We start from the raw sequence: 461,373 nt of genomic DNA on the forward strand, positions 1-461,373 counted from the left end.
ATCTCGGCGTCCTTCAACTCGGCGACCTGCAGTTCGTAGTTGGCCTGCGCCACGCTGACCTGCGCCGCGGCCTGCGCCAGCGACGCCTGCACGTCGCGGCTCTCGATGCGGGCGATCACCTCGTCGAGCTTCACGTGCGAGCCCTCCAGCACGCCCAGCCATTCGAGGCGGCCCTGCGCCTTCGAGCCGACCGCGGCCTTGCGCTGCGGCACCACGTAGCCGGTCGCGTTGAGCAGCGTGTAGGCCTGCGACGGGTAGGCGGAGGCGACCGTGACCGTCTCCACCGCGGGCGGCGCGGCCAGCCGGGCGCCGATGCCGAGCGCCACGGCGACGGCCACCGCCGCGGCCGCGTAGCGCAGCCACCTGCGCCGCCGGGGAACGGGAGCGAGCGGGCCGCGCTCGATTTTCAGCTTTGCCAGATCGTGATCAGCCAATTTCGGGCCTTTTTCTGCCGTTGGACGGTAACGTCGGGGATGTCGCGGCGCGCCGGCGCGGGTGCCGCCGGACGAACGGCACGCCGCGGGGCACGCCGGGCGACGCATCGGCCGGCATGCCCGCCGGCGTACCCGCGCGCCGCGCATGGGAAGGGCGCCCCAGTATAGTGCCGTGCCCGGGCGGTGCTGGCAACACCACATCGAACATCGCGGCGGCTTGTCACATCCTGTTGCACGGCGGCCGCTCCCCCTCCCTCCCCGGCCCCGCGCCGCGCCCGGCAAAGGCCGCGCCTAGCGGATACACTACGCGCCGGATGATTTCCGCAAAAACGGGAGGGGATGCGATGGATCTGGGATTGCAGGACAAGGTAGCGATCGTCACCGGCGGCTCGCAGGGCATCGGCAGGGCCGCCGCGCTGCGGCTGGCGCAGGAAGGCGCGGCCGTGGTGCTGGCCGCGCGCGGGCGCGAGCGGCTGGACCAGGTGGCGGAGGAAATCCGCGCGCTGGGCGGGCGCGTGGCGGCGGTGCGGGCGGACGTGAGCCAGGCCGGCGACTGCGCGCAACTGGTGACGGCCGCGCTCGACGCCTTCGGCCGCCTCGACATCCTCGTCAACAACGCCGGCACCTCGGCCACGGGCGCGTTCGAGAGCGTGTCCGACGAAGCCTGGCAGGCCGACTTCGAGCTCAAGCTGTTCGCCGCGATCCGGCTGGCGCGGCTGGCCATTCCCCACATGCGGCAGCAGGGCGGCGGACGCATCATCAACGTCACCAACATCGGCGCCAAGCAGCCGCGCGCCAGGTCGACGCCGACCACCGTCACGCGCGCCGCCGGGCTGGCGTTCACCAAGGCCCTGTCCAAGGAATTCGCGCCGGACAACATCCTGGTAAACACCGTGTGCATCGGCCTGATCCGCGCGGGCCAGCACGAGACCAAGGCCGCGCAGGCCGGCATCCCGGTCGACGAACTCTATGCCCGCATGGCCGGCGACATCCCGCTCGGGCGCGTGGGCCATGCGGAGGAAGCGGCCAACGTCATCGCCTTCCTGGCCTCGCAGGCGGCCAGCTACGTGACCGGCACCAGCATCAATATCGACGGCGGCACCTCGGCGGTGCTGTAGCGGCCCGCCGCGCCGGCCGGGCGGCGCGGCGCTATGCCTGCGGCGCCTGCCCGGCCTCGTGCAGCACCTTGCCCGGGTTGAGCAGGCCCAGCGGATCGAACGCCTGCTTGAGCCGGCGCAGCAGGTCCATCTCCACCGCGCTCTTGTAGCGCGGCAGCACGTCGCGCTTGAGCTGGCCGATGCCGTGCTCGGCGCTGATCGAGCCGCCGTGCGCGTGCGCGCTGTCGTGCACCACCTCGTGGATCTCGTCTTCCACCGCGAACACCGCGGCGGCGCTCTGGTGCGGCGCGTGCGAGACGTTGTAGTGCAGGTTGCCGTCGCCCAGGTGCCCGAACACCACCGGCCGCACGCCGGGAAAACGCGCCTCCAGCGCCGCCGCCGTGCCGCGCACGAACGCCGGGATGCGCGAGATGGGCACCGAGACATCGTGCTTGACGTTGCGGCCGTCGCGGCGCTGCGCCTCGCCCAGCGCCTCGTCGCGCAGGCGCCACAGCGCCTGGCTCTGCGCCAGGCTTTCGGCGATGACCGCGTCGGTGACGAGGCCATCCTCGAACGCGCTGCCCACCACCGCCTCGAAGCGCGCGCGGGCGTGTTCCTCGCCCTCGCCGTCGGACAGTTCCAGCAAGGCGTACCAGGGATGGTCCAGGTCCGGCAGCGGGATCGGCTGCTCCGGCACGTGGCGCGCGATCAGGCCCAGCGCGGTGTCGGAGATCAGCTCGAACGCGGTCAGCGCCGCGCCGAAGCCGGCCCGCGCGTGCGACAGGAAGGCCACCGCGTTGCCGATGCACGGAAAGGCCAGCAGCGCGGTCTGCTGCGTGGCCGGCAACGGATACAGCCTGAGCGTGGCCGCGGTGATGATGCCGAGCGTGCCTTCGCTGCCGATGTAGAGATCGCGCAGCGCATAGCCGGTATTGTCCTTGCGCAGCCCGCGCAGGCCGTCCCAGACCGCGCCCTCGGCCGTCACCACTTCCAGCCCGAGCGTGAGCTCGCGCGTGTTGCCGTAGCGCAGCACCTGGGTGCCGCCGGCATTGGTGGACAGGTTGCCGCCGATGGTGCAGCTGCCCTCGGAGCCGAGGCTCAGCGGAAACAGCCGGCCCGCGTCGCGCGCGGCCTGCTGCACGCTGGCGAGCACGCAGCCGGCTTCCACGGTGATGGTGTCGTTGTCCGTGTCGATGGCGCGCAGGCGGTTCAGCCGCCCCAGCGACAGCAGCACCGCGCGGCCGCTCTCGTCCGGCGTGGCGCCGCCCATCAGGCCGGTATTGCCGCCCTGCGGCACCACCGGCACGCGGTGCGCGCGGCACAGCCGCACCACCAGCGCCACCTGCGCCGTGTCGGCGGGCCGCGCCACCGCGAGCGCCCGGCCGTGCAGGCGGCCATGCTGGTCGGTAAGATAGCCGGCGGCGTCGGCGCCGGCCAGGACATGCTGCGCGCCGAGCCCGGCGCGCAGCGCTTCCAGCAAAGAAGAGGTCATGGGCAGGCTTCCTTCGCGCCGCGGCTGGCTCAGCCCGGCGCCTTGCGGTACTTGTCGTGCAGTTGGTGCAGCAGCGGCGTGGGCGTCATGCCGTTCTTCTTCTCCACCTCGATCAGCCAGCCGGTGCGGTGCCAGTCCTGCACGATGCGGTCGATCGCGGCCTGCGCGTCGGCCTCGCCCCGCCGCACCCAGATCACCGACGGCGACGGGATCAGGTCGCGCGGCGAGACGATCTCGTAGCCGCTCCAGTCCGCGTTGTGCTCCACCAGGTCGCGCAGGGTCGGGCTCACGTGCACCGCGGCCACGCAGTTGCCGCCGCGCAGCGCCAGCAGCGACTCGGGCTGGCCGCGGAAGGCCTTGATCTGCGCGCCGTACTGCTCGATCAGCGGCTTGGTGAAGTTGCTGCCCTGCGAGACGCAGACCGGCTTGCCGCGCAGGTCCTCCCAGCGGGTCACGCCGCTGCCCTTCCTGGCCACCGCCGCGCCGCCGACTTCCTCGAACGGCGTGGGCACGAAGGTCAGGATCTCGCTGCGCTCCTGCGTCCACTGCATGTTGGCGATCAGGATGTCGACCTTGCCCTGCTGCAGGAACTGCACGCGGTTGGACGGCTGCACCTGCACCGTCTCCAGCGCCACGCCGAGCCCCTTCGCCACGCCCTCGGCCAGGGTCACGTTGTAGCCGACGGGCTTCTGCGTGGCCGGGTCGAGCGTGCCGAAGGGCGGGCCGGAAAGAATCACGCCGGCCACGAGCTTGCCGCGCTGGCGGATCTTGTCGAGCGTGGCGTCGGCGTGGGCAGTGGCGGTGGCCAGCGCGAGGCCGGCCAGCAGCGCGGCGCGCAGAGCGCGCGAGGTCGCGCCGGAACGGAAAAGCGTCGGCATCGGCAATGTCATTTCGTGGTCTGCGCCAGCGGCGCGTGATCGAACTCGCTCTGCTGCGCCTTCTGGTTGCGCAGCTTGATGTAGGCATCCGGCACGCCGTACTTCTGCGCGGTGCGCAGCAGCAGGCCGGAGCGGTGCCAGTCGCGGACGGCCCCGTCGACGAACGCCTGCGTATCGGCCTCGCCGCGGCGCATCCAGACCACCGTGGGCGACGGGATCAGCTGGTCCGGCGTGGCCAGCTCGTAGTCCTTCCACTCGGCGGCGCCGTCGCCGTGCAGCTTCTGGTAAAGCGCCGGCTGCACGTGCACCGAGGCCGCGCACGAGCCGCCCTTGAGCGCCAGCAGCGATTCGGGAATGCCGCGCAGCCCCTTGACGATGGCGCCGTAGGTCTCCTGCAGCGGCCGGGCGAAGTTGCTGCCCTGCGAGACGCACGCCACCTTGCCGCGCAGGTCTTCCCAGCGGTGGATGCCGCTCGCGCGCGACACCATCGCCGCGCCGCCCACGAGATCGTAGGGCGTCGGCGCGAACGACAGGATCTCGCTGCGCTCCTGCGTCCACTGGATGTTGGCGATCAGCACGTCCACCTTGCCGGTGTTGAGGAACTGCACGCGCGTGTTGGCCGTGACCGGCACGGTCTCCAGCTGCACGCCGAGGCGCCGCGCGAGATCGGCCGCGAGATCGGTCTGGTAGCCGCCGACCTTGCCGCTGGCCGTGTCCATGAAACCGAACGGCGGGCTCGCGCCGTCGATGCCGACGCTGATCCGGCCGCGCTGACGGATCTTGTCCAGCGTGGCGTCGGCATGGGCGGCGCCGGCCATCAGGCAAAGCAGCGCAGCCAGCACCACGGTGGCGCGGGCGGTGCGGGCAGCGAGCGGAAAGCGGAAGACGGAAGAAGGCATGCGGGCCGCGCGGCGAGGCACGGGAAAAGGGGGGAACGGACAGGCAAGCGGGCATCTTGCGGGATCGCGCCGGCGGCGACAACAAAGCGTTTCGGATATGGATATGCGCGCCGCCCCACCGCCGTGGGGAGCCGCCCCGGGCGGCATCCGCATACACTGGCGCACGGGTTTCGCGCCGACCGCGGCCGGAACCCGGTCCCGCCTCTGCGCAGCCTCACGTGTTGTCCTTACCGCCAAGAAAGGAAGAACCATGAAGCGATCCGTCCGGGTGCTACCCCTCGGCTGTCTTGTCCTGTCCGCCTGCACCACGCAGCTCACCCACGAGCAACTGGCCAGCCCCGGCGCCCAGCCGGCCGAGCCGGGTTTCTCCTACTACTTGCCGCGCCAGCGCTACACCGTCACGGCGACCTACGAGCTGCAGGCCTGCCAGCCCAGGATCGAAGTCGTGCAGCGCGCCACCATCGTCGAAGCGTCGGTCGCGGATCCGGCGCAGCACTATTCGCTGCCGCTCCAGTCGCTGAGTTCGGGCTGGAAGACCACCACGCTGACCGCGACGGTCTACGACAACCAGACCCTGCACACGGTCGGCGCGCAGGCCGAGGACCGCTCCGCCGCGGTGGCCAAGGCCGTGGTCGGGACGGCGCTCGGCGTGGCCCGGATAGTGGCTGGCATCCCCACCGCGGCCGTGGCGCCGCAGCCCTGCAGCCCCGGCATCCTGGACGCCCTGAAGACCGTGCAGGGCAGCACGGCCCAGCTCATCGACCCCGGCCTGGACGACAAGGGCCGGGCCAACGTGGCGGCCGCCGTCACCGCCGCGCGTGCCGTGCTGACCCTCACCCGGACCTACACGTTCGACCCCGACTGGAGCGAGGCGAGCCGGCGCATGGTCCATGCGCCGGCCGCGGGCGATCTCCAGGCCTGGTTCAGGAAGGACTATCTCGACGGCGCCGCCCGGCTGCCGGCGTTCACCACGGTGATCCGGCTCCGGGCCGTGCCCCCAAAGCCCGCGGAGCCGGCCCCCGAGTGGAACGGCAAGGGCATCGTCTACCGCGAACCCGCCCCCATCGCCGTCGAAGTCGCCACCGGCAAGAGCGACGGCACGCCGGAACGCCTGCTCGCTTCCGTGGAAACCCGCGCCGGCCAGTTCGGGCGGCGTCTCGTCCTGCCGCTCAGGAACGGCCCGTTCCAGAAAAACAACCTGTCCCTGAGCTTTGCCGCCAACGGCCAGCTGGAGAGCTTCACCTACGGCCAGGAGAGCACCATCGAGAAGATCGCCTCGTCGGCCTCCGACACCTCGGCCTCGGTGGAAGGCTACCTCGCCAAGAAACGGGCGGCCGATACCGCCGCGGCCACGGCGGCGGCCAGCGCCGAACTCGATGCGCTCAAGGCGCAGACCGCGCTGCTCAATGCCAGGAGCGACAAGATCGAAGCCGAGCAGCGGCTGACGGGACTGGGCGGGGATTAGCGCGCGCGGCCCCGGAAGCGCCGCCCGCTCACACCGTCGCGCAGCGCCCGGCCCGCAGCAGTTCCTGCGTGTAGTCATGGCGCGGCGAGGAAAACACCTCGCCGGCCGCGCCGTGCTCCACGATGCCGCCCCGGCGCATGACGATGACCTCGTCGACCATCGACGCCATCACGTTCAGGTCATGCCCGATGAAGATCAGGGTCAGGTCGCGTTCGCGGCGCAGCCCGGCCAGCAGTGCCAGGACCTGGTTGCGCACCGTGGCATCCAGTGCCGACACGGGCTCGTCGCAGACCAGCAGGCGCGGATTCATGGCGAGCGCGCGCGCAATGACGATGCGCTGCCGCTGCCCGCCCGAGATCTGGTGCGGAAAGCGCGCCAGCAGCGACGGCTCCATGCCGACCTCTTCCAGCATGGCGGCGCAGCGGCGCAGCAGTTCGCGGCCGGTCAGCGCGCGGTCCTGCGCGAGCAGCGGTTCCGACAGCGCCTGCAGCAGCGTGCGCCGCGGGTTCAGGCTGCCGGTGGTGTCCTGGAAGACATACTGGCAATGGCGGGCGAATTCCCGGCGCAGGCGTTTTTCGGCCGGGTTCATGCCGAAGACCCGGACCTGCCCGGCGCTGGGCGTCAGCAGCCCCATGATGGTGAGGGCCAGCGTGGTCTTGCCGGAACCCGATTCGCCGGCGATGCCCAGGGTCATGCCCGCGTGCAGCCGCAGCGCCACGCCGTCGAGCACGCGCTTGGGGCGGAACCGCCCGTAGTCCACGCAAAGGCCGGCGATATCGACCACGACGCCGCCGGCGGCCGGCATGCCGCGCCGGCTGACGGAGAGCCCGGCATGCGCATCGAGCAGGGAGCGGGTATAGGGATGGCGCGGCGCATCGATGATCTGCCGCGTGCCGCCCTGCTCGACCAGGTGCCCGCCGTACATGACGGCGACGTGATCCGACATTGCCGACACCACGTCCAGGTCGTGCGAGATGAACAGCATGGCCATGCCGCGCCGGCGCTGTATGTCGCGCAGCAATGAGAGGATCTGCGCCTGCGTGGTGACGTCCAGCGCGGTGGTCGGCTCGTCCGCGATCAGCAGTTCCGGCTCCGCCGCCAGCGTCATGGCGATCATGGCGCGCTGCTGCTGCCCGCCCGACAGCTCGAACGGGTAGCGGCGCAGCATGCCGGCCGGGTCCGGCAGGCCGACCTCCTCCAGCAGGCGCGCGGCCCTGGCCCGCCGGTCCGCCGCGCGCTCGCCGTCGACCGGCTTCAGGCTCTCCAGGATCTGGGACCCCAGCGTCATGATGGGATTCAGCGACGTCATCGGGTCCTGGAACACGATGCCGATCTTTTTGCCCCTGATGTCCTGCCAGCCGGGCTCGCCCAGGTGCATGAGCTCGGTGTCCCGATGGCGGATGCTGCCCGTGGCGGCGATGCCGTCGGGCAGCAAACCCATGCAGGCCAGCGCGGTCAGCGACTTGCCGCTGCCGGACTCGCCGATCAGGCCGACGGACTGGCCGGGATGGATGTCCAGCGTGACATCGTGCAGCACCGGCTTGCCGCCGTGATGCGCGCACAGGGAGCGGATGGATAGAAGGGGAAGAGAATGCACGTCGGTCATTGGCGGGAAACCTTGGCCAGACGCGGGTCCACCCAGCGCAGCAAGGCGTCCGCCGCGAGATTGGCAAGAACGATGAAGGCGGCGATGGTCATGATCGAGACCTGGATCACCGGATAGTCGCGGCTCAGGATCGCCTCGAGCGTCAGCCCGCCGAGCCCCGGCAGGGAGAACAGCGCTTCCATCGTCAGGGTTCCGCCCACCAGCCCTCCCAGGATCACGCCGGACAAGGCAATCACCTGCGACAGGCAGTTGGGCAGGACATGCCGCCAGGTGACGCGCCACGCGGACAGCCCCTTGGCGCGCGCGGTGCGCACGAAGCCGGAGCGCGTGGTTTCCTTGAGCTCCTCATAGAGCGGCTTGGCGATCTGGCCGGCGATGTCCAGCCCGAGAATGAGCACCGGCAACAGCATCTGGCCCCGGATGGGCAGCCACCGGAGCCAGATCGAGAACACCAGGATGCCCAGCGCGCCGGTGCAGAACGTGGGCACGGCAATGGACCAGATGTTGATCGCCTCGATCAGCGCGCCCAGGCCCAGGCGCTGCCAGGTCAGCGCCAGGATGGCCAGGCCGATGCCCAGCGCCAGCCCGGCGGCCAGGCTCAGCAGCGTCAGGCGCAGGGTGCGCGGCAGCGCTTCGGCCAGCATCGTGGCGACCGGCGCGCCGTAGCGCATCGATTCCCCGAACTCGCCATGCGCCGCGTGCGCGAGCCAGCGCTCGAACTGCACGGCGGGGCTGCGGTCCAGCCCGAGGTCCTTGCGCAGCGTGGCGAGCTCCTCGGCCTTGTAGTCCCCGCGCGCGGCGTAGTAGTCGGTGATGTCGCCGGGCGTGGCGCGCACGAGAAAGAAGATGACGAACGAGATCGCCGCGACGGTGAGCAACTGGCGGCCCAGATGCGTGATGGCTTCGAGCATGGGATGCATGGTTCAGGCTCCCGACGGACGCATCCGGGCCAGCGGGTCGAAGCGCCGGCGCAGCTGGCTGCCCACGATCGACAGCGACAGCGAGGTCAGCGCCAGCGCCAGCACGGGAAACAGCAATGAATTCGGCGCGTCTTCCGCGTAGGGCACCGCCATCGCGATGATGCGCCCCCAGGTGGGCACGTCGGGCGCCACGCCGAGGCCGAAGAAACTCAGGACGGACTCGATGACGATGGCGCGCGGCACCACGATGGCGAGCTGGGTCAGCAGCGTGCCGGCGACGTTGGGAAAGATGTGCCGCCACAGGATGGTGGAGCGCGGGATGCCCAGCACGTGCGCGGCGCGCACGTAGCCCGAGGTCATCTCGCGCTCGCTGGCGGCGCGGGACACGTAGCCGAACAGCGGCATGAACGAAATGCCGACGGCCAGGATCACGGACTGCGTGCCGACGCCGAACGCAACCATCATCGCCAGCGACAGCAGGATCGGCGGCAGGGTCCGGATCATGTCGAAGACCATGTAGAGCGCGGTGCGGACCACGCCGCCGATCGAGCACGCGACCAGGCCCAGGCCGGCACCGCCGACCAGCGCGATGGCGCCCGAGAAGACCGCGACGATCAGCGTGAAGCGCGTGCCCGCGACGATGCGGGCCAGGATGTCCCGGCCGAGATTGTCGGTGCCCAGCCAGTGCGCCGCCGAGGGCGCGCCGTTGCGCGCCAGCAGGTCCTGCGCGTACGGATCCTGGGCCAGCAGCATGGGGCCGAGCGCCGCGGCCAGCACGGCCGCGAGCAAGATGGCCCACGGCCAGCACCGGCCCAGGCGGGAGAGTTGCCGGCGCATCAGGCGGCGAGCCACGTGCGGGCCAGTCCCCCGTCGACGCGGTGCTGGCTCCAGGTATAGCCGGTGGAATAGCCGCGCACCGACGGCGCGACGCCGATGGCGTCGGCCGCGTGGCCGATGCCCAGCGTGTACAGCTTGTCCATGACGTGCTGCCACGCCTGCAGGTAGCCCGCCTTCGCCTGCTGCGCATTGGGCGCGGTGACGGCGGCGTTGATCCTGGCGTCCAGCTCCTTGTCCTGGATGCCGCCCCAGAGCATCGGGCTCGGGCCGTCGGAGAGCAGGCGCGCGTAGCGCAGGTAGACGTCGGCGCGCGGGCCGGAATGGAACGGCGCCAGATCCCAGTCGTACTGGCCGAGCGCGCGCTGGGCGCCGATGTCGTCGAGCGCCTGGTGGTCGATCTTGAAGCCCAGCTGGCGCACCATCTGCACCGCGACCTGCGCGTAGTCGTTCTTCCACGAGACCACCTTCAGCGTGTGCGCCGCCGGGTCGATCCCCGCATCCTTGAGCAGCTTCCTGGCGCGCGCGAGATCCGGCCTGGCGTAGGGGTCCTTCTCCTCGATGGCGCGGTCCCAGTAGAACGTGTCCGGACGCATGGGCTGGTCGCTGGGCCAGGCCCCCTTGACGATGAAGTCCATGTACGCGCGCTTGTCGATGCACAGCGCGACCGCTTCGCGCACGCGGGCGTCCTGCATCAGCGCGCTCGGCTTGCGATTGTTGAACGACAGGAAATACCAGGCCGTGTCCTTGAGGGTCTGCACGCCGACCTTCTCCTGCCGCAGCGTGGCCAGCTTGTCGTTGCCGACGTAGGCGACCTGCAGGTCGCCGGAACGCAGCGACAGGCTGTTGTCGCGGTCGCCCTGCAGGTCGAACTCCACGACGTCCAGGTAGGGCAGGCCCGGCTGCCAGTAGTTCTTGAACGCCGGCGCGGTGAATTTCACGTCGGGCTGCCATTTCCCGAACATGAACGGGCCGGTGCCGATGGGCTGGCGGATGGTGTCCTCCCAGCCCGGCGACTCCGGCGCCACGATCCACAGCTCCGAGATCAGGTTGAGAAACGGGGCGTAGGACTTGCTCAGCTCCACATGCAGCGTGTTGGGCGCGCTGACCGTCAGGCTGCTGATGAGCTTCATCGCGCCGCTCAGCCAGCCGCCCTTGACCTTGTCGCGCACGCGCTCGAAATTGGCCTTCACGTCCGCCACCGTCATCTCGCGGCCGTTGTGGAAGCGCACGCCCTTGCGCAGCGCGAAGGTGTAGCGCTTGCCGTCCGGGGAAATCTCGAAACGCTCGGCGAGAAACGGCTTGACGGTGCCGTCGTCGGCAATGCTGGTGAGCGTTTCCACGTAGACCTGCTGCACCGCGATGGAGCCGGCGTGGCGATGCGGGTCCGCCGTATCCAGGCCTAGCAGGGCGATCTTGAGGGTCCCGCCGCGGCGCGGCGTGCCCGCGGTCTGCGCGCTCAGCAGGCTGCTGTGCAGCCCGGCGGAAGTCATGACGGAGCTGGCGGCGGCGAGTTTCAATAGCGTGCGGCGTTTCATGCTTGGGTGTCCTTGCTTAAGTGACCAACGCGGATCGGTGATCAGTTGGAAGAGTCCGGGAAGGGAATGGCCTCGCCGTCCATGCCATCGGCGGGCAGTCCGAGATGCCGCAGGATGGTGGGGGCGTAGTCGACCAGGCCGACGGGATGCCGGCTGACGCGCCCGGGGCCGAAGCCGCCGCCTTGCGCGATCAGGAACGGCGCCTGTTCGTTGACGCCGAGCCCGCCGTGCTGCCCGCGGCCGTCGTATGACTTGGGGTCGGCATGGTCGGCCACGATCCAGCTCGCGCCCGCGACGGCGTGCACGTTGACGCTGTCGACGTGCCCCATCGTGACCGCGAGGGTGCACACGGACTGGTCCTGCGGCATGCCGATGCGCGCCAGCGCCTCGCCGTGGAACAGTTCCGCGCACCACGGCTGGCCGCGGAGGAATTCGACGATGGCCGGAATGCGCGCGGCGGCGGCGGGCATGACCCCGAGCACGAACGAGGTTCCGTTCGGCGCCACCACCACTTCGCGGCTTTCCCTGCCATCCTTGAGGCCGGCGTCGACCAGCGCCTGCTCGACGTCGATCTCGCCGAGCACGGTTTCCATGCCGTGATCCGAGCCGACCAGCAGCAGCACGTCCTCGCCGCGCTCGCGCAGCCGGCCCACGTGTTCGAGCACGCGCGCCAGGCAGGCCTCGGCATGCCCGATGGCGCGCAGGTGCGGCGGCGAGCCGAGTGCCTGCCCGTGACCGGAATGATCCGGCTCGGACAGCCACAGCGTGGCAAGCGTCGGGGCGTCGTCGGCGAGCAGCATGGCGCAGAAGCGTTCGGTCATCTCCGCGTCGCCCGCCGCGCCGCTGGCGATGTCCAGCGCCTGCGCGCCGGTGTGCGGCACGTGCCCCGGGCCGTAGGACCCCGCGCGGTGATACACGTGGCCGTGGGCATCCGGGTCGTGGAAATAGGCCGCGCCCGGCGACACGTTGGAATAGATGCGCGCGCCGCCATGCGCCGCCAGACGCTCGGCGAGCGTCGGCACCCACAGCGTGCGGCCGGTCGCGGCGCGCAGATGCTCGCGGAACGCCGGTTTGCCGACCGAGTGGTTGTGCAGGCCGTCGGGCTGCTCCAGCAGCATGCAGTTGCCCAGCAGCCCGTGGCGGCGCGGCCAGCATCCGGTTGCGATCGAGGCGGAGCTGACGCGGGTGGTCGACGGGAACACGCTGCGCACGTCCGCAAACCACGTGGCCCGCGCCGCCAGCCCCGTGAGCAGCGGGCTGTTCGCCGGCGAGACCAGGTCGCGGCGCAGGCTGTCGCAGATGACCACGACCGCTCGCCTGCGGTTCACGGCTGCACCCCGTTGAGCGCGAAGTCGAAGATGCGCCAGCTGTCGATCGGCATGCAGGCGGCCTTTTGCCGGTACGCCTCGTTGAGCGGACGGTTGAGGATGAACGGCACCTTCGTTTCCGCGAGCGCGCCGTGCGTGCGAAGCCGGTGCCCCCTCAGCCCGGCGAGATCGTGCAGCCTCGCGGCGCTGCCGATGCACACGTCCTTTCTTCCCACCACGACCACATCGGCCTCGCGGTCGGCGGGCTGGTCGAAGAGCCGGCAGGCGGCCTCCCGGCCCAGCGCCAGGTCGACCCCGTCGAGCGCCGAGACCGCGTCGATGATCGCCTGCGGCGCGACCTTGCCCTTGCTCCACACGCGCACGAATCCGCCCAGGGCGCCGTGGTGGGCCACGAACGCATCGGTGATCGGGCAGATCACGGTGGTTTCGCCGGCACCGAACTTCGCGTCGAGCACGTCCTGCAGCCAGATCACGTTCGGTTCGCCGGCGGCATTGCTCTTGTCGCTCATGCCGTGATCCGCGGTCAGCGCCAGCACGATGTCCTGCCCCGCCAGGCGGCCGAACGCATCGTCGAGCTGGCGATAGAACGCGCGCGCCTCGGCATCCTCGGGGGCGAACTTGTGCTGCACGTAGTCCGTCAGCGACAGGTACATCAGGTCCGGGCGGCGTTCCGCCAGCAGCTTGATGCCCGCCTCCAGCACGAACAGCGAGAGCGCCGTGGAATACATGTCGGGCTTGGGCATGCCGACGTACTCCAGCACGTTCTCGATGCCGTTGTCGGCCAGCGTGCACCGGTCGGCGTGCTCGGAAGAGAACGACACATGCCCCCGGGACACGTCCAGGTCCTTGCCCAGCTGGCGCCGCAGCTTGTCCTTCGCCGTGATCGACACGACCCTGGCGCCCGCGTTGGCGAAGGCCGAGAGGATGGTGGCGCTGCGCAGCAGCTCGGGCCCCGTCATGGCCACGGGCGCCCAGGTCGCCGCGTCCAGGTAAAAATTGCCCGAGATGCCGTGCACCGAAGGCGGCACGCCGCAGATGATGGACATATTGTTGGTGCAGGTGACGGAGGGCATCGAGCCGTCGGCCACCGTGGCGAACCCTTCCCGGACGAAGCGCGCGATGTTCGGCACGCTGCCGTCGGCCAGGAACCGGCTCAGGTATTCCGGGTCGCCCCCGTCGATGCAGACGACCACGACAGGCCGCCCGGGCCACAGATAGGTATTGCCGCTCACTTCCACTGCGCGCTGCATCATTTTCCTTGTACTGACGTTTCGTTCGGCATGATGCCCTCGCTTTATTGCATATTGTTGACAATCTGCAGTTAGACGGAAGATCGGTATAATGCACGCCTGAACTTGCCAAATGCACATGAACTCGCCGAACGCACTTGAAGTGTTGCGCACGCAATCGTTGACCGGCCTGGTGTACGAAGAGCTGGAGAAGCGCATTGCTTCCGGGAAAATCCTGCCCGGCGTCCCCCTGCGCGAGGTGGCGCTGGCCAATGACATGGGCATCTCGCGCGGCCCGGTCCGGGAAGCGTTCCGCATGCTCGAAGAGCGCGGCCTGGTCGAATTCGAGAAAAACATCGGCGTGCGCGTCCGCAACCTGGACCTGCGCCAGGCCGAATACCTCTATCAGGTGCGGATCCCGCTGGAAGGACTGATCGGCGAGACCGCCACGGACAACATGTCGGCGGCGCTCGAGGAGGCCATTTCACAAGTGCTGGACCGCATGCAGGACGCGGTGTCCCGGCTGGACGTGGAAGCCTATGCCGCGCTGAATTTCCAGTTCCACGACGAACTGGCCCGGGGCTCGGGCAATCCGGTACTCTACGATGCGTACCGGCGCGTGGTGGTGCAGCTCAATCTCTTCCGCAGCTACTCGTTCCGGCACAACCCGGCGACGCTGGCCGGCTCGCTGCAGGAACACCGGATGATCTTCGACGCCATCCGCGGCCGCCAGCGCGAGCGCGCCAGCGAACTGCTGCGCCGGCACACGCAGGCCAGCCTGCAGAAGGTACGCGCGGCGATGGAGCACGCCGGGGACGACGAGGGCCACGAGAGCGCCCGGTAAGAACGGAAAACGCCGGCGCGGCCCGCGTGCCGGGTTTCGCGGAGCATGCCCGGCGTCGGGCCGGCGGCCAGATCACGCCGCGACAAAGTCGTTGACGCCCCCTGTTGTCAATGAAGCCCCGAGTTTCCAGAATCCGTGCTTCCGGCTCTGGCGGGAATGCAACAGCGGCACGATGTCGCTCCACTTTTTCACGGAACCTGGCCATCTTCCACGCGGGTGATGCGGATCAGCCGGCTTCCCGGGACAAATCCGGCAGGTAGATCTCTCCGGCCATGAGACGACGCGCGGTGCGGGCAAGGCCCAGCGATCGCAGGCGGATATCTCTCGGCTCGCCGGGCCGGTCCGGCTCAGCTTCCACCCGCACGGCCATTACCCCTAGTGGATGGCCGATCCGCAACGACTGCGCCTGTGCGCCATTGTCACCCAGCAGGCGATGCACCACGCTGCCTGGCACGCGCGAAATCGCTGCCGCACACAGCGCGCCCGTGCCGGCCATGCTGTCGTGACACTTTCCCAGGAATACCAGCCGCGCGCGCACATCCATCGAACCTGCCTCATGCATGGCGCCCGTGGCGTCCCGGTAATCGCCGGCGGGCGCCACCAGCACCATCAGCGGAATGCCCGGCTTGTGCTGGCTGCGCCAGTCCGGCCACATGCCGATCCGCTCCCCCGCTTTCGCCTGGATCTCCGAGACGGCGTCCATCAGCGCGATATCGCCAGTCAATGCATCGGGCGACTCATGACCGGTCAGCCCCAATGTCGACGCCTGCACGAAGACGCACGGATTGGCGGCATCGCAGATCGACACTTCCAGCGCCCCGCCGCTTTCCAGCGCGATGACCTCGGCCGCCAGCCCGGTCGGCAGCAACTTGCCGGTTTTCGCGCCGACGGTATCGGTGTAGTCCATCAGTATCTCGGCGCCGCTACCAGGCACGCCGGGTATGGCGTAGTTCCCGTGCACCCGGGCCTTGCCGTGCGACACGGGGACCTGCATTGCCAGAATACTGTCGGTATTGGTGTTGTAGACCCGCACCGTCGTGACCGGCTCCACGGCCGCCACCAGGCCCTCGTCGATGGCAAACGGGCCCACCGCCGACGAGATATTGCCGCAGTTCGCGGTGTAGCCGATCAGGTCTCGCTCGACGTCGACCTGCGCAAACGTGTAATCCACGTCGGCACCGTCCCGGGTAGAGCGACGGACCAGCGCCACCTTGGACGTGACCAGACGGGAGCCGCCAAGACCGTCGATCTGAAGATGATCGGGCGTACCCATCGCCCGCTTGAGCATGCGGTCGCGCTCCGGACCCGGTGGCGGCACATCGGACTCATGGAAGAACAGCGCCTTGCTGGTACCTCCGCGCATCAGCACGCAGCGGTATGCCACCTGTTCGTTCGTTTGAGGCATCGTCGCTCCTCAGGCCACAAGCCGTTCATTGGCCTGCCGCCAGGCGATCAGGTCCGCGATGGTGACGATCGGCAGTCCGTGCCGCCGCGCGAACGCCACCAGCTCCGGGAGCCGTGCCATGGTGCCGTCGTCGTTGACCACCTCCGCCAGCACGCCCGCCGGCTGCATGCCCGCCAGCCGCGCCAGATCCACGGCGGCTTCGGTATGGCCCGGCCGGCGCAACACGCCACCCGCGCGGGCACGCAGCGGAAAGATATGGCCAGGCCGATTGAAATCCCCCGCCTTGCGCGCCCGGTCGGCCAGGGCGCGCAGCGTCGCCGCGCGGTCCGACGCCGAGATTCCCGTGGTGGTGCCGTGTCGGTAGTCGACCGTCACGGTAAAGGCGGTGCGCATGCTATCGGTGTTCTCCTTGACCATCGGCGGCAGGCTCAGTGCGTCCAGCCGCTCGCCCGACAATGCCGCGCAGATCACGCCGCTGGTCCAGCGCACCATGAAGGCGATGGTCTCCGGCGTGGCGGCCTCGCAAGCCATGATCAGGTCGCCCTCGTTCTCGCGGCCGGCATCGTCCACCACCACGGCAAGCGATCCCGCGGCAATGGCGACCAACGCGCTCTCGATCGGATCGGTCCGCATGATCAGGCTCCGCGGAATGCCGGCACCTCGAGCGTCATCAGCGGCGCATGCTGCTGCGCGCCGAAGGTATCGCGCTCGCCTACCCCACCCTGGTCGCCATGCCGGCGCAGCGTGAACTTGAAGGCCAGCGCGGGCTCGAAGAACATGCACGTCAGCAGGTCGCACTCGGGAACCCCATAGAGCCGCAGCACGGTCTGCGGATTGAGCACGCCGCTGTCGCGCACATGGCGATAGCGGTCGGCATCGGCAAAGATCACGTCGAACGTGATCTCGAACGGCCCGGAGTTCTTGCTCCGGATAACATCGGCGATATCGCGCAGCGTTGCCATGATCAGACCTCCAGCATGCGATAGGGAAACAGGGACTCCGGCGCATCCACCGTCATCAGGTGATAGATCGAGAACCGGCACACGGGTCCAATGGGGTTCTCCGGCGGGTTGAGCGGCAGCGCGAAGTTGCCGGCCGTGGCCTTCTGCCCGGGATACGGTATGTGCAGCACACCAATGCGGGTGGCGCTGCAGATGGCATTGGCAAGTGCCTGCGTGGGCGCCGTCACCTCGCCCAGCACGCCCACTTCATGAGGCACAGCATCGCGTAGCGGTTCCTGCTGCCCCATCACGGCATGCTTGCCGTAGACGTGGAAGTGCAGCCTGGCCTCTCCGCCTTCGAGCTCGGGAAAGATGCCCGCCATGCGCGCGCGCACGCGCTCCAGGAACGGATCGATCTGCCCGATCAGGATCGGGTCGCGCACGCCGCCGATGAAGATCGTCCGGTAGCCGCATATGGCTGCGCCTTCGAGCTTGACCTGGTAGCCATCCGAAGGCCGGAACACGCTGCCGCGCACGCGCGTGGTCTGCGGATCGATCTGTTCGTATTGCGCAGCGGTCAGGTCCAGCACGCCGCCGGGCCCGGCCAGCAGGTCGGGGCGCGTCTTCTCGTACAACGTATGCGCGGCAACGGACAGCGGCGTGCAGCGCTCATGCGGACTCATCGGCGTCAGGTCGAAACTGTCCTCGCGCACCGTGGCAAGGATGACCTTGCCCTTCGGCTCCGCGCAGACGCCACCGCACTCCATGATCTTGCCCATGTGCCAGTAGATGCCCGGCTCATCGATGCCATGCAGCATGCAGAACGCGGCGAACGGGGCAGGGTCGTAGGCGCGTCCGCACACGACAACATCGACATCCGGCTGCTCCCGCAGCACCTTCAGAATGGGCTCGGCACCCATCTGCGCCACGATATGCGCCGACCCGTCGATGTCGGCAACCGTCAGCGCCGGCGCCGACGCGCACGGCGCAATGCCCCCCGATGCCAGGCTGTCGCGCACGATGCCGGCGTCCACGTCGGCATAGATGGCCGCCACTTTGAGGCGCCGCCCCAGCTCGGCGGCAATCGTGCCGATGATGGCGATGAGATCGTCCACATGGCGCGCGGTGCCCGGCCCGCCTGCGGAGCCGATCAGCAGCGGGATCCTGCGCGGGCCAATACCTTGCAGGATGACCCGCAGATCGCGCGCATATGCCTCCGGGGATACGAGCATGGCACCCAGGCCAAGCTGATAGGGCCCGGGGTCCGTGGACCCCGAGTCAACGATGACGGCCTGCGCGCCGGCCTCGATGGCGCGGTTGAAGTCTTCCACCGGGATGCCATACCCGAGCATGCCGACCGGCGTCACGATCCTGATTTCCTTCATTGCCTCTCCTTCCAAGATGGGACTGAAGCCACCGCGGCGCGCTACCGCCCCGCGGTCTCACTGCCAAACGCCTCGTCCAGCGAACGTCGTGTCGTTTCGATACCGAGCCAGGCGATCATCACCGCCTGGATGGCACCCATCAGTACGAGCGCCAGCGTCACGCCTTGCACGCCATTGAGCTCGTAGAGCGCCGCCACGGTCACGGGCGCAAGAATCGAAGCGCCCCGCCCTGCTGCGCTCGCCAGACCGGTGCCGCGCAGCCGCAACTCCGTCGGGAAAAGCTCGGGCACATAGGTGGAAAATCCAATCGTTCCCGTAAAGTAGAGCGATGCCACCAGCAGGAAGCCCACCACCGTCGTCTGAGCAAGCGTGGCCATGTTGGGGTACAGCAGCCCAAGCCCGGCGCACAGCACCGAGTTCACGATCAGCAGCCGCCGGCGCGGAAAGCGATCGGACAGATAGCCGCCCAGCACGATCCCAAGCAGGCTGCCGCCCGCCATCATCGCCGTATGGCCGAGTGAACTTGTCAGCGACAAGCCGCGTTTGACGAGGAACGTGGGCAGCCAGATGATGAATCCATAGATTGCGCACAGGCCAACCACATTCATGACCACCGCCAGGACGGTCGAGCGCAGCAGCTGCCCGCGAAACAGGTCGCCGAAGCGATAGACCGAGGGGGCGCTGAAGGTGATCTCCGCGGGTATCTGCAAGGGCCCGTGCTCACGCTCGGCGATGGTCTCGATGCGCGCCAGAATGGCATCGGCTTCCCGGTGACGTCCCACTGATTCCAGCCAGCGCGGCGATTCCGGCAGCTCCTTGCGCAAGAACCACACCAGCACGCCTCCCACGCCGGCGATGCCGAACATCCAGCGCCATCCCAGACTCGGAATCACCCAGTAACTGACCAGGCTCGAACCCACCAAGGCCGCCGTGGCGCAGAAGAACAGCACCGCGCCCCACCTTCCGCGACTGGACGGCGGCACGAACTCGGTGATGGTGGCGTAACCGACCACGATCTCCGCTCCGAGCCCGATACCCATCAGCAAGCGAAACACGATCAGCCATCCCATCGATGGCGCTACCGCGGCAGCCAGCGACATGACGCCGAACAAGATCAGGTTGAACTGGAACGCGAAGCGGCGGCCATACCGGTCGCCAAGCCATCCGGCCAGCGCCGCGCCGAGCAACGCGCCCAGCGCGCCGGCCGATACGAACTGGCCATTGGCCTGCATCGTGCCCCAACCTTCGCGGGCCAGGGCCACCATGATGCCGCTGGCCATATAGAGGTCGAAGGCGTCAAAGAACAGTCCGGCACCGATCAGTGCGGCCAGACGCCGGTGAAATGAGGATTCCGGCAGGCGGTCGAGCCGCTGCGAGGCGTTGTACGGCATGTTGTCTCCATCGTGGACGGCGCGGGGTGACATGGACCCCGCGTCCGGTTGCATCGCGTTGAGCGTCCGGTGCTCAACGCATCGTGCAGAGCGCCATCAACGGCGCCAGCGACGGCGCATCGTCAATGGCGAAGACGGCCCGCGCAATCGATTCGGCCTGCTCGCGCGGGATGGCGCGCGATGCGTTGAGCACGAACTTGGCCAGCAATGCGTCGCGCGACATCGGATTGTCCGGCGTGCCAAGGCTAGTCGCCATACGGCAGCGGAACACCCGGCCGCTCCTGAGCGTCGCCACCACCTCACCCGGGAAGTGTTTCGGGAAATCGCTCTTGGTGTCCGGCACGCAGAAGGTCTTGGCCGCGACAGCCAACACGGCGGGATCGTCGATCGGCTCATCGTGGAACGTCGCCAGGTCGACGCGTCCCTTGACCAGCGCTACGGCCACGGCGTATTGCACGCTGAACAGCGCGGCATATGGCGTGGGGGGACGGATGCAGCGCTCGCGCGGCTCGGCCACCATCTTGTGCAGCATCGGCGTCAGCGGGCAATCGATGCGCTCGATATCATCCAGCGCGAACTGGCCTCGCAACTCCAGCGCGGCGTCCACGAAGGCATGGATGAAGTGGCAGCACGGATAGGGCTTCAGCGCGATGCCTCGCGTCTGCCATTCGCTGCCCAGCGCACGGGCCGGGGCGTTGCCCTCCTCCGGCACGGCTTCGATATGGGCGGCATAGAAGCCCCTGTGCCCTTCGAGCACGGTGGCTGGCCCCTGGAAACCGGCACGCCCCAGCGCGGCCGCAGCGATGCCGCTATGCGCGGCCCAGCCCGGATGCAGACGCTTGAGCCAGGACTTTCCGCTCTCCAGGATGCCCGAGGCCAGACTGCCGCACAGCCCCAGCGCCCACGTCAGTTGCTGTTGTGTCATGCCGTGCAGACGCCCGGCCGCGGCCGCCGACGCGAAGGTGCCGCACAGCGCGGTGGGATGGAAAGCCCGGTCATGAAACCTGCCCGCCCCGACTGCCGCCAGCCGGCAGCCGATCTCCAGTGCGACCACGAATGCCACCAGCACGTCCCGGCCGCTGGCGCGGTTGGCCTCGCCACAGGCCAGCGCCGTGGCCATCGCCTGGGCGCTGGCGTGATAGATCGCGCCAATGTGCGTGTCGTCGAAATCGAGCCCATGAGCCAGCACGCCATTGACCAGCGCCGCCGATGCCGCTGGCAGCTTCCTGCCACTGCCGATGGCCGTGGCGTCGGTGCCACTGCCGAGGGTCTGCGCGGCCTCCAGCGTGGCCGGGGCGAACTCGAACGTGTTCGAGGCCAGAGCGATGCCGATCACGTCGAGCAGGTGCTCGCGCGCCAGGTCGAGAACGTCCCCGGGGATGTCTTCGTAGCGCAGGTTCAGCGCAAAAGCGGCAAGCTGCTCCGCCTGCGTGGGGGAAAGTGCGGGGCTGTCCGTCGCAGTCATGCGTATGTCTCCATGTTGGTATCCTGGTAGCGGTCGGATCAGGCGGTCTGGCGCCACGCGCGGGTCGCCGGGCGATCCATGCCGAGCGAGTCGCGCAGTGTCTGGCCCGGGTACGCATTGCGATACAGACCGCGCCGCTGCAGTTCGGGCACCACGAGCCGCACGAAGTCCTCGTAACTGCCAGGTACCGAAAGCGCCTGGACGACAAAGCCGTCGCAGGCATCCCGGAACCAGGCTTCCATCTCGTCGGCCACCTGCTTCGCGGTACCGACGAAGCACGGGCCTTCACGTACCGTGCCGCGACCGGACGCCTCCACGAAATCGCGCACCGACGGGTTGCGCTTGCCGCTCTTGGCGATCACGCGGTCGCGCAGGCTGTGCCACGACACCGCGGCCAGTTCGGCATCGGTGAACGGCTCGTCGTAGCCACGCTTCGAGAAGTCGACGTTGAGCACTTCGCACAGCAGCGCCAGGCCATCGATGGGCCGCGCCAGCGAATCGATCAGCGCGAACTGCTCTTTCGCCTGCGATTCGGTCTCTGCCACCACCACCTTGACGGCCGGCGCCACCTTGACCGACGCCGGATCCCGGCCCGCTTCGGCGATGGCACGCTTCAGCTGCGCGTATTGCTTGCGGCCCGCGTCCAGGTTGGGATAGGCCGCAAACACCAGCTCGGCCCAGCGCGCGGCAAAGGCAATGCCCCGCCCACTTTGCCCGGCCTGCAGCAGCACCGGGTGCCCCTGGCGCGAACGCGGCACCGGCAGCGGCCCGCGCGACTTGTAGTATTTGCCGCGATAGTCGAGCCGATGCACCTTGTCGGGATCGGCAAAGCGGTCGTTCTCCTTGTCGAGGATCAGCGCATCATCCTCCCAGGAATCCCAGTGGCCCATCACCACTTCCATGAACTCGTCGGCGCGGTCATAGCGCGCGTCGTGCTCTTCGTGCGCGTCGCGGCCGAAGTTTTCCGCTTCGGAGTCATTGAGCGAGGTCACCACGTTCCACGCCACGCGGCCTTTCGTCATCAGGTCCATGGTGGCAAACAGCCGCGCCACGTGGAACGGCTCGTGGTACGTGGTGGAGTACGTCGCGCCCAGCCCAAGGCGCGAGGTGACCGATGCCATCGCCATCAGGACGGGCGTGGGATCCATCTTCACGGCCCGCACGCCGTGCGCCACGGTTTCACGATGGTCGTCGCCGTAGATGTCGGGCATGGCCAGCCGGTCGTCGAAGAAAGCCATGTCGAACAGGCCATCTTCCAGCGTGCGCGCGATGCGCTGGAAGTACTCCGGTGACAGGAAGTCGGACATGGTGGCGGGATGGCGCCAGGAACCGACATAGTTCGAACAATTCTGCGCCTGCAGGAAGGCCACCAGGTGCATCTGGCGGGACGATGGCGAGGTCATGATGCGTTGGACTCCATTCAGTGCCGTGTTCGGCAGGTGGAATGCATTCTTGACGACGCCAACGCCTTGAACAAATCATCAAGCCCGATACAATTATTCGCAAAGCCAATAAATCACGGAGACTCGCACCCATGCCCCCAGCACGCCCCATCGGCGACGCCATATCCAGCGCCGGCGTCGATCTGGCCGAGATCGAGACCTTCCTCGCCGTCGCGGAGACTGGAAGCTTCAGCCAGGCAGCGGAGCGGATGCACGTCACGCAGCCCTCGGTAACCGGACGCGTGCAGCGTCTCGAAGCGGCGTTGGGCACGACACTGCTCACCCGCACCACGCGGCGCGTGGAACTGACCGACGACGGCAGGCGCGCCGAAGCGGCCGCCCGGGCGGCACTGCATGGACTGCGCGAGCTGGTAGGAGAGTTCCGGCAAAGGATCAGGCAGGCCCGCCAGCGCGTGGTGATTGCCGCCACGCCCATGATTGCCGCGTTGAGCATGCCCGCCATCCTGCAGGCTTATGGCGAAAGGTACCCTGACGTCCAGATGGAACTTCTCGACGTGAAATACACCGAGGCGCTAAACGCACTGGATCGTGGCGATGCCGACGTCGCGGTGATGTCGCTAGACGAGATCGACTTGTCAAGCTACAAGTTCCAGCACCTGTGGAACGGGACGATGGTCCTGGTGGTGCCGTCGATTCATCCGCTGGCGAGCCTGGAGCGCGTTGGCGCGCGCGAGCTGGCCTTCCACCCGCTGATGCTGATCGAGCAATACCTGCCCGTGCGCGCCCGTATTGCCGAAGCCATGGAAAAGCAGGGATTCTCGTTGCCGCCCTCGAAAATGGTCGGGAATCTGAACACGTTGATGGGGATGCTCGATGCCCGCATGGGCATCACATTGTTGCCGCACGGCATGGCCGAACGCTGTCGTGACGTCAGCATCGTGCCACTGGCGGTCGATGGCCTGTCGCTGACACGCCGCTTCGGCGTCGTATTCCCGTACAAGACCGACCTCAGCACGGCAGCGGCGAGCTTCTGCAAGTTCCTGGGGCGCGCGGTGGCCGGCGACGAGCGCTCCTTGCCGCAGTCCAGACGTTCCTGACGCGGCCTCGGCATTCGGCGGCCTCCCCGGCCAATCTGCCACGTCGATTTATTGGCGCAGCCTATGGGTTCATCATCATTGCCGAATTGTTGCGAGCGCGCCGTCTTCATAGACTCTGGCCGTGCAAGCCAAATCATGGAGACCCGTCATGCATGCCGCCACCGAACCGCTCGACGCCCGCGAATTGCGCGACGTCCTGGGCAATTTCGTGACTGGGGTCACGGTCATCACCACGCGCGACCCGTCGGGCAAGCCGCATGGTGTGACCGCCAACTCCTTCAGCTCGGTGTCGCTCGATCCGCCGCTGATTCTCTGGAGCCAGTCGTTGAGCTCCCGGAGCTTTCCTGCGTTCCGCGAGAGCGACCACTTCGTTGTCAACATCCTTGCGGACGACCAGACCGCCATCTCCAATCATTTCGCCAAGTCGGGCGACGACAAGTTCGCGTCGATCGACTATGAGGATGGCCATCGTGGTGCCCCGGTGCTGCCCGGATCGGCCGCTTACCTCGAATGCACGAAGGTGGCGACCTATCCCGGCGGCGACCACGTTGTGTACCTTGGCAAGATCGAGCGTTTCGTCAATGCACTGCGGCGGCCACTGGCATTCGGGGCCGGGAAGTACATGGTGACCTCGTCGCACGAACTTGCGCCATCGTTGTCGCCCCTTGGCACCTCGTCGCCGGCACGACTTGACGTAGTCCGGCACGTCATCAGCGCCATGCCCGCCATCGCGGAATCGCTGGGGGAGCACACACTCTGCCTGGCGGTCTGGGGCAATCGGGGTCCAACGGCCATTCACTGGGAGCCCTCGCGCCAACCAGTCAGCGACCAGCTCCGGCTGGGATTGGTGATGGGCACGACTCAGTGCGCTACCGGCAAGGCATTCGCCGCGTTCCTTCCTCCGGAGATCACGCGTGCCTTCATCGACGAAGATTTGCGCATGCACCGGTCGCCGGGCGAGGACACGCATGCCCAGCGCGAAGCGCTCGATGCCGAATTACTCGAAACACGCACGCACGGCATTGCGCGAGCTACGAATACGGCGCCCTCACGACTACACAACATACCCGTGAACGCATTTAGTGCCCCAATCTTTGATCGACAAGAACATATGGTCCTGGCGCTTTCCGTCACAGCCCCTGCGTCGCGCATGGCGTCGGATTGGGACGGCGAGGTGCCTCAACGACTTCGGCGCGCGGCACAGGCGCTCTCCGAGCTTCAGTGATGGTATGCGTTCCCACAGTGCCCCGTAGCTCGCATATGCCTCGTTTGATGAGGAGACCACATCGGGAGACAACCTGCCCATACGGCATGCCATCTTCGCTTCAGGCCCATCCCGGCAAATATATTAATCAACCGCGGCGCCAGCCGCGCCCGGCCGGCAAAGGGCCAGCGGGACGACCAACTGCCGGCAGGCACACCAGCGGGCACCCCGCGCGAATCGACCGGCGACCGCATGCGGGCTCACAATGAGCCAAGACCCGAGGCAACGCCGACACCGGCCAGCTGACCACCCAAGACCAACACCACCAGTTGCCGGCAGCATGCCACGACCCAACCTCGATGCGAGGAGTGCGCTGACGCGCGCGGGCGCCGGCCGTTGGGATCAAGGCTTTCATCGGGTCGACCAGCACTTATCCTACCTCGCGAAATCGGCGAGCGGAGCCCAGTTCGCAATACGGGGGAGGCTCGCTGTTCAAGGCGTTTGCTTGGGGCGGCGAAAAATCTTGATCCCAGCATCCGCCAGTCTATCTGGCGTCATACGCGACCTGTTCACCCGGTTCAGTTCGGTCGTTTCCTCTTGAGTCAGTAGCACCAGGCGATATTTTGGTTTGATAAAAGAGAGAATTTTGTCATCCGTCGCACCCTCGTTGACAATTTTGACAACCGCTCGTGCAAACTCCCGTTGCGGCATAACATGCTCAATCAAAACCTTCTCGCCACGCTGACGGGCTTTTTGAGCGCCCACACTGCATTCCGCATCTGCGGCCGTCTTCAGATTGTTGATGTGCTTGAGGCTTGGATATTTCACTCGCTGGCACAGAATGTCGAGGATTCGCTCAACAGAATGGATGGCTCCGCCGCTATCGGTAAAACCACTCTCAATGGCTCTGTTTCGCGCATCGATAAATAAGCGCAGAGCCGGCAGAAGCCTAGTGGGATTGTATTTTCCTTGCATGTAAGTATCTGGGGCGGGCCGACACAATTAATTTTTTGTTCAATCATGACATTGACCCCTGATTGGCGAATCCAATAGCGAGGCGATCAGGCCGCGTGTCCCTGCTGAGCAGCCGACCAGTACTTCTCGGTGACGTAGTTCAACGTCGAATACGACCGACGAGCGTTGTAGAACCGACGCCTATCCGATGTCGTCCTGCTAAACGTCGGCAAAGGTGGGATTGTCGGCAATTCAGCCGTCGACGTCGACTGGCCGCACTTGGCAGCCGGACAAGGCCAAGTGACGGGAGGAGGTCCAAACGTCGCGACCGAGTGGAACCTTGAGCCTGAAGACGGGGGGCGGTCAAGTCTCTCGGGAATCTGCCGATATACAGCGATCGATCACCGAAATCCATTGAAATGCCCATAGCACCGTGCTTCCTGTTCAAAAACTCCTACGAGTTCAAGCCCAAGAGTGAAATCAACTCTGTTCCTATCCGGGTCCGCGGTATCTACGTCTTATATTCCGACAGGGACCATGGAAAAATGGACGTGGTCTACATCGGAATGGCGCGAGGCGAAAAGTCGGGAGCACGGGGCCGACTCAAAAAACACAGGGAAGATGCCGGAAAAGACTGGTCTCATTTCTCGGTGTTTGAAGTTTGGGACAACATAACGAGGGAACAGGTCGAAGAGTTGGAAGGGTTGTTCCGTCACATTTATCGGTACGACACCCATGCGAACCCCTTCAATATCCAAAAGACATATGCCCCGCTACAACAGATCAAACGGGGCGAAGTAGCCGAATGGCTCTTTTGACGCACAGTTGGCCCGGCACGGCCTTGGACGACTGCTTTTGGAGTTGAAACGCTTACAGGATGTCCGGCAGGCGATGGCAACTAAGGACCGCTCCTGGCCGGTAAGCGCCGCTTGGTGGTTCGACGGTCTGGCCTTGCAGGCGGGAGACTGCCGGTGGTAGTCGCACTCCGACATGTCCACCATCCGGTTAGGGAAGAAACTACCGCACCTTAGCAATCAGCTCTGAAGCGATTCTTTCCTGATCTTCGGATATAGGACGGCGCCTGTCTTGTTATATTCAATTCATCGGCCATGCCTGAGAAAACCTGACTCAATCAATAGTCGACCGACCTCACGCAGCGAGCGTTCACCAGGAAGGGCTTCCCCACCAGGATGGCCGTCACGGGATTCGACGAATAGTTCATGAGCCAGGCGAAGCTGGTCGGGTTGGACGAATATTCCGTCGACGTCCAGTAGAGACCGGTCAGATTGCCGAAACCCAGCCGCATCAGGTTGTCTTCGACATTGGCGATGCCTGCCGGGCAGTTGGCCGAGTTGCCGGCGGCGCCGACCTCGCAGGCCGCGGGCAGATACCACGTCCCCGGAGGCACGCCGCCGGACGTGCGGGCGTTGCAGAGGTTTGCCGCGTAGGTCAGTGACGTGCCGAACGACGCGACGATGGCCGAGGTGTTCCCCGCTCCATCCGTCAGGCTCTGCGCGGATGCCCCGACCGCCGTCCCCATGTCACCCCACACGCCCACGCCGACGTCGATCGAACCCACCACCTTCGCGGTGGACGCGCTCGTGACCGCGAATACGAGATCGCCGCCGACACTAAACGCCAGCGCGGTCGTCGGATTGGGGCTGCCGACGTTATCCGCGGCGACAGCGATGCCGCCCTGCGCGACATAAGGCGTCGTCGACGTGAATCGCAGCATGCAGCTTGCACTGGAGGGCAGCACGGCGCAGTTGCTGGCGTCCTGCGTCACGCCCGACCACGCGGACGGAAGCTGTGCTGCCACGTTGGTCGCCGCATTTGATCCGATGTTGGTCACCATGATCGTGCCCGTACCGCCGTTGACGGGGATGACGCCCGTGGCCGCCACCGAAAGCGTGGTGGTATTCGTGATGCACGACACGCCGACCGTCGTTACGTTATGCGCGGGCAGGGTGCCGCTGCCATTGGCCACCATGCATGTCTGGATGGCAGGCTGGGTCAGCACCGTCACGTTGTAGGGGCTGCCTTCGGCAGCCGGCGTGGCGAACGTGAAGGTGCCATTGCCCGTGACGGTCTGCGTGTCCGCGCCGTTGAGTTGCAGCTGTAGCTGCCCGGACAACCCCGAAACGGTGCCGCCAACGGTGTAGGTGTTCGTCGCGCAGGTAATCGAGACGTTCTGCACCGCGGCGCTCCCCATCAACCCGGTGCCATTGCCCACGGTGCAGGTCTGGCTGGCGGGCTGCGACTGCACGGTGACCGCGTACGCACCGCCCTCGGCGATCGCGGTGGGAAACGTGAACGGGCCATTGCCGGCAATGGCGAGCGTATCGCCGCCATTGTTCTGCACGGTCACGGTGCCCACGAGCCCGGATGCCGTGCCGCCGATGGCGTGCGTATTCGTCGCGCAGACGACAGCCACGTCCTGGACCGCCGTGGCGCCGACCGTCCCGGTGCCATGACTGACCGAACACGTCTGCCCGGCGGGCTGGGTGGCCACGGTCACCGCATACGCGCCGCCCTGTGCGACGAGCGTCGGGAAATTGAACGTGCCGTCGGTGCTGGTCGACAACGTCTCGCCACCATTGTTTTGCAGGACGACGGTCCCGGCGAGGCCGCTGACCGTGCCGCCAACGCTGCGCGCCGTGCCGGAGATGGTGTACGTGCGCGTCCAGATCGCGCCCTTCTGTCCGACCGTGCCGTCGAACGTCACCGCGTTGGGGTCCAGCGTCAGGGTCACGGTCTGGCCGTCGTTGCAGTGGCTGCCGGCAAGCGTCACCGAGACGATCTTGCCGGAGGCGTCGACCGTCGGCGTGGCGGTCGGCAGCGTGCCGCAGGTGCCGCTGGTCTTGAAGAAGCTGGCGCCCAGCGCGGATACCTTCGCGTTGAACGTCGCCACCACGCTCGTGGGCAGCTCGGTGGGCGTGCTCGAGTTGGCGGCGACGGAGACCAGCGCGGCAGTCTCCGGTGTCGTGGGCGGGGTGGGGGTGGTGGCTGGATCGTCCCCGCCACATGCCGTCAAGAACGCCGCGCATAGCGCGGCCACCCAGCGCACCTCGATTCCCCGAGCCTTCATGATTGGATCCCTGCCGTTTTTTCGTTCGATAGTGAGCCGAATCCTACACAATCGGGGCCGCGCAAGCCATGCTCGTGAAGCGGGGTGGAGGGGTTGCACGTCAGTTGCGGCCCGCCATGACCCCGCCGTCGATTATGGTACGGGCAGCAACTCATGCAATGCCCGCCACTCAGGATCTCTGGAAATCTGTAGTTCGATGGGGTATCAAGAGCGCTGAGACGTGACTACGCTCCCTCGCCAGACGCGGCAGCGACGTGTTGCCGCACCGCTCCTCCGCACCGCCGTTCCATACTAAACTTTCACAACTTACTAAAAATACAAAAAAGACAAGCAATGCACCTGTCGCCCCTGATCCAGCGCTTCGTGCTCCATTTCGGCGAAATGGGCAGTCGCTGGGGAATCAACCGCACCGTCGGGCAGATCTATGCCCTGTTGTTCACCGCCTCGCGCCCGCTCAACGCGGACGAAATCGCCGAGGCGCTCGGGTTCTCGCGCTCCAACGTCAGCATCGGCCTGAAAGAGCTGGAGTCGTGGAGCCTGGTGCGGCTGTCGCACCAGCCGGGCGACCGGCGCGAGTATTTTTCGGCGCCGGACGATGTCTGGGCCATCTTCCGCACGCTGGCCGAGGAGCGCAAGCGCCGCGAGATCGACCCCACGCTGTCGATGCTGCGCGAGGTCCAGCTGGAGTCGCCAGCCAGCGCGGAGGACCGCCATGCGCAGGCGCGCATGAAGGAAATGTACGGGCTGATCGTGCTGGTGACGAGCTGGTTCGGCGACATCCAGAAGCTCGACGTGGCCACGCTGGAAAAGCTGATGAAGCTGGGCGCCAAGGTCAACAAGCTGCTCGAGATGAAGGACAAGCTCGGCAGCGCCATCGGCGGCAAGCCGCGCGCCGAGACCCCCGCCCCCGGGACGAAGTCGAAGGCCCGGCCCGCCCGTCCCCGCAAGGAGTAGTCGCATGTCTTTCCCGCTCGACCCGGTGGTGCTGGCGCGCGTGCAGTTCGGCGCCAACATCACCTTCCACATCCTCTTTCCGACCATCAGCATCGCGCTGACCTGGGTGCTGCTGTTCTTCAAGCTGCGCTTCAACAAGACCGGCGACGACCGCTGGATGGCGGCCTATCGCTTCTGGGTAAAGATCTTCGCGCTGACCTTCGCGCTGGGCGTGGTCAGCGGCATCACCATGAGCTTCCAGTTCGGCACCAACTGGCCGGGCTACATGGAAACCGTGGGCAACATCGCCGGCCCGCTGCTGGCCTACGAGGTGCTGACCGCGTTCTTCCTGGAGGCCACCTTCCTCGGCATCATGCTGTTCGGCGCGCGCCGCGTGAGCAACCGCACGCATACCGTGGCCACGCTGCTGGTGGCGGGCGGCACCACGCTGTCGGCATTCTGGATCCTGGCGCTGAACTCGTGGATGCAGACGCCGGCGGGCTTCGAGATGATCGATGGCCGCGCCCACGTGACGAGCTGGATCGCGGTGATCTTCAACCCGTCGTTCCCCTACCGCCTCGCGCACATGCTGCTGGCGTCGGGGCTGACGGTGGCGTTCCTGCTGGCGGGCATCTCGGCCTACCGCTGGCTGCGCGGCGACCGCGCGCCGGAGGTGCTGTCGTCGCTGCGCACCGGGGTGGTGATCGCGGCGGTGCTGATCCCGCTGCAGATCGTGGCGGGCGACCTGCACGGCCTCAACACGCTGCACCACCAGCCGGCCAAGATTGCCGCGATGGAGGGCATCTGGAAGACGGAAAAAGGCGCGCCGGCGGTGCTGTTCGGGCTGCCCGACGCGAGCACGCAAAGCAATGATTTCGAAATCGCGATCCCGAAGCTGGCCTCGCTCTACCTCACGCACAGCATGGACGGCGAGATCAGGGGCATCGACGCCTTCGCGGGCAAGCACCCGCCGGTGGCGCCGCTGTTCTACGCCTTTCGCATCATGGTGGGCGTGGGCCTGCTGATGCTAGCGGTCTCGTGGAGCGCGGCCTGGCAGTTGCGCCGCCGGGGCCAGCCGTCGCGCTGGATGGCGCGCGCGCTGCTGGCCATGACGTTTTCGGGCTGGGTGGCGCTGGTGGCGGGCTGGTACGTCACCGAGATCGGCCGCCAGCCTTACCTTGTGTACGGCGTGCTGACCACGGCGCAGGCCGCCTCCAAGGTGCCGGCCGCGATGATCGGCGCCACGCTGGCGATGTACCTGGCGCTCTACGCGGCGCTGATCGCGGCCTACATCTCGGTGGTGTTCTACCTGGCGCGCAAGGCAGGCACGGACGCCGGCGAGCCCGGCATCGAAGCCGCCGGCATCGAACCCCCTCAAGCCGCGCTGCCCGGCGCGCTGCGGAGCGCGCAATGAACGACCTGACCCAACCCGCCGGCTGGATGCCGCTGGTGTTCCTGGCCCTGATGGGCATCTCCATGCTGGTCTACGTGATCCTGGACGGCTACGACCTCGGCGTGGGCGTGCTGCTGCGCCGCGCCGGCGATGCCGACAAGGACACCATGATCGCCTCGATCGGCCCGTTCTGGGACGCCAACGAAACCTGGCTGGTGCTGGGCGTGGGCCTGCTGCTCACGGCCTTCCCGATCGCGCACGGCATGATCCTGACCCAGCTCTACCTGCCGGTGGCGCTGATGCTGGCCGGGCTCATCATCCGCGGCGTGGCGTTCGACTTCCGCGTCAAGGCGCGCGCGCACCACAAGCCGTGGTGGAACCGCGCGTTCTACGCGGGCTCGCTGCTGGCCGGCTTCTCGCAGGGGCTGATGCTGGGGCTGTACGTCACCGGCTTTCGCCACGACTGGCCGGACATCATCTTCGCGGTGGTGGTGGGGCTGTGCCTGGTGGCCGGCTACTGCCTACTGGGCGCGGGCTGGCTGATCATGAAGACCGAAGGCGCGCTGCAGCGCCGCGCGGTGTACTGGGCAAGGCGCAGCCTGTGGCTGACCGGCACCGGCGTGACGCTGATCTCGGTGGTGACGCCGCTGGTGAGCCAGCGCATCTTCGACAAGTGGTTCTCGCTGCCGAACATCATCCTGCTGGCGCCGATCCCGCTGGTGACGGTGGCGCTGTTCGTGATCCTCGACCGGCTGCTGCGGCGCATGCCGGCCATGCTCGAACGCGGCAACGACCGCTGGTGCTGGGTGCCCTTCGCCGGCACCGCGGTGATCTTCCTGATGGCGTTCAATGGCCTGGCCTACAGCCTGTTCCCGTACCTGGTGGTGGACAAGATCGACGTCTGGCAGGCGGCGAGCGCGCCGGAATCGCTGGGCGTGATCCTGGCCGGCGCGGCGGTGGTGCTGCCGACCATCCTGGGTTACACGCTGTACGCCTACCGTGTATTCTGGGGCAAGGCGACCGACCTGCATTACTACTGAGCCAGCGAGGCCCGGCGGGCGGCCGCACCCATACTCGCACCGACCAAGGTACAGACCGCCCCATGAACGGCTCGCAAGGCCAGCAACCCGGCACGCCACCCGCCTCCCCGCCGCCCGCCCCGCTGCCGCGGCGCCTGCTCGACCGCCTGCGCGCCGGCGCCGGCGCGCAGGTGCGCGGGCTCACGCGCAGCAACTCCGGCCTCAGCCTCGACTACGACAACCCGCCCGGCGATCCCGGCCTGTTCGGCCCGGACGCGGTCTGCTGGCGCGTGCACGCGGATTTCCCGGCGATGCTGGCCGGCGGCGTCAGCGCGCTGCTGCTGCAGACGCTGCACCCGCTGGCGCTGGCCGGGGTGTGGGACCACTCCACCTTCCGCACCGACATGCAGGGCCGCCTGGGCCGCACCGCGCAGTTCATCGCCGGCACCACCTACGGCAGCCGCGCCGACGCGCTGGCGCTGATCGAGCGCGTCAGGCGCATCCACACCACGGTCAGAGGCATCGCGCCCGACGGGCGCCCCTACGCGGCCGACGACCCGGCGCTGCTGACCTGGGTCCACGTGGCCGAGGTGTCGAGCTTTCTCGGCGCCTACCTGCGCTACGTGGGCCCGCTGCCGGCGGCCGACCAGGACCGCTATTACGCCGAGGTGGCGCAGATCGCGCGCCTGCTCGGCGCCACGGAAGTGCCCGACAGCGCCGCCGCCGTGGCCGCCTACCTCGAGCGCCTGCGCCCCGAGCTGGTGGTCAGCGGGCGCACCCACGAAGTGGTGCGGCTGGTGATGGCCATGCCGGTCGCCAGCCCGCTGCTGGTGCCGGCCGTGCGCATCATGGGCGATGCCGGCATCGCGCTGCTGCCGCGCTGGGCCCAGCGCGAGCTTGGCCTGCACGGCGCGGCCGCGCTGCGCCTGCCGGTGTCGCTGGCGGGCATGCGCATGCTGGCGCCGACGCTGCGCTGGGCGCTCGGCAGCGGGCTGGCGGCGCGCGCGCGCCGGCGCGCCGGGAAGCCGGCGCCGGCGGCGCCGGTGGCGCCCGTTTCCTGATCCTGGCCGTCCGCCGCGGGCGCGGCATGGCCTAGTCGCTTTTCCATTTCTTGGCTCTGCGGGATATGCCGCCGCGGCGCTACATTGGGTGCTCCCGCGAACCGCGACAGGCACACGACCCGCATGCACGCACCCATCGAATTCAGGCACCTGGAAAGCCGGCAGGACTTGCTGGCCGCCTTCCCGGTCATGAAAGAACTGCGCCCCCACCTGGACAGCGCGCCGGCCTTCGCCAGCCAGGTGCGGCGCCAGCACGCGCAGGGCTACCGCCTCCTCGCCGCCTGCCGGCACGACGCCGTGCTCGGGCTGGCCGGCTACCGCCTGCAGGAGAACCTGATCTACGGCAGGTTCGTCTACGTCGACGACCTCGTGGTGAGCGCCGCCCTGCAGCGCGGCGGGCTGGGCGCGCAACTGCTGGAGGCCGCGCGCGCGCAGGCCGTGGCGCTGGGCTGCGCGCATTTCGTGCTCGATACCGGCCTGCACATGGCGCTGGCGCAGCGCTTCTATTTCCGCCAGGGCCTGCTGGCGCGCGGCCTGCATTTCGTCGCGCCGCTGGCGCCGGGAGCGCCGTCATGATGCGGGTCCTGCACGTCAACGGCAGCCCGCACGGCGCGGCCAGCCACGCCAGCCGGCTGGCGGAGGAAATGATCGCCGGGCTGCGCGGCCCGGACGGCGAGGCAAACCGGGATTTCCGCCTGGTGCGGCGCGACCTGCTGGCCGAGCCCTTGCCGGCGATCGGCCAGGCCTATGCCAGCGCGATCACCTCGCCGCCGCCGGGCACGCCGGGCGCGGCCGACGCCGCCACCCTGGCCGCCGCGTTCGGCTGGTCCGAGCGCCTGATCGGCGAACTCGAGCAGACCGACCTGCTGGTGATCAGCACGCCGATGCACAACTTCACCGTGCCGGCCTCGCTGAAACTGTGGATCGACCACGTGCTGCGCATCCATCGCACCTTCGCCGCGACGCCGGCCGGCAAGGTCGGGCTGCTGCGGGACCGGCCAACCTTCGTGCTGGTCGGCTCGGGCGGCTTCCACGCCGGCGAGCGCGCGCGCCAGCCCGATTTCCTCACGCCCTACCTGCGCCACGTGCTTGCCACCATCGGCATCCATGACGTGACCTTCGTGCTGCTGCAGGGACTGGTCGGCGGCGATGCCGCGGTGGCCGGGGCGATAGCCACCGCACGCCGGCAGATCGCCGGCGAGATGGCGCGGCTGCGCGGCATGCCGTGGCCGAAAAGCGCGGCGACGGAGACCGGCGAGATGCCATCGCGGCTGGCCTAGACTTCAGTCAGGCACCCTTGCCCGGATGCGGGCGTCCATGCCGCGGGCGCGGCACGCGCCTGGCGCCGCGGGGCGCATGGGAGGCTGCCATGCAAGGCTTCCAACTCACGTTGTTCACCATAGAAAACCGCCGCCACCACGGCAAGCAGTTGTCGCACTGGCTGCTGCAGGTCCTGCGCGAACTGCATATCCGCGGCGCCACCCACCTGGTGGCGGCCGAGGGCATCGGCCACGACCGCCGCTTCCATAGCTGGCATTTCCTGGAGCTGGCCGACCGGCCGGAAGAGATCACCGTGATCGCCACGGGCGAGGAGGTGGCGCGCCTGTTCGCGCGGCTGGCGGAGGAAGACGTGCAGGTGTTCTATGCCAGCACGCCGGTGGAGTTCGGCTTCCTCGGAAAAGGGGCGCCCGCGGGGCAGGGACAGTGTGAAGGTCAGGGTCAGGGACCGCCCGCCCCCTGACGCCGCCGCCGTCAGTCGAGGCTGGCGGCCACCGTGGGGGCCTTGCTGCCGCGCAGGGTCGTCTCGGGCAGGCGCGCCACCAGGAACGGCGCCACCAGCGACACCGCCGCGCTGAAGAGGAACAGCACGCGGAACGCGGTTTCCGCGGCGGCGCGCACCGCGCCCGCGTCGGCCGCGTCGCCGCCCACCATCGCGCGGTGGAACATGCTCATCAGCACGTCCTCGCCGCCGCCCAGGTCGGACACGCCCATGCCGCCGTGGCGCAGCAGCCCGATCAGGACCGTGGTCAGCACCGCCACGCCCACCGCACCGCCCAGCATGCGCGAGAACGCCGTCAGCGCGGTGGCCACGCCGACCTGCTGGGGCGGCACCGCGTTCTGCGTCGCCACCAGCCCGCTGGGCAGTTGCAGCCCGATCGACACGCCCAGCACCACCATCACCAGCGCGGTGAGCGCCACCGCGTGCGGCTCGACGAAGGCCAGCACCACGATGGCCAGCGGCGCGACCAGCGAGCCCGCCAGCTGCAGCGGCTTGTAGCGCCCGCTCCAGGACATGGTGCGCCCGGCGATGAAGGCGCCGAACGGGATCGCCAGCGTCAGCGGCACCAGCCGCAGCGCCGCGCTGTCGGCCTGCGCGCCGCCCACCACCTGGAAGCGCAGCGGCAGCAGCACCGACATGGCGATCAGCTGGAAGAAGCACAGGAACAGCGTGATGCAGCAGATGGTCACGGTCGGCACGCGCAGCATGCCCAGCGGGATCATCGGATCGGCCACGCGGCCTTCCTGCCAGACGAACAGCGCCAGCCCGGCCAGCCCGGCCACCAGCAGGGCCAGCGTCTGCGGCGCCAGCGGCGACTGGCCCTGGCCCAGGCGCGTGAGGAACACCAGCACGCCGGTCAGGCCGCCGCCGAACAGCAGTGCGCCGAGGTAGTCGATGCGGTGGCGGCGCCCGCCCGCGGGCAGGTGCTTGAGCGCGCGGCGCACCACCACCAGCGCGAGCGCGGCCAGCGGCAGGTTGATCCAGAAGATCCAGCGCCACGACAGGTAGTGCGCCAGATAGCCGCCGATCACCGGGCCGGCCATGCTGGCCACGGCCCACACGCCGCTCACGTAGCCCTGGTAGCGGCCGCGGTCGCGCAGCGGCACAACATCCGCGATGGTGGCCTGCGAGACCGAGATCAGCCCGCCGCCGCCGAGGCCCTGCAGGATGCGCGCGACGATCAGTTGCGGCATGGTCTGCGCCAGCGCGCACGCCACCGAGGCCAGGAAGAACAGCACGATGGCGAAGGACAGCACCGAGCGCCGCCCGAGCAGGTCGGACAGCTTGCCGTAGATCGGCGTGACCACGGTGGAGGCCACCAGGTAGGCCGACACCACCCACGCCATCACCTCGAAGCCGTTGAGCTGCAGCGCGATCTCGGGCAGCACCACGGCCACGATGGACTGCTCCAGCGCGCCCAGGAACATCGCCAGCATGATGCCGAAGATGACCTGCATGACGGGCACCGGCGGCGTGGCAAGCGGCGCGCCGCCGCCGCCGGGCGGCCGGGCCGCGCCCTGCGCGGGCGGCGCGGCGGAGGCCGCCGCCGATGCGGCAGGGGAAGAAGAAGGCAAGGCGGAAACCGGCGGGAACGACGTCTGGGAGGCGGCGGGCATGGGCGGGCGGGAGGAGGGAAACGCGGAAAAAGGACAACGATTGGCAGGCTGGGGGGCCTCGCACATCGCTGTTTTTTGTATACAAGGGGCATATTGTAGGCCGAAGCCCGCCGCCTTGCAGCGCCCTTTTCGGGCTGATTTCCGGCGGCTTTCCGGTGGCTGCCCGATGTTTTCCGGCGGCCCTTTCAGCGCGCTTTCATTGGCCTTTCAGCCCGCTTTCACCGCCATCGCGCCACTGCGCCGCCGCCACCCGGGTGCCTTTCCGGTGCCGCGCCCGCCTGTCTTCGCGAGCGGCACCGCGCCCGCGTCAGAAGGATTCCCAGTCGCCGTTGGCCACCGCCAGGTTGCCGGCGGGCACCGCGCGCGGCGCGCGCCGCACCGGGGCCGACGCGGCGGCCTTGGCCGGGCGCGCGGGCAGCGACTTGGACGACAGCACCGGCTCGCGTCCCAGGCGCACCACCGGCGCGCGGGCCTTGCTCGGCAGCACCGGCGCGCGCGTGCCGCCCACGGCGGCCAGCGGCGCGGCGGACCTGGCCGGGGCCGCGGGAGCAGCCAGGGTCTTGGCCGGCGCGGACGCGCGGACGGCGGGCGCCGCGCGCGGCGCCTCGGCCGGGGCGGCGGGAGCCGGCGCGGCCGCCACCGCGCGCAGCGGCGCGGGGCTCTTGGCGCGGGTGGCCGCCGGGCGCGCGGCCGGGGCACGTGCCGCCGGGGCCCGCGCCGCGGGCTGCAGCGCCTTCACGGCGGCGGCGGACGCGGCGGCAACCGGCGCGCGCGCCGGCGCCGGACGCGCCGCGCCGGTCTGCTCCTGCGTCACCTGGAAGCGCGACACCTCGCTCACCAGGCCGGCGGCCTGCTGCTGCAGGCTCTCGGCCGCGGCGGCGGCTTCTTCCACCAGCGCCGCGTTCTGCTGCGTCACGCTTTCCATCTGGGTGATGGCGCGGTTGACCTGCTCGATGCCGGAGGACTGTTCTTCGCTCGCCGCGGCGATCTCGCCCATGATGTCGGTCACGCGCTTGACCGCGCCGACGATGTCGTCCATCGTGCGGCCGGCGTCCTCGACCTGTTTCGCGCCATGCGCCACCTGCCCCACCGAGCCGTTGATGAGCTGGCCGATTTCCTTGGCCGCCGACGCCGAGCGCTGCGCCAGGCTGCGCACCTCGGCCGCCACCACGCTGAAGCCGCGGCCCTGCTCGCCGGCGCGGGCGGCTTCCACCGCCGCGTTGAGCGCCAGGATGTTGGTCTGGAAGGCGATGCCCTCGATCACGCCGACGATCTCGGCCACCTTGGCCGACGACTGCGAGATGTTCTGCATGGTCTCGACCACGCCGCGCACCGCGCGCCCGCCCTCGGTGGCCACGCCCGAGGCGCTCACCGCGAGTTCGTTGGCGTGGCGCGCATTGACCGCGTTCTGCCGGACCGTGGAGGTAAGCTGCTCCATCGAGGCCGCGGTCTGCTCGAGCGACGCGGCCTGTTCCTCGGTGCGCTGGGACAGGTTGGTGTTGCCGCTGGCGATCTCGCGGGTGGCGCCGTCGATCGAGCGCGACGCGCCCTGGATGCCGTGCACGAGCGCCGCGAGCTGGCCGAAGGCCCGCTCCAGCGCGCCCAGCATGCGGCCCATTTCATCGTTGCTGCGCGTCTTGATGGCGTAGGTCAGGTTGCCCTGCGCGAGCGCCTGGGCGGCGTCGAGCGCCTGGCGCGCCGGGCCGGTGATCGAGCGCGTGATGCCGAGGCCCAGCGCCGCCGCCAGCGCCACCGCGACCGCGGCCAGCCCCACCAGCAGGTTGCGCGCCATCTCGTAGCTGGCGTTGGCTTCGTCCACCGAGGCCACGGCCACCTTGCGCCCGGTTTCGGCCAGCTCGGTCAGCTTGTCGAAATAAGGCGCCTGGGCCGCCGGCAGCGTGGCTACCATCGCGCTGCGGGCGCCGTCGAACTCGCCGTTCTGCAGCTGGCGCAGCACCGTGTCGAGCTGGCCGTTGTAGACGTCGCGCGCCTCGATCAGGCGCGTGTAGTTTTCCTGCGCCGCCGGCGAGGAAGCCTTGGCCATCCACTTGCCGAGCGCATCCAGCGCGGTGCTCATGTCCTCGCGCAGCGCGCCGATCTTCTCGGCGTTGCGCCGCACCGCGACCGGATCCTCGTTGAGGGTGGCGTCGCGCGCCAGGATGCCGACCCACAGCGCGTCCTGCTTGACGCGCTCGATCTCCATCACGCGGAACATCCGCCCTTCCACCGTCAGGCGCATCGATTCGTTCATGGTGCGCAGGGACATCGCCCCCAGCACGGCCACCGCAACCAGCAGCAGCGCCACGACCGAAAACGCCACGGTCAGGCGCGCCCCAATGCCAAAGTTTCGCAACCAACGCATTTCCCGGCTCCTTTTTTGCTTTTTCATCGCGGGCGGCACCCTGGTGCCGGACGAACCTCCGGACCGACGCCGCATCGCAGCCTTAACGGCACGCACCGGGCAAGCTTGAGGATATTTCCGCAGTTTGTTGAAATAAGGCAAAAACGCGCCGGTTAGCGGAGATATGCAGGGAAAAAGCGGGGCAATTCGGGGAATTGACAGCGGGCGTCCTGTCGTCTAATGACGGCACGCACGCGGGGGGCGCCGCCGCCGGCCGCTGCCGGCGACATCCGGTGGCACCCAGGCGGGCGCGCAAAAAAAGAAGCCCACGCGCGGGGTGCTCGTAGGCTTTCCAGGACTGCTAGGAACCGAAAGGTCCAATAGCGAATATAAACCCGCTTACATGAGGTGTAAATCCAATTTCTATCAGGGAAACCTCTGATATAAAAGTGCCGGCCCCGCCATATCGATGGTATCGGGGCGGCGCGAGGAACCTCGGCCGGAACAAGCCAGGGCTGCGCGGCAGCCCGCAGACCTCATGTTGCACCTTGGGGCTGCGGTCGGACAGCATTGGGATTTGCCACACAAGTGTGCATGAATCCACATTCGGCCACTGTGATGCAATCGATTTTTTAGAGGTTTACCTCTAGGCCAGGTGCGCTCTCCCAACCGTCCACATTTGTAAAATTTTGTTACCCTCGCGCCTGAAGTCTTCCCCTTCTCTTCCGGCGGCGGCACTCGCCACCGGTGGCGGGGCGGTATCATCGGACCCGTCTCCCGCGTACCAGCCGCGGCTGGCCGCGCTCCGTGCCGCCAGCCCCCTGGCCGGTCCCGGGAGCGGATGTTTCATTCCCGGTTCCGCCAAGGCCAGGCCGCAGTCCGCGCTCCGCAGTGCGTCACACCCCAGTTGCCCAGGCCTGGCCATCGAATCCCTGCCAGCCGACAGAACCCGCGCGGGCTCTTCCGGAGAAGTTGTGAACAAGAAGGAAATCAGGGTGGACCGCCCTAGCCGCAGACTGCAGCACCAGCAGTTGTCCACCCATAGCGCGAGCCGGAAGCCCGTGGTCGTGCACCTGTCCAGCGGTACCCGCCTGCATGGCGTGATCGTGGCCGCGGACAACTATATGGTATTGCTCGCGGAGGACGCCGGCGATCCGCTGCCCCAGGTCGTCTACAAGCACGCCATCGCCGTCATCACGCCGGCCCATGCGCCCGAAGCCCAGGCCAGCGTGCCGGGCGCGGAGAGCTCGCCGGAGTTCGTCAGCCCTTACGTCCCGCGCACGCGCAAGCGGCGCTGACGACCGGTTCCGCGCGCCCGCCATGCTGTTTACTAATAGCACCGCCAAATATGCAGGACAGTTTGAGCCCATCGCAAAAGTCACTCTAAATCTTTCCCGGCCCCAACCGATAACCCAAACAACGGTGGCACTTCTCGCCCTGCATTGCCAGGCAGCCAACGTTGCGGCAACAGCCGGATTGCACAACTCACTGTAAAAGAATAGGAGTCGTACCATGTCGATGGTCATCAATACCAACACGTTGTCCCTGATGACGCAGAACAACCTGAATTCGTCGCAATCGTCGCTGAACAGCGCGATTCAGCGTCTGTCTTCGGGCCTGCGCATCAACAGCGCCAAGGACGACGCAGCGGGCCAGGCGATCGCCAACCGTTTCACCGCCAACATCAACGGCCTGGGTCAAGCCCAGCGCAACGCCAACGACGGCATCTCGCTGTCGCAAACCACCGAAGGCGCGCTGACCGAAGTCAACAACAACCTGCAAGCCATCCGTACCCTGGCCGTGCAAGCCGCAACGGGCTCCAACTCCGCTTCGGACCTGCAATCGATCCAGGACGAAATCACCCAGCGTCTGGCTGAAATCGACCGCACGTCGCAACAAACCGACTTCAACGGCGTCAAGGTGCTGTCGTCGGCTGCTTCGTCGCTGAAGGTGCAAGTCGGTGCGCAAGACGGCCAGACCATCTCGATCGACCTGAAGGAAATCAGCACCACCACCCTGGGCATGACCGGCTTCACGGTTGCCAAGAACTCCCTGGCCACCAGCGCCCCGATCACCACGGTCGTGACTGGCACGGGTTCGGCTCCGAACGCCGTGGACCTGAGCGCCGCCGCCACCTCGCTGTCGACCGCCACCGGCGGCACCGTCAACGCCAAGGACCTGCAACTGAGCAACGTGCTGGACACGGCCGGCAACGCCACCGCCAACTACGTCGTCAAGTTCGGCAGCGACTACTACGCCGCTTCGGTTGACTCGGCTACCGGCGCTGTCACGCTGAACACCGCCGACATCAGCGTCGGCGACGCCGCCAACGGCAACACCGGCAGCAGCATCGCCGCCCAGCTGGTCAAGGTCGGTGCCGACTCCGCCGGCGCAGCCGTGGCCTACGTGACCCAAGGCGGCAAGAACTACGCCCTGGACGCAGCCGGTCAAGGCGCGCTGGCCAACGGCGGCGCGACCACCACCACGATCTCCAACGCCACGCAGATCGAACTGAGCACCAAGGGTGCCACCACCGCCACCACCGAATTCACCGGCGTGGGCAGCTCCAACCCGCTCGACACGATCGACAAGGCCCTGGCTACCGTGGACAAGCTGCGCAGCTCCCTGGGTGCCGTGCAGAACCGCTTCAACTCGGTGATCTCGAACCTGGGCTCGACCGTGACCAACCTGTCCGCTTCGCGCTCGCGCATCCAGGACGCCGACTACGCCACGGAAGTGTCGAACATGTCGCGCGCCCAGATCCTGCAACAAGCTGGTACCGCTGTGCTGGCCCAGGCCAACCAGACCACGCAGAACGTGCTGTCGCTGCTGCGTTAATCGCAACAGTAGCCGCACCCCTGGCGGCGCCGGACCTTCGGGCCCGGCGCCGCCGGGAATGCTTCCAGAGCGGTCTCCGCTCTGAAAGCGTTTCCACCGGAGCCGCCCGCTCCGACCGTCCCTTGCGAGAGACAGACCATGATCAGCCCGACCGAACAGCTAGCCAAGTTGCCCGCCGCGCCGTTGCCCGCCACCCCTCCCACTGCGGCACCTGCGGCCCAGGCAGGCGTGCCGGCCGGGAGCCTGCCGGGCGCCATCGCGGCGGGCAAGGCGCCGGGCGACAAGGCGCACGCCGAAAGCTCGAAGGAACTGGCCAGCGCGCTCACCAGCCTGACCGAGGCGCTGCGCGCCACGCCGGTGGAAGTGCGCTTCAGCATCGACGGCGACACGCACCAGATCGTGACCACGGTGGTGGACAAGTCCACCGGCGACACCATCCGCCAGTTTCCCTCCGAAGAAGTCCTGCGCATCACGCGCGCCATCGACAGGCTGCAAGGCCTGCTGATCCACCAGACCGCATAGGCGGCCCCCGCAGTCTCTCCCTCGAACAAGACAACACAGGCAGCAAATCATGAGCACACCGATTTCGTCGATTGGCGTTGGTTCCGGACTGGACCTCAGCACCCTTCTGACCAACCTGCAGTCGGGGGAGGAAACCAAGCTGCAGCCGATCACGGACGCGCAGACCGCGGCCACCACCAAGCTGTCCGCCTACGGCCTGCTGCAGGGCGCGCTGGCCTCGTTCCAGAATGCCGCCGCCGCGCTCGGCGCCGCCAGCCTGTACAACAGCACCACCACCTCGTCGAGCAACACCGGCGTGCTGACCACCAGCGCGGACAAGACCGCTGTGGCCGGCAACTACGCCGTCAACGTAAGCCAGCTCGCCACCTCGCAGACGCTGGTGTCGAACGGCATCACCGACGCCACCGGCCAGCTGCTGGGCAGCGCCAGCATCAAGATCGAGCTCGGCACCACCGCCGCCGACGGCACCTTCACGCCGGGCAGCGGCACGCCGACCACGATCAACATCAACGGCACCAACAACACGCTCACCGGCATCCGCGACGCGATCAACGCATCGAACGCCGGCGTCACGGCCAGCATCGTCAACGACGGCAGCGGCACGCCGTACCACATCGTGCTGACCTCCAACACCACCGGCGCCAAGTCCAGCATGCGCATCTCGGTGGGCAGCAACGGCAGCGGCGACCCGTCCACGATCAGCGGCCTGCTGGCCTACGATCCGGCCGGCACCAAGTCGATGACGGAGAACATCAAGGCGGTCGACGCCAAGCTGACCGTCAACGGCCTGGCCATCACCAGCGCCAGCAACACCGTGCAGGGCGCGGTGCCGGGCGTGACCATGACGCTGACCTCGCTGGGCGCCAGCAACGTCGGCGTGAGCACCGACACCTCGTCGATGGCGGGCGCCGTGCAGAGCTTCGTCACCGCCTACAACACGCTGCAGAGCACCGTGGCCAAGCTCGACAGCTACGACGCCGACACCAAGACCGCCGGCACCCTGCTCGGCGACAGCACCGTGCGCACCATCGAGAGCCAGCTGCGCGGCGTGTTCAACACGGCGCCGACCGGCAGCAACGCCATCAACCTGACGCAGGTCGGCATCGGCTTCAACGCGGACGGCAGCATGTCGCTGGACACCTCCAAGCTGAACGCGGCGCTGACCAGCAACCGCGCCGGCGTGCAGCAGCTGTTCAGCGGCAGCGACGGCAAGTCCGGCTACGGCAACCAGCTCTCCAGCCTGGCCGCCAGCTTCACCGCCACCAACGGCGTGCTCACCACCGCCACCGCCGGCGTCAACACGCAGCTCAAGTCGCTGGGCGACGACTACACCAACATGTCGAACCAGATCGACGCGACGATGGCACAATACCGCGCCCAGTTCCAGCAGCTCGACACCATCATGGCGCAGATGACGTCCACCAAGAACTACCTGACGCAGCAGTTCGCCTCGATGAACGGAACGTCGTCGAACTGAACGCGCCGGGATCATTGCCGACACAGCTTCAAACCCAGGGATCGTCATGTACGCACGCACCGCCGCCAATGCCTACGCCAACGTAGGCGTCCAGACCGGGGCCATGAGCGCCTCGCCGCACCGGCTCATCGTCATGCTGTTCGACGGCGCGCGCGCGTCGATCGCCCGCGCCCGCTTCCACATGGAAGCGGGCAAGGTCGCCGACAAGGGCATGGCCATCTCCAAGGCCATCGAGATCATCGAAAGCGGCCTGCGCGCCTCGCTCGACCATACGGCGGGCGAGGAGCTCGCGGCCAATCTCGACTCCCTCTACGAATACATGGCGCGCCAGCTCATGCTCGCCAACCTGCACAACGACGACGCGCGCCTGCTCGAAGTGGACAAGCTGCTGGCCGACATCTCGGCGGCCTGGGGCCAGATCGACCCCACGCGCGAGCCCGAGCCGGAGCATCAATTGCTGCGCCCCAGGGACGCCGTCTCCATCGGTGCCTGACATGCTCACGCAAAAGAACCACCTGATCGCCTGCTATGAAGCCTTGCTGGTCCTCTCCGGCCAGATGTGCGAGGCTGCCCGCGCCGGCGACTGGGATGCGCTGAGCGCCCTGCAGGCGCGCTACGTGGCGCAGGTCAACGTGCTGCGCAACAACGACGACGTGGTGCTGCTGTCGCCGCAGGAGCGCCGCTACCGCTACCAGATGCTGGAGACCATCCTGTCGCAGGATGCCGCCATCCGCAACCTGGTGATGCCCCAGATCGAACGGCTCGGCCACCTGCTCAACAACTCGCGCCGCCGCCAGGAACTGCATCACGCCTACGGCGCCGACGCCCGTTACTGATCGCGCCGAATGGTCGGCATCCATCTTCCGCCAGATCCCGCGCTGGCGCTGCGCAACACGGACCCGCAGGGACTCAAGTCCGCGCTGAGCGTGGCCAAGCTGGCCGCGCTGATGCCCGCCGGCGCCGTCACCGAGACGGTGGCGCCGGCCGACAGCGGCGCCACGGTGCAGCAGAACCGCCCCGGCATAGTCACCGGCGGCACGCCGAACCCCGCCGACGGCGCCGCGCCGGCCTCCGCGCGCGAGACCTTCAGCTCGGCCGCGCGCGTCATCCTGGACATCCTCGAAGGCACCGAGCCGGCCCCGCTGCGCGGCTCGGCCCCGCTGCTGCCCAGCGCGCCGGCGCCCGGCAGCACCGGCGCGCTGGCCGCGGCGCTGGCGCAGCAGGTCGGGCAAAGCGGCCTGTTCTATGAATCGCACCTGGGCCAGTGGGTCAACGGCACGCAGCCGCTCGACGCCCTGATGCGCGAGCCGCAGGCCGCGCTCGGACCCGGCCCGGCCGCGCCCGCCAGCGCCCCCGCGCCCGGCGCCGACGACGGCGCGCCGGTCCTGCAGCTGACCTACCAGCCGGCCCCCGTGGCGCCGCCCACGGCGGCCCAGGCCGCCGCGGCGGACGCCCGCGCGGTGGCCGCGGCCACGGTCGCCATCGTGGCCCAGCCGGACACCCAGGCGCCCGCCGACGACGCGCCGCCCCCCGCCGCCAACGCGGCCACCGCGGCCAGCCATGCCGCGCAATCCAGCGCGCCGCCGGCCACGTCCGGCCTGCCGGTCCCGCAGGGGCCGTCGGCCCATCTCGCGCAGCAGGCCACGCAGGCCTACCAGGCCGCCTCCGCCCCGCTGCCGCAGGCGCGCCACGTGGACGCCGACGGTGCCGTGGCCGATGGCCGCGGCGGCGACGCCCGCCTGGGCGCGGCCTCGGCCACCCCGGCCGCCGGCCCGGCGGTCCACCCGGACGCCGCCGCGCTGGTGCGCCAGCAGCTCGACACCCTGGCCACGCAGCAATTCCGCTGGATCGGCGAGGCCTGGCCCGGCACGCCGCTGGACTGGCAGATCCGCCGCGAGACCGAGGAGCGCCACGCGGGCGGCCACGGCCAGGCGCCCGACCCGGCGCGCGCGCCGTGGTCGACCAAGCTGGTGCTCCAGTTCCCGCACCTGGGCACCGTCGAGGCGCGCCTGAGCGTGGCCGGCAACCGCATCGAGGCGCGCCTGGCCGCGCCCGACTCGGTCAACCGCCTGCACGCGGCCCGCGCGCAGCTGCAGGAGCGGCTGGCCGCCACCGGCCTCGATCTGTCCGCGCTGGCCGTCAACGGCATCCTCTCGCCCGGGGAGAACCTGCCTTGAACCAGCCCATGCCGCAGGACGACGCGCGCGGCAGCGCGGTCGCGCTGGCCTACGAAGAAGGCCGCGACGGCAGCCCGCGCGTGGTGGCCAAGGGCTACGGCGAGATCGCCGACGCCATCATCGCGCGCGCCCGCGAGAGCGGCGTGTACGTGCACAACTCCCCCGCGCTGGTGACGCTGCTGATGCAGGTCGACCTGGACTCGCACATCCCGCCGCAGTTGTACGTGGCCGTGGCCGAGCTGCTGGCCTGGCTGTACCAGCTCGAAAAGGCCGCCGCCGGCGAGGGCGCGGCCGGCGCGAAGCCGGCCCGCGGCGCCTGAGCCGCGCGCCGGCGCCCGATCCGGCACACCCCGGCCGCGAGCGCCCCCGGCGCGCCGCCAGCCGCCGCCACGGGCCATGAATTGGCCCTGTTTTGGCCTTGTATTCCCGCCTCTGAAGAAAACGCCGCCCTGATACGGTTGAGGGCGTCGGATATTGTCATTTCTCCTGTACGCGCGAGGCGTCGTGGGCGATCGGAATGCCAGCTCCGGCATGCCTGGAAATCCACTCACGATGAAACGACCCCAGCACGCTCCCACCTTGCCGCCGCCGATCGCCAGGGCCCAGACGCTCTATGAAGCGGGGAAGTTCCGCGAATCCCTGGCGCAGGCCGACAAGGCCGAGAAGCTGCTGGGCCGGCAGGCCGAGATCCGCTACTGGCAGGCCGCGGCCTACCTGGGGCTGCACGACACCATCCGCGCCGGCGAGGTCATCGACCAGGCGCTGCGGGAATTCCCCGAGCACACGCGCCTGATGGCGCTGGGCGGCGCCATCGCCATGCGCAACGGCGACCACGCGCGCGCGCGCGCCTGGCTGGAGCGCTGCATCGAGCTGGCCCCGGGCCAGATCCACGGCTGGATCAACTACGGCGCCCTGCTGGCGGAACTGCGCGAGTACGCCGGCGCGCGCGACGCCGCGCAGAAGGCCCTCGCGCTCGATCCGCACGAGCCGGTGGCCTACGCCAACTACGCCAGCGCGCTCAAGGAAACCGGCGAGATGGACGCCGCCATCGTGGCCCTGCGCCGCGCGGTGCAACTGTCGCCGCGCGACGCCGCGATCCGCGCCAACCTGCTGTTCGTGATGCTGTTCGACCAGGCCACCACCGCGCAGGACCTGCTGCGCGAGGCCAAGGCCTTCGGCCGCCAGCTCACCCCCCTGCTGCGCCCGCAGCCGGCGCGGCCGCAGCGCCCGGGCGCGCCGATCCGCCTCGGCCTGCTGTCGAACGACCTGCTGCGCCATGCCTGCGCCTATTTCATCCTGCCGCTGCTGGCCAACCTCGACCGCAGCCGCGTGGAGGTGGTGGCGCTGTCGCTGAACCCGGTCAGCGACCACGTCACCGACAAGATCCGCCTGAACGCCAACCGCTTCGTGCCGCTCGCGGGCATGTCGCGCGAGCAGCTCATCGACACCGTGCGCGCCGAGCAGCTCGACGTGCTGATGGACCTCGGCGGCCATACCGGCAATTCGCCGCTGCAGCACATGGCGCACGGCCTGGCGCCGGTGCAGATGACCTGGCTGGGCTACCCCGGCAGCACCGGCATGGAGGCCATCCGCTACCGCATCAGCGACTGGACCTGCGACCCGGCCGGCTTCGAGTCGCACTACACCGAGACCCTGCTGCGCGCGCCGCAGGTCTCCTACGTGTACGCGCCGCTGGTGCAGGACCCGCTGTCGGTCTACGCGCCCAAGTACCGCGTGCGCGAGACGCCCGCGCTGCGCAACGGCTTCGTCACCTTCGGCTCGTGCAACAACCTTGGCAAGATCACCGCGCGCACGCTGGCCCTGTGGGCGGCGGTGCTGGCGCGCTGCCCCGGCAGCAGGCTGCTGCTGGAGCTGCGCGAGATCGACCAGGAATCGGTGCGCGCGCCGCTGCTCGCGCGCTTGGCGCAGGCCGGCATCGACCCGCAGCGCGTGACCTGCGTGCCGCGCGCCAGCGCCAACCAGTACCTGACCTACCACGACATCGACATCGTGCTGGACACCGCGCCGCTGACCGGCGGCACCACCACCTGCGACGCGCTGTGGATGGGCGTGCCGGTGGTCACGCTGGCCGGCAACGCCTACCACGCGCGCATCTCGGCCACGTTCCTCAAGGCGCTCGGCCTCGACGGGCTGATCTGCGCCGACAAGGACGCCTACGTCGACGCCGCCGCCACGCTGGCCGGCGACGTCGACGGGCTCAACGCGCTGCGCCTGGGCATCCGCCAGCGCTTCGAGCAAAGCCCGGTGGCCGACGGCGCCGGCTTCGCGCGCTGGCTCGAGACCGAACTGGCGGCGCTGGTCGACCCGCGGGGTCTGCGCGGCCCGGCGCCCGCCGCCCAGCACGACGGCATGTTCTTCGCCGGTGCCTGGCACGGCATGGGCGAGATCGTGGTGGCCATCGCCGGCCTGCTCGAGGCCGGGCGCTTCGGCGAGACCCGCAGCCTGCTGGAAAACCTGAGCGCCAAGTGGAGCAAGCACTGGCTGGTGCCCTACGTGCTGGCCGAGATGGAATACCGCGGCGGCAACAAGGAGGCCGCCATCGACCTGCTGATGGAAAGCGTCGGCCTGCGCGCCTACCACGTGCCGCTGTACCGCCTGCTGAGCGCGCGCATGGACGAATGCGGCTACGACAAGACCGTGCTGGCCGACTTCCTGCAGCAGCAGTTCGGCATGAGCCTGGACTATCTCGGGCAGCAGGCCGTGCCCACGGTGTTCGACGTGCTCGGCATCGAAGTCGTGCCGGCGCAGTCGTCCGCCACCACCACCGAACACGCGCCCGCCTGAGCCATGAAGAAAACCCTCGCCGCCCCCAAGGCCAACCAGCACATCCAGAAGGCCGACGCGAGCTATTTCGCCGGCCGCTACCAGGAGGCGATCGAGCATGCGGCCAAGGCCCGCAAGCTCGACCCCGGACTGCCGCAGCCCTATTACTGGCTGGCCTTCGCGCACCTGGCGCAGCACCATGACGAAGAGGCCTACCAGTGGATCGCCAAGGGGCTGGCGGTGGCGCCGGACAACCCCGACCTGATGACCATGCGCGGGCGCATCCTGAACAAGATGGGCCGCCTGCAGGAAGCGCGCGAGCAGCTCGAGACCTGCGTGGCGCGGCACCCGCAGTCGCTGGGCGGCTGGGCCAACTACGCCATCGTCCTGCGCGTGCTCGGCCTGCACGCGCAGGCCCTCGAGGCCTCGGTCAAGGCGCTGGCGCTGGCGCCGGACAACGCCTCCGTGCTGGCCAACTACGCCAACGACCTGCGGGACACCGGCAACGCCGAGGAAGCCGTCGGCATCCTGCGCAAGGCTGCCCGGATCGAGCCCGAGAACCGCAGCATCCGCACCAACCTGCTGTTCCTGATGCTGTTCGGCGAACAGACCACCGCCGCCGACCTGCTGGCCGAGGCGCAGGGCTTCGCCCGCCTGCTGGCCGCCAAGCCGATCCCCGGCGCGGCGCGCACGCCCGCGCCGGCGGCCGGCGGCCGCATCCGCCTGGGCATCCTGTCCAACGACCTGTACCGCCACGCCTGCGCCTACTTCCTGGTGCCGTTCCTGGCCAACCTGGACCGCGCGCGCTTCGAGGTCGTGCTGCTCGGCCTGCACGCGTACCGCGACCAGATCACGCACAAGCTCGAGATCTATTCGGACCGCTTCGTGCAACTGGCCAACAAGAGCGACGCGGACGTCGTGCAGGCCGTGCGCGACGAACACCTCGACGCGCTGATCGACCTCGGCGGCTACACCGGCACGCCGCCGCTGCAATACATGGTCCACGGCCTGGCGCCGGTGCAGCTCACCTGGCTCGGCTATCCGGGCAGCACCGGCATCCCGGCCATCCACCACCGCGTCACCGACTGGACCGGCGACCCGGCCGGCTTCGAGGCGCACTACACCGAGAACCTGCTGCGCGCGCCGGTGTTCGCCGCCTACCAGCCGCTGGTGCACAGCCCGCTGCTGGCCTACCAGCCGCAATACCAGGTGCGCGAGACGCCCGCGCTGCGCAACGGCTTCATCACCTTCGGCTCGTGCAACAACCTCGGCAAGATCACCGGCCGCACCCTGCGCCTGTGGAGCGCGGTGCTGGCGCGCGTGCCCGGCAGCCGCCTGCTGGTGGAAGCCGCCGAGCTGGACAAGGACAGCGTGCGCGAGCCGCTGCTCGCGCGCATGGCGCAGGCCGGCATCGATCCGCAGCGCGTGACCTGCATCCCGCGCGAGGGCAAGAACCAGTACCTGACCTACCACGACATCGACATCGCGCTGGACACCTCGCCCGTGACCGGCGGCACCACCACCTGCGACACGCTGTGGATGGGCGTGCCGCTGGTGACGCTGGCCGGCCCGGCGTTCCACACGCGGGTGTCGGCGCCGTTCCTGCACGCGGTGGGGCTCGACGGCCTGATCTGCGAGACCGAGGCGGACTACGTGACGATGGCCGCGCAGCTGGCCGCCGACGCCGAACAGCTCAACGCCCTGCGCCTGAGCCTGCGCCACCGCTTCGAGAAAAGCGCGATCTTCGACGCGGCCGGCTTCACGCGCTGGTTCGAGGACCAGCTCGCGGAGCTGGTCGGCCGGCACCGCGACGTCGGCCACCTGGCGCCGCGCGCGCAGGACGGCGTGTTCTGCGCCGGCGCCTGGCATCCGATGGAGCACCTCGTGCTGACCATCGGGATGCTGCTGGAAGAAGGCCGCCACATCGAGCTGAACAGCCTGCTGGAAAACATGTCGGCCAAGTGGAGCAAGCACTGGCTGATCGCCTTCGCGCTCGGCGAGATGGCGCAGCGCACCGGCGACCACGAGCGCGCGCTGGAGCTGCTGATGGAAGCCGTCAACCTGCGCCCGTACCACCTGCCGCTGTACCGGCTGCTCAGCGCCCGCATGGAAGCGGGCGGGCACGACAAGACACCGCTGGCCGAGATCCTGCAGCAGCAGTTCGGCCTGGACCTGGCGCTGATCGACAGCCAGGGCCGTCCTTCCACCCACGAGATCCTGGGCATCCAGGTGTTGGAGAAAGCCGCATGAAAGCCGTCATCCTGGCGGGCGGGCTGGGTACCCGCATTTCCGAAGAGTCGCACCTGCGGCCCAAGCCCATGATCGAGGTCGGCGGCAAGCCGATCCTGTGGCACATCATGAAGATGTACGCCGCGCACGGCATCAACGACTTCGTCATCTGCCTGGGCTACAAGGGCTACGTCATCAAGGAGTACTTCGCCAACTACTTCCTGCACATGTCGGACGTGACCTTCGACATGTCGGAAAACCGCATGGACGTGCACTGCCGCAAGGCCGAGCCGTGGCGCGTGACGCTGGTCGACACCGGCGAGGAATCGCAGACCGGCGGGCGCCTGCGCCGCGTGCGCGACTACCTCACGCCGGGCGAGCCGTTCTGCTTCACCTACGGCGACGGCGTGTCCGACATCGACCTCACCGCCGAGATCGCCTTCCACCGCAACCACGGCCGCTGGGCCACGGTGGCCGCGGTGCAGCCGCCCGGGCGCTACGGCGCGCTGGAGCGCACCAGCGAGGGCATGGTGGCCGGCTTCGCCGAGAAGCCGCGCGGCGACGGCGCCTGGATCAACGGCGGCTTCTTCGTGCTGCAGCCCGAGGTGATCGACCTGATCGGCGACGACAAGACCAGCTGGGAACAGGGCCCGATGGAAGAGCTCGCCACGCGCGGGCACCTGCTGGCCTTCGAGCACCAGGGCTTCTGGCAGCCGATGGACACCCTGCGCGAGAAAAACATGCTCGAGCAGTTGTGGCAGTCGGGCGCGGCCCCGTGGAAGACGTGGTGAGCACGGCGGGCGCGATGAGCGCGATGAGCGCGGCGAACCCGATGGCGGACAGGCTCGGCCACTACGCGGGCCGCCGCGTCTTCCTGACCGGGCACACCGGCTTCAAGGGCGCCTGGCTGGCGCTGTGGCTGGCGCGCCTAGGCGCGCGCGTGAGCGGCTACGCGCTGCCGCCGGAGCAGCCGGCCGGCCTGTTTACCGCCGCGGGCGTGGCCGACACGCTGCACGGCCACCACCTGGCCGACATCCGCGAGGCCGATACGCTGGCCCGCGCGCTGCGGGACGCGCAGCCGGAAATCGTGTTCCACCTCGCGGCGCAGCCGCTGGTCGGCGCCGGCTACCGCGACCCGGTGGCCAACTGGGCCACCAACGTGATGGGCACCGTCAACCTGCTCGACGCCGTGCGCCAGTGCCCGGGCGTGCGCGCGGTGGTGGTCATCACCACCGACAAGTGCTACGACAACAAGGAGTGGGTCTGGGGCTACCGCGAGACCGACCCGCTCGGCGGCCACGACCCCTACAGCGCCAGCAAGGCCGCGGCCGAGCTGGTCGCCGCCAGCTACCGCAATGCCTTCCTGGCCGAGCGCGGCGTGCTGGTGGCCACCGCGCGCGCCGGCAACGTGATCGGCGGCGGCGACTGGGCGGACAACCGCCTGGTGCCCGACGCCGCGCGCGCGGCCGCCGCCGGCGGCGTGCTGGAGATCCGCAACCCGCACGCCACGCGGCCGTGGCAGCACGTGCTGGAGGCGCTGCACGGCTACCTGCTGCTGGGCGCGCGGCTGATGGGCGGCGAGCCGGCCCTCGCGCGGGCCTTCAACTTCGGCCCGCAGGCATCGGACAACCTGGCCGTGGGCGCGGTGCTGACCGCGCTCGAACGGCACTGGCCCGAACTCCGCTGGCAACTGGCCGACACCGGCGCCGGCGCGCCGCACGAAGCGCGCAACCTGCACCTGGACTCGTCCCTGGCCAGGGACATGCTCGGCTGGCAGCCGCGCTGGGCGCTCGACCAGGCGCTGGCCGCCACCGCCCACTGGTATCGCGCCGTGCAGGCGGACCCCGCCGCGGCCCGCGCCGTGACCGAACGACAAATCGATCAATTCCGCGTATGACAGACGCTGTCCAAGCCAACCACGCCGCCACGCAGGCGCCCTGCCGCGCCTGCGGCGCGCCGCTGGCGCAAACCGTGGTCGACCTCGGCCTCTCGCCAGTCTCCAACGCCTTCATCAAGGCCGGCGACGCGGCCCGCGCCGAGATCTTCTACCCGCTGCACGCGATGGTGTGCGAGCACTGCTGGCTGGTCCAGCTGCGCGACGCCACGCCGGCGGAAACCCATTTCCACGACGACTACGTGTATTTCTCCTCGTATTCGTCGTCCTGGCTCGAGCACGCGCGCCGCTACGTCGGCGCCATGACCGCGCGCTTCGGCCTCGGCGCCGGCAGCCGCGTGATGGAGCTGGCCAGCAACGACGGCTACCTGCTGCAGTATTTCGTGCAGGCCGGCGTGCCGTGCCTGGGCGTGGAGCCCACCGCCAACACCGCCGCCGCCGCGCGCGCCAGGGGCGTGGACAGCCGCGAGCTGTTCTTCGGCACGGCCAGCGCGCGCGCGCTGCGCGAGGAAGGCTGGCAGGTCGACCTGCTGCTTGGCAACAACGTGCTGGCGCACGTGCCGGACATCAACGACTTCGTCGGCGGCATGCCGGTGGTGCTCAAGCCGCAGGGCGTGATCACGCTGGAATTTCCGCACCTGCTGCGCCTGATCGAGCAGAACCAGTTCGACACGCTATACCACGAGCACTACTCCTACCTGTCGCTGGCGGCGCTGCAGCCCGTCTTCGCCCGGGCCGGCCTGCGCGTGTTCGACGTCGAGCACCTGCCCACCCACGGCGGCAGCCTGCGCGTGTTCGCCTGCCACGCGGGCGCGGCCCACGCCGCCACGCCGGCGGTCGCCGCCGCGCTGGCCGAGGAGCACGCCGCCGGCCTGACCAGCACGGCGCTCTACGCGGGCTTCGCCGAGCGCGTGCGCAAGGCCAAGCGCGACCTGCTGTCCTTCCTGATCGAGGCGCGCAATGCCGGCAGGCGCATCGCCGCCTACGGCGCCGCGGCCAAGGGCAACACGCTGCTCAACTACTGCGGCGCGGGCACCGACTTCATCGACTACGTGGTGGACCGCAACCCCACCAAGCAGGGCCGCCTGCTGCCCGGCACGCGCATCCCGGTGGTGGCGCCCGAGCATGTCTTCGGCGACCGCCCCGACTACCTGCTGATCCTGCCGTGGAACATCAAGGACGAGGTGATGGCGCAGATGGCCGGCATCCGCGAGTGGGGCGGGCGCTTCGTGGTGGCCATCCCGGAAACCGCGGTGCTGCCATGACGGAGCTGCCATGATCTTCACGCCGACTCCCATCGAGGGCGCCTGGCTGGTGGACCCGGAGCCGCTCGCCGACGAGCGCGGCTTCTTCGCCCGCACCGTGTGCGTGGACGCCTTCGCCGAGCGCGGGCTCAACGGCCGCTTCGTGCAGCAGAGCGTGTCGCGCAACACGCGCGCGGGCATCGTGCGCGGCATGCACCTGCAATACGAGCCCGCCGGCGAGGACAAGCTGGTGCGCGTCACCACCGGCGCGGTGTTCGACGCGCTGCTGGACCTGCGGCCCTATTCGGCCAGCTACCGCCAGTGGTTCTCGGTGGAGCTGTCGGCGCACAACCAGCGCGCGCTCTACATCCCGCGCGGCGTGGCGCACGGCTTCCAGACCCTGACCGAGCTGTCCGAGGTCTTCTACCAGATGACCGTGCCGTTCGCGCCCGCGCACAGCGGCGGCGTGCGCTGGGACGACCCGGAGACCGGCATCGCCTGGCCGCCGTGCGCGTCCCGGCTCGTCTCCGCCAAGGACATGGCGCTGCCGCGCCTGGCGGCGGCCCGCGCGTACTGAACCCTCATCCATACCGCATTCAACCGGTCACCGACCAACAAGCCAAACTTCGGAGCCAATCCATGAGTACCGACACCTTGCAGAAACTGTCCCAAGCCCTGCGCGAAGTTGGCAACAGCGAGGCCGCGCGCGACCGGCTGGTCGCCCTGTGCAAGTCCATCGAGGCCGACCTGTCCGGCTACGCGGGCAGCGTGCGCGACGACATCACCGGCCCCATCGTCGACGCCATGTACGACGACGACTCGCGCCTGCGCAAGACGCTGGCCGACGGCACCGTGTTCGAATTCCTCTACCGCACCAAGATCGCGCGCGACTTCCTCATGAGCACGCCGGCGCAGCCCGACCACGTGTGGGAGCCGCAGACCACCAAGCTGCTGGTCAAGCTGTGCCAGCGCGGCGGCAACGCGGTGGTGGGCGGCGCCTACTTCGGCGACCAGGTGATCCTGATGGCCCGGCAGCTGGCCGCCGCCGGCGGCACCTGCCACGCCTTCGAGCCCAACGCCGACCAGCTCGGCATGCTGCGCAACAACGCGAAGCTCAACGCGGTGGAGAACATCAAGAGCTGGCGCCTGGGCCTGTGGTCCGACAGCAGCACGCAGCTGCGCCTGGTCGGCAACGACTCGTTCGCCCACGCCGAGCGCGCCGAGGCCAGCACCGCCACCGACGACAGCAGCTTCGCCACCATCACCATCGACGACTACTGCGCGCAGCAGAAGCTCGACAAGCTCAGCCTCATCATGCTGGACATCGAGGGCGCCGAGCTCGACGTGTTCAAGGGCGCGAAGAACCAGTTGTCGCGCCCGGCCCCGGACGCGCCCAACATCGTGTTCGAGGTGCACCGCCACTACGTGGACTGGAGCAACGGCCTGGAAAACGCCGAGATCATCCGCATGCTGCAAGGCTTCGGCTACAGCGTGTTCGCGGTGCGCGACTTCAACTCCAACGTGGACATGTCCGGCCGCCCGATCGAGCTGATCCCGGTCGACGAGGTCTACCTGGAAGGCCCGGCGCACGGCTTCAACATGGTCGCGGTCAAGGACCCGGCGCTGCTGCAGGGCGCGGACTTCTCGGTCTGCCACCACGTCAGCCCCAAGCTGCTGTGGCACCGCGACCCGGCGCTGCACCACCCGCTGTCGTGAGCGGCGTGGGCGACGACGCGAGCGATGACGTGAGCAACGACGTGAGCGCCTCCACACCCGGCGGCCCCGCCGCGCCGTGCACCGTGATCGGCGGAGCCGGCTTCGTCGGCCAGCGCCTGGTGCGCGCGCTGCGCCACGCCGGGCATGAAGTCTACGTGCCGCGCCGCGACGACGCCGGCCTGTTCGAGCGCGACCTCGGCCGCGTGTTCTACTGCGCGGGCCTGACCGCCGATTTCGCCGCGCGCCCGTTCGACACGGTGGAAGCCCACGTCGGCCTGCTGGCGGCGCTGCTGCGCGCGGGCCGCTGGGACCACCTGATCTACCTGTCCTCGACCCGCCTGTACGACAGTTCCGCGCTGCCGGTGGGCGACGAAGCCGGCGCGCTCACGCTGCAGCCGGCCAACCCGCGCCACCTCTACGACCTGTCCAAGGCGCTGGGCGAGAACCTGTGCCTCACGCTGGCGCCGCGGCGCACCGCCGTGGCGCGCCTGTCGTGCGTGTTCGACTGGTGCGCCGGCGCGCCGGGCTTCCTCTCGGAATGGCTGCAGCGCGCCGCCGCCGAGCGCGCGTTCCGCCTCGACAGCGACGCCGCCTTCGTGCGCGACTACATCCATCTCGACGACGTGGTCCAGGCGCTGGCCGCCATGTCCGCGCAGGGCGCGCAAGGCATTTTCAACGTGGCCAGCGGCGCCAACGTCTCCAACGGCGAACTGGCCGAAGTGTTCAACCGCGCCGGCTGGCAGGTCGAGCTGGCCCGCGCCACCCGGCCCCAGCCGGCCGCGGTGTGCAGCGTGGCGCGCCTGCGCGCGCTGGGCGTGGCGCCGCGCGACGTGCGCGACGTAGTGGCCGCTCACCTGCAAGGAATCCGAACGTGGAACTGATCGACCAGACCCCGCAGAGCCTGGCGGCCTATACCTGCGCCCAGGTGGCCGCGCTGGTGCCGGACGGCAAGGCCGACGCCCTGCTGCCCGTGATCGCCCGCCACCAGCCCGAAGCGCTGGCCCGGCTCGAGCGCTGCATCGCCGCCGTGCGCATGTGGCAGCCCGGGCGCTTCAACTACCTGCATTCGAGCCAGTACTGCCAGTATCTCTATTACCTGGCCAACACCATCTGGCGCAACGAAGGCAACGCGCAGGCCTGCACGCGGCTGTTCCTGCTGAACAAGGCGCTCAACGGCATCGACATGTTCTACGAGGTCGAGCTGCCGGAAGTCTTCTTCATCGGCCACTCGGTCGGCATCGTGCTGGCAAAGGCGACCTACGGCAATTATCTGGTGCTGTACCAGAACTCCACGGTCGGCAAGAACCACGGCGTGGCGCCGGTGATCGGCGACGGCGTGGTGATGTATCCCAACACCGCCATCATCGGCCGCAGCCACGTGGGCGACGGCTCGGTCATCGCCCAGGGCGTGAGCGTGGTCAACCGCGACACGCCCGGGCATTGCCTCGTGTATGCCGGGCACGGCGGCGATCTGGTGTGCAAGCCGGCCCGCGAGCCGGGCGCGGCGGAGTATTTCCGGATATAAGGCAAAGGCAGCGGCGCCGGGAAATCCGGCACGGCGGCATTCGCCAGCCCCCGCCCAAAAAACGCAAAAACCCCCGCCCGCGCCCGCGAACGGAGGTCTTCTTCCGGCAAACGAACCATCCAGAACCGGCGCCGCCGGCCCGGCGGCCGTTACACCGTCATGCTCATGATTTCCTGGTAGGCGCCGGCCAGCCGGTTGCGCACCTGCACGGCGGTCTGGAACGACACGTTGGCCTTCTGCATGTCGATCATCACGTCGTTGAGCGACACGCCGGGCTTGCCCAGCTCGAAGGCGTCGGCCTGGCCGTAGGCGTGTTCCTGCACGGCGCTGACGCGCGCCAGCGAGCGCTGCAGTTCGCTGGCGAAGCTGCCCGGGCCGGCGGCCGCGGCCGTGGTGGCCTGGCTTTCCGTGCCAGTGGCGCTCTGGGCCAGCCCGCGCAACTGCTGCAGCATGCCGTCGATGGAAGAGATGGTAGTCATGGCGATCCGCTCGGAACCCGCCGCGCCCGCTCGGGGCAAGCCGGTCCCGGAAAGAGTCAAGTCGTTGAACATGGCGCCGGACCCTCCCCGCGCCGCTGCCGGCAAATCCGCCGGGGCACGCGCATGCCGCAAGACCGCATCCGCGCACGCCACCTGTGCCAGCCCCCGAAGCGTACCTGCCCCGCCGGGCGGCCCATTGCGGGAAATCGGGTGGAAAACGAGGCTTATTCCCGTGATTGTCGGCACCGCGCCTGGACGATGATCGATACCGTGCCGGATCTGGGGCGCTGCCGCGTTGCCGCGCCCGCTCCGGGACCCGAACCTTGATCAACTATCGCGGGGAGTACGCGTGTTTTGTCAGCAGCGTGATCTTAGCCATGCCGTAGCCGGGATGCTCCAGGCCAGCCGGGGTGGACAGGGCAGCCAGAGCGGCGCCCGCCATCCGGCCCTGCCCATCCTGGCCATGACCGGGGCGCGCGCATGAACGCCGTGGCCGCCCTGTCGGGCAAATCCGAGCTGTTCGAGCGCCTCAAGGCCAATCCGCGCCTGCCCATGATGCTGGGTGCCGCGGCGCTTGCCGCGGCCATCGCGGTGGGCGTGCTGTGGTCGCGCGCGCCGGACTACAAGGTGCTCTACAGCAACCTGTCCGAGCGCGACGGCGGTGCCGTCATCGCCTCCCTGCAGCAGATGAACGTGCCGTACAAGTTCGCCGAGGGCGGCGGTGCGGTCATGGTGCCCTCCGACAAGGTCCACGAGACCCGCCTGCGCCTGGCTTCCCAGGGCCTGCCCAAGAGCGGCACCACCGGCATGGAGCTGATGGACTCGCAGAAGTTCGGCATCAGCCAGTTCGCCGAGCAGGTCAACTACCAGCGCGGCCTGGAAGGCGAGCTGGCGCGCTCGATCGAGTCGATCGGCGCGGTGCAGTCCGCGCGCGTGCACCTGGCCATCCCCAAGCCCACGCTGTTCGTGCGCGAGCGCCAGAAGCCGACCGCCTCGGTGGTGCTGCAGCTCTACCCGGGCCGCGCCATCGACGACGGCCAGGTCGCGGCGATCAGCTACCTGGTGTCGTCCAGCGTGCCGGAACTCACGCCCAAGTCGATCTCCATCGTCGACCAGCACGGCAACCTGCTGTCGGGCAACGGCACCAACGAGCGCATGCTCGACGCCAGCCAGATCAAGTACGTGCAGGCGCTGGAGCGCAACTACGCGCAGCGCGTGGAAGCCATCCTGGCGCCGCTGGTCGGCCAGGACAACGTCAAGGCGCAGGTCACGGCCGACGTGGACTTCGCCATCGTCGAGCACACCGACGAGTCGTTCAAGCCCAACCAGGACCCGACCCGCGCGGCCATCCGCAGCCAGCAGTCGAGCGAATCGAGCCAGCAGGGCGCCGCGCCCGTCGGCGGCGTGCCCGGCGCGCTGTCCAACCAGCCGCCCGCGCCCGCCACCGCGCCGATCGCCACGGCCCAGCCGCCGCGCCCCGGCCAGCCCAACCAGCCGGGCCAGCAGCCCGGCCAGCAGGGCCAGGCCGGGCAGCCGGCTCAGACCGGCGCCACCAGCACGGCCCAGACCGGCCCGAGCAGCAACCGCAAGGACTCCACCACCAACTACGAGCTCGACCGCACCGTGCGCCACGTGCAGCAGGCCCCGGGCGGCGTGAAGCGCCTGTCGGTGGCGGTGGTGGTCAACTACCGCCAGAAGGCCGGCGCCAACGGCAAGATGGTGGCCGAGGCGCTGCCCGCCACGCAGCTCACCCAGATCGAGAACCTGACCAAGGAAGCGATGGGCTTCTCCGCCGAGCGCGGCGACTCGCTCAACGTGGTCAACAGCCCGTTTACCGCCGAGGTCGACATCAAGCCCGAACTGCCGCTGTGGAAGCAGCCGGACATGATCGCGCTGGCCAAGACCGTGGCCGGCTACCTGATGCTGGCCCTGCTGGCCGCGTTCGTGTGGTTCAAGATCGCCCGCCCGGTGCTGCGCAAGTACACCGCGCCGCCGCTGCCGCCGCCACAGGAGAAGACCGCCGAAGAGCAGGCCGTGCTGCTGCCCGCCGAAGAGCCGTCCAATCCGGAAGTCCTGCGGCTTGCCGCCAAATACGAAAGCGATCTCGCCCTGGTGCGCGACGCTGCGCAGCGCGACCCGCGCCTGGTCGCCAGCGTGATCAAGAACTGGATGTCCAAAGATGAACGATGAAGGGTTGCAGAAGAGCGCCATCCTGATGATGTCGCTCGGGGAAGACGCCGCGGCCGAGGTCTTCAAGCATCTCGGACCGCCGCAGGTGCAGGCCCTGGGCCAGGCGATGGCGGCGCTCACCTCGGTGACGCGCGAGCAGATGGCCGAGGTGCTGGCCGAGTTCCGCTCCGAGACCGAGCAGTACATGGCGCTGGACGTGGACTCGAGCACCTTCATCCGCAGCGTGCTGAACAAGGCGCTGGGCGAGGAGCGCGCGCTGTCGGTGATCGAGGACATCCTGGAGTCGCGCGACCCGGGCAGCGGCATCGACTCGCTGAACTGGATGGATTCCACCTCGGTGGCCGAGCTGATCCGCGACGAGCATCCGCAGATCATCGCCACCATCCTGATCCACCTGGACCGCCAGAAGTCGTCCGAGATCCTCGGCATGTTCACGGACCGCCTGCGCAACGACGTGATCCTGCGCATCGCCACCTTCGGCGGCGTGCAGCCGGGCGCGCTGCAGGAGCTGACCGACGTGCTGACCAAGCTGCTGGCGGGCCAGAGCCTCAAGCGCAGCCGCATGGGCGGCGTGCGCACCGCGGCCGAGATCATCAACCTGATGAGCACGGCCCACGAGGAAGCGGTCATCGAAGGCGTGCGCCTGCACGACGGCGACCTCGCCCAGAAGATCATCGACGAGATGTTCCTGTTCGAGAACCTGATGGAAGTGGACGACCGCGGCATCCAGCGCGTGCTCAAGGAAGTGGCCACCGAATCGCTCATCGTCGCGCTCAAGGGCGCGCCGGTGGAACTGCGCGACAAGTTCATCCGCAACATGTCTACCCGCGCCGGCGAAATGCTGCGCGAAGACCTCGAGGCGCTGGGCCCGGTACGGGTCTCGCAGGTCGAGGCCGAACAGAAGAACATCCTCCAGGTGGTGCGCCGCCTGGCCGAAGCCGGCGAAGTTGTAATCGGTGGTGGCGACGATGCCTACGTCTGAACGTGCCCTCGGCCAGTTCCGCGGTTATGCCGCGGACCCGGCCTACACGAATGCCCGCGGCGACCGCCAGGGCAACGGCAGCAACAGCGGCGGCGGCGACGGCGGCGATGGCCGCCGCGCGGGCGGCCGCGGCGGCCCGCGCCAGAATGGCCAGGGCAATCAAGGCGGCCAGGGCGGCCAGGGCGGCCAGAACGAATTCACCAGCTTCGCCCCGCCGGGCGGCCGCACCCCGCAGAAAAGCGGCTGGCAGCGCTGGCAGATGGTGTCGCTCGACCCGCGCGACGCCGAGCCGGCGCCGTCGGCGTTCATGCCGTTCGAGCCGGCCCCGCCCCCGATCGACTTCGCCGCGCTCGACGCCATGCGCGAAGGCGCGCGCAAGGAAGGCTACGCCCAGGGTTATACCCAGGGCCAGACCCAGGGCTACGGCGACGGCCACCGCGAGGGTTATGCGCGCGGCCTGGAAAGCGCGCGCGCCGAAGCCGGTCGCCTGCAGGAGCTGGCCGCCACCTTCAGCCACGCGCTAGGCCGCGTGGACGAGGAAGTGGCCCAGACCCTGATCGCGCTGGCGCTCGACGTGGCGCGCCAGCTGGTGCAGCAGACCGTGGCGGCCGATCCCGCGGTGCTGCTGCCGGCCGTGCGCGAGCTGCTGGCCGCCGAGCCGGCGCTGTCCGGCTCGCCCTGCCTGCTGCTCAACCCCGAAGACGTGGCGCTGGTGGAAACCCACCTGGCCGGCGAGCTCGAGGCCGCCGGCTGGAACGTGCGCGCCGAACCCGCGGTGGCGCGGGGCGGCTGCGTGGCCAGCGCCGCCAGCGGCGAACTCGACGCCACGCTGTCCACGCGCTGGAACCGCGTGGTCAAGGCGCTCGGCCGCGACGACCCGTGGGAGCCGCCCCATGCCTGACAACAGCGCGGCCAAGCCCGACCACGCCGCGCCGGCGCCTGCCGCGCCCGCGCTGCCCGGCCTGCACGGCCAGCGCTGGCGCGACGCGCTGGCCAGCGCCTCGGCCGGCCTCGCCGAACTCGACAGCAAGCGCAGCTGCGGCCGCCTGACGCGCGCCGCCGGCCTGGTGCTGGAGGCCGTGGGCCTGCGCATGCCGGTCGGCAGCGACTGCCTGATCGAGCTGCCCGGCGGCCAGTCGCCCGGCGGCAAGGGCACCGGCCCGCGCATGGCCGAGGCCGAAGTGGTCGGCTTCGGCGCCGACCGCCTCTACCTGATGCCGCAGTCCGACGTGGTCGGCCTGGTGCCCGGCGCGCGCGTGTACCCGCTCGAACCCACGCCGCGCCCCAGCGGCGACGCCGCCCCGCGCGAGCCCGGCTCCAAGCGCCTGCCGGTGGGCGAGGGGCTGCTGGGCCGCGTGCTCGACGCCGCCGGCCGCCCGCTCGACGGGCTCGGCCCCATCAGCGCCGCCACCGAGGTCACGCTCGGCGGCACCCAGATCAACCCGCTCGAGCGCGCCCCGATCGAGACCGTGCTGGACGTGGGCGTGCGCGCCATCAACGGCATGCTCACGGTCGGCCGCGGCCAGCGCATGGGCCTGTTCGCCGGCTCCGGCGTGGGCAAGAGCGTGCTGCTGGGCATGATGGCGCGCTACACCAGCGCCGAGGTCATCGTGGTCGGCCTGATCGGCGAGCGCGGCCGCGAAGTGAAGGACTTCATCGAGAACATCCTCGGCGAGGACGGCCGCCGGCGCTCGGTGGTGGTGGCGGCGCCCGCCGACACCTCGCCGCTGCTGCGCATGCAGGGCGCCGCCTACGCCACGCGCCTGGCCGAGTATTTCCGCGACCAGGGCCGCCACGTACTGCTCATCATGGACTCGCTCACGCGCTACGCGATGGCCCAGCGCGAGATCGCCCTGGCCATCGGCGAGCCGCCCGCCACCAAGGGCTATCCGCCCTCGGTGTTCGCCAAGCTGCCCACGCTGGTGGAGCGCACCGGCAACGGCCCCGAAGGCGGCGGCTCGATCACCGCGTTCTACACGGTGCTGACCGAGGGCGACGACCAGCAGGACCCGATCGCCGACTCCGCGCGCGCCATTCTCGACGGCCACATCGTGCTCTCGCGCAGCCTGGCCGAGTCGGGCCACTATCCGGCCATCGACGTGGAAGCCTCCATCAGCCGCGCCATGACGGCGCTGGTCGAGCCGATGCAGTTCGCCTCGGTGCGGCGCTTCAAGCAGCTGATGTCGCGCTACCAGCGCAACCGCGACCTGATCAGCGTGGGCGCCTACGTGCCCGGCAACGATCCGGAACTGGACCTCGCCATCCACCTGCACCCGCAGATGGAAGCGTTCCTCCAGCAGGACATCCACGAGCGCGCCGGCTACGACGCCTCGATCGGCCAGCTGCACGGCATCTTCCAACGGAGCGAACATGGCTAAGCCATCTGCATTGAATACCTTGGCCGACCTGGCCCAGAACGATACGGATGCGGCCGCGCGCGAGCTGGGCCGGCTGCAGGGCCTGCGCAACCAGGCCGAGCAGCAGCTTGCCGCGCTCACCCAGTACCGGCAGGAATACCGCGAGCGCATGCAGGCCATCGCCCAGGACGGCATGACCTCCACGCGCTGGCAGGACTTCGCCCAGTTCCTGGCCTCGCTCGACACCGCCATCCGCCAGCAGACCGAGGCGCTCGCGCGCGCCGAGGCGCAGCTGCTGGCCGGGCGCGCCAACTGGCAGCAGCAGAAGCGCCGCCAGAACTCGTTCGACACCCTCATCACCCGCGCCGAGACGCGCGAGCAGCAAGCCCTCTCGCGCCGCGAGCAGCGCGACACCGACGAATACGCCGCGCGCGCCGCCCGCCTGCAAGTCGCCGACCGCCACCGCTAAGCCGCCAGACACCGACCATGATCGATATCACCCAGATTGTCAGCAACACCGCCAGCAGCGCGGCCGCCTCGCGCAGCGCCGGCAGCACCGACGCCGCGCAGCAGGGCTTCGGCGACGCGCTGGCGCGCGCGCGCGACGACGGCAATGCCAATGGCGCCAAGAATGCCGGCAACAGCGGCAACGCCGGCAGCCAGACCGCCGCCCCGGCACAGGACACGCAGAACACGCAGAACGCCCAGAACGGCAACGCCGCGCAGAACAGCGCCGCCCAGGGCACGCAAGGCAATACGGTGGCCGGCAAGCCCGCGCGGCCGGGCGGCAAGGACGGCGCCAGGAACGGCGGCAAGGATGGCGACAAGGACGGCGAAGCGGCCGACGCGCAGGCCGTGAACCCGGCCGCCCAGGCCGCCGCCGCCGCGCTGGCCGTGCTGCTGCCGGCGCAACCGGCCCAGCCCGCCGCGCCGGCCACGGCCGGCGACGGCGCCCTGCCCGGCGTGGCCGCGGCCGCCCTCGGCGGGCAGGCCGGCCTGCCCGGCCTGAAGGACCCCACGCTGCCGTCGGCCGCCGCCGCCGGCACTGCCGCGGCCGACGCCGCGGCGGCGGCCTCGAGCGCCGCCGACACGCTGGCCACCATCGCGTCCCAGCGCGCCGCGCTGCAGCCCGTGCCGCAGCACACCGCCGCCACACAGGCCGCCGACCGGCCCGCCACCGCCGCCACGGCCGATGCCGCCAAGGCCGGCCCCGACCTGGCTGCCAGCCTCAAGACCGCCATCGCCGGCCAGCAAGGCGGCGGCACCAGTGGCGGCGGCCAGTCCGCCGGCCAGCAGGGCACGGCCGGCCAGCAGCACAAGGCGCCGCTCCAGCCTGGCGAAGCCATCGGCGCCAGGAGCCCGCTGGCGCCCGCCGCCGACACCGCCGCGGCCGCCGCCCCGACCAGCGCGTCGCAGTTCGCCGCCGCGCTGCGCGCGGCCGAGCCCGCCGCCACCGAGGCGGCCCCCGCCGACACGGCGGCCAGCACCCTGGCCGCCGCCGGCACGATGGCCGCCGGCCCCGCGCCGACCAGCAGCGGCCTGTCGCCCGCGACCTCGCTGCCGGTGGCGCCGCCGGTCGGCGACGGCCAGTGGCCGCAGGCGCTCAGCCAGCAGATGGTGCGCCTGTCGACGCAGGGCAACCACACCGCCGAGCTGCAGCTCAACCCGCCCGACCTCGGCCCGCTCAAGGTCGTGCTCAGCGTGGTCAACGACCAGGCGCAGGCGCAGTTCGTCTCCCCGCACGCCGCCGTGCGCGCGGCGGTGGAAGCCGCGCTGCCGCACCTGCGCAGCGCGATGGCCGACAGCGGCATCCAGCTCGGCCAGGCCTCGGTCGGCGCCGACAGCTTTGCCGGCCAGCCCGGCAGCGGCCAGCCGCAGCAGCAGCGCCAGCCCGGCAGCCAGCAGACCGCCTTCGGCGCGCCGGCGGGCAGCCAGCCGGCCCCGGCCGGCGCCGTTGCCGCGCCCGCGCGCACCCTGGCCCGCGGCGAGGTCGACACCTTCGCGTGATCCCGGCCGCGCACGGCGGGCCGGCGCGCACCAGCGCCCCGCCCGCCGGCGGCCATCGCGGACCACGCGCGCCGTCGCGCGCCAGCGCGAGCCAGCGCGAGCCAGCGCGAGCCAGCGCGCGCGATCGCGCCTACCATGTGGTTTGAGCGCAGGCCCGCCGCCTGCGTCCCCGGCCACCATGACCTTCGATCTCTTCGATTCCCTGCCGCAGCTGGACCCGCCCCACGCCGAGCCGCTCGTGCCCGGCGCGACCGTCCTGCGCGGCTTTGCCCGCGCCCATGAGCAGGCGCTGCTCGCCGCCGTGCGCGAGGTCGCCGCGCAGGCGCCGTGGCGCCACCTGATCACGCCGGGCGGGCAGCACATGTCGGTGGCGATGACCAACTGCGGCCGGTTCGGCTGGGTCTCCGACGCCAGCGGCTACCGCTACGAGCCGGCGGACCCGCTCGGCGGCGCGCCGTGGCCGCCGATGCCCGCCAGCTTCCTGGCGCTGGCGCGCGCGGCCGCCGCCGAGGCCGGTTTCGCGGGGTTCAGCCCGGACGCCTGCCTGCTCAACCGCTACCTGCCCGGCACGCGCCTGTCCCTGCACCAGGACCGCGACGAACTCGACCTGCGCGCGCCCATCGTCTCGGTCTCGCTGGGCCTGCCCGCGGTCTTCCTGTTCGGCGGCCTGCGGCGCGCCGACCCGTGCCAGCGCGTGCGCCTGGCCCACGGCGACGTGGTGGTGTGGGGCGGCCCGGCGCGGCTGGCCTTCCACGGCATCGCGCCGCTGGCCGACGGCGACCACCCGCTGACCGGGCGCGAGCGCATCAACCTGACGTTGCGCAAGACACGCTAGCCGGCGCCGCCGCCATTGCCGAAAACGCGCGACTGCGCGTATGCTGCTCGCGCCGCCGGCATCTCCCGGTAGCGGCATCTCCCGATAGCGCGCCCGACCCTCCCGACAGGACATCCGAATTGCCCCGCATCTGCCTGAACATGATCGTGAAGAACGAGGCGCCCGTGATCGCGCGCTGCCTCGCGTCGGTCAAGCCGTGGATCGACCGCTGGGCGATCGTCGACACCGGCTCCACCGACGGCACCCAGGCGCTGGTGCGCGCGTGCATGGACGGCCTGCCCGGCGAACTGCACGAGCGGGCGTGGGTGGACTTTGCCCACAACCGCAACGAAGCGCTGGCGCTGGCGCGCGCCAACGCCGGCGCCGGCGACTACGTGCTGTTCATCGACGCCGACGAGACCCTGCGCGTGCCGCCCGGCTTCCGCTGGCCCGCGCTGGGCGCCGACGGCTACCGTTTCCTGTGCGAGCTGGGCGGCTGGCACTACCGGCGCAACGCGCTGGTGGCCGCCGGCCAGCCGTGGCGCTGGGAAGGCGTGCTGCACGAATACCTGACGCAGGACGCGCCGCACGCATGGCAGCACCTGGACGGCCCCGCCATCGTGGTGTCGCGCGACGGCGCGCGGGCGCGCGATCCGCATACCTACCTGCGCGACATCGAGGTGCTGGAGCGCGCGCTGGAGAAGGAGCCGGCCAATCCGCGCTACCGCTTCTACCTGGCGCAGAGCTACCGCGACGCGGGGAACGTGGAGGCCAGCCTGGCGCAGTACCGCGCGCGCGCCGCGCTGGAGGGATGGGACGAGGAGCGCTGGTTCGCGCTGTTCCAGATCGGCGTGCTGACCGAACGGCTGGCCGCGGCGGACGCGAGCGTCGCCGCCGGCGCCGTGCGCGACGCCTACCTGGCCGCCTACCAGGCGCGTCCGGCGCGCGCCGAGCCGCTGTGCGAGCTGGCCCGCTGGCACCGCCTGCGCGGCGAGTTCGCGCAGGCGCACCTGTACGCGCAGCAGGCCGCGGCGCTGGCGGTGCCGGACGACTCGCTGTTCGTCGACACCTCGGTCTACAGCTGGCGCGCGCTCGACGAACTCGTGGTCAGCGCTTACTACATCGGCGCGCTCGACCAGGGCCGCGCCGCGCTGCGCAAGCTGCTGGCCGACCGGCGGTTTCCCGAGTCCGAGCGCGCCCGCATCGAGGCCAACCGGCCGTTCTACGGTTTGTAGGCGCTCGCCTTGCGCCCGCCCCTTGCGCGGCAGCCGGCGCCGCTCAGCCGCGGTCGACCCAGTTGACCCGGGGAAACTTGCTGGCGAACGCCGCCGGCATCGGCATCACCTGCTTGCGCGCATAGCTGAAGAAGACGAAGCCGGACTTGGCCAGCGCGATCAGCGCGCCGTCGCTCGGGCGCGTGATGCGGAAGGTGATGTCGCCGCCGTAGCGGTTGAAGTCCATCACGCCCACCTCGAACAAAAGCTGGTCGCGCGCATGCGCCTCGTTGCGGTAGGTGGTGGCAAGATCGGTGACGATGGTGCCGACCTGCTCGGTCTCGGCCGCCTCGCCGTCGCCGCTGCGCAGGTCGAACAGGAAACGCGCGCGCGCCTCGGAGATCATCGAGATCATCGAGTCGTTGCCGAGGTGGTTGGCGCTGTTGATGTCCGTCACGCGCACCGTGAGATGGGTGCTGTAGTAGTACTGGTCTTCGGGGAACTCGAGCTTGAGGCGGGCCATGATGCGGTGAAGGCGTGAGCGTGGAATGGGCAAAAAGAAAGGCCCCGGGAAGGGGCCTGACTGGGACTGCTGGCGAGGAGTGCCGACCGTTGGCTCCCCTCTCCCGCCTGCGGGAAAGGGGAGCACACCACCGCCGGTCCCGTGCCTTACATCGACACCGTATCCGCCACGTCCTTGAAGTCTTCGATCTGGTCGAAGTTCATGTACTTGTAGATCTTGTCGCCGTTGGCGCTCAGCACGCCCATGTCGGCCATGTACTCTTCCTTGGTCGGGATGCGGCCGAGGCGCGAGCAGATGGCGGCCAGTTCGGCCGAGCCCAGGTACACGTTGGTGTTCTTGCCCAGGCGGTTGGGGAAGTTGCGGGTGCTGGTGGACATCACCGTGGCGCCTTCGCGCACCTGTGCCTGGTTGCCCATGCACAGCGAGCAGCCCGGCATTTCGGTGCGGGCGCCGGCGGTGCCGAACACGCCGTAGTGGCCTTCCTCGGTCAGTTGCTTGGCGTCCATCTTGGTCGGCGGGGCGACCCACAGCTTGACCGGGATGTCGCGCTTGCCTTCGAGCAGCTTGGACGCCGCGCGGAAGTGGCCGATGTTGGTCATGCACGAGCCGATGAAAACTTCGTCGATCTTGGCGCCGGCCACGTCGGACAGGGTCTTGACGTCGTCCGGGTCGTTCGGGCAGGCCACGATGGGCTCGTGGATGTCGGCCAGGTCGATCTCGATGACCGAGGCGTATTCGGCGTCGGCGTCCGGCTGCAGCAGCTCGGGGCTGGCCAGCCAGGCTTCCATCGCCTTGATGCGGCGCTGCAGGCTGCGCGCGTCGGCGTAGCCTTCGGCGATCATCCACTTCAGCAGCGTGATGTTGCTGTTGATGTATTCGATGATCGGTTCCTTGTTCAGGCGCACCGTGCAGCCGGCGGCCGAGCGCTCGGCGGAGGCGTCGGACAGCTCGAACGCTTGCTCGACCTTCAGGTCGGGCAGGCCTTCGATTTCCAGGATGCGGCCGGAGAAGATGTTCTTCTTGCCTTGCTTGGCCACGGTCAGCTCGCCCGACTTGATGGCGTACAGCGGGATCGCGTTGACCAGGTCGCGCAGGGTCACGCCGGGCTGCATCTTGCCCTTGAAGCGCACCAGCACCGATTCCGGCATGTCCAGCGGCATCACGCCGGTGGCGGCGGCGAAGGCCACCAGGCCCGAGCCCGCCGGGAAGCTGATGCCGATCGGGAAGCGGGTGTGCGAGTCGCCGCCGGTGCCGACGGTGTCGGGCAGCAGCATGCGGTTCAGCCACGAGTGGATCACGCCGTCGCCGGGGCGCAGCGAGATGCCGCCACGGGTGCTGATGAACTGCGGCAGCGTGTGGTGGGTCTTGACGTCCACGGGCTTCGGATACGCGGCGGTGTGGCAGAACGACTGCATCACCAGGTCGGCCGAGAAGCCCAGGCAGGCCAGGTCCTTCAGCTCGTCGCGGGTCATCGGGCCGGTGGTGTCCTGCGAGCCGACCGAGGTCATCTTCGGTTCGCAGTAGGTGCCCGGGCGCACGCCCTTGCCTTCGGGCAGGCCGCAGGCGCGGCCGACCATCTTCTGGGCCAGCGTGTAGCCGCGGCCGGTGTCGGCCGGGTTCTGCGGCAGGCGGAACAGCGTGGACGGGGCCAGGCCGAGCGCTTCGCGCGCCTTGGCGGTCAGGCCGCGGCCGACGATCAGCGGAATGCGGCCGCCGGCGCGCACTTCGTCGAACAGCACGTCGGACTTGACCTGGAATTCGGCGACGACCTGGCCGTTCTTCAAGGCCTTGCCGTCATAGGGGCGCAGTTCGATGACGTCGCCCATTTCCATCTGCGACACGTCCAGCTCGATCGGCAGCGCGCCGGCGTCTTCCATCGTGTTGTAGAAGATCGGGGCGATCTTGCTGCCCAGGCACACGCCGCCGAAGCGCTTGTTCGGCACGAACGGGATGTCTTCGCCGGTGAACCACAGCACCGAGTTGGTGGCGGACTTGCGGCTGGAGCCGGTGCCGACCACGTCGCCCACGTAGGCGACCAGGTTGCCCTTTTCCTTGAGCGATTCGATGAACTTGACCGGGCCGCGCTTGCCGTCTTCTTCCGGGGTGATGCCGGGGCGCGCGTTCTTCAGCATGGCCAGCGCGTGCAGCGGAATGTCCGGGCGGGTGGTGGCGTCGGGGGCCGGCGAGAGGTCGTCGGTATTGGTTTCGCCCGAGACCTTGAACACCGTCACGGTCAGGCTTTGCGGCACTTCCGGGCGGCTGGTGAACCATTCGGCGTCGGCCCAGCTTTGCAGCACGGACTTGGCGTTGGCGTTGCCCTGGTCGGCCTTTTCCTTGACGTCGTGGAAGGCATCGAACATCAGCAGGGTCTTCTTGAGCGCGGCGGCGGCGACGGTGCCGACTTCGGCGTCGTCCAGCAGCTCGATCAGCGGCGAGATGTTGTAGCCGCCCAGCATGGTGCCCAGCAGTTCGGTGGCGCGCGCGCGCGTGATCAGCGGGCAGGCTTCCTTGCCCAGCGCCACGGCGGCCAGGTACGAGGCCTTGACCTTGGCGGCATCGTCCACGCCGGCCGGCACGCGGTGGGTGATCAGCTCGACCAGGGCCTGCTCTTCGCCGGCGGGCGGGTTCTTCAGGAGTTCGATCAGCTCCGCAGTTTGCTTCGCGGTCAGCGGCAGAGGGGGAATGCCAAGCGCGGCGCGTTCGGCTACATGGGCGCGATAGGTATCAAGCATGGGATCCTGCGGGGTAATAGGGGTTGGGAAGACCTAGTTGTGCCGTGATTGTAGAGTGAAGTGCGTCCGCGGTCAAATGTCTTATATCTTATATAAGAGTTGAATTACACAATCACAGTAAAAACAATGACTTGGACTTCCCGCTCCGTCGGAAACCCACAACAGGAGACCTTGACCAAATTGCTCGGGCAATCCCCCGGGAAAGGCCCCGGCGAGCCCGTTCAGCCGTAGTGCGCGTCGTCCAGCAGCATGTCCTCGAAGAACGCGCCGAAGCGGTGCCGCGGGTCGCGCAGGTGGATTTCCAGGATCCAGCGCATCGGCAGCGGGCAGCTTTCCAGGTCGGCCAGCGAGCCGGTGTAGATGGTGGCGTGCGGGAAGTCCGAGACGCGGTGGCCGGGCAGGTCGAAATTCAGCTCCCAGCCCATCTTGCGCGCGGTGCGGTCGGCGTGGTCGTAGAGCGCGTGGCCGGTCAGCCCTTCCTTGCGCCAGACCGCGCGCACGTCGTGGAACAGCGCCTCGGCGTCGCGCGCGCAGCGGGCGTATTCGGCGTCGTGGCCGACCGTGAAGCTGGCGCCGCCGTCGCCCTCCCAGGCGTCCACGCGCGGGGCGATGTCGATGAAGAAAAGGTCGTTTTCCCGCAGCACCACGCCGGGCACCGAGGCCTGCTTCATCGGCTTGATGGTGTTGCCGCCGAAGCGCACGCGGGTGGGGTGCCAGCTCAGCGCGAGGCCGGCGTCGAGCAGCACCGAGCGGGCCATCGCCACGGCGTCTTCCTCGACCATGCCGGGCGCCACGCGGGCGGCGATCTCGCGGATGGCCTGGCGCGTCTTGTCGCGCGCCAGCAGCATGCCGTCGACGGAAAAGGCGGGGCCGACACGTTCGGCGGCGGCAACATCGGTCTTTGTCATGGGTCTCTCCGGGTCAGGTGGCGCGCGCCGTGTGCGGCGCCGGGCAGGAACCAGTATGGAGAGCGGGCGGCCCGGGCAGAACCGCCTCCGGCGGTGCCCTGGCGCCAAATGGCGGCGTTTTCGCGCCAGCGCGGGCCGCGCCGCCCGGCTAACATGGCGGCCATCGCCTCCCGCCATCCGGCCCGCCCATGAACCGATCCGTCGCCATCCTTGTCTTTCCCGGCGTGCAGGCGCTGGACGTCAGCGGCCCGCTCGACGTGTTCGCCGAGGCCAATCGCTTCCTGCTGCCCGGGGACCGCTACCAGCTCGGGCTGATCGGCACCGAGCGCGGGCCGGTGGCCTGCTCCAACGGCATGGTGCTGCACCCCCAGCGGCATTTCGCCGACATCGACGCCAGCGCCGGCGCCGACACCGATGTCCCCGGCCTGCTGCTGGTGGCCGGCGGCCCCACGCTGCCCGAGCGGGCCTTTCCCGCCGCGCTGTACGCGTGGCTGCGCCAGGCCAGCCAGCGCGCCGCGCGCTTCGGCTCGATCTGCAACGGCGCCTTCCTGCTGGCCGGCGCCGGGCTGCTCGACGGGCGCACCGTGACCACCCACTGGAACGACGTGGCCGCGCTGGCCGCGCGCTGCCCGGCCGCCCGCGTGGAGGCGGACCGCATCTACGCGCAGGACGGCAGCCTCTACACCTCGGCCGGCGTCACCGCCGGCATCGACCTGTCGCTGTACCTGCTGGCGCAGGACCACGGCGAGGAAGTGGCGCTCAACGTAGCCAAGCGGCTGGTGGTGTTCATCCGCCGCGCCGGCGGCCAGTCGCAGTTCAGCCCCTACCTGACCCCGCTGGCGGAGGCGGCGTCGCCGGTGGCGCAGGTCCAGCAGTATGTGCTGGCTCACCTCACCGAGGATCTCACCCTCGACCGGCTGGCGGCGGTGGCCAGGATGAGCAGCCGCAACTTCTCGCGCATCTTCGCGCGCGACGCCCGCGCGACCCCGGCCGAGTTCGTCGAAAGCGCCCGGCTGGACGCCGCCCGCGTCATGCTCGAGCGCAGCGCGGTGCCGCTGAAGACGGTCGCCTACGCATGCGGGTTCCGCGATCCGCATCACATGCGCGCGGTGTTCCGCCGCCGGCTCGGCGTCTCGCCGCAGCAGTACCGGCACAGCTTCGGCGGCCCGGCCGAGGCACAAGCGCCAATGGAATCAAGCAGTTAGCCGGCCGGCGCGGCGGCGCGGCGCGCGCCGGCCCCGGGGCGCGGCCGGCCGCGCGGAGTGGCGCCGGCCATTCACGGCGCCGCCCCGCCGCCACCCTGCAGCCACCCCGCCACCACCGGCCACCGCCCGCCGCGCGGCCCGGGGCGCGGGTCTGCGGCGGGCGTCCGGCCCATCGCGGGCGCAATTCCGGCTCAAGTTCCGTGCACGCCATTCGTTAACCCCCAGTAAGACCATCCGCATCATCCGGATGACGCACCCGCTTGGCTCAAATGGCCAAGCTGAGCGGGTTTCACCCTTTTTTTCGGCCCTTTGCTTGCCCTGTCTTCACCCAAGAATGGCAGGGCATTCCGATACAGGCATCTCATGGCGACTACGCTCACTTCTTCCCAGGCTGACGGCAACAAGAGCAAGCGCGGGCGACTGCTGCTGGTTCTCGGCGTCGTGATCGTCGCGGCGCTGGGTGCCGGGGGCTTTTTTCTGGGCAACATCCTGAGCAACCGCCAGCCGCCGGTGCCGGCGGCTCCGGTCGTGCCGCCGCCGATCTTCGTGCCGCTGGAGCCGTTCACCGTCAATCTCAAGAGCGAAGATGGCGACCGTTTCCTGCACACCGGCCTGTCGCTGAAGGTGGCGGACGCGAAGGATCAGACGCGCATCACCGAGTACCTGCCGGAAGTCCGTAGCCGGATCCTGCTGCTGCTGTCGGCCAAGCAGCCGCCCGACCTGGCGACGGTGGAAGGCAAGCGCCGCCTGGCGCAGGAAATCCAGCGCGCCGTCAACCAGCCGTTCGCGCCCAACCTGCCGGCTCAGCAGGTCGTGGACGTCCTATTCACATCCTTCGTGGTGCAGTAAGCACGTGCCCTGCCCCACCAGCAAATCCGACATGAATCCGTCCCTGCCTGCCTTGCCCGTACAACAGCACGCGCGCCAACGCCAGCGCGCGGGCTGATCGGCACATGGTCGCTTTCATTCATCACGGCACTCACGGGGCAGGACACTAGATGGCCTACGACAAGTTCCTCTCGCAGGACGAAGTAGACGAATTGCTGAAAGGCGTGTCGGGCGAAGCCGACCTGCCCGAGGTTTCCGCGCCGGTCTCCGAGGACGGCGTGCGCCCGTACAACCTGGCCACGCAGGAGCGCATCGTGCGCGGCCGGCTGCACACGCTCGAGATCATCAACGAGCGTTTCGCCCGCCAGCTGCGCACCGCGCTGTTCAACTTCATCCGCCGCGGCGCCGACATCTCGGTCGGCTCGATCCGCATCGAGAAGTACGGCGACTTCGTGCGCAACCTGCCGGTGCCGACCAACCTGAACCTGGTGCACCTCAAGCCGCTGCGCGGCACGGCGCTGTTCGTGTTCGACCCCAACCTGGTGTTCCTGGTGGTCGACAACCTGTTCGGCGGCGACGGGCGCTTCCACACCCGCGTCGAGGGGCGCGACTTCACCCAGACCGAGCAGCGCATCATCCGGCGCCTGCTGGACCTGGCGCTCAACAGCTACGGCAACGCCTGGCACGCGGTGCACCCGATCGAGCTGGAATACGTCCGCTCGGAGATGCACACCAAGTTCGCCAACATCGCCATGCTCAGCGAGGTGGTGGTGACGACCGCATTCCATATCGAACTGGGCGCCGTGGGCGGCCAGCTTCACGTCTGCTTCCCGTACTCGATGATCGAGCCCGTGCGCGACCTGCTGATGAACCCGCTGCAGGACGAGGTCGAAGTGGACAAGCGCTGGATTTCCCAGCTGTCGCAGCAGATCCGCTCGGCCGAGGTGGAACTGGTGGCCGAATTCGCCCACCTGGAAAGCACCGTGGCCGAAGTGCTGTCGCTGCGCGCCGGCGATGTACTCCCCATCGAGCTGCCCGAGCAGGTGTTCGGCAAGGTCGATGGCGTGCCCGTGATGCAGTGCGGCTTCGGCACCATGAACGGCCAGTACGCGCTGCGGGTAGAACGGATGATCAATCACCAAGAAAGCGATTCCAACAAGGAAACCGACCATGACTGACGGCAAAGACGACAAGCCGGCCGACCCGATGGACGACTGGGCCAGCGCCCTGGCCGAGCAGACCAGCGCCGAGGATCTCGCCGCTGCTGCCGCGCCGGCACCGGCAGTCGCAGCCGCCACCGCAGCCGCGACGCCGGCCGCCTCCAAGGTCTTCCAGCCGCTGGAAAAGGAGGTGCCGAGCGGCTTCCACAACGATATCGAGATGATTCTCGACATCCCCGTGCAGCTCACGGTGGAACTCGGCCGCACCAAGGTGCCCATCAAGACCCTGCTGCAGCTCGCGCAGGGTTCGGTGGTGGAACTCGACGGCCTGGCCGGCGAGCCGATGGACGTGCTGGTCAACGGCTACCTGATCGCCCAGGGCGAAGTGGTGGTGGTCAACGACAAGTTCGGCATCCGCCTGACCGACATCATCACGCCGTCCGAACGCATCCGGAAGCTCAACAGATGATCGCCAGCCTGCGCCGGATGGCCACCGCCGGGCTCGTCGCCGGCCTGGCGCTGGCGCAGGCTGCGCCGGCGGCGGCGCAAGCCAGCGCCGCCGCCGGCAATCCCCCCGCGGCCGGCACCGGCGCCGCCGCGGGCCACGTCGGCCCCAGCGGCGCGGCCAGCATGGCCCAGGCCGGCCTCGGCCTGTTCGCCGTCATCGCCCTGATCCTGCTGCTGGCCTGGCTGGCGCGCCGCGCCGGCCTGGTCCGCCACGGCCAGGGCGGCACCATGAAGGTGGTCGGCAGCACCGCGCTCGGCCCGCGCCAGCGCCTGGTGATGGTGGAGGTGGGCGACACCTGCCTGGTGCTGGGCGTCAGCGCCGGCGAGATCCGCACGCTCCATACCCTGCCCGCGCAGGCCGCGCGGGCGCCGGGCCAGTCTCCGGACCCGGAGCGCGGCGGCCCGGCCAATCCGGCGGGCAGCGGCAGCTTCGGCCAGAAGCTGCTGCGCGCCATGCAACACAACCTGAAGTCATGAATTTCCTGCCCGGCGCCTCGCGGCGCGTTTTCCAGCAGCGGCTGCGAGGCCGCCTGCAGGCTCTGCGCGCCTGCGCCGGCCAGCCCTCGCGGCTGGCCTTCGCCGCCGCGCTGGCCGCCGCCTGCCTGGCGCTGGTGCTGCTGCCCGCCCTGGCGCAGGCCCAGGCGCTGCCCGGGCTGACCAGCCGGGCCGGCCCCGGCGGCAGCCAGACCTGGTCGCTGTCGGTCCAGACGCTGGTCCTGCTGACCTCGCTGTCGTTCCTGCCGGCGGCCATGCTGATGATGACCGGCTTCACCCGCATCATCATCGTGCTGGGCCTGCTGCGCAACGCGCTCGGCACCGCCACCTCGCCGCCCAACCAGGTGCTGGTGGGGCTGTCGCTGTTCCTGACCTTCTTCGTCATGTCGCCGGTGTTCGACCGCGTCTACACCGACGCCTACAAGCCGCTGAGCGAAAACAAGATCAGCCTGGAGGACGCCGCCGAGAAGGCCGCCGTGCCGCTCAAGGCCTTCATGCTCAAGCAGACCCGCGAGAAGGACCTGGCGCTGTTCGCGCAGATGGCCAAGGCGCCCGAGATGCAGGGCCCGGAGGACGTGCAGATGCGCATCCTGGTGCCGGCCTTCGTCACCAGCGAGCTCAAGACCGCGTTCCAGATCGGCTTCACCGTCTTCATCCCGTTCCTCATCATCGACCTGGTGGTCGCCAGCGTGCTGATGGCGATGGGCATGATGATGGTGCCGCCGGCCACCATCTCGCTGCCGTTCAAGCTGATGCTGTTCGTGCTGGTGGACGGCTGGCAACTGCTGCTGGGTTCGCTGGCGCAGAGTTTCCTGAACTGAACACGGGGCGCGCCCGCCGCGTCCCCACCGAGACCGCTCCATCATGACGCCGGAAACCGTAATGAGCATCGCCACCCAGGCGATGAAGATGACCCTGATGCTGGCAGCACCGCTGCTGCTGGTGGCGCTGGTGGCCGGCCTGGTGGTCAGCCTGTTCCAGGCCGCCACCCAGATCAACGAAATGACGCTGTCGTTCATCCCCAAGCTGCTGGCCCTGTTCGCCACGATGGTGCTGGCCGGCCCGTGGATGATCAACACCTTCGTCGACTACATGCGCGAAGTCTTCCAGGGCATTCCCGCCCTGGTGCACTGATGCGGGCGTAGCGCCCGCGCTGCCCTCACACCGCGCCCGCCGTGCTGTCCGTCACCTCCGCCCAGCTCTACGCCTGGATCGCCGCGTTCCTGTGGCCGCTGTTCCGGCTGCTGGCGCTGCTCAGCACGGCGCCCCTGTTCGGCGAGTCCACCATCCCGCGCCGCGCCAAGGTCGCCCTGGCCGCGCTGATCGCGATGATCGTCTCGCCCACCATCGACAAGCTGCCGCTGGCGCCGGTGTATTCCTTCGAAGGCTTCCTCATCATCCTCAACGAGGTCGGCATCGGCCTCGCGGTGGGCTTCACCATGCGGCTGGCCTTCGCCGCCGTGCAGTACGCCGGCGAGACCATCGGCCTGCAGATGGGCCTGTCGTTCGCCTCGTTCTACGACCGCTCCTCGGGCGGCCAGACGATGGTGCTGGGCCGCTTCCTCAACGTGGTCGCCACCCTGATGTTCCTGGCAATGGACGGCCACCTGATGCTGCTGGCCACGCTCGCCGACAGCTTCGCCACCCTGCCGATCTCGTCCCAGCCGCTCTCGGGCGAGGGCTGGTCGGCGGTGGCGGCGGCCGGCGCCAGCGTGTTCTCGTCGGGCATGCTGCTGGCGCTGCCGCTGATCGCCGCGCTGCTCACGCTTAACCTGGCGATGGGCATCCTCAACCGCGCCTCGCCGCAGTTGTCGATCTTCGCGGTCGGCTTCCCGGTCACGCTGGCCGGCGGCTTCCTGATGATGGCGCTGGTGATGCCGCAGATGAGCTCGTACATGGGACGGCTGATCGACAACAGCCTGGCCGAGGTCGGCATGGTGCTGGGGCAGCTGGGGCGGTAGACGGGCCGGCGTCGAGCGCGGCGGCCTTTTCCGGCAGCGCGGCGACGGCGTCGAGCCGGCCCGGCAGTTCCTTCATGAAGACCGCCCGGGCGCGCGGGCCGGCATACTCCGCCTCTTTCTTCGCATCCTGGATCAGGCGGGCGAAGACCACGCCGCGGCCATCCTTCTCCGTCCAGCCGACGAACCATCCATAGGCGTGGTCCCAGTCCTCGCCGCCGTCGGCCAGCCGCGGAGCGCCGGTGCCGGTCTTGCCGTGCACGGCCCAGCCGTTGGCGAGCGTGCCGAGCGCGCTGATGCGGCTGGTCATGTCGTACGCCCGCGCGCTGACCGGCAGTTCGCGCCGGACCACCTTGCGCAGGAAGGCGACCTGCTCCAGCGGGGAAATCCGCAGCGAGGCGCCGAGCCACGCATGGGTCAGGCCGTCATGCCGGCCCGGGTTGCCGGTGACGTCGCGGTTGCCGTACTGGAAGGCATCGACATAGCGCCGGAAGCGGGTCTCGCCAAGCTGGCGCGTGACCTGCTGCGAATACCAGACGATGGAGTTCTTCATCCAGCTCGCGGGATCGGTCGTGACCCGGCGCGCGGGATTGCGGTCGCCGTATTCGGCGCGGTAGGGCATGGCCGGGGCGTGCGCGTCGACCAGCAGGCCCGCGTCGAACCCCATCAGGCTGATGGGCAGCTTGAAGGTGGATGCCGGCGTGACGCGCGTGCCGCAGTCGCCTTCCTGCGTCAGCAGCCTGCCGGTGGCGGCGTCGGCCATCACGGTGCACAGCACGTCCGCCCGGGCCGCGGGCATGGCCAGCGCCGCGCCCAGCGCGGCGAGGATTGCGAATCGCTTCAAGATGTTCTCCGTGGTGTCGTGTTCTTGTCGGGGATGACGCCCGGGCCCGGGCTACGAAGCGCAGCATAGGAGGACGGCGCGCCGGCGCCAAGGCCGCGCGCTGTAACCTGCGTAACATGGCGCCCGCCGCGCAGCACGTCGCGGCCAACCTCGGCCTGTGCCTGTGGCTGTTCTGGAACCACGCACTGATCGACCCCGCGCGCGCGTGGCCGGCCGGGCAGGTGCAGCGCCAGGCGGTGCGCTGGCTGGGCTTGTCCGAATGGATCTGCGACCGCTTCGGCGTGGGCGGCGGCTCGGCGTGGAACATCATCTTCCTGCTGCGCATCGCGCGCGGCAACTGCAAACAGGACGGCGGCGGCGCGCTCGCCGACTTCCGCGCGCAGCGGCCACTGCGGCTGGACGACGCGGTGGATGCGCTGCGCCCGTTCCACGCGCCGTTCGCGCGGGCCAAGGGCTTCATCAGCTGGTCGTCGCTGGCCGGCTTCGCGCTGGAAGAGCACGACGGCGGCCACGTGCGCTACGGCGCCCTGCAACTGGCCAACCTGCTGCTCGAAGCGAGCTGGTTCGAGACCTTCGAGCATGGCGCCACGCCGGCCGCCTTCGCCGCCGTGGAGCGGCTGGCCGGGCTGCTGGGCAAGCTGCGCCCGGCCGAGCGGCGCTTCTTCCAGGCCGCGCTGGCGGCGCTGCCGCGCGAGCTGCGGCTGGCCGCGGCCGAAGCCGGCAGGCACGCGGGCCGGCGCGCCGATGAAGCGGCCGGCACGGCGAGCCGCAAACAGGCCCCGGGACAAGCCCCCAAACGGTCGCCCAAGCCGTCGCCAGAACCATCGCCAGAACAATCCCCCAAGCAGGCCCGCGCCGGCACGCACAGCCGCCGGCCACGCTGACACACAAGCGTCATCCCGACGCAACATCGCCTCCCTATAGTCGCGCTCGCCACTGACAGGGAGACAAGAATGGGCACTCACAAGAACAAGCACCACGTGCGCCCCGGCATGACCGCCATGCTGGCCGTGCTGGCCACGGCGGCCGCGCTGTACGGCTGCGGCAGCGAGAACCCGGACGCGGCCGCCGCCGCGATCGCCCCCGCCGTCCCCACCGCGCCGGCCGCGCCTGCGGCTCCGGCCGGCGACGCCGCCAGCGCCGCCGCCAACATCCAGGCCGCGTGGGTCGAGATCGGCGACAGCAACCAGGCCATCGCCCGCGTGATCACCAGCTATGCGGCGCCGGCCGCCGCCGGCGACACCCCGCCCGCCAACGCCGTGTGCCCGCTGCTGACCGTGGACGGCGTGCAGCAGCGCATGGCGCTGCGCGTGGGCGCCGGCACCATGCCGCTGCGCCCCACCGCCAGCGCGCCGGCCGACTCCAAACCCTCGGATTTCCCGGTCTCGGCGTGCGAAGCCACGCTGCCGGCCGGCGCCGCCGCCGCCAGCGTGGCCGGGCGCGCCCTGCCGCTGCCCAAGGCCAGTCCCCGGCGCGTGCTGGTGCTGGCCGATACCGGCTGCCGCCTGAAGAAGGCCGACAACGTCTACCAGCCGTGCAGCGACACCGCCGTGTGGCCGTTCGCCACGCTCGCGGCCACCGCCGCCGCCATGAACCCGGACCTGGTGCTGCACATCGGCGACTACCACTACCGCGAGAACCTGTGCCCGCCGGACATCGCCGGCTGCCAGGGCACGCCGTGGGGCTATGGCTGGGATACCTGGCAGGCCGACCTGTTCAGGCCCGCCGCCGCGCTGATGGCCAGGGCGCCGTGGGTGGTGGTGCGCGGCAACCACGAGGAATGCGCGCGCGCCGGCCAGGGCTGGTTCCGCTTCCTCGACCCGCGCCCGTACACCGAGGCCCGCTCGTGCAACGACCCGGCCAACGACGGCAACGCCAACTACTCCGAGCCCTACACGGTGGCGCTGGGCACCGACTCGCAGGTCATCGTGTTCGACTCGGCCAAGGCCGGCAAGACCGCGCTGCCGACCAGCGACCCGCAGTTCATCGCCTACCAGAAGCAGTTCCAGACCGTGGGCTGGCTGGCCAGCAAGCCGGGCATGGTCAACACCATGTTCACCAACCACCATCCGGTGCTCGGCTTCGCGCCGGTGGCGGGCAGCGCGCCGGCGCCGGGCAACCTGGCGCTGCAGTCGGTGATGAGCAGCCTCAACGCCCAGGCCTACTACCCGCCGGGCATCCAGGTGGCGCTGCACGGCCACGTGCATGACTTCCAGGCCATCAGCTTCGCCTCCAACCACCCGGCCACCATCGTGTCCGGCAACGGCGGCGACAACCTGGACGTGGCCCTGCCCGACCCGCTCACGCCGGGCGCCGTGCCCGCGCCGGGCACCACCATCGACAAGATCACCCATCACAACAGCTTCGGCTTCCTGCTGATGGAGCGCAGCCCGGCGCCCGCCACCGGCTGGACCTTCAAGGCCTACAGCGTGGCCGGCAAGCTCATGGCCACCTGCGCGCAGACCGGCACCACGCTGGCCTGCGACAAGACGGGCTTCCTGGCGCCGTGACGGCATCGGTTCGCGCCGCCTGCGCGGCCCGGCCCGCCGGGCCGCGGGCCGCCGGCATCCGCATCGCGCGGGCGGCGCGGAGACTTGCCGCCGGCGCTGCCGTCCTGGCCACGGGCCTCGCGGCCGGCGCGCCCACCGCGGACACCGTGCTGACGCCGGGCGCGCCACCATCGGTGGTGGTCGACATCATCGGCAACGGCACGCCCAAGGTGGCCGCCAGGGTCGACCCGACCGCCGCCGTGTTCCGCCCCGACCCGGCGCTCGCCGCGCTCGGCAGGCGCATCTTCTTCGATACGCGCCTGTCCGAGCCGCGCGGCCTGTCCTGCGCCGGCTGCCACGACCCCGCGCGCGCGTTCGCGCCCACGCTCTCGCCCGCCGTGCTGGCCGGGCCGCGCGTGCCGCAGGGCAGCCGGCCCGGGCACTTCAGCCTGCGCAACGCGCCCTCGCTGCTGTACGTGCGCTACGTCCCGCGCCGGCACTTCTACCAGGACGACGACGCGCCCTACGCCTCGCCGTTCGGCGGCCTGTTCGCCGACGGCCGCGCCGACACGCTGGCCGAGCAGGTGCGCGGCCCGCTGCTCGACCCCGAGGAGATGAACAACGGCACGCCGGCGCGCCTGCTGCGCAAGGTCGGGAGCACGGAACTGGCGCCCGCGCTGGCCGCGCAGTTCGGCCCCGCGGCGCAACGCGATCCCGCGCAGATGATGCTGGCGCTGGGCCGCGCGCTGGAGGCCTACCTGCAAAGCGACGAGATGGCGCCGTTCAGCTCGCGCTTCGACGACTACCTGCGCCGGCGCGCGCCGCTGTCGCCGCAGGAAACGCGCGGCCTGGCGCTGTTCAAGAACCCGGACAAGGGCAACTGCATGAGCTGCCACACGCTGGCGGACACCGCCAGCCGGCCCGAGCGCTCGCTGTTTACCGACTTCGGCTACGACGCCATCGCCGTGCCGCGCAACCGCGCGCTGCCCGCCAACCGCGACCCGAAGCATTTCGACAACGGCCTGTGCGACACCGCGCGCCGCCTGCGCTGGCCCGAACCGGCGCAATGGTGCGGCTACCTGCGCACGCCCGGCCTGCGCAACGTGGCGGTGCGCCAGAGCTTCATGCACAACGGCGTGTTCACCACGCTGCGCGACGCGGTGGCGTTCTACAACACGCGCTCGACCGATCCCGGCAAGTGGTATCGCGGCGGCAAGCCCTTCGACGACGTGCCCGCCGCCTACCGCGGCAACGTCAACGTCAACGCGACGCCGATGAACCGGCGCGCGGGCACCACGCCGGCGCTGACCGAGGCGGAGATCGACGACATCACGGCCTTCCTGCGCACGCTCACGGACGCGCCCTACGCGAGCGCCATGCCGCCGGCCGCGGCGCCGGTGGCTGCGCGGCCCTAGCCCTAGCCGGCGGCCCGCGCCTCACGGCGACGCGCACACCGCGTCCGGCTCGAAGCCGCGGAACACCTGCTGCGTGGGGTCCGGCGTGGCCACGATCTCGCCCGAGGGCGCGCGCAGCAGCCGCAGCACCTGGCCGGCGCAGTTGCGGGCCGCCGCGTTGCGCTGGTAGCGCAGCTCGTACTGCCAGCCCGGCAGCGGCACGAACGACACGCCGATCGCGCAGCGGTAAGGCTGGTCGTCCGCCGCCGAGGTCGCCGCCGCCGTCAGGTAGATGCGCTGGCTGGCCACCAGCCAGCGCTCGCGCGTGCGCGCCGGCGGCTCCGGCGAGATGCCCCACATCTTCAGGTCTTCCTCCTTGCCGATGGCCGCCGCCTGGTGGCCGGTGGCCGCCAGCAGCGCGGGCCGCGGCGGCTTGGGACACTTGCCGGCATCGACCACGCTGAAGGTGGTGTTGTCGTCCGTATTGGTCACGAGCCGCACGCGCGCGGCGGGCGTGCCGGCCTCGACGCGGTAGCGGGTCACGCAGCCGGCCAGCAGCGTGGCCAGCGCCAGGCTCATCAGGACAGCGGATCGGCGGACATTCGGCATGGGCTGGCGGGAAAGTAGGCGTCCGCTCAAGCATAGGCGTTCCGGCCGCCCGCGCGCCGCCGGGCAAAACCCCGAGCCGGCCCGCGCATTGACTTCCGTTCCGGTTCGGCCTTACCCTCGCCTGAGCCTCCGGCCCGCGCGGCGCGCGGTACCGGAAAAAAAACCGGAAGAAAACCGGAAGAAAAACAAAACAACAAGAACAATACAAAGACAGAGACAATTCCTCGTGAGCACCGCCACGCCTTCCCGCCTGTCCGAACTCCGTCCCGTCCTGCCGATCCTGCTCGGCGCCTCCGTCATGCTGAGCCTGGCGATGGGCCTGCGCCAGAGCCTGGGCATCTTCATGCCGCCGCTGACCAGGGGCATCGGCATCTCGGTTGCCGATTTCACGGCCGCCATCGCGGTGCAGAACCTGGCCTGGGGACTGCTGCAGCCGATCGCGGGCGCGTGGGCCGCGCGCGTGGGCTTCCGGCCGCTGATGATGGCGGGCTCGCTGCTGTACGTGCTCGGGCTGGTCATGCTGGCCACCGCGCAGGGCATCGTCGGAGTCACGCTCGGCGCCGGCGTGGCCATCGGCGCGTCGATGGCCTGCACCGGCAGCGCCTTCGCGATGGCGGTGGCCGCGCGCCCGGTGCCGGTGGCGCTGCGCAGCACGGTGCTGGGCATCGTCTCGGGCGCCGGTTCGCTGGGCGCGCTGGTGGCCGCGCCGGTCGGGCAGGTGGTGGCGCAAGCCTACGGCTGGCGCGTGGGGCTGGCGGCCTTCGTGGTGCTCGCGCTGGTGATGCTGCCGGCGGCGTGGTTCGCCGGCCGCGTCGACCGCCTGCCGCTGCCGGTGCCGCCGGGCGGCGTGCAGCAGAACGCGCGCGAGGCGCTGGGCACCGCGCTGCACCATACGCCGTTCCTGGTCATGGGCGCGGCGTATTTCGTGTGCGGCATGCAACTGGTGTTCCTGACCACGCATCTGCCCTCCTACCTCGACATCTGCGGCATGGACCCGATGCTCAGCGCCAAGGCGCTCGGCGTGATCGGCGGCTTCAACGTGCTGGGCAGCCTGTTCTTCGGCTGGGCCGGCGGGCGCGTCAACAAGCTGCTGCTGCTCGGCGCCATCTACACCATCCGCTCGCTGGCGCTGACGTGGTATTTCACCTCGCCGCCCACGCCGGCCAGCACGCTGGTCTTCGCCGCCGTGATGGGCTTCCTGTGGCTGGGCGTGGCGCCGCTGGTGGCCGGCTGGATCGCCGAGACCTTCGGTCTGCGCTGGCAGGCCATGCTGGGCGGGGTGGCGTTCTTCAGCCACCAGATCGGCAGCTTCGTGGGCGCCTTCGGCGGCGGGCTGGTCTATGATGCCCTCGGGTCCTACACCCTGGCCTGGCAGATCGGCGTGATGCTGGGGCTGGCCGCCGGGCTGGTGCAGATCGCCTTCGCGGTCGCCGCGCGGCCGCGCCCGCCGCGCATGGCGGCGACGTGATGGGAACGTGACGGCGACATGAAGGCGATGTGACGGCGCACGCCAGGCCCCGGCTGCGCCGAACGGCAAGGAGGAAATGTCATGGCCCTGACGCTGCACTACCATCCGCTGTCATCGTTCTGCCACAAGGTCCTGATCGCGCTCTACGAGAACGGCACGCCGTTCGCCGGCCGCGTCGTCGACCTCGGCGACGCGGCCGACCGCGCCGCCTTCGTGGCGCTGTGGCCGGTCGGCAAGTTCCCGGTGCTGCGCGACGACGCGCGCGCGCAGACGGTGCCGGAGAGCACCATCATCATCGAGTACCTCGACCGCCACTATCCCGGCCCGCGGCCGCTGCTGCCCGCCGACGGCGACGGCCGGCGCGAAGCGCGCCTGTGGGACCGCCTGTTCGATCTCTACGTGCACCTGCCGATGCAGAAGATCGTCGGCGACCGCCTGCGCCCGCAAACCGAGCGCGACCCGCGCGGCGTGGCGGATGCGCTGGCCGGCCTGCGCACCGCCTACGGCGTGGCCGACAAGCACATGGCGGAGCGCACCTGGGCCGCCGGCGAACAGTTCTCGCTGGCCGACTGCGCGGCCACGCCGGCGCTGTTCTACGCGGGCATCGCGCAGCCGTTCGCCGACACGCACCCGAACCTCGCCGCCTATTTCGAGCGGCTGGTGAGCCGCCCGAGCGTGCGGCGCGTGCTGGCCGAGGCACAGCCCTATTTCTCCATGTTTCCAATGGCAGACAAGATCCCCACCCGCTTCCTGGCCGGCCAACTGCCCTGAAACGCGACGGCGCGTCCGTCCACGCGGACAAAACCGGGATTGAGCGGAATTGGCCGCGCTACTCCGCGTTTTGAACCGGCGGCCGTTGCGTAAGATGCGCTCGTGCCTCCAGAGGAGGTGCGGCGCCCCCGACCATCAGTCCTGCCCAGCCCCGCGCGCGTACCCGCCGCGCGGGGCTCTTTTTTTTGCCGGCGCAACGCGCGGCGAAGACTTCCGGCGCGAACGAGCCGCAAGCCCCCGGCATCCCGATGCGGTCCGCCGGCGCGCCGCGGAAGCCCGACCGGCCCATCCGCTAAGATTCGGCATCCCAGCCCTCGGAGCCGCCACATGCGCAACCTGGATTTCAGTTCCTGGCAGGGCCTGCTTTCGACCTTGTTCGGGCTGGCCTTGATCACCTTGATCGGCGTCGGCATACGCCTCGTCGTCATGCAGACGATCCAGCAGCGCCGCGAGCGCGAGAACCGGCAGATCAACGAACGCCTGCGCACGCTCATCGCCGCCTACAAGACGCTGGGCGGCTCCTTCACCGGCAATCTCGCGGTCGATCCCACGCACCTGCGCGACCTGCGCCGGCGGAGCGCGGGCGCGGACAGCCCCGACGCGGAACAGGCGGCCGGCGCCATCGCGGCGGATGCGCCGGCCGCCGGCGCCTGGCCCAGCGTCGACCGCTCGCGGCGCATGCGCGACGCGGTCGAGGCGGCCTTGTCCGACATCATCCTGCTCGGCACCGAGGAACAGGTCCTGCTGGCGTCGAAGGCGGCCGCGGAGCTGGCCGCGGGCCGGCCGACGCATACTGACGAGCTGGTGGTCTCGCTGCGCAACTTCATCCGCCAGGTGCTCGACCTGGAGCCGGTGCCGGCCAGCCTGCAGATTCCGAAGCAGGGACCGGCCCGCCCGTCCGCGGCGCGCGGCAAGGCCGAAGGCGGCGCCAAGGGCGGCGAGGGAAAGTCCGGCGGCGGCATGGGAGGAGGTGGCGGCGGCGGCGGTGGTGGCGGGATGGGCGTCGGCGTGAGCCTGCCCGTCGAGGACGACCAGGAGCATCACCACTAGCCGCGCCCCGATGCGGACCCGCGCTATGCCGACGCTAACCCGGCACAATCCGCCGCCCTGCCGGCGCTGCCGGCCGGAGAACGAGGCCCGCGGGGGAATCTACTGGTAGTCGATCAGCACGGTAACAGCGCCAGTGATGGTGCCCGGCGTGACCGTATCGCCGGTCTGGAAATAGGCTGCCTTCATCGGGATCGCATACGATCCGCCCGTGCCCTTGTCGTAGGCACCGACCTGCACCGACTGCTTGAACGTCACCGGCGTGCCGCCGCTGTCCGTCAGCCGGATATTGACCCCGCCCGCGCTGGAACCCGAGCCCGCGGGCAGCACGCCGGGCGCGTTGGCGACCGTGCCGCCGGCCGGATCGAGCGCGTAGCCGACGCGGTTGTAGCCGGGCGGGCAATTGAGCAGACGGACCTCGAAGCCGATCTCGCCGGTGGTGCTGCCCGCGCCCGTGAACGCGCGCTTCTGCGCGGGCGGCATCGTGATGGTCTGGCTCGGCGTCTGGCAGGTGCCGGCGATGGGCTTGATCTTGCCGGCGAGCTGGATCGAGGCGAAGCGCTGGTAGCTGTAGCAGGCGCTATAGCCCGGGGTCGCGGTCGCGCAAAGGTTCAGGTTCGCGCGCCAGCCGCCAGCCAGATCCCCCTGCGACATCGTCGCCTCGGTGCGCACCAGTTGCACCTCGAGCGGACTGGATATGGTGACTGCCGGCGCAAAGGTGGTCGTGGTGAGCGGAGCACCGTTGAGCAGCACCTGCAGACCGATGCCGGACACGTCGACGTCGACCACCGGCCCGGCCGCGGTGTAGGCGCCGCCGTGGACCCAGAACGAGGGCCGTGCCAGCGTGCAGGTCGGCGCCCCGCACAGTTGCTGCGGCGTCACCGACTCGCGGACCAGCACGGTGCCCGGCGCGGCAAGCGCGGGGAACGCGAGATCCCGCCCGAATGCGGTGACGATGTTGTCAGCCACTGCCCAGCCGCATGCGGACGACAGGAGCACCGCGATGGCGCCGGCCGCGATCGTGCGGCGGGGCCGCACAGCTTGCGCACGAAAGCTGCCTTCGTCTTTCCTCATGGTGGTCACTTCGATGAATGGATGGGACGTGGCTAGTATCTGTAAATGTCCCGGCACATGAAATAAGACAAGTACCAAATCGTGGGCGGTGCAGCAAAACCGCGGATGATGTGACGAATTGGCGGGATTGCGATGCCGTGCGGGCCCCGCCACTGCCCCATGCCGTGGCTGCCAGCGCGAAGGCCGTCGGTGCGGGCACGGTAGCTGGTGCCGTGCCCGCGCCGGCCTCCGCCTACCGCGGCGGCAAGTCGGCAACGGCGCTGCCGATCTGCGCGGCGCGCCGCGCGTTCATCTCGGCCACGCACGCGAGGCCGAGTATCTCGTGCGTGTTGCCGGCACCGCCGCCGCCGAGCGCGGCGGCGAATTCGCACTGCGCGTCGCGGTAGCGCGCGAAAACCGCGCCGGATGCCTTGAGCTTGCGCGCGGCGGCGGTGGCGTACCTGGCGTCCTCGTCCCACGCGGCGAGCGCGGCCACGGCCTGCCGCTCGGCTCGCCGCAGCGCGTGCTCGCTCGCGCGCGCCTTGCCGGCGAGGCAATCGCGCATGCCGGCCTGCGAGCCGGCGCTGCATGCCGCGCGCGCGTTCTCGACGCCGCCGGCCTGCGCCGGCATGGCAAGCAGCGACGCGGCCAGGACCAGGCAAGCGGGAAGCGAATGCGCGACGGATATCACCGTGCGCATGCGGCCGCCCTTTCCCCGCGCGCCGGCCCGGGCGCGTACCCGGGCTGCCTGGCGTGGCCGGGACCGCCGCCGCCGTTGCAGCGCCGCGCGACCGGGGCCGTGCCCCGTCCCGACCGCCGCCTCGTGGACCGTGGCGTCGGCCGCGCGCGCGTTGCGGTGCCCGCGCCTGGCCACACCGGATTCACTGCGCGTCGCCGTCGAACACGCGGAAGACGAACGCCTCGGCGGGCGCCGCCTGCGCGTCGGCCACGTCGATCTCGATGCGCCGCAGCGCGCGCTTCGACGAGAACGCGCCGAGCCATTGCGCGGCGAGGCGCGGCAGCACGTGCTGCTCGATGAAGCCGATCAGCAGCCGCGCGCCGGTCTCCTGCACCAGGCAGCGGCCGGTGATGTAGTCGACCACGGCCGGCGCGTAGGTCAGGCCGATCGCGTGGTTCGAGGCCATGCGCCTGACCACGCGGTCGAGGTGCAGCGCGACGATGCGCGACAGCGCTTCCTGCGCCAGCGGGCGGTACGGCACCACGGTCACGCGGCCGAGGAAGGCGGCCGGGAACACCGTCAGCAAGGCCGGGCCGAGCGCCGCGCACAGGCCTTCGTGGTCCGGCGCGAGCGCCTCGTCGGCGCACAGGTTCGCGCTCAGGTCGGAGCCGACGTTGCTGGTGAGCAGGATGGTGGTGTTGCGGAAGTCGATGTAGCGGCCGTCGCCGTCTTCCATGTAGCCCTTGTCGAAGACCTGGAAGAACATCTCGTGCACGTCGCCGTGGGCCTTCTCCACTTCGTCGAGCAGCACCACCGAATAGGGCCGCCGGCGCACCGCCTCGGTCAGCACGCCGCCCTCGCCGTAGCCGACGTATCCGGGCGGCGCGCCCTTGAGGCCGGACACGGTGTGGGCTTCCTGGTACTCGCTCATGTTGATCGTGATGAGGTTCTGCTCGCCGCCGTACAGCGCCTCGGCCAGCGCCAGCGCGGTCTCGGTCTTGCCCACGCCGGACGGGCCGGCGAGCAGGAACACGCCCAGCGGCTTGCCGGGGTCGGTGAGGCCCGCGCGCGCGGTCTGCACGCGCTCGCCGATCTGGCGCAGGGCGTCGCCCTGGCCGATCACGCGGGCCGCGAGCGTATCGGGCAGGACCTGCACGGCGGCCACTTCGTCCGTCACCATGCGGCCGACCGGGATGCCGGTCCAGTCGGAGACGATCTCCGCCACGATGGCTTCGCCGACCTCGGGAAACACCAGCGGCGACTCCTGCTGCAGGTCGGACAGCGCCTGCTCCAGCTCGGCCAGCGCCGCCGGCGGCATGCCGGCCTCGCGCGCGCGCAGCAGCGCCTGGGCGGCGCCCGCCTGGGCCTGCCAGCCCGCCTCCAGCGCGCGCTCGTCGGCTTCCAGCGCGGCGATGCGCCGCCCCACGGCGGCCATCGCCTGGTCGTTGCCGATGCCGATGCGCCGCTCGCTGTCGAGCAGCTCGCATTCGACGCGGGCGGCCTGCAGGCGCTGGCGCACGTCCTGCAGCTCGCGCGGCGGCGCGTGCTGGGACAGCGCCACGCGCGCGCAGGCGGTGTCGAGCAGGCTGATGGCCTTGTCCGGCAACTGGCGCGAGGGGATGTAGCGATGCGACAGCGTCACCGCCGCGCGGATCGCCTCGTCCAGCACCACCACGCCGTGGTGGCCCGAGAAGGTCTGCACGAGGCCGCGCACCATGTCGATGGCGGCCGCTTCTTCCGGCTCGGGCACCTGCAGTACCTGGAAGCGGCGCGTGAGCGCCGGGTCCTTCTCGATGTGGCGCTTGTACTCGGCCCAGGTGGTGGCGCCGATGGTGCGGATGGTGCCGCGCGCCAGCGCCGGCTTGAGCAGGTTGGCGGCGTCGCCGGTGCCGGCCTGCCCGCCCGCGCCGATCAGCGTGTGGATCTCGTCGACGAACAGGATCACCGGCATCGCGGACTTCGCCGCGGCCTCGATCACGCCCTTGAGGCGCGCCTCGAACTCGCCCTTCATGCTGGCGCCCGCCAGCAGCGCGCCGACGTCGAGGCTCAGCAGCCGCACGTCGGCCAGCTTGGGCGGCACGTCGCCGTCGACGATGGCGCGCGCCAGCCCTTCGACCACCGCGGTCTTGCCCACGCCCGCCTCGCCCGTGAGCAGCGGGTTGTTCTGGCGGCGGCGCAGCAGCACGTCGATCATGGTGCGGATCTCCAGCTCGCGGCCGACCACCGGGTCGATCTCGCCGGCGCGGGCGCGCGCGGTCAGGTCCGAGCAGAACTGCTCGAGCGGCGCGCCGCCGGCCGGCGCGGCCAGCGCGGACGATGCCTCGCCCGGCAGCGCGGCGGAGAAATCGCTGTTGTCGTAGGGCGCGTCGTCGGCCTCGGGCGAGCCGTCGATCCACGCCGGCAGCATCTCGCGCAGCCCGTCGAGCGGAATCTTGCCGAACGCCGGCGAGACCGACAGCAGCACGCGCCGCAGCTCCGGCGTCTTGACCAGCGCGGCCAGCAGCCACGCGCCGCGGATGCGGCGGTCGCCGAAATCGAGCGTGGCCAGCACCCAGGCGCGCTCGATCGCGGTCTCGATGTGATGCGAGAAGTCGCTGATCGAGCTCGCGCCGGCGGGCAGCGCGGCGAGCGCGCGCAGGATGTCCTGGTCGAGCGCGTCGGCGTCGACCTCGCAATGCCGGAGGATGCGCTGCAGGTCGCCGTCGGGCGCCTGCAGCAGTTGATGCACCCAGTGCACCAGCTCGACATAGGGGTTGCCGCGCAGTTTGCAGAAAGTCGTCGCGGATTCGACGCTGCGGAACAGCGAGTTTCCGAGCTTGCCGAACAAAGCCTGTCGTGAAATCGTCATAGTCTCGACCGTGAATGATGGGGCGTGCGCGCGGGAGCGCATCCGCCGCGCGGCGCATCGGGAGCACCGTTGTCCGCGCGGGATGCGAGTCGGAAGCGGGCCGGATGCGGGCGGGGATGCAGGCGGGAATGCGGGCAGCGCCGGGCGGGAAATCCGCCGTGCGAAAAAAAATAAGACATTAATGGCGATCATTGCCGATTGCCAATAAGACTAGTATCAATCTTTCATTCAATTGTGTCGGCAATGTCATGAGGCGGAATAAAAGAAATCCGCCGGGCACATGCCGCATTCACGATACCGGACGGGAATAAGCGTCGCATTGCCCACGCCGCAAGCGCGCCACGACTTTCCTGGCGTGGCGGCGCGCATTGCCTTGTCCTGCCTGGATTTCCCGCCCGTGATCGCGCGCACGGATCGACGCGCGGGTCACATCGGCGATTCGCCGCGCCGCCGAAATTTAGAACAATTCCTATATCTACAAATCGGCCCGTGGCATAGCATCTCCCCGGTTTGCATCACACGCTATTCCGTCTTCCGCGTTTCACTTTCCCACCCCGCGCCGTCATTGGCAACGGAAACGGGAAATGAAATGGAGGCAGGCGAAATACCACCCTTTGACGATGTCGAGAGAGAAACTGGCGGCGCACGCGCATCCCGGGCCGCACCAACCCATCCCGGCCGGGAGCGACGCTCCGCGGCCCGGCGGCGAAGCGCCGCCGCCGGACGGCCACGCCGCGCCCGCGCCGCCCGACCTGATCGCCATCGGCAACGCGCTGGCGCGCAGCGAGCCGGCCCACTTCCGCGACCTGGCCGCGCTGGCCGGCGCGCAGGCGGACCCGATGCAGCACCGCGACGCGGCGGCGGGCGCGCCGGCGCCGCTGCTCATCTTCGACGAGGAGCCGCTGGCCGGCCCGGGCGCGCTGCCGGAAAGCGACGACGATGCCGACCCGCTGGCGGGCCTGCTCGCCGAGTACCGCCGCGCGCTGATCCACCGCGAGCGCGACCACGACGCGCACGAGCTCAAGGCCATCGGGCGGCCCCAGGTCGCCATGCCGCTGCCGGAGGACCCGTTCCTCGACGCGCGGGGCCGCTTCGAGACCGGCTCGCTGCTGGGCGATCTGCTGGGCAGCCAGCAGAACATCGACACCGTGCTCGGCGAGATGGACACCTTCCGCGCCGACCACCTGTTCGCCGAGGAAGACCGCCACGAGATCCTGGCGCTGCTCGCGCCGGCCCGCAAGGCCGGCCGGGCGCTGTCGCGGGCCGCGCTGCTGGCCCGCCAGGAGCACCACCTGATCAGCGTGGACAGCCATTTCCCCATGCTGGTGGCGCGCACCGACACGGACGCGCCGGACGAGACAGGCACCGAAATCGGCGCGGACGCCGGCGCCGACATCGACGCCGACACGCAGGCCGCCGGCACCGGCGCGCAGGCGCCAGCGGACGCGCCGTCGGCACACACGACCCCTTCACCGGAACCTCACGATGACGAACAACCTTGAAATGACCGTTTCCACCGCCGCCGCCGATGCCGTCAGCGCCGCCACGCTCGCCGGCATGCTGCGCACGCAGTCGCTCGACCAGTTGCAGCGGCGCACCGCCGAAGCGGTGCGCAAGCGCCCGGCCGATACGCAGGAACGCTGGCTGCTGTTCCAGCTGCTGTGCATCGACGGCGAATGGAACCGCGCGCTCAAGCAGCTCCAGACCTGGGCCACGCTGGAGCCCGCCGGCGAAGCCCGCGCCCAGCTGCATCGCGGCCTGATCCAGAGCGAGCTGTTCCGCATCGAGGTGTTCGCCGGCCGGCGCACGCCCGGCTTCATCGCGCCGGCGCCGGCATGGGTCGAGACGCTGCTGCAGGCCAACGCCCGGCTCGGCGCCGGCGACGTGGCGACGGCCGACACGCTGCGCCGCGCCGCGCTGGAGCAGGCGCCCGCCAGCCCCGGCGAGAGCCCCGAGATGGGCGCCTTCGCCTGGCTGGCCGAAAGCGACACGCGCCTGGGCCCGGTCTGCGAGATGGCGGTGGCCGGCGGCTACCGCTGGATTCCGTTCGAGCAGATGCAGTCGCTCACCTTCACGCCGGCCGGCACGCTGACCGACCTGGTGTGGCGCCCGGCCACCGCGGTGCTGCGCGACGCCACGGTCCTCAAGGGATACCTGCCGACCCGCTACGTCGGCTCCGACGCGGGCCCGACGCCGTGCCGGCTGGCGCGCGAGACGAGCTGGACGGACGTCGGCGACACCGGCGTGATCGGGCTGGGGCAGAAGACCTGGAGCACCGACCAGGGCGACTGGGGCCTGCTCGACCTCGGCAGTTGCCGCTTCGCGCACGGAAACGGCGATGCGGCAGCCTGACAACTGGCACCGGCCCGCCTACCTGCCGTCGCTGCTCGACCGGCTGCAGGACGACGCGCCCAACAAGCGCAGCGAGCGCCCCGACGCCTATGCGCCGGACGGCGAGGGCATGCGCAGGATCATCCGGCGCGACCTGAGCCTGCTGCTCAACACCACCAATCTCGACGGCGAACTCGACGCGGCGCGCTTTCCGGCGGCGGCCGCGTCCGTCGTCAACTACGGCGTGCCGCCGCTGTCCGGCAGCTACCTGAGCGACCGCAACTGGGAATCGCTCGAAAAACTGCTGCGCGCCGCGGTCATCCATTTCGAGCCGCGGCTGATTCCCGAGTCGGTGGCGATCCGCCCCGCGACCGATCCCGGCGCGGCCAGCTACAACAAGCTGGTGTTCGAGATCAGCGGCCTCATGCAGTGGTCGCCGTATCCGCTGGAGTTCCGCATCCAGAGCACCTTCGACATCGAAATGAACAAAGTGACGCTCGATCCGGGCGCACGCACAGGCAGTTGACATGGACCCGCAGTTTCTCGACCACTACAACCGCGAGCTGACCTACATGCGGGAGCTGGCCGGCGAATTCGCCGCCCGGCACCCGAAGATCGCGCGCCGGCTCGGCATGCAGGGCATCGAGGTGGCCGACCCGTTCGTGGAGCGCCTGATCGAGGCGTTCTGCTTCATGTCGGCGCGCACCCAGCTCAAGCTCGAAGCCGAGTTCCCGCGTTTCACCCAGCGCCTGCTCGAAGTCACCTACCCCAACTACATGGCGCCCACGCCGTCGATGGGCGTGGCGCGCCTGCGGCCGAGCCTGCGCGAGGGCAATTTCAGCAAGGGCTTCAAGGTGCCGCGCCACAGCGTGCTGCGCTCGGCGGTGCCGCCCGGCGAGCAGACCGCCTGCGAGTTCCGCAGCGGCCACGACGTCACCATCTGGCCGATCGAGATCGTCGATGCCAAGCTCACGGCGATCCCGCCCGACCTGCCGCCTACCGAGCGCCACCTGCGGCCCCACGTGCAGCTGCGCGGCGCGCTGCGCCTGCGCCTGCGCACCGTCGGCGAGATCCGCTTCTCGCAGATCGCCGGCCTCGACCGCCTGCCGCTGTACATCAACGGCGACGAGCGCATCGCCTCGCACCTGTTCGAGCTGATCCACGCCGGCAGCGTCGCCTCGGTGGTGCGCGCGTTCGGCGCGGCGCGCGGCGAGGGTCATGTGGTGTCCAGCGCCGCGGTCGATTTCGAGGGGCTGCGCGCCGACCAGAGCCTGCTGCCCGTGCCGTGGAACACCTTCCACGGCCACAACCTGCTGCAGGAGTATTTCACCTGCCGCCAGCGCTTCTATTTCTTCGCGCTGACGCAGCTCGGCGCCGGCCTGTCGGCCATCGACGGCAGGGAGGCGGAGATCGTGCTGCTGCTCGACCGCCTGCCCGAGACCCTGACCTCGCACGTCGACGCCGGGCGCTTCCTGCTGTTCTGCACGCCCGTCATCAACCTGTTCCCGAAGCGGACCGACCGCGTCGAGATCAACCGCGCGCTGACCGCCTTCCACCTGGTGCCCGACCGCAGCCGCCCGCTCGACTACGAGGTCTTCTCGGTGTCGCGCGTGTTCGGCCAGAAGGCGCAGACCTCGAACGAGGTGGTCTTCAACCCGCTGTACCAGACCCTGCACAGCGACACCGGCAACTACGGCCGCTACTTCTCCATCCTGCGCGAGCGGCGCACGCTGTCGGCCAACGTGCGCAAGTACGGCACGCGCACGCCGTACATCGGCACCGAGGTCTTCGTCTCGCTGGTCGACCAGGCCGAGGCGCCCTACGCCGACGACATCCGCTACCTGTCGGTGGAGGCCTGGGTCACCAACCGCGACCTGCCCCGGCTGATCCCGCGCAACGGCGTCAGCGACCTGACCATGCAGGAATCGGTGCCGATCGAGGGCGTGAGCCTGGTGCACGCGCCGAGCGTGCCGCGCGAGCCCTACGCCGCCGGCGAGACCGCCTGGCGGCTGATCCGCCAGCTCAGCTTCAACTACATGCCGCTGGCCGAGCTCGACCACGCCGACGGCGGGCAGGCGCTGCGCAACATGCTGCGGCTGTTCGTCGGCAGCGGCGACCACGAGCAGGCCGCGCAGATCGACAGCCTGGTCGGCGCGCGCACCGAACCCGTGGTGCGGCGCCTGCCCGGCCACGGGCTGCTGGTCTACGGGCGCGGCGTGCGCTGCGAGCTGACCGTGGACGAGACCGGCTTCTCCGGCGTCAGCCCCTACCTGTTCGGGCTGGTGCTGGAGCACTACCTGGCGCGCCACGTGTCGATCAACGTCTTCACCGAGACCGAGCTGCGCTCGATGCAGCGCGGCCTCGTCACGCGCTGGAAGGCCCGCATGGGCGGCCGCGGGGCGGTGTAGCCATGCACGCGCCCACCTCGCATCCGGTCGACGCCGGCTCCCCGATCCATCCCGACGCGCTGCGCGCGTGGTTCGACGAGCGCGCGCCGTGGCAGTCCAGCTTCCTCGGCCTGCTGCGCGCGATCTCCGCGCGCGCGCCCGGCATGCCGCTGCCGGGCACGGCGAGCCTGCCGGGCCAGGAACCGTTCCGCATCGGCCAGCAGCCGTCGCTGGCCTTCGCGCCGCGCGAGATCGCCGCGCTGGACGTGCGCGGCGGCCACCTGGACATCCGCCTGTTCGGCCTCGGGCTGTGGGGGCCGCAGGGGCCGCTGCCGCTGCACATGACGGAGCTGGCCTACACCCGCGGCGAGAGCCACCAGGACCACACGCTGAGCGCGTTCGCCAACCTGTTCCACCAGCGCGCGCTCACGCTGTTCTACCGCGCCTGGGCCGCGTCGCAGGCCACCGTCTCGCTCGACCGCCCCGACGACGAGGCGTTCTCGTTCTACGTCGGCAGCCTGATGGGCACGGACACCGCCGAGGCGGCGCTGACCCATCCGCCGACCCACGCGCGCTACGCCGCCTCGGCCCACCTGGTGCGCGAGGCGCGCAACCCGGACGGACTGGCGGCCACGCTGTCCCACTATTTCGGCGTGCCGGTGGCGGTCGACGAATACGTCGCGCACTGGATCCGCGTCGCCGGGCCGGAGCGCACCCGGCTGGGCGCGCCGGCCGAGTCCTCGATCGTGTGCGAAGGCGCCATGCTCGGCGAGATGGTGCCCGACTGCCAGCACAAGTTCCGGCTGGTGATCGGCCCGCTGGACCTGGACCAGTACCTGCGCCTCACGCCGCATGGCGACGACCTGCCCACGCTGGTCGACTGGGTGCGCGCCTTCGTCGGCTACGAATACGACTGGGAAATCAAGCTGCTGGTCAAGCCGCGCGCGGCGCCGCCGGCGCGCGCCGACGCCGCGCAGCGGCTCGGCTACTCCACCTGGCTCGGCGAATCGCTGGACGACCTGCCGGTCGTCGGCATGGTGTTCGAGCCGGAGAAATACTGTGCCTGACCTCGGAGATTTTCACGCATGAACGCGAACACGCCGGCCGCGGCGCTGCGCTACGCCGATCTTCTGGAACCCGTCTCGGCCGACGCACCGTGCGGCCCGGACCTCGAATACGATCCCGCCTTCGTCATGCTGCAGGCCGCCATCGCGCCGCGGGCCGACGCGCAGTACGGCGATTTCGTCGACGCGCCCCAGCCCGCCAACTGGGCCGAGGCCGAGCGCGACTGCCGCGCGCTGCTGCTGCGGACCAAGGACATCCGCCTGGCCGTGATCCTGGCCCGCTGCCGCACCCGCCAGGGCGACGCGGCCGGCCTGCGCGACAGCCTCGCGCTGCTCAAGGCCATGCTCGACCGCTACGGCGACGCGCTCCACCCGGTGCCGTTCTTCGAGGGCGAGCCCGACCCCGTGGTGTGCGCCAACGCCATCGCCGCGCTGGCCGACGCCGACGGCGCGCTGGCCGACGCGCGCGACATCCCGCTGCCCAAGACGGCGGGGCTGCAACTGCAGCTGCGCGACATCGAGAAGGCCTTCGCCGTGCCGCGCCAGAAGGACGCGCTGGCGCCGGAATCGGCCAGCCGGCTGCTGCGCGAGCTGTGGGCCAGGCGCGACCCGGCCGTGGTGGCGCTCGCCGAGGCGCAGCGGAGCGCCGCCGAACTCGATACGTGGAGCCGGGCAGCGCTCGGCGCCGACGCGCCCGACCTCGGCGCGCTGACGAAGCTGCTGCAGCCGTTCGCGCCGGCCAGCCTGGAATCGCCCCACGCGGCGGCGGCCCAGCCCGCCGGACTTCCCGCGCCGGCGGCGGACATGCCGGACACGAGCGACACGGCGGATGCGCCCAATGCGCCGGACACGCGGGCGGCCCCGCCGGCGGCGCCCGCGCTGCCGGCAGCCGCCGGTCCCGCGGACGCGCCGCGCCCTTGCGCCGGCCCGCCGGCCGACCGCTGGCAGGCGCTCGCCGCGATCCGCGACACGCGCCTGTGGTTCGAGGAGCACGAGCCGAGCAGCCCGGTCATCGTGCTGCTGCGGCAGGCCGAGCGCATGGTCGGCAAGCGCTTCTCCGAGCTGGCCCACATCATCCCCGCCGACCTGCTGCCGCTGTGGGACGCCGTCGATGCGTAGTCCGGGCCGGCCTTCCCGTTTATCCAGCGCCCCCGACTTCCGCGCGGGTTTCCGCCCCGGACCCGCCTCGTTTCCACGCCGTTCCCATCTCACTCCCTTCCAGCCATGAAAAGACCTTTCGCGCTACTGGCCTCCCTGTCCGCCGCCGGCCTGCTCGCCGCATCGCCGGGCGCCTTCGCCGAATGCCGGCCGATGACGCAGCCGGAGATCGACTACTCGGTCAACGTCGAAGGTATCAGAGCCCAGGCGTATTCGTCGTTCCAGATCAACTTCCCGGGGCCGGCCGAGGTCGATCCCGACCTCGGCATCGGCGAAACGATCGCGACAGGCGAATACAGAATGGACGACCGGCTCCGGTTTGCCATCTGCATCACTCCGTCCGGGACAATCAACTACGGGTTCTTCGCACCGTTCACGCTTTCCGTACTGGGACAGAAAATCTATGACACCGGCATCCCCGGCGTCGGCTTCCGGCTCAGCTATCAGCGCCCCAACAACGGGCGTGTCGACGTCATGCCTGTCGCGCTCCCGTGGGCAGGCAGCAGCAGTGTGTACTACAACATCAATGCCGGGGCGGTATACCGCATGGAGCTGATCAAGACCGGCAACAACATGCCGAGCCGGTCGGTGGTGAATCTGGGAACGGTTGCCACCTTCTACGGCGACCTGCCTGCTCCGGCACTCGGGCACATCAGCGTCAACAGCATCGAACTCAAGGTCCTGCCGAAGTGTCATGTCGACAGCAGCACGCTGAACATCGACTTCGGTCCGTTCGGCCCGGCCGACGTCTCCACCACCGCGGGCCCCACGCGGCAGGTCGATTTCACCGTGCGCTGCTCCGGCCCGACCCCGCCCGCCACGATCACCGCCACGCTGGCCGGCACGCCCGACGGCGACGATCCCCGCTTCATCCGCAACACCGGCGCCACCAACCTGGCGATCCGGCTGGCGGACCGGAGCACGTCCTACGTCCTCAAGCCCAACGACAGCAACAGCGCGCTCATACACGAGCCGTATGGCGCGATGGCGTCCAGCTTCTCGCTCGACGCCACGGTGCTGCGGGTCGGCAGCCGGACCCCCACGGCCGGCCAGATCCAGGCCACGGCGACCGTCACGCTGAGCATCCTGTGAACGAACACCTTCCCTTCTCATCACCGCATCTCATGAAATGAAACCCACGATTTTTGTCCAGATGGCCAGCTACCGGGACCCCGAGCTGATCCCGACGCTGCGCGACCTGATCGAACGCGCGGACCGGCCCGACATGCTGCGCATCGTCGTGTGCTGGCAGCACGCGCTGCACGAGACCGTCAGCGAATTCTTCGCGCGCGGCTTCGCCAAGTGGCGCCTCGATGCCAGCGGCCAGCACACGGTCCATACGCTGGCCTATGGCGATGCGTCGATCGAACTGATCGACGTGCCGCACATGGCATCGCAGGGCGCCTGCTGGGCGCGCAACCTGATCCAGCAGCAGTACCGCGCCGAGCGCTACACGCTGCAGCTCGACTCGCACCACCGCTTCGTCGATGGCTGGGACAGCCAGTTGACCGACATGCTGGAGTCGCTGCGCGCGGCCAGCCCCAAGCCGGTCCTCACGGCATACCTGCCGTCGTATTTTCCGCACGACGATCCCGGCGGGCGCCGCCAGAACCAGCTCGAAATGCGCTTCAGCCACTTCAGCAAGCGGGGCGTGGTGGTCTTTTGCCCGGCCCGGCTGTCGCACGCGACACCGCGGCAACCCGTTCCGGCACGCTTCTACAGTGGCCATTTCACGTTCGCCGACGGGAGTTTCTCGGTCGAGGTGCAACATGATCCGCAGTATTTCTTCCTTGGCGAGGAAATCTCGATCGCCGCGCGCGCCTATACCCACGGCTACGATCTCTATCACCCGCATCGGCTGATCGCCTGGCACGAGTACACGCGCAAGGGCCGCACCAAGATCTGGGACGACCACTCGGCGCAGGCCAAGGCCGACGGCGCGATTCCGATGTACTGGGGGGAGCGCGACAATATGTCGTACCAGCGCAATCGCGCGCTGTTCGGCATCGACGGCGAGCCGCGCGGCGACGCCGAATTCGGCCCGTACGGACTGGGCAGCGAGCGCACGCTCGCCGAGTACGAGACCTACGCGGGCATCGATTTCACCCATCGCGGCGTGCAGCGCGCGACCCTCGAGGCCGCGCCGCCGGCGCAGGGAATGGTGCCGGCGCGTGGCACCGAAGCGGAGTGGAAGGCATCGCTGGTACGCTCGAACGAGCTGCGCCTGTGCCTGCATCGGAAGACAATGAACGTGGCGTCGACGAAAGTCCACACCTGCCGCATGACCGTCCATGACGCCGCAGGCAGCGTGCTGCACCATCGCGTCATGGAGGCCGAGGAATTCGGCCAGGCCATGCGCGGCGAGTGGTTCGACCGCAACCTAATCTTCACCTCCGGGCTCGGGCAGCTTCCCGCCAGCTACGTCGTCGAACTGCTCGACGATGCCGGTGAGCAACTGGGACGGATAGAGCAGGCGGTCGAGGCCTGACATCCGGAGCGCGGGCGCGCATGGCTGCATGCGCGCCATTTGCACCGCATGCCCGTCCGGATTGCCGCCGGTCAGCGGATTGAACACGTAGCGGTACGGGCTCGCGCCGGCCGGCGCGGCGCGGTCGGGGCTCAGATAGCGGCCGGCGTCGGGATCGTAGAAGCGCGCGCCATTGAGATGCAGTCCGGTTTCCTCGTCCGCGTATTGCCCCGCGAAGCGCAGCGGCTGCCGCGCCTGCTCGCGCAGGCCGGTCGACGGCGCCAGTCCGCCCCAGGCCTTGTAGCGGCCGCGCCAGACCGGCTCGCCGCTCTCGTCGGTGAGCGCCACGGCGGTGCCGGCGCCATCGGTGTGATAGTGCAGCACGCGCATCGGGCCCAGCGTGCCGTCCTCGAGGCGCTTCTGGTCCACGCAGGCCAGCGGCGCGTATGCCGTCAGGCCATCCGCGGCCGGCTGGTACAGATAGGTCCGGATGCTGTCGCCGGTGCGCTCCTGCGCCAGGCGGCCGCCCTGCCAGACCAGTTGCGTGGCCTCGTCCTGCGCCCCGCCAAAAAGTGACCCCGGCAATCCGGGCAGCCCCTGCAGTCCGGCCAGGCCGGGCTCGGCCGGGCCGGCGCTGCGGCGGATGCAGCGGCCCAGCGCGTCGTAGCGGTAGCGCACCACGCGGTCGCGCTGCCGCGCGGCGACGAGCCGGCCCTCGGCATCCCACTCCAGCGACAGCGCGCCGGCCGCGCCGTGCTTGCCCGTCACCTGTCCCCAGGCATCGAATTCGTAGCGGTAGCCGCGGCACTCGAGCAGGCGGTGGTCCGCGTAGATGGCGGGCTGCCAGCCGGCGCGCGGCGTGTCGAGCAGGTTGCCGGCCCCGTCCCACGTGAAATACTCGATGCCGAGGTCGTCCGACACGCAGCGCAGCAGCGCGCCGCGCCGGTCGTAGTCGAAATGGATGCGGCCGTCGTAGCGGTCGTCCAGGCGCGCGAGGTTGCCCGCGGTGCTGTATTGCAGTTCGCGCCATTGCAGCACCTCGCCCGGCGCCATCTCGCCGTTCTCGCCAGGCACGGCGGTCATGGCGAACCAGCGCAGCGGCCAGCCGGTCTCGGTGTAGTGAGTGTGGAGATAGAGCGCGCCCTGCGAGCGCAGCACGCAGCGGCGCATGGCGTCGTGCTGGAACGCGGCGATGCCGTGCATGTCCTGGCCGCTGCCCAGGCCGAGCAGCGCGGGCGCGCCCGCTTCGTCGTGCTCGGTCTTGACCGTCTGGCCGTGCGGCAGCGTGACCTCGGTCGCGCGGCCGGCCGCGTCGTAGAGATAGGTCAGCGTGCCGTTGGCGCCGTGCTCGGCGGTCATGCGGCCGAGCGCGTCGTATTCGAAGCGGATCGTGTCCGGCTCCAGGCCGAGCGCGCGCCCCGCCTCGGTGGGCTCGTAGCCGACCGCCTCGGGCAGTCCCCGGCGCGTGTAGATGAAGCGATAGCGGGCATGCTGCGTCTCGCGCGAGACCAGCCGCCCGAGCGCATCGTGGTCGAACGTCTCGGTGCGCGCGAGCGCGCCCGCGGTGGCCGTGACCTGCCCCAGCGTGCCCGCCGCCGCGTAGGCGAACTCGCGCCGCACGCCGTCGGCGTCCGTCACCGACTGCAGGCGCCCGGCCGGGTCCCAGGCCAGTTGCTGTATCGCGCCGTTGCTGCCCGCGGTGCGCGTGCGGCGGCCGTGCGCGTCGTACTCGTGCAGCGTGACGTGGCCTTCCTCGTCGACCGCGCGCACGACGTTGCCGCGCGCGTCGCGGTGCCAGTGCCGGGTCTGCCCGTCCGCGCCGGTCCACGACACCGGCTGGCCGGCGGCGTTCCACGCGTGGCGCTCCTCGCGGTCGTCCGGCAGCGTCACCACGAGCGGGCGGCCCAGCAGGTCGGGCTCGATCCTGGTGAGCGCGCCCTGCGCGTCGATGACGGACACGACGTGGCCGGCGGCGTCGCGGCCATAGGCGGTGGCGCGGCCGCCCGGCTCCACGCGCCGCGCCAGCTGGCCGCGCGCGTCGTACTCCAGCACGGTCGCCTGGCCCTGCTCGTCGGTGCGGTGCTCCGACAGGCCGCCGTCCTGCTCTTCGTGCCGGATCTGCGTGATGCCGTGGCGCGGCGACTGGCGGCGCACCGCCTGCAGGCGGTCGTTGCGCTGCCACAGCCAGGTCCGGCCGTCGTCATGGCGGATGCTGACGAGCTTGCCGGTGGCGAAGGCATAGACCCGCGAGCATTCGGCGCCGAGCGGGTCGATCTCCTGCGTGACGCGGCCCAGGTTGTCGTAGACCGCGCGCAGGCGCCGCTCGCCGGGCAGAGCCAGCATGACCGGCCATCCCGCGCCGTTGTATTCGAAGACGTGGCGGCGCCCGTCGAAGCCGACGTGGGCGCGCACGCGGCCGCAGGTGTCGTACTGCCAGTGCGCGGCGTGGCCGAACACGTCGACCGCCTGGCTGGTGCGGTTCTCGATGCGGTAGGTGCAGCGCTCGTGCGCGCCGTCGCTGGTGATCCGCTCGGCCACGCGCTGCGTGCCGCCCACGGGCTGCCACACGTAGCGCGTGACGTGGCCCAGCGGCCCGGTCTCCTCGACCATGCGCCCGCCGGCATAGGCGAAGCGGCGCACCACGTCGCCGAGCCGGTTGCGCACCTCTGCAAGCTGGCCGTGCGCGTCGTAGCCGTACCTGACCAGGAAGCCGGCGCCGCCGCCGTCGACGCACTCGATGCCGGTCAGGCGCGAGCTCGCCTGCGCGTAGTGCAGGCGCAGCTCGTGCCCGCAGGTGCCGCGCATGCGCAGCAGGCGGCCAGCCTCGTCCCAGATGCAGCCGATGCGATGCTGGTGGATGTCCTCGACGTACTTCAGCCGCGCCACGCCGCGCGCGTCGAAGTCCCCGAACACGCGGTAGCGCGGCGTCAGGTCGGCCACCACCATGCGCCCGTCGGGCAGGCAGGCGATGTGCAGCTGCTCCGCCGACACGATGACCTGGGCGCCGCGCGCGGGCGCCGGCACCGACAGCGCGCGGCCCTGCTCGTCGGTGTAGACCAGCCGGTCGTGCACGCGCGCGAGCGTGACTTCCCAGGGCGAGCGCCAGCCCGGTCCCAGCAGCCCGCCGCCGGGCAGCAGGCTGGAATAGAAGCGGTTCCAGGTGATCGGCAGGCGTCCGGGCAGCGCGAAATCGGCCTCGTTCCACGGCAGGCAGATCTTGGCGCCGGTGGTCATGTCCACCGTTTCGCACAACAGCCCCGAGAGCGCGCGGCGCGCGCCGTAGCGCCCCGCGAGGTCGCCCGGCTGATGCCGGAAACGGCCCGCCGGCGGCGCCACCTCCAGCGATTCCAGCACCACGCCTTCCAGGCCGGCCAGCACGCCGCCCAGTCCTCCGATCCCGCTCATGCTTCTCCTTTGCTCAACCGCCGATGGAGACGTCGCCGGAGCCCGTGACGATGGGCGCTCCGCATGACGTCAGGCTGCCGACGAACGCCGCCGGCAGGCCATTGATGAAAACCGAGCCGGAACCCAGCACCACCGCCTGCGCGGAACAGTGCGGCCCGCACACGGCGATGCTGCCGCCGACGAAGGCGGCGGGGATGCCGTTGATGGACACGTCGCCCGAGGCTGTGACGACCACGCCGCCGTGGCCGATGGCGTCGCCGAGCCTTGCTGCGGGACTACCCATGATGAATCTCCTTCAGAAGAATGGGGCGACTGCGCCCTGGTTCGCGTAAACGCCGCGGCCCCTTTTCGGTCCCGCGGAGGGACCGCGGCGGCGCCGGATCAATCGACATCACCTGTAGTTTCGGGATACGTCTCGGGCGGCTCCGGTGTCGATGGTTCCGGCGTTGACGGCTCTGGTGTCGACGGCTCAGGCGTTGACGGTTCTGGTGTCGACGGCTCCGGTGTCGACGGTTCTGGTGTCGATGGCTCCGGCGTTGACGGCTCCGGTGTCGACGGCTCAGGCGTTGACGGCTCCGGTGTCGACGGCTCAGGGGTTGACGGTTCTGGTGTCGACGGCTCAGGCGTTGACGGCTCCGGTGTCGACGGCTTCGGCGTCGACGGCTCCGGCGCCGGCGGCAACGGCCGCAGCTTCGGCGCCGTCACCGAGAACCCGAACGCGGGCAGCGGGATCGGCGGCACGACGCCGCTGCCGCCGCCGCCGCCGCTGGCCGCGCTGTCGGAGTCGCCCGGGTTGAGGTCGACCTGCGAGCCCTGTATCACCACGTGGCTGCTGCCGATGATGCGGATCTTGGTGCCGACGATCTTGATGCTGCCATCGGGCGACAGCGTGATCCCGGCCGCGCCGCAGCAGAAGTTGATCAGGCCGCCCACGGCCAGCGCGTAGACGCCGCCGACCGAGGTCGAGTAGGCGCCGCCGACCGCGACCGCGCGCGCGCCGCCGACGTTCAACGCGGACGCGCCGCCGACCTGGGTCGACTCGGCGCCGCCCACGGAATAGCTGGCGGCGCCGCCGACGATGCTGGTAAACGTCGCGCCGACCGAGCACGAGTACGTCAGGCCCACGCCGAGCGAGAGGTTCACGCCGACCGTGTGCGACTCGTTGTTCTTGGTCAGGCGGTTCATGTCCTTCTCCGCCTGGATCTCGACCTCCTCCGCGCCGAGCTTGTCCTCGAAGCGGATGGCGTTGTAGTTCTGGCGCCCGCCGGTGATGGTCTTGCTCTTGAAGCCGCTCTTGGTCGCTTCCGCGGGCAGATCCCACGGCGGCGGCGTCATGGTGTTGTAGAGGCTGCCGTGGATCAGCGGGCGGTCCGGGTCGCCGTTCAGGAAGCCGACGATCACTTCCTGCCCGATGCGCGGAATGTAGATGCCGCCGAAGTTGGTGCCGGCCCAGGCCTGGCTGACGCGCACCCAGCACGAGTCGGTGGCGTCGTTGCGCGCGTAGCGGTCCCACAGGAAGCGCACCTTGACGCGGCCGAATTCGTCGGTCCACACCTCCTGGCCCTGCGGCCCGACCACGATGGCCGACTGCGGGCCGTGCGTGGTCGGCTTGGGCGTCTCGCGCGGCATGCGGAAGACCTCGCCGGTGGGCTGCACCACCAGCTCGTTGTTGCATTCGTAGCGATAGCCGCTGCCGGTCTCGTCGGCGACCTCGGTCAGCGCCAGCGCGGATTCGATCACCAGGTATTCGCGGTTCGCTTCCTCGTGCTGGTGCCGCGTCAGGACGAAGGTCTGCCCGCAGCCGATGCCGCGCACGTTGCCCTTGCCGTAGGCCCGCGTGCCGGGCGCGCGCCGCTCCTCCATGCGCACGCGGCTGATGAGCTCGCCGTGCTTGCTGTCGGTGTAGTCGCCCGGCCACTCGTAGAGCTCGCCCTCGCCCCAGTTGGTCTCGCGCGGCTGGTGGTTGGAGGTGCCGATCAGCGCGCGCGGGCGCGTGAAGTCGAAGTCGTCGATGACCACGCGGCCCGGCCGCAAGGCCTCGTCGGTGGAGAAGTAGCCGATGTACTCGATGTCGATCTTGCCGCCGTCCGGATGGTGGACCAGCTCGTGATAGGCCTCGCTGGGCGACTTGCGGTGCGCGCCGATGTGGTCGCACAGCACGAGGCGGTGCTTGTTGTCGGTGTGCTCGAAGAACCAGTAGATGCCCCACTCCTCCATCAGGCGCTGGATGAAGTCGAAATCGGTCTCGCCGTACTGGACCTGGAACGCGCGCGGCTCGTTGCGCTCGCTCTCGCCGCGCACCGAATACTTCTCGATGTCGAGGCGCTTTTCCACCGGGTAGGGATAGTCGTGCAGCACCGTGTCGATGATCTCGACCACGGTCTTGTCCTGGAAGATCTTGTAGTCGCTGGTCAGCGTGGCCAGCCACAGCCAGGGCCGCAGCTCCACGCGGTAGATGTTGTAGCGGCCCTCGCCGCGCAGGAAGCCCGCCTTCACCACCAGCCCGCTGATCTCGCGCACGCCCGCGCCCACCCCGCCCAGCGCCCCCGTGCCGATGCCGTCGAGCTGCAGGCTGACCGTCATTTCCGTGCCGATCATCGCCTTCAGGTCCAGATTGGCGCTGGTGGACAGCGGCACGTGGAAGTCATCCGGCGTGCGCAGGAGCAGCTCGTATGCGTAGAGCTTCCCGAGATGCTCCTCGCCCCGCAGGGACAGGAACCGGAGTGCCGGCTGGCCAAGCAACCGGGGCATCGCGTCGCTGCGGATGGCCACCGTGTGATCCTGGACAATCCGGCTCGCAGAAGAATTCATTGACATACAGTCCTCTCGATCCTACTCAACCAAACAAATTTGCGCCACGCGGCCGGCCCGGCCGCGCGGCTTCGCACCGCGCCGCTCAGGGCCGGGCGCCGCCGCTGTTCAGGGGCGGCTGCACGCGCACCTGCGCGCGCCGCAGCAGCACCTCGATCAGCAGATCGGCGCCGATGCCCTGCGCGGCCTCCACCAGGTAATCGGCAGCCAGGTCGAGATCCCTCGGACCACGCGCGTCGACAATCTTCTGACCGAACTCGGCCACCCGCCGCATGCAGTAGACCGCCCGCGGCCCCGGCACGGCGGGCTCCCCCGCCGCCGTGGCGATGCCCTTCACCCATCCGACCGGCGTCGCGTGGACGCCCAGCCACTCGCCGAGCATGCCGGCAATGGTGTGGAGGTTGCCGGCGGCGCACAGCGCGGCCACCCTGGCGCCGTCCACCTCGCGCAGGCGCCAGGCGGCGCGCCACAGCGCGCTCTCCAGCTTCTTCGCGTGCGGCAGGCGCCGGAAGGCGACGATTTCCCGGTATTCCCGGTGGCGGCTGCGCAGCGTGGTGCAGTTCGAGGCGATGGCGCGCTCGAGCACGCGCGTATCCGGCTCGTGCCGGCTCGGCAGCTTGTCGAAGGTGTAGGTGTCAGCGTCCCTGATGTTCATGAATCCGCCTATTGTCCTGTTGACGAGTAAGGGGCCGTGCCGCCGGCCAGCTCAATGCACCGCCGGCAGCCCGGCGCCGGCCGGCCGCGCCGCGGCCATCTTGCGCGCGCCGCCGGCCCCGCGGCCCGCGGCGGTGCCGGGGCAGCGGAAGTCCTTCAGCAGGTTGGTCGCGAGCGGGTTGAACTGCCCGCCCGTGACCAGTTCCAGCGCCGCGTGCCGGCCGTCGAAATCGAAATCCACCACCAGCCGGCTGGCCGACGCGGTGCCGCTCAGGCGGCCGCGCTCGATCAGCCGGAACAGCGCCCACGGCCCGCTGGCGACGATCGTCGAGGTGTCGGGCCGGATGCGCGGCCTGGCCGTGATCTCGGCCACCGCGCCGCCGCGCGGCCCGGGCCAGCTCAGCGCGAAGGGCCGCACCGGGCCATGCGCGTAGCGCAGGCCCTGGCCGTCCACGTCGACCGACAGTTCGGTGATCTCCGGGTCGATGGCGGCGATCCTGGCATCCATCTTCCACGCCATGCGCTTGGCGCCGGGCTCGCGGAAGAACAGCTCGCGGATCGCCGCGGCGCGCTCGAACGGCTCCAGGCTCGGCCCCTGGATCGGCGGCATGCCGGGATTGAGCGCCTTGTAGCGCCACGGCCTGACGTTGGTGTCCACATAACTGGCGAACGATTTCTGGAAGAAGTCGTCGAGCAGGCCCCCGGCGGCGAACACGCGGTTGAAGTCCTCGATGTCGACTTCCTGGCTGCTGGCCGCGAACGGATATTTCCCCTCGATGGCCAGGCGGCAGCTCGCGCCAACGCTGGAGTCCATCTGCAACGCCAGCAGCGCGCCCACCTCGCGCCCGACCTTGCTGGCCGACTGCGAGGCGATGCCGCCCAGCACCAGCCGCAGCGGCGCGGGCAGCTTGTCGGCTTCCATCTGCAGCGTGGTGCCGATGTCCAGCGCGGGCGGCATGCTGCTGCTGGCCAGCGCGTTGTCGGCCACCGCCAGGCGCGTGTACTGCTCGTTGAGCAGCGCGATGAGCGCGTCGAGCTGCAGCGCCTTGCTGCCGCTGACCGGCGGATTGCTCATGGCCGGGCCGCTGCCGGTGTCCGCCTGGCCGGTGACGACCTCGCGCAGCGCGGCGAAGCGGTTGTCCACCAGCTCTTTTTCCAGCCGCTGCTCGGGCCGCTGCGCGGCGATCCTGGCGGCGGTGGTCGCCGCCGCCTGCGCGGTACCGGACTTGCGCCCCACCGCGGCCAGCGCCATGTCGGCCAGCGACGAATCCTCCTCGCGCCCGGCCAGCGACAGCGAGGTCTCGCGCACGGCGGCGCGGGCCAGCCGCACCAGCGGCGAATCCGGCGAAGCCAGCACGCGCAGCGTGTTGAGGTCGAGCGCCAGCGTGCCGCCGACGCTCTGCGCGCCGGCCGCCGCCGGACGGATGTCGGCCAGGAACCGCTGCCAGTAGTTGCCGTAGTCGGTCAGGTACTGGCGGCGAATGTCGTCGGCGATGGCCGACCTGCCCGCCACCAGGCTGGTGTTGCGCAGCCCGCCCAGCGGCGCCGTGGCGGCCTCCGCGCGGCCCATGACCCAGGCGTCGTCGCTCTGCGCGCGCGCCAGGAACTCGGGCAGGCGCTTGCTGAAGATCTCGTGGTAGCCGCCGTAGGTATAGAGACCGGGGACACCGCGCTCGAACTGCGTGTCGTCGGCCAGCACGAAGATCGACGAACCCTGGATGCCGGCCGCGCGGGCCAGCGTGAAGTTCTCCGGCGCTTCCTTTTCCATCGAGGCCATCGCGCGCTCGTAGAGCCGGCGCGGCGCCGGGTTGCTGCTCAGGAAGCTGCGCGCGCGCTGCACCAGCGCCGCGTCCTGCGGCACGCCGGGTCGGGCCGGGCGCGCGGCGAACATGGCGTCCAGATGCTGGCTCATGGCCTCGCGGCCGCCCATCGCCGTGGCGCCGTCGGTGCGCTCCCAGTCGCGCAGCACCCAGTTCCCGACGGTCTGCGCGTCGAAGCGCTTGTCGTCGTAGAGCATCAGGTAGGCCATCAGCGTGCGGTAGACCTCGTCGGCGTTGCCGGCGTCGACCTGCGCGCCCAGCACCGCCTCGACGCGGCGCACCACCTGCGGGAACAGGGCCTGGTGCAGCAGGCTCGAGTACGTCGTCCGCGACGCGTCGACGATGACGGGCGCCGTGTACAGGCCGTAGCGGTAGGCGCCGCCCGGCGCGAGCAGATCGAGGCTGCGGTACTGCGGCAGGTCGCGCGAGGCGTCCAGCATGCCGGCGATGGCGCCCGCCCGCGGCGCCTTGTTGTAGGCCTTGACGCCGGCCGCCAGCTCGCCGGTCTTCTGCGAGATCACCGTCAGGTAGGCACGGTTGTTGTCGAAGCTCACCGTGAGCGCGCTGACCAGCCACAGGAACAGCGTGGCGACCAGCAGGTGCCCGGCCCAGCGCACCATGCACAGGCGGATCTCCCATTTCAGGTTGGGCCGCACCAGGTACGCTTCCGGCACGATCACCTGCCGGAACACGTCGCGCAGGAAATAGCCGCGGTGGACCGGCGGCGCCGCGTCGGCGCGGGCGGCCTCGGCCGCGCCGTCGTCCGGGCGCAGCCTGGCGAGCCGGCGCCGCAGGCGCTGCATCAGCGTCTCGCGGTCGGCCGGCACGACCTGGCCGGTCTGCTCGGTGCTGGTGAAATAGACGCCGCGCATGGTGGTCTGCAACTGCGTGTCGTCGTAGCGCGAGTCGAGGAACACCAGCCCGAGCGTGTCGACCAGGACCGCGCACAGGCTGCGGAACTCGCGCGGCAGCGCGTAGAGCGTCTTGCGGCGGTCGTTGTCGTACTCCTCGAGCAGGCGGTTGTTGAGGCCGGCGTCGATGCGCGCCTCCAGTTGCGCGAGCTCGTCGGCGCAATGCCGGCGCAGGTCGGCGACCTCCGCCGAGGCGCCGTCGCCGCCGTGCGGCAGCGTGAAGCCCCAGGCCTGCGCGCGCCCTTCCGCGCTCAGCGACTGGAAATACTCGGGAAAGCCCGGCAGCAGGTCGAGCTTCGTCACCAGCACGTAGACCGGGAAGCGGATGCCGAGCTGGTTGCGCAGCTCACCCAGCCGCGCGCGCAGGCTGGCCGCCAGCGCGGTGCGCTCGCCGTCGGACTTGTCCAGCAGTTCGGCCGCGCTGATGGCCAGGATGGCGCCGTTGACCGGCGCGCGCGGACGGTGCTTGCGCAGCAGGCCGAGGAAACCCCGCCATTCCGCCGCGTTGACCGCCGCGGCCGGTCTGTCTTGCTGGCCTTGTTCGCCGCGTTCCTCATCTCCGGCTTGTTCGGCCTGCTCGGCCTGTCCGGCTTGCTCGACTTGTGCGTCGCTCCGGCTCTCGTGCTGGACGTAGCGCCCGGCCGTGTCGATCAGCACCGCCTCGTTGGCGAACCACCAGTCGCAGTTGGCGGTGCCGCGCGCGCCGCGCGGCGCCGACTGCGCGCCCATCTGGTCGGCCAGCGGGAATTCCAGCCCGGAGCCCAGGATGGCGCTGGTCTTGCCGGCGCCGGGCGTGCCCAGCATCAGGTACCACGGCAGCTCGTACAGATGGCGGCCTCTTTCGAGCACGCGCGTGCGCAGCGTGCCGCCGCGCAGCCGCTTGAGCTGCCCGACCGCCTTGGCGACCACCAGGCTGACCGTGCGGATCTCGTCGCGCGCCACCGGGTCGGCCTTGTCGGAGGACGGATTGAGAATCCGCTTGAGGAGGTCCGGGTTGGCGCGCACCGCGTGCCACAGCCGGTACAGGCCATAGGCCGAGTAGCAGAAGACGATCACCGAGATCAGCAGCACGCGCACCCACACCGGCGCCAGCGGATGATGCTCGGCCAGCCCGAACAGCGGCCCCGCGTGCCACAGCAGCACGCACAGCGCGACGGCGGCGACCGGGCTCAGCGGCCACCCCAGCAGCCAGAACAGCAGCAGCGCCAGCAGCAGCACGATGACGGTCACGCGCGGGCCGGCATCCTCGAGCGGATGCAGCTGGCCGAAGGCCAGCAGCGGGCCGACGAACCACACCGCCAGCGACAGCAGCGCGACCGCGATGAACGCGAGCGTCTGCCGCGAGAACAGGAATCGGAAAAAACGTTTCAAGTAAGACATGGCGGGCTCCGTCGCTACAGCGTCACCGTGATTTCCACGCGGCGATTGCGCGCGCGGGTCTCGGCGGTGGCGTTGTCGGCGACCGGTTGCGAATCGCCCCGGCCGACCGCCTGGATGCGGCTGGCGGGGGTGCCGTGGGCCTGCAGAATCTGCGCGACGTAGGCCGCGCGCTTCTCGGAAAGCACCTGGTTGTTGGGAAATTCCGCGCTGCGGATGCGCTGGTTGTCGGTATGGCCGGTCACGGTCACGCGGCCGCCCACGCGCGCCACTTCCTGCGCCACCTTGACCAGGATCGGGTCGATCTCCTGGCGCACCCGGGCCTGACCGGACACGAACATGGCGTCGCCGCGGAACACCACCACGCTGCGGCGCTCGTCCTCGGCCACGGTCAGCAGCCCGCGCGCGATTTCCTGCTTGAGCAGGATCGACAGGCGCAGGCGCTGCGCCGGCACGGCGGGCGCCTCCTTGCCGATGGCCAGGATGTGCGCGGCCAGCGCGTTGCGCTGCGACAGCAGGTGGTATTGGTAGAACGCGAACAGGCCGAACAGGAACAGCACCGCGCACGCGGCCGTGGCCCACACCGGCACGCTGCGCAGGAACGGCAGCTTGCCGGCCTGCGCGCCGCGCCAGTGCGGCGACAGCTCATGCTGGAGGGCGTCGCGCGCGCCGGCGATCAGCGTCCACAGGCGCTGGCGTATCTGCTCGAGATGGCGGCGGCCGTCGGCGACCACGCTGTAGCGCCCCTCGAAGCCCAGGCCGAGCACGCGGTAGAGGATCTCCAGGATGTCGACGTATTCCTGCGGGTCGGTCGCCATGCGGCCGATCAGCAGGAAGAACTTCTCGCCGCCGTCGACCTCGCCCTCGAACGTGATCAGCAGGCTCTGCGCGGCCCACACGCCGCCGCCGCCCCAGCGCGTGCGGTTGGCGGCTTCGTCGAGCGCCGTGCACAGGCAGTAGCGCACCACCGCCATGTGCTTCCACGGCAGGTCGGCCTTCTCGCACAGCTTCTGGAACACGCTGACCTCGCGCACCAGCAGCGTGCGCAGGCTGGCCACGGCGTCCGACGAATCGAGCGCAGCCGGCATGTCGGCCAGCGCCCGCAGCAGCGGATGGGCAGCCTCGAGCAGCGGGTTCGCGGCCGCGCGCACCGCGTCCAGCCGCGCCGGGATGTCGACGGGCATGTCGAACGCGCCGTCGCCTTCGGGCACTTCCGGCGCGCCGAGGGTGCCGAGGGTGCCGGAAGCGGGCCGCGCCATCCCGGGCAGCAGGCCGGCGTCCGCGCCGGCGCTGGCGCTGGCGGCGGCATCGGACAGGAAATCGAACGCGCCGTCATCGAACGTGGCCGAGCTCATTTATGACGCACTCCCCACAGTTCGAGCTTGAGCTCGGGGAAGCGGCCGGCGATATGCATGGCGAGGCCGCCCTGCTGCGCGATCTGCTCCCAGAACGGCCCGCTGCGCGACAGCTCGTAGTAGATGAAGCTCGAGTTGAACGGAATCTGGCGCGGCGGCACCGGCAGCGGCAGCAGCGTAAGGCCCGGCAGGTGCGAACGGATGAGCTCGGGCAGGCGCTGCGGCTGGCTGATCTTGGTCTGCGCCGCGAACTGCTGCTGCAGCACGTCGGGCGACATCTGCGCGCCGACCGCGAGCACCAGGCTGGAGTAGCCCGCGAGATCGGCCGGCAGCATGGTGGCCACGCGGATGCCGTGCGGCTGCTCGGTCAGCGGAATCGGCTGCGCGCCGCGGATCAGGACCTGGTTGAGCAGGTAGTGGACCTCGTCGACCAGCGGCCGGATGCTGCGGTATAGCTGCGCGTGGTCGTAGCCCGGCGTGGGCAGCGGACGGCGCGTCTGCGGGCGCACGAAGGTCGACAGCTCGCCGGCCAGCATGGCCAGCTCGCGGTACAGCGTCACCGGCGGCGTCTCGCGGATGCGGCAGACGTGCTCGAGCAGCGGCTCGTAGCGGTTGAGCACCTGCAGCAGCAGGTAGTCGGCCACTTCCGCGGCCGCGCCGGCGCGGCCGTCGCCGCCGGACAGGCGGGCCGCGAGCGCGTCGGCGCGCAGCTTGGCCAGGCCATGCAGTTGCGTGGCCCATTCGCGCAGCAGCGGATTCGCGCCGTAGTGGCAGACCGGCGGGATGTGGTCGGTGTCGTGCAGCGTCACCGAGCCGTCCGCGCGCAGCGCCTTGACGCGCGTGAGCGCGATGCCGATCCACGACTGGGTCAGCTCCTTCTCCGGCAGCAGGCGCAGGCGCAGGTTGGCCAGCTGGACCGGCTTCGGGCCCTGGCCGATCGCGTTGCTGTCGCGCAGCTCGTTCTCGAAGGCGGCATAGCGCGCCAGCGAGCCGGGCTGCTCGTCGAACGCGGTTTCCTCGGTGTTGGGCAGGCGCAGCGGCACCGCCAGGTAAATCATCTGCTCCTGGTGCTCGGGCCCGATGGTCAGCGGCGGCGGCGGCGGCGTGTGGCCGGGCACGTCGAACGGCGTGCCGTCCGGGAACACGCCCGTGCCGTTCTTGAACACGAGCTTGCCGAACGACAGCGATTCCTGGTCGATCTCGTACTGGCCGAAGCCCCAGAAGAACGGGCCGAGCACGGCCGCGCGCTTGTGCGCGAAGTGCTCGAAATAGCGTTCCTGCTGCTGAAACAGCTGGGGAAGGAGAAACAGCCCTTCGCTCCAGACGACTTTGTTATGCCAACTCATTGCAACTAATCCAATTCAGTAACCAGAATGGCCTGCTGGCCGATATCGACGTTCAGCCTGACCTTGGTGCGCGGCATGACCGCCCGGTACCAGCCTTCCTCGGGCACCGGCGGCGCCTGATAGACCGCGCGCCATACGGATTTGCCCAGCTCGCGGTAGGCGGCCAGCACGCCGATCGCCACGGTGGCGGGATTGGCGCGCCGGCGGATGTCGCGCGTGTCGCCGGGGCGGAGGATGAATTCGTCCATCGCCAGCGCGTCTTCGCCGAGCACCTTCCTGCTGTCGTTGTGCAGCGTGAAGAAGTCGGCGTTCTCGAACGCCGTCGCCGATTTCAGTTCGTAGATCCGCACCATGACGGGCGCCGGGCGCCCCTTGTCGTCCGGATTCGTGCCTTCGCCCGACTTGATCCGCACGTGCAGGTCCGCCCGCTCCTTGCGCGGCTGGGGCAGGCTGCCGCAGGCGGGCAGAAGCAGGCATAGCGTCCCCGACGCGAGCCACCGGGTGGCCGCGCGCCGCGTCATGCGCCGGGAGGAAAGTCGAGAAGGCATCTGGATGATCATGTCGGGGAGGACCGCTGGCCGCACCGCCCGCCGCGCGGGCGCTCCGGTCAGCAGCCTCGGGCTCCGCCGCGGCGCGGCGGAGCCCTCTTCCGGAAAACCGGCGTCGGGGGTTAGGCTGCGTTCTTCTTGACGTCGAACGTTGCGGTGATCGCGCCGCCGCTGCCGCCCTGGGCGTTCTGCACCACGTATTCCTGCTTCAGGCGCGAGAACGACAGGCGCACGCTTTCACGCGGACGCGATTCGCCGGTGGCGACGCCGGACGGGCTCACCTGGGTCACCAGCACGTCGCTCATGGTCAGCTTGATGTACTCGAGCGGGTTGCCGCCGGCCTTGCGGACCACCAGCTTGGCTTCGTCGATATGCTTGCCCAGCAGGCAGTACTGGATCAGGTTGGGGCTGGCACGGTCGATGTAATGCTCGAACTGCAGATCGTCCACGGTCGCCTTGCCGGCGCCGCCACCCGAACCCAGATGCATGTTCGATTGCTGGGACACGTTCCATGCCCAGCTCAAGACTTCGATTTCGCCCTTGTGCGTGGCGTCTTCCGCTTCACCATCAATGCCGTTGATCTTGAGGAAGATGTCGTGCGACATGGCAATACTCCTTACGTTCTCGGTTAACAATGCGTTGAGGCAGGCAGGAATGTTTCACGAGCGCCTGCCCGTCGCTCGGCCGGGCGGCCGTCAGGCCGCCCCGCATGCCTTGATGCCGGCCGGGACCGCGCGGCAGGCCGCGCCCGGCCGCGGCCTCGCATCGTGTGTGTGGGGTGGCCGTGCCGCGGCGGCACGGCCGGGCGTCAGGCGGCTTCCTTGACCGAAGGCAGCTTGGCGACGAGGCGCAGCGATACCGTCAGGCCTTCGAGCTGGAAGTGCGGGCGCAGGAAGAACTTGGCCTGGTAGTAGCCCGGGTTGCCTTCCACGTCCTCCACGACCACTTCCGCGGCCGCGAGCGGGCGGCGCGCCTTGGTGTCCTGCGAGGAATTGCCGGGATCGGCGTCGACGTAGTTCATGACCCATTCGTTGAGCCACGTCTGCATGTCGCTGCGTTCCTTGAACGAGCCGATCTTGTCGCGCACGATGCACTTCAGGTAGTGCGCGAAGCGCGAGCAGGCGAACAGGTACGGCAGGCGCGCCGACAGGTTGGCGTTAGCCGTGGCGTCCGCGTCGTAGTATTCGGCGGGCTTCTGCAGCGATTGCGCGCCGATGAACGCGGCGTAGTCGGTGTTCTTGCGGTGGATCAGCGGGATGAAGCCGTTCTTGGCCAGCTCCGCCTCGCGGCGGTCCGAGATGGCGATCTCGGTCGGGCACTTCATGTCCACGCCGCCGTCGTCGGTCGGGAACGTGTGGCACGGCAGGTTCTCCACCACGCCGCCGCTTTCCACGCCGCGGATCAGCGTGCACCAGCCATAGTGCTTGAACGAGCGGTTGATGTTGACCGCCATCGCGTAGGCGGCATTGGACCATGCGTACTTGCGGTGGTCGGCGCCGTCGGTCGACTCCTCGAAGCCGAACTCGTCGACCGGGTTGGTCTTGATGCCGTAGGGCAGGCGCGACAGAAAGCGCGGCATGGCCAGGCCGATGTAGCGCGCGTCCTCCGAATTGCGCAGCGAGTTCCACGGCGCGTACTCGAGGTTCTGCGTGAAGATCTTGGTCAGGTCGCGCGGGTTCGCCAGTTCCTGCCACGAATCCATCTGCAGCACCGACGGCGAGGCGCCGGTGATGAACGGCGCGTGCGCGGCGGCGGCCACCTTGGCGATCGAGCCGAGCAGGTCGACGTCGGGCGGGGTGTGGTCGAAGTAGTAGTCGGCCACCAGGCAGCCATAGGGCTCGCCGCCGAGCTGGCCGTATTCCTCTTCGTAGATCTGCTTGAAGAACGGGCTCTGGTCCCAGGCCACGCCCTTGTAGCGCTTCATGGTACGGCGCAGGTCGTCCTTGGACACGTCCATGAAGCGGATCTTCAGCTTCTCGTCGGTCTCGGTGTTGGTGACGAGGTGGTGCAGGCCGCGCCACGCGCTCTCCAGCTTCTGGAAGTCTTCGTGATGCAGGATCAGGTTGATCTGCTCGGACAGCTTGCGGTCGATCTCGCCGATGATCGCCTCGATGCTCTTGTAGGCGTCGTCGGACATCGTGATCGAGTTGGCCAGGGCCTGCTCGGCCAGCGTCTTGACCGCGCCTTCCACCGCTTCGCGCGCCTGCTCGGTCTTCGGCTTGAATTCGCGCGACAGCAAGGCATTGAAATCCGGTTGCGTGGCGAGCGTCGCCTCGGCGGACCGGGATTGTGATTCACGTACAGCCATTTCTACTCCTGTGGACTAGTCCAGATTCAATCTTTTCCTTCAACGAAAATCAGCGTTTTTCCGCCGGTGCGGCAGCGCCTTTCTTTTCCGTTTCGGGCTTGGGCGCCTTGGCCAGCGCGCTGAGCAGCGCCGGGTCCTTGAGGACCTTGCTGACCAGGTTCTCGGCGCCGGACTTGCCGTCCATGTAGGTCTGCAGGTTGGCCAGCTGCGTGCGCGCATCCAGCAGTTGCGCCAGCGCGTCGACCTTCCTGGCGATGGCCGCGGGAGAGAAATCCTCCATGCTCTCGAAGGTCATGTCGACCATCATCTGGCCGTCACCGGTCAGCGTATTCGGCACCGAGAACGCCACGCGCGGCTGCATGGCCTTCATGCGCTCGTCGAAGTTGTCGATGTCGATGTTGAAGAACTTGCGGTCGCTGACGGCGGGCAGCGCCTCCAGCGGCTTCCCCGAGAGGTCCGCCAGGACGCCCATCACGAACGGAAGCTCGACCTTCTTCTCCGAGCCGTAGATCTCGACGTCGTACTCGATCTGGACGCGCGGCGCGCGGTTGCGCGCGATGAATTTCTGTGAACTGTTTGAAATGACAGACATGAACTCTCCAGCCTTATGTCTTTTGGTAAAAATCTATTGAAAAATTCTTCGTTTTTAGAATTCCCAATAAAACCAGTCGCAATGCTACGTGTTTGGTTGTACCGCTTATATGGGAATTGTTCGAAAAATGGCTTTCGACTCTGAATTTATTGACGCCGTGAAAATGAAGATGACGACGCTGCTCCTGGCGCCGGACCACGCGCGCGCCGGGGCGGCGCGGCGCGTGAAGTGCCGGGCGCAACGGCTTACCGCGCCGCGCTCTCGGGAACGAAGAAGATGTCCACGCGGCGGTTCTGCGCGCGGCCTGCCGCGCTGCGGTTGTCGGCCACCGGGCGCGTGTCGCCGTAGCCCTGGATGGCGAAGCGCGTGACGGGCAGGGGGCCCTGCGCGACGAACCAGTCGCGGATCGCCCGCGCGCGCGCTTCCGACAGCACGAAGTTCGCCTGGGCCGAGCCTTCACCATCGGCGTGCCCGGCGATCAGGATGCGCTGGCCGGGCGTCGCGCGGATGCGGTCCAGCACGTCCTGCAGGTCGCGCCGCGCGGCGCCCGGCGCGAACGTCGCCTTGCCGCTGTCGAACAGCGACAGGCTGTCGATGCGCACCGCGGGCTGGGACGGAAGGCGCGACGCCAGCTCGTCCAGCGCGCGGTCCAGCGGCGCCAGCGCCGCCGGGGCGCCGTCGCCGCGCTCCCCGTCCACGTGCCAGTACGCATACAGGCCGGGAAACGCGCGCAGGAGGGCCTGATGATTCGCCCATGCCGCGATGCCCAGCCCGAAGGCCAGCGTCGCGGTTGCCAGGAGCAGCGGCCGCCGGTGCGGCCACGGGCGCGCGCGGCTGCGCGGCGGCGGCGCAGCGGGCCTCGCGGCCGGCGCCGTGGTGGCGGCCAGCGGCGTCAGCACGGCGTGGAACGCCTGCGCCGGCGGCGCCTCGAATTCCGCCTCGAATGCCGCCTCGGGAACCATCGCGGGCGTGGGTGCTGCCACCGGCGCCGCCGCCGGCAGCGGCTGCCCGACCGGCACGGGCACCGGCAGCGGCCCGGTCGCCGGCGTCGTCAGGCGCGGCTGCATGCCGGTGCGGCCGACCAGCCAGCGCGACCACGCGCCGGGCCGCACCGGCGTCTGCGCCAGGTCGGCCAGCAGCAGGCCCTGCAGCGCCAGCGGCGCGGTGTTCGCCAGCGACGACAGCGAGGACAGCAGCGCCGCGGCGTCGAGCCACTCGAACACCGCCAGCCCCAGCGCGCCGCGCGCGGCGCTGCCGTGCGGCGGCGCCTGCTCCAGTTGCGCGCGCAGCGCCCGCAGGCGCTCGCGGACGTGGCCCGTGCCGGCCAGGACCGGCGCGCCGAAATCGACGGCATCGCCGAACCATCGCGGCTCCCGCGGCGCCGGCGCCTGCGCGCCGAGCGGGCCCAGGCAGGCATACACCGCGAGATAGCAGGGCAGCACGCATCCGGGATGGCACAGCGCGGTCGCCAGCACGTGCTGCCACTGCGCGAACTCGCGCCGCAGCGTCGCCTCGTCGTCGCCTTCGGGCAGCACGGGAATCAGCGCCGCGTCGGGGAAACGGCCGCGCGATGCCTTGACCTTGGCCATCGTCTCGGCCAGTTGCGCGGGCGTATCGACGCGCAGCCACACCGCGCGGTCGTCGCGCCGCAGCGTGGCGCGGGACGCCTCGCGCGCGAACAGCGCGCCCGCGTAGGGGCCGAGCACCAGGACGACCGGCAGCTCGCGGCCGTCGGCCGCGGCCTGCTCCGGCGCGCCTGCGCCGCCGTCCGGTTCCGCCCGCGCGCCGGCCGTCTCTTCCGGGTGCCGCCCCGCGGCCGCCGCCAGGCGGCGGCGGTACGCCTGCCGCAGGTCGCGCCCTGCCAGGAAACCGAGTTCGAGCACGAGGTCATACCAGTCCAGCAGCGCCGGCGGCGGCGCCGCCGCCGAATTCAGCAGCGCCTCGATGCGCACGCGCACGCGGCTGGTGCCGTCCTGCGCCGCGTGGAAGCGCGCCTGCAGCGTCTCGCGCATCCAGTCGTCGCGCTGGCCCGGCGGCAGGCTGCGCAGCGTCACCTCGTCGAGCAGCACGCAGTGCGCCAGCCCGATCTCGCTCACCGCGGCGTCGGCGTATCCGCGGTCCCGCAGCGCCTGCGCCAGCGTTTCGGCAAGGCCGGCACAGCGCGCGCGCCAGACGTGGAGGGGCGGCAGTTGCGCGCCGTGGGAAAGCAGGGCGAGATGCAGCGCGGTGTCGTGCATCAGCGGGCGCAGCGATGCACCGGGTGTTCCGAGGTTCATGCGAGGAAATGTCTGGATGGAGCGATGCCGCCGTCACGGCATCTGGAGGATGTAGGTGACGTAGGTCTGGACCACGCCCGCGCCGGTCTGGCCGGTGGCGAAATAGCGCGCGAAGAACGGGATCTGCAGGTTGGTCCGGCCTTCGACCGGCACGGGCCTGACCGTCGAGCGGTCGCCCACCTTGATCGGCGAGCCGTCGCCGTTGGTGAGCTGGACCTGCACGCGGGTCGCGCTTTGCAGGCCGGCCTGGTCCTGCACCTGGAGATTGCCGGTGCCGGGATCGGTGGTCGGCCCGCTCTGGAAATAGGCGATGACCGAGTCCACGCCGCTGTCGCATTGCACCGGGATGTGAAAGCCCGTGGCCCCGGCGGTCTCGCCGGCGGCGGTCAGCACGCGCGTCGAGATGGTCGGCAGCGTGACGGTCTGGTCCGTCGCACCCGCCGCGACCGTGCACGACACCGCGTGATAGGTGCCGGTGAAGTTCAGCGTGACGGTCGGCGAGCCCGCCGCGAACGCGGCCGGCGCGGTCCATGCCAGCGCCAGCGCGGCCAGCGCGGCCCGCCGGGCGCCGCGCGCAAGTTGTTTCAACGTATGCCTCTGTGTCGTCATTTCGGTTCGCCCGACGAATTGGATTGCTGGACCGGCGCAGGACCGGGATGGCGCGCCGCCGCGCGGGCGGGCGCCCCGGGCGGCGGCGCGGATGTCTTCATGTGGACGCGCATGCCGCTGCCCTCACGCGGACGGCCGGCAGCGCCATTGCACGCGCAGCGTGGTGGCGCCCTTGCTGGCCTGCAGGCCGGCCGGCGCAATCGCGTAGGGCACGGTGCAGCTTTCCTCCGCGCGCTCGCCCCACTTCGCCGTGAGCGCGCCGCTGCCCTCGAGCCCGCGCAGGAACGTCATGCCGCCCTGCCCGACGCCGCCCAGCGACTTGCCGGACGTGTCGAACAGCTCGGCGCCCATCGGCAGCGGGCTGCCGTCGGCCTTGCGCACCGTGGCGATGAGCGGCCGCCCCAGGCGCGTGGCCATCTTCACGAACACCACGGCATTCAGGCGCGGGACCACTTCCTCGCTGGTGTTGTTCAGCTCGACGTCGTCGGGCATGGCGGCCGGATCGAGCGCCACCGTGTTGGCGCGGTATGGCATCAGCGACGGAACCACGGCATAGCCGAAGCGGTCGATCGAGGCCCCCTGGCCGTTGATCACCTTGCCGCCCTTCGCCCCCTTGGCTTCGATCAGCGCGGCGGCCGCGCCGAGCGGCGGGCTCAGCGTCACGCCGCCGCGGTGGACGACCACCGCGCCCGTGGCGCCGAGCGACGCCTGGCGCGTGCGGTTGTTCAGCGACGCATTCGCCGTGACCGTGCCGACCGGCGAGCGGTACGTGCCGTAGCCGCCGAGCGAGGCGTTGGTGCTGTCGCCGCTCACGATGCGCGCCATGTTGACGCCGTAGTCGAGGCCGATGTCGGTGCGGCTGCCCGACAGGCTGGTCTGCAGCGCGCTGTTGCCGCTCGAATCGCGCGATGCCGATGCCGACAGGAAGCTGAACGTGTTGCGGTTCGCCGCGGTGGCGCGGCCGAGCGGAATCGACAGGTTCAGCCCGACCTGCGTCACCGTGCGGCCGTTGCCGTCGGTGGCGCGCTGCGCGTAGAGCGAATAACCGACGTGCCGGAACACGCTGCTGAAGCCGAACTGGAACTGCAGGTCGCGCCCGCGCGCCGTGCCCCAGTAGTTCTGCGTGCTGCCCGATACATAGAACGCGCTGCGCGTGCCAACCTGCTGGTTGACGTTCACCTGCAGGCGGCTGCGCGCGCGATAGTCGCGATAGTCGTCGGTGCCGCCGGCGCCGGCGTGGTCCTCGCGCGCGCGGACCGCGTCGCCCAGGCTGTAGAAGCCCGGCGTCGAATAGCGGTAAGCCGCCAGCGAGAAATTGGTGCGCGAGCCCGGCATCATCTTGCTGTAGCTGGCGCGCGTGCTGATGCCGCTGCGGTTGCCGCGCCCCGGCAGCTCGGTGCGCGCGGCGGTGGCGTCGAACGCGATCGCGCCGAGCGGCGTGTTCAGGCCGAAGCCGAGCACGCTCGATACGTAGCCGGCCGATGCCAGCACACCGCCGTAGGCCGTCACGAGATTGGTGAGGCCGTGCTGATAGGTGCCCTGCGCGACCCACGGCGTGGCGCCGTGCGCGGCATCGCGGTAGCGGCCCGCCGCCACGCTGAAGCGGTAGCTGCCTGGACGCAGCATCTGCGCCACCGAGGCGAACGGCACGGAGAACTGCCGCGCGCGCCCGTCGGACTCCGTCACCGTGACCTCGAGATCGCCGCCGTAGCCGGTGGCGGGCAGGTCGGTGAACTCGAACGGGCCCGGCGGCACGCTCGCTTCGTAGATGATGTTGCCGTTCTGCCGCACGATCACGCGCGCGTTGGTGTCCGCCACGCCGCGGATGACCGGCGCGTACGAGCGCAGCGAGTCGGGCAGCATGCGGTCGTCGCTGGCGAGCTGCACGCCGCGCACGCCGAACGAATCGAAGACCTCGCCGCTGGTGTAGCTGTCGCCGGCGGTCAACTGGCTGCGCAGCGCGGTGATGTCGCGCTGCGCGTAGGCCTCGAGGCTGCGCCAGCCCACGCCGGCGCCGCGGCTCATCCAGCTCACCGTGGAGCGCTGGCGGAAGCGCCAGGCACCGATGTTCAGCCCGCTCTGCAAACCGAGATAGGCGCTGCTGAAATCCTGCGTGCCGGTCTTCTGCTCGCTGGTGTAGGTGTTCAGGCTGTATTGCAGCAGGCCGGCGTCGATGCCGTTGTCCCAGCGCGCGGGGTCGATGTACCCCCGCGGCGTCTTGCTCATGGCGAGCTGCGGGATGGTGAGGTCGAGCTTCAGGTCGGCGCTGTCGAACGAGGCGCTGGCGCCCGGCAGTGCCTCGCGCAGCGGCAGGCAGGTTTCGGGGTCCAGCGTGGCGCGCGCGGCGTCGACAGTAGCGTCGGCGTCCTCGTCGTCCAGCCCCTTGAGCTGGCGCACCACCGCCTGGCTGTCCACGCCGAGCCGCTCCAGCGTCGCGAGCGTGAAGCACGGCGACGCGGTCTCGCTGCCGGGCACGGCGCGGAACTCGACCTCGAGGCGGCCGCGCCCGGCGCCGTTGACGGAGACGTCGACCGGATAGGTGCCGGGCTCGACCGGATTGCCGCGCGCGTAGCGCGTCAGGTCGACGCCCTTGCCGGCGAACAGGGCGGAATTGAAGGCCACCACCAGCGGCTCGGCGGGTTCCTGGCGGCTGGCGGGCGCGCGCGGCGGCATGCCGTCGGCCAGGATCTGCGGGGCGGCGCTGGGGGACAGCGCCGCCAGTTCCACGCTTGGCCGGCGCGTCACGGCGAGCTTGCCGGCCTCCTCTGCGGATGCATCCACGGCCCACGCTCCCGCGCCGAAGGCCAGAATCGCTGCCGAAACCGTTTGACGGCAGCGGAAAACGCCATGATCGCCGCCCTGCGGTCCACCCTGCATTGCCCTGCTTACTACGCCAGCCACTCAGCTCACCCCCAATCGTTTTACCGCCTGGTCCACTTACTCCACTGTTTCCACGTTTGCCGTGTCCTTCACTTCCGCGCCGTAGTCATTGAGCAGCCCGTAGGAAACGAGCCCCGGCGCCTTCACCAGGCCCGGCTCGCCCTGCTTGCGCTCGAAATCGAGATGGCCGAACGGCGCCACCATGTCCTGGTTGAACGATGTTTCCCTGTCGCCCGACTTCAGCGACACGCGGCTGAACGAGATGTGGTACGGGGTCGGGTTGTCGACGCGCAGCACCGGGCCGCCGCCCTTCTCGTCTTTTGCGTCTTTCGCGTCTTTCGCGCCCGGCACCAGCCGCCACTTCAACCGGGCCCGCACGGCGGCGGGGTCTTCCTGCAGCGCCGCAGGCCGGTAGAACAGCTTGATGCGGGTGCGGAAGGCGAACTGCAGCAGGTTGCGGCTGGCCGCGTCCTGCGCCGTGGGCGGGATTTCGAGGACGTTCAGCCAGTAGAGCGATTCGCGCTCCGGCGGCGCGTTCTCGCCCGCGTACATCACCCTGAGCGTCTGCCCTTTCTTCGGCTCCATGCGGAACACGGGCGGCGTCAGGACAAAGGGAACCTGGATTTCGTCGGGCTGCGCATTGACGTCGCCGTCGTCGATCCACGCCTGCACCAGCACCGGGGAATTCTCGATATTGGTCATGCGCACATTGACCTCGCGGCTTTGCTCCGGATAAACGACCCGCGTTCCGGTAATGACGACGGCTGCCTGCGCCGGCAATAACATCATGGCCGCCATGAAGGCGCCGATTTTCCATAAGCGCACGCAATACTCCTTTTCATTCTTTTTCCGGAAAATTCCGAACCGCCTCTGGCGAGACAGCCCGGAATTCGCCGATCCCGGCGGATCGATTTAGTTGTAGGCCAGCGTGAAGCGGGCGAACGATTCCACCTTGCCGGCCGTGGTGGCGGCGGTGGCGTAGTACTGGCCGCCGTACGTCAGCGTCGCGCCGCGCGCGGCACCGGTACCGGTGAGGTTGACGGGCTTGCCGCCGGCGCCGAGCGGAATCGGCGCGCCGCCGTCGCCGTCGACGAGCTGCACGTTGACGTTCCCTGCCGGGTTGGTGGTGGCCAGGTTCTTCAGGTTGCGGGTGGCCGGATCCATGTTGTCCATCTCGAAATGCGCCTTGACGGTGTTCAGGTCCGCGGAGCACTGCGTCACGCCGATGGTGAACGAGGTGGCGCCGGCGGTGGCGCCCTGGGTGGCCAGCGCGGTGGTCGACACCGTGGGCATCGTGACGGTCTTGTCTTCGTCGCCGGCGGTGATCGAGCAGGTGCTGCTCACCAGTTCACCGTTGAACTTCACCTTGCCCGCGGATTGCGCGAACGCGGTTTGCGCAGCGGCCAGGCCAAACAGCGTGGCGATGGAAAAAACGATTGCGTTCTTCTTCACTAATTACTCCTGTTCATATGAATAAAAGGCACCAACTTTTAATTGGTCGGCGAGATTGACGGGATTTTCTGCGGAATAATAAAAATGGATTCGCCTTATCCCGTCGATCAAACCCGAGGGCGATAGTAGTGCGCGGGATACGGGTGCGCCATATGACAAGTATTAAAGTCACCCGCTTGAAGTAACAGAGTGAAATGCATGTGCCGCACAGCCCATATGGGGATACCGATATGGCTGTGGCGGAAACATTTCAGACACAAAGCGCGGCCACGGATATTCGAATCGGGGCGCTGGAACGGCGATATGGAAATGGGCGCGCGGGCTTGGGCGCGCAGAGCGACAGCGCGCGGAACGCGTATGGGAAGCGAGCACGAGGAAAGCGGCGAGGCGGAGAACACGCCGGCCGTTCCACCCGGCGACCGCCGCGCCGGCACGGCCGGGACGCGCGGAGCCGGCGGCCTGCCCGGACGCCGCGACACGTGCGCCGCAAACGCCGCATGGCCGGCGGCGGCGGGAGCGCCGATGGCCGCCCCCGCCGGCAGCGCTCACGCCACCGCCGGCATGGCCTCGCGGCGCGGAGGGCCCGTTTTTACGCACCATTCAGGTGCATTTACGGCGCCGGGCGCAAGAAAGCGGGCCAAAGTCAGGCCTCTGAAAGCAAAATCAGGCAAAATCTCACATTTACCGCGGACTGCGATCCAGCCGGCGGCGCCTTCCCTACCTATTTCTTGACCTTGAGGTAAGCAATGAGTACCCAGCCCACCATCATCTACACGCTGACCGACGAAGCCCCGCTGCTGGCGACCAGTGCCTTTCTGCCTATCATCCGCACGTTCACCGCGCCGGCCGGCATCGACGTCACGACCAGCGATATCTCGGTGGCTGGGCGCGTCCTGGGCGAATTTCCCGAATTCCTGACCGAAGAGCAGCGTGTGCCGGACAACCTGGCGGAACTGGGCCGCCTGACGCTGCTGCCGGACACCAACATCATCAAGCTGCCCAACATCAGCGCCTCGGTGCACCAGCTGGTCAGCGCCATCAAGGAACTCCAGTCGAAGGGCTACAAGGTGCCCGACTACCCGGAAGATCCGAAGACCGACGAAGAGAAGGCCATCCGCCAGCGCTATTCCAAGTGCCTGGGCAGCGCCGTGAACCCGGTCCTGCGCGAAGGCAACTCGGACCGCCGCGCGCCCTCCGCCGTCAAGAACTACGCCCGCAAGAACCCGCACAGCATGGGCGAGTGGAGCATGGCTTCGCGCACCCACGTGGCGCACATGAAGCACGGCGACTTCTATCACGGCGAAAAGTCGGCCACGCTGGACCGCGCGCGTGAAGTGCGCATGGAACTGGTCACCAAGAGCGGCAAGACCATCGTGCTCAAGCCCAAGATCGCGCTGCTCGACGGCGAGATCCTCGACAGCATGTTCATGAGCAAGAAGGCGCTGCTGGCCTTCTACGAAGACCAGATGGAAGACGCGCGCAAGACCGGCGTCATGCTGTCGCTGCACGTCAAGGCGACCATGATGAAGGTGTCGCACCCGATCGTGTTCGGCCACGCCGTCAAGGTGTTCTACAAGGACGCCTTCGCCAAGCACGCCAAGCTGTTCGACGAACTGGGCGTGAACGTCAACAATGGCCTGATCGACCTGTACACCAAGATCGAGGCGCTGCCGGAATCGAAGCGCGAGGAAGTCATCCGCGACCTGCACGCCTGCCACGAGCACCGCCCGGAACTGGCGATGGTGGACTCGGCCAAGGGCATCTCGAACCTGCACGCGCCGAACGACGTGATCGTCGACGCGTCGATGCCGGCCATGATCCGCATCGGCGGCAAGATGTGGGGCGCCGACGGCCGTCCGAAGGACACCAAGTGCCTGATCCCGGAATCGACCTTCGCCCGCATCTATCAGGAAATCATCAACTTCTGCAAGACCAACGGCAACTTCGACCCCACCACGATGGGCACGGTGCCGAACGTCGGCCTGATGGCGCAGAAGGCCGAGGAATACGGCTCGCACGACAAGACCTTCGAGATCCCCGAAGACGGTGAAGCCCGCGTCGTCGACAACGCCACCGGCGAAGTCCTGGCCGCGCTGACGCAGCAGGTCGAGCAGGGCGACATCTGGCGCCTGTGCCAGGTCAAGGACGCGCCGATCCGCGACTGGGTCAAGCTGGCCGTCACCCGCGCGCGCAACTCCGGCATGCCCGCCGTGTTCTGGCTGGACCCGTACCGCCCGCACGAAGCCGAGCTGATCAAGAAGGTCGAGACCTACCTCAAGGACTACGACACCAAGGGCCTGGACATCCACATCATGTCGCAGGTGCGCGCCATGCGCTACACGCTGGAGCGCGTGATCCGCGGCCTGGACACCATCTCCGTCACCGGCAACATCCTGCGCGACTACCTGACCGACCTGTTCCCGATCATGGAACTGGGCACCAGCGCCAAGATGCTGTCGATCGTCCCGCTGATGGCCGGCGGCGGCATGTACGAAACCGGCGCGGGCGGCTCGGCGCCCAAGCACGTCAAGCAACTGGTGGAAGAAAACCACCTGCGCTGGGACTCGCTCGGTGAATTCCTGGCGCTGGCCGTGTCGCTGGAAGACCTCGGCCTCAAGACCGGCAACGCCGCCGCCAAGATCCTGGCCACCACGCTCGACGCCGCCACCGGCAAGCTGCTCGACAACAACAAGAGCCCGTCGCCCAAGACCGGCCAGCTCGACAACCGCGGCAGCCAGTTCTACCTGGCCATGTACTGGGCCCAGGAACTCGCCGCGCAGACCGCCGACGCCAAGCTGGCCGCCCACTTCGCGCCGCTGGCCAAGAAGCTGACCGACAACGAGAAGACCATCGTCGGCGAGCTGTCGGACGTGCAGGGCAAGCCGGCCGACATCGGCGGCTACTACTGGCCCGACTTCGCCAGGCTGGAAGCCGTGATGCGCCCGAGCAAGACGCTCAACGCCGCGCTGGCCGCCACGCAAGGCTAAGCAGGACCGGCCCGAAAAGAAACGGCCGGGCCGCCCCGAGAATCGGGGCCGGCCCGGCCGTTTTTTCGTTTCCGGCAGCCGGATGGCTCCCTGGCGCGCGGGCCTTGCCCGGGCGCCGGCGCGGCTAGTCCCAGAGACTCCGGAATGCCGCCGCCACGATCACCGGGATGGTGAGCACCAGCGGAATCGCGAAATACGGCAGGTCCAGGTCGACGTAGCGCTTGTAGATGAGCCAGGCGATGCCGAGCGCAAGCGTGACCAGTCCCACGAGCACAGAGAGCACATTCAAGGTCCGGTCCGACGGACGCTTTTGCGCTCGTTCCTTGGTGGAATGCGTGTCCATTTCAACTCCGAAGCAGGTCGTGGCGGGCATCCGGTGCATTCAGTCTACTCCAGCCCGCGCCGGCGTGAATACCGGTCTGCCGGGCCGGCCGCCGCCACCGTTGTGACGCGCATGCCATTTCCGCCGGGCATGGCATCCGCCACCGCCAATGTGTCAAAATGCCACGGCTCGCGCGGCCCCGGCCGCGTCCCGCTTCGGGTAGACTGCACGCGCCCCGATCGCACACCCACATGACGCCCCGCAAACGCATCTCGACTACCGCATGGCTCGGCTTGCTCGCCATGTGGCTGATCGTGTTCGCGCCGGTCGTCAGCCAGTTCGTGGCGTCCGCCCATGCCGCCGACCCGGCCGGCTACATCTGCTCCGCCGCCCATCCCGACGATGCCGCCCGCCAGCCGGCGGCCGCCGACCTCGCCGCCTGCGGCTACTGCGACCTGCTGGCCGATCATCCGGCGGCGCCCGCCATGCCCGCGCCGCCGCCCACGCTCGTCCTGCTGATCGCCTTCGTCGCCGCGGCGGCGCTCTTCACCCGGTTCGTGCCGCTCGGCGCGTTCCCCTCGGGACGCCCGCGCGCCCCGCCAGCCCTGCCTCGTCTGCGCCCCTGAGTATCCGCGGCGCCCCTGCGCGCCCGCGGCGTCCGCATGCACCGGCATGCGGGCGACGGACATCGATTCGAGGTAGACCCAGATGCACAAGATGCTTTCCCGCGGCCGCACCGCGCTGCGCGAGGCCGCTCCCGCGGCCGCCCGCACCCTGCTTTGCGCCGCGCTGGCCGCGCCCGGCGCCCACGCCCAGGAGGCCGGCGGCAACCCGGCCAGAGCCGCCGGCGAAACCGGCGCCGACGACCACAGCCTGCCCGCCGTGAGCGTGACCGGCACGCGCTCGTTCGCCGAGAAGAACCAGTTGCCGCAGACCACCGCCGGCATCACGGCGCAGCAGGCAGCCGAGACCATCAACGCGATGGGCACGGAAGACATGCTCAAGTACCTGCCCGACGTGCTGGTGCGCAAGCGCTTCATCGGCGACACGCAGTCGCCGATGGCCACCCGCACCACCGGCATCAACGCCAGCGCGCGCAGCCTGATCTATGCCGACGGCGTGCTGCTGTCCACGCTCGTGAACAACAACAACGGCAACGGCTCGCCGCAGTGGTTCATGGTCGCGCCCCAGCAGGTCGAGCGCATCGACGTGATGTACGGCCCGTTCTCCGCCGCCTATCCCGGCAACTCCTACGGCGCCGTGACGGAGATCGCCACGCGCATGCCGAAGAAGCTGGAAGGCAGCATCGAAGTCACCGGCGCGATCCAGCACTTCGGCCAGTACGGCACCAGCGAGAACGAGCCGTCCCAGCAGTACAGCCTCACGCTGGGCGACCGCGCGGGCAAGCTGTCGTGGTGGTTCAGCGCCAACCATCTCAACAGCTTCAGCCAGCCGCTGAGCTTCGGCACCGTCACCCAGTCCACCACGCCGGCGGGCGCCGCGCTGCCGGTCGTCAGCGGCGCCTTTGCCGAGCGCAACCGCACCGGCGGCGCGATCCAGGTGATCGGCGCGGGCAACTTCCAGCACACGCTGCAGGACAACGCCGCCATCAAGCTGGCCTACGACTTCACGCCCGCGGTCAGCGCGGTCTACTCGCTCGGCTACTGGCAGAACGACGCGAAGGCCAGCGCCCGCACCTACCTGAGCACCGCCGGCGGCACGCCCTATTACGGCGGCGCCGGCGGCAGCGTCAACATCGGCGGCTTCGCCTACAACGCCAGCACCATCGCCGGGCAGTTCACCGGCAACAACGTCGAGCAGCAGCACCTGATGCAGAGCCTCAAGGTGGAAAGCCACACGCAGGGCGTGTTCGACGGCGAGGCGACGGTCAGCAATTTCTACTACCTGCGCGACCTCAGCCGCCTGTCCACCGGCACCTACCCGGCCGCGCTCACGGGCGGCCCCGGGCGCGCCACCGACATGAGCGGCACCGGCTGGACCACGCTCGACCTCAAGGGCACCTGGCGCCCGCAGGGCGTGGCCGGCGCCAACATCGTCAGCTTCGGCGCGCACTACGACCAGTTCAAGCTGGTCAGCCCGACCTACACCACGGCGGACTGGACCGCCGGCAGCAGCGGCGCGCTGTTCAGCAACTCGCTCGGCAAGACCCAGACCACCGCGCTGTGGCTGCAGGACGTCTGGCGCGTGGCGCCCGGCGTGCAGGCCACGCTGGGCGGGCGCTACGAATGGTGGCGCGCCTACGACGGCTACAACTTCTCGCTCGGCAGCAACGGCGCGGGCGTGTCGATCAGCCAGCCCAGCGTGGACCAGTCCGGCTTCTCGCCCAAGGCTTCGCTCACCTGGGACGCCACCGAGCGCTGGTCCGTCACCGGCTCGTTCGGCAAGGCGCTGCGCTTTCCCACGGTCGGCGAGCTGTACCAGAGCGTGCAGACCGGCACGACCTTCACGCAGGCCAACCCGTTCCTGCAGCCCGAGCGCGTGCTGTCGAGCGAACTGGCGATCGAGCGCCACGACAGCGACGGCAAGATCCGCCTGTCGGTCTTCAACGAATACGTCTCCAACGCGCTGATCTCGCAGACCTCCAACATCGCCGGCTTCGCCACGCCGGTATCGTTCACGCAGAACGTGGGCAAGACGCGCCAGACCGGCGTGGAGCTGGCCGGCCAGCAGGACAACGTGCTCATCCGCGGGCTCTCGCTCTCGGGCAACGCCACCTATGTCGATTCGCGCATCCTCTCCGACGACAGCTACGTGCCCACCGTGGCGGGCGCCACCGCCGCCGGCAAGCGCGTGCCCTACGTGCCGGCCTGGCGCGCGACGCTGGCGGCCACGTACCGGCCCGACAACAAATGGACCTACACGCTGGCGGGCCGCTACAGCTCGCGCGTGTACGCCACGGTCGACAACACCGACGTCAATCCGGCGACCTACCAGGGCTTCCAGAGCTTCTTCGTGATGGACGCGCGCGTGCGCTACGAATTCGACAAGCACTGGAGCACGGCGCTCGGCGTGGACAACCTGAACAACCGGAAGTATTTCCTGTTCCACCCGTTCCCGCAGCGCACGTTCTATCTCACCGTGCGCTACGCGCTCTAGGCGCGCCGCCGTCGGCCCGCGGGCGCTCGCGCGCCTGCGCCGCCACCGCCACCAGCGCCTCGATCAGCCCCGCCACCGGCGCCCGCTTGAGCGCCGACTGCCGCACCAGCACGCCGATCTCGCGGAACATCGGCTCGCCCGGCAGCGGGATCTCCACCACGTTGCGCGTGCGCCCGAGCGGCACCAGCTCGGCCGGGATGATGGCGCAGCCCAGGCCTTCGCTCACCATCTGCAGGATCACCGCCGGCTCGTCCAGCTCCATGCCGCCGTCCACCCACAGCCGGTGCCGGCGCAGGTAGCGGTCCACCAGCTGGCCGCCCATCGAATGGCGGTTGTAGCGGATGAACGGCAGCGCCGCCAGCGCGGCCTTGAGGTCGCGCGGCGCGCCCCTGGGCGCGATGCCGACGAAGCGCTCCTGCATCAGCGGCACCCACTTCAGCTCCGGCGGGATGCCCAGCCGCGGCTTGACCAGCACGGCCACGTCGAGCTCGCGCGCGTCCACCTGCGTGAGCAGCTGGGTGGACATGCCGGGGACGACGTTGACGTGCGTCTTCGGAAAGCCGTCGCGGAAGCGCTTCATCGCGCGCGGCAGCAGCGCGGCCTGCACGGTGGAGACCGCGCCCAGGTCCAGCGGCGCGGTGTCGGGGGCCGATTGCGCATGGCCCTTCATCGACTCGTACAGGTCGATGAAGCGGCGCGCCTCCGGCAGCAGGCGGCGCCCGTCCCCGCTCAGCGCGACCGATTTGCCGGCGCGGTCGAACAGCGTGCAGCCCAGGTCTTCCTCGAGCCGGCGGATCTGCGTGCTGACGGCGGACTGGGTCAGCCCGAGCCGCGCGCCGGCCGCGGAGAAGGAGGCCGTCTCGGCGGCCACGAGGAAGGTCTGGAAGTAGCGGATCATATATAGAAACTTTCGATACTCAGAGCAGAAAACATTCGTTTCATATTACGAGTTCTGCTGATTACAATCAACGGACCAGCGCCGCGCCGGCCGCGGCGCGGAACCGGCCAACCCGTCCCCCCGAGAGCCCCCGATGAGCGCCATCCCGCTGTTTCACCTCGCCTTTCCCGTCAACGACCTGGCGCAAGCGCGCCGCTTCTACGGCGGCCTGCTCGGCTGCCCCGAAGGCCGCAGCTCCGACGCCTGGATCGACTTCGATTTCTACGGCCACCAGGTGGTGGCGCACCTGGCGCCGCAGGAATGCGGCCATCGCGCCACCAGCGCGGTGGACGGCGACGAGGTGCCGGTGCGCCACTTCGGCGCGATCCTGCCGATGCCCGAATGGGAAGCGCTGGCCGACAGGCTGCGCGCGGCCGATACGCAGTTCGTGATCGAGCCGCACGTGCGCTTCAAGGGACAGGTCGGCGAGCAGGCCACCATGTTCTTCCTCGACCCGTCGGGCAACGCGCTCGAGTTCAAGGCCTTCGGCGACCTCAGCCAGGTGTTCGCCAAGTAAGTGCCGCCAGGCCGCAAGCCACGTTTGCCAAGCAGGCGCCGGATCGTTCCGGCGCATTTTTCCAAGCCCCCTCACCTACGGATTCCAAGATGACCGATTTCGTGATCCAGCCGCCCGCCCAGGCGAGCGTCGCCGTGGCCGGCAGCGATGCCCGCTTCCCCATCCGCCGCGTGTTCTGCGTCGGCCGCAACTACGCCGCGCACGCGCGTGAGTTCGGCAACGACCCCGACCGCGATCCGCCGTTCTTCTTCACCAAGCCGGCCGACGCCGTGGTGCCGGCCGAAGGCACCGTGGCCTACCCGCCGCTGACCGGGAACCTGCACCACGAGATCGAGCTGGTGGTGGCGATCGGCAAGGGCGGCGCCGACATCAAGCCCGAGCAGGCGCTGGACTTCGTGTGGGGCTACGCCGTGGGCGTGGACATGACCCGCCGCGACCTGCAGGACGTGGCCAAGAAGATGAGCCGGCCGTGGGACTGGTCCAAGAGCTTCGACGCCTCCGGCCCAAGCGGCCCGCTGCACCCGGTGGCCAGCGTCGGCCATCCGGCCAAGGGCCGCATCTGGCTCGCGGTCAACGGCGAGACCCGCCAGGACGGCAACCTCGACGAACTGATCTGGCCGGTCGCGGACGTGATCGCCTATGTCTCGCAGAGCGTGACCCTGGCCCCCGGCGACCTGATCTTCACCGGCACCCCGGCCGGCGTGGGCGAACTGCGCCAGGGCGACAAGGTGACGGCGGGCGTGGAAGGCGTGGGCGAGATCGCGTTCACGGTCGGCAAGCGCTGAGGCAGCGGGGTCAGGCATCGCAAGCGGACGGCTTTTTCCAGTCCGACAGCATTCGCCAGCGCTGGCCCTCTCCCCCGACCCCTCTCCCGCGAGCGGGAGAGGGGAGCGGGGCCGGCCCAAACCCGGCTATCCCCGGCTTATACTTCCCCGCAGCAGCGCGGATCGCCGCGATCCGCCGTCGAGAACACGCCGGGGGCACGTGTCGCCTGGCGAAGACCAGCCAGGAGACAAAGCCCGATGCGCGAGAACCGGATTCGAAAGATGTGGGCGGCCGACCAGGCCGTGGTCAATGGCTGGCTCTCCATCCCCAGCAGCTTCGCGGCCGAGACGATGGCGCACCAGGGCTGGGACTCGCTGACCGTGGACCTCCAGCACGGCGCGCTCGACTACCGCGACGCGCTCGCGCTGTTTACCGCCGTGTCCACCACCGACACCGTGCCGGTGGCGCGCGTGCCGTGGAACGAGCCCGGCATCCTGATGAAGGTGCTGGACGCCGGCGCCTATGGCGTGATCTGCCCGATGATCAACACGCGCGAGGACGCGGAGCGCTTCGTCGCCGCCACGCACTACCCGCCGCTGGGCTCGCGCAGCTTCGGGCCGATCCGCGCGCTGCTCTACGGCGGCGCCGATTATCCCGAGCGCGCCAACGAGACCATCGTCACCTTCGCCATGATCGAGACCCGGCAGGGGCTGGACAATCTCGACGCGATCCTCTCGGTGCCGGGGCTGGACGCGGTCTACATCGGCCCGTCCGATCTTTCGCTCGCGCTCGGCTGCCGCCCGGTCTTCGACGACGTCGATCCGCCGGTGGCCGCCGCCATCGCCCACGTGCTGGCGCGCGCGCAGGCGCACGGCGTGGTCGCCGGCATCCACAACGGCGCGCCGGAAGCGGCGCTGCGCCGCATCGGGCAGGGCTTCCGCTTCGTCACGGTCGGCTCCGACGCGCGCCTGATGGCCGCCGGCGCCCGCCAGGTGGTGACGCAGATGCGCGCCGGGCAGGCGCCGGCCGGCGGCGGCGCCCAGGGCTACTGACCGCCGGCATGCCGACCATGCCAGCGCGCGCTACACGTACTTGCCGGTGATGCCGCCGTCCACCACCAGCTCGGTGCCGGTGACGTAGGCGGCCGCGTCCGAGGCCAGGAACGCGCAGGCGTGCGCCACCTCCCACGCGCTGCCCATGCGGCCCAGCGGCACCTGCGCGGCGCGCGCTTCCTTCGCCTGCTCCAGGCTGGTCGCGGAGAACATGCCGGCCACCGTGGTGGCGATGCGCGGCGTGTCGATCAGGCCCGGCACCACCGTGTTGGCGCGCACGCCGTGCGGCGCGTACTGCTGCGCCAGCATGCGCGTGAACTGGATCACCGCCGCCTTGGTCACGTTGTAGGCCAGGTGCGGATAACCCAGGTAGCGCATGCCGGCCACCGACGAGATCGCGACGATGGCGCCGCGCCCGCGCGCCACCATGTCGGGCAGCACCTGCTGGCTGGCCAGCAGCAGGCTGCGCACGTTGACGGCGTGGATGCGGTCGAAGTCGGCCGCGCTGGTCTCCAGCGGGCCGCCGGTCTTGCCGATGCCGACGTTGTGATGGAGCACGTCCACCACGCCGAAGTGCTCGCGCGCCTCGGCGAACAGGCGCACCACGTCGTCCTCCACGACGACGTCGCCGACGAAGGTCTCGGCCGTGCCGCCCTCGGCGCGGATCAATGCGGTGGTTTCCGCGGCCGAGGCCGCGTCGCGGTCCGCCACGCAGACCCGCGCGCCGAGCCGCGCGTAGGTCACGCTCGACGCGCGGCCGATGCTCCAGCCCGGCCCGGCCGAACCGGCCCCCGCCACGAATACCGTGCGCCCGGACAGATCGAGCGGCAGCGCCGGCGGGCGCGCATCCCGCGTCGCGTCCGCCGTCATGCGCCCTCTCCCGCCGCGCGCCCGCCTTCGCCCACGTAGGGAATGGCGTGCTCGACGGTATCCCAGATGAAGCGGCCCGACGGGCTCTGCTGTTCCTCGACGATATGCGCCACCAGCCCGGCCGCGCGCGAGATCACGGCAAAGCCGCGCATCACCGCCGTGGGCACGCCCAGCTCGCCCAGCAGCGCGGCCACGGCGCCGGTGGCGTTGATGGTGATGGGCCGCCCCGCCACCGCGTCGACCGCCGCGGACAGGCGCTCCAGCGCGCGGATCTTGTCGCCGCCCAGCTCGGGCTCGGCGCGGCCCATCTCCAGCAGCTTGTAGGCGCGCGGGTCCACCGGCTTGTGCAGGTGGTGGCCGAAGCCGGGCACGTGGGCCTTGATGGACTTGTAGTGCCGCGCGATCTCCATCGCCTCGGCATCCGGGTCGGCGGCCGCGCCGATGCGGTCGAGCAGCTGCGAGCAGTTTTCCATCGTGCCCACGAAGGAGCTGCCCACGGCCAGCAGGCCGGCGGCGACGGCGCCCTGCAGGTTCTCGGGCGCGCTCATGTAGATCAGGCGCGTGGCGATGGCGCTGGGCGTGAGGCCGTGCTCCATCAGCACGATCAGCACCACGTCGGTGATGCGCAGGTCCACCGGGCGCGGCGCGCGGCCCAGGATCTGCATCAGCATCACCTCGGTGAAGGTCTTCTTGCCCATCAGGTCCTCGACCAGGTCGGCATCGCGGTAATGCAGGCTGGTGAGCGTGTGCGTGCACAGGCGGGTGACGGGCGTGGCGGCGTTCGAAGCGGCGTTGGTCATGGCTTGGTCTCTTGTTGTGCGGAGGAACGGAGGTGCGGAGGCGCGGACGATCAGGATACGTCGGCGGGCGCCAGCGCGCGGTCGCGCACGGCGGTCTTGAGCACCTTGCCCACCGGCGAGCGCGGCAGGCTGGCATGGAAGTGGATGCGCTTGGGCGTCTGCACCGGCCCCAGGCGCTCGCGCACGAAGGCGATCAGCTCGGCCTCGCTGGCGTGCTGGCCGGGGCGCAGCTCCACCGCCGCCTGCACCGCCTCGCCCCATTTCTCGTCGGGCACGCCGAACACGGTGCATTCGTGCACGGCGGGATGCTGGCCCAGCGCGTTCTCGACGTCGATCGGGTAGACGTTGAAGCCGCCGGTGATGACCATGTCCTTGAGCCGGTCCTTGAGATACAGGTAGCCGCGCGCGTCGATCAGGCCGCGGTCGCCGGTGTGCAGCCAGCCGTCCACCAGGGTCTCGGCGGTCTTTTCCGGCAGGCGCCAGTAGCCGCTCATCAGCAGGTCGCCGCGCGCCACCACCTCGCCCACCTCGCCGGCGGGCAGCAGGCGGCCGTCGGGCGCCATGACGGCCACGTCGCTGAACCACGTGGCGCGGCCCACGGCGGCCCAGTTGCGCTCGTCCTCGAAATCCTCGGGGCGCATCACGGTCAGGTTCTGCGGCGCCTCGGTCTGGCCGTAGGTGGTGCCCAGCACCGGGCCGAAGAATTCGCGCACCTCGCGGATCTTCTCGGGCGGCATCGGCGCGCCGCCGTAGATCAGGCGGCGCAGGTGCGGGAAGTCCGCGCGCGAGGCGCCCGGCAGCGCCATCAGCATGTAGACCAGCGTGGGCGGCATGAAACACACCGTGCCGCCGCGCTCGCGGAAGGCGGTGCGCACGGCCTCGGCGCCGGCCTCGGCCAGCACCACGTGGCAGCCGCCCTGCGCCAGGATCGGCAGCAGGTAGGTGGAGGTGCCGTGCGTGACCGGCGCGGCCACGATGTAGCGCTCGTGCTCGTCGAAGCCCCAGGTGTGGATCTGGTTGGCGATGTTGGCCATCCACGCGCGGTAGGTCTGCATCACGCCCTTGGGCGCGCCGGTGGTGCCGCCCGTGAACTTGATCGCCTGCGTGGCCTCGGGCGGCAGCGAGAACACCGGGCGCGCCGCGCCGGCATGCTGCGCCACCAGCCCCGCCAGCGTGCGCTCGCCGGCCGGCGGCGGGCCGCAGTAGATGCGCTCGCCGGGCGCGCCTTCGAGCAGGCCGGCGCAGGCGGGATCGATCACCAGGATGGACGGCTCGGTCGCGTCGATGATGCGGCGGATCTCCGGCCGCGTGCTCTTGGGATTGAGCGGCACCCAGACCTTGCCGCAGGCCAGCGCCGCCAGCAGCGCCACGATGTGCTCGGCGCTGTTGCGCGCGCAGATGCCGACGCGGCTCTGCGGCGCGGGGTCCAGCGCCACCAGCGCCGCGGCCAGCGCCGCGACCCGCTCGGCCAGCGCGTCGTAGCGGATGGCGCCCTCGGGCGCGTCGATGGCGATGTTGCCGGGCCAGCGCGCGGCCGCGCGCCAGAAGAAATCGATCGGGAACATGCGGTAAATCCTCCTTATTCGGCTTTGGCGCCGGACTGCTTGACGACATCGCGCCAGCGCCTGGTTTCGGATGCGATCAGCTTGCGCAGCTGGTCCGGCGTGCCGGGCTCGGGCGTGGCCGCCAGGTCCTGCAGGCGCTGGCGCACGTCCGGCATGGCCAGCACCTTGCCCAGCGCGGCGTTGAGCCGCTCGACCACCGGCTGCGGCGTGCCCGCCGGCGCGGCGAGCGCGAACCACGACTGCACGTCGAAGCCGGGAAAGCCCGACTCCGCCACGGTCGGCACGTCGGGCAGCAGCGGCGAGCGCTGCGCGCTGGTGATGGCGATGGCGCGCAGCCGGCCGGCCTTCACGTGCGGCAGCGACGACGGCGTGTTGTCGAACATCGACTGCACCTGCCCGCCCAGCAGGTCGGTCACGGCCGGCGCGCTGCCGCGGTAGGGCACGTGCAGCATGTTGAGCTTGGCCTGCATCTTGAACATCTCGCCCGACAGGTGGATGGACGAGCCGCTGCCCGACGAGGCGAACGTCACGCCCTCCGGCGCGCTCCTGGCCAGGCGCATGTAGTCGGCCAGCGTCTTCACCGGCAGCTTGGGGTTGACCACCAGGATGTTGGGAATCCGCGCGATCAGGCCGACCGGCTCGAAGTCCTTCTGCGGGTCGTAGCCGAGCTTGTCGTACAGCGAGGCGTTGATGGTGTTGGCGATGGTGTAGACGTAGAGCGTGTAGCCGTCCGGCGGCGACTTGGCCACCAGTTCGGCGCCCACGTTGCTGTTGGCGCCGGCGCGGTTGTCCACCACCACCGACTGGCCGAGCTGCTCGCCGAGCTTGACCGCGACGAGGCGGGCGATCACGTCGGTGGCGCCGCCGGCGGAATAGCCGACCACCAGCCGGACCGGCTTGGTCGGCCACGCGGCGGGCTGGGCCCGCAGGGCCGGCGCGGCGCCGCAGGCGAGCGCCGCGGCGAATGCCAGCAAGCGCCGGCGCAGTGCGTTGTGCGAAGTCATGTTGTCTCCTGTTTTGGCGGTGCGATGCCGTCTCGGGCCCCCTTCTGACCGCGCTGCGGCATACTGCGGGGTGGCTCCGTCGACCGAGAAATTCTTCCCCATGCCTGCCCGCACTGCCAGCCGAAACGTCCGCCAGCCGGACGTTCACTCCGCCGCCGAGGTGGCCGAAGACTGTGGCGCGCGCACCTTGCGGCGCGGCCTGCAACTGCTCGACGCGGTGCTCGACAGCGGCCGCGACGGCCTGCGCGTGGTGGACCTGTGCCGCATCGCGGCGCTCGAGCGCGCCACCGTCTACCGCCTGCTGGCGACCCTGATCGAGAGCGGCTACGTGGCGCAGCGCGGGCGTTTCCGCTACGTGGCGGGACCGCGCGCGGCGGCGCTGGCGCAGCCGCGCGCCACGCCCGGCTTCGCCGCGCGCCTGCAGCCGGTGCTGGCGCGCGTGAGCGCCGCCTGCGGCGACGCGGCCTTCGCCATCGTGCGCGAGGGGCCGATCTCGCATTGCATCGCGCGCCACGTGGGCACGCACCCGGTGCAGATCCTCGTGATCCAGATCGGCACGCGCCAGCCGCTCGGCGTGGGCGCCGCGGGGCTGGCGCTGCTGGCCGCACTGCCCGACGAAGAGATCGAGCGCTGCATCGCCGCCAACGCGCCGGCGCTGGGCCGCTACGGCGGCATGACGCCCGAGCGCATGAAGATCCTGGTGCGCTCCACGCGCGAGCGCGGCTGGTCGGTGATCGGCAACCACGCCACCAGCGGCGTGCTGGCGGTCGGCATGGCGGTGCACGCGCCGGACGGCGAGCCGGTCGCGGGCATCAGCGTGGCCTCCACGCTGGCGCGCATGCCGCGCGAGCGGCAGCAACTGATCGCGCGCGCGATGCGCGAATCGCTGGCGGCGCTGTTGCCGAAGGGGTTGTGAGGGGACGCGGCGCGCGACCCGCGAAGTAGCACCGCCGGGCGACAGATTGATGACCGCCGGCGCATCGGCGCCGGCAGTTCAGTAGCCGCGGGACGGGACGCGCGGAACGCGCGCGCCGGCATGCCTGTTGGCTGGACAACGCCAGGTGGCGCGAGTAGCCTACCCGGGCCACCGTGACGTGGCAGACCCGTCATCCACCAGGATGAGGCAACCCCCCAGGCTCAGACCGGGCACCGGCCCGGCCACACTCAAGAGGCCCCCATGAGCATCACCAGCAAGCTTCGTTTCGCCGCAACCATCCTCGGCACCGCCGCGGCCCTGAATGCCGCCTGCCTGTACAGCGGCAGCGCCGGCGCGCAGACCGTCAACGCGCCGCCCGCGGGAACGGCCACCGCGACGCCGGACAACGCGGTGCTGCTCACCGTGTTCCTGCGGCACGACCAGTCGCGCCCGCTCAGCGAGCTGAACGCGCAACTGGCCAAGCAGGGCTTCTACAAGGCGTTTCCGCCGGCGGGCGTCGAGGTGGTGAGCTGGTACGTCGCGATGGGGATCGGCCAGGTCATCACGCTGCGCCTGCCCGCCACGCGCATCCGCGAGGTCAACCGCGTGCTGGAAGACACCGCCTGGGGCGCGTACCGCACCGAGTTCTACCCGACCTACGACTACAAGGCCGTCGGCCTCGCCGAGCACGACAAGGCGGCCAAGTAACCGGGGATCGCGCGGCCGGGCCGGACCCTGAGCGGACCCTAAGCGCCGGCGATGAGGCTTGCGACCCGAGCCAGGTTGTCCGGGCTGACGTGAATCAGTCCCCGGCCCGGCACGTCGATGTCGGCGATGAGGGCGAGCGAAATCGAGATGACCGCGGGAAACACCACGAGGAGCCCGCGGTGATTGCGAACGCCGGCGCTGTAGCCGATGAGCGCGCTGCAGAAGGCGGCCAGCGCCGTGATCAGGCCCCAGGCCGCGGGTGGTATCTGGCTTCGCCAGCTGGCCGTCGAATTCTCATACGAACCGAGCAAGTCGCTCATTGCGGACACCGGCAGCACGGCGACCGGATTCGGCTGCCTTCCGGCGTTCCGCGCCACGATCGCCCACATCTGCGACCTGAGCAGATTCGCATTGCCGGCCAGCTCATCCGTCTGCCTGCCGTGGCCGGTCTGGTAAAAACGCAGCCGCGCATCCAGATACTGCCGGAGCAAGCCGCGCACTTTGCCGGCATCCTCGCCCGGCAACAGTTCCGCCTTGAAAAAGGCGGACTCGATCCTGTTGGCCTCCATTGCCTCGTTGGCCTGGCGCGCGTTGTATCCGCCGATGGCAAGCGAGAAGGCGAACCCCACGACCAGCGCCAGCAGCGTCAGCGTGGCGCTCAGGACCACCCTGATATCGTCGGTGGCCCCCGATTCGGCGTTCCGCACATACCTGGCGCCAACCGCGCCGCACGCGCTCACGACCGACAACAGGGCAAGGTACTGCAGGAGCAGCGGCCATGAATAAGGCACGACGTGGTAGAACTGGTGCAGCATGGCAATGTTTTCCAGGGGCCGGATTCGATCACAACGCCGCGCGGCGACGCTCGATGCTTAATTCCTGATGTCTTGCTTCCCGACGCGCCGCCGCGTCATTGCCCGAACAGCAGGCGCGTGTACTTGGGCGAGACCACGCCATCCCGAACGCCGTTCTTGTCGAAATATCGGCCGAACCGGCACACGCGCTGATTGGCATCGCAAAACAGACCCGATTCGAACGTGAATGCCGTCAGGTCGAATTCTCCCTGGGAGCGCAATCTTTCCAACGCCTTCCTGCCAAGGTATTTCTCCGTCAGCGCGTAGGATATTCCGCCTGCGCCCGCGCACACGTAGCGGTCGCACAGGACCCCCGCTCCGGGCGAGAACACCTTCCCCGGCTTTGCCGCCCAGGCAGGCGCGGCAAGCACGGCCGCAAGCAACAGCGGGAGGAAACGGACGAAGCGGACGAAACGGACGAAACATCTGATCATGACTCCCTCGGCATCTCTTGCCTCCCAATGCGATCGTCGCCGCGAGGATCTCTCCGGGCAAGACCGGAACCAGCCTTGACGCGCTTCTCGCGGAAATTCGCCGATGTAGTATGCCATCAGCCAACGGCAACGTGACGTCTCCGTGGCCGGCAAGACCAGTCACGCGCATTTGTTCGGCGCCGGGCGTGCCGCATTGAACGGCAGCCCGCCTGTCCCGCGCGCGGGGATTGGCTGGAAAGATCCGCCGCGGGAAGCGGCATGACGTGCCGGCGGCGGTCGCGCGCACGGCAGGCTGCGGGCGTGTGGAATTCAATGATGTGCATTCGATGGCGTTCGGGCGGAACGCCATCGCGGAGGGCTCCGGGCCGGCGCCGGCCCGGCCGCTCAATACGTTTCCAGGTGCAGCCGCCCCTCGCGCCTGAGGTCGGCGCCCAGCGTCTCCCACGACAGCCCGGCCTGCTGCGCCACGTCGCGCAGCGCCAGCACCACGCCCTCCTCCATGCTCTTGAGGCCGCACACGTAGAAATACGTGTCGGGGTCGGCCAGCAGCGCCGCGAGGTCGGCGGCGCGCTCGCGCATGGCGTCCTGCACGTAGCGCCTGGGCTGGCCCGGCGTGCGCGAGAACACCATGTTGATGTCGATGAAATCCCTGGGCAGGTTCTGCAGCGGGCCGAAGTAAGGCAGTTCCTCCCTGGTGCGCGCGCCGAAGAACAGCATCAGCTTGCCGCCCTCGAACTTGCCCGACTTGCGCAGCCGGCGGCGCCATTCGGTCATCGCGCGCATGGGCGCGCTGCCGGTGCCGGTGCAGATCATGACGATGTTGGAGCGCGGGTGGTTGGGCATCAGGAAGCTGCTGCCGAACGGGCCGATCACCTCCACCTTGTCGCCCACCCGCAGATCGCACATGTAGTTGGACGCCACGCCACGCACGGGATTGCCCTGGTGGTCTTCCAGCACGCGCTTGATGGTCAGCGAGAGGTTGTTGTAGCCGGGCCGCTCGCCGTTGCGCGCGCTGGCCACCGAATACTGGCGCGCGTGGTGCGCGCGGCCGGCGGCGTCCACGCCGGGCGGCACGATGCCGATCGACTGGCCTTCGAGCACCGGGAACGGCAAGGCGCCGAAATCCAGCACGATGTGGTGCGTGTCGTAGTCGTGCCCGGCCTCGCGCCCGACCTCGGTCACGCGCACGTTGCCGGTCACGGTGGCGGCGATGGTCCTGGCGGCCTTGGCGCCGTACAGGTTGGTGTAGGCATGCGCGGCCGACCACGGCGGCACGGTGGCGCCGTACTGCGCGCTGTTGAACGCTGCCTCGCCGCTGGCGGCGGCGGGCAGCGAGACGGCGGCCGGCGGCGGCGGCTCGGCGCCGGCCGCCACGCCGGCGGCGGCCAGCTGCTCGGGCGTGAGCTCGGCCGGCAGCTCGTCCCAGCCGAGCTGCTCGCCGATGCCGTAGGCGCGCGCGCGCGGCATGGTGCGCCAGTTGTCGATCGAGCCGGTCGGGCACGGCGAGATGCAGGCCATGCAGGCGTTGCATTTGTCGGCATCCACCACGTAGTTGCGCGCGTCGTGCGTGATGGCCGCCACCGGGCAGGTGGCTTCGCAGGTGTTGCAGCGGATGCAGATCTCGGGGTCGATCAGGTGCTGCCTGACGACCTGGATGTCGGACATGTCCAAGGCGATCTCCGGGTAGCGTGCCCCCTGTGGCCGGGGGCTTCCCCATTGGCTTGCGGCGGCAGGCGCGGGGGTTCCTGCCGCAGGTAGCGCCCGCGCGCGGGCGCGGCGCTCAGTTGAAGCGCACGTACTCGAAATCCACCGGCTGGCGGTTGATGCCCATCACCGGCGGCGCGATCCAGTTGGCGAACTTGCCGGGCTCGACCACGCGGCCCATCAGGCTGGCCACGAAGGCGCGGTCGCCGTCGCTGGGCAGCCACTGGTCCACGTTGTCGCGCCATTCGGCCTCGGAGACCACGCGGCCGTCCGGCGAGATCTTCACGCCCGAGAGCGCGCCGATGTTGCGGTGGAACGCCTTGTGCGGCACCTTCAGGCGGAACGGGATGGCGGCCTTCTCGATGACCTTGTTCCAGCGCTCCACGCCGGCCATGCTGTCCTTGATGTAGTCGTCGCGCAGCACTTCGTTGAGCGCGTTGAGCAGCGGCACTTCCTTCTCCACCAGTTGCCCGCCCACGGCCTGCAGCACCTTGTAGCTCTGGCCCTTGAGCACGTGGTCGTCGGTGCGCTTGCCTTCTTCGTAGCGGCCCTTGAGGCCGGTGCTGTAGAAGGTGGCGGCATTGCTGGACTCGTCCGCGCCGAACAGGTCGATGGTGACGCTGTAGTGGAAGTTCAGGTAGCGCTGGATGGTCGGCAGGTCGATCACGCCGGCCGCGCGCAGGCGGGCCGGGTCGTCGGTCTTGAGCTCGTTCATGACCTGGCAGGTGCGCTGGATCACGCGCGACACGCCGCTCTCGCCCACGAACATGTGGTGCGCTTCCTCGGTCAGCATGAACCTGGTGGTGCGCGCGAGCGGGTCGAAGCTCGATTCGGCCAGCGCGCACAGCTGGAACTTGCCGTCGCGGTCGGTGAAGTAGGTGAACATGAAGAACGACAGCCAGTCGGGGGTCTGCTCGTTGAACGCCTGCAGGATGCGCGGATTGTCCTGCTGGCCGCTGCGGCGCTCCAGCAGCGCCTCGCCTTCCTCGCGGCCGTCGCGGCCGAAGTACTTGTGCAGCAGGTAGACCATCGCCCACAGGTGGCGGCCTTCTTCCACGTTGACCTGGAACAGGTTGCGCAGGTCGTACATGCTCGGCGCGGTCAGGCCGAGGTGGCGCTGCTGCTCGACCGAGGCCGGCTCGGTGTCGCCCTGGGTGACGATGATGCGGCGCAGGTTGGCGCGGTATTCGCCGGGCACGTCCTGCCAGGCGTCCTCGCCCTTGTGGTCGCCGAAGTGGATCTTGCGGTTGGCCTCGGCCGGGTTGAGGAAGATGCCCCAGCGGTAGTCCGGCATCTTCACGTGGCCGAAGTGGGCCCAGCCCTGCGGGTCCACGCTGATGGCGGTGCGCAGGTAGATGTCGAAATTCTGCGAGCCGTCCGGGCCCATGTCGTTCCACCAGCTCAGGTAGTTGGGCTGCCATTGCTCGAGCGCGCGCTGCAGCGTGCGGTCTTCGCTGAGGTTGACGTTGTTGGGGATCTTTTCGCTGTAGTTGATGCCGGACATCATTGTCTCCGTGGCTGGCTGTGCTGCGTTGGCTTGGGTGGAGAAGGATCGGTGCCGGCCGCGGCGCCCCCACCGGGAAACGCGCCGCGCCGCCGGGGGCGTGCGGTCTAGACGCGGTTCCAGTCGAACGCGGCCTTGTCACCCTTGCCGTAGACCTTGAGCGCGCCCTTCTCGCCCACGGCGTTGGGGCGCTGGAAGATCCAGTTCTGCCAGGCGGTGAGCCGGCCGAAGATGCGGGTGAACATGTTCTCGGGGCCGTTGAAGCGCAGGTTGGCTTCCATGCCGGTGAGCGCGTCGGGCGACATGGCGGCGCGCTCCTCCAGCGCGATGCGCACTTCGTCGGTCCAGTCGATGTCGTCGGGGTTGGCGGTGACGAGGCCGAGCGCGTGGGCCGCGTCGGCGTCGAGCGGCTGGCCGGCGCGGGCGCGCACCGCTTCGAGCGCGGGCTGCTCGTCGTAGAAGCGGCGGCCCAGGCGGCTTTGCCCCGTCACCATCGGGTAGAGGCCGAAGTTGGCCTCGGCCACGGTGATCTTCGGCGCGCGCGCCTCGTCGTCGGGCAGCGCGAGGTGGTAGCTGCGGTCGCAGGCCAGCGCCAGTTCGAGGAAGGTGCCGGCGAAGCACGAGCCTGGCTCGATCAGCGCGAACAGGCTGCGCGACGACACGTCCAGGCGCGCCAGCGTGCGGCGCAGCAGGCCGATGGTCTCGCGCACCAGCCAGTGGTCCTTGTGCGCGAGCAGCGTGGCGTCCATCGCCAGCACGTCGGCGGCCTCGCCCTCGGTCTTGATCAGCCAGGTGCCGATGTCGAGCTCGTTGGTGCGCATCGACAGGATGGCGTCGTCCAGCTCGCGCGCCAGCTGCAGCGGATACCACGCGGCGCCCGCCTCGGCGATGGCGCCGAGCGTCCGCGGCTGCGTGGCCGACGGCGCCCTGACGATGAAGGTGGCGCGGCGCGCGGTGCGGTCGATCTCCACGCTCACGTGCTCGTAGCGCAGCGCATCGGCGTCCACGCCGCGCCGAAGCGGGGTCAGCGCCACGCCGCGGCCGTCGGCCGGACGGTCGCTCCGCGCGGCCAGCGCCAGCGCGCGCGCGCGCACTTTCTGCGCGAACACGGCGGGCTTGGCGATGTCGTCGACGAGGCGCCAGTCCCTGGCGCGCTGGCCGCGCACGCCTTCGGTGGTGGTGCAGAAGATGTCGGCGAGATCATGGCGCACGTGGCGCTTGTCGGTCACGCGGGTCAGGCCGCCGGTGCCCGGCAGCACGCCCAGCAGCGGCACCTCCGGCAGGCTCACGGCGGAGGCGCGGTCGTCGACCAGGATGATCTCGTCGCAGGCCAGCGCCAGCTCGTAGCCGCCGCCGGCGCAGGCGCCGTTGACCGCGGCGAGGAATTTCAGGCCGCTGTGCCGCGACGAGTCTTCCAGGCCGTTGCGGGTCTCGTTGGTGAACTTGCAGAAATTCACCTTCCAGGCGTGGCTGCTCACGCCCAGCATGAAGATGTTGGCGCCCGAGCAGAACACGCGGTCCTTGCCGCTCGTGACCACCACGGTGCGCACCTCGGGATGCTCGAAGCGGATGCGGTTGACCGCGTCGTTCAGTTCGATGTCGACGCCGAGGTCGTAGCTGTTGAGCTTGAGCTTGTAGCCGGGGCGCAGGCCGGCGTTCTCGTCGATGTCCACCGCCAGCGTGGCAACGGGACCGTCGAACGTCAGCTTCAGGTGCTTGTATCGGGACGGGTCGGTCTGGTAATCGACGCGGGGGGCGGTAGTCATGCGGTGTCTCCTCGGCAGCGAAGCACGATAGTGCAGTGATCGGGAATCTGGTGGAACGAAATATAGTTCCCACCAAAACCCACGTCAAGCACTATTGTGCATATTTTCTGCCGAGGCGCCTGAAACGCCCCTCCGCCGCTAGAGCGGCAGCCGCAAGGCCCGCCGCACCACGTCCCGCAGCGCCTGGAACGTCTCCTCCAGCGGCTCGGCGCTGGTGTCCACGCTGAACTCCGCCTTGGAATAGAACGCCGCGCGGCCGGCCAGGATGTGGCGCAGGTCTTCCATCGCCTCCTTGCTGGCGGCCATCGGCCGCAGGTCGCCCTGGGCGCGCACGCGGCTCATGTGGTCTTCCGGGTCGGCCTGCAGCCACACCGTGGTGCAGTGGGCCAGCAGCAGGTTGAAGGTGGCCGGGTCGGACACCAGCCCGCCCGGCGTGGCGATCACCGCCTCGGGATAGATCTGGATCGCCTCCTCCAGCGCGCGCCGCTCGTAGCGGCGGTAGGCGTTCATGCCGTACAGGCCCTGGATCTCGGAGATGCTGCAGCCGGCGAACTGCTCGATCTCGCGGCTCAGCTCCACGAACGGAAAGCCGAGGTCCTCGGCCAGCATCGCGCCCAGCGTGGACTTGCCGGCGCCGCGCAGGCCGATCAGCGCCACGCGCGGGCTGCGCGCGGCGTTGCCGCCGCCGGTGCCCAGCATCTCGCCGATGGCGATGCGCACGCGCCGCAGCGTGGCTTCGTCGCGGTGCTCCAGCAGCTCGCGGATCAGCAGCCATTCCGGCGACGAGGTGGAGACGTCGCCCAGCAGTTCCGCCAGCGAGCATTGCAGCGCGCCGGCGACGTGCTGCAGCACGAGGATGGAGGCGTTGCCGCTGCCGTATTCGAGGTTGGCGAGGTGCCGCTCCGACACCCCGGCGGCCAGCGCGGTGGCCTTGCGGGTCAGGCCGCGGCGCGCGCGCAGCTCGCGCACGCGCTCGCCCAGGCCGGCCAGCAGCGCGTTCCGCTCGCCGGCGCTGGCGGCCGCGGAAGCGGCGTCCTGACCGGCGGCGGGCTGTGCGGCCGGCTGTGCACCTGGTTGTGCACCCGGCTGTGCTGCGCCGGCCTCGCCCTCGTCCAGCGCGGCCTCTTGCTCGATCGGCTGCTCGATCGGCGTTAACCCGGTCGCATGCAATATATTGCTTGACATGATTTCTCGTCGGCTCTATGTTTCACACATGCACAATAATGCATGAAGCGTGGGTATGCAACCCGGCTAAGTCTAATGGAGCCCCCAGATGTCCCCAACCGAATTTCATGCGCAGGCATTCCGCGCACGGATCGCGCGGCTGACGGCCGAGATCGCCGGCCGCCCGCTCGATGCCGCCCTCGACGCCTGGCTCAACACCGAACACGGCGCCGGCAGCCCCGCCTACCGCGAACTGAAAGCCGCCTGCGAGACCGGCGTGGCCGAGGGCTGGCTGTGCAACCGCGAAGGCGGCGGCATCCGCTACGGCCGCATCTTCAAGCCGGACGACGAACTGCACGGCTTCTCGGTCGACGTGGTGGACATGCGCGACATCGCCGGGCCGCACCACGTGCATCCCGAAGGCGAGATCGACCTGATCATGCCGCTCGAAGGCGACGCGCGCTTCGACGGCCGCCCAGCCGGCTGGCTGGTCTGCCCGCCGGGCAGCGCGCACCGGCCCACCGTCACGCAGGGCCGCGCGCTGGTGCTCTACCTGCTACCCGCCGGGCGCATCGAATTCACGCGGTGAATTCGCACTAGATTCACACCACAGGCAACCCGCATCATGACCGAACTGCTTTCCAACCATCTCGGCGGCCGCTGGCAGGCCGGGACCGGCGCCGGCACGGCGCTGCGCGACCCCGTGCTGGGCCACGAACTGGTGCGCGTGGACGCCGCCGGGCTCGACCTCGCCGCCGGCTTCGCCTTCGCCCGCGAACAGGGCGGCGCGGCCCTGCGCGCGCTCGACTACCGCGAGCGCGCCGCCCTGCTCGGCGCCGTCTCCAGGGTGCTGCAGGCCAACCGCGACGCCTATTACGACATCGCCACCGCCAACAGCGGCACGGTGCGCAACGATTCGGCGGTAGACATCGACGGCGGCATCTTCACGCTCGGCACCTACGCGAAGCTCGGGGAGTCGCTCGGCGCGCGCCGCTTCCTGCTGGACGGCGAGGCCGCGCGCCTGGGCAAGGAGCCGCTGTTCCAGTCGCAGCACGTGCTCGCGCCCACGCGCGGCGTGGCGCTGCTGATCAACGCCTTCAACTTCCCCGCCTGGGGGCTGTGGGAGAAAGCCGCGCCCGCGCTGCTCTCGGGCGTGCCGGTCATCGTCAAGCCCGCCACGGCCACGGCATGGCTGACGCAGCGCATGGTGCGCGACGTGATCGAGGCCGGCATCCTGCCGCCCGGCGCGCTGTCCGTGGTGTGCGGCAGCGCGGCCGGCCTGCTCGACCAGTTGCAGCCGTTCGACGTGGTGTCCTTCACCGGCTCGGCCGCCACCGCCGCGCTGATCCGCTCGCACGCGGCGGTCACGCGGCGCTCGGTGCGCGTCAACATCGAGGCCGACAGCGTCAACTCGGCGCTGCTGCTGCCGGGCGAAGCCGCCGGCGGCGAGGCGTTCGACCTGCTGGTGCGCGAGGCCGCGCGCGAGATGACGGTCAAGTCCGGGCAGAAATGCACCGCCATCCGCCGCATCTTCGTGCCCGCGGCGCTGTACGGCGCCGCCGCCGAGGCCATCGGCGCGCGCCTGCGCAAGACCACCGTGGGCAACCCGCGCCACGACGCGGTGCGCATGGGCGCGCTGGTCAGCCGCACGCAACTGGACACGGTGCGCGAGGGGCTGGCTTACCTGCGCGAACAGGCCGAAGTGCTGCACGACGGCGCCACGCACGCGCTGGTCGACGCCGACCCGGCCGTGGCCTGCTGCGTCGGCCCCACGCTGCTGGGCGTGCGCGATGCCGATGGTGCCGACAGTGCCGACCGCGTGCACGACACCGAGGTGTTCGGCCCGGTGGCCACGCTGGTGCCCTACCGCGACGCCGCCCACGCGCTGGCGCTGGTGCGGCGCGGGCAAGGCTCGCTGGTGGCCTCGCTGTACGGCAGCGACGCCGCCGCGCTGGCCGCCGCCGCCGTCGCGCTGGCCGACAGCCACGGCCGCGTCCACGTGGTCTCGCCCGAAGTGGGCCAGTCGCACACCGGCCACGGCAACGTCATGCCGCAGTCGCTGCACGGCGGCCCGGGCCGCGCCGGCGGCGGCGAGGAACTGGGCGGGCTGCGCGCGCTGAACTTCTATCACCGGCGCAGCGCCGTGCAGGCCGGCACCGGCGTGCTGGCGCAACTGTAGGCCGGGCGCACGACCCGCCGCCAGCACGACCCGCCACCCACCAGGGGAGACAAGCATGACCACCGACACGCCCGCGCAGCCGCCGGGCACGCCCTTCAATTTCGCCGCGCACCTGATCGCCCGCAACGCGCGGCGCGCCGGCAAGACCGCCTATATCGACGACCGCGGCAGCCTCAGCTACGGCGCGCTGGCCGAGCGCGTGCGCCGCCTGGCCGCCGCGCTGCAGGACTGCGGCATCCACCGCGAAGAGCGCGTGCTGCTGCTGATGCACGACTGCAACGACTGGCCGGTGTCCTTCCTCGGCGCCATGTACGCCGGCATCGTGCCGGTGGCGGTCAACACGCTGCTCACCGCCGACGACTACGCCTACATGCTGGAACACAGCCGCGCCCAGGCGGTGCTGGTGTCGGCCGCGCTGCTGCCGGTGCTGCGCCAGGCGATGGCGCAGGGCGGCCACGAAGTGAAAGAGGTCATCGTCTCGCACCCGGACGGCGCGCCCGCCAATGACGCCAATGATGCCGCCGACGCCGACTACGCCGGCACCGTCGCGCTCGACGCACTGCTCGCGCGCCACGCGCCGCTGGCCGCGCCCGCCGGCACCGGCCCCGACGACCCCGGCTTCTGGCTCTATTCGTCCGGCTCCACCGGCCGCCCCAAGGGCGTGCTGCACAGCCAGGCCAACCCGTACTGGACCGCGCAACTGTACGCCGGCCCCATCCTCGGCCTGCATGAAAACGACGTCTGCTTCTCCGCCGCCAAGCTGTACTTCGCCTACGGGCTCGGCAACGGCCTGAGCTTCCCCCTGAGCGTGGGCGCCACCGTGGTGCTGATGGCCGAGCGGCCCACGCCCGAAGCCACCTTCCGGCGCTGGCTGGAACACCGGCCCACGGTCTTCTTCGGCGCGCCGACCGGCTATGCCGGCATGCTCGCCTCGCCGGCCCTGCCCGCGCGCGGCGCGGTCGCGCTGCGCCTGTGCTCGTCCGCCGGCGAAGCGCTGCCCGCCGAGCTCGGCGAGCGCTTCACCGCCCACTTCGGCTGCGAGATCATCGACGGCATCGGCTCCACCGAGATGCTGCACATCTTCCTCTCCAACCGCCCCGGCCAGGTGCGCTACGGCACCACCGGCTGGCCGGTGCCCGGCTACGCGGTCGAGCTGCGCGACGAGGAAGGCCGCCCGGTGCCCGACGGCGAAGTCGGCGACCTCTACATCCAGGGCCCGAGTGCCGCGCTGATGTACTGGGGCAACCGCGAGAAATCGCGCGAGACCTTCCGCGGCGGCTGGACCAAGAGCGGCGACAAGTACGTGCGCAACCCCGACGGCAGCTACTGCTACGCCGGTCGCAGCGACGACATGCTCAAGGTCAGCGGCATCTACGTCTCGCCGTTCGAGGTGGAAGCCACGCTGGCCCAGCACCCGGCCGTGCTCGAGGCGGCCGTGATCGGCGTGCCCGACGCCGCCGGCCTGACCAGGACCAAGGCCTTCATCGTGCTCAAGCCCGGCGCGCGGGCCGGCGAGGCCGAGCTCAAGGCCTTCGTCAAGGAACGCCTGGCGCCCTACAAGTACCCGCGCGTGATCGAGTTCGTGCCCGCGCTGCCCAAGACCGCCACCGGCAAGATCCAGCGCTTCCGGCTGCGCGAGCTGGAAGGCGCGCCGGCCTGACGCCGGGTCGCGCAAAGCGCCACGATGGCCGCGTACCTGCCGACGGTCTGCTCCCCTCTCCCATGCAATGGGAGAGGGGAGCAGACCCGCAGTCATTCCGCGGCGCGCCTCACGCCGCCGCCTTCGCCTCCTGGTACGCCGCATACAGCCGCTTGAACACCGGCCCCGGCACGCCCGCGCCGATGGTCTTGCCGTCGATGGTCACCACCGGCAGCACTTCCTTGCTGGCCGAGGTCAGCAGCACCTCGTCGGCCGCGAACACTTCCTCGCGCGCGATGCGGCGCGCTTCCAGCGAAATGTCCAGCCTGGCGCAGAGCTCCTCCATCCAGCCGTAGCGGATGCCTTCCAGGATCAGGTTGTCCTTGGGCGGCGCGCTGACGCGGCCCTGCGTGACGATCCACACGTTGGACGAGGACGCCTCGGTCAGGAAGCCGTCGCGGAACTGGATGCTCTCGGTGACGCCATGCTCGGCCGCGTTCTGCGCCGCCAGCACGTTGCCCAGCAGCGAGGTGGACTTGATCTGGCAATGGAGCCAGCGCTTGTCTTCCTGCGTCACGCACACCACGCCCTGCTCGCGCATCTGCGCCGACGGCGGCGTCATCGGGTTGGTCATGATCAGCACCGTCGGCGTCACCTCCCTGGGAAAGGCATGGGCGCGCCGCGCCACGCCGCGCGTGACCTGGATGTAGACCATCTGGTCGGACAGCCCGTTGGCCTTGACCACGCGGTCGATCAGCGCCATCCATTCGGCCTCCGTATGCGGATTGGGAATGCCGATGGTTTCCTGGCTGCGCGCCAGCCGCGCCAGGTGCTGCGGCAGGCGGAACGGCCGGCCGCCGTAGATGGGCACGACTTCGTACACGCCGTCGCCGAAGATGAAGCCGCGGTCCAGCACGGGGACGCGGGCTTCGGACAGGGGCGTGAGTTCGCCGTTGAGGTAGACGATGTCTTCGTTCATGGTTGGCAGGGGTCTCGGGGCAGCGGTGGAAGGGAATGCGGCATTCTTCCACAAGCCGCGGCGGCAGCTCATGCAAATTAAGCATGACGCGCGGGCGGCCTCTGTGCCTGCTGCCGCACCCGCGCGGGCGCGCCTTCCTTGATCGCGCGGCAAGAATCATTTGCCTGCCACGGGGTTTTTGCCGGAGCCGGCCGCCCCGACAATCGCTTCATCCACCCATCCGAAGCGAGGCAACCATGCTGTTCACCCCCTACACCCTTGGCGACATCACCACGCAGAACCGCATCGTGATGCCCCCGATGACCCGTTCGCGCGCCGCCGCCGGCGACGTCGCCACCGACCTGATGGCCGAGTACTACGCCCAGCGCGCCAGCGCCGGCCTGATCATCTCCGAAGGCACGCAGATCAGCCGGCAGGGCCAGGGCTACGCCTGGACGCCCGGCATCTACACCGGGGAGCAGGTGCGCGGCTGGCGCAAGATCACCGACGCGGTGCACGCCGCCGGCGGCCGGATCTTCGCGCAGCTGTGGCACGTGGGCCGCGTCTCGCACACCTCGCTGCAGCCGGGCAACGCCGCGCCGGTATCGTCGTCGGCGCTGGTCGCCGAGGGCGTGAAGGTGTTCGTCGACGCCAGCGGCCAGGGCCCGCAGGGCGGCGTGGGCGAGATGGTCCAGCACTCCGCGCCGCGCGCGCTGTCGATCGACGAGATCCCCGGCATCGTGGCCGACTACGCCCGCGCCGCGCGCAATGCGCTGGAAGCCGGCTTCGACGGCGTGGAGCTGCACGGCGCCAACGGCTACCTCATCAACCAGTTCATCGACTCGCAGGCCAACGCCCGCACCGACGCCTACGGCGGCTCGCTGGCCAACCGCCTGCGCTTCCTCAAGGAAGTGGCGCAGGCCGTGACCGACGTGGTCGGCAAGGACCGCATCGGCGTGCGCCTGGCGCCGCTGACCACGCTGCAGGGCGCGGTCGACGACACGCCCGAGGCCACCTACCTCGCCGCCGCGCACGCGCTCGGCCAGATCGGCGTGGGCTACATCCACATCGCCGAGGCCGACTGGGAAGACGCGCCCGTGATGCCCGCCGCCTTCAAGGAAGCGCTGCGCGCGATCTACCCCGGCACGCTGATCTACTCCGGCAACTACACCAAGCCGCGCGCCGAGGAAGCGCTCGCCCGGGGCTGGGCCGACCTGATCGGCTTCGGCCGCCCGTTCATCGCCAACCCGGACCTGCCGTATCGCCTGCGCCACGACCTGCCGCTCAACACCGGCGACCGCGCCAGATACTTCGGCGGCGCCGAGGCCGGCTACACGGACTATCCGCGGCACGCCAGCAACACCGGCGCGCAAGCCGATGCCGCCTGATCCCGCCGCCAAGGAGACCGCCATGCCCGGCGCACTGGACAAACTGACCGCCGGCGGCTTCAGCGTCGGCGTGGAACTGCCGCTGGACAACGACTGGTCGCCCGCCGGCGAAGCCGCCCGGCGCGCATCCGGCCGCCTGCCCGGCGAGCCCGACATGGCCCGCCACGGCGAACTGGCCCGGCTGGCCGACCGGCTCGGCTTCCGCGCGCTGTGGGTGCGCGACGTGCCGCTCTACGACCCGCAGTTCGGCGACGCCGCGCAGGTGTTCGAGACCTTCAGCTACCTCGGCTACCTCGCCGGCGTGACCGGGCGCATCCTGCTCGGCACCGCCGCCGTGGTGCTGCCGCTGCGCGAGCCGATGCTGACGCTCAAGTCCGCCGCCACGGTGAACCGGCTCAGCAACGGCAGGCTGCTGCTCGGCGTGGCCAGCGGCGACCGCCCGGTCGAATACCCGGTCTTCGGCCGCGACTTCGCGCGCCGCGGCGAAACCTTCCGCGAGCACGTGGCGCTGCTGCGCGACGCCGGCGCGTCGCGCCTGCCCGAAGGCGTGCGCATGCTGCCGCGCCCGGAGCAGCCGCTGCCGCTGCTGGTGGCCGGGCTGGCCCAGCAAGCGCCCGCCTGGGCCGGCGAGCACATGGACGGCTGGCTGGCCTACCCCGGCACGCCCGAGGACCACGCGCGCCGCAGCGCCATGTGGCGCGGCGCCGCCGGCGCCAAGCCCTACATCAGCTTCATCCACCTCGACCTGCTGGCCGACCCCGACGCGCCGATCCGCCGCCACCGCTTCGGCGCGGCGGTCGGCCGCAACGGGCTGATCGAAGAACTGCGCGCCATGCGCGCGGCCGGCGCCGCGCACATCGCCCTGCACTTCCGCCGCAGCCAGCGGCCGGTGGGCGAAGCGATGGAGGAAATCGCGGCGCATGTGCTGCCGCATTTTCATGTGGAGGCGGTGGCGGCTCAGGCTCCAGCATGCATCGCGGAGACCGTGACCCATGAGATGCGCGTGGTGGCGTAGCCGCGGCGCGCGGACCGCTCGTCACCCGGTCCGCGCTCCCGCCTGACCGAACAGCGCAGCCTGCGCCTGCGCGCAAGCCGCGCCGATGCAGCGCCCGAGTTCGTGCAAGGCGTCGTCGGCAAGCTGTCCGCTGAACGTGTGGGTACTGACCGCCAGCGCGGGCCGGCCGTGCGCATCCGCTATCGCCGCGGCGACCGAGACCACGCTCTTGATCAGCACGCCGGCATCCACCGCGTAACCACGCTGCCGCGCTTCATCGATCTCCGCGAGATAGCGCTCGAATGGCATCGGCGTATTCCAGCGGATGCCCGCGAAGGCTTCCCGCAACCGTTCGGGGGACACCTGGCCGGCAGCCGCGGCCGCGCGCCCGATCGCGCCGGCGTACAGCGGAATCCGCATCGCGCTGCGGAACTCGATATGCACGCCGAGCTCCGGCTTCAATCGATCGAGCAGCAGGAAGCGCGGCGAATCTCGCCTTGAATCCCGTGGTGGAGCGCGCTGCGAATCCACCACCCGCCATACGCTGACGGTGGCCTCGAACTGGTTCGCGATGCGCTGCAGTCCCGGGCGCAACAATTCCACCTCCGTCTTCCCCAGCATGACCCGCGCCAGTTCCAGCAGGCCGAGATCGAGGCCATAGGTCTTGGTGGCCGGCTCGAAGGCAACCAGCCGCTCTTTCACCAGGGTCCTCAGGATGTTCAGCGCGGTCGACGGATTCAGCGCGGCGATGCGCGCGATGGCGGTCACGCCCAGCGGCTGCCGCGTATCCGACAACACCCGCAGGATCGATGCCGCCTGTATTACCGCGCCAACGTCTTTGCCTGCTTCCATTGCGTTCTCCGGTCAAGGCTCGAATGGCCCGATAGCCGGTCACTCTACACAAACAAATTCCTATTATTTACAGCAAATAAAGCCTTTGAAAAATCATGAAAAATTAGTCGGCAATTCATTTAATCGGTAAACAACAAATTCATGGTATTTCCCTACGGTGAATATCATTGACCATAGAAAACCTTGGGTATAACTTGTTAGTCAACCGGCATGCATAAGGCGACCACTTTCGCCAGACACCGCCGACCCGGCCCCCTGCCGCGCCGCATGCCCCGGCCGGCCACAAACCCGTCGAATCCACCCGCCCCCGGCGGCGCGCTGCACGCGAGCCACCGGCGGCCTCATGCTGCCCGCGACATGATCAGCTACGACATCGTTACCTTTGGCGAGGCGCTCGTCCGCCATGAACGGCCCACTCCGGTCCCCACCGGCGACGAGATCCTGCTCAGGATCTCGGCGGCGGGCGTATGCCATACCGACGTCCATACCCGTTCGGGCGCATACGACCTCGGCGGCGGCAAGGCCCTGCGCATGGCGGATCGCGGCATCCGCCTGCCGCTCACGCCCGGCCACGAAATCGTGGGCGAAGCCGTGGCGGCGGGGGAACACGTGGACCCGGCCATGCTCGGCAAGCCATATCTGGTCTATCCGTGGATCGGCTGCGGGACCTGCGCACCGTGCCAGGACGACCGCGACAACATGTGCGCCCAGCCGCGTTCGCTGGGCGTCTTCCGCCCCGGCGGCTACAGCGACCATGTGATCGTGCCCGCCTCGCGCTTCCTCGTCGACATCGCCGGGCTGACCCCCGAGTCGGCCGCGCCGCTCGCGTGTTCCGGGCTGACGACCTACAGCGCGCTGCGGAAGCTCGACGCGCAAACGCTGGGCGCGACCTCGCTGGTCGTGATCGGCGCCGGCGGCCTCGGCCTGATGTGCGTGCGCCTGGCCCGGGCAATGGGCGGCGCGGGCACCATCGCCGTCGACATCAACGCGGACCGGCGCCAGGCCGCCGCGCTGGCCGGCGCGCGCGCCTGCTTCGACCCGGCGCAGGCCGGCGTGGCCGAGCGCATCCGCGCAGCCGCCGGCGGGCCGATCCTGGCCGTCGTCGACCTGGTCGGCTCGGCCCGGAGCACCGCGCTTGCCCTCGACCTGCTGGCCAGGGGCGGCAAGCTGCTGCTGGTAGGCCTGGCCGGCGGCGAACTGACCCTGCCCTTGCCACTGCTGCCGCTGCGCGCGCTTTCCCTCGAAGGCTGTTATGTCGGCACCCTGCAGGAGCTGCGCGACCTCGTCGCGCTGGTGCGCAGCGTGGAGATGGCGCCGATGCCGACCACCTGCCGGCACCTTCACGAAGCCAACGACGCGCTCGACGAGCTGGAAGCCGGGAACGTCGTCGGACGGATCGTACTGCGCCCCTAGGCCAGGCATCCGGCCTGGCCGGCATCCAACCGCGGCGGCCACCGCACCGCCGCGTCCAACCACACAAGGAGACGGGTTCAATGGACATGACTGCCCCCGAACAGACGCAGCAGCGCTCGGCCGAGGACGCCACCTACCGGAAAATCACCGCCAGGCTGCTTCCCATCCTGCTGCTGTGCTATCTCACGGCGTATCTCGACCGCATCAACATCGGCTTCGCGCAGACCGCCATGAGCGAGGACCTCGGTTTTTCCGCCGCCGTGTACGGCTTCGGCAGCGGCATCCTGTTCATCGGCTACCTGCTGTTCGAGGTGCCAAGCAACTATGTGCTCGAGCGCATCGGCGCCAGGAAGACGCTGGCCCGCATCGCGCTGCTGTGGGGCACGATCTCCTCGTGCATGATGTTCGTGCAGACGCCGATGCAGTTCTACGTCATGCGGTTCCTGCTGGGCGTGGCGGAAGCCGGCTTCTTTCCGGGCGTGATTCTGTACCTGACCTACTGGTATCCCGCCGGGCGCCGCGCCAGGATCGTCGCGCTGTTCATGACGCCGATCGCGTTCGCGGGCTTCATCGGCGGGCCGCTGTCGGGCTGGATCATGCAGAACATGGCAGGGCTCAACGGATGGAAGTCCTGGCAGTGGATGTTCCTCATCGAAGGCCTGCCGTCCATCGTCATGGCGGTGGTCGTGATGCTGTTCCTGGTGGACCGGCCCGACGATGCCAAATGGCTGACGGCCGAGGAGAAGCGCATCGTCAGGCGGGCGGTGGAGACCGGGCGCGCCGGAAGCAGGTCCGGCTTCAACGAGACACTGGCCGCGCTGCTCAAGGACGCGAAGCTCTATCCGCTGCTGTTCGTCTACTTCGCGCTGGTCTGCGGCGTGGTCACTACCGCGAGCTGGATTCCGGCCTTGCTCAAGACCGTGTTCCCCGCCGGCACGCCGCAGCAGCTCGGCCTGCTCACGGCCATCCCCTATGCGCTCGGCGGCATCGGCATGGTCTGGATCGGCCGCCGCTCGGACCGCACCGGCGAGCGGCGCTGGCATTGCACGCTGTCGGTCCTCGCCGGCGGCGCCGGCATCGCGGTGCTGGGCTGGAACACGGACAGCCTGGCGCTCGCGGTCGCGGCCATGTCGGTCGCGTCGGTCGGCATCTTTGCCGGCTTCCCCACCTTCTGGGCAGCCGCCACCCATCATCTCGACGAAGCGAAGGCCGCGTCCGGCATCGCGCTCATCAGCTCGGTAGGGCTGATCGGCGGCTTCATCAGCCCGATCGTGATCGGCACGCTGCGGACCACCACCGGCAGCTTCAGCGGCGGGTTGTACGCCGTGGCGGCGGTGCTGCTGGCCGGCGGCGCGACCATCTTCGCCACGCTGGCCGCGCCGCGCGGGCGTGGCGCCATCCTCGCGGACGGCCCCGGCCGCTCGCTGGAGCCGGGCAACCACCCATGAACCTGTTCGCGCACTTCAGCATGACCATCGGCGGCGCGCCGGTCCTGGCCGCCGATACCCTGCCCGTCATCGACCCGGCGACCTGGCAGCGCGTCGGCAACGCGCCGCGCGCCACGCGGGCGCATCTCGACTGCGCGGTCGCCGCGGCACGCGGCGCCTGCGCGGACTGGAGCGCGGTTTCCCTGCAAGAGCGCCAATGCCTGCTCAGGCAACTGGCGGCCAGGGTCAAGGCCCGCGAAGACGACTTCGCCCGCCTGCTCACGCTGGAGCAAGGCAAGCCGCTCCATGCCGCGCGCGGGTCCTGCTACGAGGTGCGCAGCGTTCAGGCGTGGCTGGAGGCTGTCGCGCGCATGTCGCCCGCAGCCGAGGTGCGGCTCGACACCGCGCAGCGGCGCGTCGAAGTCCGCCGCGAGCCGCTCGGCGTGGTCGGCGCCATCGCGCCGTGGAATTTCCCGATGACGCTGGCGGCCTGGAAGATCGCGCCGGCGCTGCTCACCGGCAACACGATGGTCCTGAAGCCCTCGCCGTTCACGCCGCTGACCATGCTGAAGTTCGGAGAGCTGGCCCGCGGGATATTGCCGCCCGGCGTTCTCAACGTGGTCAGCGGCGGCGACGAGCTCGGCCCCTGGATGACCGCGCACGCCGGCATCGACAAGATCGCATTCACCGGCTCCACGCAGACGGGCAAGGCCATCCTGCGCGCCGCTGCCGACACCATGAAGCGCGTGACGCTGGAGATGGGCGGCAACGATGCGGCCATCGTCATGGACGACGTCGACATCGATGCCGTGGTGCCGAAGCTGTTCTGGGGCGCGTTCGCGAACAACGCGCAGTTCTGCCTGGCCATCAAGCGGCTGTACGTGCACGAGCGCATCTACGACCGCTTCACCGCCGCCTTCGTCGCCTTCGCCAGGACCGTGAGAGCCGGCAACGGCCTGGACCCCGGCGTACAGCTCGGCCCGGTGCAGAACCGGCGGCAATACGACCGCCTGGTCGAGCTGATCGCATCGTCGAAGGCGCGCGGCGACACCTTCCTGCTCGGCGGAGACATCCCCGCGGGGCCGGGCTATTTCGTGCCGGTGACGATCATCGGCAACCCGGCCGACGATGCCCGCGTCGTCGTCGAAGAAGCGTTCGGCCCGGTACTGCCCATCCTCCGGTTTGCCAGCATCGACGAAGTCGTGCGGCGCGCCAACGACTCCGACTACGGGCTGGGCGCATCGGTCTGGTGCGCCGACCCCGCGACGGCGAGCAAGATTGCGGCGCGCCTGGAAGCGGGCACCGTCTGGATCAACACGATCCATGTGCTGTCGCCAGACTATGTCTTCGGCGGCTACAAGCAATCGGCCTTCGGCAGGGAAAATGGCATGGAAGGACTGCTGGAGTACACCAATACGAAGACGGTGGTGACGGACTTCTGAGCCCCCGGCCATCGTCACGTACCGGACGTCGGCGGCGGATCGGACGCGGTTCGGCCGGCCATCCGGCAGTCAGGGCTTTTCGCGGCAACAAGAAACCCGGTCATCCGACCGGGCTTCAGGCTGCATGCAACCCCCGACTTGCCAACGGGTTGCTCCCCTCAATCCCAGACCGGCGCCAGCCCCTCCGGACTGGTCAAGCGCCCGCCGCGATCCAGCGCGGCGATGGCGGCCATGTCCGCATCGTTCAGCCGCACGGCCAGCGCGCCGAGGTTGCTTTCGAGGTTGGCGCGCCTGGTGGACGACGGAATCACCGCATAACCGAGCTGCATGGCCCAGGCCAGCACCACCTGCGCGGGCGTGGCGGACAGGCGCGCGGCGATCCGCCCGATCACCGGGTCCTGCAGCACGCTGCCGTAGCCGAGCGTCATGTAGGACGTGATGTGGATGCCCTGGCTGCGGGCGAACTCGGCCACCTTGCGGTTCTGCAGGAACGGATGCAGCTCGATCTGGTTGGTGGCGATCGCGCCGGCGCCAACGGCGTCGATGGCCTCGCGCATCAGCGCGATGGTGAAATTGGACACGCCGATCTGCCGCGTGAGGCCCTGCTCGCGGGCCTCGGCCAGCGCGCCCATGAACTCGGCCACCGGCACCGCGCCGCCGGGCGAGGGCCAGTGGATCAGGGTCAGGTCGACGTGGTCGGTGCGCAGCTTGGCGAGGCTGTCCTTGAGGCTGGGCACCAGCTTGCCGCGCGAGAGGTTCTCGATCCAGATCTTGGTGGTGAGGAACAGGTCGGCGCGGGCCACGCCGCTGGCGGCGATGGCCGTGCCGACTTCGGCTTCGTTGCCGTAGATCTGCGCGGTGTCGATGGCGCGGTAGCCAACCTCGAGGCCGTTGCGCACGGAGTCGATGGCAGCCTGGCCTTGCAGGCGGAAAGTGCCGAGGCCGAGTGCGGGAATGCTCATGTTCGTTCCTTTGTCAGGTAGGTGGCGGCCGGGGCTGACGGCGGCCCGGCCGGAGATCGGGGGTGGCGGGCAAGCGCGCTGGCTCAGTCCACCGGCATGTCGTGTTCGATCCAGCCGGTGACGGAGTCGTGCGCGGGCCGCCAGCCGAGCTCGGTGCGCGCGCGGCGGGCGCGCACGCGGCTGTTGGAGCCGAAGGAATAGCGCGCGGCGCCCTCGCCCCACACCGGCGCGGCCTGCGCCACGGTCCAGGACTGCACCGGGCCGAGCCCGAGGCGGCGCGCGATGGCGGCGCCGATCTCGGCGTAGGACGCCTCGCCGTTCTCGACGAAGTAGAAGGCGCCGGCCGGCGCGTGCTCCAGCGCCAGCGCGTAGAGCGCCACCACGTCGGCGATGTGCACGTTGGACCAGCGGTTCACGCCGCTGCCGACGATGCGCACCACCCCGTTCTCGCGGGCCTGCGCCACCAGCGGCGGGATCTGCACGCTGTCGGCGTGCAGCCCGGTGCCGGTGCCGTAGATCATGCTGTTGCACAGCACGATGCCGCGCACGCCGTCGGCGGCCGCGGCCAGCACCATCTCGTCGATGGCGTGGCACGCCTGCTTGTCCGCTTCCACCACCAGCGGCGTGTCTTCGTCGAAGATGCGCGCGGACAGCACGTCGCCGCCCACGTCGTCGCCGATCACGCTGGAGCCGCTGGTGTGCAGGAAGGGCTTGCCGCTGCCGCGCAGGCCGGCCAGCAGCGCCTCCACGGCGCCGCGGTGGTCGCTGCTGGCGGTGTTGATGACGGCGTCGGCCTGCGCGGCCTCGCGCGTCAGCAGGGCCGCGTCGTCGAGCGTGCCGGCCACCGGCACGATGCCGAAGCGGGCCAGCGCGTCGGCCTGGGCCGGGTTGCGCACGAGACCGCGCACGGTGTGGCCGTCGGCCAGCAGCCGCGCCGCGACCGAACCGCCGATGAAGCCGGCGGCGCCGGTGATGAAGATCTGCATGGGAAACTCCTCATGCCGGGCAAGCCCCGGCTTTTGCACATGGCAGGAGTATCCGGGCAAGCCGCGGCGGGAAACACCCGCCGCCGCGCAGAAGAGACTTGACCGCGGCGCAAGAATCGCAGGGCGGCGCGCGCCTGGCCGAGCCTCAGCCGGCACCGACGGAAACGCGCAGCGGTCTCGCCATGCGGGTAGCGGCGCGAGCGCGTCAAACCCGGTGGGGCAGACCTCGGAGCCGGTCCGGAAATGCAACGATGCGCGAAACCTGCCAAGCTGCCGGCAGGTGGCACGGCCAAGCGTTACAACCTTTAAGCTGTATCTCTTGATTACAGCTTATATAATGTTTTTTTCAAGAAATACACTTCATACGCTGTATTTTTGAAAAACAGCCTATACTCTGTATTCAAGGCACGCACCGGAAGACCACCGTGAACTACCCGATCCAGACCGTCGACCAGCTGGCACCCACGCTCAAGGCCTTCCGCCGCGCGGCCGGCATGACGCAGGCCGAGCTGGCGGCTCGGCTCGGCATCACGCAGCAGACCTATGCGCGCCTCGAGGCAAATCCGCAGGTAGTCAGTCTCGCGCGCTTTCTGCGCGTGCTGTCGGTGCTCGGCGTCCAGATGACGCTCGGGGCGGAAGACGCGGCAACCCAACGGCAGAGCCCGACCAACACCTGGTTTTCCGGCGACCAGTCCTCCCCCCCTGCGGCCAGGCACGTGCAGGAGGCCGCCGCCCGGTACGCAGCGCCCACGGCCACCCGCAAGCAACCCGAGGCCGGCGCATCCGCCTCCGCGAAACGCCCGGCCGCCGCGAAACGCAAACCGGCCAGGCAGGATTCGGACAGCGCGCCTGAACAGTCCAAGCAGCCCAAGCCTGTCGTCTCCAGGCGCGAGCAATGGTAGGCATGGCGCGCGCACCGCGTCACCGCCGCCTGCACCTGTGGATGAACGGTCTGCCGGTCGCTGGGACAAATTTGCCCCGGGGGCACGCCCCCGTCTCGCGCCTCAGCTCTGCCTGAGCGCCATCGCCAGCACCCGCGCCACGTGCAGCGCCTCGGCCTGCGCGCCGTCGTGGATCTGGTGGCGGCAACTGGTGCCGTCGGCCACCACCAGCGCGTCCGCCGCGCGCTTGCGCACCGCGGGCAGCAGCGAGAGTTCGGCCATCGCCGTGGAGGCGTCGTAATGCTCGGCCTCGTAGCCGAAGCTGCCCGCCATGCCGCAGCATGACGATTCCACCGGCGACACCTTGAGGCCGGGAATCCAGCCGAGCACGGTCTGCACCGGCGTGAAGGCATCGAACGCTTTCTGGTGGCAGTGGCCGTGCACCACCGCCTCGCTGGCCGGCAGCGCGCCGAGGTCGAGCGCGAGCCGCCCCGCGCGGTGCTCGCGCACGAGGAATTCCTCGAACAGGAAGGCTTGCGACGCCAGCTTCGCGGCTTCCTCGCCATAGCCGTAGCCGAGGAACTCGTCGCGCAGCGACAGCAGGCAGGAGGGCTCCAGCCCGACCACCGGCACGCCGCGCTCCACGTAGGGCTTGAGCGTGTCCAGCAGGCGCCGCGCTTCCGCCTTGGCCTCGTCCACCAGTCCGGCGGCGAGGAAGGTGCGGCCGCAGCACAGCGGACGCTCGCCCGCGCGGACGTTGAAATGCACGGTGTAGCCCGCAGCTTCCAGCACCTGCTGCGCCGCGCGCGCGTTGTCCGGCTCCATGTAGTTGTTGAAGGTGTCGACGAACAGCAGGACTTCGCGCGCGGGCGCGTCCTGGCTTGCGGTGCTCTTCGTCCGCGCCGTCGACAGGAACGAAGTCCGCAAGCGCGGCAGCGAGCGCTGCGGCGCAAAGCCGAGCGCGCGCTTGACCAGGCCGGAGATACCGGGAATGCCATCGGCCAGCGCAAGCAGCGGCGCCAGCCGGCTGGCCAGCGGCGCGTAGCGCGGCATGTACGCCACCATGCGCTCGCGCAGGCCGGTGCCGTGCCGCCGCGACCACGCCTGGCGCGCTTCGATCTTGAAGCGCGCCATGTCGATGCCGGTCGGGCAGTCGCGCTTGCAGCCCTTGCACGACACGCACAGGTCCAGCGCTTCCTTGACCTCGGCGCTGGCCAGGCCGTCGTCGCCGAGCTGGCCGGAGACCGCCAGCCGCAGCGTGTTGGCGCGCCCGCGCGTGACGTGCTGCTCGTCGCGCGTGACGCGGTAGCTCGGGCACATGGTGCCGGCGTCGAACTTGCGGCAATGGCCGTTGTTGTTGCACATCTCCACCGCAGCCGCCAGCCCGCCGGCGCGGTCGGTGCCGGTGCCGGGCGCGCTCTCGGCGCCGGTGAGCGGGTCGCGCGTGACGTTCCATGCCGACCAGTCGAGCGCGGGCGTGAGCGGCAGCGCCGCGTAGCCGGGCGCGAAGCGGAAGTTCTCCCGCGCGTCCATGCGCGGCGGGCGCACGATCTTGTCCGGGTTGAAGCGGTTGTCCGGGTCGAACAGCGCCTTGATCTCGCCGAACGCGGCGTTGATGCGCGGGCCGTACTGCCACGCCACCCATTCGCCGCGGCACAGGCCGTCGCCGTGCTCGCCGGAGTACGCGCCCTTGTACTCGCGCACCAGCGCCGCGGCTTCCTCGGCGATCTCGCGCATGCGCACCGCGCCGTCGCGGCGCATGTCCAGAATGGGCCGCACGTGCAGCGTGCCCACGCTGGCGTGGGCATACCAGGTGCCTTCGGTCTCGTGCTTGTGGAACACCTCGGTGAGCCGGCGGGTGTATTCGGCCAGGTGTTCCAGCGGCACCGCGCAGTCCTCGATGAAGGAGACCGGCTTGCCGTCGCCCTTCATGCTCATCATGATGTTCAGGCCGGCCTTGCGCACGTCCCACAGCGCCTTCTGCGCGCCCGCTTCCGGCATCTTCACCACCGCGCCGGGCAAACCCAGGTCGCCCATCAGCTCGGCCAGCGCGTCGAGCCGGGCCAGCAGCGCGGCGTGCTCCTCGCCGGCGAACTCGACCAGCAGGATGGCCTGCGGGTCGCCGCTCAGCGCCCGCTCGATGACGGGGCGGAAGGCGGGGTTCTCCATCGACAGGTCGATCATGGTGCGGTCGACCAGCTCCACCGCCACCGGCCCGAGCTTGACGATGTGCCGGGTCATGTCCATCGCCTGGTAGAACGTGGGGAAGTTCACCACGCCCAGCACCTTGTGCGCCGGCAGCGGCGACAGCTTGAGCGTCAGCTGGCGGCTGTAGGCCAGCGTGCCCTCGGAGCCGACCAGGATGTGCGACAGGTTGGCGTGGCCGTCGTCGGTGTAGGCGCGCGGATTCTGGCAATCGAACAGGTCGATGTTGTAGCCCGCCACGCGGCGCAGCACCTTGGGCATGCGCTCGGCGATCTCGCCGCGCTCGCGCGTGGCGATGCGGCGCAGGTCCGCCAGGATGCCCGCCACGCGGCCGCCTTCGGCCGCACGCGCGAGCGAGCCGAAATGGCACTGGCTGCCGTCGGCCAGGATGGCGTCGATGGCCAGCACGTTGTGGACCATGTTGCCGTACTCGATCGAGCGCGAGCCGCACGAGTTGTTGCCGGCCATGCCGCCGATGGTGCATTGCGCCCCGGTGGAAACGTCGACCGGGAACCACAATCCGTGCGGCTTGAGCCACGCATTGAGGTGGTCCAGCACGATGCCCGGCTCCACCGTGACGGTGCGCGCCGCAGCATCGAAGTCCACCACGTTGTTGAGCCATTTGCTGTTGTCGATCACCAGCGCCTCGCCCACGGTCTGGCCGCACTGGCTGGTGCCGGCGCCGCGCGCCAGCACCGGCAGTTGTTCCTCGCGCGCGATCTCCAGCGCCGCCAGCAGATCGGCCTGGTCGCGCGGCACCACCACGCCGAGCGGCGTGATCTGGTAGATCGAGGCATCGGTGGCATAGCGGCCGCGGCTGGCGCGGTCGAACAGCACGTCGCCGCGCAGCGCCTTGCGCAGCCGCGCCGACAACGGCGAGGCCGCGCCGCGTTGCGGCGGCACGAGGTGGACCGGCTTGACCAGCAGGGAGGAAGGCGTGGGGTTCATGGCGTTTTTTGTCGAGGCTTGTGGAGTCCGGCGCCCGGCTAGCCGAGCGTGAGTGCGACCGGCGGCAGCCCGGCGATGGTGCCCAGCGCCACGCCGGCCTGCGCCGGGAAATGCATGCCGGTGTAGGAGCCGGTCGTGACCAGCGTGCCGTGGCCGAGCGTGATGCCGCGCGCCGTGCAGTGGTTCACCAGCCACGGCAGCAGGCGGCGCGGATCGCCGGCGGGATTGGCCGGCGCGCCCGCGACCACGTCCACCCCGGCGCCGCCGAAGGTGAAGGACAGCGCGGGATGCAGGAACGGGTAGCCGGGCTGGTAGCGCACGCAGTCGCCGACCACCAGCGCGCCGTGGTTCTGCAGGTCGGCCAGCTGCGCGAGCTTGTCCACCGCGGGCCACTCGCGGTAGCGGCTGGCCACCACTTCGATGGCGGCGGCCATGTATTCGATGCCGTCCAGCACTTCCTCGTCGGCATAGGGCGCGGCGCGCGGCGCGAAGACCCGCCCGAAGCGGAACGCGATCTCCAGCTCCAGGCCGGGCCGGCGGAAGCTGCCCAACTTCAACGCGGCGGGGCTGGCATGCACGCAGTCGGCCGGCAGCGGCGCGCCCTGGACCGGCCCGGTGGCGGACTTCGCGCCGACCTTCCAGCCGCCGATGCCGGCGCCGCGCTGCCGCAGCACTTCGGCCTGCACGGCGTAGGCCGCGTCGGCGTCCCGCGGCAGCAGCGCGGCCGGCAGATCGGCGAAGCGAAGACCGTCGCCGCCGGCGCGCGCGAGCAGGCGGGCCAGTTCCTGCTGCGGTTGGGGATGGCGTTCGGGATCGGAATGACGCATGGCGGGATGCTCAGGCATGCAGGTGCGTGGGACTGGCCGCGCCGGCGGCATCGGCTTCGAACTTGCTCTCGGGCTGCATGCGGAAGGCCAGCACCACGCCGACGCCCATCAGCAGCATGCTGCCGATGAAGGGCAGTTCCCAGCTGCCGAAGCGGTCGATCAGGTAGCCCGACAGCACCGGCGAGATGATCGCCGCCAGCGCCGAGCCGGTGTTCATCATGCCGCTGGCGGTGCCGGAGTATTCCGGCGCGATGTCCATCGGGATCGCCCACATCGGGCCGATGGTCATCTCGGCGAAGAAGAAGCCGGCGGACAGGCAGGCCATCGAGACATAGAGCTGGTGCGTGAACAGCATGGGCAGCAGCGAGATCATGGTCAGCAGCATGCAGACCGCCACCATCCAGCTGCGCGCGCGCTTCAGGCTGCCGGTGCGCTCGTAGAGCTTGTCGGTCACCACGCCGCCGAGCGTGTCGCCGAGCACGCCGGCGAAGAACACCGCGGAGGCGAACACCGCCGACTTCTTCAGGTCGAGGTCGTAGCTATGCAGGAAGTACTGCGGAATCCAGCTCAGGAACAGCCACAGCGTCCAGCCGTAGCAGAAGTAGACGACCGTCACCGGCGCCATGCGCCGGAACAGGCGGCGCCACGGCACGTTGGGCGACTTGCTGCGCGCCGCCGGCAGGGTCTCGAGCTCGGCTTGCGTGATGCGCGGATGGTCCTTGGGCTGCTCGGTGAAGGTCAGCGCCCACAGCGCCACCCAGACCAGGCTGATCGCGCCGCAGAGGTAGAACGATTCGCGCCAGCCGTAGACCGCCATGATGGCGACCACCGCCGCCGGCGCCACCGCGTTGCCGACGCGCGCGCAGGCATGGGTGATGCCCTGGGCGAAACCGCGCTTGTCCTTGGGCACCCAGCGCGCCATCGCGGCGGTGGCGGCGGGAAAGGTCGCGCCTTCGCCAAGGCCCAGCAGCAGGCGCGCGGCCAGCAGCGAGACCAGCCCGCCGGCCATGCCGGTAAGCAGCGTGGCGATGGCCCACAGCACGCCGCAGGCGATCAGCGTGCGGCGCGCGCCGAAGCGGTCGCTGACCCAGCCGCCGATGATCTGGAACACGAGGTAGGGATAGGCGAAGGCGGAGAACACCAGGCCGATCTCGGTCTTGTTGAGATGGAACTCCTGGCCGAAGCCGGCCGCGGCGGTGCTGACGTTGACGCGGTCCAGGTAGGTGATGAAATACATGATGCACAACATCACCAGCACGATGCTGGTGGCACGAAAGCGCTTCATTGCTTGTCTCCGGTCTTTTTTTGCCTGCCCGGCGCCCGCCTGGGCCTCGGCTTTGCATCTCTTGTGCGTTTCCTGTGCCGGGCCCGCTCTGCGGCGGGCTTGCGCGCGCGCGGCAGGCGGCGGGGCTGCGATCGGCAACACCGCTCCCTGGCCTCGCCCGCGCGGGTGAAGCCATGCCTGTGCGTACTGCTGTCCGGCTGTTTGCTGCTATGCGCCGCTATTTGCCGCTATTTGCCGCCGTGCGCCGCCACTGCGCGGGAAGGCCGCGGCGGCGCGGCCTTCCCTGTGAAACTCAGGCCGCCGCCTTGAGCGCCGGCTTGTCCTCCAGCGAAACCAGGTAGTCCATCGCCGCGGCCACGCCGCTGGCGGCCACCGGCACGCCCGAGAGCTTCAGCCCCATCTCGCAGCCGGCCAGCGTGGCCATCAGGGTCAGGTCGTTGCAGTCGCCGAGATGGCCGATGCGGAACATCCTGCCGCGCATCTTGCCCAGCGCCTGGCCCAGCGACATGTCGAAGCGTTCGTAGATGCGCTTGCGCACGGCGTCGGCGTCGACGCCCTCGGGCATCATCACGCCGGTCAGCACCGGGCTGTAGACCGCCGGGTCGGCGCACTGGATCTCCAGGCCCCAGGCCCGCACCGCGCGGCGGGTGGCCTCGGCCAGCCGCTGGTGGCGCGCGAACACGTGGTCCAGGCCTTCTTCCAGGATCATGTCGAGCGCCTCGGACAGGCCGTAGAGCAGGTTGGTGTTGGGGGTGTACGGCCAGTAGCCGTTCTTGTTGGCCTCGAGGATCTCGTCCCAGCCCCAGAACGCGCGCGGCAGCCGGGCCTGCCGGCCGGCCGCGATGGCCTTGGCCGAGAGCGCGTTGAAGCTGATGCCGGGCGGCAGCATCAGGCCCTTCTGCGAGCCCGACACGGTCACGTCCACGCCCCATTCGTCATGGCGGTAGTCCGCCGAGGCCAGGCCGGAAATGGTGTCCACCAGCAGCAGCGCCGGATGGCCGGCCGCGTCGATGGCGCGGCGCACCGCGGCGATGTCCGAAGTCACGCCGGTGGAGGTCTCGTTGTGCACCACGCACACCGCCTTGATGGCATGGCCGCCGTCGGCGCGCAGGCGCGCCTCGATCATGTCGGCGCGCACCCCGTGGCGCCAGCCCTCGATGCCGGGCAGGCCGATGAATTCCGGCTTCAGGCCGAGCGCCTCGGCCATCTTCTTCCACAGCGTGGCGAAGTGGCCGGTCTCGAACATCAGCACGGCGTCGCCGGGGCTCAGCGTGTTGGTCAGCGCGGCTTCCCAGGCGCCGGTGCCGGAGGCCGGATAGATGATGACCGGCTGCTCCGTCTTGAAGATCTTCTTGATGTCGGCCAGCACCTTGCGGCCCAGCGCGCCGAACTCGGGCCCGCGGTGATCGATGGTCGGGTAGCTCATCGCGCGCAGGATGCGGTCCGGCACCGGGCTCGGCCCCGGGATCTGCAGGAAGTGGCGGCCGGCGGGGTGGAAATCGAGCTTGATCATGGGCAGTGCCTCCTTTGTTTGAATCATGAATTTTGAATTCAAAATACTTTAGCAACGAAACGGCCCCGATCCAAGGACGGAATCGCCGCCGCGGCTCGGTGTTTACCCGCGAGGCGCTTGCGGCCAATGAGATGCAGTAAAATGCGGAAAACGCAAAGGGAAGGACTTTGTATGCAAAATCCACAAAATCCGGGCGACAGCGGCGTGCCCCGTCCCGCCCCGATCCTGCCCAGGGTGGAGCGGCAGCGGCTGCACGAGATGGTGGTCGAGCACCTGCGCAAGTTCATCGTGGAAGGCGTGCTGTCGCCGGGCATGAAGCTCAACGAGCGCGAGCTGTGCGAAACCCTGGGCATCTCGCGCACGCCGCTGCGCGAGGCCTTCAAGGTGCTGGCCGCCGAGGGCCTGATCGAGATCTCGCCGCACCGCGGCGCCAGCGTCTCGCGCATGACCGAGGCGGAGATGTGGGAGACCTTCGAGCTGATGAGCGGCCTGGAAGCGTTCTCGGGCGAGCTGGCCTGCGAGCGCATCACGCCGGCGGAGCTGGCCGAGATCAAGGCGCTGCACTACGCGATGCTGGCCTGCCGCGTGCAGAACGACCTGCCCGGCTACTACAGCCGCAACCAGGAGATCCACGACCGCATCAACGAGGCCGCCCGCAATTCGGCGCTGCGGCAGACCTACCAGTCGGTCAACCGCCGCCTGAAGGCGCTGCGCTTCCGCTCCAACCACCAGACCGACAAGTGGGACCGCGCCGTGCACGACCACGAGGACATGATCAAGGCGCTGGAAGCGCGCGACGGCAAGCTGCTCGGCGCCATCCTGCGGCGCCACCTGCTGGAAAAGCGCGACGCCGTGATGCAGATCCACCCCGACCCGGTCGGCGACGTGGTGACGCACAACGACTGAAGCCGGGCCTGCCGGCGCGGCGGGCCCCGCGTTCCCGCGCGCGCTATGCCGCGGCGCTCATCGCCCCGGACAGGCTGTCCGTCAGGAACGACATCAGCGGCCGCACCAGCTCGGCCGGCGCGGACTCCTCGCCGAGGATGACGATCTCCGTCATCGGCAGCGTCGGCCAGGCATCGCCCGAGGGCAGGATCTGCAGGCCGGGCTGCGCGAACGAACGCCCCAGCACCGTCACGCCGAGACCGCCCGCGACCGCGGCCTGGATGCCCATCAGGCTGGCCGAGGTGCACGAGGAATACCACTCGCGGCGGATCGCGTCGAGCGAGCGGATCATCACCTCGCGGTAGGTGCACGGCGGCAGCAGCAGCACCAGCGGCACCGGCTTGTCCGGGTCCGGCGGGCTGTTCTTGCCGCTCATCCACACCAGCGGCTCGCGCCAGATCACGCGGCCGCGCTGGGCGCTGCCGTCCTTCTTGGCGATCACCACGTCGAGCCTGCCGTCGTCGTAGGCGGCCAGCAGGTCGCAGCTCAGGCCGGTGCGCAGCTCCAGGTGCATGTCCGGGTAGAGCCGCCGGAAACGCGCCAGCAGCGCGGGAAGCTGCATCGGCACGAAATCCTCGGCAATGCCCAGGCGCAGGTTGCCGGCGGCCGGCGGATCGGTCAGCGCGCGCACCGCCACGTCGTTGAGCTCCAGGATGCGGCGCGCCATCACCAGCAGTTGCTCGCCCTCGCGCGTCAGGCTCAGCGCGCGGCTGGTGCGGTGGAACAGCTTGCGCCCGAGCAGCTCCTCCAGGCGCAGGATCTTCTGGCTGACGGCCGACTGCGAGCGGCGCACCACCTCGGCGGCGGCGGTGAAGCCGCCCGTCTCCGCCACCGCGACGAAGGCGCGCAGCAGGTCTATGTCCAGGTCAGGGCGCATGGCATCGAGTCGATTCAGTCGAATTTCAGATTGTTGGGATTAAAAGTATTCGATTGCCTGATGAAAGGCAAGCGCATACCATCCTCGCCGATGCTCCCGAACCACCCTCGAAAACCAGCAAGCACCAGATGAAACTCTCGACCATCGCCCGCACCCGCTACACCACCAAGGCCTTCGACCCGGAGCGCCGCGTCCCGCAGGAAACCATCGACGACCTGCTCACGATGCTGCGCCACAGCCCGTCCTCCGTGAACTCGCAGCCGTGGCACTTCGTGGTGGCCGGCACGCCCGAAGGCAAGGCGCGCGTCGCCAAGGGCCTGCATGGCGGCTTTGCCTACAACGAGCGCAAGGCGCTCGACGCCTCGCACGTGATCGTGCTGTGCGCGCGCACCGGCATCCCCGACGCGCACCTGGAAAACATCCTCGAGCAGGAAGAGCGCGACGGCCGCTTCCCGCTGCCCGACGCCAAGGCCGGCCAGCGCAAGGGCCGGCTCGGCTACGTCAACCTGCACCGCTACGACCAGAAGGACCTGCAGCACTGGATGGAAAAGCAGACCTACCTCGCGCTGGGCACGCTGCTGTTCGGCGCCGCCACGCTGGGCGTGGACGCCACGCCGATGGAAGGCTTCGATTTCCGCCTGCTCGACGAAGAGCTCGGCCTGCGCGAGAAGGGCTTCACCAGCGTCGTGCTGGTCGCGCTCGGCTACCGCAGCGACAAGGACTTCAACGCCAAGCTGCCGAAGTCGCGGCTGCCCGCGCAGACCGTGCTGTCGTTCATCTGAGCGCCGCGTACCCCGATCGAATGACGCCGTGCCGCCGCGCGCCTGCGTTGCGGCCGGCGCTGCACCGGCATGCGGGCGGCGGCATCCGCCTATGTCATGCCTTATATCAGTCTTTAATTATTTTTTGATTCGTTCGGCGAAATTTCTACCAGCCTTGTCTCGGCGGAAATAGCCTCATTGAAAAGGCGCCTCTTTAATTCATGGCGCCGCTTTTCCCGCCACCGCTGCTTTGTCTTGCTTTGTATTGATTGTTAATACAGGTGCATTGCAATACCACCACCGCCGCGGACCGCGGAAATCCGCGGAAAACCAGACCGGACGCGCTTTCCGGCGCTTTGGCATCCAGCGCATGCCCGCTGCCGCCGGGCCGGAATGCGGCATTGCCGCTTGGACCGGCGTCGCATGGAAACGACGCCAAGCGGAAATTCACCGCCGATCGATGCCATGCGGTTCAATTTTTCCGCACATTGCGACGATAATCCCCCTGCCGAATTTCCCCGATCATGGCCCGTCTTTCCCAATGCGGGAATGACCGGTTCTTTACCGCTTGCGCATCGCCCGGCATTCCGGATTTCCGGAATCCGTCTTTCCGGGTTTCCGGAAATCGCAATCCATCAAGACACAAGGCCGGCGCGCGCGCGCCGGCATGCAACCCACGGTGACGACATGACCTTGCCGAAAGGCCTGTTTCTCGCGCTGGCGCTTTCCGCTGCCCTGCTGGGGTGCGGCGGCGGCGGCGAAGACGCGCCCGCCGCAGCTCCAGCCGCCGGCGTGCCCGCCGCGCCCGAATCGCCCGCCCCCAACGCGCCCACCGCTCCCGCCACGCCGGACCCGTCCGCGCCGGCCGTGCCGAAGAGCGCGAAGCGCGGCATTGCCTACGACCTCGCGTCGCCGGCCGATCTCGCCGCGCTGTCGCCCGGCGTGAGCTGGTGGTACAACTGGAGCCCGCGGCGCAATGCCGGCGTGCCGGCGGACTATCGCGCGCGCTACGCGATGGACTTCCTGCCGATGATGTGGAACGGCACCGAGGACACCACCGAGGTGGAGGCCTTCCTCGCGGCCAATCCCGGCGTGCGCTACCTGCTGGTGATGAACGAGCCCAACCTCGCCGACCAGTCCAATCTCACGCCGCTGCAGGCGGCGCAGCGCTGGCCGGTGTTCGAGGGCATCGCCGCGCGCGCCGGCGTGCAGATCGTCGGCCCCGCCATGAACTGGGGCACGATGCCCGGTTATGCCGACCCGGTCGCGTGGCTCGACGCGTTCTACGATGCCTACCGCGCCGCCAACGGCGGCCGCGACCCGCGCATCGACTACCTGGCCTTCCACTGGTACGACTACGGCCTCGCCGGCCAGCTCGACCGGCTCGCGAAATACGGCAAGGCGTTCTGGGTCACGGAGCTCGCCAACTGGCACAGCCAGGCCGACGGCGCGCAGATCGATTCGGTGGCCAAACAGAAGGCACAGATGGCGGACATGGTGGCCATCTGCGAAGACCGCGCCGACGTGTTCCGCTATGCGTGGTTCACCGGCCGCGAGGACAACGACAACCACTTCACCAGCCTGCTCGGCGCCGATGGCCAGCTCTCCGAGCTCGGCTCGTTCTACGTATCGCTGCCGTTCCACTGACCGCGCCGGCGCATGCCGCCGCACCATCGAGCCACCGAGCCAGACAACCATGCCAATCCACGCCCCCTCCCGCCGGTCCGGCCACGCCGGCACCGGCCTCGCGCCGCGCGCGGCGGCGCTGTTCGCCGCCGTGCTGGCACTGGCCGCGCTGGCCGCCTGCGGCGGCGGCGGTGACGGCGGCGCGCCGGCCGCCGCCGCGCCCGCCGACACCGCCGCCTACGCGCCGCTGTTCGCGCCCGGCACGCCGGTCAACGAGCAGATCCAGTACCGCGAGGCGGACGGCACGCTGGTCACGCTGATGGGCTCGCGCCCGACCGAGCGCCACGCGCGCGAGCGCGGCGAGGCCTGGGACGCGCCCGACGCCGGCCCGGGCCGCTACCTCACCTTCCCCACCTTCTATTTCCAGAACCGCACCTTCGGCCTGGAGATCCGCGACGGCGTGCCCGCCGGCCGCCAGCGCATCGAGATCTACCTGCACGTCAACCAGGGCGTCTTCGACGGCACCACCTTCAGCCTGTTCCGCAACGTGCTCGACCCGACCGTGCGCGACTACGGCTGGGCGCTCAACTACGGCTTCAACAACCCGAAGGAAGGCGGCCAGCCCATCTGCCGCGAGGGCCAGCCGCGCGAAGACTGCATGATCGTGGTGGACTCCAACTGGCGCACCGACCCGCACAGCGCGCTGAAGATCGGCGACCCGATCGAGCTGGCGCCGGCGCCGCGGCTCAAGCGCGACCCGGTGGTGGATGGCGGCGGCAGCCGCTACTACTCGTTCGAGCAGCTCTACGTGGTCGGCGTGGGCATGCGGCCGTGGTACGGCATCGCGCCCAATCTCGACTCCGCGCCGCTGCCGGCCGAAACGCTGCTCGGCGGCGACGCCAGCATCTCGTACAACTACTCCGAGGAGCCGATGCGGGTGTTCCAGCAGATGGCCAACAATATCGGCATCGTCAACACCCAGCGCTTCGTCGAGGGGCGCCGGCTGTTCCACACCTCGTTCGCCGACGGCAAGCACTCCGAGCACGACGCCGACAACCCGGTGTTTGCCGAGCACATCGGCCAGCTCGGCCCGCGCTACAACCAGCCGCGCTGCATCGAGTGCCACACGCAGAACGGCCGCAGCCTGGCGCCGGCCATCGGCGCGCGGCTGGACACCATGTCGATGCTCGTCGCCGCCGGCGGCAAGGCCGACCCGACCTACGGCCTGAACGTGCAGCAGCACGCGCAGGACCCGGGCGCGCCCGACTACGGCGTCAGCGTGGCATCCTACGAGACCACCGCGCGCACCCTGTCCGGCGGCGAGACGGTGGCGCTGGTCAAGCCGTCCTATGCGTTCAAGGGGCCGGTGCCGGCGCAGTTCTCGGCGCGCCAGGCGCCGCAGGTCATCGGCATGGGGCTGCTCGAGGCGGTGGCGGAGCCCACCATCCTGGCGCTGGCCGACCCGGACGACAGGAACGGCGACGGCGTGCGCGGCATCCCCAACTGGGTCGCCGATCCCGAGACCGGCAAGACCCATCTCGGCCGCTTCGGCTGGAAGGCGACCAAGGCCAGCATACGGCAGCAGGTCGGCGACGCGCTGATCAAGGACATGGGCGTGACCTCGCCGGTGTTCCCCTCGCGCGGCTGCCAGCGCGAGACCGCCGACTGCCGCGCCGCCGCGGCCACCTCGGTCTCCGAGACCGACCTGCAGCGCCTCACGCACTACCTCTCGCTGATCGGCGTGCCGGCCCAGCGCAGCCTGCGCAGCGGCTTCCCGGACGGCGTGCGGGTGTCGCCCGAGCACGACGTCGACCCGCCGCAGATCGCGCGCGGCGGCACGCTGTTCGCGCAGGCGCGCTGCGTGGCCTGCCACACGCCGACGCTGAAGACCGGCAACACGCACCCGTTCGCCGAGCTGCGCGACCAGACCATCCACCCGTACAGCGACCTGCTGCTGCACGACATGGGCCCGGGCCTGGCCGACACCCTGAGCGAAGGCCGCGCCACGCCGAACCTGTGGCGCACCGCGCCGCTGTGGGGCGTGGGCTCGCTGCGCTTCGTCCAGGGCGGCGAGCAGAACGTGCGGCTGCTGCACGACGGCCGCGCCCGCACGCTGACCGAGGCGATCCTGTGGCACGGCGGCGAGGCGGACGACAGCCGCGCCCGCTTCGAGGCGCTGCCGAAGGAAGACCGCGCCGCGGTAGTCGCCTTCCTGCAGTCGCTGTAGCGGCCTGGCCGCGCTCAGGCGCCGGCGCGGCGGTCCCGCCCGGCCGGCTGCGGCGCGCGGCCGCCCTCGCGCAAGGCGGTCTTTTCGCCCGCCCGCCGGCGCAGGATCTTCTCCACGTTGCGGATGGCGAAGATGTGCAGGAACGACGTGATGTGCGCGTCCACCGCCAGCTCGGCGCGCTCATGTTCGTAGAGCTGCTCGACGTCATCCACCGGCATGTGGGCTTTCGCTGCCAGCAAGGCGACGAGGCCCTTCTGGTCGGGTTGTCTGAGTTTGTGAACGGACATCATCGCTCTCCGGCGGTCCAGCGGGAATGAAGCAAGTGACGGGAACCGGCGCCATGCGCGGACCCGTATCCATGTACAGCATATGACCGGCGCGCCATCGCCGGCGGAAAGATTCGCGCCGGCCTTTGACTTGTCTCAAGCATTGGTGCCGGCCCTTTCCGTTTGTCGCAAAACGGTCATTTCCGCTGCCCAGACTCTGCCGCATCGACAATCGAGCCAGAGGCCCGCATGCAAAAATCCGATGCCGTCGCCGCGATGGGAAAGAGCACGCTGCTGCTCCCCGCGTGGATCCACGCCGCGCTTGCCGCGAATGACCGCCTCAAACTGTACCTGACGGTCCTGCAGGCCGCCGCCGCCCACGCGGAGCAGCCCGCCACCGAGCCGCCGGACTTCGGCCGGGAAGCGGCGGCGGCCGGCATCGAGGGCCGCTGGCTGCGCGAGCTGCCGGCGGCCGCGTCGCGGGTCGAAGGCGCGCTCCTGATGCCCGGGCTGCAGCGCCTGGCGCGGCACCTGGCGGAGGACCTCGGCGTGATGGCGCGGCCGCTGCTCGAAGTGCCCGACACCGGCGACGACCTGCGCGAACGGGTCAGGCACTGGAGCGGCTGGCTCGGCACGCTCGGCGCGCCCGCGGCGGAGCAGCCGGGCGGCGAGACGCTGCGCAACGGCCAACTGCGCGCGCTGACCAGCGGCAAGCGCGCGGACAAGCACCGGCATGACGGCGCGCCCGGCGAGGACGACGACAGCCTGCACCTGCTGGTGATGGATCTGCACAAGCAGCTCAACCACCTCGCCGGCACCTTGTCCGGCGAGGTGGTCGACGGCGCCCACGTGTGGCAACTGCTGCCGGCGGACCGCGCGCGGGTGGCGGCGTTCATGCGCGGCCTGAACCGCACCGCGCCGCTGAAGTTCGACCATCCCGGGCTCGACACGGCCGCCACGCGCGACGGCGCGCGGCTGCTGCTGCAGAACGACATCGGCACCAACGACGCCCACGTGCTGGTGCTGCAGGTCGAGGGCACCACGATCACGCTGCACTACTCGGACCTGCACCGCGCCCGCTTCGCCTTCTTCCAGGCGCTGCTGGCCCCGTTTGGCGCGCAGTGGACCGAGACGCAGTCGAAGGTCGATGCCGCGCTCAACGAAGGGCGGGCCTACACCTTCGGCACCGCGCGCTTCGAATGCGCGGGCACGGCGGCGCTCGACGATGCGCTCGAAGGCATCGGCTCGCGCATCGTGTTCCTGATCGACTGGAACCGCGCGCGCAAGCGCCTGCTGCCCTTCGTCGGCAAGGCGGAGGCGATCGACATCCTGCGCGAGGTGGCGCGCTGCGACGCCGGCCACATGGCGTGGCTCAAGGCCGGCGGCGAACAGATCGTGTTCGCCGCCATGCAGGCCGCGGGCGAAGATGCGTTCCGCATCGGCGACCGCCTCGACGCCGTGCTCGGCCCGCCCGACGCCCGCGCCTTCCTGGTCGAGGTGCTGTGCCAGGCCAGCCGGGCGCTGCTGGCCGGCCAGCCGCTGGCGCTGGTCGCCGACGAAACCCGCATGCTGCTGGCCCGGCGCATGCGCCAGCACGGCAGCGAGTTCGACCTCATCGAAGAACACGCGGCCTATTGCCAGGCGCTGGCGCAGGCCGTCAGCGACGGGCTGGCGCACGACGTGGTCGCGCCGTCCGGCAAGGCGGAGCGCGAGGCCGCCGGCGAGGCCGGTAAAGCCGCCCATAGCCTGGCGGCGCGCGCCAAGGTGTGGGAGCGCCAGGCCGACCACCTCGTGATGCACGCGCGGGACCACGCCCGGCGCCAGCGCCGCTGGCAGCCCGCGGCGCGCCTGCTGGAACTGTCCGACGACATCGCCGATGCGCTCGAGGAAGCCGCGTTCCTGATGAGCCTGATCGCCGAGGACCACCACCAGGGCTGGAACGCCGACATCCGCCACCTGCTCGGCAAGCTGGCGCAGACCGTGCTCTCGGCGACGCAGGAACACGTCAAGGCGCTGGCCATCGCGCGGCAACTGGGCGCCGGCAGCGATGCCGCCGACGGCGACGCCTTCCTCGCCGCGTCATGGAACGTGCTGCGCGCCGAACGCGAGTGCGACGAGCTGCTGCGTGCCGCCCGCCGCGCGATCCTGGCCGCGATCCGCGACGCCGGCGCGCTGATGCTGGCCAACGACCTGGCCATCGCGCTGGAACTGGCGTCCGACCGCCTGCTGGTGGCCGGCTATGCGCTGCGCGACGTGGCCTTCGGCCAGGCCGGAGCCCAGGGATGAGCCCGGACATGAACGCAAACATGAACGCACCCGACCCCGCCGCGGCTCCGGACTGGCCCGACGCCCTCTACCTGATCGGCTGCGCCGCGCCGGTCGGCACCGCCCGCCTTGCGCATCCGGCGCACGAGCCCTCCGCGCGGACGATGGGCTTCAAGGCCTTCAACCTGCTGCGCATGGCCGCGCTGGGACTGCCGGTGCCGCCCGCGTTCGCGCTCGGCACGGTCTATTGCGCAAGCGCCGCCACCAGCCCGGCGGCCACCGCGCCTGCGCTCTGGCGGCCCGGGCTGCAGGCCCTGGAACACGCCACCGGCCTGCGCTTCGGCGACGCCAGGCTGCCCCTGCTGCTGTCGGTGCGCTCGGGCGCGCCGGTGTCGATGCCGGGCATGATGGAGACGCTGCTCAACATCGGCCTGTGCGACGCCACGCTGCCCGGCTTCGTGCGCCAGACCGGCAACCCGCGCCTGGCGTGGGACACCTACCGCCGGCTCGTGGCGAGCTACGGCGAAGTGGTGGCCGGCGTGCCGGCGGCGGTGTTCGATGCCGAGAGCGCGGCGCTGGCCGGCACGCGCGACGAGCGCGACCTCGACTTCGCCGAACTGCGCATGCTCACGCGCCGCTACCTGGAAGCCTACGCGCGCGCCGCGGGCACGCCGTTTCCGCAAGACCCGCAGGCCCAGCTGAGCGGCGCGATCGGCGCGGTGTTCGCCAGCTGGCGCTCGCCCAAGGCATGCGAATACCGCCGCCAGCGCGACATCCCCGACACCATCGGCACCGCGGTGACGGTGCAGACGATGGTGTACGGCAATGCCGGCGGGCGCTCGGGCTCGGGCGTCGGCTTCACGCGCGACCCGGTCAGCGGCGAGCCGGCGCTGTGGATCGACTTCCTGTTCAACGCCCAGGGCGAGGACGTGGTCTCGGGGCGGCGCAACGCCTACGGCCACGACGAGCTGGCCGCCGTGATGCCGGCGGTGTGGCAGGACCTGGCCGACGTTGCCGCCACGCTTGAGCGCGCGTTCGGCGACATGCAGGACTTCGAGTTCACGGTGCAGGACGGGCGCCTGTACCTGCTGCAGACCCGCAACGGCAAATGCTCCGCGCAGGCCCTGGCGCGCATCGCGCTCGACCTGTGCGACGCCGGCATCATCCCGGCCGCGGTGGCGCGCGAACGCACCGCCGCGCTGAAGCCGGAGGAACTGGTGGCCACGCACACCGTGTCGCCGGACGGCACGCCGCCGACGCCGCCGACGCCGCTGGCGCAGGCGGCCAGCGCGGCCAACGGCATCGCCGTCGGCGCGATCGCCTTCGACGAAGCGGCGGCGCGCGCGCGCCAGGCGGCCGGCACGCCGGTGGTGCTGGTGCGGCGCGACGCCGAGACCAGCGACATCGCCGCGCTCGAACTGGCGGCGGGCCTGCTGACCCAGCACGGCGCGCGGACCTCGCACGCCGCCGTGGTCGCGCGCCAGCTCGGCAAGGTGTGCCTGGTCGGCTGCGCCGCGCTGCAGCTCGACGAGACCGCGCGCACGCTGCGCGTCGGCGAGACCACCCTGCATGAAGGCGACCTGCTGACCCTGGACGGCAACCTCGGCCTCGTCTATGCCGGCGCGGTGCGCACCGTGACCGAGCCGCTGGCCGACCTGCAGGCCCGCCTCCGGCGGCTGCGCGGCGCCGATGGCGAGGCCACGGCAAGCATGCGGCCGGCCGCCGGGTAGAAGCGCGCCGCGCCGGGGCCGCTCAGACCACGTTGATGACGACGTCGATATTGCCGCGCGTGAGCCTGGAATACGGGCAGGTCTGGTGCGCGGTGTCGGCCAGCGCCCGCGCGACCTCGCGCTCCAGCCCCGGCAGGCTGACGTTCAGGCGCGCCTGCAGGAAATAGGCCTCGCCCGACTTGACGAGGTCGACCTCGGCGTCCACCGCGAGGTCCGCCGGCAGCGCGACCTTCATCTTGCCCGCGGCCAGTCCCAGCGCGCCGATGAAGCAGGCCGACCAGCCCGCCGCGAACAGCTGTTCCGGGTTGGTGCCGCCGCCCGCGGTGCCGGGGGACGACAACTGGATGTCGAGACGGCCGTCGCTGCTGCGCGACTTGCCGTCGCGGCCGCCGGTGGTGTGGGTCTTGCCGGTGTAGAGCACTTTCTGCGTCTGGGTCATGATGAACTCCTGGTGGTGAAATCGGGGCGGGCACGGCCGTGCCGCCCGGGGTCAACTCGCCGGCGGCGCGAGCGCCACCGGCCATGACCGCATGAGACACGGCCGGCATGTCCGCTGTGTATCGGCATCGGCCGCAAGCGTAAGGCAGTGTCAGCGGCGCGCGCGCGGATACACTGCGATACAAAGAGGGCGGCCGGCATGGCCCCCGGCGCGGCCGTCTTCCGGTATTTTCGGTGCCGTTGCCACGCCGTCTTCCGATCCACGCCGAAGGTGCTCCCGATGGAACCTCATATCGATCACATCCTGATCGTCGACGACGACCGGGAAATCCGCGAACTGGTCTCGGCCTACCTGACCAGGAACGGCCTGCGCGTGACCGTCGCGCCGGACGGGCGGCATATGCGCGCCTTCCTCGAAGCCAGTGCCGTCGACCTGATCGTGCTGGACCTGATGCTGCCCGGCGACGACGGCCTGGTCCTGTGCCGCGAGCTGCGCGCCGGCCGCCACAAGGCCACGCCGGTGCTGATGCTGACCGCGCGCAGCGACGAGACCGACCGCATCGTCGGCCTGGAGATGGGCGCCGACGACTACCTGGCCAAGCCATTCGCCGCGCGCGAGCTGCTCGCGCGCATCAAGGCGGTGCTGCGCCGCACGCGCATGCTGCCGCCCAACCTGCAGGTGACGGAAGCCGGCCGGCTGCTGCGCTTCGGCGCGTGGCAGCTCGACACCACCGGCCGCCACCTGATCGACCGCGACGGCACCGCGGTCGCGCTCAGCGGCGCCGAGTACCGCCTGCTGCGCGTGTTCGTCGACCACCCGCAGCGCGTGCTCAACCGCGACCAGCTGCTCAATCTCACGCAGGGGCGCGAGGCCGAACTGTTCGAGCGCTCCATCGACCTGCTGGTCAGCCGGCTGCGCCAGCGCCTGGCCGACGACGCGCGCGAGCCGGCCTACATCAAGACCGTGCGCAGCGAAGGCTACGTGTTCGCCATGCCGGTCGAGATCGCCGAGCCCCGCCAATGAGCGCCGCCGCCGCGCGCCTGCTGCCGCTGCCGCGCACGCTCGGCTCGCGGCTGTTCCTGATCCTGCTCGCCGGGCTGACCATCGCGTACGGGCTGGCCTTCGGCGTGGTCTTCGCCGAGCGCTACCTCACCGCCCGGGCGGTCATGCTGGGCACGCTGGAAAGCGACGTGGCGACCTCCATCGCCATCCTCGACCGCCTTCCCGCCGACGAGCGCGCGCAATGGGTGCCGCGCCTGGACCGCGGCACCTACCGCTTCGTGCTCGGCCCCGGCCTGCCCGGCGTGCCCGACCTCAGCGCGCGCGGCGCCGACATCGCCGCGCGCATCCAGGAAGCGGGCGGCCGGCGCCATCCCGTCAAGATCGAATCCATCCCCGGCGACGGCAAGCGCCTGCAGGCCCACCTGACGCTGAGCGACGGCAGCCCGCTGACCATCGACGTGCATCCCGCGCCGCTGCCGCTGGCGCAGTGGCTGCCCTACGTGCTGGCGATCCAGCTCGTCCTGCTGCTGCTGTGCTGCTGGTTCGCCGTGCGGCTGGCCATCCGCCCGCTGGCCGACCTGGCGCGCGCCGCCGACGCGCTGGACCCGGACAGGCCGGCGCCGCGCCTGAGCGAGGCGGGGCCGGCCGAGGTGGCCCACGCGGCGATGGCGTTCAACGCCATGCGCGACCGCATCGCGCACTACGTGGAGGAGCGGGTGCGGATCCTCGCGGCGATTTCCCACGACCTGCAGACGCCGATCACGCGCATGACGCTGCGCGCCGAGATGGCCGAGGATTCCGCCGGCAAGGACAAGCTCGTGCAGGACCTCGCCGAGATCCAGCGCCTGGTGCGGGAAGGCCTGGCCTATGCGCGCAGCACCCACGGCGACGCGGAGGCCGCCGCGCGCATCGACATCGCCTCGTTCATCGAGAGCCTCGCCTACGACTACCAGGACACCGGCAAGGCCGTGACGACGGCCGGCCGCATCGACGGCGCCATCGTCACGCGCCCCCACGCGCTGCGCCGCATCCTGACCAACCTGATCGACAACGCGCTGAAGTTCGGCGGCGCCGCCGAGCTGTCGGTGCGCAGGGACGCCGGCGGCGCGGTGGTCATCGCGGTGCTGGACCGCGGCCCGGGCATCCCGGAGGACCAGCTGGAAGCGGTGATGCAGCCGTTCTTCCGACTCGAGCAGTCGCGCAGCCGCGAGACCGGCGGCACCGGGCTGGGGCTGGCCATCGCGCAGCAGCTCGCGCTGGCCATCGGCGGCACGCTCGCGCTGCGCAACCGCGACGGCGGCGGGCTGTGCGCGGAAGTCACCCTGCGCTGAACCGCCGCTCCTCAGTACTTGTCCACGTCGAGCACCGCCTGCGCGAAGTCCCGCGGGGCCTCCTGCGGCAGGTTGTGGCCGACGCCCCTGATGATGCGGTGCGTGCGCCTGCCCGAGAACATGCCGGCGTAGGCGGTGCCGTCGGTGGCCGGGGCGACGCCGTCGGAATCGCCGTCCAGCGTGATGGTCGGCACGGCGATGACGGGGCCGGCGGCGAGCCGCTTTTCCAGCGCGTCGTGCTTCGGATCGCCGGCGGCCAGGCTCAGCCGCCAGCGGTAGTTGTGGATCACGATGCTGATGTAGTCCGGGTTGTCGAAGGACGCCGCGGTGCGCTCGAAGGTGGCGTCGTCGAACTGCCACTGCGGCGAGTTGACCTTCCAGATCAGGTTGGCGAATGCCTTGCGGTTCGCCTCGTAGCCGGCCCGGCCGCGCTCGGTGGCGAAGTAGAACTGGTACCACCAGCCCCACTCCGCCTTGGGCGGCAGCGGCAGCTTGTTGCGCTCGAGGTTGTTGATCAGGTAGCCGTTCACCGACACCATCGCCTTGCAGCGCTCGGGCCAGAGCGCGGCGATGATGTTGGCGGTGCGGGCGCCCCAGTCGTAGCCGGCGAGGATGGCGGTCCTGATCCCGAGCGCGTCCATCAGCGCGACGATGTCGAGCGCCACCACCGCCTGCTGCGCGTTGCGGAAGGTCTGCGCGGACAGGAAGCGCGTGGTGCCGTGGCCGCGCAGGTGCGGCACGATCACCCGGTAGCCCGCCGCCGCCAGCATGGGCGCGACGTCGACGAAGCTGTGGATGTCGTAGGGCCAGCCGTGCAGCAGGATCACCACCGGCCCGCCGGCGGGCCCGGCCTCGGCATAGCCGACGTTGAGCTCGCCGGCATCGACCTGCCTGAGCGGGCCGAACGAGGCCAGCGCGCCCGGCGGCGGGCCGGCCTGCGCGTGCGCGAAACGGATCGCGCCGAACGGGGCGGCGGCGAGGGTCATGGCCGCGGCGCCGAACAGGCGGCGGCGCGGCTGGTTGATCTGGTCAGGCATGGTGCTCTCTCCGGGTGATGGCGGGTCATGCACAGCATGCGGGCCGCGTGTATCCCCCGTGTATCGCCGCGCGCCGGACTTGCATGCCCATGTAGCATAGGCGCGGGCGGATACATGGCGATACAAGGCCGGCGCGGCGGAAGCCGCGGGGAGTGGAGAGAGCGCGCGCGCCGGGCGGCATGCGGGCGCCGCCCGGCGCACGCGCCGGCTCAGCGCCGCGCGCGCGAGGCCGGCCCGTGCACCTTGCTCACGCCACCCTCGCCACCGCCATGCACGGGCAGCAGCGGCGAGGTGGACGAACTGGACAAGGTGGACAAGGTCGACGAGGCGGGCGGCTGCACCACGCGCAGCGTGCGCGTGGCCGGGTCGATGTCCACCCAGGCGCCGTGCGCGATCTGCGCCGTGATGTCGACATCGAAGCCCGCCAGCAGCGTCACGTCGCCGAGCGCCGCGCCCTGGGCCAGGATGGTGTTGACCGAGTTGAGGACGATGGCCAGCGGCGCCATGTGGCGCGACTGCATCTCGTGCAGCATCCAGGCCGTCGCCACGCCGCCCTTGGCGGTGTCGAGGATCAGGATGCGGTCGAGGTACGACTGCCCGGCCAGCTTGTGCCCGGGCCGCGAGAACACCCCTTGCAGGCGGTCGAGGTCGTAGCGCGCGGAGAAGCCGTCGGCGGCGACCAGCGCCTGGCCCGCTACCGGGCGGCCCATCGCGTGGCGGGCGGTGAAGATCGTGTCGCTCATGCGAGTTCTCCGGTTTCTGCCGCGTCGACGCATTGCTCCATCGACGCCAGCATGGGTACGTAGCCGTAGCCGCCCAGGATGTTAACCATCTTGGCGCTGTTGGTGGCCAGCCGCGTCCAGCCTTTGGCCTCGCGGATCTCGCGCGCGTAGGACTGGTAGAAGCACATGCCGGACATCACCGTGCCGCCGGCGCGCTCGATGGCGGCCGTGTAGCCGAAGCGGTCGCAGTCCGGCTTGACCTGCGGGCTCGTGATCGCCAGCAGCGGGCGCTTGAACTGCCGCCCTTCGCACAGCCCCGCCAGCTGGCGCAGCTCAAACAGGCTCAGTTGCGGCGCCGAGAACACCACCACGTCGATCTCCTTTTCCACCGCGTAGCTCTGCTGCAGGCCGCGCACCTCGGCCTGGCCGATGCGGTGCGCCACCGGCAGCGCATCGCCGCCCACGTCGGACAGGCGCGCCGCCTCGGGCGTGATGCCGACCAGGTGGAACAGCGCGACCGAGCCGAAGCTGGCCATCGCCGCGCCGAAATGCTTGAGCTGGTCGGAGGTCGGCGCGGCTTCGAGGCCCTCGATGACCGGCACCTGCCAGTAGTTGCCCGCCAGCCGCCCGATCACGCCGCCCAGCGCGCCCCAGTCGTTGAGGCTCTGCGGCGTCCAGTCCACGCGCAGCCGCAGCGTGGCCCGGCGCTGCGCGTCGAGGTGAAAGCCGTAGCGCGGCGTGCGCCCGGTCAGGCCCGCCGCCAGCGCCGACGGCCCGCCCTCGAAATTCGAGCGCGCGCCGCTGACCGAATTCGAATAGATGACCACGCCGGTGTCGCCGAACGCCACGTGCTCGCCGCGCGTGGCGGCCAGCACGGTCTGGTAGTTGATGCAGGTGTCGGTCATGCTCACGCCCAGGCGCGTGAAGGCGTCGATGGCGCGGCGCTCCAGCTCCAGCATCCACTCGGCCTGGCCGAGCAGCGAAGCCTTCTCGAAATCGGTGCCGCGCGGGTCGGTGATGGTGGGGATGCGCACGCGCCCGTCGCCGGCGTCGGCCAGCCGCTCCAGCCACATCACGCCGGCCTGCCCCAGGCTCTCGGTATCGGCCATGATGTGGGCTTGCGATACCGGCACGAAATCCTGCGCGCCAAAAAAGTCGCCTACCTTGATCTGGTGTTCGATGACAGTGCGCGCCACGGTGCCGGCCTCGCCGGCCAGCATGGCTGCCTCTTCGTCGTTGAGTCTCATGTCGTTCTCTGTCGTTCTCTCTGGTGGGGGTTCCGGATGACGGGTGGCCGGCGCCGGGGTCAGCCCGGCGGCCGCGCGCGCGTCTGCACGCCGGCCAGCGGGCCTTGCGCGGTGACGACGAACTCGTACCTGTCGGGGCGCACGTGGAAGGCCGAGATCTCGCACAGCGCGTCCTGCTCGTCGAACGAGCGGCGCAGCAGCACCAGCGCGAAGCCGCCGCGCCCCAGCGCCAGCGACGCCGCCACCGGCGCGCTGGCCTGCCCGGCGCTGATGGTGGTTTCCACGCGCGCGATGCGGTGACCGAGGCCCTGCTCGACGATGCCGTAGATGGTGCGCTCGGCCGCGACCTCCTCGCCCAGCGCCAGCGCCGCGTCGGGCAGCCACGACGCCACCACCGCCAGCGGCTCGCCGTCGACCAGGTAGCGCCGCTCCAGGTAGGTCGACAGGCCGGGCGCGCGCGGCGCGCGCGCGCCGAACGCGGTCAGCGTGGTTTCGGGGATCACGCCCTGGCACAGCAGTTCGTCGTAGAAGCCGCGCGGCGTGTCGAGCTGATGCCGCACGCGCCCGCGCGAGACGAAGGTGCCCTTGCCCTGGCGGGTCTCGATCAGCCCTTCGTCGACCAGCTTGCGCAGCGCCTGGCGCGCGGTCACGCGGCTGATGCCGAAACGGCGCTGCAGCGCCGCCTCCGAGGGCAGCAGCGTGCCGCGCCCGGCGTCGATGCCGTCCCGCAGGATGCGGCAGACCTGCTCGTACAGCGGCGTGGCGGCGTGGCGGTCCAGCACCGCGTCGGCGCGGATCTCGAGCGTCTCAGTCAACCGTCGCTCCCGAGCTCTTCACCGCGCGCGCCCACTTGGGGACTTCGGTCTCCACCAGCGCGCGCAGCTCCGCGGCGCTGCTGCCGACCGGCTCGATGCCCAGCTTGCCCAGCTGCTCGCGCATCTCGGCGCTGCGCATGACCCGGGCGGTTTCCGCCTGCAGCTTCTGCTGCACGGCGGCCGGCAGGCCCGCCGGCGCGAACAGCGCCCACCAGGCCTCGGCCTCGTAGCCGGGCACGCCGGCCTCCGCCATCGTCGGCACGTCGGGCAGCACCGGGCTGCGGCGCGTGCCGGACACCGCCAGCGCGCGCAGCTTGCCGGCGCGGATGTTGGCCAGCGGCGACTGCACCGGGTCGAACATGGCGGGAATCTGCCCGCTCAGCAGGTCCGAGATGGCCGGCGCGCTGCCCTTGTAGGGCACGTGCAGCAGCTCGGCGTGCACCGCGTCGGCGAACAGCGCGCCCGCGAGGTGCCCCGGCGAGCCGCTGCCGGCCGAGCCGTAGGCGATCGACTTCGGCTTGCTGCGCGCCAGCGCGATGAACTCGGCCAGCGTGTGGGCGGGCACCGAGGGGTTGACCGCCAGCACCACCGGCGCCGACGCCAGCAGCGAGATCGGCGTGAAGTCGGTCGACGGCTGGTACGGCAGCTTGCGGTACAGGCTCTGGTTGATGGCGTTGGTGCCCACCGTGCCGAGCAGCAGCGTGTAGCCGTCGGCCGGCGACTTGGCGACGAGGTCGGCGCCGATGATGCCGCCGGCGCCGCCGCGGTTGTCCACCACCACCTGCTGCCCGAGCTGGTGCGACAGCGCCTGCGCCAGCGGGCGCGCCACGATGTCGGTGGGCCCGCCGGGCGGGAACGGCACCACCAGGCGGATGGCCTGCTTCGGATAGGCCTCGGCGGCGGACGCGGCGAGCGGCAGGACGGAGAACAGGCTGAAGGCGGCGGCGCAGGCCGCCGCGAAAACGCGGGTGGACACGGTAATTCCTCAAGCGGGCGCCGGACAGGTCCGGGCGAAGACTTGTATTGAAACGTATTAATACGAGTTTTCTAACGAAGGCTTTCGCACATGCATATGCGAACCCTGCGGCCACAACGCGGGCCGCTGCCGCGCGCCGCTGCCGCCGGACGCCGCGCCAGCCGGCAAATACGCATATGAACGAAGCTTCGTTTGCCGGCCGCGAGCGCCGGGCTAGCATCATGGCCTGTTGCCGCGCGGCGTCCGGCCTGGCCGGACGCGCCGCGGCACCCACCGGAAACCAACTTGACTCCAGCCATCCCGACCGTGCCCGGCACCTCCGGCAGCACCTCCCGACGCACCTCCCACCCCACCTCCCGCCGCACCTTCCTGCTCGGCACCGCCCGCGCCGGCGCCAGCGTGGCCGCCCTGGGCGCGCTGTCGGCATGCGCCACCACCGCCGCCACCGCCGAGCCGGTCGCCGAGACCACCTCGGGCCGCCTGCGCGGCACGCGCGCGCAAGGCGCGTTCGCGTTCCGCGGCGTGCCCTATGCCGCCACCACCGCCGGCGACAACCGCTTCCGCCCGCCGCTCGAGCGCCAGCCGTGGGCGGGCGTGCGCGACGCCCTGCAAGGCGGCGCCTCGGCCCCGCAGCCGCAGGTCGGCAGCCCGGCCGAGTTCGCCTGGTACTGGTCGGCCATCCCCGCGAGCGAGGACTGCCTGTCGCTGTCGGTATTCACGCCGGCGCTGCGCGACCACCGGCGCCGCCCCGTGCTGGTGTGGCTGCACGGCGGCGCGTTCGCCATCGGCGCCGGCACCTCGGCGGGCTTCGACGGCAGCCACCTGGCGGTGTCGCAGGACGTGGTGGTGGTGTCCGTCAACCATCGCCTCAACGTGCTGGGCGGGCTGTTCACCGGCGAGCATCCCGAGCAGTTGTCCGCCGAGTCGGGCAACCTCGGCACGCTCGACCAGCTCGCCGCGCTGAAATGGATCAAGGCCAATGCCGAGTCGTTCGGCGGCGACCCGGCCAACATCACGGTGTTCGGCCAGTCGGGCGGCGCAGCCAAGGTCACGGCGCTGCTGGGCCTGCCCGCCGCGCGCGGCTACATCCAGCGCGCCATCGTGCAGAGCGGCTCGGGCGCGTGGAAGCTGGCCGGGCCCGAGGCGGCGGCGCGCGCCGCGCATGCGTTCCTGCGCGAGTTCGGCCTGAACGCCGCCAGCGCGGGCCGCCTGCGCGAGGTGCCGGTGGCGCAGCTGGTAGCCGCGTTCGCCAAGGTGTCGGGCGCCGCCGGCGGCGTCAGCGAGTTCCGCCCGACGCTGGACGGCCGGGTGTTCGCCGACGATCCGTTCGACCCGGTGGCCTCGCCGCTGGCGGCGGACGTGCCGGTGCTGATCGGCAACGCCGCCGACGAAGCCACCTTCTTCCTCGCCGCCGACCCGCGCAACTTCTCGCTGGGCGCCGCCCAGGCGCGCCAGCGCATCCAGCGCTTCCTGCGGCTCGACGGCGCCGCCACCGACCGGCTGATCGAGGCCTACCGCGAGCGCGACGGCAAGGCCACGCCGAGCGAGCTGCTGATCCGCATCGCCGGCGACTACAACTACCGGCTGCCGACGCTGGCCGTGGCCGAGCGCAAGGCCGCGCAGCAAGGCGCGCCGGTCTATGCCTACGAGTTCGACTGGAAATCGCCCGCGCGCGGCGGCGCGCTGGGCTCGCCGCACACGGCGGAGGTGCCGTTCATCTTCGGCACGCTCGACGCGGCGCGGCCGCTGGTGCAGGACAGCCCCGACCAGCTCCAGGTGCGCGACCGCATGGGCGCGATCTGGGCGCAGTTCGCGCGCACCGGCCGGCCAGGCGACACGGTGTCGGGCTGGACGCCCTACGACGGCACGGCGCGCACCACCGCGCTGCTGGGCAAGTCATGGGAGGCGCGGCGCGATCCCGCCGCGCACGCTCGCGCGGCGTTCGCGGGCATCCCGCTGTACGAGTACAGCTTCCCGGTGTCGTTCACCCGCGACTGACGCGGCTGACGCCGGCCGCTGCCGGCCGCGCGCCCGGCGCCATGCCGGCGCGCGGCGGCTTCGCGCTCAGCGGTGCGCCTGCCACGGCGTCAGCGCGCGCGACAGCCGCCGCATGGCGAGGTCGAACAGGTAGGCGATCAGGCCGATCAGCACGATGCCCATGACCACCACGTCGGTGCGCAGGAAGTTCGACGCATTGAGCACCAGCTGGCCGAGCCCGGCCGTGGCCGCCACCATCTCCGCCGCGACCAGCGTGGTCCAGCCGAAGCCGATGGCGATGCGCAGCCCGGTCAGGATGTCCGGCAGCGCCGACGGCAGGATGACGTGGCGCACGAGCTGCGCGCGCGTGGCGCCCATCGACAAGGCCGCATGCAGCTGCTCGGCCTGCACGCCGGCCACCCCGGCGCGCGTGGCCAGCGCGATCGGCGCGAAGCAGGCCAGATAGATCAGCAGCAGCTTGGCGGTCTCGTCGATGCCGAACCAGATCACGATCAGCGGCAGGTAGGCCAGCGGCGGCAGCGGGCGGTAGAACTCCAGCACCGGGTCGAGGATGCCGCGCGCCACGCGGCTGGTCCCCATCAGCAGCCCCACCGGCACCGCGCTCAGCGCCGCCAGCGCGAACGCGCCGAACACGCGCCACAGGCTCCAGCCGATGTGCTGCCACAGCGGCAGGCCGCCCTGCACGTTGCCGTCCCACGCCTGCACCGCGGCGCGCCAGACCGCCGCCGGCGGCGGCAGGAACAGCGGCGCGATCCAGCCCGCCGCGGTCACGCCCCACCAGCCGGCCAGCAGCGCCACGACCGTCGCCACGGTGATGGCCGCGGTCCCGCCGCTGCCCAGCCGCGGAAACGGCCGCGCCGCGGGCAGCGGCCCGGCTGATGCGGCTGAGGCAGCCGCCCCGGCCGGCACCTCGCCGGGCGCCGCCGCGATGGCGGGACGGATGACGTCGTCGGCCTCGCTCATGCACCTTGTCCGTGAACGAGTTGCAGCAGGCGCTCGCGCCAGTCGATGAACTCGGGCGACGATTTCACCGCCCTGGCGTCGCCGCCGTCGATATAGCGCCGCAGGAACGGCACCTGGAAATCGTGGGTGATGCGGCCCGGCCCCGCCGACATGACGATCACGCGGGTGCCCAGGAACAGCGCTTCCTCCACGCTGTGCGTGATGAAGAAGACGGTCTTGCCGGTGGCCGCCCAGACCCGCGCCAGCACTTCCTGGACCGACTCGCGCGAGAGCGCGTCGAGCGCGCCCATCGGCTCGTCCATCAGGAGCACGCGCGGATCGTTGGCCAGCGCGCGCGCAATGCCCACGCGCTGCTGCATGCCGCCGGACAACTGGTAGATGGGCGTGGCGCCGTGGCGCTCCAGGTCGACCAGCGCGAGCTTCTCCCGCGCCACCGCGAGGCGCGCGGCGCGCGGCACGCCGCGAAAGCGCAGGCCCAGCGCGACGTTGTCCTGCACGTTGAGCCACGGCATCAGCGCATGCTTCTGGAACACCACGCCCAGCCCGGGGCCGGGACCGGACACCGCCTCGCCGTCGAGCAGCACCTTGCCGGCGGACGGCCGGATGAATCCCGCGAGGCAGTTCAGCAAGGTGGTCTTGCCGCAGCCCGACGGCCCCAGCGCGACCACGAACTCGGCCGGCGCGATGGACAGGTCCACGCCGGCGAGCGCGAGCGGCGCCTGCGCGCCGGACGGCGCGAAGCGCACCGACAGGCGGCGCGCCTCGATCCGGCCGCCGGCCTTCGGGCTGCCGGCATGGCCGGGCGCGTGGCCGGGCGGGTGGCTTACTGCGCTGCCTTGCGTACCCATGTCGCGTTCACGCCGGACGCATAGTCAGGCAGCACGTTCTGGATGGTGCCCTGCTCCTTCAGGAAGGCCGCGGTGGCCGCCAGCGACCTGGCCGCGCCGCCGCCGAGCCAGGCCGCCGAGGCCTGCTGCTGCAAGGTCGGGAATTCGTACAGCGCGAGGCTGGCCGGCACGTCGGCCGGCTCGGCGCCGGACCATTTCGCCACCGCCTTGACCTGGGCCGAATCGGCGCTCCAGGCGGACTTGTTGTTGCGGTACGCCGCGTCGGTGTCGGCCAGTATCTTGACGAACTCCGTCAGGAAGGCGTCGTTGTCGCGCGCGAACGCCTTGCTCACCACGATGCCGTCGAACGTGGCCTTGCCGGTCTGCGCGGCAATCTTGCCCGAGGTGGTCAGCACCTGCCCGCTCTTCTTGGCCTTGGCGAGAACCGGGTCCCAGATGAAGGTGGCGTCGATGTCGCCGCGCTCCCACGCGGCGGCGATTTCCGGCGGACGCATGTTGACGATCCTGACGCCGCGCGGATCGACCTTGGCGGCCTCCAGCGCCAGCAGCGTGTGGAAGTGCGAGGTGGACACGAACGGCACCGCCAGGCGCTTGCCCTTGAGGTCCGCCAGCGACCTGACGTTGCTGCCGTTGCGCACCACCAGCGCCTCGGCATCGTTGATGTTGTCGAGGATCCAGAACAACTCGATGTCGAGGCCCTGCGACAGCCCCGAGGCGATCGGCGCCGAGCCGGCCTCGCCGATCTGCACCGAGCCCGAGGCCAGCGCGCGGATCACGTCGGCGCCGCTGGCCAGCTTGCGGAAGCTGACCTTGTAGCCGGTTTTCTTCTCGACCGCCTGCGCATCCTGCGCATGGCGCCAGGGCACGACCATGTCCTGGTAGGCGATCACCACCTCCCGGGATTGCGCCGCGGCGCCGCCCGCCAGCAGCAGCGTCGCGCAGACCATCATCGTGTTCAGAAAGCGCTTCATGTGTGTGTCGTCCCGGATCGAAAGGGACCAGTATAAGAAGCGGCATTTTTCGCCCGAACGAAGATTTCCTCCCATGCTTATCCACATTCGGCCGGCGTGGCATATGCGGCCACCGCCCATGCTATCTCGCAAATATTCTTACGCGCGGACGGCGGCGGCGCTCAAATGATGCCCTGCACATTCACCGCCTCAGGCATCCAACGGTATGGCTCTCGACATCTTCTGGTTCCTCCCCACTTCCGGCGACACGCGCTACCTGGGCAAGTCCGACTTCGGCCGCGCGCCGACCATCCCCTACCTGCGCCAGATCGCCGTCACCGCGGAGAACCTCGGTTACGACGGCCTGCTGATCCCGACCGGCGCCTCGTGCCTGGACCCGTGGGTGGTCGCCTCCAGCCTGGTGCCGGTCACGCAGCGCATCAAGCTGCTGGTGGCGCTGCGCACGTCGCTCGGCGGCCCGGGGCCGTCGGCGCGGCAGGCCGCCACGCTCGACCAGGCGCTGAACGGCCGGCTGCTGCTCAACGTGGTGCCGGGCGGCGACGCCACCGAGCTGGAGGCCGATGGCGTGTTCCTCGCCCACGACGAGCGCTACCAGGCCGCCGACGAGTACCTGCAGATCTGGACCCGCCTGCTGCGCGGGGAGACCGTCGATTTCGACGGCAAGCACTACAGCATCCGCAAGGGGCAGGTGTTCCACGCGCCGGTGCAGAAGCCCTATCCGCCGCTGTATTTCGGCGGCTCCTCCGACGCGGCGCACGACCTCGCCGCCAGACACGTGGATGCCTACCTGACCTGGGGCGAGCCGCCCGCGCAGGTGGCGCAGAAGATCGCCGACGTGCGCGCCCGCGCGGCCAAGCTGGGGCGCACGGTGCGCTTCGGCGTGCGCCTGCACGTGATCGTGCGCGAAACCGGCGAGGAAGCGTGGGCGGCCGCCGAGCGGCTGATCAGCAAGCTGACCGACGACGACATCGCGCGCGCGCAGCAGAACTACGCGCGCATGGATTCCGTGGGGCAGCAGCGCATGGCCGCGCTGCACGGCGGGCGGCGCGACCGGCTGGAGATCGCTCCCAACCTGTGGGCCGGCGTGGGGCTGGTGCGCGGCGGCGCCGGCACGTCGCTGGTGGGCGACGCCGAGACCGTGGCCGCGCGGCTGGCCGAGTACGCGGCGCTGGGCGTGGACTCGTTCGTGCTGTCCGGCTATCCGCACCTGGAGGAAGCGATCCGCTTCGCCGAGCTGGTGTTCCCGCTGCTGGGCAAGGAAGCGGTGACGCTGCGCGACCAGGCGCAGACCGGCGGCGCATTCGACATTCGCGCCCGCTGAGGGCGGGCGCGAGAGTGAACATGAAGGCGAACGTAAGGCGAACCGGGCCGGCGGCAATCCGCGCGGGGATCGCGGTGCCGGCCGGCCGGAAGGCGACGGCGCTTACTTGGCCGTCGGCATGGCGAACTCGGCGCCGCGGGTGGTGTCGTCCGGCCAGCGCTGCATGACGCTCTTCTGCTTCGTGTAGAAGCGCACGCCCTCTTCGCCATAGGCGTGCATGTCGCCGAACAGCGAGCGCTTCCAGCCGCCGAAGCCGTGCCATGCCATCGGCACCGGAATGGGCACGTTGATGCCGACCATGCCGACTTCGATGCGGCGGGCGAATTCGCGCGCGATCTGGCCGTCGCGGGTGTAGCAGGCCACGCCGTTGCCGAATTCGTGCTCGTTGACCAGCCTGACCGCGTGGGCGAAGTCGTCGGCGCGCACGCACGCCAGCACCGGACCGAAGATCTCTTCCTTGTAGATGCGCATCTCCGGGGTCACGTTGTCGAACAGCGTGCCGCCCGTGAAGAAGCCCTGTTCGTGGCCCGGCACCTTGTAGTTGCGGCCATCCACGAGCAGCTTCGCGCCTTCTTCCACGCCGAGCGCGATGTAGCCCTCGATGCGTTCCAGCGCCTGCCGCGTGACGACCGGCCCCATTTCGGCATCGGGCTCCATGCCGTTGCGGATGACCAGTTCGCGCGCGCGCGCTTCCAGCTTGGGCATGATCTTGTCGGCGACGTCGCCGACCAGCACCGCCACCGAGATGGCCATGCAGCGCTCGCCGGCCGAGCCGTAGGCCGCGCCGATCAGGCCGTCCACGGCCTGGTCGATGTCGGCGTCGGGCATCACCACCATGTGGTTCTTGGCGCCGCCCAGCGCCTGCACGCGCTTGCCCAGCCTGGCGCCGGTTTCATAGATGTAGTTGGCGATCGGGGTCGAGCCGACGAAGCTGGCGGCCTTGACGTCCGCGTGCTGCAGCAGCGCGTCGACCACGGTCTTGTCGCCCTGGACCACGTTGAACACGCCGTCCGGCAGACCCGCCTGCTTGAGCAGGCCGGCCATGAACAGCGACGCGGACGGATCGCGCTCGCTCGGCTTGAGGATGAACGCATTGCCGGCAGCAATGGCCACCGGGAACATCCAGCACGGCACCATGCAGGGGAAGTTGAACGGCGTGATGCCGGCGACCACGCCCAGCGGCTGGCGCAGCGTCCAGTTGTCCATGCCGGTGGAAACCTGGTCGGTGAAGTCGCCCTTGAGCAACTGCGGGATGCCGCAGGCGAACTCGATGATGTCGATGCCGCGGCTGACCTCGCCGGCCGCGTCGCTCAGCACCTTGCCGTGCTCGGCGGTGATGATGGCGGCCAGTTCGTCCTTGTGCCGGTTCATCAGCTCGAGGAACTTCAGCATGACGCGCGCGCGGCGGATCGGCGGCGTGTCGGCCCATGCCGGAAACGCGGCCTTCGCGCTCGCCACGGCCGCGTCCACGTCTTCCACCGAGCCCAGGCGGACCTGCCGCGCGACGGCGCCGGTGGCCGGATTGAACACGTCCTGGGTGCGCGTGCCGGTGCCGACGTAAGGCTTGCCGGAAACGTGGTGGATGACTTCGGCGGAACTGGTGTAAGGCGCGGTCACGGGTATCTCCTGTCGATTGTGCGTCCATGCGGTCGACGCAGTATATGAATGGCGCGGGCAACCGGGTAGACGTCCTTTGCCAAACATATTGTTCAGGATTTTGACCTGCTACCATGCCAGACATGCGAATGATCGGCATCGCGGAGATGTAGTGCGCGGTAGTGCACGGTAGTGCGCGGCGGGAGGCGGCGACAAGAATGCGGCAAGGAAACGTGGAATATCTCTGGGAGCACCTGCACTGGCTCGTGGTGCTCGACCAGCAGGGCAGCTTCAGCAAGGCGGCCGCCCGGCTGGGGGTCAGCAAGGCGTCGATGAGCCAGCACATCGCCGACCTGGAGAAGGCGGCCGGCATCATGCTCGTGCAGCGCACGACGAGAAGCGCCACGCTCACGGCGGCGGGGCGCGAACTGGTCGAGTCGACGCGCGGCGCGTTCGATCGGATTGCGACGAGCTTCGCCAATGTCCGCGATCTGGCCGGCGCCCCGCGCGGCCTGCTGCGCGTGACGGCGCCGGTGGCGTTTTCCCGCCAGCAGCTAGTCCCGACGTTGCCGGCCTTCCTGCGGCGCTACCCGGACATACAGATCGAGCTGGACATGTCCGACCGCATCCGCCCGCTGGCCCAGGAAGGCTTCGACCTGGCCGTGCGCCATACCGCCGCTCCGCCGGAGACGCACGTGGCGTGGGCCCTGGCGCCGACGCGGACGGTGCTCGCGGCCAGCCGCGCCTACCTGCGCGCGCGCGGCATGCCGGCCTCCCCGGCCGCGCTCGCCGGGCACGTCTGCCTGCACTACCCGCGCACGCATGGCACGCCCACGTGGACCTTCGTGTCGGCCGATGCCGGGCAGCCGGACCCCGTCACGGTGCCGGTCTCGGGCCAGCTGGCCGTCAACAACAGCGAGGCCTTGCGGGACGCCGCGATGTCGGGCCTCGGCATCGCCCTGCTGCCCGATTTCAGCGCCCAGTCCGCGCTGCAGAGCGGCCGGCTGGTCGAGGTCCTGCCCGGCTGGCGCTCCACCGGCGTCTTCGGCGAATGGCTGTACGCGATCCGGCCCTACTCGGCCCATGCGTCCAGGGTCTCGCAGGTATTCGTCGAGTACCTGCGCGAGGCCTACGCGCAGGGCTTCGCGCCGCGCCAGCCAAAACGCCTTCACCGGACTTGAGCGGCCCGGTGAAGGCGTGGGACCGGCCTGGCCGACACAGTGTCGGGCCGGACGGGATCAATAGATCGCGGGTTCTCCGGGCGAGCGTCCGAACGACGTTTCGAGGTAGTCGAAGTCGCAGCCCTTGTCCGCCTGCAGGATGTGCTGGGCGAACATCCAGCCGTATCCGCGCTCGAAATTCCGCTCCGGCGGCGTCCATTCCTTGCGCCGGCGCTCGAGTTCCCCGGGGCTGACCAGCAGCTCCAGCTTGCGCGCCATCACGTCGATCTCGACGAGGTCGCCGGTGCGGACCAGCGCAAGCGCGCCGCCGACGAAGGCTTCCGGCGAGACGTGCAGGATGCAGGCGCCATAGCTGGTGCCGCTCATCCTGGCGTCCGAGATCCGCAGCATGTCCCGCACGCCCTGCTTGACGAGCTTGCCCGGGATCGGGAGCATGCCCCACTCCGGCATGCCGGGGCCGCCCTGCGGGCCGGCATTGCGCAGCACCAGCACGTCGTCCGCGCTGACATCGAAATCGTCGCGGTCGATGACCTCCTTCAGCGAGGGGTAGTCGTCGAACACGATGGCCTTGCCGGTATGCTTCATCAGCCGCTGCTCCATCGCGCACGGCTTGATCACGCAGCCCTCGGTGGCGAGGTTGCCCTTCAGCACGGCCAGCGCGCCCTCGGGGTAGATCGGCTGGTCGATGTCCCGGATCACGTCGTCGTTGTGGCAGGCGGCATCGCGCACGTTCTCCGCGATGGTGCGGCCGTTGACGGTGAGCTCGCCGGGCGAGAGGAAGCCCAGCAGCTTGCGCATCAGCGCGGGCAGGCCGCCGGCGTAGTAGAAATCCTCCATCAGGTACTTGTCGCCGCTCGGCCGCACGTTGGCGATGACCGGCACCACCCGGCTCGCGCGGTCGAAGTCGTCCAGCGTCACGTCGTGGCCGGCGCGGCGCGCCATGGCGATCATGTGGATCACGGCATTGGTCGAGCACCCCATCGCCATCGCCACGGCGATGGCGTTGTCGAACGCGCCGCGGCTGAGGATGCGGCCCGGCACCAGGTCTTCCCACACCATCTCGACGATGCGGCGCCCGGAGGCCGCGCACATGCGCACGTGATTCGCGTCGGGCGCCGGGATCGACGACGCGCCCGGCAAGGTCATGCCCAGCGCTTCCGCCACGCCGGTCATGGTCGACGCGGTGCCCATCGTCATGCAGTGGCCGTGGCTGCGCGCGATGCCGCCCTCGATGTCCTGCCAGTCCTGGTCGTTGATGACGCCGGCGCGCCGCTCGTCCCAGAACTTCCAGGCATCCGAGCCCGAGCCCAGTATCTTGCCGTGCCAGTTCCCGCGCAGCATCGGGCCGGCGGGCACGTAGATCGCGGGCAGCCCGGCGCTGATGGCGCCGAGCAGCAGCCCCGGCGTGGTCTTGTCGCAACCGCCCATCAGCACCACGCCGTCGACCGGATGCGAGCGGATGAGCTCCTCCGCCTCCATCGCCAGCATGTTCCGGTACAGCATGGTGGTCGGCTTGACGAAGTTCTCCGACAGCGACAGCGCCGGCAGTTCCAGCGGGAAGCCGCCGGCCTGCAGCACGCCGCGCTTGACGTCCTCCACGCGCGTCTTGAAATGGGCGTGGCACGGATTGATGTCCGACCACGTGTTGATGATGGCGATGACCGGCTTGCCCGCCCAGTCGGCCGGGGCATAGCCCATCTGCATGATGCGCGAGCGGTGGCCGAATCCTCGGAGGTTGTCCGGCGCGAACCACCGGGCGCTGCGCAGCTCTTCTGCTTTCTTCATGGTCACTGTGGAATCTGGGTCGGGTATGGGTTCGGACGCGCGTCAGATACGCGTCAGACGCCGTGCCTGCGCTCGCTCAGTAGCCGCCGGGCGCGGGGGCGGCGCTCGCCTGGCCCGGGTTGCGAAAGCGCGCCGCGGCGGCGTCGAGCCCGTTTCTCAGCATGACGGTATCGAGCGCCACCGCGACGAACTGTGCGCCAAGCGCCAGGCATTCGCGCGCGCGCGCCTCGTCCACCATGAGGATGCCGGGCGCCTTGCCGCAGGCGCGGATCCGGCGGATGGCGTCGTCGATGGCGCCGCTGACGGCGGGATGGCCGGCGTTGCCCGGATAACCCAGACTCGCGGACAGGTCGGCGGGACCGATGAAGATGCCGTCGATGCCGTCGACCGCGGCGATCGCCTCGATCTGGTCGAGCGCCTCGGCCGTCTCCACCTGCACCAGCACGCACAGTTCCTCGGCCGCGCGCGCCACGTAGTCCGCAGTGCGGCCGAAGTTCGCGGCGCGCGTGGAGCCGCCCATGCCGCGGATGCCGGGAATGCCGGCGCTCGGGTAGCGCGTCGCCAGCACGGCGGCGCGCGCTTCCTCGGCATTCTGGACGAAGGGCAGCAGCAGGGTCTGCGCGCCGATGTCGAGGTAGCGCTTGATCAGGACGGGATCGTTCCACGCCGGCCGCACCACCGCGTGCGCGGGCAGCATGCCCTCGGGCGGCTGCGCCGCGGCGGTGGCCTGCAACTGGCTCAGCATGAGCGGCACATCCGTGGGCGTATGTTCCGTGTCCAGCAGCACCCAGTCATAACCGGCACCCGCGATGAGCTCGGACACGTATGGCGACGGAATGGTCGACCACACGCCGATCTGCGCGCGCCCGCTCTGCAGCGCGCGCTTGAAATGATTGATAGGCAGCATGTCTGTACTTAATTCGTCCGGATGTTGGCGCTCTTGACGACGGGTACCCAGCGGGCAACTTCGGCCGAGATAAAGCTCGCGGCCTGCTCCGGCGTGCCCGGCGTCGAGACGCTGTTGATCTTGGCGAGCTGGGCGACGACGTCCGGCTGCTTCAGGATTTCCTGGCAGGCCTTGTTCAGCCGCTGCACGATTTCCGGCGGCATCCCGGCGGGGCCCTCCAGGCTCGTCCAGGAGTAATTGACGATGCGCGGCTGGCCGGCCTCCGGCATGGTCGGCGTGTTCGGCAACGCCTCCAGCCGCTGCGAGCCGGCCACGGCCAGCGCCTTGAGCTTGCCGCCCTGCACGAACGTCACCGCCGACGTCGCCGGCACGAACAGCAGGTCCAGCTGCCCGCCGATCAGGTCCGTCATGGCGGGCACGTCGCCCTTGTAGGGCACCGAGTTCAGCGAGATCCCGACGGTCTGCTTGAACAGCTCCGTCGTCACGTGGCTGGAAGAGCCGATCCCGGTCAAGGCGACATTCAGCGAATTCGGGTGCGCCTTGGCCAGCGCGATCAGCTCCGCCACGGTGTTGGCCTTGAGCTGGGGCGCCGCCACCAGCAGCATGGGCGCGCGGCTCAGCATCGCGATATGCGTGAAGTCCTTGCGCGCGTCGTAGCGCACGTTCGCGTTCACCAGCTGGTTGATCGCATGCGTGCCGGGCCCGCCGATCACCAGCGTGTAGCCGTCCGGCGCGGCGCGGGCCACCATGTCCGAGCCGAGCGAACCGTTCACGCCCGGCCGGTTTTCCACCACGAACGCCTGGCCGAGCACACGGCCCAGCTGGTTGGCGATCAGCCGGCCGACCACGTCGGTCTGGCCGCCCGGCGGGAACGGCACCACCACCGATACCGGCCGGGAAGGATAGGTGTCCGCGAAGGCGCTGCCCAGCGGGGCGAGCAGGCCGGCCAGCAGACAGAACAGAACAGTGCGGCGATTGGCCGCGCGCGAGCGATGATCCATCGTTTGTCTCCTCTTATGATTGCGCAATCATATCCCCTGGAGCCGAGGAAGAATCAGGCGAAACAAGGGATGACCGCTGATATTTTGTGTTGCCATCATGATTGCCGTAACATTGCAATCATTTGACGTCGACAAGGCACAGATGGCTTCCCGTCCCGCGAGCGTGGCGCCCACGCTGAAAGACCTCGCCCGCCTCGCGGGCGTGTCCCCCATGACCGCCTCGCGCGCGCTGCACCGCCCCGACCTCGTCGCCGAGACGACGCGCCTGCGCGTGGAAGCCGCCGTCGAACAGACCGGCTACGTGCCCAACTCGCTTGCCGGCGGGCTGACCTCGCGGCAGACGCGCCTGGTGGCGGCCATCGTGCCGTCCATCGGCCACTCGCTGTTCTCCGACATGCTCGACGAACTCGTGGGCACGCTCGAAGCCGAACGCTACGAAACCACGCTGGGCATTTCCCGCTACGACCCCGTGCGCGAGGAAAACTGGCTCGCGACCATGCTGAGCCGGCGCCCCGACGGCGTCGTGCTGACCGGCATCGAGCACACCGCGCGGACGAGGCGGCTCCTGCTCAACGCCGGCATCCCCATCGTCGAACTATGGGACTACACCCCGCATCCGCTCGACGTGGTGGTCGGGTTCTCGCAGGAAGACGCCGGCCGGGCGGCCTATCGCCACCTGACCGCCTGCGGCTACCGGCGCGCCGCGCTGCTGCGCTCCGACGACAGCCGGGCCGCGCGCCGGGCACTCGGCTTCAGGCGCGCCGCCCTCGAAGCCGGCACCCCCGAACCCGTCGAGATCGTGTTCCCCGAATCCAACCCCCAGGCCGGCCGCGGCCGCGAAGTGCTGAAGGAACTGCTGCAGCGCGCCCCCGAGACCGACGCCGTCTTCTGCAGCTCCGACGCCCTGGCGCTGGGCGTGCTCGCGCACGCGCACGCCGTCGGCATCCGGGTCCCGGATCAGCTGGGCGTGATGGGCTTCGGCAACCAGGCCCTGGCGATCGACGCCGTGCCGGCGCTGTCGACGCTGTGGGTCGACGGCACGCGCATCGGCAACCGCGCCGCGCGCGCGCTGCTGGCGCGGATGCGGGGGGAGGAAGCGTCGCTAGCGGTGGATGTGGGGTTCGAGACGATTGCGCGGGAGAGTACGGGGAGGGGGGTGTAGGGGGTGGACAGCTTGCGCTTATTTCGCGCCGACAAGACGCTGTCCTTATCTGCATAACAAACCAATAGTGTTCACCACGCCCCACCTGCAGGCCAAGACCTCGGCGTGACCGTCAAATGACCTTGAACCACTTCCCATAAAAAGACCAAGAAGGTGATGGTCAGATCAAGGTCGTGAAGAAGACCGGGACGGCCTAGGAGCCTGTTTGAAAATTCCCAGCAGATGTGGTTTAACCCTCGGATGTGGAAAAAAGAACATCGAGAGCGGCAGGCGATCATGGCGACCAAGACAAAGCGGTATCCGAGGGATCTGACGGACGTAGAGTGGGGTGCGATAGAGGGGCTACTGCCCAAGCCGGTAGCCCGCGGCCGGCGCAGGCAATGCGATCTGCGCGAGGCAATCAATGCACTGCGCTACCTAATGCGCTCCGGCTGCGGCTGGCGCATGTTACCCAGGGAATTCGGGCGTTGGCAAACGGCGTGAGCATTTGGGCGTGCGCCTCGACAAAGCGCAGCAGTGCCCGCACCTTGCCCACGCAGACCCCGGGCACCGCGCGCCACCAAGCTGGACTGGTACTCATGCGGGCATGCAGATCGACCAGGGTCACCATCCCATGGCCGGCCAAACATGTGACCAACGAGTCAACGAATCAGGCCTCGCAACCATCGTAAAAGATCACCGGGGGCGTCGCCTGTACTTCCAGGGCAAGGCCTGCGACACGTCGCTTGTCCTGCGTGAGTGCCACGTCGTAATGCTTCGCGTAGGCAGCCTGCTGCTCCCCCTCGCTGAAACCGTCAAGCCCAACCGCGGCGACACTAGTGTCAGGAGCGCCTGCGGCGTGCGCGGTGCCAAGTCCAAGCGCAGCAGGTGGGTGCGTCCGAAGTTGCCGCCTCGCTCCGCTGCTCCGTCGGTGCATGCGACGACGCCTCCCGGCCACGGCCGCATCATCGCGGCCGCGAAACGTGGCGCGTGGGCTCCCACGCGTCGGTACTCTTGGAATGCATAATAAGCCAAGTTATTTTGCTACACAGAAACGTAGATTTCTGGCGCGCGTACACGCCTGCACCAGTGAGCTATACCGCGAGTCACGCCGTCGGCGTGGTCCCACCACATAAGTCACTGGCACCCTCATGCCTGCGGTGCAGATCCAAGTGACGTCTCCAGCAAAATCGGCGAGTTGCTGTTCCCATAGGCCTCGGTAGCGAGAACCACGGAACGCGTCGTCGCAAAAGGGTCACACAAAGACTCCAGGCTACTCAGGCAGTCAGCCACATCTCGCTTGTCGGGATCGTCAGCCGCAAATCTCGCCACCGTCAACGCTATTGTGCCGCCACGCTGAACATGCTGTAGGGCGGCTGATAGAGAGCGTACTTGCTCATCATGGTGACTGGTGGCCATGCCCGCGCGGACATGCGAATCCCAAAGCAATATCCACGTCCCGAGCTGCTTCCAATCCCGAGCGACTAGCATTACGCGAACGAGGTCCGCGGGCATACTTTTCACTTGAGTATTAAATGCCTCCGAGGAAATGCGTCTACGTCGGATGGAGGACAATCCCATGTATACCGTTGAACTGATCATCAGCACCGCGGCAACCCCCAAGCCGAGAACGATGTCAGGTGCAGTCGGTGTATAGCCAACTAACTTCCTCGCAGAAAAAGAAAGCACAGCACCGATACCATAGCAGATCACACCCACGCCTGCGATCATAAGCACGGTGAAGGCAATGGTTTTAAGTGCCCCGATGATCCGACTTTGGCGACCATATCGGCGAATAAAAAACCCGAAGGTCAACGGTTCCCCAATGGCTCGAAAGCTAAAGAGCAGCGGAAAAAACAGATAGATTGAGATGGCGAGGACGTAGCATCCTGCAATCGCTAGGCCCAAGGCTGCTCGACTTGGTGTCGAAGGTAGTTCAACATGAATCAGCGGCAAACCTAGCGAAGCCTTCGCTGTTCCGAAACCCATGAGGAGCAGAAGCGGGATATAAGTGATACCAATGCCACCAAATACCAGTGCGGCCCGAGTGCGCAACGTCGCCTGATTTTTCACTCGTTGCTGCCGCGGGATCCTCGCCATCAGCAAGCCAAGGACTGCGACAGATAAGGTGAGCAATTCTGTTGAACTTACCAACTGCGTCATCCGCCACAAGAGACGACAACGCCGCTGAACGTATTCGGCGCCGAGATCGCGTGGAAGTCGAGCGACTAGCGCTTCCATCCTCAACAGTGCGGAGCTATCCTTCGCGCCAAGAATCTCGTCGGCTAGACGCTTGAGCACGGCTCGTCGAACAGCTATCGGAACCGTTCCGATGAGGGATGCCGTTTGCCTAAAGCCTTCACTTTGCGCCTTGTCACTACCAGTCGAGAACGTCTCTTCGAGGTATCTGCTCAATGTTGTTTGCGGCAGCAGGGCCGCAACGCGCATGACTCCAATTCGGTCGAAGGCGTCGCCGCTCTCCCACCGCACCTCAAGGAACGCGCGGACCGCTTCGGAGAGAAACATTGGAATTGTCGCGACGCGACGCGCCAAGCCCTCCTGCAGCAGGCTCAGCATCTGCGCCGCATCATTCATCCACTCAAAGTAGCCAAAGGTCTGGCCAAGTGGATCAAGAGCGTGGCGACGACGTTGAGAGGCTGCCGCGTTGGTCAGGATCTGAGCGGCGGCGGCGAACATCTCGTGAAGGGCTTCGTCGGGTTGCGTCTCCAATAGTGTCACCGAGTATTCCCGCCATCGTGGATCGGTGAGCAGGTCGTAATCGGAAAGATATCCCGGATGCGCGACGAGATGCCGGACAAATAATGCCTCCTGATAGCGGCGATGTGCGAAGGCAAACCGTCGATCTCCGGGCGCTGCATTTGCGACATCAGCTCTCGCGATTTTGCAGTCCACCATAGCAGCAACAAACCGCTGAATGTCACCCCCAGGAATATCGCGCTTGTCCAAAACTGCTTCGACCTGGTCGATGGTGGGTGCCAAGCCGAGCGACGATTCTTCCGCAAACAAGCGGGCAATCCGCTGAGCACCGCTCAGTAACTCTACCGCAGTCAGACCATAGACGCGTCTGAGGTAGAGGGGATCCCGTCCAGCAAGCCGATCAATTTGCAGCGAGAGCAGTTCGTAATCGTTTTTTGGCGCTTTCTTTGCCTCTTTGACATATTGGCACAACAGCGTTAAGAACAGCGGGGTGTTCGCAAGCGTACTGCCGTTGGTCGCCAAGTGATGCAATACCTGACGTTCATGATCCGGCGACAGAAAGGCATTGGCCACGAGTTCCTGCTGCTTGCGTGACGTCAGACGAAGGATTCGGAACTTCTTCCACGGTAACGATTCCGGCCCCTTAAACTCGCGCGAGGCTAGGATTCCGCGGCATCCGCCCATTCCCTCCAGAAACATTCGGATCGCTTCCGCATAATCCTTGGTGACTGGGCTTCCCTTCTCCGCGTGAAGGACTGCAGGAATCTCATCAAAGGAATCGAATAGAAAGAACCAGATACCGCGCTCACGGTAGTCGGCCCAGTTTTCCCGCACATAGGCCGTTGTGTCGCTGTCTCCGCGCCGGATGTTATCGAGGATAAAGTCGCGGATTGTGTCTGCGGTAATGGGAGCGCCTGTAGGAACGGTGATCTCTCGCAGATTAATGTAGAGCGGCACAAGAGTGACTTTCGCCTTGCTCGCTTTTGCTCGGACCGCTAATTGGCCTGCGAGGTGCCGAAGCGCCACACTTTTACCAGATCCTGGTTCCCCCGTCAGTTGAATCGCTCGCTCGCTGCTCGATGAAATCGCCTTAATGAGCGATCTCTCCTTACGCAGCCCCGTCGACACTTTCCCCAGAAACCGATGCAGCGGCGAAATGTAATATCCGCCCTCTGTCTCTACCTCCGCCTCAAGGTCCGTAAAGTATTGGTCGTTCCAACTTTCGGCCTTTGTGAGATTGGTGAGGTCTGCCTCCAGCACAGCACAAAACTGGGAGCGGCGACGAATCTTCAATCGCTGCTCTCGTCCCATAAAGCGGGGCAGACCGCTCGCTTTGTACGTTTCGATGAGCTTGGATGCACCTTCAAAGAGCTTACCGAGAGCGCCGCAGAAAGCCGTCAACATCGCTAGCCCCACGACCACAATGACGGCAATCACCACCACTATGCGCCATGTCTCGCTCGTACCAGTCCACGCCCATAACGCATCGAAGACTTTGAGCCCAGCATCAGCCAATGATGCGCCGTCCGCTTTTTCTGCCATACCCGGTTCACTCTCTTCCGTTGTCGATTCTTGTTCGGCGACCCTGCTCATCGGCAAGGCCCGCCATCATGTATCCCAGAGCGTAGTTTTCGCTGCGCCAGCCAAACGCGGCCCTAACAAGCCCCGTATGTCAACCGGCGGCAAGCGTCAGAAAACCGGTGTGCGAGTGCAATCGCTGGATTAAGCAATCGGACGGCAGACCTTTCGCCCTTGACACAGTCGGTTCGGTACATGCACACGAGTCCCATTCAAGCTTGATATGACCATATCGTCGTCTACGATGCGGAGCTCGCATTTTGTACCCCTCCGTCGAGGGTACCACTGGAGTCCAAGAGGCGCGAAAAATGGGCGTCAAACGGCACGGGAGGAGTTGCCGAACTGGACCGGCCAGCCTTTCGTAGACATCTTCGAGTCATAATTTATGGCAAGCGAGGGAGTCAATATGAGTCGCAAGCGATATACGGATGAGTTCAAGATCGAAGCAGTTAAACAAGTAACCGAGCGTGGCCATTCGGTGGCGAATGTGGCCCAGCGTTTGGGCATTACGATGCACAGCCTGTATGCCTGACGGACGAAGTTCGATAAGCCGGATATCGTGCGGCGGCAGGCAGAACTGAACCAGAGCACCGAGGTGCAGCGACTGAAGGCCGAACTCAAGCCGGCGACCGAGGAGCACGACATTCTAAGGAAAGCCACCGCGTGCTTTGCAAAGGAATAACAGCAAGGTCGCGTTCATGTGGGCCCATATCAACGAACATTGTCTGCGCACGATTGCCGAGTGCTCGGCCCTCATCGCAATGGCTATTACGTCTGGCAGTATCAGTCTGGCAGTGCGCGCAAGCGCGAGAATGATCGACTACTGTGTCTGATTAAGCATCACAGACTGGCCAGCAGCAGTGTCTACGGTTACCGCAAAGTCACGGTGGATTGCGTGAATCGGGCGAGACGTGCAACCGTCACCGCGTGATCCGATTGATGCAGAGCGAAGGTTCGCGTGCCGAGATTGGCTACGGTAGCAAGACGGTCCGGTCAGTATGGTTGCCATACGTATTGAACCGTGACTTCGCGCCTGACGCGCCAAACAAGGCCTGGGCAACTGACATCACCTACAATCGGACCTATGAGGGCTGGCTGTATCTGGCGGTAGTCATGGACTGTACTCGTGGCAAATCGTCTTCTGAGCCACCTGCTCCGCTATGATCAGTGGCCTATTGTTGCAGGCTGCTGTTGGCAGCGGTATGGAAACGCAAGCCAGAACCGGGCGTCATGATTCATTCGGATCAAGACAGTCAGTTCACCAGCGATGACTGGCAACCATTTTTGAAGTCCCACCACATGGGACCAGGTATGAGTCATCGCGGCAACTGCCACGACAACACCATGGCGACAAGCTTCTTCAGTGTACTGAAAAGAAACGAATCAAACGGTGGAACTACCTGACCCGAGCAATGGCAACGCACAGATGTGTCGATTACATTGAAATGTTTTGCAACCCCATTCACCGGCACAGTTTCGCTGTGCAACCTGTCACCTGCAGATATGAAACTCTAGCCTGTCCACCTATGTTACTACTGGCACCTAGCTCGATTAGTTACGTAATCACGGGATCCGCCTAACTTGCACCATATTCTGATGTGCCCCAAAAAAGCATAGGACCCGCCCCGAGTAATGTGGTACGTGCTCGAAAGGGAAAGTTTCTACGATTTTTTTGACAGATATTCTAGAATTTTTTATCCGACCACATAATTCACTCGCGCAGCACGCACCCACCCCTTACATATACTTGAACAGATTCATCCCCTGAATCTGCATGAACGACTGCTGCGCCGCCTGCAGCGCCGTCTGGCGCTGGTAATACTCGGTGATCGCCGAGTAGTAATCCAGGTCCTGCAGGCCAGACAGCGTCTGCTTGTAGTTCAGCGAGCGGTTGGAGCCGATGGTGTCGAGCGAGTCGAGTTCCTGCATGCGCGAGCCCACCGAGGACTGCACCGTGCTGACGTTGTCGAGCGAGTTGGCCATCTTGCGGTTGGTGGTGGCCAGCACGTTGCTCAGCGCGGCGCGGTCGGCGTCGGTGACGATCGGCTTGTTGAGCGCGGTAATGACGTCCTGCAGGTTGGCGAAGATGTCGGTGCCGGCCTGCTGCGCGGGCTGCAGGTTGACCACGTCGCCGTCCTTGGGCGCGCCCGTGACCGACAGGGACAGGCCGCCGACCTGGATGCCGGCGCCGTCGGTGTAGTCGACCGGGGTGCCGATGGCCACGGGCGCCGCGCCGCTGTTGTCCATCAACTGGTACTGCATCTTGCCGCTGACGGGGTCGGTGGCGAAGTTGATCGACAGCTTCTTGCCATAGTCGGCGTTGGTCGGGTCGGTGACGGAGACCGCGCTGAACGTGGCCGTGCCGGTGTTGCCGGCGGGTGCGGAGGCCACGTAGGTCGCGGTGTTCTGCACGCTCATGAAGATGGAGTAGCCGTTGTCGTTGGTCGGCATCTGGCGCGCCACGTCGACCTGCAGCAGTTGCTGGCCGGTGTCGCCGCCGTACTGCACGGCGCCGCTGGCGTTCTTGGAGAACGGCGGCGTGGCGGACTGGTAGCCGGCGAACAGGAACTGGCCGTTGCCGTCGTCGGCGTTGGCCAGGCCCACCAGCTGGTTGTACGCATCCTGCAGCGACGATGCCATCGAGGCGCGGTCGGCGTCGCTCATGGTGCCGTTGCCGGCCTGCACCACCAGGGTCTGGATGTTCTGGATGACCGTGGTCACGCTGTTGAGGGAGTTCAGCTCCATCGACAGGTTGGTGTTGGCCTGCTTGCGCGAGGTGGCGTACTGGTTGTTGATGGCGCTGGACTGCGAGACGATCAGCGCGCGCGTGGCGCCGACCGGATCGTCCGACGGCGTGAGGATGCGGCTGCCGGTGCCGAGCTGCTGCTGCACATGCATCAGGGCGCTCTGCTGGCTGTTCATCGAGGCCAGGCCGAGCTGATAGAGCGTGGAGCTTGCGATGCGCATGTCTGTTCCTTTCTGTGTCCGGGTCGTCGGTGCGATTGGCGGGCGATCTCGATCGGGCGGGCGATCAGCGGCCGATACCGATGATGGTATCGAACAGGTTGGTGGCGGTCTGGATGACCTTGGCGTTGGCCTGGTAGAGCTGCTGGAAGCGCAGCATCGAGACCGTTTCCTCATCCATGTTCACGCCGGACACGCTCTGCTGCGCGTTGTTGACCTGGGTGGTCACGCTGTCCTGCGAGGTCGAGGCGATCTGCACCGACTTGGCGCGGCTGCCGACGTCGTTGACGAGCTGGGCGAAGGCGTCGTTGTAGCTGGACACGCCGCCGATGGTCTTGGTGCTCTGCAGCTTGGCCAGCGCCAGCGCGTTGCCGTTGTCGGACACGCCGCTGAGGTTGGGCGCCAGCGTGAAGGTGTCGCCGGCCTTGGGCGCGCCGTCGAAGCTGACCGTGATGCCGTTGAACGAGAACTCGGTGGCGGTGCCGTTGGTCGTCGGGCCGGTGGTCGGCGTGACCGGGTTGCCGGCGGCGTCGGTGAAGACGTAGCCGGTGCCGTTGTAGGTGGCCGTGATGGTGCTGGCCGGCAGGGCGAAGCCCTGGGCGACGCTGCCGACCTTGACGGTGCCGGTGCCGGTGTTGGTGGTGCCGTTGCTGGTGCGCAGCGGGCCCCCGGCGGCGATCTTGGCCGGGTCGGTGATGGCCATGTCCATGGCCGCGGCGGCGTTGCGGGTCGGCTGGATCTGGAACGAGTCGTTGGTGCCCATCGAGGTGGCGGCCGGGATGGTCACGTCCACGCCGTCGGCCGACAGCGTCAGCGGATAGGTGGCGGTAGCGCCGGCCTGGGTGGCCACGACCTTGCTGTCGGAGGCGCGCACCAGGTTGTAGTTGGTGCCGTCGAAGCGCAGCGTGTAGTCGCTGGTGGTGAGCTGGGACGTGTCGCTGATCGCCGCCGTGATGCCCGAGATGCCGGTGTTGGTGCTCTTGGCGATGACCCCGGGCGTGCCCAGCTTGAACAGGTCGCCGCCGATCTGGCCGGTCAGGTCCACGCCCAGCTTGTGCTGGTCGTTGAAGGTCTGCGCCAGCGTGACCGACAGGCGGCCGATGGCGTTCTGCGCCGGGTCCAGGGTCTCGCTGCGGAATTGCAGCAGGCCGCCGAGCGAGCCGCCCTTGAGCGCGCTTTCGTCCATCTGGTACACGTTGCCGTTGGACTGGGTGAACGCGACGGTGGTGCGCGAGGGGTCGTCCGACGACTGCACGGCCTTGAGGTCGTACGAGGTGGAGCCCATCACCAGCGGCTGGCCGTTGCCGACGTAGACGTTGAACACGCCGTCCTGCGGCACCACCTTGACGCCGACGATCTGGGTCAGTTGCTGGACCAGCTGGTCGCGCTGGTCGAGCAGGTCGTTGGGCGGCTGGCCGGCGCCGGCGGCGGTGGCCTGCGTGATCTGGGTGTTGAGCTTGGCGATCTGCTGCGAGTAGGCGTTGACCTGCGTCACCTGGCTCTGGATCTGGGTGTTGACGCCGTCGCGCAGCTGCTGGAAGTAGGCGTTGGAGGCGCGCATCTGGCCCACCAGCGACTGCCCGGCGTTGAGCATGTTCTGGCGCGCGGCGGGGTCGGCCGGCGTGTCGGACACGCCCTGCACGGCGGCGAAGAAGTTCTGCATCAGCGGCGCCAGGCCGCCCTTCTGGTCGGCCAGCAGGTTGTCGATCTGGCTGATCTGGTCGGAGTAGGTCGAGAGCTGGGCGCTCGAGCTCAGGGCGCCGCGCAGCTGGTTGGTCAGGAACTCGTCATAGACGCGCACCACCGAGGTGGTGTTGGAGCCCTGGCCGAAGAAGCCGGCGCTGGTGTACTGGCCGCCGGCCGAGGCGATGATGGTGTTCTGGCGCGTGTAGCCGGGCGTGGCGGCGTTGCTGAGGTTGTGGCCAACCGTGGTCAGCGCGTTCTGCGCCGTGTTCAGGCCCGAAAGTCCGATGTTGAAGAGAGACATGCTCTAGCTCCGCGTCTGGTGGCTGCCGCGCGCCTGACGGGACGATCCGCGCACCGTGGCCGCCAGGGCGCTTCGGTGCCGGTTCGCCGCTGCCTGGATCCACGGCGGTGAATGGTGTAGGTAACGGCAGAAGTACGAAAAGACTTTAGGGGCGGCGGCGGATTTTCCTGCCGGCGGACCGGCAGGCCGCCTCAGACCGGCACCTTGCGCATGATCCGCACGAGTTTCTCCCCGTAGGCGGGATCGGTGGCGTAGCCGGCCCGCTGCAGGCCGCGCGCGGCCTCGTCGGCGCTGCCCGCGGCCAGCACCTCGGCATAGCGCGGGTTGTTGCTCAGCAGGCGGCCGTAGTCGGCGAACGCTTCGTCGTAGGAGCCGTAGGCGCGGAAGCGCGCGCGCACCTTCTGCGGCTGGCCGTCGACGTATTCGGTGGTGGTGATCTCCGCGACCGGCCCCTTCCAGCTGGCGCCGGCCTTGACGCCGAACACGTTGAAGGTGGTGCTGCCGTCCGGGTGGGCGATCTCGCGCCGGCCCCAGCCGGATTCGAGCGCGGCCTGGCCGAGGATCAGCTTGGCGGGCACGCCGGTGGCGCGCGCGGCCGACATCGCCGGCCCCGCCATGCGCGAGACGAAGGCGCTGATGTGGGCCGGCGTGTCTTCCGGCAGCGCCGCGCCGTTGCCCTGCCAGGCGCCGGCGTCCTGGGCCTGGCCCTGGTACTGGCGCAGGCCGGCGGTGGGGTTCCAGTTCGCGCCGGGCACCACGCTGCCCAGGCGCGGCGTATTTCCGTCGCCGCCGCCGTCGCCGTTGCGCATGTCGAGCGCGCCGGCCAGGCCGGGCGCGGCGTCGTCCATGCCGGACTGCATCAGGGTCTGCTTCGCGGCCGAGGCGCCGGCGGTGCCGGCCAGCTCGGGCGGCACCGCGGCGCCGCTGGCGCGCGCGAGCTGGCGCACCATGACGTCGGCCAGGCCGATGCCGCGCGTGGACATCTGCTGCGAGAGCTGCTGGTCCATCATCGACATGTAGAGCTTGGTCTGCTCGTTGTCGAACAGGCCGTCCTGCGGCGTGGCGTCGCGCATGCTCTTGAGCACCATCTGCGTAAACACCGCCTCGAACTGGCGCGCCGCGGTGCGCAGCGTCTCTGGGGTGGCGCCGGTGCGGGCGCTTTGCTTGAGGCCTTCGAAGCCCTGGGTGTCCAGGGCGAAGCGCTGCGAGAGTTCGGCCTGCGCGGCCATGCGGCTGGCGGACATGTCAGATGATCTCGAGGTCGGCGCGCAGCGCGCCGGCGGCGCGCATGGCTTCCAGGATGGTCTGCAGGTCGGCCGGCGTGGCGCCCAGCGCGTTGAGGCCCTTGACCACCGCGGACAGCGAGGCGCCGGCCCGCACCATCTGCAGCGAGCCGCCCTGCTGCTTCATGTCGATCTGCGAGACCGGCGCGACCACGGTCTGGCCGCCGCTGAACGGCGCCGGCTGGCTGATCACCGGCTGGGTGTTGATCACCACCGAGAGATTGCCGTGCGCGACGGCGCAGTCGTCCACGGTGACGGCCTGGTTCATCACGATCGAGCCGGTGCGGGCGTTGAGGATGACCTTGGCCGCGGCCTTGGCGCGCGTGACCTCGATGTTCTCGATGCGGGCCATGAAGCCCACCCGCGCCGACGGCGCCTGCGGCGTGCGCACCTGCACCACGCGCCCGTCCAGCGCGCTGGCCACGCCGCCGCCCATGTTGCGGTTGATGGCGTCGACCACGCGCTCGGCGGTGCCGTAGTCGGTCTCGCGCAGCTCCAGGTTGAGCAGGCCGCCTTCGGGCTGGAAGGCCGGCACGGCGCGCTCGACGATGCCGCCGTTGGCGATACGGCCCACCGCGAGCTGGTTGACCTGCACCCGGCTGCCGTTGGCCGACGCGCCCGCGCCGCCCACCAGCATGTTGCCCTGGGCGATGGCGTAGACCTGGCCGTCGGCGCCCTTGAGGGGCGTCATCAGCAGCGTGCCGCCGCGCAGGCTCTTGGCGTTGCCCATCGACGACACCACCACGTCGAGCTGGGTGCCGGGCTGCGCGAACGGCGGCAGCGTGGCGGTCACCATCACCGCGGCCACGTTCTTGAGCTGCATGTTCTTGCCGGCCGGCAGCGTGATGCCGAGCTGCGAGAGCATGTTGGTCAGGCTCTGCGTGGTGAACGGCGTCTGCGTGGTCTGGTCGCCGGTGTTGTCCAGGCCGACCACCAGGCCGTAGCCCACCAGCGGGTTGTCCCGCACGCCCTGGAAGGTGGCGAGGTTCTTGAGCCGCTCCGCCTGCGCCGCGCCTGCCAGCAGGCCCAGCGTCAGCGCGAGGAAAAGAGCGCGGACGAAGCGGCGGCGCAAGACGGGGAACGAAGACGGGAACATGATGCGGTCAGCCATCAGTACGGTGAGACGTTGAGGAAGAAACGCTGCAGCCAGCCCATGTTCTGCGTTTCGTCGATGTAGCCCTTGGCGGTGTACTCGATGCGCGCGTCCGCCACCTGGGTGGACGGCACCGCGTTGTCGCCGGTGATCGTGCGCGGATTGACCACGCCGGAGAAGCGGATGAACTCCGCGCCCTGGTTGATGGCCATCTGCTTCTCGCCGGACACCACCAGGTTGCCGTTGGGCAGCACTTCCAGCACGGTCACGGTGATGGTGCCGTTGAAGGTGTTGGCGGCGGTGGCGCCGCCGCTGGCCTTCAGCCCGTTGGCGCCGCTCATGCTGGCGTTCTGGCTGCTGCTGAACAGGCCGCCGAGCGCCTTGGGCACGGCGTCGAACGTCAGCGCGCTGTTGGAGGTGCGCGTGGCGTTGGTGCCCGAGTTCTTGCTGGCGTTGACGTTCTCGCTGATCACGATGGTGAGGATGTCGCCCACGTTGCGCGGCCGGCGATCCTCGAACAACGGATTGCCCGCATACGAGCCCTGGAAGATCGATCCGCTCGACGGCCCCACCGAGCGCGGTTCGGCGCGCGCGGTGGTGGGAAGCTGGACCAGCGGCTCGCGCGGCATCATCGCGCAGCCGGTCGCGAGGCAGCACAGGGCGAGCGCGCCCAGGCGGATCAGCGAGGCCATCATGTTCATCCGAGCTGGGTAAGGCGCTGCAGCATCTGGTCGGAGGTCTGCACCGCCTTGCTGTTGATCTCGTAGGCGCGCTGGGTCTGGATCATGCTGACCAGTTCCTCGACCACGTTCACGTTGGACGCTTCCACGTAGTTCTGCTGCAGCGTGCCGGCGCCGTTCAGGCCGGGCACGGTGGCGTTGGGCGCGCCCGAGGCGTCGGTCTGCACGTACAGGTTCTCGCCCAGGCTTTCGAGGCCGGCCGGGTTGGGGAAGGTCGCGAGCTGGATCTGGCCGACCTGCACGTTGGCGCTCGAGCCCGGCTGCGTGACCGAGACGGTGCCGTCACGCCCCACGGTCAGCGAGGTGTAGTTGGGCGGCAGCGTGATGGCGGGCTGGATGACGAAGCCGCTGGAGGTCACGAGCTGGCCGTTCTGGTCGGTCTGGAACGAGCCGTCGCGCGTGTAGGCGGTGGTGCCGTCGGGCATCGTGACCTGGAAGAAGCCCTGGCCGATGATGGCCACGTCCTTGCTGTTGCCGGTCTGCTGCGGATTGCCCTGGGTGTGGATGCGCTCGGTGGCCACGGGGCGCACGCCGGTGCCCAGCTGCAGGCCCGAGGGCAGGTTGGTCTGGTCCGACGACAGCGCGCCCGGCTGGCGCACGGTCTGGTACATCAGTTCCTCGAACACCGCGCGGCTGCGCTTGAAGCCGTTGGTCGACACGTTGGCCAGGTTGTTCGAGATCACGTCCATCTGCGTCTGCTGCGCATCGAGGCCGGTCTTGGCAATCCAGAGTGAGCGGATCATGTTTGTCCTTGCATGGCCGCCGCTGGGCGCGGCGGCGCGTCAGATCGTGAAATCAGTTGGTCGAGAGCAGCTGGTTGGCGCGCTGGTCGTTGGTGTCCGCGCCCTGGATCATCTTCATCTGCATCTCGAAGCGGCGCGCGTTGGCGATCATGTCGACCATCGCTTCCACCGGGTTGACGTTGCTGCCTTCCAGCGCGCCGGTCAGCACGCGCACGTTGCCGTCCTGCTGCAGCGGCTGCGCGCCGGGGCGCAGGCGGAACAGGCCGTCGTCGCCACGCGCGATCGAGTCCGGCGGCGGGTTGACCAGCCGCAGCCGGCCGATCTGCGCCAGGCCCTGGGCGGTGTCGCCGGGGCCGCGCACGGTGATGGTGCCGTCGCTGCCGATCGTGACCTCGGCCGAGGGCGGCACCGCGATCGGGCCGCCGTCGCCCATCACCGGCAGGCCGGTGCTGGTCTGCAGCTGGCCGTCGGGCGACACCTGCAGCGAGCCCGCGCGGGTGTAGGCCTCGCTGCCGTCCGGCGCCTGCACGGTCAGCCAGCCGTTGCCCTGCAGCGCCACGTCCAGCGGACGCTCGGTGTAGGTCAGCGGGCCGGCCTTCATGTCGGCGCCCGGCGTCGAGGCCAGCGTGAACGCGCGGGTCGGCGAGGCGTTGCTCACCACCGGCACCGCGCGGAACATGTTGACCTGCGCGCGGAAGCCCGGCGTCGAGGCGTTGGCCAGGTTGTTGGACACCGCGGCCTGCTGGTCGAGCGTCTGCTTGGCCCCCGACAGGGCGGTGTAGATCATGCGGTCCATGGCGTTTCCTCAGCGCCGGCCTGCGCGGCCGGCGACATGCTCTGCTGCTCGGTTACAGGTTCACCAGGGTCTGCATGACCGTGTCCTGCGCCTTGATGGTCTGCGCGTTGGCCTGGTAGTTGCGCTGCGCCACGATCAGGTTCACGAGCTGGCCCGACAGGTCCACGTTGGAGTCTTCCACCGCGTTGGACTTGAGCGTGCCCGAGGCGCCGCCGGCGGCGGCGACCACGGCCGGGCCCGACGAGCCGGTTTCCGACCACACGTTGTTGCCTTCCGGCTTGAGGCCCTGCGTGTTGGCGAAGTTGGCCAGCACGACCTGGCCCAGGGCCTGGGTCTTCTGGTTCGAGTAGCTGCCGAGGATGGTGCCGTCCGGCTGCACGGCGAAGCCCAGCAGGCTGCCCGCGGCGTAGCCGTCCTGCACCGGCGGCTTGGTGTCGTTGTCGCCGGCGAACTGCGTGGTGCCGGTCAGGTTCATCGCCACCGTCATCGCGGCGGCGCCGTTGGAGGCGGGCAGCGCGATGTTGGTGGTGGCGCCGGCCGCCGGCACCACCAGGTTGCCGTTCGGGCCGAACTGCAGCGTGCTCGTGCTGACGATGTTGCCCGCCGCGTCGGTCAGGTTCATGGTCCAGTCGGTGCCGCCGGCATTCGGCGCGGGCAGCGCGCCGGCGCCCGGCGTGCCGGTCGAGAAGTAGGCGGTCAGCTGGCGGGCGTTGCCCAGCGAGTCATAGACCGTCACGCCGGTGCTGTAGTTGAACATGTCGCTGGTCGGCAGCGCCGCCGGCACCGGGGGCGGTCCCGGCAGCGGGCCGGTGCTGGCGAACGGCGTGACGGGAACCTTGCTGCCGGAGTCGAGGTTGAACGACATGGCCAGCGACGTGGTCGCGCGCGCGGCCATCGTGGTGTTCGGGATCACCAGCGGCTGCGGCTGCACCGCGCCGCCGCCGGTCGTGCCGGCCGGGTAGCCGGTCAGCGCCAGGCCTTGCGCGTTGGTGATGCTGCCGTCCGGCTGGCGCTGGAACTGGCCGTTGCGCGAGTAGAACACCGACCCCGTGGAGTCGGTCATGCGGAAGAAGCCGTTGCCGTTGGTGATGGCCACGTCGAGCGCGCTGCCGCTAGATTCGATATTGCCCTGGTTGAACGACTGCACCACCGAATTCACCGTCACGCCCAGGCCGATCTTGGTGCCGGCGTACACGTCGGCGAACTGCGCGGTCGACTGCTTGTAGCCGACCGTGTTGGCGTTGGCGATGTTGTTGCCGATGACGTCCAGGTTGGATGCGGCGGCGTTGATGCCGCTTACCCCTTGACCGAAACCCATGATGTTCCCCTAATGAACTGGTTAGCTGACGAATCGCAGATAAATCAAAGAATGCGGCGCACGTCGTCGACCGACGCCGTGCGGCCATTGCCGATGTCCACCAGCACGCCGGTGGAGTCACCGCTGATGCTGCCCACCTTGCCGTAGACCAGCGCGACCGGCGAGACGTCCTTGCCATCGGCGGTGGCCGCGACCTTGAAGGTGTAGTCGCCGTCCGGCACCGCCACGCCGGCATCGTTCTTGCCGTCCCAGGTGATGTCGTGCACGCCCGCGACCTGGCCCTTCATGTCGATGGTGCGCACGATGTTGCCGTCCTTGTCGAGCACGTTGACCGTGACCGCGTCGGCCGTGGCCGGCAGGTCCACGCCGATCTGCGTCGGCACGCCGCCCGCCACCGTGGCGGTGTTGCCCGGCACCATCACCGTGTGGCCGATCAGCGACGCCGAATCCATCGCGCGGCTGGCCGCGACCTGCGACAGCAGCGCCTGCAGCGTATTGTTCATGGTCTGCATGCCGCTCACCTGGCTGATCTGCGCGAGCTGCGAGGTGAGCTGCGAGTTGTCCATCGGGTTGAGCGGGTCCTGATTGTTCATCTGCGTGACCAGCATGGTCAGGAAGTTGTTCTGCAGGTCGGCGGCGCTGGCGCTGCTGCCTTGCAGGGCGTTGTTGATGCCCTGGGTGCTGGTGTCGACGGTGGTAGTCATTGCGGGTCCTGGTTTCTGGGCGTCACTGACCGAGGGTCAGCGTCTTGAGCATCATGGTCTTGGCGGTGTTCAGCACTTCGACGTTGGCCTGGTAGGAACGCGAGGCCGAGATCATGTTGACCATCTCCTCCACCGGGTTGACGTTGGGCATCGTGACGTAGCCGTCGGCATTGGCCAGCGGGTGCGTCGGGTTGTGAACCATGCGCGGCGGCGACGGGTCCTCCATCACGCCCTCGACCTGCACGCCGCCCACGTCGCTCTGGCCCGGGGTCGGCGCCAGGCCGAAGATGACCTGCTTGGCGCGGTAGGGCTGGCCGTTGGGGCTGACCGCGCTGTCCGCGTTGGCCAGGTTGGAGGCGGTCACGTTCATGCGCTGCGACTGCGCGGCCATCGCCGAGCCGGCGACGTCGAAGATATTCATTGCTGGCATGGCGTGCTCACTGCTGGATGGCCGACAGCATGGTCTTGATCTTGGCGCTCATCACGGTAAGGCCCGACTCGAAGTGCACGGCGTTGTCGGCGAAGGCCACGCGCTCGGTGTCCATTTCGACGGTATTGCCGTCGATGCTCGACTGCAGCGGAATGCGGTACTGGAGGTCCATGTCGTCGGCCACCGGCGCCTGGCCGGGCAGGTGCCGCGCCGAGGTGGTGGACAGCGACACGCCCTCGGCGCGCTTGCCGCGCTCGACGGTCTGCGCCAGCGTGCTGGAAAAGTCGAAGTCGCGCGCCTTGTAGCCGGGCGTGTCGGCATGCGCGATATTGGAGGCAATCACCGATTGCCGCTGGGTCCGCAAGCTCAGCGCTTCCTGCTGGAAGCGCAGCGCCGCATCGAGTCTGTCAATCATGTCTGTGTCTCGCTGGAGGGAGAGAGCGACGAAGGTCGACCTTCTTCAGGTGTGCCATCTTAGGTTCGGCCCTGTCATCCCAATCGCGCGAATAGGGCAAAAAAACCCGCGTATTTCGCCACGAGCCCGAAGGCGCGGCTGCCTACAATGGGTCCTGTTCCGCGGCCCGGCCCGCGCGCCCGCCGCGCGCCGCCGGCCCGCAGCCTTGCCGGATGTACACATGAATCCTCGCTTCTGCGTCACTTTGTGCGCCACTTTCCGCGCCGCCCTGCGCACCGCCACGCGCGCGCTGCCCTGCGCGCTGGCCGCCGCCGGCGCGCTGTGCGGCGGCGCGCTGGCAGCGCCGCCCTCGCCTTTCACCGAGGATCCGGTGCGCGCCGCCGTGGAACAGTTCCTCGAGCGCCAGACCGCCGGCCTGCCCGGCAAGGCCAGCATCCAGGTGGTGCCGCCGTCGGGCGGCCGCGCGCCGGACTGCCCGCTGCCCGAGCCCTTCCTGCCGCCGGGCGCGTCGCCCTGGGGCCGCATCTCGGTCGGCGTGCGCTGCGGCGGCGAGCGGCCCTGGACCCGCTACGTGCAGGCGCGCGTCTCGGTGGTGGCCGACTATTACGTGGCGGCCCGCAACCTCACGCCCGGCGAGCCGCTGGACCCGTCCGACCTGGAGCTGCGCCAGGGCGACCTGTCCGGCCTGCCGCGCGCGGTGGTCACCGACCTCGCCCAGGTGGCGGGCGCGGTGGTCGCCAACCGCGTCGCGGCGGGCTCGCCGATGCGCATGGACCTGCTGAAGAAGGCCATCGCCGTGCGGCAGGGCCAGAACGTGACGGTGGTGGTGGAAGGCGAGTCGTTCCAGCTCAGCAGCGAAGGCAAGGTGATGGCCGACGCCGCCGCCGGCAACAACGTGCAGGTCCGGCTCAAGAACGGCCAGGTGGTCAACGCGCTGGTGCGCAACGGCGATACGGTGGTGTTGCAACAATAGCGACAATAAGACAATAGGCCCGCGCGCCGGCCCGGCGCCGCCGCCGTGCATGAGACAATGGCGCGCCGCGCTGCGCACGAAGTGCAGCCGGCATCCCAAGCCCGTGCCCGGACGGCCGCGATCCGCCCCGGGCGGCCCTAAAGTTCTGCCGCCGCCGTCCGATAAGCCAGAGGAACCCAGCAAGGAACCACCGTGAAGATCAATCAGACCACCTCCTCGAGGCCGGCCGACGCCAGCGACGGCACGCCGCGCAGCGTGGCGGGCGCCGCCGCAGGCCCCGCCGCCGCCCCGGAAACCGCCGGCGTGCGCGTCAGCCCGCTGGCCGCGCAGGTGCGCGAGATCGGCGCGCGCCTGGTGGAAGACCACGACGACGATATCGATACCGCCAAGGTGGACGAAATCCGCCAGGCGATCGCCGAAGGACGCATCAAGATCGACCCCAGCAAGATCGCCGACGGTCTGCTGGCGTCGCTGCGCGAACTCAACGGCGGCGCCTGACGCACCACACACCGCGGCGGCCAAGCCAACCCACGTAACATAGGCAAGCCATGAGCCAGTCCCTGATCCAGAACCTCGCCCGGGAAACCGAGCTGTCCAAGGAATTCGCCGCCGTGCTGGGCGAAGAGCGCGCCATGATCAAGGCGGGCGACTACCAGGCGCTGGTCGGCCTGCTGGAGCGCAAGGTCGAACTGGCCGGCCTGCTGCAGACGCAGACGCGCACGCGCGAGGCGCAGATGGGCGCGATGGGAATCCGGCTCGGCGCCGGCGGCCAGATCACCGGGCGCGACCTCTCCCCCGCCATCGAGACGGCCTGGCGCAACCTGCTGTTCGCCGCCCGCATGGCGCGCGACGCCAACACGCTCAACGCGGCCGTGGTGGACGCGCACCTGGAGTTCACCCAGGAAGCCATCCAGACGCTGCGCCAGCGCGGCGACACCGGCGGCACGCTGTATGGCAAGGACGGGCGCACCCAGCAAGGCCCGCAGGGCGTGAGCCTGGCGGCCGGCTGAGGCTGGTGGCGCGGGGAAACGATAAGAAAACCCGCAACTCAGTTACCGCAACACCCTTGGCAAAGCGCGAACATGCGGTACGCCGACGGTGGCCCCACCGGATTTCAGGTCTCCGGCGAACCGGTCAATGCGTCTAGAATGCCACTTTTGAGAGATTCCTCCGCACATGGCGGAGGAATTTGCGAACTGGCAGCCGACTGCGCCATCGTCAAACGCGGGGTGATACCGCCATTCCCAATGCCGCGGCCATGGGCGGAAACACCCGCCAACTGCAGCGTGCTGCCCCGCAGCTCGATCTTCACCGGGTCGGTCTTCTTCCACTGCTTTTTCGGCACGACCACCTTCCAGACCGCTTCTTTGTCCGCTCTGCGGAAGAACGCCACCACGCCGACATACCCGGCATCGGCGTGCATCGGCTCACTCAGGCTCACACTCGCATCCGGGCGCAGGATGACGTCCCTGGTTGCCAGCAGATCGGGCTTGAGCGACTCGAGATCGTTGGCCTGCAGTTGCGCGTAGCTCAGTTGCTCGAAGGCCTGCGGCGTCTTCAGTTGGTAAACCCGCACCACCGTCGACAACGATTGTCCGGCGCCATCAGCATTTAACGACAACCGGCTGGTGAGGTCGAGGTTCATGGTCTTGACCTGCGTCGTGAAGACCCACTTCGCCGCCTCCACCGTGCTGTCCTTGATCCCTTGCCCAACGCCGCAGCCAGCCACAACAAGGGTGGCAACCAGCAGTCCGGCTCTATTTTGAAGCTGTCGCCCCATCGTATTGATCCTCTTGGCGTATCAGGTTTTCGTGTTGCATTCGTCTTGCGCGCGGCCGGCACAGCTTTGCTGCCTGCTACGCTGCGCCAGCTCCGTTCCATGTCCCAAGTTGCACGCGCGTCATGCCCGGCATGGCGCCGTCGACGTCGTTGGCTTCCGCCACCGCCGGACATCGCAGTTGCGTGGTGTAACCCAGGCTCGCCTGGTCCGAATTCAGGGCTGGTGCCGGCATCAGCGCGGGTCTTACCCGCATCTCCAGATGGGCATGCGCTGCGTAGCCGAGATAAAAGCGCAGCAGCGCCATCACCTCCCCATGCATGCGCCTGCCCGGCATCAGCTCCAGCACCGATTCCCGTGTCTGCGGCGTGATCGCCACGCGCACGGTGTTCGCGCGATCGTAGAAGCCGCGTCCCAGCACGCAGTTCTCTCCGAGCGGCATCCGTTCGTCGGCGTCGAGGCGCACCCACACGGGGTAGAACTCCTCGACCGCAATCCGGGCGTCCGGCACGGCGTGTTGCAATACGCCGGCCAGGCCTTCGGCCGTGCGCGTGCGCTGGCTGGCCAGCCCCAGCATCGACAGCAGTTTCTGCGTGCCAACGGTGTCCTCGATCCGGACCTGGCCGGCTTCCATCTCGCCGAAACCCAGCCCGAGCAGGCTCAACAGATAGCGCGACACGTCGTCCTGCCCGCCCGGACGGAAACCCACCGGATAGCGATACTTGCGTGCGACGCGGTAGAACTGCGTGACAATCCGGTGGTGGAACAGATCGAGAAAGGCTGCGAGCGGCTCGGCCCCGTCGCGACGCTGCGCAATTTCATCCACGAAGTAGGACGGCATGCGCGCATCGACGCCATAGAGGCCAAGGAAGGTCGTGCGGACCACGGGCGGCCGATCGGGGTGGTCGCTGTCGTGCTCGATTGCCTGGATCTCCCGCCCCGGGAAACCCAGCCGCCCATGCGAGCGGAAACGCACAGGCTCGTTGGCCGGGGAATCGGTCGTACCCAGCGGCGGGTGCCGCGGCGCGGACAGCTCGATCAGTTCGCAGAGCCGGAAGACATTCATCCGTGGCGCATTGGCGAGCAGCGCCGGCAGCAAGGCGCCGGCCGGGGAGGACGTCGCAACCTGGTCTGTCATGCTCAAAACGGAGCCCCCTCCCCTTTGCTGTCTGGCCACGCCAGACGCTTGCCGGTGGGCTGGGACACGATCACCAGCCGGGTATACAAGTTCACGGTCGCGTACAGCGACAGGAACCGGTTGAGCATTTCACCGAACAGTTCCACGTCTCCCTCGCCGGCAAAACGGGGGCTGTCCAGTGTCACCACGATCTCCACGCCACGCAGCAGGCCTCCCTTGACGAGCTTCTGGAGCGGACGGTGCCGCACGTCGGAAATGGCATCGATGCGCCGGCGGTTCAGTTCCCCGTCCGTCCAGTCGTACAGCGCCAGGCTGCCGCGCAAGACTTCGGCATCGAGCAGCGACAGGTAGTTCGGCGCGAGGTGCGACAGCACCCGCCAGTGAAAGCGGTCGCCGGTGGGGGGATATACCGGCAGGGTCGGCGCGGTCAGGTTGCGCACCGTGCCGATATTGGTGAAGCCGCCACGCATGCGGGTGATGCCGGCCTCGCGCAAGCCCTTGCGCGGCAGCATGCCATTGGTGCCGGTCACCGATAGCGACAGGGTTTCCTGCGGCAAGGTTTGCTGCTGTTCCCAAGCATGGCCACCAAGGACGACCCAGGTGTCGAACCTGCCCGAGGGACCGCGACGCACGCGGGTGTGAAAGTAGCGCTCCGGCATCTCGTGGCGCAGCATGCCGCCCCGGTGACGGAACGCCGCAAACGGCGCGTACTCGAAGCGCTGGCCGCTGCCGGCTTCGAATCCGCGTACGGTATCGACGGAATATGCCTCGACGTGCTGCCCATGCTGCTCCATCGCCCGCACCCGGTACTCGGTCTCGAAGTGAGTGACGGAGATCGGGTTAGCTTCGAGCTCGAACAGATTGATGATGGGCGTGCAGAAGAGCCGCACGTTCTCGGCCGAGAAGCGCATGTCGTCCGGAAACGGCTTGTGGAGTACCACCTCCACGTCAAAATGCTCCGCATCTTGCGGGATGGCGTCCATGTCCAGCCCCACCAGGTCCACGAACATGAATTTCTCGGGGAAAGTGAAGTATTCCAGCAGCAACTGGTAGCCGCCAAAGGCGTTGTCAGGCTTGGGCCAGAGGCGCTCCTCGGCCGCAAATCCCGCCGGTTCCAGGCGCAAGCCCGCCATCGGCTGGGGTGCACCGGGCCGGTCGGCCGGGTAGCCCGGGACCCGTACCTGCACGGCCAGCGGCTCGGCGGTGAGCGCGGCATAGAGCGCCAGCGCCAATGGCCGGTCGGCATGGAGGTAGAGCCGCAGGCGCGGCACCGCCAGTTGCTCGCGGCGCCCCTGCATCTGGAGTGCGAGCCGCAGCCGGATCACCGAGCGGCCATCCTCGCGCGCGTGAGCACTGGCTTCAGTGAGCCGCAGTGGGTACAAATCGACCGGTTGCGTGGTCCGATAGATGCACTCGACGCTGTCGCCGCCGTTGGCGGCCTGGGTACTCAGCGCAATCGGGTCGGACGTGACTTCCAGCCCGGCCGGCAACGTCTCGTGGCGTTGCAACGCGCCGGCGGTCGGGGTCAGTTCGAGGATCGACAGCGAGGGAATCATGCGCAGGTAATGCGGCCATAGCATGCTGACCAGTCCCTCGGTCAGTTCCGGCAATTCGTCGTCGAGCTTATGGCGCAGCCGCCCCATCAGGAAGGCGAAGCCCTCGAACAGCCGTTCAACGTGGGGATCGCGCTCGCCGATGCGGTCGATGTTGAGCATCCGCGCGCGGTCCGGAAATGCCTGGGCGAACTCCTTCCCGGCCTCGCGCAGGTAGCGCATCTCCGCCTCGTAGTAGCGCAGGATCTCGTTGTCTTGGGTGGGATGGTTCATGAAATAGGTAATTGGTTCTGCAGCTAGGCGAGGGCCACCGCGCGGGCCGGGTCGATGGCGGTCAGGTCGCCCACCAGTGCGTCGATGCGCTGCGTCAGCGTGGACTTGTCCGCGTCCTTGCGGGTCAGGCGGGCTTTGAGCAGCCGCAGCAGTTGCTGCTTGGCTTCGAATGCGAGCGACGGCTCCCAGGCGGACAGTTGGAAGCGCTGGGCAGCCAGATCGAGAGCGGACAGCAGGTGCAAGGCTGTGTCCGGCCGGCCAGCCCGTTCGGCCACGCGCGCCATGACCAGTTGCCGGACGAAGCGATCCCGTTCGCCATCGGGCACTGGCAGGCCCTGCAGCCAGGCGAAGGCGGCATCGAGGCTCTGCTGGGCGGCGAGGTCGGCCGCCTGGGCTTCCGTCTCCGCCCAGTCGGTGCTGGCGGATGCGACCGATACCGGTGCCACCGCTTCGCCGCGCTCCACATCGCGCACGGTGGCATGGCGCGCGATCCACTCCAGCGTGGCGTCGTCCGCGAACGGCGTGCCATCCGTAAAGGCCAGCCGATCGAGGCCGGGCAGGCGCTCGAGCATCAGCGCGCAATCGGTCGCCAGCAGGTCGCGCACGCGGGCATACTCGCCGCCCGCCTGGTCCTGGGCGGTGAAGGCGTAGTACTGCAAGTCCAGCCAGAAGTGGTTCGCCCCTTCGGCGAAAGCCTGTTCGACGCGGTCGAGCAGTTCCGGCCACTGCTTTTGCAGCAGCAGGCGCCTGAGCTGGGCCCGCAGTTCGGCGCGCGGCGCCAACAGGCGGGTCTTGCCGCTCGCCTCATGCGGCGGCACGTCGGTCAGCGTATCCCAGCGCACGCAGCGCATCAGGCGATACGCCGCGAGATAGCCCTGGGGCTGCTCGCGCAGGAAGAGCGCCATCTGGCGCGTCCGGTCGAGCAGGTCGCGCGTGGAGGCCACCTCGCCGGCGGCAGGCGGGAAGGTCGACGAGGTGGGGGATGGTCTTGATAGCTCACCGATGCCGGTACTCTCGGCGGCCAGTGGAGACTCGACGCGCTCTTCGAAGCGGCGGAATAGCCCGTCGAGCGCCGGGCGCGCCGACTCCGGCCACTGCGCGGTGCGCTCCAGGATCAGGGCCAGCGCGGAGAGCGTCCGCTCCAGGGGCGCGCCGGTCAAGCCCTGCACCCGGTCGAGGCGGTCGGTAAACGTGGCGCCAGCCAGCCATTCGAGCGCGGCCTTGCGGCTCTCGGCGCGGGTGGGCAGCATCTGGGCGCCAAAACGGTCGATCAGCGCCGACAGCAGTTCGAAGCCACAGGCTACCCCTTCCGCACCTTCGCGCCGCATACATCCGTAAGCATAGTATGCCGCCAGGCGCACATCCTTGGCGACATGCTTGAGCAATTCGCCTGCGGATTCCATGATCAGCGCGTCGTCGATATCGGACAACTTGGCGACTTCCTCCTTGATAGCGAGGAAGCCGTCGTCGTAGCCGGGATCGTCGCCAACCGGGGCATCGGGGCGAATTGGTTGCAGCCACGGCTCCCAGCGGGCCTGGGCCGAGCGGGCAAGCGCGGCGGGCGCGCGGGCGCCAAACAGTGCGTTGAGGAGGTTGCTGAACATGATTTCCTTCTCAATTAGCGCGAACTGCGCGGGGCCGAGGTGGCACGCGGCACCACCTGCGGCTCCCGGCCCACGAAGATGCGCGACGGCAGCACGAAGCCCCGCAGTGCCAGCATCTCCAGCGGTCCCTGGCCGACTTCGGTGCGCATCTGGTAGCGGATCGGGTAGGCCATCTCCGCTTGCGGCGGCAGCCTCGCCGCACGCTCCGTCAGGCTGTCAGCCTCGGCAGCGCTCGGCTCAAGCTCGCTGGTTGTCGGCCCCTTGGTGTCGGGCGTGCCTCGCCAGGTCAATTGATAGACGGCGCTGTCCAGCGGCTCGACGTGCGCCCGCTCCAGCATCCGCACGAAGCCAAAGCGGCCGCCGAACTCATAGCTCTTGTTGGTGCCCGCGTGCTCGGTCTGCCACTGCAGCCGGGTGCCCAGGTCCTGCAGGTTGTTGGCAGGCCAGGTCATCGCCTGCCAGGTCTCGCGCTGGTTGTAGTAGTGCAGCTTCTGGCTGTCGACGGTCAGCACCGTGTCGGTCAGGCCCGGCGTGGGAATCGGCTTGACCTCAAAGCGATACTGCGGCTCGCCTTGCGCCAGCAGGCGGGTGGCGATGCGCTGCAGGGCATTGACCGCCTTGAGGAAGGCCGGATCGAAGGCCAGCGCCTGGCCGCCGGTGGCCGCCGGCACCCATTGATCGCCCTGCAGTTCCAGCACGCCTGCCAGTTGCGTGCCGAGGAACGCCCCGATCACGCCGGTTTGCGGGCGCAGGAAGCGCGCCAGTTCCGGCAAGGAGGCATCGTTGGCGCTGTCGGCGAACGGATAGCGCCCGGCGAACGATTTGCCCCATGCCATGGCAATGCCCTGTCGCCAGGCGTCGTTCAGGCTCGCCTGCGCGGGTTGCAGCACGGTCTGCGTGGCCTGCGTGATCGGGCGTACGAACAACGTCTCGCCCATGCCCGCCCACTGGTTGCCGAGGCTCGCCGCCATCAGTTGCGCATAGGCCCGGGTGTCGGCCAACTCCGATCCCTTGCCCTGGAAAAGTGCCTGCGCCATCTGCCGGGCTTGCGCGTCGGCATCCGCGCTGTTGCTGACCTGCTGCAAGCGCAGGCGCAGCGCCGTTGCGCGGTCGAGGAAACGTTGCAGGCTCAGGTCGCTGCTGCTGCCTGCATTGGCGGCCTGGCCCTGTCCCACCAGCCGCAGCACCGGTCCGAAGGCGGCGCCCAGCGGCCCGGCCGTGTCCGGCTTGATCGCCTCGGGTCCCGCCGTCTTCTTGCCCAGCAAGTCCTGGGCCTTGGCCACCAGCGTGTCGGACAGCGAATCCTTGTGCGCGCCGGCGCCACCCTGGTATTCCAGCGACTTCATCAGCGCGATCACCGGCGACTGGCGCGCATCGGCCATCAGCTTGAGCTGATCGATAGCGGCCGGCAGCGTGGGGGCGGGTTCCCATTGCAGGCTGTTCATGAAGCCCTGCCAGCGCTCCGCGTAGTCGGCGAAGTACCGCTCGGTCAGAGCCGCCTGCAGGGCTTCGGCAGAGCGGCCTTCTGTCGGCGATGCCTGGGGCTTGCCGTCGGTCAGCACCCAGTCGCTGGCGATCTCGCTGCGCCTGGCGGCGGCCTCGATGGCGGGAGCGACATAGCCCTCGTAGGCCTGGCGCGTGAAGATACCGGGCACGATCGCGGTGGCGCGCACCAGCCCGCGGGGATCGGCGCCGGCCGTCAGCGAGACCAGGGTCGCGTCCGGATACTTGTTGCCGCCGTTGTTCGCGAAGGCATTGATGATGCCCTGGTAGATGGTGTCCTCGCCGTTGCGCTCCCCGATCACCGCCAGCAGGGTCTGGCGAGCGCCGGCCACGAGTTCCGGGCGGGGTTCGATGCGCCAGTCCGGGTTCGCCTTGAGGTGCTGGGCATAGAACCTGAGCAGGCGTTCGGCGAGGTCCTGCCGCTCGCCCGGCGTGATGCGGGCATCGGTAGACCAGCGTCGTACCAGTTGCGGGGTCAGAAAGGCCGGGTCGGCACGCTCGGGGGCGGCCAGCATCAGGTAGGTCTTGAGGCCTTCGTGACCGCCCAGCGCCCAGCGGCTGGTCTGCTCGTCCAGCATGTCGGTGCGCATCTGCGCGAGGTCCACCAGCGACGCCTCGAGGTCCTGTTGGACCGGCGTTGCCAGCAATCGGCGACTGGCCTGCGCGTAGGGCTGCCACAGGGCGTCAAGCACGGCTGGGTCGCGGTTCAGGCCAAAGCGGGTCGCGAGCGGTGCGTGATGCTGGGTACGGTATTCGTAGCGCTCGATCTGCTGCTGCAGGGCAAGCAGTGCGCGCAGGCGTTCGGCGGCATTCGGGGCCGATTGGATGCCGGTCACGGCCTGCCCGGCAACGTGCATGTCGCGGCCATTCAGTACGCCAGACACTAGCATGCCGGCGCTCCACAGGCCGATGGCCGTCAACGCCAGAGTGGAGCACACCGTGACCGGATGCCAGCCGATCCGGCGGCCCGGTTGGCGGCGGACGGCTTCGCCCAGGTACTGCCAGAGGGGCAAGTCGGTACCAGGCTCGTCGTCCGCATCGGCGGCAGAGCCCGGATATGGGGCGAACACAATGCCGCTGAGCGGGAGGCGTCGGCGTTGACTGCTCACCAATCCACCGATCCAGTCGGCGAGCACCGGGCCTCGCGTGTCGAGCCGCTGGGAGAGGGCTCCCATATAGCGGTCACGCCCATTCTGGATCAACTGCGCGACGCTGCGATTCGCCAATTGGTCACGCAGGGTCTGCAGCGCGGTGCCGATGGCGGTGGCGTCAGCTTGCCGCGGCAACTCGCAGCCGATCACCGGTGTATCGCCGTGGGCGGTCACGTCTGCCTGGGCGACATCGAGCAGGTAGATCGGTGCAGACCAGTGCAATACCTCGGCGATGCGAGCCAGGTGGAGGCCACAGGGCATGGTACTCCCGCGTGGCTTGGGCAATTGGGCCTCGCCGTCGGTCACGAGGACCACGGCATCGACCGGATGGCGCCGGCGCAGCCTGTAGATCTGCTTGAGCCATGCGGCGTCCGGCTGGCCGCCCTCGCCGCCCTTGCTCCATAGCAGCACCGCATCGGTAGTGGTCAGCCAACCCGTTTCGGCAAGGCCGGGCAGCAGGTGCTCAATAACGTCATCGTCGCCGGTGAGCAGTAGCCAAGGCTGGCGATGGCGCCAGCGCCAACCGTGGATAGCTCGAAGGCGTGTTGCCAGCGATTCCCTCAAGGGCGCCCACGCTAGCGAATCGGGCACTTCCGACCCGGCCACAGAATCGACCGGCACGACCCCCTGGGCAAGCAATGCCTGGTCTACCACGCGCCCCGCCTTGCGAAACTCCACCAAGGAAAACAGCGGGATCACAACCAGCAGGATTGCTCCACAGCCCAATACCCATGCCATCGCACGGCCTCGGCTCTCCGGCGTAGTCAGGCCAATCGTCGCGCCGAGCAGATAAATCAGGACACACGCCAAGGCGCATGCGAAGACCAAGGCCCAGAGTAGCCCAGAGGGCAGGCGGACCTTTGAAGCGGGAGAGGGAACGTCAGACACCTTCATGCGCTGTTAGATTTTCATTTGATCATGGTCATGCGGACCAGGTCACGTTGCTGGCTCGCAACCATTTGCGGACGCCCTGTTTGATGTGCATGCTCGCTCGCGAGTGCAATGCCAAGCCAATCGGCTGCGATGCCCGCATGGCCAAGACTGGCATCGACCTCTTGGATTTCACCCGCGTTCCGGCCGGCGTTCGTCCAGGCAGCCAGGATGGCTGCCCCAGTTGCGCTATCCACGCCGGATTGCCACAAACTACCGGCTTCGTCAGCAGAACCCCGCCCCCATTGCATGGCGGATGCTAGGACCCCGCCCATATCGGAAAGAGTGCCTTCAACGGGACGATGCAGCGCAGTATTCCCCACCCACCCTGCTCGCCGTCCAGCGCATTGCGTCACAAATAGCAAAGCCACGCCAGCCTCGGTACTATCAGATGGCGGCACGTCATACAGTTGTGCGGCGACGACCAGGATCGCGCGGGCCGTCTTTCCACCATTGTCAAGCCACCTATCCACTTCCATAACGCCATAATCTGCCGTTGTGTGCTCGACATTTTCCCCGCGCAGGCCCATCTCCACCCAGATGCGTTTCCAGCCGACCAACGCCTCAGCGGGGTCAATTGACCGCCCGTCAGCAACCAGATAGACATCCAGATGCAGCCGGGCCGGCAAGTCTCGCAGCGCATCCGTCATGCGTTCGAGCAACATCTGATACACCGATTCCGACCGGATGGCCGCTGGCTTCCTGGCGAATTCACTTGCGACATGGCCAGCCTCGTCCTCGCTCTCAATAAGAATCGAGTGCCGGACGTGAGCATTGACGGCATCCACATAGGTCGATTCCAACACGCTTTCACCATCGACGATGCGTTCGGCAACACGGTCTCCCCCAAGAGCGGTGACATAGGCAATTTCCAGTAAGCTCAATGGCTGTTGGGCATGTCTAATGGCAACACGCAAACCCTCGTCTCGCACTTCGTTGCGAATGTGCGTTTTCATCTGGGCATACTGGAACAGCCCATAACGCAGAGAAAACATCACTCCGTAGCAAAGGCCCGGAACACCAAATAACCAGGCCCAAAAGACTCCTTCGTGAACCGACTTGCCCGCAGGCCAGCACCACAAGGTCAAACCGGCACCGGCACCCATCACCACGATAAACAACACAAGCCAAATCACCGCCGAAGGCCCATCATCGCCACAGGCAACTTCTGCCGGCAATGCGGAGAGGTCGATCGGCATCAGGCAATTCCGGTATTGGGTGCCGACGAAATCAGCGAGCACCCGCAGGCAGTTCGGTGGCCATGAAAGGCCACCGGAACGCCATCATCGGTAAACGATGGGTCACCCTCGACGATCACGTTTTCTCCGTGCATTGGGCAAGACACCCAATCACCTTTGCGCGCCACCGGGCTGCCGTCGATCAACATCGTCACCGAGCCCGTGAGAACTACCCCGCCATGTGAATTTCCGTCGCCCTTCCTGACAATTCCTCTCATTTCTTTATCTCATCACAATATAAGATCAAGCTTCCTACTTAGCGGCGCCGACTATGGCAACCGCTGCCCATGACTTCTCGCACTCCGAGCTCACTTCGGCAATTCGGCAGGTCCGGCCGTCCACAACCAGCACATGGCCGTGGCCCCTCCCCACGTCACGCCTACCGCCACCAGCAGCATTGCAAGCCAGATCAGGGAGGCTTCGATCGTCCCGCCCAACTTAATGGGCAATGCGTTTCGAAATCCCCGTTGATCATCCAGGCAAATCAGCAACAGTGCTCCCGCGGCGGCAACTACCCACGGAAATACGGCATAGGGAGCGAGTCCGTTCCGTCGTTGTCGGAACACACGCACGCACTGCCTCAGCCAGAGCAACGAAACGAAGACAGGCAACGCGAGAATGGTGCGCGACAGCAACACCAAACTGAACATATCCCGCTCGGTCATCAACGTCAGCAACCAAATGGGAAGCACCCAGAAAATGAGTGCCCAGGCCATGACGAGCTGCAGATGCGATCCTCGTCGGGCAATTAAACTCACGCCCAAGAGCGTGACAGTCACGCCAAGCACACCTGCAATCAGGATCAACATTCCGCTGATATAACCCGCATAATCCGCATTAGACATAGCTGGCAGCCCCGACGCTCGTTGTTACCGGAATTAGACCGCATCCATCATGATCACTCCCGCTTGCGCAGTGACGCCACCACCTCGTCCGCTAGCCGCTTGAATTCCTCCTTCGACATTGGCGTAAGATTGCGTTGCCTTGCCACTTCCGACCGTTGAATCAAATGAATGTCCAAGGCATAGTAACCACCCTGCGGATTGGCGACAGCACGATATCCATAGTCCACGTCCCCATTCTGACGGGTGATTTGGATGAAACTGCTGTAGCCCTCATAGTCCGCCATCTTGACTGACGGAAATGGCCAAACGAGAGTTCGCATTTCCCTTTCTCGGGGAAGTTGCTCCCAAAATACCCTGAGGCTATCGCGGCTTTTTTTCTTGTTTTCGCTTGATGACAATCGGAAATCCGACGCGTCATCGTTACGATCCCACCAGGCACCATCACCCACCCAGATCATGATATCCGGGTGTTTCGCAAGCACGCCCTTCTGATAGATCCTTAGAAATCGCCCACGAAACGTCGTGCCGATGAAAGAAAATGGCAAACACAAGCCCTCTCCACTAGAAATCTCAAATAATTCCCGTGGCCGGAATAGCTTCACCTTCTCTTCAAAGGTCGGCTCGCCTGGGCTTGCTTTTCCTTTCGGAGGCCCTGAGATCGAATAAATCCTGCCAGCACGGTAGAAATACCCGTCAATACTATCTGGGCCATCTCGCCATGCGAAAGCATTTATGTCGCTGATTGGGTACGCGGAAATACTTTCCCCGTAGATCTGCCTCTCTTTCGCTGCATCCGTCATCGGTGCATTTTTTGCCTCATCAAGCGCATTTTTCTTATTACTGATATATGCGTCGTGCAATTTTTTTTGCACCGTATAAAATTCTTTGATCGTCACGTTACTGCCCGATGCAACCGGAAGTTCAGCTACCTGATCGCTTCCGCTAACGTAGTCACCAACAACGCTGCCAACCGTCCTCACAAGGGGCTGGAAATCCGCTGGCAGGTCCACCTGATATAACCCAACACACTCACTTTTCCAGGCCACCCCGTCTGTTTTAAATCCAAATACTTGCGCCTGACACACTCCCGCGCAAAGAGACAAGAGCATCCAGACCAACTGGAACCTGATTAGCTTGAAGGGATTCCTCATGATGCGCTCCCGTTGTCAGGCAACTGCCCGACTGCGGCCAGAACTGGCCGGGGTGCAGCATTTTTCTCATCGGGAACTTCCTTTGTTGGCAAAGGATCTCCCTCTGTAACCAAAGTATAATTTAGCTTCACATCGTTGTTCTCACCCTTGGTCCATGCATAAGGAAACAACGTCGCGAATCCCTTAATATTTCCCAATTCAGCCACCTGCTTTTCATCGAGTGGTGGCGCCTTCCAGAATTCCGAGTCAAATGGCATCCTTGTCCTTGCAAGCGTCAAATCTGCCCCCTTTCTCTCATTCTTCTCACCTCTGTGATAGACGGGCCAGATCGAAGCCCCCCTTTTCCGCTCCGTATTCTTTTGTGGATCAGAAGGGTCAAAATTTTGGGGAATAAAGGGAAACGCTGCTTCATAAGCCTTTGCGTTAGCGTCCGCAATTTTTTGAATGTTCTTCCAGCTGCCCGGCTTCCCTGGCTGCTGGATGGCGTTTTTCAACTCTGTTGCTTGCTGAACACTACTGCTGCCGTTTTCCACGTTGAGGCCGAAAATCTTCTCCCACACCGCTACCCGTAGATGGTGCGCGAAGTTCCGCACCAGGCGGGGTCGACCGTCATCAAGCACATCCTTACTGCCCTGTTTAGTGTCCAGAATCAGCACTCCAAGCTCTGAGTCACGATCCCCCAGCAAACTCCGATCGTTGATATTGGCACTGCCTAGCAGCACATAACGATCATCCACAATCATCAATTTCGAATGCACGTAGACCTGTTCTGTCACATAGCGTTCGCCCAGCTTGGTCCAGTTACGGAGATTCAATAGCGTGACGTACCTGAAGCACTCAGAAATCTTAATATCCTTATAATCATTCGTCGTCTCGCTCTCCCTGCAAACCGCCGCCTTGAGGGATGCCAATTCCTTGACGGTCTTGCACGTGCCTTTATTTGCATCGAACTCCCGCTTCGCCCACAAGTGCCGGCGAATCCGGTTCAACAGACTGAACCGCCCGAACACCAGCGTCTGCATCGTCCAATGCACCTGGCATAGCACCGCCCCATCATTCAGCTTCCCTTCCGGATGTACAGGCAGCGTGATATAGACGTGAAATGGCTCCCCATCAGGGTTGTCAAAGATTGCCCGCCTTATCCGGTCTCCAATGCACTGGCAAATGTCGTTCTGGATTCCTTCGTCATCGCCGTCGTAGCCCCAGCGGGTAGCCTTCGCCGAGACCATGCTGTACACCTCCGCGCCTGGCCCTACATAGCCGGGGCCCGGCGACGGGCTCGGGTTCCAGTCCGATTGGGCGCCGTCAATCGTCCGCGCCGAACCCGATTTCACCTGAGCACTGCTGAAGTTCGAGACGAAAAATTGATTCTCGATGTAGATGAAGTGCGTGCTATGGTCGATCAGCAACCGCATCGCCTGCAGATGATCACTTTGGGTCTTGCCGCTATCGCACATCGCCGGCGGAGCGCTACGCAGCACCTGAACCACGCAGCCACCTTTGCCTTGGACCGGTTTTTCCGCGTTTGTCAGCTTGGGGAAGTCCTTCTTTGCACCGTGGTTCCAGCGGCTCACGAAATTCCGCGTGAGCTCCGCGACAGCCGGTCCCTCAATGCGCACCTCGACATCATTCCAAGGCTGGCGGGGCTGGATGGCCACATCCAGTCCGTCGAGCGTTGTAGATAGTGGCACACCGGGCTTGTCCTTCGCTATATTGCCGCTGTATGGCTTCTGATAAGCGCCTCGTTCAATAGCCTCGCGTGCGATTTTCTTGTTCGTCTTAACGAGATACGGCACCCCTGCAGCGGTGTCCCATGGGCCACTCATGAGATCTGGATCGACGACCTCCACTTCACCATCGGTGACTTTACCCACCGGAGCCACGCAGGCGTTGTAGCGATTCAACCCCTTTCGACCATCCGCATCCGCACGCAGGGTGAACTGCGCATCGTCATATCGACCATAGGCGAGATCGATGCCGCCGACGTAACCGATCTTCCGGTCAATCACGACCTGCTTCTGATGATGACTGTAGAAATCCCTATTCCGGGGTGACACCGAAGCCGACAACTGAACGTAGACTTGCTTGCCCTCGACTCCGCGCCGCAACGTGTCATTGATGCTTTCCAGCGCGCTCTTGGTTTGATCGTCGTAGGTCTGCACCGGTGGAGAGTCATCCCACGGCATGACATAGATCTTGAGGCGTGGCTTTGCCTTGGCCGCGCTAAGCAGAACGTCGTACAAGCGTTTGCCAGGCGCGAGCTGAGCATCCCAATTGACTTGCCATCCTGCGATATAGATGCTTTCCGTGGCACCAGCAATATCTTTGATCAGGTCGGAAAAATAGTCCTTCCCACAAATATATGGCTTGACCTGGTTCCCTTCGAGTGGCACGGAAAATCCATCCACAACGTGGAGGGAGCTGGTCACCGCGGCTTTATATGGGCTGCCATCCGTGCCAACGATCTGATGAACTTGACGCCTCTTGTCGGTGTTATCCGGCACGACTCAGACCCCCTTTATCTTATTCAGCGCGGCCTTGCCACCGACCTTTAGTACATCGGCGATGTGAGCGCCAGCCGAGCCATCGATATCCGTGCCGTTGATGCTACCCATTGCATCGGTATAGCCCATTGCATTGATGGCACTCTGATAGGCTTGACGGCTGCTCCAGCTCGCCAACTCCTGGTCCAGTACCAATTCATGGGCCCGGCCGTTCGCAACGACCCACATCTGATTCGGCGTCTCGTCATAGGCAGCCTTGAGCCTTTCCATTTCCGCGGATGTCAGTGGCAGTTTTCCAGCAGCGTCTACCCGTCCTTTCAGCAAAGGTTCAAAGTCCAGCAGGGCCTCTTCTGGACTCTCGGCCTGGACGATGGTCCATGGGGTATGCACGAGGTGGCCTCCGTGCTCACCAGGGACGTCCGGCATTATTAAATTGAACGTGGAGGGCGTCTCGGGCAACGCAGTGCGTGGCAGTACTGGCATTTTCATGTTCAAGCTCGCTGGCCCCACCTTCTGAAAGGTCGCGCACTTGAATTTCAGGTCCCCCGGGCAAGCGATCTCGATATTGCCGTTCTCCAGCTTGATGTAAGCGCCGCCACTGGCGAGAACAACCGACTTCTCGCCAACTGCCAACACCTTGCCAGTGGCGCTGGCCACTGTGACATCCTTGCGGCCAGTCATGGACAGTTCGTCGTCCTGCGCCTGTATTTCGACCTTGCCCTTGGCGGCAAACAGCTTCATGCCCAGTTTCTGCGCAAACAGCGAAACCGCCTCGCCTGCGGCAACCGTGAACTTCCTGATGACGCCGATATCAGCATTGCCGCCGGCAGTAGCAAACAGGTTCCCAGTGGCCGACACCTGAAGATGCGAACCGCTCGTCAACGCCACGCCTGCCGGAGCAGTGGCAAGCAAACCTGCCCCCTTGAGTTCATTCAGGGTCTGCTCAAACAACTGCTTTTGCTTCTCGAACTCGGCGGCGTGCGCCTGGGCCGCCTGCGCGGCCTTCGCCATTGCCTGCATCTGCTCAAGCGCAAGGTTCAACTGCTTCTGCGCGCCTTGCATGTCCAACTGCTGCCCATTCGCTCCCGGCTGGTCGTCCGCGGAAAGGAACAATCCCTTGCCGCCCCGGATCGCCCCCCAGCCCGAGGTGCGCAGCTCAAAGCCATCCCCCCGCTTTTTCTTCTGATGGTCAACCAGGTGGCCCAGGTTGAGCTGGGTCTTGCCGCCATACTCGGTGGAGAGCTTGACCCCCTCCTGCCCCTCCCAGTCCTCAAACCGCAGCTTGTTGTTGCTCTGCGTGCGAATCACGTTGCGCGACAGCCAGCGATCCTGATTGGTGATCAGGTCAGGGTGCTGGCTGGTGTGCTGCACGCTAGCGATGTACGGCTTATTCGGGTTGCCGTCGCGGAACGCCACGTCCACATAGGTGCCGTCGATCAGAGGAAAGTGAAAGCCCGTCTGCCGCGCCCCGGCGAACGGCTTGGCCAGGCGCAGCGGCACGCTCTCGCCGCCATTGGGCCAGGCGTCGAAGTCGAAATCGAAGCGGACGATGTAATGGCCATCCTGGGTCAGGTAGGCATACTTGTACTGACCCGGCGAGGTGATGCGGGCGCTCAGCGTGCCGGCGATGCGCGGCCAGTTGGCTTCGTCCATCGGCAGCCGGAAGCGCCGGTCCGAGGGAATGGCCTTGTAGGTGTTGCGGTAGGCGGCATCACGCGCGCCGGTGTGGACGACCTCGGTGACCACCTGCCCGTTGGGCGCGTCGGGCAACGCCAGGTCCAGTCGCAGGATGCGCGCCGGGCGCAGCGCCAGCACGTTGCTCTCACCCGCGTAGACCAATTGGCCGGCGAACTCGGCCTCGTGACGCAACTGCGCTTCCCACTTGGCGTCGTCGAAGTCCAGGTGATGTGTGCCATACACGTAGGACTGACCGTAGGTGGTCCTTTCCTTCGCGACATCGGCCTCTCCGGCGGGGCGTTCCCATGCCTTGTCGGGATTGAAGTCCGCGACCCGGAATGATTCGGGAATGGTCCGCGCATGGGTCCCGAGCGAGAACACCGTTTCCTGGCCTGATTCCAGTCCCGCCGTCTCGCGATAGGGCACTCGCAGCTCCGGCTGGTAGAGGTAATGGTCGATGTCGTCGCCGAACACGATCATCTCGCCGAACTCGCCATGGATGAAATAGCAGTACAGGCCCTCCTGCTCCATCAGCAGCCGGATATAGTCCCAATCTGATATCTGGTACTGCATACGCAACTTGTGCTGCGGGTACTTGCGCCGCGTCTTGAAGGCGAACTGGTGGCCCTTGAGGTCATGGCGGCGCAGGATGGCCTCGATGATCTGGGGCGCGGTCTGCTGCTGGTAGATACGGCTGGCGCGCGTGAGCCGCAGCCGCGCGACGAGCGGCTCCACGACGATCTCGTAGCCGCAGAAATCCCGGGTCTGGCGGGTCTTGGAGAAGCGCGTGATGCAGCCGGCAAACTTGCGTGGCTCGCTGCCATCAGCGGGAACAATCAGGAAAGTCGCGTCTTTGCCCAGATACCCGGCTCGATCAAGCTCAAGCGGATGCGTCAGTTGGATGGTGACGGCATAGGGCTCGCCCATCCGCTCCACTGCCTCGAACGACACCACCGACAGCGCGGCGGCGCTGGCTGTGCCCGGCACCTCGAGAAAGTATGCCTGCCGCCCGGTCAGTCCCCTGAGCAGGGCATCACCGTAAGTCCTCAGTTCCCTACCCAGATCCGCCATTGCTTGCGCTCCGTTGTCAGCGTGATCGAACCCTTTTTCACAGGCCATGCATCGCTCGACACACAGCGCCTTGCGGCGCACGATAAACGCTTTTTCTTATGGAGAGAACCCCTTTGTCTCCGCATTAACATTGATTCACGATCTTCGACAAAAAATCAATCCAATTAAGATTCCTCTGATTTTCTTTCGATGAATTACGTGATATCAATTAAAAACAAGCGCCGTACCCATCGTTTTTCAAGCAGCAATAAAAACCGTTAAAGTCAGAATTAAAAAGGATCAGAATAATGGCTGAGAGTTTCCAGAACGAAGTGCCCAAGGCACGCGTCAATATCAAGCTGGACCTGCATACCGGTGGCGCGCAGAAGAAGGTGGAGCTGCCGCTCAAGCTGCTGGTGATGGGCGACTACAGCAACAGTCAGGACGCGCGAGCGCTTGCCGAACGCGAGAAGGTCTCGATCAACAAGAACAACTTCAACTCGGTCCTCGCCGACTTCAACCCGAAGGCCAGGATCGCGGTCGACAACACCCTCGCCAGCGATGGCTCGGAGCTGCCGGTCGATCTCGATTTCAAGTCGATGGACGACTTCAAGCCGGAAGTGGTGGCCGGCAAGGTGCCCGAACTGCGCGCCCTGATGGCGGCGCGCAATCTGCTGCGCGACCTGAAATCTAACCTGCTCGACAACGCGATGTTTCGCCGCGAACTCGAGAAAATTCTCAAGGACCCGGCCCTGTCCGAGCGCCTGCGTACCGATCTGCAGAATATCGGCCACGCCGCCCCGGCCTCCCCGTCCGTCCAGTAACTGCCTTCCTTGAGGAACCAACCCATGGCCAAGCATGAAATCACCGCCCACGCCCCTGGCGAAACCGACACCGTCGTCCTGGATGCGCCCGGCAAGAGCGTCTATGAATCGCTGTGCGAGAAAATCAACCTGACGCCAGTCAAGGCCACGCGCCCTGTGGAGTCGTTCCAGAGCGCCGATGCGCTCTCAGAATCGTCGCTGGATGAACGCGTCGCCCAGGCGATGAACGTTTTCCTGAAGATGATCCAGGACTCGTCGCAGCAGGTGGATCGCCTCGACAAGAGCCTGCTCGATTTCCATATCGAGCACCTGGATCAGCAGATCAGCCGCCAGTTGGACGCGATCATGCACAACGAGACGTTCCAGCAGATCGAATCGGCTTGGCGTGGCCTCAAGTTCCTGGTCGATCGCACGGACTTCCGCAAGAACGTCAAGATCGAAGTGCTGGATGTTTCGAAGGATGCGCTGCGCCAGGACTTCGAGGATACCCCCGAGGTCATCCAGAGCGGCCTGTACCTGCATACCTACATCCAGGAATACGACACGCCGGGCGGCGAGCCGATCGGCTCGATCATCTCGAACTACGCGTTCGATCGCAGCCCCCAGGACATCGCCCTGTTGCGCAATATCTCCAAGGTCTCGGCCGCGGCGCACATGCCGTTCATCGGCTCCGTCTCGCCAGCGTTCTTCGGCAAGGAGTCGATGGAAGAGGTAGCCAGCATCCGCGACATCGGCAACTACTTCGATCGCGCCGAATACCTGAAGTGGAAAAGCTTCCGCGAGTCCGACGACGCGCGCTATATCGGCCTGACTCTGCCGAATTTCCTGGCTCGCCTGCCCTATGGTCCGGAAACCGTGCCGGTACGTGCCTTCAACTACACGGAGGCTGTCAAAGGCCCGGACCATACCCGCTACCTTTGGGCCAATGCCTCGTTCGCCTTTGCCACGAACATGGTGCAGAGCTTCATCAAGAACGGCTGGTGCGTGCAGATCCGCGGCCCGCAGGCGGGCGGCCTGGTCGAAGACCTGCCGATTCACCTCTACGATCTGGGCACCGGCAACCAGGCCAAGATCCCGACCGAAGTGCTGATCCCGGAAACCCGCGAGTTCGAGTTCGCCAACCTGGGCTTCATCCCGCTGTCGTACTACAAGAACCACGACTTCGCGTGCTTCTTCTCCGCTCACTCGGCCCAGAAGCCGGCGCTCTACGACACCAAGGAGGCGACCGCCAACAGTCGCGTCAATGCGCGCCTGCCGTACATCTTCCTGCTGTCGCGGATCGCCCACTATCTGAAGCTCATTCAGCGCGAGAACATCGGTACCACCAAGGACCGCCGCCTGCTGGAGCTGGAGCTCAATACCTGGGTCAAGACGCTCGTGACCGAGATGACCGATCCGGGCGACGAGTTGCAGGCTTCGCACCCGCTGCGAGAAGCCAAGGTGATGGTCGAGGACATCGAGGACAACCCGGGCTTCTTCCGCGTCAAGCTCTTCATCGTGCCGCACTTCCAGATCGAAGGGATGGACATCAATCTGTCGCTGGTGTCGCAGATGCCCAAGGCGAAGAACTGAGCGACCGCAGCCAGTTTCAACGGCGATCTCGACATATCGCCAAGTAACTTGAGTCCCGCCGCACGCTGGCGCATGGCCACCGTGCGGCATCACCCATGCGGAAAATCTTTCCGCATACCAGCCGAGCACGATGAAGATAACAAGACCGCTGTGGGCGCAAGGGATTTTCATGACCCCGCAGCATTTCCAGCAACAGGCGCTGTGGGACCGCTATGCCGACGAGTACGTCGCACGCCTTGTCTGCCCCGATCCTTGGGGCGTCGTGCGCGTCGGGCTCGACCAACAGGCCCTGTCGATCCATCGGCTGGCGGTGAGCGCCCTGGCCCTGCGGCTGCCGGATGGCACCGTCATCGATACCGATCTCGCGGACCTGACGCCCTCGGCACGCGATCTTGGCGATGTGCCGGCCACCGTCGACGCGGTGGTCGTGCTGGTCGGCCTGGCCCTTGTTGATGCGCAAGGCGGCAATTGTGTCGAAGCCGGCGACCGGCCCGCGCGCCCGCGCCGCTTCATTCGGGAATACCGGGAAGTCGCCGACCTGCACGGGGAAGGCAAGGAAGAGATCAGCGTCGAGCGGCATGCGCTCGCGCTCCTCTTTGACTTCGAGGCAATCGGCGACTACGTCACCTGCCCGATTGCCCGACTGGTACGCACCCCTCAAGGACGCTTCGAACTCGATCCGGCCTTTGTGCCGCCCTGCCTGTTCCTGTCGGCCAGCGACCGGCTCACCGAGCGAATGGGCCGGCTATCGGAAATCCTGAGCGCCAAGAGCGCGAGTCTGGCCGTGCGGCGGCGCGAACGCTCCGACCAGATCGCCGACTACGCGGTTGCCGATGTGGCCCTCTTCTGGCTGCTGCACAGCGTGAACAGCACCTGGCCGGATCTGGCGCGCCTGCATGCGGCCCCGCAGCAGCATCCCGAACGACTTTACGGCACCCTGGCCCGGCTGGCCGGGGCACTACTGACCTTCTCCACCACCGAGACCCTCCAGGCCATTCCGGCTTATGACCATCTCGCCCCCGAACCGGTGTTCGCGGAACTGGAATCGCTGATCCGCACCCTGCTTGACACGGTGATCCCATCGCGCGTGGTGCCGGTGGCACTCGAACGTGCCCGGCCCACGGTCTGGGTAGGCAAGATCCTTGACGAACGGCTGGTCGAAGGGGCCGAGTACTACCTGTCCGTGCAGGCTGGACTGCCGGCCCACACGCTGCTTGAACAACTGCCGCGCCTATGCAAGGCCGGGGCACCGGACGAGGTGGAACAGATCGTCAACTCCGCGCTGCCCGGCATTCCGCTGCGCACGATGTCGCGCCTGCCCGCCGCCATTCCGGTGCGCATCGAGAACCAGTACTTTGCGCTCGACAGCGCCCACCCGGCGTTCAAGCGCATGCTGGACGCACGGGCCTGCCAATTCTACGTGCCGGCTTCGTTGCCGGACGTGTCGCTCGAACTCTTCGCGGTATTGCCGGCATGAGTCCCTCCACCATGCGTACCCCCGCCATGATGCTCCCGCTCGCACTGCGCGACACAGCGCTGACCGTCACGGAACTCGCCGACTCCGCCAGACCGACCGCTGGCTTCGAAACGTTCCGGGCAAAGTGTGTCGAACAAGTAGCCCGCCTGCGCGAGGAATTCGTGGCGAGCGGCCAGCCGGTCGACGTGATAGAAGACGCCGCCTATGCCCAGTGCGCCCTGCTGGACGAGGTAGCGCTAGGTCGGCTGCAGGGCGCCGACCGCGACGCCTGGGAGCGTGAGCCAATGCAGGTAGCGCAGTTCCAGAGCCACAATGCCGGGGAGATGCTGATTGCCCGCATCGAGCGGCGCCTGGCCGATCCGCAGCCGGTGCTGCCGCTGCTCGCCGTGTTCCACGCCGTCCTCGGGCTGGGTTTTCGGGGCCGATATGCCCTGGAGGGCGCCAGCGCCCGCACCGCCCTCATGCGCGCCATCGATGAACGCCTGGATCGCGCCGGCTGGCGAAACGCTTCCGGCCCGGTGCTGGTGACCGTCGGCAAGACACCTCGATGGCGCCAACTGTCGCCGCTTGCCTGGGTGGTCACCGCCTGCGTTGGCGCGGGTCTGGTCTATGTTGCGCTCGATCGGTGGCTGGCTGCGGCGATCACCCGGCTCGCGAGCTGAAAGGGGTGTCGTGACCGGCTACCCCTACCGTACGTTGTTTGCCTGGATCGCGGCACTCGCGCTCGCCTGGCTGGCATTCAGCTCGCCTTGGGCGTCGAGGTGGAATCTGCTGCTCGCCGCCTTCACGATCACCCTGGCGCTGCTCGCGATCATCGTTGTCACCCGGCGGCTGCATGCGCGCCGGCGTGCTGCGGCGCCGGTGCTGCAGGCTGTCAGGGCATCGCTGGATGCGCTGCCCGGCGACATCCGGCGCAATACGCCGCTGGTGCTGACGGTGGGAGATGCCACCGGCGCCCCGGCGCAGGCCTTTGGCGATGCGATGGTTCGGATCACCGACACCGCGATCTGGGTGCGTGTCGACGATCCGACCCGGTTGGCTCATGTGGCAGATGCCCTCAAGCGATGGCGCGAGGAGCAGGGTCCGGATGCCGTCGCCTATCTGATTGGCGCCGACCAGGCCGACAATGCGGGTACGCTGAGCGCAGGGCTCAGGCGCTGGCGCTCGGCCATCGGAGAGGCCAGCCGCGCGGTCGGCTATGCGTTGCCGTGTATGCCGAAGAGGCGGACGGTACGCCGGACGACTGCCCCTGGTTTGGGATGTCTGGCATGGAGATGGTGTCGGGCGAGACCCTGGCGACCAGCGTCGCCACGCACGCCCTGCAGTATGCGCAAGCCGCAGTTCCGCTGGATCGCGAGGCCCGCATGCATCGCGCCACGCGTCTTGACACCCTGGCACGGTGGGCCGCTGGCGCGCTGCTGCCCGCCTTCGTCGAGAATCAGCGCGATGGAATCCGGCATGGGCGCCCGGTGCGCGTCGCAGCATTCGGCGTGACCACCGTCGTCGGAATCCCCGCTGCAAACTCGCTACTGACCCGTTTCACCGAGCAGACGACAGCCCTGAGCCGACTCGCCCGGCACAGCCGGGATGGCCGGCGTGCAGCTTACCCGTTGCCGGAGCCCCTGATCCAGGGCATCGCCCTGCAGCCAGTGCGACGAACCTTGCCGCGTGCCTTGGGACATGCCTTTGCCTGGCTGGCGCTGGCATTCTGTGCCGCCTGCGCGGCCTCGGCCTGGCAGAACCGGGCGCTGGTGGCGCGCGTCATCGACGATATGGCGCGCTATCGCGCCATCAGCCCAGAGCACGACGCCGCCCGGGTCGATGCGCTGCGGGCCATCAAGCGCGACCGCGACGAGCTTGAGCGGTATGCCCGCGCTGGCGTGCCACCGCGCCTGGGCCTGGGTTTCTATCGGGGCGTCCCATTGCTCACCCCGCTCAACACGCTGATCGCCGCGTATCAGCCCCCCGCACCGCCACCCTCGACCATCGAGCTCGACAGCCTGTCCCTCTTCAAGAGCGGCAGCGCCGTCCTGAACCCCGGTTCGAACCGGGTGCTGATTGGCGCGCTCGAGATGATCAAGGCGCATCCGGACAAGCGCGTGCTGGTGGCCGGACATACCGACACCACCGGCAACCCGGACAGCAACCTCAAACTCTCCGAGGCACGTGCCGCGTCGGTACGCGACTGGCTGGCCGATGCCGCTGGCCTGCCACTCACGCACTTTGCGATCCAGGGCTACGGGGACACTCGGCCTAAGGCCACCGACGACACCGAAGCGGGGCGCGCTGCGAACCGCCGTGTCGAGATCACGCTTGTCCCCGATTGTCGCGATGACCGTCACGACAATCGGACACCCTCGGGCCAGTCGGCCTGTTCATTCCAGCAGAAGGAGTAAGAAAAAATGGCAATTCCCGCGTACATGTGGATCAAGGACGATGGCGGTGCCGATGTCAAGGGTTCGGTCACCGTGTCCGGCCGCGAGGGCAGCGTCGAAGTCGTCGCCTTTGACCACGCTGTCAATATCCCGACCGACTCCAACACCGGCAAGCTGACCGGCACGCGCGTGCACAAGCCGATCTTGTTCACCAAGGAAACTGACGCATCGACCCCCTATCTGTACAAAGCGGTCACCAGCGGCCAGACCCTGAAGTCGATCGAGATCAAGTGGTACAAGATCGACGACGCCGGCAAGGAAAAGGAATACTTCAACACCAAGCTGGAAAACGTGAAGGTGGTTGGCGTGACGCCCAAGATGCTGGACATCAAGAACCCGGCCTACGAAAAACACAACCACCTCGAAGACATCGAGTTGCGCTACGAGAAAATCACCTGGTCGTACAAGGACGGCAACATCATCCACGCCGACAGCTGGAACGAGCGCTCGTAACACGCGCGCAGCCGGCGCCAGGCGCCGGCTGGCCGTCTTGCATGGACGACATGTCGTGGTCCGCGCGCCCCATTTTCCCCTTCCTGCGTTCTTTCTCCCACGCCATGACCGCCCGCGATCCTTCCCCGTTCCTGCGTCGCCTGAACGACCACTGCGCCCAAGCCCTCACCGAGGCAGCCAGTCTCTGTGAAACACGCGCCCACCGGGACATCGAGGTCGAGCACTGGCTGATCAAGCTGCTGGAGTTGGGCGACGGCGACCTGCTGGCGATCCTGCGGCGTTATGAACTGGATGTCGACGGCATCTGGAACGCGCTGCTGGCCGCCATCGACCGGCTGCCGCACGACCTGCGCGGCAAGCCAGGCCTCTCGCAGCGCGTCGGCCAGTGGCTGGAAGCTGCCTGGATGCGCGCCTCGCTCGAAGCAGCGGGCCCCAGCGAGGCTCGGCCCATCCGCTCGGCACATCTGCTTGCGGCGCTGGCCGACTCGCCGCACCTGCTGCGTGCGCCTGATGCCTGGCCGCTCCTGTCCGTGTCGGCCGTGCAGATCGAACGGCTGATGCGCGAACTGAACAAGATCTCGATCGAGGCGGCCTCGCCCATTGGCCCTGGAGCGGACGGGCAAGCGCCCGACCCGCTGACGCCGGGACCGGCGGCAGCGCCCACCTCGCCTGCCCCGGGCAGGGCGATGCCCGGCCAGGCCGACACGTTGGCGCTGGACCGCTTCACCACCGATATCACCCGAAAGGCACGCGATGGCAAGATCGACCCGGTGTTTGGCCGCGATGTCGAAATCCGTCAGATGGTCGACATTCTGGCGCGCCGCCGCAAGAACAATCCGATTCTGGTCGGCGAGCCCGGTGTCGGCAAGACCGCGCTCGTCGAAGGGCTCGCGCTAAAAATCGCCGAAGGGGATGTGCCCGCCGTCATCCGCGATGTCAGCGTGCTGACGCTGGACCTGGGTCTGCTGCAGGCCGGTGCCGGGGTCAAGGGCGAGTTCGAGCAGCGCCTCAAGAACGTCATCGAGGCCGTGCAGCAGTCTCCGACCCCGATTCTGCTTTTCATCGACGAGGCCCACACCCTTATCGGTGCCGGCAATACCGCCGGCGGCGCCGACGCGGCCAACCTGCTCAAGCCGGCGCTGGCGCGCGGCGAGCTGCGTACCATTGCGGCCACGACGTGGTCCGAATACAAGCAGTACTTCGAGCGCGACGCCGCGCTGGAGCGCCGCTTCCAGATGATCAAGGTCGACGAGCCCGACGATGAGAACGCGTGCCTGATGCTGCGGGGCCTGAAGGAGCGATATGCGCACCACCACGGCGTGCATATCACCGATGCGGCCGTGGGCGCCGCTGTCCGGCTGTCGCGCCGCTACCTGACCGGGCGCCAGTTGCCGGACAAGGCCGTCGACTTGCTCGACACTGCCGCCGCCCGCGTGCGCATGAGCCTGGAGGCCACTCCGATCGCCATTTCCGCCTGCGAAGCGAAGCGCGGGGCGCTCGAGGTCGAACGCTCGGCCCTGCTGGAGGACCAGGCTGCCACCGGCGCCGAGGCCGGCGAACGGCTGGCAGCCATCGACGCGCGGCTCGCCGCGCTCGCCAGCGAGTTGAACGCGTTCGCGCACGTCTTCGCCGAACAGAAGCGTGCCGCCGAAACCTTGATCGCGTTGCGCGCGCAGTGGCAGGCGGCCACCGACGAGTCGGCCCGCCTGGATCTGGCGCCATCGATCCAGGCTGCCCACCAGGCATTGGCCAGGCACGGCCACGCCGCCTTGCTCCACGCAGAAGTCGACGAGACTGCCATTGCCCAGGTGATTGCCGACTGGACCGGGGTGCCGGTCGATAGCCTGCTGTCGAGCGAAATCGCCACCTTGCTGGCGCTGGAAACGCGTCTGGGCCAGGTCGTCGTCGGCCAGGACGAAGCGCTGGCCGCGCTGGGCAAGAGCCTGCGCACCGCCAAGGCCGGTCTAAAATCGGAGGACGCGCCGCTGGGCGTGTTCCTGCTGGTCGGGCCATCCGGCGTCGGCAAGACCGAAACCGCTCGGGCGCTGGCTGACCAGATGTTCGGCGGCGAACGTTCGCTCATCACCATCAACATGTCGGAATACCAGGAAGCGCACACGGTCTCGCAGCTAAAGGGATCGCCGCCAGGCTATGTCGGCTATGGCGAAGGCGGTGTGCTGACCGAAGCGGTCCGCCAGCGCCCCTACAGCATTGTCCTGCTGGATGAAGTCGAGAAGGCCCACCGCGACGTGCTGAATCTGTTCTATCAGGTATTCGACCGCGGCTTCATGCGGGACGGAGAAGGCCGGGTGATCGACTTCCGCAACACCGTGATCCTGATGACCTCGAATCTCGGCAGCGAGCAGATTCTGGCAGCAACCGACGCTGCGGCACAGGCCGGTGCCGAACTCCCGACCGGCACCCTGATGGAAGCGATTCGTCCGCTGCTGATCGATCGCTTCCAGCCGGCGCTGCTGGCACGCTTCCAGACCATCGTGTACCGCCCGCTGTCGGCCGAGGCCATGACCGCGATTGTGCGGATGAAGCTTGCCAGGGTAGCTCAGCGGATCGCAAATCGCTTCGGCATGCCGCTGAGCTGCGGCGACGCGCTGGTCGCCGAACTGGTGCGGGCCTGCCTGCTGCCCGATTCCGGAGCGCGCAATATCGACAGCCTGCTTGACCAGCAGATTCTGCCGGTGCTATCGCGCGAGCTACTGGTGCGCATGGCCGACCGGCAGATGCCGAAGTCAATCCAGCTATCGTTCTCCGAGGCGGACGGCATCGGGCTGAGCTTTGAGGAAACCTGCGTGGGCGCGCAGGCGGGCGCGTGATGCGTGGCGGGCCAGGGTTCTTCGAGGCCGTGACGGGGCATTTTGCGAACGGAGCCCCGATCGGCGAATTCGACGCGGCCACACAGACCTTCCTCTCGGTGCAGGACAACATCCAGCGCATCCTCAACAGCCGCCGCGGCGGCCTGGCCCATCTGCCGGACTATGGTCTTGGCGATCTGTCCCGCATCTACCGGCACCTGCCCGCCTCCGCGCATACGCTCAAGCGCGAAATCGAAACCACGCTGCTGCGTTACGAGCCGAGGCTGAAGGCGATCGACCTCACCATCGAAGAGACCGAGCCCGGCATGCTGCTTAGCTTCACCATGAGCTGCCACCTGCATCAGGCCGGGCTGGTCCGCTTCGGCACGCACTTCACCCCCGATGGACAAACGCGGCTCAAACTGCTGAAGGCCGACCGCGACCGCGGATGACCCTACAACGTTGGATGGAGATGGAGGCTTGACCATGAAGCAGTTGGCCGTAAAAGGCAGTCGCACCACCACCGATGGCACCAAGATGGGCGCTTTCGGCCATTCGATCATGAACATTGGGATCTCAAGAACTCATGGAATGGTCGAGTACAGCGCATGGCACCGATTTTCGCGTTGGCGATTACATCTTCTCCGGCGGTGGATTCACGAACCTGGCGTGGTCGCCTGACGGTTCGATCCGCATCGAGGGCAATGGCAAATACGAAGGAACTGGTGAGACGCTCCATTGCCTGATCTTGCGCGGCGAAGCGGTACAACCATGCAGCCAGGTGCGACCAACTCCTCCGGCAAACCTGCACAATCCGCCGACATCGCCACCGGAAGCCACAGCGCCCTTGCAAGGCCGCGCAGCACCCTCCTGAACGTCCCGATCTATCCGCCGCCGAAGCGCGCTGCCCGGCGTGAGCGCCAAGCAGCCAGCGCTCGGGGTAGTGCCGCTCGATCAACTGGTTGAAGCGCTGGAACAGGCGCGGATCCTCGCACCGCATCAGGCCAGCCAGCACAATCTCGCACCCCCGGCGCTTGCCGCGGAATTTGGCCGGACGAGAACCTCAAGGCTTGATGTGCTTGAGCTCGTCGAGCAGCCCGAGCAGCAATCGCAGCTTGTCCTCGCCGAACTGCGCGAGGATGCGCCGGTAGTTTCTCTCCATGTCCTCGCTCATATCGACAAAGCACTGCTGCCCCGCCTCGCTCAGGCACACCAGCACGCGGCGCTGGTCGTGCCCGGACTTCCAGCGGCGCACCAGGCCGTCGCGCTCCATGCGCGCCAGCACGCCGGTCATGCTCGGCTTGAGGATGCAGGCCTGCTGCGCCAGTTGGTAGATTTCCATCTCGCCCTGCTGGCGAAGGATGCGCACGATGCGCCACTGCTGTTCGGTGAGGTCATGCTGATTGAGCGAAGGCCGGAAAAAAGCCATGGCGGCCTCACGCGCCTGCAACAGCGTGAGGGTCAGGGACGGGCGCGGACTGGACATGCGGGGATGCTCGGCTGGAATTGGATAAGATTTTAACCATTCTGGTCCCTGCCGACCAACCCGATCCCGCTATCGCACGCATATCACCGCGGTACCACCTCATCCATCTGGCTCCTGGCAATGATCCTGGGCGAGATGTCGCCACTGAAGGGAGCGCGACGAATCCTCTTGAGCAATGACTTGACTGTAGTTAATATCTTAACTATAAAGATAACATGTTAATGAAATCAGGGCGCCCGACGGCGATCCCGATGGAACCAGGAGAACGAAGCCATGCGCCGCGCTGTCAGCGAAGCCGCAACGGGCACACTGTTCGGCGTCGCGCTGAACTACCAGGGCCTGTTGCGCGGCCGGCTGGAGGAATTCCAGCGGCCGCCCTACCAGAAGCCGCCGGTCAAGCCGGTGCTGTTCATCAAGACACCCAATACGCGCAACGGCGACGGCCAGGCGGTGGTCTTCCCCGCCGGCACCGAACGCCTGCAGCCTGGCCCGGCGCTGGGCGTGGTGCTTGCCCGCGACGCCAGCCGCGTCGGTGAGGAACAGGCCATGGACTACGTGGCCGGCTACGTGATCGTCAACGAGTTCAGCCTGCCGGAAGACAGTTATTACCGCCCGGCGGTCAAGGCCAAATGCCGCGACGGCTTCTGCGCGCTGGGCACCGAGGTGATTGGCCGCGACGAGATCGCCGACCCGCACGCGCTGCCGATCCGTCTGCTGGTCAACGGCGAGCTGCGCCAGGAAAATAGCAGCGCCAACCTCGTGCGCGGAATTCCCCGCTTGATCGCCGAGATCAGCGAATTCATGACCCTGCATGCCGGCGACGTGCTGATCACCGGCACCCCCGAAGGCCGCGTCGACGTGCAGCCGGGCGACGAAGTGGTGGTGGAGATCGAGGGCCTCGGCCGCCTGCGCAATCGCATCGTGGCGGAGGCAGTCTGAGATGAAACACGCACGCATCCGCTACCAGGGAGAAATGCACGCCGTCACGGTGGAGGCCGGCAACGCCGTGCGCCTGGCCGATGGCCGCCTGCTCGGCGAACGCCAGGTGGAATGGCTGCCGCCGGCCAGCGGCAGCATGTTCGCCCTCGGCCTGAACTATGCCGATCACGCCGCCGAGCTGGCCTTCAAGGCACCCACCGAGCCGCTGGCGTTCATCAAGTCGCGCGGCGCCTACACCGGCCACAACCAGGTCACCTGGCGCCCGGACAACGTGGCCTGCATGCACTATGAGTGCGAACTGGTGGCGGTGATCGGCAGGACGGCGCGCAACGTCGGGCGCGACGACGCCCTCGCCTACCTGGCCGGCTACACGGTGTGCAACGACTACGCGATCCGCGACTACCTGGAGAACTACTACCGACCCAACCTGCGCGTGAAGAACCGCGACGCCACCACCCCGGTCGGCCCCTGGATCGTCACGCCCGACAAGGTGCCCGACCCGTCGAGGCTGACGCTGCGCACCTGGATCGACGGCGAGCTGAAGCAGGAAGGCACCACCGCGGACATGATCTTCGACATCCCCTTCCTGGTCGAATATTTCTCCAGCTTCATGACCCTGCAGCCGGGCGACATGATCGCCACCGGCACGCCGGAAGGCCTGGCCGACGTGGTCCCGGGCAACGAAGTGGTGGTGGAAGTGGAAGGCGTCGGCCGCCTGGCCAACCGAATCGTCAGCGAGGCCGAGTTCTTCGCGAACCGCGCCCGCCCGTAGCAAGCGGAGGCAGAACCATGATCAGGCACTGGATCAACGGCCGCGAGGTCGAAAGCAGGACCGTCTTCGAAACCGTCAACCCGGCCACCACCGAGGTCATCGCCGAGGTCGCCAGCGGCGGCGCCGAGGAAATCGCCCTGGCCGTCGCCGCGGCCAGGGAAGCCTTCCCGAAATGGGCCGGCACCCCGGCGCGCGAACGCGCGAAGCTGATGCGCAAGCTGGGCGAGCTGATCGACCGCAACGTGCCCAGGCTGGCCGAGCTGGAAACCCTCGACACCGGCCTGCCGATCCACCAGACCCGGAACGTGCTGATCCCCCGCGCCTCGCACAACTTCGAGTTCTTCGCCGAGGTCTGCACGCGCATGGACGGCCACAGCTACCCGGTGGACGACCAGATGCTCAACTACACCCTGTACCAGCCGGTGGGCGTGTGCGGACTGGTGTCGCCGTGGAACGTACCGTTCATGACCGCCACCTGGAAGACCGCGCCGTGCCTCGCGCTGGGCAACACCGCGGTGCTGAAGATGAGCGAACTCTCGCCCTTGACCGCCAACGAGCTGGGCCGCCTGGCCCTCGAAGCTGGCATTCCGCCGGGCGTGCTCAACGTGGTGCAGGGCTATGGCGCCGCCGCCGGCGAGGCCCTGGTCCGCCACCCGGACGTGCGCGCCATCTCCTTCACCGGCGGCACCGCCACCGGCAGGAAGATCATGCAGGCCGCCGGGCTGAAGAAGTATTCGATGGAGCTGGGCGGCAAGTCGCCGGTGCTGGTCTTCGACGACGCCGACCTCGACCGCGCGCTCGACGCCGCGCTGTTCACCATCTTCTCGCTGAACGGCGAGCGCTGCACCGCGGGCAGCCGCATCTTCATCCAGGAGACGGTCTATGAACGCTTCGTCGAGGCGTTCGCCGCCCGCGCCCGGCGCCTGATCGTCGGCGACCCGCAGGACCCGAAGACCCAGGTCGGCTCGATGATCACCCAGGCCCACCACGACAAGGTCACCGGCTACATCCGCATCGGCATCGAGGAAGGCGCGCGCCTGCTCGCCGGCGGCCTGGAGCGCCCGGCCAACCTGCCGGCGCACTTGTCTCGCGGGCAGTTCATCCAACCGACGGTATTCGCCGATGTGGACAACCGCATGCGCATCGCCCGCGAAGAGATCTTCGGCCCGGTGGTCTGCCTGATGAAGTTCAAGGACGAGGCCGAGGCGCTGCGCCTGGCCAACGACACCGAGTACGGCCTGGCCTCCTACATCTGGACCCAGGACATCGGCAAAGCCCATCGCCTGGCGCGCGGCATCGAGGCCGGCATGGTCTTCATCAACAGCCAGAACGTGCGCGACCTGCGCCAGCCGTTCGGCGGGGTGAAGGGCTCGGGCACCGGCCGCGAAGGCGGGGAATACAGCTTCGAGGTCTTCGCCGAGGTCAAGAACGTGTGCATTTCCATGGGCAGCCATCACATTCCCCGCTGGGGCGTGTGAGGCGTGGCCAGACGACAGAGCGGCCGTCCGAGGCCGCCGCAACCGCCGGCGTGACATCGACAAGGACAAGAAACGGGCACGGCGCCCCTCACCAGGAGACTCGACATGGGCAAACTCGCTCTAGCTGCCAAGACCACTCACGTTCCTTCGCTGTACCTCTCGGAACTCCCCGGCCCTCGCCACGGCAGCCGCCAGGCGGCCATCGACGGCCACAAGGAGATCGGCCGCCGCTGCCGCGAGCTGGGGGTGGACACCATCGTGGTGTTCGACACCCACTGGCTCGTCAATGCCGGCTACCACGTCAATTGCGCGCCGCGCTTCGAAGGGCTGTACACCAGCAACGAACTGCCGCACTTCATCGCCAACATGGAGTACGGCTTCCCGGGCAACCCCGAACTCGGTCGCATCCTCGCCGATGGTTGCAGGGCCATGGACGTGGACGTGCTGGCCCACGACGCCACCACGCTCGCGCCCGAGTACGGCACGCTCGTGCCGATGCGCTACATGAACCAGGACCAGCACTTCAAGGTGATCTCGGTCTCGGCGATGTGCACGGTGCACTATCTCAACGACAGCGCGCGCCTGGGCTGGGCCATGCGCAAGGCGGTCGAGGAACACTACGACGGCACCGTGGCCTTCCTGGCCAGCGGCTCGCTGTCCCACCGTTTCGCCCAGAACGGCCAGGCGCCGTCGTTCGCCGACCGCATCTGGACCCCGTTCCTCGAGACCCTCGACCATCAGGTGCTGGCGATGTGGCAGCGGGGCGAGTGGCGGGCCTTCTGCGACATGCTGCCCGAGTACGCCACCAAGGGCCACGGCGAAGGCTTCATGCACGACACCGCCATGCTGCTGGGCGCGCTCGGCTGGTCCGCCTATGACGGCAAGGCGGAGGTGGTGACGCCCTACTTCGGTTCCTCCGGCACCGGGCAGACCAACGCCGTGCTCCCGGTCACCCCGCAGGACGGCGCGGCGATACCCGCCGCGCAGGCCTGGGCCGGCGCCGGCAACCCTTGCGCCAGCCGCCTCTGAGGAAGCCGCCATGCCACACTTCATCGCCGAATACACCCACAACATCGAAGCCGAGGCCGACCTGCCCGGCCTGTTCGAGCAGGTCCATGCCTGTCTCGGCGCGAGCGGGATCTTCACGCTCGGCGGCATCCGCAGCCGCGCCGTGCGCATCGACACCTGGCGCATGGCCGACGGCCGGCACGACTACGCCTTCGTCCACATGAGCCTGAAGGTGGGCGCCGGGCGCGACCTGGCAACCCGCCGGCAGGTCGCCGACGCGCTGTTCGCGGTAATCAAGGCCCACTTCGCCGAACTGCAGGCGCGGCGCCCGCTGGCGTTGTCTTTCGAGATGAGCGAGCTGGATGCGGAGCTCAACTACAAGCAGAACAACGTCCACGCCTTCCTCAAGGGCCAGGCGGGCTGACGCCGGCCGCCGCGGTCAACCCCCGCTGAGAGACAACGCCATGCTCGACTCCACCCTGATCCAGGAAGCCGCCACCCGCCTCGACGCCGCCGAACGCTCGCGCCGGCAGGTGCGGCAGTTTTCCCTCGACTACCCGGCCCTGGCCATCGAGGACGCCTACGCCATCCAGCGCGCCTGGGTGGCGCAGAAGATCGCCGGCGGCCGCGTGCTCAAGGGCCACAAGATCGGCCTGACCTCGCGCGCCATGCAGGTCTCGTCGAACATCGCGGAGCCGGACTACGGCGCGCTGCTCGACGACATGTTCTTCGACGAAGGCGGCGACATTCCGTGCGCGCGCTTCATCGTGCCGCGCGTCGAAGTGGAGCTGGCGTTCATCCTCGGCAAGCCGCTGCGCGGGCCCGGCGTCAGCCTGTTCGACGTGCTCGACGCCACCGAATGGGTGATCCCGGCGCTGGAGATCATCGACGCGCGCATCGAGCAGGTGGACCCGGAGACCAAAGCCACGCGCAAGGTCGTCGACACCATCTCCGACAACGCCGCCAACGCCGGGGTGGTCATGGGCGGGCGCGCCGTGCGGCCGGACGAGATCGACCTGCGCCGCGTGCCGGCGATCCTCTACCGCAACGGCGTGATCGAGGAATCCGGGGTTTCCGCGGCGGTGCTCAACCACCCGGCCAGGGGCGTGGCCTGGCTGGCCAACAAGCTGGCACCCTACGACGTCACGCTGGAGGCCGGCCAGGTGATCCTGGGCGGCTCCTTCACCCGCCCGGTGGCGGCGGCGCCCGGCGACACCTTCCATGTCGACTACGACCGGCTCGGCAGCATTTCCTGCCGCTTCGCCTGAACCCCGGAGATCCATGAACGTCCCGCCGAACCTGTTCAGGCAAGGCCTGCAGACCGGCCATGCACAGACCGGCCCGTGCTGCGCGGCACTGGCGGCCAGCGCGCCGTGAAGAGAAGGAACCGCCGGAGAAGGGACCGCCGACGCCTACCGGTATCCCACCACCACCTGCCCCGACTGCCCTTGCAGGACCGGCGTCAGCGCGCCCCTGCCCGGTACCTGGAACGCAAAGACGAAACCGTTGGCGGCATCGTCGCCGCCGAACGCATCGGTCAGCCCTTCGGCGCCGGACAGCAGCACGCAGCGCTGCGCGTTGCACAGGTAGGCCTGCAGGTCGTGCGGCGGCGTGCGGTTGAAGGCGTAGCGCCAGCGCACCGTGGTGATCGCGCCTTCGGCCTGCGGCAGGTAGCCGGTGGGCGTGATGGGCGCGGAGACGGTGCGCAGGCCCTTGCCGTACAGCGCGGGGCCGCTCACGGAAGCGGACCATGAGTGCAGCGTCTGCCCGGCCGGGCCGGCCCAGCCGTGGCCGCCGCAGGCGGCCAGCGCCGCCACGGCGAGACAGCGGGACCAGCGCAGCGGCAGGGTCATAGCAGGCCGCGCAGTTGGGAGCGCAGGCGCGTGATGGCCTGGCTGCGGATCTGGCACACGCGCGATTCGGTGACGTCGAGCACGGCGCCGATCTCGCGCAGGTTTAGCTCCTGGTCGTAGCACAGCGACAGCACCAGCTTCTCGCGCTCGGGCAGGCGCTCGATGGCGCGGATCAGCGCTTCGCGCATGCCGCTTTCCATCAGCACGGTGAGCGGGTTGCCGTCGTCGCTGACGCTCAGGTGGCGGTCCAGGAAATCTTCCTCGCCGGAGCGTTCGAAGTCTTCGTAGTGCAGCAACTGGCAGCCGTAGACCTCGTTGAGCAGGGTCTGGTATTCCTCCAGCGGCAGCTCCAGCTCCTGCGCCACCTCGGAGTCCAGCGGCGTGCGGCCGAGCGTCTGCTCGAGGCCGCGCACGGTACGCTCGATGCGCCGCGTGAACTGGCGCAGGCTGCGCGACTGCCAGTCGTTGGCGCGCACCTCGTCGAGCATGGCGCCGCGGATGCGCTGGCTGGCGTAGGTCTCGAAGCGCGCGCCGTGGGTGTCTTCGTAGCGCTTGGCGGCATCGAGCAGGCCGATCATGCCGGCCTGGATCAGGTCGTCGAGCTGGACGCTGGCGGGCAGCTTGGCGGCGAGTTGCAAGGCGATGCGACGCACCAGCGACGCATGCGCGGTCACCGTATCCGTCTGTTCGAGCTTTCCCTGAATCGTGTACATGGTGGAATTCTCGTGAGTCCTAGCTTGCTTGCAGGCCCGGCGTTCAGGCCAGGGCCGTGGCCGGCGGCGCCAGGGGCGTGGCCGGAGGGGTTGAACGGTTTTCCACCGCCGCGGGCAACGGCCAGGCGGCGACGCCGGTGGCCAGGCGGCGCAGGGCGGCCGTGGCCGGCGCGGCCGCGAAGGCTTCGACCACGCAGCGGCCCAGCGCCGCGCTGCGCGCGACCAGCGGGTCGAGCGGCAGGCTGCCCGCCGCGCGCGCGTCCACGCCGAGGTACTGGCTGGCGGTGCGCGCCAGGTTGCCGAGCACCGCGGTGGCGGCCGCGTCGCTGGGCGCGGCGTTGACCACCAGGTGGAAGCGGCGGCAGGCGTAGAGATGGTTGAGCTGCTTGATGCAGGCGTAGGCGGCCTTGATCGAGGCCGGCTCCGCGCGCAGCACCACGATCAGGTTGTGGGCCGCGGCGGCCATCGGCGACAGCGCGCCATCGGCGTCGCCGCGCGCATCGCTGAGCACGGTGCGGTAGCCGTTGAGCAGTTGCAGGTCGCCGCCGGCCTGGGCGCTGGCGGGCAGCACGCCGATGGCGCCGGCGGGACGCTGGCCGAGCGCGGCCTCGAGCGTGGCGGCGCCGCCCAGCACGGCGTCCAGCGTGTCGGCGGGCGCCGCCCCGGACAGCCGCGTGGCGCGCGCGCCGGCGCGGTCTTCGTCGATCAGCAGCACGCGCTCGCCCTGCATGGCGAGCGCGTTGGCCAGGCCGAGCGCGACCGTGGTGGCGCCGGCGCCGGCGTCGCTCGCCACCACCGCGATGCGGCGCGTGACGCGCGGCGCCAGCATGCGCCGCAGGCTTTCGGCCTGGTCGAGGGCGAGAGAATTCACGTCCTACTCCCCCTGCACCTGCGCCAGTGCCTTGAACATGCGGCTGCTGTCGGTAAAGGCGTCCGCCTCCGTGGCGGAAGCGACGGTGGAAATGGCGGTGGAAGCGGCGGTGGAGACAGTGGCAGAAACAGCGGCTGAAACAGCGGGCGCCGCATCGCGGACGGCGGCGCGGCCGTTGCGCGCGGGGTAGTTCTCCAGCACGTCCAGCAGCGCCAGCAGGCGGCCCATGCCTTCGACCAGCACCGCGGCGTTCGGGGTCTGGCGCGCCGGCGCGCGCGCCGACAGGCGCGCGAGGAAGGCGGCGGCCTCGGTGTCGCCGGCCTGCTCCAGGCGCAGCGAGGCGATGGCCATCTGCAGGGCCAGCAGGCGCGCGCAGGCCTGGCCCTCGGCCTGGGCGGCATCGCCGGCGCCGTCCTGGCGCTCGCCCTGGCTCAGGTGGTCGAGCGCATGGCCGAGCGTGCGCAGCTGCGCTTCGCCGTCTTCGGCCCAGCGCGCCCAGCGCGCCAGCTGCGCGCCCTCGCCGAGCAGCGCGGGATCGCACAGCAGGTACTGCACGGCCAGGGTCTGGCCGTTGTCGAGATCGACCACGCGCGAGACCAGCAGGCCGGCTTCGATGCCGCCCTCGGCGCCGCGCGCGCCGCGCGCCTGGCTTTCCAGCACGCGCACCGGCGCCTGCGCGACCCACTGCGCGGCGGCGCGGCCGCGGTATTCCATTTCCTCGACGGCGTGGAAGGTCAGCGTGTCGGCCAGCGCGTCGACCTTCAGCGCGGCGCCGCCGCTGACCACGCGCGTGGTCCTGCGGGTGGCGGTGAGCCAGCGCTCGCCCGCGGTCTGCCAGCGCGCCAGCATGGCCGGCGCCGGCATGGCGTCGAGCACGTTGACGACGGTGCGCGTGGCGGCGATGGTGGCGGCCAGGTTGACCGCGTCGGTCTCCCAGCCGCCTTGCGTGGCCTGCAGCACCGGCGCGGTGCGCCCGCCGGGCGCCACGGCGGCGGCCAGCGGCAGGCCGTCGCGGTCGGCCAGCCACAGCGTGTGCAGCCACGGGCGCGCGGCGCGGCGGCCGGCCGCGGGCGCGGCCACCACGGCGCTCAGCGCGAGCACGAAGCGGTCGCACTGGCGCACCAGATCGCGGCAGACGGACTCGCGCACGTGCTGCGCCATCAGCCGCGCCGAGGGCGCGCTGTCCGCGCGCTGCTGCCAGAGCGTGCGCACCAGGTCGAAACCGTAGTTGCCGCCGTCGAGCTGGTCGACGCAGTCGCTGACGGCGTTGGCGCTGTCGGTCAGCGAGCGCAGCATGCCGTCGGCGCCGGTGGCGCCTTCGCCGCGCGCGGGCAAGGCGCGGCGCGCGGCTTCGGCCTCGGCGAACACGGAGCCGCGGCGCGGGGTCTGGAAGGCGCGCTCGACCAGGGCGGTGCCGCTGGCCAGCTCCAGGTGCTCGGGCACGCGCTGGCCGGTGGAGGCGTAGTAGACCGGCAGGCGGTGGCGGATCACCACGTCGAGCACCGAGCCCAGGTGCGTGGCTTCGTCGAGCTTGCTGACGATGCAGCCGTCGATGCCGCCGTCGGGCGAGGTGTCGTGGCGGTAGGCGTGCACCACTTCGTTGAGCGTGTCGCCGTGGCTGGCGCCGTTGAGCAGCAGGATGCGCTGCACCGGGGCCTGCACGCCGCCCAGCATGGCGATCTGCTCGGACAGGCTGCGGTCGCGCTGGCTCATGCCGACGGTGTCGATGATGACCAGGTGCTTCTCGCTGAGCGCGGCCAGCGCGAAGCGCAGGTCGGAGGCGTCCTTGACCGCGTGCACCGGCACGCCGAGGATGTCGCCGTAGATGCGCAGCTGCTCGTGCGCGCCGATACGGAAGGTGTCGGTGGTCAGCAGCGCGAGCCGTTCCGGGCCGTGCTTGAGCACGAAGCGCGCGGCCAGCTTGGCGGTGGTGGTGGTCTTGCCCACGCCGGTGGGGCCGACCAGCGCCAGCACGCCGCCCTGTGCGAACAGCGCGTCCTCGTCGCCGAGCACCGGCACCTTGCGCGCCAGCTCCTGGCGGATCCAGGTCATGGCGGCGGGCCGGTCGTGGCCGAGCGGCAGGTGGCCCAGCAGCGTGCGCGCGAGCTGGCCGGAGAAACCGGCCGTGACCAGCCAGTTGAACAGCGAGTCGCGCAGCGGGTCGCCGCCGGTGGCGGGCAGGCTGTGCGTGCCGACGGCCGCGGCCTGGCCGGCGAACTGGCGCTCCATCATGGCGCGCATGTTCTGCAGTTCGCCGCGCAGGTCGCCCAGCGCGCCGTCGACCGCCACCGTGGCCGGCGGCGGCGTGAAGACCGGGGCGTTGCTGGAAATCGCGCCGAGATCGGTGTCGCGCATGGCGACGATCTCCACGCCGCCCTCGACGGTGCGGTTGGACAGCACCACGGCGTCCGGGCCCATCGCCTCGCGCACCTGGCGCAGGGCCTCGCGGCCATTGGCCGCAACGAATTTAGCTACGCTCATCTTGCGTCATCCCTCACGCTGCGCCGCCGATCATGGCGGTGATCCTGATGTTTCGGTTGTCCGGCACCTCGGCATGCGAGAGCACCTTGAGCTGCGGCATGGTCCGGCGCAGGAAGCGTGCCAGCAGCGGGCGCAGCGGATGCGGCACCAGCAGCACGGGGTCCAGCCCCAGGTGTTCCTGGCGCGATACCGCGGCCTGGGTCTGCTGCAGCAGCGCGTCGGCCAGGCCCGGCTCGATGCCGCCGCCGTTGGTCAGCGCCTGCGACAGCACGCGCTCCAGCCCCGCGTCGAGGCCGATCACCTGCAGGTCCGCGCCGTTGGGGAACCACTGCTGGGTGATGGCGCGGCCCAGCGCCACGCGCACCAGCGCGGTGAGCTCGTTCGGGTCGCTGATCTTGGGCGCGTGCTCGGCCACCACGTCCAGCACGGTGCGCATGTCGCGGATCGGCACGCTTTCGTCGAGCAGGTTCTGCAGGATCTTCTGCAGCGCCGTGAGCGTGATGACCTTGGGCACCAGGTCCTCGGTGAGCTTGGGCGACTCCTTGGCGATGCGGTCCAGCAGCGCCTGCACTTCCTGGCGTCCGAGCAGCTCGGCCGCGTGCAGGTGGATCAGGTGGTTGAGGTGGGTCGCCACCACCGTGCTGGCGTCCACCACGGTGTAGCCGTAGGTCTGCGCCTGCTCCTTGAGCGCGGCGTCGATCCACACCGCCGGCAGGCCGAAGGCCGGGTCCTGCGTGGGCGCGCCGGGCAGCGCGCCGGACACCTGGCCGGGGTTGATGGCCATCCACTGCCCCGGCGAGGCCTCGCCGCGGCCGATCTCCACGCCCTTGAGCGAGATGCGGTAGGCGTTGGGCTTGAGCTCGAGGTTGTCGCGGATGTGCACCACCGGCACCAGGAAGCCGATCTCCTGCGCCACCTTCTTGCGGATGCTCTTGATGCGGCCCAGCAGCTCGCCGTTCTGCGCGCGGTCCACCAGCGGGATCAGGCGGTAGCCCACTTCCATGCCGAGCGGGTCGACCAGCGAGACGTCGTCCCAGCTCGCCTCGGTCGATTCCGGCGCGGTGGCGGGCACGCGCTCCTCGCGCTTCTTGTCCTGCGCCGCCGCCACGTCGCGGCGCGACACGTAGCGGCCGAACCACACCAGCGCGCCGGCGAACAGCAGGAAGGCGAAATGCGGCATGCCGGGGATCAGGCCCATCATGCCGATGATGCCGCCGGTCAGGTACATCACGCGCGGGTTGGAGAAAAGCTGGCCGGTGAGCTGCTGGCCCACGTCCTGCTCGTTGGCCACGCGCGAGACGATCACGCCCGCGGCGGTGGAGATCACCAGCGCGGGGATCTGCGCCACCAGGCCGTCGCCGATGGTCAGCAGCGTGTAGTTGCGCACCGCGGTGGAGAAGTCCAGGTCGTGCTGGAGCATGCCCACCACCATGCCGGCGCCGATGTTGATGAACATGATCAGCAGGCCGGCGATGGCGTCGCCGCGCACGAACTTGCTGGCGCCGTCCATCGCGCCGTAGAAGTCCGATTCCTGCGCCACTTCGGCGCGGCGCTTCTTGGCGCCTTCTTCGTTGATGAGGCCGGCGTTGAGGTCGGCGTCGATCGCCATCTGCTTGCCCGGCATGGCGTCGAGCATGAAGCGCGCGCCGACTTCGGCGATGCGGCCCGCGCCCTTGGTGATGACCATGAAGTTGATCACCACCAGGATGGCGAACACCACGATGCCCACCGCGAAGTTGCCGCCCACCAGGAAGTGGCCGAAGGCCTCGATCACCTTGCCAGCGGCGTCCGGACCGGTGTGGCCCTCGAGCAGCACCACGCGCGTGGAGGCCACGTTGAGCGACAGGCGCAGCAGCGTGGAGAACAGCAGCACCGACGGGAAGGCGGCGAAGTCCAGCGCCTTCTGCGTGTACATGCCCACCAGCAGCACCATGATCGACAGCGCGATGTTGAACGTAAACAGCAGGTCCAGCACGAAGGGCGGCAGGGGCAGGATCATCATGCCCAGGATCATGATGATCAGCAGCGGCCCTGCCAGGGCCTTCATCTGGCCGCCGCCGGCGCGCGCGCCGGGCAGGTTGAACAGCGAGGTCAGTGCGTTCATGCGTGGCTTTCCGGTACGGCGAGTTCGTCAGGCACCAGCAGGTCCGCGGGCGCCTGCGGGTGCGGGCCGTTGGTGTGGTGCCAGTGCTTCAGTTGATAGACCCAGGCCAGCACTTCGGCCACGGCGGTGTAGAGGCCGGACGGGATCTCGTGGCCCAGCTCGACGTGGCGGTGCAGCGCGCGCGCCAGCGGCGGCGCCGACAGCAGCGGCACGTTGTGCTCGGCGGCGATCTCGCGGATGCGCGCGGCCACTTCCTCGCTGCCCTTGGCGACCACGCGCGGCGCGCCCATGCGGCCTTCCTCGTAGCGCAGCGCCACGGCGAAGTGGGTCGGGTTGGTCACGACCACGTCGGCCTTGGGCACCTCGGACATCATGCGGCGGCGCGCCATCGCGCGCTGCTGCTGGCGGATGCGGTTCTTGATGTGGGGGTCGCCCTCGCTGTCCTTGTGCTCCTGCTTGACCTCTTCCTTGGTCATGCGCAGCTTCTTGAAGAAGGTCCAGTACTGCCAGGGCACGTCGAGCGCCGCCACCAGCACCAGCGAGGCGGCGATCAGGCCGCAGCAGTGGAGCACGAACTCCAGCATGTGCAGCAGCGCCTCGTGCAGCGGCGCGTTCATCAGCGCTACCGCCTCGCCCAGGCGGTGCCACAGCACCCAGGCCGCCACGCTGCCCACCAGCAGGGCCTTGGCGATGGCCTTGGCCAGTTCCACCAGCGATTGCGAGGAAAACAGGCGGCCCACGCCCTTGAGCGGGGACAGGCGGGAGAAGTCGGGCGCGAGGGACTGGGTGGAGAACAGCCAGCCGCCCAGCAGCATGGGGCCGGCCAGCGCCGCCGCGCCGAACAGCAGCAGCAGCGGCAGGAAGGCCAGCAGGCCTTCCCAGACGTTCATGGCGAAGCGCGACATCATGCGCGAGGTGTCGAACGCCGTGGCCGGCTCGAAGGCCAGGCTGGCTTGCATCACGGCGTTGAGCTTGCTGCCGAGCGTGCCGCCCAGCGCCCACAGGCCGGCCACGCCGCTCATCAGCATCATCAGGGTGGCCAGTTCGCGCGAGCGCACGACCTGCCCTTCCTCGCGCGCCTTTTCCAGGCGCCGGGGTGAGGCGGGTTCGGTTTTCTCGAGATCGCTTTCTTCGGACATGGCCGCTCCGTTACGAAGCGGCATGCTGGCCCTTCGTCAGCAACGATTATCGGAGCGCGAAGCGGCGGGCATTAGCGGGAATAGGGCGGGGATTCTGGCGCTGTTTGCGCGATGGCGCCTCCCCCCGGGGGAGGCGCCGCGGCGCACGCGGGCGCCGCGCGCGGCACCGCGTGCGCCGGTGCGGGGCTCAGAAACCCAGGCTGGCGAGCAGGTCGTCCACCTGCGACTGGTCGGAAACCACGTCGTGCTTGCCTTCGGGGTTGATCTGCGGGCCGTTCATCAACGTGGCGGGGGTGTCCACCCGGCGGTCGGCCGGCACGTTGTCGATCAGCACCTGCAGCAGCTCCTGCTCCAGCGAGCGGATCATGTCCATCATCTTCTTGATGACCTGGCCGGTCAGGTCCTGGAAGTCCTGGGCCATCATGATCTCCAGCAGGTGGCTGCCGGTGGCGCGCGCCTGCTGGGGCACGTCGGTCAGGAAGGCGCGCGTGTCGAGCACCAGCTCGCGCGCGTCGGCCAGCTCGACCGGCTTGTCGAACCAGGCTTCCCAGCGCTTGTCCAGCGCCTCGGCCTGCTTTTCCATGCCGGACTGGAGCGGCTGCGCCAGTTCCACGGCATTGAGCGTGCGCTCGGCGGCCTGCTCGGTCATCGAGGCGATGTAGCTGAGACGGTCGCGGGCGTCGGGGATGGCCTGCGCGGCACGCTCGATTTCCTTGTCGAGCCCCAATTCGCGCATATTGTCGCGCAGCATCCGTGTCAGGGCGCCAATGCGCTGGAAAAGCTGCTCGGCAGATTCGTTGCTGAGAGTCGGAGTCGTCGACATATCGCTCACCTTATGCCCCTTCCTTGGCCAGCTTTTCGAAGATCTTGGTGATCTTCTCGTCGAGCGTGGCGGCCGTGAAGGGCTTGACCACGTAGCCGTTGGCGCCGGCCTGCGCGGCGGCGATGATGTTTTCCTTCTTGGCCTCGGCCGTCACCATCAGCACCGGCAGCTTGGCCAGCGTGGCTTCGGCGCGGATCGCCTGCAGCATGCTCAGGCCGTCCATGTTCGGCATGTTCCAGTCGGACACGACGAACTGGAAGCTGCCGTCCTTGACCTTCTCCAGGCCGGCGGCGCCGTCCTCGGCTTCCTCGACGTTGGAAAAGCCCAGCTCCTTGAGCAGGTTGCGGATGATGCGGCGCATGGTGGGGAAGTCATCGACCACCAGGATCTTCATGTTCTTGTCCACTTTAACGGCTCCAATACAGTTGTGGAAAGTTGCTTCGGTTGTTTCAATACCTGCGCCAGCCGGGCCGCTTGCGCGCGGCCGGGTGGGCGCCAGTGCCCGGTCAGACCCGCTGCGCGCGCGCGCCGAAGGTCGCCAGGCGCGCCATCACGCGCTGGCTCATCGCGTGCAGCGGTACCACCTCATGCACGCCGCCGGCGGCTATCGCCTCCTTCGGCATGCCGAATACGATGCAGGTGCTCTCGTCCTGCGCCAGATTGTAGGCGCCGGCCTCGCGCATGCGCAGCATGCCCTGCGCGCCGTCGCGCCCCATGCCGGTGAGCATCACGCCGATGGCGTTCTTGCCGGCGTGCTGCGCGGCGGAGTCGAACAGCACCTCCACCGACGGGCGGTGGCGGTTGACCGCCGGCTCCTGCGACAGGTGGGCCACGTAGTTGGCCCCGCTGCGCGCCAGGCGCAGGTGCGAGTCGCCCGGCGCGATGTAGGCGTAGCCCGGCAGCACGCGTTCGCCGTGCTCCGCTTCCTTGACCGTGATGCGGCACAGGCCGTCCAGGCGCTGCGCGAACGAGCGCGTGAAGCCGGCCGGCATATGCTGCACGATCATCACCGCCGGGCAGTCCGGCGGCATCGGCATCAGGAATTCCTTGATCGCCTCGGTGCCGCCGGTGGAGGCGCCGACGATGATCAGCTTTTCCGTGGACAGCAGCGGGCTGCGCAGCATCGGCGCGGCCGGCGCGGCGGCGTCGCCGGCCGGCGCGGGAGACGCCGTGCGCAGGCGCGCGCGCGCCGCGACGCGGATCTTGTCGGCGATGGTGTCGGTGTACTCCATCAGGCCGTCGCGGATGCCGAGCTTGGGCTTGGTGACGAAATCCACCGCGCCCAGCTCCAGCGCGCGCATGGTGATCTCGGAGCCGCGCTCGGTCAGCGAGGACACCATCAGCACCGGCATCGGGCGCAGGCGCATCAGGCGCTCGAGGAAGTCCAGCCCGTCCATGCGCGGCATTTCCACGTCGAGCGTGAGCACGTCCGGGTTCAGGCGCTTGATCAGATCGCGCGCCACCAGCGGGTCGGGGGCGGTGCCCACCACCTCCATGTCGGGCTGGCTATTGATGATCTCCGTCATCAGGCTGCGTATCAGCGCGGAATCGTCCACGCACAATACCTTGATCTTGGCCGCACTCATGTCTTGGAAAATCCTTGTCGGTTCAGGAAGCGGCTGCCGACGGCGAACGCCGGGGAAACAGCTCGGCGCCGCCGGTGGCGGGTGCGGTGGCAATGGCGCGGGCCAGCGCGCGTTCGTTGCGCTCGACCACGACCTGGTCGTCCTGCCGCGTGAGGCGGCGCACCAGCGCCAGCCCGGTCAGTGGGAAATAGCTCACGCGGCGCGCGTGCGGGCCGCGCAGGTCCTGCGCGGCCACGCGCACTTCCTCGGTCTTGAGGTACTTGAGCACGAACTCGGCGTTGCGGTCGCCGATGTTGAGCGTGGTCATGTTGGCCAGCACCGCGCCGCCGCCGAAGACCTTGGCCTCGAGCCGCTCGCGGCGCGCGCCCATCTTGAGCAGGTCGTTGATCAGCACTTCGAGCGCGTAGCTGCCGTAGCGCATCGACGCCGACAGCAGGCGGTCCGCGCCGGCGCCGGCACCGTCGTCGTCGGGCAGCATGAAATGGTTCATGCCGCCCACGCCGGCGGTCTCGTCGCGGATGCAGGCCGCCACGCAGGAGCCCAGCACGGTGGTCAGCACCACGTCCTCGCGCGTCACGTAGTACTCGTTGGGCAGCAGCTTGATGGCCTGCTTGCCGAACTCGCGGTCGAAATAGGTGCGGGTGGCGATCGCTTCCGGCAGGTGGGGGGTACGCATCACGAACCTCCCAGCCGCGCCGACGGCGGCGCCAGCTCGTACACCGTCTGCCCGCGCAGCTGGAACGCGCGCGTGACGTAGGAAAAATTCTCCGAGTGCCCCGCGAACAGCAGGCCGTGCGGCTTGAGCAGCGGCACGAAGCGCTCCAGGATGCGGCCCTGGGTCGGCTTGTCGAAGTAGATCATCACGTTGCGGCAGAAGATCGCGTCGAACTTCTCGCGGATGCCCCAGTCCGGCGCCAGCAGGTTCAGCGGCTGGAAGTCGATGGTGCCCGCCAGGTCCGGCTTGACCTTGACCGCGCCGGCGCGCTGGCCGGTGCCCTTGAGGAAGAAGCGCTTGAGCCGCTCCGCCGACAGCTTGCTGACCTGCTCGGCGGTGTAGACGCCGGCGCGGGCCTTGGCCAGCACCTGGGTGTCGATGTCGGTGGCCAGCACGGTGCCGGCGCGGTCGCCCAGCGCCTCGGCCAGCGTGATGGCGATGGAGTAAGGCTCCTCGCCGGTGGACGCGGCCGAGCACCAGACCGAGTAGGGCCGCCCGATCTTCTTGGCGTGCTCGGCCAGCAGCGGGAAGTGATGCGCCTCGCGGAAGAACGAGGTCAGGTTGGTGGTCAGCGAATTGGTGAAGAACTCCCACTCGTCCGTGCGGTCGTCCGCCTCCAGCATGGCCAGGTAGGTGCCGAAATCGGTGAGCTGCAGCGTGCGCAGGCGCCGCGCCAGGCGGCTGTACACCATCTCGCGCTTGTGGCTGCCCAGCGAGATGCCCGCGCGGCGATGGATCATCGCGCGGATCTTCTCGAAGTCGCGTTCCGTCAACAGGAAGTCCCGCGGCTCGTCGCGCCGCAGCGAGGCGGGCTGCGCCGGCGCGTGGCCGGCGGCGAAGGCGGTGGGGCGGGGCTGCGTCATCTGTTGCCTGCTACGGGATGCTTGATGCTATGGCGGCTGCGGACGGGCTCACGCGAGCTCGGCCTCGACCAGTTCCATCTCGGCGCTGGTCATCAGTTTCTCGATGTCGATCAGGATCAGCATGCGGCCGTCCACGGTGCCGAGGCCGGTGAGGTGCTCGTTGGAGACCGACACGCCGAACTCCGGCGCCGGCTTGATGGCGTCGCCGGTCAGCGTCAGCACGTCGGACACGCCGTCCACCACGATGCCGACCACGCGCCCGGCGATGTTCAGGATGATGACCACGGTCTGGTGGTCGTAGCGCACGTTGCCGAGGCGGAACTTCAAGCGCAGGTCGACGATCGGCACGATCACGCCGCGCAGATTGGTCACGCCCTTGATGAAGTCCGGCGCGTTCGCCAGGCGCGTCACCGCGTCGTAGCCGCGGATCTCCTGCACCTTGAGGATGTCGATGCCGTATTCCTCGCTCCCCAGCGTGAAAACCAGGAACTCCTGCCCCGCGGCTTCGCTTCCGGGGGTATCGATGTGTCCGATGCCGGCCATGATGTGTTGTTCTCCTGAGCGTTAAGCAACGTTATGCAAGTACCGGGTCCTGCCGGCGCACGCCGGTGCGCTGCAGCGCGCCGACGTCCACGATCAGCGCCACGCTGCCGTCGCCCAGGATGGTGGCGGCGGAGATGCAGGGCACCTTGCGGTAGTTGGTTTCGAGATTCTTCAGCACCACCTGGTGCTGGCCGATGAGCTGGTCCACCAGCAGCGCGAAGCGCTTGCCTTCGGCCTGCAGGATCACGGCGATGCCCTGGGTCGGCTCCTGCACGGCTTCGTCCACGTTGAACACGCGGTGCAGTTCCAGCAGCGGCAGGTATTCGCCGCGCACGTGCATCACGCGGTCGTTGTTGGCCGCGGTGTGCACGTCCTCGGGCTTGGGCTGCAGCGACTCCATCACGCAGTTCAGCGGCAGGATGAAGGTTTCCGCGCCGACCTTGACCGACATGCCGTCGAGAATGGCCAGCGTGAGCGGCAGCACGATGCGCGTGGTGGTGCCCTGGCCGGCGCGCGAGCTGACCTCGACGTGGCCGCCCATTTCCTGGATGTTGCGCTTGACCACGTCCATGCCCACGCCGCGCCCGGAGAGATCGGTCACGGCCTCGGCGGTGGAGAAGCCCGGCGCGAAGATCAGTTGCCAGACTTCGTCGTCGCTGATGTTCTCCGACACCGGCAGGCCGTTCTGCACGGCCTTGGCCAGGATCTTGTCGCGGCGCAGGCCGCCGCCGTCGTCGCTGACCTCGATCACGATGTTGCCGCCGTGGTGCTGCGCGGACAGGATCAGCTGGCCGGTCGGCTCCTTGCCGGCGGCCACGCGCTTGTCCGGCGTCTCGATGCCGTGGTCGAGGCTGTTGCGCACCAGGTGGGTGAGCGGGTCGATGATGCGTTCGATCAGGCTCTTGTCGAGCTCGGTGGCCTTGCCGAACGTGACCAGGTCGATCTGCTTGCCGAGCTTGCCGGCGAGGTCGCGCACCAGGCGCGGGAAGCGCGAGAACACGTAGTCCATCGGCATCATGCGGATCGACATCACCGCTTCCTGCAGGTCGCGCGCGTTGCGCTCGAGCTGGCCCATGCCGGAGAACAGGCGGTCGAACAGCACCGGGTCGAGCGCCGAGGCGGTCTGCGCCAGCATCGACTGCGTGATGACCAGCTCGCCGACCAGGTTGATGATCTGGTCCACCTTCTCGGTGGGCACGCGGATCGAGCCGGACTCCTGCGCGTGCGCGGCGGCGGCCGGCGCGGCCTTGGCCTTTTCCTTGGCCGGGGCGGGCGCGGCGGCCGGCGCGGCAGCGGCGGGAGCGGGGGCCGGCGCCGGCGCGGCTGCCGCCGGCGGGGCCGCTTCGGCGGCGGCCGGGGCGGCCGGCGCATCGGCCGCTTCCACCACGATCTGGTCGCCGTCGACGATGAAGCAGCACACCGCGATGATGTCATCGGGGCTGCACTGGGTCGACAGCCACACGGTGAGGTTGGCGCCCTCTTCCTTCTGGCCGGTGATCTCGCCGAGGTTGCCGAGCTCGTCGCGCAGCAGCGCCTGGTCGGCCGCCGAGACGTTGACCAGCGTCACCTTGAGGCCGCCGCCGCCGGCTGCCGGCGCGGGCGCGGCTGCCACCGGGGCCGGCGCGGGCGCCGCGGCGGGCGCGGGCGCGCCGCCGCCGGCGGTCTCCAGCGCCAGTTGTTGCAGGACGGCGCAGATACGCGCCAGCGTTTCCGGATCGGGTTCGGTACCGTTACGGTAGGCGTTGAGCTGATCTTGCAACACGTCCTTGGTTTCCAGAAAAGTGTCGATGATGGTGCGGGACAACGTCAGCTCCCGCCGCCGCGTGCGGTCGAGCAGGTTCTCCAGCAGGTGCGTGGTTTCGGTCAGTGCCGCAAAGCCGAAGGTGGCCGCACCGCCCTTGATGGAGTGGGCCGCGCGGAAGATGGCGTTGAGCTCTTCCGCGTCGGGGGATTCGAGATCCAGCCCGAGCAGCAGCTGCTCCATTTCCACGAGGAGCTCCTCGGCTTCCTCGAAGAAGGTCTGATAGAACTGTGTGATATCGATATCGACAGACATAACCGTCCTGGCTCACTGAAATTGGCGGTGAAGGCCGCCGCCGGCATGGCGGGCGGACTTCATTGAACACGGCTCCTGCTGGCTGGAGCCTGGGCCGGGGGCGCGGCGGGATTGCTTGGTGCGGTGGCGGGCGCGGCCGGCGCTGCGGTGGCCGCGGGCGCCGGGGCCGAGGCCGCGGCGGGCGCGGAGGCGGCGGACAGCTCCGCCTGCATTTCCTTGCCCACCTCGCCCGCCTTGGCCGACACCGTGACCTCGGCGGCGCTGGCGTTCTCGGCCTCGATGCGGGCCTGCGCGCGCTGGTTCAGCACCACGATGCTGATGCGGCGGTTGATCGGCGCCAGCTCGTCCTTCTTGTCTAGCGGCATGGTCGCAGCCAGGCCGATCACGCGCAGCACCTTGCCTTCGTTCATGCCGCCGGCGACCAGCTCGCGCCGCGACGCGTTGGCGCGGTCCGACGACAGCTCCCAGTTGCTGTACGTGCGCTCGCCGTTGGAATAGTTGGCCGCGTCGGTATGGCCCGACAGGCTGACCTTGTTGGGCATCTCGTTGAGCACCGGGCCGATCTCGCGCAGGATGGTGCGCATGTACGGCTCGACCGCGGCGCTGCCGGTGCGGAACATCGGGCGGTTCTGCGTATCCAGGATCTGGATGCGCAGGCCCTCGCTGGTGATGTCCAGCAGCAGCTGCGGGCGGAACTGGCGCAGCACCGGGTTGTTCTCGATGATCTGCTCGAGCCGGTTCTTGAGCGCGCGCAGGCGCTCGCCTTCCTGGCGCTCGCGGGCCTTCTGCGCGGCGTCGTCGGCGCTCTTGCGCACGTCGCCGTCCTGGCGCGTGACGTCCATGCCGCCGCCGGGAATCACGCTCGACGACAGGCTGCTCTTGTTGCCGCCCGCCACCGCCACCTTGAGCGGCGTGCGGAAATACTCCGCGATCTGCACCAGGTCCTTCGGCGTCGACGCGCGCAGCAGCCACAGCACCAGGAACAGCGCCATCATCGCCGTCATGAAGTCGGCGTAGGCAATCTTCCAGCTGTGGTTGCCGTGCGGCTTCGCGTGTTGGCGCGACTTGCGGACGACAATCGGACGCATGTCGTGGGCGTTGCTCATGGCTGTAGCTCCTGCCGCTTAGGTGATGCTCTTGACCTCGCGGACGTGGTCGTCCAGCTCGAGGAAGGAGGGGCGTTCGCTGGAGTACAGCACCTTGCGGCCGAACTCGACGGCCACCAGCGGGGCGTAGCCGTTGAGCGAGGCGAGCAGCGTGACCTTGATGCACTCGTACATCTTGAGGGACTCGGCCACCTGGTGCTCGACGCGCGCGGCCAGCGGCGAGACGAAGCCGTAGGCCAGCAGGATGCCGAGGAAGGTGCCGACCATCGCGTGGGCGATCAGCGCGCCGAGCTCCGCCGGCGGCAGGTCCGCCGAGGCCAGCGCGTGCACCACGCCCATCACCGCGGCGACGATGCCGAAGGCCGGCAGGCCGTCGCCGACGCGCGACAGCGCGTGGGCGGGCACCTCGGCCTCGTGGCGGTAGGTCTCGATCTCGTGGTCCATCAGGGCCTCGATTTCGAAGGCATTCATGTTGCCGTTGACCATCATGCGCAGGTAGTCCGTGAGGAACTCCATCATGGCCGGGTCGGCGAGGATGCGCGGATACTGGCTGAACACGCTGCTGGCCGCGGGGTCCGCGATTTCCTTCTCGAGGAACAGGATGCCTTCGCGGCGGGCCTTGGACAGCAGCACGTACAGCAGCGCCATCACTTCCATGTACAGCGCCTTGCTGTACTTGCTGCTGCGGAACAGCGTCGGCAGCGCGCGCAGGGTGGCCTTGATGGCCTTGCCGTTGTTGGAACTGATGAACGCGCCGATTGCGGCACCGGCGATGATGACCAGCTCTGCCGGTTGATAAAGCGCGCCCATATGGCCACCGGTCATGGCGTATCCACCAAGCACCGCCGCCATCACGACAACATAGCCAATTACAACTAGCACGATCGATTCCCCGTCAGTAAAACACGCCAGGCACGCACAAGGCTCGCCCGGCCGGGATGGGCGCAAGCGCGCCCGCCCCGCCCTGGGGCTCACCGGCCGCGCAACCTGTCGTCGGGCCCGGGACTCCGGGTCAGGCGACGGCTTGCACGGGCGCGACGTCCTTCGAGAGCTTCTTCGCCTTGCCGGCGCGCGACGGTGGTCGGCACAGGCTGCACACGAAGTTCGCATGCGGCTCGTATGCGTGTGTCACGAACTGGCCGCCGCAGCAGGTGCAGCTGGAAAGCTGCAGCATGTTGCTCTCGAAAAACCGTACTAACGTCCAAGCACGGGTGAAACTTAAGACAATTTCGCTGCCGAGCAGCGATACGTGCTCGAGATAGAGGCGATAACTGGCCACCACCGCGCGGATGCCGGCCGTCTCGCCCTGCTGGACCATGAACTGGTAAGCCGAGAAAAACAGCGAGGAATGGATGTTCGGCAACCAGGTGGTGAACCAGTCGGTCGAGAACGGGAGCATGCCCTTGGGCGGCGAGGCGCCGCGCAGCTCCTTGTAGAGGCGGATCAACCGGTCGCGCGAGAGCGTGGTCTCGGCTTCGAGCACCTGCAGGCGCGCCCCCAGGCCGATCAGCTCGATGGCGAGCTGGGTCTGGTTGGCGTCCTGCAGCACGCTCTTGCGGTTGGGTACGGGAGCGGCCGTGAAGCTCCGGGCTGGCTGGGCTTGCAGGAGCGCGGTCAATTGAGCGACTCCACGGGTTGCCGCGCGAGCAGGATGGCAGCATGGATCTGCTGCATGTCGTGACTCTTGGCCGTGTGGGTGAGCGTCGACAGCAACGCATGGTCATCGAACCGGAAACGGCACAAGACCATGTTGGACGCTGCCAACTTGACGAGCTGGGCCGGTGTCAGCTTGGCGAGAATGTCGGCAATTTCCTTGCTGACGCCAAGCCGGAACATGGCTTCCAGATGGTTTTCGCGCACCAGGCGTTGCGCGAGCAGCAGATAGGCGAGATTGACCTCCCTGATCTCCTGGAGAACTTCACTGCTTTCCAATTTTTCCCCGCTACCAAAAACCCGTCGACCGCTTGTCCGGCGCTTACCCGCAGCACGGGGCTGAAGGCGACCAGATCGTTTGTGTGCGTGTGCGACGGGTACTGCGTACGACAAAGGAACTGCGCTTGGTCAGACTTATCTCGAACGTTACAAGTGTTACAGAGTGTAAGTAAGACTGTGAGAGTTATATCGGCAATTGGACCGGGCTGCCAATCCCCTCTAACGTTGGGTCAATCAAATGTCGCACGAAACATACATGGGATGCGAAGTTTGTAACAAGTCACCGATTTGTCATGTGATTTGCATCAAATCTGTTACCCATATGTAACAGAAGAAAGCCTCTAAAATGCACGATGCGTTACCTCCTGGACAGTGCCGAAGCCGGCGGAAACCACGGCGAAGTGGCGCCCGCGGGGGGGTGTAGTCGCATTCCTCTATTGACCGCCCGGCACTCATTGCAGTAGCGCCCGGCGCAGCCACGCCGCCACGCGCGCGAACAGGTCGTCGGGCTCCTCGCGGAACAGGTGCGGGCAGGTCTGCTCGACCTGCTCCATGACGCGCGCGGTCTCCTCCGCGTTCACGGTGCCGTACTCCAGCGCGAGCGCCAGCAGCGCGCGCAGCTCGCCCAGGCGCGCGCGCGCGGCGCCTGCGCCGCGTTCGGTCTGCACCCGGTACATGACGTCGTAGACGCGGCTACGCAGGCTCTCCGCCACGCGCCACGCCGGCGTCTGCATCTGCTCCTCCAGCACGCGGATGTCCACCGCGGAGCTGGCCAGCTGCGAGGCCAGCGGCTCGACGAAGGCGAGATCGGCGCCGGCATCCTCCAGGATCTGCCGCGACCACTCGCGCGCGCGCGTCAGGCGCTCCTGGGGCGTCCATTCGTAGCGCACCGCGAGGCCGTAGCCGAAGCGCTGGGCGTCGCGCATGAGCGTGGCCATCGCGTTGGGCAGCTGCTTGTTGAAGACGCGCTTGGCCCAGGCGTATTCGCCGCCGGAAAGCAGGCGCGTGACGGCGCGCTCGGTCAGCGGGCCGTCGTGGTGAAGCAGGCGGGCACGCAGGAAATCGTCGAAATCCGGCGGCGTGAATTCGCTGTCGAGCCCGGCGGAGAGCTTGACGAAATGGTCGAACTCGGCGCGCAGCTTGGCGGCGGCTTCGTCGGGCAACGCGAGTGAGATTTCCGTTGTCATGGGGTCCAGTGCTGACGTGGGCGCCGCGCGGCGCCGCCGCCGGCCGCGCCGGCATGCGTCGCCGCCCGAGGCCGGTGCCTCGGGTTATGGCCTCAGAAAGCGCTCCAGTCGCCGTTGTCCGACGCGGCTAGGGCGGGACGCGCCGGGCGCGCCGGCGCCGGCGCGGGGGCTTCCTGCGCGTCTTGGTCCGCGTGCGCGGCGTCGCCGTCGTCCAGTTCCTCGGCAACCGCGGCGGGCGCCGCCAGGCGGGTCGGCTCGACCCGGCGCAGCACCGCCGGCGCCTTGGCGCGCGGCGCTTCCGCGCGGCTGGCGGCGGCCTGCGCCTCGGCCAGGCGGAAGTTGGCCACCGAAGCCTGCAGGCGCGAGGCCTGGTCTTCCAGCGAGCCGGCCGCGGCGGCGGCCTCTTCGACCAGCGCCGCGTTCTGCTGCGTGACCTCGTCCATCTGCGCCACGGCCTTGTTGACCTGCTCGATGCCCGAGCTCTGCTCGGCCGAGGCCGCGCTGATCTCGCCCATGATGTCGGTCACGCGCTTGACCGCCTGCACGATCTCGCCCATCGTCTTGCCGGCCTGGTCCACCAGCGCCGAGCCGTTTTCCACGCGCGCCACCGAGTCGCCGATCAGGCCCTTGATTTCCTTGGCGGCGTTGGCGCTGCGCTGCGCCAGGCTGCGCACCTCGCCGGCCACCACCGCGAAGCCGCGGCCCTGCTCGCCGGCGCGCGCCGCTTCCACCGCGGCATTGAGCGCCAGGATGTTGGTCTGGAACGCAATGCCCTCGATCACGCCGATGATGTCGACGATCTTCTTCGATGCATCGTTGATCTCGTCCATCGTCTGCACCACGCGGCCGACCACTTCGCCGCCCTTCACGGCGGTCTCCGAAGCGTTGGCGGCCAGCCCGCTGGCCTGGCGCGCGTTGTCCGCGTTCTGGCGCACCGTGCTGGTCAGCTCTTCCATGCTCGACGCGGTTTCCTCCAGCGAGGCCGCCTGCTGCTCGGTGCGCTGCGACAGGTCGCTATTGCCCGCGGCGATCTCGCGCGAGGCCGAGGCGATCGATTCGGCCGAATCCTTGAAGTCGCGCAGCGTGGCCGACAGTTGCTGCTGCATCTGCTTCATGGCGTGCAGCAGGCTGGTCTTGTCGCCGCCGCGCAGCTTGACCTCGCCGGAGAAGTCGCCGCCGGCGATGCGCGCGGCGATGGCCGCCGCATAACCGGGCTCGCCGCCGAGCTGGCGCGACAGCGTGCGGGCCAGGAAGGCGCCCAGCGCCACCGAAAGCGCCAGCGCGCCCAGCACCATGCCCAGCATCCACAGGCGCGAGGTCTGGTAGACGCCGCGCGCTTCTTCCATGTTGGCCAGCGCGCGCTCGTCGCGGCGCTTGACCATGTTGGCCATCACGTCCTCGAGCGCGCGGCTGTCCTTGATCAGGTCGGCGCTTTCCGTGAACACCTGGCTTTCGAACTGCGAGGTGTCGAGCGGCTGCTTGTTCACCAGCGTCACGTAGGCGCCGATGCGCTGGCGGTAGGCCGGCAGCAGGGTGTCGAACTGCTTGAGCATGGCCTGGCCTTCGGGCTGCGTGAAGGCGACGCGCGCGCCCTTCATGCGCTCGTCGAGCGCGGCCAGCGCTTTCTCGATCTGTTCCTTCTCGGCGGCGCGCTCGCCCATCGTCGAGGCGGACAGCAGCGCGATCTGCGCGCGGCTGGAATAGAGCAGGTCGATGTTGGCGCCCTGCACGCCCTTGAGCGACTGCAGGTCATCGTGGTAGATCTTGCCGGTCCAGTCGGCCATGCGCCCCATGTTGACGACGCCAAGCAACCCTATCACCGCGCCGATGAGCGACACGACCAGAAAGCCAGCGACCAGCTTGGTCGTGACGCGTAGCTGATTGAACCATTGCATGCAGACTACCTCTTTTCTCTGAATGACTTGACCAGATGCCTGCCTGTCCTGGCCGGCGGATGCCGGCCACCGCGGAACGGCGGCGCTATTTCTTGTTTTCCAGAACCAATGTTTTCAGACCGACCACTTCAGCCGGAGGCTGGCCGGCGCCGGGCTGCCGCCCCGCGCCGGCCTCGACCTGCCGGGTACATCCCTTGCATCCCTCAAATCCCTCGAATCCCTTGAATTTCGTACATCCCCGCACTGCTTGCCGGCGGGCTCGCCATGACCCGCCCGCCCCGCGCCGCGCGAGCGGCCGTCAGCCAGCCATCAGCCGCGGCTCGCCCTGCCCCGTGCCACGCGCCGCCCGCACGGGGCGCGGCTCGGGACGCAGGCTCACGCGGAACGTGGCCACCGCATCGCGCAGGCGCTTGGCCTGATCTTCCAGCGAGCCGGCCGCGGCTGCGGCCTGCTCCACCAGTGCCGCGTTCTGCTGCGTCACCTCGTCCATCTGGGCCACCGCCTCGTTGACCTGCTCGATGCCCGAGCTCTGCTCGGCCGAGGCCGCGCTGATCTCGCTCATGATGCCGGTCACGCGCTCGACCGCCTGCACGATCTCGTTCATGGTCTTGCCGGCCTGGTCGACCAGCGCCGAACCATGTTCCACGCGCGCCACCGAGTCGCCGATCAAACCCTTGATTTCCTTGGCGGCGTTGGCGCTGCGCTGGGCCAGCCCGCGCACCTCCCCGGCCACCACCGCGAAGCCGCGGCCCTGCTCGCCGGCGCGCGCCGCTTCCACCGCGGCATTGAGCGCCAGGATGTTGGTCTGGAACGCAATGCCTTCGATCACGCCGATGATGTCGACGATCTTCTTCGACGCCTCGGTGATCTCGTCCATCGTCTGCACCACGCGGCCGACCGCTTCACCGCCCTTCACCGCGGTTTCCGAGGCGTTGGCGGCCAGCCCGGTGGCCTGGCGCGCGTTGTCCGCGTTCTGGCGCACCGTGCTGGTCAGTTCTTCCATGCTCGACGCGGTTTCCTCCAGCGACGCCGCCTGCTGCTCGGTGCGCTGCGACAGGTCGCTGTTGCCCGCGGCCACCTGGCGCGTGGCGGAGGAAATGCTCGACATGCCTTCCTGGATCTCGCCGACCACCGACAACAGGCTGCGCTGCATGGTGCGCATGGCGCGGGACAGCGCGCCCATTTCGTCGGACGCGCGATAGTCCAGGTGGGTGGTGAGATCGCCCGCGCCCAGGCGCAGGGCGAAGTCCAGCATGTCGCGCACCGGCTTGTTCACCCGCGCCAGCAACAGCGAGCCGGCCACGAACGACGACACCACCGCCAGCGCGAAGCCGCCCCACAGCCACGGCCGCAGCGCGCCCGCGCCGTCGCCGGCCAGCAGCTCGAACGCCGCCAGCGCGGCCAGGAACCACACCAGCCCCGCCGCCTGCGACAGCACGATGCGGCGCCGGATCGTGACCTTGCGCAGCCGCCCGAACAGCCCGAACAGCCCGCGGCGCACCACCGCGCCGTTGCGCACGGCCAGGCGGCGGCCCTGGTCCTCGCGCAGGCGCGCATAGGCGGCCTCGGCCGCCTCGACCTGCTCGCGCGGCGGCATCGCGCGCACCGAGGTGTAGCCCACCAGCTGGCCGTCGGCCACTGTCGGCGTGACGGTGGCGCTGACCCAGTAGAAATCGCCGTTCTTGCGGCGGTTCTTGACGATGCCCACCCACGAGTGGCCAGCCTGGATGGTCTGCCACAGGTCGGCGAAGGCCGCGGCCGGCATGTCCGGGTGGCGCACCAGGTTGTGCGCGGCGCCGAGCAGTTCCTCGGCCGCGAACCCGCTGGTCTCGATGAAGGCGCGGTTGGCGAACGTGATGCGTCCCTTCAGGTCCGTGCGGGAGATGAGGTAGTCGTCCGGGGAGAGCTTGAACTCCCGGTTGGTAACAGGCTGGTTATTTCGCATGACTGGAGAAACTGCGTGGATCGGGCTGGCGGCGGAACAAGGTGCCGCTCAGGCGGCGACGGCGGCTTCGAGTGCCGCGAGCTCCTCGGTGTCCAGCAGTTTCTCGATGTCGACCAGGATCAGCATGCGGTCCTCGACCGAGCCGATGCCGCGTATGTATTCGGTTTCGCCGGAAAGCTGCGGAGCCTGGCGGACCTGGCCCGCGCCCAGCGTCAGCACGTCGGACACGCCGTCGACCACGATGCCGGTGGTCTGCTGGTGCAGCTCGACGATGATCACCACCGTGTACTGGTCGTAGGCGATCTTGGCCTGGCGGAACTTGATGCGCAGGTCGATGATGGGCACGATCAGGCCGCGCAGGTTGATCACCCCCTTGAGGTAATCGGGCGCGTTGGCGATCTGCGTGACGTTCTCGTAGCCACGGATCTCCTGCACCTTGAGGATGTCGATGCCGTACTCCTCGCCGCCCAGCCTGAAGGCGAGGAATTCCTCGCCCGTCCCTTCTGTCGTCTTGTTCGCGCTTTTCATTGTCTGGCTCCGCATGCCGGCTCCGGCCCCGGGGCGTCGCCAAAGCCCGGGCCGGCCAGCCCGCGGGCGGGCAGCCAGCCGAGACCCGGTGCGCCGGGGCACGAATGTCGTTTAGTGCTTAACGGCAGCCGCGGGCGTGGCTGAAGGGTAACAATGACAAAGCATTTACCCCACCTTCGTAGGGTCCAGCAGCGCGCCCACGGCCTCCATGAGCTGGTCGGGGTCGAACGGCTTGGCCAGGAAGCCCGATGCGCCGGCCACGCGCGCCTGCTCGCGCACCTGGCCGTCGGCCTCGGTGGTCAGCATCAGCATGGGGATGGCGGCATAGGCGCCGGTGGCCCGCAGCGTGCGGATCAGGGTCAGGCCGTCGGTGCCGGGCATGACCTGGTCGGTCACGAGCATGCCGAAGGACGCCGCCTGCGCCATTGCCAGCGCCTCGCCGCCGTCGGCGGCCTCGGACACGGCGTAGCCGCCGGTGCGCAGGCAGGCGCCGATCATGCGGCGCAAGGAGGGGGAATCGTCGACGACGAGGATGTGAGGCAAAGACATGGCGGCTCCGTTGACAGCACGATGGTGAGTCCACGGACGCGGCGATCTGGCGTGGTGGACCGGGGTTCGTTCCTGCCCTGGGCGGCATGCGCCCGGCGGACGCCCTGCGCGTTGTGGCATGCGCCGGCGACGAGGCAGAGACTGGCGCCGCGCCGCCGGCAAGGCCGGTGCGAAAGGCGCCCCTGCGGGGCATATCGGCAGCCGCGGCGAAATCCGTAGGCCGAATGCGGGCCGGCGCGCGCGATTGTGCGCGGCGGCGGCGGATTGCCCCGGCGTGCGGCCCTGCATGCCCCCGCATGCCCCCTGCATGCCGCCCGCGCGCCGTCCGCCTGCCGCCGTCAGCGAGTGCCCGATAACCGATCGCCGGAAATCCGCTTACCCTACCTGCATGGGGTGCAGCAGGCCGCCGCGGGTGGGCATACTACGACGCCTGCTGCAGGATGCACCCCGCGCTTGCCGTGCCAGGCAAAGGCCCGCGGCGCCCACAAAATGGGCGCCGCGGCTTGATCGGAACCTCACCATGTCGAATTTGCCAGGCCCCCCGTGGCACCAGCGCGAGGTACCGGAAACGCGCCGCCCCGACAAGCTCACGGTGTTCGTGCAGGGCGCGCCGGATGCCCTGCTGGCGCCGCTGCCCGATTTCGGCGGGCGGCTGCAATGGCTGTCGCGGCGCCCGCGCCAGCCGGCCGACGCGCAGATCGTCATCGCCGAGCGCCAGATCGGCGCCACGCTGGCGCAGCGCCTGCGCTCGCTGCGCCATCCCGAGCGGCTGGTGCTGACCGTGCTGGTGGACGGCACCACAGCCGCCGCGGCCGGCTGCGGCCCGGTCGTGCCCACCACCGCCGAGGCGCTGCCGCGCACCTTGCAGCTGCTGGCCTCGGTGCTGTTCGCGCCGGTGCTGGAAGACGGCCCCATGCCGCTGTCGTGGCAGGACGTGCACGCGGTGGCGAGCCGCGACGCGGTCGGCCTGGCGCTGCACCTGGACACCGGCGCCGAGTCCTGCATGGCGGACGAGCTGCTGCTGCAGCTGGCGCGCTTCCACGGGCGCACGCGCATCGAGCCCGAGGCGCTGCTGGCCAGCATCTACCTGCCGCGCGGGCTGCCCTCGCTGGTGGCGTGCAGCCAGCAGCTGCGGCGCCTGGGCGCGGTCACGGGCCACCATTGCGAGACCCGCTTCGCCCTACTGGTGCCCGAGAGCGGGCGCTTCACCCGCCTGCTGGCCCTGTTCCCGCCGGGCGGCGCGCTGCCGGAGCCGTTCACGCCGCGGCGCTGAGCGCGCGGCCGGCAGGCCGGCGCGGCGTTCAGGCCGCCGACATCAGCTCCGCGAAGGCGCCGGCATCGAGCGGCAGCGACAGCAGGTAGCCCTGCACCTCGTCGCAGCCCATCGCGGCGAGGATGTCCATCTGCGAGTTCGATTCCACCCCTTCTGCCACCACGCGCATGCGCAGCTCGTGCGCCAGCGCCACCATCGAGCCGACGATGGCGCGGCCCTGCGCGTCCACGTCGAGCCCGCCGATCAGCGTGCGGTCGATCTTCAGGGTGCCCACGCGCAGCCGCTTGAGGTAGCCCAGGCTGGAGTAGCCGCTGCCGAAATCGTCGAGCGCCACGTGGATGCCGAGCGCCTGCAGCTCGACCAGCGTCTCGAGCGACTGCGCGATGTCCTTCATCGCCGCGGTCTCGGTGATCTCCAGCGTGACGGCCGACGGCGGGATGTCGTGCTGGTGGATCTGCTCGAGCAGGTATTGCGGGAAGTCGCGGCTGGCGAAGCGCAGGCCGGAGACGTTGATGGCCACCGGCACGGTCGGGATGCCGGCGTCCTGCCATTGCCGGATCTGCCGGCAGACCGTGGCGATGACCCAGTCGTCGAGCTTGTCGATCTGCCCGGACTGCTCCGCCACGCTGATGAACTCGGCCGGGTTGACCACGCCGAGCGTGGGATGGCGCCAGCGGCACAGCGCCTCGGCGCCCACCACGGCGCGCTGGCGCACCTCGAACTTGGGCTGGTACTGCAGCGAGAGGCTGTCGTCCTGGATCGCCAGCCAGAGGTCGCGCCGGATCACGCGCATGCGCCGGGCGCGCTCGCCGGCCGCGGAGTTGAACACGCGGACCTGGTTGGAGCCGCTCTCGCGCGCCTCGGTCAGGCTCACGCGCGCGGCCTGCATCAGCGCCTCGGAGGTCTGGGCGTCGCGCGGGTAGATGGCGATGCCGATGTTCACGCCGATCTGCATCTGCAGGCCGCGCGCGGCCACGAACTCCGCCAGCGAGCCCAGCAGGCGCGAGCCGAGCTCGTTGGCGCGGCTCTGGTGCACCAGCTCGGGCACGCCCACGGCGAACTCGTCGCGCGCCAGGCGGGCGAGGAAATCGTGCGGCTCCAGCGCGGCCTGCGCCAGCGCGCCGGCATCCTGCGCCAGGATGTCGTCGGCCCGCACCTCGAAGACTTCGTCGACCTCGCGGAAGTCGGCGATATGCACCAGCAGCACGGCGCAGCCGGTCTCGGCCAGCCGCGCCTGCGCGATCGACTGGTCGAGCCAGCGCGCGAAGGCGCTGCGGTCGGGCAGGTCGGTGCTCACGCTGTACTCGCCGACCGTGCCCTGGCCGCGCGCGGCGGTGCGCACGGTCAGGCGGCCCGGGATGCGGCCGCGCCGGCGTACCGGCAGGGTGCTGGCGACGGGCACCGGGCCGGCCGGCAATTCCTCCGGCGGCTCGTCCTGCATGCCGGCGCTGGCGCCGCCGCTGTAGCCGGAGGCGGTGGCGAGATGCCAGCCGCTCGGGTTGGCGCGGCGCAGCCAGAAGAAGCCCAGCGACAGCGCCGCCAGCGCGCCCACGGCCAGCCACGCCGGCTGCACCGCGCCGCGCGGATCGGCGCACAGCGCCGACAGGCGCGAGCCGCCGCCGCACAGCGTGCTCAGGCGGGCGCCCGCGGCCACCACCACGCCGGCGCCCGCCAGCGCGGCCAGCAGCACGCCGCCGCGCAGCGGCGGCAGGTGGCGGCGCAGCCAGGGAATGGCCAGCGCCACCGCCACCGTCGCGGCCAGCGCGGTGGTGGTCTGCACCACGCCGTGCGAGAAGCGCAGGCTGCCCGAGGCCACCACGACCCACAGCGGCAGGCCGACCGAGGCCGGCGACAACAGCAGGAACGCCCAATGCAGCGACCTGGCGGGACCGCGTGCCAGCTCCCGGTCCGGCTTGGCTGCACGTATGCCCAGCCCGACCGCGAGGCCAAAGAGAGCAGCGAGCAGCAGAAGGCTAGCACTCATGTCGATAAGGAAGCTGGGCAAGAATTGAGAGCGATGATGACGCGACGATGCGGTCGATGCGGCGCGAGACCCGCATCATCGCATCACGCAGGCGTCCCCGAAAAGGAAAACGGCTGCGGTCGCGCCGGCATGGGTCAGAACGCGCTCCAGTCGTCGCCGCCAGCGCCACCCGCGCCGGCCGCGAGCACCGGCACCCGCGCGGGCGGCGCCACGCGCCGGACCAGCTCGCGCCGCGCGGGCGCGGCGGGCTGGAGCCGGGGGGCGCGCGCTGCCGGCGCGGCGGCGCGCGGGGCCGCCGCCGGGGCGGTCACCGCATGGCCGACCGTATGGCTGACGGCGGGGCCGGCGCCCTGGCCGGCGGCGAGCCGGAACACGGACACCACGCCGTTGAGCTTCTGCGCCTGTTCTTCCAGCGCGCCCGCGGCGGCGGCAGCTTCTTCCACCAGCGCGGCGTTCTGCTGCGTGGCCTCGTCCATCTGCGAGACCGCCTGGTTGACCTGCTCGATGCCGCTGGTCTGCTCCTGCGTGGCCGCGCCGATCTCGTTCATGATGTCGGTCACGCGCTTGACCGCGCTGACGATCTCGCCCATCGTCTGGCCGGCCTCGGCCACCAGGCGCGTGCCGCTTTCCACGCGCTGGCCGGATTCGCTGATGAGCGCCTCGATCTCCTTGGCGGCGCCGGCCGAGCGCTGGGCCAGGCTGCGCACCTCGCCGGCCACCACGGCGAAGCCGCGGCCCTGCTCGCCGGCGCGCGCGGCTTCCACCGCGGCGTTGAGCGCCAGGATGTTGGTCTGGAACGCAATGCCCTCGATCACGCCGATGATCTCCACCACCTTGCGCGACGAGCCGTTGATCTCGTTCATGGTATCGACCACGCGGCCCACCACCTCGCCGCCCTTGAGGGCGATCTGCGAGGCGTCGCCGGCGAGCTGGCCGGCCTGGCGCGCGTTGTCGGCGTTCTGGCGCACCACCGTGGTCAGCTCTTCCATGCTGGCGGCGGTCTGCTCGAGCGAGGAGGCCTGCTCCTCGGTGCGCTGGGACAGGTTGAGGTTGCCGGAGGCGATCTGGCCGGTGGCCGCGGCGATCGAGTCGGTGCCGCCGCGCACCTGCGCGACGATGTTGGAAAGGCTGTCCTGCATCGACGCGAGCGCCTGCATCATGCGGCCGATCTCGTTGCGCGACACATTGACGATGCGCGAGGTCAGGTCGCCGCCGGCCATGCGCTCGAACACCGACAGCGCTTCCTCGACCGGCCGCACGATGGCCCGGTGCAGCGCCAGCGTGGACAGCGCGGCCACCACCAGGCCGAGCGCGATCAGCGCGAACGACAGCATGCGCACGCTCTGGAAGCCGGACTGGGCGAGATTGAAGTTCTCCTCGCCGGTGCGGAACTGGTAGCCCTGCAAGGCCTCGTAGGCCGTCGCCAGGCTGCGCTGCATGTCGGGCAGCTCGTTCTTGGCGAGGGCCAGCGCCTGCTCGGCGTTGTTCTCCAGCAGCGCCTTCTGCAGGGGCTTGATGCCCTTTTCCATGAAATCGCGGCGCTTGCGGTCCACCTCGTCCGCCAGGGCCTTTTCCTCGGCGCTCTGCGGCAGCGCGGCGTAGCGCTTCCATGCGGCATCGGCGCTGTCGACGAAGGTCATCGAGCGGTCCACCACCGCCTTGCCTTCGCCGCCGGCGCCCGGCATCACGCCGCGGTCCAGCGCCAGCCGCATGCGGGTGGTGCCGAGCATGGTCTCGCTCAGCGCCTGGGCCGAGGCAAGCTGGTTGCCATAGGTTTCCTGGAGTGCTGCGTTGCTGCTGGATATGCCATGCAGGCCGGCCGCGCCGACCAGCACGAGCAGGACCGACAACAATGCCATCGCCCCGCGCAGCAAGGTCTTGATCTGAATATTGTTATGGAACGACATAAAACACCCGATACGGTAAGGAACGCGCGGGACCTCCTCCGGCCCCGGCCCGGCGGATCGACACCCCTGCGATCCGCTCACGGCAAATAACGGCGAGCCGCCGAGAATCCTTGAGAAGGTGCGGTGCGCGCCACGCCGCTTATGCGCCGCTCTCCGATTCCACTTGAAATGCCTCCCCAGTGGCGAAAAACGCCCCGCCGGCAAGATAGTGGATCGAGCGGTGTTCGTTATCCGGAAAATGCCAGCGGCCCGCCGAAAACGCTGCCGCGTCGGCCCAGGCGGCCACGACCTCGGCGATGAACAGATCATGGCGCGCCGCATTATGCGGCTCGGGGATCACCCGGCATTCGAGCCAGCCGAGGCAGCCCGCCAGCAGCGGCGCGGCGATTTCCCGCGCGGGGAACGTGGACAAACCCGCGGCGGCGAACTTGTCGGCCTCGCGGCCGGAGCGCGAGCCAACCGCCAGCGTGGCGCCCGCCTGCGCGCGCGCCGGGATGTTCAGCGCGAACTCGCCCGACGCTTCCACCAGTTCGCGCGTGAGCGTGCGCGCATCGATCACCACCGCCACCTTGGCCGGCTGGAAGTCCAGCGGCATGGTCCAGGAGGCGGCCATGACGTTGCGCCGCCCGCCGTGCGCGCTGGTGACCAGCGTCACCGGCCCGTGATTGAGCAGCCGGTAGGCCTTGGGCAGTTCCACGGGAACGAAGCCGGCCGGCGCGGCGGCCGCGGCGTTGATCGGATCGGATGACATGGCAGCGTGGTGGCGAAGGATGGATGGGCGCGCGAAACGGACCGCTATTGTTACAGCAAACGCACCCGGAGGCGATGGCCAATACCCAGCAGGGGTATTTCCCCCTGCCGGCGGGACAAAAACATGCAAATGAGCCGGGTCTCATTTTTCCGCCGCGCGGCGCCGCGCCGAAAATGCCCGGCGGCGCCGCGACCGGAGATTGGCGCGGAAGTTCATTAATTTGACACGGGCGCCGATTTATCGGAATTCTCTTTCTGCCGACATGGGCATATGCAGGATCGCCACACCCCGTTATAATCGTCCCACTCTCACCCGCTCACCAGTAAATCGAGGCTCGTAATGGCGACTTATCAGGAAATTGTTCAGAAAATCAGCGAACTCCAGAAGCAGGCCGAGGAAATCAAGGCGCGCGAGCAGGCGACCGTCATTGCCGATATTCGCGAGAAAATCGAGCAATATGGCCTGACCGCCGACGATCTCGGCTTCGGCACCAAGCCCGCCGCCAGCAAGAAGGCCACCCGCAAGGTGCCGGTGCGCTACCGCGACAGCGCGGGCAACACCTGGACCGGCCGCGGCAAGCGCCCGGGCTGGCTGACCCAGGCGCTGGCCTCCGGCAAGAACATCGACGACTTCCTGATCTGAACCAGGGTTTCGCCGCAGGCATGAAAACGGCCGGGCCAGCGCCCGGCCGTTTTTTATTGCCCGCCGGCGCGGCTCAGCCGGCGAAGCCGAGCGGGTTCATCGACTGCCAGCGCCACGAGTCCTCGCACATGCGGTCGATGTCGTGCCTGGCCTGCCAGCCGATCAGCGCGTGCGCCAGCGCCGGGTCGGCATAACACGAGGCGATGTCGCCCGGGCGGCGCGCCACGATCTCGTACGGCACCGGCCGGCCGCTGGCGCGCTCGTAGGCCGCCACCACTTCCAGCACGCTGTAGCCGCGGCCGGTGCCGAGATTCACGGTCAGGCACTGCTGCTTGTCGCGCAGGTAGACCAGCGCGTCGAGGTGGCCGGCGGCGAGGTCGCACACGTGGATGTAGTCGCGCACGCCGGTGCCGTCCGGGGTCGGGTAGTCGCCGCCATACACCATCAGCTTCTCGCGCCGGCCGCCGGCGACCTGCGCCACGTAGGGCATCAGGTTATTGGGCACGCCGCCCGGGTCTTCGCCGATCAGGCCGCTCTCGTGCGCGCCCACCGGATTGAAATAACGCAGGTAGGCAATGCGCCACGACGGGTCCGAATGCTCCAGGTCGCGCAGGATCTGCTCGCCCATCAGCTTGGTCTGGCCGTAGGGATTGGTGGCCGACAGCGGAAAGTCCTCGAGGATCGGCACGGCATGCGGATTGCCATAAACCGTGGCCGACGAGCTGAACACCAGCTGCTTCACGCCGGCCGCGTTCATTGCCGAGCACAGCGTGAGCAGGCCGCCGAGATTATTGCCGTAATAATCGAGCGGCTTGGCGACCGATTCGCCCACCGCCTTGAGCGCGGCGAAATGAATCGCCCCGGTGATGCGGTGCTCGGCGAACAGGCGGTCCAGCAAGGCCCGGTCGCGCACGTCGCCTTCGACAAAATCCGGGCGCTGCCCGGTTATCCGCGCCAGTCGCTCCACCACCTCGCGGTTGCTATTGCAGAGATTATCCAGGCCGATCACGCGATAGCCGGCTTCGAGCAGGGCCACCCAGGTGTGCGAGGCGATATAACCGGTAGCTCCCGTGAGCAGCAAGGTTTCAGACATGGCGATTCATCGGTAAGTTGAGAAAGAGGCGAAACGGGCGCGGCAACGGCGCCGGCCCTGGCTGCCGCGCCCGCTCCTGCCCGGCATGCGGCAATGAGCACCAGCAAGCGGGGCCGGCGGCGCGGCGAGGCGGGTAAGCATATCAGGCCGCATCGGGCACGCGCGTGACGGCGCCCGCATGCCGCGCCGGCGGCTGGCCCGAGCGGGCCTGCCACGCTTCGAACGCGGCCCGCAGGCGCCAGCCGGATTCCAGGTCGCGCATGCCGAGGCGCTGCGCCACCTCGGCCGGGCTCGCGCCGGCTTCGAAGTGCAGCGCGCAGCAGGTGTTGCGCAGCGTCTGCGGCGAGGCGCGCTCGCTGCGCCCCGCCAGCACGCCGGCTTCGTCGAGCAGGATCTCGACGCGGCGGTACAGCGAGGCGGCGTGCAGCGGCCGGCCCGCCGGCGTGGCGGGGAAGACCAGTTCGCCGAGCGTGTCCGCGGCCGCGCGGACCGTCAGCCACGCCAGCAGCGCGGCGCGCGCGAAGGCGAAGACCGGCGCCTCGTAGGCGCGGCCGTTGTCGGCGCGCACCAGGCGCAGCGCGCGGGCGTCCGGCGCGATGCTCTGCGCGCGCAGGTCGCGGGCTTCGCCCACCTTGAGGCCGGCGCCCAGCAGCACCGCCACCAGCGCGGTGTCGCGCGCGCGCTTCCACTGCGTCGGCGACGGCATGCCGGCGTCCTTGCCGTCCTGGCCGTCGTTCGCGCGCGGCGGCGCCGGCGCCAGCACGCGGGCGATCACGATGTCCCGCTCGGCGGGCAGCAGGAATGCCGTGGGATCGTTCTCGCCTTCGGCCAGATGCGCGCGCACGGCCTGGCTGGCGGGGTTGTGCAGGCCGCCCTGCAACCGCGACAGATGATGGAACACGCGCTCGATCAGGCGCGCGTAGCGATAGCGGTGATGCTTGTGCAGGTCCTGCTCGTCGAGGAACGCGCCGATCTGCTCGGCCGACCACGCCAGCGGCGCCACGCCGCGCTCGCCCGACCAGCGCAGCAGCTTGCCCCACATGGCGCGGTAGACCACGGCGGTGCCGTGGCGGAAGCCGTGGCTGGCCAGCCAGCCGTCGAAGGCGCGCTCGGGCTGGGCACGCCAGGCGGCCAGGTCCGCATCGAACAGCGCCGGGGGCGGCCCGTCTGCGCGCATGTTGGTCTTCACTTGCGCTCCTGCGTTGGTTTGCGGCAATGGCGGTATTGTAGACAAGACGCCACAAAACACCGAGCCCCGCGACATGCGAACGCGGCGGCCGGGCGCAGCGGGCGGCATCCGCCGCGAATTTGGCGGGCCGGCGGCATGCAGCCAGTTGCATTCGCGCGCGCGGGCTGCTACCTTTCACCTGATCTCTCATGCAACTGGTTGCATAGAGACGACGGCGAACCGATATTCCGATGCCTGGGATATCCGATACCCGATACCCGATACCGAAGAACGATGCCGGGGCGGCCCGCCCGCCCCCGGCCAACCCGGAGAAGACACTTGACCCAAGCAACGCTGTCGGCGGCGGCGCAGGCCTCGCTGGCCATCTGGCACCGCATGATCGCCACCCATTCGATGGACGAGCTGGACGGCATCGTCGCCGACGAGGTCGTCTTCCATTCGCCGGTGGCGCACACGCCCTACCCGGGACGCGCCGCGCTGCGCATGGTGCTCGAGACCGTCAACCAGGTCTTCCAGGATTTCCGCTACCACCGCGGCTTCGTCGGCGACGACGGCCGCAGCGTGGTGCTGGAATTCAGCGCGCGCGTGGACGGCAAGGCGGTCAAGGCCATCGACATGATCCGCTTCGACGCCAACGGCAGGATCGACGACTTCGAAGTCATGGTCCGCCCCAAGAGCGGCCTCGACGCGCTGGCCGCGGCGATGGGCGCGCGGCTCGCCGGCCAGACCTCGGTCCTGCACGGCGCCTGAGCGGCGCCGCCATCCCGGCCACCAACCCTTTCCGATCCGGTCCCCGGACCTAACCTTGCGCTAAAGACCATGTCACTTCCCGCCATCCTCCAGAACCGCCTGTCCCTGCCGGTGGTATGCTCGCCGCTGTTCATCATCTCCAACCCCGACCTGGTCATTGCCCAGTGCAAGGCCGGCGTGGTGGGCTCCTTTCCCGCGCTGAACGCGCGCCCGGGCCCGGTGCTCAACGACTGGCTGGACCGCATCACCACCGAGCTGGCCGAGCACGACGCCCGCCACCCGGACCGCCCGGCCGCGCCGTTCGCGGTCAACCAGATCGTGCACAAGTCCAACGACCGCCTGGACCACGACCTGGAGCTGTGCGTGCGCTACCAGGTGCCCATCGTCATCACCTCGCTGGGCGCGCGCAAGGAAGTCAACGACGCGGTGCATTCCTACGGCGGCATCGTGCTGCACGACATCATCAACAACACCTTCGCGCGCAAGGCCATCGAGAAGGGCGCGGACGGCCTGATCGCGGTGGCCGCCGGCGCCGGCGGCCATGCCGGCACCTTGTCGCCGTTCGCGCTGCTGCACGAGATCCGCGAGTGGTTCGACGGCCCGCTGCTGCTGTCGGGCGCCATCGCCAGCGGCGACGGCATCCTCGCCGCGCAGGCCGCGGGCGCGGACCTGGCCTACGTGGGCTCGGCCTTCATCGCCACCGAGGAGGCCAACGCGCAGGCCGGCTACAAGCAGATGATCGTGGACAGCAGCGCGTCCGACATCGTCTACTCCAACCTGTTTACCGGCGTGCACGGCAACTACCTGCGCCAGAGCATCGTCAATGCCGGGCTCGACCCGGAAGCGCTGCCGCAGTCGGATCCGTCCAAGATGAACTTCGGTTCGGGCAGCGCCAAGGCGTGGAAGGACATCTGGGGCGCCGGCCAGGGCGTGGGCGCGGTCAAGCGCGTGGTGCCGGCGGCCGAACTGGTGCGCCGCTTCGCCGAGGAATACGCGCTGGCGCGCCGCCGCCTCGGGCTGGCCCCGCACACCGCCGGCGCCACCGCCGCGGCCGACCTGGCCTGATCTAGCGTCCTCGCAGCCGCGGGCGCCTCGCGCGCCGGGCTGCGCCTTTCCTTTCAGGCGGCGCCGCCCGGCTGCGCCAGCAGCGGCAGCAGGTCCTCGGCCCACGCCACCCAGTCTTCCTCGTAGCGGATGCCCCGGCGCAGCAGCGCATGCTGCAGGCGCTGCGCGCGCGTCGGCTCGGCCGCGGCAAAATCGCGCACCTCGATCCTGCGGTAGGTCTCCAGCCGCTCGCGGTGCATCTCGATCAGGCGCGCCATTTCCGGGCCCAGGCCGAGCGGCCCGATGACCGCGTCGGCGCGCAGCCTGACCAGGATCTCGTCGCGCGCGTCCAGCCCGTTGGCGGGCTCCAGCACCCAGCGCGCCAGTTCGTCGCGCCCCGGCGGCAGCACGAAATACACCTTCTTGCGGTTGCGCGCGTCGCCCTCGCTCTCCTGCGCGGCGATCCAGCCGTTCTGCGCCATGCGGCCCAGCTCGCGGTAGATCTGCTGGTGCGTGGCATGCCAGAAATAGCCGATCGAGCGGTCGAAGCGGCGTGCCAGTTCATAGCCGGACGACGGTTTTTCCAACAGGGAAGTCAGGAGGGCGTGCTGGACGGACATGCAAGAAGGGGTGACGTGGAGGCCGCCCGGCGGGCGATTCGCGCGGGCCGCGTGGCCTGGATGGCCGGCATGGCAACCGTCTATGTTAGCGCAAAGCCGCGCGCGCACGGCACGCGGCGCGCTGTCCGCCACCGGCCGCGCGGCGGGGCCGGCACCCCGCGCGCGGGCCGATCATTGCGCGATATATGACAAATTGAAGCGTCGACCACACCCAGAATTAAAAAATACGAAATAGCATTTTGCGACCCGCTGCCATACATTTGCAGACATAGCCATTTTTGCATGGCCCGTGCCGCTATTCGGCCACGGCGCGGGGCATGCGAATCCATCGATCGGGAGTCGTCCATGCCAGGACAAAAAGATTACGCCGAAGACCGGGATGTCCCTTGGGAAGCCGACGGCGACGGACCTGCGGCACCGCCCGCGCAGGCCGCCTCGATGCCGGTGTACTACCGCCTGCCGGACACGCCGGAAGGCCACCATATCAAGGAATACGCCAGTGGCCTGCGGCAGCTGGTGCGCTTCGTGGGCGTCGAAGAACAGGTCGTCAAGTACAGCCTCGGCTGAAACAGCCCCGGCGCAAGAGCGCGAAGACATGCGTCCGTGACGCTTTCTTGTCTCCTCCTGCCCTGTGAGTGGGCCGGAATTGAGCCCGCGGGATCCGCGGGCTTTTTTTCGTCCTCGCGGCATGGCGCCGGGAATGGCACCGGGAATGGCGCCCAAAAGACAAGGCCGCGGCCGGGACGGCTGTCCCGGACCGCGGCCGGTCCGACGGTCTGAAGCGAGCTGGGCCTAGCGCATCAGTCCACGGTCGCGCCAGAGGCCTTCACCACCTTGGCCCACTTGGCGGCTTCGCTCTTCATGAAGGCAGCCAGTTGCGCCGGCTTTTCCGGATGGGCTTCCGCGCCCTGGTCGGCCATCTGCTTCTGCACGTCCGGCATGGCCAGGATCTTCACCACTTCGGCGTTGATGCGGTCGACGATGGGCTGCGGCGTGCCGCCGGTGGCGTACAGCGCGAACCACGAGGTGGCTTCGTAGCCGGGCACGCCGGCTTCGGCCACGGTCGGCACGTTCGGCAGCGCCGGCGAGCGCTTGGCCGAGGTCACGGCGATGGCGCGCAGCTTGCCGGCCTTCACGTGCGGGTACGACGACGGCAGGTTGTCGAACATCAGGCCGATCTGGTTGCCCAGCAGGTCATTCACGGCCGGGGCGCTGCCCTTGTACGGAATGTGCTGGATGTGCAGGCCGGTCATCGAATTGAACAGCTCGCCCGACAGGTGCATCGACGAGCCGCTGCCCGACGAGCCATACGACAGCTTGTCCGGGTTGGCCTTCACGTAGGCGATCAGCTCCTTGATGGTGCTGACCGGCACCTTGGGATTGACCACCACCAGGTTCGGCACCATCGCCACGCGCGTGATCGGGGCGAAGTCCTTGACCGGATCGTACGGCAGCCTGGAGTACAGCGACTGGTTGATGGAGTGGGTGCCGATGGTGCCCATGAACAGCGTGTAGCCGTCGCCCGGGGCCTTGGCCGCCAGCGCGGCGCCGATGTTGCCGCCCGCGCCCGGACGGTTGTCGATCACGACCGGCTGGCCGAGCGCCTTGCCCAGTTGCAGGCCGACGATGCGCGCCAGGATGTCGGTGGTACCGCCGGCCGAGAACGGCACGATCATGGTGATCGGCTTGGTCGGGTAGGTGCCTTGGGCTTGGGCGCTGCCGGCCACGCCGGCGAACGCCGCGGCCAGCGCGACGCCGGCGGCCAGCAGGCGCCGGCGCGTATTGACGTGCAGAGGGCTTGCTTGGAAATCGGTTTTCATGTTTGCTCCAGGTAAATCGCTATCGGCCCGCACCGGCGGCGCGGGTCGTCTTTTTTAGTTATGGACTGCGGATTGCTTCGGCGTGATGACACCGCGGCATGTGCCGCGTCCACGCCACGGGCTTACACGGGGGCGACGCCGAGCGTGGTGCCGCCGCACACGTACAGTACCTGGCCGGTGACGAAACCGTTTTCCGGCGACAGGAAGAACATCGAGGCACGCGCCACATCCTCCGGCGTGCCCATGCGCTTGACCGCGATGCTGGCCAGGATGCGCTTGGTCTGCTCGCTGCCCTCGGGATTGCTCTTGCGGAACAGCTCGGTGGCGATCGGGCCCGGCGCCACGGCGTTGACGGTGACGCCGTCGCCGCCAAGCTCCATCGCCAGCGTGCGGGTCATGCCGATCAGGCCGGCCTTGGTGGCGGAATACACCACGCGCTCGGGCTTGCCCAGCGCGGCGCGCGAGGCCATGTTGACGATGCGGCCGAAATGCGCGGCGCGCATCGCCGGCAGGCAGGCCTGGGTCAGCAGCATGGTGGCCTGCAGGTGCAGGCCGACCACGTAGTCGAGGTCTTCGACGCGCGCGGTGTCGACGGTGCCGGGGCGCGTGGCGCCGGCATTGTTGACCAGCCGCGTGACGGCGAAGCGCGAGACCACCTGCTCGGCCACGGCGCGGGTCGCCGCGGCGTCGGTCAGGTCGGCCTGGAAGAACGTCATGCTGGGGTGGGACCAGGCGGGGGCGACATAGTCGACATTGACCACCTGGGTCACGCCATCGGCCAGCAGCATCTCGCTGATGGCGCGCCCGATACCGGAACTGGCGCCGGTGACGAGCGTGGCAACGGGAAGGGACATCGTTGACTCCAACCGGCGCAAGCCTGCGCCGGGTCATGCCTGAAGAGATGCGGCCGGAACCGGCGAGCCAGTCGGCCCGGTCGCGCTGCTTCTTGCGTTGGGGGAAACTTCATCAACCTGCACATCCATAGCAGGCTAACGGCGGTGAAACGCCATTCTTTAGCGGCTGTTTTCCAACCGCGCGCCAGCGGCGCGCCCCGCGGACCGGAGCCCGCGGCGCGCGCGCCGGACCGCAGCGCGTCAGACGCGCTCGATCACCATCGCGATGCCCTGGCCCACGCCGATGCACATCGTGCACAGCGCGAAGCGGCCACCGGTGCGGTGCAGCTGGTACATGGCGGTGGTCACGAGGCGGGCGCCGCTCATGCCGAGCGGGTGGCCCAGCGCGATCGCGCCGCCGTTGGGGTTGACGCGCTCGTCGTTGTCGGCCACGCCCAGCTGGCGCAGCACGGCCAGGCCTTGCGCGGCAAACGCTTCGTTGAGCTCGATCACGTCCATCTGGTCGATGGTCATGCCGAGCTGCCTGAGCAGCTTCTGCGTGGCCGGCGCCGGGCCGATGCCCATCACGCGCGGCGCCACGCCGGCGGTGGCCATGCCGACGATGCGGGCTTTCGGGGTCAGGCCATGCTGCTTCGCGGCCGCTTCGCTGGCCAGCAGGATGGCGCAGGCGCCGTCGTTGACGCCCGAGGCATTGCCGGCGGTCACGGTGCCGTCGGCGCGCACCACGCCGCGCAGCTTGGCCAGCGCCTCCATGCTGGTGGCGCGCGGGTGTTCGTCGCGCTCCACCACGATGGCGTCGCCCTTCTTCTGCGGAATCGTCACCGCGGTGATTTCCTGCGCCAGCGTGCCGTCGGCCTGCGCGCGCGAAGCCTTTTCCTGGCTGCGCAGCGCCATCAGGTCCTGGTCTTCGCGGCTGACCTTGTAGTCGGTGGCGACGTTCTCGGCGGTCTCGGGCATCGAGTCCACGCCGTAGGCCGCGCGCATGGCCGGGTTGACGAAGCGCCAGCCGATGGTGGTGTCGAAGATCTGCGCGTCGCGCGAGAAGGCGCTGGTGGCCTTGCCCATCACGAACGGGGCGCGGCTCATGCTTTCCACGCCGCCGGCCAGCATCAGGCCCGCTTCGCCGGACTTGATGGCGCGCGCGGCGGTGCCGGTGGCGTCCATGCCGGAGCCGCACAGGCGGTTGATGGTGGCGCCCGGCACGCTTTCCGGCAGGCCGGCCAGCAGCAGCGACATGCGCGCCACGTTGCGGTTGTCCTCGCCGGCCTGGTTGGCGTTGCCGTAGATCACGTCATCGATGGCGGACCAGTCCAGGTTCGGGTTGCGCGCCATCAGCGCCTTGAGCGGCACCGCGCCCAGGTCGTCCGCGCGCACCGCGGACAGGCTGCCGCCGTAGCGGCCGATGGGGGTGCGGATGGCGTCGCAGATAAAGGCTTCGGTCATGTTGTCTCTCTTGCTTGTACGTGGCTTGTACGTGAATCGTGATCGTGAAGCGGAGGCCCCGGCGGCGCTCAGGCCGTGGCAGCCTGCAGGAGCGGCACGCCGGTCACGCGCTGCAGTTCCTCGAAGGACAGGCCTTCGACCAGGTCGCGCGCGACCAGCCCTTCGGGCGTCACGTCGATGGTGGCCAGGTCGGTATAGATGCGCGTGACGCAGTTCATGCCGGTGAGCGGATACGTGCATTGCGGCACGATCTTGCTCTCGCCCTGCTTGGTCTGGTGCTCCATCATCACGAACACTTCCTTGGCGCCGATGGCCAGGTCCATCGCGCCGCCCACGGCCGGGATCGCGCCCGGCGCGCCGGTGTGCCAGTTGGCCAGGTCGCCCTTCTCGGAGACCTGGAACGCGCCCAGCACGCAGAAGTCGAGGTGGCCGCCGCGCATCATCGCGAACGAATCGGCGTGGTGGAAATACGAGCCGCCCGGCTTGATCGTGACCGGCTGCTTGCCGGCGTTGATCAGGTCGCCGTCTTCCTCGCCGGCAGGCGGCGCCTTGCCCATGCCGAGCAGGCCGTTCTCGCTGTGCAGCAGGATTTCACGGTCGGCCGGCAGGTGATTGCCGACCAGGGTGGGCAGGCCGATGCCGAGGTTGACCACGGCACCGTCGGGAATGTCTTTGGCCACGCGGGCGGCCATCTGATCGCGGGTCAGGCGTTGCATGTCGGGATTCTCCTTGTCGCTCAGACGGGGGTCTTGCCGGCGTCGATCTTGACGACGCGCTTGACGAACAGGCCCGGCGTGATGATGTGCTCGGGGTCCAGCTCGCCCAGTTCGACGATCTCGCTGACCTGCACGATCGGGCACTTGGCGGCCATCGCCATGATCGGGCCGAAGTTGCGCGCGGTCTTGCGGTAGGTCAGGTTGCCCCAGCGGTCGGCGCGCTGCGCCTTGATGAGGGCGAAGTCGGCGTGGATGGGCTTTTCGAACACATAGCCCTGGCCGTCGATGATGCGGGTTTCCTTGCCCTCGGCCAGCGGCGTGCCGTAGGCGGTGCGGGTGAAGAAGCCGCCGATGCCGGCGCCGGCGGCACGGATGCGCTCGGCCAGATTGCCCTGCGGCACCAGTTCCAGCTCGATCTCGCCGGCGTGGTAGAGCGAGTCGAACACGTAGGAGTCGGCCTGGCGCGGGAACGAGCAGATGATCTTGCGCACGCGCCGGGCCTTGAGCAGCGCGGCCAGGCCCGTATCGCCGTTGCCGGCGTTGTTGTTGACGATGGTGAGGTCGCGCGCGCCCTGGGCGATGAGGGCGTCGATGAGCTGCGCCGGCATGCCGGCCATGCCAAAGCCGCCGATCAGGATGGTGGCGCCGTCGTGGATGTCGGCCATCGCCGCTTCCACCGAGTCGAATAGCTTGTTGATCACTTGCGTTCCAGTTCCGAAAGCCCGGACGAACCATCCGGAACCGGCCGCCAAGCCGCGAGGAGGAACATCAGGCGGCGCGCGAACGCTGTCTCCGGACAGTCCTGCCGGAAGAGCCATCCGGCCTGCCCGCCCCGCCGCAGGTGCGGGAGCGTGCCGCCGGACACGAATCCAACAGACTTTGTTTTTCTTGTTCTTGTGATTTGTTCTAACTGCGAACCTCAATTCGCACTCTGAACAGATTACACCTGTGCTCCCGGCACGGTCAAGGCGCCGCCGCATCGCTTGTGCGTTAGCCGGACACCCCCGGCGCGGCACGGCAAGAGCTTACGCAGCTTACGCTTTTCCGCGCCGCGCCGGGCAGGCTCAGGGCAATTGCAGTTCGGCGCGGCTGCCGGCGGCGCCGGGCCGGATCTCCAGCCGCACGTCGATGCGCTCGCGCAGCTCCGCCACGTGCGAGATGATGCCCACCAGCCGGCCCGCCTGCTGCAGGTCGATCAGCGTGTGGATCGCGAAGTCCAGGCTTTCCGGGTCGAGCGTGCCGAAACCTTCGTCGACGAACAGCGTGTCGAGCTGGATGCCGCCCGCGCGCGACTGCACCACATCGGCCAGCCCCAGCGCCAGCGACAGCGAGGCCAGGAAGCCCTCGCCGCCCGACAGCGTGTTGGCCGGGCGCGCCACGCCCGAGTTGTGGTCGAACACCTCCAGATCGAGCCCGCCGGCCGCGCGCAGGTCGCCCTGCTCGCGCACGCGCTGCAGTTCGTAGCGGCTGCGGCTCATGCGCATCAGCCGTAGCGACGCGGCCTCCAGCACCTCGTCGAGCAGCGTGGCCAGCACGAAGCGCTGGAAGGTGATGCGGCGCGGGTTGTTGCCGTTGGCCACCTCGGACAGGCGCCCGAGCACGGCATAGCGGCGCTCGATGTCGGCGCCGTCGGCGGCGAGCCGGTCCAGGCGCTGCTGGCATTGCAGCAGGTTCTCGCGGCTGCGGTGCAGGTCGGCCTGCTGGCGGACCAGCGCCTCCAGCGCGCTTGCCGCGGCCGCCTGGGCCTGGCGCAGCGCGTCGAGATCGGGCGCCGCCAGGTCGCGCGCGGCGGCCGTGGCGCGCGCGCGGCGGTCGGCGGCGGCGGCCACGTCGCGGTCGAAGCGCTGGATGCGGGTTTCGAGCTGCGCGGACTCCGCCTCGGGCAGGCGTGCCTCGGCATAGGCCTGCGGCGTGGCAAACCCGGCCTGCGCGAGCGCGCCGTCGAAGGCCGCGCGCGCCTGCGCCTCGCGCTGCGCGCCGCCGGCAACGCTGGCCCGCGCCGCGGCCTGCGCGGCCTGCGCCGCGGCCAGGTCCGCGCCGGCCTGCTTATCGGCGGCCTGGGCCTCGGCCAGCGCGGCCTCGGCGGCGGCCAGTTCCTGCCGCGCGCGCGCCAGCGCATGTTCCAGCTGGGCGGGATCGCGGCGCTCCGGCGGCACCTGCGCGCTGGCCGCCTCCCACTCGCCTTGCAGCCGGGCGTGGCGCTGCGCGGCCCCCTGCGCGGTGGCATCGGCGCCGCGGATGGCGGCTTCGGCCGCGGTGAGCGCGGCGCGCTGGCGCTCGAGCTCGGCGGCCAGCGGCAGGCGCCGCGCCTCGGCCGCTTCGGCCGCCTGCTGCTGGGCGCGCAGCGCGCTGCCGCTTTCGGCCAGCGCCTGCCGCGCGCCGCCGATGTCCGCGGCGGCATCGGCGGGCATGTCCGCGGCGGCCAACGCCGCGCGCAGCTCCGCCAGCTGATCCTGGCGCAACGCCAGCGCGGCCAGCGCCGACTGCGCGCCGGCCGCGGCTTCGTGCGCGGCCTGGTCGGCGGCGCGGGCGTCGTCGCGCGCGTGATCGAGGACCTCGTCGGGCACCGGCGCGTCCAACTGCAGCGCAAGCTGCGGATGGGCCGCGCTGCCGCACACCGGGCAGGCCTCGCCGGCGCGCAGCCCAGCCGCCAGCCGCGCGGCCTGCCCCGCGCGCCATGCGCGCTCGGTCTCGCGCAGATGCGCGGCGGCGGCCGCCTGCAGCGTGGCGGCGCGCTGCGCGGCGCCTTGCGCGGCTTCGGCCTGCGCGCGGCCCTGCTCCGCCTGTGCCAGCGCGGCGGCGTATTTGTCCAGCATCGTGGCCTGGCGGGCCAGTTCGGCCTGCCGGAGCCGGATTGCCTCCAGCCCGCGCGCGCCGGCCTCGGCCTGCGCCAGCCCGGCTTCGGCCTGGCGCATCGCCGCGGCGGCCTGTTCCTGTGCGCGCGCGGCAGCCGCGTGCGCCGCCGCCGCGCTGGCCTGCTCCGCGGCGGCGCGCTGCAATTCGGCTTGCAGCGCGCCAAGGCGCTGCGCGCGCGGCAGCATGGCCTCCAGCTCGGCCGCCTGCTTCTGCATCCGCTGGCGCTCGCCCGCGCGCCCGGCCTGCGTGGCAAGCGCGGCGGCGGCGCGCGCCGAGACGGCGGCGCAGGCATCCGCGCGCGCGCCCGCCGCCGCCAGCGCCTGCTGCGCCTGGCGGTGATCGTGCCCGGCTTGCTGCCAGTGCTGCTCGAACGGTTGCGCCTGCGCCGCGCGGCGCGCGGCCTGCAGGCGCAGCCGCACGGCTTCCACCTCGGCCTGCTGCGCCATCAGCCCCGCATGGGCCGCCTCGGCTTCACGCGCTTCGCGCAGGCGCGCGTCGGCCTGCTCGCCCTGCTGCGTCGCCAGCCGGGCGTGCTCGAGCGTGGCGCGCGCGGCGGTTTCCTGCCGCGCCAGGTCTTCCAGCCCGGATTGCAGCGCCGCCACCTGCACGCGCAGCGCCTCGGCGGATTCGAGCTCGTATTGCTGCAGCAAGGCCGACTGCTCGATGCGCAGCCGCTCGGCCTGCTGGCGGATGGCCGCCGCCTGCCCCTTGAGCAGTTCCTCCACGCGCCGGTACAGCTCGGTGCGGAACAGGCGCTCGAGAATGGCCTGGCGGCTTTTTGAATCCGCCGTGAGCAGTTCGCGGAAACGCCCCTGCGGCAGCACGATCACCTGGCGGAACTGGCTGCTGTCGAAGCCCAGCAGGTTGCGTACGAATTCATCGACGCGGCTGGGCTGGCTGGCCTTGCTGGTCCAGCCGGCCGCCTCCAGCGCATCGAGCTGGGCCTTGGGCGTTTCCTTGACCGTGCCGCCGCCGCGCAGCTTGGGACGCTCCTGCGCGGGCGAGCGCGTGACGCGGTAGCGCTGCGCGCCGAGGCTGAACTCGAACGTCACCTCGGTGCGCAGGCCCGGATCGGCGTTGGCGCTGCGCATGTCCTGCGCGCTGCGCTCGCCGCCCGAAGTGTCGCCATAGAGCGCGAAGCAGATCGCGTCGAGCAAGGTGGTCTTGCCGGCGCCGGTGGGGCCGTGGATCAGGAAGAACGCCTGCTCGCCGAGCCGGCTGAAATCGATTTCCTCGCGGGCCGCGAACGGGCCGAACGCCTGCAGCGCCAGATGCAGCGGTCTCATGCGGACTCCCTGTCGGCCGCGGCGATGCCGTCGAGCACCTGCGTCAGCGCGCGGCGCTGGTCTTCATCCAGGTCCTCGTCGGCGACTTCCTTGAAAAAGCTGGCGAACAGCTCGCCGGTGTCGAGCTGGCGCAGGCGCTGGCCGGCGGCGCTGGCCTCGCCGGCGCGCGACAGCACCGCGCGCTCGATCGCCAGCGCGTTGGGATAGGCCTGGCGCAGGCGCGCCATCGGGTCCAGCAAGGCGCCGGTATCGGTCAGCACGGCGTGGATATAGTCGTCGCGCCGCGGATCGGCGGCGCCCTGCGCCACCAGCGCGGCCAGTTCGCCCTCGAGGATGCGCAGGTCGCGCCGCGGGGCCAGCGCGATCTCCTCGATGGCAACCTCGCCATTGGCGCCCAGTTCGATCAGCGAGACCGACTTGGCGTGCGCGGCTTCCGACAGCGAGTATTTCAGCAGCGAGCCCGAATAGCGGATGCGCCCGCCCAGCGTCTGCGGCCGGTGCAGGTGGCCGAGCGCGACCAGGTCGAAGCCGTCGAACACGCCCGCCGCCACCGCCCCGCTGCCGCCCACCGAAAGCGGCCGCTCGGATTCGCTGGCCTCGCCGCCGATGACGAAGGCGTGCGCCACCACCACCGAGCGCGCCTGCGCGGGATGGCCGGCGCGGATCGCGTCGAGGCGGGCCGCGAGCGCGGCCTCGTGGCCGGGCACGTCCACGCCGAACGCATCGCGCACCGTGGCGGGCTCGGCATAAGGCAAGGCATAGATGCGCACTTCGCCGTGCGCGTCGGACAAGGTCACGCAGGCCGCCTCGCGCTCGGTGCGGCCCGCCACGTGCAGGCCCTGCGCGGTCAGCAGCCGCGCGCCGAAACCGAGCCGCTGCGCGCTGTCGTGGTTGCCGGCGATCATCACCACCGGCACGCCCGCGTCCACCACGATGCGCGCCAGCACGTCGTCGAGCAGCGCCACCGCCTCGGGCGGCGGCACCGCGCGGTCATAGACGTCGCCGGCGATCAGCACCGCGTCCGGCTTGTGCTCGCGGACCAGCGCCACGAACTGGTCGAGCACCCAGGCCTGGTCTTCGAGCAGGCTGCGCGCGTGAAAGACGCGCCCGAGATGCCAGTCGGCAGTGTGGAGAAAACGCAATGTGGAATTCCTTGATGACCTGTGCGGGGCACGGCTGCCCATGAAGCATGAGGATAAGGGCCGGCCGCGGCAGGCGACATGATAAACGCCGCCGGCGCGGCGTTCAGCTTCGGTTCAGCGCGCGCTGCGCACAATGCACGCATGCTGGTGCAAAGGCGCCAGCCCCGGCACGCCGGGCCATTCCGGGCACGCGCGCGCATAACCAGGCATAACCAGGAGAACAACATGAAACGCATTCTGATCGCCACCGCACTCGCCGCCGCAACCGTCGCCGCGCAGGCACAGTACACCGGCCCGTCCGCGGTGCCCGCCGCCACCGTCAAGAGCCTGCAGGCGCAGGGCAAGGACGACCAGCCGGCGGTGCTGCGCGGGCAGATCGTCAGCCACGTGGGCGATGAACTCTACAGCTTCGACGACGGCACCGGGCAGATGCGCGTCAAGATCAAGCACAAGCTGTGGCCGGCCGGGCAGCCTGTCGGTGCCGCCACCAAGGTGGAGCTGACCGGCGAGTACGACAAGGACTGGGTGGGCGAACCCAAGTTCAAGGTCAAGCAGGTTCGCGTGCTCTGAGCGGGCTTGCGCCTGCGAGCCGGGCCGCGCTCCCGAAAAATGGGGAAACCCGCGGCCCGCGCGCGGTTTGCCGGTCAATCGACATTTGCCGCCGCGGCTTCGGGGTAGAGGTTGGGAAACAGAATATTCAAGGCATCCAGCGGGAAGCCAATCCGCAACTCTGCCCTGTGGGACTGGCTCACCAGCAGCCCGTCCCTCAGCAACTGCGAGATGATCTTGCGCGCGGCGCGCTCGCCCAGGCCGGTCATCTGCGAGAAGTCGCCACGAGACACGCTGCCGCTCAGGAGAACGTGAAGCAGCGGGAGCACGGCCTCGGTACGATAGTCCCGAAATTCCGCCGACTGGCTGCGCACCAGGACCAGGGCTTTGACCCGGTCTCGCAGACCGCCGACGTCGAACATGCGGGCCATGAAGCTCACCTGGTCCTCGCACAGGTCGATGAAGTAGTCACACCATTCCCACAACATCTTCTCGCTGAGATTGCCGCGTCCATCCAGATCGCCATGCCTCGGCATGTCCGCGTTGGAAAGCCGCTCGTAATACCTGTCCCGGTTCCGCGCGAGGCCCCGGTTGACCGACCAGAGGCCGCCGCTAAGCCGGCTGAGCGCGGTATGGGTCTGCAGCCGCGCCGCGCGGCCATTGCCGTCGAGGAACGGGTGGATCCACACGGTGCGGTGATGGGCCGCGGCGATCATCGTGAGCACGTTGTCGACGCCTTGTGCCTGCCCATACACCTGGTCCATGCGGGCCAGGAACTTTGGCAGCGAGGCGAATGCTGGCGCGTGGTGCCGTCCAACCGACACGTCCGCCTCCCGGATCCGGCCGGGCTCGACGATGCGCCCTTCGGATGTCGTCCGGTCCTCGGCGGACAGGCGCCCATAGAGGCTGCGGTGGGCGCGCAGCAGGAAATCGCTGCGCAAGGCCTGGGCCTCGGTCAGATGGAGCGCTTCAAGCTCCGCTTCAAGCTCCCTTTCGGCCTCGATGTGCGCCACGGCGATGCGCTGGCGCTGGGCGATCTCCGGATCGTCGGAAAAGTCCCTTTTCAGGGCCTTGCTCACGTTCGCGGGATGCGTGCTCTGCCCCTCGATCCGGTTCGAGTAATACGAGTTCATTTCCCGCACCAGCTCGCGCAGTGCCTCGCGCGCCGGCGGGCACAACGCGCCGCGTAGCTCATGCGCCTTTTCAAAGACAGCGCGCGTTTTCGCGACAAGCTCATCGAGCCGCTTCTGGGGCAGCAGCGGCTCGAACTGATGAGGACTGTCGTAGATGGCAATGGTCGTGCCTGGAACGGATGTCATGCCGGTTTCCATGCCGGATCATTCCGGATAATTTCCGTAGTATATACAACAGCTTATATTGGAAATCGGACCGCATCATCGTATCTTTTGTGCCGGTTATCCTGCCGGATTGCCCGTCCCTCGGATCGGGATGCCCAGTCCGAAAGGAAGATCCCCCGCAAGCCACCGCCTGCGGGGGATTTCCAGCCGGCCACGCAACGTCTTCCGATACGCTGCCGGGCAGTCAGCGCCTGCCAGCGCAACAGGAAAACGTTCCGGGACGCGCCCGGTCTCAGGCCGGCTCGGCCTCGTTGTCCGCGATCTGGAACTTGCGCATCTTCTCCCACAGCACCTTGCGGCTGATGCCGAGGCTGGCCGCCGTATCCTGGCGCCGCCAGCTATTGGCGTCGAGCGCCGCCACGATGCGGCGGCGCTCCTCGGTCTCGCCGCGCCAGTCGGCGGTGCGCTCGTTGCCGTCGAACGCTCCCGGGCGCAGGCTGCGGAACAGCGGCCGGATGCGCGCCTCGTCCCAGTGGCCGGTCTGCTGCACCGTGATGCCGACGCGCTCGGCGAGGTTGCGCAGCTCGCGCACGTTGCCGGTGAAGAACGCCGTGCCCACCGCGCCCTTGAGCCAGTCCGGCACCGGCGGCAAGGCCTCGAAGCCGGACGGCCCGAGCATCTGCTTGAGGAACGAGATCAGCAGCGCCACCTTGTCGACCGCGCCGCGCTCTTCCAGGCTGGGCAGGCGCAGCTCGATCACCGCCAGGCGGAAATAGAGATCCGCGCGAAAGCGCCCTTGCGACACCGCCTCGCGCAGGTCCTTGTTGGTGGCCGCCACCAGGCGGAAGTCCAGCTTCACCGGCATGGTCGAACCCAGCCGCGTGAGCGCGTTCTCTTCCAGCACGCGCAGCAGCTTGACCTGCTGGAACAGCGGCAGGTCGCCGATTTCGTCGAGGAACAGCGTGCCGCCGTTGGCCTGCTCGAAAAAGCCGCGGTGCGCGAACATCGCGCCCGTGAACGCGCCCTTGGCATGGCCGAAGAACTGCGACTCGAACAGCCCGTCGGGAATCGCGCCGCAGTTCACCGCGACGAACGGCCCCTTGCCGTAGATGTTGTTGCGCTCGTGGAAAAGCTGCGCGATGCGCTCCTTGCCCGCGCCGGTCTCGCCGTACAGCATCACGTTGCTGCTGAAGTCGGCGAACGTGTCCACCTGCGCCAGGAACTGCTGCATGGCCGCCGACTCCGCCACCAGTTCCGCGCCGGTGTTGCCGGTCTCGGCCGCGGCCAGCAACTGCGGCAGCAGCTTGCCGATCTGGTTGCGCAGGTCGGGGCCGGTGAAATCGTCGGACAGGATATGCGCGTATTCCGCCGGGAAACGCCCCGGATCGGTCTCCCGCCCGGGCGCCGCGACCCAGATCACCGGCATGCCGTGCGCGGCCTCCCAGTCCAGCGCGGTGAACTTCGCCGCGCCGATCACCGACACGCTGATCACCGCCACGCACGGCTTGGTGCGCGGCTCTGCCGGCAAGGCTTCCAGCGCGCCGGCGCGGATCACGTCTACCCCGAGCGGCGACAGAAAGCGCGCCACGCGGTCGGCAATATCGTACTTGCCTTCCCACACATAGACTTCAAGGCTCTCGTAGGCCCAGCGATCTGTTTTCATCTTTCTTCCGCCGTATCGCGATTCGCCTGTTGCATGGCTTGTTCTTCAGAACACCAGTTCGGCATTGTTGCAGTCGATGTCGTTCAGCCACAGGTCGGCGTAACCCAACTGGATGCCGAGGGCGCCGAGCAGCGGCCCCAAGAGCACGTCCAGCGACTGGAACAGTGGGGTCAGCAAACCCGCAAGGGGCAACGGGATGCCCAATAGCGGAATGCCGAGCACCGTCACCTCGACCTTGAGATTCAGCGATCCCACCACATCGAGCAGGATGCCCGTCAGCGGGTTCGCCGTGCCCACCCGGGTAGTGGCCCCCGGGGCTAGGGTAACAACGGTGTTATTCAAGCTTGGACCCGTTTTCGTCGAACCGGTCGCAGTTACCTTGACCGTTGTGGAAATCAGCGGAAGCCCGGTCTCGACAATTGTCACCGGCCCGGATGCGCACCCTGCACCGCTGCCAACCCCGGCGGCAAGACAAGCCTTTGCCACACCGGTATTGACGCCGAACGTCGCCCTGCAATCCGCCTTTGCGGCTGCGCATTGAATGCTCTGCAGGGATGCCGTCGCGGAAGCGACTTCCACGTATAGCGGCAAATTCACGCTGACATTGATCAGACCCAGCAGCGGCGCTATCAGCGCGCCAACCAGCGTTGTGGTCTTCGACGTGTCCATGCCACCCAAGGCGGCAATGTCGAGTCGCAGCCCGACCTGGGCGTTGTGGGCGGTGGTCTGCCACGTGCCAGAGCTCAGTTGGCGCGCCGGACCTACCGCCGTGGCCGGCGGCGCGATGACATACAACTGTGCACTAACGCCTGCGATGTTGGGCACATTGATATTGGTCGTGGGTAGCGCGATTGCGGCCGTACCATTGGCCACCTGCGCCCCCAGCATCAACAGATTGGCCACGCTCAGGCCGACATCCGCGGCCGACGACGCCGCCGGCGCCAGCACGCCCAGATTGAGCAGCTTGCCCAGCCCCACATCCACCGCCGCGCCGCCCACGCCCAGCTTCGTGGGCGGGCTGCCAAGCGCGGTGGACAGCAGCGCGTCCTTGCCCGCCGCACCCAGCACCAGCGCATAGAACTGCTGGATCGACAGCGAGGTCTTCAGCAACTCGTCGACGGAACCAAGGCCGAGCTTGAGCCGGAGCTGGTCCAGCGTGACCGTGGTGTTGAGCAGCCCATTCCAGTCCAGCACCGAGAAATTGACGGCGGTGCCCAGCAACGCGCCCAGCAGACTGTTGGCGGACTGAAAATCCAGCAGCCCGCTGCCCAGCGAAAACGACGCCACCGGCGGACTCGCATTGGCAATCGCCTCCGCGCGCAGCTGGCGCGAGGTGCCGCCCGGAATCACGAACAGGATCGGCACGGTCTGCGTGACCACCACCTGTACCGCGTTGGCCGAGACCGACTGCGCATTGGCGTCGTAGCCGGCCTTGAAATGCCGCGCCGTATCGCTGCCGGACGTATAGGCCGGGTCCCACACGCCCATGCACACGTTCATGCCGTCGGCAGCACCCGCGGCCGGGCTGGCGCAGCCGGCCGCGGCCGCGCCCCCGTAGCCGTTCTGCGTGCCGGCCGCCTGCGTGGCAGCGAGCACGTTGGCGGAAACCGTGGCGGACGGCCCCGCCTGCTTGAGCTGCTGGGCGCCGGCCAGCGCGGCCATGTCGGCAACCTTCTGCAGCTCCCGCTGGCGGTAGAACACATGGCCCACGTCGATCGACACCAGCGCGCCCACCACCACCGTCACCAGCAGCAGGGCGCCCAGCACGCCGATGGCCCCGCGCTGCGCGCGTCCGCGCACGCCGATGCAGGACGAGCCCATGCGCGTCATCGCCCGGCCGCTCCGGCAGCTCCGGTTGCGCCGGCCGTCATGCCGCTGCCCCGTTGCGACGATGTCTGGCCCGTATAGAACTCCGGAATCGGATAGCTGAACGTGGCCATGTAGCGCGGGTAGGACAGCGCGGCCTGCTCGCCCCGCAGCGGCAGCAGTTGTCCGCCCTGCGTGCCGTTGCGCTGGATCTCGAGGATATTGCGCGTGGTGGCGCCAACCTCCTGCCGCGCGGGGCGCGCCTGGCGCGTGGCCTCGGTCTGGCCGCAGAGCGGGCCCGCGGCCAAGAGGGCCACGGCGAGCGCCAGCCCGCGGCGGCTGGCGGCATGCAGGTTCTTCGATGCGGTGGTCCGTGTCATGAATGGCTCCTGGATGCGCGCCCGGACAGCGGGCAGCGCCTGGTGACTCGCGAACGCCGGCCGCGCGGCGGCATGCCGGGCGTTCATGGCGTGGCCTGGCCGATGTCGGTCAGGCGCAGATGGCTGGGGCCGGCCACGGCCGCGGTGGCAGCGCCCGGCGCGGCGGCGGCCAGCGTCGCGCCGGGTGCTGCCGCGCGGGCATGTTGCGCGCTGGCGCGCCTGACGCGCTCCGCTTCCTGCATCACGGCCTTGCGCGTGGCCTCCGGCAGGGCCGCGCGCTGCATCAGCGATGCGGCCTGGTCGGGCTTGCCGTCGGCGGCAAGCCACACCGCCGCGTTGCTGACCACGCGCGGGTTCTTGCCGTCGAGCTGCAGCGCCTGCATGACCGGCACGCGCGCCTCGGCCAGCGCGCCGGTGCGCATCAGCGCGTAGCCGAGGTCGTTGGCCACCTGCGGGTTGGTGGGATCGGCCTGCGCCGCGCGGCGGAACTCGGCGGCGGCGCCGGCAAAGTTGTTCTGGCGCCCGGCGATCAGCCCCAGGCCGTGGTAGGCGCGCGCCTGCGCCGCCGTCTCGGCGAGGCTGCGGTAGGCCTGCACCGCCTGCGCGTCCTGGCTGGTCTCGCGCAGCGCGTCGGCGCGCATCAGTGTCAGTTCAGGGTTGGCGCCGAAGCGCTTCTCGTACACGTCGATATGCGCGAGCGAGGCAAAGTACAGGCCCTCCTCCTGCATCTTGCCGATCAGCCCCAGATAAACCGTCTTGTCGTCATAGCCGGCGCGGTCCTGCTTGTCGCGCAGCCTGGACAGTTCCACCTGGGCGTCGGCCTGCTCGCTCATGCGGCTGGCCAGGCTGGCGCCGCAGCCCGACAGCGCCGCGGCGGCCAGCGCCGGCAGCAGCGCCCACGCCCAGCGGCGGCGCGCGCCGGTCCTGTCGTCTCGTCCCGTCATCTCGTTCCCCCCGACAAATGCGTCAGCATCCGCGCCACGCCCAGGAAGCCGGGGCCGGCGGTGATGATCAGCAATACCGGCAGCATGGTCACCACCATCACCGCCGTCATCTTTACCGTGAGCTTGCCGACCTGCTCCTTCATGCGCGCCTTGCGCGTCTCCTGCAGGCGCAGCCCGAACTGGCGCAGCGGCTCCTGCACCGCGCCGCCGAAGCGGTCCACCTGGGTCAGCATGGTGATCAGGCTCTTCAGGTCCTCGCTGTCGAACAGCCGGCCGATGCGCTGCAAGGTCTGCTCGCGCGAGCGCCCGGTGGCGAACTGCTGGTTGGCGCGCATCAGCTCCGGCCCGATCACGCGCAGCATGCTGCCGAACTCCGCCACGATCACCTGCAGGCTCTGGTCGATCGACAGGCCCACGCCCTGCAGCAGGCGCAGCATGTCGACCAGCACCGGCAGCTCGTCCTCCAGGCGGCGCAGCCGGTTCGACGCGCGGCGCTGCAGGATCCATTTGGGCACGAGAAACGCCAGCGCGAACACGGCGAAGGCCCAGAACACGGCACCGCTCAGCGAAGGCAGGCGCCAGGCGAAGGCCGCCGCTGCCAGCGCCGCCGGCACCGACACGCGCAGGCCGCCGAACACGGCCCGGGCCTTGTCGCCATAAAAGCCGCATTGCTCGAGCAGGCGCTCTTCCTCGGCCGTGACCACGGCCTTGCCCAGCGGGGAGTTCAGCCAGCGCTGGTCGAAGCGCCCGCTCAACTGGCCGCCCAGCCTGGCGCCGATGCCGGCCCCGGCGCGCTGGGCGGGGGCAGCCGTGGCCGCTGCCGCTGCCGCGGGCGCGGGCGCGGCGTCGCCCGGCGCGGGCGGTGCTGCCGCGGCGCCGGCCGCCGCCACCGCGGCCTGGCGCGAGAGCGCCGCGTCGATGGTGCGCGTGGCGCGCAGGCGCTGGCGCCACTGGCTCACCAGCGGCAGCGCGAGCGCGGCGAGGCCCAGCGCGGCAAGGCCCAGGCTCAGCGAGATCAGGGTGATGCTGTCCATGCGCGCCGCCCCTATACCGACCTGGCCAGGCGATAGAGCATGGCCGCCCCGACCACCTCGAGCGCCAGCGCGACCAGCAGCAGCGTCTTGCCGCCGGGATCGCGCCACATCATCATGATGTAGGCCGCGTTCATCACGAACATCATCCCGCCCACCACCAGTGGCAACAGCCCCAGCACCCACGCCGACAGGCGCGTCTCCGCGGACAGCGCATACAGTTCCTGCTGGGCCTGCTCGCGGTCGCGCATGAAGGCCGCGGTGCGCTCCATCACGATGTCGGCGCGGCCGCCATAGCGCGTGGCCAGGCGCAGCACGGACGACAGCAGCATCAGTTCGTCCACGCGATAGACGCGCGCCACCTGCAGGACCGCCTGGTCCAGTTCCTTGCCGGCGCGCTGCAGGTGGATGGCCTGCACCAGGCACTGCCGCAGCGGCGGCTCGGTGTTGCCGATGGCGGTCTGGAAGGCGGCCGGCACGCTGCTGCCGATGCTCATCATGCGCACCACCGCGTCGAGGAACGACGGCAGTTGCCGGCGCAGCTTCTGGCCGGCGCGGCGCGCCCGGTTCCACAGCAGGAAATACATCAGCAGCAGCGTCAGGAACAGCGCCGTCAGCGCCGCCAGCACGCCGCCGGCGGCGGCGGCCAGCAGCGCCACGCAGACGACCACCGCGGCGGCCAGCGAGTAGGCGCGCCGCGTGGGCGCCAGGTCGGCCCGGCGCAGCAATTCTTCCCAGCGCCGGCCGAGGTCGTTGCGCTTCTTGCCGGCCTGCGGCTCGGGCGCGGCCGCGTAGCGTGCCTTGACCTGCTCGGTCTGCGCGCGCAGGAAGGCGCGCGCGCTCTCGTCCTGCGCGCGGGCGCGGGCGCTGGCCAGCAGCAGCAGGCCCAGGCCCAGCACCACGAGCGCGGCCGCGGCGACGGCCAGGGCAGCGCTAGACATCGAAGCGGTCGTCGAGGCCGAAGCCGGCCGCCGGGCGCATGCGCGCGAGCTTCGGCGAATGCGGCAGGATGCCCAGCGACAGCCAGCGGTCCACCTCGATGCCGTCGGGCCCGGTATAGGGCTCGTGGCGATAGAGCTCCTGCGTGGAGATGATGTTGTCGCCCAGGCCCGTCACCTCGGTGACGGAGAGGATGCGCCGCTTGCCGTTGGAGAGCCGGCCAATCTGCACGATGAAATCGATGGCGTTGGCGATCTGCCGGCGCAGGCTGGACTCGCTGCCCTGGAAGCCGGCGAAGCCGGCCAGCATCTCGAGCCGGTACAGGCATTCGCGCGGGCTGCTGGAGTGGATCGTGCCCATCGAGCCGTCGTGGCCGGTGCTCATGGCCTGCAGCATCTCCAGCACTTCGCCGCCGCGCACTTCGCCCACGATGATGCGGTCCGGCCGCATGCGCAGGCTGTTGCGCAGCAGGTCGCGGATCGACACCACGCCGGTGCCCTCGAAGCCGCCGGGGCGGCTCTCCAGGCGCACCACGTGCGGGTGGTTCAGCGCCAGCTCGGCGGTGTCCTCGATGGTGATCACGCGCTCGCCGTCGGGCACGAAGGTGGCCAGCGCGTTGAGCAGCGAGGTCTTGCCCGAGCTGGTGCCGCCGCTGACGAGGATATTGCAGCGCGCCTTGACCGCGGCTTCGAGCAGTTCGCTGACCTCCGGGCTCATGGTGCCGAGCGCCTGCAGGTCCGCCGGCGTGAGCGGGTCCTTGCGGAACTTGCGGATCGACACCACCGGGCCGGCCAGCGCCAGCGGCGGGATCACCACGTTGATGCGGCCGCCGTCCGGCAGGCGCGCGTCGACCATCGGGTTCGATTCGTCCAGGCGGCGCCCGATCGGCGCGAGGATGCGGCGCACGATGCGCAGCAGGTGGCCGTTGTCGGCGAAGCGCACCGGGATGCGCTCCAGCACGCCGTGGCGCGACACGTACACGTCGAGGTGGCCGTTGACGAGGATGTCCTCCACCGCCGGATCGTTGAGCAGGTCCTCGATCGGGCCGAAGCCGGCCAGCTCCTTGGTCAGCGCCTCGGCGATCTGGTGCAGCTCGACCTCGTTGATCGGGATCCGGCGCAGCCGCGTGAAGCTCTCCAGCTCCAGGTCGACGAAGCGGTTGATCGCGGTGCGCGACCAGCGCCCGAACTCCGCGCCGAGCTCCTCGATCCGGGTGAGCAGGTGCTCGTGGGCCGCCTCCTTGATGTTCTGGAATTCCTGCGATGCAGGAAACGGCGCGGCGGCGTTGTCGGAGAATTCAATGGCTTGCGACATGTCAGTTCCCAGCCCGCTCAGTGCGCAACGCGCGCATGGCGCGCAGCGCTTCGGGCAGCTTTTCTTTTACCCGGCCCAGCAAGCCGGCTTCGCTTGCGGTGCCGGCACGGTATCCCAGCTTGTCCACCAGCTGGCCAACGGCACGGACATACGGATCGGCGGGGCTGTCGTCGGCCAGCACCACGCCACGGTTGAGCGCCAGCACCAGCGGCTCGCGCCGGTCGGGCAAGGTGCCGACCGACGTGGCCTCCAGCCGTTGCGCGATCTGCTGCGCATCCACGCCCAGGCGCGCGTCGAAACGCGAGACCAGCAGGTGCAGGTCTTCCCGTTCCACCTCGCGCTTCTTCAGCTCCTGCAACAGCTCGGCCGCCGAGACGATGGCGCCCACGCCCTGGTCCACCATCAGCAGCACCGTGTCGGCGGCCTTGACCAGGTGCGCCATGAACTCGATGTTGCTGAACCCGCCCAGGTCCACCACCTGCAGGTCGAAGAACGCGCGCAGGCGGTTGAGCAGGCCCAGCGCCTCCATGAAGGAGATGTCGCGCAGCTCCGCCAGCGTGGCCGGCAGCGGCAGCACCACCACGCCGTTGCCGTGGCGCGCCAGCGCGGTCTGCACGAAGACCTGGTCGAAGCGGCGCAGGTTGCGCACGCCCTCGACGAAATGAAAGCCGGGGTTGATGTTCATGTAGAGCGAGCCGTCGCGCGCCGGCAGGCCCAGGTCCATCAGCAGCACCTCGCCGTGGCAGCGCTTGCGCACCGCCGCGGCCAGGTTGGTCGCCAGCGTGGTCGCGCCCACGCCCACGCGCGCGCCCAGCACCGCCACCACCTTGCCGCGCCGCGCGGGCTCGGCCTGGCCGCGCGCGGTCAGCAGCCGGCGCACGATCTCCACCGCGCCGCCCGGCGGCGCGGTCATGTCGATGAAATCCTTGGCGCCGCCGCGCAGCGCCGCGAGCATGATCTCGGGCTCGCCGGCATTGCCCACGGCCACCAGCGGCAGCCCCGGATAGAGCCGCGTCACCTGCTCGGCGAGCCGGCCCGAGGCCAGCGCCTGCTCGCGCGAAAAATGCAGGAACACCATGCCCGGGTTGATGGTGGCGATCTGTTCCAGGAACACGTCCTGCGGGCCGGGCTCGACCGCCAGCTGGCCCAGGCTGGAGAGCGCGGCCGACAGCCATTGCCGTGGTTCGGGCTGCGCCGCGTTGAAGAGGAAATAGCCCATCTGCGCCTGCCGCTCCGTGCCTTCGTCCGCCGCGCCGGGATTCATTTCGAGAAGCCCGGCAGGGTGGGATCGACGTATTCGCCCAGCACGTACCAGCCCCACACATTGGGGTTGCCGCTGGTGCGGCCGTCCTCGGTGACCGCGGCCACCGCCGCCGCGCCCTTGGCCAGCGGGCGCACCAGGCGCGGCGTGACCACGATCATCAGCTCGCGGTCCTCCTGGTTGAAATTCAGGTTGCGGAAGAAGGTGCCGATGATCGGCAGGTCGCCGAGGAACGGCACCTTGCTGACGTTGCTGACCGTGTTGCGGCTGACCAGGCCGCCGATCACGAAACTCTCGCCGTCGCCCAGCTCCACCGTGGTGTCGGCGCGGCGCGTGACGATGCCGGGCACCAGCGTGCCGTTGATCGAGACGCCGCGCGAGGGATCGAGATCGCTCGCTTCGGGCGCCACCTTGAGCGCGATGCGGTCCTTGGACAGGATCGTGGGCGTCACGCTCAGGCCGATGCCGAACGGCTTGAACTGGATCGTGGTGGTGCCCAGCGCCTGCGGCACCGGGATCGGAATCTCGCCGCCGGCGAGGAAGCTCGCGCTCTGGCCCGACAGCGCCACCAGGCTGGGCTCGGCCAGCACGCGCGCCATGCCGTTGCTTTCCAGCAGGCTCAGGTTGGCGAAGATGCCGCGCGAGAACGACGCCGCGACGAGGTTGAAGGCGCTGCTGATCGGCAGGCTGACGTCCGTGCTCAGCGAGCCGGTGCCGTTCGCGCCCGGCGTGAAGGTGAACTTGTTCAGCGACGACGGCGCGAACGTGCCGAAGGCAAAGCCGCCGTTGTTGCGATAGAAATTGAAGCCGACCTCCTTGAGCACCGTCTTGCTGATCTCCACCACCTTCACGTCCACCTGCACGGTGCCGCTGACGGGAATGGTCGAGCGGTCTGCCACCATGCTGCCCTTGCCTTCCGCGCCGGCGGTGGCCGCGCGCGCCAGCTGCTGCGCGCGCCAGGCCGACTGCGCATCGCGCGACTGGCCGCTGATGTCGGCGCCCGCGCCCGACACGGCCACGCCGGCGCCGTCGGCCTCGGCCTCGGTGGCGTCCACCTGGACATGGATGGTCCGCGCCGGCTCGCCGCGCGTCCACACCATCAGGTCGGTCGCGCCGGGCTTCTTGGCTACCACCAGCACGCCGTTGGCGCCGGCACGGTTCTTCAGCAGCAGGGCGTCGGCCACCGCCGGATTGCCGATGGCGACGCGCTCCAGCGGCTGGGCCAGCTGCAGCTGCCGCTGGCTGCCGACCACGAGCCGCAGCTCCCGCGGACTCTCCGCCTGCTGCGCCCAGGCGGTGGAAACGGCGCAGCAGACGGCAAGGGTGGCTGCGCCGGCAAGAAGGGATTTCATCAATCGGCTATCCAGAAAGTATGACTGTCCGAAAAGCGCCGCGGCTCGCCAGCGTGACACGCATGGACGGCCGCGGGGCCTTGCTTCATTCGATCTCGCGCTTGCCGCCGCGGATCACCTCGACACTGTTCTGCGCCACGCTGCTCGCCATGCGGCTCCGCGGCGCCGGTACGGCGGACGCGGCCGCCGGCGCCGGCCGGGGCGCGGCCTGCTCGCGCCGGGCGGGGCCGGCCACGCCGGCCAGGCTTGCCAGCGCCACCCCGGCCACGGCCCGGTCGGACGCGGTGAGCACGGCCGGCGCGCCGGCCGGCAGCCGGGCCTGCAGCGCGGGCGCCGGCTCGGCAAGCAGGTTCTCGGCCGGCACGCTGCCGTCTTCCGGATTGCGCAGCGCCAGCAGCAGGCGTCCGCTCTGCTGCCCCAGCGCCAGCTTGCCGACGTCGGCCACGGGCACCGCCAGCACGGCGGTCTTGGCGCCCTCGCGGCGCACCATCATCTGGTCCGGGGCGGGCTTGGCGGTCTCGATCACGGTGCCCGCGCCGTAGGCCAGCACGCGCAGGCGCGCCAGCAGCAGGCGCGCCTGGCTGCCTTCGATCTCCTGGCCGTCGCGGCGGAACACGGCGAACACGTCGACGAAATCGCCGGGCTGCACTTGGTTGCCCACGCCGATCACCTCATCGACGGCGACGGCCACCGCGCGCTCGCCTTCCTTCACCTGTGAAGCCAGCCCGGCAAGCAACTGGCTTTCGAGCACGGGCACGTTGGCGCCGATGCCGACCAGCGGGATCTGCCCGGCGACGCGCGCCACGTCGGTGTACGCGCCGGTCGGGTTGATCGGCAGCTGCTCGACCTTGAGCGCGTCGGCGGGAACCGGCTTGCCCGCTTCGATCGGCTTGACGGTGATCACCACGGCATGCAGCTCGGCGGCAGCGGCCACCGGCGCCGCCGGCTTGGCCGGCGTGCGCGCCACGCGCCACGCCAGCAGCGCCAGCAGCAGCGCGAGGACGAGCAGCGCGATGGCGAACACGCGAATCTGTTTGCTGGTCATGTGGACTCTCTGTTTCGGTTGAGCGGCACGCGGCCTCGCCGCATGCGGGCAGGCGCGTCAGGCCGCGGCCTCGGCGGTCTGGTGTTCATGTGTCGGGAGCAAGCTGCACGGTGGCGCTGCCGGTGAGCGTGGCGGGCATCGGCACGCCCGGCACGACGGGCAGGATCGCGCCGGAAGGCAGGTTCAGAGTGACCTTGACGCAGACCGAGCCGCCCGGGTTCGCGCAGGTGACGGTCTGCGCAACGTTGCTGGAAGAAACGGCATTCCGGATGGATGCCGGCAAGGTGGCAAGGGCGGTCGCCGAGGCCGCGCTCACTCTTAACGCCTGCGTTGCCGCGGCGTTATTGCCGGTGGCCCCTGCGGGATAGCGCAGGGCCGCGCGCGCGCCTTCCTCGGCAGCAAGCGTGAGCACCTGCTGCATCGCCAGGACGACCCCGAAATAGACGATGCCGATCACCATTGCCAGCAAGATCGGCAATACGATGGCGAATTCGAGCGCGGCCGCGCCGGACGAGCGCGTCCGCACGGCGTGATTTCCCCGCAATGACATACTTCACCCGGTTGTGCTTTAGTTCTTCTTGCGCCGAACCGGTGGCGCGGACTGCGACACCTACTTCCCGAGCATCATCCAGACCAGCAAACCGACCGCGAGGTAAGCGGCATATGGAATGCCCCTGACCTCGTTTGCCTGCCCTGTCGAGACCGATGGCGCGGTGCCTGCCAAGCGCCGCAGCAAGCCCGCCACATGGTCTGCCCATACCCTCACGACCACCGTCTCCCGCGCACGTACCAGCAAGGCGTGCACGAAAGCCAGCAGGCTGCCCACGACCCACACCGTCACCAGCCCCACCGGGCCGGTCAGCAGACCCGCCACGGCGAAGAATTTGACGTCACCTGCGCCCATCTGCCCGAGCACATAGAAAGGCAGCATGACTAGCAGGCCGAGTGTGAATCCGAGCAATCGAGAGGCGAGACCCGGCTCCGGAATCAAGCCGAGTGGGAACGCCAGGCCGACCGCCGCCATAGCGGCAATCAGCACGGCATTGGGCACTTTTCGATAAGCAAAATCGGTCCAGATGATCGCCGCGCAGAATAGTGCGGCAATAAGGGTAAGCACCTAGATCAGGTGAGAATAGTTGTAATTTTCGTGCCGATAGCCTGGAAGAAGGTACCAATATCGGTAGCCAGTCCCTTTGCAGCCACGGTGATCCCCAATGCGACCAGCCCCACAATCAACCCGTACTCAATTGCAGTAGCACCCCGTTCGTCCCTGATGAAGCCCGCCAAAGCCTTTTTCATGATGTCACTCCGTATAGGTTTAGTTACCCAACGTCCGCTTACCCCTCCGACACCGCCGGGCTCTTTTGGCCTGGCTAGTATCGAGCAGTAACGCTGGTGAGAGAATTTATAGTTCAAAGCCATGTATCAACCATACCCCCCCTTCGGGTTATATTTGTTTCAGCTTAATGGCTGACGGCCGTTTGAAAACAGTGCGTTTTTAAAGAGCAAAACCACTAATTGCGCCGGATGCCACACCCATCCGGATGAAGCCATCCGGCGCAGCGGTGTAAAAGGATGCGCAGCCGCGGGGTAAGGACGACTGCGCACCATAAAGGCGAAATCAATAGAGAATTAAATAAAACTTTTATCAGTGTGAAGTCAGACCACCGAGCAGATTCGGCAATCCGGGCAGCGCGCCGCTGGCATTTCCGCCAGCGCCCCCTGCCGTATTGCGCAAGCCACCGAGCAATCCGGTAACGGGCGCGAGAAGGCCGGTCACTGGCGCGAGGGCGCCCGCGGCGGCGCCGCTGCCACCCGAACCACCCGCGCCGCCGGCCACCGCGCCGACGACCGGCAGGTTGCCGAGCAGGCCGCCAAGCGGATTGCCGCCGCCGCTGCCACCGGCGGCACCGCCGAGGCCCGGCAGGTTGAGCAGGCCGCCGAGCGGGCTGGTGGCGCTGCCCGAGCCGGGACCGTTCACGACCCCGCCGGCCGCGGCAACGGTCTTGCCGGCCTCGGTCACGACGCCGCCGAAGCTGGATACGATCGGGGCATGGGTATTGGTGATCAGGCTGCCGCCGCTGGCCACCGAGTTGCCGAGCGTGGCCAGCAGGTTGCCGAGCGGGCCGCCCAGGCCGGTGGCGCCGCCGGCCATCTGCGTGGCGTCGGTGAGCTGCGTGGTCAGCGGCACGATGGCCTTGCTCACGCTGCCCGTCACCTGCGCCACCGGGCCGGTCGACAGTGCCTGGCCGAGCGTGCCGCCGGCCATCGTCACCACGCCGCCGACCTGGTTGACCAGTCCGCCCACCGGCGTGGTCACGGCGCCCAGCGGCGCGAGCGGGCCGGTGCCGAGGCTGCTGACGAGATCGCCCGCGCTCGATACCGTGACGCCCGCCTTCTGCACCACGTTGCCGGTGCTGGCCACCGTCACGCCGAGCGGGTCGGCCACCGCGCCCATCTTGCCGAGTCCGTCGCGCACGCCCGCGCCGAGCGCGCCGACCGTGTCGCCGGCATTCACCACCACGCCACCGAGGCTGTTGCGCGTGGCTTCCGGCACCAGCGGCAGCGGCGTGTTCTGGATCTGCTTGCCGATGTCGCTCACGGCATTGCCCGCGGCGATCACCGTGTTGCCCACGCCTTCCGTGACCTTCGCCGTGGGCGTCGTGTCAGCGCTGGTCGGCGTGGTGGGCGTGGTCGGCGTCGAGGGCGCGGTCGGCGTGGCGGGGCTGGCGCCGCTGCCGGACCCGCCGGAGGAGCAGCCGGCCAGCAGCATGAGTGCGGCAGCACAGGCGAGGGTCACGGCCGACATCGGGGCGGATTGCGCTTTCATGGGATCTCCTGGTCTTCCTCGCGGAAGGTTGTGCTAGCGGTTGTTCTGCGAACGGCTTTCTTGGTTGGCTCGGGGACCGGGCCCGCGACGCTGGCGTTGCGCCGTGCGCGGTGCTTGTCGGATGCCATTACCGCAAGCTGCGTGCCATCCGTCCGGCGCGCGCCGGACACGCGCCGCCGGGCAGCCGCGCGGCGCGCCGCAAACCGTTGCCGCACGCGGCCCGGCGCGCCGCCGCCGGGCCGCGTGGCGCGCGCCGGGCCGCGGTGCTTCGCTGCCGCCGGCGTGTTACGTGCTACGTAACGTGTTCCCTCGCGACGTTCCGCGCGCCGGCTTTCCTTCGTTCTCGCGGCGGGGGTCCGCAGGCCGGCGTTGTTCCGTGCGCGGGCCGCCGCGTTACGTAACGCGTAACGCGGAAAGACCCCGCGCGGGGCCCATGTCTGGTCCTTTTCCGGCCATGTCTCATCCTCCCGAAACCCATGCGTGGCAAGGGCTGGAGAGATTTCGGCAGGTGCCGCGCGCGCATGCCGGCCCGCTCTGGCACACCCTTTGCGCAAAGGAGTGCAACACGACGCGCCAATGCGCACCGTGATTTAAACGACGGGAAAAAAGGAAAAGGTCATGCGTACTCAACAGATCATCGTCACCACCCTGCTCGGCACCCTTCTGGCACTCGGCGGCTGCGCCAGCGGCGGCGGCACGACGTCGATGGACACCGGCAGCGGCGCAGGCACCGGCGCGGGCACTGGCGCAGGTACCGGCGCAGGTACGGGCACGGGCGGCGGCAGCAACAGCGGGAACAACGCCGGCAATAACGGAGGCAGCAACGGGGGCGACAGCGGCGGCGGCAATGGTGGCAATAACGGCGGTAACAACGGTGGCAACAACGGCGGCGGCACCACGCCGGCCGCGCTGACGCCGACCAGCCAGATCGTCAACCAGGCCGGCAACGTGGTGACTACCACCGGCAACGTGGTGAGCGACCTCGGCACGCAGATCAAGAACACCAACCTGCCCATCCTCTCCACCGAATCGAAGAATGGCCTGGGCGGCGTGATCGGCTCGCTCGGCGCGGCGGTGAGCACGCTGGGCACCGGCGTGCAGGACGGGCTGGGCAACATGCCCAATGCCGCCAACCCGCTCGGCACCACGGTGGCCAGCACCGGCGGCGTGGTGAGCCAGGTGGGCAACGCCGTGACCAACGCGGGCGCGCTGGTCAGCGGCCTGGGCAGCGGCCCGCTGGCACCGCTGGGCGCGGTGACGACGCCGGTCGGCTCGCTGGTGTCGCAGCTCGGCACCGCCGTCAACGGCGTGGGCGGCAAGCTCGGCCAGGCGCTGTCGACGGGCCCGGTCGAACAAGTCACCGGCGGCGTCAGCAAGCTGATCGTGCCGCTGACCTCGCAGCTCACCAGCGCCACGCAGACGCTTGGCGCGGCCACCGGCCTCGGCGCGCCGGTGAACAACCTGCTGACGACGCTGGGCGGCGGCATCGCGCAGATCGGCAACACGGTCAAGCAGACCGACACGCCGGTGGTGTCCGGCGTCGGCGGCATCGTGGCCGGCGCGGGCACCACGGTGGCGGCCCTCGGCGGCGCGGTCTACAACCCCAGCGGCAGCGCGGGCGGCAATCCGCTGGCACCGGTCACCGGCCTGCTGGGCGGACTCACGGGCGGCCTTGGCGGCGGCAGCGGCACGAGCAACCCGCTCGCGCCGGTCACGGGCCTCGTTGGCGGCCTTACCGGCGGTCTCGGCGGACTCGGTGGCGGTGCCGGCGGCGCCGCGAACAGCCCGCTCGCGCCCGTCACCAGCCTGGTCAGCGGTCTCACCAGTGGTCTTACGGGCGGCCTCGGCAATCTCGGCGGCGCGGCCGGCGGCGGCGCGGGCAATCCGCTCGCGCCCGTCACGGGCCTGGTCAGCGGCCTGGTGGGCGCGGTCTCCGGCGCGGCCGGTAACGCAGGCAACGCAGGCAGCGCGGCCGGCGCCGGCGGCAATCCGCTGGCCCCGGTAACGGGCCTCGTCGCGGGACTGACCGGCGGCAACGGCGCGAGCAGCGGCGGCACCAGCGGTGCCGGCAGCGCGGGCGGCAGCAAGCCGCTCGCGCCGGTGACGGGCCTGGTGGGCGGATTGCTCGGCGGCCTCGGCAACCTCGGCGGCAAGCGCTGATCCCGCGCTCCGCCACGCAGCAGCGCATGCCGTGCCTTGACAGGCAACGGCATGCGAAATACAAGAGTGAGCGCGGCGCGAGCCGCCCGACACAACAGAACGCGATGGCCATGCGGTACCGCCGGGGATAGCGGCCCCCCGGCGCGATTGGCACGGCGCGTGACAGCCGCAAGCAGGTTTAACGGAAAATCCAGGGGTAAGACCATGACGCACACACGCCTGCGCGCCGCCGCCTTGGCACTCGGCCTCGCCGCCTGCCACGGCGCCGGCGCCGAGCCGCGCAGCCCGGTCCAGGGCGATCCCACGCAGACCCTGCCGAGCATCGCGCCGGCGCGTCCGCCCGAGAGCAAGGTCACGGTCCAGGTGGAGCGGCCCGATTCGGCGCTGCAGAACCTGCTGTCGAGCAAGCTCACGCCGCAGCGCTTCCAGATCGAAGGCGTGAAGGCGATCCCGTTCGCGGAGATCGCGGCGAAGTTCTCGCCGCTGGCGGGCAAGGAGATCACGGTGGCGCAGTTGCTGGAAACGGCCAAGGAAGTCACCGACATGTACCAGCAGCGCGGCTATCCGCTGTCCTTCGCCTTCGTGCCGGCGCAGAGCTTCGAGAACGGCAACGTGATCGTCACCGTGGTGGAGGGGCACGTCGCCACGGTCACGGTGCGCGGCGAGGCGGGCCCGGTCGAAGCCCGCCTGCGCGCCATCGCCGACAAGCTCAAGGAGGACACGCCGCTGCGCCGCGAGACCTTCGAGCACTACGTCAACGTGCTGGCGCTGCAGCCGGGCGTGCAGGTGGCCGCCACCGTGCAGCCGCCGCAGACCACCGACGGCGCCTGCGAGATGGTGCTCGACGTCAAGCGCAAGCCCTTCACGTTCGGCACCGCGCTCGATTACCGCTCGCCCGGCATCCGCGGCGTCGTCACCGCCACCACCAACGGCCTCACGCCGCTGGGCGAGCAACTGTCGGTGTCGGCGCTGGTGCCGAAGGGGCCGGACCACGAGGAATACTACGTGGCCAGCTACGGCCAGCCGATCGGCACCGAAGGCATGATCGCGCGGCTGAGCGCGTCGCACTACCGCGGCGTGCCCGAGAACGGCACGCTGGAGCAGCTCGGCTTCAACTCGCGCTACGTGAACGACACCAAGCGCCTGGGCGGCACGCTGAGCTATCCGGTCATCCTCAACAACGCGCATTCGCTCACGGCCACCGGCGGCGTCTATGCCAACGACCAGTTCGAGCGCTATACGCAGGCCGGCACCGACCGCCAGATCGCGCTGACCACGCACGTGCGCGTGCTGAGCGCGGAGCTGTCCTACGTGCAGCGGCAGGAGGGCCAGACGCGCAGCGCCACGCTCGGCGTCTACAAGGGCATCGACGCGCTCGGCGCGCTGCGCGAGAACAACGTCAACGACCTGAGCTTCCTGCGCACGCGGCTGATCGCGTCGCAGGCGACCGACCTGCCGCTGGGCTTCGGCGTGGCGGTGTCGGCCGCCGGGCAGTACAGCGCGCAGCGCCTGGCCTCGAGCGAGCAGATCAGCTTCGGCGGGCGCTTCTTCGGCCTCGGCTACCCGCCCGGCGAAGTGGCGGGCGACAAGGGCTGGGGCGCGTCGGCGGAGATCAACCGGCTGTTCACGCCGGGGCTGACCTACCTGAAGACGATCCAGCCCTATGTGTGGTTCGACATGGCGCGCGTGTATTCGAACAGCGTGTCGCTGGTGCACCGCACGCTGTCCTCGGTGGCCATCGGCCTGCGCTTTTCCGACCGGCGCTACTACTCGCTGGACCTGTCGGTCGCCCAGCCGGTCGGCGACAAGCCGGTCAATGCCGCGCGGCGCTCGCCGCGCCTGAACGCGACCTACTCCTACCAGTTCGAGTGATGGCGCGGACAACGCCGTTTCAACGGCGGTTTGCGCAGATCCTCCTGAACCGGCGGCAGCGCCGCGGCTGACGGCCGCGGCGCTGCCGCCGTCTTCCCGCAAGGCGGGAAAACACGCGGACCCGGCGAATGCCCGGGCATTGGCGTGTCCCCGTCGCCGCGCCGCCCGCCTCCCCGCTCCATCCCGGCTTCCCCATCCGTCCCGACCTGTTTTTCCGCTCCCCGGCTACCGGCGCCCCCGTGCATCCCGTCCAGACGCGGCGACAGAATCACTTTTGTTCCACGCATGTAACGTTTTGCGTACACGTCGTTCACCTGTATGTCTTGACGGACATATAAGAGTCAAATGATAATCTGTCTCATTCTCAATATTATTTAAGAAAACAGGGGTAATCGTGCAGACTGTTGTTGCCGCCGGGAAGAACAAAAGACACCAGATTCCGCGCCTGTCGGGCGCCGTGGGCATGGCCGTGGCCGCCGCGCCCGTCGCCGCGCAGACGGCCGGCAGCGTGGAGCTGCCGCACGTGACGGTGGTGGGCACCGCCGACAGCGGCTTCAAGGCGGACACGGCCTCCTCGATCAAGACGCCGGCGGCGCTGCTCGATACGCCCAAGTCGATCACCGTGATTCCGCAGGAAGTGATCCAGAGCACCGCCTCGACCAGCCTCAGCGAAGTGCTGCGCACGGTCCCCGGCATCGCCTTCGGTGCCGGCGAGGGCGGCAACCCGGTCGGCGACCGCCCGTTCATCCGCGGCTACGACGCGCAGGCCAGCACCTTCCTCGACGGCTTCCGCGACATCGGCTCGCAGAGCCGCGAACTGTTCAACGTGGAGTCGGTGGAAGTCACCAAGGGCCCGGCCGGCGCCTACGACGGGCGCGGCTCGGCCGGCGGCAGCATCAACATCGTCAGCAAGGCGCCCAAGCTGGGCAACTTCGCCGAAGGCAACGTCAGCCTCGGCAATGCCGACTACAAGCGCGGCACCGCCGACGGCAACTGGCAGTTCGCCGACCACGCCGCGTTCCGCCTGAACGCGATGTACCACGATGCCGACGTGCCCGGCCGCGACGCCACGCACGCCAACCGCTGGGGCTTCGCGCCGTCGCTGGCGTTCGGCCTGGGTACCGACACGCGCCTGACGCTGTCGTACTACCACATGCAGTCCGACGACATCCCGGACACCGGCATCCCCTACGACAACCCGGCCTTCAACCGCCGCACCGACGGCCGCCAGCGCACGCGCGCGGCCGGCGACGGCTCGCCGCTGAACGTGCCGCGCAACACGTTCTACGGCCTGCTCGACCGCGATTTCCGCAAGGACAAGGCCGACATGGGCACGGTGCGCTTCGAGCACGATTTCAGCCCGGCGCTCAAGTTCCGCAACCAGACGCGCTTCGCCCGCACCACGCAGGACTACATCTGGACCCAGCCCGACGACAGCCAGGGCAACATCTACTACGACATGGTCTGGCGCCGCACCAACACGCGCATCGCCACCGCGCGGACCATCGCCAACCAGACCGACCTGTCCGGCGAATTCGCCACCGGCACGGTCAAGCACAAGTACGCGTTCGGCGTGGAGTTCGCGCAGGAAAAGAGCGAGAACGACAGCTACACCGTGGCCACCGGCAACAACCGCTGCCCCGCCGGCCCGGGCGCCGCCGGCGGCTACAACTGCACCACGCTGTTCAACCCGAACCCCAACGACCCCTGGACCGGCGCGATCACGCGCAACAACAACCCGAGCAACTCCAAGACCAACACCACCTCGGTCTATGCCTTCGACTCGATCGAGCTGACCAAGCAATGGCTGTTCAACGGCGGCGTGCGCTTCGACCACTACAGCGCGGACTTCCAGGCCGCGCGCGCGGCCGACGGCAGCCGCGCCGAGTACTCGCGCGACGACAACCTGTTCAACTACCAGCTCGGCCTGGTGTTCAAGCCGGTGGAGAACGGCAGCGTCTATTTCTCGTACGGCACTTCGTCCACGCCGGCCGGCTCGTTCCTGTCGCAGGGCAGCGACGGCAGCGCGCTGGCCCCGGACCGCGCCGGCAACCGCGGCGACCAGCTCGCGCCGGAAAAGAACCGCGCGTTCGAGCTCGGCACCAAGTGGGACGTGCTGAACAAGCGCCTGCAACTGACCGCCGCCATTTTCCGCGTGGAAACCACCAATGCCCGTATCGTCCAGCAGGACGGCACCGCGATCATGGCCGGCAACAAGCGCGTGGACGGCGTGGAACTGGGCTTCGCCGGCAACGTCACCGACAAGTGGGCGGTGTTCGGCGGCTATACCCACCTGAAGAGCGAGCTGCGCAAGAACGGCGGCTCGGGCGCCGCCTTCGGCAGCACCGACGGCCAGTCCTTCCCCAACACCCCGGCGGACAGCTTCAGCGCGTGGACGACCTACCAGGCCATGCCCAACTTCACGGTGGGCGGCGGCGCGTACTACGTGTCGAAGATCTGGGGCAACGAGGCGACCAACAAGTGGGTGCCGTCGTACTGGCGCTTCGACGCGATGGCGGCGTACCGCCTCAACAAGAACGTCGGCCTGCAACTGAACCTGCTGAACCTGACCAACAAGGTCTACTACAACCAGGCCTATGCCAGCCACTACGCATCGATCGCGCCGGGCCGCGCGGCCATCGTGAGCCTCAACCTGCGCTACTGAGCGCGCGGCGCGGGCTGCCCGCCGGCGGACCCGCGGCAAACCAACGCGGCACACCTTGTCCACGGGCACGGTGTGCCGTTTTTCCTTCTTTCCTCGCATGGACACACTGCCTTTTCGCATCGCCTCACCGGGCGAACTGGACCAGCTCGGCGCGGCCGGGCTGGCCGGCAAGCTGCGCGAGCCCGCGCACCTCGCGCTGCCCTGGCTGGGCGGCGCGGCCGTGCGGGGCGACCTCGACGCGCAGATGATCCTCGGCCAGTGGTTCCTGGCCGGCCACGGCGTGGCGCGCGACGAGGCCCGCGCCTTCGCCTGGTTCAAGCATGCCGCCCACGCCGGGCACGCCGGTGCCGCCAACATGGCGGGGCGCTGCTACGAGAACGGCTGGGGCACCGCGCGCGACGACCGCGCCGCGGCGCAGTGGTACACGCTGGCCGCGCAGCGCGGCTCGGACTGGGGCATGTACAACCTGGCCACGGCGCTGGTGCTTGGCCGCGGCATCGCCGCCAGCCGCGCCGACGCGCTGGCGTGGTACCGGCGCGCCGCCGGCATGGGGCATGCCAAGTCGCTCAACATCGTGGGCGGCTTCTATGAAGACGGCTGGGAGGTGGAGCGCGACACCGCGGCGGCGATGGACTACTACCGCCGCTCGGCCGAGGCCGGCGACTTCCGCGGCCAGTTCAACTACGCGCGCGCGCTGGCGCTGTGCGGCCAGGACAGCGAGGCGATCCGCTGGGTGCGCCAGGTGCCGCGGACCGCCAACGCGCCCTTCGTCGAGAAAATGCTCGACTTCCTGCGCGACGCGCCCGACGCCGCGCTCAACCGGCTGTTCCGCCATGCGGACGCCGCCGCGCGGCAGTTCAGGTCACCCGAAAGCCGATCTTCAGCGTGACCTGGTAGTGCGCCACCTCGCCATCCTCGATGTGGCCGCGCGTCTCCACCACTTCGAACCAGTCGATGTGCTTGATGGTCTCGCCGGCCTTCGCGATGGCGCTGCGGATGGCCGCGTCGCAGCCATCCGGCGAGGAGCCCACGATCTCGACCAGCTTGTAGGTGTGGTTTGACATGTCTGCCTCCTTGGCGCGGCGCGTCGGGCCCGCCTGTTCATCATAGGCAGCCCCGCCGGCAAAGCCCAAGCGCGGCAACGCGGCAGGCACCGCATCGCGCGGGCGCGGCGCGATGGCCCGCGCGCGCGGCGGGTACGGCATCGCGCGACACCCGGCCGGGCGGCGCCGGCGGCATATGCCGCATGCGGCTGCCACTTTGCCGCCCGGTGTTGCCCGGTGTTGCCGAACCGGCGAAACGGCCGCTGGCGGCGGCGAAAGTGTTTGTCCTTTCCGCCACATACGTTCTACCTTACGAGTGTGCGCCCTGCCTTTTCGGAGACCGCAATGGCAATACGCTCTACCGCATCACACAGCACCGCGCAGTTAAGACGCCTGGTCGGACAATTGCAGGCGGAACTCGATTCGCTCGATCACCTGGCCATCTTCGACGCCGAGACGCAGACCGCGCTGGGCCAGGCGCGCGAACGCCTCACCCAGGGCATCGAAGCCATCGAGGATGCCATCCTGAGCCTGCGCACGCTGCAGCAGGTGCGCCCGTCCGGCATGCGGGCCCGCAAGACGCCGCGCGTCGCCTGACGCGGCGCGCGGCAACTGCTGCGAAATCTCAGAACTCCTGCACGGTCGGGCGCAGCACGATCTCGTTGATGTCCACGTCCGCCGGCTGCTCGATCGCGTAGGCGATCGCGCGCGTCACGGAGTCCGCGGGAATCGCCTGCTGGTAGAACTCGTTCACGGTCTGCGCGCTTTGCGCATGGCTGCTGCCGAGCTTGAGCTCCGAGTCCACCGCGCCCGGCGAGATCACCGTGGTGCGGATGGCGCCGCCCACTTCATGGCGCAGGCCCTCGGAAATCGCGCGCACCGCGAACTTGGTGCCGCTGTACACGGTGCCGCCCGGGCTGAACACCTTCACGCCGGCCACCGAGGCGATGTTGATGAAATGCCCCGCGCCCTGCTTCTGGAACACCGGCAGCGCCGCGGCGATGCCGTACAGCACGCCCTTGACGTTGATGTCGATCATGCGCTCCCACTCGTCGACCTTGCCTTCGCTCAGCGGCGCGATCGCCATCAGGCCGGCGTTGTTGACCATCACGTCGACGCGGCCGAAGCTGGCCACGGCCTTTTGCACCACCGCCTCCACGTCGGCGCGGCGGCTGACGTCGGCCACCACGGTCTCGGCGCGGCCGCCCCCGGCGCGGATCTGCGCCGCCAGCGCTTCGAGGCGGTCGCCGCGGCGCGCGGCCAGCACCAGGAACGCGCCGGCCGCGGCCAGGTGATGCGCGGTAGCCTCGCCCAGCCCGCTGCTGGCGCCCGTGATGACGACGACCTTGCCTTCGATACCTTTGCTCATTTCCTGCTCCGTTGGATGCGGGCTCCCCGGCCCGCCACGAAGCCATTATGTCGGCCGCGACCATCCATAAAAATGGAAATATTCTGATTTCAGTATTCCGGGATATGGAATACCCGGCACACTCGTCAATACGGCTCAGGACTCGGCCGCCGCCATGTTGCCGAAGTAGGCGACCAGCGCGTCGAACACCAGCCGGATGCGCATCGGCACCGGGCTGCGCCGCGAGCGGTAGATGTACAAACCCCACGGCGCCGGCGCGTGGCGCTCCAGCACGCTGACCAGCCGGCCCGAGCGCAGGTGCGGCTGCGCGAGGTAGTCCGGCAGCTGCCCGTAGGCCAGGCCGGCGAGGATCGCCTCCATCTCGGTCTCGGGGTCGTCGGTCAGGAAGGTCGGCGAGCGCGGCGTGAACTGCTCGCCCTGGGCGAAGTACCAGGGCCACGCGCGCCCGGTGCTGCGGTCGATCAGGCCGGTGGCGGGCAGCGCCGCGAGGTCGGCCAGGCTGGCCGGCTTGCCCACGCGCGCCACCAGCTCGGGCGTGCCCACCACGTGGAAGGCCACCCGCGCGGTCATGCGCGCCACCAGGCGCTGGTCGCGGAACATGCCCAGGCGCAGGCCGATGTCGATCTCGTCGTCGACCACGTCCGCCAGCTGGTCGGACAGGCGGATGTCGAGCGTGATGCCGGGATGGGCCAGCGCCAGCGGCCGCAGCGCGGCCAGCAGGTGCTGGCGGCCCAGCGTGCTGGGCGCGGTGATGCGCACCACGCCCTTGAGCTCGCTGTCGGAGCGGCTGGCCGGATGCGCGAACAGGCTGTCCACGTCGAGCAGCGCCGCGCGGGCGCGCTCGGCCAGCCGCTCGCCCGCCGCGGTGATGCGGATCTGGCGCGTGTTGCGGTGGAACAGCGGCTCGCCGACCGCCTCCTCGAGGTCCTGGATGGCGCGTGTCACGGTCTGCGGCGACGTGCCGAGCCGCGCCGCGGCTGCCTTGAACGAGGCCGACTCCGCCGCCGCGCAGAAGATCCTCAGCATTTCCAGCCGGTTGAGCATGGGTGTGGGCGCCTTGTCCTTGTATGTGCGCGTGCGCGCGGCGATGGCGCGCGCGCGACACGAAACGGCGATTATAAAAGCGGGCCGGGCAGGCCGCACTCTGGCAGAATGCGCGACGCCCGCGGCCCGGGCCGGCCCGGCAGGTCCGATGCCCGGGTGCCGCGCGGCCTGCCATCGCGCCCGCGCGGCCGCCTTGCGCGGGCTGCCCCGTATTTCCACACGCAGAATGAAGACAGCATCAGCATCACCGGCAACGAAAAAGGCCGCGGCAATCGCACTGACGGCCCTGTTCCTCGCCACGGCGGCGGCACTGGCACCGCCCGCCACGGCCAAGTCCCGCGGCATCAACCCGCAGAGCGCGCCGCCCGCAGCAGGCGCGACCGCTTTCTCGCAATGCCCGCAGTTCTTCGCGCAGCAGGCCGCGCCGAGGCTGCGCGACGACCCGCTGGCCAGGACGCGCGCGCTTTGCTACGACGCCTTCGCGGTGCTCCACTCGGGCCGCAGCAAGACCCCGCTGTACGTGGCCGAGCGCCTGTCGCGCAGCCAGCTGGCCGACGCCCGCGACGAGCCGCGCACCGACCGCTTCTTCGCCGACGCGCGCCTGCCGCGCGCCGAGCGCGCCGAGCTCGACGACTACAAGGGCAGCGGCTATGACCGCGGCCACCTCTCGCCGGCGGCCAACCAGCCGACCGCGCAGGCGATGGCACAGAGCTTCTCGCTCGCCAACATGGTCCCGCAGGCGCCGCAGAACAACCGCCGTGCGTGGGCCTCGATCGAGAAGGCCACGCGCAGGTACGCGCTGCGCGCCAGCGGCGACGTCTACGTGATCTCCGGCCCGGTCTTCGAGGGCCGGGTGCAGACCATCGGCAGCGACAACGTCTGGGTGCCGAAATACCTCTACAAGCTGGTCTACGACCCGGCGGCCAACCGCGCCTGGGCGCACTGGATCGAGAACACCGACGAGGCGCGTCCGGGCAAGCCGATTTCCTACGGCGAACTGGTGCGCCGCACCGGCATCGAATTCCTGCCGGGCGCGCACCTGGCGGACTGAAGACTGAAGGCGCGCCGCACCCGAAAAGCGCGGAAGTGGCACACTTGCGGTTTGCCGCGCGCGGCGGCCCGCGGCGCCCGTGTCACGGCGGCGCCGCATCGCCGCGCTAGCCTGGCCTTTGTGTTTTCGTCTCGCCAGTTTTTGTCTCACTAACGATGGAGCAAGCCCCAATGCCGAACAATAGCCAATGGATCCGCGTCGAAACCGAAGGCGGCGCCTTCGATGCCTACCTGGCGCTGCCGCCGGCCGGCAAGACCGCCGGCGCCCCCGGGATCGTGCTGGTGCAGGAGATCTTCGGTGTCAATGAACATATCCGCGCCGTGGCGGACCAGTACGCGGCCGACGGCTACGTGGTGCTGGCCCCCGACGTGTTCTGGCGCGACGCGCCGCGCGTGGAGCTGGGCTATGCCGGCGACGACATGAAGCGCGCGCTGGAGCTGCGCCAGAAGGTCGACGTGGAACTGGCGCTCAAGGACATCGCCGCTACCGCCGAAGCCCTGCGCGCGCAGATCGGCGCGGGCGGCAAGATCGCCGTGGTGGGCTACTGCTTCGGCGGCCTGCTGGCCTACCTGAGCGCGGCGCGCGGGCTGGTCGACGCGGCCGTGCCGTACTACGGCGGCGGCATCCAGAACAACCTGCAGGAAGCGGCCAGCATCAAGGTGCCGGTGCAGTTCCACTACGGCGCGCTCGACGCACACATCCCGGCCGAAGCCGTCGCCAGCGTGCGCGCCGCCGTGGCCGGCAACCCGCGCGCGGAGATCCACGTCTACCCGCAGGCCGATCACGGCTTCAACTGCTGGGCGCGCGGCTCCTACCACCAGCCCTCCGCCGTGCTCGCGCATGGCCGCGCGCTGACCTTCCTGGCCGGCGTGCTGTAATCCCCGCCGCGGCCTGCGGCCGCGCGCCCGCCCGCGCCACGCCGTCCCTCCGGCGCGGGCCACCCTTCCCCCAAACCTCCCCCCGCCGGGGCGCCTTGCGCCGAATCCGCGCCGCCCGTATGCTGGCCGACGTTCGCCAACGCCGCCGTTCCCCGCGCCCCGTCCATGCCACCGGCGCCGGGAGATGTCCGTCGCGGCAGCGGCTCAAGACTTGCTGGACCCTGGAAAAACACAACGGAGACCACCATGCAGTCAGAGCAGCAGCGCGTCCTGCGCAACACCATCCCCGATGCCCTCGCCCGCGCGGTGCGGCGCAGTCCGGCCAAGACCGCGCTGCGCTTCGGCGAGCGCAACTGGAGCTACCGCGAGCTGGAGGCGGCCGCGGCCGCCGTGGGCGCCGCGCTGCTGCGCTGGGGCCTGCGCCCGGGCGACCGCGTGGCGGCGTTCGGCAAGAATTCCGACGCCTACGTGCTGCTGTGGCTGGGCTGCCTGCGCGCCGGGCTGGTCCACGTGCCGGTGAATTTCTCGATGACGCGCGGCGAGGTGGAGTACGTCGTCGGCCAGTCCGGCGCCAGCGCGCTGTTTGCCGACCCGTCGCTGGCGCCGCTGGTGGCGGGCCTGCCGTGCCGCGTGCTGGGCAGCCTGCACGGCGGCGGCCCGCGCGACGTGCTGGCCGCCGCCGCGGGCCCGGGCGACGAAATCCTGGCCACGCTGGACGAGGCCATGCCGGCGCAGATCCTCTACACTTCGGGCACCACCTCGGCGCCCAAGGGCGCGGTACTCACGCACCGCGCCTTGCTGGCCGAGTACATGAGCGCCATCGCCAGCTGCGACATCCGCGCCGAGGACTATTCGCTGGCGGCGCTGCCGCTCTACCACTCGGCGCAGATGCATGTGTTCCTGATGCCGCTGCTGCTGATGGGCGGCACCTGCCTGCTGGCGCAAAGCCCCGAGCCGGGCTTCTGCCTGCGCACCGTGCGCGAGGCCGGCATCACCAGCTTCTTCGCGCCGCCCACGGTGTGGATCTCGCTGCTGCGGCATGCGGATTTCGATCCGCGCAAGCTCGGCAGCCTGACCAAGGCCTATTACGGCGCGTCGATCATGCCGCTGCCGGTGCTGCAGGAACTGCGCGAGCGCCTGCCGGCACTGCGCTTGTTCAATTGCTACGGGCAGAGCGAGATCGGGCCGCTGGCCACGGTGCTGGGGCCGGAGGAGCACCGCGAACGGCCGGCATCGGCGGGCCGGCCGGTGCTCAACGTGGAGACCCGCATCGTCGACGAGGCCATGCGGGACGCGCGCCCGGGCGAGCTGGGCGAGATCGTGCACCGCTCGCCGCAGTTGCTGACCGGGTACTGGGACAAGCCGGAACAGAGCGCGGAAGCCTTCGGCGGCGGCTGGTTCCACTCGGGCGACCTGGGCTACATGGACGAGGCCGGCTACCTGTACGTGGTCGACCGCATCAAGGACGTGATCAACTCCGGCGGCGTGCTGGTGTCGAGCCGCGAGGTCGAGGAATGCCTGTACCAGCACGAGGCGGTGGCGGAGGTGGCGGTGTTCGCGCTACCGCATCCGAAGTGGGTGGAGGCAGTGGCGGCCTGCGTGGTGCTCCGGCGCGATGCGCGCGCGCGGCAGGACGATGGCGGCGACGGCGCGCGGGAAGAAGCGCTGCTCGCCCACGCGCGCGCGGCGCTGGCGCCGTTCAAGGTGCCCAAGCGCATCGTGTTCGTCGCCGACCTGCCGCGCAACACGGCGGGCAAGCTGCTCAAGCGCCAGTTGCGCGAGGACTACGCGGGCCTGTTCGGCGCCTGAACCGCCGTCACGCCATCACGCCGTCAGTACGGCATCGCCACGCCGTTCTGCACCTTGACCCGGTCGCCGTTGCGCAGGTTGTACGGCGTCGACTGGGTCAGCGTGAGATAGCCGTTGTCGGTGGTGCGCACGCGGATGCGGTAGGCCGGCGGCGCGGTATTGGCGCGCTTCTCGACTTCGTTGCCGGCCACCGCGCCGGCCACCGCGCCGCCGATGGTGGCCACCGTGTTGCCGCGCCCGCCGCCGACCTGGTGGCCCAGCAGGCCGCCGACCACGCCGCCGATCAGCGCGCCGGCCACGCCGCCGTCCGGCGCTTGCCCCTGCACCATCTCGATCGACTCGACCTGGCCATAGCGCACGCCATAGGTCTCATAGCCGCCCGCGGCGGGCGCGGCCTGCTGGTAGCCGGCCTGCGGATACGGCGGCTGCGCATAACCCGGCTGCGGCTGCGGGTAGCCGCCCTGCTGGGGATAGCCTTGCTGCGGGTAGCCCTGCTGCACGTAGCCTTGCTGCGGCTCGCCGTCCTGCGCCCAGGCCGGCTGCGGGTAGCCGTCCTGGGGATAACCGGACTGCGGGTAGGACGCCTGCGGAACCCCCTGCTGCGGGTAGGCGGCGGGATAGCCGGAGGGATAGCCGGAGGGATAACCGGCAGGATAGGCCGCGCCGGCCGGCGCACCGCCGGCGCCGTAGCCGCCGTATCCTCCCGCGCCATATCCTCCGTAGGGCGCGGTCACGCAGCCGGCCAGGGCGCCCGCGGCGAGCAGACCCAGCGCGGCGGCACGGAGAACGGAAGAGAAGGGAAAGGACATCGGCTGGCTCCTGCGCTGAAACGCGTGTTGTGGTGCGCGCGATTCTGGGGCCGGCCGGGCGCCGCGGGTGTCACCGGGATCTGTGATTGGTAACTGCCTGTAACGCCGCGCGCGGGCCGCGGCGCGCGGAGGGATTCCGGCGGGATTCCGGCGGCGATGCAGACGGGGATTCAGGCGCGCTCGGCGCCGTCGTCGTTGAACGCGGTCAGGCGCGCCACGCGGAAGGTGCCGCGCAGCGATTCGAGCTCGCTCCGGTGCAGCATCGCCAGCCGGTTCAGGAAGCGCTCGCCCTTGGCCAGCAGATGGACCTCCACGATGCGGCGGTCGTCCGCGTTGGCCTTGCGCTTGACCAGGCCGGCCGCCTCGCAGCGGTTGACCAGCGCCACCACGCCGTGCTGCTTGGCCTGCAGGCGCTCGGCCAGTTCGCCGATCGAGGCCCAGTCCTTGCCGGCGCAGCCGCGGATATGCAGCATCAGCAGATATTGCTGCACGGTCAGGCCTTCGTTGTGGGCGGCGTCCTCGGAGAACCGCAGGAAGCGGCGCAACTGGTAGCGGAAATCGGAAAGCGCCTCGAAATCCTGCTTGGCGAGCGGGGCTTTGGCGGCGGCTGGCTGACGGGTCATTGGCGGGTCAGCGGCATGGCGCTGTGGTCTGGTCCGGCGCCCATTATAGGGGCTGCCTTCCGGCCCGCCGTGCCGGGCGCCCCGGCGCGCGGCACGGCGCGGAAGCGTGCGGCGGCATGCGGCAACCCGCATTTCGACCCGGCCCCGTGCGGGTATGGCAGAATCTGTGCGTCCGCAGACACTCCCGACTGCCAACGTCATTCATTGCCACGGAACCGAAACCGATGTTCACGGAAATCGCCCTCTTCCTGCTCGATACCGTCTTCACCTTGTTCGGCATGGCGCTGTTGCTGCGCGTCTGGATGCAGTGGACCCGGCTGCCGACCCGCAACCCGGTCTCGCAAGGCGTGTTCCAGGTCACCGACTGGCTGGTGCGGCCGCTGCGCCGGATCATCCCCGGGCTGGGCGGCATCGACTGGGCCACGCTGGTCGGCGCCTGGCTGACCGCGATCGTGTTCCTGCTGCTGGTGATCCTGCTGTCCGGCGCGGACCCGTCCGCCTTGCTGCCGCTGCTGCTGCTGATCGCGCTGCTCAACGTGCTCAAGTGGGGCGTCAGCATGGTGATGTGGGTCACGCTGCTGATGGCGATCCTGTCGTGGGTCAATCCGCAGTCGCCGGTCACGCCCGCCATCAACCACCTGACCGATCCGCTGCTGCGCCCGATCCGCCGCGTGGTGCCGCGCCTGGGCGGCTTCGACATTTCGCCGCTGGCGCTGTTCGTGATCGCGCAGATCCTGCTGATGGTCATCGCCCGGCTCGGCGCGGGCCTGTTCGGCGCGCGCTTCGGGCTGTAGCCGACAGCGGGGGCGGCGCCCCCGCCATCTCCGTTGCCGCGCTATTGTCCACGCTGGCGAACAGTGTTTCGATGATTGGTACTTTTTCCTGGGCGGCAGGCCGCCTACATTACGGGCAACGTGGAACAAACCACGAAGCACCACGACAAAGCCCAGGAAGAAAGCTCCAATGAAAACAACTCTCGCACAACCCCGTACCCTCGCCACCACCCTGCTCTGCGCCATCGGCCTGTCGCTGGCCGCCGCCTCCGCGCACGCCAGCACGCCGGTCTCCGACCTGTCCCGCCTGGACGGCAGCATCGGCCGCAAGGTCGACTCCTTCACCGACGGCGCCCGCTCGGGCCCGCGCGACCCGTTCACCGATGGCGCCCGCACCGCCCCGCGCGATGCCTTCACCGACGGCGCGCGCGGCGTGAACGAGCCGCGCGGCAGCTTCAGCGACGGCGCCTGAGCGCCGCGCCACCGAATCTCCGGGACGGAGGAGACAACGGCACCACGGAAAGACCGGCCTGCCAGCCGGCTCGCGACATGCCCCCGCAGCCGCGCCAGCCCTCACGGGCCGGGCGCGGCTGTGTCGTTTCGGGCGTGGCTTTCCGGTGGATGCCGCGCTCAGGCTTCCTCGCGCTGCGGCTCGGCCAGGTCGGTCGCCATCATGGCTTCGACCGCTTCCATGAACACGCGCACCTTGCGCGGCTGCAGCCGGCGGTCGGGCAGCAGCGCGAAGACCCGCAGCGGCGGCGGCGGGCAGTCCGGCATCACCTGCACCAGCCGGCCCTGCGCCACCTCGGCTTCGCAGTAGGCGCGCGACAGCCGCGCGATGCCCAGCCCGGCCAGCGCGCCCTGCAGCCGCAGTTCCGCGTTGGAGGTCTGCATGCGCGGGCGGATCGGCACCGACACGCGCTCCTCGCCGCGCATGAATTCCCAGATGCCGTCGCCGGTGGTGGTCAGCGTGGGCAGGTTGGCAAGGTCCTCCGGCTGCAGCTGCGGCGGCAGCGCGGCGGCCAGGGCCGGCGCCGCGAACAGGCCACGCTCGACATGGTAGATGCGCCGCGCCACGGTGCCGGAGTCCGGCAGGTCGTTCTCGACCGCGACGAAGGCCACGTCGAAGCCGTCGCGGATCGGGTCGACCATGCCCTGGCTGATCTCCACCTTCACGTCGAGCGCCGGATGCGCCGCAAGTGTCCGGCAAATCACGCCGCCCAGCTGCTGGGCGCCGAACTCGTACGGCGAGGCGATGCGCAGCACGCCCTGCACGCGCTCCTCGCGCGCCAGGGTTTCCTGGCGGATCTCCCGCAGCCGCGCGAACAGCGGCGCCACGTCGCGGTATACCGCGCTGCCGGCGTCGGTCAGGCGCATGCGCCGGGTGGTACGCTGGAGCAGCTTGGCGCCGATGGCGGACTCCAGCCGCGCCACCGCCGCCGAGACGCGGGACTTGGGGCAGTCGAGCTGCTCGGCCGCCGCCGTGAAGGTGCCCTGCTCCACCACGCAGCAGAAGGCTTCCCAATCGTTCCACTGGATTGTCTCGTTCACCAGGCCAGATTTCCTTTGCAAGCTATGTTTCCCAAACGCGCGCCATTATGCGGCACGCGCGCCGGCGGCGCCGCGCGGCACTGGCGCGCGGCGCGCATTTCCTCTACCCTTTCGGCCTTTCCGTGCATATTCGGCGTCCGGCCGAACTGATCGATGGCCAGCCCAGCCGCTCCAGACCATCCCGCCAACCCTGCCGCCGGCGCCGCGCCGGCCCAGGAGAAGCCGAGCGACAGCTATGTGCAGTCCTTCGCACGCGGGCTTTCCGTCATCCGCGCCTTCGACACGCAGCACCCGGCCCAGACCCTGAGCGAGATCGCGCAGGCCAGCGGCCTCACGCGCGCGGGCGCGCGCCGCATCCTGCTGACGCTGGTGGGGCTGGGCTACGTGCGCGCCGACGGGCGCCTGTTCCGCCTGACGCCCAAGATCCTCGACCTCGGCTTTGCCTACCTGACCTCGATGCCGTTCTGGAACCTGGCCGAGCCGATCATGGAGGCGCTTTCGCAGGAAGTGCACGAAAGCTGCTCGATCTCGGTGCTGGACGGCACCGAGATCGTCTACGTGCTGCGGGTGCCGGCGCGCAAGATCATGACCATCAACCTGTCCATCGGCAGCCGCCTGCCGGCCTATTGCTCGTCGATGGGACGAGTACTGCTGGCCGGCCTGCCCGACGCGGAGCTGGATCGCGTGCTGGGCGCCAGCGACCTGCGCGCGCGCACCGACCGCACCATCACCGACCCGGCGGCGCTCAAGGACATCGTGGCCGGCATCCGCGCGCGCGGCTGGGCGCTGAACGACCAGGAACTGGAGGAAGGGCTGGTTTCGCTGGCCGCGCCGATCCGCAACCGCGCCGGGCAGGTCATCGCCGCCATCAACATCAGCGGCCAGGCCAACCGCACCAGCGCCGACGAGATGGCCGCCAATTTCCTGCCGCCGCTGCTGGCGGCGTCCGAGAAAATCTCGAACCTGGTCAGCCTGCGCACCTGATGGTGGCGGGCCACGCCTGCCGCACCTGCCGCACCCGCCGCGCTAGCGCGCGGCGGCAGCGGGCGCGGACAGCGCCACGGTGCCGAACTCGGCCGAGCGCGTGCCCGGCAGCGGATGGTTGCCGGCGCCGAAATACGCGAAGGCCGCCGACAGCTTGACCGCGTCGGAGACGTTCTGCCCGGCGGCGTGGAACAGCCGGCTGTCGAAGAACAATACGTCGCCGCGCTCCAGCACCAGCGGCCGCACGCCACGCAGCAGCGCCTGGCTGGCCGGGTGCGACTCGACCAGGAATTCCGCCGCGTCGAGCTGGCCCGGTTCCAGCGCCACCGTGTGCGAGCCGGGAATCACGCGCAGCACGCCATTGCTGTCGTCCTCGCGGCCCAGCGCCAGCCACACCGTCACCAGTTCCGGGCGCGCGAACGACCAGTAGCGCGTGTCGCGGTGCCAGCCGGTCTGGCTGCCGAAGCGCGGGTGCTTGGTCATCACGCAGTTGTGGTGCGCCAGCGTCAGGCAGGCCGGCTCGCCCAGCAGCGTCGACACCACCCGCGCCACGGCGGGATCGGTGGCCCACTGGCGGAACGCCTCGTCGCGCCCGTAGGCCTGGCGCAGGCGCCGCACCGTGCCGCCGCCGTCCGCGTCGCGGCTGGCGGGCGCGCCCGGATAACCGAGCTCGGCTTCGTATTCCACCGGCGGCACCGCGGCGGCAAGCTGCCGGCGCGCGACCTGCTCGATGCGGTCGCACACGGCGGGCGGCGCGAAGCCGCGCAGCACGATATAGCCGTCGGCATGGAAGGTACGATTCAGCGCGTCCAGTTCAGCGGCGGCGGGAACGATGGCGGAGGCCGGGGCGGCCGCGCTGGCGGCGCCCGGAGATGCGGCGAGGGGGGAGTTCATTGCAGCGGATGTGGGGGTTGGCAGGGTCCGACAGCTTCGATAATGCCAGAAGCCGCGCAATCCGGCGTGATCTGGCACAACACGGGTGCGCCGCGCGGCGCCCTGCGTGCGCAAACAGACTGTTGCCCGGTGCGCGCGCGCCGCTACAATGGCCGGGTCCCCGATCCGACCCGCAGGCTTCCAGTGACCGCTCGTCCCCGCATCGTCGCCTCGCTCTCCCAGGCGGAAGCCCAGCTCGGCCGCATCGTCCTGGGCAAGCCCCGGCAGGTCCGGCTGGCGCTGGCCTGCATGCTCGCGGGCGGGCACCTGCTGCTCGAGGACCTGCCCGGCGTGGGCAAGACCACGCTGGCGCACGCGCTGGCGCGCACGCTCGGCCTGCAGTTCCAGCGCGTGCAGTTCACCAGCGACCTGCTGCCGGCGGACCTGATCGGCGTGTCCGTCTACGTGCGCGAGAGCGCCGAGTTCCGCTTCCACCGCGGCCCGGTGTTCGCGCAGGTGGTGCTGGCCGACGAGATCAACCGCGCCACGCCCAAGACGCAGAGCGCGCTGCTGGAGGCGATGGCCGAAGGGCAGGTGACGCACGACGGCGTCACGCACGCGCTGCCGTCGCCGTTCTTCGTCATCGCCACGCAGAATCCGCTCGACCAGATCGGCACCCACGCGCTGCCTGAATCCCAGCTCGACCGCTTCACCATGCGGCTGTCGCTGGGCTACCCCGATCCCGCCTTCGAGCGCGTGCTGTACCTCGGCGGCGGCGCGCCCGCCGACACCGGCCCGGTGATGGACGCCGACCAGGTGGTGGCGCTGCAGCAGGCCGCGGCGCAGGTCTATGCGGGGCCGGCGCTGGTGGACTACGCGCTGGCGCTGGTGCAGGCCACCCGCGCGCATGCCGGCTTCGCCGCCGGGCTGTCGCCGCGCGCGGGGCTGGCGCTGCTGGCCTGCGCGCGCGCGTGGGCGCTGCTCCACCAGCGCGACATGGTGCTGCCGGAAGACGTGCAGGCGGTCTTCGAGCCGGTGGCGGGACACCGCCTGCTGCCCGCCGGCGGCGCCGGCGCCGGACAGGACACGCTCGCCCGCCTGCTGGCCGAAGTCGCCGTTCCCTGAGCGATGCCGCGCAGCCGGCCGTTCCCGCCGCAAGCCGCGCCTGCGGGCGCGCCGCCGCCGCGCGGCAGGCGCTGGCCGTGGGGCGCGCCGCCGTGGCTGCAGCGCCGGCGCCCGCCGCGGCAGGGCGTGGTGACGCTGGACCGCCGGCATCTCTACATCCTGCCCAGCCGCACCGGCTTCGGCTTTGCCTTGCTGCTGGTGGCCATGCTGCTGACCTCGCTGAACTACAACATCAGCCTCGGCTTCGCCCTCACCTTCCTGCTGGGCGGCATCGGCATGGCATGCATGTGGCAGGCCTACCGCAACCTGCTCGACGTCACCGTGGCCGGCGCGAGCGCCGCGCCGGTGTTCGCCGGCGAGGCGGCGGCCTTCGGCCTGCGCGTGGCTGGCGTGGCCGGCGCGCGCGCGCCGGTGCGCATCGGCATCGAAGCCAGCCTGCCGGCGCAGGCCGGCGCGCAGCCGGCCAGCCTGAGCCTGGCGCGCGGCGCCGCCGGCGTGCTGACGCTGCGGCTGCCCACGGCGCGGCGCGGCTGGCTGGCGCTGCCGCGCGTGACGCTCTCCAGCCGCTTTCCGTTCAACCTGTTCCGGGTATGGAGCCATGCCGACCTGCCGCTGGCCGCGCTGGTCTACCCGCAGCCCGAGGCCGGCGCGCCGCCGCTGCCGTTCGCCACGCAGCCGGACGAGGACGGCGCGGCATCGCTGCCGTCGGACGACGGCACCGACCAGTTGCGGCGCTACCGCAGCGGCGACCCGCTGCACCGCATCGCCTGGAAGCACAGCGCGCGCACCGGCCGCTGGCTGAGCCGCACCGGGCAATCGGGCAGCCAGCCGTCGTGCTGGCTCGAATGGCAGTCGCTGCCGCCCTCGCTCGGCAACGAGGCGCGGCTGTCGCGCCTGTGCGCATGGGTGCTGGCCGCGGGCGACGCGGTGGAAATCGGCCTGCGGCTGCCCGGCGTGGAGATCGCGCCCGGCCGCGGCGGCGCGCATCGCCGCGCCTGCCTGGAAGCGCTCGCGCTGTGGCCGGCCCGGCCCGGGCAGGCCGCGCCGGAACACGCCGCGTGAAGGCGCACCGGATGAAGCCCGCGCCCCGCCCGCTCGCCCATCAGGAACACGGCCTGCTGCTGGGCCAGCTGGCGCTGGTGCTGGCGCCGCAGGCGCGCAGCCTGCCGGTTGCCGTCAGCGTCCTGCTGGTGCTGCTGATGGGCTGGCGCTGGCTGCTGTGGCGCCAGCGCGCGCCGCTGCCGTCGCGCCTGACGCTCGGGCTGGTGGCCGGACTGGTGCTGCTGGTGGCCGCCGCACTGGTGTGGCAGGCCGGCGGCAACATCGGGCGCGATCTCTCGGTGGCGCTGCTCGGCGCCTTCGTCGTGCTCAAGCTGCTGGAGTGCCGCGTGCTGGCCGATGCCACGCTGGTGACGCAGTTGTGCTTCTACCTCCTGCTGAGCCTCTATCTGTTCGACCAGCCGTTCTGGCTGGCGCTGTACAGCCTCGCCATCGCGGCCTGGCTGCTGCGCAACTGGCTGTTCCTGGGCCACCCGGAGGCGCGCGGCTACCTCGCGGTGTGGCCGCTGCTCGGGCGGCTGGCGCTGGCCGGGCTGCCGTGGGCGCTGCTGCTGTTCGTGCTGTTCCCGCGCCTGGACCGCCCGCTGTGGCGGCTGCCGCAGGCCGAGCCGGTGGCCGCCACCGGCCTGAGCGACACCATGAGCCCCGGCAGCGTGAGCGAGCTGACGCAATCGCCCGAAGTGGCGCTGCGCGCCGACGTGGAGGGCGGGCAACTGCCGCCCGGCGCCCTGTACTGGCGCGCGCTGGTGCTGTGGCAGTTCGACGGGCAGACCTGGCGCGCGGCGCCCGGGCGCCAGCGCCGCGGCCGGCCCGCGCCGGCGCTGCCGGCGGAGGCAACGACAAGCGCGGCGGCGAACGCCACGCCCGCCGGCGTGATCGACTACAACATCACGCTCGAGCCCAACCAGCATCCGTGGCTGTTCCTGCTCGACCGGGGCCAGGCCATCTCCGCCCCGGCCGGCGTGCGGGTCAATGCCGACGGCGAGTTCTTCATGCGCGACCTCATCGACCGGCGCCTGCGCTATCGCGCCCGCTCGGCGCCGGCCGCGGCGGAGCCGCTCGATGCGCAGACCCGGCTGCTGGCCTTGTCGCTGCCGCCCGGCAACCCGCGCAGCCGCGCGCTGGCCGCCGACTGGGAACAGCGCTACGCGGACCCGGCGCAGCGCGCGCAGGCCGCGCTGCGGCTTTTCGCCGCGGCGCCGTTTGCCTACACGCTGTCGCCGGCGCCGCTCGGCCAGGAGCAGGTGGACGGCTTCCTGTTCGACACCCGGCGCGGCTTCTGCGAGCACTACGCCAGCAGCTTCGTCTTCCTGATGCGCGCGGCGGGCGTGCCGGCGCGCGTGGTCACGGGCTACCAGGGCGGCGAGTACAACCCGATCGGCGGCAACTACATCGTGCGCCAGGCCGACGCCCACGCATGGGCGGAAATCTGGCTGGACGGGCGCGGCTGGGTGCGCGTCGATCCCACCAGCGCGGTGGCGCCGAGCCGCGTGGAACGCGGCCTCAACGCCGCGCTGGACGCCGGCGAGACCGCCGTGCGCGAGCCGGGCTGGCTGCGCGAGCTGCGCTGGGGCATGGATGGCATGGTCTACACCTGGCAGCGCTGGGTGCTGCAATACGACCGCGGCCAGCAGGCCCGGCTGATGCGGCAGCTCGGCATCGGTGACAACCTGCCGCAGGCGTTGCTGGGCGGGCTGGCCGCGCTCAGCCTGCTGGGGCTGGTGCCGCTGCTGCCGCTGCTGCGCCGGCGCCGCGAGGCCGATCCGGTGCAGGCGCTGTACGCGCGCTTCTGCCGCGAGCTGGCGCGGCACGGCTGCGTGCGCGAACCCGCCGAAGGCCCGCAGGATTTCGCCGCGCGCGCCGCGCTGGCCTGGCCGGAGGGCGCCGCCGCGGTGCTCGACTTCAACCGGCGCTACATGAAGCTGCGCTACGGACCGCCGGAGCCGGCGGCGCGGGCCGCGGAGCTGGCGGCGCTGCGCGAGGCCCTGCGGCGGCTGCCGCGCCGCCCGGCCGGCGGCGGTCCCGCCACCGCGCCCGGCATGCCCCGCACGCCCAGTATTCCCGACATGCCCGACATGCCGCGGTAAATGGTTTCAGGTGATATGATTACGACTGAAATCAAATGGCCGGCACGGCATCCCGTTGCGCCGGCGTCACCTCGAGCCTTGCGCCATGTCGTTCGAAGACCGCATTGACCGTTTCTGCGCCAGCCACCCCGAGGCGCCACGCGACCTGATCCTGGCTTCGCGGCTGCTGCTGCGCACCGCGCGCCTGCTGCGCACCCATATCGACCGCGCGCTCGCGCCGTTCGAGCTGGACCTCCAGCAATACCTGGCGATCAGCATGCTCGCCACCGACGAGGCGCAGCCGACGCTGCCGTCCGAGCTCGGCCTCACGCTCGACGCCACCCGCACCCAGATGACGCGCCTGATGGACGGGCTCGAAGCGCGCGGGCTGGTGCGGCGCAACGCCTCGGCGCAGGACCGCCGCGCCACCGAGCTGGTGCTCACCGCCGCCGGCCATCGCCTGCTCGAGCGCGCGGCGCCGGCGGTGCACGCGGCCTACGCCGAAGCCTGGCAGCCGCTCGGGGACAGCGGCCTGGGCACGGCCACGCGCGCCCTGAACCGGCTGCACAAGAACCTGCTCGCGCTGGAGCCATGAGAACGGCTTCCGCGTTGCGGCCACTGCGCCTGGGGCTGCGCTGGCTGCGCCTGCTCAGCCACCGCCAGCGGCAGACGCTGTTGATGCTGCTGCTTGCGTTGGCCACCTCGGTCGAGTTCCTCGAGAACATCATGTTCGTGTTCGCGTCGAGCCACATCGTGGGCGGCGTGGACGCGGACCCGCGCAGCTTCGCGCTGGTCCAGGCCGCCTACGCCGTGGGCAGCATGCTGATGATCCTCAAGCAGCAATGGCTGGCGCAGCGCTTCGGCTACCGCTACTACCTGACCGGCGCGCTGATGATCTTCATGGCGGGCACGCTGGCGGCGGCCACCAGCCATTCGCTGCCGCAGCTGGTGGGCGCGCGCTTCGTGCAGGGCGTGGGCGGCGGCGCGCTGTTTACCAGCTGCCGCATCCTCGTCAACGTGATGTTCGCCCCGGCCGACCGGCCCCGCGCGGCACGCATCTTCATGCTGGGCATCTTCTCGGCCTCGGCGCTGGCGCCGGCGCTGGCCGCCGAGCTGATCGAGCGCGGCGTGTGGCAGGACGTGTTCTACGGCGCGCTGCCGTTCGCGGCGCTGGCAACGCTGGGCGCATGGCTGCTGCTGCCCGACGCGGAGCCGCGCGACGACGATGCCGGCCCCGCGCTCGGGCCGCTGCTGCTGTTCGGCGCGGCCGTGGTGGCCTTGCAGGCGGCGCTGACCGAGGCCCGCTTCGACATCTTCTCGCACCCGCTGCGGCTGGCGGCGATCTGCGCCGTGGGCCTGGGCCTGCTCGGGTCGTTCCTGTGGCAGCAGTGGCACCACAGCGCGCCCGTGCTGCGCGTGCGCGCGCTGGGCGATCCGGTCTACCTGACCGGGCTGGGAATGTACTTCGCCTATTACCTGATCAGCAACCTCAGCGGCTACGTGTTCCCGATCTATGCCGAACAGGCGCTCGGCATGCCGCTGGCGCGCACCGGCTGGCTCAACAGCTTCGCCGCGCTGGTGAGCCTGGCCGGCATCGCGGTCTACCTGCGCGTGGCGCCGAAGCTGCCGCACAAGAAGCCGCTGATGGTGAGTGGGCTGCTGCTGATGGCCGGCGCGGCATGGTGGTTCTCGTCGATGCCGCCCGATGCCGGCCCGCAAGCGCTGACGCCGGGGCTGATCGGCAAGGGCCTGTTCGGCGTGCTGGTCATCATCCCGGTCGCGGGCCTGACGTTCCGCTCGCTGGCCGCGGAAGACTTCGCGCACGGCTATCGCAGCAAGAACCTGCTGCGCCAGATCGCCGCCTCGTTTGCCTCGGCGCTCGGCGCGGTGCTGCTGCAGAACCGGCAGTTCGCCGTGCACACCAGCCTGACCGGCGCGCTCGGCCAGCACACCGCGCAGACCCAGCTATGGATGGACTCGGCACAGGCTGGCTGGAGCGCGCGCGGATTCGACCCGGGCCATGCGCATCAGGCCGCGCTCGCGCAACTGGCCGGGATGGTCGACACCCAGGCCAGGCTGATCGCCTGCGAGGACCTGTACCGGCTGATCGCGGCGCTGGCGCTGGTCGCCGCGGTGTTCATGCTGGCGCAGCGCCGGCTCGACTGAGCGCAGGCTGGCGGGACACTGGAAACGGATGCCGCGAAGGTAGCGGGAGGGGCGCAACCGCTGGGCGGCGGAACGCGGGGACTGCCGGGGCCGGGCGAATCGCTCCGGCTGGAACGTGCTCGATGCGGACGACGCATCAGCCGGCCGGGCGGCCGGCAACAACGGATCTCGTGCTCAGAACAAGGCCAGCTGGCGCATGCCGAAGCCGATGGTTTCTTCCACGCGCATGCGCGCATGGGCGAGCGAGCCTTCCGCGCCGGAGTAGTTGCCGGCGGCCCAGTGGTAGACCACCGGAAGCTCGCCGCGGTCGGACAGGCGCACCTCGCCCAGCTTCTCGCCGCGCTCGTTGCGGTAGAAGTGCGAACGGTAGCCACGCTCCCAGTGCGGGGCGGCTTCCGCTTTCTTGCGGCGTCGTGGCGAGGGCGTCGATTGCGGCAGGCGCCGCGCTCTTTCGGTACCCGTGGTCGCGGACGCGCGGGTGAAATCCAACTGCATAGACTTCCTTGTATTCGAGTCTGCAGGACGAATTCGCAACAAGGGTCCGGAGACCGTCGCGGCGTGCCCTGCGTCGCAGTCGAGATAATACCTGTTACCGCGCGTTCTGACAGCCCCATATGCACCGGAATTCGGCTTCCAGCAAGGCTTGGCGGGCCGGACGTATACCTGGCGTATACGTCCGCGTATACGTATACGCCAGGTATACGGGGCATTAACGCGGACGCGTTTACCACGCCGCGCGCATTATCGGCGGCGCGCCCGGCACCGCATTTTCGACAGTGCCGGGCGCGCGCCTGCGCGCTGCTCAACCGAGGTCGAGCGGGATGAAGATGCGGGCGTCGTCGCGCTGCACCAGCAGCGCCACTTGCTTGCCGGCCTTCGACACCAGCGCGCGCAACTGGTCGGCCGAGCTGATCGGCGTGCCGTTGATCGACAGGATCACGTCGCCGGGCTGGATGCCGACCTTGGCCGCGGGGCCGGCCACGTCCTCGACCACCAGGCCGCCGTCGATGCCGCTGTCGCGCTTCTCGGTCGGGCTCAGCGGACGCACCGCCAGCCCGAGCTTGCCGCCGGCGTCGTTGGCCGGGCTCTTGTCGGCCACGGCCGTATCCTTGGTCGTGCCGATCTTGACGGTCAGCGTCACCGGGTCGCCCTTGCGGATGACCTTGAGCGAGGTCTGCGTGCCGGGCGCGAGGTCGGCCACGCGCTCGGGCAGGTCGCCGGAATGGTCGATCACGTCGTTGCCGAGCTGCACGATCACGTCGCCGGGCTTCACGCCGGCCTTGGCGGCCGGGCTGTCCGGCTCCACCGAGTTGACCAGCGCGCCGCTGGGCTTGGGCAGGCCGAACGATTGCGCCAGCGCCTGGTTTACCTCCTGCACGCCGATGCCCAGGCGGCCGCGCGTAACCTTGCCGTGCGCGACCAGCTGCGTCTCCACCTTGGTGGCGACGTCGATCGGGATCGCGAACGAGAGGCCCTGGTAGCCGCCGGTCTGGCTGTAGATCTGCGAGTTGATGCCGATCACTTCGCCGCGCTGGTTGAACAGCGGGCCGCCCGAGTTGCCGGGATTGACGGCCACGTCGGTCTGGATGAAGGGCACGTAGGTGTCGTCGGGCAGCGAGCGCGACTTGGCGCTGACGATGCCGGCGGTCACGGTGTTCTCGAAACCGTAGGGCGAACCGATGGCCAGCACCGGCTCGCCGACGCGCACGCGCGCGGGGTCGCCCAGGCGCACCGTCGGCAGGTTCTTGGCATCGATGCGGATCACCGCCACGTCCGACTGCGCGTCCATGCCGAGCACCTTGGCCTTGAATTCGCGGCGGTCGGTCAACTTCACGGTCACTTCCTGCGCGCCGTCGACCACGTGGGCGTTGGTCAGGATCAGGCCGTCCGGACTGACGATGAAACCCGAGCCGAGGCCGCGCACCAGTTGCTGCTGGCCGCTCTGCGGGCCCTGGAACTGCGGGCCGAAGCGCTTGAAGAACTGGAACAGCGGATCGTCCGGGTCCATGCCCGGCGGCACCTGCGCCGAGGTGCGCTGGGCGCGCGAGGTCACGCTGATATTGACCACGGCCGGGCCGTACTGGTCGACGATGGCGGAGAAGTCGGTCGGGGTGGCGACGGCCACCGGCTGCGACGGTGCCGTGACCGGGCTCTGCGCGGCGTATCCCGGCGTGATGACTTCTTTCTGCAGATAGGCATAGCCCCCGGCAAGCGCGGCCAAGGCGGCGATACCAATGGCGGAGCGGGCAAGTGTCTGACGGATCATGGCGTCTTCCTTTACTGGTTTTACCTTGGGCGTCCGAACGATCGGGGACGCGACAGGATCCATGCTAAGGGGCGATCCTTAAATCAGACTTAAGGAAAGGAAGAGCGCGAGAATTTAACGGGAGCGGATTCGGGAATCCCACCGCCGGGATGGTCAGGCAGCCGGTTGCAACCGGACGTCAGGCGAATATGTCGACAACATCGCGCATAGATCACGCTTCTGCGCCGAATTCAGCCGCTTCGCGGCGGCTTCGGCCTTCGAGGCTTCGGAGCGGTTCTCGAATTCCTTCCAGCCGAGCACCCGGATCGGCTTGTGCGAACGGGTATATTTTGCGCCCGTACCGGCCTGATGCTGGGCGAAGCGGCGCTCCACATCGGTCGTGATGCCGGTGTAGATCTTGTTGCCCTCGCATTCGAGCAGGTAGAGAAACCACGGGGCGCTGCTGCCGTCGGCTGGCATCCGGAATATATCGAGATGGAAACGCGGCAATTATGCAGGCTGGGGCGGCGGCTGCAAAGCCATTGTGCATTTTCCGCCGCGGCTGTCCGAGCAGCCCGAAGCGCTGTCCAGCGATCGGTCGCCCTAAAAAGCAAAACCCCCCAGTACGTACGTACTGAGGGGTTTTAAGAGAGAGCCTGGCGATTACCTACTTTCACACGGGTAATCCGCACTATCATCGGCGTGGAGTCGTTTCACGGTCCTGTTCGGGATGGGAAGGGGTGGTTCCAACTCGCTATGGTCACCAGGCATGAGCGGTGTGTTGCGCTGGGCTTGTCGGCCAACGCAACGAATAGGGATGTAGTCAGGTTGTGTCTTGTATCGGCCAGGCTGCTGAGCAGCGGCACGCGATACGTCAACCAGGCAGAAACACACTGGTTATAGGATCAAGCCTTACGGGCAATTAGTACTGGTTAGCTTAACGCATTACTGCGCTTCCACACCCAGCCTATCAACGTCCTGGTCTCGAACGACCCTTCAAGGAGGTCAAGCCTCCAGGGAATCCTCATCTTCAGGCGAGTTTCCCGCTTAGATGCTTTCAGCGGTTATCTCTTCCGTACATAGCTACCCTGCGATGCCTCTGGCGAGACAACAGGTACACCAGCGGTACGTCCACTCCGGTCCTCTCGTACTAGGAGCAGCCCCCGTCAAGATTCCAACGCCCACGGCAGATAGGGACCAAACTGTCTCACGACGTTTTAAACCCAGCTCACGTACCTCTTTAAATGGCGAACAGCCATACCCTTGGGACCGGCTACAGCCCCAGGATGAGATGAGCCGACATCGAGGTGCCAAACACCGCCGTCGATATGAACTCTTGGGCGGTATCAGCCTGTTATCCCCAGAGTACCTTTTATCCGTTGAGCGATGGCCCTTCCATTCAGAACCACCGGATCACTATGTCCTGCTTTCGCACCTGCTCGACTTGTCGGTCTCGCAGTTAAGCACGCTTTTGCCATTGCACTTTAGGTACGATGTCCGACCGTACCAAGCGTACCTTCGAACTCCTCCGTTACACTTTGGGAGGAGACCGCCCCAGTCAAACTGCCTACCATGCACTGTCCCCGACCCGGATTCACGGGCCAAGGTTAGAACCTCAAACAAACCAGGGTGGTATTTCAAGGTCGGCTCCACGCAGACTAGCGTCCACGCTTCAAAGCCTCCCACCTATCCTACACAGATCGGTTCAAAGTCCAATGCAAAGCTACAGTAAAGGTTCATGGGGTCTTTCCGTCTAGCCGCGGGGAGATTGCATCATCACAAACACTTCAACTTCGCTGAGTCTCGGGAGGAGACAGTGTGGCCATCGTTACGCCATTCGTGCAGGTCGGAACTTACCCGACAAGGAATTTCGCTACCTTAGGACCGTTATAGTTACGGCCGCCGTTTACCGGGACTTCAATCAAGAGCTTGCACCCCATCATTTAATCTTCCGGCACCGGGCAGGCGTCACACCCTATACGTCCACTTTCGTGTTTGCAGAGTGCTGTGTTTTTATTAAACAGTCGCAGCCACCATTTTATTGCAACCCCTTCACCCTCCTGGCGCAGGCCAGTCAAGCTACAAGGGCGTACCTTATCCCGAAGTTACGGTACCAATTTGCCGAGTTCCTTCTCCCGAGTTCTCTCAAGCGCCTTAGAATACTCATCTCGCCCACCTGTGTCGGTTTGCGGTACGGTCTCGTATGACTGAAGCTTAGAGGCTTTTCTTGGAACCACTTCCAATTGCTTCGCAGCACTAGGCCGCTCGCCCCATATCCTTGAATTCCGCGCCCGGATTTGCCTAAGCGCCTTCTCCAATACAGGGACCGGGACTTCCAACACCCGGACAACCTTCCGCGATCCGTCCCCCCATCGCATCATACGACGGTGCAGGAATATTAACCTGCTTCCCATCAGCTACGCATCTCTGCCTCGCCTTAGGGGCCGACTCACCCTACGCCGATGAACGTTGCGTAGGAAACCTTGGGCTTACGGCGAGGGGGCTTTTCACCCCCTTTATCGCTACTCATGTCAGCATTCGCACTTCTGATACCTCCAGCATCCTTTACAAGACACCTTCACAGGCTTACAGAACGCTCTCCTACCACGCACTTACGTGCGTCCGCAGCTTCGGTGACTGGCTTAGCCCCGTTACATCTTCCGCGCAGGACGACTCGATCAGTGAGCTATTACGCTTTCTTTAAAGGGTGGCTGCTTCTAAGCCAACCTCCTGACTGTTTTAGCCTTCCCACTTCGTTTCCCACTTAGCCAATCTTTGGGACCTTAGCTGGCGGTCTGGGTTGTTTCCCTCTTGACACCGGACGTTAGCACCCGATGTCTGTCTCCCGTGATTGCACTCTTCGGTATTCGGAGTTTGCTATGGCGGGGTAATCAGCAATAGACCCCCCAACCATGACAGTGCTCTACCCCCGAAGGTGAGACACGAGGCACTACCTAAATAGTTTTCGGAGAGAACCAGCTATTTCCAGACTTGTTTAGCCTTTCACCCCTATCCACAGCTCATCCCCTAACTTTTCAACGTTAGTGGGTTCGGTCCTCCAGTACGTGTTACCGCACCTTCAACCTGGCCATGGATAGATCGTCTGGTTTCGGGTCTACACCCAGCGACTGAACGCCCTATTCGGACTCGCTTTCGCTACGCCTTCCCTAATCGGTTAAGCTTGCCACTGAATGTAAGTCGCTGACCCATTATACAAAAGGTACGCCGTCACCCGTTTCCAGGCTCCGACTGTTTGTATGCATGCGGTTTCAGGATCTATTTCACTCCCCTCCCGGGGTTCTTTTCGCCTTTCCCTCACGGTACTGGTTCACTATCGGTCGATCACGAGTATTTAGCCTTGGAGGATGGTCCCCCCATCTTCAGACAGGATTTCACGTGTCCCGCCCTACTTGTCGTACACCTAGTTCCACAACGCTGTTTTCGCATACAGGGCTATCACCTGCTATGGCCGGCCTTTCCAGACCGTTCTGCTAACAACACTGCTAAAGAGTACAAGGCTCTTCCCATTTCGTTCGCCACTACTTTGGGAATCTCGGTTGATTTCTGTTCCTGCAGCTACTTAGATGTTTCAGTTCGCCGCGTTCGCTTCCCTGACCTATGTATTCAGTCAGGGATGACCCATAAGGGCCGGGTTTCCCCATTCGGACATCTCCGGATCAAAGCTTGTTTGCCAGCTCCCCGAAGCTTTTCGCAGGCTACCGCGTCCTTCATCGCCTGTGATCGCCAAGGCATCCACCACATGCACTTGTTCGCTTGACCCTATAACAAGTGTGTCTCTTTCGAGTCACGCTTCCTACAGGTTGAGTTCTCGCATTTGTGCCGTATTCCAAGTCATCTTTCGATCACTTTAAAATACATTTGGTTGATACAATCACAACCCGGTATCGTGTTTTACTGCAGCGTCTCATCAACGCTCACGACACCTTTACTACATCCCATATTGTTAAAGAACAGCCGATGTTTCCATCGTCTTGGCAAAGCCAAAGGCAAACGCTTTTCTCTCAAAGCGCTTGCCTTTGGACTGACCAATCCAAGGTAGTGGTGGAGGATGACGGGATCGAACCGACGACCCCCTGCTTGCAAAGCAGGTGCTCTCCCAGCTGAGCTAATCCCCCGATAACTTGGTGGGTCTGGTAGGACTTGAACCTACGACCCCCGCCTTATCAAGACGGTGCTCTAACCACCTGAGCTACAGACCCTTGGCTGTAACACCAAACAAACCGATAAGTGTGAACGCTCAACAACTTCTGCACGCTCTTGAAAGGAGGTGATCCAGCCGCACCTTCCGATACGGCTACCTTGTTACGACTTCACCCCAGTCATGAACCCTGCCGTGGTAATCGCCCTCCTTGCGGTTAGGCTAACTACTTCTGGCAAAACCCACTCCCATGGTGTGACGGGCGGTGTGTACAAGACCCGGGAACGTATTCACCGCGGCATGCTGATCCGCGATTACTAGCGATTCCAGCTTCACGTAGTCGAGTTGCAGACTACGATCCGGACTACGATGCGTTTTCTGGGATTAGCTCCCCCTCGCGGGTTGGCAACCCTCTGTACGCACCATTGTATGACGTGTGAAGCCCTACCCATAAGGGCCATGAGGACTTGACGTCATCCCCACCTTCCTCCGGTTTGTCACCGGCAGTCTCTCTAGAGTGCCCTTTCGTAGCAACTAGAGACAAGGGTTGCGCTCGTTGCGGGACTTAACCCAACATCTCACGACACGAGCTGACGACAGCCATGCAGCACCTGTGTCCACTTTCTCTTTCGAGCACCTAATGCATCTCTGCTTCGTTAGTGGCATGTCAAGGGTAGGTAAGGTTTTTCGCGTTGCATCGAATTAATCCACATCATCCACCGCTTGTGCGGGTCCCCGTCAATTCCTTTGAGTTTTAATCTTGCGACCGTACTCCCCAGGCGGTCAACTTCACGCGTTAGCTACGTTACTGAAGAAATGAATCCCCAACAACTAGTTGACATCGTTTAGGGCGTGGACTACCAGGGTATCTAATCCTGTTTGCTCCCCACGCTTTCGTGCATGAGCGTCAGTGACGTCCCAGGGGGCTGCCTTCGCCATCGGTATTCCTCCACATCTCTACGCATTTCACTGCTACACGTGGAATTCTACCCCCCTCTGACATACTCTAGCCTTGCAGTCACAAGCGCCATTCCCAAGTTGAGCTCGGGGATTTCACGCCTGTCTTACAAAACCGCCTGCGCACGCTTTACGCCCAGTAATTCCGATTAACGCTCGCACCCTACGTATTACCGCGGCTGCTGGCACGTAGTTAGCCGGTGCTTATTCTTCCGGTACCGTCATCCCCCCGAGGTATTATCCCAGGGGATTTCTTTCCGGACAAAAGTGCTTTACAACCCGAAGGCCTTCTTCACACACGCGGCATTGCTGGATCAGGGTTGCCCCCATTGTCCAAAATTCCCCACTGCTGCCTCCCGTAGGAGTCTGGGCCGTGTCTCAGTCCCAGTGTGGCTGATCGTCCTCTCAGACCAGCTACTGATCGTCGCCTTGGTGAGCTCTTACCTCACCAACTAGCTAATCAGACATCGGCCGCTCCTATCGCGCGAGGCCTTGCGGTCCCCCGCTTTCACCCTCAGGTCGTATGCGGTATTAGCTAATCTTTCGACTAGTTATCCCCCACGACAGGGCACGTTCCGATGTATTACTCACCCGTTCGCCACTCGCCACCAGGATTGCTCCCGTGCTGCCGTTCGACTTGCATGTGTAAGGCATGCCGCCAGCGTTCAATCTGAGCCAGGATCAAACTCTTCAGTTCAATACCTGTGTGACCCAAAAGGGTCTCGCTCTTTCGAGCGGTCGCTCACTCTCAGAAAACTGACTCGATCCCTCCGAAGAAGAACCGAACATGTTTACTGTGCGAGCACTTTATAACTTGTAAGCTAGAAGACCGAAGTCTCCCGCGTCCGCTATCAAGCGCCCACACTTATCGGTTGTTTGTTTGTTAAAGAACTTGCCGCGGTTCGCTTTGCTTACCGCGTCGCTGCTTCGTTGTCAGCAGCAGAGAAACGAGATTATGAAGAACTTTCTACGTTTCGTCAACAGGTTTCGCAATCTTTTTTTGCTTCGATCAGCCGCGCCATCCGCGCCACCAACCTCACCCATTCCCCCGCAGCCCTTGTCCCGTCTGCCTTTGCAGACAAGCTTCGTGTTGCGAGGGAGCGAATATTAAGGCCACCAACCCACCTTGGCAAGCGTTTTCTGCAAATTCCACAAGATTCTTTGTGACGCCGTGATGAAGTGCCGAAGTGCCGGCCGCCGGCCCGGGCGCTGCCGCGCAGCCCCTTCCATTAGAATCGCCGGATGCAAGCCCTTTCCTCCTCCGAACCGCCAGACCAGCCGGCCGGCACGCCGCAGCACCTGGATGCGCAGGCCCTGGCCGCCGCCCTCTCCCGTCCCATCGTCTTCGTCGACCTGGAGACCACGGGCGCGGACGCCACCCGCGACCGCATCACCGAGATCGGCGTGGTCGAGGTCGGCCCGGATGGCATTGTCGAGTGGGATACGCTGGTCGCGCCCGGCGTCGGCATTCCGCCCTTCATCCAGCAGCTCACCGGCATCACCGACGTCATGGTGCAGGGCCAGCCGCGCTTCGAGGATCTCGCCGAAAACCTGGCGGAGCGGTTGCAGGGCAAGCTCTTCGTCGCCCACAACGCGCGCTTCGACTATGGCTTCCTGAAGAACGAGTTCCGCCGCGCCGGCATCACCTTCCGCGCCGACGTGCTGTGCACGCTGCGCCTGTCGCGCTCGCTGTTCCCGTCGGTGACGCGCCACGGCCTCGATGCGCTGATCGCCCGCTTCGGCCTGGAACCCAAGGGCCGCCACCGCGCGCTGGCCGATGCCGAGCTGCTGTGGCAGTTCTGGCAGAAGATCCACGGCCTGTACAGCGTAGCGCTGGTCGAGTCCGCCGTGCGCTCGCTGGTCAAGCGCGCGAGCCTGCCCGCCGGCCTGGAGGAAACCGCGCTGGACGACGTGCCCGACACACCCGGCGTCTATCTCTTCTACGGCGACCAGGACCTGCCGCTCTATATAGGGAAGAGCATCCACCTGCGCCAGCGCATCGGCGCGCATTTTTCGGGCGACCACCGCGCCGCGCTGGAAATGCGCCTGGCCCGCGCGGTGCGGCGCGTCGAATGGCGCGAGACCGGCGACGAAACCGGGGCGCTGCTGCTCGAAGCCCGGCTCATCAAGCAGATGCAGCCGCTGCACAACCGCATGCTGCGCCAGAACGCCGCGCTGTTCGCCTGGGAACTGCCGCCGGGCCTGAGCGCGCCGCTGCTGCGCTCGGACCGCGATACCGACTTCGCCCGCCACCCCAATCTGTATGGCGCGTTCGCCAGCCGCGCCGGCGCCGAGGCGCGCCTGACCGAACTGGCGCAGGACCACGAACTCTGCCAGGCGGCGCTGACGCTGGAAAAACCGGCCCGGCGCGGCCTGCCCTGCTTCGCCCGCCAGCTCCACCGCTGCCGCGGCGCGTGCACCGGCGAGGAAGCGCTGGCGGATCATCGCGAACGGATGGCGACCGCGCTCGCCGGCCTCGCGCTGCAACCCTGGCCGTTTGCCGGCGCGGTGGCATGGCGCGAGCAGGACAGCGCGCGCTCCTGGTGGCATGTCCTGGAGAACTGGTGCTATCTCGGCTCGGTATCCACGCTCGAAGAAGCGCCCGCGCTGCTGGCGGGGCCGGCCCGCTTCGACCTCGATACCTACCAGATCCTGGCGCCAAGGCTGGCGGACCTGCTGGCCGGCGCCATCGCGCTGGAGCCCGTGCGGCAATTCACGCTGGAGCCGCCCGCGCCGCCGGCACGGATCTCCTCCGACCGCGGCACCGCGCCGGCGGCCGGCCCGCGCCGCCGCAAACTGGCCAGCCCGGACCAGCAAACCCTGTCCTTCCCCGAACAATAAGTAGTAGCCCGGCAACGCACGACGGCCGCCCCGCGCGGTTGCGGTGCCGGCGCCGGCCGATCTGGCCGCGCTGACCTCACAGTCAAACGGTATACCAAATAAGTCGAAATCGCGCCCAATCGCGGGGCATGCGATGGCCTGCACGCGCGCATCCAACCCCGTTTTTGTGCCGCCAGATCCCGCATTGCACCAAAACGCGGCCCGTTCCGCCGCATTCCACATTCGTCTTGCACTTCGCATTTCTGTGAATATAGTATACCGATTTTCGCCATAACCTCCCCAAGCCCCCAACCCGCGCCAGCCATCCGCGGGTCTACAAGACGGAGTGCAGCGTGACGCGGCAAGACATTGCGAGCATCGACCCCGACCCGGCGGACCTCCGCTTCCTGCCGGCCTGGCGGGCAGCCGAGCTGCTGGCCGGCGGCCAGGTCAGCGCCGAGGACCTGGTCGACGCGTGCGAGGCCGCCTACGAGGCCTGGCATGCCAGCATCAACGCCATCGTGCTGACGGACTTTCCCGCCGCGCGGGCCGCGGCGCGGGCCAGCGACCAGCGCCGCCGCGAAGGCCGCGCGCTCGGCGCGCTGGACGGCATCCCGTTCTCGGTCAAGGAATCCTTCGACGTGGCCGGCTGGCCGACCACCTGCGGCAGCCCCGCCCAGCGCGGCAATATCGCCACCGGCGACGCCGCCGTGGTCGAGCGCCTGCGCGCGGCCGGCGCCGTGCTGCTGGGCAAGACCAACGTGCCGATCGGCCTGCGCGACTGGCAGAGCTACAACGCCATCTACGGCACCACGCGCAACCCGCACGACCCCGCCCGCACGCCGGGCGGCTCCTCGGGCGGCAGCGCCGCCGCGGTCTGCGCCGGCATGAGCTTCTTCGACGTGGGCTCGGACATCGGCTCCTCGCTGCGCAACCCGGCGCACTACTGCGGCGTGTTCTCGCACAAGAGCAGCCACGGCCTGATTCCGCTGCGCGGCCACGGCATCGGCCGCACCTACGGCGAGCAGGACATCAACGTGGCCGGGCCGCTGGCGCGCAGCGCGCGCGACCTGGAACTGCTGCTGCACGCGCTGGCCGGCCCCGACGGCAGCGAGGCGCTGGCCTACCGGCTCAGCCTGCCGCCCTGCGACAAGCGCGCGCTGGCCGATTTCCGCGTCGCCGTGCTGCCCAGCCATCCGCTGTGCGAGGCCGATGCCGAAGTCAGCGGCCAGATCGAGACGCTGGGCCGCTGGCTGGAGGCGCAAGGCGCCCACGTGCGCTGGAACGTGCGCCCCGATTTCGACGCCGCCGCCCTGTGGCACACCTACGTGCTGATGCTGCGCGCCACCACCTCGGTCCACATGGACGACGCCGCCTTCGACGCCGCGCTGGCCCGCGCCGCCGCCGTGACCTCCAGCGCGCCGGACAACCACGACTACGCCACGCTGCAATTCACCGGCGCCGGCATCCGCCACCGCCAGTGGCTGCAGCTGCAGCAGGCGCGCGCCGACTTCGCCCAGGCCTGGCAGCGTTTCTTCGACGATTTCGACGTGCTGCTGTGCCCGGCCGCCGCCACCACCGCCTTCGCGCTGGACGAGGCCGGCGAGCCGTGGCAGCGCACGCTCCAGGTCAACGGCCGCGCGCTGCCGCTCACCAGCCAGTTGTTCTGGGCCGGCCACTCCGGCCTGTGCGGCCTGCCGTCGACGGTAGCCCCGATCGGCCCGGGCAGCAGCGGCCTGCCGGTAGGCGTGCAGATCGTGGCCGGGCGCTTCGCCGACCTGACCTCGCTGCGTTTCGCCCGGCTGCTCGAAGCGGCGGGTTTCGCCTTCCGGCCGCCGCCGGCGCATTCCGGCACGGTGCCGCGCGCTCCGGCGCGACAAGACTGACGACCCCCATCCACCAATAAGCAAAGACAGGCACAGACAAGGAGCGAGCATGCTGGACTGGTTCAAGGATCTATCCAAGATGGAGCGCAAGGGTTTCTACGGCGCGTTCCTCGGCCATGCAGTCGACGTGTTCGACTTCATGATCTATTCCTTCCTCATCTCGACGCTGCTCGCGCAGTGGGGCATGAGCAAGTCCACGGCCGGCGCCATCGTCACCTGGACGCTGGTGTCGTCGCTGGTGGGCGCCATCGGCGCGGGCATCCTGGCCGACCGCTACGGCCGCGTGCGCGTGCTGCGCTGGACCATCGTGGTGTTCGCGCTGGCCTGCTTCCTGTGCGGGCTGGCCAATTCGCCCGAGCAACTGATGCTCTTCCGCATGCTGCAGGGCCTGGGCTTCGGCGGCGAATCCTCGCTGTGCATGGTGCTGGTGACGGAGATGATCCGCAACCCGGCGCACCGCGGCAAATACTCCGGCTTCGCGGCCAGCAGCTATTCGTTCGGCTGGGGCGCGGCGGCCATCGCCTACGCCGTCACCTTCAGCCTGTTCCCGGCCGAGACCGCCTGGCGCGTCTGCTTCTTCCTCGGCATCCTGCCCGCGCTGGTGGTGATCTACCTACGGCGCAACCTGGAAGAGCCGGAAATCTTCGTCAAGAGCCAGGCCGAGCGCGCCGCGCACGACGCCCCGTCGGCATGGCAGCAGCTCGCGCGGCTGGGCCGCCGGCCGCTGCTGGGCAAGACCATCCTGTGCAGCCTGCTGTCGGGCGGCATGCTGGGCGCCTACTACGCCATCGCCACCTGGCTGCCGACTTTCCTCAAGACCGAGCGCGGCCTGTCGGTGTTCGGCACCAGTTCCTACCTGGCCATGACCATCTTCGGCTCGCTGGTGGGCTACGTGGCCGGCGCCTATGCCACCGACCGCTGGGGCCGCCGCACCACCTACGTGGCCTTCGCCGCGGGCGCCTTCGTCATGGCGCTGGTCTACATGGTGATCCCGGTCTCGAACACCTCGATGCTGTTCCTCGGCTTCCCGCTCGGCGTGCTGATGCAGGGCGTGTTCGCCGGCATCGGCGCCACCATCTCCGAGTCCTATCCCAACGATATCCGCGCCACCGGCTACGGCGTCTCGTACAACGTCGGGCGCGTGATCGGCTCGCTGTTCCCGCTGTCGGTCGGCTGGCTCAGCACCGGCCGCACCTCGCTGCCGCTGGCCATCGCCATCGTGGCGGGGGTGGGCTACGCGCTGGTGATGGGCGCCGCGCTGCTGCTGCCGGAAACCAGCGGCATCGACCTGGGCCAGGCCGGTGGCGGCGACAGCGAGCACGAGCCGCCGGCCGAGCCCGTCCGGGCCATGCTGGCGCCGACTGTGGGCAAGCCCGCATAACGCGCGCGCGCCCGCTTGCCGGCGGGCACGGCGCTGCGCTAGTCTGGGCAACGGGGGGATACGCCTGCCCCCGTGGAGCCGCCATGCCCGCCGTCCGCCGCGCCCTTGCCCCACCCTTGCCCCGCCGCCCGGCGGCGCGTTCCGGCGCGGCCCTCGCGGCTTTCGCCGCGCTCGCGCTCGCGCTCGGCGCCTGCGCCAGCCTCGAGCAATCGGCCATGCAGCGCATGCTGGATTCCTGGCAGTCCGCGCCGATCGAGCAGGCCAAGGAACAGTGGGGCCCGCCACAGTCCGTGCAGGCGGTGCCCGGCGGCACCGCCTACCTGTGGACCGAGGAAGTGCCGCCGCCGCACCCGCCCGGGAGCGGCCCGCGCGACGCCCGCGTGCCCGCCTCGCCCGAGCCGGTGCCGCGGCCCGGCCAGTGCCAGCGCCGCCTGATCGCCGGCCCGAACGGCCTCGTCATCGGCGGCGACTGGTCCGGCAATGCCTGCTGCCTCACCGCCGCCATCGGCCGCTGCGCGGAGCTGGCCAGGAAATCGGCCGGCACCTGAACGCCCGCGCCCCTCGCACGCCGGGCCGGCGCATCCGGTCCACCGCCGTCTAGCTGGCGGCTTCCGGGCGCGGCCCCACATAGGCCGCGCGCGGGCGGATCAGCGCATCGCCGGCGCGCTGCTCCAGCGCGTGCGCGATCCAGCCGACCGAGCGGCCCAGCGCGAACATGCCGAACGCGGCGCCGGGCGGCAGCCGCAGATGCCGGCGCACGGCCACCAGCGCGAAGTCCACCGAGGGCCGCTGGCCGGACAGGCCGTAGGCCACGTCGATGATCTCCTGCCATTCGGGGTGATGCGCCAGCGTGCGCGCGAGCAGGCCGAACGCGCGCACGTCGCCGGCGGGATAGAGATGGTGGCCGAAGCCCGGCAGGTCCTCGCCGCGCGCCAGCCGCTCGCGCAGCCGGGCCTCGGGCGGCGCGCCGGCCAGCTCGTCCCACAGCGCCTCCACGCGCGCGGTGGCGCCGCCGTGCCGGCCGCCGGTCAGCGCGGCCAGCCCGCCCACCACCGACGCGCGCAGGCTGGCGCCGGTCGAGGCCACGCAGCGCGCGGTGAAGCTCGACGCATTCAGCTCGTGGTCCGCGCACAGCACCAGCGCCATGCGGATCAGGTCGGCGCCGGCCTCGTCCACGCCCCAGGTGCTCGCGCATTGCCGGTGCACCGGCGTGGCGGCCGGCGCGGTGCCCAGCAGGCACGCCGCCAGCAGCCGCACCAGCGCGCCGCAGCCCGCGGCCAGCCGCGCCGGCGACTTCTGCCACTGCGCGGTGTCGTCGTCATGGCTGGCGGCGGTAAACAGCGGCAGCAGCGCTTCCTCGCTGCGGTGCCCGGCGAAGGCCGCCCGCAGCGCGGCGAGATGCGCGGGCGCGGCCGGCGCGGCGGCGCCGAAGGCGGCCGGCTCCGGGCACTGCCACAGCAGCGCGCCCAGCGCCTCCAGCGTGATCGACTCTGACAGCGCCGCGGCATCGCAGCCGCGGTAATACAGGCAGCCGTCCTCGATCAGCGTGATGCCCGACTCCAGCACCGGCAAACCCCAGCTCAGCGTGGCCTTGGCCACCTCGCGCGGCTTGCGCCCGCGCGTGCGCTGGCCGGCCAGTTGCTCCACGTCCGCCGCCAGGTAGCGGCTTTCGCGCGGGGTCTCGCCGTCGTGCGCATGCAGCAGGCCGCGGCTGACGTAGGCGTAGAGCGTCTGGCGGGACACGCCGAGCCGGGCGGCGGCCTCGGCCGAGGAGAGGTAGCGGGACATGTGGCGCGTGAATGGGGGTGAAATGGGGGTGAAATGGGGGTGAATGGGGGTGAATGGGGGTGAATGGGCGGAGATGGACAATGACTTGATTAAGTTAATCAATATTGACTATTAAAACAAGCGGCCTATCCTGCAAGGCACTGGCCGCCAGCCCGATCAACGATCCGCAACGATCCATCAGAGTGACCCCCGTCATGTCTTCACATGCACCTGCCGCGCCCGCCGCAGCAACTTCCGCCGCGCTTTCTTCCACCTCTTCCAACCTTGCCCCCGGCCCGGCCGCCGCCGCCATCCTGCGCGAGACCTGGGCCGGCGTGCACGGCGACCCCGCCTGGCTGGAGCGGCTGGACTGGAGCGGCGGCGGCAGCCTGCCGTCGGTCTTCCCGGTCACCGAACTGGCCGCCGCCACCGCCGGCGCCGCCAGCCTCGCGGTGGCCGAACTGATCCACGCGGCCAGCGGGCAGGCGCCGCGGGCCGGTGTCGACCAGCGCCTGGCTTCGCTGTGGTTCGGCACCTCGCTGCGCCCGCAAGGCTGGGAAGTGCCGCCGCAATGGGATACCGTGGCCGGCGACTACCGCGCCGCGGACGGCTGGATCCGCCTGCACACCAACGCGCCGCACCACCGCGCGGCGGCGCTGGGCGTGCTCGGCGTGCCCGCCGACAAGGCGGCGGTGGCGAAGGCCGTGGCCGGCTGGGAAGCGAACGCGCTCGAAGCGGCGGTGGTCGGCAGCGGCGGCTGCGCCGCGGCCATGCGTTCCGCCGCGGACTGGGCCACGCACCCGCAGGGGCTGGCGATTAGCCAAGAGCCGCTGCTGCACTGGACCGACTTCGACGCCGGCGCCGCGCGCCAACATGCGTTCACGCGCGAGCGCCCGCTGCAGGGCATCCGCGTGCTGGACCTGACCCGCATCCTGGCCGGCCCGGTCGCCACGCGCTTCCTGGCCGGCTTCGGCGCCGACGTGCTGCGCATCGACCCGCCCGGCTGGGAGGAACCCAACACCGTGCCCGAGGTGGTGCTCGGCAAGCGCTGCGCGCGCCTCGACCTCAAGCGCGGCGAAGACCTGCAAATCCTGGAAGGCCTGCTGCGCCAGGCCGACGTGATGGTGCACGGCTACCGCGCCGACGCGCTGGCCCGCCTGGGGCTCGACGCGCGGCGGCGGCGCGAGCTCAACCCGGGACTGGTCGACATCTCGCTGGACGCCTACGGCTGGAGCGGCCCGTGGCAGCACCGGCGCGGCTTCGACAGCCTGGTACAGATGAGCAGCGGCATCGCCGAGGCCGGCATGCGCCAGCGCGGCCTGGACCGCCCGGGCCCGCTGCCGGTGCAGGCCATCGACCATGCCACCGGCTACCTGCTGGCCACCGCGGCCGTGCGCGGGCTGTCGCGGCGGCTGGCCACGGGCGCCGGCTGCCAGGTGCGCGCCTCGCTGGCGCGCACTGCCCAACTGCTGCTGTCGAACGCCGGGCTGGCGCGCGACACCGCGCCGCTGGCCCCGGAAAGCGAGGCCGACATGGCCGGGCAGGTGGAGGCCACCTCCTGGGGCCCGGCGCGGCGCGTCCGGCCGCCGGTGACGGTGGCGGGCGCCCCGGTGCACTGGGCGCGCCCGGCCGGCGCGCTCGGCAGCGCGGCCGCCGCGTGGTGACGCGGCTCAGTCGATCTTCGCGCCCGAGGCCCTGACCGCCTGCCCCCAGCGCTTCTGCTCGGCGGCGATGGTCTGGCCGAAGGCTTCCGGCCCCTGCCAGGCCGGCTCCGCGCCCTGTTGCTCGAGCTTGGCGCGGGTGTCGGCATCGGCCAGCACGGTCTGCAGCGCGCCGGAAATCTTCGCCACCACCTCCTTCGGCGTGCCGGCCGGCGCCAGCATGCCGTAGAAGCCGACCACCTCGAAGTTCTTCAGGCCGGCCTCGTCCATCGTCGGCACGTCCGGCAGCGCGGGCGAGCGCTGCCGCGACGTCACCGCCAGCGCGCGCACCTTGCCGGCCTTGATGTACGGCGTGAACAGCGGGATCGAGTCGGCCATCATCTGCGCCTGGCCGCCCATCACGTCGGTCAGCGCCGGCGCGCTGCCCTTGTACGGGATATGGACGATGAAGGTGCCGGAGGCCTGCTTGAACATCTCCGGCATCAGGTGCGAGATGCCGCCGTTGCCGCCCGAGGCGAAGTTGAGCTTGCCCGGGTTGGCGCGCGCGTAGGCGATGAACTCCTTCAGGTTGCGCGCCGGCACGTTGTTGTTAACCACCATCACCAGCGGGATCAGCGCGGTGCGCGCCACCGGGGCGAAGTCGCGCGGCATGGCGTAGGGCAGCTTCGGGTAGAGCGAGCCGTTGATGGCCATCTGGCCGGTATTGGCCAGCAGCAGCGTGTAGCCGTCCGGCGCCGCCTTGGCCACGGCGTCCGAGCCGAGGTTGCCGGCCGCGCCGGCCTTGTAGTCCAGCACCACCGACTGGCCCAGGATGGGCTGGAGCTTCTCGGCCAGGATGCGGGCATGGGTGTCGACCGGCCCGCCGGGCGGGAAGCCCACCACCAGCCGGATCGGCTTGTCCGGCCACGCGGCCGCGGCCGGCGCCGCGGCCAGCGCGCCAGCCAGCAGGACAGGCAGTAGAACAGGCAGCGCCAGCCTATGGGACAGGAATCGTGGTTTTGCCGCGAATTTTGCCATTTTGTCGTTTCTCCTCGTTTATATTTCGGCCTCGGTCTGTCAGCCTGTGCCTGCGCCGGAACGGCGCGGAAAAGCGCGGCGGGCGCCGCCCCTCCCGGGCAGCGCCCGCCCGCTAATGTGACGATTTTATGACAATCCGCCGGTCCCGCCAGTGCATTCCGGCCCGACGAACCGCCCGGCGGATGCGCGGGCGCGTCAGCCATCCGCGCGCCTGGCGCGTTCAGGTAGCGGCAGGCCGCCGTGCAGGGCACGGCGGCGCCAGTCCGGCCGGCCCCGCTCCCCTGTCGGCATCCCCCCATCGGTGCCCGGGCCAAAGCCAAGGAAAGCCAACGTGAATGCAAGCAACCGCGCCGTCATCCTGTTCCTGTGGGCGGCACTCTATTTCTGCTCGGGCTACGTCTCGCACCAGCTCAACGGGCCGTTCTACGCCACCGGCTACATCTGGCTGCCGGCCGGCGTGACCACGGCCGCGTTCATGCTGCGGCCGATGCCGCGCTGGCTGCCGGTCGGGCTGGCCTTCTTCGCCGCGCAACTGCTGCTGGGCTGGGTCGAGGGGCGCGACACGCTGCGCCTGGTCCTGTTCTCGCTCGACGAGATCGGTTTTGCCGCGCTCGGCGTGGCGCTGGTGCGGCGCGCGCAGTTCTCGCTCGAGGGGCTGGTGTTCGTGCGCGCGCTGCTGATCGCCGGCGTGGCCAGCAGCGCGGCCAGCGCGGCGGTGGGCGCGGCGTGGTTCCTGCTGCTGCAGGACGTGCCGTTCTGGCGCACCTGGCGCGTGTGGGCCGCGGCCGACCTGGTCGGCGTGCTGATCGTGCTGCCGGTGCTGGCGGGCTGGTCGCGCTTCCGCGCCGCGCGCTCGGGCGGCATGAGCCGCGCCGACTTCCTCTCCGGCCTGGGCGCCTTCGCGGCGCTGGCGCTGACCGCCTTCTTCATCTTCGACCACCGCATCCTGCTGCCGGTCCAAAGCGGCGTGGCCTTCGCGCTGACCTATATCCCGCTGTTCCTCGCCGCCGTGGTGACGCTGCTGTGGGGCGGCCGGGGCGGCTCGGTGGCGGTGGCCATCCTGGCGCTGTTCGTGCTCTACAACACCAGCCAGGGCGACGGCCCGTTCGCCGAGCGCTCGCTCAACCACGGCCGCTCGCTGCTGGAGGCGCAGCTCTACCTGGCCGTGGCCGCGCTGCTCACGCTGCTGATCAGCACGCTGCGCACCAGCCGCGAGCAGCTGCTGGCGCAATCGGCGCGCAGCCAGAACGACGTCAAGCTGGCGCTGGCCGCCAGCGCGCAGCTGGTCTACTGCCTCGACCCGCGCAGCGGCACGCTGCGCTGGAGCGGCGACCTCGCCGGCCTGCTGGGCGTGCGCGAGGACGCCTTCCGCAACCTCGACGACGTGCTGGCCCACGTGCACGACGACGACCGCGCGCAGGTGCGCGGGCGCTGGCTGCGCGAGAGCGACGGCGAGCAGCGCACCGACATGCTGTTCAAGCTGATGCTGCCGGCCGGCAGCAGCACCCTGGTGCTGGACATGAGCGGCCCGCTGCTCGACGGCGACGAGTCGGTCGCGGTGATCGCCGGCGCGTGGCGCCTGCAGCCCGCCGACGTGCTCGAGGAGCGCGACGCAGCATGACGGCACCCGCGGGCGGCGGCACCGGCGCGCTGCTCATCCACGGCCTGGGCGGCACCCAGTTCGACCTCGGCCCGATGCACAAGGCCCTGCGGCGCGCCGGGGTGGAGACCCACGCCGTGACGCTGCCCGGCCACGCCGGCAGCCCCGAGGACCTGGTGCCGGTGCGCGCCGAGCAATGGCTCGACGCGGTCGCGCAGGCCTACGACGAGCTGGCGCCGCAATACGAGACCTTCCACGTGCTGGGCATGTGCATGGGCGCGCTGCTGGCGCTGGCCGTGTGCGAGCGCCGCCAGCACCGCAAGGGCCGCCTGGTGATGCTGGCCGCGCCGGTCTACATCGACGGCTGGTCCACGCCGTGGTACCGCGCGCTGCGCCACGTGGTCTACCGCATCCCCATGCTGCCCGCGCGCATGCGCGTGGACGAGGACGAGCCGTTCGGCATCAAGAACGACCTGGTGCGCGCCATCGTCAAGGCCAAGTTCGAGCGCGGCGACAACTTCCACTACCGCTGGGTGCCGCTGTCCTGCATCCACCAGGTGGACCGGCTGCGCGGCTGGGTGCTGCGCGGCGCCGGCCGCATCGCCTGCCCCACGCTGGTGGTGCACGCGCGCGAGGACGAGCTCACCAGCGTGCGCTCGGCCGACTTCCTCGAAGCCACCGTGCCGGACGTGCGCAAGGTGGTGGTGGAGAACAGCTACCACATGATCTGCGTCGACAACGACCGCGAAGAGGTGGTTGCCAGCGTGCTGGCCTTCCTCGGCTTCGATCCCGAGCGCGCGCGCCGCCGCGCGCGCGCCACCGTGGAAGTGCCGATGAGCGGGGAAGCCGTCGCCGCGGTGGTCGGCGAATACCTGCAGGCGCTCACCAGCGGCCACTTCGAGGCGATCTTCCCGCTGCTCGAGCCCGGCGTGCGCTGGCGCCACCACGGTGAGCCGCCGCTGGCGGGCAGCTACGACGACCGCGACGCGGTGATCGCCATGTTCGCCCGGCTCGACGCGCTCGCGGGCAAGACCGTGCGCGTCGCCGTCGGCGCGCCGCCGCGCATCGACGGCGCCAGCGTCGAGATCGACCTGGAGGCCAGCTCGGTGATGGAAGGCGTGCCGCGCCACAGCCGCGGCACGCAGACCCTGCGCCTGCGCAACGGCCGCATCGCGGCGGTCACGTTCCGCCCCGCCGGCGCGATCGCCGCCGACGCCCCGGCCGCCGCGCAGTGAGCGGCGCGGCGCGCGGGCCGGCCCGCGCGCCTAGAACACCCGGCCCAGTTGCAGGTACAGGTTCCACACCCCCTGCGGCGCCGCGGCGAAACCGAAGTACAGGGGACCGATCGCGCTGTTGCCGCCGATGAACAGGCTGGCGCTGGACTTGTACGGCCCGTTGCCGAAATTCCTGCGCCGCAGCCACACGTCGCCGGCCTCCAGGCTCGCGCCCACCACCGTGCTGCGCAGCCCCGGCAGGATGAACTCGCGCAGGTCGTTCAGGTAGGTCACGCGGCCGTACAGCAGGTAGTTGCCGGAGAACTGGTCCTGCGCGTAGGCCGAAAGATGCTGGAAGCCGCCCAGCGTGAAGCCCAGCCCGCCGCTGACGCTGTTGTCGCTGCGGTGGTCGCCGTAGGTGGTGGCCGCCTCGGCGGCCAGGTTCAGCGTGTGGCGGCCGTAGCTGGTGGCCCACAGCGCCTTGGCGTGGGCATCGTTGAAGCGGTTGTCGGCGCCGCCGAAGGCCAGCTCGTTGGTGGCCAGCAGGTAGTAGCCGGTGCGCGGGAACAGCGGGTCGTCGAGCTGGTCGATGGTGAGCTGCGAGCGCACCGTGGGCTGGCGCACGCGCCCGTGCGGGAACAGCCGCCCGCTGCCCACCGGCAGGTTGTAGGCCGCCGAGTAGTTGACCTGCTGGTAGTTGATGCCGGTGCGGAACTCGCCCAGCCGGCCCAGCGGCACGCCCAGGTCCAGCCCCGCCACCGCGGTATCGATCTGGTAGGCGGTGAGCGGCGTGGTGTTGCGGTTGGGCGCGCTGTCGCCGTAGAGGTCCACGCGCTTGCGGCCGTACTCCGCGTAGGGCGCCACGTAGAAGCCGAGCCGGTCGAACACCGGCTGGCGCAGCTCGGTGTGCAGCCGGGCCTGGTTGCTGCCGAGCACGATGTCGTTGCGCCACTCCAGCCCGCCCGGCGTGATCCACGGATAGCGGTGCCCCAGGTTCAGGTTGAAGCCGCCCTGCCCGTTGAAGGTGTTGGACACGCCGAAGCCGAACAGCAGGAACTGCGGCCCCCACGATTTCTGCTGCGCCTGCACCTTCAGCACGTTGGCGCCGTTCTCGCTGACCAGCTCCTGCGTCACGCTCTCGAAATCGCCCGAGGTGGACAACTGCGCCATCTCGCGGTTGAGCGCCACCGCGTCGTAGGTGTCGCCCTCCTTCACGCCCAGGTACTTGCGCACGAAGCTGGCTGGGATGCGGCCCTTCGAGTCGATCTGGATGGCGTCGATGCGCGCCGGCCCGGCCACCGTGCGGCTGCCCTGGCGCGCCGCCAGGTAGGTCTGCCAGGCGCCGTCGGGCAACGCCAGCGCCGCCAGCGCGGGCGCCGCCGCGCGCACCGCCGCCGCGCCGCCCTGGATGCCGTCGCTGGCGCGCGAGAAATCCGTAAACGACAGGTCGCCCAGTTGCGGCTCGATCAGCACGTCGCCGGGCTTGAGCCGCGCCTTCTGCGCGTCCACGTTCTGGTTCATCAGGATGGTGACCATCTGCTGCGTCACCGCCGCCGGCGAATCCAGCGTGGCGGGATCGTCCAGCGGCGAGCCCACGTTGACCGCGATGATCACGTCCGCGCCCATGTCCCGCGCCAGTTGCACCGGCAGGTTGCTGACCAGCCCGCCGTCGACCAGCACGCGCCCGCCCACGTCGATCGGCGCGAACAGGCCCGGCACCGCCACGCTGGCGCGGATCGCGCGCGGCAGCGAGCCGTGGTCCAGGATCACCGGCTTGCCGGTGCCGAGGTCGGTGGCGATGGTGCGGAACGGCGTCGGCAGCTTGTCGAACGAAGCGTCGGCCGGCAACTGCGCGGTCCAGTTCTGCAGCAGCGCCAGCAGGCGGTTGCCCTGCACCAGTCCGGTGGGCAGCTTGAGCTTGCCGCCGCCGTAGCCGGCCGAGATGCCGATCGGGTATTGCAGGTCGTCCTCGCGCTGCGCCTGCGGCAGCTCGGCGCGCTCGTTGCGGTCGAAGGCGATGTCGCTCAGGTTGATGTGCGACAGGCGCGCCTCCAGCTCGCCGGCCGGCAGCCCGCTGGCGTACAGCCCGCCCACCACCGCGCCCATGCTGGTCGCGGCCAGGCAGTCGATCGGCACGTGCATCTGCTCGAGCGCCTTGATCGCGCCGATATGCGCGTAGCCGCGCGCGCCGCCGCCGGACAGCACCAGGCACACGCGCGGGCGCTTGGCCGCGGCGCCGTGCCGCGCGTCTGGCTGCGTGCCTTGCTCCGCGGCCGCCTGCGCGGGCCGCGGCACGGCCGCCAGCATCACCGCCAGCGCCAGCGCCAGCCGCAGCGCGGGAAAACCGTGTACCAGCGGCCACAGGCGGCGGGCCACGCTTGAGAGAGAGCGGAACATGGAGGCAACGGGGGCGGAACGGGGCAGCAACGGGATGACCACAACATGCAAGACCGCTTGGCATGCGGCCCGGCGGCGCAACCCGCGCCGGTTCGGCAGGGGAAGGACGTCACGATAGGGCAATTGCCCCGCCTTGAACAGCGGCACGTGCACCGATGCCTGGCCGGCGGGCGCGTCCGCCCCGCGCCCGCCGCCTGCCCCGCCGCCCGTATCGCGAGCTATGGCGCGGAAGGCCGGCCATCGGCGGCAAGTGCGCGGCGCAGCACCGTGGGCGGCCCCGCGCCGCAATCGTATGCCGGATACAACAAGGGCTGGCGGGAGGCTCCCGGCGCGCGGGGCAATGGCCGCGCCGGCAACGAACGGGTCGATCCCGGGGGTATCGGGCGGCGAGCCGGACGCGGCACCGGCAGCAACTGCCGCGCGCGGTTCCACGCTTGACGAAACACCGTGGTGCCCATATGGTTCACGAAACCGAATACAAATTCGAAAACGGAGACATCATGCCCGCGTCATCTTCTGCCGCGCCCGCCGGCAAGCCCACCAAGGGGACCTCCGCGTTCCCCACCGTGGCGACCCCTTCGATCCTCCATCCGCCGCGCCAGCGCCGCGCCCGCGAGACCGAGCAGGCCCTGCTCGAAGCCGGCCGCGAACTGCTCGCGCAGCGCGACTTCTCCGCCGTGTCGGTGGCGCAGATCGCCTCGGCGTGCGAAGTGTCGGTCGGGGCTTTCTACGGGCGCTTCCGCGACAAGCAAGCGTTCTTCGAGTCACTGCGCACGCTGGTGATGCAGGAGACCGGCGAGTCCATCTCGCGCTATCTGCGCGTGGAGCGCTGGGACGACGTGCCGACCGACGTGCTGCTGGAAAAGGCGATGCGCTTCGTGGTGCTGGGCTGCCACGCCAACCGCGGCGTGATCAGGGCGTCGCTCAAGCACGCCTCGATCCGCCCCGAGGAATGGCTGCCGCACCGCGAAAGCGGCGAGGCGGTGGTCGAGCGCATGGTGGCGCTGCTGGTGCCGCGCCTGCCGCTGCCGCCGGCGCAGGCCGAGCTGCGCGTGCGTTTCGCCATGCAGTCCGTGTTCAGCATCGTGGTCAACGCCATCCTCAACGAGTCCGGCCCGCTGTCGCTGGACGACGAACGGCTGCCCGGCGAGATGACGCGCATGGTGGCCGCCTACCTGGCGCAGCCGGCCTGACCCCGCGCGGGCGCGGGCAACCCGGCGCGGTGGCGCAGCCGCCGCGGCATGCAGCGCGGAAATGACCGCTATGAATCCGGTGCGGCATGCCTTGGCCGCCGCCGGCCCCGTCCATACAATGGCTGCAACCCATGCGGCGCCCGGCGCGCCGCGTGCCCATTCCCGCCCCACCTGCGCCTCGCCGCATCACTCACCGCATCTCATGGCAACGCTTTTCCTGGTACGGCACGGCCAGGCGTCCTTCGGCGCCGCCAACTACGACTGCCTCTCCGCCACCGGCCGCCAGCAGGCGCGCTGGCTCGGCGAGTATTTCCGCGACCGCGGCGTCGCCTTCACGCGCGTGATCGCCGGCTCGCTGGTGCGCCAGCAGGACACCGCGCTGGAAATCCTGGCCGGCATGGGCACGCCCGGCGTGCCGCCCGGCACCGCGCCGCGGGCACCCGCCGAAGCGCTAGCCACGGCAGCGGAGGAAGCGCCCAGGGCGCGCGTGGAAACCCACCCCGGCCTCAACGAATACGACGGCGAGGCGCTCTACCGCAGCCATACCGCCGGACGCGACCACCGCGCCCACCAGAACGAGGACTACAACGATTACTGGCGCACCTTCCGCGCGGCCTACCAGGCCTGGACGCTGGACCAGCTCGCCGGCATGCCCGAGTCGTGGCGCGATTTCGGCGGGCGCATCCGCGCGGGCCTCGCGCACGCCACCGAAGGCGCCAAGCGCGAGGACGCGCTGCTGGTGGTGAGTTCGGGCGGCGCCATCGGGCGCGCCGTGGCGGACCTGCTCGGCGCGCCGGCGCAGACCGCCATCGAGCTGAACCTGCAGTTCCGCAACACCGCCTTCTGCGAGATCATCGCGGGGCGCGGCACGCAGCGGCTGCTGAGCTTCAACAGCCTGCCGCACCTGGAGCGCGCGGACCGGCGGCAGGCGATCACGTTCGCGTAGCGGCGCACGGCGCCGCGCGGGCACCGTGCCATGCCGCGGCCCCTACAACCGCTCGACGATGGTCACGTTGGCCATGCCACCGCCCTCGCACATGGTCTGCAGGCCATAGCGCTTGCCATGCGCGTGCAGCGCATGCACCAGCGTGGTCATCAGCTTCGCGCCCGAGCCGCCGAGCGGATGGCCCAGCGCGATCGCGCCGCCGTGCACGTTCATGCGCGCCGGATCGGCGCCGGTGGCCTGCAGCCAGGCCAGCGGCACCGGCGCGAACGCCTCGTTGATCTCGAACAGGTCGATGTCGCCGATCTTCATGCCGGCCTTCTCCAGCGCGCGCAGCGTGGCGGGCAGCGGCGCTTCGAGCATGATGACGGGATCGTGCCCCAGCACCGACATGTGGTGAATGCGCGCGAGCGGCCTGGCGCCGAGCTTTTTCAGGCCGGCTTCGTTGACCACCATCAGGCCGGCGGCGCCGTCGCAGATCTGGCTGGCGCTGGCGGCGGTGACGGTGCCGCCTTCCTCGATCAACTTGACGCTGCCGATCGATTCCAGGCTGGCCTCGAAGCGGATGCCTTCGTCCACCGTGTGCAGCTCGCCGCTGGCGCGGCCGTCTGCGGCGCGCACGGCGACCGGCACGATCTCCTGGCTGAAGCGGCCGGCCTGGGTCGCGGCGATGGCGCGGCGGTGGCTTGCCAGCGCGTAGCGGTCGAGGTCGCCGCGCGTGAGGCCGTACTTGCGCGACATCATCTCGGCGCCGGTGAACTGGCTGAACTTCACGCCGGGATAGCGCTCCTGCATGGCCGGGCTCATCGAGGTACCGAAACCGTTCTTGGCCGCCAGCGAGCCGGGCAGGCCCATCGGCACGCGCGTCATGCTTTCCACGCCGGCCGCGATGACGATGTCCATCGCGCCGGACATCACCGCCTGCGCGGCGAAGTGCAGCGCCTGCTGCGAGGAGCCGCACTGGCGGTCCACCGAGGTGCCGGGCACGCTCTCGGGCAGGCGCGAGGCCAGCACGGCGTTGCGCGCCACGTTGCCGGACTGCTCGCCGGCCTGGCCGACGCAGCCCATGATGACGTCGTCGACCAGCGCGGGATCGGCGCCGCTGCGCGCGACCAGCGCGTCCAGCACCTGCGCGGCGAGGTCCGCCGGATGCCAGCCCGCCAGCCTGCCGCCCTTGCGCCCGCCCGCGGTGCGCGCGGCCGCCACGATGTATGCCTCTGCCATGTGCTCTCCTCTTGTCGTTACAGGCAAACCCTGTTTATCCTGAGGCGGATTCTGGCGCGGGAGGCAGGAGCGTGGCGTCGTCGGAAGCGACGATTGCGCGGCGATCACGCGACGATCGTGCCGCGAACGCGGAGTCAGGCGCGCGGCGGCAGCACCGAGAAGATCGCCGTGGCGCGCAGCAGGCAGCGCTCGCCCGCCAGCAGGCGGCAACTGCCGAAGCGCAGCCGCGAGCCCATCTTGTCGAAGGTCACGTGCGCCTCCACCCAGTCGCCCACGCGCGCGGCGTCGAAATAGTCGAGGCTGAGGCTGGCCGTCACCGCCGGATGCTGGCGCCCGGCCTCGAGCATCATCATCATGCCGATGGCGGTGTCGGCCAGCGTCGCCAGCATGCCGCCGTGCGGGATGCCGAGCGGGTTCAGGTGCTGCGGCCCGATGCGCACGGCGACCACGCGGCGCGCGCGGTCCACGTAGATCTGGCCGAAATGTTCGAGATAGCCGCTGGCGCCGCGCAATGCGACAAAGCCGGGCGGCACCGCTGCCGCATCGTCGTCGGCGGGTTCGTTGGCCTCTGCCATGAATGCTCCCGCTCAGGCCGCGAAATAGCGCGACGCCACGCCGAGCCGCTCGCGGCATTCGGCCACCATGCGCTCGATCAGCTCGGCGCAGCTCGGGATGTCGTCGATCAGCCCCACGCACTGGCCCGCGCTGATGATGCCGCCGTCGGTCTCGCCGGCGGCCAGCGCCGCCTTGCCGCGCGTCCCCGCCACCAGGTGCCTGACGTCCTCGAACTGCGCGCCGCCGGGCTGGCGCTCGATCGTCACCACCTCGTCGGAGACGGCGTTCTTGAGCACGCGCGCGGTGTTGTGCAGCGTGCGGAAGATCAGGTTGGTGTCGCGCTCGGTCGCCTCCACCAGGGCCTGCTTGATGTTGTGGTGGATCGGCGCCTCGCGCGTGGCGCAGAAGCGCGTGCCCATGTTCACGCCCTCGGCGCCCAGCACCAGCGCCGCCGCCATGCCGCGCCCGTCGGCAATGCCGCCCGAGGCGATCACCGGGATGCCGAGCCGGCGCGCCGCCAGCGGGATCAGCACCATGCCGGGCACGTCGTCCTCGCCGGGATGGCCCGCGCACTCGAAGCCGTCGATCGACACCGCGTCCACGCCCAGCCGCTCGGCCGACAGCGCGTGGCGGATCGCCACGCACTTGTGGATCACCTTGATGCCCGCCGCCTTGGCCCGCGCGATGTGCTCCTTCGGGTTGTTGCCGGCGGTCTCCAGCACCTTGACGCCGCTCTCGATCACCACGTCGAGGTAGCGCGCATACGGCGGCGGGTTGATCGACGGCAGCAGCGTCAGGTTGACGCCGAACGGCTGGTCGGTCAGCTCGCGGCAGCGGCGGATCTCGGCGGCCAGCGCCTCCGGCGTGGGCTGGGTCAGCGCGGTGAGCACGCCAAGGCCGCCCGCGTTCGACACGGCGGCGGCCATTTCGGCGTAGCCTACCCACTGCATGCCGCCCTGGATGATCGGGTAGCGGGTGCCCAGCAATTCGGTGATGCGCGTCTTCATGATGTCTGTGTCTTCCTTCTCGTTTCCTGTTTCCCCGTCGTTGCCGGCGTCCGGCCCGGCGCGTCATGCGTGCGCCGCCGATGCCGCCAGGCGACCTGGCGCCAGTCTACGGCGCCGGGCCGCGGCCCGCCTCGTCGGATGCGACGATTGCAGACGCATGATTCTGCACTACCTTGTCAGCAGCCAGTTCAGCAGCCAGTTCACCCGCCACTTCCACCAACCCTTCCGCGCAACCAGCACAACCAGGCGCAGCCAAGGCCAGCCATGAGCACTCCCGTTCCCAGCTTCGAGACCCTGCAATACGCCGTCGAGCAAGGCGTCGCCACCATCACCCTGCACCGCCCCGACCGGCTCAACGCCTTCACCCCCAGGATGATGGAGGAACTGATCGCCGCCTTCGACGCCACCGACGCCGACGACGACGTGCGCGCCGTCATCGTGACCGGCTCCGGGCGCGCCTTCTGCGCCGGCGCCGACCTGGCCTCGGGCGGCGCCACCTTCGACTACGAGAAGCGCTACGGCACCGGCAAGGGCAGCGCGCACCGCGACGGCGGCGGGCGCGTGACGCTGCGCATCTTCCGCAGCCTCAAGCCGGTGATCGCCGCCGTCAACGGCGCGGCGGTCGGGATCGGCGTGACCATGCAGTTGCCGATGGACATCCGCCTGGCCTCGACCGACGCGCGCTTCGGCTTCGTGTTCGCGCGCCGCGGCATCACGCCGGAAGCGGCTTCGTCATGGTTCCTGTCGCGCGTGGTGGGCATCTCCACCGCGCTGGAATGGTGCTACACCGGCCGCGTGTTCGGCGCGCAGGAAGCGCTCGAGCGCGGGCTGGTGCGCTCGCTGCACGCGCCCGAGGACCTGCTGCCGGCCGCCCGCGCGCTGGCGCGCGAGATCGCCGACAACGCCGCGCCGGTCTCGGTGGCGATCTCGCGCCAGATGATCTGGCGCATGGCCGGCGCCAGCCACCCGATGGAAGCGCACAAGCTCGACAGCCGCGCGATCCAGTCGCGCGGGCAGTCGGCCGACGTCAAGGAAGGCGTCGACGCCTTCCTGGAAAAGCGCCCGGCCAGCTTCCCCGAGCGCGTCTCGCGCGACATGCCGGACTTCTACGACTGGGGCAGCGAGCCGCCCTTCATCTGAAACGCGCCACGCGCGCCATCCACGCGCGCCATCCACATTCCACGGGAGTCCAGCGTGAACGTCAGTACCGCAGTCCAGACCCGCAGATCGGTGCGCGGCTTCCTTGCCACGCCGGTGGACCCGGGCATCATCCGCGAGGTGCTGGAGCAGGCCGCGCGGGCGCCCTCGGGCGGCAACCTGCAGCCGTGGCACGTCCACGTGGTGGGCGGCGAGCCGCTCGCGCGGCTCAAGGCCACCATGCGCGAGCGCATCGCCAGCCAGCCCGGCGGCGAAGGCACCGAGTACGACATCTACCCGCGCGAGCTGGTCTCGCCCTACCGCGAGCGCCGCTTCCAGGTCGGCGAAGACCTCTACCGCTGCCTCGGCATCCCGCGCGAGGACAAGCGCGCGCGCATCACCCAGTTCGCCAGCAACTTCACCTTCTTCGGCGCGCCGCTGGCGCTGTTCTGCAGCGTGGACCGCCGCATGGGCCCGCCGCAGTGGTCGGACCTCGGCATGTACCTGCAGACCGTGATGCTGCTGCTGCGCGAGCATGGCCTGCACAGCTGCGCGCAGGAATGCTGGGCGATGTACCCGCGGACCATCGGCGAATTCCTCTCGCTGCCCGAACAGCGCATGCTGTTCAGCGGCATGGCCATCGGCCACGAAGATCCCGAAGCGCCGGCCAACCGGTTGCGCGCGGCGCGCGCGCCGCTGGCCGAGTTCGCGCAGTTCATGGGGATCTGACGGCGGCGCGGCGCTCCCTGCCGGAGGCGCCGCGCCGGCCGCTCAATGGAAGAACGTCGCCACGCTCAGCGCGGTGCGGTAGATGCCCCACGCCAGCGGCACGCACACCGCGGCCCAGGCCAGCCACGTCACGACGCCGCCAGCCTGGCCGCCGCTGCGCGCCGACGCGGTTGCGCTGCCGGCCGCGGCGCGGTCATGGGCGAGGCGCTTTTCCTCGGCCAGCTCGGCCTCGGTCATGAAGTACCTGGCGTCCACCGGGCGCACCAGCAGGTTGCACACCAGGCCGATGGCCAGCATGCCGACCAGGATGTACATGGTCTGGTTATAGACCTGCTCGCGCGGCAGGCCGAGGCCGAGCTGGTAGTCGCGCATGTAGTTGACCACCACCGGGCCGAGGATGCCCGCCGTGGCCCACGCGGTCAGCAGGCGGCCGTGGATGGCGCCGACCATCTGCGTGCCGAACAGGTCGGCCAGGTAGGCCGGCACCGTGGCGAAGCCGCCGCCGTACATGCTGACGATGACGCAGACCGCGCCCACGAACAGCAGCTTCTGGCCGCTGGCCGCCAGCGTCGGGATGCTGGCGTACAGCAGGCCGCCGAGCACGAAGAACACCATGTAGGTCATCTTGCGGCCGAGCCTGTCGGACAGGCTGGCCCAGACGAAGCGACCGCCGATGTTGAACAGACTCAGCAGCGCGGTGAAGCCCGCCGCGACCACGGCGATGGCGGCGAGCTGGCTCTTGCCGAGCTCGCCGAAGCGCGCGGACACGCCGATCAGGCTGCCGCCGAAGACTTCCTGCAGCATCGGGCTGGCCATGCCGATCACGCCGATGCCGGCCGACACGTTCATGCACAGCACCATCCACACCAGCCAGAACTGCGGGATGCCCCACACGCGCTTCACGTGCACGTGGTGCGGGGTGATCATGACGTTGGCGCGGCTGGCCGGCGCGGTCCAGCCGGCCGGCGTCCAGCCGGTGGGCGGCACGCGGTAGGCCAGCGCGCCGCCCATCATGAACACGAAGTAGACCACCGCCATCACGGTGAAGGTCTGCGCCACGCCCACGCTGGTGGGCGAGGCGAACTTCGCCATCAGCTCGGCCGCCAGCGGCGAGCCGATCATGGCGCCGCCGCCGAAGCCCATGATGGCCATGCCGGTGGCCATGCCGCGCTTGTCCGGGAACCACTTGATGAGCGTGCTGACCGGCGAGATGTAGCCCAGCCCGAGGCCGATGCCGCCGATCACGCCCGAGCCCAGCAGCATCAGCCAGAACTGGTGCATCTGGATGCCGAGCGCGGAGATCAGCATGCCGCCGCACCAGCACAGCGCGCTGACCACGCCGGCCTTGCGCGGGCCGGCGCGTTCCAGCCAGCCGCCCCAGATCGCCGCGGAACTGCCCAGCAGCACGAAGAACAGCGTGTACATCCAGCCCAGCGTGGAGACCTTCCAGTCGCAGCCGGTGACGAACAGTTCCTGCAGGAAGCCGACGTCGGCGCCGCAGCGCAGCGGCTCGGCGATGCCGATGGCGCGCGACAGCGGCAGCCAGAACACCGAGAAGCCGTAGGCCATGCCGATGCAGAGGTGGATCGCCAGCGCCGCGGGGGGCACCAGCCAGCGGTTGAAGCCGGGGGCGGCGACGATCCGCTCCTTGGACAGGAACGGCGTGCGCGCCTGCCCCGCGAGCGCGTCCGCGCTGAGGTCTGGGGACATCCCTTTCTCCTTTCTTTGTTTTGTTTGTTTTGTCTGTTGTTTTTCTGCCGGGATGCCGCCCGCCCACACGCCGGTGGTACGCGAGCCTTCCCCGTGCTGCGCGGCCCGCCGGGCACCGACGCGAGCGGGCGGCGCGGGGGGGCGCCGCATAGTGTAACGGCGCCGGCCGCGGCCGTGGCGTGCCGCGAAGTGGGGTGTCGCCCGGTGAGGCCGGCGCGCGACAGCGGGCCGCCGCAGCAAGCCGCTACAGCAGGCCCAGTTGCCGGGCGATGGCCACCGCCTGCGTGCGGTTGCTGGCGCGCAGCTTGGCGCTGATGTTGCGCAGATGCGTGCGCACCGTGGTTTCCGAGACGAACAGGCGCTCGGCCATCGCCACGTTGGAGAAGCCCTCGGCCAGCAGCTGCAGCACCTTGTGCTCCTTCGGCGTGAGCGGCTCGAGGATGTCGCCGCGCGCCGGCCGGCCGGCAGCGCCGGTCTCGGGCGCGCCGCCGCAGGCGCGCAGCAGCCGCTCCAGGTAGGCCGCCGGCAGCGCGCCGCCCGGGCGCGCGGCGGTCTCCGCCGCCAGGCGGCGGGCCTGGGCGCCTTCGTCGGCGAAGATGCGCACGAAACCCTCGGCCGCGCCGAAGCGCAGCGCCTCGGCCATGACCTGCTGGGCCTGCGCGGCCTCGCCGGCGCGCTGGCAGGCCAGCGCCAGCAGGATGCGCAGCTTGAGCGCGCGCCGCATCAGTTGCGCCTGCCCGGCCGCGGCCAGCTCCGCGGCAATGGCCGCGCGCGTCGCCGCGGCGGGCTCGGCGAAGGCGGCCAGGCGCAGGCGGCCCACGGCCACGTCCTCGACGTCGTTGGCGAAGGAACTGACGGTGCCGGCGCCGGGACGGCTGCGCCACAGCGCCGGGTCGGCGGCATGCTGGATCGCCTCGCCGGCGGCGTGGCCGTTGCCTTGCAGCAGGGCGATGCGCGCGCGCTCGAGCATGGCGCCCTGCACCAGGCGCGGCAGGCCGCGGTGGTGGCCGAGGTGCTCCAGCGCGGCCAGCCATTCGTGGGCGCCGTCGACGTCGCCGCGCTCGCAGGCGATGCGCGCCAGCACGACATGGCCGCTGATGATCTGGTCCGGCAGGCCCAGGTCGCGCGCCAGCGGCACGTAGACGTTGAGCAGGCGCTCGGCGCGCTCGCGCTCGTCGGTCTCGTAGAGCGCGTCGGCCAGCAGGATGCAGGCCATCGCGTTGCCGTTGGTGGGGCCGTAGCGGTTGGGCAGCATGGTGCTGGCGGCGATGCGAAAGCGCGCCAGCGCCTGCTGCAGGCGCCCCTGGCGCAGGTCGATCAGCCCCTCCACCGACTCGGAGAAGATCTTGTTGAAGTTGCTGTCCGGGCGGCGCACCACCTGGCGCGCCAGCCCCAGCAGGCGCCTCGCCTCGCGGTAGTCGCCAGTGACTGCGGCCATGCGCGCCATCGAGGTGGCGAGGATGGAGTCCGGAAACGGATAGCCCATCGGCAGCGGCAGCGGGTCGTCGCGGCTGGCCGCGCGCGCGTCCTCGAAGCGGTCCATCATGTTGAGCAGCATATGGCGCAGCGCGCGCAGGTGGGCGCGCAGGTCGCCCTCGGCGCCGTCCAGCGGGATGGTCTGCAGCAGCGCGATGGCATCGGCCGGGCCGCGCGTGAAGGACAGCGCCCACACGTGGGCGATCTGCAGCTTGGGCCAGGCCGCCATCTCCGCCGGCGGCACCGCGTCCAGCCAGCGCGTGAGCAGGCGCATGCGGCCCTGCGCCAGCAGGTCGTCCACGCTCGCGGCCAGCAGCGGCAGCGCGTGCGCCACCGCGCCGGCGGCCAGCGCGTGCTCGATGGCGGGCACGGGCCGGCCCTGCGCCTCGTACCAGCGCGAGGCGGCCATCTGCAGCGCCGGCACCTCGGCCGGCATGGCCTGCTGGAGCTGCGCGCGCAGGAAGCTGGAGAACAGGCTGTGATAGCGATACCAGCGCGCGCCGGCATGGGCCGCGCCGTCCGCGCCGCCGTGGCGCTCACCGTGGCGCTCGCCATCGAGCGGCATCAGGAACAGGTTGGCGCGCTCCAGCCAGGCCAGGATCTCCTCGCTGTCGGTGGCGCCGCGCACGGCATCGCACAGCGGCCCGCCAAGCTGGTCGAGGATGGAGGTGCGCAGCAGGAAGACGCGCACGGCCTCGGGCAGGTGCAGGTAGACGTCCTCGACCAGGTAGTCGGCGATGGCCGCGTCGGAGCCCGAGAAGCCGGCGATGAAGGCATCCGGCTGGCCGCGCCGCTCCAGCGCCACCGAGGCCAGCCACAGCGCGGTGGCCCAGCCCTCGGTGCGCCGGTGCAGCGTGGACACCGCCGCCGGCTGCAGCGACAGCCCGCGCGCGCCGCGCAGGAAGGCCTCGGTCTCCTCGGCGGTGAAGCGCAGTTGCGCGGGCTCGATCTCCAGCAGCTCGCCGCGCGCGCGCAGCCGCGCCAGGCCGGACTCGGGCACCCAGCGCGTGCCGATCACCAGGCGGCCGCCCGGCGGCAGGTGCTCCACCACCTGCCACACCAGCCCCGCCACGGCAGCGTTCTGCACCGCCTCGAAGTCATCCAGGAACAGCGTGAAAGGCCGGTCGTGCGCGGCCATGCGGTCGATCAGCGCCAGCGCGTGCTCGCCCGGCGAGCGCGGCGCGGCCGGCGCCCCGGCCGGTGCCTCGCCGCGCTTGCGCAGCACCTGCGCGAAGGCCGCCTCGAGCGAGCCGAGAAAGCGCGTGGCGTCGTTGTCGGCGCGGTCCAGCGTCAGCCACGCGGTGGCGACGCCGTCGGCATCGAGCCGCGCCCGGCACTGCAGCATGGCGGTGGTCTTGCCGAAGCCGGCCGGCGCGCGCACCAGCACCAGCTTGACGAAGCCGGCCGCGCACACCGCGTCGCAGATCATGCGCCGCTCCACCTGGAACGGCGTCAGCATGGGCGGGCGCAGCTTCGCCACCAGTGTGGCGGCACGGGCCGCGCCTTGCCGCCCCGCGCTGGTCTCCTCGATTGTGGCCATTCGCCGTGTCATCCTGTTGGCGGCGGCATCCGCGCAGGCGGACGCCGCGCGATCCGCTCCGGCTTATGGTTGCCGGCTGCCGGCGCCGCATGCGCCGTGGATCGAACGGCTGATTATGGCGTAAACGCGGGCAAGGCCCATGCGTGCCGACGCGCGCGCTCCTCTCTCTCGCTTGCGGGAAAGGGGGTGCATCCCGGCGGCTTCGTTCATCGCCCCGGGTTTTCTCCCCTCTCCCGCTTGCGGGAGAGGGGTTGGGGGAGAGGGCGGGGGCCTGCGAATGCTGGCGTGCCGGAAAAAACCATCGGCTTCGTTTCCGGCCGCTACGCTGGACAACACCGTTGGCTCCGCTTGCACCGCTACACCAGCTTGTTCTCCCGCCCCGCCCAATAACGCTCGCGCAGCAGGCGCTTGAGCAGCTTGCCGGTAGGCAGGCGCGGCAGTTCATGGGCGAAGTCCACCGAGCGCGGGCACTTGATGCCCGACAGGTGGTCCCGGCAGAAAGCCATCAGTTCCTCGGCCAGCGCCGGGCCGGCCAGGCGCATGTCGAGCGGCTGCACCACCGCCTTGACCTCCTCGCCGAAATCCTCGTTGGGCACGCCGATCACGGCCACGTCCATCACCTTGGGATGGGTCATCAGCAGGTTCTCCGCTTCCTGCGGGTAGATGTTGACGCCGCCGGAGATGATCATGTTGGCCTTGCGGTCGGTCAGGTAGAGATAGCCTTCCTCGTCCACGTAGCCGATGTCGCCAAGCGTGGTCCAGTCGTCGTGCTGCGGGTGGCGCGACTGCGCGGTCTTGCCGGGGTCGTTGTGATAGACGAACCGGCGCCCGCCGGCGAAGTAGATGGTGCCGGGCTGGCCCGGCGGCAGCAGCGCGCCGCTGTCGTCGCAGATGCGCAGCTCGCCGAGCGAGGCGCGGCCCACGGTGCCCTTGTGGGCGATCCAGTCGGGCGAGCCGACCGCGGTGGAGCCGTTGCCTTCGGTGCCGGCGTAGTACTCCCAGATGATGGGTCCCCACCAGTCGATCATCTGTTCCTTGACCGCGACCGGGCACGGCGCGGCGGCATGCACGGCGAAGCGCAGCGACGAGACGTCGTGGGCGCGGCGCACCGCCTCGGGCAGCTTGAGCAGGCGCGAGAACATGGTTGGCACCACCTGCGTGTGGGTGATGCGGTGCCGGGCCACCAGCGCGAGGAACGCCTCCGCGTCGAAATGCGTCATCACCACCGAGGTGCCGCCGATCTGCTGCACGGCCATGTTGTAGCGCAGCGGCGCGGCGTGATAGAGCGGCGCGGGCGAGAGGTAGCGCATGTCGGGGCCGAAGCCGTAGAGCGACTGGCACACCGGCACCAGCGAGCCCGGCGCGTCGATCGGCTGGCCGGCCGGCGGCGTGAACACGCCCTTGGGGCGGCCGGTGGTGCCGGACGAGTACAGCATGTCGGTGCCGGCGCATTCGTCGTCGATGCGCCAGCCGGGATATTGCGCCAGCGTGGTCTCGTAGGCGGCGAAGCCGGGCGCGGCGCCGTCCATCATCAGGCGCGCGCCGAGCGCCGGGGCCCGCGCCGCCACGCCCTGCGCCACCTCGGCCTGCGCGCGCGAGCTGACCAGCAGGCGCGCGCCGCTGTCGTTGACGATGTAGGCCGCGTCCTCGACGTTGAGCCGGGTGCTGATGCACACGTAGACCAGGCCGGAGCGCTGCGCGCCCCAGCACAGCTCGAACAGGCGCGCGTGGTTCTCCAGCAGGAAGGCGACCCGGTCGCCGGGCCGCAGGCCGTGGTCGCGGAACAGCCGCGCCACCTGGTTGGAGCGCTCGTCGAGCTCGCGGTAGGTGAGCACGGCGCCGCCGCTCATGATGACGGCCGGCTTGTCCGGCGAGCGCTGCGCGTGGACGTACGGATGCATGGCTTGTCCCTCCTGGCTGTCGTGACGGCCGGCCCGGCGCGGCGGGACCGCGCGGCACGGCATGGCTGCGCCATTGTCGGGACAGGCGCGCCGCGCGGGCATCGTCGGAAGCGACGAACCGGCGCAGAACCAGCAGCAGACCAGGGATGAACAAACCGGCGGCGAACGCGGTGGTGCGGTGCGACAAGACAGGCCGCCGCGAGTGGCGGCCAGCGCCGTTCAGTGCAGCACGGTGCCCGGCGGCAGGTGCGTGGCGGCGGCGGGCGCCGGCCGATCTTCGCAGTCGGTGCAGCCGGCGCATTCGGCGAACGGCGCGGCGGGCTGGCCGCCCTCCACCTCGGCGCCGGCCTCCAGCGCGTCGATCACCGCGGCCCGGATCGATTCGGCCTTGATCAGCAGGCGCAGGGCGATATCGGCGCCGCGGCTGGCCGCCACGCGCGCGACGAAGGCGCGCCGCGCGCGCTCGTCCAGCGTGGCGACGTGGGCCGCTTCGCACAGCACGTGCCAGGCGGCGGGCTGGCCGTCGAACTGCTGGCGGCGGCGCAGCAGGGTGGCGTCGATGGCGGCGGCGATGTCCGCGTCCCGGACGATGTGGTTGCGCATGCTGCTCTCCTCAATGGGCCGGCCGGTGGCCCTGGCCGGTTCTGCCCCGCAGGGCCGGGAAGCGGGCGCCGCGCTCGCGCGCGGCGTGGATCGCTTCGGCCTTGCTGCTGACCTGCAGGCGCTGGTACAGCAGCGCCACGTGGCTCTTGACGGTAGTCACCGAGATGTCGAGCAGCCGCCCCACCGTCTTGAGCGGATAGCCGCGCGACAACAACACCAGCACTTCGTACTGCCGCGGCGTGAGGTGCAGCATGCGCGCCTCGCGCAGCCGCGCCTCGCGCAAGCCCGGGCGCAGCGCCGCGGTGGCGGATGGTTCCGGCCGGGCCGCCGGCGGCCCGGGCACGCCCGCCAGCATCTGGCTCACGGCCGCCTCCACCGCGGCCGGCGTGGCCGTGCGCGCGAGCCAGCCGCACATGCCCCAGTCCTGCGTCGGCGGCGGCGCCTGCCGCGGCAGCGCGCCGTCGCCGAGCAGCAGCAGGCGCTGCGCCGAGACCGCCGCGCGCGCGGTCCTGAGCAGCGCATGCGCGCGCTCCGGGTCCGGCGGCATGCCCAGCACCACCAGCGCGATGTCGTCGAGCCGCCGGGGCAGCAGCGCGAGCTCCGCCGGCTCGACGCAGATCACCTCGCCCAGCGCCGCGACGTTGCCGAGCGTGCGCTGCAGGCCCAGCCGCAGCAGCGGGTTGTCTTCCATCAGCAAGGCGGTCATGCCGCCCCGGTCATTGCCGCTCATCATGGTTTCCGCTTTCATCTGCTTCCGTTGAAAGCAGCGGGCCATTCCGGTTGAACCGATATTTGCGGCGGCGCTGCCGGAAGCTGATTCTGCAAGCGGTGTGCCAACGGCCGGCCCATGCGCGGGCGCGCCGCGGCGCGCGCGCGGGATGGCCGGCGCGCGGCCACGGGCAAGGCATTGCGGGGATGGGGGAGATCCGGCGCGCGGCGCCGGCATGGGCGCCACGGGCCGGCCGGCACGCGCGCGGCGTTACGCGTTACGTAACGTGTTCCGCCGATGCCGGGTCAGCGCGGCGCGAAATGGGAGCGGTACGTCACTCCCGCCGCCGCCGGCTTCAGTTGACGCGGCGGCTGTAGCCTTCCCAGTAGGGCTCGCGCAGCTTGCGGCGCAGCAGCTTGCCGGACGGATTGCGCGGCAGCGCGTCGACGAACTCGATGCTCTTGGGCACCTTGAAGCCGGCCAGCCGCTCGCGCGCCCACGCCACGATGCTGTCGCGCTCGGGCGCCGCGCCCGCGCGCGGCACGACGATGGCCTTGACCGCCTCGCCCCATTTCTCGTCGGGCACGCCGATCACGGCCACGTCGGCCACCTGCGGGTGGCCGTAGATGGCGCTTTCCACCTCGGCCGGATAGACGTTCTCGCCGCCGCTGATGATCATGTCCTTGACCCGGTCGTGGATGTAGACGTAGCCGTCGGCGTCGAGATAACCGGCGTCGCCGGTGCGCAGCCAGCCGTCGGCGTCGATGGTGCGCGCGGTCTCGTCGGGCTGCTTCCAGTAGCCGGCCATGTTCTGCGGCGAGCGGATCATCAGCTCGCCCACCTCGCCGGGCGGCAGGCGGCGGCCTTCCCAGTCCACCACCGCCACTTCCACGCCGGGCAGCGGCTTGCCGGCGGCGCGCATGCGCGGCACGTCGTCGGTGGTGTGGTCCTCGGGCGGCAGCGCCACCACGGTGCCGGTGGTCTCGGTCATGCCGTACTGCTGCGCGAAGCCGCAGCCGAACACTGCGATGCCTTCGCGCAGCAGCGCGGCGGGGATCGGCGCGGCGCCGTACAGCAGCGTCTTGAGGCGCGTGTAGTCGACGCTGCGCGCGCGCGGGTCGCGCAGCACGAACTGCATCGCGGCGGGCACCAGGAACAGCTTGCTGATGCGCTCGCGCTCGAAGAAATCGAGCACCGCGGCGGGATCGAACTCGCGCGCCACCACGCCGCGCGCGCCCGCGAGCAGGTTGCGCAGGCCCCAGCCGGAGCCGCCGATGTGCGCCACCGGCATCGCCACCAGCGAGACGTCGTCGTCGGTCCAGCATGACCACGCGAGGCCGGCGCGCTCGCTGGCCTCGGTGCCGTAGGTGAGATTGCGGTGGGTCAGCATGGCGCCCTTGGGACGGCCCGTGGTGCCCGAGGTATAGAGCTGCAGCACCACGTCGTGCGCGGCGGGCCGATGCGCCACCGGCACGGGTGCGTGCGCGTCTCGCCAGTCCGGGTAGGCCGGCCAGCCGGGCTCGCCGCCTTCCATCGCGATCACGCCGCGCACCAGCGGCAGCGACGGCAGCAGCTGGCGCATCATCGGCGCCGACTCCGGCCCCACGAACAGCAGCACGGCATCGGCGTGGCCGACGATGTATTCCACCTCGGGCGGCGCCAGGCGCCAGCTTGCCGGCGCCATCACCGCGCCGGCCTTGGCCGCGCCGAGCAGCAGCTCGAAGTAGTGGTCGCTGTTCTTGCCGACGTAGCCGATGCGCTCGCCCGGGCCGACGCCGGCCGCGATCAGCGCCTGCGCCACGCTGTCGGTGTGGCGCTCGAACTCGGCGTAGGTGGTCAGCCGGCCTTCGAACGCATAGGCCACCGCGTCCGGCCGCCGCCGCGCGAAATGGCGCACGGCGTGCGGCAGGGTGCTCAGATGACTGAAGTCCATCGGCGTCTCCTTCTCCCGGTCTTGCCGGGCGCGCGCGCCGTTGCCGCCAGCGGCGCGCGCTTCCGGTTTTTTTCTCGTGGCGCGCGGCCGCTCAGCGCGGCGCCATGCGGATGGCGCCGTCAAGCCGGACCGACTCGCCGTTGAAATAGCTGTTGCGGCACATCTCCAGCGCCAGCGAGGCGAATTCCGCGGGCTGGCCGAGCCGCTTGGGGAACGGCACCGAGGCGGCCAGCGCGGCCTTGACGTGCTCCTGCGCGCCTTGCAGCAGCGGCGTGTTGAAGATGCCGGGCAGGATGGTGTTGACGCGGATGCCTTCGCCGGCCAGGTCGCGCGCGATGGGCAGCGTCATGCCGACCACGCCGGCCTTCGACGCGGAATACGCGGCCTGCCCCATCTGGCCGTCCTGCGCCGCCACCGAGGCGGTGTTGATGATGACGCCGCGGTCGCCGTCGCGCGCGTCGAGCGTGAGCATGCCGGCGGCCGAGCGCGCCAGGCAGCGGAACGAGCCGATCAGGTTGATCTGGATGATGCGCTCGAACGCGTCGGACGGAAAAAACCGGATCTGGTCCGGCGCTTCCTTGGCGCGCGAGGCGGTCTTGATGGCGTTGCCGGTGCCGGCGCAGTTGACCAGGATGCGCTCCTGCCCGAGCGCGGCGCGCGCCCTGGCGAAGCCGGCTTCGACCTCGGACTCCGAGGTCACGTTGACCTGGCAGAACACGCCGCCCAGCTCGCGTGCGAGCGCCTCGCCCTTTTCCGCGTTGAGGTCGAACAGCGCCACGCGCACGCCCTGCGCGGCCAGCGCGCGCGCGGTCGCCTCGCCCAGGCCCGAAGCGCCGCCCGTGATCACTGCCGTTACCGATGCATCGAGTTCCATCTCGTCTCCACGTTGTCTGCTGTCCTGCGAAGGGCTTGCGCGGCGGCGCGCAAGCGTCGGCCCGGCGAGCGGCGATGCGGCCCGCGCGGCGTGGTATGGAGATTCGGGGATGACGGCATCGCACGCATCGTCGGAAGCGACGAATGCGCGGATGCGTAGATGCGTAGATGCGTGGTGCGCGCCTCGCGGCGGCGTCAGTCGCGCCTGGTGGCGAGGTGGTAGAGCGCGAGCAGGATGACGGCACCGAGCACGGCGCCGACGAAGCCCGCCGACTGGCCCGGCCGGTACCAGCCGAGCGCCTGGCCGAGGAGGGTCGCGGCAAGCGAGCCGACGATGCCGAGCACGGCGGTCAGGATGAAGCCGCGCGGCCCGCGCCCGGGCGTGAGGATGCGCGCCGCCAGCCCGGCGAGAAAGCCGATCAGGACGACCCAGATCAGATGCATGGCCCCGGCTCCCGCGGCGTCAGCCGCATGCCTTGCCGTGGTCGGCGTGGAAGCCTTGCGCGGTGGCCTGCGACTCGCTCATGTAGGCGCCGTTCTTGGTCTTGCCGTACCAGCGCGAGCCGGCGCAGTGATAGGTCTTGGAGCTCTTGTTGACCCAGACCTGACCGGCCGCGCCGGCCGGAGCGGCGGCGGGCGCGGCGGCAGCGGGCGGCGCCGGCCTGGCCGCGGCGGGCGCGGGCGCGGGTGCGGGCGAAGGCGCAGGCGCGGCGACCGGCGCGGGCGCTGCCGCCACCGGCGCGCTGGCGGCAGCCGGGCCGTGCCATTCCTTCACGCCGCCGTGGCCGGCGCAGGCGCCCTTCTTGGTGGCGCCGAAATAATTGCTGCCGTCCTTGCACACGCCGGTGGGCGCCTGCCCGGCCGGCGCCTGCGCGCGCGCCAGCAGCGGCACGGAAACGCAGAAGGCGGCGGCCAGCAGCATGGGCAGGCCCAGGCGCATGAGCAGCGCTTGCCGCGCTGCGCGGGCGGGAACGGCGACGGCGGACTTCCTGGCTTTCGTGGCGGACATGACGGGCTCCTGCGATGACAATGCCATTGGGAACAGCGGAAACGACGGCGAAACGACAGCGAAGCGGACAGCGAAGCGGCGACTGCACGGAAGACGGCACGCGGCCATAACCCGGCGCATGATCCGTCGCATGGTCCGGCGCATGGCCCGGCCATGCGCGATACCCCACTCAACGGCCCGCGCGGCACTTGCGTTGACGCCGGCCCGGTGTGACGCCGGCGGCCCAGGCGGCAAGGCATGCCGGCGGGGCAATGCGCTACAGTGTCAGCCATGTCCGCCGCTCCCCCAACGCCGCTCGTCCTTCCCGCGCCTCGGCGCGCTTTCATGCGCTTTCACGCCATGGCGATGAAGTTCCCGAACCGATTGTCGATCCCCCTCGCGGCACGGCTGCTGGCGGCGCTGTGGCTGGCGCTGGCGTGCGCCTGGCCGCTGCCGGCGGCGGGCGCGGCAAACCCGGCGCTGGCCGCGCTGGCGGCGGCCGTGGCGACCCCCGCGGCGCCGGCGTCCCAGCCCGCGGCCAGCGAGCCGCTCGCGCAGTCGCTCGACCAGGTCATCACCACGCTGCAGAGCGACAAGGACCGCACGGCGCTGGTCGAGCAGTTGCAGGTGCTGCGCCAGGGCGTGGCGCCGGCCAGCGCGGCCTCGGCGCCGCAGCCGGGCCTGCTGGGCGCGCTGGCCGAGGTGGTCGACCATCTCGACGACAAGCTGCGCAAGGACCGGGGCCCCTGGCACTACTGGCGCTGGCGCGCCGGCTTCGCCGACGAGGAATGGCGGACGGCGCTGACCGTGGGCGGCAGCCGGCCGGCCTCGCGGTCGCTGGGGGAATTCGCCACCGTGCTGGCCGCGTGGTTTGTGGCCGGCTGGCTGCTGTGGGAGCTCGGCAAGCGCGTGCGCCACCGGCTCGCGCAGCACACCCCGCGCGCCGAGCTGCCGGCGGTGCCGTCGTGGATCGACGTGGCGCTGTACATGCTGCGCCGGGTGATACCGTGGGCGCTGGCCTTCGGCCTGGCCATGCTGCTGTCCATCAGCGTCTTCAAGCGCTCGCCGGCCAGCGTGGCCGGCATGGTGCTCGCCTATTCGGTGGTGGCCGGCGCGGTGCTGGGCGCGGTGTGCCAGGTCATCTTCGCGCTGTTCAGTTCGGCCCACCGCGCGCACGCGGTGCGCGACCTGCTGCGGCATTCGCGCGGCCTGCTGTTCGCCACCGGCGCGCTCGCCGCGCTGGGCGACGTGGCCAACGACGCGCGCGTGGTCGGCGCGCTCGGCACCAACCTGTCGGCGCTGGTCTCCACCGTGGCCAACATCGCCGCGGCGCTGCTGATCGGCTGCTTCGCGCTGCGCTTCCGGCGCCAGGTCGGGCAGATCATCGCCAACCGGCCGCTGGCCTTCCGCCAGGCGCACCCGACGGTGATGGACCTGCTGCGCGTGGTGGGCGCGACCTGGCACCTGCCGGTGCTGGCGGTGGTGCTGGCCTCGGTGGCGGGCACCATCATGGCCACCGGCAACGCCGACGTATTCCTGCGCCGCACCGTGGCCTCGGTCGCGCTGTTCGTGGCGGCGCTGCTGCTGACGCTGGTGAGCGGGCGCTCGCCCAAGGCCTCGCGGCGCGCGCCGCGCCTGCGCGACCGCCAGCGCTCGGCCTACATCGCGCGCTTCTGGCGCTTTGCCACCGCGGTGGTGCGGGTGCTGATCTGGGTGGCGTACTTCGAGCTCGGCAGCCGCATCTGGGGCACCTCGCTGCTGGCGATCGCGGAGTCGTCGCCGCTGGGCCGGCGCATCGGCGAGGCGGTTTTCAGCGTGACCGCCACGGTGCTGCTGGCGTGGCTGCTGTGGCTGATCATCGATACCGCCATCACGCAGACGCTGGCGCCGGCGCACGGCCGCGGCGCGCAGCCGAGCCTGCGCGCCAAGACCATCCTGCCGCTGGTGCGCAACGCGCTGTTCGTGACGCTGCTGGTGCTCACGCTGATCGTGGTGCTGGCCAACCTCGGCGTCAACGTGACGCCGCTGCTGGCCGGCGCCGGCGTGGTCGGCCTGGCGATCGGCTTCGGCGCGCAGAGCCTGGTGCAGGACCTGATCACCGGCCTGTTCATCGTGATCGAGGACTCCATCGCCATCGGCGACTCGGTGGAGTTGCCCGACCACGCCGGCACGGTGGAGGCCATGACCATCCGCACCGTCAAGCTGCGCGACGGCAAGGGCGCGCTGCACACGCTGCCGTACAGCCAGATCAAGGCCATCAAGAACCTGTCGCGCGGCTACGCCTACGCGGTGTTCAGCATCGGCGTGGCCTACGGCAGCGATCTCGACCGCGCGCTGGAGCTGATCCGCGAGACCGGCAACGAGATTGCGCGCGATTTCCGCCATGCGCGCAACCTGCTGTCCGGGCTCGACGTGCTCGGCCTGGACCGCTTCGATCCGAACGGCTCGGTGGTGCTGGCGCAGTTCAAGACGCGGCCGCTGATGCAGGCCGACATCACGCGCGCGTTCAACCTGCGCCTCAAACGCAAGTTCGACCAGAACGGCATCAGCATGGCGACGCAGCGCGTGACGGTGCAGGTCGAAGGCGGCGCGCCGGCGGACGGCGCCGGGGCCGCGCAGGCCGGCGCGGCAGGGGCGGCAGGGGCGGCGGGCGTGGTGGCGGGGGCAGCGGAAGCGGCGGGCGCGCCCGGGCCGGGCTGAAGCGCGCCGGCGCGGGCACGCAGAAACGGGTACGCATGGCCCCGGCCGGCGGTGCCGATGTTCGCCCGGGGATACATTTCAGCGCTGAAAATCCACGCCGCGCATCGGGAAACAACAGTCGCCGTTTGCGAAGTCATGCACCGATGCGCATAATGCCGCAACGCGGTAACGCGGGGCTGCCCAGCCTTCGCCCGGGACGAAAACCCCGCGGCGAAACGGGCTGCACCCGTCCGGGCAACCCGCATTGCACCGGAGCCGGCCAGCACGAGCCAGCCCTGCCGGAGAACCAAAAATAAAGCGCCAGGACGCATCCGTCGCATTGGCAATAGCCACCGGGGAGAACAACATGGGAGAACAGCCGTCGGCGGATGAGGATTTCCACCGCCTGATCGATTCGATCTACGAGTCCGCGCTCGACGTCACGGCCATGCCGGCGGCGCTCGGCCTGTTCTCGCGCTATACCGGCACCGAAAGCCCGCACTACCTGGTCTGGGACAAGCTTGCCGGGCAGGCGCGCCTCGGCGTGACCCCGCACGGCTGCTTCTCGGCGCAGGGCGCCTACGTGCCCGAGCCGCTGCGCGTGCTGGCCAGCCGGCCCGCGCGCGCGCTCGCGGACGCGCATGCCTGCGGCGCGCAGGGCGCGTCGTGCTACGTGCCCGCCCACGGCGCCGACCTCGAGCGCGGCGTGCGGCTGCTCGACACCAGCGAGGTGTGCGTGCTGATGGGCGGCGCCGGCGCCGGCCCGCGCCCGGACGGACGCTTCGACAGCGCCGACGGCGCCGCGCGCCGCCGCAGCCGCCTCGCGCGGGTGCTGCCGCACTGGGCGCGCGCGGCGCGCATGCAGCAGCGCAACATGGAGCTCAGCGGCCTGGCCGCGCTCGGGCTGGCCGGGCTCGACACGCTCGACTTCGGCGTGATGGTGCTGCAGGCCGACATGCGCGTGCGCTACGCCAACGTCTGGGCCGAGGCGCTGGTGCAGGCCGACAGCCACCTGGCGCTGGACAACGGCGTGTTCCACGCGCGCGAGCCGGCGCTGCACGCCACGCTGGGCAGGCTGCTCGAGCGCGCCATGCAGCCCCACGGCGGCGGGCCGGCGGCGGGCTCGTGGATGCACATCACCTCGGGCGGCCAGCCGGTGCCCATCATCGTGCTGCCGCTGGTCTCGCGCCAGCCGGTGGAAGGGCCGTGGCAACTGCCGTTCGCGATGGTGCTGATGGGCAATTCCGAGTCGCGCTCGGTGCTCGACAGCGCGGTGCTGACCTCGCTGTTCGGCCTGTCGCGCAAGGAGAGCCTGGTCGCCATCCGGCTGGCCGCCGGCGCGACCCTCAACGAGATCGCCGAGCGCGAGTTCGTCTCGCCCCACACCGTGCGCGTGCACATCCGCGACATCCTGCGCAAGACCGGCACGCATCGCCAGAGCGAACTGGTGCGGCTGCTGCACCTGCTGCCGGGCGTGGCGCTGGAGCGGGTCGTGCGGCAGTCCTAGGCTGCCGCGCCCGCCCCTGCGCCCATTCCTGTCCCGGTTCCGGTTCCTGTCCCCGCCCCCGCCGTCTCCCGCGCCACCGCCATCAGCCGCTGCACCTGGCGGTCGTCGCTGTCGGCCGGCGTGGCCAGCGCGATGCCGATGCGCGCGGCCGGGCGCGGGCTGCTCAGGCGCAGGAAGCGCACGCGGCGGTTGACGTAGCGCGCCGCCACGCTGGGCACCAGGGCCACGCCCAGCCCGCTTTCCACCAGGCTGATGATGGTCTGCACCTGCACCGCCTCCTGCGTCACGCGCGGCACGAAGCCGGCCTGCTGGCACAGCAGCATGGCGATGGCCTGCAGGTTGGGCACGTCCGCGCTCGGATGCATGATGAAGGGCTCGCCGGCCAGCGCCTTGAGGGCGATGGCGTCGTGCTGCGCGAAGCGGCTGTCGGCCGGCACCGCGGCGACGAACTCATCGGTCTCCAGCGGCATCAGCGCGTAGCCGCCCGCGTTCAGGATCGGGAAGCGCACCAGCCCGGCGTCGAGCTGGTGGCGCTCGAGCCGGTCCAGGATCGACGCCGAGGTGGACTCGTGCAGGATCAGCTCGATGCCGGGATGGGCCGCGCGGAAGGCGGGAATCAGCCGGGGCAGCAGCGCGTAGGTGGCCGAGCCGACGAAGCCCACGCGCAGCGCGCCGCGCTCGCCGTGGGCCGCGGCCACCGCCGCGGCGCGCGCCTGCGCGGCATGGAACAGCGCGCGGCGCGCGTCGTGCAGCGCGGCCTCGCCGGCCTGCGTGAGGCGCACGCCGCGCGAGGTGCGCACGAACAGCGGCGTGCCGAGCGAATCCTCCAGCTTGCGGATCGAGATCGACAGGGGCGGCTGCGCCATGTGCAGGCGCTCGGCCGCGCGGTGGAAGTTGCCGGTCTCGGCGAGGGCAACGAACTGCTGTAGCTGGCGGAGATCCACGTTGATATGTTCTGAATATCGGATACTAAAAATCTAATATTAGACGCAAAGGCCCCGCTGATCTACTCTGTGCCATCCGCTGCCGGCCCGCCCCGGCGGCGCGAATACAAGAACAGAACAAGACAGATCAGGAGACCGCCCAGCATGTTGCCCCTTTCAGGCGTGCGCGTGATCGACCTTTCCACGGTCGTGATGGGCCCCTACGCCAGCCAGTGGCTGGCCGACCTCGGGGCCGAAGTGATCAAGGTGGAGCCGCCCGAGGGCGACTCCACGCGGCGCACGGGGCCGGCCGCCGAGGACGGCATGTCGGCCATCTTCCTCGGCGTCAACCGCAGCAAGAAGAGCGTGGCGCTCAACCTCAAGCAGCCCGCCGCGCAGGCCGCGCTGGAGCGGCTGCTGGCCGGCGCCGACGTGCTGGTGCACAGCATGCGCCCGCAGAAGCTGGCCGGGCTGGGGCTGGACCCCGCCGCCGTGATGGCGCGCCATCCGCGCCTGGTCTACGTGAGCCTGCTCGGCTTCGCCGAGGACGGCCCCTACGGCGGCCGCCCGGCCTACGACGACATCATCCAGGGCCTGTCCGGCAATGCCGCGCTGATGGCCGCGCAGACCGGCACCATGCGCTATTTCCCCACCATCGCCGCCGACAAGACCAGCGGGCTGGTGGCGGCGCTGTCGATCGCGGCGGCGCTGGCCGGGCGCGAGCGCAACGGCGGCAAGGGCGCGCTGGTGGAAGTGCCGATGTTCGAGTCGATGGCGGCCTTCAACCTGGTCGAGCACCTGTACGGCCAGCAGTTCGAGCCGCCGCGCGGCCCGACCGGCTACCCGCGCGTGCTGGCGCCGCTGCGCCGGCCCTACCAGACCGCCAACGGCCACGTCTGCATGATGCCGTACACCGATGCGCACTGGCGCGACTTCTTCCGCGCCGCCGGCCGCCCGGACCTGGCGGCGGACGCGCGCTTCGACGGCATCGCCGCGCGCACGCGGCATATCGAGACGCTCTACGAGCTGACCGGCGAGATCGTGCGCGCGCGCACCACCGAGGACTGGCTGGCGCTGTGCGAGACGCTGCAGATCCCGGTGGCGCGCGTCAACGAGCTGGCCGACCTCGTCGACGACCCGCACCTGCGCGCCACCGGCTTCTTCGCCACGCTGGACGACCCGGTCATGGGCACGCTGCGCTTTGCCGGCGCGCCGGTGCGCTTCGACGGCGAGCGCGCGCGGCCGGCCATGCCGCCGCGCCTGGGCGAGCATACGCGCGGCCTGCTGGCCGAGGCGGGCCTCGACGACGCGCAGATCGACGCGCTCGCGCAGGCCGGCGCGGCCTACTGCGCGCCGGGCACCGGGACGTGAATGCCGTGGCGCGCCCCGGCGCCGGACCCGCGGCGCCGCCCGGACGGCGCCCGCCTGCTTTCCACACCAGCCACTTCTAACATTAGGCATGCCGGCCACACGCGCCGGCCATCACCAGGAGACGCCGTGCCGCATACCCAACTCCCCCGCCTGGGCCAGGGCTTTTACTGGCAGGACATCAAGGAAGGCCAGGCCTTCCAGACCTTCCGCCGCACCTTGACGGAGACCGACCTGGTCAACTTCGTCTCGGTCACGGGCATGCTGGAGGCCATCTTCATCGAGAAAGGCTACGAGGGCGGCGCCATCCAGGGCCGCCCCGTGCCGGCCGCGCTGACCTACACGCTGATCGAAGGCTTCATCCTGCAGACCATGATCCAGGGCACCGGGCTGGCCATGCTCGAGCTCACGCAGAAGATCCTGGCGCCGGTGGTGGTGGGCGACACGATCTGGGCCACCGTCACCGTGGACGGCATCCGCCCCACCTCGCGCAACGGCCGCGCGGTGGTGGACTCGACCATCGAGGTATTCAACCAGCGCAACGAGCGCGTCATGACCTATACCGCCCGGCGCCTGCTGGCCGGGCGGTAGCGGCCGCACCGGAGGAGACAGATGAAATCACAACAACAAGACCACAAGACCCACCACCACAAGCGCCGCAACCGGCTGGCGCGCCTGGCGCTGCCGCTGGCGTCCGCGCTGCTGGCGCTCGGCATGGCCGCCGGCGCGACAAGCGCGGCAAACGCGGCCGGGGCGGCGGACGGCTATCCCGCGCACCCGGTCAGGCTGGTGGTGCCGTTCCCGCCGGGCGGGCCGACCGACCTGGTGTCGCGCGTGATCGCCCGCAAGATGTCGGAGGAGCTCGGCCAGCAGGTGCTGGTGGACAACCGCCCCGGCGCCAACGGCAACATCGCCGCCGAGCTGGTGGCCAAGTCGCCGGCGGACGGCTACACGGTGCTGTACAACACCTCGTCGATCGCGCTGAGCCCGGCGCTGTACAAGAAGCTGTCCTACGACGTGAAGCGCGACTTCGCGCCGGTGGCGATGACGGCGATGGTGCCGCTGGTGCTGGAGGTCAACGCGCAGGTGCCGGCGGCCAGCCTCGACGAGTTCATCCGCTACCTCAAGGCCAACCCGGGCAAGCTGACCTACGGCTCGGCCGGCAACGGCAACGTCACGCACCTGGCGGCCTTCCTGTTCCTGCAGGCCAACGGGCTGTCGGCGGTGCACGCGCCGTACAAGGGCAGCGCGCCGGCGCTGACCGACCTCGCCGGCGGCCAGGTGCAGTTCATGACCGACACCATCAATTCCTCGCTGCCGTTCATCCGCGACAAGCGCATGAAGGCGCTGGCCGTCACCAGCATGTCGCGCAGCTCGCAGTTGCCGGACGTGCCGACCGTGGCCGAGACCGTCATGCCCGGCTTCGAGGTGGGCGCGTGGCAAGGCATGCTGGTGCCGGCCAAGACCCCGTCCGAGGTGATCCACAAGCTCAACGCCGCCGCGCAGAAGGCGCTGGCCGCGCCCGACGTGCGCGCCAGCCTGGCGGCGCAGGGCGCCGAGCCGCGCGGCAGCAGCGCGGACGCCTACGGCCGCTACCTGGCGCAGGAGATCCAGCGCTGGCAGAAGGTGGTGAAGGACTCCGGCGTGACGCTCGACTGAGCGCGGCGCCGCCTTCGCGCATCCACGGAGACCGACCTTGACTTCCCTGATCGATACCTTTGAGCTCACCGCCCTGCCCCCCGGGGCGGCGGCTTTCCGGCGCGAGGTGCAAGCGTTCCTGGCCGAGTACCTGCCGCCGCTGCCGCCCGAGCGGCGGGCACGCTCGTGGATGGGCTTCGACGCCGGCTTCAGCCGCGCGCTGGCGCGGCGCGGCTGGGTCGGCATCACCTTGCCGGCGCAGTACGGCGGCGCCGGGCTCGATCCGTTCTCGCGCTTCGTGCTGGTGGAGGAACTGCTGGCCTGCGGCGCGCCGGTGTCGGCGCACTGGATCGCCGACCGCCAGAGCGGGCCGCTGATCCTGCGCTACGGCAGCGACGCGCAGAAAGCCTTCTACCTGCCGCGCATCTGCCGCGGCGAGGCCTTCTTCTGCATCGGCATGAGCGAGCCCAATTCCGGCTCGGACCTGGCCAGCGTGGCCACGCGCGCGGTGCCGCAGCCCGACGGCGGCTGGCGCCTGAACGGGCGCAAGATCTGGACCACCAACGCCGACCGCTGCCACTACATGCTGGCGCTGGTGCGCACCTCCGGCGCCGCCGAGGACCGCCAGCGCGGCCTGTCGCAGGTGATCGTGGACCTGTCCGCGCCGGGCGTGACGGTGCGCCCGATCCACGACCTCGCCGGCGACGCGCATTTCTCCGAGGTCAGCTTCGAGGACGTGCTGCTGCCGGCCGACGCGCTGGTGGGCAAGGAAGGCAGCGGCTGGGAACAGGTCAACGCCGAGCTGGCCTTCGAGCGCAGCGGGCCGGAGCGCCTGTACTCCAGCGTGGTGCTGCTCGACGCCTGGATCGCCGCGCTGCGGCGCGCGCCGGCGGCGCGGCGCGACACCGCCACCATCGGCCGGCTGGCCGCGCGGCTGGCGGTGCTGCGCACCATGTCGCTGGCGGTCACGGCGCGGCTGGCCGCGGGCGAGAGCCCGGTGGTGGAAGCCGCGCTGGTCAAGGACCTCGGCACCGAATTCGAGCAGTCCATCCCCGCGCTGGCGGAGGCCGCGCTGGGCGACGACGCCCACCTCGCCGCCGACGGCGCGCTGTACCGCACCCTGGCCTACGTCAGCCAGGTGGCGCCGTCCTATTCGCTGCGCGGCGGCACGCGCGAGATCCTGCGCGGCATGATCGCGCGCGGCCTCGGCCTGCGCTGACACGGAGCCCTCCATGCACAACGCTTATTCCGACGCGCTCGACACCCTGCTGCGCGACTGCTGCACGCCCGCCGTGGTGCGCGCCGTGGAGCACGGCGGCGATCCCCTGCCGCTGTGGCAGGCCCTGCGGGACAGCGGCTTCGCCGACTGTCTGCTGCCCGAGGAAGCCGGCGGCGCCGGCCTGCCGCTGGCCGAGCTGGCGCCGGTGCTGTTCGCGCTCGGCCGCCATGCGCTGCCGCTGCCGCTGGGCCAGACCATGTTCGCGCGCGCGCTGCTGCACGCCGCCGGCCACGCCGTGCCGGCCGAGCCGGTCGCGCTGGCCGCCTTCGACGACGGCGCCGAAACCGCGCTGGCCGCCGGCGGCGCGCACGCGGCGTGGTTCCTGGTGCAGGACGGCACGCGCTGCGTGCTGCTGCCGCGCGCGCAGGCGCGCGTGTCCGCCACCGGCGTGCCGGCCGACCTGACCGTCGCGCTGGCGCGCCCGGCGCCGGACGGCCCCGGCGCGTTCGCGCTGCCGGCCGGCGCGCTGCGCGAGATCGGCGCCTGCGTGCACGCCGCGCAGATGGCCGGCGCCATGTCCCGGGTGTTCGAGCTCACGCTGCAATACGCCAACGACCGCCAGCAGTTCGGCCGCGCCATCGGCAAGTTCCAGGCGATCCAGCACCAGATCAGCGTGATGGCCGAGCACGTCGCCGCCGCGCGCATGGCCGCGCAGCTGGCCTGCGCCGGCGGCGGCCGCTTCAACGCCTGGCAGCCGGACCCGCTGCGCGCGGCTATCGGCAAGCTCAACGCCAGCGAGGCGGTCACGCCGGTGACGGCCATCGCGCACGCGGTGCACGGCGCCATCGGCATCACCGCGGAATACGACCTGCAGCTCTACACGCGCCGCCTGCATGCGTGGCGGCTGGCGGACGGCTCCGAGACCTACTGGGGGCGCGTGGTGGGCGAAGCCGTCTGCGCCGGGCCCGCCGACGGCGCGGTCGCGCTGGCGCGGCGCTGGAGCGGGGAGGCGGCTTAGTGGCTTAGTGGCGTAGCGACGCGCCAGCCCACGCCCGGACCGCGCGGTCCGGGCGTGGGCTGGCGTGCGAATCAGCTTTCCTCCTACACGCGCGTGGGATTCGAGGCGATTTTGCAGGCCTCCGGACGATGAAAGGATGGGCTGGCGGCATATCATTGGCGTATTCACCACCGCGCTGATTGCCGCCTGGCGCCGGCGCCGCCGTTGCGGCCCATCCACGGATTCGGTGTCTCCCGCTGGCCGGGATACGGAGGCTGATGTGTCGACATTTCGAGCAACGCCCGCGCGTGCCGCGGCATGGCGGCGAACCCTCCTGCTGCTCCTCCTGCTGCTGGCGCTGGCCGTCCTGGCAGCCGGCGCGCGGGCGCAGACGCCTTCGCCCGCGCCCGAGTGGCAGTACTCGGCCGGCATCCCGCTGGAGAAGATGTTCGAGCCCGAGATACCGGAATGGGCGGTGCGCGTCGGCGCGGCGGCCATCTACCGGCCGCGCTACGACGGCGCCTCCAGCTACCACGTGCTCGCGGGCGCCACGCTCGACGTGCGCTACCGCGACCTGTTCTTCGCCTCCACCGGCGAGGGCATCGGCATCAACGCGGTCAGCACGCCGCACCTGCGCGCCGGCCTGGCCATCACCTACAATCTCGGGCGGCGCGAGGCCGACGACCACGCCCACCTGCACGGCATGGGCAACATCAACTTCGCGCCCGAGGCCAAGCTGTTCGTCGACTACGTGGTCTCGAAGGAATTCCCGCTGGTGATCCGCGCCAACGCGCGGCGCGCGCTGGGCGGGTCCGACGGCTGGATCGGCGATCTCGGCGCCTACCTGCCGCTGCCGGGCAGTTCGGAGCACTTCTACTGGTTCGCCGGGCCCAGCGTGAGCTTCGCGGATTCGCGCTACATGGACACGTGGTTCGGCGTGAGCGCGGCGCAGTCGGCGCGCTCGGGCTTCGCGCAGCACCATGTCGGCGCCGGCATCAAGTCCTACGGCGCGGGGCTGAGCGCGATGTGGTTCCTGCACAAGCACTGGTTCATCACCGCCGACGCGAGCATCTCGCAACTGGTCGGCGCCGCCGCCGACAGCCCGGTCGTGCAGCGGCCCACCACGTTCTCGGCGGACCTGTCGGTCAATTACCAGTTCTGACCATCCGTCCCGAGCGCCGCCACCATCTCAAACCGCTTTAGACGTTGTTTCAACATGAAGCGAAGCGGTCCTGGCTAGGCGCGCAGCCGCAGACAGTACAAGTAGTACTTGCCGTGCCGCGCAACGACGCCAGGATCTTTTTGAAACGACTTCTCAGGCCGCCTTGCGGTGCCGGCGCTCCGGCTTGCACTCGAACTTGGATTCGCGCCGGCCGTCTTCGTAGGCCACCTCCAGCCGCACCGTGAAGCCCCACAGCCGCGTGACGTGGCGGATCACCTCGTCGAAGTTCTGCGCCAGCGGGCGGCGCTCGTTCTGGAGGTGCCGCAAGGTCAGCGAGCGGTCGCCGCCGACGTCCACGTTGGTGATCTGGATGTTGGGCTCCATGTTCGACAGGTCGTACTGGTTGGCCAGCAGCTGCCGGATGTTGCGGTAGCCCTCGTCGTCGTGGATCGCGGTCACGCGCAGCTTGCCTTCGCGGTCATCGTCGAGCACCGAGAACAGCTTGAGCTCGCGGATCACGCGCGGCGACAGGAACTGCAGCAGGAAGCTCTCGTCCTTGAAGTTGCGCATGGCGAAGTCGAGCGTCTTGCGCCAGTCGCTGCCGGCGAATTCGGGCGCCCAGCGGTAGTCTTCCTCGGTCGGGTTCTCGCACATGCGGCGCAGGTCCTGGAACATCAGGAACCCGACCGTGTACGGGTTCAGGCCGCTGTAGTACGGGCTGTTGTACGGCGGCTGGTAGATCACGTTGGTGTGCGCCTGCAGCAGCTCCATCATGAAGGCGTCGTTGACCAGGCCTTCCTCGTAGAGCTGGTGCAGGATGGTGTAGTGCCAGAACGTGGCCCAGCCTTCGTTCATGACCTTGGTCTGGCGCTGCGGATAGAAGTACTGCGCGATCTTGCGCACGATGCGCACGATCTCGCGCTGCCACGGCGCGAGCTTGGGCGCGTTCTTCTCGATGAAGTACAGCAGGTTTTCCTGCGGCTCGGGCGGGAAGGCCGATTCGCGCTCGAACCCCTCGTCGTCCTCGAGCGCGTGGGCGCGGTGCTTGGGCAGCGTGCGCCACAGGTCGTTGACCTGCATCTGGAGGTAGTTCTCGCGCTCGGTCTGGCGCGCCTGCTCCTCGGCGATGGAGAGCTTCTTGGGCCGCTTGTAGCGGTCCACGCCGTAGTTCTGCAAGGCGTGGCAGGAGTCGAGCAGCAGCTCCACTTCCTGCTCGCCATAGCGCTGCTCGCATTCGGCCACGTAGTTCTTGGCGAACAGCAGGTAGTCGATGATGGCGTCCGCGTTGGTCCAGGTGCGGAACAGGTAGTTGCCCTTGAAGAAGGAGTTGTGGCCGTAGCAGGCGTGCGCGATGGTCAGCGCCTGCATGGGCATGGTGTTCTCCTCCATCAGGTAGGCGATGCAGGGGTTCGAGTTGATGACGATCTCGTAGGCCAGCCCCATGTGGCCGCGCTGGTAGCTGCGCTCCGAGGCCAGGAAGTGCTTGCCGTAGGACCAGTGGTTGTAGCCTACCGGCAGCCCGGACGATGCGTAGGCATCGAGCATCTGCTCGGCGGTGATGATCTCGATCTGGTTGGGATAGGTGTCGAGGCCGAAGTCGCCGGCAATGCGGGCGATTTCGCGGTCATAGCGGTTGATCAGCTCGAAGGTCCACTCCGAGCCGGTGGAGAGATAAGCCATTTACGACCCCCGTTGCGGGTGAAACGAAAACCTGCCTGTCGGCTTCGTCGGCCTTGCCGGCCTTGTCAGCCTCATCGACCTCATCAACCCTCGCGCGGCGCGCCTCTCCCGCGCGGGCAGTGGCAACGACGGCGCGCGCGCTTCAGCGCACGCCCGCCGGCCAGGCCGCCTTCTTCTGGAACAGGTCATGCAGCACGGGATAGATTTCCTCCGCGCCGATGATGCGCTGCATGGCGAAGTTCTCATGCCGGTCCCTTACCAACAGATACTCTTCCCAGAGATTCTGCGGCTCCTCGGAGGCCACCTCGACGTAGGCGTAGTACTGCACCAGCGGCAGGATGGACTCGCGCAGCAGGCGCCCGCACAACTCCGAATCGCCCGCCCAGTTGTCGCCGTCCGACGCCTGCGCGCAGTAGATGTTCCACTGGCTGGCGGGATAGCGGTCGTGGATCACCTCGACCATCAGCTTGAGCGCGCTGGACACAACCGTACCACCGGACTCGCGCGAATGGAAGAAGTCCTCCTCGTTGACTTCCTTGGCCACCGTGTGATGGCGGATGAACACCACGTCGATGCGCTCGTAGTTGCGCTTGAGGAACAGGTACAAGAGCATGAAGAAGCGCTTGGCGAGATCCTTGCGGCTCTCGTCCATCGAGCCGGAGACGTCCATCAGGCAGAACATCACCGCCTGCGCCTGCGGGCGCTTCTTGAGCACGCGGTTGTTGTAGCGCAGGTCGAGCTTCTCGATGAAGGGCACGCGCTCCACGCAGGCGCGCAGGTGGCGCATCTCCTTCATCAGCTCCAGCGCGCGCGCGGAATACGGGCCGTCCTGCTCCAGCACCTCGCCGTACTCCTTCTCGAGCACGGTGAGCTTCTTCTGGTAGGGGCTGGACAGCGCGATGCGGCGCCCGAGCGAGCTGCGCATGGTGCGCAGGATGGAAAGGTTGGAAGGCGTGCCGTCGATGGAAAAGCCGGCGCGCACCTTGCGGACCTCGGCGATCTTGGCAAGGTGGCGCTTGGCCATGTCGGGCAGCGCCATGTCCTCGAAGAAGAAATTGAGGAAATCCTCGCGCGACAGCGTGAAGACGAAATCGTCCTCGCCCTCGCCCGAGTCGCTGGCCTTCGAGCCGCCTCCGCCCGCGCCCTGCTGCTGGCGGTCGAAGCTGTCCCCGCGCACGAACTTCTTGTTGCCCGGGTGGATCCACTCCCGCCGGCCGCCCTGGCCGTGGTGGAAGGCTGGCTCGGAGATGTCCTTGACCGGAATGGACACCTGCCCGCTCTGCTCGATGTCCATGATCTTCCGGCCGGACACCGCCTTCGCTACCGCCTGGCGTATCTGTTCGCGGTAGCGCTTGATGAAGCGTTGCTGGTTGACGGCACTCTTGTTGCCGCCGTTCTCGCGCCGATCGATGACCGTGGCCATATGCTTGCCCTCTTGGAGAGGCCTCGTCCAGGCGCCGTTACGATGATTTTCTGACGCGCAAGTACCACTCCACAAGTAGGCGGACCTGCTTCGCCGTGTAGCCCTTCTCAACCATGCGGTTGACGAAGTTCGCGTGCTTGTCCTGGTCCTCGCGGGAGGACTTGGCGTTGAACGAGATCACGGGCAGCAGGTCTTCGGTGGTGGAGAACATGCGCTTCTCGATCACCATGCGCAGCTTCTCGTAGCTGGTCCACGCGGGGTTCTTGCCCGCGTTGTTGGCCCGCGCGCGCAGCACGAAGTTGACGATCTCGTTGCGGAAGTCCTTGGGGTTGGAGATGCCCGCGGGCTTTTCCACCTTCTCGAGTTCGTCGTTGAGCGCGTTGCGGTCGAGAATCTCGCCGGTATTCGGGTCGCGATATTCCTGGTCCTGTATCCACAGGTCGGCAAACACCACATAGCGGTCGAAGATGTTCTGTCCATATTCGGAATAGGACTCCAGGTAGGCGGTCTGGATCTCCTTGCCGATGAACTCCACGAACGGCGTGGTCAGGTACTCCTTGATGTACGACAGCAGCTTGGCTTCCTGCTCCGGCGGGAACTGCTCGCGCTCGATCTGCTGCTCGAGCACGTAGAGCAGGTGCACCGGGTTGGCCGCCACCTCGGTGTTGTCGAAGTTGAAGACCTTGGACAGCACCTTGAAGGCGAAGCGCGTGGACAGCCCGTTCATGCCTTCGTCGATGCCGGCGTAGTCGCGGTATTCCTGGTACGACTTGGCCTTCGGGTCGACGTCCTTGAGGCTCTCGCCGTCATACACCCGCATCTTGGAGAAGATGTTCGAGTTCTCCGGCTCCTTGATGCGCGTGAGCACGGCGAACTGCGCCATCATCTTCAGCGTGTTGGGCGCGCACGGCGCGGCCGCCAGCGAGCTGCTGCGCAGCAGCTTGTCGTAGATCTTCACCTCGTCCGACACGCGCAGGCAGTACGGCACCTTGACGATGTAGATGCGGTCGAGGAAAGCCTCGTTGTTCTTGTCGGCCTTGAAGGTCTGCCACTCGGCCTCGTTCGAGTGCGCCAGGATGACGCCGTCGAACGGGATCGCGCCGAAGCCCTCGGTGCCCTTGTAGTTGCCTTCCTGCGTCGCGGTCAGCAGCGGGTGCAGGACCTTGATCGGCGCCTTGAACATTTCGACGAACTCGAGCAGGCCGCGGTTGGCCAGGCACAGCCCGCCGGAATACGAGTAGGCGTCCGGGTCGTCCTGCGGGAAATCCTCGAGCTTGCGGATATCGACCTTGCCGACCAGCGAGGAGATGTCCTGGTTGTTCTCGTCGCCCGGCTCCGTCTTGGAGATGGCGATCTGCGACAGCACCGAGGGGCGCAGCTTGACCACGCGGAAGCGCGTGATGTCGCCGTTGAACTCGTGCAGGCGCTTCACCGCCCACGGCGAGGCGATGGTGTTGATGTAGCGCACCGGGATGCCGTAGTCCTCTTCCAGGATCTTGCCGTCTTCCTCGGGCGAGAACAGCCCGAGCGGAGATTCGTGGATGGGCGAGCCCTTCAGGGCGTAGATGGGGATCTGCTCCATCAGCACCTTGAGTTTCTCCGCCAGCGAGGACTTGCCGCCGCCGGGAGGCCCGAGCAGATAGAGGATCTGCTTGCGTTCCTCGAGTCCCTGCGCGGCATGCTTGAAGAACGAGACGATCTGCTCGATCGTGTCCTCCATGCCGTAGAACTCGCGGAAGGCCGGATAGATCCTGATGACCTTGTTGAAGAACAGGCGGGACAGCCGTGGATCGTGGTGGGTATCCACCAGTTCGGGCTGACCGATGGCGGCGAGCATGCGCTCGGCGGCGGTCGCGTAGGCGGAGGGGTCCTTCTTGCAGATATCCAGGTACTCCTGGATGCTGTATTCCTCTTCCTTGCGAGCTTCGAAGCGTGTGGCGTAGTGGCCGAAAATGTCCATACCTCACTCCCGTCAGATTCCCGTCCGAGGCGAAGGCACATCTGCTGCATCAAAAGATCCCGCGCCAGCGTTTGCAACTCCGCCACCCCGGCTTGGCGGTGCTGGCCATGTTGCGAGGCCTTTACTTCATCATAGTCAAATAACGGCGAAGGCTAAGAGCCGGTTGACCAACTTCACGCCTGTGTCTTGCAGGTGCGCGTGCAACCGCGCGACGACAGGCAGGTCTCCGTACTGCTGCTCCCGGCCCCACTCGCGACGGGCATTTGGACCATGTCTTGTGACACACATTACACCTTTCCCGCGCCGCGTGCATAGATGGTTTTGTAACCACAACCACGCTTGCGGTTTTGCAACGCACGCCCCGCGCGGCATTGCGGACAGCACTACCGCCAACGTCCTAAGGCGTCGGCATGAGGGGCCGCCGCGCGCTGCGCATCCGGCACGCACCGGCACGCACCGGCACGCATCCGCGCGGCGGCGCACGCCCTACAGCGTGCGCGCCACCAGCTCCTTCATGATCTCGTTGGAGCCGCCGTAGATCTTGCTCACGCGGGCGTTGGCGTACATCCGCGCGATCGGGTATTCGAGCATGTAGCCGTAGCCGCCATGCAGCTGCAGGCATTCGTCGATGATGTCGCAGTTCTTCTGCGCGCACCACCACTTGGCCATCGCCGCGGTGGGGGCATCGAGCTCGCCCGCGAGCAGGCGCATCATGCAGTCGTCGACGAAGGTCGCGGCGATGGTTGCCTCGGTCTTGCACTCGGCGAGCTTGAAGCGCGTGTTCTGCATATCGATCAGCGGTTTGCCGAACACGTGGCGCTCGCGCACGTAGTCCGTGGTGAGCTCGATGGCGCGCTGCATGCTCGCCACCGCGCCCAGCGCGATGATCATGCGTTCCTGCGGCAACTGCTGCATCAGCTGATAGAAGCCTTGTCCCTCCTCGGCGCCGAGCAGGTTTTCCGCCGGCACGCACACGTCGTCAAAGAACAGCTCGGCAGTGTCCTGCCCTTTCTGCCCAATTTTTTCCAGGATGCGGCCGCGCCGGAAGCCCGGCAGGTCGCGGGTCTCGACCATGATGAGCGAGACCCCGCGCGCGCCGGCCCCGGGATCGGTCTTGGCCACCACGCAGACCAGGTCGGCGTGGTAGCCGTTGGTAATGAAGGTCTTTGCACCGTTGATGCGATAGACGTCTCCGTTCTGGTTCTTTTCACGCACCGCGCGGGTGCGTACCGACTTGAGGTCCGAGCCCGCGCCGGGCTCCGACATGGCGATCGCGCCTACCATCGCGCCGGAAGCCATCTGCGGCAGCCATTTGCGCTTCTGCGCCTCGGTGCCGTAGTTGAGCAAGTAATGGGCCACGATGCCGCTGTGCACGCCATTGCCGAGACTGGTGGCGATGGCGCGCGCCATTTCGTTACAGATCACGGCCTCGTGCGCGAAGTTCCCGCCGCCGCCGCCGTACGCTTCGGGGATGCTCGCGCACAGCAGGCCGACCTCGCCGGCGCGGTTCCAGACCTCGCGGTCGATGTAGCCGCGCTCAGCCCAGCGCGCTTCGTGCGGCACCAGCTCGCGCTCGACGAAGCGGCGCACGGTGTCCTGGAACAGGGTCAGTTCCTCGTTCATCCAGGGCACCTTGCGGGCCGCCATCGCCATGTTCTTGTCCGTGCTCTTCATCTTGGTGTTCTCCGGGAAATGTCGTCGGGGCGGAAGCCGCCGGTGCTGCGCCGCAACACCCGCGGCGCCGGGGTTCGGCCGCGGCGGGAGGTGCGGCGGCTGCGATGTATCGATTGATGCTCTTTGACGCAAGCGCCGGCGCTCAGTCCAGCTGGATGTGCGCGTCCTGGACGATGCGGGCCCACTTCGGCGTGTCGGTGGCGATGACGGCGGCCAGTTCCTCGGCCGACGACCCTACCGGCTGCAGGCCCATCGCCGCCAGCTTCTGCGCGATGTCCGGCTGGCGCACGATGCGCCCGACCTCGGCCGACATCCGCGCCACCATCTCGCGCGGCGTGCGCGCCGGCAGGAACGCGGCGAACCAGCCGCTCGGCTCGAAGCCGGGAAAACCCGCCTCGGCGAACGTGGGCACCGCGGCGATCGACTTGTAGCGCTGCGCGCCGGTGATGGCGAGAATGCGGAATTTCCCGCTATTTAAATAGCTGTTCGCGGACGTCACATCGACGAAGGCCGAGTCCACCTGCCCGCCCAGCACGTCGCTCATCAGCGGCGCGGCGCCCTTGTACGGGATGTGCGCCAGGTCCAGCCCGGCCTGCATCTTGAGCAGCTCGCCGTGCAGGTGCGAGGACGTGCCGTTGCCGTAGGAGCCGTAGCTGAACCTGCCGGGGCTGGCCCTGGCCAGCGCCACGAACTCGGCGAGCGTGGCGGCTGGCACCCGGTTGGGCACCACGAACAGGTCGGACGAGCGCGCCAGCAGCGAGACCGGCTGGAAATCGCGCGCCACGTCGTAGGGAATGCGCTTGTACAGGCTTGGCGACTGGATCATGGCGGTGATGCCGAGCAGCACCGTGTAGCCGTCCGGCGCCGCCTTGGCGACGATGTCGTTGCCGAGCATGCCGCTGGCGCCGGGCTTGTTGTCCACCACCACGGGCTGGCCCCAGGCCTCGGCCAGGCGCTGGCCGATCATGCGCGCCACGGTATCGGTGCCGCCGCCGGCCGGGTACGGCACCACCATGCGGATGGGCCTGGCGGGATAGCCGCCCTGCGCCCGCGCCGGCCGCCGCCAGCCGCCCAGCAGCGCGCCGCCGCCGAGTGCCGCCGCCTGGCCCAGCCAGGCTCGCCGCGTTGTCTTCATCGTTGTCTCCCCCAATTCGCTTGGTGTGCTCTGGTGTGCTTTCCGGTGCGTTGTCCTGCCGCGCGTCTCAGTCCGCGGGCCGGACCGGCGCCGCCTGTTCCTGCTCCTGCAGCGCCCGCCACTGGATCTTCCCGGTGGCCGACTTGGGCAGCGCGTCGACGAAGCTGACGATGCGCGGCACCTTGTAGGCCGCCAGCCGCTCGCGGCACCACGCCATGATCTGCTCGGCGCCGGCCTCGGGCGTGCCGCGCGCGGCGGGCTTGAGCGCCACCACCGCCTTGACGGTCTCGCCGCGGCGCGCGTCGCGCGCGGCGATCACGCAGGCTTCGTGGATGGCCGGATGGCCGTACAGCAGGTTCTCCACCTCGGCGGGCCAGACCTTGAAGCCGGAGGCGTTGATCATGCGTTTGAGGCGGTCGCGCATGAAGAAATAGCCTTCCTCGTCCATGAAGCCCAGGTCGCCGGTGCGCAGGAAGCGCTTGCCGTCGATCTCGACGAACGCCTCGGCGTCGGCCTGCGGATTGCGCCAGTAGCCCAGCATGATCTGCGCGCCGTGCGTGACGATCTCGCCCAGCTCGCCCCGCGGCAGCCCGGCCAGCGTGTGCGGGTCGATCACGCGCGCGTCCACGCCGAAGGTGGCGATGCCCAGGCACTCGCGCTTGGGCCGGTGGCGCGGGTTGGACAGCAGGAAGGCCGCGCTCTCGGTCAGGCCGTAGGCCTCCACGTAAGGCAGGCCGAAGCGCTCCTGCAGCATCGACGCCACCGCGTCCGGCATGGCCGCGCCGCCGCCGCCGAGGTAGGACAGGCTGGAGAGGTCGCGCCCGGCGATGCCGGGCTGGGAAAAGAAATCCACCAGCATGGCCGGCGGCGCGCCCCAGGTAGTCACCTGGTAGCGCTCGATCAGGTCTGCTGCCAGCGCGCGGTCCCAGCGCGGCAGCAGCACGATGGTGGCGCCCAGGTAGAGCGGCGCGTGGATGCCGTTCTGCATGCCGAGCAGGTGGAACATCGGCGCCACCGACAAGGTCACGCTGTCCGGCAGGGCGCCGCGCCAGCGCTGCGAACCCACCGCCGCGCTCATCAGCGTGCCGTGCGTATGCATGCAGCCCTTCGGATGGCCGGTGGTACCGGAGGTGTAGGCCAGCATGCACAAGGTGTCGTAGCCGGCCTCGTCCGCGCCGGGGCTCAGGCCGGCGGCGTCGGCCTGCGTCCACGGCACGAGCGTGGCGCCGGCCGGCGCGCCGGCGGGCAGCGGCGCGCGCTCGTGCAGCCACGCCGGCACCCCGGCGTCGGTCCGGTCGGCGCGGTCGGCGCGGTCGGCACGGTCGGCACGGTCGGCGGTGGCGAGCATGTCGCCGTACTGGTGCGCGATCACGTGCGGCAGCCGCGCGCCGTGCAGCGGCGCGATGCGCGCGTACAGCTCGGCGGCGACGAAGGCCGCCACCGCGCCGCTGTCCGCCACCACATGCTCGAGCTCCGCGGTCAGCCACATCGGATTGGCCGGCACCACCACCGCCCCGGCGCGCAGGATGGCGTAGTAGGCCACGATGAACTGCGGGCAGTTCTGGCTGAACAGCAGCACGCGGTCGCCCGGCGCCACGCCGCACGCCTGCTGCAGGTAGCCCGCCATGCGCCCGATCTGCGCCTGCAAGCTGGCGTAGCTGATGGCGTTGCCGAAGAACCGGATCGCGGTCTTGTCCGGGTAGCGCCGCGCGGCGACTTCCACGTTGTAGGCCAGGCTGGTGCGCGGCACCTGGATCTGCGCCGGCAGGCCCGGTGGCCAGAACGGCGAGCGGCAGGGAGGCATGGAAGAGGAATCGGCTTGCATCATGGCAACACGGGTAAGAGGGAAAGGCGCCGGCCGCCGCCGGCGCGGCATCAATCGAGGCGGATGTTGCGGGTGCGGATCACCTGGCCCCAGCGCGCGTAGTCGCTGCGCATGGTGTCGGCGAAGGCGTCCGGCGTGCTGCCCGAAAGCACCACGCCCATCTCGCCCATGCGCCCGCGCACGGCCGGCACGGCCAGCACGCGGTTGACGTCGGCGGAAAACTTCTCCACCACCGCGCGTGGCGCCGCGGCGGGCAGCAGCAGGCCGAACCAGCCCATCGAATCCATGCCCGCGATGCTGCCTTCGCGGAAGGTCGGCACGTCCGGCAACTGCGGCGCGCGCGCCGGGCCGGTCACGGCCAGCGCGCGCAGCCGGCCGCTGGCCACGTGCGGGCGCGCGCCCATCACGGAGATCACCGCCGCCGGCACCTGTCCGCCGAGCAGGTCGTTGAGCTCCGGCGCCTCGCCCTTGTACGAGACATGGGTCAGGTCGAGCCCGGCCGCGTCGTTGAAGACCTCGCCGTACAGATGCCCGCTCGAGCCGGTGCCGAACGAGCCGTAGCTGAACTGGCGCGGCCGGGACCTCACCAGCGCGATGAACTCCGCCAGCGTGGCCGCGGGCACCGAGTTGTGCACCGCGAACACCAGGCTGGTGGTGCCGAGCTGCGACACCGGCGCGAAATCGCGCACCGGGTCGAACGGCGCCTTCGCGTACAGGCTCGGCGCCTGGACCAGCGTGGTGATGGTCAGCAGCGCGGTGTGGCCGTCGGGCTCGGCCTTGGCCACCGCGTCGGCGCCGATCATGCCACTCGCGCCCGGGCGGTTTTCCACCACCACGGGCTTGCCCCACGCCCTGCCCAGCGGCTCGGCGAGCGCGCGCGCCAGCACGTCGGTGGCGCCGCCGGCCGGGTAAGGCACCACCAGCCGCACCGGCCGGCCCGGCCAGTTGCCGCCCGCGCCCTGCGCCTGCGCCGGGCCGCACGGCCCGATGCCGCCGGCCGCCAGCGGCGCCGCGCCCAGCCATGACAAGATCCTGCGACGATCAGCCTGCATCCCGCTCCCTCCCCCGGTCCCATGCCCAGGCAACGAGATTGCGCGATGCTGCGCTGCGTGGACAATGACCATTCGGCCCAAAATGATTGGCCGAATCGCTCAGGGAAAAGCCTGCCTTTGGTAAATCCGGATTGCGCGGCGCCGGCGCATCGGGCTAACTGGCGCGACAGGCTCGCCATGAGCCGCCATAAGCCACCATAAGCCGGCGCAGACCCGGCATCCCGCCAGACCCGCCAGCCCGCGCGCTCATGCCGCGCCGCAGCATCCGGCAGCCAGGGCTGCGGCAACGAGGACGAGGAGACCATGCATATCGTCGCTTCCGGCGCGGGCGCGTCCGTGCCGCCAGCGGTGCCGGCCGCTTCCCGCCCGCTGCGGGCGGCGCCGCACGGCCCGCCGGCCCGCCACACCATCGCCGTGCTCCAGGTCGAGCAGATCCTGCTGGGACCGCGCCGCCTCGGCTGCGACATCGACGCCCTGCTGCGCCGCGCCGGCATCCCCGCCGCGCTGCTGCAATCGCCCAGCGCGCGCGTGAGCGAAGACCAGTTCGCCGCGCTGATGCGCGCCATGCGCCGCGTCACGCGCGACGAGTTCTGGGGCCTGCTGAACCGGCCGCTGGCGCCCGGCGTGTTCGCCCAGGCCTGCCGCGCGCTGATCCACTGCGCCACGCTCGAAGACGCGCTGCGCGTCGGCCTGCAGCAATACCGGCTGCACCTGCACGACTTCGTGCCCCGCCTGCAGCAGCACGACGGCCGCGCCACCCTGCTGCTGCTGCCGCGCGCGCCCGCCACGCCGTGCCGCCTCTATGCCGAATCCACCTTCGCCTTCCAGGCCTACGGCGTGGCCAACTGGCTCGCCGCCCGGCGCATCCCGCTGGCCGGCGTCGACCTCGCCGCGCCGGCGCCCACGCCCGCGCCACGCGGCAACGCGCGGCGCAGCGACACCGAGCGCGTCTTCAACACCCAGGTCCGCTACGGCCAGCCGCACACCGCGCTGCATTTCGACGCCGCCTGGCTGCGCCTGCCCGTGGTACAGGACGCCGCCAGCCTGCAAGCCTTCCTGCGCGACACCCCGCGCAACCTGCTGACCCGCTATCGCGACGACTCCTGCCTCGCCGAGCGCATCCGCCGCCACCTGCGCGGCCACCTCGACGGCGAACTCCCCTCGCTCGAACAGATGGCCGAAACCCTGCGCCTGACCCCGCAGACGCTGCGCCGCCGCCTGCGCGACGAAGGCCGCGGCTACCAGAGCATCAAGGACAGCCTGCGGCGCGACGCCGCCATCGGCTTTCTCGAACATACCGACCTGCCGTTGCAGCAGGTGGCGTTAAGGGTGGGGTTTTCGGAGCCGAGCACGTTTCACCGGGCGTTCAAGAAATGGACTGGCGTGGCGCCAGGGGAATACCGGCAGCGGCAGATGATGGGGTGTGCGGCGTAGGGATGTTGGGGGGCTTGGGGAGGGTTGGTGGAGAATTCGGCTTTTTTTGACTTTGGGAAGTCGACGGTCGCTTCAACTGCTTAGCTTCAAAGGCAACTTCAAAGTCAAAGGCTTTAACGTCAAAGTCAAAGTCAAAGGCTTTCGCGCCCCCGGCGCGACCTACTTTCTTTTGTCCGAAAAGAAAGTAGGCCAAGAAAGCGGACTGCCTGGCCGGCAGGGGCAGAAACGTTGGGGTTTCTTGTTGTTGTTGGTTTCGTGGTGGGGCCTGTAGTTCTGCTGGCATCCTGCCGTTACCGGTTCGGCTGGCCACGATCTGGCTGGCGGTATGGGTTTCGGGGTCAGACCTATGATGGCGGGTGCACTGCTGGTTCGGGCATCTGCCGTTACCGGTTTGGGCCATCACGACATAGCACCCGCATGGTTTCGTGGTGGGCATGGTGGACCGGTGCACTAGTGTGCCGGGTGCCTCTCAAGCAGTGCCGTTGGGCAATTGTGCATAACCGCATGATATATACCTGATCCTATAAAAATTAAGGATTCATACAGATCAATATATTAACTTTTGACATCAATCAACCAAGAACCAATCCCATCAGAAATAACTGATAGAAATCGTCATCGACATTGCTCAAAATTCCCGGAATTTTGAGAATTTTCGACTACCGATCTGTTTCATTCCCGCATGACCAGTCGCAGGTACGACTCTCACGAGGATCCCTGCCGACGAATTGCCACACCTGCGGCATTCAGCTCGGCATGCTGATTGACATCTGCTCGCCTGCTCCCCCAGAATTCATCCGTCACCCCACAACGGTGACCGGGCGTGGAAACCCGGAGAAATGAAAGATGGACAGCCACATTTGTGGATTTTTTGTGTCCAATGCGTTCGCGCGCGCCTACAATCCCGAGGCGGGCCGGGCGAGGCAGCCTTCGGGCTGGCCGGTTGCTTTCATTCCCCGGTATTTCCACCCTCGCTGCGGGCCCGCCACCCTCACGTGGAAATGAGCGGCGGGCCTTTCGATGGAATGAAAGGAGCCTGAAATGCCGAACATCACTGCTCGTTCAGAGCAATCCACCGTTACCCCCACAGCACCGGCCTTGGCTATTTCCCGCCAATCGCCGGTGATCGCCGAACTGATCGAACTCGCCGTTCCCGCGGACACACCGGACAAGCTCCGGGTGCAGGAACTCGCTTACCAACTGGATGCACTCCAAGACAGCATTCACAGCGCGGCGGCAGACGGCTGCGATAACCTGTTGCGCGTCAGCGCCGGCCTGGGTGCCGTGCTGCAATTGCTGGATGGCGACAACGCTGCGTCCCTGGCGGCTCACGACATCCATTGCCTGCTGGCACCGCTTAAGCGGCAACTGGATGGTGCTGTGAGCCGAGTGCAGGGGATGATCTAGGAATGGAGGCGCAATGAGGTCTGCGTGATCGCCCACGCTGGCGTGCTCGTCGATCTCTCTCCTGCTTGCGGGGGAGGGATCGATGAGAACTGGACTATCGTGGGGATAATAGTTATGCGAGAAGGTTCTGGTTAAGAATTTAAGTCGAATTTCATTTCAAATTTAAATTCAAATTCGATTTCAACCTCAACTTCAAAGACCACTTCAAAGTCAAAGTCAACATCAAAGTCAAAGTCAAAGGCTTTCGCTCCCCCGGAGCGACCTACTTTCTTTTCCCCGAAAAGAAAGTAGGCAAAGAAAGCGGGCTGCCTGGCCGGCAGGGGCAGAAACGTTGGGGTTTCTTGTTGTTGGTGGTTTCGTCGTGGGGTTCGTGGTTCTGCTGGCATCCTGCCGTTACCGGTTCGACTCGCCACGATCTGGCTGGCGGTATGGGTCGCGGGGTCAGACCTATGATGGCGAGCGCACTGCTGGTTCGGCCATCTGCCGTTACCGGCTCGGGCGACCACGACATAACACCCTCGTGTTTTCGTGGTGGGCGTGGTGGACCCAGCGCGAGTGTGTTGGGTTGCTGAAACCGGGATTGCTTTTCAACCGTTCGGCACCGCGCTCGAACAAGGGCCACCGCGCCCACCACGAAACCAGCACCGTCCCTACGACGCACCCATCCGCCCCGGTCGCGGCAGCAGCCCGAAGGGCCTGGGCCTCCGCCATCATGCAACGCCACCACGAATCGAACACCACCCGAGAGACAGTGGCAGCCAAAACCGGTACCGGCAGAATCCCTGCAGAACCGCAGACCCCACGACGAAACCAGCAACATGAGCATTCCTGTTCGGCTCTGCCCCTGCCGGCTAGGCAGCCCGCTTTCTTTGCCTACTTTCTTTTCGGGGAAAAGAAAGTAGGTCGCTCCGGGGGAGCGAAAGCCTTTGACTTTGACTTTGACGTTCAGCCGTTGACTTTGACGTTAAGCCGTTGAAGCCGTTGACTTCGAAGCACAAGACCCCCCCTCCCCCTCAAACCACCCCCTTCCCCCTCAACACCCCAATCCTCTCCACCGACATCCCCAAAACATCCCCCAGCACACTATCGGTATGCTCCCCCAGCCGCGGCGGCGCCACGTCATAACGCACCGGCGTAGCCGACAGCCGCAACGGACTCTTCACCGTAGGACACACACCACCATCACTACGCACAAGATCCACCTGCAACTCACGGTGCCGCACCTGCGGGTCTTCCAGCACCTGCGCGTAATCGTTGATGGGCCCGCACGGAATCCCTTCGCGTTCCAGCGCTTCGACCCAGTGCGCGGTGGTGCGCGTGCGCATGTGCGCTTCGAGCAGCGGCACCAGCACCTCGCGGTTGACGATGCGCCCCGATCCCGTGACGAAGCGTTCGTCCTGCGCGAGGTCCGGGCGTGCCACGCCACGGCAGTAGCCTTGCCATTGGCCGTCGTTGCCCGCGGCCACGATCATGTAGCCGTCGGCGGTGGCGAACACGTGGTACGGCACCATGTTGGCGTGGGCGTTGCCGAAGCGGCCCGGCACCTTGCCGGTGACGCGCTGGGCGATGATCGGCGTGGCGCCGACCGCGACCACGGCGTCGAGCAGGGCCATGTCGATGCGCTGGCCTTCGCCAGTGCGCTCGGCGTGGCGCAGCGCGGCCAGCACGGCGACGGTGGCGTACATGCCGGTGAGCATGTCGACCACGGCCACGCCGACTTTCTGCGGGCCGCCGCCGGGCAGGTCGTCGCGCTCGCCGGTGATGCTCATCAGGCCGCCGATGCCCTGGAAGATGAAGTCGTAGCCGGGCTTGTGCGCGCTCGGGCCTTCCTGGCCGTAGCCGGTGATGGAGCAGTAGACCAGCGCGGGATTGATGGCCTTGAGGCTGTCGTAGTCGAGGCCGTAGCGCTTGAGGTCGCCGACCTTGTAGTTCTCGAGCAGGATCTGCGACCTGGCGGCGAGCTCGCGCACGATGACCTGCCCTTCGGCGCTGGCGATGTCGAGCGTGACCGAGCGCTTGCCGCGGTTGGCGCCGGCGTAGTAGGTGGCGTCGCGCGTGGGCTTGCCGTCGCCGCCGGGCAGCCACGGCGGGCCCCACGAGCGGGTGTCGTCGCCCACGCCGGGGCGCTCGATCTTGATGACCTCGGCGCCGAGGTCGGCGAGGTTCTGCGCGCACCACGGCCCGGCCAGAATGCGCGAGAGGTCGAGCACGCGCACGCCGTCGAGCGCGCTTTTGATCGGGGCGCTCATGCGCGGAACTCCGCCACGCCGTTGCTGAGCACGGTGACGTCGCGCGCCGCGATGCGCGCGTCGAACAGCACGCGCTGCGCGCCGTCGTGGCTGCCGTCGCGCCACATGCGCACTGCCAGCGTCTCGCCGGGGAAGACCGGGCGCGAGAAGCGCACGTTCAGTTCGAGCAGGCGGTCGCCGTCGCCGTCGGCAAAGGTGTCCACCAGCGCGCGCGCGGCCACGCCGTAGGTGCACAGGCCGTGCAGGATGGGCTTGTCGAAGCCGGCGGCGCGGGCCACTTCGGGGTCGGCGTGCAGCGGGTTGGGGTCGGCGTTGAGGCGGTACAGCAGCGCCGCCTGCGGCAGGATGGCGAGGCTGCGCACCGCGTCCGGCGCGCGCGCCGGCGCGGCCGGCAGCGGCTCGGGCGGGGCGTCGCCCTGGCCGAAGCCGCCGTCGGCGCGGCAGAACGTGGTGTGCGTGACGGTGGCCAGCTCCGCGCCGCTGGCGTCGTCGACCAGCGTGCGCTCGATGATCACCAGCGCGCCCTTGTCGGCGCCCTTGTCGATCACGTGGCTGATGCGCGCGCGTGCGCGCACGGTGCCGGCCGCGGGCAGCGGGCGGTGCAGCCGCAGGCGCTGCTCGCCGTGCACGATGCGCACCCAGTCGATGCCGCTGCGCGGGTCCTGCATCCAGAAGCCGGGATAGGCCAGCACCACGGCCTGCGTGGGGAAGGCCTTGAGCCGCGCCTCGTAGACGTAGCGCAACTGGCGCGGGTCGTCGGGCTGCTCGCCCAGGCCGAGGCCGAGCGCGTACAGGATGGAGTCCTTCTCGCCGTAGGTCTGCACGACCTCGGGGAAGTCCCAGTGCTTGATGCGTTGATAGTCGAGCGGCATGGTGTCAGATCGGGTCCCAGTTGATCACGTCGGGCGAGCGCTCGAGCTTGAAGAAGCTGCCGCGCATGGCGGGAATCGCGATCTCGCCGATCATCTCCGGGGTCCAGCCTTCGCTCATGTGCACCGAGCGCACCGGGCGCGGCTGGCTCATCAGCATGATCTCGTTGGCGCGCACGGCGAAGATCTGCGCGTTGACCTCGTGCGCGGCGTCGCTGGCGAGGAAGGTCGCCATCGGCGCCACCTTGTTGGCCTCCATCTTCTGCAGCTTGGCCACGCGCGCCTTTTCTTCCGGCGTCTCCGACGGGATCGAGCTGGTCATGCGGCTCCACGCGAACGGCGCGATGCAGTTCGAGCGCACGTTGAAGCGCGCCATGTCCAGCGCGATCGACTTCGACAGCGCGGCGATGCCGAGCTTGGCCGCCGAGTAGTTGGCCTGGCCCAGGTTGCCGATCAGCCCCGAGGTGGAGGTCATGTGCACGTAGGCGCCGCTTTCCTGGTCCTTGAAGTGGTTGGCGGCGGCGCGGCTGACGAAGAAGGTGCCGTTGAGGTGCACGTCGATCACCGAGCGCCATTCTTCCTCGTTCATCTTGAAGAACATGCGGTCGCGCAGGTTGCCGGCGTTGTTGACCACCGCGTCGATGCGGCCGAAATTGTCCAGCGCGCATTGCACGATGGCGTTGGCGCCCTGCCAGCTCGACACGCTGTCGGTATTGGCCACGGCGGTGCCACCGGCGGCGCGGATCTCGTCGACCACGCGCTGCGCGGGGCCGGCGTCGCCGCCCTCGCCGGTGAGCGACACGCCGATGTCGTTGACCACCACCTTCGCGCCCGCCTTGGCCAGCTCCAGCGCGACGCCGCGCCCGATGCCGCCGCCCGCGCCGGTCACCAGCGCCACCTTGCCTGCCATCAATCCACTCATGTCATTGCTCCTGTCTGCGTATTCACTAGTTCGTTCAAATCGGTGCGGCGGCGCCGCGGCTCATTCGAGCCGCGCGCCGGAGTCCTTGACCACCTTGCTCCAGCGCGCGATCTCGGCGTCGATGTGCGCGCCCAGCGCGGCCGGCGTGGAGCCGACCGGCTCGTAGCCGTTGGCGGCGAGATTGGCGCGCAGCTCGGGCTGCATCAGCACCGCGGCGATGTCCTTGCTCAGCCGCTCGACGATGGCCGGCGGCGTGCCGGCCGGCGCCAGCACCGCGTACCAGCCGTTGATGTCGAAGCCGGGCACGCCGGCCTCGGCCAGCGTGGGCACCTCGGGCGCCAGCGCGGCGCGCTTGCCGCTGGTCACGGCCAGCGCGTGCAGGCGGCCGCTGCGCACGTGCGGCATGGTGGTGGAGATGCTGTCGAAGGTCAGCTGCACCTCGCCGGCCAGCATGGCGTTGACCACCTGCGAGCTGCCCTTGTACGGCACGTGCGTCATCTTGACGCCGGCCAGGCTGTCGAACAGCTCGCCGGCGAGGTGGCCGGTATTGCCGTTGCCGGCCGAGCCGAAGGTGAGCTTGCCGGGCTCGGCCCTGGCCTGGGCGATCAGCTCGGGCACCGTCCTGGCCTTGAGCGACGCGCTGCCAGCCAGGATCAGCGGCAGGTTGGCCACCAGCGAGACCGGCGCGAAATCCTTGCGCGTGTCATACGGCAGCCTGGGATAGAGGCTGGCGTTGATCGCGTGCGCGGCCAGCACCACGATCAGCGTGTAGCCGTCCGGCTTGGCGCGCGCGAGTTGCTGCGATGCAATGGTGCCGCCCGCGCCGGGCCGGTAGTCGAGCACCACCGGCTGGCCCAGCCGCTCCTGCAGCCGGGCCGCCACCGGGCGCGCCAGCAGGTCGGCGCTGCCGCCCGGCGGATACGGGATCAGCAACTGGATCGGCTTGGCCGGCCAGGTGTCGGCCAGCGCCGGCACGCCGGCGCACAGCAGGCCGGCCGCCAGCGCCGCCATCAGCCAGGTCCTGCGGGGGGATGCGCGCGATGTGTCCATGCCTTGTCTCCTTGGTGCCGTTGCGGCTTGTTGTCGTGACGCGTGACGATCGCGGCGCGCGCGCCGTCATTGCAGCGGGATGCCGGTATCCTTGACCACCTTGGCCCAGCGCACGCGCTCGGCATTGATGAAATTGCCGAAATGCTCGGGCGTGTCGCCGCCCGGCATGCCGCCGAGCTCGGCCAGCCGCGTCTTGACCTCCGGCTCGGCGAGGATGGCCGCCACCGCCTTCTGCAGCCGCGACACCAGCGCGGGCGGCGTGCCCGCCGGCGCCACCAGCCCGAACCACGCCGTCACCTGGAAATCGTCGAAGCCGGCTTCCTTCATGGTCGGCACGTCCGGCAGCTCGGGCACGCGCGTGGCGCTGGTCACGGCCAGCGGGCGCAGCTTGCCGGCCTGGATCTGCGCCATCGAACTCGGCAGGTTGTCCACCATCATGGTCACCTGCCCGGCCACCAGGTCGGCCACGGCCGGCGCGGCGCCCTTGTAGGGCACGTGGATGATGTCGATGCCGGCGCGCTTCTTGAACAGTTCGCCCGACAGGTGCACCGACTGCCCGGTGCCCGACGAAGCGAACGACAGCTTGCCCGGCTGCGCCTTGGCCAGCGCCACCAGCTCGGCCACCGATTTCGCCGGCACCTTGGGGTTGACCACCAGCACGTTGGGCACCGACACCACCAGCGTGATCGGCGCGAAGTCCTCGGCGCGGTAGGGAAGTTGCTTGTACAGGCCGTAGTTGATGGCATTGGGGCCGATATTGCCCATCATCAGCGTGTAGCCGTCGGGCGCGGCCTGGCGCAGCGCCTGCGCGCCGATGATGCCGGCGCCGCCGGCGCGGTTCTCCACCACCACCGGCTGGCCGAGCACTTCGCCCAGCCGCTTGCCGACCAGCCGCGAGGCGATGTCGGTGGTGCCGCCCGCCGCCGCGGGCACGATCAGGCGCACCGGCTTGTCGGGCCAGGCCGCCAGCGCGGCGTCCATCGGGCCTGCCGCGAGGCCGAGCGCGGCGGCCACAGCCGCCAGCATGCGAGCGCTGCTGCGCCGTTGTGTCATGTGTCTTCCTCCTGTGAGCCTGGCGGCGATGCGCCGGACTATCCGGTAACCGCCCGCGCAATGCGGGCGGTCCGGCCTTTTTGGTTCTATTGCCACGCCGAATACGATAAATTGGCGGCGGAGACATGGCTATTCACGATTCACAAAAGAGGCCTTTGGCCCAGCAAAACACATGCATTACGACCTGACCGACCTGCGCCTCTTCCTCAACGTCGGCGAAACGGAGAACCTGACCCGCGCGGCCGAGCGCAGCTTCCTGTCGCTGCCCGCCGCCAGCACGCGCATCAAGCAGCTCGAAGAGGCCTTCCAGACCCAGTTGCTGATCCGCCAGGTCAAGGGTGTGCGCCTGACGCCGGCCGGCGACGCGCTGCTCAGCCACGCGCGCGAGGTGTTCCGCGAGCTCGAATGCCTGCACGCCGACCTGCGCCCCTATGCCAAGGGCGTCAAGGGCCGCGTGCGGCTGCTGGCCAACACCACCGCCACCAACTCCTTCCTGGCCACGGCGCTGTCGCGCTTCCTCTCGGAAAACCCGGACGTGGACATCGAGCTGGAGGAGCAGCTCTCGCAGGCCATCGTGTCTTCCATCGGCGCGGGCGCGGCGGACCTCGGCATCGTGGCCGGCGAGGTAGCCACCAACGACCTCGAAGTGATGCAGTTGTGCAGCGACGAGCTGATCGTGATCGCGCCGGTCAACCACCCGCTGCCGCAGTTCACGCGCCTGCATTTCGCCGACCTGCTCGACACCTGCCGCTTCGTCGGCCTCAACCAGTTCAGCGCGATCCAGTCGTTCCTCGACCGCATCGCCAGCGGCATGGGCAAGCGCATCAGCCTGCGCATCCAGCTCGGCAGCTTCGACGCGGTGTGCCGCATGGTGGAAGCCGGCGCCGGCATCGCCATCGTGCCCAACAGCTGCGCGCGCCGCTACGCCAGCCGCAAGGTGCTGCGCTTCATTCCGCTGGAAGACGAATGGGCCAAGCGCGACCTGCGCCTGGTGCGCCGGCCCGGGCGCGAACTGCCGCAGTTCGCGGAGACGCTGGTGCAGTACCTGAAGGATGCGGCGCGGGAGCCGGTGTGAGGCACCGGCGCGGCCGGCCTAGAGCGTGAGCTTCAGCCGTCCCGCCAGCGCGCCGGGCAGCAGGCTCGAATCGGTCTGCCGCTCGCCGTAGGTGCTGCTCGATACGCGCAACTGGCGCTCGCGCGTGAGCGCCTCCAGGTGTTCGCCGAGGAAGCTGTAGAGGCTGTCGTCGAAGCGCATGGTGCCGAGCGGCGCCGCGATGCGGCCGTCTTCCACCCAGAAGCTGGCGAAGCGGGTCATGCCGGTCATGCGCGCGGCCGGCGCATCGGACCAGTTGAGATACCAGAGGTTGCCGATGTAGAGGCCGGTGCCGAGCGCGGCCAGCACGTCGGCCTGCGCCAGCGTGCCGGCGCCGAGCGCGAGCGCGTGCGGCGCCTCGCCGCTGTCGGCGCAATTGGTCTCGAGACCGTGTTCGCGGGCGCTGCGCGGGCAGACCAGCCGCGCGGCCGGCAGGCCGGCGCGCACCAGCGCCGCGTCGCCGCGCGGAATGCCTTCGGGGCCGAAGGCCGGCGCCAGCGCGCCGCTGGCGCGCTCGTCCATGTCGATCAGGCCGCTCAGCCTCTCGCTGCCGTCGTAGAGGCGCTGCAACGGGCTTTCCTTGTGCGCCAGCGAGCGCGCCGAAAAGCCGCCCCAGCCCAGCATGCCCACCACGTCATCGAGCGCGGCCGGCGCGAGATAGGCGCGGTACTCGCCCGGCGCGAGCGCGCGCGCCGGCTTGCCGAGGTGTTCGAGCTGCGCGCGCGCCGCGCCGAAGCGGCTGGCGAACTCGCCGTCGTCCCACTGGCTGCCGGCGTAGTCGGCCTTGACCGCCTGGCCGTTGGCGTGGAACAGGCTCCAGTCGAAATGGAAGGCCTGCGCGGCGTGCCAGCCGAAGGCGCCGAAGCTGCTGGCGAAGCCGCGGTACAGCGGCCCGGCGGCATGGATGCCGACCAGGTCGAGCCCGCGCGCGGCCTCGTCGATGCAGGCCAGCACGTGGCCGGTGTCCGGCGGCGCGGTGTCGTCGGCGAAGCGGCGTTGCCAGGGCTCGCGCTCCAGCGTCAGGTAGGGATCGGGCTGCAGCTGGGCGAGCGCGCCGCGCAGCCGGCCCAGCCCTTCGGCCAGGCGCGCGCGGTCGGTGGCGGCATCGCCGCACAGGGCGATCTCGCTGGTGGCGTGGCGCTCGTCGCGGATCAGCCGCAGGCGCGCGGTGGCCTGCGTGACGTGCCCGGCCTGGCGCACCCTGGCGCGGTTGAAGCGGATGAATTCCGAGGACTCCGCGCTGTACCACAGCGTGAACGCCTCGCCCGGCGCCAGCGCGGCGCGCACGTCGTCGGCCAGCGCCGCGAACGACGATTCCATATCGGCCATCACGCCGCTCCCCCGAAGACTTCCACTTGCCGGAACACGCACGCCGGCGAGGCATGCCCCACGCGCACGATCTGGTTGGGCTCGCCCTTGCCGCAGTACGGCGTGCCGTGGACCTCGAAGGTGCCGGCGTCGCCGACCGCCGCGAGGCTGCGCCAGAAGTTGGCCGAGACGCCGCGGTAATTGGGGTTCTTGACCACGCCCTTGAGCTCGCCATCCTCGATCAGGCGGCCCCACTCGCAGCCGAACTGGAACTTGTTGCGCGCGTCGTCGATGGACCACGAGCGGTTGGTGGACATCAGCACGCCGCGCTCGATGCCGGCCACCAGTTGCGCCAGCGTGTGGTCGCCCGGCTCCAGGTTGAGGTTGGCCATGCGGTCGATGGGCGCGCGGTTCCAGCCGCTGGCGCGGCTGTTGGCCACGCCCGGCAGGCCGCTGCGGAACTGCGAGAGCGCGCCGCCGAGCGGGCGCTGCAGGATGCCGTCGCGGATCAGGAAGGCCTTGCCGGCCGGCTGGCCGTCGTCGTCGTGGCCGTAGCTGCCCAGCTCCTGCGGAATGCCGGGATCGAAGGTGATGTTCAGCAGCGGCGAGCCGTACCGGTAATGGCCGAAGTCTTCCAGCTTGACGAAGCTGGTGCCGGCGTAGTTGCGCTCGTCGCCGAGGATGCGGTCCAGCTCCAGCGGATGGCCGACGGATTCGTGGATCTGCAGCATCATCTGGTCCGGCATCAGCAGCAGGTCGGTGATGCCGGCGGGCACGTTGGGCGCGAGCAGCAGTTGCAGGGCCTCGTCCGCCACGCGCGGCGCGGCCGCGGCGAAGCCCAGCCGCGCGACCACCTCGAAGCCGCCCTGCTGGCCGCTGCCGAAGCCGCCGAAGGTGCGCGTCTGGCTGTCGCTGCCGTCGAACGCGGTTACGCTCAGGCCCGGATAGACGAAGCGCTGCGCCTGCCACTGCTCGGCGCCCGCGCTGTTGAGATAAAGCTGCTCCTGGTACTGGTGCGCCAGGTACGCGGTGTGGTTGACGATGCGCGCGTCGGCGGGCATGGCGGCGCAGACCTCGGCCAGCAGCGCGAAACGCTCGGCCAGGCCGGGAAAGGCGTCCTGCGCGCCGGGCGAGGCGTAGCGGGACTGTTCCCGCGGCGGCGGCAGCGCGCGCATGTCCACCAGGCCGTGCGCGGCGATGCGGGCGGCCAGTTCGCCGGCGGCATCGAGCGCGCGCTGCAGGCCGGCCGCGCTGATGTCGCTGGTGGCGGCATAGGCTTCCACGCCGTCGCGCCGTGCCGTCAGCATCGCGCCCACGTCCTGCGTGAGCGAGGGCGGCTCGGCCACGCCGCGCCGCACCATGCAATGCTCGCCGCTGGCGCGGACCAGCCGCAGCGAATGAAACCCGGCGCGGGTGACGAGACCGGCGAAATCCTGCCTGGCGCGTTCGAACACGGGAGACTCCGGAGACGATATGAGTGTGCGCATCTTACTCCGCCGGCGCGGCCTTCCCCACCGGAACCGCCGCCCGTCCATCTGATTCGATTTATTTATTTGAATAAATTCGTATCAATACTAGATAAATTTGTTTTTAAAAAATATTTAAACCAGTTTTAAGAAAATTCACCAGCCTCATTGAGAATTCACCCCCCATCGGCGCGCAGGCGATTGATTTACGTTGGTACCGGTCAGCCACCCACGGGACCAGCAAAGACCATGAACACCGCCTATCGCATCATCTGGAGCCAAGCCGCCGGCACATGGGTGCCGGTCCCCGAACATGCCGCGTCGAAGGGCAAGCCGGCGCAGCCCGGCCGCGCGCTGCGCCGCGCGCTGGCGGGCGCCGCCGCGGCGCTGTGCGTGGGCGGCACGCCGGCGGCGGACCTGGCCGACACTCGGATCGTCGGCAATTCCAACCACACGCCCGGCCTCGAACTGGGCCCGGGCGACGCCGTGCGCCTGTACGAGCAGTCCGGCACCAACACCGGCAAGAGCGGTATCGTCACCACCGGCCACGCCAGCCCTGGCGCGCGCGTCTCGGGCGGCGCCAGCCTGGTGCTGGAGCACGCCAATGTCGCAACCGGCGGCCCCGACGCCACCGGCATCGAGGTCCTCGGCGCCGGCTCCCGGGCGAGCATGACCGGCAGCGAACTGACGACCAGCGCCGGCATCGGCGCCAGCGTCTCCGGCGGCGCCAGCCTGTCGCTGGCGCGCACCGGCTTTCGCACCGCGCTGACCGGCCTGTCGGTCGACGGCGCCGGCTCACTGGCCACGCTCACGGACGCCAGCATCGCCACCACGCAATACGGCGCCCACGGCATCAACGTCACGGGCGGCGGCAGGGCCATCCTGACCGACACCGACGTCACCACCGCCGGCCTCACCGCGCACGGCATCCGCGCCAGCGGCACCGGCTCCGAGGCCGTCGTGCGCGGCGGCACGATCGCCACCGGCGGCATCGCCCTGTCCGCCTCCGGCGGCGGCGCCATCCACGCCACCGGCAGCACCCTCAGCAACAGCTCCCTCCTCGCCACCACCGTGCAGAGCATGGACGCCGGGTCGAGCGTGACGCTGGACGACGTGCGTATCAGCCAGAACGGCAGCGGCGCGGCGGCGGCCACGGTCGGCACGGGCGCCAGCCTGTCCATCAAGGGCGGCGCGATCAGCGCCGGCGGCGCCAATGCCAAGGGCGTCACGGTGGCGCCCGACCCGTCCGCGCAGGCCGCGCGCCTGGCGATCGAGGGCACGCGCATCGAGGTCGCCCAGGATGCGAGCAACGGCTACGGCGTGCACGTCGGCGGCCACGCGGCGGTCAGCCTGAAGCAGGCCGATATTGTCACGCGGGGCGTCAACGGCTCGGGCCTCTGGCAGACCTCCAGCCTCGCCGACACCACCTTGACCGACACCACGGTGCACACGTTCGGTGCCGGCGCGGCCGGCGTCGTCGGCTATCGCGGCCTCATCCGCATGGACGGCGGCAGCGTCACCACCGAGGCACGGGACGCGCATGGCCTCTATGCCGCCAACGGCGCCCAGATACGCGCCAGCGGCACCGCCATCCTGGTGCGGGGACAAGACAGCTACGGCGTCTTCGCCGTCCAGGCTGCGCGCGTGGCGCTGGCCGGCGCCACGGTGCGCAGCGAACTCGGCGGCGGCCTGGTCAGCCTGGCGACCGTGGCGGGCGTGCACGGCACCATCGAGGTGGCCGGCAGCACGGTGGATGCGCCCAATGGCATCGCGCTGGCCACCGTGGGCGGCTCGGCGACGGTCGACCTGAGCCACAGTACGGTGAGCGGCGCCATGCTGATGCATGTCGGCGACGCCGTGTGGAAGGATGCCGGCGGCAACGTCGTCGAGACCATCGAGGCCGGCACCATCGACGTCAACGCACGCAACAATACCTATCTCAGCGGCGCCGGCGGGGTGCGCGTGGACAGCGGCACGCTGAACCTGAACCTGGAACGTTCGGCGCTGGCCGCCGACATCCGCGTCACCGGCATCGGCGCGGCGCCGGCCGTCGCCAATGTGAGCCTCGCCGCAGGCTCATTGTTCGCCGGCGCCGCCATCGGCGCGGGGCAGGTCACGGTGGACGGCAGCAGCACATGGCGCGTGACGGGCGACTCGACCGTGGCCGGCATTGCCAGCGCCGGCACCGTTGCCTTCGATCCGGCCGGCGGCTTCAAGACGCTGACCGCCGGCAGCTATGCCGGCGGGCCGGGCGGCGGGTCGGGCGGCAGCAGCGGCACGCTGGCCATGCACGCCGCGCTGGGCGGCGACGGCTCCCCCTCCGACAAGCTCGTGATCGACGGCGGCCGCGCCAGCGGCAGCACCGCCGTGCTCGTCAGCAACGCGGGCGGCCAGGGCGGGCAGACCGTCGGCGGCATCCTGCTGGTCGAGGCGGTGCGCGGCGGCACCACCGACGCCGGCGCCTTCCACCTCGCGCGCGAGGTGCGCGCCGGCGCCTACGACTACCGGCTGTTCCGCGGCGGCGCGCAGGGCGAGGCCGCGCAGGCGGAGAACTGGTACCTGCGCAGCACCTTCGAGTACGGCGGCATCGAGCACCCCGACGAATCCGGCAGCACGCCGCCCGGCCTGGTCAAGCCGTCGCCGCAGGCCATCGTCGGCCCCGAGCTGTCAGTCTATGGCGCGGCCATGCCGACCGCGGCGCGCATCGGCCAGCTCACGCTGGGCACGCTGCACGAGCGCGCCGGCGAGCAGGAGAACCTGCGCGCGGACGCCGCGAACACTACGGACGCCACGGACGTCGCGGCCACCGGCAAGATCCGCAACGGCCACTGGGGCCGCCTGTTCGGCAGCGCCTACAAGGATCGCTACGGCGGCCTCGGCAACCCGGCCGCTTCGGCCACCATCGCCGGTTTCCAGGTCGGCGCCGATCTCTATCACCACCAGCACGACGATGGCCGGCGCGACCATGCCGGCCTCTACGTCGGCGCCGCGCATGCCAGCGGCGGCGTCGACGGTACCGTCACCAATGCCGGCGCCACCGCCTACGAGCGCCAGCGCACCGGCCACCTCAAGGTCGACGGTGCCAGCGCCGGCGCGTACTGGACCCACTACGGCGCGACCGGCTGGTACGGCGACGCGGTCCTGCAGCTCACGTCCTACAGCGGCACCGCCTCCACCAGCCGCACCGCGATCGGCGTGGACGGCTACGGCGTGGCGGCCTCGCTCGAAGGCGGCTATCCGCTGCAACTGCGGCCCGGCTGGAGCCTGGAGCCGCAGGCGCAGCTGATCTACCAGCGCGTCAGGCTCAACAACACGACGGACGCCTTCTCGACCATCGGCCTGGGCACCAGCAACAGCGTGCTCGGACGGCTCGGCGCACGGCTGCAGTTCACCCGCAGGCAAGGCGACAAGCTGCTGCAGCCATACATGCGCGCGAACCTGTGGTCAACGCTGTCGGGCGCGAACAGCACCGTGGACTACGGCGGCATGGACCGCATCCAGACCCGCGCGGGCGGTCACTGGGGCCAGCTCGGCCTGGGCATCACCGCCAGGATCAGCAGGCAGGCCAGCGTGTTCGGCAACGTCGACGGGATGTTCCCGCTGGAAGGCGGGGAGAAGAGCCACGCCGGCGTGCAGGGCGTGGTCGGTTTCCGCATGAACTGGTGACGGCGGCGCTGGCGGCGGCACCGCGCCGCCGCCAGCCCGCTCCGTGCTGGCTTAATCCGCCTGCACGCCGGCCGCCTTGATGATGGGCGACCACTTCTCGATTTCCGACTGCAGCCACGTGCGCAGGCCCTCCGGGGTCTGCTTGTCCTCGGGCACGATCTCCGCGCCCAGCTCGGCCAGGCGGGCGGCCACGGCCGGGTCCTTGAGGCCGGCGCGCATCGCCGCGTTGAGCCGGTCGATCACCGCCGGCGGGGTGCCGCGCGGGGCGTAGACGCCGTGCCACACCTTCACCTCGAAGCCCTTGAGCCCGCCCTCGGACAGCGTGGGCGTGTTGGGCAGCGCCTTGATGCGCTGGGTGGTGGTCACGCCGTAGAGCTTGACCTTGTCGGCCTTGATATGGGGCAGCGTCTGCGTGGTCTGGTCGCACAGGATGTCGACCTGCCCGCCCAGCAGCGCCGTCAGCGCGGGCGCCGTGCCCTGGTACGGGATCGCGGTCAGGTCCACGCCGATGGCCTTCTGGAACAGCATGCCGCACAGTTGCGACACCGCGCCGAGGCCCGCGTTGGCCAGGTTGAGCTTGCCCTGGTTCTGGCGGATGTAGGCCACCAGCTCCGGCAGGGTCCTGGGCGGCAGGTCGTGGCGGCCCAGCAGGGTCATCGGCACGTCCGCCACCTGGCCGACGAAGCTGAAGTCCGTCAGCGGCTTGTACGGCAGCTTGCTGTACAGCGCCGGCGCGGTGGCCATGCCGTTGTGATGGATCAGGATGGTGTAGCCGTCCGGCGCGGCCTTGGCCACGTAGGCGGCGGAAACGGTACCGCCGGCGCCGAGCCGGTTCTCGATCACCACGCTCTGGCCGAGGTTCTTCGACATGGCCGCGGCCAGCGTGCGCGCCACCACGTCGGTCGGGCCGCCCGCGGCGAACGGCACCACCATCGTGATCGGCCTGGACGGATAGGCGTCGGCCGCGCGCGCCGCGCACGGCAGCGCCAGCGCCGCCGCCAGCCCGAGCGCGGCCAGCGCCATCGCGCGCCGGGGCGCCGGTCCCGCCATGCCGCCCCCGCTCTTGCCTTTGCCCTCGTCCCTGTCCTCGCTCCCGCCATTGCCGCCGGTCCGCCATCCTTGCCGTTGTGTCTTGCTGTGTGCCATTGCCTGTGTCTCCTATGGTTGATATGTCCGGCCGGCCTGGTACGGGGCGGCGATGCGGCCGGCGTTGCCTGCGTCGGCCCGGGACCGGGCGCGCGGCTTTCTGGTTGTGGCGCCAAGCGTGGCGGCAAAGCGCCACAGCGGCAATACGGATTTCCCGAAGGGTGAGCAAGGCGCGCTGGAAGGAGCGGGGGCGAGGGGTGGGGGTAAAGCAACGGGCGCACGGCAGGCGGGGCCCCGGACGCCCCGGCGAAGGTGGTGCCGGCGCCGCCCCGGCGGCGCGGGAAGGCGCCCCGCGCCACCGCTTCCGGGGGCGCTAAGCCGCTCTTTCGCAAATCCGAATTACGGCGGGAAGGGGCCTCGGGAATAATGGCCGCAAGCTAAATCCGATAACGGGGCATTTTTCATGTTCGCAGAGCAGACGCACGACCAGCCGTATCCCGACATCCGCGAAGCCGTGCGTGCGCTATGCACGGGCTTCGACTCCGCCTACTGGCAGCGCGTGGAAGAGCAGAACGCCTTCCCCGAGGAGTTCGTGCAGGCATTGACCAAGGCCGGCTGGCTGTCGGCGCTGATCCCCGAGGAATACGGCGGCTCCGGCCTGCCGCTGACCGCGGCCTCCGTCATCATGGAGGAAATCAACCGCACCGGCGGCAACTCCGGCGCCTGCCACGGCCAGATGTACGTGATGGGCTGCCTGCTGCGCCACGGCTCGGCCGAGCAGAAGCAGCGCTGGCTGCCCGGCATCGCCTCGGGCGAGCTGCGCATGCAGTCGATGGCCGTGACCGAGCCGACCACCGGCACCGACACCACCAAGCTCAAGACCACGGCCGAGAAGAAGGGCGACCGCTACGTCATCAACGGCCAGAAGGTGTGGATCTCGCGCGTGCAGCACTCCGACCTGATGCTGCTGCTGGCGCGCACCACGCCGCTGGACCAGGTCAAGCGCAAGTCCGAGGGCCTGTCGGTATTCGTGGTGGACCTGCGCGAGGCCATCGGCAAGGGCCTGACCGTGCGCCCGATCCGCAATATGGTCAACCACGAGACCAACGAGCTGTTCTTCGACAATCTGGAAGTGCCGGCCGAGAACCTGATCGGCGAGGAAGGCAAAGGCCTCAAGTACATCCTCGACGGCCTCAACGCCGAGCGCATCCTGATCGCCGCGGAGTGCATCGGCGACGGCTACTGGTTCATCGAGCGCGCCAGCAACTACGCGCGCGACCGCATCGTGTTCGACCGCCCGATCGGCCAGAACCAGGGCGTGCAGTTCCCGATCGCGCGCGCCTACGTCAACGTGGAGGCCGCCAGCCTGATGCGCTACAAGGCCGCCGCGCTGTTCGACGCCGGCAAGGCCTGCGGCAAGGAAGCCAACATCTCCAAGCTGCTGGCCGCCGATGCCTCGTGGGAAGCGGCCAACGTCTGCCTGCAGACGCACGGCGGCTTCGGCTTCGCCGCCGAGTACGACATCGAGCGCAAGTTCCGCGAGACGCGCCTGTACCAGGTGGCGCCGATCTCCACCAACCTGATCCTGTCCTACGTGGCCGAGCACGTGCTCGAGCTGCCGCGTTCGTTCTGAGGATCGCGCCCATGTTCGCTTCGCACCAGGGCATCCGCCCGCTCGACGGCATCCGCGTGGTCTCGCTCGAGCACGCCGTGGCCGCGCCGTTCGCCACGCGCCAGCTCGCCGACCTCGGCGCGCGCGTGATCAAGGTGGAGCGCCCCGGCGTGGGCGACTTCGCGCGCGGCTACGACGAGACCGTCAACGGCCAGGCCTCGCACTTCGTCTGGCTCAACCGCGGCAAGGAAAGCCTCACGCTCGACCTCAAGCACGACGAAGCGCAGGCCGTGCTGCACCGCCTGCTGGCCGACGCCGACGTGCTGGTGCAGAACCTCGCCCCCGGCGCCGCCGCGCGCATGGGGCTGGACTTCGACACCCTGCACCCGCGCTACGGCAAGCTCATCGTCTGCGACATCTCCGGCTACGGCGACGCCGGCCCCTACCGCGACAAGAAAGCCTACGACCTGCTGATCCAGGCCGCCGCCGGCCTGATCGGCATCACCGGCGGCGCCGACGAGCCGTCGCGCGCCGGCGTCTCCATCGCCGACATCGCCGCCGGCATGTACGCCTACACCGGCATCCTGTCCGCGCTGCTGCAGCGCGGACGCACCGGCACCGGCCTGCGCGTGGAAGTGACCATGCTGGAAGCGCTCACCGAGTGGATGAACTACGCGCTGTACTTCGGCCACTACGGCGGCAAGGCGCCGGCACGCTTCGGCGCCTCGCACCCGGCCATCGCGCCCTACGGCGTGCACCGCACCGGCGACGGCGGCAGCGTCATCTTCGGCCTGCAGAACGAGCGCGAATGGCAGGCCTTCTGCGAGAAGGTGCTGGACCAGCCCGGCCTGCTCGAGGACGAACGCTTCACCTCCAACTCCGGCCGCGTGAAAAACCGCGCCGAACTCACCGCGCTGATCGAAACCCGCTTCGCGGCGATGACGGTAGCCGAGGTCGAAGCACTGCTCGACGCGGCGCAGATCGCCAACGCGCCGATGAACGACATCGAAGCCGTCTGGAACCATCCGCAGCTTGCCGCGCGCGGGCGGTGGCGGGAAGTGAACAGTCCGGGCGGCGTGATCGGGGCGCTGCTGCCGCCGGCCAATCTCTCCGGCGTCGAGCCGGTGATGGGGGATATACCGGCGCTGGGCGCGCATAGTGCGGCTATTCTTGCTGAATTGGGGTATTCGGAGGGGAGGATTGGGGAGTTGAAGGAGAGGAAGGTGGTTTAGTTTTCTTGGGTTTTGGAGATGCGCTTGTGGCTGTGGGTCTGGCGGCTTGGGTTTTGTGGGTGGGTCATTTGCACTGTTTGGCTTCAAGGTTGGCTTCGGCTTCGAAGTCAACTGCTGAACGTCAAAATCAAAGTCAACTTCAAAGTCAAAGGCTTTCGCTCCCCCGGAGCGACCTACTTTCTTTTCCCCGAAAAGAAAGTAGGCAAAGAAAGCGGGCTGCCTGGCCGGCAGGGGCAGAAACGTTGGGATTGCTTAGGTTGCTGGTTTCGTCGTGGGGTCTGCGGTTCTGCAGGGATTCTGCCGGTACCGGTTTTGGCGGCCACTGTCTCTCGGGTGGTGTTCGATTCGTGGTGGCGCTGCATGATGGCGGAGGTCCAGGCCCTTCGGGCTGCTGCCGCGACCGGGGCGGAGGGGTGCGGCATAGGGACGGTGCTGGATTCGTGGTGGGCGCGGTGGCCCCTGTTCGAGCACGGTGCCGAACAGTTGAAAAGCAATCCCGGTTCCAGCAACCCAACACACCCGCGCTGGATCCACCACGCCCACCACGAAACCAGTGCCGATGCTACGCCGTGACCGCCCAAACCGGTAACGGCAGATGGCCGAACCAGCAGTGTGCCGGCCATCATAGGTCTGACCCCGAAACCCACACCGCCAGCCAGATCGTGGCGAGTCGAACCGGTAACGGCAGGATGCCAGCAGAACCACAGGCCCCACCACGAAACCACCAACAAGAGAAACCCCAACGTTTCTGCCCCTGCCGGCCAGGCAGCCCGCTTTCTTTGCCTACTTTCTTTTCGGGGAAAAGAAAGTAGGTCGCTCCGGGGGAGCGAAAGCCTTTGACTTTGACTTTGATGTTGACTTTGAAGTTGACTTTAAGCCCAAATAACTCTTGACTCTAAGGAAATGCTGATCAATGAGCTTTGCGCGTGATGTTGCTCAGGCTATTGACTTCGGTTTTCGCAATGCGGGAGAGAAAGACCAATTCAGCACGGTTTTTCCCGGGTTTTGCGCCTCTCCTGGCGCGCTTGGCGCGCTCAGCACGGACTGCTCCCCCGTGAGGCCAACAACGGTTTCCTGGCAAGCACCAGATTCGCCAGACCAAACAGGCTGAGCAACTGCGCCGTGTTCTTGACCAGGCCCTTGTAGCGAACCTTACGATGACCAAAGAGATTCTTGATGACGTGGAACGGATGCTCGACCCGCGCCCGAATCTGGGCCTTGGCCCGCTCGACGGCGATCAGCAAGTCCTTGACGGTGCCGTCATGCATCGTCTTAATCTTGCCGCGCTTGACGGCCACCTGCCACTTCACGGACTTGCCTTGCATCTCGTCGCGCTTCTCCACGCCCGTGTAGCCCGCATCGCCAAACGCATGCTCCTCGTGACCATGCAGCAAGGCATGCGCCTGCGACACATCCGACGCGTTCGCTGCAGTGCCCACCACGCTGTGTACCAGCCCCGAAGCCGCATCCACGCCGACATGCGCCTTCATGCCAAAGTGCCATTCATTACCCTTCTTGGTCTGGTGCATCTCCGGGTCGCGGCTCTTCTCCTTGTTCTTGGTCGAAGGTGGCGCCTCGATGATGGTGGCATCCACAATCGTGCCTTCCTTCATCATCAGCCCACGCTCGCACAGCATGATGCCGATCTCGTCGAACAGCTTTCGCGTCAGCTCATGCTCGACGAGCATGCGGCGAAACTTGAGGAGCGTGGTCGCGTCTGGCACCGCTTCGACTGCCAGGTCGATCCCGGCAAACGCCCGCATCGCCACGCTGTCGTACAGCGCGTCTTCCAGTGCCTCGTCCGACAGCCCGTACCACTGCTGCAGGAAGTAAATGCGCAGCATCCGCTCCAGACCGATCGGCGGCCGTCCGCGTTTGCCTTTGGGGTAGTACGGCTCGACCGCCGCAATCAGGCGCGACCACGGCACCACGCTTTCCATCTCCGTCAGGAAGCGCTGGCGGCGCGTCACCCGCTTCTTACCGTGGCTTTCCGCTTCCGCAAAACTGATCTGTCGCTTCATCTCCGACTCATCTCTTGGGCATGCATATGACAACGCTTACAAGCCACCCAACGATGACTTTCGTTCTGAATAAATCAGTCTTTCCCTAAAGTAAAAAACCATCCAAAAACGAACAACCCAGAGCAAAAAAAATGACCCAACAACCCGACACCCAAACCTACCCAACCCGCCAACTCTGCGACTTCCTCGCCACCCTGAAACTAAAACAAATCCCCCAGGAAGTCATAGAAAAAACCAAAGACCTCTTCCTCGACTGGATCGCCTCCGCCATCGCCGGCAAGGACGCCCCCGCCATCCGCAAACTGCAGGAATTCGCCGCGGCGATGGGCCCGCAGCAAGGCCCCTCCGAAGTCTTCGTCGACCGCCGCCGCACCTCCCCGTATTTCGCCGCGCTGATCAACGGCGCGTCCTCCCACGTGGTGGAGCAGGACGACGTGCACAACGGCTCGGTGCTGCACCCGGCCGCGGTGGTGTTCCCGGCGGTGATCGCCGCCGCGCAGGCCGAGGGCAAGAGCGGCGCGGACGTGCTGCTGGCCTCCATCGCCGGCTATGAGGCCGGCATCCGCATCGGCGAGTTCATGGGCCGCTCGCACTACCGCGTATTCCACACCACCGGCACGGTCGGCACGCTGGCGGCCGCGGCGGCGGTGGCCAAGCTGTACGGCATGGATGCCGAGGGCATCAACCAGGCGCTCGGCTCGGCCGGCACGCAGGCCGCCGGCTTGTGGGAGTTCCTGCGCGACGCGGCGGACTCCAAGCAGTTGCACACGGCCAAGGCGGCGGCGGACGGCCTGATGTCTGCGTGGATCGCGCGCGCGGGCTTCACCGGCGCGAAGCGCATCCTGGAGGGCGCGCAGGGCATGGCCGCGGGCATGTCGAGCGACGCCAACCCGGCCGCGCTGACCGATGGCCTGGGCACGCGCTGGGCCACGGCCGAGACCTCGTTCAAGTTCTTCGCCTCGTGCCGCCACACGCATCCGGCGGCCGACGCGCTCAAGGCGCTGATGCTGCGCGAGCAGATCCGCGCGGACCAGATCGCCGCCGTGACCGCGCACGTGCACCAGGGCGCGATCGACGTGCTCGGCCCCGTGACCGATCCCAGGACCATCCACCAGGCCAAGTTCTCGATGGGCACCGTGCTCGGCCTGGTGGCGCTGCACGCGCATGCCGGCCTCGGCGAGTTCGAGGACCACGCCTTGCAGGACGCGCAGGTGGCCGCCTTCCGCGACAAGGTGGAGATGGCGCTCGACGACGAGATCAACGCGGCCTATCCGCGCCAGTGGATCGGCCGCGTCACCGTGCGGACCACCGATGGCCGCACGCTCGGCGCGCGCGTGGACGTGCCCAAGGGCGACCCCGGCAACACGCTGTCGCGCCCGGAGCTCGAAGCCAAGGCGATCCAGCTCGGCGCCTTCCGCCACGGCGCCGGCGAGGCGGAGATGCGCGCCATCATCGCGCGCGTGTGGGCGCTGGAAAAGCAGCCGGACGTCAACGGCTGGCTGCCGCTCGCGCGCTGACGCCTCACCTTCCCGGGAAATACCGATGTCCTCAGTCTCCACCGCCGCCACCGCCATCACCTACCTGTTCGTGCCGGGCGACCGGCCCGAGCGTTTCGACAAGGCCGCCGCCGCCGCGCCCGACGCGCTGATCCTCGACCTCGAGGACGCCGTGCACCCGGACGCCAAGCCGGCCGCGCGCGGCGCCATCGCCGCGTGGCTGCGCGAGCGCGGCGCGCACGCGCACGCCTACGTGCGCATCAACGACGCCAGCTCGCCCGCCTTCGCCGCCGACATGGACTGGCTGCGCGCGCTGCCGCCGGACACGCCGCTGGCCGGCCTGCTGGTGCCCAAGGCCGAAGACCCGGTCGCGCTCGGCGAGATCGCCCAGGCGCTGGCCCAGGTCAACCCGCAGGGCCGCATGGTGGCCATCATCGAAAGCGCGCGCGGGCTGCACGGCGTCGACGCGGTGGCCGCCGCGCCGGGCGTGTCGCGCCTGGCCTTCGGCTCGCTCGACTTCGCCGTGGACCTGGGCTGCGCGCACACGCGCGAAGCGCTGCTGCTGGCGCGCTCGCGCATCGTGCTGGCCGCGCGCGTGGCCGGCCTGCCGCCGCCCGTGGACGGCGTCACCACCGCGCTCAAGGACGAGGCCGTGCTGGCCGACGACGTGGCCCACGCGCGCGCGCTCGGCTTCGCCGCCAAGCTGTGCATCCACCCGGCCCAGCTCGCCGCGGTGCGCGCCGGTTTCCTGCCCACCGCGCAGCAGCTCGACTGGGCGCGGCGCGTGCTGGCCGCCACCGCCAGCGGCAGCCACGCGGTGCAGGTCGACGGCAAGATGGTCGACCGCCCCGTCATCGAACAAGCCCGGCGCCTGCTCGCGCTCGCCGGCCACCCCGAAACCCAGCAAGCCAATCCGTCATGACCCAGCTCGAACACCTGCGCACCTGGATCGGCCGCAGCGAAAGCCGCACCGAGACCCTTTCCCCCGAACCCGTGATCGGCCTGGCCGCCACGCTCGACCTCGACGCCGACGCGCTCGTGCGCGGCCCGCTGCCGCCGCTGTGGCACTGGCTGTATTTCCTGCCGCGCGCGCCACAGCGCGAGCTCGGCCGCGACGGCCACCCCGCGCTGGGCGGCTTCATGCCGCCGGTGCCGCTGCCGCGCCGCATGTGGGCCGGCGGCGAGCTCGACTTCAAACGCGCGCTGCGCGTGGGCGACACCGTCACGCGCACCTCCACCGTGCGCAACGTCGAATACAAGACCGGCCGCAGCGGCGAGCTGTGGTTCGTCACCGTGGAGCACGTGCTCACCGTCGGCGGCGAGACCGCGCTGACCGAGCGCCACGACCTGGTCTACCGCGCCATGCCCGAGCCCGGCCAGCCGCTGCCGCCGCGCCCGCGCCTGGCGCACGCACCGACGTGGCAGCGCCAGCTCCAGGCCGGCCCGGTCATGCTGTTCCGCTTCTCGGCGCTGACCTTCAACGGCCACCGCATCCACTACGACCACGACTACGTGCGCGACGTGGAAGGCTATCCCGGGCTGGTGGTGCACGGCCCGCTGCAGGCCGTGCTCACGCTCGACCTGCTGGCGCGCGAGATGCCGGCGGCCAAGGTGCGCCGCTTCGGCTTCCGCGGGCTGGCGCCGCTGTTCCACCACGACACCGTGACCGTGGGCGGCGCGCCGGACGCCGCCACGCCCGGCAGGATCGCGCTGTGGACCGGCGACGACGCCGGCAGCCAGGCGATGGAAGCCTGGGCCGAGGTGGAGGCCTGACGGGAGGGACGACGCAGGCTGACCGGCGCGGCACACCAATACAACATCGGGATCAGCGGGGAACCACGATAAATGGAGACTTCCTATGCATGCATCCCGAAAGGCCGGGCGGCGCGCCCGCCGCCTCGCCGCCTGCGGCGCCATCGCCGTGCTCTGCGCCGTGTCCGCGCGGGCGCAGCCGCCCTATCCGGCGCGGCCCGTCACGCTGATCGTCCCCTACGCGGCGGGCGGCACCACCGACGTGGTGGCGCGCCAGTTCGCCGTGGCCCTGCAACGGGCGCTCGGCCAGAACGTGATGGTGGAAAACAAGCCCGGCGTCTCGGGCACGATGGGCGCGATGGCCATCAGGCAGGCCCGGCCCGACGGCTACACGCTCGCCGTCATGCCGGTCACGGTGTTCCGCCAGCCCTTCATCCAGAAGACCACCTTCGACCCGGCGCGTGACTTCACCTACCTCGCGCGCATCACCGGCTATACCTTCGGCGCGGTGGTGCGCGCCGATTCGCCGTGGCGGGACTGGCATGACTTCCTCGCCGCCGCGCGCGCACGGCCCGGCACGCTCGGCTACGGCTCGCCTGGCCAGTTCTCCTCGCCGCACCTCACCATGATGGAACTGGCCGGCAAGGAAAACCTGGCCGTCAACCACGTGCCGTTCAAGGGCGACGCCGACTGCATCAACTCGCTGATGGGCAACCACGTGCAACTGTGCGCCGCGGGCAACTCGGCCGGCACGCTGGTGGACGCCGGCAAGCTGCGCTGGCTCAACCTGTGGACCGCGCAGCGCTCGTCGCGCTGGCCCGGCGTGCCCACGCTGCGCGAACTCGGCTACGACATCGTCTCCAATTCGCCGTACGGCGTGGCCGGGCCGAAAGACATGGACCCGCACGTGGTGCGCATCCTCGAAGCCGCGCTCAAACGCGCCGCCGAGGACCCGCAGCACCTCGCCGCGCTCAGGCAGCAGGACCAGGACCTGATGTACCTCGACAGCACAGGCTACACGCGCTACGCCATGCAGCAGATCGCAAGCGAGAAGGCGCTGGTGGAACGGCTTGGCATCAAGGCGGACTGACCTGGCGGTTTGCGGGGGCGCGTGGTGGTGCGTGATGCTGTCGTGCCGGGGGGCGGGAACTGGTGCTTCTTGCGGAGCGAGCGTCTTCGCTCTTGCCGGCGCTCGCCCTCTCCCCCGGCCCCTCTCCCGCGCGCGGGAGAGGGGAGCAAACCGGTGGTATGCATTAGCGCATTGGGGGTCGTTCGCTCTTGCTGGATGCAAACCACCACACGGCAGGCACGACACCAGAGATCACCTGCTACGCATGTTGTCTCCCCTCTCCCGCCTGCGGGAGAGGGGCCGGGGGAGAGGGCCAGGCGCCGCCACGAAGTCACCGCCACCGCGAACCGCAACCCGCGCTTCCCCGCCAGATAAAAAACGGCAGCAAAAAAAGCGGCCCACCAGAGCCGCTTTCCTCCCAGCAACACAAACTCAGCGCATCCTCACTCCACCTGGATCTTCGCCGTCTTCACCACGCCGCCCCACAAGGCCAGTTCCTTCTGGATACGGTCCGACAGCGGCTTCGGCCCGGTGATGTTGAGGTCGTAGCCGCCCTGCGTCATGCGCTGCTGGAAAGCCGGATCGTCGCCGATCGCCTTCTGCGCCTTGACCAGCTTGTCCACCACCTCGGCGGGCAGCCTGGGCGGCCCCACCAGCGCGTACCAGCCGGTGACGTCGTAGTTCTTCAGGCCGGACTCGATCATGGTCGGCACGTTGGGCAGCGCGGCGTTGCGGGCCTTCGACGTGACCGCCAGCGCGCGCACCTTGCCGCCCTGGATATAGCCGATGGCGGTGCCGGTGATGTCGAACATGAACGTCACCTTGCCGCCGATCACGTCGGCCATCGCCGGCGAGTTGCCCTTGTACGGCACGTGCAGCATCTTCACGCCGCCCATCTCCGCCAGCAGTTCCGCCGACAGGTGGTTGGAGGCGCCCACGCCGGCCGAGCCGAAGCTCACGCCTTCGGGATGCTTGCGCGCGTAGTCCACCAGCTCGCCCACGTCCTTGGCGGGGAATTCCTTGTTGATGAGCAGGACGTTGGTGTAATCGGTGATCAGGCCGATGTAGCTGAAGTCCTTGGTCGGGTTGAAGTTCACCGACTTCTGGATCAGCGGCGTCATGGTCATGGTCGGGCTGGCCACGAAGTACAGCGTGTAGCCGTCCGGCGTGGACTTCGCGGTCAGGTCGGCGGCGATGGCGCCGCTGGCGCCGGCGCGGTTGTCCACCACCACCGGCTGCTTGAGCACGCGGCCGAGGTAGTCGGCGTAGATGCGCGCGGCGGTATCGACCGGGCCGCCGGGCGCGTAGCCCACCAGCAGCTTGACCGGGCGCGCCGGGTAGGCGTCGGCCCAGGCGGCGCCGTGCGCCGCGGCCAGCAGCAGGCCGGCCATCATCCATCGTTTCATCGTGTCTCCTCCTTCTTGTGTTTGCGCCGGCGCGCGTTCAGGCCGCCGCCGCGTTGCCCTCCACCAGGGCGCGCAGCGGCTGCTTGAGCAGCTTGCCGCTGGCGGTGGTGGGAATGGTCTCGATCACGCGCACCTGCGCGGGCCGCTTGTACGGCGCCAGGCTCTCGCGCAGGTAGGCCTGCAGCGCGGGCACGTCGAGCGTGGTGCCGGGCTGGGTTTCGATAAAGGCCACCACTTCCTCGTTGCCGTCGGCGGCCGCGCGGCCCACCACGGCGGACTGGCGCACGCCGGGGAAGGCATTGATGACCGATTCCACCTCGATCGGGTAGACGTTGAAGCCCGAGCGGATGATCAGGTCCTTCGAGCGGCCGACGATGAACAGCGCGCCGTCCGCGTCGAGATAGCCCAGGTCGCCGGTGTTGAGCCAGCCGCCGGGCAGCAGCGCCTCGGCGGTCTGCCCGGCGTTGCGGAAATAGCCGCGCATCACGCCGGGCCCGCGCACGCGGATCTGGCCGCGCTCGCCGGGCGGCATCGGCTGGCCCTGCTCGTCGGTGATGGCGATCTCCACGCCTTCGACGATGTAGCCGGCCGAGCAGTCCGCGCGCGGCGCGTCCTTGCGCGTGATGAACAGCGAGCCGGCGTACTCCGTGATGCCGTAGCCGTGGTGCAGCGGCTGGCCGAACCACGCCTCAGTGTCGCGCTTGAGCGTGGGGTCCAGCGGCGCGCCGCCGGTGTACAGGTAGCGCAGGCGCGGGAAGGCCGTGGCGCCGGTCTGGCCGGTGCGCGCGGTCATCTCGCGCGCCAGCGCCATGATGCGCGTGAACATGGTCGGCACGCCCTGCAGCATGGTGAGGCCGGGCGAGCGCAGCGCCGCGAACACGTCGGCCGCGTCGAAGCGCGGGCGCATCACCAGGCTGGCGCCGGCATAGAGCGTGGCCATCAGCACCGTGGCGATGCCGAAGATATGCGACAGCGGCAGCGCGCCGTAGGCGATGTCGTCCGGGCCGAGGTCGCGCGAGGTGGCGGAGATGCGCGCGAACACCGTCAGGCCCGCGTGCGGCACCATCACGCCCTTGGGCGCGCCGGTGGTGCCCGAGGTATAGATCAGCGTGGCGATGTCGCGCGCCTCGGCGGCGTCCACGCGCTGCGGCGCGTGCTCCGCGCGCAGCACCGTGAAGTTCGGGTCGAGCGCGGCGCAGTCCGACGGCTGCGCGCCGAGGCGGGCCGCGTGCGCGGCGGCCACGTCGGACACGTTGCTGGTGAAGAAGGTCAGCAGCGGCTCCGCATGCGCGCGGATGCCGTCGATCTCGCGCGGCGAGAGCCGCGCGTTGACCTGGATCGGCCACGCATGCAGCGTGCTGCACGCAAACAGCATGACCACCATCTCGGTGCAGTTCTCGCCCACCACCATCACGCGGTCGCCCTGGCCCACGCCGCGCGCGGCCAGCCAGTCGCGCGCGGCGGCGATGCGCTGCCACAGCGCGCCGTAGCTCAGGATCCCGCCGGCCAGGTGCAGACAGGGTGCGTCGGGCGCGCGCTCGGCCCAGTGCTTGGGGATGTCGTGGATGAACTCAGGGCGGAAGGAAGACATGATGCGGGCGATGTAATGCGGATGACGCTGACAGGAGGAAGCCGGCGCCGCGAAGCGCCGGCCACGGGCAAAGCTACTGGTCCAGATGGATGCCGGCCGACTTGATCAGCCCGTCCCACTTCTGGTACTGGCTGCGCATGTAGGCGCCAAACTGCGCCGGCGTGGACGGGAACGGCACCGTGCCCTGCGCCGCCAGCCGCGCCGCCAGCTCGGGCTGCGCCAGCGCGGCCACGATCTCGGCATTGAGGCGGTCGACCACCGCCGGCGGCGTGTTGGCCGGCGCGGCCACGCCGAACCACGCGGTCAGCTCGTAGCCGGGCACGCCCGCGGCGGCCAGCGTGGGCACGCCGGGCAACTGGTCCGACGCCTTCGCGGTGGTCACGCCGAGCGCGCGCACGCGGCCGTCGCGCACATAGGGCAGCGCCGTGGAAATGCTGTCGAACATCATGGTCAGGCGCCCGCCGATCAGGTCGGTCATGGCCGGCGCGCTGCCCTTGTACGGCACGTGGTCGATGCGCACGCCCGCCATGTGGGTAAACAACTCGCCCGCCAGGTGCGAGGACGAGCCGTTGCCGAACGAGCCATAGCTCAGCTTGCCGGGCTCGCGCTTGGCCAGCGCGATCAACTCGGCCACGTTGCGCGCGGGCACCGACGGGTGCACCACCAGCACGTTGGGCAGGTAGGCCACCGACGCCACCGGCGCGAAATCCTTGAGCGGGTCGTAGCCCGGCTTGTCGTACAGGCTCTTGTTGACGGCCAGCGAGCCGAAGGTGCCGAAGAACAGCGTGTAGCCATCGGCCGGCGCGCGCGCCACCGACACCGCAGCGATATTGCCGCCCGCGCCGGGCCGGTTCTCGATCACCACCGGCTGGCCCAGCCGCACCGACAGCGCATGGCTGATCTCGCGCGCCAGCAGGTCGGTGGCGCCGCCCGGCGGAAAAGGCACGACCAGCCGCACCGGCTTGTCGGGATAAGCCGCGAACGCGCTCGCGGCGGCCAGCAGTCCGCCGCATAGCGCGAGCAGCCTGGTGCATCGTTGGGTCCAGCGTGACATGCGCCTGTCTCCTCGGCGTGATTTCTGTTTTGTGCTGCGATGGCACGGCGCCAGTTTGGGCCAGCCGCCGCGGGCACGCCATTTGGATTTGGCTAAGGCCGCCTTCAGGCTGGCGTGAATGGCATGCTCCGCCATCCGCGCACTGGGGGAAACCCTTGTCAGGAATGCAGGGACAACAGCCGCACAACGCTTTGTGCCTGCCGAAGTGCGGCTTTGCCATTGCGGAAACTCCGAACCACGCGCCGCACATAGAATCGTCTCACCGTATCGTGGAGGCAGCCGCGTTGCGCCGGCATGCCGCCGCCGCGACGCGGCCAGCCTTCCCAACCGAGGGGACAAGCAGATGGATTTGCGTTTCAACGCCGCGGAGCAGTCGTTCCGCGAAGAGGTTCGGACCTTCGTGCAGGCCAGCCTGCCGGCGGACATCCGCGACAAGGTGCTGGCCCACCAGCGCGTGGAGAAGGACGACTACGTGCGCTGGCACCGCGTGCTGCACGCGCACGGCTGGGGCGCGCCGACATGGCCGAAGCAATGGGGCGGCACCGGCTGGACGCCGCTGCAGCGCCTGATCTTCGAGATCGAGACCTTCCGCGCCGGCGCGCCGCGCCTGCTGCCGTTCGGCCTGACCATGATCGGCCCGGTGCTGATGAAGTACGCCAGCCCCGAGCACCAGGAACGCTTCCTGCCGCGCATCCCCACGGTGGAAGACTTCTGGTGCCAGGGCTATTCGGAACCGGGCTCCGGCTCGGACCTGGCCTCGCTCAAGACGCGCGCGGTGCGCCACGGCGACCGCTACATCGTCAATGGCCAGAAGACCTGGACCACGATGGCGCATTTCGCCGACTGGATCTTCTGCCTGGTGCGCACCGACACCGAGGCCAAGGCGCAGGAAGGCATCTCCATGCTGCTGATCGACATGAAGACGCCGGGCGTGACGGTGCGCCCGATCGTCACGCTCGACGGCGGCCACGACGTCAACGAAGTGTGGTTCGAGGACGTGGAAGTGCCGGCGGCCAACCTGCTCGGCGAGGAGAACCGCGGCTGGACCTACGCCAAGTACCTGCTCGGCCACGAGCGCACCGGCATCGCCGGCATCGGCCACTGCAACCGCGAACTGCGCCAGCTCAAGCACTACGCCGCGCAGGCCACCGACGGCGCCGGCCGCCCGCTGATCGACGACGTGCGCATGCGCGACAAGATCGCCCGCATCGAGATGGACATCATGGCGCTGGAAATGCTGCTGCTGCGCGTGGCCACGCAGTCCGCCGGCCAGCCCGGCCCCGAGGCCTCCATCGTCAAGATCCGCGGCTCCGAGATCCAGCAGGACCTCGCCATGCTGCAGATGGAAGTGGCCGGCCCCGGCGCGTGGCCGTACTCGCCGCGCTGGCTCGAGGCCGGCGCGACCCCGGCGGACCTGCCGACGCACGCGCCGGCCTGGGCCGCGCCCGCGGCCTCCACCTACTTCGACATGCGCAAGACCTCCATCTACGGCGGCGCCACCGAAGTGCAGAAGAACATCATCTCCAAGATGATCCTGGGTTTCTGAACGCCGGGACGGAAGGAACAAGCACAGTCATGGACTTCAACTACAGCGAAGAACAGCAGATGCTGGCCGACAGCCTGCGCCGCTTCATCGACACCGAATACACCTTCGCCCGGCGCCGCGCCAGCGCGCGCGGCGGCAACAGCCTCGACCGCGCCGCGTGGGCCCAGCTCGCCGAGATGGGCGTGCTCGGCCTGACCGTGCCCGCCGAATACGGCGGCTTCGGCGAAAGCGCCGCCAGCCAGCTGGTGGTGCAGCGCGAACTCGGCCGCGGCCTCGTGCTCGAGCCGGTCACGCCCGCCGCGGTCATCTCCACCGCCGTGCTGAGCGCCTACGGCAGCGCGGCGCAGAAAGAAGCATGGCTGCCCGCCATCGCCGGCGGCGAGCGCATCGTCACCCTCGCCTACCTCGAGCCCACCACGCGCTACCGCGCCGAAAGCGCGCGCGCGGCGGCCGAGCGCAAGGACGACGGCTACCAGCTCAACGGCACCAAGACCCTAGCCTGGCACGGCGAAGCCGCCGACGCCTTCCTGGTCAGCGCGCGCCTCGCCGGCAGCAGCGAACTGTCGCTGTTCCTGGTGCCCGGGGACACGCCTGGCCTGAGCGTGCACGGCTATCCCACGATGGACGGCCTGCGCGCCGCCGACATCACGCTGCACGACGCCACGGTCGGCGCCGCCGCGCTGGTCGGCAGCGAAGGCAACGGCCTGGCCGCGCTCACGCACGGCATCGACCACGGCATCGCCGCGCTGTGCGCCGAAGCCGCCGGCGCAATGGAACGGCTGATCGAGATCACCGGCGAATACCTGCGCACGCGCCAGCAGTTCGGCAAGCCGCTGGCCGCGTTCCAGGCCCTGCAGCACCGCATGGCCGACATGCTGGTGCAGAAGGAACTGGCGCTGTCGATGGCCTACGTCGCCGCCCAGGCGCTGGACGAAACCGACCCCGCGCAGCGCCGCCGCATGCTCAGCGGCGCCAAGGTGGTGGTCGCCAGGGCCGGCCGCTTCGTCGGCCAGCAGGCGGTGCAGCTACACGGCGGGATGGGGATGACGGACGAACTCGAGGTGGGGGACTACTTCAAGCGGCTGACGATGATCGACCCGCTGCTGGGGGATAGCGATTTTCATGTGCAGCGGTATGGGGAGGTGATGGTGGGGTAGGGGTCGTCTCAAGACGATCCTGGCATCGTCGCGCGGCCCGGCAGGCGCCGCTTGCACTTGATGACACAATCGGCCGACACGTCGGCATGCAGCCCATTCGCAACCAGCAGGACGTTGGTATCGATGACAGCCTTCATTCTGCCCTGTCCTTCTGGTCCAACTCACGCCTGCGCTGCATCGCTGCCAGGGTGCGGCCCGCGATGTCGGCCATCTCGTCGCCGAAGAAGTGCTCCGGCCAGTTCTCGATTTCGCCGAACATGTTCAACTGCAGCGGCTCCAGTTCGGTGGCGGCGCCGGCACGACGGCAGAAGTACACCGCCACGTCCTCGGGTGCAACGGCGCCCTCGGCCACGCGGCGCTGCAGGCGGTTGAGGAAATGCTCGGAGTGGCTTTCCACGATCAGTTGAACATGACGCGCCCTGCCGTTTTCACGCGCCTGCGTGGCCGAAATGAATACGTCCGCCAGTTCGGCCTGCACCTGCGGGTGCAGATGAATCTCGGGCTGCTCCATCCACACCGTGGAGTTCGGCGGGCAATAGAAAGCCTGCACCAAAGCCGGAAGCACCTGCGACACGCCGAACCCGACATCGGTGATCTTGACCTCCGGCGCCTTGGCATGCGTCCTGACCAGGACTTCGTATTCCTTGCGCCCTTCTGCCACGGGCTTGACGGAAAAATCATGTATCACGCCCAGGTCTTTCAGCCAGGCGGCAATGAACGTGGCAAATCCCTGCTTGGCCCGCTTCGGGCCACGATTGAGCATGCGCCCTTCGCTCTGTGCCGCCAGGATTGCCGCGATAGCGTACTCGCCCATCTGCCCCACGCTCGAAGGCGTATCTCCCGACCACTGATAGATCCGCTGGGGATGGTTGCGCAGAGGCCCCAGATAGGACAGGCTATCCAGCATGGCCTCGGTGGCCAGCGCGAAGTCCGCCAGGAAGCCCGCGTTCTTGAAGCGCGCATTGCTGACGTCCGACAGGCGATAGAACTTCTCCGGCTCCTCGAGAGGCCATTTGCGGCCGTCGGCCATCTTGAACCCGTAGCGCTGCGATGACAGCGTGAATTTCCGCTTGTCGTCTCGCCGCAGCGACACATCGAGAACGTCTTCCGCATCCGAGCCCAGTACATAACTCAGTGCCTGCACCTCGGGCTGGGCGGACTTGCCGGCAACCAGTTCCACCGCCAGCCGCATATGGTCGCCCTGGTAACGCACCGCGGCTTGCAGTGGATCGCGCACCTCCAGCGCCCTGGGCAAAGACCAGCCGATCTCGAACTCCAGTGACTGCGTCAAGTCATGGCCGTGCAGGCGCAGTCTGCGAAGGTGCCCAGATCGATGAGTGAGGAGGTATCTCCCAGATGCAGAGCCCGTTTTCGATCTGTCGAGCGCGCCGTTTGCTGCAGAGCCAGCAACAAGTGCCCGAGGCTGCTTTTACCCGCGCTGTTGGCGCCGAAAATCACCGTCAATGGCGCCAGACGAATCGGACCCGTGTCTTTCCAGGCTTTGAAGTTCTTAATATGAAGATGGTTCAGCATCGGCGGATGTTCCCTTCTCAAATTCCGCTAACGAATGACCTCTCGCCGCTCACCGACGCATCGGCAACCAAGCGGAAGGCCTTCATCGAAACCGAGGATACGTGTTGGATCCACAGCACCACCCCGTCGATCAGGAGATGGCAAAGTGGTAGTCGACGATGTACTGGAAAGGTGATGCGGCATTGGGATGTTTCTCTTCCTGCTTCCTTTATGCCGCAGCCTGTTGACGATCATTGCCGCCAATAATGCATCCAATCACATCCGATACTTCCGCCGGCACGCTGCCGGGAACGCAGCGTGGCAGGACATGACGGATTCCCTGGAACAATCCATCTTCGCGATTGCCTGCCGTGGCTGGCCCGATACCGCACGGTGGCCAGTCCACGAGATGCCTGTTCCAACGGATTCCCCATCGGGCGCGCCGGCCAACAGCTCAAATCACCAACTCAATCAAGAACGGCCCCGCCTTCGCATTGGCCGCCGCGAACAGCGCCGCAAACCCCTCCATATCCACCGCGCGCGCGCCTTCCACCCCCATGCCGTTGGCCAGCTTCACCCAGTCGAGATCGGGGTTGCCGATGTCGAGCATGTCGAGCGCGGTCTTGCCGGGATTGGCGCCGACGCCGGCGAGTTCGCCGAGCAGGATCGCGTATTTGCGGTTGGCCAGCACCACCACGGTCACGTCGAGCTTTTCGCGTGCCATCGTCCACAGCGATTGCAGCGTGTACATGCCGGAGCCGTCGGCCTGCAGCGCGACCACGCGGCGGCCGGGCGCGGCGACGGCGGCGCCGGTGGCCAGCGGCAGGCCGTCGCCGATGGCGCCGCCGGTGAGCTGCAGCCAGTCGTGCGGCGCGGCGTGCACGGTGCCCGGATAGAAGGCGCGGCCGAAGCTCACGCTTTCTTCCACCACGATGGCCTGCTCGGGCAGCAGCGCGGTCAGCGTCTGCGCCACGGCTTCGGAGGTCACGGCGCCCTTGGCGATTTCGTGCGACGCAGCGGAGGCCGGCAGCGCGACGGCGGGCGCGCCGAGTTCGTCGGCCAGGCGCGCGAGCGCTTCGGCGAGGTCCTGCTCGGGGCGGGCGAGCACGAGCACGTCGGCGTCTTCCGGGTACGGGCGCGGCGACTTGCCGGGATAGGCGAAGAAGGTCACGGGCGGCGGCGCGCCGACCAGGATGACGTTGCGGATGCCGGCCAGCTTGGCGCGCGCCACGTCGCCGGAGTACGGCACGCGGTCGACGTTGAAGCGGCCGCGGCCGCGCGACACGCGCGCGTTGGACATCGGCGTGATCAGGCGCGCGTCGGTGGCGGCGGCGATGCGGTGTGCGTCGGCCAGCGGCGCTTCGCGCAGCGCGGCGCCGGCCAGCACGATCAGCGTGGGCTGGCCGGAGCGCAGCACGCGCGCGGCCTGCTGCACGGCGTCGGGCGAGACCTTGGGCACCGGCAGCGGCGGCAGCGGCGCGGCGACCTTGCCGCCGGCGTCCCAGCACACGTCGGAGGGCAGGATCAGGCTGGCCACGCCGCCCGGCGCGCCGAGCGCGGCCTGCACCGCGGCGGCGGCATCGGCGCCGACCGAGGCGGCATGCGTGGCGGTGCGGGTCCAGACCGAGACCGGGCGCGCCCAGCCTTCGGTGTCGGCGGTCAGCGGCGCGTCGAACGGGCGGTGGTAGGTGGCCTGGTCGCCGACGATGTTGACCACCGGCGTCTGCGCGCGGCGCGCGTTGTGCAGGTTGGCCAGCCCGTTGGCCAGGCCCGGGCCGCAGTGCAGCAGCGTGGCCGCGGGCTTGTCGGCCATGCGCGCGTAGCCGTCGGCCGCGCCTGTCACCACGCCTTCGAACAGGCCGAGCACGCAGCGCATGCCGGGGATGCGGTCGAGCGCGGCCACGAAGTGCATTTCGCTGGTGCCGGGATTGGCAAAACAAGTATCCACGCCGCACGCCAGCAGCGTCTTGACCAGGCTTTCGGCGCCGTTCAGTTCGCCCTGCCCGTTGTCTGCGTGGTTCGGCTGGTTGCGCTCGGTTGTCTGCATTGGCTTGGTTTCCGGTTGGGTTGCAGGATGAGGGTGCTGAATCGGGACGGCCGCCGCGGTCACGGCTGCGCGGCCGGACGTGGCGGATAAGCGGGGACGGCGCCCGCGCCGGGCGCGAGCAGGTCGAAGTCGAGGCAGACGAACTCGCTCGGGAATTCGATGCGCGCGTAATAGACGATCACGCCGTCCACGCAGGCATGGCGGCGCAGCTCGGCCACCGGCGCGCCGACCGGCAGCGCCAGCCGGGCCGCGGTTTCCGCGCCGGCGGCAATGACGGACAGGCGCTGGCGGGCGGCCGTGACCTTGAGCTGCGGGAAGCGGTCCAGCACCGGCACCGAGGCGCCCTGGCGGAACGCCTCCGGCTCGCGCGCGAACACGCCGGCCTCGATGTACACCTCGCTCAGCGCGAACGGCTTGTGCTCGATGCGGTGCAGGCGGCGCAGGAAGCGGTAGCCCGGCGCGCGCGCGGCGCTGCACGGCAGGCCGAGCTCGTCGGGCAGCGGCACCAGGCCGTCGGATTCGCCGAGCGCCTCGGTGCCGAGCCGCTCGCCCACCGCCACGGCCTGATCCCAGCTGACCGGCAGCGTCAGCGGGCGGCGCTCGCGGCAGCCGGCCTTGACGAAGGTGCCGCGGCCGCGCTCGCGGATCAGCAGGCCTTCCTCGTCCAGCAGGGTCAGCGCGTTGTGCATCGTCATGCGCGCCACGCCGAACTCGCGGCAAAGCTGCTCGAGCGAGGGAATGCGCTCGCCGGGCCGCCACTCGCCGCTCTCGATATGGCGGCGGAAGATGGTGGCGAGCTGGAGGTAGACGGGCTGACGGCTGCGCGAAAGCAGATCGCCGGAGGCGGCAAAGGCTGGGGGCAGCGCGGAGTTCTGCATGTTCGGCGGGAGGTGCGGCGAAAGGAGCAGCGAAAGGAGCGGCGGAAAGCTTGGCAAGCCGCGCGAGCGGCGGGCGCAGCCTGGCTGCAAGCGAGCTACTTTAGTAAGGTCTACAAACCTAGACTACTAGGGTTAACTAGCGGACCCGCGCCGGACACGAAAAAAAGCGCGGGAGAATTCCCGCGCTTTGCGCTCGTCCTGTTGGCATGCGGCGCGGCGCCGCCTCGCAGCATGCCGTCCTGATGCCGCCCTGATGCCGCCTTCAGGCCGCCTTCAGGCCGCCATCGGCGACGAGCCTTCCGGCGGCCTGACCTGCATCAGGGCCGGCGCATGCATGGTGGCCGGCATGGCGTCGGGTGCGGCCAGCCAGCCTTGCACGGCCGCCTGGATGCCGTCGGCCTGCGCCTGCTTGCGACGATAGGCGGCGCGCTTCCTGGAGGGCAGTTCCATCACGTCGCGGCGCGGCTGGTCGACCGGCATGCCGATGTTGCCGCAGCCGAGCGGCACGCCGCCGTACTCCGCCCAGAAGCTTTCGTAGTCGCACAGGATCGCGCGCGGCGTATGGCGCTGGCGTCCGACGTGGTTGCGCCGGGATACCCCCACGATGCGGCGTGCGCCGAGCGCCGCCGCCAGGGCAAGCAGCGCTGCCATGACCGTGTCCTTGGGCCGCAGGCCATCGCAGGCCTTGGTCGATTCGCGGATCAGGTCGCGGCTGTGCTCGCCCATCGGGCCCTGCAGGCCGCCGACGAAGATCTCCGCGCCATCCTTGCCCTGCCGGAGGTAGAAGCTGAGCTGGCTCAGGCAGGTGCCGCTGGCGGTGTCCTGCCAGTAGAAGGCCAGTTCGCCTTCCTTGGGGTTGGGCCCCGAGTCGGCCAGGCGCAGCGCATAGCGCGCCTCGCCAAACGCGCAGGCCAGCCCGCCATGCACGTAGATGCGCTCGCACAGCGCCATCGGCACCAGCGCGCGCAGGGTGCGATAGTGGTCCAGCACCGTGTCCATGCGCGCGCGGAAGCCCAGCCCGGACACACCCAGCGGGCGGTACGGGCGCTCCAGCAGCGCCGGCCTGGCCACCGCCACGCACCGCATCAGCGCGCAGGCATCCACCGCCTGCAGCCAGGCGCGCACCGCCGCGAAGCGGAACGCCGAGCGGCAGAACAGTTTCAGGCGCTTGAGACGCGAGCGCGCGCCATATTGCGGATAACAGAACACCGCCAGCGCGCTCAATGTCGCCAGATAGCGAAAGTAGAAAAACGGCCCGAAGTCACGGAATAAACCACGGGCGTGGATTGCCGAGAGCCATTGAAGGCTCGACACTGGTCCCTGCACGGCTTGAAGCTCCCCTGTTCCGCAGCTAAGCCGGTAACCGGTCTTGTCTGTCCGCGGCATCTGACACGATGTTTACGAGACGGCAGGTCTCCCGACGGACGGGAGGCCAGGCAAATGTATCCGGCCCGTAATATTTCGTAACGAACAGTAATAGTTCCCGTTGACAGGAAAGTGGGGAATTTCTGCGGACAACAAAAAAGGCCGGCTTGGGGCCGGCCTCGCGCGCTCGACAAGATCAGCTCGCCACTTGCTGTTTCCCTCCCCGCGCGGGCAAAGGAAGGCACCGGGAAAGCGCCGGCGCCATCACGAAGTCAGCGCCTACCCTCGCCCATTCCGCGGCAGTCCGGACAATCCGGGACCAATCCGGCCCCGGCTCAGCGGTGTGCCGCCGCCGGCCGCCGCTCCGTCGCGAAATACAGCCCCGCCAGCACCGGCAGCCCGAACCCGATCCAGCTGGTCAGCATCCAGCCGCCGTGGGCGAAGGCCCAGGCGCCCAGCGCGGAGGCAATGGCGCCGCCGGCGAAGAAGATCGCCATGAAGACGCCGTTGAGCCGCCCGCGGATGGCGCCGCCGAGCGAGAAGATGGCGCGCTGGCCGACCACGAGGTTGGCCGCCACGCCGAAGTCGAGCGTGATGGCGGCGATGGTGAGCGCGGCCAGCGCCGGCATCGAGCCGGGCGTGCCGGCCATGCCCAGCAGGAAGGCGCCGGCCGCCAGCGCCATCGCCAGCGCGGTGGTGGGGCGGCCCAGGCCGCGGTCGGCCAGGCGCCCGGCGATGGGCGCGGCCACGGCGCCGGCCACGCCGGCCAGCGCGAACAGGGCGATGCCCTTCTGGCTCAGGCCGAACTCCGGTCCGGCCAGCCACAGCGGCACGGTGGTCCAGAACAGGCTGAAGGCGCCGAACATGCAGGCCTGGTAGGCCGCGCGCCGGCGCAGCACGGGCTGGGTGCGCAGCAGTTCCCACATCGATGCCAGCAAGGCGCCGTAGCGCACCGGCGCCGGGCGGCGGTCGGGCAGCAGCCGCGCCAGCACGGCGGTCAGCACGGCCATGCCGACCGCCGAGCCGGCGAAGATGGCGTGCCAGCCGAACAGGTCGGTGACCAGGCTGGAGACCGGCCGCGCCAGCATGATGCCGAGCATCAGCCCGCTCATCACGTTGCCCACCACCCGGCCGCGCACGTGCTCGGGCGCCAGGTGCGCCGCAAACGGCACCAGCACCTGCGCCGCCACCGAGCTCAGCCCGATGCACACGGCCGCGGCCAGGAACACGCTGGCGTGGCCGGCCAGCGCCGCGACCGCCATCGCCACCGCGCTGGCCGCCAGCAGCGTGCAGATCAGGCGGCGGTTCTCGATGATGTCGCCCAGCGGCACGATCAGCAGCAGGCCCAGGCCGTAGCCGGCCTGGATCAGCGTCACGATCAGCCCGGCGGCCTGCGGCGACAGCCCCAGCGCGTGGCCGATCGGGCCGATCAGCGGCTGGGCGTAATACAGGTTGGCCACGATCAGCCCGCAGGCCGTGGCCAGCAGCAGCGTCATCCAGCTGGCGCCGCCCACCGGGCCGGCTTGCGTTGCCGCGGCGCAGTCCGCTCTTGTCGTCATGTCGATTGCATTCCTACGGTTGAGCCGGGCCGGTCCCGCATTCGGGCGAGCCACGGATCGAAGGTCGAGATCATGCCTCAGATGGCCCGAGCTTGCAGGCCATCGCCGCGCTCAGGGCAGGTAGCCGAGCAGCCGCCACCAGAAGTAGTCCAGCGGCAGCAGCGCCAGCAGGGTCGGCGCGGCCAGCGCCAGGCACAGCCGGCTGCCGGCGCGCAGCCCCACGCCGCCGAGCTGCATGGCGATCACGATGGGCGGCGACTGGTACGGAAAGAACACCGTGGAGAACACCGGCACCTGCAGCATCAGCACGCTTTCCAGCGGCAGGCCGGTGGCCTGCGCCAGCTCCCCGGCCAGCGGCGTAAGCACGGCGGGCAGCGCGGGCAGCGTGGCCACCAGCCCCAGGGCGGCGCCCATCGCGCCGAGCGCCGCCACGTTGGCGGCGTCGTGCCCGGGCGCCAGCGGCAGCCATTGCAGCAACGCCCTGCTGATCGCCAGGCCCAGCCCGGTGGACTCCACCACCGCGCCCAGGCCGAGGAAGCCGGCCACGTAGATCAGCGGCGTCAGGTGCACCTGCTCGGCCAGCATGCGCGGCGACACCAGTCCCACGCCGGGCAGCAGGCACACGATGCAGGCCGCCAGCGAGATCCACGCCGGCGAGATGCCGTGCAGCGCGTCGGTGGCGAAGCCGGCCACGGCCAGCGCCAGGATCGCCGCCAGCACGGTTTCCTGCCGGCCCGGCGCGCCCGCGTCCTGCGGCGGCGGCGCGGCGGGACGCCCCGCTTCCGGGAACAGCCGGCACACCAGCCACACCAGCAGCACGGTCTTGAGCGCGCCGAGGATGGGGAAATGCAGCAGCAGGTAGCTGCCGTAGCTGAGGTTGATGCCATACAGCGAGCCGGCCGCGCCGAGCAGCACGCTGTTGGGAATGTTGGCCGGCAGGATGGTGGTGGGCGGCATGTAGCTGGCCAGCGCCACCGTCAGCACCATGCCGATGCGCCCGTTCGAGCCGGGCGCGTAGCCGAGGCGGTCCGCCAGCGCCAGCACGATGGGCATCAGCAGCAGCACGCGCCCGGTGGTCGACGGCATCAGGAAAGCCAGGCCGACCGCGCTCAGCGCCACGGTGGCGATCACCTGCCGGTAGCTGCCCGTGCGCCCGCGGAAGACGATGGCCGCCAGGCGCTGCGCCAGCCCGGTGTGGCGCAAGGCCACGCCGGTCACTGCGCCGCCGAACATCAGCCACCACGCGGTGGAGGCGAAGCCGGAGAACGCCACCGCGGGCGGCGCCACGTGCAGCAGCACCGCGCACAGGAAGAACAGCAGCGTGGTGACGGGCTCCGGCAGCACGCCGAGCGCCCAGCAGCACACGGTGGACGCCACCAGCGCCGCGGCCGTCACCAGCGGGGCCGGCAGGCCGGCGGCGCGCCCCGCCAGCCACACGGCGGCCACGCACACGGCGATGACCGCGGCGGCGCGCGCGCTGTCGGAAAGCTTGCCGGCGGGCGGCGGGCTGGCCGCGGGCCCGGCCGTGGCGGTGGCCGGACTGGCGTTGCTGATGGTGTTGTTCATGGGGGCGGGCTCCGTGGTGCCTTGGCATGCCGGTCATGCTAGGCCGCGCGCGTTTGGCGGAGTTACACTTTCCGGGCAACTTCTTACGAATTCCGGCCACCGCCGGAAATCGCACCGGAATTCGCACCGGAATTCGCACCGAAAATCACGCCGGACCCGGTGCAGGATCTGCCCCGGGAATCCCCGCGACGAGACACCTGCCGATGATGCGCACCACCTACCAGCCCATCCCGCTGACCGAACCGACCGCCGCGCAGCCGGTCGTCGTGCACCTGCGCCTGCCGCCGCCCAACGCCATCATCCGCCGCCACCGCCACGCATGGGGACAGGTCACGCTGCCGCTGCGCGGCAGCATGCGGGTGACGGCCGGGGACACCACCTGGGTGGTGCCGCCCATGCGCGCGGTGTGGATCCCGCCGGACGTGGAGCATGAGACCGTCACGCTCGGCGATGCCGCGCTGCATGCCTGCTACGTGCTGCCGGCCGCGGCGCCGCTGTCGCTTGCGAGCTGCACGGTGCTGGAGGTGTCGGCGCTGATGCGGCAGCTGCTGGTCGCCCTCGCCGGCGCGGCGGACCTGTCGCCGCGCCGGCGGCAGTTAAGCGCCGAGCTGCTGATCGAGGAGCTGCGCGCGGCGCCCGCGCTGTGGCCCGGGCTGGCGCTGCCGGCCGACCGCCGCCTCAAGGCGCTGTGCGACGCACTGATGGAAGCGCCCGGCTCGGCCCTGAGCCTGGCGCAGTGGGCGGCGCGCACGGGCGCCAGCGAGCGCACGCTGGCGCGCCTGTTCCGCACCGAGCTGCACACCAGCTTCGCCGCCTGGCGCCAGCAGTTGCGGCTGGCCCACGCGGTGGACCTGATGAGCCGCGGCAAGCCGCTCGGGCACGTGGCAACCGAGACCGGCTACGCCAATGCCGGCGCGTTCTCCACCATGTTCCGGCGCGCGCTGGGACAGGCGCCGCGCGATTTCATGGCGCACCGGGCCGACACGTAGGCCGATGCGTCGGCCGACGAATGGACCGACGAATGGGCCGGCGAACGGGCCGACGGCACCCGACCCGGCGGGGCCTTGGTAAGATGGCCGGCCAGTCCCCTTCCCACGCGACGAGAGGCCTCCGATGCCCATTGCCGACACCCGCGCCACCCCTTATTACGCCGTGATCTTCACCTCCATCCGCACCGGGGCCGACGACGGCTACGGCGCGATGGCCGAGGCGATGGAAGCCTCCGCGTCGCGGCAGCCCGGCTTTCTCGGCGTCGAGTCGGCGCGCGAGGACATCGGCATCACGGTGTCCTACTGGGAAAGCCTCGAAGCGATCGCGGCGTGGAAGCGCGACGCCGCGCACCTGATGGCGCAGCGGCTCGGCCGCGAGCGCTGGTACGCGGCCTACAAGACCCGCATCTGCCGGGTCGAGCGCGACTACGATTTCTCGCCGGACTGATACCGCGCAACCGACACCGCGCACCCCGCCCGCGCCGGCGCGGGTCAGGCCAGCCGCACTTCCTCCAGGTCCAGCAGCCGGACCATGTCGCGCGCCACCTCGTCCGAGATTTCGCGCTCGCGCGCGAGCTTGTAGATGGCTTCGCGCGATGCCTCGATCGCGGCCCGCCGCATGGCCCGCTCGACGTCCCGCCGCACCGGCTTGTGGCCGTCGCCCGCCGGCTCCGCGGCATGGCCGAGCGGCTCGTGCAGCCCCGCCAGCACCTGGTCGACCACGTCCATGTAGCGGCGCGCCTCCAGCGAGGAATCCTCTTCGCGCTGCGCGTCGAGGATGGTCGAGATGCGGTTCACCGCCGCCCGGTGCGCGGCCTGCCGCGCGAATTCCCGCTGCCGCTGGTGCGGCGAGGACCGCGCCGGCTCGATGCCCTTGAGCAGGCGCGGCATGCCGATGCTCGCGCCGACCAGCGAGATGATGATCACGGCCGCGGCGAGGAAGATCGCAAGGTCGCGCGCCGGGAACGCCTCGCCGCCGGGCAGCAGCAGCGGCAGCGTCATGACGCCGGCCAGCGTCACCGCGCCGCGCACGCCGCCCAGCGACAGCGCGAGCATGATGCGCGGCGTGGCGCGCGCCTCGGGCGGCGGCGTGGCATTGCGCACGATCCGCGCCAGCCTGACCGAGACGAAGATGCACGCCAGGCGCAGGGCCGCCAGCATGAGCCAGATCAGCAGCGCGTACACCGGCAGCAGCCACGGGTCGTCCCCGGCCTGCGTCACGGTCCGCGCCGCCGCGCGGAACACCCGCGGCAACTGCTCGCCGAGCAGCACGAACATGATCCCGTTGAGGACGAACTGCACCATGTCCCACACCGCCTGGCGCTGCATGCGCGCGAACGCGCTGACGCGCCCCGACAGCTCCGCGTAGCTCATGGTCACGCCGGCGGCCACGGCGGCCAGGATGCCCGAGGCGCCGACGTGCTCGGCGAGGAAATACGCGGCGAACGGGATCAGCAGGCTCAGCAGCACCTCGGAACGCGGCTCCTCGCCGAAGCGCTTCGTGAAGCCGTCGCGCAGCCGCATGACGGCCGCCGTGACGAGCGCGCCGGTCGCCAGCCCCGCGCCCGCCACCCAGAGGAACGACATCACCGCCGACGAGAGCGAGAACGCGCCGGTCATCGCCGCCGCGATGGCGATGCGGAACGCAACCAGCCCGCTGGCGTCGTTGAACAGCGCCTCGCCTTCGAGGATCGAGGTGATGCGGCGCGGCACGGTCAGGCGGCGCGTGATGCCGGCCACCGCCACCGGATCGGTCGGCGAGATGATGGCGGCCAGCGCGAACGCGACGGCCAGCGGCATCGACGGAATCATCCAGTGGATGGCGTAGCCGGCGCCGACCACGGTCATGACGACCAGCACCACGGAAAGCTGGAAGATGCCCAGCTTGTCCCGCCGCAGCATGTCCTTGGGGATGTGCCATCCGTCGAGAAACAGCAGCGGCGGCAGGAACAGCAGGAAGAAGACGTCGGGGTCGAGCCTGACACCGCGCTCGAACACGCCGGCGATCAGGAAACCCAGCGCGATCTGGAGCAGCGGCAGCGGCACCGGCCACGGGATGACCCGCACCGCCGCGCCGCTCACCAGCACCGCGCCCAGCATGGCAATGGCAATATTGATGCTTTCCAATGCGCCCCCTTCGGCTGCCCCGTATCCGCGCCGCGCCGCGGCCTTGCATGTCCGTTCGCGTCCCCCCGCGCCCCCCGCGTCCCCCGCATCCCCTCGCCGGGCCGGCTAGTGGTACGGCACGCCCAGCGTGTTCTTGTGGATGCGGCCGTCCTTCATGATGATCTTCATGTTCCTGGCCGGGTCCGCGATCAGCGTGATGTCCTCGAGCGGGTTGCCGCCGATCACCAGCATGTCGGCGAACGCGCCCGGCTCGATGACGCCCAGCGCGCCGGGATAGGGGCTGCGGGCGCCCGACAGGCCGAGCAGCGCGGCGTTGCGGCTGGTGCCGAGCCGCAGCACGTCGGCGGGACCGAACCAGCGGACCAGCTTGGCCAGTTGCCTGCCCTGCGTCAGCGCGCCCGCGGGATTGAACAGGACGTCGGTGCCCCACGCCATGTTCACGCCGTGCTTCTGGCCAAGCTCGAACGCGCGCACCGTGCCTTCTGCGATCGCCTTCTGCTGCAGCCGCTGCGCGTCGGTCGCCTTCGGGTTGGCGTCGTCGTCGGCCAGGAACGGCTGCAGGCTCCACCACGCGCCGGCGTCGGCGATCCGGCGCACGGTCTCTTCGTCCGCGAGCTGGCCATGCTCGATCGATTTCACGCCGCACGCGATGGCCCTGCGGATGCCGGCCGAGGTGTACACGTGGGCGCAGACGTAGGTGCCCCAGTCCGACGCGGCGGCGACGGCGGCGCGCATCTCGTCCTCCGTGTACTGGACCGAGTCGAGCGGATCGAACATCGACGACACGCCCCCGCCGGCCATGATCTTGATCTGGCTGGCGCCCAGCATGAGCTGCTCGCGCACGCGCCGCAGCATCTCCGGCACGCCGTCGGCGATCGACGAGATGCCCGCCACTTCCGCCGCGCTCAGCGAGCACAGCGCCGTGCGCGGCAGCTCGCCGCGCCGGCGGAAGTCGCCGTGCCCGGAGGTCTGGGAGATCATCGCGCCCGAAGGAAAGATGCGCGGGCCCGCGATGCGGTGCTCGTCGATCGCCTGCTTGAGCGAGAACGACGGCCCGCCCACGTCGCGCACGGTGGTGAAGCCGCGCAGGACGGTCCGCTCGGCTTCCTGCGCCGCGAGAAGGTAGATGTAGGTGATGTCGGCCGTCATCGCCACGTTCAGCGGCACCGCGGCGAGAATCGAATGCCAGTGCGCATCGATCATGCCGGGCATGACGACGTGCCCCGCGCAGTCGATCACCTGCGCATCGCCCGCGTCCTGCCCGGCCGGAACGAGGTCCTCGATGCGGTTGCCAGCGACGATCACGTCGAGGCCCTGCAGGAGCGCGTCCGACTTGCCGTCGAAGATCCGCGCGCCCCTGAGCCGCGTCGGGCGCGCCGCGGCCTGCGCCGGCACCGGCGCCGCCAGCGCGGGCCCGCCCGCCGCGGCGCCGGCCGCGAGCTCCTGCATGGGCAGGCGGCCCGATGCCGCCTCGCCGAGCCGCCGCAGGACCGCATGCGTCAGGTCACTCCGGCAACGGCACCGGGAGTTGTACGCCAGACGCTGACTCTCATTGCCAATCATGTTCGTCATTCCGTTCTCCGCGGCTTGCTGTGGCAGCAGGCTGCATTCTCTCACTGCCGGCGAATCTTTCGCAAACTGGATTTCGCGATGGCGCGATACCGCGCCGGCATGCGCGCCGGTTTGACACACTGCGGACATAACGCACCGGATTGGGGCGCAGTGAATCGGATATGTGCGATAGGACAACGTCGGCCAATGCGAAAAAGAACGATAGGCATGACCACGATCCATCGCCATAAGCCCGCCGCGCCTTTCACCGCGAATTGGTTCAATTTTTTTATGACACGGAATTCCTAGGGATTGCCCTGCTTGCGGTCATTTCATGATGCGCACAGAATTTATTCAACCGGGCAATGATTAATCTTTAAATCCCGGCGCATCGATTTTTCATTCATTAAACCATTCTATCAACCACTCAATCGACCACTCAATCGACCACTCAATCGGTCATTCAATTACCAGGCATGATCTCGATTTCCATGTGCGGCGGTTAATCGCCAGTCTTCCGACGGACATGTCGATTGCCGCGACGCACCTCATCTCGCGGAGGTTTCCATGGCACGCCGTTCGATCGTCTCTCACACCATCCTTGCCTCGTCGCTGTTCGCAGCGCTGCTCCTCTCCTGCGCCGCCGCCAGCGCGCAGACGGGCGGGACCATCCGCTTCAGCGGCGCGCTGGTCGAGCCGCCGTGTTCATTCAGCGTGCGTCCCGCGGACAGCGAGCGGATGCGGTTCCACACGGCCTGCCCGCGCCCGGTCGCCGGCAAGGTTGCCTTCACCGGCACGCCCGGCCACCTCCCGGCGCGCCACGTCGGGTTCACGCACCGCACGCAGTCGATCGGCCTGCCGGCGCTCGCCGCCGCGCGCCATTCCCGGATGACCGCGGTCATCACCTACCGCTAGCCGCCGGCATCGACCCGCCCGAACCCGGCATCGCGCGCCATGCGCGCGAGCGCCGACGATGCCCGGCTGCGCACCTCGGCGAGCGCCTGCGCGAGCTCGCCGGGGGTGGCGCCGGAGGTGACTTCGGAAGTGACGCCGGAAATGACGCCGGAAGCGGCGTCGGGCCGGTCCGCCAGCAGCGCTTCCAGCCGCGAGCAGGCCTCGACCACGTCCGTGGCATGCAGCATCGCGAACGCTCCCTTGATGGAATGGGCCTCCGCCGACACGGTTGCCCGGTCGTCTCGCGTGATCGCGCTCGCGGCGGCCTGGAGCGACTGCGCGGTGCGCTGCTCCAGCGTGCCGAGCAGCATCTCGGACAACGCGGCATCGGCGCCCGCCGCGTCCGCCTCGATGGCGGCCTCGGCGCGCGGGTCGGCCGCCAGGCTCAGGTAGCGCCGCGCCGCGGCGTCGATGGAGGCCAGCGACATCGGCTTGAGCAGCACGCCGGAGATGCCCGCGTCGCGCAGGCGCTGCGAATCGGCGGCCGTGACGTCCGCGGTGATCGCCACGATCGGCGTGCGCGCGCCCTGGTTGCGCAGGCACGTGGCGAGCGTGTAGCCATCCATGACCGGCATCGACAGGTCGGTCAGCACCAGATCGTAGTGGCGCTCGTTGAAATGGCGCAGCGCGACCAGGCCGTTCTCGACGATGTCGCCGGTATAGCCCAGCGCGTCGAGCTGGTCGCGGATCAGCTCGCGGTTGACTTCGTGGTCTTCGGCCACGAGCACGTGGATGCCGCGCGCGTCGTGCGCGTCGCCGGCCGCGGGCGAGGCATCGTCATGCGCGGGCGCGCCGCCCGCGGCCGGCCGCAGCGGGAGCGTCACCGTGAAGGTGCTGCCGCGGCCCGGCTCGCTCGCCACCGCGATGGCGCCGCCCATCGCCCCGGCGATGCGCCGGCACAGCGCGAGCCCCAGCCCCGTTCCGCCGAAGCGGCGCGTGACCGACACGTCGACCTGGTCGAACGCATCGAAGATGCGCGCCTGCTGCGCGGCCGCGATGCCAATGCCGGTGTCGGCCACGCGGATCCGCAGCGGCGCCGCCGCGCCATCCGTGCCATCCGTGCCATCGGCTGCCGCATCGACGTCGACCGACACGCGCCCCCGCTCGGTGAACTTGATGGCGTTGCCCAGCAGGTTCGCCACGATCTGGCGGACCCGGCCCGGGTCTCCCGTGTACCAGCGCGGCAGCGCCGCGTCGAAATGCGCCTCCAGCGCGAGTCCCTTGCGCTGCGCCAGCGGCATGAACATCGCCACCGTTTCGCGGATCAGCGCCGCCACGTCGAAGCGGATCGGCTCGAAGCGCATCTCGCCGGCCTCGATCTTGGAGAAGTCGAGGATGTCATTGAGGATGTCCAGCAATGCCCGCGACGACGACGCGATGGTGCGCACGCGCGGCGCCACGGGCGCCGCCTGCGGCAGCCGCTCGAGCAATTCGAGATGCCCCAGGATCGCGTTGAGCGGAGTGCGGATCTCATGGCTCATCGCCGCGAGGAAAGCGCTCTTCGCCGCGTTGGCGCTGTCCGCCGCCTGCTTCGCCGCGGACAGCTGGCGCGCGAGCTGGCGCTCGGTGGTGACGTCCGCCAGCGTCGCCACCACCACCGGCTGCCCCTGGTAGTGCGACGGCGCCAGCTTCGCGGCCACGTCGATGGTGCCGCCGTCCCCGGTGGGCAGGTTCAGCTCCACGTCGAACGCCGCCGCCGCGCGGCCGCCCGGCGCGCCGAACGCGGCCGGCGCGTGCCGCCGGAGCACGTCGCCGAGCTGCCCGTCGGCCGCCTTGCCGATGCGCCGCTCCAGCGCCTGCATGTGCGCGCTTTCCAGCAGCACGGTGTTGTCGTTCGCGTTGACGAGCGCGAGGCCGACCGGCACCGTCTCGATCAGCGTGCGGCTCAGGTGCTCGCTGTCGAACACGCGCTCGGAGCGCGCGAACAGCGGCACGAGGATCTTGCGGTTGAAAAGCAGCACGAAGGCCCACAGCAGCGCGATGGCCAGGCCGGTGGCGATGGCCGGCGCGGCGCCGTCCCGCGCCACGCGCGCGGCGATGACCCGGCCCGGCACCGCGTAGGCCAGCGTCCAGCCGGTGTCGCCGAGCGGCGCGCACAGCAGCAGCATGCCGTCGCGATAGGTCCCGGCGGCGCCGGGCGCGGCAGGCCCGCGGCACTGCGCCGCCCCGGCGCCGGCCGGCGGCAGCGCCGCCGGGTCGGACGCGCTGCCCGTCACCGCCTCGGCGCGCTCGTCGGCCACGCGGTAGACCCCGGAAAACGAGCCCGGCTCCAGCCGCTCGAGCAGCCGCTCCGGGCTGAACTCGCCGGCGACGATGCCGATCGGCCGCCCGTTCGCCGTCATGGGCGCGAGCACGCGCAGGCGCGGCCGCCCGGTGAGCGGGTCGGCCCGCGGGCGCAGCCAGCGCAGCGGCCGGCTGGCGCCGCGCGGCGCCGCGGACCACGATGCGAGTTGCTCGAGGCCCGCGCCGTAGTAGGCGGACAGGCTGGCCGGATCGGCCGCGATGCGCGGCAGCGGCGCGCCGGCCAGGTCGGGCAGCGGGCTGATGCCCACCAGCGCGGCCGCCGGCGCCACGAAATAGCCGCTCAGCCCCCACGGCAGCCCGACCGCGTCGTTCATGGTCTTGACCAGGCTGCTGCCCGCGCCCGCGGTGCTCCGCGCCACCGCGAGAAAATGGCCGGCCGCCTCGCCGCCGGCGCCCTGCCCGCGCGCCAGCCGCAGGACCAGCGCGCCGCGCGAGTCCGGCGTGACGGGGAACACGATGCGGCCGTCCTGCGCCTCGAACGCGCTCACGTCGGCGGCATCGGCGGCGCCGGTGCCCTCCCAGGCGGTCTCGATCCCGACGGCGGCGATGCGCACCCGCGTCTCGCTCGCCCTGACGACGTCCATCACGCGCCCCAGGTCGCGCTGGAACGCCTGCCGCTCGTCGTTGAGGTCCTCGCGCACGAGACCGGCGAGACCCAGCGCGAACGCCAGCAGGATCAGGAGCGTCAGCGCCGCCGAGCCGATGAACAGGACGATGCGCTGATGGCCGCGGACGCGGGCGAGCAAGCTGGGAGACGACGATGCAGGCATGGTAGATTACCGTTGCTCTTTGATGCGTTCGCGCATCGGGATCCAGGCACGCGGCAACGGCCCGCGGCACAGGGACAACGCATGGCATGGCGGAGAAATCGTGAGCGCTGACAACCAGTTTTCGATCAAGGTCGTGATCGCCGACGACCATCCTACCGTATTGCGCGGTCTCGTCCATACACTGGAGCCGATCGGCACGACCGAAATCGTCGCGACCTGCCGCAACGCCACCGAGCTGATCGCCGCGCTCGAGAAGCAGCCGTGCGACGTGGTGGTTTCCGATTATGCGATGCCGGGCGGCGAGCACAGCGACGGGCTGGCGCTGTTCGAATACCTGCGGCGCCATTATCCGAAGGTCGGCATCGTCGCGCTGACGGTCATGGACAGCCCGGCGGTCATCCGCGCGCTCCTGGCGGCGGGCATCACCACCATCCTGAGCAAGTCGGACGCGACCGGCCACATCATCACCGCGATTCACAGCAGCTACGCCGGCGGCTCGTACCTGTCGCCGACCATCGAGAAGGTCGTGGCCGGCAGCGAGGGCGCGGGCACCGGCCAGCCGCTTTCGCCGCGCGAGCTGGAGGTGGCGCGGCTGTTCGCCTCGGGACTGTCGATGACGGATATCGCGAAGCGGCTCAACCGCAGCAAGCAGACCGTCAGCACGCAGAAAGTGATGGCCATGCGCAAGCTCGGCATCGCGAACGACGTCGAGCTGATCCGCTACGCGATCGAGGGCGGGCTCGTCGCTTCGCCCGGCAAAGACAGCAAATAGGCGCTTCGCTGCCTGCCGGCGGCGCGCCGGCTTGTCGCCGCATTGCCGCCGGAAGCCACCGCGCCATCACGCCATCGCTTCGCAATGGCGATGGGAAGATGCCCGCGCCATGCCTTTTCTTTTATCCTGTTTTTATCTCCGCTTTTAGCCAAAATCTTAATTTCAGTGCCAAAAAACATTGATTTTTTCGGTCTGGAATGAATTTCGTACGAGTACTAATCAAAATAAGTAAAGTCGATCAATCGTATGATTGGCGCCATCCATTCCTATTATTAAACTGACTTCGGCGGCTTCCCCATTGCACCAGTCCCTTGTGTGAACCACGCGAGGCGCAAACGGAAGGCATCCGCCAGGACTGGTTGCGACGACAAGGGCACCGTACCCCCGACGGGCCGAGCTTCGCATTGCCGCCCAGTCGCCGCCGTACCCGTTCCCTCACCGGGAAACGGGATACCCATGCCCTTGTCGCGCGCGCCCATTACTCAACGGATTAAATGGCATGAATAAATTCTCAATCCGCGTTGTGATCGCCGACAGCCACCCCGCGGTTCTGATCGGACTGCAACAGGTTCTCGAGAGCGCGGGCCACATAGAGCTCGTCGGCACTTGCCTGAACACCACCGAACTCGTCGAACTGCTGCAGCATGTCGCCTGCGACGTCGTGATCTGCGATTACACGATGTCCGATGGCGAATATGGCGACGGCATGGCGCTGCTCGGTTATTTGCAGAGGAATTTTCCGAATATCGGGCTTGTCGTGCTGACGACGATCAGGAATCCCGCCGTGATACGGACATTGGCCGCGCACAGCGGCCTGTCGTTCATCAGCATGGCGGACTCGACCGGCCACATCATCACCGCGGTCCACGCCAGCTTCGCGGGCGGGACGTACACGTCACCGACCATCAGGGCCATCGCGACCCCCCTGAACAAAGGCTCGGCCGACCTCGCCACCGAACTGTCGCCGCGCGAGGCCGAAGTGGTGCGGCTGTTCGCGTCGGGCAATACCGTGACCGATATTGCGGAACACCTGAAACGCAGCAAGCAGACCATCAGCTCGCAGAAACGAAGCGCCATGCGCAAGGTGGGCGCGTCGAACGACGTGGAGCTCATCACGTTCGTGCTGAACGGAGGCAATGAAGGCGCCTCGCTGCTCTTTCCGGCGGACGACCTGTCCGGCGCGCACGCGAGGGAGATTCCCTGAACCCCTGATGCCTGATGCCTGACGGGGGCGGACGCGGTTGTCCCGCCCCCAAAAAGCGCGTCCCCGCCATTGCGGGGACGTTTGCGTTTACGGGCAGCCAGGCAATCGGCCTTGCTGCGGGGGAAAGGCCTACAGGCCTTCCCCGCTCTCGACGGCGGGGTGCCGGCTTGCCGGAACGCTCGCGCCCAGCCCGGGCAATCCGCCGCCCGCCGCGAGGCGCTGCAGGTAGTCCGCCGCTTCCAGCGGCCGGCACAGCGCATAACCCTGTCCCGCCGAGCAGCCCGCCGCGCGCAGCGCGGCGACCGCCTGCACGGACTCGATGCCCTCGGCCACCACCGTCATGCCCCGCGCCAGCCCCAGATGGACCGTGGCGGCCAGCGCGCCGCCGAGGGCCGGGCTGTCCGCCATGCGGCGCACCAGCGCGCCATCGATCTTCATCTCGTCGAACGGCATGTCGCACAGCATCTTCAGCGACGCCGCGCCGGTGCCGAAATCGTCCATCGACACGCCGAATCCCCTGGCGCGCAGCCAGTGGATGGAGGACGACAAGGCCAGCTCGTCGAGCACCGGCTCGCTTTCGGTCAGTTCCAGCTTGATGAGCGAGGCGGGCAGCGAGGCCTGCGCCAGCGCGCGCTCGAGGGCCGGCACGAAACCGGCCGACGACAACAGCGCACAGGGAACGTTGACCGCGACGGGCACGGCCCGGCCCAGCCGGGCCGCGCGCCCGAGCACCGCGACGACGCGGCCCAGTTGCAGGAAGAAGAAGCGCTGCGCGCGGGCCGCGTCCTGCGTCCACGGGATGAACGTGGCCGGCGACACGGCGCCGAATTCGGGATGGCTCCAGCGCGACAGCGCCTCGGCGCCGACGATGCGGCCGTCGCGCAGCGAGAACTGCGGCTGTACCACGATCCTGAAGCCCTCGTCCCGCGCCAGCGCGTCGACGAACGCGGCCTCGCAGCCTTGCTGCCGGTCCGCCGCGGCGCCGCGCGACGGCGCGGCGCCATGCGGGACGTCGGGCAACGATGCGATGACCTGCCTGAGCGCGCCGGCAACCGCGTGCGGCGAGCGCTCGCACAGGATATGGACCGGAACGCCCGCCTCCCCGGCGAGCCGCGCGTGCGACGCCAGCGCCTGCCGCGACAGCTCGGTCGCGTAGACCACCGGCGGCACCGCCGCCAGCCGGCCTTCGTCGCGCGCGGCGGCAAGGCGCGAGGGCAGGAACAGGCCTTCGCCGTTGTCCCGGCAGAGCTGCGCGAAGACGACGGTGCGCATGCCGGATGCCAGCAGTGCGAGCAAGGCATCCGTCGAACCCGCGAACTCGACCGTGACGCCGGACAGCCAGCGCAGCGCGGCGCCGAGCCATGCCGGCACGTCGCCCGGCGCGGCCAGGACGACCAGTTGCGTGTGGGCGCCGGGCATCCGGCGCGCGGCGCCGCCCTCTCCCGTGCGGGCCGGCGCCATGCGCCGGCCGGATGCCGGCGCGTGCCGCGCGTTGCCGCGGCCGCGCGCCCGGATCATATCCGCCACACCGGTCACACCGGTCACACCGGCCACACCGGGCACACCGGCCACACCGGCCGCGCGCGCGCGGACCCGGTCCTCGTTCCTGCTTTCCACCGTCGCTTTCATGAGCATCCTCCCAGTCCTGCGAACAGGGATGACGCCATCGCCCGTTCGCTTTCCCTTTTGGTTTTCCTTCCGCTTTTCCTTCCGTACTGGCTGTCCATCCGCGCGCGCCATCTACTGATAGTCGACCAGCACCATCACGCTGCCCTTCACGCTGCCGACCGTCACCGGGTCCGCCGTCTTGATGTATGTCGCCTTGTACGGAACCGCGTACGAGCCGCCGGTCGTCTTGCTGTAAGCATTGAGCTTGATCGACTGATTGAACGTGGCGGGCGTGCCGTTGGCATCGGTGATCCGTATGCGCACGCCGGTGGCGGTGGAGTCGGCGCCGAGCGGCAATACCCCGGTGTAGGCGCTGGTCTCGGAGCCGACCGGCACGAAGCTGTAGCCCACGCGGTTGAAGCCCGCCGGGCAGTTGTTCAGCCGGACGTTGAAATCCACGCCGCCGGCGCTGCTGCCCACGGCGCCGAGCTTGCCGAGCGCGATCGGCGGCAGGGTGACGGCCTGGCTCGGCGTGGAGCAGGTCCCGTCGATGGTCTGCACCGTCGCCGCCAGGAAGATCTGGTATTTCGTGTTCCCGTTCGAGAAATACAGGATGTAGTACGCGGGGGAGAGGGTGGCGCCGTTGGCCTTGAGCGGGCCGCCGACCACCTTGGTCCCGTTGGACACCAGTTGGATCTCGATGGGCCGCGAAAAGGAGACGGTGCTGGGCCCGGCCATCATCGTCTGCCCGTTGATGATCAGACGCGTCGAGAGCCCGGTGACGGTGGTCAGGACGTCCGGTCCCGGCACCCGTTCGGCGCCGCCGTACTTGTACATCTCGATGTACGTCAGCGTGCAGGTCGTCCCGTAGCAAAGCTGCGACGGCGTCAGGTAGTCGCGCGCGACCACGGTGCCGCCGGCGACGCTGGCCGGCACCGTGATGGTGGACTGGCCGAACACGTACTGGGCGAATGCCGGCGACGACAGCGCGGCCATCAGCCCGGCGGCCACGAGGCCGTTCCTCGCCCAGCGGGCGGGCGCGATCCGCGCGGCCGCCCGGGCCGCGCGCATGACGATGGAAAGAAGTCTGTTCATGCTTGGGTTCCTGTCTGTTTGAACTGCACCCGGATTGCGGGACGCGGCGTGTGGCGCGCCGGCT

The 461,373-nt window shown here is 69.2% G+C and carries 381 protein-coding genes, 2 tRNA genes, 3 rRNA genes and 4 pseudogenes (1 of these 390 cut by a window edge); 170 read left to right on the forward strand and 220 right to left on the reverse strand.

The annotated features are described in order from the left end of the window. On the reverse strand, positions 1–434 hold the start of the coding sequence (locus ACWTPI_RS31235) for an efflux RND transporter periplasmic adaptor subunit (protein ID WP_454733702.1). Its footprint begins 775 nt before the window's first position; 434 of the gene's 1,209 nt are visible here — the first part of the coding sequence; the start codon lies at positions 432–434; the stop codon falls past the left edge of the window. A gap of 344 nt (positions 435–778) precedes the next feature. Between ACWTPI_RS31235 and ACWTPI_RS31240 the strand changes: the two genes are divergently transcribed. Continuing rightward, positions 779–1,552, forward strand: coding sequence for an SDR family NAD(P)-dependent oxidoreductase (locus ACWTPI_RS31240; RefSeq protein ID WP_029043464.1), 774 nt, complete (start codon positions 779–781; stop codon positions 1,550–1,552). Between the two features lie 31 nt (positions 1,553–1,583). Here the strand turns inward: ACWTPI_RS31240 and ACWTPI_RS31245 are convergent, their stop codons facing one another. The 3 genes from ACWTPI_RS31245 to ACWTPI_RS31255 are packed head-to-tail and all read right to left on the reverse strand — an operon-like array spanning position 1,584 to position 4,800. After that, a complete protein-coding gene (locus ACWTPI_RS31245) occupies positions 1,584–3,023 on the reverse strand; it encodes an FAD-binding oxidoreductase (RefSeq protein WP_454733703.1) in 1,440 nt (479 codons plus the stop codon). 29 nt (positions 3,024–3,052) lie between these two features. Continuing rightward, positions 3,053–3,901 carry a transporter substrate-binding domain-containing protein gene (locus ACWTPI_RS31250; protein WP_454733704.1) on the reverse strand — a complete coding sequence of 283 codons (849 nt, stop codon included), beginning with the start codon at positions 3,899–3,901 and terminating at the stop codon, positions 3,053–3,055. Positions 3,902–3,909: 8 nt separating this feature from the next. Continuing rightward, positions 3,910–4,800 carry a transporter substrate-binding domain-containing protein gene (locus ACWTPI_RS31255; RefSeq protein ID WP_454733705.1) on the reverse strand — a complete coding sequence of 297 codons (891 nt, stop codon included), beginning with the start codon at positions 4,798–4,800 and terminating at the stop codon, positions 3,910–3,912. Positions 4,801–5,050: 250 nt separating this feature from the next. Between ACWTPI_RS31255 and ACWTPI_RS31260 the strand changes: the two genes are divergently transcribed. Further along, the gene (locus tag ACWTPI_RS31260) at positions 5,051–6,265 is read left to right on the forward strand and encodes a hypothetical protein (protein ID WP_059412416.1); all 1,215 of its coding nucleotides are present in this window, start codon (positions 5,051–5,053) and stop codon (positions 6,263–6,265) included. 28 nt (positions 6,266–6,293) lie between these two features. Here the strand turns inward: ACWTPI_RS31260 and ACWTPI_RS31265 are convergent, their stop codons facing one another. From ACWTPI_RS31265 to phnA, 6 genes are read right to left on the reverse strand one after another with little or no spacing between them, the layout of a single operon-like run. Then, the gene (locus ACWTPI_RS31265; RefSeq protein WP_043366172.1) at positions 6,294–7,871 is read right to left on the reverse strand and encodes a dipeptide ABC transporter ATP-binding protein; all 1,578 of its coding nucleotides are present in this window, start codon (positions 7,869–7,871) and stop codon (positions 6,294–6,296) included. Beyond that, positions 7,868–8,791, reverse strand: a complete 924-nt coding sequence (locus tag ACWTPI_RS31270; RefSeq protein ID WP_454733706.1) for an ABC transporter permease — start codon at positions 8,789–8,791, stop codon at positions 7,868–7,870. The genes ACWTPI_RS31265 and ACWTPI_RS31270 overlap by 4 nt, the downstream gene beginning before the upstream one ends. Positions 8,792–8,794: 3 nt before the next feature. Next, positions 8,795–9,580, reverse strand: a complete 786-nt coding sequence (locus tag ACWTPI_RS31275; RefSeq protein ID WP_454740817.1) for an ABC transporter permease — start codon at positions 9,578–9,580, stop codon at positions 8,795–8,797. Positions 9,581–9,627: 47 nt separating this feature from the next. Then, on the reverse strand, positions 9,628–11,163 hold the full coding sequence (locus ACWTPI_RS31280; protein WP_029043469.1) for an ABC transporter substrate-binding protein: 1,536 nt from the start codon (positions 11,161–11,163) through the stop codon (positions 9,628–9,630). Between the two features lie 41 nt (positions 11,164–11,204). Next, a complete protein-coding gene (locus ACWTPI_RS31285; protein ID WP_454733707.1) occupies positions 11,205–12,491 on the reverse strand; it encodes an alkaline phosphatase family protein in 1,287 nt (428 codons plus the stop codon). Then, on the reverse strand, positions 12,488–13,744 hold the full coding sequence (gene phnA, locus ACWTPI_RS31290) for a phosphonoacetate hydrolase (protein ID WP_454733708.1): 1,257 nt from the start codon (positions 13,742–13,744) through the stop codon (positions 12,488–12,490). Before phnA ends, ACWTPI_RS31285 begins: the two co-directional genes overlap by 4 nt. Positions 13,745–13,859: 115 nt before the next feature. Here phnA and ACWTPI_RS31295 point away from each other — a divergent pair, with 115 nt between their 5' ends. Then, the gene (locus ACWTPI_RS31295; protein WP_043366180.1) at positions 13,860–14,564 is read left to right on the forward strand and encodes an FCD domain-containing protein; all 705 of its coding nucleotides are present in this window, start codon (positions 13,860–13,862) and stop codon (positions 14,562–14,564) included. Positions 14,565–14,790: 226 nt separating this feature from the next. Here ACWTPI_RS31295 and ACWTPI_RS31300 read toward each other — a convergent pair whose 3' ends face one another. The 7 genes from ACWTPI_RS31300 to ACWTPI_RS31330 all read right to left on the reverse strand — a co-directional run bounded on the left by ACWTPI_RS31300 (position 14,791) and on the right by ACWTPI_RS31330 (position 22,554). Beyond that, positions 14,791–15,969, reverse strand: coding sequence for a PrpF domain-containing protein (locus tag ACWTPI_RS31300; protein ID WP_454733709.1), 1,179 nt, complete (start codon positions 15,967–15,969; stop codon positions 14,791–14,793). Between the two features lie 9 nt (positions 15,970–15,978). After that, on the reverse strand, positions 15,979–16,602 hold the full coding sequence (ribB, locus tag ACWTPI_RS31305; protein ID WP_454733710.1) for a 3,4-dihydroxy-2-butanone-4-phosphate synthase: 624 nt from the start codon (positions 16,600–16,602) through the stop codon (positions 15,979–15,981). A gap of 2 nt (positions 16,603–16,604) precedes the next feature. Beyond that, positions 16,605–16,931, reverse strand: coding sequence for a DUF4387 domain-containing protein (locus ACWTPI_RS31310; RefSeq protein WP_454733711.1), 327 nt, complete (start codon positions 16,929–16,931; stop codon positions 16,605–16,607). Positions 16,932–16,933: 2 nt separating this feature from the next. Beyond that, positions 16,934–18,295 carry an acyclic terpene utilization AtuA family protein gene (locus tag ACWTPI_RS31315; RefSeq protein WP_454733712.1) on the reverse strand — a complete coding sequence of 454 codons (1,362 nt, stop codon included), beginning with the start codon at positions 18,293–18,295 and terminating at the stop codon, positions 16,934–16,936. Positions 18,296–18,336: 41 nt separating this feature from the next. Then, complete coding sequence (locus ACWTPI_RS31320; protein ID WP_454733713.1) at positions 18,337–19,686, reverse strand: MFS transporter; 1,350 nt, start codon at positions 19,684–19,686, stop codon at positions 18,337–18,339. 73 nt (positions 19,687–19,759) lie between these two features. Then, complete coding sequence (locus ACWTPI_RS31325; RefSeq protein ID WP_454733714.1) at positions 19,760–21,151, reverse strand: MmgE/PrpD family protein; 1,392 nt, start codon at positions 21,149–21,151, stop codon at positions 19,760–19,762. Between the two features lie 38 nt (positions 21,152–21,189). After that, positions 21,190–22,554: an LLM class flavin-dependent oxidoreductase gene (locus ACWTPI_RS31330; protein ID WP_454733715.1), complete on the reverse strand. Its 1,365-nt coding sequence runs from the start codon at positions 22,552–22,554 to the stop codon at positions 21,190–21,192. Positions 22,555–22,685: 131 nt separating this feature from the next. Between ACWTPI_RS31330 and ACWTPI_RS31335 the strand changes: the two genes are divergently transcribed. Next, on the forward strand, positions 22,686–23,651 hold the full coding sequence (locus tag ACWTPI_RS31335; protein WP_454733716.1) for a LysR family transcriptional regulator: 966 nt from the start codon (positions 22,686–22,688) through the stop codon (positions 23,649–23,651). A 148-nt stretch (positions 23,652–23,799) separates the two neighbouring features. Further along, positions 23,800–24,876 carry a flavin reductase gene (locus ACWTPI_RS31340; protein WP_454733717.1) on the forward strand — a complete coding sequence of 359 codons (1,077 nt, stop codon included), beginning with the start codon at positions 23,800–23,802 and terminating at the stop codon, positions 24,874–24,876. A 471-nt stretch (positions 24,877–25,347) separates the two neighbouring features. On the opposite strand, the gene ACWTPI_RS31345 is transcribed toward ACWTPI_RS31340, so the two are convergent. Continuing rightward, positions 25,348–25,830 carry a hypothetical protein gene (locus ACWTPI_RS31345; protein ID WP_454733718.1) on the reverse strand — a complete coding sequence of 161 codons (483 nt, stop codon included), beginning with the start codon at positions 25,828–25,830 and terminating at the stop codon, positions 25,348–25,350. Between the two features lie 524 nt (positions 25,831–26,354). Between ACWTPI_RS31345 and ACWTPI_RS31350 the strand changes: the two genes are divergently transcribed. Beyond that, on the forward strand, positions 26,355–26,627 hold the full coding sequence (locus tag ACWTPI_RS31350; protein ID WP_454733719.1) for a hypothetical protein: 273 nt from the start codon (positions 26,355–26,357) through the stop codon (positions 26,625–26,627). A 314-nt stretch (positions 26,628–26,941) separates the two neighbouring features. Here the strand turns inward: ACWTPI_RS31350 and ACWTPI_RS31355 are convergent, their stop codons facing one another. Next, entirely contained in the window at positions 26,942–28,897 is a 1,956-nt protein-coding gene (locus tag ACWTPI_RS31355) for a hypothetical protein (protein ID WP_454733720.1), read from the reverse strand. 333 nt (positions 28,898–29,230) lie between these two features. Between ACWTPI_RS31355 and ACWTPI_RS31360 the strand changes: the two genes are divergently transcribed. From ACWTPI_RS31360 to ACWTPI_RS31390, 7 genes are all read left to right on the forward strand, one after another. Beyond that, on the forward strand, positions 29,231–29,851 hold the full coding sequence (locus tag ACWTPI_RS31360; RefSeq protein ID WP_454733721.1) for a GbsR/MarR family transcriptional regulator: 621 nt from the start codon (positions 29,231–29,233) through the stop codon (positions 29,849–29,851). Between the two features lie 4 nt (positions 29,852–29,855). Continuing rightward, on the forward strand, positions 29,856–31,244 hold the full coding sequence (locus ACWTPI_RS31365; protein ID WP_454733722.1) for a cytochrome ubiquinol oxidase subunit I: 1,389 nt from the start codon (positions 29,856–29,858) through the stop codon (positions 31,242–31,244). After that, entirely contained in the window at positions 31,241–32,263 is a 1,023-nt protein-coding gene (locus ACWTPI_RS31370) for a cytochrome d ubiquinol oxidase subunit II (RefSeq protein WP_020202410.1), read from the forward strand. Before ACWTPI_RS31365 ends, ACWTPI_RS31370 begins: the two co-directional genes overlap by 4 nt. A 62-nt stretch (positions 32,264–32,325) precedes the next feature. After that, positions 32,326–33,303, forward strand: coding sequence for an oxygenase MpaB family protein (locus ACWTPI_RS31375; RefSeq protein WP_454733723.1), 978 nt, complete (start codon positions 32,326–32,328; stop codon positions 33,301–33,303). A 123-nt stretch (positions 33,304–33,426) separates the two neighbouring features. Continuing rightward, positions 33,427–33,879: a GNAT family N-acetyltransferase gene (locus ACWTPI_RS31380; protein WP_020202412.1), complete on the forward strand. Its 453-nt coding sequence runs from the start codon at positions 33,427–33,429 to the stop codon at positions 33,877–33,879. Next, on the forward strand, positions 33,879–34,583 hold the full coding sequence (locus ACWTPI_RS31385) for an FMN-dependent NADH-azoreductase (RefSeq protein WP_454734046.1): 705 nt from the start codon (positions 33,879–33,881) through the stop codon (positions 34,581–34,583). Before ACWTPI_RS31380 ends, ACWTPI_RS31385 begins: the two co-directional genes overlap by 1 nt. 89 nt (positions 34,584–34,672) lie before the next feature. Continuing rightward, positions 34,673–35,044, forward strand: a complete 372-nt coding sequence (locus ACWTPI_RS31390) for a DUF190 domain-containing protein (RefSeq protein WP_020202414.1) — start codon at positions 34,673–34,675, stop codon at positions 35,042–35,044. A gap of 11 nt (positions 35,045–35,055) precedes the next feature. Here ACWTPI_RS31390 and ACWTPI_RS31395 read toward each other — a convergent pair whose 3' ends face one another. Continuing rightward, positions 35,056–36,540: an MDR family MFS transporter gene (locus ACWTPI_RS31395; protein ID WP_020202415.1), complete on the reverse strand. Its 1,485-nt coding sequence runs from the start codon at positions 36,538–36,540 to the stop codon at positions 35,056–35,058. Positions 36,541–37,006: 466 nt separating this feature from the next. After that, positions 37,007–39,061 (reverse strand): methyl-accepting chemotaxis protein, encoded by a 2,055-nt coding sequence (locus ACWTPI_RS31400; RefSeq protein WP_454733724.1) that lies wholly within the window; start codon positions 39,059–39,061, stop codon positions 37,007–37,009. Between the two features lie 953 nt (positions 39,062–40,014). On the opposite strand from ACWTPI_RS31400, the gene ACWTPI_RS31405 reads away from it, so the two are divergent. The 17 genes from ACWTPI_RS31405 to ACWTPI_RS31485 all read left to right on the forward strand — a co-directional run bounded on the left by ACWTPI_RS31405 (position 40,015) and on the right by ACWTPI_RS31485 (position 57,446). Continuing rightward, positions 40,015–40,338: an RNA chaperone Hfq gene (locus ACWTPI_RS31405; protein ID WP_029044221.1), complete on the forward strand. Its 324-nt coding sequence runs from the start codon at positions 40,015–40,017 to the stop codon at positions 40,336–40,338. A gap of 214 nt (positions 40,339–40,552) precedes the next feature. Beyond that, a complete protein-coding gene (locus tag ACWTPI_RS31410; RefSeq protein ID WP_454733725.1) occupies positions 40,553–41,878 on the forward strand; it encodes a FliC/FljB family flagellin in 1,326 nt (441 codons plus the stop codon). Positions 41,879–42,016: 138 nt separating this feature from the next. Beyond that, entirely contained in the window at positions 42,017–42,400 is a 384-nt protein-coding gene (locus tag ACWTPI_RS31415) for a flagellar protein FlaG (protein ID WP_454733726.1), read from the forward strand. Positions 42,401–42,449: 49 nt separating this feature from the next. Next, entirely contained in the window at positions 42,450–43,877 is a 1,428-nt protein-coding gene (gene fliD, locus ACWTPI_RS31420; protein ID WP_020205899.1) for a flagellar filament capping protein FliD, read from the forward strand. A gap of 46 nt (positions 43,878–43,923) precedes the next feature. After that, entirely contained in the window at positions 43,924–44,370 is a 447-nt protein-coding gene (fliS, locus tag ACWTPI_RS31425) for a flagellar export chaperone FliS (RefSeq protein ID WP_454733727.1), read from the forward strand. Position 44,371: 1 nt separating this feature from the next. Next, positions 44,372–44,713 (forward strand): flagellar protein FliT, encoded by a 342-nt coding sequence (locus ACWTPI_RS31430; protein ID WP_020205897.1) that lies wholly within the window; start codon positions 44,372–44,374, stop codon positions 44,711–44,713. 9 nt (positions 44,714–44,722) lie between these two features. Next, a complete protein-coding gene (gene fliK, locus ACWTPI_RS31435; RefSeq protein ID WP_454733728.1) occupies positions 44,723–46,054 on the forward strand; it encodes a flagellar hook-length control protein FliK in 1,332 nt (443 codons plus the stop codon). 8 nt (positions 46,055–46,062) lie between these two features. Continuing rightward, entirely contained in the window at positions 46,063–46,374 is a 312-nt protein-coding gene (locus ACWTPI_RS31440; RefSeq protein WP_059412393.1) for an EscU/YscU/HrcU family type III secretion system export apparatus switch protein, read from the forward strand. 232 nt (positions 46,375–46,606) lie between these two features. Further along, positions 46,607–48,859: an O-linked N-acetylglucosamine transferase, SPINDLY family protein gene (locus ACWTPI_RS31445; RefSeq protein WP_454733729.1), complete on the forward strand. Its 2,253-nt coding sequence runs from the start codon at positions 46,607–46,609 to the stop codon at positions 48,857–48,859. Between the two features lie 3 nt (positions 48,860–48,862). Further along, a complete protein-coding gene (locus ACWTPI_RS31450; protein ID WP_454733730.1) occupies positions 48,863–51,088 on the forward strand; it encodes an O-linked N-acetylglucosamine transferase, SPINDLY family protein in 2,226 nt (741 codons plus the stop codon). Next, positions 51,085–51,858, forward strand: coding sequence for a glucose-1-phosphate cytidylyltransferase (gene rfbF, locus ACWTPI_RS31455; protein WP_059412390.1), 774 nt, complete (start codon positions 51,085–51,087; stop codon positions 51,856–51,858). Before ACWTPI_RS31450 ends, rfbF begins: the two co-directional genes overlap by 4 nt. A gap of 41 nt (positions 51,859–51,899) precedes the next feature. Continuing rightward, the gene (gene rfbG, locus ACWTPI_RS31460; protein ID WP_454734047.1) at positions 51,900–52,964 is read left to right on the forward strand and encodes a CDP-glucose 4,6-dehydratase; all 1,065 of its coding nucleotides are present in this window, start codon (positions 51,900–51,902) and stop codon (positions 52,962–52,964) included. After that, positions 52,961–54,226 (forward strand): methyltransferase domain-containing protein, encoded by a 1,266-nt coding sequence (locus ACWTPI_RS31465; RefSeq protein ID WP_454733731.1) that lies wholly within the window; start codon positions 52,961–52,963, stop codon positions 54,224–54,226. The genes rfbG and ACWTPI_RS31465 overlap by 4 nt, the downstream gene beginning before the upstream one ends. A 10-nt stretch (positions 54,227–54,236) precedes the next feature. Next, on the forward strand, positions 54,237–54,782 hold the full coding sequence (gene rfbC, locus ACWTPI_RS31470; protein WP_059412388.1) for a dTDP-4-dehydrorhamnose 3,5-epimerase: 546 nt from the start codon (positions 54,237–54,239) through the stop codon (positions 54,780–54,782). 62 nt (positions 54,783–54,844) lie between these two features. Beyond that, positions 54,845–55,921 carry an FkbM family methyltransferase gene (locus ACWTPI_RS31475; RefSeq protein ID WP_059412387.1) on the forward strand — a complete coding sequence of 359 codons (1,077 nt, stop codon included), beginning with the start codon at positions 54,845–54,847 and terminating at the stop codon, positions 55,919–55,921. A 29-nt stretch (positions 55,922–55,950) separates the two neighbouring features. Continuing rightward, on the forward strand, positions 55,951–56,802 hold the full coding sequence (locus tag ACWTPI_RS31480; RefSeq protein WP_197090360.1) for an NAD-dependent epimerase/dehydratase family protein: 852 nt from the start codon (positions 55,951–55,953) through the stop codon (positions 56,800–56,802). Then, positions 56,793–57,446, forward strand: coding sequence for an LbetaH domain-containing protein (locus ACWTPI_RS31485; protein WP_059412385.1), 654 nt, complete (start codon positions 56,793–56,795; stop codon positions 57,444–57,446). The genes ACWTPI_RS31480 and ACWTPI_RS31485 overlap by 10 nt, the downstream gene beginning before the upstream one ends. 149 nt (positions 57,447–57,595) lie before the next feature. On the opposite strand, the gene fliE is transcribed toward ACWTPI_RS31485, so the two are convergent. After that, positions 57,596–57,925: a flagellar hook-basal body complex protein FliE gene (fliE, locus tag ACWTPI_RS31490; protein ID WP_454733732.1), complete on the reverse strand. Its 330-nt coding sequence runs from the start codon at positions 57,923–57,925 to the stop codon at positions 57,596–57,598. A gap of 480 nt (positions 57,926–58,405) precedes the next feature. Between fliE and fliF the strand changes: the two genes are divergently transcribed. The 8 genes from fliF (at position 58,406) to ACWTPI_RS31530 (ending at position 67,510) form a co-directional block, all read left to right on the forward strand. Continuing rightward, positions 58,406–60,115 carry a flagellar basal-body MS-ring/collar protein FliF gene (gene fliF, locus ACWTPI_RS31495; protein ID WP_020205883.1) on the forward strand — a complete coding sequence of 570 codons (1,710 nt, stop codon included), beginning with the start codon at positions 58,406–58,408 and terminating at the stop codon, positions 60,113–60,115. Then, on the forward strand, positions 60,105–61,097 hold the full coding sequence (gene fliG / locus ACWTPI_RS31500) for a flagellar motor switch protein FliG (RefSeq protein ID WP_029044219.1): 993 nt from the start codon (positions 60,105–60,107) through the stop codon (positions 61,095–61,097). Before fliF ends, fliG begins: the two co-directional genes overlap by 11 nt. Further along, a complete protein-coding gene (gene fliH, locus ACWTPI_RS31505; RefSeq protein WP_454733733.1) occupies positions 61,084–61,998 on the forward strand; it encodes a flagellar assembly protein FliH in 915 nt (304 codons plus the stop codon). Before fliG ends, fliH begins: the two co-directional genes overlap by 14 nt. Further along, positions 61,991–63,475 (forward strand): flagellar protein export ATPase FliI, encoded by a 1,485-nt coding sequence (gene fliI / locus ACWTPI_RS31510; protein ID WP_020205880.1) that lies wholly within the window; start codon positions 61,991–61,993, stop codon positions 63,473–63,475. Before fliH ends, fliI begins: the two co-directional genes overlap by 8 nt. Continuing rightward, the gene (gene fliJ / locus ACWTPI_RS31515; protein ID WP_029044218.1) at positions 63,468–63,923 is read left to right on the forward strand and encodes a flagellar export protein FliJ; all 456 of its coding nucleotides are present in this window, start codon (positions 63,468–63,470) and stop codon (positions 63,921–63,923) included. The genes fliI and fliJ overlap by 8 nt, the downstream gene beginning before the upstream one ends. A 17-nt stretch (positions 63,924–63,940) precedes the next feature. Continuing rightward, positions 63,941–65,461 (forward strand): flagellar hook-length control protein FliK, encoded by a 1,521-nt coding sequence (locus ACWTPI_RS31520; protein ID WP_454733734.1) that lies wholly within the window; start codon positions 63,941–63,943, stop codon positions 65,459–65,461. Positions 65,462–65,639: 178 nt separating this feature from the next. Continuing rightward, positions 65,640–66,296 carry a DNA oxidative demethylase AlkB gene (gene alkB / locus ACWTPI_RS31525; RefSeq protein ID WP_454733735.1) on the forward strand — a complete coding sequence of 219 codons (657 nt, stop codon included), beginning with the start codon at positions 65,640–65,642 and terminating at the stop codon, positions 66,294–66,296. 119 nt (positions 66,297–66,415) lie between these two features. Further along, the gene (locus ACWTPI_RS31530; RefSeq protein ID WP_454733736.1) at positions 66,416–67,510 is read left to right on the forward strand and encodes a tetratricopeptide repeat-containing glycosyltransferase; all 1,095 of its coding nucleotides are present in this window, start codon (positions 66,416–66,418) and stop codon (positions 67,508–67,510) included. Positions 67,511–67,553: 43 nt separating this feature from the next. On the opposite strand, the gene ACWTPI_RS31535 is transcribed toward ACWTPI_RS31530, so the two are convergent. From ACWTPI_RS31535 to ACWTPI_RS31545, 3 genes are all read right to left on the reverse strand, one after another. Next, positions 67,554–68,012, reverse strand: coding sequence for a thioesterase family protein (locus ACWTPI_RS31535; RefSeq protein ID WP_020201835.1), 459 nt, complete (start codon positions 68,010–68,012; stop codon positions 67,554–67,556). A gap of 146 nt (positions 68,013–68,158) precedes the next feature. Beyond that, positions 68,159–70,744, reverse strand: coding sequence for a bifunctional aconitate hydratase 2/2-methylisocitrate dehydratase (acnB, locus tag ACWTPI_RS31540; protein WP_020201834.1), 2,586 nt, complete (start codon positions 70,742–70,744; stop codon positions 68,159–68,161). Between the two features lie 221 nt (positions 70,745–70,965). Beyond that, positions 70,966–71,652: a M24 family metallopeptidase gene (locus tag ACWTPI_RS31545; protein WP_020201833.1), complete on the reverse strand. Its 687-nt coding sequence runs from the start codon at positions 71,650–71,652 to the stop codon at positions 70,966–70,968. A gap of 188 nt (positions 71,653–71,840) precedes the next feature. Here ACWTPI_RS31545 and ACWTPI_RS31550 point away from each other — a divergent pair, with 188 nt between their 5' ends. The 8 genes from ACWTPI_RS31550 to fliR all read left to right on the forward strand — a co-directional run bounded on the left by ACWTPI_RS31550 (position 71,841) and on the right by fliR (position 77,808). Beyond that, complete coding sequence (locus tag ACWTPI_RS31550; protein WP_454733737.1) at positions 71,841–72,857, forward strand: GlxA family transcriptional regulator; 1,017 nt, start codon at positions 71,841–71,843, stop codon at positions 72,855–72,857. Between the two features lie 363 nt (positions 72,858–73,220). Beyond that, complete coding sequence (gene fliL / locus ACWTPI_RS31555) at positions 73,221–73,706, forward strand: flagellar basal body-associated protein FliL (protein ID WP_020201831.1); 486 nt, start codon at positions 73,221–73,223, stop codon at positions 73,704–73,706. Between the two features lie 149 nt (positions 73,707–73,855). Beyond that, positions 73,856–74,863 (forward strand): flagellar motor switch protein FliM, encoded by a 1,008-nt coding sequence (gene fliM / locus ACWTPI_RS31560; RefSeq protein ID WP_020201830.1) that lies wholly within the window; start codon positions 73,856–73,858, stop codon positions 74,861–74,863. Next, complete coding sequence (gene fliN / locus ACWTPI_RS31565; RefSeq protein ID WP_020201829.1) at positions 74,856–75,314, forward strand: flagellar motor switch protein FliN; 459 nt, start codon at positions 74,856–74,858, stop codon at positions 75,312–75,314. Before fliM ends, fliN begins: the two co-directional genes overlap by 8 nt. Further along, a complete protein-coding gene (fliO, locus tag ACWTPI_RS31570; RefSeq protein WP_454733738.1) occupies positions 75,311–75,829 on the forward strand; it encodes a flagellar biosynthetic protein FliO in 519 nt (172 codons plus the stop codon). The genes fliN and fliO overlap by 4 nt, the downstream gene beginning before the upstream one ends. Continuing rightward, on the forward strand, positions 75,826–76,668 hold the full coding sequence (gene fliP / locus ACWTPI_RS31575; protein WP_020201827.1) for a flagellar type III secretion system pore protein FliP: 843 nt from the start codon (positions 75,826–75,828) through the stop codon (positions 76,666–76,668). Before fliO ends, fliP begins: the two co-directional genes overlap by 4 nt. A 43-nt stretch (positions 76,669–76,711) precedes the next feature. Next, the gene (fliQ, locus tag ACWTPI_RS31580) at positions 76,712–76,981 is read left to right on the forward strand and encodes a flagellar biosynthesis protein FliQ (RefSeq protein WP_029043347.1); all 270 of its coding nucleotides are present in this window, start codon (positions 76,712–76,714) and stop codon (positions 76,979–76,981) included. Positions 76,982–77,022: 41 nt separating this feature from the next. Then, a complete protein-coding gene (fliR, locus tag ACWTPI_RS31585) occupies positions 77,023–77,808 on the forward strand; it encodes a flagellar biosynthetic protein FliR (RefSeq protein WP_020201825.1) in 786 nt (261 codons plus the stop codon). A gap of 46 nt (positions 77,809–77,854) precedes the next feature. Here the strand turns inward: fliR and blaOXA are convergent. Continuing rightward, positions 77,855–78,604: pseudogene (blaOXA, locus tag ACWTPI_RS31590) on the reverse strand (class D beta-lactamase); the annotation flags it as partial. Between the two features lie 161 nt (positions 78,605–78,765). Between blaOXA and ACWTPI_RS31595 the strand changes: the two are divergent. From ACWTPI_RS31595 to ACWTPI_RS31605, 3 genes are all read left to right on the forward strand, one after another. After that, positions 78,766–79,533: a hypothetical protein gene (locus ACWTPI_RS31595; protein WP_454733739.1), complete on the forward strand. Its 768-nt coding sequence runs from the start codon at positions 78,766–78,768 to the stop codon at positions 79,531–79,533. Positions 79,534–79,641: 108 nt separating this feature from the next. Next, positions 79,642–81,159 carry a metallophosphoesterase gene (locus ACWTPI_RS31600; protein ID WP_454734048.1) on the forward strand — a complete coding sequence of 506 codons (1,518 nt, stop codon included), beginning with the start codon at positions 79,642–79,644 and terminating at the stop codon, positions 81,157–81,159. Next, positions 81,102–82,553, forward strand: a complete 1,452-nt coding sequence (locus ACWTPI_RS31605) for a cytochrome-c peroxidase (RefSeq protein ID WP_454734049.1) — start codon at positions 81,102–81,104, stop codon at positions 82,551–82,553. Before ACWTPI_RS31600 ends, ACWTPI_RS31605 begins: the two co-directional genes overlap by 58 nt. Before the next feature lie 21 nt (positions 82,554–82,574). Here ACWTPI_RS31605 and ACWTPI_RS31610 read toward each other — a convergent pair whose 3' ends face one another. Next, complete coding sequence (locus ACWTPI_RS31610; protein WP_454733740.1) at positions 82,575–83,111, reverse strand: hypothetical protein; 537 nt, start codon at positions 83,109–83,111, stop codon at positions 82,575–82,577. 328 nt (positions 83,112–83,439) lie between these two features. Between ACWTPI_RS31610 and ACWTPI_RS31615 the strand changes: the two genes are divergently transcribed. The 3 genes from ACWTPI_RS31615 to ACWTPI_RS31625 all read left to right on the forward strand — a co-directional run bounded on the left by ACWTPI_RS31615 (position 83,440) and on the right by ACWTPI_RS31625 (position 86,430). Next, on the forward strand, positions 83,440–84,609 hold the full coding sequence (locus ACWTPI_RS31615) for an MFS transporter (RefSeq protein WP_052165810.1): 1,170 nt from the start codon (positions 83,440–83,442) through the stop codon (positions 84,607–84,609). A gap of 81 nt (positions 84,610–84,690) precedes the next feature. Continuing rightward, on the forward strand, positions 84,691–85,380 hold the full coding sequence (locus ACWTPI_RS31620) for a glutathione S-transferase family protein (protein ID WP_454733741.1): 690 nt from the start codon (positions 84,691–84,693) through the stop codon (positions 85,378–85,380). A gap of 327 nt (positions 85,381–85,707) precedes the next feature. Further along, positions 85,708–86,430 (forward strand): hypothetical protein, encoded by a 723-nt coding sequence (locus tag ACWTPI_RS31625; RefSeq protein ID WP_454733742.1) that lies wholly within the window; start codon positions 85,708–85,710, stop codon positions 86,428–86,430. 99 nt (positions 86,431–86,529) lie between these two features. Here the strand turns inward: ACWTPI_RS31625 and ACWTPI_RS31630 are convergent, their stop codons facing one another. The 3 genes from ACWTPI_RS31630 to tssH (ACWTPI_RS31640) form a co-directional block, all read right to left on the reverse strand. Beyond that, on the reverse strand, positions 86,530–87,501 hold the full coding sequence (locus ACWTPI_RS31630) for a fimbrial protein (protein WP_454733743.1): 972 nt from the start codon (positions 87,499–87,501) through the stop codon (positions 86,530–86,532). 232 nt (positions 87,502–87,733) lie between these two features. Further along, positions 87,734–88,180 (reverse strand): lysozyme inhibitor LprI family protein, encoded by a 447-nt coding sequence (locus tag ACWTPI_RS31635; RefSeq protein WP_454733744.1) that lies wholly within the window; start codon positions 88,178–88,180, stop codon positions 87,734–87,736. Between the two features lie 181 nt (positions 88,181–88,361). After that, positions 88,362–91,007, reverse strand: coding sequence for a type VI secretion system ATPase TssH (gene tssH, locus ACWTPI_RS31640; RefSeq protein ID WP_029043342.1), 2,646 nt, complete (start codon positions 91,005–91,007; stop codon positions 88,362–88,364). 584 nt (positions 91,008–91,591) lie between these two features. Here tssH (ACWTPI_RS31640) and ACWTPI_RS31645 point away from each other — a divergent pair. From ACWTPI_RS31645 to ACWTPI_RS31680, 8 genes are all read left to right on the forward strand, one after another. Beyond that, positions 91,592–92,509 (forward strand): TagK domain-containing protein, encoded by a 918-nt coding sequence (locus ACWTPI_RS31645; RefSeq protein WP_454740578.1) that lies wholly within the window; start codon positions 91,592–91,594, stop codon positions 92,507–92,509. A gap of 1 nt (position 92,510) precedes the next feature. Beyond that, positions 92,511–93,359, forward strand: coding sequence for a type VI secretion system accessory protein TagJ (locus ACWTPI_RS31650; protein ID WP_020201812.1), 849 nt, complete (start codon positions 92,511–92,513; stop codon positions 93,357–93,359). Beyond that, on the forward strand, positions 93,346–93,864 hold the full coding sequence (gene tssE, locus ACWTPI_RS31655; RefSeq protein WP_020201811.1) for a type VI secretion system baseplate subunit TssE: 519 nt from the start codon (positions 93,346–93,348) through the stop codon (positions 93,862–93,864). Before ACWTPI_RS31650 ends, tssE (ACWTPI_RS31655) begins: the two co-directional genes overlap by 14 nt. Before the next feature lies 1 nt (position 93,865). After that, on the forward strand, positions 93,866–95,746 hold the full coding sequence (tssF, locus tag ACWTPI_RS31660; RefSeq protein WP_020201810.1) for a type VI secretion system baseplate subunit TssF: 1,881 nt from the start codon (positions 93,866–93,868) through the stop codon (positions 95,744–95,746). Between the two features lie 2 nt (positions 95,747–95,748). Then, positions 95,749–96,792, forward strand: coding sequence for a type VI secretion system baseplate subunit TssG (gene tssG / locus ACWTPI_RS31665; protein ID WP_454733746.1), 1,044 nt, complete (start codon positions 95,749–95,751; stop codon positions 96,790–96,792). A gap of 18 nt (positions 96,793–96,810) precedes the next feature. Then, on the forward strand, positions 96,811–97,908 hold the full coding sequence (locus tag ACWTPI_RS31670; protein ID WP_454733747.1) for a type VI secretion system protein TssA: 1,098 nt from the start codon (positions 96,811–96,813) through the stop codon (positions 97,906–97,908). Positions 97,909–98,013: 105 nt separating this feature from the next. Next, positions 98,014–99,039 (forward strand): fimbrial protein, encoded by a 1,026-nt coding sequence (locus tag ACWTPI_RS31675; RefSeq protein WP_020201807.1) that lies wholly within the window; start codon positions 98,014–98,016, stop codon positions 99,037–99,039. A gap of 37 nt (positions 99,040–99,076) precedes the next feature. Beyond that, positions 99,077–100,435, forward strand: a complete 1,359-nt coding sequence (locus ACWTPI_RS31680) for a GlcNAc-transferase family protein (RefSeq protein WP_454733748.1) — start codon at positions 99,077–99,079, stop codon at positions 100,433–100,435. Here ACWTPI_RS31680 and ACWTPI_RS31685 read toward each other — a convergent pair. The 16 genes from ACWTPI_RS31685 to ACWTPI_RS31760 form a co-directional block, all read right to left on the reverse strand. Beyond that, positions 100,328–103,819 carry an RHS repeat-associated core domain-containing protein gene (locus tag ACWTPI_RS31685; RefSeq protein WP_454733749.1) on the reverse strand — a complete coding sequence of 1,164 codons (3,492 nt, stop codon included), beginning with the start codon at positions 103,817–103,819 and terminating at the stop codon, positions 100,328–100,330. The genes ACWTPI_RS31680 and ACWTPI_RS31685 overlap by 108 nt on opposite strands. 13 nt (positions 103,820–103,832) lie before the next feature. Then, entirely contained in the window at positions 103,833–104,102 is a 270-nt protein-coding gene (locus ACWTPI_RS31690) for a PAAR domain-containing protein (protein ID WP_020201804.1), read from the reverse strand. A gap of 98 nt (positions 104,103–104,200) precedes the next feature. Beyond that, complete coding sequence (locus ACWTPI_RS31695; protein ID WP_454733750.1) at positions 104,201–106,630, reverse strand: type VI secretion system Vgr family protein; 2,430 nt, start codon at positions 106,628–106,630, stop codon at positions 104,201–104,203. Positions 106,631–106,715: 85 nt separating this feature from the next. Next, positions 106,716–107,285 (reverse strand): hypothetical protein, encoded by a 570-nt coding sequence (locus ACWTPI_RS31700; protein ID WP_454733751.1) that lies wholly within the window; start codon positions 107,283–107,285, stop codon positions 106,716–106,718. Between the two features lie 51 nt (positions 107,286–107,336). Further along, complete coding sequence (tssM, locus tag ACWTPI_RS31705) at positions 107,337–111,395, reverse strand: type VI secretion system membrane subunit TssM (RefSeq protein WP_454733752.1); 4,059 nt, start codon at positions 111,393–111,395, stop codon at positions 107,337–107,339. Positions 111,396–111,409: 14 nt separating this feature from the next. Further along, positions 111,410–112,747, reverse strand: a complete 1,338-nt coding sequence (gene tssL, locus ACWTPI_RS31710) for a type VI secretion system protein TssL, long form (protein ID WP_454733753.1) — start codon at positions 112,745–112,747, stop codon at positions 111,410–111,412. Next, positions 112,744–114,093, reverse strand: coding sequence for a type VI secretion system baseplate subunit TssK (tssK, locus tag ACWTPI_RS31715; protein ID WP_020201799.1), 1,350 nt, complete (start codon positions 114,091–114,093; stop codon positions 112,744–112,746). Before tssK (ACWTPI_RS31715) ends, tssL begins: the two co-directional genes overlap by 4 nt. Positions 114,094–114,098: 5 nt before the next feature. Next, the gene (tssJ, locus tag ACWTPI_RS31720; RefSeq protein WP_231401575.1) at positions 114,099–114,653 is read right to left on the reverse strand and encodes a type VI secretion system lipoprotein TssJ; all 555 of its coding nucleotides are present in this window, start codon (positions 114,651–114,653) and stop codon (positions 114,099–114,101) included. Between the two features lie 110 nt (positions 114,654–114,763). Continuing rightward, on the reverse strand, positions 114,764–115,246 hold the full coding sequence (locus ACWTPI_RS31725; protein WP_020201797.1) for an Hcp family type VI secretion system effector: 483 nt from the start codon (positions 115,244–115,246) through the stop codon (positions 114,764–114,766). A 203-nt stretch (positions 115,247–115,449) separates the two neighbouring features. Next, entirely contained in the window at positions 115,450–116,949 is a 1,500-nt protein-coding gene (gene tssC, locus ACWTPI_RS31730) for a type VI secretion system contractile sheath large subunit (RefSeq protein WP_029043338.1), read from the reverse strand. Between the two features lie 49 nt (positions 116,950–116,998). Further along, entirely contained in the window at positions 116,999–117,541 is a 543-nt protein-coding gene (gene tssB, locus ACWTPI_RS31735) for a type VI secretion system contractile sheath small subunit (RefSeq protein ID WP_020201795.1), read from the reverse strand. Between the two features lie 245 nt (positions 117,542–117,786). Beyond that, entirely contained in the window at positions 117,787–119,817 is a 2,031-nt protein-coding gene (locus ACWTPI_RS31740) for a DotU family type IV/VI secretion system protein (protein WP_454733754.1), read from the reverse strand. Positions 119,818–119,850: 33 nt separating this feature from the next. After that, positions 119,851–120,405 carry a fimbrial protein gene (locus ACWTPI_RS31745; protein ID WP_454733755.1) on the reverse strand — a complete coding sequence of 185 codons (555 nt, stop codon included), beginning with the start codon at positions 120,403–120,405 and terminating at the stop codon, positions 119,851–119,853. A 144-nt stretch (positions 120,406–120,549) separates the two neighbouring features. After that, entirely contained in the window at positions 120,550–123,099 is a 2,550-nt protein-coding gene (locus tag ACWTPI_RS31750; protein WP_454734050.1) for a fimbria/pilus outer membrane usher protein, read from the reverse strand. Positions 123,100–123,363: 264 nt separating this feature from the next. Further along, positions 123,364–124,131, reverse strand: coding sequence for a fimbria/pilus periplasmic chaperone (locus tag ACWTPI_RS31755; RefSeq protein ID WP_454733756.1), 768 nt, complete (start codon positions 124,129–124,131; stop codon positions 123,364–123,366). A gap of 87 nt (positions 124,132–124,218) precedes the next feature. Beyond that, positions 124,219–124,758 carry a fimbrial protein gene (locus ACWTPI_RS31760; protein WP_020201790.1) on the reverse strand — a complete coding sequence of 180 codons (540 nt, stop codon included), beginning with the start codon at positions 124,756–124,758 and terminating at the stop codon, positions 124,219–124,221. Between the two features lie 746 nt (positions 124,759–125,504). Between ACWTPI_RS31760 and ACWTPI_RS31765 the strand changes: the two genes are divergently transcribed. Beyond that, complete coding sequence (locus ACWTPI_RS31765) at positions 125,505–127,745, forward strand: NADP-dependent isocitrate dehydrogenase (protein WP_454733757.1); 2,241 nt, start codon at positions 125,505–125,507, stop codon at positions 127,743–127,745. A 124-nt stretch (positions 127,746–127,869) separates the two neighbouring features. Here the strand turns inward: ACWTPI_RS31765 and ACWTPI_RS31770 are convergent, their stop codons facing one another. Beyond that, positions 127,870–128,034, reverse strand: a complete 165-nt coding sequence (locus ACWTPI_RS31770) for a hypothetical protein (protein WP_020201788.1) — start codon at positions 128,032–128,034, stop codon at positions 127,870–127,872. 284 nt (positions 128,035–128,318) lie between these two features. Between ACWTPI_RS31770 and ACWTPI_RS31775 the strand changes: the two genes are divergently transcribed. Continuing rightward, positions 128,319–128,693, forward strand: a complete 375-nt coding sequence (locus ACWTPI_RS31775; protein ID WP_043365765.1) for a DUF2946 domain-containing protein — start codon at positions 128,319–128,321, stop codon at positions 128,691–128,693. 82 nt (positions 128,694–128,775) lie between these two features. Continuing rightward, positions 128,776–131,184 carry a TonB-dependent receptor gene (locus ACWTPI_RS31780; RefSeq protein ID WP_454733758.1) on the forward strand — a complete coding sequence of 803 codons (2,409 nt, stop codon included), beginning with the start codon at positions 128,776–128,778 and terminating at the stop codon, positions 131,182–131,184. Here ACWTPI_RS31780 and ACWTPI_RS31785 read toward each other — a convergent pair. Then, positions 131,162–132,082: a LysR substrate-binding domain-containing protein gene (locus ACWTPI_RS31785; RefSeq protein ID WP_454733759.1), complete on the reverse strand. Its 921-nt coding sequence runs from the start codon at positions 132,080–132,082 to the stop codon at positions 131,162–131,164. The two genes, ACWTPI_RS31780 and ACWTPI_RS31785, sit on opposite strands and share 23 nt — an antisense overlap. 133 nt (positions 132,083–132,215) lie before the next feature. On the opposite strand from ACWTPI_RS31785, the gene ACWTPI_RS31790 reads away from it, so the two are divergent. The 3 genes from ACWTPI_RS31790 (at position 132,216) to ACWTPI_RS31800 (ending at position 134,455) form a co-directional block, all read left to right on the forward strand. Continuing rightward, positions 132,216–132,638: a VOC family protein gene (locus ACWTPI_RS31790; protein ID WP_020201784.1), complete on the forward strand. Its 423-nt coding sequence runs from the start codon at positions 132,216–132,218 to the stop codon at positions 132,636–132,638. 89 nt (positions 132,639–132,727) lie between these two features. Next, a complete protein-coding gene (locus ACWTPI_RS31795) occupies positions 132,728–133,423 on the forward strand; it encodes a fumarylacetoacetate hydrolase family protein (protein WP_020201783.1) in 696 nt (231 codons plus the stop codon). A gap of 237 nt (positions 133,424–133,660) precedes the next feature. After that, on the forward strand, positions 133,661–134,455 hold the full coding sequence (locus ACWTPI_RS31800; protein WP_029043335.1) for an HpcH/HpaI aldolase family protein: 795 nt from the start codon (positions 133,661–133,663) through the stop codon (positions 134,453–134,455). Positions 134,456–134,485: 30 nt separating this feature from the next. On the opposite strand, the gene ACWTPI_RS31805 is transcribed toward ACWTPI_RS31800, so the two are convergent. Genes ACWTPI_RS31805 through ACWTPI_RS31820 form a run of 4 tightly spaced genes read right to left on the reverse strand, consistent with a single transcriptional unit; the run spans position 134,486 to position 138,694 of the window. Continuing rightward, positions 134,486–135,325 carry an SDR family NAD(P)-dependent oxidoreductase gene (locus ACWTPI_RS31805; protein WP_454733760.1) on the reverse strand — a complete coding sequence of 280 codons (840 nt, stop codon included), beginning with the start codon at positions 135,323–135,325 and terminating at the stop codon, positions 134,486–134,488. Further along, the gene (locus tag ACWTPI_RS31810; RefSeq protein ID WP_454734051.1) at positions 135,322–136,182 is read right to left on the reverse strand and encodes a citryl-CoA lyase; all 861 of its coding nucleotides are present in this window, start codon (positions 136,180–136,182) and stop codon (positions 135,322–135,324) included. The genes ACWTPI_RS31805 and ACWTPI_RS31810 overlap by 4 nt, the downstream gene beginning before the upstream one ends. Then, a complete protein-coding gene (locus ACWTPI_RS31815; protein ID WP_020201779.1) occupies positions 136,176–137,690 on the reverse strand; it encodes a class I adenylate-forming enzyme family protein in 1,515 nt (504 codons plus the stop codon). The genes ACWTPI_RS31810 and ACWTPI_RS31815 overlap by 7 nt, the downstream gene beginning before the upstream one ends. Positions 137,691–137,704: 14 nt before the next feature. Beyond that, positions 137,705–138,694, reverse strand: coding sequence for a tripartite tricarboxylate transporter substrate binding protein (locus ACWTPI_RS31820; RefSeq protein WP_020201778.1), 990 nt, complete (start codon positions 138,692–138,694; stop codon positions 137,705–137,707). A gap of 100 nt (positions 138,695–138,794) precedes the next feature. Here ACWTPI_RS31820 and ACWTPI_RS31825 point away from each other — a divergent pair, with 100 nt between their 5' ends. Together ACWTPI_RS31825 and ACWTPI_RS31830 are read left to right on the forward strand one after the other, a co-directional pair. Beyond that, positions 138,795–139,610 carry an IclR family transcriptional regulator gene (locus ACWTPI_RS31825; protein WP_454733761.1) on the forward strand — a complete coding sequence of 272 codons (816 nt, stop codon included), beginning with the start codon at positions 138,795–138,797 and terminating at the stop codon, positions 139,608–139,610. A gap of 261 nt (positions 139,611–139,871) precedes the next feature. Then, on the forward strand, positions 139,872–140,318 hold the full coding sequence (locus tag ACWTPI_RS31830; RefSeq protein ID WP_020201776.1) for a hypothetical protein: 447 nt from the start codon (positions 139,872–139,874) through the stop codon (positions 140,316–140,318). Positions 140,319–140,356: 38 nt separating this feature from the next. On the opposite strand, the gene ACWTPI_RS31835 is transcribed toward ACWTPI_RS31830, so the two are convergent. The 6 genes from ACWTPI_RS31835 to ACWTPI_RS31860 form a co-directional block, all read right to left on the reverse strand. Next, entirely contained in the window at positions 140,357–141,133 is a 777-nt protein-coding gene (locus ACWTPI_RS31835; protein ID WP_059412348.1) for a bestrophin-like domain, read from the reverse strand. A gap of 95 nt (positions 141,134–141,228) precedes the next feature. Then, on the reverse strand, positions 141,229–141,606 hold the full coding sequence (locus ACWTPI_RS31840; RefSeq protein ID WP_454733762.1) for a YcgJ family protein: 378 nt from the start codon (positions 141,604–141,606) through the stop codon (positions 141,229–141,231). Between the two features lie 384 nt (positions 141,607–141,990). Beyond that, entirely contained in the window at positions 141,991–143,277 is a 1,287-nt protein-coding gene (gene boxA / locus ACWTPI_RS31845) for a benzoyl-CoA 2,3-epoxidase subunit BoxA (RefSeq protein ID WP_454733763.1), read from the reverse strand. A 109-nt stretch (positions 143,278–143,386) separates the two neighbouring features. Further along, positions 143,387–144,814: a benzoyl-CoA 2,3-epoxidase subunit BoxB gene (gene boxB / locus ACWTPI_RS31850; RefSeq protein WP_454734052.1), complete on the reverse strand. Its 1,428-nt coding sequence runs from the start codon at positions 144,812–144,814 to the stop codon at positions 143,387–143,389. Between the two features lie 107 nt (positions 144,815–144,921). Continuing rightward, positions 144,922–146,580: a 2,3-epoxybenzoyl-CoA dihydrolase gene (boxC, locus tag ACWTPI_RS31855; RefSeq protein WP_454733764.1), complete on the reverse strand. Its 1,659-nt coding sequence runs from the start codon at positions 146,578–146,580 to the stop codon at positions 144,922–144,924. Between the two features lie 138 nt (positions 146,581–146,718). Beyond that, the gene (locus ACWTPI_RS31860) at positions 146,719–147,765 is read right to left on the reverse strand and encodes a helix-turn-helix transcriptional regulator (RefSeq protein WP_454733765.1); all 1,047 of its coding nucleotides are present in this window, start codon (positions 147,763–147,765) and stop codon (positions 146,719–146,721) included. A gap of 88 nt (positions 147,766–147,853) precedes the next feature. Here ACWTPI_RS31860 and ACWTPI_RS31865 point away from each other — a divergent pair, with 88 nt between their 5' ends. Genes ACWTPI_RS31865 through ACWTPI_RS31875 form a run of 3 tightly spaced genes read left to right on the forward strand, consistent with a single transcriptional unit; the run spans position 147,854 to position 151,583 of the window. Further along, positions 147,854–148,333: a DUF4863 family protein gene (locus ACWTPI_RS31865; protein WP_454733766.1), complete on the forward strand. Its 480-nt coding sequence runs from the start codon at positions 147,854–147,856 to the stop codon at positions 148,331–148,333. Between the two features lie 36 nt (positions 148,334–148,369). Continuing rightward, the gene (locus tag ACWTPI_RS31870; RefSeq protein ID WP_454733767.1) at positions 148,370–149,923 is read left to right on the forward strand and encodes a 3,4-dehydroadipyl-CoA semialdehyde dehydrogenase; all 1,554 of its coding nucleotides are present in this window, start codon (positions 148,370–148,372) and stop codon (positions 149,921–149,923) included. Positions 149,924–149,978: 55 nt separating this feature from the next. After that, on the forward strand, positions 149,979–151,583 hold the full coding sequence (locus ACWTPI_RS31875) for a benzoate-CoA ligase family protein (RefSeq protein ID WP_454733768.1): 1,605 nt from the start codon (positions 149,979–149,981) through the stop codon (positions 151,581–151,583). A 109-nt stretch (positions 151,584–151,692) separates the two neighbouring features. Here ACWTPI_RS31875 and ACWTPI_RS31880 read toward each other — a convergent pair whose 3' ends face one another. Then, positions 151,693–152,541 (reverse strand): D-amino acid aminotransferase, encoded by an 849-nt coding sequence (locus tag ACWTPI_RS31880; RefSeq protein ID WP_454733769.1) that lies wholly within the window; start codon positions 152,539–152,541, stop codon positions 151,693–151,695. A 236-nt stretch (positions 152,542–152,777) separates the two neighbouring features. Here ACWTPI_RS31880 and ACWTPI_RS31885 point away from each other — a divergent pair, with 236 nt between their 5' ends. Continuing rightward, positions 152,778–153,908, forward strand: coding sequence for an alkene reductase (locus ACWTPI_RS31885; protein ID WP_059412340.1), 1,131 nt, complete (start codon positions 152,778–152,780; stop codon positions 153,906–153,908). A gap of 22 nt (positions 153,909–153,930) precedes the next feature. After that, positions 153,931–154,923, forward strand: a complete 993-nt coding sequence (locus ACWTPI_RS31890) for a TIGR03571 family LLM class oxidoreductase (protein ID WP_454733770.1) — start codon at positions 153,931–153,933, stop codon at positions 154,921–154,923. A 21-nt stretch (positions 154,924–154,944) separates the two neighbouring features. On the opposite strand, the gene ACWTPI_RS31895 is transcribed toward ACWTPI_RS31890, so the two are convergent. Continuing rightward, a complete protein-coding gene (locus ACWTPI_RS31895) occupies positions 154,945–155,754 on the reverse strand; it encodes an IclR family transcriptional regulator (protein ID WP_020423704.1) in 810 nt (269 codons plus the stop codon). A 357-nt stretch (positions 155,755–156,111) separates the two neighbouring features. Here ACWTPI_RS31895 and ACWTPI_RS31900 point away from each other — a divergent pair, with 357 nt between their 5' ends. From ACWTPI_RS31900 to ACWTPI_RS31910, 3 genes are all read left to right on the forward strand, one after another. Then, a complete protein-coding gene (locus ACWTPI_RS31900; protein ID WP_454733771.1) occupies positions 156,112–157,167 on the forward strand; it encodes an alcohol dehydrogenase in 1,056 nt (351 codons plus the stop codon). An 86-nt stretch (positions 157,168–157,253) separates the two neighbouring features. After that, positions 157,254–158,615: an MFS transporter gene (locus ACWTPI_RS31905; RefSeq protein ID WP_454733772.1), complete on the forward strand. Its 1,362-nt coding sequence runs from the start codon at positions 157,254–157,256 to the stop codon at positions 158,613–158,615. Beyond that, positions 158,612–160,036, forward strand: a complete 1,425-nt coding sequence (locus ACWTPI_RS31910; protein ID WP_454733773.1) for an aldehyde dehydrogenase family protein — start codon at positions 158,612–158,614, stop codon at positions 160,034–160,036. The genes ACWTPI_RS31905 and ACWTPI_RS31910 overlap by 4 nt, the downstream gene beginning before the upstream one ends. 158 nt (positions 160,037–160,194) lie before the next feature. On the opposite strand, the gene dkgB is transcribed toward ACWTPI_RS31910, so the two are convergent. Further along, positions 160,195–160,998 (reverse strand): 2,5-didehydrogluconate reductase DkgB, encoded by an 804-nt coding sequence (dkgB, locus tag ACWTPI_RS31915; protein ID WP_059412335.1) that lies wholly within the window; start codon positions 160,996–160,998, stop codon positions 160,195–160,197. A gap of 83 nt (positions 160,999–161,081) precedes the next feature. Further along, positions 161,082–161,984, reverse strand: coding sequence for an NAD-dependent epimerase/dehydratase family protein (locus tag ACWTPI_RS31920; RefSeq protein WP_454733774.1), 903 nt, complete (start codon positions 161,982–161,984; stop codon positions 161,082–161,084). Positions 161,985–162,409: 425 nt separating this feature from the next. On the opposite strand from ACWTPI_RS31920, the gene ACWTPI_RS31925 reads away from it, so the two are divergent. Then, on the forward strand, positions 162,410–162,886 hold the full coding sequence (locus tag ACWTPI_RS31925; RefSeq protein WP_454733775.1) for a helix-turn-helix transcriptional regulator: 477 nt from the start codon (positions 162,410–162,412) through the stop codon (positions 162,884–162,886). Between the two features lie 102 nt (positions 162,887–162,988). Here ACWTPI_RS31925 and ACWTPI_RS31930 read toward each other — a convergent pair whose 3' ends face one another. From ACWTPI_RS31930 to ACWTPI_RS31945, 4 genes are all read right to left on the reverse strand, one after another. Continuing rightward, complete coding sequence (locus ACWTPI_RS31930; RefSeq protein WP_454733776.1) at positions 162,989–166,018, reverse strand: FAD-binding and (Fe-S)-binding domain-containing protein; 3,030 nt, start codon at positions 166,016–166,018, stop codon at positions 162,989–162,991. Between the two features lie 38 nt (positions 166,019–166,056). Continuing rightward, entirely contained in the window at positions 166,057–166,845 is a 789-nt protein-coding gene (locus ACWTPI_RS31935) for a 2-keto-4-pentenoate hydratase (protein WP_454733777.1), read from the reverse strand. 10 nt (positions 166,846–166,855) lie between these two features. Continuing rightward, a complete protein-coding gene (locus tag ACWTPI_RS31940; protein WP_454733778.1) occupies positions 166,856–168,130 on the reverse strand; it encodes an MFS transporter in 1,275 nt (424 codons plus the stop codon). Positions 168,131–168,422: 292 nt separating this feature from the next. Further along, the gene (locus tag ACWTPI_RS31945) at positions 168,423–169,643 is read right to left on the reverse strand and encodes a pyridoxal-phosphate-dependent aminotransferase family protein (protein ID WP_020203952.1); all 1,221 of its coding nucleotides are present in this window, start codon (positions 169,641–169,643) and stop codon (positions 168,423–168,425) included. A gap of 171 nt (positions 169,644–169,814) precedes the next feature. Between ACWTPI_RS31945 and ACWTPI_RS31950 the strand changes: the two genes are divergently transcribed. After that, positions 169,815–170,549: a GntR family transcriptional regulator gene (locus ACWTPI_RS31950; protein WP_029043811.1), complete on the forward strand. Its 735-nt coding sequence runs from the start codon at positions 169,815–169,817 to the stop codon at positions 170,547–170,549. Positions 170,550–170,592: 43 nt separating this feature from the next. Here ACWTPI_RS31950 and ACWTPI_RS31955 read toward each other — a convergent pair whose 3' ends face one another. Further along, positions 170,593–171,465 (reverse strand): LysR substrate-binding domain-containing protein, encoded by an 873-nt coding sequence (locus tag ACWTPI_RS31955; RefSeq protein ID WP_454733779.1) that lies wholly within the window; start codon positions 171,463–171,465, stop codon positions 170,593–170,595. Between the two features lie 128 nt (positions 171,466–171,593). Between ACWTPI_RS31955 and ACWTPI_RS31960 the strand changes: the two genes are divergently transcribed. The 3 genes from ACWTPI_RS31960 to ACWTPI_RS31970 all read left to right on the forward strand — a co-directional run bounded on the left by ACWTPI_RS31960 (position 171,594) and on the right by ACWTPI_RS31970 (position 176,079). After that, on the forward strand, positions 171,594–172,247 hold the full coding sequence (locus ACWTPI_RS31960; protein WP_020203955.1) for an oxygen-insensitive NAD(P)H-dependent nitroreductase NfsB: 654 nt from the start codon (positions 171,594–171,596) through the stop codon (positions 172,245–172,247). 666 nt (positions 172,248–172,913) lie between these two features. After that, positions 172,914–173,873 carry a glycosyl hydrolase gene (locus tag ACWTPI_RS31965; RefSeq protein WP_454733780.1) on the forward strand — a complete coding sequence of 320 codons (960 nt, stop codon included), beginning with the start codon at positions 172,914–172,916 and terminating at the stop codon, positions 173,871–173,873. Positions 173,874–173,922: 49 nt separating this feature from the next. Then, the gene (locus ACWTPI_RS31970) at positions 173,923–176,079 is read left to right on the forward strand and encodes a di-heme oxidoreductase family protein (RefSeq protein WP_454733781.1); all 2,157 of its coding nucleotides are present in this window, start codon (positions 173,923–173,925) and stop codon (positions 176,077–176,079) included. A gap of 14 nt (positions 176,080–176,093) precedes the next feature. Here the strand turns inward: ACWTPI_RS31970 and ACWTPI_RS31975 are convergent, their stop codons facing one another. Beyond that, positions 176,094–176,369 carry a DUF3562 domain-containing protein gene (locus ACWTPI_RS31975; RefSeq protein ID WP_155888135.1) on the reverse strand — a complete coding sequence of 92 codons (276 nt, stop codon included), beginning with the start codon at positions 176,367–176,369 and terminating at the stop codon, positions 176,094–176,096. A gap of 225 nt (positions 176,370–176,594) precedes the next feature. Here ACWTPI_RS31975 and ACWTPI_RS31980 point away from each other — a divergent pair, with 225 nt between their 5' ends. Beyond that, positions 176,595–178,631 carry a phosphate transport regulator gene (locus ACWTPI_RS31980; RefSeq protein ID WP_454733782.1) on the forward strand — a complete coding sequence of 679 codons (2,037 nt, stop codon included), beginning with the start codon at positions 176,595–176,597 and terminating at the stop codon, positions 178,629–178,631. Between the two features lie 20 nt (positions 178,632–178,651). Further along, a complete protein-coding gene (locus ACWTPI_RS31985) occupies positions 178,652–180,340 on the forward strand; it encodes a PEP/pyruvate-binding domain-containing protein (protein WP_454733783.1) in 1,689 nt (562 codons plus the stop codon). 22 nt (positions 180,341–180,362) lie between these two features. Here ACWTPI_RS31985 and ACWTPI_RS31990 read toward each other — a convergent pair whose 3' ends face one another. Next, the gene (locus ACWTPI_RS31990; RefSeq protein WP_454733784.1) at positions 180,363–180,779 is read right to left on the reverse strand and encodes an organic hydroperoxide resistance protein; all 417 of its coding nucleotides are present in this window, start codon (positions 180,777–180,779) and stop codon (positions 180,363–180,365) included. A gap of 279 nt (positions 180,780–181,058) precedes the next feature. Here ACWTPI_RS31990 and ACWTPI_RS31995 point away from each other — a divergent pair, with 279 nt between their 5' ends. Together ACWTPI_RS31995 and ACWTPI_RS32000 are read left to right on the forward strand one after the other, a co-directional pair. Next, entirely contained in the window at positions 181,059–181,802 is a 744-nt protein-coding gene (locus tag ACWTPI_RS31995) for a response regulator (protein WP_020203962.1), read from the forward strand. Next, positions 181,799–183,112, forward strand: coding sequence for a sensor histidine kinase (locus ACWTPI_RS32000; RefSeq protein ID WP_454733785.1), 1,314 nt, complete (start codon positions 181,799–181,801; stop codon positions 183,110–183,112). Before ACWTPI_RS31995 ends, ACWTPI_RS32000 begins: the two co-directional genes overlap by 4 nt. A gap of 11 nt (positions 183,113–183,123) precedes the next feature. Here the strand turns inward: ACWTPI_RS32000 and ACWTPI_RS32005 are convergent, their stop codons facing one another. The 5 genes from ACWTPI_RS32005 to ACWTPI_RS32025 form a co-directional block, all read right to left on the reverse strand. Next, entirely contained in the window at positions 183,124–184,149 is a 1,026-nt protein-coding gene (locus ACWTPI_RS32005) for an alpha/beta fold hydrolase (protein ID WP_454733786.1), read from the reverse strand. A 209-nt stretch (positions 184,150–184,358) separates the two neighbouring features. After that, a complete protein-coding gene (locus ACWTPI_RS32010) occupies positions 184,359–184,892 on the reverse strand; it encodes an aconitase X swivel domain-containing protein (RefSeq protein ID WP_020203965.1) in 534 nt (177 codons plus the stop codon). Next, a complete protein-coding gene (locus tag ACWTPI_RS32015) occupies positions 184,889–186,118 on the reverse strand; it encodes an aconitase X (RefSeq protein WP_020203966.1) in 1,230 nt (409 codons plus the stop codon). The genes ACWTPI_RS32010 and ACWTPI_RS32015 overlap by 4 nt, the downstream gene beginning before the upstream one ends. Positions 186,119–186,177: 59 nt before the next feature. Further along, complete coding sequence (locus tag ACWTPI_RS32020; RefSeq protein WP_454733787.1) at positions 186,178–186,933, reverse strand: GntR family transcriptional regulator; 756 nt, start codon at positions 186,931–186,933, stop codon at positions 186,178–186,180. Then, a complete protein-coding gene (locus ACWTPI_RS32025) occupies positions 186,926–187,909 on the reverse strand; it encodes a Bug family tripartite tricarboxylate transporter substrate binding protein (RefSeq protein ID WP_454733788.1) in 984 nt (327 codons plus the stop codon). The genes ACWTPI_RS32020 and ACWTPI_RS32025 overlap by 8 nt, the downstream gene beginning before the upstream one ends. A 285-nt stretch (positions 187,910–188,194) precedes the next feature. Here ACWTPI_RS32025 and ACWTPI_RS32030 point away from each other — a divergent pair, with 285 nt between their 5' ends. After that, entirely contained in the window at positions 188,195–189,907 is a 1,713-nt protein-coding gene (locus tag ACWTPI_RS32030) for a carboxylesterase/lipase family protein (protein ID WP_454733789.1), read from the forward strand. 66 nt (positions 189,908–189,973) lie between these two features. Here ACWTPI_RS32030 and ACWTPI_RS32035 read toward each other — a convergent pair whose 3' ends face one another. From ACWTPI_RS32035 to tauA, 3 genes are read right to left on the reverse strand one after another with little or no spacing between them, the layout of a single operon-like run. Beyond that, on the reverse strand, positions 189,974–190,870 hold the full coding sequence (locus ACWTPI_RS32035; protein WP_454733790.1) for an ABC transporter permease subunit: 897 nt from the start codon (positions 190,868–190,870) through the stop codon (positions 189,974–189,976). Beyond that, positions 190,867–191,718 (reverse strand): taurine ABC transporter ATP-binding protein, encoded by an 852-nt coding sequence (locus ACWTPI_RS32040; RefSeq protein ID WP_454733791.1) that lies wholly within the window; start codon positions 191,716–191,718, stop codon positions 190,867–190,869. Before ACWTPI_RS32040 ends, ACWTPI_RS32035 begins: the two co-directional genes overlap by 4 nt. Further along, positions 191,694–192,689, reverse strand: coding sequence for a taurine ABC transporter substrate-binding protein (gene tauA, locus ACWTPI_RS32045; RefSeq protein WP_454733792.1), 996 nt, complete (start codon positions 192,687–192,689; stop codon positions 191,694–191,696). The genes ACWTPI_RS32040 and tauA overlap by 25 nt, the downstream gene beginning before the upstream one ends. 205 nt (positions 192,690–192,894) lie before the next feature. On the opposite strand from tauA, the gene ssuD reads away from it, so the two are divergent. Continuing rightward, on the forward strand, positions 192,895–194,010 hold the full coding sequence (gene ssuD / locus ACWTPI_RS32050; RefSeq protein ID WP_020203973.1) for an FMNH2-dependent alkanesulfonate monooxygenase: 1,116 nt from the start codon (positions 192,895–192,897) through the stop codon (positions 194,008–194,010). Positions 194,011–194,112: 102 nt separating this feature from the next. Here the strand turns inward: ssuD and ACWTPI_RS32055 are convergent, their stop codons facing one another. Then, complete coding sequence (locus ACWTPI_RS32055) at positions 194,113–195,627, reverse strand: CoA-acylating methylmalonate-semialdehyde dehydrogenase (protein ID WP_059412313.1); 1,515 nt, start codon at positions 195,625–195,627, stop codon at positions 194,113–194,115. Positions 195,628–195,824: 197 nt separating this feature from the next. On the opposite strand from ACWTPI_RS32055, the gene ACWTPI_RS32060 reads away from it, so the two are divergent. Then, positions 195,825–196,787: a LysR family transcriptional regulator gene (locus ACWTPI_RS32060; RefSeq protein ID WP_029043815.1), complete on the forward strand. Its 963-nt coding sequence runs from the start codon at positions 195,825–195,827 to the stop codon at positions 196,785–196,787. A 57-nt stretch (positions 196,788–196,844) separates the two neighbouring features. Here the strand turns inward: ACWTPI_RS32060 and araD are convergent, their stop codons facing one another. The 3 genes from araD to ACWTPI_RS32075 form a co-directional block, all read right to left on the reverse strand. After that, positions 196,845–198,572 carry an L-arabinonate dehydratase gene (gene araD, locus ACWTPI_RS32065; protein WP_020203976.1) on the reverse strand — a complete coding sequence of 576 codons (1,728 nt, stop codon included), beginning with the start codon at positions 198,570–198,572 and terminating at the stop codon, positions 196,845–196,847. Between the two features lie 76 nt (positions 198,573–198,648). Beyond that, positions 198,649–199,479, reverse strand: a complete 831-nt coding sequence (locus ACWTPI_RS32070; RefSeq protein WP_454733793.1) for an HpcH/HpaI aldolase family protein — start codon at positions 199,477–199,479, stop codon at positions 198,649–198,651. Between the two features lie 8 nt (positions 199,480–199,487). Further along, entirely contained in the window at positions 199,488–200,480 is a 993-nt protein-coding gene (locus tag ACWTPI_RS32075; RefSeq protein WP_020203978.1) for a Bug family tripartite tricarboxylate transporter substrate binding protein, read from the reverse strand. A 142-nt stretch (positions 200,481–200,622) separates the two neighbouring features. Here ACWTPI_RS32075 and ACWTPI_RS32080 point away from each other — a divergent pair, with 142 nt between their 5' ends. Together ACWTPI_RS32080 and ACWTPI_RS32085 are read left to right on the forward strand one after the other, a co-directional pair. After that, complete coding sequence (locus ACWTPI_RS32080) at positions 200,623–201,642, forward strand: LacI family DNA-binding transcriptional regulator (protein WP_454733794.1); 1,020 nt, start codon at positions 200,623–200,625, stop codon at positions 201,640–201,642. 240 nt (positions 201,643–201,882) lie between these two features. After that, positions 201,883–202,119, forward strand: a pseudogene (locus tag ACWTPI_RS32085) (transposase); the annotation flags it as partial. Here the strand turns inward: ACWTPI_RS32085 and ACWTPI_RS32090 are convergent. Then, positions 202,043–202,252 (reverse strand): hypothetical protein, encoded by a 210-nt coding sequence (locus ACWTPI_RS32090; protein ID WP_454733795.1) that lies wholly within the window; start codon positions 202,250–202,252, stop codon positions 202,043–202,045. The pseudogene ACWTPI_RS32085 and the gene ACWTPI_RS32090 sit on opposite strands and share 77 nt — an antisense overlap. 518 nt (positions 202,253–202,770) lie before the next feature. Further along, the gene (locus ACWTPI_RS32095; RefSeq protein ID WP_454733796.1) at positions 202,771–205,932 is read right to left on the reverse strand and encodes an NACHT domain-containing protein; all 3,162 of its coding nucleotides are present in this window, start codon (positions 205,930–205,932) and stop codon (positions 202,771–202,773) included. Positions 205,933–206,323: 391 nt separating this feature from the next. Between ACWTPI_RS32095 and ACWTPI_RS32100 the strand changes: the two are divergent. Further along, positions 206,324–207,497 (forward strand): annotated as a pseudogene (locus tag ACWTPI_RS32100) (IS3 family transposase). 157 nt (positions 207,498–207,654) lie between these two features. Here the strand turns inward: ACWTPI_RS32100 and flgL are convergent. The 11 genes from flgL to flgB form a co-directional block, all read right to left on the reverse strand. Then, the gene (flgL, locus tag ACWTPI_RS32105) at positions 207,655–208,884 is read right to left on the reverse strand and encodes a flagellar hook-associated protein FlgL (protein ID WP_020203980.1); all 1,230 of its coding nucleotides are present in this window, start codon (positions 208,882–208,884) and stop codon (positions 207,655–207,657) included. Positions 208,885–208,948: 64 nt separating this feature from the next. Then, positions 208,949–210,868, reverse strand: a complete 1,920-nt coding sequence (gene flgK, locus ACWTPI_RS32110) for a flagellar hook-associated protein FlgK (RefSeq protein ID WP_454733797.1) — start codon at positions 210,866–210,868, stop codon at positions 208,949–208,951. Positions 210,869–211,059: 191 nt separating this feature from the next. Beyond that, positions 211,060–212,112 (reverse strand): flagellar assembly peptidoglycan hydrolase FlgJ, encoded by a 1,053-nt coding sequence (gene flgJ, locus ACWTPI_RS32115; RefSeq protein WP_454733798.1) that lies wholly within the window; start codon positions 212,110–212,112, stop codon positions 211,060–211,062. A gap of 1 nt (position 212,113) precedes the next feature. Next, complete coding sequence (locus tag ACWTPI_RS32120) at positions 212,114–213,262, reverse strand: flagellar basal body P-ring protein FlgI (protein WP_059412309.1); 1,149 nt, start codon at positions 213,260–213,262, stop codon at positions 212,114–212,116. Then, positions 213,262–213,945: a flagellar basal body L-ring protein FlgH gene (flgH, locus tag ACWTPI_RS32125; protein WP_020203984.1), complete on the reverse strand. Its 684-nt coding sequence runs from the start codon at positions 213,943–213,945 to the stop codon at positions 213,262–213,264. Before flgH ends, ACWTPI_RS32120 begins: the two co-directional genes overlap by 1 nt. Further along, positions 213,942–214,727, reverse strand: a complete 786-nt coding sequence (gene flgG / locus ACWTPI_RS32130; protein WP_020203985.1) for a flagellar basal-body rod protein FlgG — start codon at positions 214,725–214,727, stop codon at positions 213,942–213,944. The genes flgH and flgG overlap by 4 nt, the downstream gene beginning before the upstream one ends. Positions 214,728–214,779: 52 nt before the next feature. After that, positions 214,780–215,523 carry a flagellar basal-body rod protein FlgF gene (gene flgF, locus ACWTPI_RS32135; RefSeq protein ID WP_020203986.1) on the reverse strand — a complete coding sequence of 248 codons (744 nt, stop codon included), beginning with the start codon at positions 215,521–215,523 and terminating at the stop codon, positions 214,780–214,782. A 52-nt stretch (positions 215,524–215,575) separates the two neighbouring features. Beyond that, positions 215,576–216,841, reverse strand: coding sequence for a flagellar hook protein FlgE (gene flgE / locus ACWTPI_RS32140; protein ID WP_020203987.1), 1,266 nt, complete (start codon positions 216,839–216,841; stop codon positions 215,576–215,578). A gap of 44 nt (positions 216,842–216,885) precedes the next feature. Beyond that, complete coding sequence (gene flgD, locus ACWTPI_RS32145; RefSeq protein ID WP_020203988.1) at positions 216,886–217,545, reverse strand: flagellar hook assembly protein FlgD; 660 nt, start codon at positions 217,543–217,545, stop codon at positions 216,886–216,888. Positions 217,546–217,567: 22 nt separating this feature from the next. Beyond that, positions 217,568–217,975, reverse strand: a complete 408-nt coding sequence (gene flgC / locus ACWTPI_RS32150) for a flagellar basal body rod protein FlgC (RefSeq protein ID WP_029043818.1) — start codon at positions 217,973–217,975, stop codon at positions 217,568–217,570. A 7-nt stretch (positions 217,976–217,982) separates the two neighbouring features. Next, positions 217,983–218,390 carry a flagellar basal body rod protein FlgB gene (gene flgB / locus ACWTPI_RS32155; RefSeq protein WP_020203990.1) on the reverse strand — a complete coding sequence of 136 codons (408 nt, stop codon included), beginning with the start codon at positions 218,388–218,390 and terminating at the stop codon, positions 217,983–217,985. A 220-nt stretch (positions 218,391–218,610) separates the two neighbouring features. Between flgB and flgA the strand changes: the two genes are divergently transcribed. From flgA to ACWTPI_RS32170, 3 genes are all read left to right on the forward strand, one after another. Continuing rightward, on the forward strand, positions 218,611–219,363 hold the full coding sequence (gene flgA, locus ACWTPI_RS32160) for a flagellar basal body P-ring formation chaperone FlgA (protein WP_082079556.1): 753 nt from the start codon (positions 218,611–218,613) through the stop codon (positions 219,361–219,363). A gap of 192 nt (positions 219,364–219,555) precedes the next feature. Beyond that, positions 219,556–219,861: a flagellar biosynthesis anti-sigma factor FlgM gene (gene flgM, locus ACWTPI_RS32165; RefSeq protein WP_454733799.1), complete on the forward strand. Its 306-nt coding sequence runs from the start codon at positions 219,556–219,558 to the stop codon at positions 219,859–219,861. Between the two features lie 50 nt (positions 219,862–219,911). Then, positions 219,912–220,373 (forward strand): flagella synthesis protein FlgN, encoded by a 462-nt coding sequence (locus tag ACWTPI_RS32170; protein ID WP_020203994.1) that lies wholly within the window; start codon positions 219,912–219,914, stop codon positions 220,371–220,373. A 104-nt stretch (positions 220,374–220,477) separates the two neighbouring features. Here the strand turns inward: ACWTPI_RS32170 and tssJ (ACWTPI_RS32175) are convergent, their stop codons facing one another. From tssJ (ACWTPI_RS32175) to ACWTPI_RS32225, 11 genes are all read right to left on the reverse strand, one after another. Then, the gene (gene tssJ, locus ACWTPI_RS32175) at positions 220,478–221,143 is read right to left on the reverse strand and encodes a type VI secretion system lipoprotein TssJ (RefSeq protein ID WP_454733800.1); all 666 of its coding nucleotides are present in this window, start codon (positions 221,141–221,143) and stop codon (positions 220,478–220,480) included. Positions 221,144–221,219: 76 nt separating this feature from the next. Next, a complete protein-coding gene (gene tssG, locus ACWTPI_RS32180; RefSeq protein WP_454734053.1) occupies positions 221,220–222,206 on the reverse strand; it encodes a type VI secretion system baseplate subunit TssG in 987 nt (328 codons plus the stop codon). A 74-nt stretch (positions 222,207–222,280) separates the two neighbouring features. Continuing rightward, positions 222,281–224,104, reverse strand: coding sequence for a type VI secretion system baseplate subunit TssF (gene tssF, locus ACWTPI_RS32185; RefSeq protein WP_454733801.1), 1,824 nt, complete (start codon positions 224,102–224,104; stop codon positions 222,281–222,283). 23 nt (positions 224,105–224,127) lie between these two features. After that, positions 224,128–225,708: a type VI secretion system protein TssA gene (gene tssA, locus ACWTPI_RS32190; RefSeq protein ID WP_454733802.1), complete on the reverse strand. Its 1,581-nt coding sequence runs from the start codon at positions 225,706–225,708 to the stop codon at positions 224,128–224,130. Positions 225,709–225,722: 14 nt separating this feature from the next. After that, positions 225,723–229,100, reverse strand: coding sequence for an ImcF-related family protein (locus tag ACWTPI_RS32195; RefSeq protein WP_454733803.1), 3,378 nt, complete (start codon positions 229,098–229,100; stop codon positions 225,723–225,725). Between the two features lie 170 nt (positions 229,101–229,270). Next, positions 229,271–230,491 carry a hypothetical protein gene (locus tag ACWTPI_RS32200; protein ID WP_156174044.1) on the reverse strand — a complete coding sequence of 407 codons (1,221 nt, stop codon included), beginning with the start codon at positions 230,489–230,491 and terminating at the stop codon, positions 229,271–229,273. After that, entirely contained in the window at positions 230,491–230,748 is a 258-nt protein-coding gene (locus ACWTPI_RS32205; RefSeq protein WP_081651619.1) for a PAAR domain-containing protein, read from the reverse strand. Before ACWTPI_RS32205 ends, ACWTPI_RS32200 begins: the two co-directional genes overlap by 1 nt. Before the next feature lie 90 nt (positions 230,749–230,838). Next, entirely contained in the window at positions 230,839–231,375 is a 537-nt protein-coding gene (locus ACWTPI_RS32210) for a hypothetical protein (RefSeq protein WP_156174045.1), read from the reverse strand. A 53-nt stretch (positions 231,376–231,428) separates the two neighbouring features. Beyond that, a complete protein-coding gene (locus tag ACWTPI_RS32215) occupies positions 231,429–232,526 on the reverse strand; it encodes a hypothetical protein (RefSeq protein ID WP_155888407.1) in 1,098 nt (365 codons plus the stop codon). Further along, positions 232,523–235,030: a phospholipase D-like domain-containing protein gene (locus ACWTPI_RS32220; protein ID WP_155888408.1), complete on the reverse strand. Its 2,508-nt coding sequence runs from the start codon at positions 235,028–235,030 to the stop codon at positions 232,523–232,525. The genes ACWTPI_RS32215 and ACWTPI_RS32220 overlap by 4 nt, the downstream gene beginning before the upstream one ends. Before the next feature lie 3 nt (positions 235,031–235,033). Continuing rightward, positions 235,034–237,778 (reverse strand): type VI secretion system Vgr family protein, encoded by a 2,745-nt coding sequence (locus ACWTPI_RS32225; RefSeq protein WP_454734054.1) that lies wholly within the window; start codon positions 237,776–237,778, stop codon positions 235,034–235,036. Positions 237,779–238,065: 287 nt separating this feature from the next. Here ACWTPI_RS32225 and tssB (ACWTPI_RS32230) point away from each other — a divergent pair, with 287 nt between their 5' ends. The 9 genes and pseudogenes from tssB (ACWTPI_RS32230) (at position 238,066) to ACWTPI_RS32270 (ending at position 248,202) form a co-directional block, all read left to right on the forward strand. Continuing rightward, entirely contained in the window at positions 238,066–238,581 is a 516-nt protein-coding gene (gene tssB, locus ACWTPI_RS32230; RefSeq protein ID WP_020205598.1) for a type VI secretion system contractile sheath small subunit, read from the forward strand. A gap of 24 nt (positions 238,582–238,605) precedes the next feature. Continuing rightward, positions 238,606–240,153 carry a type VI secretion system contractile sheath large subunit gene (gene tssC / locus ACWTPI_RS32235; protein WP_454733804.1) on the forward strand — a complete coding sequence of 516 codons (1,548 nt, stop codon included), beginning with the start codon at positions 238,606–238,608 and terminating at the stop codon, positions 240,151–240,153. Between the two features lie 130 nt (positions 240,154–240,283). After that, positions 240,284–241,630: a type VI secretion system baseplate subunit TssK gene (gene tssK, locus ACWTPI_RS32240; RefSeq protein ID WP_081651529.1), complete on the forward strand. Its 1,347-nt coding sequence runs from the start codon at positions 240,284–240,286 to the stop codon at positions 241,628–241,630. 11 nt (positions 241,631–241,641) lie between these two features. Beyond that, positions 241,642–242,292, forward strand: a complete 651-nt coding sequence (locus tag ACWTPI_RS32245) for a DotU family type IV/VI secretion system protein (protein ID WP_454733805.1) — start codon at positions 241,642–241,644, stop codon at positions 242,290–242,292. A 10-nt stretch (positions 242,293–242,302) separates the two neighbouring features. Further along, positions 242,303–244,026 (forward strand): annotated as a pseudogene (locus ACWTPI_RS32250) (OmpA family protein). A gap of 6 nt (positions 244,027–244,032) precedes the next feature. Further along, positions 244,033–244,518, forward strand: coding sequence for an Hcp family type VI secretion system effector (locus tag ACWTPI_RS32255; RefSeq protein WP_029044159.1), 486 nt, complete (start codon positions 244,033–244,035; stop codon positions 244,516–244,518). 104 nt (positions 244,519–244,622) lie between these two features. Next, positions 244,623–247,349: a type VI secretion system ATPase TssH gene (tssH, locus tag ACWTPI_RS32260; protein WP_454734055.1), complete on the forward strand. Its 2,727-nt coding sequence runs from the start codon at positions 244,623–244,625 to the stop codon at positions 247,347–247,349. Continuing rightward, positions 247,349–247,780 (forward strand): type VI secretion system baseplate subunit TssE, encoded by a 432-nt coding sequence (gene tssE / locus ACWTPI_RS32265; protein WP_020205590.1) that lies wholly within the window; start codon positions 247,349–247,351, stop codon positions 247,778–247,780. Before tssH (ACWTPI_RS32260) ends, tssE (ACWTPI_RS32265) begins: the two co-directional genes overlap by 1 nt. Positions 247,781–247,914: 134 nt before the next feature. After that, positions 247,915–248,202: a hypothetical protein gene (locus ACWTPI_RS32270; RefSeq protein ID WP_454733806.1), complete on the forward strand. Its 288-nt coding sequence runs from the start codon at positions 247,915–247,917 to the stop codon at positions 248,200–248,202. Positions 248,203–248,391: 189 nt separating this feature from the next. On the opposite strand, the gene hpaR is transcribed toward ACWTPI_RS32270, so the two are convergent. Further along, positions 248,392–248,814 (reverse strand): homoprotocatechuate degradation operon regulator HpaR, encoded by a 423-nt coding sequence (hpaR, locus tag ACWTPI_RS32275; RefSeq protein WP_020423938.1) that lies wholly within the window; start codon positions 248,812–248,814, stop codon positions 248,392–248,394. 273 nt (positions 248,815–249,087) lie between these two features. On the opposite strand from hpaR, the gene ACWTPI_RS32280 reads away from it, so the two are divergent. The 6 genes from ACWTPI_RS32280 (at position 249,088) to hpaH (ending at position 254,279) form a co-directional block, all read left to right on the forward strand. After that, on the forward strand, positions 249,088–249,753 hold the full coding sequence (locus ACWTPI_RS32280) for a fumarylacetoacetate hydrolase family protein (protein WP_059415726.1): 666 nt from the start codon (positions 249,088–249,090) through the stop codon (positions 249,751–249,753). Position 249,754: 1 nt separating this feature from the next. Then, positions 249,755–250,525 carry a fumarylacetoacetate hydrolase family protein gene (locus ACWTPI_RS32285; RefSeq protein WP_454733807.1) on the forward strand — a complete coding sequence of 257 codons (771 nt, stop codon included), beginning with the start codon at positions 249,755–249,757 and terminating at the stop codon, positions 250,523–250,525. Positions 250,526–250,542: 17 nt separating this feature from the next. After that, entirely contained in the window at positions 250,543–252,003 is a 1,461-nt protein-coding gene (gene hpaE, locus ACWTPI_RS32290; protein WP_454733808.1) for a 5-carboxymethyl-2-hydroxymuconate semialdehyde dehydrogenase, read from the forward strand. Between the two features lie 105 nt (positions 252,004–252,108). Further along, positions 252,109–253,032 (forward strand): 3,4-dihydroxyphenylacetate 2,3-dioxygenase, encoded by a 924-nt coding sequence (gene hpaD / locus ACWTPI_RS32295; RefSeq protein ID WP_454733809.1) that lies wholly within the window; start codon positions 252,109–252,111, stop codon positions 253,030–253,032. Positions 253,033–253,042: 10 nt separating this feature from the next. Continuing rightward, positions 253,043–253,435: a 5-carboxymethyl-2-hydroxymuconate isomerase gene (locus ACWTPI_RS32300; RefSeq protein ID WP_454733810.1), complete on the forward strand. Its 393-nt coding sequence runs from the start codon at positions 253,043–253,045 to the stop codon at positions 253,433–253,435. Positions 253,436–253,475: 40 nt separating this feature from the next. Next, complete coding sequence (hpaH, locus tag ACWTPI_RS32305; RefSeq protein ID WP_020205583.1) at positions 253,476–254,279, forward strand: 2-oxo-hept-4-ene-1,7-dioate hydratase; 804 nt, start codon at positions 253,476–253,478, stop codon at positions 254,277–254,279. Between the two features lie 144 nt (positions 254,280–254,423). Here hpaH and ACWTPI_RS32310 read toward each other — a convergent pair whose 3' ends face one another. The 22 genes from ACWTPI_RS32310 to ACWTPI_RS32415 all read right to left on the reverse strand — a co-directional run bounded on the left by ACWTPI_RS32310 (position 254,424) and on the right by ACWTPI_RS32415 (position 277,900). After that, entirely contained in the window at positions 254,424–254,864 is a 441-nt protein-coding gene (locus ACWTPI_RS32310) for a flagellar protein FlhE (protein ID WP_020205582.1), read from the reverse strand. Beyond that, positions 254,861–255,577: an RNA polymerase sigma factor FliA gene (locus ACWTPI_RS32315; protein WP_020205581.1), complete on the reverse strand. Its 717-nt coding sequence runs from the start codon at positions 255,575–255,577 to the stop codon at positions 254,861–254,863. The genes ACWTPI_RS32310 and ACWTPI_RS32315 overlap by 4 nt, the downstream gene beginning before the upstream one ends. Before the next feature lie 43 nt (positions 255,578–255,620). Then, positions 255,621–256,448, reverse strand: coding sequence for a MinD/ParA family ATP-binding protein (locus tag ACWTPI_RS32320; protein ID WP_454733811.1), 828 nt, complete (start codon positions 256,446–256,448; stop codon positions 255,621–255,623). A 3-nt stretch (positions 256,449–256,451) separates the two neighbouring features. After that, the gene (flhF, locus tag ACWTPI_RS32325; RefSeq protein ID WP_454733812.1) at positions 256,452–258,929 is read right to left on the reverse strand and encodes a flagellar biosynthesis protein FlhF; all 2,478 of its coding nucleotides are present in this window, start codon (positions 258,927–258,929) and stop codon (positions 256,452–256,454) included. Between the two features lie 13 nt (positions 258,930–258,942). Then, on the reverse strand, positions 258,943–261,033 hold the full coding sequence (gene flhA, locus ACWTPI_RS32330) for a flagellar biosynthesis protein FlhA (protein ID WP_020205578.1): 2,091 nt from the start codon (positions 261,031–261,033) through the stop codon (positions 258,943–258,945). Further along, the gene (gene flhB / locus ACWTPI_RS32335; RefSeq protein WP_020205577.1) at positions 261,030–262,172 is read right to left on the reverse strand and encodes a flagellar biosynthesis protein FlhB; all 1,143 of its coding nucleotides are present in this window, start codon (positions 262,170–262,172) and stop codon (positions 261,030–261,032) included. The genes flhA and flhB overlap by 4 nt, the downstream gene beginning before the upstream one ends. A 187-nt stretch (positions 262,173–262,359) precedes the next feature. Continuing rightward, on the reverse strand, positions 262,360–262,995 hold the full coding sequence (gene cheZ / locus ACWTPI_RS32340; protein ID WP_029044156.1) for a protein phosphatase CheZ: 636 nt from the start codon (positions 262,993–262,995) through the stop codon (positions 262,360–262,362). A gap of 10 nt (positions 262,996–263,005) precedes the next feature. After that, complete coding sequence (cheY, locus tag ACWTPI_RS32345; RefSeq protein ID WP_020205575.1) at positions 263,006–263,401, reverse strand: chemotaxis response regulator CheY; 396 nt, start codon at positions 263,399–263,401, stop codon at positions 263,006–263,008. Between the two features lie 100 nt (positions 263,402–263,501). Further along, positions 263,502–264,581, reverse strand: coding sequence for a protein-glutamate methylesterase/protein-glutamine glutaminase (locus tag ACWTPI_RS32350; RefSeq protein WP_454733813.1), 1,080 nt, complete (start codon positions 264,579–264,581; stop codon positions 263,502–263,504). A 22-nt stretch (positions 264,582–264,603) separates the two neighbouring features. Continuing rightward, on the reverse strand, positions 264,604–265,257 hold the full coding sequence (gene cheD / locus ACWTPI_RS32355; RefSeq protein ID WP_020205573.1) for a chemoreceptor glutamine deamidase CheD: 654 nt from the start codon (positions 265,255–265,257) through the stop codon (positions 264,604–264,606). Further along, positions 265,257–266,159: a CheR family methyltransferase gene (locus tag ACWTPI_RS32360; protein ID WP_059415742.1), complete on the reverse strand. Its 903-nt coding sequence runs from the start codon at positions 266,157–266,159 to the stop codon at positions 265,257–265,259. Before ACWTPI_RS32360 ends, cheD begins: the two co-directional genes overlap by 1 nt. 48 nt (positions 266,160–266,207) lie before the next feature. Further along, positions 266,208–266,702 (reverse strand): chemotaxis protein CheW, encoded by a 495-nt coding sequence (cheW, locus tag ACWTPI_RS32365; protein ID WP_020205571.1) that lies wholly within the window; start codon positions 266,700–266,702, stop codon positions 266,208–266,210. A 31-nt stretch (positions 266,703–266,733) separates the two neighbouring features. Next, positions 266,734–268,758 (reverse strand): chemotaxis protein CheA, encoded by a 2,025-nt coding sequence (gene cheA / locus ACWTPI_RS32370; RefSeq protein WP_059415744.1) that lies wholly within the window; start codon positions 268,756–268,758, stop codon positions 266,734–266,736. Positions 268,759–268,817: 59 nt separating this feature from the next. Continuing rightward, positions 268,818–269,864: a flagellar motor protein MotB gene (gene motB, locus ACWTPI_RS32375; protein WP_059415746.1), complete on the reverse strand. Its 1,047-nt coding sequence runs from the start codon at positions 269,862–269,864 to the stop codon at positions 268,818–268,820. An 18-nt stretch (positions 269,865–269,882) separates the two neighbouring features. Then, entirely contained in the window at positions 269,883–270,746 is an 864-nt protein-coding gene (gene motA, locus ACWTPI_RS32380; protein WP_029044407.1) for a flagellar motor stator protein MotA, read from the reverse strand. A 130-nt stretch (positions 270,747–270,876) separates the two neighbouring features. Continuing rightward, complete coding sequence (flhC, locus tag ACWTPI_RS32385) at positions 270,877–271,482, reverse strand: flagellar transcriptional regulator FlhC (protein WP_029044406.1); 606 nt, start codon at positions 271,480–271,482, stop codon at positions 270,877–270,879. After that, the gene (gene flhD, locus ACWTPI_RS32390; protein ID WP_006162633.1) at positions 271,479–271,796 is read right to left on the reverse strand and encodes a flagellar transcriptional regulator FlhD; all 318 of its coding nucleotides are present in this window, start codon (positions 271,794–271,796) and stop codon (positions 271,479–271,481) included. Before flhD ends, flhC begins: the two co-directional genes overlap by 4 nt. 452 nt (positions 271,797–272,248) lie before the next feature. Further along, on the reverse strand, positions 272,249–272,983 hold the full coding sequence (locus ACWTPI_RS32395; protein WP_029044405.1) for a DUF4088 family protein: 735 nt from the start codon (positions 272,981–272,983) through the stop codon (positions 272,249–272,251). A 92-nt stretch (positions 272,984–273,075) separates the two neighbouring features. Next, a complete protein-coding gene (locus tag ACWTPI_RS32400; RefSeq protein WP_059415748.1) occupies positions 273,076–274,878 on the reverse strand; it encodes a methyl-accepting chemotaxis protein in 1,803 nt (600 codons plus the stop codon). A gap of 298 nt (positions 274,879–275,176) precedes the next feature. After that, entirely contained in the window at positions 275,177–276,823 is a 1,647-nt protein-coding gene (locus ACWTPI_RS32405; RefSeq protein ID WP_059415749.1) for a methyl-accepting chemotaxis protein, read from the reverse strand. A gap of 48 nt (positions 276,824–276,871) precedes the next feature. After that, positions 276,872–277,351 carry a chemotaxis protein CheW gene (locus ACWTPI_RS32410; protein ID WP_020206750.1) on the reverse strand — a complete coding sequence of 160 codons (480 nt, stop codon included), beginning with the start codon at positions 277,349–277,351 and terminating at the stop codon, positions 276,872–276,874. 165 nt (positions 277,352–277,516) lie between these two features. Further along, complete coding sequence (locus tag ACWTPI_RS32415; protein WP_029044404.1) at positions 277,517–277,900, reverse strand: response regulator; 384 nt, start codon at positions 277,898–277,900, stop codon at positions 277,517–277,519. 520 nt (positions 277,901–278,420) lie between these two features. Between ACWTPI_RS32415 and ACWTPI_RS32420 the strand changes: the two genes are divergently transcribed. Next, entirely contained in the window at positions 278,421–279,173 is a 753-nt protein-coding gene (locus tag ACWTPI_RS32420; protein ID WP_454733814.1) for a hypothetical protein, read from the forward strand. Between the two features lie 28 nt (positions 279,174–279,201). On the opposite strand, the gene ACWTPI_RS32425 is transcribed toward ACWTPI_RS32420, so the two are convergent. The 3 genes from ACWTPI_RS32425 to ACWTPI_RS32435 form a co-directional block, all read right to left on the reverse strand. Next, positions 279,202–281,157, reverse strand: a complete 1,956-nt coding sequence (locus tag ACWTPI_RS32425; protein WP_454733815.1) for a putative bifunctional diguanylate cyclase/phosphodiesterase — start codon at positions 281,155–281,157, stop codon at positions 279,202–279,204. 134 nt (positions 281,158–281,291) lie between these two features. Continuing rightward, positions 281,292–283,064 carry a methyl-accepting chemotaxis protein gene (locus tag ACWTPI_RS32430; RefSeq protein ID WP_454733816.1) on the reverse strand — a complete coding sequence of 591 codons (1,773 nt, stop codon included), beginning with the start codon at positions 283,062–283,064 and terminating at the stop codon, positions 281,292–281,294. 139 nt (positions 283,065–283,203) lie between these two features. Beyond that, complete coding sequence (locus ACWTPI_RS32435; RefSeq protein WP_454733817.1) at positions 283,204–283,815, reverse strand: flavin reductase family protein; 612 nt, start codon at positions 283,813–283,815, stop codon at positions 283,204–283,206. On the opposite strand from ACWTPI_RS32435, the gene ACWTPI_RS32440 reads away from it, so the two are divergent. Then, positions 283,809–284,039, forward strand: a complete 231-nt coding sequence (locus ACWTPI_RS32440) for a hypothetical protein (protein WP_454740820.1) — start codon at positions 283,809–283,811, stop codon at positions 284,037–284,039. The two genes, ACWTPI_RS32435 and ACWTPI_RS32440, sit on opposite strands and share 7 nt — an antisense overlap. A 115-nt stretch (positions 284,040–284,154) precedes the next feature. Beyond that, positions 284,155–284,457, forward strand: a complete 303-nt coding sequence (locus ACWTPI_RS32445; RefSeq protein ID WP_020206694.1) for an H-NS histone family protein — start codon at positions 284,155–284,157, stop codon at positions 284,455–284,457. 73 nt (positions 284,458–284,530) lie between these two features. On the opposite strand, the gene galE is transcribed toward ACWTPI_RS32445, so the two are convergent. Together galE and ACWTPI_RS32455 are read right to left on the reverse strand one after the other, a co-directional pair. Continuing rightward, positions 284,531–285,550, reverse strand: coding sequence for a UDP-glucose 4-epimerase GalE (galE, locus tag ACWTPI_RS32450; RefSeq protein ID WP_020206695.1), 1,020 nt, complete (start codon positions 285,548–285,550; stop codon positions 284,531–284,533). Positions 285,551–285,692: 142 nt separating this feature from the next. After that, positions 285,693–286,727, reverse strand: a complete 1,035-nt coding sequence (locus tag ACWTPI_RS32455; RefSeq protein WP_454734056.1) for a tyrosine-type recombinase/integrase — start codon at positions 286,725–286,727, stop codon at positions 285,693–285,695. Between the two features lie 285 nt (positions 286,728–287,012). Here ACWTPI_RS32455 and ACWTPI_RS32460 point away from each other — a divergent pair, with 285 nt between their 5' ends. Both ACWTPI_RS32460 and ACWTPI_RS32465 read left to right on the forward strand, forming a co-directional pair. Continuing rightward, positions 287,013–287,489, forward strand: a complete 477-nt coding sequence (locus ACWTPI_RS32460) for a nuclear transport factor 2 family protein (RefSeq protein ID WP_370552888.1) — start codon at positions 287,013–287,015, stop codon at positions 287,487–287,489. A gap of 69 nt (positions 287,490–287,558) precedes the next feature. After that, the gene (locus ACWTPI_RS32465) at positions 287,559–288,554 is read left to right on the forward strand and encodes an NAD(P)H-dependent flavin oxidoreductase (RefSeq protein ID WP_454733819.1); all 996 of its coding nucleotides are present in this window, start codon (positions 287,559–287,561) and stop codon (positions 288,552–288,554) included. Between the two features lie 53 nt (positions 288,555–288,607). Here the strand turns inward: ACWTPI_RS32465 and ACWTPI_RS32470 are convergent, their stop codons facing one another. Next, a complete protein-coding gene (locus tag ACWTPI_RS32470; RefSeq protein ID WP_454733820.1) occupies positions 288,608–289,153 on the reverse strand; it encodes a PadR family transcriptional regulator in 546 nt (181 codons plus the stop codon). A gap of 345 nt (positions 289,154–289,498) precedes the next feature. Between ACWTPI_RS32470 and ACWTPI_RS32475 the strand changes: the two genes are divergently transcribed. Further along, a complete protein-coding gene (locus tag ACWTPI_RS32475) occupies positions 289,499–289,720 on the forward strand; it encodes a hypothetical protein (protein WP_029044391.1) in 222 nt (73 codons plus the stop codon). Between the two features lie 233 nt (positions 289,721–289,953). Here the strand turns inward: ACWTPI_RS32475 and ACWTPI_RS32480 are convergent, their stop codons facing one another. The 7 genes from ACWTPI_RS32480 to ACWTPI_RS32510 all read right to left on the reverse strand — a co-directional run bounded on the left by ACWTPI_RS32480 (position 289,954) and on the right by ACWTPI_RS32510 (position 299,270). Further along, entirely contained in the window at positions 289,954–290,973 is a 1,020-nt protein-coding gene (locus ACWTPI_RS32480; protein ID WP_020206701.1) for a Bug family tripartite tricarboxylate transporter substrate binding protein, read from the reverse strand. Positions 290,974–291,095: 122 nt separating this feature from the next. Further along, on the reverse strand, positions 291,096–291,827 hold the full coding sequence (locus ACWTPI_RS32485; protein ID WP_454733821.1) for an SDR family NAD(P)-dependent oxidoreductase: 732 nt from the start codon (positions 291,825–291,827) through the stop codon (positions 291,096–291,098). Positions 291,828–292,067: 240 nt separating this feature from the next. Continuing rightward, positions 292,068–293,270, reverse strand: a complete 1,203-nt coding sequence (pcaF, locus tag ACWTPI_RS32490) for a 3-oxoadipyl-CoA thiolase (protein ID WP_020206703.1) — start codon at positions 293,268–293,270, stop codon at positions 292,068–292,070. Positions 293,271–293,338: 68 nt separating this feature from the next. Continuing rightward, positions 293,339–293,986 carry a 3-oxoacid CoA-transferase subunit B gene (locus tag ACWTPI_RS32495; protein WP_020206704.1) on the reverse strand — a complete coding sequence of 216 codons (648 nt, stop codon included), beginning with the start codon at positions 293,984–293,986 and terminating at the stop codon, positions 293,339–293,341. A 20-nt stretch (positions 293,987–294,006) separates the two neighbouring features. Continuing rightward, positions 294,007–294,687 (reverse strand): 3-oxoacid CoA-transferase subunit A, encoded by a 681-nt coding sequence (locus ACWTPI_RS32500; protein ID WP_020206705.1) that lies wholly within the window; start codon positions 294,685–294,687, stop codon positions 294,007–294,009. A gap of 363 nt (positions 294,688–295,050) precedes the next feature. Then, on the reverse strand, positions 295,051–298,128 hold the full coding sequence (locus ACWTPI_RS32505) for an AAA family ATPase (protein WP_454733822.1): 3,078 nt from the start codon (positions 298,126–298,128) through the stop codon (positions 295,051–295,053). Further along, the gene (locus ACWTPI_RS32510) at positions 298,125–299,270 is read right to left on the reverse strand and encodes an exonuclease SbcCD subunit D (protein ID WP_059415769.1); all 1,146 of its coding nucleotides are present in this window, start codon (positions 299,268–299,270) and stop codon (positions 298,125–298,127) included. Before ACWTPI_RS32510 ends, ACWTPI_RS32505 begins: the two co-directional genes overlap by 4 nt. A gap of 225 nt (positions 299,271–299,495) precedes the next feature. Between ACWTPI_RS32510 and ACWTPI_RS32515 the strand changes: the two genes are divergently transcribed. Next, positions 299,496–299,840 carry a YgiW/YdeI family stress tolerance OB fold protein gene (locus tag ACWTPI_RS32515; RefSeq protein WP_020206834.1) on the forward strand — a complete coding sequence of 115 codons (345 nt, stop codon included), beginning with the start codon at positions 299,496–299,498 and terminating at the stop codon, positions 299,838–299,840. Between the two features lie 74 nt (positions 299,841–299,914). Here the strand turns inward: ACWTPI_RS32515 and ACWTPI_RS32520 are convergent, their stop codons facing one another. From ACWTPI_RS32520 to ACWTPI_RS32590, 15 genes are all read right to left on the reverse strand, one after another. After that, positions 299,915–301,150, reverse strand: a complete 1,236-nt coding sequence (locus tag ACWTPI_RS32520) for a Fic family protein (protein ID WP_454733823.1) — start codon at positions 301,148–301,150, stop codon at positions 299,915–299,917. A gap of 259 nt (positions 301,151–301,409) precedes the next feature. Beyond that, on the reverse strand, positions 301,410–302,780 hold the full coding sequence (locus ACWTPI_RS32525; protein ID WP_059415770.1) for a sigma 54-interacting transcriptional regulator: 1,371 nt from the start codon (positions 302,778–302,780) through the stop codon (positions 301,410–301,412). A gap of 45 nt (positions 302,781–302,825) precedes the next feature. Next, entirely contained in the window at positions 302,826–304,610 is a 1,785-nt protein-coding gene (locus ACWTPI_RS32530; protein ID WP_059415772.1) for a TadG family pilus assembly protein, read from the reverse strand. Then, positions 304,607–304,966, reverse strand: a complete 360-nt coding sequence (locus ACWTPI_RS32535; protein ID WP_454733824.1) for a DUF3613 domain-containing protein — start codon at positions 304,964–304,966, stop codon at positions 304,607–304,609. Before ACWTPI_RS32535 ends, ACWTPI_RS32530 begins: the two co-directional genes overlap by 4 nt. An 83-nt stretch (positions 304,967–305,049) precedes the next feature. Beyond that, complete coding sequence (locus ACWTPI_RS32540) at positions 305,050–305,910, reverse strand: tetratricopeptide repeat protein (protein ID WP_454733825.1); 861 nt, start codon at positions 305,908–305,910, stop codon at positions 305,050–305,052. Then, a complete protein-coding gene (locus ACWTPI_RS32545) occupies positions 305,907–306,944 on the reverse strand; it encodes a type II secretion system F family protein (RefSeq protein ID WP_454733826.1) in 1,038 nt (345 codons plus the stop codon). Before ACWTPI_RS32545 ends, ACWTPI_RS32540 begins: the two co-directional genes overlap by 4 nt. An 11-nt stretch (positions 306,945–306,955) precedes the next feature. Further along, a complete protein-coding gene (locus ACWTPI_RS32550; protein WP_454733827.1) occupies positions 306,956–307,882 on the reverse strand; it encodes a type II secretion system F family protein in 927 nt (308 codons plus the stop codon). Then, on the reverse strand, positions 307,875–309,194 hold the full coding sequence (locus ACWTPI_RS32555; protein WP_020204972.1) for a CpaF family protein: 1,320 nt from the start codon (positions 309,192–309,194) through the stop codon (positions 307,875–307,877). The genes ACWTPI_RS32550 and ACWTPI_RS32555 overlap by 8 nt, the downstream gene beginning before the upstream one ends. 1 nt (position 309,195) lies before the next feature. Next, complete coding sequence (locus ACWTPI_RS32560) at positions 309,196–310,413, reverse strand: AAA family ATPase (RefSeq protein ID WP_454734057.1); 1,218 nt, start codon at positions 310,411–310,413, stop codon at positions 309,196–309,198. 41 nt (positions 310,414–310,454) lie between these two features. Further along, the gene (locus tag ACWTPI_RS32565) at positions 310,455–311,807 is read right to left on the reverse strand and encodes a type II and III secretion system protein family protein (RefSeq protein ID WP_081651494.1); all 1,353 of its coding nucleotides are present in this window, start codon (positions 311,805–311,807) and stop codon (positions 310,455–310,457) included. Between the two features lie 85 nt (positions 311,808–311,892). Then, positions 311,893–312,852, reverse strand: a complete 960-nt coding sequence (cpaB, locus tag ACWTPI_RS32570; RefSeq protein WP_454733828.1) for a Flp pilus assembly protein CpaB — start codon at positions 312,850–312,852, stop codon at positions 311,893–311,895. A gap of 85 nt (positions 312,853–312,937) precedes the next feature. Continuing rightward, positions 312,938–313,402, reverse strand: coding sequence for a TadE/TadG family type IV pilus assembly protein (locus ACWTPI_RS32575; RefSeq protein WP_454733829.1), 465 nt, complete (start codon positions 313,400–313,402; stop codon positions 312,938–312,940). Positions 313,403–313,462: 60 nt separating this feature from the next. Further along, the gene (locus ACWTPI_RS32580; protein WP_029044020.1) at positions 313,463–313,969 is read right to left on the reverse strand and encodes an A24 family peptidase; all 507 of its coding nucleotides are present in this window, start codon (positions 313,967–313,969) and stop codon (positions 313,463–313,465) included. A 5-nt stretch (positions 313,970–313,974) separates the two neighbouring features. Next, a complete protein-coding gene (locus ACWTPI_RS32585; RefSeq protein ID WP_020204978.1) occupies positions 313,975–314,151 on the reverse strand; it encodes a Flp family type IVb pilin in 177 nt (58 codons plus the stop codon). A gap of 349 nt (positions 314,152–314,500) precedes the next feature. After that, entirely contained in the window at positions 314,501–315,682 is a 1,182-nt protein-coding gene (locus ACWTPI_RS32590) for a collagen-like triple helix repeat-containing protein (protein WP_454733830.1), read from the reverse strand. 618 nt (positions 315,683–316,300) lie between these two features. On the opposite strand from ACWTPI_RS32590, the gene ACWTPI_RS32595 reads away from it, so the two are divergent. The 4 genes from ACWTPI_RS32595 to ACWTPI_RS32610 all read left to right on the forward strand — a co-directional run bounded on the left by ACWTPI_RS32595 (position 316,301) and on the right by ACWTPI_RS32610 (position 323,268). Further along, positions 316,301–317,842: a collagen-like triple helix repeat-containing protein gene (locus ACWTPI_RS32595; protein ID WP_454733831.1), complete on the forward strand. Its 1,542-nt coding sequence runs from the start codon at positions 316,301–316,303 to the stop codon at positions 317,840–317,842. A 204-nt stretch (positions 317,843–318,046) separates the two neighbouring features. Next, complete coding sequence (locus ACWTPI_RS32600) at positions 318,047–319,714, forward strand: ShlB/FhaC/HecB family hemolysin secretion/activation protein (protein ID WP_020204981.1); 1,668 nt, start codon at positions 318,047–318,049, stop codon at positions 319,712–319,714. A gap of 463 nt (positions 319,715–320,177) precedes the next feature. After that, on the forward strand, positions 320,178–322,379 hold the full coding sequence (locus ACWTPI_RS32605; RefSeq protein WP_454734058.1) for a TonB-dependent receptor: 2,202 nt from the start codon (positions 320,178–320,180) through the stop codon (positions 322,377–322,379). A gap of 97 nt (positions 322,380–322,476) precedes the next feature. Next, entirely contained in the window at positions 322,477–323,268 is a 792-nt protein-coding gene (locus ACWTPI_RS32610; protein ID WP_454733832.1) for a tetratricopeptide repeat protein, read from the forward strand. Here the strand turns inward: ACWTPI_RS32610 and ACWTPI_RS32615 are convergent. Then, positions 323,237–323,443, reverse strand: a complete 207-nt coding sequence (locus ACWTPI_RS32615) for a dodecin (RefSeq protein WP_020204984.1) — start codon at positions 323,441–323,443, stop codon at positions 323,237–323,239. The genes ACWTPI_RS32610 and ACWTPI_RS32615 overlap by 32 nt on opposite strands. Positions 323,444–323,767: 324 nt before the next feature. On the opposite strand from ACWTPI_RS32615, the gene ACWTPI_RS32620 reads away from it, so the two are divergent. Then, entirely contained in the window at positions 323,768–324,019 is a 252-nt protein-coding gene (locus tag ACWTPI_RS32620) for a hypothetical protein (protein ID WP_454733833.1), read from the forward strand. A 28-nt stretch (positions 324,020–324,047) separates the two neighbouring features. Here ACWTPI_RS32620 and ACWTPI_RS32625 read toward each other — a convergent pair whose 3' ends face one another. Both ACWTPI_RS32625 and ACWTPI_RS32630 read right to left on the reverse strand, forming a co-directional pair. Beyond that, a complete protein-coding gene (locus ACWTPI_RS32625) occupies positions 324,048–324,791 on the reverse strand; it encodes an SDR family oxidoreductase (protein ID WP_454733834.1) in 744 nt (247 codons plus the stop codon). 135 nt (positions 324,792–324,926) lie between these two features. Continuing rightward, positions 324,927–325,835: a LysR family transcriptional regulator gene (locus ACWTPI_RS32630; protein WP_454733835.1), complete on the reverse strand. Its 909-nt coding sequence runs from the start codon at positions 325,833–325,835 to the stop codon at positions 324,927–324,929. A gap of 226 nt (positions 325,836–326,061) precedes the next feature. On the opposite strand from ACWTPI_RS32630, the gene ACWTPI_RS32635 reads away from it, so the two are divergent. From ACWTPI_RS32635 to ACWTPI_RS32645, 3 genes are all read left to right on the forward strand, one after another. Continuing rightward, entirely contained in the window at positions 326,062–326,886 is an 825-nt protein-coding gene (locus ACWTPI_RS32635) for a DNA/RNA non-specific endonuclease (protein WP_454733836.1), read from the forward strand. A 170-nt stretch (positions 326,887–327,056) separates the two neighbouring features. Further along, the gene (locus tag ACWTPI_RS32640) at positions 327,057–327,764 is read left to right on the forward strand and encodes a dienelactone hydrolase family protein (protein ID WP_454733837.1); all 708 of its coding nucleotides are present in this window, start codon (positions 327,057–327,059) and stop codon (positions 327,762–327,764) included. A gap of 246 nt (positions 327,765–328,010) precedes the next feature. Continuing rightward, complete coding sequence (locus ACWTPI_RS32645; protein WP_454733838.1) at positions 328,011–329,573, forward strand: fatty acyl-CoA synthetase; 1,563 nt, start codon at positions 328,011–328,013, stop codon at positions 329,571–329,573. Between the two features lie 23 nt (positions 329,574–329,596). On the opposite strand, the gene ACWTPI_RS32650 is transcribed toward ACWTPI_RS32645, so the two are convergent. Together ACWTPI_RS32650 and ACWTPI_RS32655 are read right to left on the reverse strand one after the other, a co-directional pair. Continuing rightward, positions 329,597–330,382 carry a glycine zipper 2TM domain-containing protein gene (locus ACWTPI_RS32650; protein ID WP_454733839.1) on the reverse strand — a complete coding sequence of 262 codons (786 nt, stop codon included), beginning with the start codon at positions 330,380–330,382 and terminating at the stop codon, positions 329,597–329,599. A gap of 170 nt (positions 330,383–330,552) precedes the next feature. Beyond that, positions 330,553–331,005 carry a MarR family winged helix-turn-helix transcriptional regulator gene (locus ACWTPI_RS32655; RefSeq protein ID WP_020204992.1) on the reverse strand — a complete coding sequence of 151 codons (453 nt, stop codon included), beginning with the start codon at positions 331,003–331,005 and terminating at the stop codon, positions 330,553–330,555. Positions 331,006–331,229: 224 nt separating this feature from the next. On the opposite strand from ACWTPI_RS32655, the gene ACWTPI_RS32660 reads away from it, so the two are divergent. Next, the gene (locus tag ACWTPI_RS32660; RefSeq protein WP_059415822.1) at positions 331,230–331,799 is read left to right on the forward strand and encodes a YggT family protein; all 570 of its coding nucleotides are present in this window, start codon (positions 331,230–331,232) and stop codon (positions 331,797–331,799) included. A 169-nt stretch (positions 331,800–331,968) separates the two neighbouring features. Continuing rightward, positions 331,969–332,250, forward strand: coding sequence for a hypothetical protein (locus tag ACWTPI_RS32665; RefSeq protein ID WP_059415827.1), 282 nt, complete (start codon positions 331,969–331,971; stop codon positions 332,248–332,250). Positions 332,251–332,408: 158 nt separating this feature from the next. On the opposite strand, the gene ACWTPI_RS32670 is transcribed toward ACWTPI_RS32665, so the two are convergent. Further along, positions 332,409–333,329, reverse strand: coding sequence for a LysR family transcriptional regulator (locus ACWTPI_RS32670; protein WP_020204995.1), 921 nt, complete (start codon positions 333,327–333,329; stop codon positions 332,409–332,411). A 153-nt stretch (positions 333,330–333,482) separates the two neighbouring features. On the opposite strand from ACWTPI_RS32670, the gene ACWTPI_RS32675 reads away from it, so the two are divergent. Beyond that, positions 333,483–334,313, forward strand: a complete 831-nt coding sequence (locus ACWTPI_RS32675) for an IclR family transcriptional regulator (RefSeq protein ID WP_454733840.1) — start codon at positions 333,483–333,485, stop codon at positions 334,311–334,313. 42 nt (positions 334,314–334,355) lie between these two features. Here ACWTPI_RS32675 and ACWTPI_RS32680 read toward each other — a convergent pair whose 3' ends face one another. Then, positions 334,356–335,207, reverse strand: coding sequence for a phytanoyl-CoA dioxygenase family protein (locus ACWTPI_RS32680; RefSeq protein WP_020204997.1), 852 nt, complete (start codon positions 335,205–335,207; stop codon positions 334,356–334,358). 183 nt (positions 335,208–335,390) lie between these two features. Here ACWTPI_RS32680 and ACWTPI_RS32685 point away from each other — a divergent pair, with 183 nt between their 5' ends. The 5 genes from ACWTPI_RS32685 to ACWTPI_RS32705 all read left to right on the forward strand — a co-directional run bounded on the left by ACWTPI_RS32685 (position 335,391) and on the right by ACWTPI_RS32705 (position 341,602). Beyond that, positions 335,391–336,311, forward strand: coding sequence for an AAA family ATPase (locus ACWTPI_RS32685; protein WP_059415835.1), 921 nt, complete (start codon positions 335,391–335,393; stop codon positions 336,309–336,311). A gap of 3 nt (positions 336,312–336,314) precedes the next feature. Then, positions 336,315–337,373: a DUF58 domain-containing protein gene (locus tag ACWTPI_RS32690; protein WP_454733841.1), complete on the forward strand. Its 1,059-nt coding sequence runs from the start codon at positions 336,315–336,317 to the stop codon at positions 337,371–337,373. A gap of 11 nt (positions 337,374–337,384) precedes the next feature. Beyond that, positions 337,385–339,457 (forward strand): transglutaminase TgpA family protein, encoded by a 2,073-nt coding sequence (locus ACWTPI_RS32695; RefSeq protein ID WP_454733842.1) that lies wholly within the window; start codon positions 337,385–337,387, stop codon positions 339,455–339,457. Positions 339,458–339,542: 85 nt separating this feature from the next. Further along, on the forward strand, positions 339,543–340,031 hold the full coding sequence (locus ACWTPI_RS32700) for a MarR family winged helix-turn-helix transcriptional regulator (protein ID WP_020205001.1): 489 nt from the start codon (positions 339,543–339,545) through the stop codon (positions 340,029–340,031). Continuing rightward, a complete protein-coding gene (locus ACWTPI_RS32705; RefSeq protein WP_029044023.1) occupies positions 340,028–341,602 on the forward strand; it encodes an MFS transporter in 1,575 nt (524 codons plus the stop codon). The genes ACWTPI_RS32700 and ACWTPI_RS32705 overlap by 4 nt, the downstream gene beginning before the upstream one ends. 174 nt (positions 341,603–341,776) lie before the next feature. Here ACWTPI_RS32705 and ACWTPI_RS32710 read toward each other — a convergent pair whose 3' ends face one another. From ACWTPI_RS32710 to ACWTPI_RS32745, 8 genes are all read right to left on the reverse strand, one after another. Next, positions 341,777–342,097, reverse strand: a complete 321-nt coding sequence (locus ACWTPI_RS32710) for a hypothetical protein (protein WP_020205003.1) — start codon at positions 342,095–342,097, stop codon at positions 341,777–341,779. Between the two features lie 307 nt (positions 342,098–342,404). Further along, the gene (locus ACWTPI_RS32715) at positions 342,405–343,868 is read right to left on the reverse strand and encodes a DegQ family serine endoprotease (protein ID WP_454733843.1); all 1,464 of its coding nucleotides are present in this window, start codon (positions 343,866–343,868) and stop codon (positions 342,405–342,407) included. Positions 343,869–344,021: 153 nt separating this feature from the next. Next, positions 344,022–344,327, reverse strand: coding sequence for a GIY-YIG nuclease family protein (locus ACWTPI_RS32720; RefSeq protein WP_454733844.1), 306 nt, complete (start codon positions 344,325–344,327; stop codon positions 344,022–344,024). 174 nt (positions 344,328–344,501) lie between these two features. Next, positions 344,502–344,615: ribosomal RNA gene (gene rrf, locus ACWTPI_RS32725) — 5S ribosomal RNA — on the reverse strand. Between the two features lie 133 nt (positions 344,616–344,748). Continuing rightward, positions 344,749–347,627: ribosomal RNA gene (locus ACWTPI_RS32730) — 23S ribosomal RNA — on the reverse strand. 280 nt (positions 347,628–347,907) lie between these two features. Continuing rightward, positions 347,908–347,983, reverse strand: a tRNA-Ala gene (locus ACWTPI_RS32735). A 7-nt stretch (positions 347,984–347,990) separates the two neighbouring features. Continuing rightward, positions 347,991–348,067: transfer RNA gene (locus tag ACWTPI_RS32740), tRNA-Ile, on the reverse strand. A gap of 61 nt (positions 348,068–348,128) precedes the next feature. Beyond that, positions 348,129–349,660, reverse strand: a 16S ribosomal RNA gene (locus tag ACWTPI_RS32745). The 16S, 23S and 5S rRNA genes sit together here with 2 tRNA genes alongside, the layout of an rRNA operon. Before the next feature lie 179 nt (positions 349,661–349,839). On the opposite strand from ACWTPI_RS32745, the gene ACWTPI_RS32750 reads away from it, so the two are divergent. The 5 genes from ACWTPI_RS32750 (at position 349,840) to ACWTPI_RS32770 (ending at position 355,598) form a co-directional block, all read left to right on the forward strand. Continuing rightward, positions 349,840–350,130, forward strand: a complete 291-nt coding sequence (locus ACWTPI_RS32750) for a hypothetical protein (RefSeq protein ID WP_454733845.1) — start codon at positions 349,840–349,842, stop codon at positions 350,128–350,130. 75 nt (positions 350,131–350,205) lie between these two features. Then, positions 350,206–351,804, forward strand: coding sequence for an exonuclease domain-containing protein (locus ACWTPI_RS32755; RefSeq protein WP_454733846.1), 1,599 nt, complete (start codon positions 350,206–350,208; stop codon positions 351,802–351,804). Positions 351,805–352,136: 332 nt separating this feature from the next. Next, positions 352,137–353,669, forward strand: a complete 1,533-nt coding sequence (locus ACWTPI_RS32760) for an amidase (RefSeq protein ID WP_454733847.1) — start codon at positions 352,137–352,139, stop codon at positions 353,667–353,669. Positions 353,670–353,718: 49 nt separating this feature from the next. Next, positions 353,719–355,050, forward strand: coding sequence for an MFS transporter (locus ACWTPI_RS32765; RefSeq protein WP_454733848.1), 1,332 nt, complete (start codon positions 353,719–353,721; stop codon positions 355,048–355,050). An 83-nt stretch (positions 355,051–355,133) separates the two neighbouring features. Next, entirely contained in the window at positions 355,134–355,598 is a 465-nt protein-coding gene (locus ACWTPI_RS32770; protein ID WP_454733849.1) for a hypothetical protein, read from the forward strand. 49 nt (positions 355,599–355,647) lie between these two features. Here the strand turns inward: ACWTPI_RS32770 and ACWTPI_RS32775 are convergent, their stop codons facing one another. Further along, positions 355,648–356,838 carry a citrate/2-methylcitrate synthase gene (locus ACWTPI_RS32775; protein WP_454733850.1) on the reverse strand — a complete coding sequence of 397 codons (1,191 nt, stop codon included), beginning with the start codon at positions 356,836–356,838 and terminating at the stop codon, positions 355,648–355,650. A gap of 194 nt (positions 356,839–357,032) precedes the next feature. Here ACWTPI_RS32775 and ACWTPI_RS32780 point away from each other — a divergent pair, with 194 nt between their 5' ends. Next, entirely contained in the window at positions 357,033–358,481 is a 1,449-nt protein-coding gene (locus ACWTPI_RS32780; RefSeq protein ID WP_454733851.1) for a CoA transferase, read from the forward strand. Positions 358,482–358,487: 6 nt separating this feature from the next. Here the strand turns inward: ACWTPI_RS32780 and ACWTPI_RS32785 are convergent, their stop codons facing one another. Continuing rightward, positions 358,488–359,495, reverse strand: coding sequence for a Bug family tripartite tricarboxylate transporter substrate binding protein (locus ACWTPI_RS32785; protein ID WP_454733852.1), 1,008 nt, complete (start codon positions 359,493–359,495; stop codon positions 358,488–358,490). A gap of 331 nt (positions 359,496–359,826) precedes the next feature. Here ACWTPI_RS32785 and ACWTPI_RS32790 point away from each other — a divergent pair, with 331 nt between their 5' ends. After that, positions 359,827–361,116 (forward strand): MASE1 domain-containing protein, encoded by a 1,290-nt coding sequence (locus ACWTPI_RS32790; protein WP_059416050.1) that lies wholly within the window; start codon positions 359,827–359,829, stop codon positions 361,114–361,116. Further along, positions 361,113–362,330, forward strand: coding sequence for an alpha/beta fold hydrolase (locus tag ACWTPI_RS32795; protein ID WP_020205389.1), 1,218 nt, complete (start codon positions 361,113–361,115; stop codon positions 362,328–362,330). Before ACWTPI_RS32790 ends, ACWTPI_RS32795 begins: the two co-directional genes overlap by 4 nt. A gap of 30 nt (positions 362,331–362,360) precedes the next feature. Here the strand turns inward: ACWTPI_RS32795 and ACWTPI_RS32800 are convergent, their stop codons facing one another. Then, positions 362,361–364,706, reverse strand: a complete 2,346-nt coding sequence (locus tag ACWTPI_RS32800) for a patatin-like phospholipase family protein (protein ID WP_454733853.1) — start codon at positions 364,704–364,706, stop codon at positions 362,361–362,363. A gap of 500 nt (positions 364,707–365,206) precedes the next feature. Here ACWTPI_RS32800 and ACWTPI_RS32805 point away from each other — a divergent pair, with 500 nt between their 5' ends. Together ACWTPI_RS32805 and ACWTPI_RS32810 are read left to right on the forward strand one after the other, a co-directional pair. Then, complete coding sequence (locus ACWTPI_RS32805) at positions 365,207–365,899, forward strand: TetR/AcrR family transcriptional regulator (RefSeq protein ID WP_029044120.1); 693 nt, start codon at positions 365,207–365,209, stop codon at positions 365,897–365,899. A gap of 202 nt (positions 365,900–366,101) precedes the next feature. Further along, on the forward strand, positions 366,102–366,845 hold the full coding sequence (locus tag ACWTPI_RS32810) for a histidine phosphatase family protein (protein WP_454733854.1): 744 nt from the start codon (positions 366,102–366,104) through the stop codon (positions 366,843–366,845). A gap of 42 nt (positions 366,846–366,887) precedes the next feature. Here the strand turns inward: ACWTPI_RS32810 and ACWTPI_RS32815 are convergent, their stop codons facing one another. The 3 genes from ACWTPI_RS32815 to ACWTPI_RS32825 all read right to left on the reverse strand — a co-directional run bounded on the left by ACWTPI_RS32815 (position 366,888) and on the right by ACWTPI_RS32825 (position 369,628). Then, entirely contained in the window at positions 366,888–368,066 is a 1,179-nt protein-coding gene (locus ACWTPI_RS32815; RefSeq protein ID WP_454733855.1) for an acetyl-CoA C-acetyltransferase, read from the reverse strand. A 134-nt stretch (positions 368,067–368,200) separates the two neighbouring features. Beyond that, complete coding sequence (locus ACWTPI_RS32820; RefSeq protein WP_020205384.1) at positions 368,201–368,641, reverse strand: PaaI family thioesterase; 441 nt, start codon at positions 368,639–368,641, stop codon at positions 368,201–368,203. A 12-nt stretch (positions 368,642–368,653) separates the two neighbouring features. Continuing rightward, the gene (locus ACWTPI_RS32825) at positions 368,654–369,628 is read right to left on the reverse strand and encodes an NAD(P)H-dependent flavin oxidoreductase (RefSeq protein ID WP_059416055.1); all 975 of its coding nucleotides are present in this window, start codon (positions 369,626–369,628) and stop codon (positions 368,654–368,656) included. A 264-nt stretch (positions 369,629–369,892) separates the two neighbouring features. On the opposite strand from ACWTPI_RS32825, the gene ACWTPI_RS32830 reads away from it, so the two are divergent. Further along, complete coding sequence (locus tag ACWTPI_RS32830) at positions 369,893–370,768, forward strand: crotonase/enoyl-CoA hydratase family protein (RefSeq protein ID WP_020205382.1); 876 nt, start codon at positions 369,893–369,895, stop codon at positions 370,766–370,768. 54 nt (positions 370,769–370,822) lie between these two features. Then, entirely contained in the window at positions 370,823–371,494 is a 672-nt protein-coding gene (locus ACWTPI_RS32835; protein ID WP_029044119.1) for a nitroreductase, read from the forward strand. Positions 371,495–371,536: 42 nt separating this feature from the next. Here the strand turns inward: ACWTPI_RS32835 and ACWTPI_RS32840 are convergent, their stop codons facing one another. The 9 genes from ACWTPI_RS32840 to ACWTPI_RS32880 all read right to left on the reverse strand — a co-directional run bounded on the left by ACWTPI_RS32840 (position 371,537) and on the right by ACWTPI_RS32880 (position 383,179). Continuing rightward, positions 371,537–373,204 (reverse strand): OFA family MFS transporter, encoded by a 1,668-nt coding sequence (locus tag ACWTPI_RS32840; protein ID WP_059416062.1) that lies wholly within the window; start codon positions 373,202–373,204, stop codon positions 371,537–371,539. 244 nt (positions 373,205–373,448) lie between these two features. Further along, the gene (locus ACWTPI_RS32845) at positions 373,449–376,220 is read right to left on the reverse strand and encodes a LuxR C-terminal-related transcriptional regulator (RefSeq protein WP_454733856.1); all 2,772 of its coding nucleotides are present in this window, start codon (positions 376,218–376,220) and stop codon (positions 373,449–373,451) included. A gap of 356 nt (positions 376,221–376,576) precedes the next feature. Further along, positions 376,577–378,121, reverse strand: coding sequence for an AMP-binding protein (locus ACWTPI_RS32850; RefSeq protein WP_454733857.1), 1,545 nt, complete (start codon positions 378,119–378,121; stop codon positions 376,577–376,579). 219 nt (positions 378,122–378,340) lie between these two features. Then, the gene (locus tag ACWTPI_RS32855) at positions 378,341–378,724 is read right to left on the reverse strand and encodes a DUF7696 family protein (protein ID WP_020205377.1); all 384 of its coding nucleotides are present in this window, start codon (positions 378,722–378,724) and stop codon (positions 378,341–378,343) included. A 10-nt stretch (positions 378,725–378,734) separates the two neighbouring features. Continuing rightward, positions 378,735–379,472: a response regulator transcription factor gene (locus ACWTPI_RS32860; RefSeq protein WP_454733858.1), complete on the reverse strand. Its 738-nt coding sequence runs from the start codon at positions 379,470–379,472 to the stop codon at positions 378,735–378,737. A 316-nt stretch (positions 379,473–379,788) separates the two neighbouring features. Beyond that, positions 379,789–381,366 (reverse strand): fatty acid--CoA ligase, encoded by a 1,578-nt coding sequence (locus ACWTPI_RS32865; RefSeq protein WP_454733859.1) that lies wholly within the window; start codon positions 381,364–381,366, stop codon positions 379,789–379,791. A gap of 91 nt (positions 381,367–381,457) precedes the next feature. Next, entirely contained in the window at positions 381,458–382,240 is a 783-nt protein-coding gene (locus ACWTPI_RS32870; RefSeq protein ID WP_020423919.1) for an SDR family NAD(P)-dependent oxidoreductase, read from the reverse strand. 194 nt (positions 382,241–382,434) lie between these two features. Next, positions 382,435–382,683: a GlsB/YeaQ/YmgE family stress response membrane protein gene (locus ACWTPI_RS32875; protein ID WP_020205373.1), complete on the reverse strand. Its 249-nt coding sequence runs from the start codon at positions 382,681–382,683 to the stop codon at positions 382,435–382,437. A 19-nt stretch (positions 382,684–382,702) separates the two neighbouring features. Next, positions 382,703–383,179, reverse strand: a complete 477-nt coding sequence (locus tag ACWTPI_RS32880) for a hypothetical protein (protein ID WP_454734059.1) — start codon at positions 383,177–383,179, stop codon at positions 382,703–382,705. Positions 383,180–383,572: 393 nt separating this feature from the next. Between ACWTPI_RS32880 and ACWTPI_RS32885 the strand changes: the two genes are divergently transcribed. Next, positions 383,573–385,927 carry a mechanosensitive ion channel family protein gene (locus ACWTPI_RS32885; protein WP_370552890.1) on the forward strand — a complete coding sequence of 785 codons (2,355 nt, stop codon included), beginning with the start codon at positions 383,573–383,575 and terminating at the stop codon, positions 385,925–385,927. Positions 385,928–386,273: 346 nt separating this feature from the next. Continuing rightward, positions 386,274–387,413, forward strand: coding sequence for a helix-turn-helix transcriptional regulator (locus tag ACWTPI_RS32890; RefSeq protein WP_020205996.1), 1,140 nt, complete (start codon positions 386,274–386,276; stop codon positions 387,411–387,413). On the opposite strand, the gene ACWTPI_RS32895 is transcribed toward ACWTPI_RS32890, so the two are convergent. After that, a complete protein-coding gene (locus tag ACWTPI_RS32895; RefSeq protein WP_454733860.1) occupies positions 387,410–388,357 on the reverse strand; it encodes a LysR family transcriptional regulator in 948 nt (315 codons plus the stop codon). The two genes, ACWTPI_RS32890 and ACWTPI_RS32895, sit on opposite strands and share 4 nt — an antisense overlap. A 144-nt stretch (positions 388,358–388,501) precedes the next feature. On the opposite strand from ACWTPI_RS32895, the gene ACWTPI_RS32900 reads away from it, so the two are divergent. The 6 genes from ACWTPI_RS32900 to ACWTPI_RS32925 all read left to right on the forward strand — a co-directional run bounded on the left by ACWTPI_RS32900 (position 388,502) and on the right by ACWTPI_RS32925 (position 394,720). Further along, positions 388,502–389,707: a CaiB/BaiF CoA transferase family protein gene (locus ACWTPI_RS32900; RefSeq protein WP_059416079.1), complete on the forward strand. Its 1,206-nt coding sequence runs from the start codon at positions 388,502–388,504 to the stop codon at positions 389,705–389,707. A gap of 126 nt (positions 389,708–389,833) precedes the next feature. Then, positions 389,834–390,295 carry a MaoC family dehydratase gene (locus tag ACWTPI_RS32905; RefSeq protein ID WP_059416084.1) on the forward strand — a complete coding sequence of 154 codons (462 nt, stop codon included), beginning with the start codon at positions 389,834–389,836 and terminating at the stop codon, positions 390,293–390,295. 21 nt (positions 390,296–390,316) lie between these two features. Next, entirely contained in the window at positions 390,317–391,363 is a 1,047-nt protein-coding gene (locus tag ACWTPI_RS32910; RefSeq protein ID WP_454733861.1) for a tripartite tricarboxylate transporter substrate binding protein, read from the forward strand. 37 nt (positions 391,364–391,400) lie between these two features. Continuing rightward, complete coding sequence (locus ACWTPI_RS32915; protein ID WP_020205991.1) at positions 391,401–392,561, forward strand: acyl-CoA dehydrogenase family protein; 1,161 nt, start codon at positions 391,401–391,403, stop codon at positions 392,559–392,561. A gap of 13 nt (positions 392,562–392,574) precedes the next feature. Further along, a complete protein-coding gene (locus ACWTPI_RS32920) occupies positions 392,575–393,579 on the forward strand; it encodes an acyl-CoA dehydrogenase family protein (protein WP_454733862.1) in 1,005 nt (334 codons plus the stop codon). A gap of 259 nt (positions 393,580–393,838) precedes the next feature. Then, positions 393,839–394,720 (forward strand): MipA/OmpV family protein, encoded by an 882-nt coding sequence (locus ACWTPI_RS32925; protein ID WP_454733863.1) that lies wholly within the window; start codon positions 393,839–393,841, stop codon positions 394,718–394,720. Positions 394,721–394,873: 153 nt separating this feature from the next. Here ACWTPI_RS32925 and ACWTPI_RS32930 read toward each other — a convergent pair whose 3' ends face one another. The 7 genes from ACWTPI_RS32930 to ACWTPI_RS32960 all read right to left on the reverse strand — a co-directional run bounded on the left by ACWTPI_RS32930 (position 394,874) and on the right by ACWTPI_RS32960 (position 405,469). After that, positions 394,874–396,400: a SpoVR family protein gene (locus tag ACWTPI_RS32930; protein ID WP_020205988.1), complete on the reverse strand. Its 1,527-nt coding sequence runs from the start codon at positions 396,398–396,400 to the stop codon at positions 394,874–394,876. A 142-nt stretch (positions 396,401–396,542) separates the two neighbouring features. After that, a complete protein-coding gene (locus tag ACWTPI_RS32935; RefSeq protein ID WP_020205987.1) occupies positions 396,543–397,823 on the reverse strand; it encodes a YeaH/YhbH family protein in 1,281 nt (426 codons plus the stop codon). A 37-nt stretch (positions 397,824–397,860) separates the two neighbouring features. Further along, positions 397,861–399,783 (reverse strand): PrkA family serine protein kinase, encoded by a 1,923-nt coding sequence (locus ACWTPI_RS32940; RefSeq protein WP_020205986.1) that lies wholly within the window; start codon positions 399,781–399,783, stop codon positions 397,861–397,863. Positions 399,784–400,269: 486 nt separating this feature from the next. Then, complete coding sequence (locus ACWTPI_RS32945; RefSeq protein ID WP_020205985.1) at positions 400,270–401,457, reverse strand: acyl-CoA dehydrogenase family protein; 1,188 nt, start codon at positions 401,455–401,457, stop codon at positions 400,270–400,272. Positions 401,458–401,599: 142 nt separating this feature from the next. Then, a complete protein-coding gene (locus tag ACWTPI_RS32950; protein ID WP_020205984.1) occupies positions 401,600–402,592 on the reverse strand; it encodes a tripartite tricarboxylate transporter substrate binding protein in 993 nt (330 codons plus the stop codon). A gap of 67 nt (positions 402,593–402,659) precedes the next feature. Continuing rightward, positions 402,660–404,396, reverse strand: a complete 1,737-nt coding sequence (locus ACWTPI_RS32955) for a long-chain fatty acid--CoA ligase (RefSeq protein WP_454733864.1) — start codon at positions 404,394–404,396, stop codon at positions 402,660–402,662. Positions 404,397–404,467: 71 nt separating this feature from the next. Further along, positions 404,468–405,469 (reverse strand): Bug family tripartite tricarboxylate transporter substrate binding protein, encoded by a 1,002-nt coding sequence (locus ACWTPI_RS32960; RefSeq protein WP_454733865.1) that lies wholly within the window; start codon positions 405,467–405,469, stop codon positions 404,468–404,470. A gap of 303 nt (positions 405,470–405,772) precedes the next feature. Between ACWTPI_RS32960 and ACWTPI_RS32965 the strand changes: the two genes are divergently transcribed. Both ACWTPI_RS32965 and ACWTPI_RS32970 read left to right on the forward strand, forming a co-directional pair. Further along, on the forward strand, positions 405,773–406,903 hold the full coding sequence (locus ACWTPI_RS32965) for an AraC family transcriptional regulator (protein WP_454733866.1): 1,131 nt from the start codon (positions 405,773–405,775) through the stop codon (positions 406,901–406,903). Positions 406,904–407,944: 1,041 nt separating this feature from the next. Then, positions 407,945–408,310, forward strand: coding sequence for a DUF1484 family protein (locus ACWTPI_RS32970; RefSeq protein WP_454733867.1), 366 nt, complete (start codon positions 407,945–407,947; stop codon positions 408,308–408,310). 131 nt (positions 408,311–408,441) lie between these two features. Here the strand turns inward: ACWTPI_RS32970 and ACWTPI_RS32975 are convergent, their stop codons facing one another. The 6 genes from ACWTPI_RS32975 to ACWTPI_RS33000 all read right to left on the reverse strand — a co-directional run bounded on the left by ACWTPI_RS32975 (position 408,442) and on the right by ACWTPI_RS33000 (position 414,453). Further along, positions 408,442–408,696 carry a hypothetical protein gene (locus tag ACWTPI_RS32975; protein ID WP_454733868.1) on the reverse strand — a complete coding sequence of 85 codons (255 nt, stop codon included), beginning with the start codon at positions 408,694–408,696 and terminating at the stop codon, positions 408,442–408,444. Positions 408,697–409,323: 627 nt separating this feature from the next. Continuing rightward, positions 409,324–410,559 carry a CaiB/BaiF CoA transferase family protein gene (locus tag ACWTPI_RS32980; protein WP_454733869.1) on the reverse strand — a complete coding sequence of 412 codons (1,236 nt, stop codon included), beginning with the start codon at positions 410,557–410,559 and terminating at the stop codon, positions 409,324–409,326. Further along, a complete protein-coding gene (locus ACWTPI_RS32985; protein ID WP_454733870.1) occupies positions 410,556–411,431 on the reverse strand; it encodes a MaoC/PaaZ C-terminal domain-containing protein in 876 nt (291 codons plus the stop codon). The genes ACWTPI_RS32980 and ACWTPI_RS32985 overlap by 4 nt, the downstream gene beginning before the upstream one ends. Before the next feature lie 4 nt (positions 411,432–411,435). Further along, complete coding sequence (locus tag ACWTPI_RS32990) at positions 411,436–412,350, reverse strand: SDR family NAD(P)-dependent oxidoreductase (RefSeq protein ID WP_454733871.1); 915 nt, start codon at positions 412,348–412,350, stop codon at positions 411,436–411,438. Between the two features lie 60 nt (positions 412,351–412,410). Beyond that, the gene (locus ACWTPI_RS32995; protein ID WP_454733872.1) at positions 412,411–413,400 is read right to left on the reverse strand and encodes a tripartite tricarboxylate transporter substrate binding protein; all 990 of its coding nucleotides are present in this window, start codon (positions 413,398–413,400) and stop codon (positions 412,411–412,413) included. 66 nt (positions 413,401–413,466) lie between these two features. After that, positions 413,467–414,453 carry a tripartite tricarboxylate transporter substrate binding protein gene (locus ACWTPI_RS33000; protein ID WP_059416148.1) on the reverse strand — a complete coding sequence of 329 codons (987 nt, stop codon included), beginning with the start codon at positions 414,451–414,453 and terminating at the stop codon, positions 413,467–413,469. 172 nt (positions 414,454–414,625) lie between these two features. On the opposite strand from ACWTPI_RS33000, the gene ACWTPI_RS33005 reads away from it, so the two are divergent. Beyond that, positions 414,626–415,528 carry a LysR family transcriptional regulator gene (locus ACWTPI_RS33005; protein ID WP_020206531.1) on the forward strand — a complete coding sequence of 301 codons (903 nt, stop codon included), beginning with the start codon at positions 414,626–414,628 and terminating at the stop codon, positions 415,526–415,528. 18 nt (positions 415,529–415,546) lie between these two features. Here the strand turns inward: ACWTPI_RS33005 and ACWTPI_RS33010 are convergent, their stop codons facing one another. Next, positions 415,547–416,875: a metallopeptidase TldD-related protein gene (locus tag ACWTPI_RS33010; protein WP_454733873.1), complete on the reverse strand. Its 1,329-nt coding sequence runs from the start codon at positions 416,873–416,875 to the stop codon at positions 415,547–415,549. Next, positions 416,875–418,308: a TldD/PmbA family protein gene (locus ACWTPI_RS33015; protein ID WP_454733874.1), complete on the reverse strand. Its 1,434-nt coding sequence runs from the start codon at positions 418,306–418,308 to the stop codon at positions 416,875–416,877. Before ACWTPI_RS33015 ends, ACWTPI_RS33010 begins: the two co-directional genes overlap by 1 nt. A 261-nt stretch (positions 418,309–418,569) precedes the next feature. Here ACWTPI_RS33015 and ACWTPI_RS33020 point away from each other — a divergent pair, with 261 nt between their 5' ends. Continuing rightward, entirely contained in the window at positions 418,570–421,986 is a 3,417-nt protein-coding gene (locus tag ACWTPI_RS33020) for an autotransporter outer membrane beta-barrel domain-containing protein (protein ID WP_454733875.1), read from the forward strand. A 51-nt stretch (positions 421,987–422,037) separates the two neighbouring features. Here ACWTPI_RS33020 and ACWTPI_RS33025 read toward each other — a convergent pair whose 3' ends face one another. Next, positions 422,038–423,036 carry a tripartite tricarboxylate transporter substrate-binding protein gene (locus ACWTPI_RS33025; protein ID WP_029044358.1) on the reverse strand — a complete coding sequence of 333 codons (999 nt, stop codon included), beginning with the start codon at positions 423,034–423,036 and terminating at the stop codon, positions 422,038–422,040. Positions 423,037–423,535: 499 nt separating this feature from the next. On the opposite strand from ACWTPI_RS33025, the gene ACWTPI_RS33030 reads away from it, so the two are divergent. Genes ACWTPI_RS33030 through ACWTPI_RS33040 form a run of 3 tightly spaced genes read left to right on the forward strand, consistent with a single transcriptional unit; the run spans position 423,536 to position 426,489 of the window. Continuing rightward, entirely contained in the window at positions 423,536–424,705 is a 1,170-nt protein-coding gene (locus ACWTPI_RS33030) for an acyl-CoA dehydrogenase family protein (protein ID WP_020206536.1), read from the forward strand. Positions 424,706–424,716: 11 nt separating this feature from the next. Beyond that, on the forward strand, positions 424,717–425,916 hold the full coding sequence (locus tag ACWTPI_RS33035) for a CaiB/BaiF CoA transferase family protein (protein WP_059416154.1): 1,200 nt from the start codon (positions 424,717–424,719) through the stop codon (positions 425,914–425,916). Between the two features lie 24 nt (positions 425,917–425,940). Then, positions 425,941–426,489 carry a hypothetical protein gene (locus ACWTPI_RS33040; RefSeq protein WP_454733876.1) on the forward strand — a complete coding sequence of 183 codons (549 nt, stop codon included), beginning with the start codon at positions 425,941–425,943 and terminating at the stop codon, positions 426,487–426,489. Positions 426,490–426,950: 461 nt separating this feature from the next. Here the strand turns inward: ACWTPI_RS33040 and ACWTPI_RS33045 are convergent, their stop codons facing one another. Then, positions 426,951–427,937 (reverse strand): IS5 family transposase, encoded by a 987-nt coding sequence (locus ACWTPI_RS33045; RefSeq protein ID WP_454732083.1) that lies wholly within the window; start codon positions 427,935–427,937, stop codon positions 426,951–426,953. 131 nt (positions 427,938–428,068) lie between these two features. Here ACWTPI_RS33045 and ACWTPI_RS33050 point away from each other — a divergent pair, with 131 nt between their 5' ends. The 4 genes from ACWTPI_RS33050 (at position 428,069) to ACWTPI_RS33065 (ending at position 432,275) form a co-directional block, all read left to right on the forward strand. Further along, on the forward strand, positions 428,069–429,454 hold the full coding sequence (locus ACWTPI_RS33050) for an MmgE/PrpD family protein (protein ID WP_454733877.1): 1,386 nt from the start codon (positions 428,069–428,071) through the stop codon (positions 429,452–429,454). Positions 429,455–429,479: 25 nt separating this feature from the next. After that, on the forward strand, positions 429,480–430,355 hold the full coding sequence (locus ACWTPI_RS33055) for an HpcH/HpaI aldolase/citrate lyase family protein (RefSeq protein ID WP_454733878.1): 876 nt from the start codon (positions 429,480–429,482) through the stop codon (positions 430,353–430,355). Continuing rightward, a complete protein-coding gene (locus ACWTPI_RS33060) occupies positions 430,352–431,206 on the forward strand; it encodes an FAS1-like dehydratase domain-containing protein (RefSeq protein WP_454733879.1) in 855 nt (284 codons plus the stop codon). The genes ACWTPI_RS33055 and ACWTPI_RS33060 overlap by 4 nt, the downstream gene beginning before the upstream one ends. An 85-nt stretch (positions 431,207–431,291) precedes the next feature. Then, positions 431,292–432,275, forward strand: coding sequence for a tripartite tricarboxylate transporter substrate binding protein (locus ACWTPI_RS33065; protein ID WP_454733880.1), 984 nt, complete (start codon positions 431,292–431,294; stop codon positions 432,273–432,275). A gap of 422 nt (positions 432,276–432,697) precedes the next feature. Here ACWTPI_RS33065 and ACWTPI_RS33070 read toward each other — a convergent pair whose 3' ends face one another. From ACWTPI_RS33070 to ACWTPI_RS33080, 3 genes are all read right to left on the reverse strand, one after another. After that, positions 432,698–433,660: a Bug family tripartite tricarboxylate transporter substrate binding protein gene (locus ACWTPI_RS33070; protein ID WP_454733881.1), complete on the reverse strand. Its 963-nt coding sequence runs from the start codon at positions 433,658–433,660 to the stop codon at positions 432,698–432,700. Positions 433,661–433,697: 37 nt separating this feature from the next. Then, a complete protein-coding gene (locus tag ACWTPI_RS33075; protein ID WP_454733882.1) occupies positions 433,698–435,251 on the reverse strand; it encodes a class I adenylate-forming enzyme family protein in 1,554 nt (517 codons plus the stop codon). Between the two features lie 73 nt (positions 435,252–435,324). Beyond that, a complete protein-coding gene (locus ACWTPI_RS33080) occupies positions 435,325–436,305 on the reverse strand; it encodes a tripartite tricarboxylate transporter substrate binding protein (RefSeq protein ID WP_020202244.1) in 981 nt (326 codons plus the stop codon). A gap of 343 nt (positions 436,306–436,648) precedes the next feature. Here ACWTPI_RS33080 and ACWTPI_RS33085 point away from each other — a divergent pair, with 343 nt between their 5' ends. Both ACWTPI_RS33085 and ACWTPI_RS33090 read left to right on the forward strand, forming a co-directional pair. After that, positions 436,649–437,851, forward strand: coding sequence for an acyl-CoA dehydrogenase family protein (locus tag ACWTPI_RS33085; protein WP_454733883.1), 1,203 nt, complete (start codon positions 436,649–436,651; stop codon positions 437,849–437,851). 29 nt (positions 437,852–437,880) lie between these two features. Then, positions 437,881–439,008 (forward strand): acyl-CoA dehydrogenase family protein, encoded by a 1,128-nt coding sequence (locus ACWTPI_RS33090; protein WP_454733884.1) that lies wholly within the window; start codon positions 437,881–437,883, stop codon positions 439,006–439,008. Between the two features lie 8 nt (positions 439,009–439,016). Here the strand turns inward: ACWTPI_RS33090 and ACWTPI_RS33095 are convergent, their stop codons facing one another. From ACWTPI_RS33095 to ACWTPI_RS33130, 8 genes are all read right to left on the reverse strand, one after another. Beyond that, positions 439,017–439,145: a hypothetical protein gene (locus ACWTPI_RS33095; protein ID WP_454733885.1), complete on the reverse strand. Its 129-nt coding sequence runs from the start codon at positions 439,143–439,145 to the stop codon at positions 439,017–439,019. Beyond that, positions 439,142–440,299 carry an AAA family ATPase gene (locus tag ACWTPI_RS33100; RefSeq protein ID WP_454733886.1) on the reverse strand — a complete coding sequence of 386 codons (1,158 nt, stop codon included), beginning with the start codon at positions 440,297–440,299 and terminating at the stop codon, positions 439,142–439,144. Before ACWTPI_RS33100 ends, ACWTPI_RS33095 begins: the two co-directional genes overlap by 4 nt. After that, complete coding sequence (locus tag ACWTPI_RS33105; RefSeq protein ID WP_156173795.1) at positions 440,296–440,541, reverse strand: AAA family ATPase; 246 nt, start codon at positions 440,539–440,541, stop codon at positions 440,296–440,298. The genes ACWTPI_RS33100 and ACWTPI_RS33105 overlap by 4 nt, the downstream gene beginning before the upstream one ends. A 433-nt stretch (positions 440,542–440,974) precedes the next feature. Then, positions 440,975–442,513 (reverse strand): acetolactate synthase large subunit, encoded by a 1,539-nt coding sequence (locus ACWTPI_RS33110; RefSeq protein ID WP_059412032.1) that lies wholly within the window; start codon positions 442,511–442,513, stop codon positions 440,975–440,977. 113 nt (positions 442,514–442,626) lie between these two features. Next, on the reverse strand, positions 442,627–443,445 hold the full coding sequence (locus ACWTPI_RS33115; RefSeq protein WP_059411902.1) for a GntR family transcriptional regulator: 819 nt from the start codon (positions 443,443–443,445) through the stop codon (positions 442,627–442,629). Positions 443,446–443,718: 273 nt separating this feature from the next. Then, the gene (locus ACWTPI_RS33120; RefSeq protein WP_454733887.1) at positions 443,719–444,669 is read right to left on the reverse strand and encodes a DUF535 family protein; all 951 of its coding nucleotides are present in this window, start codon (positions 444,667–444,669) and stop codon (positions 443,719–443,721) included. Between the two features lie 476 nt (positions 444,670–445,145). Beyond that, positions 445,146–446,369, reverse strand: a complete 1,224-nt coding sequence (locus ACWTPI_RS33125; RefSeq protein WP_454733888.1) for an MFS transporter — start codon at positions 446,367–446,369, stop codon at positions 445,146–445,148. 111 nt (positions 446,370–446,480) lie between these two features. Further along, a complete protein-coding gene (locus ACWTPI_RS33130; RefSeq protein ID WP_454733889.1) occupies positions 446,481–447,935 on the reverse strand; it encodes an SLC13 family permease in 1,455 nt (484 codons plus the stop codon). A 203-nt stretch (positions 447,936–448,138) separates the two neighbouring features. On the opposite strand from ACWTPI_RS33130, the gene ACWTPI_RS33135 reads away from it, so the two are divergent. Further along, positions 448,139–448,924: an AraC family transcriptional regulator gene (locus ACWTPI_RS33135; RefSeq protein WP_454733890.1), complete on the forward strand. Its 786-nt coding sequence runs from the start codon at positions 448,139–448,141 to the stop codon at positions 448,922–448,924. 124 nt (positions 448,925–449,048) lie between these two features. Then, on the forward strand, positions 449,049–449,372 hold the full coding sequence (locus ACWTPI_RS33140; protein ID WP_454733891.1) for an antibiotic biosynthesis monooxygenase family protein: 324 nt from the start codon (positions 449,049–449,051) through the stop codon (positions 449,370–449,372). Between the two features lie 44 nt (positions 449,373–449,416). Here ACWTPI_RS33140 and ACWTPI_RS33145 read toward each other — a convergent pair whose 3' ends face one another. After that, positions 449,417–451,051: a Na+/H+ antiporter gene (locus ACWTPI_RS33145; RefSeq protein ID WP_059411906.1), complete on the reverse strand. Its 1,635-nt coding sequence runs from the start codon at positions 451,049–451,051 to the stop codon at positions 449,417–449,419. A gap of 105 nt (positions 451,052–451,156) precedes the next feature. Continuing rightward, entirely contained in the window at positions 451,157–452,623 is a 1,467-nt protein-coding gene (locus ACWTPI_RS33150) for an amidohydrolase family protein (protein WP_454733892.1), read from the reverse strand. A gap of 546 nt (positions 452,624–453,169) precedes the next feature. Between ACWTPI_RS33150 and ACWTPI_RS33155 the strand changes: the two genes are divergently transcribed. Further along, positions 453,170–453,517, forward strand: coding sequence for a hypothetical protein (locus tag ACWTPI_RS33155; protein WP_020202229.1), 348 nt, complete (start codon positions 453,170–453,172; stop codon positions 453,515–453,517). On the opposite strand, the gene ACWTPI_RS33160 is transcribed toward ACWTPI_RS33155, so the two are convergent. Beyond that, the gene (locus tag ACWTPI_RS33160) at positions 453,514–456,630 is read right to left on the reverse strand and encodes an ATP-binding protein (RefSeq protein WP_454733893.1); all 3,117 of its coding nucleotides are present in this window, start codon (positions 456,628–456,630) and stop codon (positions 453,514–453,516) included. The genes ACWTPI_RS33155 and ACWTPI_RS33160 overlap by 4 nt on opposite strands. A 100-nt stretch (positions 456,631–456,730) precedes the next feature. Here ACWTPI_RS33160 and ACWTPI_RS33165 point away from each other — a divergent pair, with 100 nt between their 5' ends. Further along, entirely contained in the window at positions 456,731–457,402 is a 672-nt protein-coding gene (locus tag ACWTPI_RS33165) for a response regulator (RefSeq protein ID WP_454733894.1), read from the forward strand. Positions 457,403–457,901: 499 nt separating this feature from the next. Then, positions 457,902–458,606, forward strand: a complete 705-nt coding sequence (locus ACWTPI_RS33170) for a LuxR C-terminal-related transcriptional regulator (RefSeq protein WP_454733895.1) — start codon at positions 457,902–457,904, stop codon at positions 458,604–458,606. A 129-nt stretch (positions 458,607–458,735) separates the two neighbouring features. Here ACWTPI_RS33170 and ACWTPI_RS33175 read toward each other — a convergent pair whose 3' ends face one another. After that, on the reverse strand, positions 458,736–460,025 hold the full coding sequence (locus tag ACWTPI_RS33175) for an EAL domain-containing protein (protein ID WP_454733896.1): 1,290 nt from the start codon (positions 460,023–460,025) through the stop codon (positions 458,736–458,738). Between the two features lie 321 nt (positions 460,026–460,346). Beyond that, positions 460,347–461,309 (reverse strand): fimbrial protein, encoded by a 963-nt coding sequence (locus tag ACWTPI_RS33180; RefSeq protein WP_155888021.1) that lies wholly within the window; start codon positions 461,307–461,309, stop codon positions 460,347–460,349. Positions 461,310–461,373 lie beyond the last annotated feature (64 nt).

Source organism: Cupriavidus ulmosensis (assembly GCF_977008105.1).

Coding starts and splice junctions, on each gene's coding strand:
- ACWTPI_RS32015 (WP_020203966.1), bottom strand. CDS start 186,118: ATGAGACTCAACGACGAAGAGGCAGCCATGCTGGCCGGCGAGGCCGGC.
- ACWTPI_RS32845 (WP_454733856.1), bottom strand. CDS start 376,220: ATGGCCACAATCGAGGAGACCAGCGCGGGGCGGCAAGGCGCGGCCCGT.
- ACWTPI_RS32560 (WP_454734057.1), bottom strand. CDS start 310,413: ATGGGCTATTTCCTCTTCAACGCGGCGCAGCCCGAACCACGGCAATGG.
- ribB (WP_454733710.1), bottom strand. CDS start 16,602: ATGCGGACCGATCCGATCGAGAGCGCGTTGGTCGCCATTGCCGCGGGA.
- cheW (WP_020205571.1), bottom strand. CDS start 266,702: ATGGCCGGCATCGGACACATCGATACCCCCGGAAGCGAAGCCGCGGGG.
- ACWTPI_RS32475 (WP_029044391.1), top strand. CDS start 289,499: ATGCCAGGACAAAAAGATTACGCCGAAGACCGGGATGTCCCTTGGGAA.
- tssK (WP_081651529.1), top strand. CDS start 240,284: ATGAAGATAACAAGACCGCTGTGGGCGCAAGGGATTTTCATGACCCCG.
- ACWTPI_RS33065 (WP_454733880.1), top strand. CDS start 431,292: ATGCATGCATCCCGAAAGGCCGGGCGGCGCGCCCGCCGCCTCGCCGCC.
- ACWTPI_RS31260 (WP_059412416.1), top strand. CDS start 5,051: ATGAAGCGATCCGTCCGGGTGCTACCCCTCGGCTGTCTTGTCCTGTCC.
- ACWTPI_RS32430 (WP_454733816.1), bottom strand. CDS start 283,064: ATGTCGTTCCATAACAATATTCAGATCAAGACCTTGCTGCGCGGGGCG.
- ACWTPI_RS31240 (WP_029043464.1), top strand. CDS start 779: ATGGATCTGGGATTGCAGGACAAGGTAGCGATCGTCACCGGCGGCTCG.
- ACWTPI_RS33175 (WP_454733896.1), bottom strand. CDS start 460,025: ATGCCCGGCGCCCACACGCAACTGGTCGTCCTGGCCGCGCCGGGCGAC.
- ACWTPI_RS32880 (WP_454734059.1), bottom strand. CDS start 383,179: ATGCGCCTGGGCCTGCCCATGCTGCTGGCCGCCGCCTTCTGCGTTTCC.
- ACWTPI_RS32920 (WP_454733862.1), top strand. CDS start 392,575: ATGCACAACGCTTATTCCGACGCGCTCGACACCCTGCTGCGCGACTGC.
- flgF (WP_020203986.1), bottom strand. CDS start 215,523: ATGGACCGCATGATCTACACCGCCCTGTCGGGGGCCAAGCAGACGCTC.
- ACWTPI_RS31385 (WP_454734046.1), top strand. CDS start 33,879: ATGCGGGTCCTGCACGTCAACGGCAGCCCGCACGGCGCGGCCAGCCAC.
- ACWTPI_RS32350 (WP_454733813.1), bottom strand. CDS start 264,581: ATGAGTGCGGCCAAGATCAAGGTATTGTGCGTGGACGATTCCGCGCTG.
- ACWTPI_RS33005 (WP_020206531.1), top strand. CDS start 414,626: ATGCATTACGACCTGACCGACCTGCGCCTCTTCCTCAACGTCGGCGAA.
- ACWTPI_RS31695 (WP_454733750.1), bottom strand. CDS start 106,630: ATGAATTCTTCTGCGAGCCGGATTGTCCAGGATCACACGGTGGCCATC.
- ACWTPI_RS31825 (WP_454733761.1), top strand. CDS start 138,795: ATGCCTGCCCGCACTGCCAGCCGAAACGTCCGCCAGCCGGACGTTCAC.
- ACWTPI_RS33045 (WP_454732083.1), bottom strand. CDS start 427,937: ATGAAGCGACAGATCAGTTTTGCGGAAGCGGAAAGCCACGGTAAGAAG.
- ACWTPI_RS32940 (WP_020205986.1), bottom strand. CDS start 399,783: ATGGACATTTTCGGCCACTACGCCACACGCTTCGAAGCTCGCAAGGAA.
- cheZ (WP_029044156.1), bottom strand. CDS start 262,995: ATGTCGACGACTCCGACTCTCAGCAACGAATCTGCCGAGCAGCTTTTC.
- ACWTPI_RS32610 (WP_454733832.1), top strand. CDS start 322,477: ATGGACACACTGCCTTTTCGCATCGCCTCACCGGGCGAACTGGACCAG.
- ACWTPI_RS32705 (WP_029044023.1), top strand. CDS start 340,028: ATGAGAACGGCTTCCGCGTTGCGGCCACTGCGCCTGGGGCTGCGCTGG.
- dkgB (WP_059412335.1), bottom strand. CDS start 160,998: ATGAGCATTCCCGCACTCGGCCTCGGCACTTTCCGCCTGCAAGGCCAG.
- ACWTPI_RS31790 (WP_020201784.1), top strand. CDS start 132,216: ATGAGCGCCATCCCGCTGTTTCACCTCGCCTTTCCCGTCAACGACCTG.
- ACWTPI_RS31370 (WP_020202410.1), top strand. CDS start 31,241: ATGAACGACCTGACCCAACCCGCCGGCTGGATGCCGCTGGTGTTCCTG.
- ACWTPI_RS33075 (WP_454733882.1), bottom strand. CDS start 435,251: ATGTCTTCCTTCCGCCCTGAGTTCATCCACGACATCCCCAAGCACTGG.
- ACWTPI_RS31905 (WP_454733772.1), top strand. CDS start 157,254: ATGACTGCCCCCGAACAGACGCAGCAGCGCTCGGCCGAGGACGCCACC.
- cheA (WP_059415744.1), bottom strand. CDS start 268,758: ATGTCTGTCGATATCGATATCACACAGTTCTATCAGACCTTCTTCGAG.
- cheD (WP_020205573.1), bottom strand. CDS start 265,257: ATGCGTACCCCCCACCTGCCGGAAGCGATCGCCACCCGCACCTATTTC.
- ACWTPI_RS32300 (WP_454733810.1), top strand. CDS start 253,043: ATGCCACACTTCATCGCCGAATACACCCACAACATCGAAGCCGAGGCC.
- ACWTPI_RS31785 (WP_454733759.1), bottom strand. CDS start 132,082: ATGATCCGCTACTTCCAGACCTTCCTCGTGGCCGCCGAGACGGCCTCC.
- ACWTPI_RS33035 (WP_059416154.1), top strand. CDS start 424,717: ATGTTCGCTTCGCACCAGGGCATCCGCCCGCTCGACGGCATCCGCGTG.
- ACWTPI_RS31310 (WP_454733711.1), bottom strand. CDS start 16,931: ATGGCAACGCTGCGCGATATCGCCGATGTTATCCGGAGCAAGAACTCC.
- ACWTPI_RS32660 (WP_059415822.1), top strand. CDS start 331,230: ATGTTCACGGAAATCGCCCTCTTCCTGCTCGATACCGTCTTCACCTTG.
- ACWTPI_RS33000 (WP_059416148.1), bottom strand. CDS start 414,453: ATGACACAACGGCGCAGCAGCGCTCGCATGCTGGCGGCTGTGGCCGCC.
- ACWTPI_RS32425 (WP_454733815.1), bottom strand. CDS start 281,157: ATGAGTGCTAGCCTTCTGCTGCTCGCTGCTCTCTTTGGCCTCGCGGTC.
- alkB (WP_454733735.1), top strand. CDS start 65,640: ATGACCTTCGATCTCTTCGATTCCCTGCCGCAGCTGGACCCGCCCCAC.
- ACWTPI_RS32850 (WP_454733857.1), bottom strand. CDS start 378,121: ATGCATCCGTACGTCCACGCGCAGCGCTCGCCGGACAAGCCGGCCGTC.
- ACWTPI_RS31990 (WP_454733784.1), bottom strand. CDS start 180,779: ATGACCCAGACGCAGAAAGTGCTCTACACCGGCAAGACCCACACCACC.
- ACWTPI_RS31765 (WP_454733757.1), top strand. CDS start 125,505: ATGAGTACCCAGCCCACCATCATCTACACGCTGACCGACGAAGCCCCG.
- ACWTPI_RS32530 (WP_059415772.1), bottom strand. CDS start 304,610: ATGACGCGCATGGGCTCGTCCTGCATCGGCGTGCGCGGACGCGCGCAG.
- ACWTPI_RS31800 (WP_029043335.1), top strand. CDS start 133,661: ATGCGCGAGAACCGGATTCGAAAGATGTGGGCGGCCGACCAGGCCGTG.
- ACWTPI_RS32650 (WP_454733839.1), bottom strand. CDS start 330,382: ATGTCCTTTCCCTTCTCTTCCGTTCTCCGTGCCGCCGCGCTGGGTCTG.
- ACWTPI_RS31910 (WP_454733773.1), top strand. CDS start 158,612: ATGAACCTGTTCGCGCACTTCAGCATGACCATCGGCGGCGCGCCGGTC.
- fliS (WP_454733727.1), top strand. CDS start 43,924: ATGTACGCACGCACCGCCGCCAATGCCTACGCCAACGTAGGCGTCCAG.
- ACWTPI_RS32225 (WP_454734054.1), bottom strand. CDS start 237,778: ATGGCGGATCTGGGTAGGGAACTGAGGACTTACGGTGATGCCCTGCTC.
- ACWTPI_RS32285 (WP_454733807.1), top strand. CDS start 249,755: ATGAAACACGCACGCATCCGCTACCAGGGAGAAATGCACGCCGTCACG.
- ACWTPI_RS32700 (WP_020205001.1), top strand. CDS start 339,543: ATGTCGTTCGAAGACCGCATTGACCGTTTCTGCGCCAGCCACCCCGAG.
- ACWTPI_RS32770 (WP_454733849.1), top strand. CDS start 355,134: ATGCCCGCCGTCCGCCGCGCCCTTGCCCCACCCTTGCCCCGCCGCCCG.
- ACWTPI_RS32540 (WP_454733825.1), bottom strand. CDS start 305,910: ATGACGGGACGAGACGACAGGACCGGCGCGCGCCGCCGCTGGGCGTGG.
- fliQ (WP_029043347.1), top strand. CDS start 76,712: ATGACGCCGGAAACCGTAATGAGCATCGCCACCCAGGCGATGAAGATG.
- ACWTPI_RS31960 (WP_020203955.1), top strand. CDS start 171,594: ATGAAACTCTCGACCATCGCCCGCACCCGCTACACCACCAAGGCCTTC.
- ACWTPI_RS33080 (WP_020202244.1), bottom strand. CDS start 436,305: ATGTCACGCTGGACCCAACGATGCACCAGGCTGCTCGCGCTATGCGGC.
- ACWTPI_RS31645 (WP_454740578.1), top strand. CDS start 91,592: ATGAAATGGAGGCAGGCGAAATACCACCCTTTGACGATGTCGAGAGAG.
- ACWTPI_RS31355 (WP_454733720.1), bottom strand. CDS start 28,897: ATGAAGGCTCGGGGAATCGAGGTGCGCTGGGTGGCCGCGCTATGCGCG.
- ACWTPI_RS31450 (WP_454733730.1), top strand. CDS start 48,863: ATGAAGAAAACCCTCGCCGCCCCCAAGGCCAACCAGCACATCCAGAAG.
- ACWTPI_RS33070 (WP_454733881.1), bottom strand. CDS start 433,660: ATGAAACGATGGATGATGGCCGGCCTGCTGCTGGCCGCGGCGCACGGC.
- ACWTPI_RS31610 (WP_454733740.1), bottom strand. CDS start 83,111: ATGAGCCTGGCGCTGGCCACGCTGCTGGCCGGCTGCGTGACCCGCTAC.
- fliK (WP_454733728.1), top strand. CDS start 44,723: ATGGTCGGCATCCATCTTCCGCCAGATCCCGCGCTGGCGCTGCGCAAC.
- ACWTPI_RS31930 (WP_454733776.1), bottom strand. CDS start 166,018: ATGAACCCCACGCCTTCCTCCCTGCTGGTCAAGCCGGTCCACCTCGTG.
- ACWTPI_RS32070 (WP_454733793.1), bottom strand. CDS start 199,479: ATGCTGCCTATCAATCATTTCAAGCGCGCGCTGCAGAGCGGGCGCGCG.
- ACWTPI_RS32675 (WP_454733840.1), top strand. CDS start 333,483: ATGGCCAGCCCAGCCGCTCCAGACCATCCCGCCAACCCTGCCGCCGGC.
- ACWTPI_RS31365 (WP_454733722.1), top strand. CDS start 29,856: ATGTCTTTCCCGCTCGACCCGGTGGTGCTGGCGCGCGTGCAGTTCGGC.
- rfbC (WP_059412388.1), top strand. CDS start 54,237: ATGATCTTCACGCCGACTCCCATCGAGGGCGCCTGGCTGGTGGACCCG.
- ACWTPI_RS32435 (WP_454733817.1), bottom strand. CDS start 283,815: ATGTCATCCGATCCGATCAACGCCGCGGCCGCCGCGCCGGCCGGCTTC.
- ACWTPI_RS33140 (WP_454733891.1), top strand. CDS start 449,049: ATGCCCATTGCCGACACCCGCGCCACCCCTTATTACGCCGTGATCTTC.
- ACWTPI_RS31815 (WP_020201779.1), bottom strand. CDS start 137,690: ATGTTCCCGATCGATTTCTTCTGGCGCGCGGCCGCGCGCTGGCCCGGC.
- ACWTPI_RS32575 (WP_454733829.1), bottom strand. CDS start 313,402: ATGTCATTGCGGGGAAATCACGCCGTGCGGACGCGCTCGTCCGGCGCG.
- ACWTPI_RS31550 (WP_454733737.1), top strand. CDS start 71,841: ATGAACCGATCCGTCGCCATCCTTGTCTTTCCCGGCGTGCAGGCGCTG.
- ACWTPI_RS33130 (WP_454733889.1), bottom strand. CDS start 447,935: ATGAACAACACCATCAGCAACGCCAGTCCGGCCACCGCCACGGCCGGG.
- hpaR (WP_020423938.1), bottom strand. CDS start 248,814: ATGTCCAGTCCGCGCCCGTCCCTGACCCTCACGCTGTTGCAGGCGCGT.
- ACWTPI_RS31860 (WP_454733765.1), bottom strand. CDS start 147,765: ATGTCAAGCAATATATTGCATGCGACCGGGTTAACGCCGATCGAGCAG.
- ACWTPI_RS32975 (WP_454733868.1), bottom strand. CDS start 408,696: ATGCCAGCAGAACCACGAACCCCACGACGAAACCACCAACAACAAGAA.
- tssB (WP_020201795.1), bottom strand. CDS start 117,541: ATGTCTGTCATTTCAAACAGTTCACAGAAATTCATCGCGCGCAACCGC.
- tssC (WP_454733804.1), top strand. CDS start 238,606: ATGGCCAAGCATGAAATCACCGCCCACGCCCCTGGCGAAACCGACACC.
- ACWTPI_RS31445 (WP_454733729.1), top strand. CDS start 46,607: ATGAAACGACCCCAGCACGCTCCCACCTTGCCGCCGCCGATCGCCAGG.
- araD (WP_020203976.1), bottom strand. CDS start 198,572: ATGAAGAAAGCAGAAGAGCTGCGCAGCGCCCGGTGGTTCGCGCCGGAC.
- ACWTPI_RS31920 (WP_454733774.1), bottom strand. CDS start 161,984: ATGCAGATCTTCATCACCGGCGCCGCCGGCTTCATCGGCGGTTCGGTC.
- fliO (WP_454733738.1), top strand. CDS start 75,311: ATGATCGCCAGCCTGCGCCGGATGGCCACCGCCGGGCTCGTCGCCGGC.
- ACWTPI_RS31890 (WP_454733770.1), top strand. CDS start 153,931: ATGCCCGGCGCACTGGACAAACTGACCGCCGGCGGCTTCAGCGTCGGC.
- ACWTPI_RS32855 (WP_020205377.1), bottom strand. CDS start 378,724: ATGCGCAACCACATCGTCCGGGACGCGGACATCGCCGCCGCCATCGAC.
- ACWTPI_RS32985 (WP_454733870.1), bottom strand. CDS start 411,431: ATGCCGCTCGACTATCAACGCATCAAGCACTGGGACTTCCCCGAGGTC.
- ACWTPI_RS32075 (WP_020203978.1), bottom strand. CDS start 200,480: ATGGATCATCGCTCGCGCGCGGCCAATCGCCGCACTGTTCTGTTCTGT.
- ACWTPI_RS32970 (WP_454733867.1), top strand. CDS start 407,945: ATGCCGAACATCACTGCTCGTTCAGAGCAATCCACCGTTACCCCCACA.
- ACWTPI_RS33060 (WP_454733879.1), top strand. CDS start 430,352: ATGACCCAGCTCGAACACCTGCGCACCTGGATCGGCCGCAGCGAAAGC.
- tssM (WP_454733752.1), bottom strand. CDS start 111,395: ATGTCTTACTTGAAACGTTTTTTCCGATTCCTGTTCTCGCGGCAGACG.
- ACWTPI_RS32360 (WP_059415742.1), bottom strand. CDS start 266,159: ATGACGCAGCCCCGCCCCACCGCCTTCGCCGCCGGCCACGCGCCGGCG.
- ACWTPI_RS32690 (WP_454733841.1), top strand. CDS start 336,315: ATGCCGCGCAGCCGGCCGTTCCCGCCGCAAGCCGCGCCTGCGGGCGCG.
- ACWTPI_RS31430 (WP_020205897.1), top strand. CDS start 44,372: ATGCTCACGCAAAAGAACCACCTGATCGCCTGCTATGAAGCCTTGCTG.
- ACWTPI_RS31950 (WP_029043811.1), top strand. CDS start 169,815: ATGCAAAATCCACAAAATCCGGGCGACAGCGGCGTGCCCCGTCCCGCC.
- fliJ (WP_029044218.1), top strand. CDS start 63,468: ATGGCTAAGCCATCTGCATTGAATACCTTGGCCGACCTGGCCCAGAAC.
- ACWTPI_RS32245 (WP_454733805.1), top strand. CDS start 241,642: ATGCGTACCCCCGCCATGATGCTCCCGCTCGCACTGCGCGACACAGCG.
- ACWTPI_RS31270 (WP_454733706.1), bottom strand. CDS start 8,791: ATGCATCCCATGCTCGAAGCCATCACGCATCTGGGCCGCCAGTTGCTC.
- fliE (WP_454733732.1), bottom strand. CDS start 57,925: ATGACTACCATCTCTTCCATCGACGGCATGCTGCAGCAGTTGCGCGGG.
- tssG (WP_454734053.1), bottom strand. CDS start 222,206: ATGAATGTCTTCCGGCTCTGCGAACTGATCGAGCTGTCCGCGCCGCGG.
- flgG (WP_020203985.1), bottom strand. CDS start 214,727: ATGATCCGCTCACTCTGGATTGCCAAGACCGGCCTCGATGCGCAGCAG.
- ACWTPI_RS33020 (WP_454733875.1), top strand. CDS start 418,570: ATGAACACCGCCTATCGCATCATCTGGAGCCAAGCCGCCGGCACATGG.
- ACWTPI_RS32485 (WP_454733821.1), bottom strand. CDS start 291,827: ATGTCCCTTCCCGTTGCCACGCTCGTCACCGGCGCCAGTTCCGGTATC.
- ACWTPI_RS32035 (WP_454733790.1), bottom strand. CDS start 190,870: ATGAGCGAGGCCGACGACGTCATCCGTCCCGCCATCGCGGCGGCGCCC.
- ACWTPI_RS32795 (WP_020205389.1), top strand. CDS start 361,113: ATGACGGCACCCGCGGGCGGCGGCACCGGCGCGCTGCTCATCCACGGC.
- tssF (WP_454733801.1), bottom strand. CDS start 224,104: ATGAACCATCCCACCCAAGACAACGAGATCCTGCGCTACTACGAGGCG.
- ACWTPI_RS31880 (WP_454733769.1), bottom strand. CDS start 152,541: ATGAACGAAGACATCGTCTACCTCAACGGCGAACTCACGCCCCTGTCC.
- ACWTPI_RS32620 (WP_454733833.1), top strand. CDS start 323,768: ATGGCAATACGCTCTACCGCATCACACAGCACCGCGCAGTTAAGACGC.
- ACWTPI_RS33030 (WP_020206536.1), top strand. CDS start 423,536: ATGTTCGCAGAGCAGACGCACGACCAGCCGTATCCCGACATCCGCGAA.
- ACWTPI_RS31340 (WP_454733717.1), top strand. CDS start 23,800: ATGCATGCCGCCACCGAACCGCTCGACGCCCGCGAATTGCGCGACGTC.
- ACWTPI_RS33085 (WP_454733883.1), top strand. CDS start 436,649: ATGGATTTGCGTTTCAACGCCGCGGAGCAGTCGTTCCGCGAAGAGGTT.
- ACWTPI_RS31675 (WP_020201807.1), top strand. CDS start 98,014: ATGAAAAGACCTTTCGCGCTACTGGCCTCCCTGTCCGCCGCCGGCCTG.
- ACWTPI_RS32965 (WP_454733866.1), top strand. CDS start 405,773: ATGCATATCGTCGCTTCCGGCGCGGGCGCGTCCGTGCCGCCAGCGGTG.
- ACWTPI_RS32775 (WP_454733850.1), bottom strand. CDS start 356,838: ATGTCCCGCTACCTCTCCTCGGCCGAGGCCGCCGCCCGGCTCGGCGTG.
- ACWTPI_RS31320 (WP_454733713.1), bottom strand. CDS start 19,686: ATGCCGTACAACGCCTCGCAGCGGCTCGACCGCCTGCCGGAATCCTCA.
- ACWTPI_RS32535 (WP_454733824.1), bottom strand. CDS start 304,966: ATGACACGGACCACCGCATCGAAGAACCTGCATGCCGCCAGCCGCCGC.
- ACWTPI_RS32780 (WP_454733851.1), top strand. CDS start 357,033: ATGTCTTCACATGCACCTGCCGCGCCCGCCGCAGCAACTTCCGCCGCG.
- ACWTPI_RS31870 (WP_454733767.1), top strand. CDS start 148,370: ATGACCGAACTGCTTTCCAACCATCTCGGCGGCCGCTGGCAGGCCGGG.
- ACWTPI_RS32445 (WP_020206694.1), top strand. CDS start 284,155: ATGGCGACTTATCAGGAAATTGTTCAGAAAATCAGCGAACTCCAGAAG.
- ACWTPI_RS32415 (WP_029044404.1), bottom strand. CDS start 277,900: ATGTCTTTGCCTCACATCCTCGTCGTCGACGATTCCCCCTCCTTGCGC.
- tssJ (WP_454733800.1), bottom strand. CDS start 221,143: ATGGGGCGACAGCTTCAAAATAGAGCCGGACTGCTGGTTGCCACCCTT.
- ACWTPI_RS33055 (WP_454733878.1), top strand. CDS start 429,480: ATGTCCTCAGTCTCCACCGCCGCCACCGCCATCACCTACCTGTTCGTG.
- ACWTPI_RS32930 (WP_020205988.1), bottom strand. CDS start 396,400: ATGGCTTATCTCTCCACCGGCTCGGAGTGGACCTTCGAGCTGATCAAC.
- ACWTPI_RS32205 (WP_081651619.1), bottom strand. CDS start 230,748: ATGAGAGGAATTGTCAGGAAGGGCGACGGAAATTCACATGGCGGGGTA.
- ACWTPI_RS31345 (WP_454733718.1), bottom strand. CDS start 25,830: ATGCAAGGAAAATACAATCCCACTAGGCTTCTGCCGGCTCTGCGCTTA.
- ACWTPI_RS32865 (WP_454733859.1), bottom strand. CDS start 381,366: ATGGACTTCAGTCATCTGAGCACCCTGCCGCACGCCGTGCGCCATTTC.
- ACWTPI_RS32255 (WP_029044159.1), top strand. CDS start 244,033: ATGGCAATTCCCGCGTACATGTGGATCAAGGACGATGGCGGTGCCGAT.
- ACWTPI_RS32315 (WP_020205581.1), bottom strand. CDS start 255,577: ATGTACACGATTCAGGGAAAGCTCGAACAGACGGATACGGTGACCGCG.
- ACWTPI_RS32785 (WP_454733852.1), bottom strand. CDS start 359,495: ATGGCAAAATTCGCGGCAAAACCACGATTCCTGTCCCATAGGCTGGCG.
- ACWTPI_RS32715 (WP_454733843.1), bottom strand. CDS start 343,868: ATGATCCGTCAGACACTTGCCCGCTCCGCCATTGGTATCGCCGCCTTG.
- ACWTPI_RS32600 (WP_020204981.1), top strand. CDS start 318,047: ATGACGCACACACGCCTGCGCGCCGCCGCCTTGGCACTCGGCCTCGCC.
- ACWTPI_RS32950 (WP_020205984.1), bottom strand. CDS start 402,592: ATGAAGACAACGCGGCGAGCCTGGCTGGGCCAGGCGGCGGCACTCGGC.
- ACWTPI_RS31475 (WP_059412387.1), top strand. CDS start 54,845: ATGAGTACCGACACCTTGCAGAAACTGTCCCAAGCCCTGCGCGAAGTT.
- fliM (WP_020201830.1), top strand. CDS start 73,856: ATGGCCTACGACAAGTTCCTCTCGCAGGACGAAGTAGACGAATTGCTG.
- hpaH (WP_020205583.1), top strand. CDS start 253,476: ATGCTCGACTCCACCCTGATCCAGGAAGCCGCCACCCGCCTCGACGCC.
- ACWTPI_RS31375 (WP_454733723.1), top strand. CDS start 32,326: ATGAACGGCTCGCAAGGCCAGCAACCCGGCACGCCACCCGCCTCCCCG.
- ACWTPI_RS31945 (WP_020203952.1), bottom strand. CDS start 169,643: ATGATCAAGCTCGATTTCCACCCCGCCGGCCGCCACTTCCTGCAGATC.
- ACWTPI_RS32525 (WP_059415770.1), bottom strand. CDS start 302,780: ATGAAAACAGATCGCTGGGCCTACGAGAGCCTTGAAGTCTATGTGTGG.
- flhA (WP_020205578.1), bottom strand. CDS start 261,033: ATGAACGCACTGACCTCGCTGTTCAACCTGCCCGGCGCGCGCGCCGGC.
- ACWTPI_RS31685 (WP_454733749.1), bottom strand. CDS start 103,819: ATGAGCGGGATCGGAGGACTGGGCGGCGTGCTGGCCGGCCTGGAAGGC.
- ACWTPI_RS32995 (WP_454733872.1), bottom strand. CDS start 413,400: ATGGACACATCGCGCGCATCCCCCCGCAGGACCTGGCTGATGGCGGCG.
- flgH (WP_020203984.1), bottom strand. CDS start 213,945: ATGAACATGATGGCCTCGCTGATCCGCCTGGGCGCGCTCGCCCTGTGC.
- ACWTPI_RS32195 (WP_454733803.1), bottom strand. CDS start 229,100: ATGGCATGGGTATTGGGCTGTGGAGCAATCCTGCTGGTTGTGATCCCG.
- flgB (WP_020203990.1), bottom strand. CDS start 218,390: ATGATTGACAGACTCGATGCGGCGCTGCGCTTCCAGCAGGAAGCGCTG.
- ACWTPI_RS32095 (WP_454733796.1), bottom strand. CDS start 205,932: ATGAGCAGGGTCGCCGAACAAGAATCGACAACGGAAGAGAGTGAACCG.
- ACWTPI_RS31795 (WP_020201783.1), top strand. CDS start 132,728: ATGACCGATTTCGTGATCCAGCCGCCCGCCCAGGCGAGCGTCGCCGTG.
- ACWTPI_RS31295 (WP_043366180.1), top strand. CDS start 13,860: ATGAACTCGCCGAACGCACTTGAAGTGTTGCGCACGCAATCGTTGACC.
- ACWTPI_RS32910 (WP_454733861.1), top strand. CDS start 390,317: ATGAAATCACAACAACAAGACCACAAGACCCACCACCACAAGCGCCGC.
- ACWTPI_RS32215 (WP_155888407.1), bottom strand. CDS start 232,526: ATGAGGAATCCCTTCAAGCTAATCAGGTTCCAGTTGGTCTGGATGCTC.
- flgC (WP_029043818.1), bottom strand. CDS start 217,975: ATGCCAGCAATGAATATCTTCGACGTCGCCGGCTCGGCGATGGCCGCG.
- ACWTPI_RS32515 (WP_020206834.1), top strand. CDS start 299,496: ATGAAACGCATTCTGATCGCCACCGCACTCGCCGCCGCAACCGTCGCC.
- ACWTPI_RS33180 (WP_155888021.1), bottom strand. CDS start 461,309: ATGAACAGACTTCTTTCCATCGTCATGCGCGCGGCCCGGGCGGCCGCG.
- ACWTPI_RS32495 (WP_020206704.1), bottom strand. CDS start 293,986: ATGCAACGCCTGACCCGCGATCAGATGGCCGCCCGCGTGGCCAAAGAC.
- ACWTPI_RS31820 (WP_020201778.1), bottom strand. CDS start 138,694: ATGACTTCGCACAACGCACTGCGCCGGCGCTTGCTGGCATTCGCCGCG.
- ACWTPI_RS32465 (WP_454733819.1), top strand. CDS start 287,559: ATGTCACTTCCCGCCATCCTCCAGAACCGCCTGTCCCTGCCGGTGGTA.
- ACWTPI_RS33155 (WP_020202229.1), top strand. CDS start 453,170: ATGGCACGCCGTTCGATCGTCTCTCACACCATCCTTGCCTCGTCGCTG.
- ACWTPI_RS32815 (WP_454733855.1), bottom strand. CDS start 368,066: ATGGCAGAGGCATACATCGTGGCGGCCGCGCGCACCGCGGGCGGGCGC.
- ACWTPI_RS32440 (WP_454740820.1), top strand. CDS start 283,809: ATGACATGGCAGCGTGGTGGCGAAGGATGGATGGGCGCGCGAAACGGA.
- ACWTPI_RS31725 (WP_020201797.1), bottom strand. CDS start 115,246: ATGTCGCACGACATCTTCCTCAAGATCAACGGCATTGATGGTGAAGCG.
- ACWTPI_RS31520 (WP_454733734.1), top strand. CDS start 63,941: ATGATCGATATCACCCAGATTGTCAGCAACACCGCCAGCAGCGCGGCC.
- ACWTPI_RS32005 (WP_454733786.1), bottom strand. CDS start 184,149: ATGCCTGACCAGATCAACCAGCCGCGCCGCCGCCTGTTCGGCGCCGCG.
- ACWTPI_RS32210 (WP_156174045.1), bottom strand. CDS start 231,375: ATGTCTAATGCGGATTATGCGGGTTATATCAGCGGAATGTTGATCCTG.
- ACWTPI_RS33160 (WP_454733893.1), bottom strand. CDS start 456,630: ATGCCTGCATCGTCGTCTCCCAGCTTGCTCGCCCGCGTCCGCGGCCAT.
- ACWTPI_RS31255 (WP_454733705.1), bottom strand. CDS start 4,800: ATGCCTTCTTCCGTCTTCCGCTTTCCGCTCGCTGCCCGCACCGCCCGC.
- fliP (WP_020201827.1), top strand. CDS start 75,826: ATGAATTTCCTGCCCGGCGCCTCGCGGCGCGTTTTCCAGCAGCGGCTG.
- flgK (WP_454733797.1), bottom strand. CDS start 210,868: ATGTCTCTCTTCAACATCGGACTTTCGGGCCTGAACACGGCGCAGAAC.
- ACWTPI_RS32635 (WP_454733836.1), top strand. CDS start 326,062: ATGAAGACAGCATCAGCATCACCGGCAACGAAAAAGGCCGCGGCAATC.
- ACWTPI_RS31250 (WP_454733704.1), bottom strand. CDS start 3,901: ATGCCGACGCTTTTCCGTTCCGGCGCGACCTCGCGCGCTCTGCGCGCC.
- ACWTPI_RS32765 (WP_454733848.1), top strand. CDS start 353,719: ATGCTGGACTGGTTCAAGGATCTATCCAAGATGGAGCGCAAGGGTTTC.
- tssE (WP_020201811.1), top strand. CDS start 93,346: ATGCGGCAGCCTGACAACTGGCACCGGCCCGCCTACCTGCCGTCGCTG.
- ACWTPI_RS31325 (WP_454733714.1), bottom strand. CDS start 21,151: ATGACTGCGACGGACAGCCCCGCACTTTCCCCCACGCAGGCGGAGCAG.
- ACWTPI_RS31390 (WP_020202414.1), top strand. CDS start 34,673: ATGCAAGGCTTCCAACTCACGTTGTTCACCATAGAAAACCGCCGCCAC.
- flgJ (WP_454733798.1), bottom strand. CDS start 212,112: ATGTCCGCCAGCCGCATGGCCGCGCAGGCCGAACTCTCGCAGCGCTTC.
- ACWTPI_RS32615 (WP_020204984.1), bottom strand. CDS start 323,443: ATGTCAAACCACACCTACAAGCTGGTCGAGATCGTGGGCTCCTCGCCG.
- ACWTPI_RS32470 (WP_454733820.1), bottom strand. CDS start 289,153: ATGTCCGTCCAGCACGCCCTCCTGACTTCCCTGTTGGAAAAACCGTCG.
- tauA (WP_454733792.1), bottom strand. CDS start 192,689: ATGAAGCGCTTTCTGAACACGATGATGGTCTGCGCGACGCTGCTGCTG.
- tssH (WP_454734055.1), top strand. CDS start 244,623: ATGACCGCCCGCGATCCTTCCCCGTTCCTGCGTCGCCTGAACGACCAC.
- ACWTPI_RS32420 (WP_454733814.1), top strand. CDS start 278,421: ATGTCGAATTTGCCAGGCCCCCCGTGGCACCAGCGCGAGGTACCGGAA.
- ACWTPI_RS31650 (WP_020201812.1), top strand. CDS start 92,511: ATGACCGTTTCCACCGCCGCCGCCGATGCCGTCAGCGCCGCCACGCTC.
- ACWTPI_RS31895 (WP_020423704.1), bottom strand. CDS start 155,754: ATGGAAGCAGGCAAAGACGTTGGCGCGGTAATACAGGCGGCATCGATC.
- ACWTPI_RS32900 (WP_059416079.1), top strand. CDS start 388,502: ATGTTGCCCCTTTCAGGCGTGCGCGTGATCGACCTTTCCACGGTCGTG.
- ACWTPI_RS32000 (WP_454733785.1), top strand. CDS start 181,799: ATGAGCGCCGCCGCCGCGCGCCTGCTGCCGCTGCCGCGCACGCTCGGC.
- tssA (WP_454733802.1), bottom strand. CDS start 225,708: ATGTTCAGCAACCTCCTCAACGCACTGTTTGGCGCCCGCGCGCCCGCC.
- ACWTPI_RS31635 (WP_454733744.1), bottom strand. CDS start 88,180: ATGCGCACGGTGATATCCGTCGCGCATTCGCTTCCCGCTTGCCTGGTC.
- ACWTPI_RS32545 (WP_454733826.1), bottom strand. CDS start 306,944: ATGGACAGCATCACCCTGATCTCGCTGAGCCTGGGCCTTGCCGCGCTG.
- ACWTPI_RS31620 (WP_454733741.1), top strand. CDS start 84,691: ATGGCCCTGACGCTGCACTACCATCCGCTGTCATCGTTCTGCCACAAG.
- ACWTPI_RS32825 (WP_059416055.1), bottom strand. CDS start 369,628: ATGAAGACGCGCATCACCGAATTGCTGGGCACCCGCTACCCGATCATC.
- flhF (WP_454733812.1), bottom strand. CDS start 258,929: ATGAGCGTAGCTAAATTCGTTGCGGCCAATGGCCGCGAGGCCCTGCGC.
- ACWTPI_RS31535 (WP_020201835.1), bottom strand. CDS start 68,012: ATGGCCCGCCTCAAGCTCGAGTTCCCCGAAGACCAGTACTACTACAGC.
- ACWTPI_RS33090 (WP_454733884.1), top strand. CDS start 437,881: ATGGACTTCAACTACAGCGAAGAACAGCAGATGCTGGCCGACAGCCTG.
- ACWTPI_RS33125 (WP_454733888.1), bottom strand. CDS start 446,369: ATGACGACAAGAGCGGACTGCGCCGCGGCAACGCAAGCCGGCCCGGTG.
- ACWTPI_RS31830 (WP_020201776.1), top strand. CDS start 139,872: ATGAGCATCACCAGCAAGCTTCGTTTCGCCGCAACCATCCTCGGCACC.
- ACWTPI_RS31335 (WP_454733716.1), top strand. CDS start 22,686: ATGCCCCCAGCACGCCCCATCGGCGACGCCATATCCAGCGCCGGCGTC.
- ACWTPI_RS31315 (WP_454733712.1), bottom strand. CDS start 18,295: ATGAAGGAAATCAGGATCGTGACGCCGGTCGGCATGCTCGGGTATGGC.
- ACWTPI_RS31975 (WP_155888135.1), bottom strand. CDS start 176,369: ATGATGTCCGTTCACAAACTCAGACAACCCGACCAGAAGGGCCTCGTC.
- ACWTPI_RS32935 (WP_020205987.1), bottom strand. CDS start 397,823: ATGGCCACGGTCATCGATCGGCGCGAGAACGGCGGCAACAAGAGTGCC.
- ACWTPI_RS31595 (WP_454733739.1), top strand. CDS start 78,766: ATGGCGCCCGCCGCGCAGCACGTCGCGGCCAACCTCGGCCTGTGCCTG.
- ACWTPI_RS32270 (WP_454733806.1), top strand. CDS start 247,915: ATGGAATGGTCGAGTACAGCGCATGGCACCGATTTTCGCGTTGGCGAT.
- tssK (WP_020201799.1), bottom strand. CDS start 114,093: ATGAGTTGGCATAACAAAGTCGTCTGGAGCGAAGGGCTGTTTCTCCTT.
- ACWTPI_RS33115 (WP_059411902.1), bottom strand. CDS start 443,445: ATGCAGAACTCCGCGCTGCCCCCAGCCTTTGCCGCCTCCGGCGATCTG.
- boxC (WP_454733764.1), bottom strand. CDS start 146,580: ATGACTACCGCCCCCCGCGTCGATTACCAGACCGACCCGTCCCGATAC.
- ACWTPI_RS32820 (WP_020205384.1), bottom strand. CDS start 368,641: ATGGCAGAGGCCAACGAACCCGCCGACGACGATGCGGCAGCGGTGCCG.
- ACWTPI_RS32640 (WP_454733837.1), top strand. CDS start 327,057: ATGCCGAACAATAGCCAATGGATCCGCGTCGAAACCGAAGGCGGCGCC.
- ACWTPI_RS31245 (WP_454733703.1), bottom strand. CDS start 3,023: ATGACCTCTTCTTTGCTGGAAGCGCTGCGCGCCGGGCTCGGCGCGCAG.
- ACWTPI_RS31900 (WP_454733771.1), top strand. CDS start 156,112: ATGATCAGCTACGACATCGTTACCTTTGGCGAGGCGCTCGTCCGCCAT.
- ACWTPI_RS32460 (WP_370552888.1), top strand. CDS start 287,013: ATGCCGGGGCGGCCCGCCCGCCCCCGGCCAACCCGGAGAAGACACTTG.
- ACWTPI_RS32890 (WP_020205996.1), top strand. CDS start 386,274: ATGGGAGAACAGCCGTCGGCGGATGAGGATTTCCACCGCCTGATCGAT.
- ACWTPI_RS32010 (WP_020203965.1), bottom strand. CDS start 184,892: ATGAGCGACACGATCTTCACCGCCCGCCACGCGATGGGCCGCCCGGTA.
- ACWTPI_RS32885 (WP_370552890.1), top strand. CDS start 383,573: ATGCGCTTTCACGCCATGGCGATGAAGTTCCCGAACCGATTGTCGATC.
- ACWTPI_RS32455 (WP_454734056.1), bottom strand. CDS start 286,727: ATGCGCGCAGACGGGCCGCCCCCGGCGCTGTTCGATGCGGACCTGGCC.
- ACWTPI_RS33025 (WP_029044358.1), bottom strand. CDS start 423,036: ATGGCGGGACCGGCGCCCCGGCGCGCGATGGCGCTGGCCGCGCTCGGG.
- hpaE (WP_454733808.1), top strand. CDS start 250,543: ATGATCAGGCACTGGATCAACGGCCGCGAGGTCGAAAGCAGGACCGTC.
- ACWTPI_RS32945 (WP_020205985.1), bottom strand. CDS start 401,457: ATGAAGAGCACGGACAAGAACATGGCGATGGCGGCCCGCAAGGTGCCC.
- ACWTPI_RS32645 (WP_454733838.1), top strand. CDS start 328,011: ATGCAGTCAGAGCAGCAGCGCGTCCTGCGCAACACCATCCCCGATGCC.
- ACWTPI_RS32655 (WP_020204992.1), bottom strand. CDS start 331,005: ATGACCCGTCAGCCAGCCGCCGCCAAAGCCCCGCTCGCCAAGCAGGAT.
- ACWTPI_RS31395 (WP_020202415.1), bottom strand. CDS start 36,540: ATGCAGGTCATCTTCGGCATCATGCTGGCGATGTTCCTGGGCGCGCTG.
- ACWTPI_RS31955 (WP_454733779.1), bottom strand. CDS start 171,465: ATGCGCCCTGACCTGGACATAGACCTGCTGCGCGCCTTCGTCGCGGTG.
- ACWTPI_RS32590 (WP_454733830.1), bottom strand. CDS start 315,682: ATGAAAGCGCAATCCGCCCCGATGTCGGCCGTGACCCTCGCCTGTGCT.
- fliD (WP_020205899.1), top strand. CDS start 42,450: ATGAGCACACCGATTTCGTCGATTGGCGTTGGTTCCGGACTGGACCTC.
- ACWTPI_RS31440 (WP_059412393.1), top strand. CDS start 46,063: ATGCCGCAGGACGACGCGCGCGGCAGCGCGGTCGCGCTGGCCTACGAA.
- ACWTPI_RS32625 (WP_454733834.1), bottom strand. CDS start 324,791: ATGAGCAAAGGTATCGAAGGCAAGGTCGTCGTCATCACGGGCGCCAGC.
- ACWTPI_RS31630 (WP_454733743.1), bottom strand. CDS start 87,501: ATGAGGAAAGACGAAGGCAGCTTTCGTGCGCAAGCTGTGCGGCCCCGC.
- ACWTPI_RS33135 (WP_454733890.1), top strand. CDS start 448,139: ATGATGCGCACCACCTACCAGCCCATCCCGCTGACCGAACCGACCGCC.
- tssG (WP_454733746.1), top strand. CDS start 95,749: ATGCACGCGCCCACCTCGCATCCGGTCGACGCCGGCTCCCCGATCCAT.
- ACWTPI_RS31600 (WP_454734048.1), top strand. CDS start 79,642: ATGACCGCCATGCTGGCCGTGCTGGCCACGGCGGCCGCGCTGTACGGC.
- ACWTPI_RS31840 (WP_454733762.1), bottom strand. CDS start 141,606: ATGATCAGATGTTTCGTCCGTTTCGTCCGCTTCGTCCGTTTCCTCCCG.
- ACWTPI_RS31670 (WP_454733747.1), top strand. CDS start 96,811: ATGAACGCGAACACGCCGGCCGCGGCGCTGCGCTACGCCGATCTTCTG.
- ACWTPI_RS31280 (WP_029043469.1), bottom strand. CDS start 11,163: ATGAAACGCCGCACGCTATTGAAACTCGCCGCCGCCAGCTCCGTCATG.
- ACWTPI_RS31400 (WP_454733724.1), bottom strand. CDS start 39,061: ATGCGTTGGTTGCGAAACTTTGGCATTGGGGCGCGCCTGACCGTGGCG.
- ACWTPI_RS31465 (WP_454733731.1), top strand. CDS start 52,961: ATGACAGACGCTGTCCAAGCCAACCACGCCGCCACGCAGGCGCCCTGC.
- ACWTPI_RS32680 (WP_020204997.1), bottom strand. CDS start 335,207: ATGAACTCCCCCCTCGCCGCATCTCCGGGCGCCGCCAGCGCGGCCGCC.
- ACWTPI_RS32040 (WP_454733791.1), bottom strand. CDS start 191,718: ATGGGTACGCAAGGCAGCGCAGTAAGCCACCCGCCCGGCCACGCGCCC.
- ACWTPI_RS32860 (WP_454733858.1), bottom strand. CDS start 379,472: ATGAAAGCGGAAACCATGATGAGCGGCAATGACCGGGGCGGCATGACC.
- flgA (WP_082079556.1), top strand. CDS start 218,611: ATGAATCCTCGCTTCTGCGTCACTTTGTGCGCCACTTTCCGCGCCGCC.
- ACWTPI_RS31615 (WP_052165810.1), top strand. CDS start 83,440: ATGCTGAGCCTGGCGATGGGCCTGCGCCAGAGCCTGGGCATCTTCATG.
- ACWTPI_RS31780 (WP_454733758.1), top strand. CDS start 128,776: ATGCACAAGATGCTTTCCCGCGGCCGCACCGCGCTGCGCGAGGCCGCT.
- ACWTPI_RS32800 (WP_454733853.1), bottom strand. CDS start 364,706: ATGTTCCGCTCTCTCTCAAGCGTGGCCCGCCGCCTGTGGCCGCTGGTA.
- tssC (WP_029043338.1), bottom strand. CDS start 116,949: ATGGCTGTACGTGAATCACAATCCCGGTCCGCCGAGGCGACGCTCGCC.
- ACWTPI_RS32665 (WP_059415827.1), top strand. CDS start 331,969: ATGAAAACAACTCTCGCACAACCCCGTACCCTCGCCACCACCCTGCTC.
- ACWTPI_RS32630 (WP_454733835.1), bottom strand. CDS start 325,835: ATGCTCAACCGGCTGGAAATGCTGAGGATCTTCTGCGCGGCGGCGGAG.
- motB (WP_059415746.1), bottom strand. CDS start 269,864: ATGAGCAACGCCCACGACATGCGTCCGATTGTCGTCCGCAAGTCGCGC.
- ACWTPI_RS32990 (WP_454733871.1), bottom strand. CDS start 412,350: ATGAGTGGATTGATGGCAGGCAAGGTGGCGCTGGTGACCGGCGCGGGC.
- ACWTPI_RS31995 (WP_020203962.1), top strand. CDS start 181,059: ATGGAACCTCATATCGATCACATCCTGATCGTCGACGACGACCGGGAA.
- ACWTPI_RS32875 (WP_020205373.1), bottom strand. CDS start 382,683: ATGCATCTGATCTGGGTCGTCCTGATCGGCTTTCTCGCCGGGCTGGCG.
- ACWTPI_RS32870 (WP_020423919.1), bottom strand. CDS start 382,240: ATGGAACTCGATGCATCGGTAACGGCAGTGATCACGGGCGGCGCTTCG.
- ACWTPI_RS31750 (WP_454734050.1), bottom strand. CDS start 123,099: ATGCCGCCGCGCGCGCCCGCCAGCCGCCAGGAACCCGCCGAGCCGCTG.
- ACWTPI_RS31885 (WP_059412340.1), top strand. CDS start 152,778: ATGCTGTTCACCCCCTACACCCTTGGCGACATCACCACGCAGAACCGC.
- ACWTPI_RS31935 (WP_454733777.1), bottom strand. CDS start 166,845: ATGCGTCATTCCGATCCCGAACGCCATCCCCAACCGCAGCAGGAACTG.
- ACWTPI_RS31865 (WP_454733766.1), top strand. CDS start 147,854: ATGTCCCCAACCGAATTTCATGCGCAGGCATTCCGCGCACGGATCGCG.
- flgL (WP_020203980.1), bottom strand. CDS start 208,884: ATGCGCATCGCAAGCTCCACGCTCTATCAGCTCGGCCTGGCCTCGATG.
- rfbF (WP_059412390.1), top strand. CDS start 51,085: ATGAAAGCCGTCATCCTGGCGGGCGGGCTGGGTACCCGCATTTCCGAA.
- ACWTPI_RS32170 (WP_020203994.1), top strand. CDS start 219,912: ATGAGCCAGTCCCTGATCCAGAACCTCGCCCGGGAAACCGAGCTGTCC.
- ACWTPI_RS31545 (WP_020201833.1), bottom strand. CDS start 71,652: ATGACAAAGACCGATGTTGCCGCCGCCGAACGTGTCGGCCCCGCCTTT.
- ACWTPI_RS32960 (WP_454733865.1), bottom strand. CDS start 405,469: ATGCAGGCTGATCGTCGCAGGATCTTGTCATGGCTGGGCGCGGCGCCG.
- fliN (WP_020201829.1), top strand. CDS start 74,856: ATGACTGACGGCAAAGACGACAAGCCGGCCGACCCGATGGACGACTGG.
- ACWTPI_RS32395 (WP_029044405.1), bottom strand. CDS start 272,983: ATGACAACGGAAATCTCACTCGCGTTGCCCGACGAAGCCGCCGCCAAG.
- ACWTPI_RS32805 (WP_029044120.1), top strand. CDS start 365,207: ATGCCCGCGTCATCTTCTGCCGCGCCCGCCGGCAAGCCCACCAAGGGG.
- ACWTPI_RS32695 (WP_454733842.1), top strand. CDS start 337,385: ATGAAGCCCGCGCCCCGCCCGCTCGCCCATCAGGAACACGGCCTGCTG.
- tssL (WP_454733753.1), bottom strand. CDS start 112,747: ATGAGCTCGGCCACGTTCGATGACGGCGCGTTCGATTTCCTGTCCGAT.
- ACWTPI_RS31690 (WP_020201804.1), bottom strand. CDS start 104,102: ATGGGTAGTCCCGCAGCAAGGCTCGGCGACGCCATCGGCCACGGCGGC.
- ACWTPI_RS32550 (WP_454733827.1), bottom strand. CDS start 307,882: ATGTCTAGCGCTGCCCTGGCCGTCGCCGCGGCCGCGCTCGTGGTGCTG.
- ACWTPI_RS32810 (WP_454733854.1), top strand. CDS start 366,102: ATGGCAACGCTTTTCCTGGTACGGCACGGCCAGGCGTCCTTCGGCGCC.
- ACWTPI_RS32755 (WP_454733846.1), top strand. CDS start 350,206: ATGCAAGCCCTTTCCTCCTCCGAACCGCCAGACCAGCCGGCCGGCACG.
- ACWTPI_RS32720 (WP_454733844.1), bottom strand. CDS start 344,327: ATGCCAGCCGACGGCAGCAGCGCCCCGTGGTTTCTCTACCTGCTCGAA.
- ACWTPI_RS31980 (WP_454733782.1), top strand. CDS start 176,595: ATGCAAAAATCCGATGCCGTCGCCGCGATGGGAAAGAGCACGCTGCTG.
- ACWTPI_RS31740 (WP_454733754.1), bottom strand. CDS start 119,817: ATGAACCTCGGAACACCCGGTGCATCGCTGCGCCCGCTGATGCACGAC.
- ACWTPI_RS32090 (WP_454733795.1), bottom strand. CDS start 202,252: ATGGTGACCCTGGTCGATCTGCATGCCCGCATGAGTACCAGTCCAGCT.
- ACWTPI_RS31875 (WP_454733768.1), top strand. CDS start 149,979: ATGACCACCGACACGCCCGCGCAGCCGCCGGGCACGCCCTTCAATTTC.
- ACWTPI_RS31410 (WP_454733725.1), top strand. CDS start 40,553: ATGTCGATGGTCATCAATACCAACACGTTGTCCCTGATGACGCAGAAC.
- ACWTPI_RS32410 (WP_020206750.1), bottom strand. CDS start 277,351: ATGAAAAGCGCGAACAAGACGACAGAAGGGACGGGCGAGGAATTCCTC.
- ACWTPI_RS32840 (WP_059416062.1), bottom strand. CDS start 373,204: ATGTCCCCAGACCTCAGCGCGGACGCGCTCGCGGGGCAGGCGCGCACG.
- galE (WP_020206695.1), bottom strand. CDS start 285,550: ATGTCTGAAACCTTGCTGCTCACGGGAGCTACCGGTTATATCGCCTCG.
- ACWTPI_RS32605 (WP_454734058.1), top strand. CDS start 320,178: ATGGCCGTGGCCGCCGCGCCCGTCGCCGCGCAGACGGCCGGCAGCGTG.
- boxB (WP_454734052.1), bottom strand. CDS start 144,814: ATGTCCGGCATCAACTACAGCGAAAAGATCCCCAACAACGTCAACCTC.
- ACWTPI_RS33010 (WP_454733873.1), bottom strand. CDS start 416,875: ATGGCCGATATGGAATCGTCGTTCGCGGCGCTGGCCGACGACGTGCGC.
- ACWTPI_RS31680 (WP_454733748.1), top strand. CDS start 99,077: ATGAAACCCACGATTTTTGTCCAGATGGCCAGCTACCGGGACCCCGAG.
- ACWTPI_RS31625 (WP_454733742.1), top strand. CDS start 85,708: ATGCGCAACCTGGATTTCAGTTCCTGGCAGGGCCTGCTTTCGACCTTG.
- cpaB (WP_454733828.1), bottom strand. CDS start 312,852: ATGACCAGCAAACAGATTCGCGTGTTCGCCATCGCGCTGCTCGTCCTC.
- ACWTPI_RS32480 (WP_020206701.1), bottom strand. CDS start 290,973: ATGAAAACCGATTTCCAAGCAAGCCCTCTGCACGTCAATACGCGCCGG.
- phnA (WP_454733708.1), bottom strand. CDS start 13,744: ATGATGCAGCGCGCAGTGGAAGTGAGCGGCAATACCTATCTGTGGCCC.
- flhB (WP_020205577.1), bottom strand. CDS start 262,172: ATGTCCGAAGAAAGCGATCTCGAGAAAACCGAACCCGCCTCACCCCGG.
- tssJ (WP_231401575.1), bottom strand. CDS start 114,653: ATGATCATCCAGATGCCTTCTCGACTTTCCTCCCGGCGCATGACGCGG.
- acnB (WP_020201834.1), bottom strand. CDS start 70,744: ATGCTTGATACCTATCGCGCCCATGTAGCCGAACGCGCCGCGCTTGGC.
- ACWTPI_RS32400 (WP_059415748.1), bottom strand. CDS start 274,878: ATGCAATGGTTCAATCAGCTACGCGTCACGACCAAGCTGGTCGCTGGC.
- ACWTPI_RS32520 (WP_454733823.1), bottom strand. CDS start 301,150: ATGGAAACCGGCATGACATCCGTTCCAGGCACGACCATTGCCATCTAC.
- hpaD (WP_454733809.1), top strand. CDS start 252,109: ATGGGCAAACTCGCTCTAGCTGCCAAGACCACTCACGTTCCTTCGCTG.
- ACWTPI_RS31300 (WP_454733709.1), bottom strand. CDS start 15,969: ATGCCTCAAACGAACGAACAGGTGGCATACCGCTGCGTGCTGATGCGC.
- flgE (WP_020203987.1), bottom strand. CDS start 216,841: ATGGGTTTCGGTCAAGGGGTAAGCGGCATCAACGCCGCCGCATCCAAC.
- fliI (WP_020205880.1), top strand. CDS start 61,991: ATGCCTGACAACAGCGCGGCCAAGCCCGACCACGCCGCGCCGGCGCCT.
- ACWTPI_RS32310 (WP_020205582.1), bottom strand. CDS start 254,864: ATGACCCTGCCGCTGCGCTGGTCCCGCTGTCTCGCCGTGGCGGCGCTG.
- tssH (WP_029043342.1), bottom strand. CDS start 91,007: ATGACGATTTCACGACAGGCTTTGTTCGGCAAGCTCGGAAACTCGCTG.
- ACWTPI_RS31265 (WP_043366172.1), bottom strand. CDS start 7,871: ATGACCGACGTGCATTCTCTTCCCCTTCTATCCATCCGCTCCCTGTGC.
- ACWTPI_RS31775 (WP_043365765.1), top strand. CDS start 128,319: ATGACGCCCCGCAAACGCATCTCGACTACCGCATGGCTCGGCTTGCTC.
- ACWTPI_RS31700 (WP_454733751.1), bottom strand. CDS start 107,285: ATGAACATCAGGGACGCTGACACCTACACCTTCGACAAGCTGCCGAGC.
- ACWTPI_RS31350 (WP_454733719.1), top strand. CDS start 26,355: ATGGACGTGGTCTACATCGGAATGGCGCGAGGCGAAAAGTCGGGAGCA.
- fliH (WP_454733733.1), top strand. CDS start 61,084: ATGCCTACGTCTGAACGTGCCCTCGGCCAGTTCCGCGGTTATGCCGCG.
- ACWTPI_RS31965 (WP_454733780.1), top strand. CDS start 172,914: ATGACCTTGCCGAAAGGCCTGTTTCTCGCGCTGGCGCTTTCCGCTGCC.
- ACWTPI_RS32405 (WP_059415749.1), bottom strand. CDS start 276,823: ATGCGAAATAACCAGCCTGTTACCAACCGGGAGTTCAAGCTCTCCCCG.
- tssE (WP_020205590.1), top strand. CDS start 247,349: ATGCGTGGCGGGCCAGGGTTCTTCGAGGCCGTGACGGGGCATTTTGCG.
- fliG (WP_029044219.1), top strand. CDS start 60,105: ATGAACGATGAAGGGTTGCAGAAGAGCGCCATCCTGATGATGTCGCTC.
- rfbG (WP_454734047.1), top strand. CDS start 51,900: ATGGCGGACAGGCTCGGCCACTACGCGGGCCGCCGCGTCTTCCTGACC.
- ACWTPI_RS32060 (WP_029043815.1), top strand. CDS start 195,825: ATGCGGCAAGGAAACGTGGAATATCTCTGGGAGCACCTGCACTGGCTC.
- ACWTPI_RS33095 (WP_454733885.1), bottom strand. CDS start 439,145: ATGAAGGCTGTCATCGATACCAACGTCCTGCTGGTTGCGAATGGGCTG.
- ACWTPI_RS32120 (WP_059412309.1), bottom strand. CDS start 213,262: ATGGCTGACCGCATCATGTTCCCGTCTTCGTTCCCCGTCTTGCGCCGC.
- ACWTPI_RS33105 (WP_156173795.1), bottom strand. CDS start 440,541: ATGCTGAACCATCTTCATATTAAGAACTTCAAAGCCTGGAAAGACACG.
- ACWTPI_RS32980 (WP_454733869.1), bottom strand. CDS start 410,559: ATGAGCGCCCCGATCAAAAGCGCGCTCGACGGCGTGCGCGTGCTCGAC.
- flgD (WP_020203988.1), bottom strand. CDS start 217,545: ATGACTACCACCGTCGACACCAGCACCCAGGGCATCAACAACGCCCTG.
- ACWTPI_RS32080 (WP_454733794.1), top strand. CDS start 200,623: ATGGCTTCCCGTCCCGCGAGCGTGGCGCCCACGCTGAAAGACCTCGCC.
- pcaF (WP_020206703.1), bottom strand. CDS start 293,270: ATGACCGAAGCCTTTATCTGCGACGCCATCCGCACCCCCATCGGCCGC.
- ACWTPI_RS32200 (WP_156174044.1), bottom strand. CDS start 230,491: ATGCCGATCGACCTCTCCGCATTGCCGGCAGAAGTTGCCTGTGGCGAT.
- fliF (WP_020205883.1), top strand. CDS start 58,406: ATGAACGCCGTGGCCGCCCTGTCGGGCAAATCCGAGCTGTTCGAGCGC.
- ACWTPI_RS31940 (WP_454733778.1), bottom strand. CDS start 168,130: ATGAAGCGCTTTCGTGCCACCAGCATCGTGCTGGTGATGTTGTGCATC.
- ACWTPI_RS31360 (WP_454733721.1), top strand. CDS start 29,231: ATGCACCTGTCGCCCCTGATCCAGCGCTTCGTGCTCCATTTCGGCGAA.
- ACWTPI_RS33170 (WP_454733895.1), top strand. CDS start 457,902: ATGAATAAATTCTCAATCCGCGTTGTGATCGCCGACAGCCACCCCGCG.
- fliL (WP_020201831.1), top strand. CDS start 73,221: ATGGCGACTACGCTCACTTCTTCCCAGGCTGACGGCAACAAGAGCAAG.
- ACWTPI_RS32585 (WP_020204978.1), bottom strand. CDS start 314,151: ATGAAAAAGGCTTTGGCGGGCTTCATCAGGGACGAACGGGGTGCTACT.
- ACWTPI_RS32830 (WP_020205382.1), top strand. CDS start 369,893: ATGAGCACTCCCGTTCCCAGCTTCGAGACCCTGCAATACGCCGTCGAG.
- tssB (WP_020205598.1), top strand. CDS start 238,066: ATGGCTGAGAGTTTCCAGAACGAAGTGCCCAAGGCACGCGTCAATATC.
- ACWTPI_RS31330 (WP_454733715.1), bottom strand. CDS start 22,554: ATGACCTCGCCATCGTCCCGCCAGATGCACCTGGTGGCCTTCCTGCAG.
- ACWTPI_RS32280 (WP_059415726.1), top strand. CDS start 249,088: ATGCGCCGCGCTGTCAGCGAAGCCGCAACGGGCACACTGTTCGGCGTC.
- ACWTPI_RS32595 (WP_454733831.1), top strand. CDS start 316,301: ATGCGTACTCAACAGATCATCGTCACCACCCTGCTCGGCACCCTTCTG.
- ACWTPI_RS31805 (WP_454733760.1), bottom strand. CDS start 135,325: ATGACGGCGGACGCGACGCGGGATGCGCGCCCGCCGGCGCTGCCGCTC.
- tssF (WP_020201810.1), top strand. CDS start 93,866: ATGGACCCGCAGTTTCTCGACCACTACAACCGCGAGCTGACCTACATG.
- ACWTPI_RS33050 (WP_454733877.1), top strand. CDS start 428,069: ATGACCCAACAACCCGACACCCAAACCTACCCAACCCGCCAACTCTGC.
- ACWTPI_RS32955 (WP_454733864.1), bottom strand. CDS start 404,396: ATGCCTCCCTGCCGCTCGCCGTTCTGGCCACCGGGCCTGCCGGCGCAG.
- ACWTPI_RS31380 (WP_020202412.1), top strand. CDS start 33,427: ATGCACGCACCCATCGAATTCAGGCACCTGGAAAGCCGGCAGGACTTG.
- ACWTPI_RS32555 (WP_020204972.1), bottom strand. CDS start 309,194: ATGTCGCAAGCCATTGAATTCTCCGACAACGCCGCCGCGCCGTTTCCT.
- ACWTPI_RS31415 (WP_454733726.1), top strand. CDS start 42,017: ATGATCAGCCCGACCGAACAGCTAGCCAAGTTGCCCGCCGCGCCGTTG.
- ACWTPI_RS32505 (WP_454733822.1), bottom strand. CDS start 298,128: ATGAGACCGCTGCATCTGGCGCTGCAGGCGTTCGGCCCGTTCGCGGCC.
- ACWTPI_RS31985 (WP_454733783.1), top strand. CDS start 178,652: ATGAACGCACCCGACCCCGCCGCGGCTCCGGACTGGCCCGACGCCCTC.
- ACWTPI_RS31835 (WP_059412348.1), bottom strand. CDS start 141,133: ATGCTGCACCAGTTCTACCACGTCGTGCCTTATTCATGGCCGCTGCTC.
- ssuD (WP_020203973.1), top strand. CDS start 192,895: ATGGCTCTCGACATCTTCTGGTTCCTCCCCACTTCCGGCGACACGCGC.
- ACWTPI_RS31970 (WP_454733781.1), top strand. CDS start 173,923: ATGCCAATCCACGCCCCCTCCCGCCGGTCCGGCCACGCCGGCACCGGC.
- ACWTPI_RS32565 (WP_081651494.1), bottom strand. CDS start 311,807: ATGAAATCCCTTCTTGCCGGCGCAGCCACCCTTGCCGTCTGCTGCGCC.
- ACWTPI_RS33150 (WP_454733892.1), bottom strand. CDS start 452,623: ATGACGAACATGATTGGCAATGAGAGTCAGCGTCTGGCGTACAACTCC.
- ACWTPI_RS32710 (WP_020205003.1), bottom strand. CDS start 342,097: ATGCAGTTGGATTTCACCCGCGCGTCCGCGACCACGGGTACCGAAAGA.